The sequence below is a fragment of the Paramesorhizobium salinisoli genome, assembly GCF_003335045.1.
Classification (GTDB): domain Bacteria; phylum Pseudomonadota; class Alphaproteobacteria; order Rhizobiales; family Rhizobiaceae; genus Paramesorhizobium; species Paramesorhizobium salinisoli.
Genome location: NZ_QOZG01000005.1, coordinates 56,712 through 502,790, shown reverse-complemented (window position 1 = coordinate 502,790; position 446,079 = coordinate 56,712). Strand labels below are relative to the sequence as shown.

At 60.5% G+C, this 446,079-nt stretch carries 424 protein-coding genes, 2 tRNA genes, 3 pseudogenes and 1 riboswitch; of the genes and pseudogenes, 249 read left to right on the top strand and 180 right to left on the bottom strand.

The features are described 5' to 3' along the window. Window positions 1-367: 367 nt before the first annotated feature. Together DUT91_RS14695 and DUT91_RS14690 are read right to left on the bottom strand one after the other, a co-directional pair. Window positions 368-1,684, bottom strand: coding sequence for a reverse transcriptase domain-containing protein (locus DUT91_RS14695; protein ID WP_114441153.1), 1,317 nt, complete (start codon window positions 1,682-1,684; stop codon window positions 368-370). Further along, window positions 1,685-2,269, bottom strand: coding sequence for an SLATT domain-containing protein (locus DUT91_RS14690; RefSeq protein ID WP_114441151.1), 585 nt, complete (start codon window positions 2,267-2,269; stop codon window positions 1,685-1,687). It abuts the gene before it with no gap. A 429-nt stretch (window positions 2,270-2,698) separates the two neighbouring features. On the opposite strand from DUT91_RS14690, the gene DUT91_RS14685 reads away from it, so the two are divergent. Then, the gene (locus tag DUT91_RS14685; RefSeq protein WP_114441149.1) at window positions 2,699-3,889 is read left to right on the top strand and encodes an acyl-CoA dehydrogenase; all 1,191 of its coding nucleotides are present in this window, start codon (window positions 2,699-2,701) and stop codon (window positions 3,887-3,889) included. A gap of 267 nt (window positions 3,890-4,156) precedes the next feature. Here the strand turns inward: DUT91_RS14685 and DUT91_RS14680 are convergent, their stop codons facing one another. Beyond that, on the bottom strand, window positions 4,157-4,498 hold the full coding sequence (locus DUT91_RS14680) for a protein tyrosine phosphatase family protein (protein WP_114441148.1): 342 nt from the start codon (window positions 4,496-4,498) through the stop codon (window positions 4,157-4,159). Window positions 4,499-4,653: 155 nt separating this feature from the next. On the opposite strand from DUT91_RS14680, the gene DUT91_RS14675 reads away from it, so the two are divergent. From DUT91_RS14675 to DUT91_RS14640, 7 genes are all read left to right on the top strand, one after another. Further along, window positions 4,654-5,550: a LysR family transcriptional regulator gene (locus DUT91_RS14675; protein ID WP_114441145.1), complete on the top strand. Its 897-nt coding sequence runs from the start codon at window positions 4,654-4,656 to the stop codon at window positions 5,548-5,550. Window positions 5,551-5,643: 93 nt separating this feature from the next. Further along, complete coding sequence (locus tag DUT91_RS14670) at window positions 5,644-6,123, top strand: formate dehydrogenase subunit gamma (RefSeq protein WP_114441144.1); 480 nt, start codon at window positions 5,644-5,646, stop codon at window positions 6,121-6,123. Further along, entirely contained in the window at window positions 6,120-7,676 is a 1,557-nt protein-coding gene (locus DUT91_RS14665; protein ID WP_114441143.1) for a formate dehydrogenase beta subunit, read from the top strand. The genes DUT91_RS14670 and DUT91_RS14665 overlap by 4 nt, the downstream gene beginning before the upstream one ends. Window positions 7,677-7,916: 240 nt before the next feature. Then, on the top strand, window positions 7,917-10,802 hold the full coding sequence (fdhF, locus tag DUT91_RS14655; RefSeq protein ID WP_114441141.1) for a formate dehydrogenase subunit alpha: 2,886 nt from the start codon (window positions 7,917-7,919) through the stop codon (window positions 10,800-10,802). A gap of 10 nt (window positions 10,803-10,812) precedes the next feature. Then, a complete protein-coding gene (gene fdhD, locus DUT91_RS14650) occupies window positions 10,813-11,649 on the top strand; it encodes a formate dehydrogenase accessory sulfurtransferase FdhD (protein ID WP_245419736.1) in 837 nt (278 codons plus the stop codon). Window positions 11,650-11,676: 27 nt separating this feature from the next. After that, entirely contained in the window at window positions 11,677-11,958 is a 282-nt protein-coding gene (locus DUT91_RS14645) for a formate dehydrogenase subunit delta (RefSeq protein ID WP_114441138.1), read from the top strand. Window positions 11,959-12,135: 177 nt separating this feature from the next. Further along, a complete protein-coding gene (locus DUT91_RS14640; RefSeq protein WP_114441135.1) occupies window positions 12,136-13,785 on the top strand; it encodes an OFA family MFS transporter in 1,650 nt (549 codons plus the stop codon). Between the two features lie 71 nt (window positions 13,786-13,856). Here DUT91_RS14640 and DUT91_RS14635 read toward each other — a convergent pair whose 3' ends face one another. Next, the gene (locus DUT91_RS14635; protein ID WP_114441133.1) at window positions 13,857-14,336 is read right to left on the bottom strand and encodes a 6,7-dimethyl-8-ribityllumazine synthase; all 480 of its coding nucleotides are present in this window, start codon (window positions 14,334-14,336) and stop codon (window positions 13,857-13,859) included. Window positions 14,337-14,410: 74 nt separating this feature from the next. Beyond that, a riboswitch (FMN riboswitch) is annotated at window positions 14,411-14,569 on the bottom strand. A gap of 447 nt (window positions 14,570-15,016) precedes the next feature. Here DUT91_RS14635 and DUT91_RS14630 point away from each other — a divergent pair. The 4 genes from DUT91_RS14630 to DUT91_RS14615 all read left to right on the top strand — a co-directional run bounded on the left by DUT91_RS14630 (window position 15,017) and on the right by DUT91_RS14615 (window position 19,275). Further along, window positions 15,017-16,270, top strand: coding sequence for an ABC transporter substrate-binding protein (locus tag DUT91_RS14630; RefSeq protein WP_114441132.1), 1,254 nt, complete (start codon window positions 15,017-15,019; stop codon window positions 16,268-16,270). Between the two features lie 116 nt (window positions 16,271-16,386). Continuing rightward, entirely contained in the window at window positions 16,387-17,274 is an 888-nt protein-coding gene (locus DUT91_RS14625; protein ID WP_114441131.1) for a carbohydrate ABC transporter permease, read from the top strand. After that, window positions 17,274-18,155, top strand: a complete 882-nt coding sequence (locus DUT91_RS14620) for a carbohydrate ABC transporter permease (protein ID WP_114441130.1) — start codon at window positions 17,274-17,276, stop codon at window positions 18,153-18,155. The genes DUT91_RS14625 and DUT91_RS14620 overlap by 1 nt, the downstream gene beginning before the upstream one ends. Before the next feature lie 4 nt (window positions 18,156-18,159). Then, window positions 18,160-19,275, top strand: coding sequence for an ABC transporter ATP-binding protein (locus DUT91_RS14615; RefSeq protein WP_114441129.1), 1,116 nt, complete (start codon window positions 18,160-18,162; stop codon window positions 19,273-19,275). A 454-nt stretch (window positions 19,276-19,729) separates the two neighbouring features. Here the strand turns inward: DUT91_RS14615 and DUT91_RS14610 are convergent, their stop codons facing one another. Next, window positions 19,730-20,470, bottom strand: coding sequence for a DNA helicase (locus DUT91_RS14610; protein WP_114441127.1), 741 nt, complete (start codon window positions 20,468-20,470; stop codon window positions 19,730-19,732). A 281-nt stretch (window positions 20,471-20,751) separates the two neighbouring features. Between DUT91_RS14610 and DUT91_RS14605 the strand changes: the two genes are divergently transcribed. Further along, window positions 20,752-21,261, top strand: a complete 510-nt coding sequence (locus DUT91_RS14605) for a hypothetical protein (RefSeq protein WP_114441125.1) — start codon at window positions 20,752-20,754, stop codon at window positions 21,259-21,261. 489 nt (window positions 21,262-21,750) lie between these two features. Here DUT91_RS14605 and DUT91_RS14600 read toward each other — a convergent pair whose 3' ends face one another. Then, window positions 21,751-23,010: an Hsp70 family protein gene (locus DUT91_RS14600; protein WP_114441122.1), complete on the bottom strand. Its 1,260-nt coding sequence runs from the start codon at window positions 23,008-23,010 to the stop codon at window positions 21,751-21,753. Between the two features lie 275 nt (window positions 23,011-23,285). Here DUT91_RS14600 and DUT91_RS14595 point away from each other — a divergent pair, with 275 nt between their 5' ends. Then, a complete protein-coding gene (locus tag DUT91_RS14595) occupies window positions 23,286-24,371 on the top strand; it encodes a lactonase family protein (protein ID WP_114441121.1) in 1,086 nt (361 codons plus the stop codon). A 9-nt stretch (window positions 24,372-24,380) separates the two neighbouring features. Here DUT91_RS14595 and DUT91_RS14590 read toward each other — a convergent pair whose 3' ends face one another. The 7 genes from DUT91_RS14590 to DUT91_RS14560 form a co-directional block, all read right to left on the bottom strand. Then, a complete protein-coding gene (locus tag DUT91_RS14590) occupies window positions 24,381-24,614 on the bottom strand; it encodes a hypothetical protein (protein WP_114441119.1) in 234 nt (77 codons plus the stop codon). Window positions 24,615-24,744: 130 nt separating this feature from the next. Further along, on the bottom strand, window positions 24,745-25,455 hold the full coding sequence (locus DUT91_RS14585; protein ID WP_114441117.1) for a TfuA-like protein: 711 nt from the start codon (window positions 25,453-25,455) through the stop codon (window positions 24,745-24,747). Then, window positions 25,452-26,672: a YcaO-like family protein gene (locus DUT91_RS14580; protein ID WP_114441115.1), complete on the bottom strand. Its 1,221-nt coding sequence runs from the start codon at window positions 26,670-26,672 to the stop codon at window positions 25,452-25,454. The genes DUT91_RS14585 and DUT91_RS14580 overlap by 4 nt, the downstream gene beginning before the upstream one ends. A 34-nt stretch (window positions 26,673-26,706) precedes the next feature. After that, entirely contained in the window at window positions 26,707-26,901 is a 195-nt protein-coding gene (locus tag DUT91_RS14575; protein WP_114441113.1) for a hypothetical protein, read from the bottom strand. An 89-nt stretch (window positions 26,902-26,990) separates the two neighbouring features. Next, window positions 26,991-27,212: a hypothetical protein gene (locus DUT91_RS14570; RefSeq protein ID WP_114441111.1), complete on the bottom strand. Its 222-nt coding sequence runs from the start codon at window positions 27,210-27,212 to the stop codon at window positions 26,991-26,993. 28 nt (window positions 27,213-27,240) lie between these two features. Further along, window positions 27,241-29,175 carry an SARP family transcriptional regulator gene (locus DUT91_RS14565; RefSeq protein WP_114441110.1) on the bottom strand — a complete coding sequence of 645 codons (1,935 nt, stop codon included), beginning with the start codon at window positions 29,173-29,175 and terminating at the stop codon, window positions 27,241-27,243. A gap of 70 nt (window positions 29,176-29,245) precedes the next feature. Then, window positions 29,246-29,728 carry a helix-turn-helix domain-containing protein gene (locus DUT91_RS14560; protein ID WP_114441108.1) on the bottom strand — a complete coding sequence of 161 codons (483 nt, stop codon included), beginning with the start codon at window positions 29,726-29,728 and terminating at the stop codon, window positions 29,246-29,248. Window positions 29,729-30,212: 484 nt separating this feature from the next. Between DUT91_RS14560 and DUT91_RS14555 the strand changes: the two genes are divergently transcribed. From DUT91_RS14555 to DUT91_RS14540, 4 genes are all read left to right on the top strand, one after another. After that, window positions 30,213-30,884, top strand: a complete 672-nt coding sequence (locus DUT91_RS14555; protein ID WP_114441247.1) for a response regulator transcription factor — start codon at window positions 30,213-30,215, stop codon at window positions 30,882-30,884. Then, window positions 30,881-32,224 carry a sensor histidine kinase gene (locus DUT91_RS14550; RefSeq protein ID WP_425373793.1) on the top strand — a complete coding sequence of 448 codons (1,344 nt, stop codon included), beginning with the start codon at window positions 30,881-30,883 and terminating at the stop codon, window positions 32,222-32,224. The genes DUT91_RS14555 and DUT91_RS14550 overlap by 4 nt, the downstream gene beginning before the upstream one ends. A 79-nt stretch (window positions 32,225-32,303) precedes the next feature. After that, entirely contained in the window at window positions 32,304-33,173 is an 870-nt protein-coding gene (locus DUT91_RS14545) for a DUF3313 domain-containing protein (protein WP_114441105.1), read from the top strand. 136 nt (window positions 33,174-33,309) lie between these two features. Next, entirely contained in the window at window positions 33,310-34,458 is a 1,149-nt protein-coding gene (locus tag DUT91_RS14540) for an alpha-hydroxy acid oxidase (RefSeq protein WP_114441245.1), read from the top strand. A 13-nt stretch (window positions 34,459-34,471) separates the two neighbouring features. Here the strand turns inward: DUT91_RS14540 and DUT91_RS14535 are convergent, their stop codons facing one another. After that, window positions 34,472-36,298 carry an ABC transporter ATP-binding protein gene (locus DUT91_RS14535; RefSeq protein ID WP_114441103.1) on the bottom strand — a complete coding sequence of 609 codons (1,827 nt, stop codon included), beginning with the start codon at window positions 36,296-36,298 and terminating at the stop codon, window positions 34,472-34,474. A gap of 244 nt (window positions 36,299-36,542) precedes the next feature. Continuing rightward, window positions 36,543-37,742 (bottom strand): aminotransferase class V-fold PLP-dependent enzyme, encoded by a 1,200-nt coding sequence (locus tag DUT91_RS14530; RefSeq protein WP_114441101.1) that lies wholly within the window; start codon window positions 37,740-37,742, stop codon window positions 36,543-36,545. A 149-nt stretch (window positions 37,743-37,891) separates the two neighbouring features. Here DUT91_RS14530 and DUT91_RS14525 point away from each other — a divergent pair, with 149 nt between their 5' ends. Continuing rightward, entirely contained in the window at window positions 37,892-38,752 is an 861-nt protein-coding gene (locus tag DUT91_RS14525) for an IclR family transcriptional regulator (RefSeq protein WP_114441099.1), read from the top strand. Between the two features lie 6 nt (window positions 38,753-38,758). Here DUT91_RS14525 and DUT91_RS14520 read toward each other — a convergent pair whose 3' ends face one another. From DUT91_RS14520 to DUT91_RS14495, 6 genes are all read right to left on the bottom strand, one after another. Next, window positions 38,759-39,268, bottom strand: coding sequence for a RidA family protein (locus tag DUT91_RS14520; RefSeq protein WP_114441097.1), 510 nt, complete (start codon window positions 39,266-39,268; stop codon window positions 38,759-38,761). 21 nt (window positions 39,269-39,289) lie between these two features. Continuing rightward, window positions 39,290-40,501, bottom strand: coding sequence for an amidohydrolase/deacetylase family metallohydrolase (locus DUT91_RS14515; RefSeq protein ID WP_114441095.1), 1,212 nt, complete (start codon window positions 40,499-40,501; stop codon window positions 39,290-39,292). A 1-nt stretch (window position 40,502) separates the two neighbouring features. Further along, the gene (locus DUT91_RS14510) at window positions 40,503-41,372 is read right to left on the bottom strand and encodes an ABC transporter permease (protein WP_114441094.1); all 870 of its coding nucleotides are present in this window, start codon (window positions 41,370-41,372) and stop codon (window positions 40,503-40,505) included. Further along, window positions 41,372-42,313 carry an ABC transporter permease gene (locus DUT91_RS14505; RefSeq protein WP_200834967.1) on the bottom strand — a complete coding sequence of 314 codons (942 nt, stop codon included), beginning with the start codon at window positions 42,311-42,313 and terminating at the stop codon, window positions 41,372-41,374. Before DUT91_RS14505 ends, DUT91_RS14510 begins: the two co-directional genes overlap by 1 nt. Before the next feature lie 140 nt (window positions 42,314-42,453). Continuing rightward, entirely contained in the window at window positions 42,454-43,980 is a 1,527-nt protein-coding gene (locus tag DUT91_RS14500) for an ABC transporter substrate-binding protein (protein WP_114441093.1), read from the bottom strand. Between the two features lie 212 nt (window positions 43,981-44,192). After that, a complete protein-coding gene (locus DUT91_RS14495) occupies window positions 44,193-44,393 on the bottom strand; it encodes a CsbD family protein (RefSeq protein ID WP_114441091.1) in 201 nt (66 codons plus the stop codon). A gap of 294 nt (window positions 44,394-44,687) precedes the next feature. On the opposite strand from DUT91_RS14495, the gene DUT91_RS14490 reads away from it, so the two are divergent. The 3 genes from DUT91_RS14490 to DUT91_RS14480 all read left to right on the top strand — a co-directional run bounded on the left by DUT91_RS14490 (window position 44,688) and on the right by DUT91_RS14480 (window position 47,108). Further along, a complete protein-coding gene (locus DUT91_RS14490; RefSeq protein WP_114441089.1) occupies window positions 44,688-45,458 on the top strand; it encodes an amino acid ABC transporter substrate-binding protein in 771 nt (256 codons plus the stop codon). A 202-nt stretch (window positions 45,459-45,660) separates the two neighbouring features. Next, a complete protein-coding gene (locus DUT91_RS14485) occupies window positions 45,661-46,341 on the top strand; it encodes an amino acid ABC transporter permease (RefSeq protein WP_114441242.1) in 681 nt (226 codons plus the stop codon). After that, on the top strand, window positions 46,338-47,108 hold the full coding sequence (locus DUT91_RS14480; protein WP_114441087.1) for an amino acid ABC transporter ATP-binding protein: 771 nt from the start codon (window positions 46,338-46,340) through the stop codon (window positions 47,106-47,108). The genes DUT91_RS14485 and DUT91_RS14480 overlap by 4 nt, the downstream gene beginning before the upstream one ends. A 197-nt stretch (window positions 47,109-47,305) precedes the next feature. Here DUT91_RS14480 and DUT91_RS14475 read toward each other — a convergent pair whose 3' ends face one another. After that, window positions 47,306-48,220 (bottom strand): LysR family transcriptional regulator, encoded by a 915-nt coding sequence (locus tag DUT91_RS14475; protein WP_114441085.1) that lies wholly within the window; start codon window positions 48,218-48,220, stop codon window positions 47,306-47,308. Window positions 48,221-48,314: 94 nt separating this feature from the next. Between DUT91_RS14475 and DUT91_RS14470 the strand changes: the two genes are divergently transcribed. Then, entirely contained in the window at window positions 48,315-49,193 is an 879-nt protein-coding gene (locus tag DUT91_RS14470) for an aldo/keto reductase family oxidoreductase (RefSeq protein WP_114441084.1), read from the top strand. A 5-nt stretch (window positions 49,194-49,198) separates the two neighbouring features. On the opposite strand, the gene DUT91_RS14465 is transcribed toward DUT91_RS14470, so the two are convergent. Beyond that, window positions 49,199-49,540 carry a hypothetical protein gene (locus DUT91_RS14465; protein ID WP_114441083.1) on the bottom strand — a complete coding sequence of 114 codons (342 nt, stop codon included), beginning with the start codon at window positions 49,538-49,540 and terminating at the stop codon, window positions 49,199-49,201. 151 nt (window positions 49,541-49,691) lie between these two features. Between DUT91_RS14465 and DUT91_RS14460 the strand changes: the two genes are divergently transcribed. After that, complete coding sequence (locus tag DUT91_RS14460) at window positions 49,692-50,270, top strand: 2'-5' RNA ligase family protein (RefSeq protein ID WP_160113654.1); 579 nt, start codon at window positions 49,692-49,694, stop codon at window positions 50,268-50,270. Between the two features lie 4 nt (window positions 50,271-50,274). On the opposite strand, the gene DUT91_RS14455 is transcribed toward DUT91_RS14460, so the two are convergent. From DUT91_RS14455 to queC, 3 genes are all read right to left on the bottom strand, one after another. Beyond that, complete coding sequence (locus tag DUT91_RS14455) at window positions 50,275-51,576, bottom strand: PQQ-dependent sugar dehydrogenase (RefSeq protein ID WP_114441241.1); 1,302 nt, start codon at window positions 51,574-51,576, stop codon at window positions 50,275-50,277. 47 nt (window positions 51,577-51,623) lie between these two features. Continuing rightward, a complete protein-coding gene (locus DUT91_RS14450; protein ID WP_114441081.1) occupies window positions 51,624-52,088 on the bottom strand; it encodes a DUF2231 domain-containing protein in 465 nt (154 codons plus the stop codon). 95 nt (window positions 52,089-52,183) lie between these two features. Further along, complete coding sequence (queC, locus tag DUT91_RS14445) at window positions 52,184-52,882, bottom strand: 7-cyano-7-deazaguanine synthase QueC (RefSeq protein ID WP_114441080.1); 699 nt, start codon at window positions 52,880-52,882, stop codon at window positions 52,184-52,186. Window positions 52,883-53,048: 166 nt separating this feature from the next. Here queC and DUT91_RS14440 point away from each other — a divergent pair, with 166 nt between their 5' ends. Continuing rightward, a complete protein-coding gene (locus tag DUT91_RS14440) occupies window positions 53,049-53,807 on the top strand; it encodes a TIGR04290 family methyltransferase (RefSeq protein ID WP_114441239.1) in 759 nt (252 codons plus the stop codon). Window positions 53,808-53,923: 116 nt separating this feature from the next. On the opposite strand, the gene DUT91_RS14435 is transcribed toward DUT91_RS14440, so the two are convergent. The 7 genes from DUT91_RS14435 to DUT91_RS14400 form a co-directional block, all read right to left on the bottom strand. After that, the gene (locus DUT91_RS14435; protein WP_114441079.1) at window positions 53,924-54,841 is read right to left on the bottom strand and encodes a glycoside hydrolase 5 family protein; all 918 of its coding nucleotides are present in this window, start codon (window positions 54,839-54,841) and stop codon (window positions 53,924-53,926) included. A 132-nt stretch (window positions 54,842-54,973) separates the two neighbouring features. Further along, window positions 54,974-55,591, bottom strand: coding sequence for a histidine phosphatase family protein (locus DUT91_RS14430; protein WP_114441078.1), 618 nt, complete (start codon window positions 55,589-55,591; stop codon window positions 54,974-54,976). Window positions 55,592-55,596: 5 nt separating this feature from the next. After that, complete coding sequence (locus DUT91_RS14425; RefSeq protein WP_114441077.1) at window positions 55,597-56,697, bottom strand: inositol-3-phosphate synthase; 1,101 nt, start codon at window positions 56,695-56,697, stop codon at window positions 55,597-55,599. A 143-nt stretch (window positions 56,698-56,840) separates the two neighbouring features. Beyond that, a complete protein-coding gene (locus DUT91_RS14420) occupies window positions 56,841-57,662 on the bottom strand; it encodes a hypothetical protein (RefSeq protein ID WP_114441076.1) in 822 nt (273 codons plus the stop codon). Window positions 57,663-57,964: 302 nt separating this feature from the next. Continuing rightward, entirely contained in the window at window positions 57,965-58,279 is a 315-nt protein-coding gene (locus tag DUT91_RS14410; RefSeq protein ID WP_114441074.1) for a hypothetical protein, read from the bottom strand. Between the two features lie 92 nt (window positions 58,280-58,371). Continuing rightward, window positions 58,372-59,544, bottom strand: coding sequence for an HPP family protein (locus tag DUT91_RS14405; protein ID WP_114441073.1), 1,173 nt, complete (start codon window positions 59,542-59,544; stop codon window positions 58,372-58,374). Window positions 59,545-59,673: 129 nt separating this feature from the next. Continuing rightward, the gene (locus DUT91_RS14400; RefSeq protein WP_114441072.1) at window positions 59,674-60,123 is read right to left on the bottom strand and encodes a baeRF12 domain-containing protein; all 450 of its coding nucleotides are present in this window, start codon (window positions 60,121-60,123) and stop codon (window positions 59,674-59,676) included. A 368-nt stretch (window positions 60,124-60,491) separates the two neighbouring features. Between DUT91_RS14400 and DUT91_RS14395 the strand changes: the two genes are divergently transcribed. The 6 genes from DUT91_RS14395 to mnhG are packed head-to-tail and all read left to right on the top strand — an operon-like array spanning window position 60,492 to window position 66,468. Then, entirely contained in the window at window positions 60,492-63,395 is a 2,904-nt protein-coding gene (locus DUT91_RS14395; protein ID WP_425373802.1) for a monovalent cation/H+ antiporter subunit A, read from the top strand. Then, window positions 63,395-63,736 (top strand): Na+/H+ antiporter subunit C, encoded by a 342-nt coding sequence (locus tag DUT91_RS14390; RefSeq protein WP_114441070.1) that lies wholly within the window; start codon window positions 63,395-63,397, stop codon window positions 63,734-63,736. Before DUT91_RS14395 ends, DUT91_RS14390 begins: the two co-directional genes overlap by 1 nt. Beyond that, the gene (locus DUT91_RS14385) at window positions 63,733-65,361 is read left to right on the top strand and encodes a monovalent cation/H+ antiporter subunit D (protein ID WP_114441069.1); all 1,629 of its coding nucleotides are present in this window, start codon (window positions 63,733-63,735) and stop codon (window positions 65,359-65,361) included. Before DUT91_RS14390 ends, DUT91_RS14385 begins: the two co-directional genes overlap by 4 nt. Next, window positions 65,358-65,840, top strand: a complete 483-nt coding sequence (locus DUT91_RS14380; RefSeq protein ID WP_114441068.1) for a Na+/H+ antiporter subunit E — start codon at window positions 65,358-65,360, stop codon at window positions 65,838-65,840. Before DUT91_RS14385 ends, DUT91_RS14380 begins: the two co-directional genes overlap by 4 nt. Continuing rightward, on the top strand, window positions 65,837-66,118 hold the full coding sequence (locus DUT91_RS14375) for a K+/H+ antiporter subunit F (protein WP_114441067.1): 282 nt from the start codon (window positions 65,837-65,839) through the stop codon (window positions 66,116-66,118). Before DUT91_RS14380 ends, DUT91_RS14375 begins: the two co-directional genes overlap by 4 nt. Continuing rightward, on the top strand, window positions 66,115-66,468 hold the full coding sequence (gene mnhG / locus DUT91_RS14370) for a monovalent cation/H(+) antiporter subunit G (RefSeq protein WP_114441066.1): 354 nt from the start codon (window positions 66,115-66,117) through the stop codon (window positions 66,466-66,468). The genes DUT91_RS14375 and mnhG overlap by 4 nt, the downstream gene beginning before the upstream one ends. Before the next feature lie 263 nt (window positions 66,469-66,731). Here mnhG and DUT91_RS14365 read toward each other — a convergent pair whose 3' ends face one another. Beyond that, on the bottom strand, window positions 66,732-67,319 hold the full coding sequence (locus tag DUT91_RS14365; protein WP_114441065.1) for an invasion associated locus B family protein: 588 nt from the start codon (window positions 67,317-67,319) through the stop codon (window positions 66,732-66,734). 270 nt (window positions 67,320-67,589) lie between these two features. Further along, window positions 67,590-68,918 carry a dicarboxylate/amino acid:cation symporter gene (locus DUT91_RS14360; protein ID WP_114441237.1) on the bottom strand — a complete coding sequence of 443 codons (1,329 nt, stop codon included), beginning with the start codon at window positions 68,916-68,918 and terminating at the stop codon, window positions 67,590-67,592. Between the two features lie 250 nt (window positions 68,919-69,168). On the opposite strand from DUT91_RS14360, the gene DUT91_RS14355 reads away from it, so the two are divergent. The 3 genes from DUT91_RS14355 to DUT91_RS14345 all read left to right on the top strand — a co-directional run bounded on the left by DUT91_RS14355 (window position 69,169) and on the right by DUT91_RS14345 (window position 73,267). After that, complete coding sequence (locus DUT91_RS14355) at window positions 69,169-71,049, top strand: sensor histidine kinase (RefSeq protein ID WP_245419720.1); 1,881 nt, start codon at window positions 69,169-69,171, stop codon at window positions 71,047-71,049. A 5-nt stretch (window positions 71,050-71,054) separates the two neighbouring features. Continuing rightward, window positions 71,055-72,419 carry a sigma-54-dependent transcriptional regulator gene (locus tag DUT91_RS14350; RefSeq protein ID WP_114441235.1) on the top strand — a complete coding sequence of 455 codons (1,365 nt, stop codon included), beginning with the start codon at window positions 71,055-71,057 and terminating at the stop codon, window positions 72,417-72,419. A 167-nt stretch (window positions 72,420-72,586) separates the two neighbouring features. Continuing rightward, complete coding sequence (locus tag DUT91_RS14345; RefSeq protein WP_114441063.1) at window positions 72,587-73,267, top strand: glutathione S-transferase family protein; 681 nt, start codon at window positions 72,587-72,589, stop codon at window positions 73,265-73,267. Window positions 73,268-73,290: 23 nt separating this feature from the next. On the opposite strand, the gene DUT91_RS14340 is transcribed toward DUT91_RS14345, so the two are convergent. The 3 genes from DUT91_RS14340 to DUT91_RS14330 all read right to left on the bottom strand — a co-directional run bounded on the left by DUT91_RS14340 (window position 73,291) and on the right by DUT91_RS14330 (window position 75,285). Next, entirely contained in the window at window positions 73,291-74,316 is a 1,026-nt protein-coding gene (locus DUT91_RS14340) for a fatty acid desaturase (RefSeq protein ID WP_114441062.1), read from the bottom strand. A 6-nt stretch (window positions 74,317-74,322) separates the two neighbouring features. After that, window positions 74,323-74,586 carry a DUF4167 domain-containing protein gene (locus DUT91_RS14335; RefSeq protein WP_114441061.1) on the bottom strand — a complete coding sequence of 88 codons (264 nt, stop codon included), beginning with the start codon at window positions 74,584-74,586 and terminating at the stop codon, window positions 74,323-74,325. Window positions 74,587-75,093: 507 nt separating this feature from the next. Beyond that, complete coding sequence (locus tag DUT91_RS14330) at window positions 75,094-75,285, bottom strand: DUF3008 family protein (protein ID WP_114441060.1); 192 nt, start codon at window positions 75,283-75,285, stop codon at window positions 75,094-75,096. Window positions 75,286-75,421: 136 nt separating this feature from the next. Between DUT91_RS14330 and DUT91_RS14325 the strand changes: the two genes are divergently transcribed. The 3 genes from DUT91_RS14325 (at window position 75,422) to DUT91_RS14320 (ending at window position 76,830) form a co-directional block, all read left to right on the top strand. Next, on the top strand, window positions 75,422-75,652 hold the full coding sequence (locus DUT91_RS14325; protein WP_114441059.1) for a hypothetical protein: 231 nt from the start codon (window positions 75,422-75,424) through the stop codon (window positions 75,650-75,652). A gap of 21 nt (window positions 75,653-75,673) precedes the next feature. Then, window positions 75,674-75,847 carry a hypothetical protein gene (locus DUT91_RS25810; protein WP_160113653.1) on the top strand — a complete coding sequence of 58 codons (174 nt, stop codon included), beginning with the start codon at window positions 75,674-75,676 and terminating at the stop codon, window positions 75,845-75,847. A 107-nt stretch (window positions 75,848-75,954) separates the two neighbouring features. Continuing rightward, window positions 75,955-76,830: an SDR family NAD(P)-dependent oxidoreductase gene (locus tag DUT91_RS14320; RefSeq protein WP_114441058.1), complete on the top strand. Its 876-nt coding sequence runs from the start codon at window positions 75,955-75,957 to the stop codon at window positions 76,828-76,830. A gap of 140 nt (window positions 76,831-76,970) precedes the next feature. Here the strand turns inward: DUT91_RS14320 and DUT91_RS14315 are convergent, their stop codons facing one another. Further along, complete coding sequence (locus tag DUT91_RS14315; RefSeq protein WP_105739938.1) at window positions 76,971-77,117, bottom strand: DUF1127 domain-containing protein; 147 nt, start codon at window positions 77,115-77,117, stop codon at window positions 76,971-76,973. Window positions 77,118-77,122: 5 nt separating this feature from the next. After that, the gene (locus tag DUT91_RS25525; RefSeq protein ID WP_147272188.1) at window positions 77,123-77,680 is read right to left on the bottom strand and encodes a hypothetical protein; all 558 of its coding nucleotides are present in this window, start codon (window positions 77,678-77,680) and stop codon (window positions 77,123-77,125) included. A gap of 383 nt (window positions 77,681-78,063) precedes the next feature. On the opposite strand from DUT91_RS25525, the gene efeU reads away from it, so the two are divergent. From efeU to efeO (DUT91_RS14290), 4 genes are all read left to right on the top strand, one after another. After that, window positions 78,064-78,903, top strand: a complete 840-nt coding sequence (efeU, locus tag DUT91_RS14305) for an iron uptake transporter permease EfeU (RefSeq protein WP_114441233.1) — start codon at window positions 78,064-78,066, stop codon at window positions 78,901-78,903. An 18-nt stretch (window positions 78,904-78,921) separates the two neighbouring features. Next, window positions 78,922-80,124: an iron uptake system protein EfeO gene (gene efeO, locus DUT91_RS14300; protein ID WP_114441056.1), complete on the top strand. Its 1,203-nt coding sequence runs from the start codon at window positions 78,922-78,924 to the stop codon at window positions 80,122-80,124. Then, window positions 80,124-81,443, top strand: a complete 1,320-nt coding sequence (gene efeB, locus DUT91_RS14295; protein ID WP_114441055.1) for an iron uptake transporter deferrochelatase/peroxidase subunit — start codon at window positions 80,124-80,126, stop codon at window positions 81,441-81,443. Before efeO (DUT91_RS14300) ends, efeB begins: the two co-directional genes overlap by 1 nt. 66 nt (window positions 81,444-81,509) lie before the next feature. Then, complete coding sequence (gene efeO, locus DUT91_RS14290; RefSeq protein ID WP_114441054.1) at window positions 81,510-82,331, top strand: iron uptake system protein EfeO; 822 nt, start codon at window positions 81,510-81,512, stop codon at window positions 82,329-82,331. On the opposite strand, the pseudogene DUT91_RS26570 reads toward efeO (DUT91_RS14290), so the two are convergent. Together DUT91_RS26570 and DUT91_RS14280 are read right to left on the bottom strand one after the other, a co-directional pair. Beyond that, window positions 82,328-82,420: pseudogene (locus DUT91_RS26570) on the bottom strand (TA system VapC family ribonuclease toxin); the annotation flags it as partial. The gene efeO (DUT91_RS14290) and the pseudogene DUT91_RS26570 sit on opposite strands and share 4 nt — an antisense overlap. A gap of 17 nt (window positions 82,421-82,437) precedes the next feature. Then, window positions 82,438-82,866, bottom strand: coding sequence for an Lrp/AsnC family transcriptional regulator (locus DUT91_RS14280; protein ID WP_114441053.1), 429 nt, complete (start codon window positions 82,864-82,866; stop codon window positions 82,438-82,440). 123 nt (window positions 82,867-82,989) lie between these two features. Here DUT91_RS14280 and DUT91_RS14275 point away from each other — a divergent pair, with 123 nt between their 5' ends. The 6 genes from DUT91_RS14275 to DUT91_RS25520 all read left to right on the top strand — a co-directional run bounded on the left by DUT91_RS14275 (window position 82,990) and on the right by DUT91_RS25520 (window position 88,353). After that, complete coding sequence (locus DUT91_RS14275) at window positions 82,990-84,093, top strand: saccharopine dehydrogenase family protein (protein WP_114441231.1); 1,104 nt, start codon at window positions 82,990-82,992, stop codon at window positions 84,091-84,093. Between the two features lie 90 nt (window positions 84,094-84,183). Further along, window positions 84,184-85,425 carry an NAD(P)/FAD-dependent oxidoreductase gene (locus DUT91_RS14270; RefSeq protein ID WP_114441052.1) on the top strand — a complete coding sequence of 414 codons (1,242 nt, stop codon included), beginning with the start codon at window positions 84,184-84,186 and terminating at the stop codon, window positions 85,423-85,425. 73 nt (window positions 85,426-85,498) lie between these two features. Next, window positions 85,499-86,110 carry a LysE family translocator gene (locus DUT91_RS14265; RefSeq protein WP_114441051.1) on the top strand — a complete coding sequence of 204 codons (612 nt, stop codon included), beginning with the start codon at window positions 85,499-85,501 and terminating at the stop codon, window positions 86,108-86,110. Between the two features lie 109 nt (window positions 86,111-86,219). Further along, window positions 86,220-87,263 (top strand): aldo/keto reductase, encoded by a 1,044-nt coding sequence (locus tag DUT91_RS14260; protein ID WP_114441050.1) that lies wholly within the window; start codon window positions 86,220-86,222, stop codon window positions 87,261-87,263. A gap of 107 nt (window positions 87,264-87,370) precedes the next feature. Then, window positions 87,371-87,868 (top strand): YciE/YciF ferroxidase family protein, encoded by a 498-nt coding sequence (locus DUT91_RS14255; RefSeq protein WP_114441049.1) that lies wholly within the window; start codon window positions 87,371-87,373, stop codon window positions 87,866-87,868. A gap of 239 nt (window positions 87,869-88,107) precedes the next feature. Beyond that, window positions 88,108-88,353, top strand: coding sequence for a hypothetical protein (locus DUT91_RS25520; RefSeq protein ID WP_147272187.1), 246 nt, complete (start codon window positions 88,108-88,110; stop codon window positions 88,351-88,353). A 266-nt stretch (window positions 88,354-88,619) separates the two neighbouring features. Here DUT91_RS25520 and DUT91_RS14245 read toward each other — a convergent pair whose 3' ends face one another. Then, on the bottom strand, window positions 88,620-88,934 hold the full coding sequence (locus DUT91_RS14245) for an EthD family reductase (protein WP_114441047.1): 315 nt from the start codon (window positions 88,932-88,934) through the stop codon (window positions 88,620-88,622). A 354-nt stretch (window positions 88,935-89,288) separates the two neighbouring features. Between DUT91_RS14245 and DUT91_RS14240 the strand changes: the two genes are divergently transcribed. From DUT91_RS14240 to sbmA, 3 genes are all read left to right on the top strand, one after another. Continuing rightward, entirely contained in the window at window positions 89,289-90,032 is a 744-nt protein-coding gene (locus DUT91_RS14240; RefSeq protein ID WP_114441046.1) for a 2OG-Fe(II) oxygenase, read from the top strand. Then, entirely contained in the window at window positions 90,022-90,582 is a 561-nt protein-coding gene (locus DUT91_RS14235; protein ID WP_114441045.1) for a methylated-DNA--[protein]-cysteine S-methyltransferase, read from the top strand. Before DUT91_RS14240 ends, DUT91_RS14235 begins: the two co-directional genes overlap by 11 nt. A gap of 488 nt (window positions 90,583-91,070) precedes the next feature. Next, window positions 91,071-92,324 carry a peptide antibiotic transporter SbmA gene (gene sbmA / locus DUT91_RS14230; RefSeq protein ID WP_114441044.1) on the top strand — a complete coding sequence of 418 codons (1,254 nt, stop codon included), beginning with the start codon at window positions 91,071-91,073 and terminating at the stop codon, window positions 92,322-92,324. Window positions 92,325-92,347: 23 nt separating this feature from the next. Here the strand turns inward: sbmA and DUT91_RS14225 are convergent, their stop codons facing one another. Next, window positions 92,348-93,340: a polysaccharide deacetylase family protein gene (locus DUT91_RS14225; protein ID WP_114441229.1), complete on the bottom strand. Its 993-nt coding sequence runs from the start codon at window positions 93,338-93,340 to the stop codon at window positions 92,348-92,350. A gap of 198 nt (window positions 93,341-93,538) precedes the next feature. On the opposite strand from DUT91_RS14225, the gene DUT91_RS14220 reads away from it, so the two are divergent. The 3 genes from DUT91_RS14220 (at window position 93,539) to der (ending at window position 96,513) form a co-directional block, all read left to right on the top strand. Beyond that, complete coding sequence (locus DUT91_RS14220; RefSeq protein WP_114441043.1) at window positions 93,539-94,117, top strand: NnrU family protein; 579 nt, start codon at window positions 93,539-93,541, stop codon at window positions 94,115-94,117. Window positions 94,118-94,349: 232 nt separating this feature from the next. Beyond that, window positions 94,350-95,021, top strand: coding sequence for a tetratricopeptide repeat protein (locus DUT91_RS14215; protein WP_114441227.1), 672 nt, complete (start codon window positions 94,350-94,352; stop codon window positions 95,019-95,021). Between the two features lie 34 nt (window positions 95,022-95,055). Beyond that, window positions 95,056-96,513: a ribosome biogenesis GTPase Der gene (gene der / locus DUT91_RS14210; protein WP_114441042.1), complete on the top strand. Its 1,458-nt coding sequence runs from the start codon at window positions 95,056-95,058 to the stop codon at window positions 96,511-96,513. Between the two features lie 271 nt (window positions 96,514-96,784). Here the strand turns inward: der and DUT91_RS14205 are convergent, their stop codons facing one another. Further along, complete coding sequence (locus DUT91_RS14205) at window positions 96,785-97,186, bottom strand: VOC family protein (protein WP_114441041.1); 402 nt, start codon at window positions 97,184-97,186, stop codon at window positions 96,785-96,787. Window positions 97,187-97,386: 200 nt separating this feature from the next. Here DUT91_RS14205 and DUT91_RS14200 point away from each other — a divergent pair, with 200 nt between their 5' ends. Then, window positions 97,387-98,571, top strand: coding sequence for a cell wall hydrolase (locus tag DUT91_RS14200; RefSeq protein ID WP_245419734.1), 1,185 nt, complete (start codon window positions 97,387-97,389; stop codon window positions 98,569-98,571). 30 nt (window positions 98,572-98,601) lie between these two features. Here DUT91_RS14200 and DUT91_RS14195 read toward each other — a convergent pair whose 3' ends face one another. Then, entirely contained in the window at window positions 98,602-99,342 is a 741-nt protein-coding gene (locus tag DUT91_RS14195) for an SDR family NAD(P)-dependent oxidoreductase (RefSeq protein WP_114441039.1), read from the bottom strand. Window positions 99,343-99,440: 98 nt separating this feature from the next. Between DUT91_RS14195 and DUT91_RS14190 the strand changes: the two genes are divergently transcribed. The 6 genes from DUT91_RS14190 (at window position 99,441) to DUT91_RS14165 (ending at window position 103,172) form a co-directional block, all read left to right on the top strand. Then, the gene (locus DUT91_RS14190; protein ID WP_114441038.1) at window positions 99,441-100,064 is read left to right on the top strand and encodes a TetR/AcrR family transcriptional regulator; all 624 of its coding nucleotides are present in this window, start codon (window positions 99,441-99,443) and stop codon (window positions 100,062-100,064) included. Window positions 100,065-100,271: 207 nt separating this feature from the next. Further along, window positions 100,272-100,691 (top strand): AtpZ/AtpI family protein, encoded by a 420-nt coding sequence (locus tag DUT91_RS14185; protein WP_114441037.1) that lies wholly within the window; start codon window positions 100,272-100,274, stop codon window positions 100,689-100,691. A gap of 56 nt (window positions 100,692-100,747) precedes the next feature. Beyond that, window positions 100,748-101,497: a F0F1 ATP synthase subunit A gene (locus tag DUT91_RS14180; RefSeq protein ID WP_114441036.1), complete on the top strand. Its 750-nt coding sequence runs from the start codon at window positions 100,748-100,750 to the stop codon at window positions 101,495-101,497. 66 nt (window positions 101,498-101,563) lie between these two features. Further along, complete coding sequence (locus DUT91_RS14175) at window positions 101,564-101,791, top strand: F0F1 ATP synthase subunit C (protein WP_006466154.1); 228 nt, start codon at window positions 101,564-101,566, stop codon at window positions 101,789-101,791. A 261-nt stretch (window positions 101,792-102,052) separates the two neighbouring features. Further along, window positions 102,053-102,682 carry a F0F1 ATP synthase subunit B gene (locus DUT91_RS14170; RefSeq protein ID WP_114441035.1) on the top strand — a complete coding sequence of 210 codons (630 nt, stop codon included), beginning with the start codon at window positions 102,053-102,055 and terminating at the stop codon, window positions 102,680-102,682. Between the two features lie 10 nt (window positions 102,683-102,692). Then, a complete protein-coding gene (locus tag DUT91_RS14165) occupies window positions 102,693-103,172 on the top strand; it encodes a F0F1 ATP synthase subunit B (RefSeq protein ID WP_114441034.1) in 480 nt (159 codons plus the stop codon). Window positions 103,173-103,324: 152 nt separating this feature from the next. Here DUT91_RS14165 and DUT91_RS14160 read toward each other — a convergent pair whose 3' ends face one another. Both DUT91_RS14160 and DUT91_RS14155 read right to left on the bottom strand, forming a co-directional pair. Continuing rightward, complete coding sequence (locus DUT91_RS14160; RefSeq protein ID WP_114441033.1) at window positions 103,325-103,990, bottom strand: ribonuclease HII; 666 nt, start codon at window positions 103,988-103,990, stop codon at window positions 103,325-103,327. A 187-nt stretch (window positions 103,991-104,177) separates the two neighbouring features. Next, window positions 104,178-105,332 (bottom strand): PA0069 family radical SAM protein, encoded by a 1,155-nt coding sequence (locus DUT91_RS14155; RefSeq protein ID WP_114441032.1) that lies wholly within the window; start codon window positions 105,330-105,332, stop codon window positions 104,178-104,180. Window positions 105,333-105,477: 145 nt separating this feature from the next. Between DUT91_RS14155 and DUT91_RS14150 the strand changes: the two genes are divergently transcribed. Further along, entirely contained in the window at window positions 105,478-105,984 is a 507-nt protein-coding gene (locus DUT91_RS14150; RefSeq protein WP_114441225.1) for a glycosyltransferase, read from the top strand. A 7-nt stretch (window positions 105,985-105,991) separates the two neighbouring features. Here DUT91_RS14150 and moaB read toward each other — a convergent pair whose 3' ends face one another. From moaB to DUT91_RS14115, 7 genes are all read right to left on the bottom strand, one after another. After that, complete coding sequence (gene moaB / locus DUT91_RS14145) at window positions 105,992-106,534, bottom strand: molybdenum cofactor biosynthesis protein B (protein ID WP_114441031.1); 543 nt, start codon at window positions 106,532-106,534, stop codon at window positions 105,992-105,994. Window positions 106,535-106,539: 5 nt separating this feature from the next. Then, window positions 106,540-107,451 (bottom strand): 4-(cytidine 5'-diphospho)-2-C-methyl-D-erythritol kinase, encoded by a 912-nt coding sequence (locus DUT91_RS14140; protein ID WP_114441030.1) that lies wholly within the window; start codon window positions 107,449-107,451, stop codon window positions 106,540-106,542. A gap of 24 nt (window positions 107,452-107,475) precedes the next feature. Further along, entirely contained in the window at window positions 107,476-107,661 is a 186-nt protein-coding gene (locus tag DUT91_RS14135) for a hypothetical protein (protein ID WP_114441029.1), read from the bottom strand. Between the two features lie 84 nt (window positions 107,662-107,745). Further along, window positions 107,746-108,618 carry a S49 family peptidase gene (locus DUT91_RS14130; RefSeq protein ID WP_114441028.1) on the bottom strand — a complete coding sequence of 291 codons (873 nt, stop codon included), beginning with the start codon at window positions 108,616-108,618 and terminating at the stop codon, window positions 107,746-107,748. A 114-nt stretch (window positions 108,619-108,732) separates the two neighbouring features. Then, window positions 108,733-109,935, bottom strand: coding sequence for a Na+/H+ antiporter NhaA (gene nhaA, locus DUT91_RS14125; RefSeq protein ID WP_245419719.1), 1,203 nt, complete (start codon window positions 109,933-109,935; stop codon window positions 108,733-108,735). 72 nt (window positions 109,936-110,007) lie between these two features. Further along, the gene (locus DUT91_RS14120; protein WP_245419718.1) at window positions 110,008-110,808 is read right to left on the bottom strand and encodes a tRNA1(Val) (adenine(37)-N6)-methyltransferase; all 801 of its coding nucleotides are present in this window, start codon (window positions 110,806-110,808) and stop codon (window positions 110,008-110,010) included. A 1-nt stretch (window position 110,809) separates the two neighbouring features. Continuing rightward, on the bottom strand, window positions 110,810-111,037 hold the full coding sequence (locus tag DUT91_RS14115; RefSeq protein ID WP_114441027.1) for a putative signal transducing protein: 228 nt from the start codon (window positions 111,035-111,037) through the stop codon (window positions 110,810-110,812). 253 nt (window positions 111,038-111,290) lie between these two features. On the opposite strand from DUT91_RS14115, the gene DUT91_RS14110 reads away from it, so the two are divergent. From DUT91_RS14110 to glyS, 4 genes and pseudogenes are all read left to right on the top strand, one after another. Beyond that, the gene (locus tag DUT91_RS14110) at window positions 111,291-112,307 is read left to right on the top strand and encodes a polyprenyl synthetase family protein (protein WP_114441026.1); all 1,017 of its coding nucleotides are present in this window, start codon (window positions 111,291-111,293) and stop codon (window positions 112,305-112,307) included. A 146-nt stretch (window positions 112,308-112,453) separates the two neighbouring features. Further along, window positions 112,454-114,238 carry a tetratricopeptide repeat protein gene (locus DUT91_RS14105; protein WP_114441025.1) on the top strand — a complete coding sequence of 595 codons (1,785 nt, stop codon included), beginning with the start codon at window positions 112,454-112,456 and terminating at the stop codon, window positions 114,236-114,238. A gap of 361 nt (window positions 114,239-114,599) precedes the next feature. Next, window positions 114,600-115,526 (top strand): annotated as a pseudogene (locus tag DUT91_RS14100) (glycine--tRNA ligase subunit alpha); the annotation flags it as partial. A gap of 71 nt (window positions 115,527-115,597) precedes the next feature. Then, entirely contained in the window at window positions 115,598-117,805 is a 2,208-nt protein-coding gene (gene glyS / locus DUT91_RS14095; protein ID WP_114441024.1) for a glycine--tRNA ligase subunit beta, read from the top strand. Window positions 117,806-117,988: 183 nt separating this feature from the next. Here the strand turns inward: glyS and DUT91_RS26175 are convergent, their stop codons facing one another. Further along, a complete protein-coding gene (locus tag DUT91_RS26175) occupies window positions 117,989-118,342 on the bottom strand; it encodes a hypothetical protein (RefSeq protein WP_200834966.1) in 354 nt (117 codons plus the stop codon). Between the two features lie 159 nt (window positions 118,343-118,501). Here DUT91_RS26175 and DUT91_RS14085 point away from each other — a divergent pair, with 159 nt between their 5' ends. The 3 genes from DUT91_RS14085 to DUT91_RS14075 all read left to right on the top strand — a co-directional run bounded on the left by DUT91_RS14085 (window position 118,502) and on the right by DUT91_RS14075 (window position 121,763). Next, window positions 118,502-119,464 carry an L-threonylcarbamoyladenylate synthase gene (locus DUT91_RS14085; protein WP_114441023.1) on the top strand — a complete coding sequence of 321 codons (963 nt, stop codon included), beginning with the start codon at window positions 118,502-118,504 and terminating at the stop codon, window positions 119,462-119,464. A gap of 75 nt (window positions 119,465-119,539) precedes the next feature. Next, the gene (locus DUT91_RS14080; RefSeq protein ID WP_114441022.1) at window positions 119,540-120,970 is read left to right on the top strand and encodes an FAD-binding oxidoreductase; all 1,431 of its coding nucleotides are present in this window, start codon (window positions 119,540-119,542) and stop codon (window positions 120,968-120,970) included. 226 nt (window positions 120,971-121,196) lie between these two features. Next, window positions 121,197-121,763 (top strand): DUF6101 family protein, encoded by a 567-nt coding sequence (locus tag DUT91_RS14075; protein WP_114441021.1) that lies wholly within the window; start codon window positions 121,197-121,199, stop codon window positions 121,761-121,763. Between the two features lie 213 nt (window positions 121,764-121,976). Here DUT91_RS14075 and DUT91_RS14070 read toward each other — a convergent pair whose 3' ends face one another. The 3 genes from DUT91_RS14070 to DUT91_RS14060 form a co-directional block, all read right to left on the bottom strand. Next, window positions 121,977-122,726 (bottom strand): crotonase/enoyl-CoA hydratase family protein, encoded by a 750-nt coding sequence (locus DUT91_RS14070; RefSeq protein ID WP_114441020.1) that lies wholly within the window; start codon window positions 122,724-122,726, stop codon window positions 121,977-121,979. A gap of 8 nt (window positions 122,727-122,734) precedes the next feature. Then, the gene (locus DUT91_RS14065; RefSeq protein WP_114441019.1) at window positions 122,735-124,504 is read right to left on the bottom strand and encodes an acyl-CoA dehydrogenase family protein; all 1,770 of its coding nucleotides are present in this window, start codon (window positions 124,502-124,504) and stop codon (window positions 122,735-122,737) included. 121 nt (window positions 124,505-124,625) lie between these two features. Further along, window positions 124,626-124,946 (bottom strand): DUF1330 domain-containing protein, encoded by a 321-nt coding sequence (locus DUT91_RS14060; RefSeq protein WP_114441018.1) that lies wholly within the window; start codon window positions 124,944-124,946, stop codon window positions 124,626-124,628. 114 nt (window positions 124,947-125,060) lie between these two features. Between DUT91_RS14060 and DUT91_RS14055 the strand changes: the two genes are divergently transcribed. Then, window positions 125,061-125,879 (top strand): helix-turn-helix domain-containing protein, encoded by an 819-nt coding sequence (locus DUT91_RS14055; protein ID WP_114441017.1) that lies wholly within the window; start codon window positions 125,061-125,063, stop codon window positions 125,877-125,879. 8 nt (window positions 125,880-125,887) lie between these two features. Here the strand turns inward: DUT91_RS14055 and purD are convergent, their stop codons facing one another. Further along, entirely contained in the window at window positions 125,888-127,171 is a 1,284-nt protein-coding gene (gene purD / locus DUT91_RS14050) for a phosphoribosylamine--glycine ligase (RefSeq protein WP_114441016.1), read from the bottom strand. Between the two features lie 281 nt (window positions 127,172-127,452). On the opposite strand from purD, the gene ubiA reads away from it, so the two are divergent. Further along, a complete protein-coding gene (gene ubiA / locus DUT91_RS14045) occupies window positions 127,453-128,454 on the top strand; it encodes a 4-hydroxybenzoate octaprenyltransferase (protein ID WP_114441015.1) in 1,002 nt (333 codons plus the stop codon). A gap of 5 nt (window positions 128,455-128,459) precedes the next feature. On the opposite strand, the gene DUT91_RS14040 is transcribed toward ubiA, so the two are convergent. After that, window positions 128,460-128,903, bottom strand: a complete 444-nt coding sequence (locus tag DUT91_RS14040; protein ID WP_245419717.1) for an NUDIX hydrolase — start codon at window positions 128,901-128,903, stop codon at window positions 128,460-128,462. Then, window positions 128,900-129,520 carry a pyridoxamine 5'-phosphate oxidase gene (gene pdxH, locus DUT91_RS14035; protein WP_114441013.1) on the bottom strand — a complete coding sequence of 207 codons (621 nt, stop codon included), beginning with the start codon at window positions 129,518-129,520 and terminating at the stop codon, window positions 128,900-128,902. Before pdxH ends, DUT91_RS14040 begins: the two co-directional genes overlap by 4 nt. A gap of 67 nt (window positions 129,521-129,587) precedes the next feature. Between pdxH and DUT91_RS14030 the strand changes: the two genes are divergently transcribed. The 4 genes from DUT91_RS14030 to DUT91_RS14015 all read left to right on the top strand — a co-directional run bounded on the left by DUT91_RS14030 (window position 129,588) and on the right by DUT91_RS14015 (window position 132,734). Then, the gene (locus DUT91_RS14030) at window positions 129,588-130,028 is read left to right on the top strand and encodes an RT0821/Lpp0805 family surface protein (RefSeq protein WP_342634456.1); all 441 of its coding nucleotides are present in this window, start codon (window positions 129,588-129,590) and stop codon (window positions 130,026-130,028) included. A 135-nt stretch (window positions 130,029-130,163) separates the two neighbouring features. Beyond that, window positions 130,164-131,144 (top strand): DnaJ C-terminal domain-containing protein, encoded by a 981-nt coding sequence (locus DUT91_RS14025; protein ID WP_114441220.1) that lies wholly within the window; start codon window positions 130,164-130,166, stop codon window positions 131,142-131,144. A gap of 166 nt (window positions 131,145-131,310) precedes the next feature. Next, a complete protein-coding gene (gene fabI / locus DUT91_RS14020) occupies window positions 131,311-132,129 on the top strand; it encodes an enoyl-ACP reductase FabI (protein WP_114441012.1) in 819 nt (272 codons plus the stop codon). Window positions 132,130-132,143: 14 nt separating this feature from the next. Further along, the gene (locus DUT91_RS14015; protein WP_114441011.1) at window positions 132,144-132,734 is read left to right on the top strand and encodes a histidine phosphatase family protein; all 591 of its coding nucleotides are present in this window, start codon (window positions 132,144-132,146) and stop codon (window positions 132,732-132,734) included. Between the two features lie 44 nt (window positions 132,735-132,778). On the opposite strand, the gene DUT91_RS14010 is transcribed toward DUT91_RS14015, so the two are convergent. Continuing rightward, the gene (locus DUT91_RS14010; protein WP_114441010.1) at window positions 132,779-133,030 is read right to left on the bottom strand and encodes a DUF1344 domain-containing protein; all 252 of its coding nucleotides are present in this window, start codon (window positions 133,028-133,030) and stop codon (window positions 132,779-132,781) included. A gap of 219 nt (window positions 133,031-133,249) precedes the next feature. Between DUT91_RS14010 and aroC the strand changes: the two genes are divergently transcribed. The 4 genes from aroC to DUT91_RS13990 are packed head-to-tail and all read left to right on the top strand — an operon-like array spanning window position 133,250 to window position 136,748. Continuing rightward, on the top strand, window positions 133,250-134,344 hold the full coding sequence (aroC, locus tag DUT91_RS14005; RefSeq protein ID WP_114441218.1) for a chorismate synthase: 1,095 nt from the start codon (window positions 133,250-133,252) through the stop codon (window positions 134,342-134,344). A gap of 9 nt (window positions 134,345-134,353) precedes the next feature. Next, a complete protein-coding gene (gene ribB, locus DUT91_RS14000) occupies window positions 134,354-135,478 on the top strand; it encodes a 3,4-dihydroxy-2-butanone-4-phosphate synthase (RefSeq protein ID WP_114441009.1) in 1,125 nt (374 codons plus the stop codon). 49 nt (window positions 135,479-135,527) lie between these two features. Further along, the gene (locus tag DUT91_RS13995; protein ID WP_114441008.1) at window positions 135,528-136,490 is read left to right on the top strand and encodes a histone deacetylase family protein; all 963 of its coding nucleotides are present in this window, start codon (window positions 135,528-135,530) and stop codon (window positions 136,488-136,490) included. Window positions 136,491-136,493: 3 nt separating this feature from the next. Then, window positions 136,494-136,748, top strand: a complete 255-nt coding sequence (locus tag DUT91_RS13990; protein WP_114441007.1) for an exodeoxyribonuclease VII small subunit — start codon at window positions 136,494-136,496, stop codon at window positions 136,746-136,748. A 44-nt stretch (window positions 136,749-136,792) separates the two neighbouring features. Here the strand turns inward: DUT91_RS13990 and DUT91_RS13985 are convergent, their stop codons facing one another. Beyond that, on the bottom strand, window positions 136,793-137,314 hold the full coding sequence (locus DUT91_RS13985) for a DedA family protein (RefSeq protein ID WP_114441006.1): 522 nt from the start codon (window positions 137,312-137,314) through the stop codon (window positions 136,793-136,795). Between the two features lie 108 nt (window positions 137,315-137,422). Next, entirely contained in the window at window positions 137,423-137,683 is a 261-nt protein-coding gene (locus DUT91_RS13980; RefSeq protein WP_114441005.1) for a GlsB/YeaQ/YmgE family stress response membrane protein, read from the bottom strand. Window positions 137,684-137,832: 149 nt separating this feature from the next. Here DUT91_RS13980 and DUT91_RS13975 point away from each other — a divergent pair, with 149 nt between their 5' ends. The 7 genes from DUT91_RS13975 (at window position 137,833) to DUT91_RS13945 (ending at window position 144,921) form a co-directional block, all read left to right on the top strand. Further along, the gene (locus DUT91_RS13975) at window positions 137,833-138,276 is read left to right on the top strand and encodes a YidB family protein (RefSeq protein WP_114441004.1); all 444 of its coding nucleotides are present in this window, start codon (window positions 137,833-137,835) and stop codon (window positions 138,274-138,276) included. Between the two features lie 148 nt (window positions 138,277-138,424). After that, window positions 138,425-139,267: a CPBP family intramembrane glutamic endopeptidase gene (locus DUT91_RS13970; protein ID WP_160113652.1), complete on the top strand. Its 843-nt coding sequence runs from the start codon at window positions 138,425-138,427 to the stop codon at window positions 139,265-139,267. Between the two features lie 87 nt (window positions 139,268-139,354). Next, a complete protein-coding gene (locus tag DUT91_RS13965) occupies window positions 139,355-140,290 on the top strand; it encodes a pirin family protein (RefSeq protein WP_114441002.1) in 936 nt (311 codons plus the stop codon). 138 nt (window positions 140,291-140,428) lie between these two features. Next, on the top strand, window positions 140,429-142,348 hold the full coding sequence (gene dxs, locus DUT91_RS13960) for a 1-deoxy-D-xylulose-5-phosphate synthase (RefSeq protein WP_114441001.1): 1,920 nt from the start codon (window positions 140,429-140,431) through the stop codon (window positions 142,346-142,348). Window positions 142,349-142,373: 25 nt separating this feature from the next. Further along, window positions 142,374-142,820 (top strand): VOC family protein, encoded by a 447-nt coding sequence (locus DUT91_RS13955; RefSeq protein WP_114441000.1) that lies wholly within the window; start codon window positions 142,374-142,376, stop codon window positions 142,818-142,820. A gap of 98 nt (window positions 142,821-142,918) precedes the next feature. Next, on the top strand, window positions 142,919-143,692 hold the full coding sequence (locus DUT91_RS13950; RefSeq protein ID WP_114440999.1) for a TlyA family RNA methyltransferase: 774 nt from the start codon (window positions 142,919-142,921) through the stop codon (window positions 143,690-143,692). Further along, on the top strand, window positions 143,689-144,921 hold the full coding sequence (locus tag DUT91_RS13945) for a class I SAM-dependent RNA methyltransferase (RefSeq protein ID WP_114440998.1): 1,233 nt from the start codon (window positions 143,689-143,691) through the stop codon (window positions 144,919-144,921). Before DUT91_RS13950 ends, DUT91_RS13945 begins: the two co-directional genes overlap by 4 nt. Before the next feature lie 90 nt (window positions 144,922-145,011). On the opposite strand, the gene tldD is transcribed toward DUT91_RS13945, so the two are convergent. Continuing rightward, the gene (gene tldD, locus DUT91_RS13940) at window positions 145,012-146,424 is read right to left on the bottom strand and encodes a metalloprotease TldD (protein WP_114440997.1); all 1,413 of its coding nucleotides are present in this window, start codon (window positions 146,422-146,424) and stop codon (window positions 145,012-145,014) included. A 76-nt stretch (window positions 146,425-146,500) separates the two neighbouring features. Beyond that, window positions 146,501-146,992 carry an invasion associated locus B family protein gene (locus tag DUT91_RS13935; protein WP_245419733.1) on the bottom strand — a complete coding sequence of 164 codons (492 nt, stop codon included), beginning with the start codon at window positions 146,990-146,992 and terminating at the stop codon, window positions 146,501-146,503. Between the two features lie 548 nt (window positions 146,993-147,540). On the opposite strand from DUT91_RS13935, the gene coxB reads away from it, so the two are divergent. From coxB to rnhA, 11 genes are all read left to right on the top strand, one after another. Further along, entirely contained in the window at window positions 147,541-148,395 is an 855-nt protein-coding gene (gene coxB / locus DUT91_RS13925) for a cytochrome c oxidase subunit II (protein WP_483466843.1), read from the top strand. Between the two features lie 50 nt (window positions 148,396-148,445). Then, on the top strand, window positions 148,446-150,098 hold the full coding sequence (gene ctaD, locus DUT91_RS13920) for a cytochrome c oxidase subunit I (protein ID WP_114440993.1): 1,653 nt from the start codon (window positions 148,446-148,448) through the stop codon (window positions 150,096-150,098). A 97-nt stretch (window positions 150,099-150,195) separates the two neighbouring features. Beyond that, window positions 150,196-151,140, top strand: a complete 945-nt coding sequence (locus tag DUT91_RS13915) for a heme o synthase (RefSeq protein WP_114440992.1) — start codon at window positions 150,196-150,198, stop codon at window positions 151,138-151,140. After that, on the top strand, window positions 151,137-151,313 hold the full coding sequence (locus tag DUT91_RS26170) for a hypothetical protein (protein ID WP_200834975.1): 177 nt from the start codon (window positions 151,137-151,139) through the stop codon (window positions 151,311-151,313). The genes DUT91_RS13915 and DUT91_RS26170 overlap by 4 nt, the downstream gene beginning before the upstream one ends. Window positions 151,314-151,320: 7 nt before the next feature. Further along, window positions 151,321-151,944 (top strand): cytochrome c oxidase assembly protein, encoded by a 624-nt coding sequence (locus tag DUT91_RS13910; RefSeq protein ID WP_114440991.1) that lies wholly within the window; start codon window positions 151,321-151,323, stop codon window positions 151,942-151,944. A 104-nt stretch (window positions 151,945-152,048) separates the two neighbouring features. Next, window positions 152,049-152,927, top strand: coding sequence for a cytochrome c oxidase subunit 3 (locus DUT91_RS13905; RefSeq protein WP_114440990.1), 879 nt, complete (start codon window positions 152,049-152,051; stop codon window positions 152,925-152,927). A gap of 71 nt (window positions 152,928-152,998) precedes the next feature. Then, on the top strand, window positions 152,999-153,385 hold the full coding sequence (locus tag DUT91_RS13900) for a DUF983 domain-containing protein (protein WP_114440989.1): 387 nt from the start codon (window positions 152,999-153,001) through the stop codon (window positions 153,383-153,385). Then, window positions 153,382-154,173, top strand: a complete 792-nt coding sequence (locus DUT91_RS13895; RefSeq protein ID WP_114440988.1) for an SURF1 family protein — start codon at window positions 153,382-153,384, stop codon at window positions 154,171-154,173. The genes DUT91_RS13900 and DUT91_RS13895 overlap by 4 nt, the downstream gene beginning before the upstream one ends. Before the next feature lie 65 nt (window positions 154,174-154,238). Next, entirely contained in the window at window positions 154,239-155,240 is a 1,002-nt protein-coding gene (gene ispH, locus DUT91_RS13890; protein ID WP_114440987.1) for a 4-hydroxy-3-methylbut-2-enyl diphosphate reductase, read from the top strand. A gap of 74 nt (window positions 155,241-155,314) precedes the next feature. After that, on the top strand, window positions 155,315-156,328 hold the full coding sequence (locus DUT91_RS13885; protein WP_114440986.1) for a homoserine kinase: 1,014 nt from the start codon (window positions 155,315-155,317) through the stop codon (window positions 156,326-156,328). 18 nt (window positions 156,329-156,346) lie between these two features. After that, entirely contained in the window at window positions 156,347-156,820 is a 474-nt protein-coding gene (gene rnhA, locus DUT91_RS13880; RefSeq protein WP_114440985.1) for a ribonuclease HI, read from the top strand. A gap of 155 nt (window positions 156,821-156,975) precedes the next feature. On the opposite strand, the gene DUT91_RS13875 is transcribed toward rnhA, so the two are convergent. Next, a complete protein-coding gene (locus DUT91_RS13875; protein WP_114440984.1) occupies window positions 156,976-157,461 on the bottom strand; it encodes a peroxiredoxin in 486 nt (161 codons plus the stop codon). 71 nt (window positions 157,462-157,532) lie between these two features. After that, window positions 157,533-158,333: a protein-disulfide reductase DsbD domain-containing protein gene (locus DUT91_RS13870; RefSeq protein ID WP_114440983.1), complete on the bottom strand. Its 801-nt coding sequence runs from the start codon at window positions 158,331-158,333 to the stop codon at window positions 157,533-157,535. 155 nt (window positions 158,334-158,488) lie between these two features. Between DUT91_RS13870 and DUT91_RS13865 the strand changes: the two genes are divergently transcribed. Then, the gene (locus DUT91_RS13865) at window positions 158,489-159,091 is read left to right on the top strand and encodes a YqgE/AlgH family protein (protein ID WP_114440982.1); all 603 of its coding nucleotides are present in this window, start codon (window positions 158,489-158,491) and stop codon (window positions 159,089-159,091) included. 6 nt (window positions 159,092-159,097) lie between these two features. Here the strand turns inward: DUT91_RS13865 and DUT91_RS13860 are convergent, their stop codons facing one another. The 4 genes from DUT91_RS13860 to thrC form a co-directional block, all read right to left on the bottom strand. Next, on the bottom strand, window positions 159,098-161,962 hold the full coding sequence (locus DUT91_RS13860; protein ID WP_114440981.1) for an EAL domain-containing protein: 2,865 nt from the start codon (window positions 161,960-161,962) through the stop codon (window positions 159,098-159,100). A 29-nt stretch (window positions 161,963-161,991) separates the two neighbouring features. After that, the gene (locus DUT91_RS13855) at window positions 161,992-162,594 is read right to left on the bottom strand and encodes a GNAT family N-acetyltransferase (protein ID WP_114440980.1); all 603 of its coding nucleotides are present in this window, start codon (window positions 162,592-162,594) and stop codon (window positions 161,992-161,994) included. Between the two features lie 15 nt (window positions 162,595-162,609). Next, on the bottom strand, window positions 162,610-163,902 hold the full coding sequence (locus DUT91_RS13850) for a M16 family metallopeptidase (protein WP_114440979.1): 1,293 nt from the start codon (window positions 163,900-163,902) through the stop codon (window positions 162,610-162,612). Window positions 163,903-164,009: 107 nt separating this feature from the next. Next, entirely contained in the window at window positions 164,010-165,425 is a 1,416-nt protein-coding gene (gene thrC / locus DUT91_RS13845; RefSeq protein ID WP_114440978.1) for a threonine synthase, read from the bottom strand. 173 nt (window positions 165,426-165,598) lie between these two features. On the opposite strand from thrC, the gene DUT91_RS13840 reads away from it, so the two are divergent. From DUT91_RS13840 to DUT91_RS13830, 3 genes are all read left to right on the top strand, one after another. Continuing rightward, complete coding sequence (locus DUT91_RS13840; protein ID WP_114440977.1) at window positions 165,599-166,174, top strand: hypothetical protein; 576 nt, start codon at window positions 165,599-165,601, stop codon at window positions 166,172-166,174. Window positions 166,175-166,477: 303 nt separating this feature from the next. Beyond that, entirely contained in the window at window positions 166,478-168,061 is a 1,584-nt protein-coding gene (locus tag DUT91_RS13835; protein ID WP_160113651.1) for an EAL domain-containing protein, read from the top strand. 82 nt (window positions 168,062-168,143) lie between these two features. Next, window positions 168,144-168,326 (top strand): hypothetical protein, encoded by a 183-nt coding sequence (locus tag DUT91_RS13830; protein WP_114440975.1) that lies wholly within the window; start codon window positions 168,144-168,146, stop codon window positions 168,324-168,326. A gap of 192 nt (window positions 168,327-168,518) precedes the next feature. Here DUT91_RS13830 and DUT91_RS13825 read toward each other — a convergent pair whose 3' ends face one another. After that, the gene (locus tag DUT91_RS13825) at window positions 168,519-169,208 is read right to left on the bottom strand and encodes an HAD family hydrolase (protein WP_114441217.1); all 690 of its coding nucleotides are present in this window, start codon (window positions 169,206-169,208) and stop codon (window positions 168,519-168,521) included. 222 nt (window positions 169,209-169,430) lie between these two features. Between DUT91_RS13825 and DUT91_RS13820 the strand changes: the two genes are divergently transcribed. Next, on the top strand, window positions 169,431-170,564 hold the full coding sequence (locus DUT91_RS13820) for a site-specific DNA-methyltransferase (RefSeq protein ID WP_114440974.1): 1,134 nt from the start codon (window positions 169,431-169,433) through the stop codon (window positions 170,562-170,564). 129 nt (window positions 170,565-170,693) lie between these two features. Here DUT91_RS13820 and DUT91_RS13815 read toward each other — a convergent pair whose 3' ends face one another. Both DUT91_RS13815 and mutY read right to left on the bottom strand, forming a co-directional pair. Next, a complete protein-coding gene (locus DUT91_RS13815; protein WP_114440973.1) occupies window positions 170,694-171,323 on the bottom strand; it encodes an HAD family hydrolase in 630 nt (209 codons plus the stop codon). Next, a complete protein-coding gene (mutY, locus tag DUT91_RS13810; RefSeq protein ID WP_114440972.1) occupies window positions 171,320-172,399 on the bottom strand; it encodes an A/G-specific adenine glycosylase in 1,080 nt (359 codons plus the stop codon). Before mutY ends, DUT91_RS13815 begins: the two co-directional genes overlap by 4 nt. 192 nt (window positions 172,400-172,591) lie before the next feature. On the opposite strand from mutY, the gene DUT91_RS13805 reads away from it, so the two are divergent. The 7 genes from DUT91_RS13805 (at window position 172,592) to DUT91_RS13775 (ending at window position 181,158) form a co-directional block, all read left to right on the top strand. Continuing rightward, complete coding sequence (locus tag DUT91_RS13805; RefSeq protein ID WP_245419715.1) at window positions 172,592-173,353, top strand: glycosyltransferase family 25 protein; 762 nt, start codon at window positions 172,592-172,594, stop codon at window positions 173,351-173,353. Beyond that, window positions 173,350-174,600: an O-antigen ligase family protein gene (locus DUT91_RS13800; protein WP_114440970.1), complete on the top strand. Its 1,251-nt coding sequence runs from the start codon at window positions 173,350-173,352 to the stop codon at window positions 174,598-174,600. The genes DUT91_RS13805 and DUT91_RS13800 overlap by 4 nt, the downstream gene beginning before the upstream one ends. After that, the gene (locus DUT91_RS13795) at window positions 174,597-175,574 is read left to right on the top strand and encodes an SDR family NAD(P)-dependent oxidoreductase (RefSeq protein WP_114440969.1); all 978 of its coding nucleotides are present in this window, start codon (window positions 174,597-174,599) and stop codon (window positions 175,572-175,574) included. Before DUT91_RS13800 ends, DUT91_RS13795 begins: the two co-directional genes overlap by 4 nt. Then, complete coding sequence (locus tag DUT91_RS13790) at window positions 175,571-176,083, top strand: DUF721 domain-containing protein (RefSeq protein WP_114440968.1); 513 nt, start codon at window positions 175,571-175,573, stop codon at window positions 176,081-176,083. Before DUT91_RS13795 ends, DUT91_RS13790 begins: the two co-directional genes overlap by 4 nt. A gap of 113 nt (window positions 176,084-176,196) precedes the next feature. Continuing rightward, entirely contained in the window at window positions 176,197-176,901 is a 705-nt protein-coding gene (locus tag DUT91_RS13785) for a DsbA family protein (RefSeq protein ID WP_114441215.1), read from the top strand. Window positions 176,902-176,988: 87 nt separating this feature from the next. Further along, entirely contained in the window at window positions 176,989-180,447 is a 3,459-nt protein-coding gene (smc, locus tag DUT91_RS13780; protein WP_114440967.1) for a chromosome segregation protein SMC, read from the top strand. 42 nt (window positions 180,448-180,489) lie between these two features. Then, window positions 180,490-181,158, top strand: coding sequence for a DUF930 domain-containing protein (locus tag DUT91_RS13775; protein ID WP_245419714.1), 669 nt, complete (start codon window positions 180,490-180,492; stop codon window positions 181,156-181,158). Window positions 181,159-181,188: 30 nt separating this feature from the next. Here the strand turns inward: DUT91_RS13775 and DUT91_RS13770 are convergent, their stop codons facing one another. Then, window positions 181,189-181,533 (bottom strand): VOC family protein, encoded by a 345-nt coding sequence (locus DUT91_RS13770; RefSeq protein ID WP_114440966.1) that lies wholly within the window; start codon window positions 181,531-181,533, stop codon window positions 181,189-181,191. 253 nt (window positions 181,534-181,786) lie between these two features. Here DUT91_RS13770 and ppdK point away from each other — a divergent pair, with 253 nt between their 5' ends. Further along, window positions 181,787-184,492 carry a pyruvate, phosphate dikinase gene (gene ppdK, locus DUT91_RS13765; RefSeq protein ID WP_114440965.1) on the top strand — a complete coding sequence of 902 codons (2,706 nt, stop codon included), beginning with the start codon at window positions 181,787-181,789 and terminating at the stop codon, window positions 184,490-184,492. Window positions 184,493-184,747: 255 nt separating this feature from the next. Next, window positions 184,748-185,494 (top strand): polysaccharide deacetylase family protein, encoded by a 747-nt coding sequence (locus DUT91_RS13760; protein WP_114440964.1) that lies wholly within the window; start codon window positions 184,748-184,750, stop codon window positions 185,492-185,494. Here DUT91_RS13760 and DUT91_RS13755 read toward each other — a convergent pair. After that, window positions 185,491-185,883 carry a hypothetical protein gene (locus DUT91_RS13755; RefSeq protein WP_200834965.1) on the bottom strand — a complete coding sequence of 131 codons (393 nt, stop codon included), beginning with the start codon at window positions 185,881-185,883 and terminating at the stop codon, window positions 185,491-185,493. The genes DUT91_RS13760 and DUT91_RS13755 overlap by 4 nt on opposite strands. Window positions 185,884-186,119: 236 nt before the next feature. Here DUT91_RS13755 and DUT91_RS13750 point away from each other — a divergent pair, with 236 nt between their 5' ends. Next, window positions 186,120-186,899 carry a DUF1499 domain-containing protein gene (locus DUT91_RS13750; protein WP_245419713.1) on the top strand — a complete coding sequence of 260 codons (780 nt, stop codon included), beginning with the start codon at window positions 186,120-186,122 and terminating at the stop codon, window positions 186,897-186,899. A gap of 1 nt (window position 186,900) precedes the next feature. Here DUT91_RS13750 and DUT91_RS13745 read toward each other — a convergent pair whose 3' ends face one another. Then, on the bottom strand, window positions 186,901-187,806 hold the full coding sequence (locus tag DUT91_RS13745) for an MBL fold metallo-hydrolase (protein ID WP_114440962.1): 906 nt from the start codon (window positions 187,804-187,806) through the stop codon (window positions 186,901-186,903). A 153-nt stretch (window positions 187,807-187,959) separates the two neighbouring features. Here DUT91_RS13745 and DUT91_RS13740 point away from each other — a divergent pair, with 153 nt between their 5' ends. From DUT91_RS13740 to DUT91_RS13700, 9 genes are all read left to right on the top strand, one after another. Then, a complete protein-coding gene (locus tag DUT91_RS13740) occupies window positions 187,960-188,559 on the top strand; it encodes a biotin transporter BioY (protein ID WP_425373792.1) in 600 nt (199 codons plus the stop codon). A 109-nt stretch (window positions 188,560-188,668) separates the two neighbouring features. Beyond that, window positions 188,669-189,592: an allantoinase PuuE gene (gene puuE, locus DUT91_RS13735; RefSeq protein ID WP_114440961.1), complete on the top strand. Its 924-nt coding sequence runs from the start codon at window positions 188,669-188,671 to the stop codon at window positions 189,590-189,592. Continuing rightward, window positions 189,589-190,101 (top strand): ureidoglycolate lyase, encoded by a 513-nt coding sequence (locus tag DUT91_RS13730; protein WP_114440960.1) that lies wholly within the window; start codon window positions 189,589-189,591, stop codon window positions 190,099-190,101. Before puuE ends, DUT91_RS13730 begins: the two co-directional genes overlap by 4 nt. Window positions 190,102-190,185: 84 nt before the next feature. Next, window positions 190,186-191,601, top strand: a complete 1,416-nt coding sequence (gene xdhA / locus DUT91_RS13725; RefSeq protein ID WP_114441210.1) for a xanthine dehydrogenase small subunit — start codon at window positions 190,186-190,188, stop codon at window positions 191,599-191,601. Beyond that, a complete protein-coding gene (gene xdhB / locus DUT91_RS13720) occupies window positions 191,598-193,940 on the top strand; it encodes a xanthine dehydrogenase molybdopterin binding subunit (protein ID WP_114440959.1) in 2,343 nt (780 codons plus the stop codon). Before xdhA ends, xdhB begins: the two co-directional genes overlap by 4 nt. Then, window positions 193,937-194,455: a 2-oxo-4-hydroxy-4-carboxy-5-ureidoimidazoline decarboxylase gene (uraD, locus tag DUT91_RS13715; RefSeq protein ID WP_114440958.1), complete on the top strand. Its 519-nt coding sequence runs from the start codon at window positions 193,937-193,939 to the stop codon at window positions 194,453-194,455. Before xdhB ends, uraD begins: the two co-directional genes overlap by 4 nt. Before the next feature lie 17 nt (window positions 194,456-194,472). Next, complete coding sequence (gene uraH, locus DUT91_RS13710; RefSeq protein ID WP_114440957.1) at window positions 194,473-194,829, top strand: hydroxyisourate hydrolase; 357 nt, start codon at window positions 194,473-194,475, stop codon at window positions 194,827-194,829. 86 nt (window positions 194,830-194,915) lie between these two features. Continuing rightward, on the top strand, window positions 194,916-196,019 hold the full coding sequence (locus tag DUT91_RS13705) for a DUF2793 domain-containing protein (RefSeq protein WP_160113650.1): 1,104 nt from the start codon (window positions 194,916-194,918) through the stop codon (window positions 196,017-196,019). 289 nt (window positions 196,020-196,308) lie between these two features. Next, window positions 196,309-198,207 carry a polysaccharide biosynthesis protein gene (locus DUT91_RS13700; protein ID WP_114440955.1) on the top strand — a complete coding sequence of 633 codons (1,899 nt, stop codon included), beginning with the start codon at window positions 196,309-196,311 and terminating at the stop codon, window positions 198,205-198,207. Between the two features lie 8 nt (window positions 198,208-198,215). Here the strand turns inward: DUT91_RS13700 and DUT91_RS13695 are convergent, their stop codons facing one another. Beyond that, window positions 198,216-199,214: an MraY family glycosyltransferase gene (locus DUT91_RS13695; RefSeq protein ID WP_425373801.1), complete on the bottom strand. Its 999-nt coding sequence runs from the start codon at window positions 199,212-199,214 to the stop codon at window positions 198,216-198,218. Window positions 199,215-199,543: 329 nt separating this feature from the next. Here DUT91_RS13695 and DUT91_RS13690 point away from each other — a divergent pair. The 18 genes and pseudogenes from DUT91_RS13690 (at window position 199,544) to DUT91_RS13615 (ending at window position 220,400) form a co-directional block, all read left to right on the top strand. Then, window positions 199,544-199,618, top strand: a tRNA-Gln gene (locus DUT91_RS13690). A gap of 192 nt (window positions 199,619-199,810) precedes the next feature. Next, window positions 199,811-200,040: pseudogene (locus DUT91_RS27425) on the top strand (UDP-glucose 6-dehydrogenase); the annotation flags it as partial. A gap of 42 nt (window positions 200,041-200,082) precedes the next feature. After that, the gene (locus DUT91_RS27420) at window positions 200,083-200,388 is read left to right on the top strand and encodes a hypothetical protein (protein ID WP_425373800.1); all 306 of its coding nucleotides are present in this window, start codon (window positions 200,083-200,085) and stop codon (window positions 200,386-200,388) included. Continuing rightward, a complete protein-coding gene (locus DUT91_RS27415) occupies window positions 200,375-200,719 on the top strand; it encodes a UDP binding domain-containing protein (protein WP_425373791.1) in 345 nt (114 codons plus the stop codon). The genes DUT91_RS27420 and DUT91_RS27415 overlap by 14 nt, the downstream gene beginning before the upstream one ends. A 36-nt stretch (window positions 200,720-200,755) precedes the next feature. Continuing rightward, the gene (locus DUT91_RS13680) at window positions 200,756-201,772 is read left to right on the top strand and encodes a glycosyltransferase family 2 protein (RefSeq protein WP_114440953.1); all 1,017 of its coding nucleotides are present in this window, start codon (window positions 200,756-200,758) and stop codon (window positions 201,770-201,772) included. Between the two features lies 1 nt (window position 201,773). Then, window positions 201,774-202,397: a class I SAM-dependent methyltransferase gene (locus tag DUT91_RS13675; protein WP_114440952.1), complete on the top strand. Its 624-nt coding sequence runs from the start codon at window positions 201,774-201,776 to the stop codon at window positions 202,395-202,397. A 4-nt stretch (window positions 202,398-202,401) separates the two neighbouring features. Then, window positions 202,402-203,334 (top strand): lysylphosphatidylglycerol synthase domain-containing protein, encoded by a 933-nt coding sequence (locus DUT91_RS13670; protein ID WP_160113649.1) that lies wholly within the window; start codon window positions 202,402-202,404, stop codon window positions 203,332-203,334. 14 nt (window positions 203,335-203,348) lie between these two features. Further along, window positions 203,349-206,051, top strand: coding sequence for a hypothetical protein (locus DUT91_RS13665; protein ID WP_114440950.1), 2,703 nt, complete (start codon window positions 203,349-203,351; stop codon window positions 206,049-206,051). A gap of 186 nt (window positions 206,052-206,237) precedes the next feature. Then, window positions 206,238-207,680, top strand: a complete 1,443-nt coding sequence (locus tag DUT91_RS13660) for a phosphomannomutase (protein ID WP_114440949.1) — start codon at window positions 206,238-206,240, stop codon at window positions 207,678-207,680. Next, complete coding sequence (locus tag DUT91_RS13655; RefSeq protein WP_114440948.1) at window positions 207,680-209,095, top strand: mannose-1-phosphate guanylyltransferase/mannose-6-phosphate isomerase; 1,416 nt, start codon at window positions 207,680-207,682, stop codon at window positions 209,093-209,095. The genes DUT91_RS13660 and DUT91_RS13655 overlap by 1 nt, the downstream gene beginning before the upstream one ends. A gap of 86 nt (window positions 209,096-209,181) precedes the next feature. Beyond that, window positions 209,182-210,156: a GDP-mannose 4,6-dehydratase gene (gene gmd / locus DUT91_RS13650; RefSeq protein ID WP_114440947.1), complete on the top strand. Its 975-nt coding sequence runs from the start codon at window positions 209,182-209,184 to the stop codon at window positions 210,154-210,156. 37 nt (window positions 210,157-210,193) lie between these two features. Further along, window positions 210,194-211,192: a GDP-mannose 4,6-dehydratase gene (locus tag DUT91_RS13645; RefSeq protein ID WP_114440946.1), complete on the top strand. Its 999-nt coding sequence runs from the start codon at window positions 210,194-210,196 to the stop codon at window positions 211,190-211,192. A gap of 52 nt (window positions 211,193-211,244) precedes the next feature. After that, window positions 211,245-212,030, top strand: a complete 786-nt coding sequence (locus tag DUT91_RS13640) for an ABC transporter permease (protein ID WP_114440945.1) — start codon at window positions 211,245-211,247, stop codon at window positions 212,028-212,030. Beyond that, on the top strand, window positions 212,030-213,265 hold the full coding sequence (locus DUT91_RS13635; RefSeq protein ID WP_114440944.1) for an ABC transporter ATP-binding protein: 1,236 nt from the start codon (window positions 212,030-212,032) through the stop codon (window positions 213,263-213,265). The genes DUT91_RS13640 and DUT91_RS13635 overlap by 1 nt, the downstream gene beginning before the upstream one ends. Further along, complete coding sequence (locus DUT91_RS13630; RefSeq protein ID WP_210207963.1) at window positions 213,265-214,497, top strand: FkbM family methyltransferase; 1,233 nt, start codon at window positions 213,265-213,267, stop codon at window positions 214,495-214,497. The genes DUT91_RS13635 and DUT91_RS13630 overlap by 1 nt, the downstream gene beginning before the upstream one ends. Next, entirely contained in the window at window positions 214,498-218,127 is a 3,630-nt protein-coding gene (locus tag DUT91_RS13625; protein WP_114440943.1) for a glycosyltransferase, read from the top strand. A gap of 22 nt (window positions 218,128-218,149) precedes the next feature. After that, window positions 218,150-219,265, top strand: coding sequence for a glycosyltransferase family 4 protein (locus tag DUT91_RS13620; RefSeq protein ID WP_114440942.1), 1,116 nt, complete (start codon window positions 218,150-218,152; stop codon window positions 219,263-219,265). 1 nt (window position 219,266) lies between these two features. Then, window positions 219,267-220,400 carry a glycosyltransferase family 4 protein gene (locus tag DUT91_RS13615; RefSeq protein ID WP_114440941.1) on the top strand — a complete coding sequence of 378 codons (1,134 nt, stop codon included), beginning with the start codon at window positions 219,267-219,269 and terminating at the stop codon, window positions 220,398-220,400. Window positions 220,401-220,532: 132 nt separating this feature from the next. On the opposite strand, the gene DUT91_RS13610 is transcribed toward DUT91_RS13615, so the two are convergent. From DUT91_RS13610 to DUT91_RS13595, 4 genes are read right to left on the bottom strand one after another with little or no spacing between them, the layout of a single operon-like run. After that, complete coding sequence (locus tag DUT91_RS13610; RefSeq protein ID WP_114440940.1) at window positions 220,533-222,146, bottom strand: DUF6311 domain-containing protein; 1,614 nt, start codon at window positions 222,144-222,146, stop codon at window positions 220,533-220,535. Between the two features lie 41 nt (window positions 222,147-222,187). After that, window positions 222,188-222,562, bottom strand: a complete 375-nt coding sequence (locus DUT91_RS13605; RefSeq protein ID WP_281032613.1) for a GtrA family protein — start codon at window positions 222,560-222,562, stop codon at window positions 222,188-222,190. Window positions 222,563-222,566: 4 nt separating this feature from the next. After that, window positions 222,567-223,301, bottom strand: a complete 735-nt coding sequence (locus DUT91_RS13600; RefSeq protein WP_114440938.1) for a class I SAM-dependent methyltransferase — start codon at window positions 223,299-223,301, stop codon at window positions 222,567-222,569. Then, the gene (locus DUT91_RS13595; protein WP_114440937.1) at window positions 223,301-224,236 is read right to left on the bottom strand and encodes a glycosyltransferase family 2 protein; all 936 of its coding nucleotides are present in this window, start codon (window positions 224,234-224,236) and stop codon (window positions 223,301-223,303) included. Before DUT91_RS13595 ends, DUT91_RS13600 begins: the two co-directional genes overlap by 1 nt. Before the next feature lie 382 nt (window positions 224,237-224,618). On the opposite strand from DUT91_RS13595, the gene DUT91_RS13590 reads away from it, so the two are divergent. Together DUT91_RS13590 and pbpC are read left to right on the top strand one after the other, a co-directional pair. Next, window positions 224,619-230,186, top strand: a complete 5,568-nt coding sequence (locus DUT91_RS13590) for an alpha-2-macroglobulin family protein (RefSeq protein WP_114440936.1) — start codon at window positions 224,619-224,621, stop codon at window positions 230,184-230,186. Between the two features lie 213 nt (window positions 230,187-230,399). Further along, a complete protein-coding gene (gene pbpC, locus DUT91_RS26565) occupies window positions 230,400-232,670 on the top strand; it encodes a penicillin-binding protein 1C (RefSeq protein ID WP_245419712.1) in 2,271 nt (756 codons plus the stop codon). 1 nt (window position 232,671) lies between these two features. Here pbpC and betB read toward each other — a convergent pair whose 3' ends face one another. From betB to betI, 4 genes are all read right to left on the bottom strand, one after another. After that, window positions 232,672-234,135, bottom strand: coding sequence for a betaine-aldehyde dehydrogenase (gene betB, locus DUT91_RS13575; protein ID WP_114440934.1), 1,464 nt, complete (start codon window positions 234,133-234,135; stop codon window positions 232,672-232,674). 231 nt (window positions 234,136-234,366) lie between these two features. Beyond that, window positions 234,367-236,034, bottom strand: a complete 1,668-nt coding sequence (gene betA / locus DUT91_RS13570) for a choline dehydrogenase (protein WP_200834971.1) — start codon at window positions 236,032-236,034, stop codon at window positions 234,367-234,369. 7 nt (window positions 236,035-236,041) lie between these two features. After that, entirely contained in the window at window positions 236,042-237,571 is a 1,530-nt protein-coding gene (betC, locus tag DUT91_RS13565) for a choline-sulfatase (RefSeq protein ID WP_114440932.1), read from the bottom strand. Further along, window positions 237,568-238,161 (bottom strand): transcriptional regulator BetI, encoded by a 594-nt coding sequence (betI, locus tag DUT91_RS13560; RefSeq protein ID WP_114440931.1) that lies wholly within the window; start codon window positions 238,159-238,161, stop codon window positions 237,568-237,570. Before betI ends, betC begins: the two co-directional genes overlap by 4 nt. A 234-nt stretch (window positions 238,162-238,395) precedes the next feature. On the opposite strand from betI, the gene DUT91_RS13555 reads away from it, so the two are divergent. Both DUT91_RS13555 and greA read left to right on the top strand, forming a co-directional pair. Then, on the top strand, window positions 238,396-239,418 hold the full coding sequence (locus DUT91_RS13555; protein WP_114440930.1) for an asparaginase: 1,023 nt from the start codon (window positions 238,396-238,398) through the stop codon (window positions 239,416-239,418). A gap of 41 nt (window positions 239,419-239,459) precedes the next feature. After that, a complete protein-coding gene (greA, locus tag DUT91_RS13550; protein WP_114440929.1) occupies window positions 239,460-239,936 on the top strand; it encodes a transcription elongation factor GreA in 477 nt (158 codons plus the stop codon). A 69-nt stretch (window positions 239,937-240,005) separates the two neighbouring features. On the opposite strand, the gene DUT91_RS13545 is transcribed toward greA, so the two are convergent. From DUT91_RS13545 to DUT91_RS13515, 7 genes are all read right to left on the bottom strand, one after another. Beyond that, the gene (locus DUT91_RS13545) at window positions 240,006-240,395 is read right to left on the bottom strand and encodes a type II toxin-antitoxin system death-on-curing family toxin (protein WP_114440928.1); all 390 of its coding nucleotides are present in this window, start codon (window positions 240,393-240,395) and stop codon (window positions 240,006-240,008) included. Further along, window positions 240,392-240,613: an AbrB/MazE/SpoVT family DNA-binding domain-containing protein gene (locus tag DUT91_RS13540; RefSeq protein ID WP_114440927.1), complete on the bottom strand. Its 222-nt coding sequence runs from the start codon at window positions 240,611-240,613 to the stop codon at window positions 240,392-240,394. Before DUT91_RS13540 ends, DUT91_RS13545 begins: the two co-directional genes overlap by 4 nt. A 51-nt stretch (window positions 240,614-240,664) precedes the next feature. Then, window positions 240,665-241,657, bottom strand: coding sequence for a magnesium transporter CorA family protein (locus DUT91_RS13535; protein ID WP_114440926.1), 993 nt, complete (start codon window positions 241,655-241,657; stop codon window positions 240,665-240,667). 96 nt (window positions 241,658-241,753) lie between these two features. Next, entirely contained in the window at window positions 241,754-243,883 is a 2,130-nt protein-coding gene (gene scpA, locus DUT91_RS13530; protein WP_114440925.1) for a methylmalonyl-CoA mutase, read from the bottom strand. After that, on the bottom strand, window positions 243,880-245,358 hold the full coding sequence (locus DUT91_RS13525) for a methylmalonyl-CoA mutase family protein (protein ID WP_114440924.1): 1,479 nt from the start codon (window positions 245,356-245,358) through the stop codon (window positions 243,880-243,882). Before DUT91_RS13525 ends, scpA begins: the two co-directional genes overlap by 4 nt. A gap of 170 nt (window positions 245,359-245,528) precedes the next feature. Next, the gene (locus DUT91_RS13520) at window positions 245,529-246,350 is read right to left on the bottom strand and encodes a hypothetical protein (protein ID WP_147272185.1); all 822 of its coding nucleotides are present in this window, start codon (window positions 246,348-246,350) and stop codon (window positions 245,529-245,531) included. Between the two features lie 261 nt (window positions 246,351-246,611). Next, window positions 246,612-246,980 carry a DUF2267 domain-containing protein gene (locus DUT91_RS13515; RefSeq protein ID WP_114440922.1) on the bottom strand — a complete coding sequence of 123 codons (369 nt, stop codon included), beginning with the start codon at window positions 246,978-246,980 and terminating at the stop codon, window positions 246,612-246,614. 239 nt (window positions 246,981-247,219) lie between these two features. Between DUT91_RS13515 and DUT91_RS13510 the strand changes: the two genes are divergently transcribed. Next, window positions 247,220-248,734, top strand: coding sequence for a helicase HerA-like C-terminal domain-containing protein (locus DUT91_RS13510; RefSeq protein WP_114440921.1), 1,515 nt, complete (start codon window positions 247,220-247,222; stop codon window positions 248,732-248,734). A gap of 60 nt (window positions 248,735-248,794) precedes the next feature. Here DUT91_RS13510 and DUT91_RS13505 read toward each other — a convergent pair whose 3' ends face one another. Beyond that, the gene (locus DUT91_RS13505) at window positions 248,795-249,505 is read right to left on the bottom strand and encodes a L,D-transpeptidase (RefSeq protein ID WP_114440920.1); all 711 of its coding nucleotides are present in this window, start codon (window positions 249,503-249,505) and stop codon (window positions 248,795-248,797) included. A 223-nt stretch (window positions 249,506-249,728) separates the two neighbouring features. Continuing rightward, window positions 249,729-250,382 (bottom strand): haloacid dehalogenase type II, encoded by a 654-nt coding sequence (locus DUT91_RS13500; protein WP_114441206.1) that lies wholly within the window; start codon window positions 250,380-250,382, stop codon window positions 249,729-249,731. 210 nt (window positions 250,383-250,592) lie between these two features. Between DUT91_RS13500 and DUT91_RS13495 the strand changes: the two genes are divergently transcribed. The 3 genes from DUT91_RS13495 to DUT91_RS13485 all read left to right on the top strand — a co-directional run bounded on the left by DUT91_RS13495 (window position 250,593) and on the right by DUT91_RS13485 (window position 252,772). Continuing rightward, entirely contained in the window at window positions 250,593-251,192 is a 600-nt protein-coding gene (locus tag DUT91_RS13495) for a superoxide dismutase (RefSeq protein ID WP_114440919.1), read from the top strand. A 177-nt stretch (window positions 251,193-251,369) separates the two neighbouring features. After that, on the top strand, window positions 251,370-251,807 hold the full coding sequence (locus DUT91_RS13490; protein WP_114441204.1) for a c-type cytochrome: 438 nt from the start codon (window positions 251,370-251,372) through the stop codon (window positions 251,805-251,807). Window positions 251,808-251,833: 26 nt separating this feature from the next. Then, window positions 251,834-252,772 carry a cytochrome c gene (locus DUT91_RS13485; RefSeq protein WP_114440918.1) on the top strand — a complete coding sequence of 313 codons (939 nt, stop codon included), beginning with the start codon at window positions 251,834-251,836 and terminating at the stop codon, window positions 252,770-252,772. A 2-nt stretch (window positions 252,773-252,774) separates the two neighbouring features. Here DUT91_RS13485 and DUT91_RS13480 read toward each other — a convergent pair whose 3' ends face one another. The 3 genes from DUT91_RS13480 to msrB all read right to left on the bottom strand — a co-directional run bounded on the left by DUT91_RS13480 (window position 252,775) and on the right by msrB (window position 255,840). Continuing rightward, window positions 252,775-253,104: a metallophosphoesterase gene (locus DUT91_RS13480; RefSeq protein WP_342634454.1), complete on the bottom strand. Its 330-nt coding sequence runs from the start codon at window positions 253,102-253,104 to the stop codon at window positions 252,775-252,777. Window positions 253,105-253,195: 91 nt separating this feature from the next. Next, window positions 253,196-255,325, bottom strand: a complete 2,130-nt coding sequence (locus DUT91_RS13475) for a S9 family peptidase (protein WP_114440917.1) — start codon at window positions 255,323-255,325, stop codon at window positions 253,196-253,198. A gap of 83 nt (window positions 255,326-255,408) precedes the next feature. After that, window positions 255,409-255,840, bottom strand: a complete 432-nt coding sequence (msrB, locus tag DUT91_RS13470) for a peptide-methionine (R)-S-oxide reductase MsrB (RefSeq protein WP_114440916.1) — start codon at window positions 255,838-255,840, stop codon at window positions 255,409-255,411. Window positions 255,841-256,415: 575 nt separating this feature from the next. Here msrB and DUT91_RS13465 point away from each other — a divergent pair. Then, window positions 256,416-256,844 (top strand): Ros/MucR family transcriptional regulator, encoded by a 429-nt coding sequence (locus DUT91_RS13465; protein WP_114440915.1) that lies wholly within the window; start codon window positions 256,416-256,418, stop codon window positions 256,842-256,844. 232 nt (window positions 256,845-257,076) lie between these two features. On the opposite strand, the gene DUT91_RS13460 is transcribed toward DUT91_RS13465, so the two are convergent. Further along, window positions 257,077-257,382, bottom strand: coding sequence for a cytoplasmic protein (locus DUT91_RS13460; RefSeq protein WP_114441203.1), 306 nt, complete (start codon window positions 257,380-257,382; stop codon window positions 257,077-257,079). 217 nt (window positions 257,383-257,599) lie between these two features. Between DUT91_RS13460 and DUT91_RS13455 the strand changes: the two genes are divergently transcribed. Then, window positions 257,600-258,064: a helix-turn-helix domain-containing protein gene (locus DUT91_RS13455; protein ID WP_114440914.1), complete on the top strand. Its 465-nt coding sequence runs from the start codon at window positions 257,600-257,602 to the stop codon at window positions 258,062-258,064. Continuing rightward, window positions 258,061-258,882, top strand: coding sequence for a DUF6456 domain-containing protein (locus tag DUT91_RS13450; RefSeq protein ID WP_245419711.1), 822 nt, complete (start codon window positions 258,061-258,063; stop codon window positions 258,880-258,882). The genes DUT91_RS13455 and DUT91_RS13450 overlap by 4 nt, the downstream gene beginning before the upstream one ends. Before the next feature lie 49 nt (window positions 258,883-258,931). Here DUT91_RS13450 and DUT91_RS13445 read toward each other — a convergent pair whose 3' ends face one another. Beyond that, window positions 258,932-259,375, bottom strand: a complete 444-nt coding sequence (locus DUT91_RS13445) for a SufE family protein (protein ID WP_114440913.1) — start codon at window positions 259,373-259,375, stop codon at window positions 258,932-258,934. A gap of 133 nt (window positions 259,376-259,508) precedes the next feature. After that, window positions 259,509-260,072, bottom strand: coding sequence for a DUF5330 domain-containing protein (locus tag DUT91_RS13440; protein ID WP_114440912.1), 564 nt, complete (start codon window positions 260,070-260,072; stop codon window positions 259,509-259,511). Between the two features lie 426 nt (window positions 260,073-260,498). Here DUT91_RS13440 and DUT91_RS13435 point away from each other — a divergent pair, with 426 nt between their 5' ends. The 3 genes from DUT91_RS13435 to DUT91_RS13425 are packed head-to-tail and all read left to right on the top strand — an operon-like array spanning window position 260,499 to window position 263,653. Then, the gene (locus DUT91_RS13435; protein ID WP_114440911.1) at window positions 260,499-262,388 is read left to right on the top strand and encodes a PAS domain-containing sensor histidine kinase; all 1,890 of its coding nucleotides are present in this window, start codon (window positions 260,499-260,501) and stop codon (window positions 262,386-262,388) included. Next, complete coding sequence (locus DUT91_RS13430) at window positions 262,363-263,298, top strand: peptidoglycan-binding domain-containing protein (protein ID WP_114440910.1); 936 nt, start codon at window positions 262,363-262,365, stop codon at window positions 263,296-263,298. The genes DUT91_RS13435 and DUT91_RS13430 overlap by 26 nt, the downstream gene beginning before the upstream one ends. 13 nt (window positions 263,299-263,311) lie before the next feature. Further along, entirely contained in the window at window positions 263,312-263,653 is a 342-nt protein-coding gene (locus DUT91_RS13425) for a DUF1491 family protein (protein WP_114440909.1), read from the top strand. Window positions 263,654-263,749: 96 nt separating this feature from the next. On the opposite strand, the gene DUT91_RS13420 is transcribed toward DUT91_RS13425, so the two are convergent. The 4 genes from DUT91_RS13420 to DUT91_RS13400 all read right to left on the bottom strand — a co-directional run bounded on the left by DUT91_RS13420 (window position 263,750) and on the right by DUT91_RS13400 (window position 268,545). Beyond that, window positions 263,750-264,820: a DUF2336 domain-containing protein gene (locus DUT91_RS13420; protein ID WP_114440908.1), complete on the bottom strand. Its 1,071-nt coding sequence runs from the start codon at window positions 264,818-264,820 to the stop codon at window positions 263,750-263,752. A gap of 135 nt (window positions 264,821-264,955) precedes the next feature. After that, entirely contained in the window at window positions 264,956-265,498 is a 543-nt protein-coding gene (locus DUT91_RS13415; protein ID WP_114441200.1) for a DUF1254 domain-containing protein, read from the bottom strand. 7 nt (window positions 265,499-265,505) lie between these two features. Beyond that, a complete protein-coding gene (locus DUT91_RS13410) occupies window positions 265,506-266,096 on the bottom strand; it encodes a DUF1214 domain-containing protein (RefSeq protein WP_114440907.1) in 591 nt (196 codons plus the stop codon). A 286-nt stretch (window positions 266,097-266,382) separates the two neighbouring features. After that, a complete protein-coding gene (locus DUT91_RS13400) occupies window positions 266,383-268,545 on the bottom strand; it encodes a transglycosylase domain-containing protein (RefSeq protein WP_114440906.1) in 2,163 nt (720 codons plus the stop codon). 456 nt (window positions 268,546-269,001) lie between these two features. Between DUT91_RS13400 and DUT91_RS13395 the strand changes: the two genes are divergently transcribed. The 31 genes from DUT91_RS13395 (at window position 269,002) to DUT91_RS13245 (ending at window position 298,678) form a co-directional block, all read left to right on the top strand. Further along, window positions 269,002-269,496, top strand: coding sequence for a hypothetical protein (locus DUT91_RS13395; protein ID WP_147272184.1), 495 nt, complete (start codon window positions 269,002-269,004; stop codon window positions 269,494-269,496). Between the two features lie 16 nt (window positions 269,497-269,512). Next, window positions 269,513-270,694 (top strand): DNA-packaging protein, encoded by a 1,182-nt coding sequence (locus DUT91_RS13390; RefSeq protein ID WP_245419730.1) that lies wholly within the window; start codon window positions 269,513-269,515, stop codon window positions 270,692-270,694. Between the two features lie 247 nt (window positions 270,695-270,941). Continuing rightward, entirely contained in the window at window positions 270,942-272,096 is a 1,155-nt protein-coding gene (locus DUT91_RS13380; protein WP_114440904.1) for a phage portal protein, read from the top strand. A 197-nt stretch (window positions 272,097-272,293) separates the two neighbouring features. Then, complete coding sequence (locus tag DUT91_RS13375) at window positions 272,294-272,674, top strand: DUF6107 family protein (RefSeq protein WP_114440903.1); 381 nt, start codon at window positions 272,294-272,296, stop codon at window positions 272,672-272,674. Next, a complete protein-coding gene (locus DUT91_RS13370; RefSeq protein WP_114440902.1) occupies window positions 272,664-273,368 on the top strand; it encodes an HK97 family phage prohead protease in 705 nt (234 codons plus the stop codon). The genes DUT91_RS13375 and DUT91_RS13370 overlap by 11 nt, the downstream gene beginning before the upstream one ends. Further along, window positions 273,365-274,639, top strand: a complete 1,275-nt coding sequence (locus DUT91_RS13365; RefSeq protein WP_114440901.1) for a phage major capsid protein — start codon at window positions 273,365-273,367, stop codon at window positions 274,637-274,639. Before DUT91_RS13370 ends, DUT91_RS13365 begins: the two co-directional genes overlap by 4 nt. A 237-nt stretch (window positions 274,640-274,876) precedes the next feature. Further along, entirely contained in the window at window positions 274,877-275,443 is a 567-nt protein-coding gene (locus tag DUT91_RS13360; protein ID WP_114440900.1) for a head-tail connector protein, read from the top strand. Then, entirely contained in the window at window positions 275,440-275,775 is a 336-nt protein-coding gene (locus tag DUT91_RS13355) for a phage head closure protein (RefSeq protein ID WP_114440899.1), read from the top strand. The genes DUT91_RS13360 and DUT91_RS13355 overlap by 4 nt, the downstream gene beginning before the upstream one ends. Further along, window positions 275,772-275,948 carry a hypothetical protein gene (locus DUT91_RS25805; RefSeq protein WP_160113647.1) on the top strand — a complete coding sequence of 59 codons (177 nt, stop codon included), beginning with the start codon at window positions 275,772-275,774 and terminating at the stop codon, window positions 275,946-275,948. The genes DUT91_RS13355 and DUT91_RS25805 overlap by 4 nt, the downstream gene beginning before the upstream one ends. Beyond that, window positions 275,908-276,300 carry a DUF3168 domain-containing protein gene (locus tag DUT91_RS13350; protein ID WP_245419710.1) on the top strand — a complete coding sequence of 131 codons (393 nt, stop codon included), beginning with the start codon at window positions 275,908-275,910 and terminating at the stop codon, window positions 276,298-276,300. Before DUT91_RS25805 ends, DUT91_RS13350 begins: the two co-directional genes overlap by 41 nt. Before the next feature lie 69 nt (window positions 276,301-276,369). Next, on the top strand, window positions 276,370-276,783 hold the full coding sequence (locus DUT91_RS13345) for a phage major tail protein, TP901-1 family (RefSeq protein ID WP_114440897.1): 414 nt from the start codon (window positions 276,370-276,372) through the stop codon (window positions 276,781-276,783). Beyond that, window positions 276,780-277,154: a gene transfer agent family protein gene (locus DUT91_RS13340; protein ID WP_245419709.1), complete on the top strand. Its 375-nt coding sequence runs from the start codon at window positions 276,780-276,782 to the stop codon at window positions 277,152-277,154. The genes DUT91_RS13345 and DUT91_RS13340 overlap by 4 nt, the downstream gene beginning before the upstream one ends. Then, complete coding sequence (locus tag DUT91_RS13335; RefSeq protein ID WP_114440896.1) at window positions 277,151-277,354, top strand: rcc01693 family protein; 204 nt, start codon at window positions 277,151-277,153, stop codon at window positions 277,352-277,354. Before DUT91_RS13340 ends, DUT91_RS13335 begins: the two co-directional genes overlap by 4 nt. A gap of 3 nt (window positions 277,355-277,357) precedes the next feature. Beyond that, the gene (locus DUT91_RS13330; protein WP_114440895.1) at window positions 277,358-277,903 is read left to right on the top strand and encodes a phage tail tape measure protein; all 546 of its coding nucleotides are present in this window, start codon (window positions 277,358-277,360) and stop codon (window positions 277,901-277,903) included. Between the two features lie 5 nt (window positions 277,904-277,908). Continuing rightward, window positions 277,909-278,550, top strand: a complete 642-nt coding sequence (locus DUT91_RS13325) for a DUF2460 domain-containing protein (RefSeq protein WP_114441192.1) — start codon at window positions 277,909-277,911, stop codon at window positions 278,548-278,550. A 22-nt stretch (window positions 278,551-278,572) separates the two neighbouring features. After that, the gene (locus DUT91_RS13320; RefSeq protein ID WP_342634455.1) at window positions 278,573-279,424 is read left to right on the top strand and encodes a DUF2163 domain-containing protein; all 852 of its coding nucleotides are present in this window, start codon (window positions 278,573-278,575) and stop codon (window positions 279,422-279,424) included. A 5-nt stretch (window positions 279,425-279,429) separates the two neighbouring features. Further along, window positions 279,430-279,876, top strand: a complete 447-nt coding sequence (locus DUT91_RS13315; protein ID WP_425373799.1) for an NlpC/P60 family protein — start codon at window positions 279,430-279,432, stop codon at window positions 279,874-279,876. Window positions 279,877-280,092: 216 nt separating this feature from the next. Further along, on the top strand, window positions 280,093-283,950 hold the full coding sequence (locus DUT91_RS13310) for a baseplate multidomain protein megatron (protein WP_114440893.1): 3,858 nt from the start codon (window positions 280,093-280,095) through the stop codon (window positions 283,948-283,950). Next, window positions 283,947-284,153 carry a hypothetical protein gene (locus DUT91_RS13305; protein WP_114440892.1) on the top strand — a complete coding sequence of 69 codons (207 nt, stop codon included), beginning with the start codon at window positions 283,947-283,949 and terminating at the stop codon, window positions 284,151-284,153. Before DUT91_RS13310 ends, DUT91_RS13305 begins: the two co-directional genes overlap by 4 nt. Before the next feature lie 102 nt (window positions 284,154-284,255). After that, window positions 284,256-284,552, top strand: a complete 297-nt coding sequence (locus tag DUT91_RS13300) for a hypothetical protein (RefSeq protein WP_114441190.1) — start codon at window positions 284,256-284,258, stop codon at window positions 284,550-284,552. Between the two features lie 24 nt (window positions 284,553-284,576). After that, window positions 284,577-285,269 carry a response regulator transcription factor gene (locus DUT91_RS13295; protein WP_114440891.1) on the top strand — a complete coding sequence of 231 codons (693 nt, stop codon included), beginning with the start codon at window positions 284,577-284,579 and terminating at the stop codon, window positions 285,267-285,269. Between the two features lie 74 nt (window positions 285,270-285,343). Further along, on the top strand, window positions 285,344-286,675 hold the full coding sequence (locus DUT91_RS13290) for an ATP-binding protein (RefSeq protein ID WP_114441188.1): 1,332 nt from the start codon (window positions 285,344-285,346) through the stop codon (window positions 286,673-286,675). 110 nt (window positions 286,676-286,785) lie between these two features. Further along, complete coding sequence (locus DUT91_RS13285) at window positions 286,786-287,247, top strand: hypothetical protein (protein ID WP_245419707.1); 462 nt, start codon at window positions 286,786-286,788, stop codon at window positions 287,245-287,247. Between the two features lie 80 nt (window positions 287,248-287,327). Beyond that, window positions 287,328-288,461 (top strand): c-type cytochrome biogenesis protein CcmI, encoded by a 1,134-nt coding sequence (ccmI, locus tag DUT91_RS13280; protein WP_114441185.1) that lies wholly within the window; start codon window positions 287,328-287,330, stop codon window positions 288,459-288,461. Then, the gene (gene ccmE, locus DUT91_RS13275; protein ID WP_114440890.1) at window positions 288,458-288,892 is read left to right on the top strand and encodes a cytochrome c maturation protein CcmE; all 435 of its coding nucleotides are present in this window, start codon (window positions 288,458-288,460) and stop codon (window positions 288,890-288,892) included. The genes ccmI and ccmE overlap by 4 nt, the downstream gene beginning before the upstream one ends. A gap of 31 nt (window positions 288,893-288,923) precedes the next feature. Next, window positions 288,924-290,915 (top strand): heme lyase CcmF/NrfE family subunit, encoded by a 1,992-nt coding sequence (locus DUT91_RS13270; RefSeq protein WP_114440889.1) that lies wholly within the window; start codon window positions 288,924-288,926, stop codon window positions 290,913-290,915. 230 nt (window positions 290,916-291,145) lie between these two features. Further along, window positions 291,146-291,628 carry a cytochrome c-type biogenesis protein gene (locus DUT91_RS13265; RefSeq protein WP_114441183.1) on the top strand — a complete coding sequence of 161 codons (483 nt, stop codon included), beginning with the start codon at window positions 291,146-291,148 and terminating at the stop codon, window positions 291,626-291,628. A gap of 170 nt (window positions 291,629-291,798) precedes the next feature. Beyond that, entirely contained in the window at window positions 291,799-293,346 is a 1,548-nt protein-coding gene (locus tag DUT91_RS13260; protein WP_114440888.1) for a Do family serine endopeptidase, read from the top strand. A 163-nt stretch (window positions 293,347-293,509) separates the two neighbouring features. Beyond that, window positions 293,510-294,223, top strand: a complete 714-nt coding sequence (locus DUT91_RS13255; RefSeq protein WP_114440887.1) for a response regulator transcription factor — start codon at window positions 293,510-293,512, stop codon at window positions 294,221-294,223. Beyond that, on the top strand, window positions 294,220-295,623 hold the full coding sequence (locus DUT91_RS13250) for a sensor histidine kinase (protein WP_200834969.1): 1,404 nt from the start codon (window positions 294,220-294,222) through the stop codon (window positions 295,621-295,623). Before DUT91_RS13255 ends, DUT91_RS13250 begins: the two co-directional genes overlap by 4 nt. 16 nt (window positions 295,624-295,639) lie before the next feature. Continuing rightward, a complete protein-coding gene (locus DUT91_RS13245) occupies window positions 295,640-298,678 on the top strand; it encodes a bifunctional [glutamine synthetase] adenylyltransferase/[glutamine synthetase]-adenylyl-L-tyrosine phosphorylase (RefSeq protein WP_114440885.1) in 3,039 nt (1,012 codons plus the stop codon). A gap of 12 nt (window positions 298,679-298,690) precedes the next feature. Here DUT91_RS13245 and DUT91_RS13240 read toward each other — a convergent pair whose 3' ends face one another. Together DUT91_RS13240 and pepN are read right to left on the bottom strand one after the other, a co-directional pair. Further along, entirely contained in the window at window positions 298,691-301,027 is a 2,337-nt protein-coding gene (locus DUT91_RS13240; RefSeq protein WP_114440884.1) for a PAS domain-containing sensor histidine kinase, read from the bottom strand. Between the two features lie 256 nt (window positions 301,028-301,283). Further along, on the bottom strand, window positions 301,284-303,929 hold the full coding sequence (gene pepN / locus DUT91_RS13235; protein ID WP_114440883.1) for an aminopeptidase N: 2,646 nt from the start codon (window positions 303,927-303,929) through the stop codon (window positions 301,284-301,286). A 233-nt stretch (window positions 303,930-304,162) separates the two neighbouring features. Here pepN and DUT91_RS13230 point away from each other — a divergent pair, with 233 nt between their 5' ends. Next, window positions 304,163-305,125: a DMT family transporter gene (locus tag DUT91_RS13230; protein ID WP_425373790.1), complete on the top strand. Its 963-nt coding sequence runs from the start codon at window positions 304,163-304,165 to the stop codon at window positions 305,123-305,125. A 4-nt stretch (window positions 305,126-305,129) separates the two neighbouring features. Here the strand turns inward: DUT91_RS13230 and DUT91_RS13225 are convergent, their stop codons facing one another. After that, window positions 305,130-306,380, bottom strand: a complete 1,251-nt coding sequence (locus DUT91_RS13225) for an MFS transporter (RefSeq protein ID WP_114440881.1) — start codon at window positions 306,378-306,380, stop codon at window positions 305,130-305,132. 235 nt (window positions 306,381-306,615) lie between these two features. Then, a complete protein-coding gene (locus tag DUT91_RS13220; protein ID WP_114440880.1) occupies window positions 306,616-307,479 on the bottom strand; it encodes a uracil-DNA glycosylase in 864 nt (287 codons plus the stop codon). Window positions 307,480-307,756: 277 nt separating this feature from the next. On the opposite strand from DUT91_RS13220, the gene DUT91_RS13215 reads away from it, so the two are divergent. After that, window positions 307,757-309,424 (top strand): electron transfer flavoprotein-ubiquinone oxidoreductase, encoded by a 1,668-nt coding sequence (locus tag DUT91_RS13215; protein ID WP_114440879.1) that lies wholly within the window; start codon window positions 307,757-307,759, stop codon window positions 309,422-309,424. A 215-nt stretch (window positions 309,425-309,639) separates the two neighbouring features. On the opposite strand, the gene DUT91_RS13210 is transcribed toward DUT91_RS13215, so the two are convergent. From DUT91_RS13210 to DUT91_RS25795, 4 genes are all read right to left on the bottom strand, one after another. Further along, window positions 309,640-310,608, bottom strand: a complete 969-nt coding sequence (locus DUT91_RS13210) for an endonuclease/exonuclease/phosphatase family protein (protein ID WP_245419705.1) — start codon at window positions 310,606-310,608, stop codon at window positions 309,640-309,642. Between the two features lie 163 nt (window positions 310,609-310,771). After that, the gene (locus DUT91_RS13205) at window positions 310,772-312,274 is read right to left on the bottom strand and encodes an AMP nucleosidase (protein WP_114440877.1); all 1,503 of its coding nucleotides are present in this window, start codon (window positions 312,272-312,274) and stop codon (window positions 310,772-310,774) included. 85 nt (window positions 312,275-312,359) lie between these two features. Then, window positions 312,360-312,527, bottom strand: a complete 168-nt coding sequence (locus tag DUT91_RS25800) for a hypothetical protein (RefSeq protein ID WP_160113646.1) — start codon at window positions 312,525-312,527, stop codon at window positions 312,360-312,362. Next, a complete protein-coding gene (locus tag DUT91_RS25795; RefSeq protein ID WP_160113645.1) occupies window positions 312,524-312,673 on the bottom strand; it encodes a hypothetical protein in 150 nt (49 codons plus the stop codon). Before DUT91_RS25795 ends, DUT91_RS25800 begins: the two co-directional genes overlap by 4 nt. A gap of 203 nt (window positions 312,674-312,876) precedes the next feature. Here DUT91_RS25795 and DUT91_RS13200 point away from each other — a divergent pair, with 203 nt between their 5' ends. After that, a complete protein-coding gene (locus DUT91_RS13200; RefSeq protein ID WP_114440876.1) occupies window positions 312,877-313,575 on the top strand; it encodes a glutathione S-transferase family protein in 699 nt (232 codons plus the stop codon). Window positions 313,576-313,784: 209 nt separating this feature from the next. Here DUT91_RS13200 and DUT91_RS13195 read toward each other — a convergent pair whose 3' ends face one another. Further along, window positions 313,785-314,132, bottom strand: coding sequence for a DUF2147 domain-containing protein (locus tag DUT91_RS13195; protein WP_114440875.1), 348 nt, complete (start codon window positions 314,130-314,132; stop codon window positions 313,785-313,787). 434 nt (window positions 314,133-314,566) lie between these two features. Between DUT91_RS13195 and DUT91_RS13190 the strand changes: the two genes are divergently transcribed. Further along, complete coding sequence (locus DUT91_RS13190; protein WP_114440874.1) at window positions 314,567-314,833, top strand: sel1 repeat family protein; 267 nt, start codon at window positions 314,567-314,569, stop codon at window positions 314,831-314,833. A gap of 141 nt (window positions 314,834-314,974) precedes the next feature. On the opposite strand, the gene DUT91_RS13185 is transcribed toward DUT91_RS13190, so the two are convergent. From DUT91_RS13185 to DUT91_RS13175, 3 genes are all read right to left on the bottom strand, one after another. Further along, entirely contained in the window at window positions 314,975-316,972 is a 1,998-nt protein-coding gene (locus DUT91_RS13185; RefSeq protein ID WP_114440873.1) for an acetyl-CoA carboxylase biotin carboxylase subunit, read from the bottom strand. Between the two features lie 9 nt (window positions 316,973-316,981). After that, on the bottom strand, window positions 316,982-317,512 hold the full coding sequence (locus tag DUT91_RS13180; protein ID WP_114440872.1) for a P-loop NTPase family protein: 531 nt from the start codon (window positions 317,510-317,512) through the stop codon (window positions 316,982-316,984). An 80-nt stretch (window positions 317,513-317,592) separates the two neighbouring features. Beyond that, window positions 317,593-318,357, bottom strand: coding sequence for a VOC family protein (locus DUT91_RS13175; RefSeq protein ID WP_114440871.1), 765 nt, complete (start codon window positions 318,355-318,357; stop codon window positions 317,593-317,595). 284 nt (window positions 318,358-318,641) lie between these two features. On the opposite strand from DUT91_RS13175, the gene DUT91_RS13170 reads away from it, so the two are divergent. Next, window positions 318,642-319,214, top strand: coding sequence for a DUF922 domain-containing Zn-dependent protease (locus DUT91_RS13170; protein ID WP_114441181.1), 573 nt, complete (start codon window positions 318,642-318,644; stop codon window positions 319,212-319,214). Between the two features lie 357 nt (window positions 319,215-319,571). Next, entirely contained in the window at window positions 319,572-320,756 is a 1,185-nt protein-coding gene (locus tag DUT91_RS13165) for an HNH endonuclease (RefSeq protein ID WP_114440870.1), read from the top strand. 107 nt (window positions 320,757-320,863) lie between these two features. Here DUT91_RS13165 and DUT91_RS26560 read toward each other — a convergent pair whose 3' ends face one another. The 3 genes from DUT91_RS26560 to DUT91_RS13145 all read right to left on the bottom strand — a co-directional run bounded on the left by DUT91_RS26560 (window position 320,864) and on the right by DUT91_RS13145 (window position 325,160). Beyond that, window positions 320,864-321,562: a hypothetical protein gene (locus DUT91_RS26560; protein WP_245419704.1), complete on the bottom strand. Its 699-nt coding sequence runs from the start codon at window positions 321,560-321,562 to the stop codon at window positions 320,864-320,866. A 721-nt stretch (window positions 321,563-322,283) separates the two neighbouring features. After that, window positions 322,284-323,891, bottom strand: coding sequence for a carboxyl transferase domain-containing protein (locus DUT91_RS13150; RefSeq protein WP_114440868.1), 1,608 nt, complete (start codon window positions 323,889-323,891; stop codon window positions 322,284-322,286). Between the two features lie 105 nt (window positions 323,892-323,996). Beyond that, window positions 323,997-325,160, bottom strand: a complete 1,164-nt coding sequence (locus DUT91_RS13145) for an isovaleryl-CoA dehydrogenase (RefSeq protein WP_114440867.1) — start codon at window positions 325,158-325,160, stop codon at window positions 323,997-323,999. A gap of 345 nt (window positions 325,161-325,505) precedes the next feature. Here DUT91_RS13145 and DUT91_RS13140 point away from each other — a divergent pair, with 345 nt between their 5' ends. Further along, entirely contained in the window at window positions 325,506-326,159 is a 654-nt protein-coding gene (locus DUT91_RS13140; protein WP_114440866.1) for an antifreeze protein, read from the top strand. Window positions 326,160-326,254: 95 nt separating this feature from the next. On the opposite strand, the gene DUT91_RS13135 is transcribed toward DUT91_RS13140, so the two are convergent. The 6 genes from DUT91_RS13135 to DUT91_RS13105 form a co-directional block, all read right to left on the bottom strand. Next, window positions 326,255-326,620, bottom strand: a complete 366-nt coding sequence (locus DUT91_RS13135; RefSeq protein WP_114440865.1) for a DUF423 domain-containing protein — start codon at window positions 326,618-326,620, stop codon at window positions 326,255-326,257. A gap of 36 nt (window positions 326,621-326,656) precedes the next feature. Next, window positions 326,657-327,697, bottom strand: coding sequence for a purine-nucleoside phosphorylase (locus DUT91_RS13130; RefSeq protein WP_245419703.1), 1,041 nt, complete (start codon window positions 327,695-327,697; stop codon window positions 326,657-326,659). A gap of 40 nt (window positions 327,698-327,737) precedes the next feature. Then, window positions 327,738-328,859, bottom strand: a complete 1,122-nt coding sequence (locus tag DUT91_RS13125) for a pyridoxal phosphate-dependent aminotransferase (RefSeq protein WP_114441179.1) — start codon at window positions 328,857-328,859, stop codon at window positions 327,738-327,740. A gap of 354 nt (window positions 328,860-329,213) precedes the next feature. Beyond that, window positions 329,214-330,140: a tyrosine-type recombinase/integrase gene (locus tag DUT91_RS13120; protein WP_425373798.1), complete on the bottom strand. Its 927-nt coding sequence runs from the start codon at window positions 330,138-330,140 to the stop codon at window positions 329,214-329,216. 291 nt (window positions 330,141-330,431) lie between these two features. Beyond that, window positions 330,432-331,490 carry a porin gene (locus DUT91_RS13110; protein ID WP_114440862.1) on the bottom strand — a complete coding sequence of 353 codons (1,059 nt, stop codon included), beginning with the start codon at window positions 331,488-331,490 and terminating at the stop codon, window positions 330,432-330,434. A gap of 242 nt (window positions 331,491-331,732) precedes the next feature. Next, a tRNA-Ser gene (locus DUT91_RS13105) sits at window positions 331,733-331,823 on the bottom strand. A 598-nt stretch (window positions 331,824-332,421) separates the two neighbouring features. On the opposite strand from DUT91_RS13105, the gene DUT91_RS13100 reads away from it, so the two are divergent. The 3 genes from DUT91_RS13100 to DUT91_RS25515 all read left to right on the top strand — a co-directional run bounded on the left by DUT91_RS13100 (window position 332,422) and on the right by DUT91_RS25515 (window position 335,972). Further along, window positions 332,422-333,555, top strand: a complete 1,134-nt coding sequence (locus tag DUT91_RS13100) for a porin (protein WP_114440861.1) — start codon at window positions 332,422-332,424, stop codon at window positions 333,553-333,555. Between the two features lie 297 nt (window positions 333,556-333,852). Next, entirely contained in the window at window positions 333,853-334,611 is a 759-nt protein-coding gene (locus DUT91_RS13095; RefSeq protein ID WP_160113644.1) for a BON domain-containing protein, read from the top strand. A 311-nt stretch (window positions 334,612-334,922) separates the two neighbouring features. After that, complete coding sequence (locus tag DUT91_RS25515; RefSeq protein ID WP_147272182.1) at window positions 334,923-335,972, top strand: hypothetical protein; 1,050 nt, start codon at window positions 334,923-334,925, stop codon at window positions 335,970-335,972. A gap of 154 nt (window positions 335,973-336,126) precedes the next feature. On the opposite strand, the gene DUT91_RS13080 is transcribed toward DUT91_RS25515, so the two are convergent. Next, complete coding sequence (locus DUT91_RS13080) at window positions 336,127-338,175, bottom strand: lytic transglycosylase domain-containing protein (protein WP_114441177.1); 2,049 nt, start codon at window positions 338,173-338,175, stop codon at window positions 336,127-336,129. Window positions 338,176-338,523: 348 nt separating this feature from the next. On the opposite strand from DUT91_RS13080, the gene dapA reads away from it, so the two are divergent. After that, on the top strand, window positions 338,524-339,405 hold the full coding sequence (gene dapA / locus DUT91_RS13075) for a 4-hydroxy-tetrahydrodipicolinate synthase (protein ID WP_114440857.1): 882 nt from the start codon (window positions 338,524-338,526) through the stop codon (window positions 339,403-339,405). Between the two features lie 47 nt (window positions 339,406-339,452). Continuing rightward, window positions 339,453-339,929, top strand: a complete 477-nt coding sequence (gene smpB / locus DUT91_RS13070) for an SsrA-binding protein SmpB (RefSeq protein WP_114440856.1) — start codon at window positions 339,453-339,455, stop codon at window positions 339,927-339,929. A 34-nt stretch (window positions 339,930-339,963) separates the two neighbouring features. Here smpB and DUT91_RS13065 read toward each other — a convergent pair whose 3' ends face one another. Both DUT91_RS13065 and DUT91_RS13060 read right to left on the bottom strand, forming a co-directional pair. Then, window positions 339,964-340,638, bottom strand: coding sequence for a uracil-DNA glycosylase (locus tag DUT91_RS13065; RefSeq protein ID WP_114440855.1), 675 nt, complete (start codon window positions 340,636-340,638; stop codon window positions 339,964-339,966). Window positions 340,639-340,668: 30 nt separating this feature from the next. Then, a complete protein-coding gene (locus DUT91_RS13060; RefSeq protein ID WP_114440854.1) occupies window positions 340,669-341,247 on the bottom strand; it encodes a LabA-like NYN domain-containing protein in 579 nt (192 codons plus the stop codon). Window positions 341,248-341,595: 348 nt separating this feature from the next. Between DUT91_RS13060 and rpoZ the strand changes: the two genes are divergently transcribed. From rpoZ to pyrE, 5 genes are all read left to right on the top strand, one after another. Continuing rightward, on the top strand, window positions 341,596-342,000 hold the full coding sequence (gene rpoZ, locus DUT91_RS13055) for a DNA-directed RNA polymerase subunit omega (RefSeq protein ID WP_114440853.1): 405 nt from the start codon (window positions 341,596-341,598) through the stop codon (window positions 341,998-342,000). 132 nt (window positions 342,001-342,132) lie between these two features. Beyond that, window positions 342,133-344,415, top strand: a complete 2,283-nt coding sequence (locus DUT91_RS13050; protein WP_114440852.1) for a RelA/SpoT family protein — start codon at window positions 342,133-342,135, stop codon at window positions 344,413-344,415. 7 nt (window positions 344,416-344,422) lie between these two features. Further along, a complete protein-coding gene (locus DUT91_RS13045) occupies window positions 344,423-344,641 on the top strand; it encodes an amino acid transporter (protein WP_245419702.1) in 219 nt (72 codons plus the stop codon). Continuing rightward, window positions 344,638-344,778: a hypothetical protein gene (locus DUT91_RS25790; RefSeq protein ID WP_160113643.1), complete on the top strand. Its 141-nt coding sequence runs from the start codon at window positions 344,638-344,640 to the stop codon at window positions 344,776-344,778. The genes DUT91_RS13045 and DUT91_RS25790 overlap by 4 nt, the downstream gene beginning before the upstream one ends. Before the next feature lie 113 nt (window positions 344,779-344,891). Then, the gene (gene pyrE / locus DUT91_RS13040; protein ID WP_114440850.1) at window positions 344,892-345,470 is read left to right on the top strand and encodes an orotate phosphoribosyltransferase; all 579 of its coding nucleotides are present in this window, start codon (window positions 344,892-344,894) and stop codon (window positions 345,468-345,470) included. Window positions 345,471-345,476: 6 nt separating this feature from the next. Here pyrE and DUT91_RS13035 read toward each other — a convergent pair whose 3' ends face one another. Continuing rightward, window positions 345,477-346,700, bottom strand: coding sequence for an MFS transporter (locus DUT91_RS13035; RefSeq protein WP_114440849.1), 1,224 nt, complete (start codon window positions 346,698-346,700; stop codon window positions 345,477-345,479). Window positions 346,701-346,855: 155 nt separating this feature from the next. Here DUT91_RS13035 and DUT91_RS13030 point away from each other — a divergent pair, with 155 nt between their 5' ends. The 7 genes from DUT91_RS13030 (at window position 346,856) to recO (ending at window position 352,480) form a co-directional block, all read left to right on the top strand. After that, the gene (locus DUT91_RS13030) at window positions 346,856-347,716 is read left to right on the top strand and encodes an AraC family transcriptional regulator (RefSeq protein ID WP_114440848.1); all 861 of its coding nucleotides are present in this window, start codon (window positions 346,856-346,858) and stop codon (window positions 347,714-347,716) included. A gap of 72 nt (window positions 347,717-347,788) precedes the next feature. Then, the gene (gene bspA / locus DUT91_RS13025) at window positions 347,789-348,379 is read left to right on the top strand and encodes a type IV secretion system effector BspA (RefSeq protein WP_114440847.1); all 591 of its coding nucleotides are present in this window, start codon (window positions 347,789-347,791) and stop codon (window positions 348,377-348,379) included. After that, the gene (acpS, locus tag DUT91_RS13020) at window positions 348,376-348,780 is read left to right on the top strand and encodes a holo-ACP synthase (RefSeq protein ID WP_114440846.1); all 405 of its coding nucleotides are present in this window, start codon (window positions 348,376-348,378) and stop codon (window positions 348,778-348,780) included. Before bspA ends, acpS begins: the two co-directional genes overlap by 4 nt. Before the next feature lie 114 nt (window positions 348,781-348,894). After that, on the top strand, window positions 348,895-349,674 hold the full coding sequence (gene lepB / locus DUT91_RS13015) for a signal peptidase I (RefSeq protein ID WP_114440845.1): 780 nt from the start codon (window positions 348,895-348,897) through the stop codon (window positions 349,672-349,674). A gap of 46 nt (window positions 349,675-349,720) precedes the next feature. Then, a complete protein-coding gene (gene rnc, locus DUT91_RS13010) occupies window positions 349,721-350,425 on the top strand; it encodes a ribonuclease III (protein WP_114440844.1) in 705 nt (234 codons plus the stop codon). Window positions 350,426-350,536: 111 nt separating this feature from the next. Then, complete coding sequence (era, locus tag DUT91_RS13005; RefSeq protein ID WP_114440843.1) at window positions 350,537-351,472, top strand: GTPase Era; 936 nt, start codon at window positions 350,537-350,539, stop codon at window positions 351,470-351,472. A gap of 270 nt (window positions 351,473-351,742) precedes the next feature. Next, complete coding sequence (gene recO / locus DUT91_RS12995) at window positions 351,743-352,480, top strand: DNA repair protein RecO (protein ID WP_114440841.1); 738 nt, start codon at window positions 351,743-351,745, stop codon at window positions 352,478-352,480. A 4-nt stretch (window positions 352,481-352,484) separates the two neighbouring features. On the opposite strand, the gene DUT91_RS12990 is transcribed toward recO, so the two are convergent. Further along, on the bottom strand, window positions 352,485-353,717 hold the full coding sequence (locus DUT91_RS12990) for an MFS transporter (RefSeq protein WP_114440840.1): 1,233 nt from the start codon (window positions 353,715-353,717) through the stop codon (window positions 352,485-352,487). A gap of 313 nt (window positions 353,718-354,030) precedes the next feature. Here DUT91_RS12990 and nadA point away from each other — a divergent pair, with 313 nt between their 5' ends. The 5 genes from nadA (at window position 354,031) to panB (ending at window position 359,435) form a co-directional block, all read left to right on the top strand. After that, window positions 354,031-355,107, top strand: coding sequence for a quinolinate synthase NadA (nadA, locus tag DUT91_RS12985; RefSeq protein WP_114440839.1), 1,077 nt, complete (start codon window positions 354,031-354,033; stop codon window positions 355,105-355,107). A 215-nt stretch (window positions 355,108-355,322) separates the two neighbouring features. Then, on the top strand, window positions 355,323-356,882 hold the full coding sequence (locus tag DUT91_RS12975; protein ID WP_114440838.1) for an L-aspartate oxidase: 1,560 nt from the start codon (window positions 355,323-355,325) through the stop codon (window positions 356,880-356,882). Beyond that, window positions 356,882-357,754, top strand: a complete 873-nt coding sequence (gene nadC, locus DUT91_RS12970) for a carboxylating nicotinate-nucleotide diphosphorylase (protein ID WP_114440837.1) — start codon at window positions 356,882-356,884, stop codon at window positions 357,752-357,754. The genes DUT91_RS12975 and nadC overlap by 1 nt, the downstream gene beginning before the upstream one ends. After that, window positions 357,751-358,620, top strand: a complete 870-nt coding sequence (panC, locus tag DUT91_RS12965; RefSeq protein WP_114440836.1) for a pantoate--beta-alanine ligase — start codon at window positions 357,751-357,753, stop codon at window positions 358,618-358,620. Before nadC ends, panC begins: the two co-directional genes overlap by 4 nt. Continuing rightward, a complete protein-coding gene (gene panB / locus DUT91_RS12960; protein ID WP_114440835.1) occupies window positions 358,617-359,435 on the top strand; it encodes a 3-methyl-2-oxobutanoate hydroxymethyltransferase in 819 nt (272 codons plus the stop codon). The genes panC and panB overlap by 4 nt, the downstream gene beginning before the upstream one ends. 9 nt (window positions 359,436-359,444) lie before the next feature. On the opposite strand, the gene DUT91_RS12955 is transcribed toward panB, so the two are convergent. The 4 genes from DUT91_RS12955 to DUT91_RS12940 form a co-directional block, all read right to left on the bottom strand. Then, entirely contained in the window at window positions 359,445-359,903 is a 459-nt protein-coding gene (locus DUT91_RS12955) for a GNAT family N-acetyltransferase (RefSeq protein WP_114440834.1), read from the bottom strand. A 120-nt stretch (window positions 359,904-360,023) separates the two neighbouring features. Further along, window positions 360,024-363,236, bottom strand: a complete 3,213-nt coding sequence (locus DUT91_RS12950) for an efflux RND transporter permease subunit (RefSeq protein ID WP_114440833.1) — start codon at window positions 363,234-363,236, stop codon at window positions 360,024-360,026. Between the two features lie 137 nt (window positions 363,237-363,373). Further along, complete coding sequence (locus DUT91_RS12945) at window positions 363,374-364,588, bottom strand: efflux RND transporter periplasmic adaptor subunit (RefSeq protein ID WP_114440832.1); 1,215 nt, start codon at window positions 364,586-364,588, stop codon at window positions 363,374-363,376. A 60-nt stretch (window positions 364,589-364,648) separates the two neighbouring features. Continuing rightward, window positions 364,649-365,452 carry an alpha/beta hydrolase gene (locus tag DUT91_RS12940; protein WP_114440831.1) on the bottom strand — a complete coding sequence of 268 codons (804 nt, stop codon included), beginning with the start codon at window positions 365,450-365,452 and terminating at the stop codon, window positions 364,649-364,651. 265 nt (window positions 365,453-365,717) lie between these two features. On the opposite strand from DUT91_RS12940, the gene DUT91_RS12935 reads away from it, so the two are divergent. From DUT91_RS12935 to DUT91_RS12920, 4 genes are all read left to right on the top strand, one after another. Next, on the top strand, window positions 365,718-366,632 hold the full coding sequence (locus tag DUT91_RS12935; protein ID WP_114440830.1) for a LysR family transcriptional regulator: 915 nt from the start codon (window positions 365,718-365,720) through the stop codon (window positions 366,630-366,632). Between the two features lie 92 nt (window positions 366,633-366,724). Further along, window positions 366,725-367,360, top strand: a complete 636-nt coding sequence (locus DUT91_RS12930; RefSeq protein WP_114440829.1) for a LysE family translocator — start codon at window positions 366,725-366,727, stop codon at window positions 367,358-367,360. Between the two features lie 84 nt (window positions 367,361-367,444). Continuing rightward, window positions 367,445-367,906 (top strand): DUF4126 domain-containing protein, encoded by a 462-nt coding sequence (locus DUT91_RS12925; protein WP_114440828.1) that lies wholly within the window; start codon window positions 367,445-367,447, stop codon window positions 367,904-367,906. Then, entirely contained in the window at window positions 367,903-369,288 is a 1,386-nt protein-coding gene (locus DUT91_RS12920) for an FAD-containing oxidoreductase (RefSeq protein ID WP_245419728.1), read from the top strand. The genes DUT91_RS12925 and DUT91_RS12920 overlap by 4 nt, the downstream gene beginning before the upstream one ends. Window positions 369,289-369,424: 136 nt before the next feature. Here DUT91_RS12920 and DUT91_RS12915 read toward each other — a convergent pair whose 3' ends face one another. The 4 genes from DUT91_RS12915 to ygfZ all read right to left on the bottom strand — a co-directional run bounded on the left by DUT91_RS12915 (window position 369,425) and on the right by ygfZ (window position 372,723). Continuing rightward, window positions 369,425-370,417 carry an NUDIX hydrolase gene (locus DUT91_RS12915; RefSeq protein ID WP_114440826.1) on the bottom strand — a complete coding sequence of 331 codons (993 nt, stop codon included), beginning with the start codon at window positions 370,415-370,417 and terminating at the stop codon, window positions 369,425-369,427. 232 nt (window positions 370,418-370,649) lie between these two features. Continuing rightward, window positions 370,650-371,165: a tyrosine phosphatase family protein gene (locus tag DUT91_RS12905; RefSeq protein WP_114440825.1), complete on the bottom strand. Its 516-nt coding sequence runs from the start codon at window positions 371,163-371,165 to the stop codon at window positions 370,650-370,652. After that, the gene (locus tag DUT91_RS12900) at window positions 371,165-371,797 is read right to left on the bottom strand and encodes an HD domain-containing protein (RefSeq protein ID WP_114440824.1); all 633 of its coding nucleotides are present in this window, start codon (window positions 371,795-371,797) and stop codon (window positions 371,165-371,167) included. The genes DUT91_RS12905 and DUT91_RS12900 overlap by 1 nt, the downstream gene beginning before the upstream one ends. Then, on the bottom strand, window positions 371,797-372,723 hold the full coding sequence (gene ygfZ, locus DUT91_RS12895) for a CAF17-like 4Fe-4S cluster assembly/insertion protein YgfZ (RefSeq protein WP_425373789.1): 927 nt from the start codon (window positions 372,721-372,723) through the stop codon (window positions 371,797-371,799). The genes DUT91_RS12900 and ygfZ overlap by 1 nt, the downstream gene beginning before the upstream one ends. Window positions 372,724-372,825: 102 nt before the next feature. Between ygfZ and DUT91_RS12890 the strand changes: the two genes are divergently transcribed. Genes DUT91_RS12890 through DUT91_RS12880 form a run of 3 tightly spaced genes read left to right on the top strand, consistent with a single transcriptional unit; the run spans window position 372,826 to window position 375,207 of the window. Beyond that, entirely contained in the window at window positions 372,826-374,160 is a 1,335-nt protein-coding gene (locus DUT91_RS12890; protein ID WP_114440822.1) for a dihydroorotase, read from the top strand. A 24-nt stretch (window positions 374,161-374,184) separates the two neighbouring features. Further along, window positions 374,185-374,472: a YciI family protein gene (locus tag DUT91_RS12885; RefSeq protein ID WP_114440821.1), complete on the top strand. Its 288-nt coding sequence runs from the start codon at window positions 374,185-374,187 to the stop codon at window positions 374,470-374,472. Between the two features lie 27 nt (window positions 374,473-374,499). Continuing rightward, window positions 374,500-375,207 carry an HAD family hydrolase gene (locus tag DUT91_RS12880; protein WP_114440820.1) on the top strand — a complete coding sequence of 236 codons (708 nt, stop codon included), beginning with the start codon at window positions 374,500-374,502 and terminating at the stop codon, window positions 375,205-375,207. Between the two features lie 3 nt (window positions 375,208-375,210). Here the strand turns inward: DUT91_RS12880 and DUT91_RS12875 are convergent, their stop codons facing one another. The 4 genes from DUT91_RS12875 to DUT91_RS12860 form a co-directional block, all read right to left on the bottom strand. Continuing rightward, entirely contained in the window at window positions 375,211-375,996 is a 786-nt protein-coding gene (locus DUT91_RS12875; protein ID WP_114440819.1) for a hypothetical protein, read from the bottom strand. Between the two features lie 247 nt (window positions 375,997-376,243). Further along, a complete protein-coding gene (locus DUT91_RS12870) occupies window positions 376,244-376,510 on the bottom strand; it encodes a hypothetical protein (RefSeq protein ID WP_483466842.1) in 267 nt (88 codons plus the stop codon). Window positions 376,511-376,678: 168 nt separating this feature from the next. Beyond that, window positions 376,679-377,032 carry a TIGR02301 family protein gene (locus DUT91_RS12865; RefSeq protein WP_425373796.1) on the bottom strand — a complete coding sequence of 118 codons (354 nt, stop codon included), beginning with the start codon at window positions 377,030-377,032 and terminating at the stop codon, window positions 376,679-376,681. 105 nt (window positions 377,033-377,137) lie between these two features. Next, on the bottom strand, window positions 377,138-377,602 hold the full coding sequence (locus DUT91_RS12860; protein ID WP_114440817.1) for an NUDIX hydrolase: 465 nt from the start codon (window positions 377,600-377,602) through the stop codon (window positions 377,138-377,140). A gap of 116 nt (window positions 377,603-377,718) precedes the next feature. On the opposite strand from DUT91_RS12860, the gene DUT91_RS12855 reads away from it, so the two are divergent. The 7 genes from DUT91_RS12855 (at window position 377,719) to rarD (ending at window position 385,220) form a co-directional block, all read left to right on the top strand. After that, window positions 377,719-378,498 carry an SOS response-associated peptidase gene (locus tag DUT91_RS12855; RefSeq protein ID WP_114440816.1) on the top strand — a complete coding sequence of 260 codons (780 nt, stop codon included), beginning with the start codon at window positions 377,719-377,721 and terminating at the stop codon, window positions 378,496-378,498. A 133-nt stretch (window positions 378,499-378,631) separates the two neighbouring features. Beyond that, window positions 378,632-379,246 (top strand): LysE/ArgO family amino acid transporter, encoded by a 615-nt coding sequence (locus DUT91_RS12850; RefSeq protein WP_114440815.1) that lies wholly within the window; start codon window positions 378,632-378,634, stop codon window positions 379,244-379,246. A gap of 642 nt (window positions 379,247-379,888) precedes the next feature. Then, window positions 379,889-381,421 (top strand): cysteine--tRNA ligase, encoded by a 1,533-nt coding sequence (gene cysS / locus DUT91_RS12840; protein ID WP_114440813.1) that lies wholly within the window; start codon window positions 379,889-379,891, stop codon window positions 381,419-381,421. Between the two features lie 237 nt (window positions 381,422-381,658). Next, window positions 381,659-382,039, top strand: coding sequence for an endonuclease domain-containing protein (locus DUT91_RS12835; protein WP_114440812.1), 381 nt, complete (start codon window positions 381,659-381,661; stop codon window positions 382,037-382,039). Then, window positions 382,036-382,518 (top strand): GFA family protein, encoded by a 483-nt coding sequence (locus DUT91_RS12830; protein ID WP_114440811.1) that lies wholly within the window; start codon window positions 382,036-382,038, stop codon window positions 382,516-382,518. Before DUT91_RS12835 ends, DUT91_RS12830 begins: the two co-directional genes overlap by 4 nt. A gap of 59 nt (window positions 382,519-382,577) precedes the next feature. Further along, entirely contained in the window at window positions 382,578-384,191 is a 1,614-nt protein-coding gene (cimA, locus tag DUT91_RS12825) for a citramalate synthase (protein WP_114440810.1), read from the top strand. Window positions 384,192-384,308: 117 nt separating this feature from the next. Beyond that, window positions 384,309-385,220 (top strand): EamA family transporter RarD, encoded by a 912-nt coding sequence (rarD, locus tag DUT91_RS12820; RefSeq protein WP_114440809.1) that lies wholly within the window; start codon window positions 384,309-384,311, stop codon window positions 385,218-385,220. A 91-nt stretch (window positions 385,221-385,311) separates the two neighbouring features. On the opposite strand, the gene DUT91_RS12815 is transcribed toward rarD, so the two are convergent. Further along, window positions 385,312-385,917 carry an LOG family protein gene (locus DUT91_RS12815; RefSeq protein ID WP_114440808.1) on the bottom strand — a complete coding sequence of 202 codons (606 nt, stop codon included), beginning with the start codon at window positions 385,915-385,917 and terminating at the stop codon, window positions 385,312-385,314. A 215-nt stretch (window positions 385,918-386,132) separates the two neighbouring features. Between DUT91_RS12815 and DUT91_RS12810 the strand changes: the two genes are divergently transcribed. The 5 genes from DUT91_RS12810 (at window position 386,133) to pssA (ending at window position 391,439) form a co-directional block, all read left to right on the top strand. After that, window positions 386,133-387,389, top strand: coding sequence for an Ig-like domain-containing protein (locus DUT91_RS12810; protein WP_114440807.1), 1,257 nt, complete (start codon window positions 386,133-386,135; stop codon window positions 387,387-387,389). A 69-nt stretch (window positions 387,390-387,458) separates the two neighbouring features. Beyond that, entirely contained in the window at window positions 387,459-387,809 is a 351-nt protein-coding gene (locus DUT91_RS12805; protein WP_114440806.1) for an ArsR/SmtB family transcription factor, read from the top strand. A gap of 12 nt (window positions 387,810-387,821) precedes the next feature. After that, window positions 387,822-389,717: an ABCB family ABC transporter ATP-binding protein/permease gene (locus DUT91_RS12800; protein ID WP_114440805.1), complete on the top strand. Its 1,896-nt coding sequence runs from the start codon at window positions 387,822-387,824 to the stop codon at window positions 389,715-389,717. Window positions 389,718-389,881: 164 nt separating this feature from the next. Next, window positions 389,882-390,580, top strand: a complete 699-nt coding sequence (locus DUT91_RS12795; RefSeq protein ID WP_114440804.1) for a phosphatidylserine decarboxylase — start codon at window positions 389,882-389,884, stop codon at window positions 390,578-390,580. Between the two features lie 4 nt (window positions 390,581-390,584). Further along, a complete protein-coding gene (gene pssA / locus DUT91_RS12790; protein ID WP_114440803.1) occupies window positions 390,585-391,439 on the top strand; it encodes a CDP-diacylglycerol--serine O-phosphatidyltransferase in 855 nt (284 codons plus the stop codon). A 227-nt stretch (window positions 391,440-391,666) separates the two neighbouring features. Here the strand turns inward: pssA and DUT91_RS12780 are convergent, their stop codons facing one another. From DUT91_RS12780 to DUT91_RS12725, 12 genes are all read right to left on the bottom strand, one after another. Then, window positions 391,667-392,407, bottom strand: a complete 741-nt coding sequence (locus tag DUT91_RS12780) for an SDR family NAD(P)-dependent oxidoreductase (RefSeq protein ID WP_114440802.1) — start codon at window positions 392,405-392,407, stop codon at window positions 391,667-391,669. A gap of 45 nt (window positions 392,408-392,452) precedes the next feature. Then, entirely contained in the window at window positions 392,453-393,943 is a 1,491-nt protein-coding gene (gene purF, locus DUT91_RS12775; protein WP_114440801.1) for an amidophosphoribosyltransferase, read from the bottom strand. A gap of 256 nt (window positions 393,944-394,199) precedes the next feature. After that, the gene (locus tag DUT91_RS12770) at window positions 394,200-394,790 is read right to left on the bottom strand and encodes a CvpA family protein (protein ID WP_114440800.1); all 591 of its coding nucleotides are present in this window, start codon (window positions 394,788-394,790) and stop codon (window positions 394,200-394,202) included. A gap of 227 nt (window positions 394,791-395,017) precedes the next feature. After that, the gene (gene radA / locus DUT91_RS12765) at window positions 395,018-396,412 is read right to left on the bottom strand and encodes a DNA repair protein RadA (RefSeq protein ID WP_114440799.1); all 1,395 of its coding nucleotides are present in this window, start codon (window positions 396,410-396,412) and stop codon (window positions 395,018-395,020) included. Next, entirely contained in the window at window positions 396,412-397,593 is a 1,182-nt protein-coding gene (alr, locus tag DUT91_RS12760; protein ID WP_114440798.1) for an alanine racemase, read from the bottom strand. The genes radA and alr overlap by 1 nt, the downstream gene beginning before the upstream one ends. Next, entirely contained in the window at window positions 397,590-399,116 is a 1,527-nt protein-coding gene (locus tag DUT91_RS12755; protein WP_114440797.1) for a replicative DNA helicase, read from the bottom strand. The genes alr and DUT91_RS12755 overlap by 4 nt, the downstream gene beginning before the upstream one ends. A 225-nt stretch (window positions 399,117-399,341) precedes the next feature. After that, window positions 399,342-400,625 carry a cyclopropane fatty acid synthase gene (locus DUT91_RS12750; RefSeq protein ID WP_114440796.1) on the bottom strand — a complete coding sequence of 428 codons (1,284 nt, stop codon included), beginning with the start codon at window positions 400,623-400,625 and terminating at the stop codon, window positions 399,342-399,344. Window positions 400,626-400,853: 228 nt separating this feature from the next. Further along, window positions 400,854-401,426 carry a 50S ribosomal protein L9 gene (rplI, locus tag DUT91_RS12745; protein WP_114440795.1) on the bottom strand — a complete coding sequence of 191 codons (573 nt, stop codon included), beginning with the start codon at window positions 401,424-401,426 and terminating at the stop codon, window positions 400,854-400,856. A 25-nt stretch (window positions 401,427-401,451) separates the two neighbouring features. Next, the gene (locus tag DUT91_RS12740; protein ID WP_114440794.1) at window positions 401,452-402,414 is read right to left on the bottom strand and encodes a DUF2232 domain-containing protein; all 963 of its coding nucleotides are present in this window, start codon (window positions 402,412-402,414) and stop codon (window positions 401,452-401,454) included. Window positions 402,415-402,556: 142 nt separating this feature from the next. Continuing rightward, window positions 402,557-402,805 (bottom strand): 30S ribosomal protein S18, encoded by a 249-nt coding sequence (rpsR, locus tag DUT91_RS12735; RefSeq protein ID WP_105740196.1) that lies wholly within the window; start codon window positions 402,803-402,805, stop codon window positions 402,557-402,559. Next, window positions 402,805-403,269: a 30S ribosomal protein S6 gene (rpsF, locus tag DUT91_RS12730; RefSeq protein WP_114440793.1), complete on the bottom strand. Its 465-nt coding sequence runs from the start codon at window positions 403,267-403,269 to the stop codon at window positions 402,805-402,807. The genes rpsR and rpsF overlap by 1 nt, the downstream gene beginning before the upstream one ends. Window positions 403,270-403,629: 360 nt before the next feature. Continuing rightward, window positions 403,630-403,974, bottom strand: a complete 345-nt coding sequence (locus DUT91_RS12725) for a hypothetical protein (protein ID WP_114440792.1) — start codon at window positions 403,972-403,974, stop codon at window positions 403,630-403,632. 341 nt (window positions 403,975-404,315) lie between these two features. Between DUT91_RS12725 and fabD the strand changes: the two genes are divergently transcribed. From fabD to gmk, 7 genes are all read left to right on the top strand, one after another. Further along, the gene (gene fabD, locus DUT91_RS12720) at window positions 404,316-405,254 is read left to right on the top strand and encodes an ACP S-malonyltransferase (protein ID WP_114440791.1); all 939 of its coding nucleotides are present in this window, start codon (window positions 404,316-404,318) and stop codon (window positions 405,252-405,254) included. A gap of 78 nt (window positions 405,255-405,332) precedes the next feature. Beyond that, window positions 405,333-406,070 (top strand): 3-oxoacyl-[acyl-carrier-protein] reductase, encoded by a 738-nt coding sequence (gene fabG, locus DUT91_RS12715; protein WP_114440790.1) that lies wholly within the window; start codon window positions 405,333-405,335, stop codon window positions 406,068-406,070. 289 nt (window positions 406,071-406,359) lie between these two features. Further along, window positions 406,360-406,596, top strand: a complete 237-nt coding sequence (locus DUT91_RS12710; protein WP_068881166.1) for an acyl carrier protein — start codon at window positions 406,360-406,362, stop codon at window positions 406,594-406,596. A gap of 149 nt (window positions 406,597-406,745) precedes the next feature. Then, window positions 406,746-408,008: a beta-ketoacyl-ACP synthase II gene (gene fabF, locus DUT91_RS12705; RefSeq protein WP_114440789.1), complete on the top strand. Its 1,263-nt coding sequence runs from the start codon at window positions 406,746-406,748 to the stop codon at window positions 408,006-408,008. A 94-nt stretch (window positions 408,009-408,102) separates the two neighbouring features. After that, complete coding sequence (gene mltG / locus DUT91_RS12700) at window positions 408,103-409,359, top strand: endolytic transglycosylase MltG (RefSeq protein WP_114440788.1); 1,257 nt, start codon at window positions 408,103-408,105, stop codon at window positions 409,357-409,359. A 32-nt stretch (window positions 409,360-409,391) separates the two neighbouring features. Further along, window positions 409,392-410,303 (top strand): YicC/YloC family endoribonuclease, encoded by a 912-nt coding sequence (locus DUT91_RS12695; protein ID WP_114440787.1) that lies wholly within the window; start codon window positions 409,392-409,394, stop codon window positions 410,301-410,303. Window positions 410,304-410,309: 6 nt separating this feature from the next. Beyond that, window positions 410,310-410,972 carry a guanylate kinase gene (gmk, locus tag DUT91_RS12690; RefSeq protein ID WP_114440786.1) on the top strand — a complete coding sequence of 221 codons (663 nt, stop codon included), beginning with the start codon at window positions 410,310-410,312 and terminating at the stop codon, window positions 410,970-410,972. Between the two features lie 3 nt (window positions 410,973-410,975). Here the strand turns inward: gmk and rsmA are convergent, their stop codons facing one another. The 6 genes from rsmA to lptF form a co-directional block, all read right to left on the bottom strand. Beyond that, window positions 410,976-411,800 (bottom strand): 16S rRNA (adenine(1518)-N(6)/adenine(1519)-N(6))-dimethyltransferase RsmA, encoded by an 825-nt coding sequence (gene rsmA / locus DUT91_RS12685; RefSeq protein WP_114440785.1) that lies wholly within the window; start codon window positions 411,798-411,800, stop codon window positions 410,976-410,978. Then, complete coding sequence (gene pdxA, locus DUT91_RS12680) at window positions 411,797-412,807, bottom strand: 4-hydroxythreonine-4-phosphate dehydrogenase PdxA (protein ID WP_114440784.1); 1,011 nt, start codon at window positions 412,805-412,807, stop codon at window positions 411,797-411,799. Before pdxA ends, rsmA begins: the two co-directional genes overlap by 4 nt. After that, on the bottom strand, window positions 412,808-413,773 hold the full coding sequence (locus DUT91_RS12675) for a SurA N-terminal domain-containing protein (RefSeq protein WP_245419701.1): 966 nt from the start codon (window positions 413,771-413,773) through the stop codon (window positions 412,808-412,810). A gap of 142 nt (window positions 413,774-413,915) precedes the next feature. Beyond that, the gene (locus DUT91_RS12670) at window positions 413,916-416,252 is read right to left on the bottom strand and encodes an LPS-assembly protein LptD (protein ID WP_200834961.1); all 2,337 of its coding nucleotides are present in this window, start codon (window positions 416,250-416,252) and stop codon (window positions 413,916-413,918) included. Further along, window positions 416,252-417,340 carry an LPS export ABC transporter permease LptG gene (gene lptG, locus DUT91_RS12665; protein ID WP_114440782.1) on the bottom strand — a complete coding sequence of 363 codons (1,089 nt, stop codon included), beginning with the start codon at window positions 417,338-417,340 and terminating at the stop codon, window positions 416,252-416,254. Before lptG ends, DUT91_RS12670 begins: the two co-directional genes overlap by 1 nt. Beyond that, the gene (gene lptF / locus DUT91_RS12660) at window positions 417,337-418,527 is read right to left on the bottom strand and encodes an LPS export ABC transporter permease LptF (protein ID WP_114440781.1); all 1,191 of its coding nucleotides are present in this window, start codon (window positions 418,525-418,527) and stop codon (window positions 417,337-417,339) included. The genes lptG and lptF overlap by 4 nt, the downstream gene beginning before the upstream one ends. 345 nt (window positions 418,528-418,872) lie before the next feature. Here lptF and DUT91_RS12655 point away from each other — a divergent pair, with 345 nt between their 5' ends. From DUT91_RS12655 to DUT91_RS12645, 3 genes are read left to right on the top strand one after another with little or no spacing between them, the layout of a single operon-like run. Next, the gene (locus tag DUT91_RS12655) at window positions 418,873-420,366 is read left to right on the top strand and encodes a leucyl aminopeptidase (protein ID WP_114440780.1); all 1,494 of its coding nucleotides are present in this window, start codon (window positions 418,873-418,875) and stop codon (window positions 420,364-420,366) included. Between the two features lie 36 nt (window positions 420,367-420,402). Continuing rightward, on the top strand, window positions 420,403-420,852 hold the full coding sequence (locus DUT91_RS12650) for a DNA polymerase III subunit chi (protein ID WP_114440779.1): 450 nt from the start codon (window positions 420,403-420,405) through the stop codon (window positions 420,850-420,852). Next, complete coding sequence (locus tag DUT91_RS12645; RefSeq protein WP_114440778.1) at window positions 420,834-421,706, top strand: GNAT family N-acetyltransferase; 873 nt, start codon at window positions 420,834-420,836, stop codon at window positions 421,704-421,706. Before DUT91_RS12650 ends, DUT91_RS12645 begins: the two co-directional genes overlap by 19 nt. Before the next feature lie 58 nt (window positions 421,707-421,764). Here the strand turns inward: DUT91_RS12645 and DUT91_RS12640 are convergent, their stop codons facing one another. Further along, window positions 421,765-423,654, bottom strand: a complete 1,890-nt coding sequence (locus DUT91_RS12640) for an ABC-F family ATP-binding cassette domain-containing protein (protein WP_114440777.1) — start codon at window positions 423,652-423,654, stop codon at window positions 421,765-421,767. Window positions 423,655-423,735: 81 nt separating this feature from the next. Continuing rightward, window positions 423,736-424,248 (bottom strand): DinB family protein, encoded by a 513-nt coding sequence (locus tag DUT91_RS12635; protein ID WP_114440776.1) that lies wholly within the window; start codon window positions 424,246-424,248, stop codon window positions 423,736-423,738. A 132-nt stretch (window positions 424,249-424,380) separates the two neighbouring features. Here DUT91_RS12635 and DUT91_RS12630 point away from each other — a divergent pair, with 132 nt between their 5' ends. The 3 genes from DUT91_RS12630 to DUT91_RS12620 all read left to right on the top strand — a co-directional run bounded on the left by DUT91_RS12630 (window position 424,381) and on the right by DUT91_RS12620 (window position 427,692). Beyond that, window positions 424,381-425,070 carry a glutathione S-transferase family protein gene (locus tag DUT91_RS12630; RefSeq protein WP_114440775.1) on the top strand — a complete coding sequence of 230 codons (690 nt, stop codon included), beginning with the start codon at window positions 424,381-424,383 and terminating at the stop codon, window positions 425,068-425,070. Between the two features lie 80 nt (window positions 425,071-425,150). Further along, window positions 425,151-425,573 carry a nucleoside-diphosphate kinase gene (gene ndk / locus DUT91_RS12625; RefSeq protein ID WP_114440774.1) on the top strand — a complete coding sequence of 141 codons (423 nt, stop codon included), beginning with the start codon at window positions 425,151-425,153 and terminating at the stop codon, window positions 425,571-425,573. 274 nt (window positions 425,574-425,847) lie between these two features. Beyond that, window positions 425,848-427,692: a right-handed parallel beta-helix repeat-containing protein gene (locus DUT91_RS12620; protein WP_114440773.1), complete on the top strand. Its 1,845-nt coding sequence runs from the start codon at window positions 425,848-425,850 to the stop codon at window positions 427,690-427,692. A 22-nt stretch (window positions 427,693-427,714) separates the two neighbouring features. On the opposite strand, the gene DUT91_RS12615 is transcribed toward DUT91_RS12620, so the two are convergent. From DUT91_RS12615 to DUT91_RS12590, 6 genes are all read right to left on the bottom strand, one after another. Further along, window positions 427,715-428,521 (bottom strand): META domain-containing protein, encoded by an 807-nt coding sequence (locus DUT91_RS12615; protein ID WP_114440772.1) that lies wholly within the window; start codon window positions 428,519-428,521, stop codon window positions 427,715-427,717. Between the two features lie 185 nt (window positions 428,522-428,706). Continuing rightward, a complete protein-coding gene (locus tag DUT91_RS12610) occupies window positions 428,707-429,177 on the bottom strand; it encodes a molybdenum cofactor biosynthesis protein MoaE (RefSeq protein ID WP_114440771.1) in 471 nt (156 codons plus the stop codon). 1 nt (window position 429,178) lies between these two features. Next, on the bottom strand, window positions 429,179-429,436 hold the full coding sequence (moaD, locus tag DUT91_RS12605) for a molybdopterin converting factor subunit 1 (protein WP_114440770.1): 258 nt from the start codon (window positions 429,434-429,436) through the stop codon (window positions 429,179-429,181). Between the two features lie 5 nt (window positions 429,437-429,441). After that, the gene (gene pgsA / locus DUT91_RS12600) at window positions 429,442-430,023 is read right to left on the bottom strand and encodes a CDP-diacylglycerol--glycerol-3-phosphate 3-phosphatidyltransferase (protein ID WP_114440769.1); all 582 of its coding nucleotides are present in this window, start codon (window positions 430,021-430,023) and stop codon (window positions 429,442-429,444) included. A 268-nt stretch (window positions 430,024-430,291) separates the two neighbouring features. After that, complete coding sequence (gene uvrC / locus DUT91_RS12595; RefSeq protein ID WP_425373795.1) at window positions 430,292-432,139, bottom strand: excinuclease ABC subunit UvrC; 1,848 nt, start codon at window positions 432,137-432,139, stop codon at window positions 430,292-430,294. A 293-nt stretch (window positions 432,140-432,432) separates the two neighbouring features. After that, window positions 432,433-433,206 (bottom strand): SDR family oxidoreductase, encoded by a 774-nt coding sequence (locus tag DUT91_RS12590; RefSeq protein ID WP_114441168.1) that lies wholly within the window; start codon window positions 433,204-433,206, stop codon window positions 432,433-432,435. Window positions 433,207-433,573: 367 nt separating this feature from the next. On the opposite strand from DUT91_RS12590, the gene DUT91_RS12585 reads away from it, so the two are divergent. Continuing rightward, window positions 433,574-434,218 carry an outer membrane protein gene (locus tag DUT91_RS12585; protein ID WP_114440767.1) on the top strand — a complete coding sequence of 215 codons (645 nt, stop codon included), beginning with the start codon at window positions 433,574-433,576 and terminating at the stop codon, window positions 434,216-434,218. Window positions 434,219-434,297: 79 nt separating this feature from the next. Here DUT91_RS12585 and DUT91_RS12580 read toward each other — a convergent pair whose 3' ends face one another. The 4 genes from DUT91_RS12580 to DUT91_RS12565 all read right to left on the bottom strand — a co-directional run bounded on the left by DUT91_RS12580 (window position 434,298) and on the right by DUT91_RS12565 (window position 437,226). Continuing rightward, entirely contained in the window at window positions 434,298-434,894 is a 597-nt protein-coding gene (locus DUT91_RS12580) for a glutathione S-transferase family protein (RefSeq protein WP_114440766.1), read from the bottom strand. Window positions 434,895-434,972: 78 nt separating this feature from the next. Continuing rightward, window positions 434,973-435,764 carry a ribonuclease T2 family protein gene (locus tag DUT91_RS12575; RefSeq protein ID WP_114440765.1) on the bottom strand — a complete coding sequence of 264 codons (792 nt, stop codon included), beginning with the start codon at window positions 435,762-435,764 and terminating at the stop codon, window positions 434,973-434,975. 52 nt (window positions 435,765-435,816) lie between these two features. After that, the gene (locus tag DUT91_RS12570) at window positions 435,817-436,284 is read right to left on the bottom strand and encodes a phage portal protein (RefSeq protein ID WP_114440764.1); all 468 of its coding nucleotides are present in this window, start codon (window positions 436,282-436,284) and stop codon (window positions 435,817-435,819) included. A gap of 69 nt (window positions 436,285-436,353) precedes the next feature. After that, window positions 436,354-437,226, bottom strand: a complete 873-nt coding sequence (locus tag DUT91_RS12565) for a 23S rRNA (adenine(2030)-N(6))-methyltransferase RlmJ (RefSeq protein ID WP_114440763.1) — start codon at window positions 437,224-437,226, stop codon at window positions 436,354-436,356. Window positions 437,227-437,342: 116 nt separating this feature from the next. Here DUT91_RS12565 and DUT91_RS12560 point away from each other — a divergent pair, with 116 nt between their 5' ends. Together DUT91_RS12560 and DUT91_RS12555 are read left to right on the top strand one after the other, a co-directional pair. Further along, a complete protein-coding gene (locus tag DUT91_RS12560) occupies window positions 437,343-438,188 on the top strand; it encodes an EamA family transporter (RefSeq protein WP_114440762.1) in 846 nt (281 codons plus the stop codon). A gap of 12 nt (window positions 438,189-438,200) precedes the next feature. Further along, on the top strand, window positions 438,201-440,312 hold the full coding sequence (locus DUT91_RS12555) for a molybdopterin oxidoreductase family protein (protein ID WP_114440761.1): 2,112 nt from the start codon (window positions 438,201-438,203) through the stop codon (window positions 440,310-440,312). Window positions 440,313-440,364: 52 nt separating this feature from the next. On the opposite strand, the gene purN is transcribed toward DUT91_RS12555, so the two are convergent. Beyond that, window positions 440,365-441,012 (bottom strand): phosphoribosylglycinamide formyltransferase, encoded by a 648-nt coding sequence (gene purN / locus DUT91_RS12550; RefSeq protein ID WP_114440760.1) that lies wholly within the window; start codon window positions 441,010-441,012, stop codon window positions 440,365-440,367. Next, window positions 441,012-442,088 carry a phosphoribosylformylglycinamidine cyclo-ligase gene (purM, locus tag DUT91_RS12545; RefSeq protein WP_114440759.1) on the bottom strand — a complete coding sequence of 359 codons (1,077 nt, stop codon included), beginning with the start codon at window positions 442,086-442,088 and terminating at the stop codon, window positions 441,012-441,014. The genes purN and purM overlap by 1 nt, the downstream gene beginning before the upstream one ends. 295 nt (window positions 442,089-442,383) lie before the next feature. Here purM and DUT91_RS12540 point away from each other — a divergent pair, with 295 nt between their 5' ends. Beyond that, window positions 442,384-443,580, top strand: a complete 1,197-nt coding sequence (locus DUT91_RS12540) for an AI-2E family transporter (RefSeq protein WP_200834960.1) — start codon at window positions 442,384-442,386, stop codon at window positions 443,578-443,580. Between the two features lie 42 nt (window positions 443,581-443,622). Continuing rightward, the gene (hdaA, locus tag DUT91_RS12535) at window positions 443,623-444,321 is read left to right on the top strand and encodes a DnaA regulatory inactivator HdaA (RefSeq protein ID WP_114440758.1); all 699 of its coding nucleotides are present in this window, start codon (window positions 443,623-443,625) and stop codon (window positions 444,319-444,321) included. Window positions 444,322-444,346: 25 nt separating this feature from the next. Here the strand turns inward: hdaA and DUT91_RS12530 are convergent, their stop codons facing one another. Together DUT91_RS12530 and DUT91_RS12525 are read right to left on the bottom strand one after the other, a co-directional pair. Further along, on the bottom strand, window positions 444,347-445,021 hold the full coding sequence (locus DUT91_RS12530) for a hypothetical protein (RefSeq protein WP_114440757.1): 675 nt from the start codon (window positions 445,019-445,021) through the stop codon (window positions 444,347-444,349). Between the two features lie 244 nt (window positions 445,022-445,265). Further along, window positions 445,266-446,048, bottom strand: coding sequence for a hypothetical protein (locus tag DUT91_RS12525; protein ID WP_147272181.1), 783 nt, complete (start codon window positions 446,046-446,048; stop codon window positions 445,266-445,268). Window positions 446,049-446,079: the final 31 nt, after the last annotated feature.

The following is a 446,079-nucleotide window of genomic DNA, read 5'->3' as shown; positions in this document are numbered from 1 at the left end:
TGTCGCTCGGCACCCGTCAGGATCTCAACCTTGGCCATTCATACCCTGTTACGTCACAAATGAATCATCTGTGTCGTAACTTGCGCTAATTCCGCACCTAAACAAAACCGACTCACCGGACGCTCACCTTCGACACCTGTTTCCGGCATCACCGGTCATATTGCCGGCAGGGAGCGCTTGGGTGGAGCCTCCCCAGGCCCGCCGCTACGTCAGCAGCGAGGCGGAGGCGCCGGTCCTTCCCCGCGAGACCCGCCGTCGCGAGCCGCGTTCCCGCGGGAAGAACTGAGGCAAGGATAAAGGCGGTGTGGAGATGGGGGATAAGTTTTTTGGGGCTGCTTATAAGCCGGAACGGGTATAAAGCCGGAATTCAGCTTATAGGTGTAACATCTCGCTCCAGTTCGGCGACTTCTTTTCGCACCAGCCTTAAGAAGGTTCGGTTTATCCTCTCCACAGACCAAGAGCGCACTTCATCGAAGTTTTTCACTTCCATGTCAGCTATCAGTTTTGCTTTCTGATCAGTGCTGTATTCGTCGAATTTCGGAATGTATTTTGTTTCCTTTAGGTTATATCTTATTTCATAGTATGACTTTACAAAACGCTTAGGCTTCCCGAATTTATCTAGCCCTGCTCTTCGCCATGCGCGCGAGACGAAATTATCTAGCCTCCTGAGTTGCTTTATATCGCTGGTCATGGAGAAGAAAAACATCCACCCCATTCTCTTTTCGTTGAAAATGCATCCGGTGATTTTGATATTAAGTCGCATGAGTATTTTCGTATGATTGGCAGTGTGTTTTGCGGCTGTTAGAACAGCAATTATATTGTCCATCATGCGTTTATAAGACGATTTTCTAACAGATATGCTGTTTGGGCTTAAATTATATCCAAGATAATCAATGCCGGATGATATAGAGGAGATTTTTGTTTTTCCATTATTAGAAAGCTCGTGACAGGTGAGGCCAATTTCTTTCAATTTACGCGCGACAGAGGAAAGGGTTTTCTTGGCCTTATCAGAACGGCAGACGATAACGATATCGTCCACGTAGCGAAAGTACGCATACTTTGAATGCATTAATTCATCAAAGCGCGTCATGTATATCGCTGATAATATATTCGATATGCTCAGTCCTTGCGGAACTCCAACGCTGTTGATTGCCTCCTTTGATCCTGTAGGAGTTCGGATAGCACTTTCAATAACATGAAGTATTTCTGCTGATCTAATCTTGGAGCGCAGCCGACACATCAGGTGGGTATGAACAATACTGGGGTAGAAGTCCCGAACGTCAATCTGCACAAATGAATATGTGTCGTCGAGGGGGCGTACTAACTCAGATAATTCTCGCACGAAGTGGTGTGGAGCGGGTAGTCTGCGTTCGGAAAAGCACTCCATAAGAATATTTGTGAGCGCGCGAAGGACAAGCCTGTCGCGGACGGTCGCAATTGATATTTCGCGGGGTGGCTTCCCAGCGCCCTTTAACACCAATCTCTGCTTGTAAGTTGTAAAGCAGTAGGTTTTCGCCCGAACCTTTGAGATCGTTCTTACAATCTCTTGCTCGAGTGAAGCGCCGAATGCAGCTGGCGCAACTCCGTCCTTCCCAGTCGTGGCTGTCTGAGCAATGCGCTCATTGAAAATAACCTTAAGATTATCGACGGAAAATTCTCGTTCAAAAAGTTGGCGCGGTGTCATTTAAAGGCCACCAAACATAGGAGCTGCGATGAATATAATTGGAGCAATTATCGCTATCGCAATGAAAGAAGTACGAAAGAGCCGCCTTTTTAGAAATGATAGCGTCATATACCAAGTACAGCTAATTTTTCCCGATCCATTCCATATATCTTTCCTTTCAAAGCACGTATGATATACGACAAAGTCGTAGTAATCATCGTCTGAGTGATTTGGATATAAGGAAAGTATATCTCCATATTTTTCTGCCTTATCTTTATCTGGCAGATCGCTGCTTTGGAGCTTTTCGAGGGAAAGATAGCATTCACGGAATAGAGCAGCGGTCTTCTCGAAGCGAAAACCTCCTACGACTAAGGATGCGACAAGGACGATGATGGACGCTGCTATCACCATGTCATTGAAATGACTGTAGTAAGATTGGTAAAAATCAGAAAATACAGAAATAACAACTGTTATAAGGGAGTAATATGTAAGAATAACTAAAGACCAGAAGTTATTGTTAAGGGCCTTTCTTTCAGAAATCATTCTCACCCGCGAGGTGATCCAAATCTTATCATTTATGGTCGATTCGACTGAATTGCTATTCATCGACTGGGAATCCAGAAAGGGTACGGACGCAATTTCTCGAAGCAACTAAGCACTCTGATTGTCGAATGCAGCATCTAGCCAAGGTTAAAACCCCACTTAATAACGGTGGCCCTATAATGAGCCAGCGGGATCTCTCCCGCTCCGTCCGTACCCCGAAGCGAATAGAATATGAAACCTATGAAGATGCAAGTTGCATCTTTTTTCTAGGATCCATTATATGTCGAGAACAGTCATTCAGGGCCCCTCGTAGCCCCCCATTCCCCTCCCTCATCCCCCAATCACAAATCATCATACCCACACCCCCAAACCGAATTGCCCCGCCGCAATTCCCGCTTATGATGCGCGGCGTCTATTCGTCTGGATATTTTAGCCGCATTGATGCGACGCCGGGTCTGCCTGGCTGCACAATGCTTGAGGGAGCAAACCGTCATGCCGCATACAAAACCCTCCTTCGTCTGGAGCGATCCGTTCCTCATCGAGGATCAGCTGACCGAGGACGAGCGGATGATCCGCGACAGCGCGCGGGCCTTTGCGGAAAGTGAGCTCGCGCCGCGCATCGAGGAGGCTTATCTGGAGGAGAAGACGGACCCCGCGCTTTTCCGCCTGATGGGCGAGGCGGGGCTTCTGGGCGTGACGTTGCCGGAGGAATACGGCACGGCGGGCGCGTCCTATGTGGCCTATGGGCTTGTCGCGCGGGAGGTCGAGCGGGTCGATTCGGGCTATCGCTCGATGATGAGCGTGCAGTCCTCGCTGGTCATGTATCCCATTTATGCCTATGGCTCCGAGGAGCAGCGCCGGAAATATCTGCCGAAGCTCGCCTCGGGCGAATGGATCGGCTGTTTCGGCCTGACCGAGCCCGATGCCGGCTCCGATCCCGGCGGCATGACGACGCGGGCTGAAAAGGTGGCGGACGGCTATCGCCTCTCGGGCGCGAAGATGTGGATCTCCAATTCGCCCATCGCCGATGTCTTCGTCGTCTGGGCGAAGTCGGCGGCGCATGACGGCGCGATCCGCGGCTTTATCCTCGAAAAGGGCATGAAGGGCCTCTCCGCTCCGAAGATCGGCGGCAAGCTCTCGCTGCGCGCCTCGATCACCGGCGAAGTCGTCATGGACGGCGTCATCGTGCCGGAGGAGAATCTTTTGCCCAATGTTTCCGGGCTGAAAGGTCCGTTCGGCTGTCTCAACCGCGCCCGCTATGGCATTTCATGGGGCGTGCTGGGTGCCGCGGAGGATTGCTGGCAGCGCAGCCTGCAATATGGCCTCGACCGCAAGCAGTTCGGCAGGCCGCTCGCCGCCACGCAGCTTTTCCAGAAGAAGCTCGCCGACATGCAGACGGAAATCGCGCTGGGCCTGCAGGCGTCCTTGCGCGTCGGCCGCCTCATGGACGACGACCGGATGGCGCCCGAGATGATCTCCATCGTCAAGCGCAACAATTGCGGCAAGGCGCTCGATATCGCGCGGGCCGCCCGCGACATGCATGGCGGCAACGGCATCCAGATCGGCTACCACGTCATGCGCCACGCGCAGAATCTGGAGACGGTCAACACCTATGAGGGCACGCACGACGTCCACGCGCTGATCCTCGGCCGCGCGCAGACGGGGATACAGGCGTTTTTTTGATGGGCGGGTGAGGCTGGCGGCTCACTTTGCGGAAGCGTTGGCGTGAGGATACCCCCCTCTGCCCTGCCGGGCATCTCCCCCACAAGGAGGGAGATTAGGCCTTCATTAAAGGTAGATACAATCGCAGACGGCGTAGATCGAGTGCCAACGCTTGTGTCAGCCAATCTCCCCCCTTGTGGGGGAGATGCCCGGCAGGGCAGAGGGGGGTATGACGGAGCCTCCGGACCTATGCGGCTGGCCGGATGAATTCGCTGCGCCGGAAGCCGCCTAACCCCGCTTCTGCTGCTGCACGATGCCATAGATGTTGGTCGAGCGCGCGCCCGAGCGGCAATAGGCCAGCACCGGCCCTTCCGCGTTCTCCAGCGCCGCCGCCATCGCATCGACATCGTCCTGCGTCAGCATTCCCGAGACGACGGGGACATAATGAACCGGAATGCCGGCCTTTTCCGCGACGCTGGCGATTTCTGAAAAATCCGGCTGGTCGGGCGATTCCCCGTCCGGGCGGTTGCAGATCAGCGTCTGATAGCCGGCGGCGGCGATGTCGCGTATATCGTCCGGGGCGATCTGGCCGGTGACCGAAAAATGGTCGTCGATCTGGCGAATGTCCATGGTTGTAATCCCTTGTCAAAGGCAGGCGGTTTGTCCGGCGGCACAATACATCAAACGCTTGAGCGCGCCAGATCAATCCATGTGTTTGGAGGCGATATGGTGATCCGGCTTTGCAGCCGCAACGAATATGCGTACCCTATAGCGGGGGAGACACCATGATCGACAAGCTGGAATTTTTCATCGCCCTTGCCAGGGAGGAGCATTTCGGCCGCGCGGCGGAGGAATGCGGCGTGACGCAGCCGACCCTTTCGGCGGCGATCCGCCAGTTGGAGGATACGCTCGGCGTCATGCTCGTGCAGCGCGGCTCGCGCTACAAGGGACTGACGCCGGAGGGCCAGCGCGTGCTCGAATGGGCACGGCGCATCGTCGGCGATGCCCGCACCATGCGCGAGGAGCTTCGCGCCGCGCGCCTCGGCCTTACGGGCCACATCACCATCGCCGCCATCCCGACCGCGCTCGCCATGGTCTCGCGGCTCACCACGCCTTTCCGCGAGAAGCATCCCGATGTGACCTTCTCGATCCTGTCGCGCAACTCGCTCGAAGTGCTCTCGCTGCTCTCCAATTTCGAGATCGATGCCGGCTTCACCTATATCGACAACGAACCCCTGGGAAAGGTGACCACCGTACCGCTCTATTACGAGCGCTATCACCTGATCACCTCGACCGGCAACATCCTCTCCGACCGCGATACCGTCACCTGGGCGGAGGTCGGCCGCCTGCCGCTCTGCCTGCTCACCCCCGACATGCAGAACCGCCGCATCATCAATCTGCATCTGCGCGAGGCGGGCGTGGAGGCCCAGACGACGCTTGAATCCAACTCGATGATCGTGCTCTTCTCGCATATCCGCACCGGCAAATGGGCCAGCATCATGCCGCTCAACCTGGCCGAGATGCTGGGCTTCACCGAGCCCATCCGCGCCATTCCCATCGTCGAGCCGGATGCAAAGCACCTGGTGGGGCTTGTCGCCGCCGAACGCACCCCATACACGCCGCTCGTCTCAGCGCTTCTGCATGAGGCGAGGACGCTGGCGGTAAGCTTTAGCGCTCAATAGGATTCTTCTATCGTCCAACGGTACAGCCCTATTGATTATATCCCGGCTTTTTGGTCTCATTCTAAAGTAAGGGGAAACAAGGGAGGGCGCTGCATGGAAATGCAGACCGCACGTACCGATATCGCCGCAAGAGCGATAGAGATTATCAATCAACTGAAGAGCGCCGAAGGGCCGCTTCTGCCGATCCTCCATGGTCTGCAGGAGGAGTTCGGCTATGTCCCTCCCGAGACACTTCCGCTTGTCGCCAATGCCCTGAACCTTTCGCGCGCGGAAGTGCACGGTGTTTTCACCTTCTATCATGATTACCGCAGCCATCCCGCGGGCCGCCATGTGCTCAAGATCTGCCGGGCCGAGGCCTGCCAGTCGATGGGCGGCGATGCTCTGGCTGCGCGCGCGGTCGAGCTCCTGGGCGTCAACTGGCATGAAACCAGCGCCGATGGCGCGGTGACGCTGGAGCCGATCTATTGCCTCGGCCTATGCGCCTGCGCCCCCGCCGCCATGCTCGACGGCGAGGTCATCGGCAGGCTCGATGAAGAGCAGTTGCAGGAAATCGCGATGGAGGTCCGGCTATGACGGCGACCATCTATATCCCCCGCGATTCCGGCGCGCTGGCGCTCGGTGCCGAAAAGGTGGCGAAGGCCATCGAAAAGGAGATCGCCGCGCGCGGGCTCGATGTGAAGATCGTGCGCAACGGCTCGCGCGGCCTCTATTGGCTGGAGCCGATGGTCGAGGTGGAAACGCCTCAGGGCCGTGTTGCCTATGGCCCGGTGAAGCCCGCCGATGTCGCTTCGCTCCTCGATGCCGGATTGCCTGAAGGTGGCGAACATCGCTTGTCCCTTGGCCTCGCCGGGGAAATCCCGTTCCTCGCCCGCCAGACGCGGCTGACCTTTGCCCGCTGCGGTATCACCGATCCCGTGTCGCTCGACGATTATCGCGCCCATGGCGGCCTGCAAGGGCTGGAGAATGCGCTGAAGCTCGAGGCTGCCCAGATCGTGGCGCAAGTCACCGAATCCGGCCTGCGCGGCCGTGGCGGCGCGGGTTTCCCGACTGGCATCAAGTGGAAGACCGTGCTCGACACGGAAAATCCGCGCAAATATATCGTCTGCAACGCCGACGAGGGGGATAGCGGCACCTTTGCCGACCGCATGATCATGGAGGGCGATCCCTTCGTGCTGATCGAAGGCATGACGATCGCCGGCATCGCCACCCGCGCCACCAAGGGCTACATCTATATCCGCTCGGAATACCCCCACGCCGTCGCCACGATGAACGAGGCGATTGCGGTCGCGAGGAAGGCTGGCGTGATCGGCGCAAGCGTTCTCGGTTCCGCCCATGCCTTCGATCTGGAGGTGCGCGTCGGCGCGGGCGCTTATGTCTGCGGCGAGGAAACGGCGCTTCTCGAAAGTCTCGAGGGAAAGCGCGGCATCGTGCGCGCCAAGCCGCCGCTTCCCGCCCATAAGGGGCTCTTCGGCAAGCCGACGGTCATCAACAATGTCATCTCGCTCGCCTCTGTGCCCATTATCATGGACCGGGGCGCGACCTTCTACCGCGATTTCGGCATGGGCCGCTCGCGCGGCACCATCCCGATCCAGATCGCGGGGAACGTGAAGCATGGCGGCCTGTTCGAAGCCGCCTTCGGCCTCACGCTGGGCGAACTGGTGGATGGGATCGGCGGCGGCACGGCTACAGGCAGGCCGGTCAAGGCGGTGCAGGTCGGCGGGCCGCTGGGGGCCTATTTCCCGCGCGAACTCTTCGATACGCCGTTCGACTATGAGGCTTTTGCCGCAAAGGACGGGCTTATCGGCCATGCCGGCATCGTCGTCTTCGACGATAGTGTCGACATGCTGAAGCAGGCGCGCTTTGCGATGGAATTTTGCGCCATTGAGAGTTGCGGCAAGTGCACCCCCTGCCGCATCGGCTCGACGCGCGGCGTCGAACTGGCCGACCGCATCGCCGCCGGTGTGGAACCGGAGAAGCAGATCGCGGTCCTGACCGACCTCTGCAACACCATGAAATTCGGCTCGCTTTGCGCACTGGGCGGCTTCACGCCCTATCCGGTGATGAGCGCGCTGACGCATTTCCCCGAGGATTTCCGGCCCGTGCCGGTGAGGGAGGCGGCGGAATGATGCGTATCGCCAGACGATCCACCCCCCTCTGTCCTGCCGGACATCTCCCCCACAAGGGGGGAGATTACACCTTCATGGGTGTTCGGCACCAATCGCGACTGTTGCAGAATAGGCGCCAAGAGTGGCGTCAGCCAATCTCCCTTCTTGTGGGGGAGATTTCCGGCAGGACAGAAGGGGGTGTTGCTACACGCCGCCCTTCCGACACCTCTTGCGCCCACCAAACCCTTCAGGAGGCTTACCATGTCTCTCGTGCATGAAATCGACTACGGCACACCCGCCTCCCGCTCGCAGAAGATGGTGACGCTCACCGTGGACGGTGCGGAGGTCACGGTCCCCGAGGGCACCTCCATCATGCGCGCGGCGATGGAGGCGGGGATCCAGATCCCCAAGCTCTGCGCCACCGACATGGTCGATGCCTTCGGCTCCTGCCGGCTCTGCCTCGTCGAGATCGAAGGCCGCAACGGCACGCCATCCTCGTGCACCACGCCCGCCATGGAAGGCCTCGTCGTCCGCACCCAGACGGGGCGGCTCAAGGATATCCGCCGCGGCGTGATGGAGCTTTATATCTCCGACCATCCGCTGGATTGCCTCACCTGCGCGGCCAATGGCGATTGCGAATTGCAGGACATGGCCGGCGCGGTCGGTCTGCGCGATGTGCGTTATGGCTATGAGGGCGAAAACCACGTTTTCCCCGCTGCCAAAACTGACAGCGCTTTGAATGCGCGTTTCCTGCCCAAGGACGAATCCAACCCCTATTTCACCTACGATCCCGCCAAATGCATTGTCTGTTCGCGTTGCGTGCGCGCTTGCGAGGAAGTGCAGGGCACCTTCGCGCTGACCATCGAGGGTAGGGGCTTCAATTCGCGCGTCTCGCCGGGAATGCATGAATCCTTCCTCGGTTCCGAATGCGTCTCCTGCGGCGCCTGCGTGCAGGCCTGCCCGACGGCGACGCTGACCGAGAAATCGGTGATCGAGATCGGCCAGCCCGAGCATTCCAAAGTGACCACCTGCGCCTATTGCGGCGTCGGCTGCTCGTTCAAGGCGGAAATGCGCGGCGAGGAACTCGTCCGCATGGTGCCCTTCAAGGACGGCAAGGCCAATCGCGGCCATTCCTGCGTCAAGGGCCGCTTCGCCTATGGCTATGCCACCCACAAGGACCGCATCCTCAACCCGATGATCCGCGAGAAGATTACCGATCCCTGGCGCGAGGTGACTTGGGACGAGGCCTACAGCCACGTGGCCAGCGAGTTCCGCCGGCTCCAATATCAATATGGCCGCAATTCCATCGGCGGCATCACCTCGTCGCGCTGCACCAATGAGGAAACCTTCCTGGTGCAGAAGCTGATCCGCGCCGGCTTCGGCAACAACAATGTCGATACCTGCGCCCGCGTCTGCCATTCGCCGACCGGCTACGGTCTCAAGTCCACCTTCGGCACCTCCGCCGGCACGCAGGATTTCGATAGCGTCGAGCAGACCGATGTGGTCGTCGTCATCGGCGCCAATCCGACCGATGGCCACCCGGTATTCGGCTCGCGTCTCAAGAAGCGGCTGCGGCAGGGCGCAAAGCTGATCGTCATCGATCCGCGCCGCATCGATCTGGTGCGCACCCCGCATGTCGAGGCCGCCTATCATTTGCCGCTCAGGCCCGGCACCAATGTCGCCGTCATCACCTCGCTCTCTCATGTCATCGTTACTGAAGGCCTGTTCGACGAGGCCTTCATCCGCGAGCGTTGCGACTGGGCCGAGTTCCAGGATTGGGCGTCCTTCGTCTCACTTCCCGAGCACAGCCCGGAAGCGGTCGAGAAGCTCTCAGGCGTCCCGGCCGAGACGATCCGCAACGCGGCGCGTCTTTTCGCCACCGGCGGCAATGGCGCGATCTATTACGGTCTCGGCGTCACCGAGCACAGCCAGGGCTCGACCACCGTCATCGCCATCGCCAATCTCGCCATGGTGACAGGCAATATCGGCCGTCCCGGCGTCGGCGTGAATCCGCTGCGCGGCCAGAACAATGTGCAGGGCTCCTGCGATATGGGTTCCTTCCCGCACGAGCTGCCGGGTTATCGCCATATCTCGGACGACGCGGCCCGCGACATCTTCGAAAAGCTCTGGGGCGTCCAGCTCCAGAACGAGCCCGGCCTGCGCATCCCCAACATGCTCGACGCCGCCGTCGACGGCACATTCAAGGGCATCTACATCCAGGGCGAGGATATCCTGCAGTCCGACCCGGATACGAAGCATGTGGCGGCGGGGCTGGCGGCGATGGAATGCGTCGTGGTCCACGATTTGTTCTTGAACGAGACGGCCAACTACGCCCATGTCTTCCTGCCGGGCTCTACGTTCCTGGAAAAGGACGGCACCTTCACCAATGCCGAGCGCCGCATCAACCGCGTGCGCAAGGTCATGTCGCCGAAAAACGGCTTTGCCGACTGGGAGGTGACGCAGAACCTGGCAAACGCCATGGGCCTCGGCTGGAATTATACGCATCCCTCCCAGATCATGGACGAGATCGCCATGACGACGCCGAGCTTTGCCGGTGTGTCCTACGATCTTCTGGAACGCGAGGGCTCGGTGCAATGGCCCTGCAACGAAAAGGCGCCGCTCGGCACGCCCGTCATGCATATCGAGGGCTTCGTGCGCGGCAAGGGCAAGTTCATCCGCACCGAATATGTGGCGACGGACGAGCGTACCGGTCCGCGCTTCCCGCTGCTGCTCACCACGGGCCGCATCCTCTCGCAATATAATGTCGGCGCGCAGACGCGGCGCACCGAAAATGTCGTCTGGCACGAGGAGGACCGGCTGGAGATCCATCCGCACGATGCCGAGCAGCGCGGCGTGCGCGAAGGCGACTGGGTGAAGATCGCAAGCCGCTCGGGCGAGACGACGCTGCGCGCCAAGATCACCGACCGCGTTTCTCCCGGTGTGGTCTACACCACCTTCCATCACCCCACGACGCAGGCGAACGTGATCACCACCGACTTCTCGGACTGGGCGACCAACTGTCCAGAATACAAGGTGACAGCCGTGCAGATCGCCCCCTCCAACGGCCCGTCCGAATGGCAGGTCGAATATGAGGAACAGGCGAAGCAGAGCCGGCGGATCGCTGCCGGACTGGAAGCGGCGGAGTAGGGGCGTGTCTGTGCCCACACGTCTCACCCGTCATCCTGTCTCCCGCGTCGCCCGCCGCAAGGGCGGCACGACATCCGCTGTCCGTATCGTGCCGGAGGAGACGCCGGTTGCCTTCAGCTATGGCGGCACGACCCATGCGGTGATGATGGCCACCCCTTCCGACATGGAAGATTTCGCCGTCGGCTTCAGCCTTTCCGAAGGCATCATCGAGAATGCATCCGATATACGCGAAATAGCGGTTGAGGATCATGATCAGGGCATCGATATCCAGATCACGCTCGCCGGCGACAGGCGCGAGGCGCTTAACCGCCGCCGCCGCCATATGGCGGGGCCGGTAGGCTGTGGCCTCTGCGGCATCGAGTCGATCGATGAGGCATTGAAGCCGGTCGCTTTGGTCGGGTCGAACCTGCACCTGACGGCGGGCGATATCGCGCAATCCGTCAAGCTCCTTTCCGCCCGCCAACCGCTCCATACCGAGACGGGCGCAGTCCATGCGGCGGGTTTTTACGTCCCCGGCAAGGGGATCGTCGCCGCCCGCGAGGATGTCGGACGCCACAATGCGCTCGATAAGCTGGCCGGAGCCCTGGCGCGTCAGGGCATCGACGGCGCAAACGGCGCGGTGGTCGTCACCAGCCGCGTTTCGATCGAGATGGTGCAGAAGACGGCCATCACAGGCGCGCCCGTGCTCATCGCCGTCTCCGCGCCGACAGCCCTTGCCATCCGCACGGCGGAAGCAGCGGGCATCACGCTTGTCGCGCTGGTGCGCGGCGACGAGTTCGACATTTATACCCATACAGACCGCATCGAGACTGCATTTTGCAGTCAGGTGGAACCGGACGTCGCTTAAATGCGGCAAACAATGGAGCAACGGCCCATGTCGCATAGTGGACCCTCCCATAGTGGTACCCCCCATAGTGGTACCGCCCATAGCGGTACCCATGACAAGCTGATCTACATGGCCAACCAGATCGCAACCTTCTTCGCATCGCAGCCGCGCGAGGAGCAGGTTTCAGGTGTGGCCAATCATATCAACCAGTTCTGGGAGCCGCGCATGCGCAGCCAGCTTTTCGCCATCCTCGATCAGGAAGACGGCAAGGGGCTGAACGAAATGGTCATCGAGGCGGCCAAGCAGATACGCCGGCCAGCGGCGGTCTGACCTGGGTTGCTACGGATAAGGTGAATGGATTGAACGCGGTAGGGGAGGAGCGATTGATCGATAGTTTGAAACCATATCTTGACGCCTGACCCCCTTCGGGGTGGGCATTTTCTCTTGAAATTTTCGACAATGAGGTAATCCGCCTGGGCACCAGGACGGAAGGAGAGGATTGTTGTCATGTCTTCAGATACCACTGCAGGCACCCTTGAGGGCGCCGGAATTCTCGACCGGGAGCGCATCATCGCCAAACCCGGCTTCAACCGCTGGCTGGTTCCGCCTGCGGCACTCGCCATTCATCTGTGCATCGGCATGGCCTATGGGTTCAGCGTCTTCTGGCTGCCGCTGACGCGCTCGCTTGGCATCACTCAGCCCGTCGCCTGCGCCGATCTCAATCTTTTGACGGCCCTGTTCACGACGACCTGCGACTGGCGTGTCGCGGATCTGGGCTGGATCTACACACTCTTCTTCGTGCTGCTCGGCTGCTCTGCCGCGCTCTGGGGCGGCTGGCTCGAACGGGTGGGGCCGCGCAAGGCGGCCTTCGTCGCAGCGCTCTGCTGGTGCGGCGGTATTCTCGTCGCTGCCTTCGGCGTCATGGTGCACCAGCTCTGGCTGATGTGGCTTGGCGCGGGTGTCATCGGCGGCGTGGGCCTCGGCCTCGGCTATATCTCGCCGGTCTCGACGCTGATCAAATGGTTCCCGGACCGTCGCGGCATGGCGACCGGCATGGCCATCATGGGCTTCGGCGGCGGCGCGATGATTGGCGCTCCGCTCGCCGACATGCTGATGAACCATTTCAAGTCGGCCACCTCGGTCGGTGTTTGGGAGGCGTTCATCGTGCTTGCCGCGATCTATTTCGTCTTCATGATGTGCGGCGCCTTCGGCTACCGCATTCCGCCCGCGGGATGGCGGCCCCAGGGCTGGACGCCTCCGGTGAACAAGAAGGCGATGATCACCACGCGCAACGTCCATCTGCGCGATGCCCACAAGACCACTCAGTTCTGGCTGATATGGGCGGCGCTCTGCCTCAATGTCTCGGCCGGTATCGGCGTCATCGGCATGGCGTCGCCAATGCTGCAGGAAATCTTCGGCGGCAAGCTCATCGGCCTGCCTGACCTAAGCTTCACCCAGCTCGACGCCTCGCAGAAGACGGCCATCGCCGCGATTGCGGCGGGTTTCACCGGGCTGTTGTCGCTGTTCAATATCGGCGGGCGCTTCTTCTGGGCGTCGCTCTCCGACAAGATCGGCCGCAAGAACACCTATTACACGTTCTTCCTGCTTGGCATCGTACTCTATGCGCTGGCCCCGACGCTTGCCGGCATGGGCAACAAGGCCCTGTTCGTCCTCGCCTTCGGCATCATCCTGTCGATGTATGGCGGCGGCTTCGCCACGGTCCCGGCCTATCTCGCCGACATTTTCGGCACGCAGTTCGTCGGCGCGATCCATGGCCGCCTGCTGACGGCCTGGGCGACGGCGGGCATCGTCGGTCCCGTGGTGGTCAATTACATCCGCGAATTCCAGATAAACGCGGGCGTGCCGCGCGATCTGGTCTATAATTTCACGATGTATATTCTGGCCGGAATGCTGGCGCTGGGGTTCCTCGCCAATCTGTTCATCAAACCGCTCGCCGAAAAATGGTTCATGTCGGACGCCGAGGTCGCGGCCCTTCAGGCCAAGACCACGACGACTTCTGGCGGGCCAGGGGGATCCTTCGGCATCGGCACGGGCGGGCTTGACGGCAACGCAGTGCTCGCCTGGGCTGCGGTCGGCATCCCCATTCTCTGGGGCGTCTGGATCACGTTCCAGAAGACGATAGTCCTTTTCCAGTAAAAGCCCATTGCTGGCGAAAACACCAGGCAGGCTCCCGGCATCAGCCGGGAGCCTGTTTTTTTAAGCTTGGATCAGGCCGCAACCGCGATCCGGCTGCGCGCGGCGAGGATGGCGATGGCGGCATTCGCCGCCTCCCGTCCCTTGACCTGGAAATGCGCGTGAAAGAAATCCTGATGCTCGCGGCCTTCGTGGAAGTGATGCGGCGTGAGCACGGCGCTGAGCAGCGGCACATCCGTTTCGAGTTGCACCTGCATCAGCCCCTTGATGACCGCATCGGCAACGAATTCGTGCCGGTAGATGCCGCCATCGACGACGAAAGCCGAGGCGACGACGGCCGAGTAACGGCCGGTACGCGCCAGGGTGCGGGCATGCAGCGGAATCTCGAATGCGCCCGGCACGTCGAAGATTTCGACATCGACATCCGAACCGGCAAGCCTGGCGATTTCCTCGACGAAAGACTTTCTCGCTTCGTCTACGATCTCGGCATGCCAGCGGGCCTGGATGAAGGCGATGGTCATTTTGGAGGGTTTGTTCGGGTAGCTCTGGTTCATCGGTTTCTCCTTCGAAACTAAGAATCAGGGCGTACAAAACAGCGCGATGCCGCCGGTATGGCAGGCATCCACTCTTTCGTTCTCTTCCATCCGGACTATACCGTCGGCTCCGGCATCTCACCGGATCTGCTGACCTTGACGGAAACCCGCCAAGCGCTCGCGGGCTCGAATGTGCGGGCTAACCCACCATCCATACCGCCGGTGGGGAATTGCACCCCGCCCCGAGAACAAGCCTTGCGGGATGCAAGGCCGGATGGAAGATAGGACGCGGCGCAGGAATTGTCGATGCCGCCTTTGCGGTGAGGCGGAACATGGGATCACATTTCCGTTTGGTTCCGCCAATATTTTGGTGCCCACGTTCGATTCCAGCGGAAAAATACCATCGATATTATCAATTCAATCGATTATGGTCTGACGATTGGGGGAGCCGGGGCATGGATCATGTCCGAGGAGCGGTTGGGGATAGGGGCCGGAACTGTCTGGATCAGCATGTCCATGAATGGAGCGTCTGCGCTGCCATTCGGTGAATTGTACAGAAAAGCAAACGGACTGAGCGCAACGCGAACACATGCGAGCGCGGTGCTCCAATGGGAGTTTCCTGCCGACTTCGGAGGCGGGAATGGAGGAAAGGCCGGGTCGAGGTGATCCCGCTTTTCAACGTTGCAACAGGGAGGCAAGTCATGCGTAAGTTTTTGTCGACGGCCGCGGCCGCGGCTTTGGTGGTCGGGGCGGCCACATTCGCTCAGGCCCAGGACAAGCAGAGCGTCGAGGTCCTGCACTGGTGGACATCGGGCGGCGAGGCCGCGGCGCTTGAGGTTCTCAAGAAGGACCTCGAAGGCAAGGGCATTTCGTGGGTTGATATGCCCGTCGCCGGCGGCAGCGGCGTCCAGGCCATGACGGTGCTGCGCGCGCGCGTCACCGCTGGCGATCCGCCCACGGCCGTGCAGATGCTGGGCTTCGACATCGTCGATTGGGCCAAGCAGGGCGCGCTCGGCAATCTCGATTCCGTGGCGGACAAGGAAGAATGGGCCAAGGTCATCCCCGACGCCCTGCAGCAATTCGCCAAATATGACGGCCACTGGATCGCCGCTCCGGTAAACATCCATTCGACGAACTGGATGTGGATCAACAAGGCGGCGCTCGACAAGGCCGGCGGCAAGGTGCCGGAGAACTGGGATGAGTTGATCGCCCTCCTCGACAAGTTCAAGGAACAGGGCATCATTCCGGTCGCCCATGGTGGCCAGCCCTGGCAGGATTCGACGATCTTCGATGCCGTCGTCCTCTCCTTCGGCGATGATTTCTACAAGAAGGCCTTCATCGATCTCGATCCCGCGACGCTCGGCTCCGACACGATGAAGCAGGCTTTCGACCGGATGTCGAAGCTGCGTACCTATCTCGATCCCAACTTCTCCGGTCGCGACTGGAATCTTGCGTCGGCCATGGTCATCGAGGGCAAGGCCGGTCTCCAGTTCATGGGTGACTGGGCCAAGGGCGAGTTCGTCAAGGCTGGCAAAGTGCCGGACACAGACTTCGTCTGCGCACGCTATCCCGGAACGCAAGGGGCCGTAACCTTCAATTCCGACATGTTCGCGATGTTCAAGGTGGCCGAGGACAAGGTGCCGGCGCAGCTTGTGATGGCCTCCGCCATCGAGGACCCGGCCTTCCAGGTAGCCTTCAACGTCGTCAAGGGTTCGGCGCCCGCACGCATGGATGTGTCCGATGCCGAATTCGACGTATGCGGGAAAAAGGCGATCGCCGACATCAAGGAAGCCAACAAGACCGGCCGGATGCTGGGCTCGATGGCGCATGGCTATGCCGACCCCGCCGCTGTCAAGAACGCCATCTACGACGTCGTGACGCGCCAGTTCAACGGCGAGATCACCTCCGAGGAAGCAGTCAACGAACTGGTTTCCGCGGTCGATGCGGCCAAATAAGTGCTTTGGACCGCCGGTGTTTCGGCACCGGCGGTCCGTCTGCCGCGCTACATGAGCCAGCCGATGGCACCGTTGATGAAAAGATAAAGAGGCGCCGCTGCGCCGGGACGAGGTGAATGGACAATCGCAGTCGCCATAATCGCTTGCAGGATTGGCTACCGAAGCTCGTTGTAAGCCCCAGCTTCGCTCTCGTCCTGATCTTCGTCTACGGTTTCATCCTTTATACGGGTTATCTCTCGCTGACGGACAGCAAGATGCTGCCCTCTTACGGGTTCGTCGGACTGGAGAATTACCGCAAGCTCTGGAAACTGCCGCAATGGTGGACCGCGATCGCCAATCTCGGCATTTTCGCGTCGCTCTATATCCTGTTCTCGGTCGTCATCGGCCTCGGTCTCGCCATCCTGCTCGACCAGAAGATTCGCGCCGAGGGTTTTCTGCGCCCGATCTATCTTTATCCGATGGCGCTTTCCTTCATCGTCACCGGAACGGCCTGGAAATGGTTCCTCGACCCGGGCATCGGGCTGGAAAACACCATGCATCAACTGGGCTGGACGAGCTTCAGCTTTACCTGGATCAAGGATCCTCAAATGGCGATCTATACGATCGTCATGGCTGCGGTCTGGCAATCCTCCGGCTTCGTCATGGCAATGTTCCTGGCGGGATTGCGCGGCGTCGACAATGAGATCATCAAGGCGGCGCAGATCGACGGCGCTTCGACCGTGACGATCTATCGCCGCATCATCATCCCGCTGATGCGCCCGGTGTTTCTATCGGCCTTCGTCATCCTCGCCCATCTCGCCATCAAATCCTACGATCTGATCGTCGCCATGACCGGCGGCGGGCCTGGGCAGGCGACCACGCTGCCGGCCAATTTCATGTATTCCTACACCTTCGCCCGCAATTCCATGGGCATCGGCGCCTCGTCCGCCATCATCATGTTGATCATGATCTTCTCGATCATCATCCCCTATCTCTATTCTGAAATCCGCGGGGAGAAACGCTGATGAGCGCCAGGACACCCGACAATGCCATTGATCACGACAGGCTGACCCGCGCGCTGATCTATGCGGCCCTTATCCTCTTCGCCATTTATTACCTGCTGCCGCTCTATGTCATGCTGGCCAATTCCTTCAAGCCGCTCGACGAGATCCGCCAGGGGGGAATGCTGTCGCTTCCGCATCAATGGACCATAGCGCCCTGGCTTTCGGCCTGGTCGACCGCACAGATCGGCGTGCAGCCGACCGGTCTCAAGCCCTATTTCATCAATTCGATCCTGATGGTGGCGCCTGCCGTTGTCATCTCGACCATTCTCGGCGCGCTCAACGGCTATGTGCTGACAAAATGGGCGTTTCGCGGTTCCAACATCGTGTTCGGCATGTTGCTGCTTTCCTGCTTCATCCCGTTCCAGATCGTGCTCATCCCCATGGCGCGCATCCTCGGCATGCTCGGCATATCAGGGACGGTATCGGGCCTGGTCTTCGTCCATGTCATCTACGGCATCGGCTTCACCACGCTCTATTTCCGCAATTATTATGCGGCATTCCCGACAGAGCTCATCCGAGCGGCGCAGATCGACGGCGCGAGCTTCTTCCAGATCTTCCGGCGCATCCTGCTGCCGTCGTCGGGGCCGATCATCGTCGTCTCGGTCATCTGGCAGTTCACCAATATCTGGAACGACTTCCTGTTCGGCGCGTCCTTCTCGAATGCCACCAGCACGCCGATGACGGTGGCGCTCAACAATCTGGTGAATTCCTCGACGGGCGTGCAGGAATATAACGTCCATTTCGCGGGCGCGATCCTCGCCGCCCTTCCCACGCTTCTCGTCTATATCGTCGCGGGCCGCTACTTCGTGCGTGGCCTGATGTCCGGCGCTGTCAAGGGATAAGTCCATGTCGTTTCTGGCCATCGAAAGCCTCTACAAATCCTATGGCACCGTGCCGATCCTCAGGGATATCAACATCGAGATCGAGGAGGGCGGGTTCCTCGTCCTTGTCGGCCCGTCCGGCTGCGGCAAGTCCACATTGTTGAACTGCATCGCCGGGCTCGAGCCAATCACATCGGGCGAAATCCGCATCAATGGCAAATCGGTCGCGGGACTTCATCCCTCCCAGCGCGACATAGCCATGGTGTTCCAGTCCTACGCGCTTTACCCCAACATGACGGTGGCGGGAAATATCGGTTTCGGCATGGAGATCAGGGGCGTACCCAAGGCGGAGCGCGAGAAGGCGATCAAGGCCGTCGCCGAGACGCTGCAGATCGACCATCTGCTCAATCGCAAGCCGAGCCAGCTTTCAGGCGGCCAGCGCCAGCGCGTCGCCATGGGCCGTGCCTTGGTGCGCAATCCGCAGGTCTTCCTGTTCGACGAGCCGCTGTCGAACCTCGACGCCAAATTGCGCGTCGACATGCGCACCGAAATCAAGCGCCTGCATCATCGTTTGAAGACGACCATCGTCTATGTGACGCATGACCAGATCGAGGCGATGACGCTCGCCACCAAAATCGCAGTATTGAAGGATGGCGTGCTGCAGCAGTTCGGCACGCCGGCGGAAATCTACAACAGCCCGGCCAACATGTTCGTCGCTGATTTCATGGGTTCGCCCGCGATGAACCTTCTGACGGCCCGGATCGCGGATGGCCCATCGGGCTTGAGCGTTTTGCTGGATCGCCCGGATGGCGAACCGCTCGCACTGCCGTTCAACGGCGCAAGCAGCAAACTCGCAGCTTATAAGGGCAGGGAGGTCATTTTCGGCATCCGCCCGGAAGCGCTGACCGATCCCGATGGGGCCGACCGCAAGGCGCATTCCAGCGCGGAAGGCGAATGCCTGATCGAAGTGGTCGAGCCGGCGGGCTCCGACACCTTCGCCATCACCAATCTCGGCGGCAAGGAAGTCGTGGCGCGCCTTCGCGCCGATGCCAATATTGCCGTCGGCCAGAAGGCGAAGCTCGCATTCAATCTCGACAAGGCGGTCTTTTTCGATCCGGAGAGCCAGTCACGCATCGGCTGAGATTGCCCGATCGGCAATCTGGAGGGTTGCTCGGTCAGCGATGGGGAGCGTCGATGGCCTGCTGGCGTGGCCCGCGTGAGATAACCTGACCCTGCTCGCTAAAAGCAAAAAAGCGTCCGGATAATCCGGAGCGCTTTTTGGTCGAATGCTTGAACCCCGCGCTGCGGGAGAACGATGATGGAAACTTCGGACTGCCTATCGCAGCATGATGTCATGTCCCATCACGGCAACGGCAAGCGCCATGTTGAGCGTGATGATCATCATCGAATAAAAAATAGCAGTTCTCGTTATATCGCTCATATTAACCTCCATGCGCCGGGCCCCCGCCCAAGTTCGGCACAGATAACTAGCGAACGGTAACGCAATGTAACAAGCTGTTATCCCGTGCGCAACCCCTGATGTGGGCTTTAACACACGGTTGTGAAGAGCAAAAATATTCCGTGAGGTAGCTGGGCTATGGCCAACGCACTTGCTGGCGCAGCTGGCTAGAGGTCTGGAACAGGACTTCGCCACCGTTCAGGAAGCATCGCTTGTTGAACAGCGACAGATCCAGCGGGTTCGGCAGCCGGATATCGCGTTCATCGGGGCATGGCTTCTTCGCCGGGTCGTAGGATCGATCGATCTGGGAGATAAAGACGATGATCAGCCCCCGGTCGCTGGCAAAGGATTTCAATGCGCCGACCTGGGTTGCCAGAGCAGGGTTTTCCCGCTTCTGATCGAGCAGTTGCAGATAATCCACGACGACCAGGGTGCCCTGCGGCGTCGATGCCAGCCTCTCCATGATATAGTCGGCGCTTATGGCATTGGAGCAGTCGAATTCGAACAGATCGCCGAATTGTCCAGCATCTACGCCCAGCGCGCGGAAGCGATCGAAAATGTCCTTTTCCGTATATTCCAGCGTGAAGAATACGCCACGATGGCCTGATTTCATGGCCTCCACGGCAAGTTCGAGGCTCATCAGGGTTTTGCCCTGGCCCGGTCGCGCCCCCACCAGCACAAGGTCGCCGGGCGTCAATCGCGCAAATATCGTGGCGGCGGGGATAGCTGCGGACAGTTTCGCCGCGAGCAGACTCCAGCCGCTATATCCCTCCTGCAGAGCAATGCGGTTGAGCGCTTCGTGCAGCGGAATCTTTTCGTTGCGTGACAGGATCCTGGCTCTGCGCTTCAGATGATAGACGGGCGCGGACAGCTTCATCGATAAACCTCCTGATGCGAGCAATTCTCACAACCCCTCCTTATGCTTGGTGCTCGAACAGTCGGTTCGATGATCGGATGGCCCCACATGACATGTGCTTTCCCGATGGAGGGGGGAGGCGTGGGCTGCGCCAGAATCAAATCATAGCGCAATCCTTGCCGGCCGAAAACGGGCTCGTGCGAAATGGCTGGCACGACGCGGCGTATGAGCATTCCACCCGCGCCGGGAACATTTTCGCCTCAAACGGACTTCTACTTGGAAGAAATGGAGGTTCTGGACCCATGAGCAAGCGCGCAGCTACGATTTTGTCAGGAATTGCGATCATCGGCTCGTGGCAGCCTGCCGTCGCGGCGCCGCTCGATCGGTTTGCCGGCTCGTATCGAGCCTCGGGCACGGTCGTGGAAGGTCCGAAGGCCACAAAGCATCGAGTGGGGTGCAACTTCACCGTCAGGCAACCCAGCAGGAACCGTATCGCCTTGCAGGGAACCTGCAGGGCCTATCTGGTCGTCTCAAGATCGATCAGCGCCGATCTCGCGCTAGGCAATCGCTCCGGCCGCGTCACTGGCACCTATACCGGCTCCCGGGTCGGGCCGGCGCGCCTGGTCGGGCAACTGCGTGGGGGAACGCTGGAAATGACCGTAAACTGGCCGCGGCCGCTCTATGGAGACACCACAGCCAGAATGCGGATCGTCAGCCTCACTCCCGACAGGCTGAAGATCGTCGTGACGGACCGGATCGGCGCCGGCGGGCCCACCCGTGCAACCACGGATCTGACGCTGGTGCGCCGCTGATTGTTTAAACTTTCCGGCAAGGCAAACGCGTGCATGTCAAGCAGCCGATCTCCGGCCCAGCGTCGGCACGGGCTTGCCTTGCGTGCTTTATCTTGCGGGAAGTGCAGTGTTTGTCGAATTTAAAGATGAACAATGCGGGTTCATCTTTTGCCTGTAGGCGAGTGTCTGATAACGGACAGTTTATTCACGTTCACTTCACCGAATATTCTCAATCGAGTGCTTGGCCGGGTATTTGTCGTAGTGTTTTTCAGGAAGTGCGATAGACTAACTGTATTGCAAGAGGAGATTTTAAAAACCAATTTTCAGTGAGCCGATTGAGGAGCAACCCATAATAAAAACGACTTGGCCGGCGCTGGAGCGGGACATCCCATTTCAGCGTCGGTCTTTCCGTGCGCCGGCTGGAGCGCAAAGGGCACGGCGCCGAGTCTTCTATCTGATTTACGGAACATTAAGGGAACGCCATGGTTCCACCATGTCGCCACATCAAGGCTACCCAAAGCGCCGGGCGGCATCGACTGCAAGTCCCAGTCCAACCGATCCGAATTGGTCGGACTGGGCGATGCGGGCATCGGGAAAGCGCGAGGTCACGACCGTGCGCACCAGCGGAACCTGTGCGCCGCCACCCGTCAGGATCACGGTTTCGATAGCGCCCGCGGCCACGCCCGCGCTGAGAAGCGCCTCGTCGATTGCGGTGCCGATCTTTGCCACCAGCTCGGCGCTCGCCGCCTCAAACGCGCCGCGGCTGACCGGCAGCGCCAGCGACAGGCCCGGCTCCACCAGACGGATGACGGTGTCCTGCGCATCGGTCAGGTCGATCTTGGCCTTCTCCACCTGGGCCGCCAGCCGGTGGCCGGAACGGTGGGCCAGCAGATGCTCGAAGCGCTCCAGCCTTTCCGGTTCGGCCGCCTCGCGCGTTAACGACTGGACGTCCCGCAGGGTCTTCGCCGTATAGAGCTGGTTGATCCTGTGCCAAGTGGCCATGTCGTTGAAATACCAGACCGGCAGGTGACGCTTGCCGTCGCGGGTCTTCGTTCCTAGCCCCATATGCGGCATGACTTCCGCAATGTTGAGGCAGCGGTCGAAATCGGTCCCGCCGACATGCACACCCGACGTGCTCAGGATGTCGCCGCGCCGGTCCGTCGCACGCGAGCGCTCCGGCGAGAGCCGAAGGACCGAGAAATCGGACGTGCCGCCGCCGATATCGACCACCAGCGCGAGCGCTTCCTCGTTGAGCGTGCGCTCGAAATGCAGTGCGGCCGCGACCGGTTCGAACTGGAACTCGATGTGGCGAAAGCCCTCCGCGAACGCGGCGGCCTCGAGCTGATCCTGTGCCGCACGGTCGGCGGTCTCGTCGCCATCGACGAAGAAAACGGGGCGGCCAAGTACGACATGATCCGGCTTGCCGTCGGGGTGCTGTTCGAGACGCGCCTTCAGATGCCGGAGGAAACGGCCGATCAGTTCCTGGAAATTGATGCGTTCGCGGCCGACCGCTGTCGTTTCCTTCATCAGGCTGCTTCCGAGGATCGACTTCAACGCCCGCATGAAGCGTCCCTCCGCGCCGTCCATATATTCATGAACGGCCGACCGGCCGAAATGCACGCTGCCATCCTCGAGGCTGAAGAAGAGCGCGGACGGAATGGTGACGTGATCGCCCTCGACGGGGATCAGGAACGGATCGCTGCCTCTGGCGCAAAGACCGACGGTGGAGTTGGTGGTGCCGAAATCGACGCCACAATAAAAACGGCTCATGGGAAACGGCTCGCAAGGGCGATGTCGGGTGCGATTGGCACCGCGAACGAGGGGGGTGATCGGGAGGAGCGTCTGTAGCCCATCGCAGATCGAATGAAAACCCTCGCTCTGGGGGCGTGTCGTCAATATCGCTGGCGGCAGGCTTTATCACAGGCCAGATGTTGAACGTCGAAAGAGGCTCGGTGATGTAATGACGATTCCGCCCTGCATCTCTTCTTGACTATAGGCATCGACGCAAGCACCTCTCATGAGACCGAAGTTTGGGGAGGAATCGCGTGAGCGGGAGTTTGTTTCTGGCCGTTGGGTCGCTGAACCGGGAAGCCCCATATTTTCAAGGCGCGCGTGGCGAGGGCCTGACGATATATTCCCTCGACGAGGACACTTTCGAGGTGAAGCGTCTCGCCTCGACCGGTTCGATCGACAATCCGACTTTCCTCAGCGTCGATCCCGGGACGGCGACCATCTATGCCAATTCCGAAGTGTTCGGCTGGCACGAGGGAACCGTCAGCGCCTATCGTTTCAAGGACGGCGAGATCGTCTATCTCAACAAGCAGCCGACGCTCGGCAGCATTTCCGCCCATAACACGATTTCTAGGGACGGGCATTTTCTGCTGGTAGCGAACTATGCCATGGGATCGGGTGGTCCCGATCAATCCTTGGCGGTGCTGCCGATCCTGGCAGACGGCCGGCTTGGCGCCCCATGCGGGAGCGCCGCGCATCCGGGCGCGGCCGGTCATGTGCCGGACAGGCAGGAACGCAGCCATGCCCATTGCGTCGTCGAAACGCCGCAAGGAGGCGCCTTTCTCGTGGCCGATCTGGGGCTCGACGAGATCATACTTTACAGGCTGACGGCTAAAGGCGTGCCGCAACGCATCTCATGCGTGAAGCTTCCCGCCGGCGCCGGACCGCGCCACATCGCCCAGCATGCCAATGGCCGGTTTGTCTATGTCTCGAACGAGCTGGATTCCACGGTCTCGTTCATCGAACGCAGCGGCGACGCCCTATCGCTCGTTCAGACACTGCCGACGGCCCCGCGCGATATCGAGACTTATGGCGCAGATATCCATCTTTCGCCTGACGGACGTTTTCTCTATTGCTCCAATCGCGGCCATGACAGCATCGCCTGCTTCGCGGTCGATCAGGAAACGGGTCGGCTCAATCCACGCGGCCATATGCCGTCAGGCGGCAGGACGCCGCGCAATTTTGCGGTGACGCCGGATGGACGCTTGATGCTGGTCGCCAACCAGAATGAAGATTGCATCGTCATTTTCACCCGGGATCAGGAGACCGGAACCTTGAGAGACACGGGACGGCGCATCGAAATCAACAATCCCGTCTGCGTGAAAGCGTTCCGGCTGTGACGGATAAACTCAGTTGCGCAGCTTGAACTTGTCGTTGGCCTGCAGCTCTTCGAGAATTCCATTCAGTGCCATGTCGAGGCAATATTCGACGAAATTGGCATTCAGGTTTTTTGCAGTGCCTTGCGCGAAGGTGAGGAGCCGCGCCAGGGCCATCAACTCTTTCAACTCCTCGTCGTCCCGGTTGAGGGTGAATACCTCAGGGACTTCTTTGGTTTCCTCGACACTGGTTTCCTCGATATTCATCTGGCGTCTCTTCCGATAAAGCAGATTGATAATCTCAATTTGCCACAGAACTAGCGCAAAGAGCTTCGATGTGCGCGTGACATGACCGTGACACAGCCTGGAAGATAGGTGACGGGCCCGAATACTACTTTCAATTATGAAAGGCCGTTTTCCACATACTGGTGGAATTGAACGACCAGCTTGCCGTGACGGGAGTGCGGATATTCTGGGCCGATGCCAGCCATCGCAGAAGCTCAAGCGCGTCCAGTCGCTTCTGGTTGACCTCAAAGGCAGGAAGAAACTCAAGGATTTCCGCCTTGCGCCGCATATCGGTCAGGACGGCGCGATCCGTGACAGCCTGGTATGTCCTTTCCTTGAAGAAGATGGCTCGCGCCGCTTCTTCAAGCGCTTCTGCCTCTCCGCGGTCGATCAGTTCCTCCGAATACAGCCTCTTGAGCGTGGCGACGACGTTGACCATCGGCACCGAGATCGAAAAATAACGCAGCTCGCGCGGCGCGTGCAATTGCGCCACGTCGGCATCGTCGAGGATCTCGCCGCGCTCATATTGACGATAGATGCTGCCGACGCCTTCCATGCCGTAGGGCGAACATTCGGCCGCCCGCAATGCGCCCATGCTGGCAGCGCCGCAGATTTTTACGCCCTGCGACAAGGCGTGGAGGATTTCCTTATGCCAGATCGGCGCGACATGTTCGAAATTGCCGTCGACGAGGCCGATGACGTTCGCCCCTTGTCGGACGGCTTCGAGGATATCGCCCTGGCGGGCAGGGGGCCGCACGGCAATGTCGTCGCCCGCCAGATCGGGCGCATCGGGGAGCGTCGGTCCGACGAACACGACTTTCATTTGAAGGCCAGGCTTCTGGAAATGGCCCGCGAGCCCAGCCGCCGCCGCCGCCTGCCATCGGGGTTTTCGAGTTTCGGCACGAAAATCTTGCAGACGGCGAAGGGATATTCGCCGCGCGTGAGCGGCAAGCCGATCGCCGACCTGATCCCCGCGCTTTCCAGCCGTCCGAGCACATGGGACATGAGGGGCGCAAGGCCGCGTGCCGTTGTGCCCCTTTCGGTATCCAGCGGTTTCGGCCGGGCTTCCAGCAACCGCCGCGTATCTTCGGGGAGCGGGTGAAAAAAGGCGGCGGGGGGAATGTCGTCGCGCGCGCCGCTGATGAAGGTCAGCCTCGATTGCGCGGCTTCCGTAATGGCGCGGATGGCGGCGCGAGCGGGATGGGGGTGGGCGCCGTTTCCCTGGGCTACGTCGATGAATCGGCAGGGGGCCGTCGTGCCGGCTGCCCCGGGCGGGCCGATAATGGCGACAAAGCAGGGAATGCCGATATCGCTGGTAATATCGAAGAAACGCAGCAGAAGGCCTGCCTCCTCGATCATCCCGCAGAGATCGTCGACGACCGGATCGTGGAGCGAGCGCGGATCGATGCAGCATGAAAGCCGCCCGGCAAGGGATGTGATCTTCCACAGCGTCTCGGCATCGCGCTCGATCCGTTCCAGAAGGCCGTGGAAAATGGCTTCCTCGAGCGTATTGCCCGATGCAAGCCCGTCCGAAGACTGCCAGTAGCGGCAGTTTTCCACCGTGCGGTCGAGTAATGCGGCCTCAAGGGGAACCCACGCCGCTCCGCCGGAGAAGAGTTCCCTGCCTTGCGCCCAGGAGGTCTCGTCCTCCTCGCCAAGGTCCCGCTGCCCGACGGCGGTCAGGCAGGTGAGCGGTTCGATTTTTGCGCCGGATACAAGGAGTTCCCTGCCTGTCGATTGGATTGCATCGATGTTTGGCGCACCGGCGACTGCCCTTTCCAGCGCCTCCATGGCGGCGGACACCCGGGCGTCGATATCCCTGATGCCCTTGCCCTGGTTAATGACGATCGACCGTGAATTGGGAACGACCGCGTTCCACACCGGAATGCCAATGCGATCAAGTCCGGTGACCCGGGCGAGACGCGTCACGCCCAGGGGTCTGAGATAGGGATCGATGGCTTCGAACGTAGCTTCCGGGCTGCACACCCTATCCGAATACAGCCCTTGGGTTTCGTGGGAAGAGGTGGCTTCAGCCATCATGGAATTGCATCACCGCCGTCTGTGGCCGGATCGTTTACTTGTCCATAAATCCAGATCCGACATCCGGGGCCGAGTTGATGGCAACGGCCAGGTCGATCCCTTTTATCATCGGCTTTCCCGACTTTCGAAAATCGCTGGTGTGTTCGACGGGCGCCACCGTGCCTGCATCGAAATCCACCAGCCACAAATCAGTCTTGCCCTCCAGGCCAAGTACAACAGCATTTGTCATCTCGCATTACCTTTCGTTGAAACTTAGTTCAGGGATTTCGGCTTGAACAAGCCTGCACGATCATGTTTTTGAGAGTTAACAGAACCGGACTATTCCACATCCAAAATGCCGGATGCGACCCCGGAAGCAGAACTCGCCGCTACCGCAACGTCAACGCCTTTGACGATTGTTAGTCCTGCTTGTCGAAGATTTTCAGCCTGCCCGAGTGGCGTGTCGCCCGAGGGCTCGATCGGCGTCACCGTGCCTGCATCGAAATCCACGAGCCAGAGATCAGGAGTTCCCGTTAGCCCCAGTACTACGACGTTCGCCATATCTACTTCCTTTTCTTTGGTGTTGGATTTAGAAACCAGCTTTGAGCAAACCTTCGCGATAATGCTCCCTCTGCCAATCATCTCTAAATGGGACGACGGCAATCCATTTGTCGAGCACGAAATCCGGCTGAACCTCCAAGGTTTTGCGGACGAATTGACGCGCCTTCTTCACATCGCCTGACATGGCCCAGCACGCCGCAGAAAGACGGTCTGCAAGAGAACTGTCTTTCATCTGTTCTATGTAGCGGAGCGCCCGGTCATATTGCTCTGTCGAATAACAAGCGCTGGCTGCGATCCACAGGTAATCATCCGGGCAAAGCGGATTGAGCGCGATGCTTCGCTGTATCTTTTCAAGACCGTCCGCTGGCCGTGAGGCCTGGGCAAGAGCGTCGGCATGGCTGGCTATCACGTCGGCATAGTGCGGGCTGAGGTGTTCCGCCTGATCCAGTGTTTCGATGCTTTCGTCGAATTCATGCTGATAAAGTCGGATAATTCCAAGTTCGCGATAACCGGATGCAAACTGCCCATCGGCGGCGATTGACCGTCTTGCAAACTGCTCCGCCGCTGTCAAAAGCTCCCCATCGCCGCGCGCCGTCAGCAGCCACTCCAGATAATAAGTTCGTGCAATCCCGCTCAATGCGGGCGCGTAATCGGCTTTCACGGCTATCGCCTGCCGAAACAATTTGCGCGCCCGGCGCGCACTGGGGAGCTGTATCTGTTTGAGGTTTCTCTGACCGAGCAGGAACAACTGATACGCTTGTGGATTGCTTACGAAATGTTCGCGCGTCATCCGGTTATGCTCGATCTCCTGGGCGATGGCTCCGGCGATTTGCGTTGCGATTTCCCGGCGTCCGGCAAGCAGGCCGTCCGCGGCGAGGCTGAAACGATCGGCCCAGATAACCTCGTCATTGGAAAAATGGATGAGCTGGGTGTAGAGCGTTCCGCCGGCGTTTTCCGGTGAGACGCGGCAGTCGAGGACATAATCGATCGCGTGGCGCTCGATGATATTGGCCTTGTCCGAGTGAAGACTGATCTGCGCGGCGGTATAAGGCGCCACGACCGAGACCGTCCTGAGCGCGCAAAGCCCGATGGTGATATCCTCTATGAGCGCGTGGGCGGACGCCCTCGGATCAAGATCCCCGCCCGCCAGAACGGGCGGAAGCAATGCCAGCCTTGGCAGGGCCTTGGCGATTTCCACCCCGCCCTTTCCAAACCTGCCGACTGGATGATTTGCATCGGGATATCCTGAAAGTCCGACAGCGCCGGATGTGATGGAAGCCGGTCGTGCCGGGATCAGCCCGTTCGCCGAAGGCAGCGGTGCTCCGGCGGCGCTCGCCCCCCGGCTTTGGCCTGTTTCCCTCTCCGCATTATGGGCCGTGAGCATGGCTTCGCGAACGGGTTCGTCAAAAGGGTCGTCTTCGAGAATACGCAGCGCAATATTCCGGATGAGCGCGAATTCACCTTCTTTTCGGGCGTCGGGCAACGCCTGCAAGAAGGCATGCCGTAATTCGCCGGCCAGCCGCTTCCTCTGTTGCGTGATCCATTTTCCGGCCGCCGCACTTTCCGGCTCCATGTTTTCAAGAAATGCACCGGCCAATAGCCGGGCGATGGATCTGAGGCGGGGAAGGGGAGCAATTTCGTCGACACGCAGCAAGATCTGGAAATCACTTTCCAGCGCGTTCGCGTTCAAAGTGATGGTTTTAGGACCGATCTCGATGAAGCGGGTTTTCAGTTCGTCCTGTCGCCGTTTGATCCGCGAGAGAGTTTTTCTAAGGTTGACATGGGAGACGCTGCTATCATCATCGCCCCAAAGGAACCTGGCCAGCCTGTCTCTTGGCAATTCGAAATCCGGGCTGTCGAACAAACGGCAGATCGCGAGGAGGCCCTTCTGCGGGAAGGCAACGTCCTTGCCCGAGACATCGATGAGACGTAGCCCGCCAAAGGTAACAAGTCGGAAATTCATGAGGCTCCTGCCGGCATTTCCATTATGCCAAAGGGGATCCCGGAGATCACCTGCTCCTCGCAGGGCATGACTAACGCCAGGGGTTGGACGGATCTTTGTGAGTTCCGCTCGGGATTATCGTGTGCTCCTTCACGATCTTCAATCCAACGGCCTTCTCCCGTTCTGCTATCGCCTTCACCAGACCTATGATGTGGCGCCGGACGATGGGCTTCTTTATCTTCAGGAAGGCCTTGTTGAGGAAAATGCCGTCCGCGGTCAGCGCGGATATCGCTATATTCTGTTCAGCGCTCGGCTGGTCGGCATTTACATCGCCAAACGGCTGACCGTCTTCGTTTTGGAAGAAGAAACTCGGCTGCACGCCAAGTGAGCCCGCAATAGCCATGAGCCGGCTTGCACCGACCCGATTGATACCTTTCTCATATTTTTGCACCTGCTGAAAGGTGATCCCCAGCCGAGCTGCAAGCTGCACCTGGCTCATATTGACCATCAGACGGCGTATCCGGATACGCGATCCAACCTTCAGGTCGATCGGTTGAGTCTGCTTGGTTTTCATCGATGGGTACCCCTGCGTTTCCTCACATTCTAAATTGAGATTCTCTAAAATATCCAGTTTTTTCAGCATTCTCCTGAATTTAATGAGGAAAATTACTTCGTTGGGTGGTGGGAAGCGGGGGATAGTGCCAGAAAAAGCACGTTTTGCGATGATGCAAAACCGTCGTTTCAGGTATTTGCGACAGCGTTCGCCAAGGCTTCAGAGAAACAACAGGATAATGAGCGGACCTCCCAAAAGCGCGCCCCATAGGACGGCCGATAGAATATATCTGGCCAACAGGCGGGAAACAGGTCCATTTCGCCTTCTGCGCCGCTCGCTGTTTATCGTCGATTTATAAGCCATCGCGCTATTCCTTGGATGTAGGTTGGGGTCACCAACGCTGGACCGCCAGGATTGCAGCAGCATTACCTCTCCGCCTTTCAAGCTCCGCAATGCTGCTGCAATCTTCGCGGCGGACAAGGACAGGACGAAAGAGCGGATAGCCATGAGACTTCTACTGATCGAAGACGAGAAGGAATTGGCGATTGCGCTGTCGGGGGCGCTCGGCAAGCATGGCATCGTCACCGATCACACGATGCATCTCGCCGATGCAGTCGAACTGACGCGCCAGAACGTTTACGATGCGATCCTCCTGGACCGCCGCTTGCCCGACGGCGAGGGATTGACCTTTATTCCCGAGTTGCGGCGTGCAGGAACGGATACGCCGATCATCGTGCTGACGGCGCGCAATGAGCCGATGGAGCGGGTCGAAGGTCTCAACGTGGGTGCCGACGATTACCTCGGCAAGCCCTTCCTCGTCGAAGAGCTGGTGGCGCGGGTGCGCGCGGTGCTCCGCCGGCCGTCCAGCCTGGCCGAACCGGGCATTGTTGCCGGGCGAATGATGGTCGATCCGCTGAACCTCAATGTAACGATCGATTCGACCCCGATCGATCTTCCCAGGCGCGAGCTCCTGGTTCTGGTGGCGCTCGCCAAGCGGAAGGATAAAACCGTCCTTCGCTCGACGCTGGAGGCGGCGGTCTACAACTATGAAGAAGAGATCCAGTCGAACGCACTCGACGCGCATATTTCCCGGCTGCGCAAGCGACTACTGGATGCTGGCGCCGGTGTGGCGATCCACGCGATCCGGGGCGTCGGATATCTCCTGAGGGAAGAATGATGCGTGGCGCGCGCAGGTCGAACCCATCGCTGTGGTGGGAATTGAGCTGGCAGCTCAGCCTCGTCATCATTGCCGTGGTTGTTTCCGTAATCGTCGGGCTGTCCATTTGGGCGACGACGGTTATGTCGCCGAACATCGCCGTGGAGGACAAGATCACCGAAGTGATAGCGCACGCGGTGCAGCGCGACAGCCAGGGAAAGCTTCAGCTGCGCGATACGCCTGAGCTTGAGTTGCTCAAGAGGAAGAACAGCGGGCTTTGGTATGTTGCCACCACGACAGGCGGAGATTCGGTATCCTACGGAAGCGCCCCCGCTCCCTATGCCGAACTCAAACATCTGGCGTATCTGTTTCAGGACGCGGATATACGCGGATCAACCCGCACCGATGCAATCGCGTCGATTGAAAACGTCGATACTCCAATAGGTGAAGTCCGCGTTCTGTTTGGCGGGGTGACCGACATGGGCTTGTCGCCCGCCCTCGCCATTCTGGCCAAGGCCTATCCCATCTACATCCCGTTGATCGTCATTGCTCTGCCCATGATTTTACTCACCGTTCTTCGCATCGTGAGGCGCGCGTTGGTGAGGGTGAGCGATGTCGCGCAGAAAGCGTCGGAAATTGAACCGCGCCGCCCGGAAGGGCGCCTGCCGGTGGACGGGATTCCCAAGGAAGTCGCACCGCTGGTGCTTGCCTTTAACGGCACGCTTGAACGGCTTGAGCATGAATACAGGAAACGCCAGCGCTTTCTGATCGATGCGTCGCACGAGCTGCGAACGCCGATCGCCATCATGCAGACCCGGATCGACGGGATGCCCGAGGGCAAGGAACGCCAGCGGTTGCTGGCCGACGTCGCGCGTCTGGCCGAGACCGCCGAACAGCTCCTTGACTTCGAGCGCAACGACCAGGCAGCCGATCTCCATGAAACCATCGATATCGTCGAAATTGCCCGAACGGTCGTTGCCGATCTCGCCCCTCTTGCCATCGCGGCCGGCTACCAGATCTCTTTTCAAAGCGAAGTGGAAAGCCTGGAACGCAAAGGCAGCCCTTCCGCTCTGCGGAGAGCGATCAGCAATCTGGTCCGCAATGCCATCGACCATGGCGGCAATGCCGGGATGGTCACGGTCACGGTCTCGGCCCATGGACGGATCGAGGTGGCCGATGAAGGGCCGGGCATCCCGGCCGAACATCAGGAACTGGTCTTCGAGCCATTCTATCGTGTCACGCCAAAGAGCAAGGGCGCGGGCCTTGGCTTGAGCCTGGTGAAGCAGATCGCTGCAAACCATCGCGGTCAGGTCAGCATCAAAAGCAGCACGACCGGCACGCAGGTGGCGATTCAACTCTGACTCCGCAATCTCGCGTAATGTTGCGGCAACCCTGCCTTCGCATGGTCCTTCCAGAACATCCCAACGGAAGGCCAGACACGTGCGCAGCAATCAAACGATCGAAACATCCGTCCGATTCCTATGCCTGGCTTTGCCCGTGGCCCTGGCGGCGACCGGATGCGCCTCGGTACCCCTGAAGGAAGGCGGGACGCTCACCTCTTACAGCAATCTTGGCGCGCCCAAGGGAAAGCTGGGCAAATCGCGTAATTTTGTCGATGGGCAGGGCCTGGCGGTTATGAGGACGGCGAGGATCGTGCCGACGACATTCGTCTATAGCGCCGCATCCCGGGTGAAAACGCAAGCCGACCGCTCGCTTGTCTCCAATGCACTCGACCGGACGCTCTGTGTCGCGCTGAGCGACAGGTATCAAATGGTTCCAGCCGATCAACCGGCGGATCTGACGATCCGGTCCGTCATCACCGATGTGGTTCCGACTAATAAGACGATGGCGGGAATTGCAACCGTCGTAACCGTCGGCGGTGGTTTTGCGATACCGAGCAACGTTCCCTTCGTCAGCGTGCCGCGCCTGCCCTTCGGCCTGGGCGGCCTGGCCGTCGAGGCGGAGGCCATCGACAGAGGCGGTGTCCAGCGCGCGGCAATGGTGTGGGCTCGCGGGGCGAATTCGATCCAGGACAATCCCCGCGTTTCTGAAGTGGGCGACGCATATACCCTCGCTTCGAAATTTAGCGATGACTTTTCCAAGATGCTGGTGAAGGGCAAGGAGCCGAAGGGGCTCGACATCTCTCTTCCCTCGAGGCAGCGGATGAAATCATGGCTCGGTGGAAAGCCGAAATATGCGGCCTGCGATGCCTATGGCCGCGCGCCTGGATTGCTCGGCGCCGTGGCGGCAAATTACGGCGCGCCACCGCAATGGACCGACAAGAAGCGCAAACCGCTCACGACGCCTTGACAAGAGGGGAGGGAGCCGCCGCACTTCGAACGGCGTTCCGAAACCATAGACATCGCGGCGCGCGAGATATTGTCACGATTTCCCTTTCCAGATGAATGGATTATACGGCATATATCCCGCGCAACAGGGTGATGAAATGCGTCTGACGAACTGCCATAACTTCCATGATTTCCGCCGCATGGCCAAGCAGCGCCTCCCGGGGCCTATCTTCAACTACATCGATGGCGCGGCCGACGACGAAGTCACCTATCGGCGCAACACCGAGGCGTTCGACGATTGCGATCTGGTGCCGAATGTCCTGCGCGGCGTGACCGATGTGGATATGTCGGTCACGGTCATGGGGCAGAAGCTGGCGATGCCCGTCTATTGTTCGCCGACGGCGCTGCAGCGCCTGTTCCACCACCAGGGCGAACGTGCGGTCGCGGCCGCGGCGGCAAAATACGGCACGATGTTCGGCGTTTCCTCGCTCGGCACCGTCAGCCTCGAAGAGGCGCGCCGCATCAGCAACGGGCCGCAGGTCTACCAGTTCTACTTCCACAAGGATCGGGGACTGAACCGCGAGATGATGGCCCGCGCCAAGCAGGCTGGCGTCGAGGTGATGATGCTGACCGTGGACAGCATCACCGGCGGCAATCGCGAACGCGACAAGCGGACGGGCTTCGCCATTCCCTTCAAGCTCAATCTTGCCGGCATCACCCAGTTCGCGATCAAACCCTCATGGGCTCTCAACTATTTCACGCATGAGAAGTTCAGGCTGCCGCAACTCGACGGCCATGTCGACATGGGCGGCGGCGCCATGTCGATCAGCCGCTATTTCACGGAAATGCTTGATCCCTCGATGTCGTGGGACGACGTGGCCGAGATGGTGGCGCATTGGGGCGGGCAATTTTGCCTGAAGGGCATCATGTCGGTCGAGGATGCCCGGCGTGCGGTCGATATCGGCTGCACGGGCATCGTCCTCTCCAACCATGGCGGCCGCCAGCTCGACGGCTCGCGCAGCGCATTCGACCAGCTCGCGGAGATCGTCGATGCGGTGGGCGACAGGATCGATGTGATGATGGATGGCGGCGTGCAGCGCGGCACCCATGTGCTCAAGGCGCTTTCGCTCGGTGCAAAGGCGGTCGGCCTCGGCCGCTACTACCTGTTCCCGCTCGCCGCCGCCGGACAGGTCGGCGTCGAGCGTGCGCTGGAAATGATGCATGTCGAGATCGAGCGCGGCATGAGGCTAATGGGGTGCGCCTCGGTCGAAGAGCTCACACGAGGCAATTTGCGCTTCCGCTCATAATCGACGGCAGCCTTCATGTCGCGACCAGATGGCCCGGCGAAACCTCTCTGTATTGGATCGGCACGACCTCGTAATCGGCCGGCCGCATCGGGCTTTTGATCTCGTCATTGCCGCTCCGGCCTTTCTGGCGCCGGCGATCCGGATCTGGGATCGGCACCGCCGAGATCAGCTTTTTCGTATAGGCATGCTGCGGATTGCCGAAGACGTCGGCTCGCGGGCCGATTTCGACGATTTCGCCCAGATACATGACGGCGACCCGGTGGCTGACGCGCTCGACGACCGCCATGTCATGCGAGATGAACAGGAAGGCGAGGTTCAGGCTCTGCTGCAGGTCAAGCAGCAGATTGATGACCTGAGCCTTGATCGACACATCGAGCGCCGAGACGCTTTCATCGGCGACGATCACCTTGGGATCGAGCGCCAGCGCGCGGGCGATGCAGATGCGCTGGCGCTGGCCGCCGGAAAACTCGTGTGGATAGCGCGACGCCATATCAGGCGATAGCCCCACCTTGACCAGGAGATCGGCGACCACACCCTCCGCCTGCCGGGCGTTCCCCATCTTGTGCTCCAGATAGGGCTCGGCAATGGCGGCTCCTACTCGCATGCGCGGATTGAGGCTGGCGAAAGGGTCCTGGAAGATCATCTGAACGGTCTTGCGCATGTCGCGCATGCCGGCCTTGTCGAGCGACAGGATATCCGTTCCGTCGACGAGGACGGAGCCCGCCTGCGGCTCGATCAGGCGCATGATGGCTCGTCCCGTGGTGGATTTGCCGCAGCCGGATTCGCCGACCAGCGCCAGGGTCTCCCCGGCGTGGAGATCGAAGGACACATTCTCGACCGCATGAATGCGCCCGCTCAGGCGGCTGAAGAGACCGGAATGGATATCGAAGCGCTTGGTGAGGTTCCTCACCTGGAGCACCGGCTGTTCGCCGGAGGCAACCGTGTCGGCCGCCTCGATCGGAATATCGGACAGACCGGTCGCCGTGTCGACAACGGGAAAGCGCATCGGCCTGTCATGGCCGGCCATCGAGCCGAGTACGGGCACGGCGGACAGGAGCGCGCGCGTATAGGGATGCTTTGCGCGAAAGAAGATATCGCTGGTCGCGCCCGATTCCACCTGTTCGCCGCGATACATCACCACCGTCCGGTCGGCGATTTCGGCGACGACACCCATATCGTGCGTGATGAACAGGACGGAGGTTCCGTCCTCTTCCTGCAGCGTCTTGATGAGATCGAGAATCTGCCCCTGGATGGTCACGTCGAGGGCAGTCGTCGGCTCGTCGGCAATCAGCAGCTTGGGACGCGAGGCAAGGGCCATGGCGATCATCACCCGCTGGCGCATGCCGCCGGAGAAGCGGTGGGGATATTCGTCGAAACGCGAGGCGCCCGACGGGATGCGTACCTTTTCCAGAAGCCGGATGGTCTCGACGCGTGCGTCCGCCGCCGATATGGGCGAATGGCAGCGCAAGGCTTCCGAAATCTGGTCGCCGATGGTGAAGAGCGGATTGAGGCTCGTCATCGGCTCCTGAAAGATCATCGCGACATCATTGCCCCGCACATGGCGCATCGTGCTTTCCGGCAGTTGCAGGATATCGCGGCCGTCGAGCATGATCCGGCCCTCGATGCGGCTGGTATCGGCCTGCAACAGCCGCATGATAGACAGCGAGGTAACGCTCTTGCCGGAACCGGATTCGCCGACGATCGCCACTGTTTCGCCGGGAGCGACCGTGAACGATACGTCCCGCACGACCGGCCGCCATTCTCCATCGACCATGAACGACGTCGTCAGGTTCTCGACGGAGAGGACGGGATCAGTCTTTGGAGAGGGATGGCTGGCCATGGCGGGCTCCTATTCCGGTTTCGGTTCTTTCTAGATGAAACGCTGGCGGGACAACGCCCCCCTCTGCCCTGCCGGGCATCTCCCCCGCATGGGGGAGATTAGGCCTTCATGAAGGGCGGTACCAATCGCAAAAATTGTGGATGAACGCCGATGGTTGCGTCAGCCAATCTCCCCCCTTGCGGGGGAGATGTCCGGCAGGACAGAGGGGGGCGCCTCGCGATTCCATTAAACAGATATCGCTCTATCAATCCGGCCACCGCAGCGCACTGTCGAAACGATGCCTGCTGCGGTTCTCCAGCGGCGTCGCGATGATCTCGTTCGAGGCCGCGGCCTTGTCGAGTTCGTCAGCCAGCCGGCGTGCAACGATCGCTTCCTGCCCGGGATGCAGGTTGCAGGGATCGAGGTAGAAATGGCGATGCTCGATTTCATGGTCGCGCACGATGATTGGCGGCGTGCCGCGAGCCAGCGCTTCGGCGAGATCCCAGGCGGTGATATGCGCCTGCTGCTCGCAAATGATGACGCGCATGCGGTCCAGCGGATTGTCCGTCGGGTCCGGTTCGATCAGCGCCGTGACGCCCGGCCGTCCCTCAAGCGTCTCGCGCCATAGCTGGAGATAACCGGCTTCACGGGCGCGGATGCCGTCATGATCGCGCTTTTCCCAGGCTTCGAGCGCAGCCATGACGCCGAAGACGCTTTCCTTGCCGGCCTTCATGCCGCGACCTATCCCCATGTTCTGGAGGAAGGCGTTGCGGACCAGGTCCTTCTTGCCCGCGACAATACCCGACGTCGGACCGCCGAGGAACTTGTGTCCGGAGTAAAGGACGATATCCGCGCCCTGTTCCAGGAATATGCGCAGATCATATTCGGAGGCCGCATCGACGATGACGGGAACGCCCTTCGCATGAGCGATTTCGACGAATTCCGTAAGCTTCAGCAATCCGTAATCGACGACATGGTGTGAGACGACATAGACGGCCGCGGCTGTCTTTTCGTTGATCGCATTTTCCATGTGATAGCGGTGGGCCGAGGTCGCCTGTCCGATCAGCACGACCTTGCCGCCCGCCAGCCGGATGGCCTGATCGACTGGTGCGCCATAGCTGACGACATGGCCCATCTGCACCAGCACCTCGTTTCGCTCAGGGGTGACATCGGGCAGTTTTTCGATTGCCAGAAGATCTGCGCCGGTCATCGCTCCTGCGACCGCAAGGCTGATGCCGGCCGAGCACGACGCCGTGACGAAGCCCGCCTCGCCACCGGTCAGTCGCGCGATCACCGCGCTCGCCTTGCGCTGGAGGTCGTTGATCTCCACGAATTGCGGCAGGATGGCTGTCATCGCGGCAATGGCCTCAGGCACCACGATCGATGCCCCGAGGCTCGTCATCGTGCCTGAAACATTGATGACGGGACGCAAGCCGAGGGATGCGCGGATGTCTTCAGTCGGCATTGTCTTCTCCTGGAAATGTGCAGCCGATTTCGGAGGCCAGCGCCTTCCTCTCATCGACAGATATGCCACAATAATGTAATAGTGCGCGAAAACCACTAGAGCGTGCCGCTCTGGATTCATTAGTTTGTCGCATTGTCGCTGCCGTTAAAATGAAGCCATTTAACTGTGCGAAATGCCTTAAGCGAGTTCTTGTCTTGGACGCTAAAACCCAACCCATTCCCGCCACCGGCGAGAACCATGCCACGGCTACGAAACGCTCGCGGGTCAGCGGCATCGACCGCGCCCTGCAGGTGCTCGATTATCTCTACGAGACCGGTTCGCCCAGCGGCGCCTATGCCGTCGCCAAGGCCATCGGCGCGCCTCTTTCCACCGTCTACGTGATCATCGACGATCTGGTCGAAAAGAACCTTCTGACGCGTAGCGCCGACGGCATGATCTGGCTCGGCGCGCGGCTTTACCACTACGGCCTCGCCTATGCCCGCTCGCTCGATTTCATAAGTGTCGCCACCCATGAAATGCACGATCTCTGCCGGCAGGTCGGCGAAACCGTGCAGGTCTGCGGGCGCGACGGCGACCATATGCTGGTGCTCGCCATGGCGGACGGGCCGAGCCATTTTCAGGTCGCGTCGCGTGTCGGAACCCGCGTACCGCTGAACTGGACCGCCTCCGGCCGCCTGCTCGTGGGCCATTTGCCCGATAGCGAGCGGATCGAGCTTTTCAAGCGCTGCGCCCGTTCCTCGCCCACAGGCCGAGCGGACGTCGATCCGGCAACCTTGTCGGCTGCGGCCGCCGACGCCATGGAGGCTCGCCTTTCCATCCAGGCGGGCGAGTCCGATTACGCCGTTGCCTGTATCGCATCGCCGATCTGCAACCGCGAGGGCGAGTGCGTCGCGACCATCTCGATCGTTCTGCCGGAGCAGAAGGTTCTTTCCGACGAGACGCATTACACCTCGCATGTGCGCGCCGCGGCGGAAAGGATCGAAGGGCTGATGGGCTGGCGCAATCATTGACGGGTCCTAGCGAAGCGCGACGATGGCTTCGATCTCCACTGTGATATTGCCGGGGAGGGACCCGAAGCCGACGGCCGAGCGGGCATGTTGTCCAGCCTCTCCGAACACTTCCATGAAGAGGTCCGAGCAGCCATTGATCACATTGGGGTGGTCCTCGAAGTCAGGCGCGGCATTGACCATGCCGAGCAGCTTGACGACGCGCTTCACGCGCCCGAGATCGCCCAGCGCCGCATGCATCACGGCAAGCAGGTTGATGCCCGTCAGCCGGGCGTGTCCGTAAGCCTCCTCGGTGGAGACGTCGATGCCGACCTTGCCGGAATAGAGCAGGCCGTTCTCCTCACGCGGCCCCTGTCCGGAGAGATAGAGAATATTGCCTTCCTGCACATGCGTGACGAAATTGGCGATGGGCGGCGGGGCGGCCGGAAGTGTGATTCCGAGCGAGGAGAGCCGTTCGTAGGGCGAGCTCTGGTTCGCATCGGCAATGATCGAAGATTGGTTCACGCGAACTCCTGTCATGCGATTTTATTATGGTTGGCGTTACCGCCAGGAATAGCCGTGGCTGTGGCGCACCAGCTTGCGCGCCTTGGGCTTGTAGCGGCTGGCGGTGATCGCTTCGCTTCCGATGACCGAATAACGCGGCTCGAACAGCTTGGTGAGAACGGATACGTCACCGTTGGAATCAGTGGCTTCCAGATCGGAATCCACCAGATCAAAAATGGTGAAGTCGGCTCGGCTGCCCACCGAGAGGCGGTCTTCCATCGGCAGCTTGATCACCGATGCCGGCGCGTGCGTGACAGCCTCCACCACCTTGTCGAACGGCATGCCGACGCAAAGTAGCTTCGACATGGTTGTCGCCATGTCCCAGACCGGAAAATTCATGGAATGACCGTGCAGGTCGGTCGAGATCGAGAACGGCAGAAGGCCGCGCTTGATCGCCGCTTCCGCGACCTTGAACGAAAAGGAGGCGCCGCCATGGCCGATATCGAGGCGGACGCCTTCGTCGGCGCAGCGCGCGGCCAGATTGTAGAGGTCTTCGTCCTCCATGATGCTCGAGCCGGCCTTGCCGTTGAAGCAATGGGTGACGACATCGCCGGGTCCGAGAATTTCGAGAACCTCGTCGTAAAGCGCCGGCGGCTCGCCGACATGCACCATCATGGGAACCTTGAGGATCTTGGCGATCTTCTTGCCGAGCTTGACCGGCGTGACGCCCCACGAGCCGGTGATGACATGGCTCGCGCGCACCTTGATGCCGACGATGTGCTCGCTGTTCTCCGCATAGCATTCGAGGATGCGGTCGAGATCGATGTCCCTGATGTCGCGCAGTTCTGGCACGCGGTTGCAGGCGACGAGCCCGATGGAGCCGAGATTGAGGAAGGCCTTGATGCGCTCCTTCGCCGGCTCGATGATATATTCGCGAAAACCGTGGAAATTGGCTTCGCCGGCGGAGCCCGCATCCACCAGCGTCGTCACGCCACGCTCTGCGCCGCATTCGGACGGGCGGATCGAGATATCGGTGCCGCCATGCCAGATATGCACATGCAGATCGATCCAGCCGGGCGATATCCAGGCCCCCATGCCGTCGACGCGGGTCACATCCTCGGTGACGGCGAGAGAGGACCCGATTTGTGCGATCCTGCCGTCCGCACCGACGAGGATATCGACCACACCCCCGGGTGTAGCCGGGCCGAATGCCATCGGCTTCACATGGGTGAGGAGAAGCGGTTTCATCGCGTTTTCCGCGAAAGTCATCTTATAAATCCCTTCGAAGTCTTGGATCGAGCATGTCCCGCAGCCCGTCGCCGACCATCTGCAGCGAGAGCACGGAAAGAATGATGGCGAAGCCGGGGAAGAGCGTCATCCAGTCGGCCTGTCCGATATATTGCCGGCCGGCGGAAATCATCGTCCCCCAGGTTGGAATGTCGGGGCTGACGCCGAGGCCCAGAAACGAAAGCCCGGCTTCGGCAAGCATGGCGCTGGCAAACAGGAAGGTCCCCTGTACGAGGATGGGCGAGATCAGATTGCGCAGCACATGCCGCGTCATGATATGGGGCGTCGATATGCCCAGCGCCTTCGCCGCCTCGATATAAGGCAGTTCCCGGATCACCAGCGTCGAGGCCCGCACGGTGCGGGCAAGACGCGGCGCATAGACGACCGACAGCGCAATGATCACGGTCGTCAGCGAAGGACCGAGCGCCGCGACGAGCGCGATCGCCAGCAGGATCTCCGGAAAGGCCATCATTGCGTCGATCAGCCGGGCAATCGGCGTATCGAGCTGCTTGAAGAAGCCGGCGAGCAGGCCGAGCGTCACGCCGATCACCGCCGACAGCGACATCACCGCCGCGCCGACCAGCAGCGATAGCCGCCCGGCATAGATCGTGCGGGACAGCACGTCGCGGCCGAACTCGTCCGTGCCGAACCAGTGAAGCTCGCTCGGCGGCTTCAGCCGGTTGACGATCGACAGCTTCGACGGGGAATAAGGCGCGATGAGCGGTGCGAAGATCGCCAGCAGGACGAAGAGAACCAGCACGATCATTCCGGCCGCAACCGTCTTGCGCTTCAGGAACCGGCGAATGAACTTGGACCGCTCGCTCGGCTGGGTTTTTATGGTGATATCCGTCATCAGTAGCGCACCCTTGGATCTACAGCCAAATAGAGCATGTCGATGGCGAAATTGATCAGCACATAAAGCGCCGCGATCACCAGCAATGCCCCCTGGATGACCGGATAGTCACGGCGCAGCACCGCCGATACGACGAGATTGCCGACGCCCGGAAGCCCGAATACGGTTTCGGTGACGACCGCGCCGGAAACCAGAACCGCCGCCGTCAGGCCGAGGACCGTCAGGATCGGGATTAGCGCATTCTTGAACGCATGCTTGAGGACGACACGGCGTTCGATCACCCCCTTGGAGCGGGCCGTGCGGATGTAGTCTTCGCCCAGCACATCGAGCATTGACGCGCGGGTGAAGCGCAGGATCAGCGCGGACGAGACCACGCCGAGCGCTACGGCTGGCAAGGTCAGATGATACATCCGGTCGAGGAAGGTCGATCCGGGCCCGCCATAGCCGGAAACAGGGAAGAGGTTCAGCCGCACCGCGAAGAACTGCATCAGGATAAGGCCAAGCCAGAAGCTCGGAATGCTCGCCGCCAACATGGCAAGCGTGGTTGCCGCCTGATCGACGAATGAACCGCGCCGGTAGGCGGCGTAGATGCCGACGGGCAGGGCGATCACGCTGGCAATGACGAGCGAAAACAGCGTCAGGAAGAAGGTCGGTTCGGCGCGGTCGAGCAGCGCCGAGGTCACAGGTATGTTGAGGAAGATCGATTGGCCGAGATCGCCTCGCAGCACCTGGCCGATGTAATAGACATATTGGACTCCAAGCGATTGATCGAGGCCGAGCCGGCTGCGAAGTTCGGCGATGTCCTGTGCCGTGGCATCGGGGCCGAGCATCACGGCAGCCGGGTCGCCCGGCGTGACACGCAGGATGACGAAGACGATCGTGAGGACGAGAAACATCACGACGATCATGCCGAACAGGCGCTGGAGGATGTAACGGATCATGGATGGTGTTCCTATGCCCGTAGCCGGGCATGATCATCTGGAGCGCCGCGCGTCCGATCTTGGACTTGCAAAGGACGCACGCATATTTTTGAAATGCTGCATGCCGACCCCGCAGGCCGGCATGCAGCATGTCCCGATTGTTACTTCGCGATCGATGCATTCCAGAAATAGGGCCACGGCGCCGGATCGACCCCCTGGAGCTTCTTGGACTTCGCGGCGACCGCGTTGAAATCGCCGATCTTGATGAACGCAACATCATCATAGATCGCCTTCTGGACATTGGCCCACAATGCGACGCGCTTTTCCGGATCGACTTCGGCGGTGAAGGCATCGACCGAGGCGTCCCGTTCCGGCGTATCCCACCAGCCGGGCGAACTCGTCGACAGCGTGCCGATCAGCGCCGGCTCCGGCAGGAATGGGCTATGGGTGATATAGATGTCCCAGAGGCCCTTGTCGGCGCGGCGCTGCGTCAGCGTGGCCCAGTCGACGACCTGCAGGTCGACGGTGAAACCGGCGAGCTTCAGATATTCGGCCGCGACCTGCGCCATCTTGTAATGAAACTCGTACTGGCGGCTGGTGAGGATGCGGATCGGCTCGCCCTTGTAGCCGGCAGCCTTGGCGGCGGCGCCTGCAGCTTCCGGATCGGCGACATTGTAATTGCCCGCGACCCCGGCATCGGTGCTCCAGACAAAGCTGGCAGGATAGATGTTGCCGTCCAAAGCATAGAAATCCGTGCTCCCGAAGGCCGCGGCCATCATGTCTTCCATGTTGAGCGCCTGGCGGATAGCCCTGCGGATTTCGACATTCTTTGCAGAGCCTTCGGCCGTGTTGAACACGGAGATCGGGTAGCCGAACGGCTTCAGCATGACGGGCTCGGACGAAGACGAGCCCTGCAGGCGGGCGTAGGATTCCACCGGAATGGAGTCGATGTAATCATACTGCCCCGAAACCGCCGCTTCGACGCGGGTGTTCGGATCGGGTACCGGCACGAAGCGGATCTCGTCGAGATATTGGTGGCGCCCGCCGCCATAACCATCGCCCGCGCCTTCACGCGACTTGTAACCGTCGAAACGGGTCAACTGGATGTACTGGTCTGCCTTGCGCTCCTTCAGCATATAGGGGCCGGTGCCGATGAAATCGGTCATCGGTTCGGCCTGCTTTTCCGCAGGCAGGATGATGGCTGCGGAATTGTTGAAGGCCAGCAACGACGTAAGAGGTGCATAAGGCTGCTTCAGCGTGATCGTCACCGTCGATGGATCCGTCGCCGTAATCGAGTCGATGAAGCCGGCGACCTGCTTGCCGCGCGAGGCAAGCTTCGTCCACCGGTTCAGCGAAGCGACGACATCCTCGGAATTCATGTCCGTATTGTCGTGGAACTTGATGCCGGTGCGCAGCTTGATCGTATAGGTTTTGCCGTCGGCGCTGATTTCAGGCAGCGCTTCGGCCAGAAGCGGTGTGACCTTCCAGCCCTTGTCGAAGGTATAAAGCGTCTCGAAAATATGTTGCGTGACGATGCCGACGAGATCGGCGGTGGATGCCATCGGATCAAGCGTCGGCGGCTCCCCTATCGTCGCGACATTGATGACGCCGCCCTTCTCCTGCGCAAAAAGACTGGAAGGGAGGATGGTGAGTGCGGTTCCCATTAACAGTGCGGTGATCATTCTCATGATGAAGCTCCCATTGTTCCACAATTATGTTATATATGCTTTTATAGAAGAATAATGGGCGTTGGCTTCCTGTCAACAGGAAATCGCGCTGGGGTCCCCAATGGCGACCCCAGCAGCATATGCATCCTCATTCCTAGCCGCATGTTTGGATAAGCTTGCTGCCGGGTGACCGGCAGCAAGCTTCGGCAGCGCGTTCGTTGAATCGTCGAAACCTAAGAGGCGTTCTTCGACCAGTCATCCACCTCACGCTCGGCTGCTTCCTTGGCAATGCCGTATCGCTCCTGAATCCGGCCGACCAGCTGATCGCGGCTGCCCTTGGCCTGCTCGAGGTCGTCGTCGGTCAGTTTGCCCCATTGTTTGCGGACGCTTCCCTGCATCTGTTTCCATTGGCCCTTGATCTGATCCCAGTTCATATGCGTTCTCCTTTTTGAAATATCGCGAGAGGAACGCTTGCAGAACGCAAGGGTTCCGTCGAGGCGCTCACGTGGGGGTTGGTCAGGAGGTTTTTTCGGCTGAACGATAGATATGGGAAAAAATGAAGAAGGTTTTTCCTCGATAGTGGCATATATCAGATCCATATTCCAAAATTATGCGTGATTAGAAAACCATTCGCGTTCCATTTCTGCTATGATTTTGCCATGTTAGGTGTTCCACGCAATCGTTCGGCCCGGCGTTTGGCCTGCCGACAATCTCAGGATCGCACAGTCATGAAATGGTTGAATTTGCTGCTCGTCGCCGGTGCCCTGCAGCTTTCGGCACTCGCCCCCGCTTCTGCCGCCAGTCTTAAGGAGATCGAATCTTCAGGCGTCTTCCGCATCGGCACCGAAGGCACCTATGCGCCCTTCACCTACCATGACGACACGGGCAAGCTTGTCGGCTTCGACGTTGAAATCGGCGAGGCGGTCGCCAGCAAGTTGGGTGTCAAGGCGCAGTTTCTGGAAGGCCGTTGGGATGGGCTGATCGCCGGTCTTGATGCCAACCGCTATGACGCGGTCATCAACCAGGTGGGCATCACCGAGGAGCGCAAGAAGAAATACGATTTCTCCGATCCGTACATTGCCTCCAAGGCGGCGCTGATCGTGCGCGGCGACAATAATGACATCAAGGACTTCGCCGATCTCAAGGGCAAGAAGGCCGCCCAATCGCTGACCAGCAATTTCGGCAAGCTCGCGGCGTCCAACGGCGCCGAACTCGTGGGTACGGACGGTTTCGACCAGTCGATCCAGCTCGTGCTCAATGGCCGCGCCGACGCCACCGTCAACGACAGCCTGTCCTTCCTGGATTTCAAGAAGAAAAAGCCCGACGCCGATGTGAAGATCGTCGCCACCGAGGCCAATGCGGATTATTCCGGCATCATCATCCAGAAGAACGAGCCGGAACTGCTCGCCGCGATCAACGAGGCGCTGAAGGCCATCAAGGCCGACGGCACCTATCAGAAAATTTCCGATAAATATTTCGGGCAGGACGTTTCGAAATAAGCATTAAATCGCGTATGAAAGGCTGGCCAATCCTATGGATCGGCCAGCTTTTTTTTAATGCATAATCCTTAAACCGGAATCGATTTAAGGATTATGCAGCGTTTAAGAGCGTTAAAGCATCCAATTGGGCGCGCAGGCGCTCTCATAAACGCTGATATGATGAAAAAACCGCAAGCGTCGCGGAGCACCGGAGAACATGTCCTTGCCTAACTGGCTTCAGATCATGCTGGAATCGCTCTGGCCGCTCTTGTCGGCGGCCTTTACGTTCACGGCCCCCTTGACCCTCCTTTCCTTCGCCCTCGGGCTGGCGCTCGGCCTCGTCGTCGCGCTCATCCGTCTGTTCGGACCACGCCCGCTGGTGGCGCTGGTGCGCTTCTATGTCTGGATCATCCGTGGCACGCCGCTGCTGGTGCAGCTCTTTCTGATCTTTTACGGTCTGCCCAGCGCCGGCATCGTGCTCGACGCCTTTCCGGCGGCGCTCATCGGCTTTACGCTGAATGTCGGCGCCTATACGTCGGAAATCATCCGCGCCGCGATCGGCTCCGTCCCGAAGGGGCAGTGGGAGGCGGCTTATTCCATCGGCATGACATGGTCGCAGGCCATGCGCCGCACCATTCTGCCGCAGGCGTCGCGTGTCGCCGTGCCGCCTCTGTCAAACACCTTCATCTCGCTGGTCAAGGACACATCGCTGGCCGCCGCCATCACCGTGCCGGAGCTGTTCATGGCCGCACAGCGCATCGTCGCCACCACCTACGAGCCGCTGATCCTTTATATCGAAGCGGCGCTGATCTATCTCGCGATGAGTTCGGTTTTGTCCCATCTCCAGGTCCGGCTCGAAAAGCGGCTGGGGCGTTATGGCGGTTTTATCGAGGCGCGATCATGATTGGCTTGGAGAATATCGTAAAAACCTTCGGCGACCTCACCGTCCTGAAAGGCGTGACCCTTGCCATGAAGGAGGGCAGCGTCACCGCGCTTGTCGGTCCTTCCGGCGGGGGGAAAAGCACGCTCCTGCGCTGCGTCAATCTGCTTGAAATTCCTGCATCCGGCGAATTGCGCATCGGTGACGACCGGATCGAATTCCAGCCGAACAAGCGGGTTCCCGCAGCGGATATTCAGCGTATTCGACGCCAGACCGGCATGGTTTTTCAAAACTTCCAGCTGTTTCCGCATCTGACTGCCGTTGAAAACGTGATGGAAGGCCCCATCACCGTACTGAAATGGCCGGCGGCCCGCGCCCGCGAACACGCGATGGCGCTTCTGGAAAAGGTCGGCATGGCGCACAAGGCCGATGCCTGGCCGGCGACGCTCTCGGGCGGCCAGCAGCAGCGCGTCGCCATCGCCCGCGCACTCGCGATGTCGCCGAAAGTCCTGCTCTGCGACGAGCCGACCTCGGCGCTCGATCCGGAACTGGCGCAGGAGGTGGTGGACGTATTGAGCCAGTTGGCGCGCGAAGGCACCACCATGATCATCGCCACGCACGACCTGCGGCTTGCCTCGACGATCGCCCAGGAGGCGGTGTTCCTCGATGGCGGCGTGGTGGTGGAAAAAGGGCCGGCCCGGCAGCTCTTCACCAACCCCGATCGCGACCGCACCAAGCGCTTCATCGCCACGCTGACGCAGGACATGGTGAACTACGGCGAGGCGATCTAAAGCGCGGTCCCGAGAAGTCGTGGATTCTTCGGATGAGGTCATGCGGCTCAACTGGACGTAGCGCTGCCGTCGGCTCCCGGCGATGTGGGCAGGCTGATGGTTGGCTTCGGCATTGGCATAGTGCCTGACCCCGCCTGGCCGTTAACCTGCTGCTGATCCTGATACCCTATCTCGCCTGGCGGAATTGGATGCTGCCGCTATCTCTCTCCCGAATTGCCCGCTGCCTTGACGAAATCGATGAAGGCCCTGAGCGGCGCGGGCACGAGGCGTCGCCCGGGATAATAAAGAAATGGCCCGGAAAACCGCAGCCACCAGGGCTCAAGGACCGGTTCGAGCGCGCCACTGTCCAGATATGGGCGCAGCCAGTCCTCGAACAGCCCGACGATCCCGAGACCCGCGATTGCTGCATCGACGGCAAGATCGCTCGCCCCGCCCGCCTGCGTGACCAGCGGCCCCGTGGGATCGACCAGGACCACTTCGCCGTCGCGCTCGAATTCCCATGGCGGCATCGCGCCGCTGGGAAAGCGGTGGCGCAGGCAGGAATGGCCGAGCAGGTCGCGCGGGTGCTCCGGCCGGCCCCTGATGTCGAGATAGGCGGGGGAGGCGGCGGTGGCGAATCGCTGGAGACGCGGCCCGATCGGCACCGCGATCATGTCCTGCTCCAACCGTTCCTCATAGCGGATGCCGGCATCGCATCCGGCCGCAAGTACATCGACGAAGCTTTCCTCGGTGATGACCTCCAGCCGGATGTCGGGATAGGCGGCGAGGAATGCCGGCACGATGCGCGGCAGCACCAGCCGCGCCGCGCTGACCGGCACATTGAGGCGCAAGACGCCTGCCGGCCTGTTGCGGAAGCGGTTCACCACGTCGAGCGCCGCCTCCATCTCGCTCAACGCCGGGTCAAGCCGCTCCAGCAGGCCCTTGCCGGCGTCGGTCAGGACGACGCTGCGGGTCGTCCGGTTGAAGAGCCTGACACCGAGCTGCGCCTCCAGCCGGCGTATCGCTTCGCTCAGGCCGGACGCACTGCCGCCGCTGACGCGCGCGCCATCGCGAAAGCCGCCGGCCCGTGCCACCACCACGAAGGCGTTCAGATCGCCCAGATCGACCTTCATTGTTCGTTACTCCGCACAACCTGTGCAGATTGTATCTGATTATCGCGAGACGCCACAACGCCTATCTCTGTGTCATCTGAACAGGAGATAGACCATGTCCATTATCGATCAGTCAGGCACCTCTATTCTCGGCGACCGCACGGTAAAGCGGCTCGGCTACGGCGCCATGCAGCTTGCCGGCCCCGGCGTATTCGGCCCGCCCAGAGACCATGATGCCGCTCTGGCAGTGTTGCGCGAGGCGGTGGCAAGCGGCGTGAACCACATCGACACCAGCGATTTCTATGGCCCTCACGTCACCAATCGTCTCATCCGCGAGGCGCTTCATCCCTATCCCGACGATCTCGTCATCGTCACCAAGATCGGCGCAAGGCGGGGCGAGGATGCGTCCTGGCTTCCCGCCTTCTCGCCAGAGGAACTAACCCGCGCCGTGCACGACAATCTGCGCAATCTCGACCTCGACGTGCTGGATGTGGTCAATCTCCGCATCATGTTCGATACGCATGGCCCTGCCGAAGGCTCGATCGAGGCGCCGCTCGCTGCTCTCGCCGAGCTCCAGCGCCAGGGTCTGGTGCGCCATATCGGACTGAGCAACGTCACGCCCAAGCAGATCGCGGAAGGGCAGGGGATTACGGAGATCGTCTGCGTGCAGAACCACTACAATCTCGCGCATCGCGGCGACGACGCCCTCATCGACAATCTAGCCCGCGACGGTATCGCCTATGTGCCTTTCTTCCCGCTGGGCGGCTTCAGTCCGTTGCAGTCATCGACGCTATCCGACGTCGCGCAGCGCTTGGCCGCCACGCCGATGCAGGTGGCGCTCGCCTGGCTGCTTCGCCGCTCGCCAAACATCCTTTTGATCCCGGGAACCTCATCTGTTGCGCATCTCAGGGAGAATCTGGCCGTGGCCGAGATCGACCTGCCGGAGGATGTGCTTGGTGAATTGGATGGGGTGGCGAAGATCGACATGGCCTGAGGCAGCTACAGGCGCCGACGCGGTTTGTACGGGCTCGATGGATTGACGTCCATATCGACGATTTCCACGCAAGCCTGCGCCTGCCGATGGCTCGAGCCTGCGTGCCACGGGCCATCGCGAAGCTGAGCGTTGCTTGCCTTCGACAGGTGGAAGCATTTCCATTGCCCTCCGCGCGGGAGCCCGCTCTTGCTGCCGCCGGCAAACTGGAAGACGAGCGCGACCTCCTGTCCCTTGCTGTGCCCCAGGATAACGGGGCACAGCGCGCGCTCATATCCGTCATAGACGCAGCGGATCTGCTTGCGCTCGGTCATCGCCTTCGCGAACAGCCTGTAGGTCGAGCTCGCCACAATATCCTCCTCGATTTTGCTCCCACTCTACATATAGCGGCTCCGCATGGCGTCGATAGGGACCGCCGCCCGCTGTCGCCTCTTGCCATTTGTTCCTGATATGTTCTATGCTGTCGTTTTGGAGGAGAGGGGGACATTCGTGAGGTGTCCCATGCAAGAGAGTTTCGAATTCCTGGAAGATTTGCCGCCCCGGCCCAGGCGGCCCGAGCGGCTGTTCTTCTGCCTGTTTCCGCACTTTGAAGCAGCCTTTCTTGCAAGGCACTTCGCAGAACAGTTCGTGTGGAAACATCATCTGGCGGGAAATCTGCTTCAGCAGCAGCGCCTGCATGTCTCGCTGCATCATATTGGCGATTTCCGGCGGCTGCGGGAGAAATTCATCTATGCGGCAGGGCTGGCCGCAAGGGCTGTTTCGATGCGCCCGTTCGAGGTCACCTGCCGGTCAATCATGAGCTTCGAAAGTGCTCCTTCGCGCAAGCGGCCGCTGGTTCTTTTGGGCGAGAGCGATCCGCTGCTGGAACTCCATAAATGTCTCGGTGCGGCCATGAAGAAGAACGGGCTGAGAACTGCCGAGCATTTTGTGCCGCATATGACGTTGTCCTACGGCTCGAAGCCCGTCGCTTTGCAGGCGACCGAGCCGATTCGCTTCGTCGTGGACGAGTTCGCGCTCGTCCACAGCAAGCTATGGCTCACGGAATATGACGTGCTCGGGCGCTGGCCGCTCGGGGGATGAGCGGTCACTGGCCGGCAGACGTGACGCGCCACACCGCGTTGCCGACGTCGTCGGCGACCAGCAAAGCGCCTGTCCTGTCGACCGCCAGCCCCACGGGTCGGCCGCGCGCCTGGTTATCGGCATTAAGGAAACCGGTCACGACATCCTGGGCCGGGCCGTTCGGTCGGCCGTTGGCGAAGGGCACGAAGACCACCTTGTAACCGGTGAATTGCAGGCGGTTCCAGCTGCCGTGCTCGCCGATGAAGGCGCCGCCACGATAGGCTTCGGGCAGATTGGTTCCGGTGTAGAAGGCAAGGCCGAGAGGAGCGACATGGGAACTCAGCGAATAGTCCGGCACGATCGCCTTTGCCACCAGATCCGGACGCTGCGGCTGGACCCGTGGATCGATATGCTGGCCCCAATAGCTGTAAGGCCAGCCATAGAAGCCGCCTTCCTTGACCGAAGTCAGATAATCGGGAACGAGGTCGGGCCCGAGCTCGTCGCGCTCGTTCACGACGGTCCACAGCGCGCCGGTCTGCGGTTCGAAGCTCAGGCCGTTGGGATTGCGCAGACCGTCGGCGAAGACGCGCCAGCGGCCGGAGGCCCTGTCTACTTCCAGTATGGCGGCGCGGTTCTTCTCCGCCTCCATACCGCGTTCCCCGGCATTGCTGTTCGAGCCGATGCCGACATAGAGCAATGATCCGTCGGGACTGGCCACGAGGCTCTTGGTCCAGTGATGGTTGATCGGGCCGCCGGGCAACTGCGTCAGCACCGTGCCGGGCGCGGTAATTTCCGTATCGCCGGTATTATAGGGATAGCGCACGATCGCGTCGGCATTGGCGACGTAGAGATCGCTGCCCACCAGTGCCACGCCGAACGGCGAATGGAGGTTGTCGAGGAATACGCTGCGCACCTCCGGCGTGCCGTCGCCATCGGCATCGCGCAAGAGGGTGATGCGGTTGCTCTCTCCACCGCCGCCGCCTCCCGTGGCGAAGGATTGGACCCAGCCCATGACGAGTTCCTTGGGCCGCATGATCGGCTTGCCCTTCGGGGCGCGGGATTCGACCACGAGAATATCGCCATTGGGCAGCACATAGAGCGACCGTGGGTGTTCCAGCCCCGTGGCGAGCGCCTGAACCTGCATTCCCTGCGGAACTGACGGTTTCTCGCCCTCCGCCCATCCGACGACACGGGCGATTTTCATCGCCGGGAACAGCGCTTGCTGCGGCTCCGGCAGCCCCGGGTTGGGGCCGATCTGGGCGCTGGGATCAGCGGCGTTCTCGCTGCATCCGGCAAGAGCCAGGACCGAGGCGCAGACCAGCGCCATCCCCGCCTTGCGGCGAACGCGGGCCTTTCTGGTGGAAAAAGCGGGCATCAATGGTCTACCCCCACGCGGTGGCGATAGACCAGCGATCCACCCAGCCAGCCGGTGACGAGCAGGATGAGGACGACGACCGCCGACAGGATCAGCCCGGTAGGGACGACCGCTATCCAGCCGTCGCGGCTGTGCACGAGCACGTTGAAGAATGACAGCACCAGCGCCAGCACATTGCCGATCATGTGCGGCCAGGCCGGCGCCTGTGCCCGCACGAGGCGATTGCCCAGAAAATCGATGAAGCCTACTATGCCCGCCAGGGCCCCGGTGATCAGGCCGGCGGTCAGCAGCCAGGCGGAAAAATTCGCCCACATGATATCCGTGGTCCGCCAATAGGCAATGTCGGTCAAAAGCGTGCCGACGAAGCAGGCGATGGGGAAGGGCACGAGCATCGGATGGATGGGATGTCCCGCAATCCGCGCCGTTGAACGAAGCGCGCCCGGCCGGTGAGTGTCATTGTGCATGGAAGGTCCCTCTCACGAACATCGCGACCCAATGGCGATATGCATGCCGAACCGCACGAGCCGGGAATTGTTCCCGCAGGAATGCTCTCCCAATATCAGCGGCCCGCGTTTCGGATGGCCTCGCGCCAGTACTCGCGATCTTCGTAATCGGTCGGATCTTCGATTTCCGCGAGGTGAAAGGCCTCGCGCCGCTCGACACAGGTGCCGCAGCGTCCGCAATGGCGTTCGCCACCCTTGTAGCAGGACCATGTCTCGGCAAAGGGCGTGTGGTGCTTCACTCCGTCGGTGACGATATCGGCCTTGGAGATGTTCACATAAGGCGCGTAGAGCCGGATATCGGCATAGCCTTCCAGCGCATGAAGCTGCATGGTCTGGAAGGCATCGATGAAGCCCGGTCGGCAGTCGGGATAGATGAAATGGTCGCCGCCATGGACGGCGGTCGCAACCGCATCGGCTTTTTGCGACGCCGCGACACCGAACGCGATGGCGAGCATGATGGCGTTGCGGTTCGGCACCACCGTGACGCGCATGGTCTCCTCGGCATAATGCCCATCCGGCACGTCGAGATCGTCCGTCAGGGCCGAGCCAGAGAGGCTGCGGCCGATTGCATTGATATCGATGACCTGGTGCAGGACCTTCAGCCGCGCGGCACAGGCCGCGGCAAAATCAAGCTCCTTCTTGTGCCTCTGTCCGTAGTCGAACGAGAGGAGGCCGCTGAGTTCCTGCTCCGCAGCCACTTTGTGGGCGAGCGAAACGGAATCCAGTCCGCCGGAGCAGATGACGAGTGTCTTCATGGCTTTGTCCTTGTTTTATCCGGGTAGGCTGCGACCGGTCTTCGATGGGGATTCCTATAGCAAAGACGAGGGCTTGTGAACGGGAACACTTGCTGTCGTAAATGGTTCTGGAGGGAAAGGAGCGACATCAATGAAGATGCTGCTGGAATGCTGAGGAGACAAAATGATGACAGTTGCTGCCAGGGTGGAAGAGACGCATGAGATCCGCAGGCGTATCGAGGAACTTGCCCCCTGGTTTCACAATCTGCGCATAGGCGGGATCGAAACCGCGCCCGAACACTTCCTCGGCGATTATCCCGCCTGCAAATGGGAAACCTTCGCCGATGTGCTGCCGAAGGATATGACGGGCAAGACGGTGCTCGATATCGGGTGCAATGCCGGCTTCTACTCGCTGGAAATGAAGCGGCGCAATGCGGCCCATGTCGTGAGCATCGACCATGACCCCCACTATCTCCGCCAGGCGGCATTCGCCGCAGAGCAGGAAGGCGTTGAGCTCGAACTCCACCAGATGTCGGTCTATGACGTCCCGAAGCTGAAGCGCAAATTCGACCTGGTGATCTTCACCGGCGTTCTCTACCACCTCCGTCACCCGCTTCTGGCCCTGGACATGATCTATGAATATGTCGCCGGCGACATGCTCCTGTTTCAAAGCATGCAGCGCGGCAGCGACGATATCGCGGCTATCGAGCCCGACTATTCCTTCGAGAGCGAGGAAGTCTTCGACGAATATGCCTATCCCAAGCTGCATTTCGTCGAGGAACGCTATAGCGGCGATCCCACCAATTGGTTCATCCCGAACCGGGCGGCGGTCGAGGCGATGCTCAGAAGCGCCGGCTTCGCCATAGAAGCGCACCCGGAGCGCGAGGTCTATCTCTGTCGCAGGGCCAAGCGCCCCGAAAGCGTCGAACCGCCGCCTTGCGGGTAGCTGTTTCCCAAAGAGCATTGCGATGGCGAGGCAACCCAGTCTTGACGGCATGCGCGGATGGGCTCCGCGACAGGTTCCAACGGGCAGCATGCGCCGCTACATGAAATCCCGCAAATTCAGGCGATGTCTCGCAGGCGGCGCGTACCGGTGCCGGCATAGCGTTCGATCATCATGGCGCAGAACTCCGCGAATTCCTCTTTCACCAGCGGCGGGCTCGTGTGATGCGGCGCAATTCCGCGATGTTCGGGCGTGAAGCAGAAGGTCAGCGTCACGTCGAAATCCTCGATCGCTTCCATCTGCCGGTCGAACCAGGCAAGCGCATTGGGCCGGAAGCTGTCAGCCCAGGAAAGCCCGGTTCGCAGCGATTTCACCCCGAGCCGCTTGAGCCAGGCGACACCCTCGTCAAGGCGCGGGTCCTCGAAGTGGAACCATTGGCAAATACCGAGATCAGGCGTATGGCGGGCGAACTCGTGAAGCGCCGGCTTCGGCGTGCCGTCCTCACGGATCAGACCCATGTAGAAATGCCGGTAATAGGACGAACCTTCCGCCTCCTTGTGGCGCGTCGTCGCTCCCCATTCCTGCGGCAAGTCGAAGAGGCTGTACCACTGGACGCGGGGCGCACGCCCCTTGAGAAGCTCGGCCGTCCGCTTCAAGCCCCAGAATTGCACCTCTTCCGCCCCGAAGCTTGAGACGCCGACTTCGCTGACCCAGACGGGCAAGTCGGTCACGGCGTGGATTTCGTCGAGCTTCTTCGGCCAGTCATGGATGGGCCAGAGGTTCCAGTCGAGCGGAAAGCCATGCACGGCGATCGCGTCCACATGGTCGAGCACCGACCGCCATTGCATGTTCTGGATGAAGAGAGGATCGATCGGCGAGATCCCGCCAAGGACAGTGGTTATATCGGGGTTGGTATCACGAATGGCATCCGCCGCCCCGATGACCATTTCGGCGAACAGCGACCAGTCCGGATCGATCTCGACATCCCAATGGGATTTGTTGTTGGGCTCGTTCCATATCATCGCAGCTTCGATCATTCTTTCACCTCAGTTGCTTCGTGCGGGTGGGTTGAAGGAGACATCATGCGCTGCGGCCCGAACCAGCCCGCGCCAAAGTTGCATGACCGTTTGCCCAGGGCGTACTGATCGTCAGCCCGAAAACCACGATCTTCAATGGACCGCCTCCTCGTGCGCCCCTGCCGGGTACATCCCGCCCATATCGAGCCCCCGCAAGGGGCGCTGGGAAGCGAACACGAGGGTCGTGGCGGAAGCGGGCGCGATCTCGAAATCATGGACTTCCTGAAAAGACCTGCCCAGATATTGGCAGATACCTGCCTTGATGACATCGGCATGGCTGACGAGACAGACCGATCCGCCCGGAAACGCCTCACTCAGCCGCTCGACAAGCCATGCGAAACGCATGGCTACGCCACTCATTGTCTCTCCGGCGGGGGTGCTTGCGGTTTCGCGATCGGCATTCCAGCGCCTCCAGTCCGGATCCAGCGCCAGCGCGTCGAATGTCTGCCCGGCCCAATATCCGAAATCGATCTCGTCCAGTTCAGGTGCTATCCGGTTGGGCAATCCTGTCGCGGCGGCGATGAATTCTGCAGTCTCCCGGGCGCGCAACTGTGGACTGCTGAACAGCGCATCGATACCCATTCCGGCCATATGGGAGGCCAGCGCCTGCGCCTGCGTCTTTCCGGTTTCCGAGAGATGGATGTCCGGCGTGCGCCCGGTCAGAATCCTGCCGACATGACCGTGGTCGGCATGACGCAACAGATGGAACATCGTACTCACTGGCGCATCCCGGCTGGCTGTCCTTTGCCCGAAACAAAGTCGAGGGTCCGCATCCGTGCTTCGGCATCCGTGAATTGCTGGGGCGGCGACTTCATGAAATAGCTTGATGGCCCGACCAGCGCGCCGCCGATGCCGCGGTCGAGCGCCAGCTTCGCGCAGCGGACCGCATCGATCACCACGCCGGCGGAATTGGGCGAGTCCCAGACCTCCAGCTTGACCTCGGCATTGATGGGAACGCCGCCGAAGGCCGTGCCCTCCATGCGAATATAGGCCCATTTGCGATCCGTCAGCCACGGCACATGGTCGCTTGGGCCGACATGCACATTTTCTGCGGGCATCGGTGTGCCAAGCTGGCTGGTCACGGATTGCGTCTTGGATATCTTTTTTGATTCCAGCCGGTTGCGTTCCAGCATGTTCTGGAAATCGGTGTTGCCGCCGAAATTCAGCTGATAGGTGCGTTCGAGCTTGATGCCCCTTTCCTCGAAAAGGTTGGTGAGCACACGGTGAACGATTGTGGCGCCGACCTGGCTCTTTATGTCGTCGCCGATGAGCGGCAGGCCGCGTTCCTCGAAGCGCCTGCGCCATTCCGGGCGCGATGCGATGAAGACGGGAATGCAGTTGACGAAAGCGCAGCCCGCTTCCAGCGCCCGCTCGGCATACCAGAGCGAGGCGCGCTCCGAACCAACCGGAAGATAGGACACGAGAATATCGGTGCGGCTGCTTTTGAGCACCTCCGTCACATCGGCTTCGGGTTCGCCGGACTCATCGATCATCTCCCGGACATATTCGCCGATCCCATCGAGGGTCCTGCCGCGCTCTACCCGCACGCCCGTCGGAGCGACATCGGCGAAGCGCATGGTATTGTTGGGTGGGGCGAAGATCGCTTCCGAGACGTCGCGGCCGACTTTTGCAGCGCTGACGTCGAAGGCCGAGGAGATCACGATATCATCAACCTTGTATCCGCCGACTTCGGTGCTCATCAGGCCGGCGACCGGATCTGGCGAATTGATCCCGCTATAGTAGCTGAGCCCCTGTACGAACGATGACGCGCAATTACCGACGCCAACAATTCCTACTCTTAAAGCTGTGTCCTGCATGCTTCACCTCAGGTAATGCCGGCAAATAGCGGCGGCTCGCTGCTCGGGGACCTTGGCGCAAAATGGCCGAGGGAGCCTTCAAGCACCTTCCAAACCATTGAGTAGCTTCATTGTTCCTGAGGAGATGCTTTTGCGCTGAGGGTTCATCTCGTCGGCGGTTCCGTAAGGCCGATCCGGCGGCAGATCTCGGGGCGATGCACCAGCCAGTTCTTCACCACGTATTCGCTGGCCGGCCGGTCATAATACGACCAGGGCAGATGCCTCGCATTGAGGCCGACGAAATGCGCTCCGGCACGACCGAGATAAGGTTGGTGCGGCCAGAACGGCGAGCAGATCGTCACTTCCTCGGTCGGTACGATATGGGCGGGCCGCCCGTGATCGAGCGCAATCGCCTGCAGGCCCTGCTCGTCGAGTTCCGACCGCAACTGAACGGGATAATCCTTCAGCACCGCCGTGAGCGCCTGATCCAGATCAAAGCCCGGCGGAAAGCCCCGAATGCCGGTGTTGCGCGGCTCAGGGCGCGTCATTTCGGTGAACACGCCGAAGGCCTTCTTCACGTCGGCGGCGATCAGGCAACGGGGCGGCTTTTCCCGCCGCCATGCATCGATAGTGGCGGGGATGTCCCAGAGGATGCAATCATTGTCGAGCGCCAGTTCGAACCGGTCGGGAAAAACACGCGGCGGTGCGAGTTTCCATGCCACACCGTCGGCCATCGCACCGTCGAGATAGGTATTGAGGGATTCGGGTACTCCGTCGGCCACAAGCCATGCCACGCGGTTCGGAACGGGGCCGGTGCGTCGCCGAGCTTCCTCGACGGGAAGGGAGTTGGCGACAACCGCGAGGGCGGCATCCGAACCGAATGTGCGGACTGCTCCCCATATCGACAGCCGCAGGGCTTCAAAACCGAAATTCGAGACATCACCGACCGTCCAGCGGATACCGAGAGCACCGGCTTCTTGGCTCATGGGCAATCCCTCCATCCGGGCGGAAACAAATGTCGCGCAAGGCTCGGCTCCTCCACAGCGCCCCAGCTATATCTGTAGGGTTCGGGGCCGCGAAGGAAATCGAATGGCCGATGCCGCTCGCGCTGTGGTTCGTCCATCGCGTGGCCGACCTCCGGCAGGATGTCGATTTGTATCGCATGCATATCGGGAAACTCGTGCAACAACATTCCCGCCGAACCTGGAAAAGAGGATATTGTTCTCGCAATCCCGGGGAATTTCCACGCATCAGGGGCAGGCATATTCCCGATTTCCGAAGCCTATGCTCAGTTGCTTGATGGCCGGCTGGCAAAATACAGGGAAAGCGCCACGCTGCACACGATTGCGCCGACCGCAAAAACCATCATGTTCGACAGCGATCCGAACGCCAGCGGCCCGACCTGCACCAGAAGCAGGTAGGCGATAACGAGATTTGCCCAGGCCCAGAGGATATTGGTCAAAGGGGAGCTCAGATTCCTGCCCTGGAAAGGGGCGAACGGTGTCCGGAACGGCTTGCCGCTGATTCCTTGCACAAAATGGGGAACAGCATTAGCCAGAAAGACGGCGCCAAGAAAATGGGCGGCATAGATGTGCCAGGGCATCGCAGTTTCCAGTTCAACGACTGGTTCTGCGTGAAAACAGCCGCTGCCGGAAAATGTTCCAGTAAATGTTCTGGGGAGACCTTGTCTTTCGGTCAAGCCGCGCCGCGGAGCTCCGCGATCTTTCCGTTGAAAAGGGCGGCGATGAGATCGGACTGGGTCACGATGCCGACGACGCGATTGTCGTCGTCCACCACCGGCATGTGATGCAGGCCCATATCCGCCATCGGCGGCACGAGCTTTGCGATCATGGTTTCCGGCAGGGCCGACTGGACGCGCGGCGTCATGATGTCGGAAACCTTTTGCAGTGAGTGCCGCGGCCGCCCGAATGCACCTCGAATACGGTCGCGAAAACTGACATGCAGGCGTCCGTCTTGCGAGAGAACGGAATTGCGCATGAAATCGGTCTGCGTCACGATGCCGACCAGGCCGTCGCTTTCGGTGATCACCGGCAGAGCCTTGATGCGATGGTCGAGCAGCATGCGCCACGCATCGCGAAGCGACGTCTCGGGCGTGACGGTCCGCACATCCCGTGACATCACCTCGCCGCAGGTGATTTCCCCCGAACGCCTGTTATAGGCGCGGATCTGCGCCTGATGCAGGAGCGCGTCGAGTTCGTCGGGGCTGACATTGACGATCTCGCCATACTGGGCGAGCACGGCCTGCAGATCGTCCGGGACGACGCCGATCCGCTGGCTCGCAAGCGGATCCGCAGTGTGATGGATATTTCCTGCGGGCGCCAGATGCGGATACCGGCGCCCGGTCAGATTGTTGAAGGCAAGCGCCACCATCACCAGCAAGGCCGAGTTGATGCCGACCGGGGTCAAGGCGAACCAGTATCCCGCCTCGTGGATCGAGGCCCCGCCCAGGACGGCGGTCAGCGCCACCGCGCCGCTTGGCGGGTGCAGACAGCCAAGCAGCAGCATCGTGCCGATGGAAACCGCAATCGCCACTCCGGCGGCGAGCACGGGGTCCGCTATGAACAGGGCGCAAGTGACGCCGATCAGGGCCGAGATGATATTTCCGCCCAGGATCGACCAGGGCTGGGCAAGCGGGCTGGTCGGCACGGCAAACAGCAGGACTGCCGATGCGCCCATCGGCGCTATGAGGAGGGGAAGGCTGACATCGGAACCCACGGCCAGTTTGCTCACCGATCCCGTCAGCAGGATGCCAACCAGCGCGCCGAGCGAAGACCGCAGGCGCTCGGCATGGCTGACGGGGACAAGTGCCGGGACGAACCGTCGAATGAAGGCAATGGCAGTGGACATGAAACCCGAAGCAAAAGAAAGAAGCTGCGCGTTTCGTTAGCACATTGCCTATGGATTGTGCACGGAATGATGAACCAAAAATCGCGCCGTGCTTGAAATTTTTGCCCTGGGGTCAATCAAGAGGCTCAATCACCCATTCATCAAAACCTGCTCGATATCCGCGACCGAATGATTGGTGAGCGTCTTTGGAATCTCTCCGGCCACCCGCGCGCTCACCTCCTTGTGCAATTCCTTGCGCAAGGTTCCCAGAACCGGTGGCGGGGCGACGAGAACGATCTTCTTGAACCGGTCCCGATGGGCGAGCTTATAGAGCCATTCGGCCAGTTGGTCGGCAAAGCGCTCCTTCTCGATGCGGTGCCAGTCGGTTTCCTCGAAGCTGCTCTTGTGGGGGCCTGTTGAATCCGCATGGCGGCCGGGCGCGTCCGTTCCCTGTTCGCGGGTCGGCGGGTTCTCGTCATGGATTTTCTGCACCACCTCAAGATTCGGGTATTCGGCATCGCCTTCATTGCGCAGGAAAAGCGCCTTTTCTCCGTCCGCCACCAGAAGCCATATGTCGTGTTCAAGCCGGATCTCGGTCATCTCGTCCTCCGTTCGCGATATTCGTGCATGGACACAAAACGTTTCGGGCAGGGCAACGTTCCGCCGACCGGAGAGACCTTCAAAGGGAGCACGAAAAGCCTGAACGTGAACCGGCATATAAGTCCTTGAAAAATTTTGCTGTGTATCGACGCAGGGCAGCCATAAAATCGGCTCACGGTGTTGGCAAAGAGCGGTGATGTTGGTTATTCCATGATCTGACTACGGCATCGCCCGAGAATCGCAATCGATTCTCAAAAAGCCTGCTGCGTAGGTTCAAAGACTTGGATCGTTCTTGTGAGTCCAATGGGACGCACGGCGCTCCAGTTGTGGAAGGGAAGGTGCGACGGCGGATGGAGATGCAGAGCGAAATGCTGATGTTGCTGCTGCTCATTCCCTTTGCCGGCAGTGCAATTGTCGCTCTCTTCCGATCGAACGTCCACAATATCGAAGCCTTGTTTGCCGGTGCGGTCGCGACCGCCGGGCTGGGGCTTGCCATGTTTCTTTATCCATCCGTCATGGATGGCGGCGTGGTGCGCAGCGAAATCCAGTGGTTGCCGGCCTATGGGCTGAATTTTACGCTGCGAATGGATGGCTTCGCCTGGATGTTCGCCATGCTGGTGACCGGCATCGGCCTGCTCGTCGTCGTCTATGCGCGCTATTACATGTCGCCGGAAGATCCGGTGCCGCGCTTCTTCTCCTTCTTCCTGGCCTTCATGGGCGCGATGCTCGGCGTGGTGCTTTCGGGCAATCTGATCCTGCTCGCGATCTTCTGGGAACTGACCAGCATATTCTCGTTCCTGCTGATCGGTTATTGGTATCAGAACGCCAGTGCGCGCGACGGCGCGCGCATGGCGTTGACCATCACCGGTATTGGCGGCCTCGGGCTCATGGTCGGTATGCTGCTCCTCGGTCACATTGTCGGCAGCTATGATCTGGACACGGTGCTGGCCTCCGGCAACATCATTCGCCAGCATCCGCTCTTTCTCCCGACGATGCTGCTGATCCTGCTCGGCGCGCTCACCAAAAGCGCGCAGTTTCCATTCCATTTCTGGCTCCCCAATGCGATGTCCGCGCCGACACCGGTATCGGCCTATCTGCATTCGGCGACCATGGTGAAAGCCGGCGTGTTTCTCATGGCGCGGCTCTGGCCGGTTTTCGCCGGCACGCAGGAATGGTTCTGGATCGTTGGGATAGCCGGCCTCGCATCGCTTGTCCTCGGCGCGTTTTTCGCCCTGTTCCAGCAGGATATGAAAGGCCTGCTCGCCTATTCGACGATCAGCCATCTCGGTCTCATCACCGTTCTGCTCAGCCTTGGCAGCCCGCTTGCCGCTGTCGCGGCTATCTTTCACATGATGAACCATGCCACCTTCAAGGCGTCTTTGTTCATGGCCGCGGGCATCATCGATCATGAGACGGGCACGCGAGACATGCGCCGCCTCAGCGGGCTGTTCCGCTTCATGCCCTTCACGGCGACGCTGGCTATGGTGGCGAGCGCCGCGATGGCCGGCGTGCCGCTGCTCAACGGCTTCATTTCGAAGGAAATGTTCTTCGCCGAAGCCGTCGAGACGCATCAGTTCAATATCCTCGACACGCTCACTCCATATCTGGCCGTCGCCGCCGGCATTCTCAGCGTTGCCTATTCGCTCCGCTTCATCCACAGCGTCTTCTTCGGTCCGCCGCCGCAGGATCTGCCGCGCGTGCCGCATGAGCCGCCGCACTGGATGCGGTTTCCGATCGAATTTCTGGTGCTTGCCTGCCTTGTCGTCGGCATCGTGCCGAGCCTGACGGTCGGCCCCTTTTTGCATGCCGCCGTCGTCGGCGTGCTTGGCCGCGAAACGCCGCATTACAGTCTTGCCGTCTGGCACGGATTCAGCCTGCCGCTGCTGATGAGCGCGATAGCGCTGGTCTGCGGCGTATGGCTCTATTTTCTGCTCAGGAATTATCTTGCGACCAGTGCGGAGGGGCCGCCTTATATCCGGCATATCGGCGGCACCCGCATTTTTGAGCGCATCCTCGTCACGCTGTCCTGGCGCTGGGCGCGTCTTGCCGAAGCCTTCCTTGGAACGCGCCGTCTCCAGCCGCAATTGCGGCTTCTGGTGCTGGTCGCGCTGATCGCCGGAAGCCTGCCGTTTTACCGCATGGGTGCTGACGCCGGCGTTCTGCCGGTGATCCCCGTCGATCCGGTATTCGCGCTTCTCTGGGTTATTGGCGCTGTCTGCGCGGTAGGCGCAGCAGTCAGCGCCAAGTTCCATCGGCTGAAGGCGCTGATCCTGCTTGGCGGCGCCGGCCTCGTCACCTGCATCACCTTTGCCTGGCTCTCCGCGCCCGATCTGGCGGTTACCCAGCTATTGGTCGAGATCGTGACGACGGTGCTCATCCTGCTCGGCTTGCGCTGGTTGCCGAAGCGCTGGAAGGACCCGGATCCGATGCCGGTGGAAATGCGCGCCCGCTTCAGGCGCTACCGCGATTTCGGCATGGCCGTCGCGGGCGGAGCCGGCATGGCATTTCTTTCCTATGTCATCATGACGCGTCCGGCGACGAGCAGGCTTGGCGATTATTTCGTCAAATACGCCTATACGGAGGGCGGCGGCAGGAATGTCGTCAACGTCATTCTGGTCGATTTTCGCGCCTTCGACACATTCGGCGAAATCGCGGTGCTCGGCGTCGTGGCCTTGAGCGTCTTTGCCCTGCTGCGCCGTTTCCGCCCGGCGCCCGACAATGCCGAGCAGCCCGACCAGCAGAAGATCCAGGATGCCTATGACGAGGCCCGGCCGGACCGCCAGACAGGCGATACGCTGAGCGATTATCTGACGGTGCCTGCCGTCATCATGCAATGGCTCTTCCCGGTGATCATCGTCCTTGCCATCCATCTGTTCCTGCGCGGCCATGATCTGCCGGGCGGCGGCTTTGCGGCGGGGCTCGTGCTGGCCATCGCCTTCATCCTGCAATATCTTGCGGCGGGCACGCGCTGGGTCGAGGACAGGCTCCGCATCCTGCCGCTGCGCTGGATCGGCGTCGGCCTTCTCACAGCCGCGCTCACCGGCATGGGCTCCTGGTTCTTCGGCTATCCCTTCCTCACCTCGCATTTCCAATATGCCGACTTATCCCTGATCGGCAAAATTCCCTTGGCCAGCGCGCTTCTGTTCGACCTCGGCGTTTTCCTGCTCGTCGTGGGCGCGACGGTCCTGGTTCTGATCGCGCTCGCCCACCAATCGATACGCAGCCACCGGACGGACCGGTTCGTGGCGACATTGCCGAAGGAGGATGCCTGATGGAACTGGTACTTTCGCTCGCCATCGGGGTCATGACCGCATCCGGCATCTGGCTCCTGCTGCGGCCTCGCACCTTTCAGGTCATCATCGGCCTGTCGCTGATTTCCTACGCGGTCAATCTGTTCATCTTCTCCATGGGGCGGCTCCGGATGAACGCCCCGCCGGTGCTGATCAACGCCGGCGTCGGCGAACCGGCCCTTTATGACGATCCGCTGCCGCAGGCCCTGGTGCTGACGGCGATCGTGATCGGCTTCGCCATGACGGCGCTTTTCCTTGTCGTGCTGCTCGCCGCACGCGGGCTGAGCGGAACTGATCATGTAGACGGCAGGGAGAGGCGATGACAGCAGGCTGGCTCCATCACCTGATCGTCGCGCCGATCGTCCTGCCGCTGGTGGCGGGCGCGTTCATGCTGCTTTTCGACGAGCGCAAGCGTGTTTTGAAGGCGACGATCAGCCTCGCTTCGTCAGTTCTTCTCCTGGTCATGGCCGTTATGCTCATGGGGATGGCGGATGCGTCGGCTCCCGGGGCAAACGTCTATCTCCTCGGCAACTGGCCGGCGCCTTTCGGCATCGTTCTGGTGCTCGACCGCTTGTCCGCGCTGATGCTGGTCCTCACAAGTATCCTGGCCATTGCCGCGGTCGTCTTTTCCATGGCCCGCTGGCAGCGGGCGGGACCGCATTTCCACACGATCTTCCAGATTCTGCTGATGGGGCTCAATGGCGCGTTCCTCACCGGCGATCTCTTCAATCTCTTCGTGTTCTTCGAAGTGATGCTGGCCGCTTCCTATGGTCTCGTCCTGCATGGCTCCGGCCCGCTACGCGTCAAGGCCGGGCTGCACTACATCGCCATCAACCTCGCCGCGTCCTCGCTGTTCCTCATCGGCGTCAGCCTGCTCTACGGCGTCACCGGAACGCTCAACATGGCCGATCTGGCGCAGCGTATTCCACATGTCGCACCTGAGGACCGGATGTTGCTGGAGGCTGGCGCGGCCATTCTCGGACTTGCGTTCCTGGTCAAGGCCGGGATGTGGCCGCTGGGCTTCTGGCTGCCGCCGGCCTATGCGGCAGCCGCCGCGCCCGTGGCGGCTATTTTCGCTCTCATGACCAAAGTCGGCATCTACATTCTGCTAAGGCTTTCGCTCCTGTTTTTCGGCACTGGTGCGGGCGCTTCAGCCGGCTTCGGCAGCGAATGGCTGCTCTTCGGTGGCATGGCGACGATGGTCTTTGGCCTGATCGGCGTGCTGGCATCGCAGGCGATGGGCCGCCTCGCCGGTTACAGTGTGCTCATTTCGTCGGGAACGCTGCTCGCGGTCATCGGGACAGGCAATACGCAGATTATCGGCGGCGCGCTGTTCTACATGGTGTCCTCGACGCTGGCGATCTCGGCCTTCTTCCTGCTGATCGAACTGGTCGAGCGCGGCCAGGATACCGCTGCCAACGTCCTCGCCGTGACGATGGAAGCCTATGGCGACGAGTATGAGGATGCGGTCGATGAGGAAATAGGCCTCGCTATTCCCGGGACACTTGCCATTCTCGGCGCCTGCTTCGCCGTCTCGGCCATTCTGCTGATCGGCCTGCCGCCATTTTCGGGCTTTGTCGCCAAGTTCCTGCTGATCGCCTCGATTTTCAATCCCGCCGGTCTAGGCCATCCCGCGCCGATACCGGCGACGAGCTGGATATTGGTGACGCTGATCGTCCTGTCCGGCCTGTCGGCGATGATCGCTATGACGCGCACCGGCATCCGCACTTTCTGGGCCTCGCTCGAAGGCAAGGTGCCGCGCGTCCTCGTGATCGAACTCGCGCCTGTCGTGGGCCTCCTGTTCCTCTGCCTGGTGTTGACGATCCAGGCGGGGCCGGCCATGCGTTATATGGATGAGACGGCGCAGTCGCTGCAGGTGCCGCAGGCTTATATCCGCAGCGTACTGGCTGCGCCCCGCGCAGGCGGAGCGGAGAGGGAAAGCCAATGACGCGCCTTCTGCCATATCCCCTTCTCACGCTTGCGCTGCTTCTGATGTGGCTTCTGCTCAATGGACTTTCCGTCGGCCAGGTTCTGCTAGGTACTGTCGTCGCGATTTCTGCCACATGGGCCATGCGGACGCTCGATCCCTGGAAGTCGCGCATAAGAAGCTGGCGTGCTGTCGCTATACTCTTTGGCCGCGTCTCCATCGACGTTGTCAGTTCCAATTTCGATGCCGCTCGCTTGATCCTCGTCCGGGGCGGAAGGGCCCGACCGGCCTTCGTGCGCGTGCCGCTCGCTCTGCAGGATCCGACAGGTCTCGCGGTGCTGGCCTGCATTCTCACCGGCATGCCGGGGACGGCCTGGATCGAATATAATGCCGCGAGCGGTGAGTTGCTCATGCATGTGCTCGACATGGACGCGGAGGAGCATTGGCGCGATCTCGTCAAGGACCGCTATGAAACGCCGCTGAGGGAGATATTCGAATGAGCATTGTCATTCTCTTCTGGTCGCTTCTCATCGCTCAGCTGTTGCTCTGCATCGCCATGGGACTGGCCGTCTTCCGCCTGTTCCGTGGCCCGAGCGCGCAGGACCGCATCCTCGCCATCGATGCGATCTATGTGGTGGCCATGCTCCTGCTGGTGACGCTTGGCATCAGGACCGGAAGCACGCTTTATTTCGAGGCAGCACTCATCATCGGCCTTCTCGGCTTCGTCGCCACGCTGGCGCTCGCCAAGTTCCTGATGCGGGGGGAGGTGATCGAATGATGGAAGCTGCGGGACTTCCCCTGTGGGCGGCGCTGCTGACCAGCTTCTTTCTGCTGCTCGGTGCGACCATTACCCTGATCGGCTGCATCGGCCTCGTTCGCTTCAAGACTTTCTACGAACGCATCCACGCCCCGACCATGGGTACGAGCTGGGGAATGGGCGCCATCGTGCTCGCCTCGATCACCTTCTTTACCGTCCTCGGTTCTAGGCCGGCCCTGCACGAAGTGCTGATCGGCATCTTCGTCATCGTGACCACGCCTGTCACGCTGATGCTCCTGTCGCGGGCAGCGCTCTATCGCGACCGGACCAACGACAGCCGCAAGGTGCCGGGAACAGGTGACCAACCTTGATCACTCCCAGCAGGCAAAGCCGCCACTTGCCCGCCACAACCCGATTGCATCGGGTTTTTGCCGCGAGCGTCATCGCCGAGCAGGCGGAGGCAGTGGTCGCTATCTCGTCCGCTTCCAGCCGGTTCGGCTGCGGGTCTCCACCGTACCTCTGGTCATTCCGGTGGTATTTTCCTGGCTTTTCGGGCGCCGCCGGTAGTCGCCTTCGCCAGCTCCCGGGAGATCGACGTCTTCCGGGAGCTGAGGTCGAAGCGAAGTCTCGCTGATCAGGACTTGGTCAGCGCGGTGAGCCGCGCCGCTGCAGCGCCGAAGCCTTTCAGGGAGAGGTTACCGGTCACGTCCTGACCACCGGTGAAGGCGCTCATGCCGATGACGGCCTGCTTGCCTTTTGACAAAGCAGCCAGCGCCTTGCTGTCAAGAGAAAGCGGCGCGATGCAGCCCTGCGGCAGGCACGTACTGATCCTGGCATTCGCCAGATCGACATCGTCCACCTTTATCTGAACGCCTTTCGACAGGTCGAGCCCGAAAGGTAGGACGAGCGTCGAGGAGACGACCCCGGTCTTCGCATCGGGCGCGCCGAGCGCGATCATCAGGACCCGTTGGCCCGACTTGCCGTCCACCTGCTCCTGCGTCATCTGGCAGTTGCGCTTTTGAATGTCGTTTTGGGTTGAGGTCTGGCAGTTGACCAGCCAGTCTCCGAATGTCTCGGAAAGCGCGGTCGGAGCCTCGCTTTGTGCCGGAGCAGGCCTGGTTCCGGTAAGGACCAGTGCGCCGCCGGCGGCAGTGAGCAGCGTGAAAGCGGTGAAGATGGTCGTGCTGCGTTTTTGCTGCCGTGATTTGATAAGTATAGCCATGTGTTTCTCTTCCCGTTCTGATTCTAAAAATTAAATTTAAGGTATCTTTATCTACAAATGAATCACGATCAAGCTGCCGTAAGGGTATATCTGCTTTACCGTCTCTTATAGTCGGAGCACATTGCGACGACGCAGAAGAATAATGCCGCCACCGCTTGAGAAATTCGCGGGCGGCGGCTTTTATTGGCGGGCATTGGATGCAGATGACGAACACAAGAATGCCGGACACTTCTCTCGAAGTGCCCGGCATGGTTGACTGACGGCTGCGGCTTATTCGGCGGGCTGCAGCATCTCCGGAGTTGAAGGGAGCAGATTGCCACTCATGGCGGCGGCGAGCTTCTCCGTGTCGAGCTCTTTTTCCCAGCGTGCCACGACAATGGTGGCGACCGCGTTGCCGACGAGGTTCGTCAGTGCGCGGCACTCGGACATGAAGCGGTCTATGCCGAGGATAAGCGCCATGCCAGCCACCGGAACGGCGGGAACCACAGAAAGCGTGGCGGCAAGCGTGATGAAGCCGGCGCCGGTGATGCCTGCCGCGCCCTTCGATGAGATCATCGCGACGAGCAGCAGCAGGATCTGGTCGCCGATCGAGAGCGGGATATCCATCGCCTGGGCGATAAACAGGGCGGCTAGCGTCATATAGATATTGGTGCCGTCGAGGTTGAAGGAATAGCCGGTCGGCACCACAAGGCCGACGACGGACTTCTTGCAGCCCGCCTTTTCCATCTTTTCCATCAGCGAGGGAAGGGCTGCTTCCGAAGAACTGGTGCCGAGTACGAGCAGCAGCTCCTCCTTGATGTAGCGGATCAGCGCCAGGATCGAGAAGCCGTTATACCGTGCTACTGCACCCAGGATAACGAGCACGAACAGGAGCGAGGTCAGGTAGAATGTGCCGACCAGCATTGCCAGATTGGTGACAGATTCGATGCCGTATTTGCCGATTGTGAAGGCCATCGCGCCGAATGCGCCGATGGGGGCAGCCTTCATCAGGATCGCCACCAGCTTGAAGACCGGGGTCGAAAGCGCCTGCAGGAACGACAGAACCGGTGCGCCCTTTTCACCAACCATTCCGAGTGCAATGCCGAACAGGACGGAGAAGAACAGGACCTGGAGAATGTCTCCCGACGCGAAAGCGCCGACAATGGTCGTGGGGATGATGTTCGTCAGAAAGCCGGTGATGCTCTGCTCATGCGCTTTCTCGGCGTAGTTCGCCACCGCGTTCATGTCGAGCGAGGCGGGATGGATATGCATCCCGCTGCCTGGCTGGACGACATTGGCGACGATCAGGCCGACGATCAGCGCCAGCGTCGAGAAGGTCAGGAAATAGAGCATCGCCTTGCCCGCGACGCGGCCGACCTTCTGCAGGTCCGACATGCCGGCGATGCCGGTCGCGACCGTGAGGAAGATGACGGGGGCGATGATCATCTTGACGAGCTTGATGAAGGCATCGCCAAGCGGCTTCATGCTTTCGCCCAGCTCAGGGTAGAAATGGCCAAGCGCTATACCGGCAGCGATCGCAACCAGTACCTGCACATAGAGATGGCCGTAAATCGGCGTTTTTCCGCGGGGCTGTTCCGCGGCAAGTTGTGTCGGGCTCATGAGTTCCTCCAGTGAATACGCAACCCAGTGCTCGACAGCTCCTCCGCCGATCTCCGGGATCCAGGACATGCGGGCCTTGTCTGCCCGAATGTCTGGTTCGCATTGCAACTGTCGTGCCAAAATCTCAGTATGATTTAACTAATTGATTCTATTGAAAAATGTTCAGAGTGGATCATGCCGATTTTCAAATCAGTGCGGAAATCCGCATGGATTTCCTTGTTTTTTGTCTGGATTTCTGCACATCTCAGTCATGAAGAACATCTCAGTGTCTCCTGCCGGTGTTGTGGATGAAGGGGAGGTAGCGCTTTCCCGGACCGCGATGCCCCATGTTGCAGCCGAATGGGGCGTTTATGGCCTTCTCGCCGCCGCGGTATTGCTCGCTGCCCTGTGGTTTGCGGGCGATTACGGCAGGATGCAGGCCTATCGCGCGCTCGATGCGCGCACGCGCAACGCGGCCTCGCTCAACGCCGTGGTGCTGCGCACGGTTCTCGAAAAGCAGCGTTCGCTGCCCTTCGTTCTTGCTCAGGACAGGGATGTGAGCACCGCATTGGCATCCGGCGATACCAGTCTTTTCCGCGGGCTCGACCGCAAGCTCGAAACGCTTACTGGCGAAACCGGTGCCGCGGTCATCTATATCCTCGACAGGAACGGCGTCGCCATCGCCGCCAGCAACTGGCGAACGCCGACCAGTTTCGTCGGTCATGATTATGCGTTTCGGCCCTATTACAGCGAGGCGGTCAAATCGGGCGCGGCGGAATATTATGCGCTCGGCACCGCCAGCCTACGCCCGGGCCTTTATATTTCGCGTCGTGTCGAAGGTCCGCAGGGGGTGCTTGGCGTCATTGTCGTCAAGCTGGAATTCGACGAGGTCGAGGCGGACTGGCGCAACCGGGCTTCCGTCTCATATGTGACCGATGCGCATGGCGTGGTGCTGGTGACGAGTATCCCTCCGTGGCGCTTCATGACGCTGACCGATATACCGCCGCAAAGCCAGACCGCGTTGCACCGAAGCTTGCAATTTGGCCAGGCGCCGCTCGCAACGCTTCCGATCGTTCCGCATGTCGCGACCGAACGGCCCGATATCGTCAAGGCATCGCTGCCGGATAAACGTCCGGCGGATTTCGTCCGGGTTGATGTGCCGGTGCCGACCACCGCCTGGACATTGCACATGCTGGCGCCGGCGGCCGGGGAGGTTAGCGCCAGCGTTCGCGAGGCCCGCTCGCTCGCCGTATTGGGGCTGGCTCCGATCCTGGCGCTGGCGGCATGGCTGCTTTACCGGCGCCAGCGCATCCTGCGCCGTGTGGCACGCAACCGGGCGGCCCGCGAGGAGCTTGAAAAGCGTGTCGGCGAACGCACGGCGGAATTGAGCGCCACCAATCAGCGCCTGGAATGGGAGGTCGAGGAGCGTCAGAAAACGGTGATGCGCCTGCAGGAGGTGCGCGAGGAACTGGCGCAGGCCAATCGCCTCGCCATTCTTGGGCAGGTGGCGGCCGGCGTCACCCATGAGATCAACCAGCCCGTCGCGGCCATCCGCAGCTATGCCGACAACGCCCAGGCCTTTCTGAAGCTGGGTGAGCCGGCGGCGGTCCGCGAGAACCTGTCCACCATCGCCGCCCTGACGGAGCGTATCGGCACGATCACCGACGGATTGCGGACGTTCTCGCGCAAGGGTACCGGCGGGGTAACGCCGACCCGTGTTGCCGAGGCGATGGACGGCGCCTTCCTGCTTCTCAACAATCGGCTGCGCCAACAGGGCGTGGAACTCGCATGCGTGATTCCGCCGCCGCATATCCGCGTTATGGGCAATCGGGTGCGGTTGGAGCAGGTCCTGGTCAATCTCATCCAGAATGCGATGGAAGCCATGGAGGGCAAGGCGGATGGCCGCGTTGAACTGACCTGGGTCCAGCAGGATGCCGAAACCAGGCTCATTGTCGCCGACTATGGGCCGGGGATTCCGCCCGAAATCATGGAGCGGCTATTCACGCCGTTCACGACCACGAAAAACGGTGGTCTCGGGCTGGGCCTTGTCATCTGCAATGACATCGTGACCGAGTTCGGCGGGCGTCTCGACGTTGAAACAGATCCGGGGCAGGGCACCCGCTTCATCATTCGCTTGAGGAGTGTGCAGTGAACAGTATCGGCAGGGCAGACAGCGAAACCCGCCCGAAAGTCGCTTTTGTCGATGATGACGAGACGCTGCGCCGCGCCAATGCACAGACATTGGAACTGGCCGGCTTCGACGTGCTTGCCTTCGACGGGGCGAGGGCCGCGCTCGACAGGATCGATGCCGATTTCGAGGGCATCGTCGTCACCGATATCCGCATGCCCCGCATCGACGGCTTCCAGCTTTTCCGCAGCCTCAAGGCGATCGATGCGGATCTGCCCGTGATCCTGATCACCGGACACGGCGATATCGCCATGGCGGTCGAGGCGATGCACGAAGGCGCTTATGATTTCATCGCCAAGCCATATCCGGCTGAAAGGCTGGTCCAGAGTGTGAGAAGGGCCGCCGAGAAGCGGAGGCTGGTGCTTGAAAATAGGGATTTGCGCAGCGCCGCCGAGGTCGCGCAGGACGAGCTCCCGCTGATCGGCCAGACGCCTTCGATGGAACGCCTGCGCCGCACGCTACGCCAGATCGCCGATGCCGATGTGGACGTTCTGGTGGCGGGTGAGACAGGAAGCGGCAAGGAAGTGGTCGCCGATCTCCTGCATCGCTGGAGCCGCAGGCGAACGGGCCATTTCGTCGCGCTGAATTGCGGCGCGTTGCCCGAGACGGTCATCGAGAGCGAGCTTTTCGGCCATGAGCCGGGCGCCTTCACCGGCGCGCAGAAGAAACGCATCGGCAGCATCGAGCATTCCAGCGGCGGCACGCTGTTTCTCGACGAGATCGAGAGCATGCCGCCCGCCGCCCAGGTGAAGCTCCTGCGGGTTCTGGAAAAGCGCGAGATCACCCCGCTCGGCAGCAACGAGGTACGCCCGTTGGACTTGCGGGTCATCGCCGCCTCCAAGGTCGACCTGGGCGATCCCGCCGCGCGCGGCGATTTCCGCGAGGATCTGTTCTATCGGCTGAATGTGGTCACGATATCGATCCCGCCCCTGCGCGAGCGCAAGGAGGATATTCCGCTGCTCTTCGCGCATTTTCTCCACCGCGCTGCAAACCGCTTCCATGTCGACCTGCCTGATGTGCCTGATACGGTCAGGCGCCATCTCGTCGCCCATGACTGGCCCGGCAATGTCCGCGAGCTTGCGCATTTCACCGAACGCTTCGCCCTCGGGCTGGTCGAACCGGTCACGGAAGCCAGTCAGCCCGCGGGCCATGGCGAAAGCCTTCCGCTGCCGCAGCGCGTGGAGCTTTACGAGGCGGAACTGATCCGCCAGGCGCTGGCCGCGCATCAGGGCGACGTGAAGGCCACGATCGAGGCGCTGGGCATCCCGCGCAAGACCTTCTACGACAAGCTGCAGCGCCATGGCATAGTCCGGGCGGGCTACGCCAGCGGGTGACCACCCACTTTGCGTTATCTCTCGGTCGTCGCCCGGACGTCTTTGGCATCCCAAACACCTGACCGCGTCTATGTCTCGTAACAAATAGTGTTGCGTGATGTGGATTTTGGCCTTATCATGTAACTTATGAAGTATCGTGAATTTGCTGCCGACGTCAGGAGACGCCAATGAAACTGTATAACTTTCCTTGGGGACCATACCCCCGCCGTCTCTCGCTATACCTGGCGGAGAAGGGCATCGCTGATATCGAACGCATCGAAGTCGAGTTCCCGCATCAGCCGGACCTCTGGCCCAAGGATTTCCTTCGGAAGCTCAATCCTGCGCATTCCTTGCCCGTTCTCGATACCGGTAACGGGATGTTGATCGGCCAGTCGATCGCCATTCTCGAATATCTGGAGGAGCGCTATCCCAATCCGAATATGCTTGGAGAGACATCGGAAGAGCGCGCAAGGACGCGCGAACTTGTGGCCGTCTTTGACGAGGCGACAAGCTTCTTCGGCTTATGGGCGCGGCAGGGAAGCAGCGTGAACGCCGGACGTCACACGCCAAGCGCCGAGGCGGCCCGGGTCGGGGCCGAGCGGTTTGCAAGCAAGCTTCGCGTGGGGGAGGCGAAGTTCGTCGGGCCTTTCATCAACGGCAATAGGTTGACGATTGCGGATTGCGTCGCGATGGCGCTGATCGAGTTCGTCGATCAATTCTATGGAGTGCCGGTGCCGGCTGATTGCCCGAAGCTCTCCGAATGGTATTTGCGGCTCTCCGACAGGGAAACCATGCAATCCCTCCGGTATCCGCAGGAGATGCTGGACCTCGCATACGGACTGCCGGAGCAGACGCAGGTTTTTCTTTAGAGCACGATCCCGAGAAAAGGACTTTAGCCCAGCGCGCGTGCCTCGCGGAACGAGATAAGGCGCTTGTTCTGCTCGTCCCAAAGCACGAGCTTCACACAACGCAGGCTTTCCAGGACGGTGATGCGGCCGATATTGCGCAGTTCAGGGTAGTCCCTGAGCACTTCCGGAAGCCGGTAATAGGGAACCCTGCTCGACAGGTGATGCACATGGTGGATCCCGATATTACCGGTCATCCATTGCAGCGCACCCGGTAGGACGTAATAGGATGAGCCGTGCAGGGCGGATTGTTGGAACTGCCATTCGTCGCCCTCCGACCACTGCGTATCCTCGAACTGATGCTGAACGTAGAACAGCCAGATGCCGGCAGCGCTCGCCAGGAGAACGATCGGCAGATGCACCAGCAGGAACGGACCGATGCCGATCAGCCAGATCAGTCCGGTTGCCAGGACCGCGATGGCCAGATTGGTCGCCATCGTAGAGATCCATGGTTGCACGCCTGAACGCATCATGCCGAACGGCAGCCTCTGCTTGAGCAGGAAAACCCAGACCGGCCCGATGACGAACATGACGATGGGATTGCGGTAGAGCTGGTATTTAAGCCGCCCCCAGCGCGACAAGGCGCGATATTCAGCGACGGTCAGCGTCGTGATGTCGCCGACCCCGCGCTCGTCGAGATTGCCGGCGGAGGCATGGTGAATGGCATGGGCCCGTTTCCAGTAATCATAAGGCGTCAGCGTCAGGACACCCAGCGCGCGACCGATCCAGTCATCCGTGGGACGATGCGCAAAGAAGGAACCGTGACCACAATCATGCTGGATCATGAACAGCCGGAGCAGGAAGCCTGCCGCCGGGATGGTCAACAACAGGCCCCACCAGAAGCCATAATGGACGGCCACTCCCGAAAGCGCCCAGAGGGCGGCGAACGGGATAATCGTCACCGCCAGCTCGAAGGCGCTGCGCCCGCGATGCGGCTGCCGGTAATTGGCAAGGATCTTGAGCCATGACCGGTGGTCGATGGTGGCGGCTGACGCGGGAAAAATGGCGTTCATAGAAGGTTACAGTCCTGTTGGTGACATGTGTTCGGCAGCGCCGCAGCGGTAATAATGTTCGGCATGCTGATAGTAGTTTTCCGCCTCGACACGATTGCCGTTGAGCGCTTCGGCACGTGCCAGTTCGATATAGCGTTCGTACTGATTCTGCGCGCCCTGGGATTTCGCGCCGCCATTGCTGGTCTGGTTGCGGGCTGCACCTGACGGCGAACGCGGCGCGGTTTGCCGGGCGGCGCGCGGTGCCTGTCTCGTTTGGTTGTTGTTCTTCATTGTTGTTTTCAAGCCATCAAGTGCGGCTTGCTCCTGTGATATGGTAAATGGGGGAAATTGCCCGATCCGACGCTTCCATGATGAGGTCAGGACAACGGGCGCGCAGCACCGCGTGGTGGCTTTCATAAGCGGGCGCGATTGTTCATGGGGCCAGCCGGGAACTCTGTTCGGGTTTTGCAAGCCATCCCTGAGCTGCATGAGCTTCTAAAGCCGTCCATGGCGAACCGGTCATGGTGCGCATCGTGTTGGAATGACGGTCAGAGCAGGATAAAAAATTAGAGCGTTTCCGCCCGCATCCTGCTCATGGACTATGTGAGGCCCATAATTAGTATAAAAAATCCGTTTAAGCGCGATCAGCCCCACAGAGATCGAACCGAATATGATCTTCACGAACATTTATATATGCGCACATTCGCGTGATTACAAGCGGACGCATCACATTCCCAGTGAGTCGCCGCAGACCGTGCCGTCTGGCTATAACTGATACCACCGGCCTCGGATGCACTCTTATGAAGATTTGGATGCGTGTTCGGGTTTGCCTTTGCGCTTTGTAGAGGCGAGCTCCTCGAGCTCCTTCTCGCTCATCGATTTGGCCATCGATTTCGATGCACCTTTCAATTCGCTCTTCTTCATTTCACCGCGCTTCGCCGCAAGCGCGGCGCCGGCTGCCATCTGCTGGCTTTTGGATTTGGCTGGCATGTCATGCCTCCTGATCGTTGACGGGTTCTGCGGTTCTAACGCTCCAGGGGCTGAATTGTTCAAGGTGAGACCCCGCCAGGGAACCCATGGCTATCCCCTGGGTTATCCTTTCCGGAAACCCGCCAAGGACACCACTATGCCACCGGAAGAGATGGATATCGTTTTGACCAATCTGCCACTGAGGATCGGCGCCTATGTGCCGGACGACCTTCTGGAAGACTGGTTCGCACCGGGCGCCGGCATGAAACCGCTGAACGAAAAGGCCATCGCTGAAGCCGAAGCATACGGCCTGCGTTTCGAATGTGAATTCAGGCATTACCCCGACCGGATGGAGGGGGTTTTCTGGAAATGGGTTCCGGCAATTTGAGCGGGCAAGGGAGTGAAAGTCATGATGGAAGATCAGGTGCGCGAAGCAATCCTTTCCGAGCTTCAACGTCAGGCCGAGGCCAATCCCTCGAAGCTGCGAATTTCGACCGATGAGGTTCAGGTAACGGCAAACGGCGAAATCGATCTCGATGCACTCGCCACAGCCATCATCGGCGCGGTTGCTGGCGGCCCGTAGAAACAATGCCGAAAAATTGAAGGCTTTTTGGACGCGAGGCTGGCTTTCGCAGGGTTCCTGTTTAAGGAATGATGCAGTTTTAAAGTTCCATCACCGACGAGCGCGCCATGACAACCACCACAGCCGATAGCAGTTCCATTTCTCCAGCCCTGTCACCCGGGAATGTTGCCGTCGTCACGGGCGCAGCCTCCGGCATTGGACTGGCTGCCGCCAGGCGGTTTGCCGGTCTGGGGATGAAGGTGGTGCTCGCCGACCGCAATGTGGAAGCGCTTGCGAAGGCCGCCGATGAAGTGGCCGCACAAGCGTCTGGTGGGGGAGCACAGATCATGACTGTTGCGACCGATGTCGGTGATCGGTCTTCCCTTCATGCGCTTGACGAACAGGTCCGTAAGGCATGGGGCAGGGTGCATCTGTTGATGAACAATGCGGGTATTCAGCCCGGCAGCGCCCTCTTCAGCCCGCAGGAAAACTGGGATGCGGTGCTGCGCGTCAATCTGGGCGGTGTCATCGACGGCACGCGCATCTTCGTACCCCACATGATCGAGCATGGGGAACCCGCGCTCGTCATCAACACCGGCTCCAAGCAGGGCATAACCACGCCGCCGGGCGATCCCGCCTATAATGTTGCCAAATCGGGCGTGAAAACCTTCACCGAAGCCCTGCAGCACGAATTGCGCAACTTGGACAATTGCAGAGTGACCGCGCATCTGCTGATCCCCGGTTTCGTCTTCACGCCGCTCGCCGCCGGTGGCCGCACGGAAAAACCGGACGGCGCCTGGACGCCTGAGCAGACGGTGGATTTCATGCTGCAAAAACTGGGGGAGGGCGATTTTTATATATTGTGCCCCGATAATGACGTTCCGCGGCAGCTCGATGAAAAGCGCATTCGCTGGGCGGCCGACGATATCCTGCTGAACCGTCCGCCTCTGTCGCGCTGGCACAAGGATTATGCGGAAGCTTTCAAGGCATTCGTGGAGGAATGATCCCCCAAAAAACAACACCCGCCGCGGGAGGAGGTGCGGCGGGTGCTATTTGTAAAGACCGGCTGGGAGGAGGAGGGGCCGGTCTTTGATCGTTGGGGTCTGGGAGGAGGAGTGACCCCGACGATATCTGTAAAATTCGATTAGCGCGTAACGGCCTTACGAGCGACGTAAGGGATTTCGGCGGGAAGGATGCCGAGATCGTTCAGTTCGCGGGCCGACAGGCGGCTCAGTTCGTTCACGGTCGCGCGATAACGGCGCCAGTTGCTGTAGGAGCGGATCAGGTTCATTTTTCTCACCTAGACGAATTATTTGTTCTTGTTGCGAGCAGCATATAGTCCCGCACTGCAAAAAGGTGCAGAGACAAATTTGCATGGCTGCATTGCAAGAAATGCTGGGATGCATCTGTTTTCTGGCTTTTTTCTGCCATTATCGGCCAGCCGCATTCCATTTTTGCAGTGCAATAAGGCTGCCAGTGCTCCGATTGCCCCTCATCGTCCGCTGCGTCGGCCATGAATGGCGCGTTTTTCGCACCGGAAGCGGCGGGGATGCGGAAGATTTCAAGGCAAAAAAAGAGCCGGACTTGCAAAAGTCCGGCTTCAAGTTTTGAAGGTGCCCAATGGGCAAAACCTCCAGAGGGGAACACTTGCCGCGCGCAATGGGAGGAGACGCGCCTGCAAGTGACACTGATATGGATGAGCGCTCCGTCATCTTCAAGTCCTGGGGCGAAAAATTTTAGCCGCCCCGAAAACAATCTGCGCCAGTGCAGTCCGCCATGCCGTCGGTCAGTGCAATCATCGCGGGGGGCTCTGCGCGCCAATAATCTTGAGATGAAAAGAAGAAATGTGTTCATGCGCAATGTTTCGGGGCATTTTCAAGCGCCGTCAACAAAGTTGATGCTGTTGCTCATGGCCATTCATCAACGCATATAACAAAGTATAAATAATGAATTCAATATTGTAATCATAATTCCTATGAAATTACGCAAGTAAATACATCGGATGTCTTTATGTAGGCGGAGTATTGCTTCTCTGCAATCGCTATATTTTTCACGCATCGGCACTTTAGATTGATTCTAATATTATTCAATTTAAGCAGCGCTCGCGTAATTTTCTTGCGACGTCCGCAGGCGAGGGATAAAAGGCGACAAAATTAGGAAGGTTTCGCTCGCTCAAGCCCCGACCAACGCCTGGCGGGGTGAACGCTCAGGCCGATGCGGCCGCCGGATGGATCCATATGCTCGTACCTTTTCTAATCATGCTGCGCGAAGGCGTCGAAGCTGCCCTCATCGTCGGCATCATCGCAAGCTATCTCAGACAGACCGGACGGGGCGCTTGGATGCCCGTGGTCTGGATCGGCATTCTGCTTGCGCTTGCCCTCTCGCTTGCAGTGGGCGCGGCGCTGCAGTTCGCCAGCGCCGAATTTCCACAGAAGGCGCAGGAGCTTTTTGAGGCCGTGATCGGGCTGATCGCGGTGTGCGTGCTGACCTCCATGGTTTTCTGGATGCGCAAGGCGGCGCGTTCCATCAAGGCCGAGCTGCATCATTCCATCGACGCCGCATTCGAGACCTCCACCAATAAGGGGCTGGGTCTGATCCTCATGGTATTCTTCGCCGTCGCGCGTGAAGGATTGGAGTCGGTCTTTTTCCTGCTGGCGGCCTTGCAGCAGAGTGATGGCCTGGCCGCGCCGCTCGGCGCGCTTCTCGGCGTCCTCGCCGCCATCGCTATCGGCTACGGCATCTATATCGGCGGCCTGAAGCTCGATCTGCGCCGCTTCTTCCGCTGGACGGGGATTTTCATCCTCTTTGTCGCCGCCGGCATCCTCGCCAATTCGGTTGGGGCGTTGCACGAGGCCGGTCTCTGGAACCATCTGCAGACGGTCGTCTTCGACATGAGCAACATCCTGCCGCTCGACAGTCCGCTCGGCGCGCTTCTTTCCGGCATGTTCGGCTATATCGACACGCCGACGATCAGCGAAATCCTGGCCTATGTGGCGTTCATCGTCCCCGCGCTCTTCCTCTTCCTGTCGCCTCCGGCCGGTGCGCCGTCGGCTGCGCGCGCAAGGCAAGGTTCATAAGAAAGGTTCTGGTCAGGAATGACTTCGGAAACACCTAAGGAAAAGACCGCCGATCCCATGCCGCGCCTTATCATCCGCGTCGGCTTGGCACTGGCGCTGTTGCTGCTCGTCGGCGCGGGCACCGCATTCTACTATGCTTCCCGTGTATCGAGCGAGGCGCGCAAGGCGGCTAGCGGGGGCGCTACCGTCGTCACCATCACTGACAAGACCTGCGATCCGAACGAACTGACCGTGCCCGCCGGCAGAACGTCCTTCCAGATCGTCAACAGATCCGACCGCGCGGTCGAATGGGAAATCCTCGACGGCGTCATGGTGGTCGAGGAGCGCGAGAATATAGCGCCCGGCTTCAGCCAGACGCTGAATGCCCGCCTTGAGCCGGGCGAATATCAGATCACCTGCGGCCTTCTCAGCAACCCGCGTGGTAAGCTCGTCGTTACGCCGTCAGCCACGGCGTCCGCCGATGCGGCCCGCCCGCAACTTACAGCCTTCATCGGGGCGCTCGCCGAATACAAGCTCTTCCTCGCCGCCGGAACCAACGATCTGGTGCAGGCGGCAGGCGATCTTGCCGATGCGGTCAAGTCAGGCAATCTCGATGAGGCGAGGCGTCTTTACGAGCCGGCGCGCGCTGCCTATGCGCGCATCGCGCCGGTATCCGAGATTTTTTCTGATCTCGATACGGCGATCGACGCCCGTGCCGATTATTTCGAAAAGCGCGAGGCCGATCCGGCCTTCGGCGGCCTGCATCGCATCGAATACGGCCTGTTCGCCCAGAATAGCACCGAGGGCCTCGCGCCTGTCGCCGACAAGCTCGTCGCAGACGTAGCGACATTGCAGGGCCGCATCCATGACATGCGCATTCCGCCGGAAAAGATGATTGGCGGCGCGGCCTCGCTGATCAATCGCTTCGCGGTCGCCGGGCCGGACCAGGATGAAGACCGCTATGCCCATACGGATCTCGATTCCTTCTTTGCCGATCTGGTCGGCGTGCGCAAGATCGTCGATCTCATGCGCCCGGTGGCACAGAAGGCCAATGGCGATCTGATGGCCGCGATCGACAAGGATTTCGTGGCGATCGGCGAGACGATGGATGCGCACAGGCAAGGGGATGCGTTCATCGCCTATGACAGGCTGAGTACCAGCGACAAGGCCGTCCTGAAGAAACAGGCGGCCCAGCTCGCAGCCGATCTCAACAAATTGCGTGACAGTCTAGGATTAAGCTGATGCAGGACGACGAGAAATCTCACGACAGGAATGCCCCGGCCTCTCCGGCCCGGCGCAGGCTTCTCCTCGGTGCGGGTGTTGGCGCGATTGCCGCCGCCGGCGCCACCATGATGCCACAGGACGCATCGGCCCTTTCCAACGAAAGCGTCACCAACGCGCCCGAAAGCGATACGACGGCGCAGCGCCATTCTTTTTACGGCCTGCACCAGCCCGGCATCGTCACGCCGCGCCCTGCCGCCGGAATGGTTGCCTCGTTCGATGTCCTGGCGCGAGACCGGGAACAGTTGGAGCAATTGCTGCGCACGCTGACCGAGCGCATCGCCTTCCTGATGCATGGCGGCAAGGCGCCCGAACTCGATCCGAAGTTTCCGCCGCCCGATTCCGGCATTCTCGGGCCTGAGATCGTTCCCGACAATCTGACGGTGACCGCGGCACTGGGAAGCTCGCTGTTCGATGATCGCTTCGGCCTGAAGCCGATGAAGCCGAAGCACCTCACCCGCATGCAGGGCTTCCCCAACGACGCGCTGGAAAAGGATCTCTGCCACGGCGATCTCGTGCTCCAGTTCTGTTCCAATACGCCCGACACCAACATTCATGCGCTGCGCGATATCGTCAAGAACACGCCCGGCCTGATGCTGCTGCGCTGGAAGCAGGAAGGCTCGGTGCCGGTGCAGCCGCCCGACAAGGCCAAGGAAAGCGCCCGCAATTTCCTCGGCTTCCGCGACGGCTCGGCCAATCCGGATCCCGCCGACGAGACCCTGATGAACCGCATCGTCTGGGTCCAGCCGGACAGCGACGAGCCGGCCTGGGCGGCGCAGGGCAGCTATCAGGTGGTGCGCATCATCCGCAATTTCGTCGAGCGCTGGGACCGCACGCCGCTGCAGGAGCAGGAAACGATCTTTGGCCGCAGGAAGGCGAGCGGCGCTCCCTTCGACGGCAGGACGGAAACCGACGTGCCGGATTATGCCGCCGATCCCGAGGGCAAGGTCACGCCGCTCGACGCGCATATCCGTCTCGCCAACCGGCGTGATGCGGAGGCGCAAAAGCATCTGATCCTGCGCCGCCCGTTCAACTATTCCAACGGCATCAGCAAATCCGGCCAGCTCGAGATGGGCCTGCTGTTCATCGCCTTCCAGGCCGACCTGGAAAAGGGCTTCATCACGGTCCAGAACCGGCTCAATGGCGAACCGCTGGAAGAATATATCAAGCCGGTCGGCGGCGGCTTCTTCTTCGCCTTGCCCGGCGTGAAGGACGAACAGGATTTCCTCGGCCGCACGCTTCTAGAAGCAAGCGGTCCGCAGAACGCACGCAAGGCGTGATCCCGGAAAGTTGCAGACTTTTGGATAAGATTACGCGTAAAAACAAACACTTGAGAGGGATATGATATGAAAATTCGCCTGCTAATCTCGGTCAGCGCGGTGGCGCTTGCGACCGCCTTCGGTTCGGCCCGCGCGGAAGTCTCGCCGCTCGATCTCGTCCAGCCGATCGCCGACTACAAGGTCTATGTGCAGGACAATCTCGACCTTTTGGTCAGGGACACCAAGGCCTTCACCGACGCCATCAAGGCGGGGGATCTCGAAAAGGCAAAGGCGCTCTACGCGCCTTCACGCATGCCCTATGAGAAGATCGAGCCGATTGCCGAACTTTTCTCCGATCTCGACGTCTCGATCGACTCGCGTGCCGATGACCACGAGGATGCCGAAAAATCGGAGGATTTCGTCGGCTTCCACCGCCTGGAATACGGCCTCTTCGCTCAAAACACCACCGAAGGCCTGGGCCCGATCGCCGACAAGCTCTACGCTGACGTGCTGGAACTGCAGAAGCGCGTCAAGGACCTGACCGTTCCGCCGGAAAAGGTGGTCGGCGGCGCAGCGGCCCTCATGGAGGAAGTTGCAGCCAGCAAGATTTCCGGCGAGGAAGACCGCTACAGCCACACCGATCTCTGGGATTTCCAGGCCAATGTGGATGGCGCGCAGAAAATCCTCGAGCTGTTCAAGCCGCTTGTCGAGAAGGAGAACCCCGATCTGGTCAAGAAGGTGGAAGCCAATTTCACCACCGTTGACGACATTCTCGCCAAGTACAAGACGGCCGATGGCTTCGAGACCTATGACAAGCTGACGGACGATGACCGCAAGGCGCTCGCCGGGCCTGTGACGACGCTCGCGGAGGATCTGTCGACGCTGCGCGGCACGCTGGGGCTGAATTAACTGCGTCCGCCAATCAGGTGTAATGCCGCTTTGCCGTGTTTAACGGCGGCTGGCGACAGTTTGCGATCGAAGGTCGCAAGCTGTCCGCCATGGGCGGTCGTATCCCCTACCTCTCGATCCGCGTCGACAGGATGATCGACGACATGGTGCGTTCGACGCCTTCGAGCGCGCCGATGGCGTCGAGAACCACGTCCAGCTCGCGGATCGACGGCGCCTCGACGATGACGATCATGTCGAAATTCCCGCTGACGGAGTGCAGCGTCCTGACCGCCACCATGCCGCGCAAGCTGGCCTCGACCTGGGGCGCGAGCTTCGGCAGCGCCGTCACCAGCACATGCGCCTTGACCAGATTGCGCTCATGTTCCGGCGCAAGCCTCACCGTATAGCCCTCAATGACGCCGCGGCGCTCCAGCCTTTCGATGCGGCTTTGCACGGTCGTGCGCGACACCCCGAGCTTGCGGGCAAGCTCGGCCGTAGAGGCGCGCGCGTTCTCGCGCAGGTGGGCTAGAAGCCGGTGATCGGCATCGCTCGTCATAATGTCATATATATACGTCGATTTGCAGGATTGATAGGGTCATATCGTCAGTTCAAAGGCTTCTATCCGACGACCAAACCGGCGAATCTCCTTCTGATCGTTGAATTCGAAGAGGGGCACACCATGAAAGAGATCGTTGTCGTCGGAGCAGGAAAGATCGGAGCCACCATCGCCGATTTGCTCGCGTCCACCGGGGATTATTCCGTCACGGTCATCGACCGCGCGCAGGCGCAGCTCGATGCGCTAGAGGCTAGCAGCGCGGTCAGGACGCAATGCGTCGATATCGAGGATGAGCGCGCGCTGAAGGCGGTTCTGACGGGCAAGTTCGCCGTGCTCAGCGCCGCGCCTTTTCATCTCACCACGCGCATCGCGGAAGCGGCTGCCGCAACCGGCGTGCATTATCTCGATCTGACCGAAGATGTGGCCAGCACCCGCCGTGTCAGGGAATTGGCAGCGACAGCCGGAACCGCCTTCATTCCACAATGTGGCCTTGCTCCAGGCTTCATCTCCATCGTCGCCAATGATCTGGCCTCGCGCTTCGATACGCTCGACAGCGTGCGCATGCGGGTCGGCGCGCTACCGCAATATCCCTCCAATGCGCTGAACTACAATCTGACGTGGAGCACAGACGGCGTCATCAATGAATATTGCGAGCCTTGCGAGGCCATTGTCGAGGGCGAGCTGGTCGAGGTGCCGCCGCTGGAAGAACGCGAGGAGTTCTCGCTCGATGGCGTGACCTATGAGGCGTTCAACACCTCGGGCGGACTCGGCACGCTGTGCGAGACGCTGAAGGGTAAAGTGCGCACGCTCAACTACCGCACCATCCGTTATCCCGGCCATGCCGCTATCATGAAGGCGCTGCTCAACGATCTCGGCCTGCGTCACCGCCGCGAGGTGCTGAAGGACATTCTGGAGAACGCGCTGCCGGCGACGCTGCAGGATGTCGTCGTTATCTTCGTAACCGTCAGCGGCCGCAAAAGTGGCCGCCTCATGCAGGAAACCTATGCCAACAAGGTCTATAGCCGCCATATTGGAACGATGACCCGCAGCGCCATCCAGATCACCACGGCCTCAGCGATATGCGCGGTGCTCGATATGCTGGCAAATGGCGATCTCCCGCAGAAAGGCTTCGTCAGGCAGGAGGAGATCGCGCTCGATGCCTTCCTGGCGAACCGCTTCGGCGCCGCCTACGCGCAGGCCGAAGCCGCCGGCAGGCTGGTCGCATAAGCCCGGTTGGAACCGCGCCGATTCAGGTTATAACAAACGCGCCGCATCCCCCTGCGGCGCGTTTCTTTTTGGGCTTCGGGCACGGTTCTCATGAGTTTCGACATCATCGTTCTGGGAGCCGGCATTATCGGCGTTTCCACCGCCTTGCATCTGCAGGCGCGGGGCCGCTCGGTCTGTCTCGTTGACAAAGCCGAACCCGGCGAGGGCACCAGCTTCGGCAATGCCGGCCTGATAGAGCGCTCGAGTGTCATTCCCTATTCCTTCCCGCGCCAGGTCTCGGCAGTGGCGAAATATGCCCTGAATCGCTCATCGGCCATGCGTTACGACCCGCTTTATCTCCTGAAGATCGCGCCCTGGCTTTTTCGTTACTGGCGCGAATCCTCGCCTGAGCGCCTGGCGATTGCGGCGAAGGCCATGCTGCCGCTGGTCGAGGCAAGCGTCACCGAACACGATGCTCTCGTGCAGCAGGCCGGCTGCGCCGATCTGATCCGGGGGCGCGGCTGGATCGAAGCCTATCGCTCACAACCCGCGCTCGACAAAGCCATCGCTGAATTGGCGGATATCGAGTCCTACGGCCTTCGTTTCGAGGTACTGGACAGGGCGAAACTCCGCGCGCTGGAACCCGGTCTCGGCGACGCCGTGCAGGGCGGCATCCACTGGCTCGACCCGAAAACGGTCACCGACCCGGCCGGACTGGTCAAGGCCTATGCCGGGTTGTTCGAAGCCAGGCAAGGCAAGTTCGCCAAGGGTGATGCAACGTCGCTGAGGCAGGAGGGGGAAGGCTGGACAGTTGAGACGGCGGACGGTCCGGCCACGGCGAAGAATGTCGTGGTGGCGCTCGGGCCGCAATCGTCGCTGATCTTCCGGAAGCTCGGCTATCGCATACCCCTGGGCATCAAGCGCGGCCACCACATGCATTATACAATGGAGGAGGGCGCCGATCTCGGTCATTCGCTGGTCGATGCGGAGGCGGGGTATGTGCTTTCGCCGATGACGCGCGGCATCAGGCTGACGACGGGTATCGAATTCGCTTCGCCGGCAGCACCCGCCAACACCATCCAGCTCGACAAGGCCGAGCGTTTTGCGCGGCAGATCCTGCCGCTCGGCGCGCGGCTCGACAAGAAGCCCTGGCTGGGCCTGCGCCCCTGCCTGCCGGACATGCGCCCGGTCATCGGCGCAGCGCCCCGGCATTCCGGTCTCTGGTTCAATTTCGGCCACGCCCATCATGGGCTTACCCTTGGTCCCGTCTCGGGCCGGCTGCTCGCAGAGCTGATGACCGGCGAAAAGCCTTTCGTCGATCCCGCGCCCTATACGGCGGCGCGCTTTGGCTGAAGCGGGCGCCGCTGACCGCCTTGCGGGTTCAGCCCGGCTTGCATAAGCTCGCTCGCAGTGAAGGGAGAGCCGCATGAGCATCGAGTTTCTGCTGACGTCGTTGATCATTGTCGCGTCGCCCGGTACCGGCGTTCTCTATACGCTCGCCGCCGGTCTATCGCGTGGTGCCCGGGCGAGCGTGATCGCCGCTTTCGGATGCACGCTCGGCATCATCCCCCATATGGTCGCGGCGATCACCGGCCTGGCGGCGCTGCTGCACACAAGCGCGGTGGCGTTCCAGGTGCTGAAATATCTCGGTGTCGCCTATCTCCTCTATATGGCGTGGAAGACGCTCCAGGAGCATGGAACCCTGACGGTCGAGAAGGACATGGCGCCCCGCTCCTCGGCGAAGGTGATCGTCGACGCCATTCTCGTCAATGTGCTCAATCCCAAGCTCTCCATCTTTTTCTTCGCCTTCCTGCCGCAATTCGTTCGGGCCGATGAACTGCATCCGCTGTCACAGATGTTCGAACTCAGCATCGTCTTCATGGCGCTCACATTCGCTGTTTTCGTTGTCTACGGCGTCTTCGCGGCGCTGGTACGCAATCACGTCATTTCGCGTCCGCGCGTGCTCGCCTGGATGCGCCGCACCTTCGCAGCCGCCTTCGTGGCGCTTGGTGCAAAACTGGCGTTTGCGGATCGGTAAGCGGTTCCATCTGATCGCACCTCCCTCTAAAGTGCGCGCCGTCGCATCTCCCTTCATGGAAGCATTCCGCTTCCGATATCCCTTTGAAATACAAGACTGGATCTCATCAGTGAAACTGAAACCTCTTGGCCGCACCGGCATCAATGTCACCGAAATCTGCCTGGGAACCATGACCTGGGGCGTGCAGAACACCGAAGCCGAAGCGCTTGCGCAGCTCGATTACGCCACCGACGCCGGCGTCAATTTCATCGATACGGCAGAAGCCTATGCCGTGCCGATCAGCGCGGAGAGCTACGGCAAGACCGAGACCTATATCGGCAACTGGCTGCAGAAATCAGGCAAGCGCGACAAGCTTGTGCTGGCCACCAAGATTGCCGGCGGCGGCAGGCAGCCATGGATCCGCGACGGCAGCGCGCCGAGCCGAGAAACAGTGCGCGTCGCCGTCGAGGGCAGCCTGAAGCGCCTCCAGACGGACTATATCGATCTCTACCAGATCCACTGGCCCGCCCGCCCGCATTACCATTTCGGCGGCTCATGGACCTATGATCCCACGGCTACCGACAGGACGGAAGTCCTTGCCCATATCGAGGAGGTGCTCGAAAGTCTCGACGTGCTGGTGAAGGAAGGCAAGATCCGTCATATCGGCCTTTCCAACGAGACCGCATGGGGCACGATGCAGTGGCTGCGCCTGGCCGAGGCAAAGGGCCTGCCGCGCGTCGCCTCGATCCAGAATGAATATGGCCTGCTGCAACGCCATTTCGATCACGACATGGCGGAAGTGGGTCATCATGAGCAGGTCGGGCTTCTCGCCTATTCCACATTGGCGGCGGGATTGCTGACCGGCAAATATCTCTCGGGCGAAATCCCGAAGGGCTCGCGCGGCGATGTCATGGGCGAAGGCTTCTGGCGCAGGAATAAGCATTCCGAGCCTGTGGTGAGAGCTTATGTCGATCTCGCCCGCAGGCACGGGATCACGCCGGCCGAACTGGGCATCGCCTTCAGCCTGACGCGGCCGTTCCTGACCTCGGTGATCATCGGCGCAACCTCCATCGAGCAGTTGAAGGCGGATATTGGCGCCGCCGAGATCGCGCTTTCGCCGGAGCTGCTGGCCGATATCGGGGCAATCCACCGGACCCATCCGCGCCCCATCTAGATCGAGCGCATTCCCCCGGCGTTTCTTTCTTTCGTCAAGGAACGCTTTGCCGGGCGAGGCGTTAGATCAGGCGCTTATTCCACGTTCCGGTCCAAGGAGAATGCACAATGGCTGAGAAAACACTCGACAAACTGTTCTATGAAACGTTGAAGGACATCTACTACGCAGAGAAGAAGATCGTGAAGGCGCTGCCGAAGATGGCGCGCGGCGCTTCATCGGAGAAACTAAAGGCGGCGTTCGAAAAGCACCGCGAGGAGTCGGAAGAGCATATCGCGCGTCTCCAGCAGGTGTTTGAAATCCTTGGCAAGCGCGCCAGCGGAAAGACTTGCGAAGCCATTGACGGCATTATTTCCGAGGGCGAAGAGGTCATGGAGGAATTCAAGGGCCAGCCAGCCCTCGATGCCGGCCTGATCGCTTCGGCGCAGGCGGTCGAGCACTATGAGATCGCCCGTTACGGCACATTGAAACGCTGGGCGGAGCTCCTTGGCATGAAGGACGCGGTCAAGATCCTCGATCAGACGCTCAGCGAGGAAATGGCTACGGACGAGAGCCTGACAAAGCTCGCCGACGCGGACGCCAACCAGCACGCCAAACGCGCAGCGTAACGGTTCTTCTGCCGGGTCCGAAAAACCGGACCTGGCAGACACCTTGTCCGGTGACGGGCGTCAGGGAGGTGGAGATGAGAAATTTCGAGACACGCATACTTCCTTCGACGAATGGCCCGGATACTCGCACCGTGGAATTCCATGCCGAGGGGCGAGGGTATGTGACAGTTACGCTGCGAGAGCCATTCGGATCGGATCGACCAGCCGCCGAGAATCCGGCCGAAAGGACTGATATGCTCGTGAACAGGGCGAAAGCGCTGATGCGGGAAATTATTGATGCGACTGGAGAAGCTCAGCCCTGGACCAACGAATTGCGGCCGAATGTACCCGACCCGGGCGATCGCGCTTCAACGCCGGATCAGCCGGCGGAGCAACCGGCCGAGCAACCGGAGGGGCCGCCGATTTCTTCCAGCCAGTCCGAACCTGAACTCGACGATGCTCCAACCGTCAGGGTAAGAGGCGAGGGGTTCATCCGCCCGGATTGACAACAGGACACCATATTCCGCGCTCCCGGCGGAACGGCCCCGCTCGCGAAGTGTCAAAGCAACAACCGCTTTAGGTCCCTACTAATAAAGTGCATTCAAAATTGGCTGAAGCGAATTTGACGAGAGCATGGTAGTTTTTGCTTCGACGTTAACACCTGTTCCCGATCGCCAACCGGTTCGGCACCGCTACGTCATCATGGATCAGGTGAGCCAGCACTACGCCGATCTAAAAAGTTTAGCAGCTACGCCTGACGCGCCGAAGCCTCTTACCCTTCAACGATTTCGCTGATCTGCACGATGGGGGCGATGTCCGTATAGTTGGCGACGTCCGCGGCGATCTCCGCGCGGTGAGGACCCAACGCCTCCTGGAATATCGCCAGGCTCGGCGAGTAGACGTGGCACGCCGCGACGAACTTCGGCGCGGTTCCAGGTTCGCGACCCACAAGGCCCTTATCGATTTCGTAGCGCAGGCAGGCATCGCCGAGCCGTTCCTGGATGAGTGGCATGTGGCGGGTGCGGTAGTAGTCGTGATCGAATTTCGAGCCGCCATCGGCCGGATAATAGACGCTCATCTTGATCATGGTCGGGCTCCTGCCTGAACGCCTCTCCGAGCATTCGAGGGCCTTTCTAGCTCATCGACTGGTAAAGCGCATCCAAATTTTGGCTGAAGCAAGTTTGACGAGAGCAAGGGCTTTGGGCTGAAATATGCCTTGCCAGTGATCGTCCACAGACCTGAACTCGCTTCCGATAGCGGGTTTTGCATGGCATATGGAGCGGTCTCGGGAGGGGTGGATGGTGTGTTTTAGGGTGGCGTTGCACAGCAGCTGATGCAGGCCTATCGTCCAGCGGAAAAGCGGATTTGAAAGCAAGCGCCGGAGTGCCTGCCGCCAGCCGATGCGATAGCAGGGGCGGGAAAGCAACCGAGGACCAGACCCATGAATTCAGCCATTGCCGAATCCCGACCAGCCATCCCTGCCGCGGAAGAACGGGTGGGCAAATATGACTGGACGGCGCTCGCATCAGACCTCGACGATTATGGCTGCGCCGTTCTGGAAAAGCTCCTGACCCAGGAGGAGTGCCGGGATCTCGCAGCGCTCTATCCCCGAGAGGAACACTTCCGCAGCCATATACACATGGCGCGGCATGGTTTCGGCAGGGGCGAATATCGCTACTTCAGATATCCGCTGCCCGACCTGCTCGGTGGCCTTCGCACCGCGCTCTATCCGCGCCTGGCTCCTGTCGCCAATCAATGGAACAAGCGAATGGGCATCGACACCCAATATCCCGACAGCCACGCCGACTTCATCAAGGCCTGTCACGATGCGGGGCAGGTTCGCCCGACGCCGCTGCTGCTGCAATATGTGCCGGGGGATTTCAACTGCCTGCATCAGGACCTCTATGGCGATCTCGCGTTTCCGCTGCAGGTGGCGATCCTGCTTTCTGAGCCGGGCGAGGATTTCACCGGCGGGGAATTCGTGCTGACGGAACAGCGCCCGCGCATGCAGAGCCGCGCCGAGGTGGTGCCGCTGCGCCAGGGCGACGCCGTGGCCTTTGCCGTGCATAACCGGCCGGTTCAGGGCAGCAAGGGCAATTACCGGGTCAATCTGCGCCACGGCGTCAGCCGTGTCCGCTCCGGCAAGCGTCACACAGTCGGCATCATTTTCCACGATGCGAGATAACGCCGTGATCGTCAGCCTCGCCATCAAGACGGTGGAAACGCCGCTCGGTCCTCTCATGCTCGTCGCTGATGACGAAGGATTTCTGCGTGCGGCCGATTTCGCCGACTACGAATCGCGGATGCTGCGTCTGCTTGACCGCCGCATCGGTCAATCGCGCTACACTCTCCTCGGCGGCAATGTCCCTGTCGCGATCACCTCGGCGCTCAATGCCTATTTCGCCGGAGCGCTCGATGCGATCCGGCATATACCCCTGAGAACCAACGGAAGCACCTTTCAGAATCGCATCTGGACGGCTCTGCGTGCAATCGCACCGGGCCATTCGATGAGCTATTCGGCGTTGGCCCGCGAGCTCGGATGTCCGCAATCCGCCCGCGCCGTCGGTCATGCCAATGGCGCAAATCCGTTCAGCATCATCGTGCCCTGCCATCGTCTTGTCGGTGCGAACGGTAGCCTCACCGGCTATGCGGGCGGCATCGAGCGCAAGCGTTGGCTGCTCGATCACGAGGCGCGCAACGCGGCGTTGGGCGCCGGCTTGAAAGCGGGAATCTGAAGCAATTTCATGGATGAAATTCTGAGGGTCGCTGGGTTTTGGATTGTTCTGAACCGTTTATGCAGCGGAAAGGCTGAGGAATGGATTCCTGTGACAAGCACAGGAATGACTGCATTGGAGACGATTTCCCTGCGAAAGCTGTTCTGAGGGGGATGGGTGGTGGGCCAGCCAATCGTCCGCGCGCAGACCGGCTTTTGATGATTAAATCACGCACGTTTCCGTCATCCCTGTGCTTGTCGCAGGAATCTACTCCTCAACGATGCCGCAGCCATTTAAGTGGAATATGGATGCCACCATTGCAAAACCCTGCAAAAACAATTTCTTGCATCGGGCTCACGGTTCCTGTGGAACCTGCGGGGCTCTTGCATGAGATCCGGTAATTTAATTTCATTACGGTAATTTAATTTCCCATTGGCTGTATTTTCCATATTGCTGGCGCGAAGCGGCCCGCAATCAAGTGGGACCAAAGCCATCAGGGATATGCAACCGTGTTCGTTTCCTTCTTTCCCAAACCGAAAATCTTTTTCATTTCGGCTGTCGTCTGGAGTCTTATTGCCGTCTTCGCCTGGTTTTTCGGCGGCGAACATCTGGGCGCATTCTTCAGCCTGCCGCCGGCGGCGCCGGATGCTGCGCCGATTATCGGCGTGTCGATCTTCTGGTCTGCGCCCTTCCTGTGGTTTTACATCTACTTTGCGGTGGTGGTCGGGGCTTTCTACGGGTTCTGGTCCATCTATTCCCCCCACCCATGGCAGCGTTGGTCGATCCTGGGTTCGGCGCTGATCCTGTTCGTCACCTATTTCCAGGTGCAGGTCAGCGTAGCAGTCAATGCATGGTATGGGCCGTTCTACGATCTCATCCAGGCGACGCTGGCAAGAACAGCGCCCGTGACGGCTGCACAACTATATTTGGGATTGCTAGGGTTTGCCGGCATCGCCTTCGTGGGCGTGGCAGTGGGCGTTCTCAGCCTGTTTTTCACCAGCCATTATATCTTCCGCTGGCGCACGGCCATGAACCAATATTACATGACCCATTGGAGCAAGCTGCGGCATATCGAAGGCGCTTCGCAGCGTGTCCAGGAAGATACGATGCGGTTTTCCACGACGGTGGAAGGTCTCGGCGTCAATCTGATCAGCTCCGTCATGACCCTGATTGCCTTCCTGCCCGTCCTGTTCGCATTTTCGGCTCAGGTGACGGATCTTCCCATCATCGGCGCAGTGCCGCATGCGTTGGTCTTCGCCGCGATTTTCTGGGCCGCATTTGGAACGGCTCTATTGGCGTTGGTTGGGATCAAGCTGCCGGGACTCGAATTCAAGAACCAGCGGGTCGAGGCAGCGTACCGCAAGGAATTGGTCTATGGCGAAGACAATCCCGAGCGGGCGGAGCCCATCACGGTCGCGGAATTGTTCCGCAATGTACGGCGCAATTATTTTCGCCTCTATTTCCACTACACCTATTTCAACGTTGCCCGGATATTCTACCTGCAGGCGGACAATATCTTCCCGACATTGATCCTCATACCCTCGCTTGTGGCGGGGAAGCTGACATTGGGGCTGATGAACCAGATTACCAATGTGTTCGGCCAGGTCGGGGGTTCGTTCCAATATCTCGTGAAGTCATGGTCGACGATCGTGGAGCTTCTCTCCATCTACAAGCGCCTGCGCGCGTTCGAGGCCGCGATCCACGACGAGCCGCTGCCGGAAATCGACAAGGAATATCTCGCAACGCAGGGCGCCGAAGCCTGATGGGATCAGGCGCGCCGAGAGCTTCAGTGCTCGGCGTGCCGCTCCGTTGGCGCGGTTTTCTTGAGATAATCGCTATAGGTGATGCACTGGACATCCGGCTTCGTGCAGACATCGCCGGCGAAACGCTCCAGCGCCCGCCAATAGGCGCCGGCATTCATCGGCACGAAATGGAAGCCGAGCTGTAGCGGGATGCGCTCGCCCGCATATTGCTTGTCGAAGGCCGCCTTGAACGCCTTGTAGGTGCGCTCCTCGAACGCCTGTGATTGCGACGGCTTTTCGAAGCCGGCCGAATGGCGGATATAGAGATTGTAGTCCATCGCGATGACGGGGCGTTGCGATGGTCCTTCAGGAATAAGCGGCAGGCCGAAGCTCGCAAGATCGCCCGTGCGCAACGGCAATTCCGGACCGCGCGTGATGCCGCTTGCCTGATAATGGAAACTGTTGGCCTGCAGCGCCTTTTCGACCGGCTTTCCCGTCGCCAGATAAGGCGCGCGGAAGCCTGTGATGCCGTGCTCGGCCAATTCGCGCCAGCCCTGCGGCTCGCCCGGGATGCCATTCGCCGCATAGCCATCGGCGACGATCCGGCGGAATTCCTTCAACTCGTGATCCCAGTCTGCGGTGGTCCAGTCCTTGCCGTCGAAATGGCCGCAGCCATGGCTGGCGATCTCATGGCCTTCGAGGTGAGCGCTCCAGATGTTCCCCAGTCGCTCGGCAATTTCCTCCTTGTTGAAGGCGAAGCCGACATTGGAGCGTCCGGCTGCCATGCGCGGTGGCTTGTAGCCGTCGCGCTCGGAACGCTGGATCAGGAAGACGCATGACAGGAAATAGGTGAAGCGCGCATTGGTCTTTTGCCCGAGCGCGCGGCTGCGCTGCCACAAATCATCGGCGTGGGCGCCATCGAAGGAGATCAGCACATATTGCGGCCGCGCCTTGCCGCCGCTCAATGGCGTGGCGGAAGCTGATTGAAGGGGAAGCAGGAAGAAAACCGCCGAGGCAACAACAGAAATGAAACGCATAATCTCGAAAAACTCGCAAATGAGGGCGTTTTGCAGGCAGAACAACCTGACGTCCGCATGAATGCGGTAAAACAACATGCCTTCACCGGCTAAGGAGCGATTGTGGCGAAGGTCGGACACGCTGCAATCAGCCGCAGGGAGACTGAGTTGGAACTGCGTCCCGCGAAGGATACTGTCGCCTGAAAAAGGGAGGCATCCATGCTTGTAATGATCCTGGGTCTATTGATTTTCCTTGGCATCCATTCGGTCCAGATCGTCGCGCCGCAATGGCGCAAGGCCAAAATCGCCGAATGGGGAGGGGGGAAGTGGAAAGGGTTCTATTCGCTCGTCGCGGCGATTGGCTTCGTCCTGATCGTCTGGGGCTTTTCGCTGGCGCGCCCGACCGCGCCGTTTCTTTACGAGCCCCCGGTCTGGATGAAGCATATCACGCTGTTGCTGATGATGTTTTCCTTCATCTTCCTTGCCATGGCCGAGATGCCGGCGGGTAGGCTGAAGCCGAAAATCCGCCATCCCATGCTGGTTGGCGTCAAGATCTGGGCCCTGGCGCATCTTCTGGCCAATGGCGATCTGGCCTCGCTCATCCTGTTTCTCTCGGTCCTCGCCTGGGCCGTATGGGACCGCATCGCAATCAAACGCCGTGAGCGCGCCGAAGGGGCAGCGGTGATTGCCTCCGGGCCGGTGGTCAACGATGTCTTGGCGGTTATCGTCGGGCTGGCGATTTATATACTGTTCGTCTGGAAGCTGCACGAATGGCTGATCGGCGTCTCGCCGACCTAGAATGTAGCGAGTTTCAGGGGCAGCAGGCGAAAATGGCGTTTCCGAGGACCGAAGTGGAGCGCACTTCATCGGAACCGTCATTTGCAGCCCGCCATCACCTGAATCGCAATACAGCCTAATTTGAAGAACAGGCCTTACATATATATCCAATTCCGACTAAAAGCGCGTAACCCCCGTGTTTTGCGCACAAGGTCGGCGCACACGCGAACAAATCATGATTGACGGCAGGTCCATGACAGACGACAGCTTCATCCGCGAAGTAAACGAGGAAATCCGCTCCGACAGGGCGATGGCCATCTGGCGGCGTTTCGGGCCCCTGATGATCGGCGCGGCAGTCGCCATCGTCGTGGGAACCGCCGCGACAGTTGGCTATCAATATTGGAGCGAATCCCAGGCTTCGCAATCGGGCGACAAGTTTCTTGCAGCTCTCAACCTGGCGAACCAGGGGAAGAATGACGAGGCGCTTGCGGCACTGAACGATCTGGAAAAGACCGGCTATGGCGCCTATCCAGACCTGGCGCGCATGCGTGCGGCATCGTTGATCTTCCAGAAAGGCGACCCTGCAGGGGCTGTGGCCGCCTTCGACGCGGTTGCCGCGGATAAGTCCGTGGATACTGCCATTCGCGACATGGCCCGGCTTCGTGCTGCCTTCATACTGGTCGACACCGGCAGCTATGACGATGTCGCCAAGCGGGTCGAGCCGATTTCGTCGGACGGCAACCCGATGCGCCATTCGGCGCGCGAGGCGCTGGGGCTTGCCGCCTGGAAGGCCGGCCGCACTGATGACGCGATGCGCCTGTATCAGCAGATCGCCGACGACGCGGGCGCGCCGCCGAATATCCGCCAGCGTGCCAACATCATGCTCGATCTGATCCGCAGTTCCGGCGCCGCGGCGCAAGGCTGAGCTTAAAAATAAGAACACAGGAATACAAATACCTATGAGTTTTACCCTTGCCATTATCGGGCGTCCGAATGTCGGCAAGTCCACGCTTTTCAATCGTCTTGCCGGGCAGAAGCTGGCGCTCGTCGACGACACGCCCGGCGTGACGCGCGACCGCCGCGTGCATGACGGCAAGCTTTACGATCTGAGATTCAGCGTCGTCGATACGGCCGGCCTCGAAGAGGTTGGCAGCGAAACGCTGGAAGGCCGCATGAGGGCCCAGACCGAGATCGCGATCGCCGAAGCCGACGTGATTCTCTTCATGATCGACGCCAAGGCAGGCATCACGCCGTCCGACGTCACCTTCGGCGACCTCGTGCGCAAATCCGGCAAACCCGTCGTCCTCGTCGCCAATAAATCCGAGGCGCGTGGCGCGGAAGCTGGCATGTATGATGCCTATCGGCTGGGTCTGGGCGAACCTTGCCCCATTTCGGCGGAGCATGGCCAGGGCATTCCCGATCTGCGCGATGCGATCGTCGCCGTGCTCGGTGAAGAGCGCGCTTTCGGCCCCGATGAGGAAGAAGAAGCGGAAGTCGAGGACGGCCCCGTCCTTTCCGCGTCCGAGACGACGCTGATCGGCGACGACATCGAGGACCCTGATGCCGACGACATTCCGGCCTATGATACGAGCAAGCCGCTCCGGATCGCCATTGTCGGGCGTCCCAATGCCGGCAAATCGACGCTGATCAACACGATGGTCGGCGAGGAGCGCCTGCTGACCGGACCGGAAGCGGGCATCACGCGCGACTCGATTTCCGTCGATTGGGAGTGGAAGGGTCGCCGCATCAAGCTGTTCGATACCGCAGGTCTGCGCCGCAAGTCGCGCATCCAGCAAAAGCTCGAAAAGCTGTCGGTTTCCGATGCGCTGCGCGCCATCCGTTTTGCGGAAGTCGTCATCATCGTCTTCGATGCTACGATTCCGTTCGAGAAGCAGGATCTGCAGATCGTCGATCTGATCATCCGGGAAGGCCGCGCGCCTGTCATCGCCTTCAACAAATGGGATCTGATCGAGAACCGCCAGGAGGTTCTGGCCGAATTGCGTGAGAAAACCGAACGCCTGCTGCCGCAGGTGCGCGGCCTTCGCGCTGTGACGATCTCGGGCGAGATGGGGCAGGGCGTCGACAAGCTTATGGATGCCGTGACGCTCACCCACGAAATCTGGAACTCCCGCGTTTCGACCGGCAGGCTCAATCGCTGGCTGGAAGGCGTCCTCGCTCATCATCCGCCTCCGGCAGTCTCCGGCCGCCGGCTGAAGATCAAATACATGACGCAGGTGAAGACCCGTCCGCCGGGCTTCATCGTCTCCTGCTCCCGACCCGATGCGATGCCGCAATCCTATATACGCTATCTCATCAATGGCCTGCGCGAGACATTCCATATGCCCGGCGTTCCGATCCGCCTGTCGCTGCGGACATCAGACAATCCCTTTGCGGGACGGGCGAAAAAGCGCCGCTAAACGAATCCCCCTCGGCTCTATGGGCGGAAGGGGTTCCTAATGCCGAAAAATGCGAAGCCGTTTTTCATTTTGGCCGTTCCGGGATGGGTCCTCGGGTCAAGCCAGAGGATAACCAACTGGAGAGCTTGCCGCACGTCTTCGATGTTGCCGATTGGCGGAAAACATTCCTGCAATCGTCATCATCGGACTTGATCCGATGATCCATTCCGGAACATTGCCATCCCACCGACGGTCAGACATTTAAGCCCACCTGCATGAGGTCGCCCCGATTTCATGCAGGAACGGCTCTGGCGTGATAGCAGACGAAAGCAAGCTTGTTGCCGTCGGGATCGCGGACATAGGCAGCGTAAAAATCCTCGGCATATTGCGGACGAAAGCCGGGTCTGCCTTCGCCACTGCCGCCATTCTTCATCGCCAGTTCGTAAAGCCGGTCGATGATGGTCGCATTCTCCAGCTGGAAGGCGGTCATGACGCCGTTTCCGACATTCGCGGCTTTTCCGTCAAAGGGATAACCGGTGAAGAAGCGGGGAACGGTTTCGTCGTCCTTCCTGCCCCATGACGCCGACAAATGATCCCGCCAGCACGGATCGAGACCCATCGCTTCCATGATCGGGTCATAGAAGGCGAGCGAGCGCTCCAGATCGTTCGTTCCCACCATCGTATAGCCGATCATAGGGCCTCCTTTCCCAAGTGCGGCAGGCAGTTTTTCCAAGCTTCACAGACAGAATACCCACGGTCGGTTTCCACAGTCCACCCGCCCGTTAACCGTCCATCAAGGTTAATGCTTCATTTTCGTACCCATTCGTCAGCGTGTTTCGAGTGGAGTGTCACGTGCGTCTTGAGTCTTTGCGGGCCTTGCTCGTCCGACCCATCCTGTCGCCCAAGGGGCGCTCCTCCCGCCACCCTCGGGGACATGGTCTGGCAGCGACCGCAATCATCGGCGCCGCGATCTATTTCTTCAATCCGACAATTGTTGCCTATCAGGACATATCAAGCCTCATCTCGGCCGGCGAGGTGGGCGGACATCGCTGGGCAGCGTTCATGTTGCAGACGCCCGCGGGCTCGATCCACAAAGCCGAAACGCCTTTCATAGACACCTCGCTTATGACCAGCAGCATCAAGGCGGCCGGCGTCGACGTGCCCGGCGTCGGGCGGGTCGCCTTCAGCGGTGGCGAACGCGGCAAGAAGCTGGGGATCGCCGATCCGAACCCGGATGAAAACCGCATCAATCGTACCGAAAAGCTCGGCCGCGTCGTTTCCGTATTGCCCAAGGCGCCGCCGAAATCCTTCAACGCCGGAACGCTTCTCGAACGTTCCAGCATGCTGCTGCGCCCGGTCGAGAAACCTGAAGTCCGGATGGCTTTCGCCAAATCGAAGATACGCGGCAAGGAAATCGATATCACGCTTGCCTTCCATAAGGTCGAACCGCCGAAGGCTGCGCCCCCCGTGCCCACCCTTCTGGCCAATCTCGTCACCAACGACAATCCCGATATCCTGGCCACCGGCTATGCGCCGGCTGAGCCGGATTACGCCAGGACGTCGCCATTCGAAAGCATCCTCACCGAAAAGAGCAGCGGCCGCTTCACGCCGCCGCTCGAGCCCGGGGACCATCCATGGGCGGCATCCCCGCTGCCGCCGCTGGTGTTCACCGCCAAGGAGCAGAAATGCCTTGCTGAAGGCGTCTACTTCGAGGCGCGCGGCGAACCGGTCAAGGGACAGGCGGCCGTGGCGCAGGTGATTCTCAACCGTGTCCGCAATCCCGCCTATCCCAAGACCATCTGCGGTGTCGTCTACCAGAACGACGACTGGCGCAATCGTTGCCAGTTCTCGTTTGCCTGCGACGGCATCCGTCATCGCGTGACCGAGCAGGAGCATTGGCGGATTGCGCAGGAGGTGGCGAAAGCCGTCACCGCCGGCCAGATCTGGCTGCCGGAGGTGGGCTCGGCGACGCATTACCACGCCACCTATGTCAAACCGCGCTGGGCGAGCACCATGGAGCGCGTCAAGAAGATCGGATTGCACATCTTCTATCGCACCTATGGCGGCGGATGGAGCTGATAGGCCGAACGCCACCATTCGCCAGACGTCTCAGGCATTCGTGCCGCTGTCCATGGTGACAGTGGAGCCGGTGACGAACCGCGCCTCGTCGGATGCAAGCCACGCAACGAGGCCGGCGATATTCTGCGGTGTGGAAAAGCTCGGAATCGCCATCAGGCTGCGCTGCGCATCCGCGTGATCCGAGTGAGCGGGATTCATGTCCGTATCGGTCGAGCCGGGGTGGACGAGGTTTACCGTAATTCCCTTTGGACCGAGATCGCGCGCGACGCCCTTCGTCAGGCCGATCAGCGCCGCCTTGCTTGCGGCATAGAGGCTGACGCCCGCAAACGGCACCCGCTCGGCAAGATTGCTGCCGATGGTGATGATGCGCCCGCCCTCCGTCAGATGCGGGACTGCGGCTTTTATCGCCACGAAAACAGCACGCGTATTGACCGCCATCATCTCGTCATAAGCCTCCAGGCTGACCTCCTCGATCGGGGCGGCCGAGAAGATGCCGGCATTGTTGACGAGGATGTCGATCCTGCCGAACGCCGCCACAGTGGTGGCGACCGCTGCCTCGATGGCCTGGGAATCCCGGTTGTCTGCCTGGATCGCCCGGCCGCGCCGGCCAGCCTTCTCGATATCCGCCACGACGCTCGTCGCCTTTTCTGGCGAACGCGCATAGGTCAGCGCGACATCAGCCCCGTCCGCTGCAAGCCTTCGGGCGATTGCCGCTCCCATTCCACGGCTTCCGCCTGTCACCAAAGCCACTTTTCCGCGCAGATCAGTCATGTCGATTCCTTTTTGTGTTGATCGATACAGAATTCATTTCAGGCTTGCCCGAAGACGTCAAGCGATTTATGTATTGAATGGTACAGAAAGGATCAGTCATGTCGGAGAGAGGTCGTCCTCGCGGGTTTGACCGGGATGCAGCGCTTGAGCGCGCCATGGAGGTCTTCGAGGAGAAGGGGTATGACGGCGCGTCGATGGCGGATCTGACGAAGGCCATGGGCATCAACTCGCCAAGCCTCTATGCCGCTTTCGGCTGCAAGGAAGCGCTGTTCCGCGAGGCTGTCGATCTCTACGCGTCCAGGGGCGCGGCCATGTGGGCGGGCGTACCGGCATCTCCGACCGCCAAAGCGGGGGTGGCGCATCTGCTGCGGGAAAGCGCCATGTCCTTCACCTCTGGCGAAAAGCCGCGCGGCTGCCTGATCGTCCTGGGTGCTCTGCATGAGGATGATAGCAACAGTCCTGCATGCCGCATGTTGCAGGAACATCGCGCGGGCAATCTGGAAGCCCTGCGCGAAAGGCTGGAGCACGCCGTGGAGGAGGGGGAATTGCCGGCGGGGCTCGATTGCCGGGCCGTCGCCGCTTTCTATATGACCGTGCAGCAAGGCATGTCGTTTCAAGCGCGCGATGGCGCCTCACGGGAAACGCTTCTGGGAATCGCCGAATCCGCAATGGCGGGATGGGAGAGCCTGACCATGTCGAGAGCCCTCCAGCAGGGGGATTAGGCGGTCGTCTGCGCCGGATTAACGCACCATTGGGGGGTATTCGGGAGACTTTCGCCCTAAATTCCCGATAAATTATTGATTTCAAAAAGGAAAAATCCTTTATGAGTGTTGATTGCTTCGCCTTGACTAGCAGGCGGGCTGTCAATATGTTGCGCGCGACTTTGAAGCGGGGCCGAAGCCTTGCACCAACGCGCTCGAGGAGGCGTCATGGCAACCGGGAAGAAGCCCGATCAGCCGGATCGCGCCGCGAAAACGCAAGGTGCGGACGCCGGCCCTTTTTCGGGGGATCTGGATGATCGTCGCCGCCGTCTTGCAGCCGAACTGGCCAGGAAGGACGCGACGAAGAAGCCGGGCTCTTCGGGAGAACGGTCGGAAACGTCTGCCGGTGTCGCGCAGGCCATGAAATTGTCGAGCGAGTTCATCGCCGGCATTTTGGTCGGAGCGGCGCTCGGATGGCTGATCGACCATTTCGCCGGTACGTCGCCGTGGGGGTTGGTAATCTTCCTTCTCCTCGGTTTCGTGGCCGGCGTGCTTAACATTCTGCGTTCGGCAGGCGGTGTCGCGCAAACGGGCGGCATTCAGCCCGGGCGGTCGCTGGATGAAAAGAACGAAAAGAATAAAGACTAGGCCCGAGCGCCGGAAACTGAAACGCCTTCGGGCACGGAACGACAGACGAGGTTAAGGTGGCTAACGATCCGATCCATCAGTTCCAGGTTTCCAGATGGATTCCTATCGACGTCGGCGGCGTCGATCTGTCCTTTACGAACGTGTCTGCCTTCATGGTGATGACGGTCGTGGTGGCCTCGGGCTTCCTCTTCCTGACGTCGTCCAGCCGCGGTCTCGTTCCGACAAGGCTCCAGTCCGTTTCGGAAATGGCCTATGAATTCGTGGCTTCCGCCTTGCGAGACTCGGCCGGATCACAGGGAATGAAATTCTTTCCCTTCGTCTTCTCGCTGTTCATGTTCGTGCTGGTCGCCAATTTCCTCGGCCTCTTCCCGTACTTCTATACGATAACGAGCCAGATCATCGTCACCTTCGCGCTCGCGGTTCTCGTGATCGGCACCGTGATCATCTATGGTTTCTGGAAGCATGGTTTCGGCTTTCTCAAGCTTTTCGTGCCGAGCGGCGTTCCGGCCGTCATCGTGCCGCTGGTCGTGATCATCGAGATCATTTCCTTCCTTTCGCGTCCGATCAGCCTGTCGGTTCGTCTTTTCGCCAACATGCTGGCCGGCCACATCACGCTGAAGGTCTTCGCGGGCTTCATCGTGTCGCTGAGCGCACTTGGCGCAGCCGGTATCGGCGGCGCAATCCTGCCGCTGATCATGACGGTCGCGATCACTGCCCTGGAATTCCTCGTCGCCTTTCTCCAGGCCTATGTCTTCACGGTGCTCACCTGCATGTACATCAATGATGCAGTCCATCCCGGGCACTGAGTTTCGCCGGCGGATTCCGCCAGAACTGAAATCCGCACTTAATTATCAATCCAGAAGGAGCTCAACATGGAAGCGGAAGCAGCAAAGTACATCGGCGCCGGTCTCGCCTGTTTCGGTATGGCCGGTACGGCCCTCGGCCTCGGCAATATCTTCGGTAACTACCTCTCCGGCGCTCTGCGCAACCCGTCCGCCGCTGACAGCCAGTTCGGCCGTCTGGTGTTCGGTTTCGCCGTGACGGAAGCTCTGGGCATCTTCTCGCTGCTCATCGCGCTTCTGCTCCTGTTCGCCGTCTAATACGGCTGACTGAACTGGCCGGCCGCGCCGGAAGTGCCTATGGCACTGTGCCGCGGCCGGTTTTCTACAGCGTCATGCGTCCACATGGACGCCGTGGGAACGGTGCTGTAGCCGCCGAAAATCGATTCCGATTTTTCGATCGATTTTTTCGGGCGATGTTGTAGAGAACTCATGCGAATGTATGATGAAGCTCTAACGTTTGAGCCTGTGCATGGTCCTTGGGATCGTGCGGCAGGTATCTGAGTAACAAGGGGATGATGGATGTTCGTGTCCGCGGCGTTTGCCCAAAGCGAAACCCAATCTCAACCGGCTGAAGCACCGGCGGTTGATCATGGTGCCCCTGCCGGGGGTGCTGAAGCCGTGCACACCGAAACGGGAGTGCCGCACGACGCTGGTCACACCGGCGTGTTTCCTCCGTTCGATTCCACCCATTATGCATCGCAGCTTTTGTGGCTCGCGATCACCTTCGGGCTTTTCTATCTCTTCCTGTCGCGTGTGGTTCTGCCGCGCATCGGCAGCGTGATCGAGACCCGGCGGGATCGCATCGAGCAGGATCTCGAGCAGGCGGCCCGCATGAAGCAGGATGCCGACAATGCCATTGCTGCTTATGAGCAGGAATTGGCGCAGGCCCGCATCAAGGCCGGCGGCATCGCGCAGGACGCCCGTGACGCGGCCAAGACCAAGGCGGATCGCGAGCGCGCGACTGTAGAGGCTTCGCTTGAGGCGAAGCTCTCCGAAGCTGAAACCCGGATCGCGGCCATCAAGTCGAAGGCCATGAACGATGTCGGGACGATAGCCGAGGATACGGCAGCCGAGATCGTCAAGCATCTCATCGGCGGAAGCGTCGACAAAGCTTCCGTATCGGCCGCAATCAAAGCCGCTCGCGGCTAAGGAGGACGACATGGACTCTACATTCTGGGCACTCGTCGCTCTCATCATCTTTATCGGCATCATCGTCTATATGAAGGTGCCGAAGGTAATCGCCCGTTCACTCGACGAGCGTGCCGACCGCATCAGGAACGAGCTCGATGAGGCCCGCCGCCTGCGCGAGGAAGCGCAGCAGCTTCTGGCTGAATATCAGCGCAAGCGCAAGGAAGCCGAAAAGGAAGCGGGCGAGATCCTGACCGCCGCGCAGCGCGAGGCGACAGCGCTTCTCCAGGAAGCCAAGCAGAAGACGGAAGATTACGTTGTCCGCCGCAACAAGCTTGCCGAACAGAAAATCGCCCAGGCCGAATCGGAAGCGATCAACGAGGTCCGTTCTTCAGCCGTCGAAATAGCAGTCGCCGCAGCAGGTAGGCTGATTGCCGACAAGCTCGATCCGAAAACAGCAGGCGAACTGTTCAAGCAGTCCGTGGACCAGGTGAAGACGCGGCTCAACTGAGCCGACGCTGTTCGAACTGAATCAGAACGCCGCCGCAAGGCGGCGTTTTTATTTGCTGGTATGGATACTTTGAAGCGCCATTCAGCGTCAGCCGCGAGCGGTCGAATCCAGAAACGAGGTCGGCGCTTCCGCTAAAAAGCGTACCGCTTCGCTCACTCCGCCGGAAAGCGTCCCTTGATCGGCGAAAACGTGAAACGGTGCAGGCCGCGCAGGGGGCCATGCACCTCGATTGCCGAACGATGCCGCTCCGTGGCGTAACCCGCATGGGCTTCCAGCCCGTAGTCTGGATGATGCGTCCCCGCCCGCTGCATCATGCGGTCGCGGGTGACCTTGGCAACGATGGAAGCGGCGGCGATCGAGATCGAACGCTGGTCGCCCTTGACGAGGGCGCTTCCCTCGCAGCATAGGCGCCAAGGCACATCGCATCCATCGATCAGTGCATGAGAGGGCGCCAGTGTCAGCCCTGCCGCAGCGCGGCGCATGGCTTCCAGCGCGGCCTTGCGTATATCCGAGCGGTCGATACTCGGCGCGCAGAGGCTTGCCACTGAAACCGCCAGAGCCTGCGAAAGAATCATGTCGAAAAGCATTTCGCGCGTAGCAGCACTCAGCCGCTTGGAATCGTCCAGCCCCTCAGGCAACCGCTCCGCGTCAAGGATCACCGCAGCCGCTACCACTGGGCCAGCGAGCGGCCCGCGACCGGCCTCGTCAATGCCTGCTATAGGGCGGACACCTCTCCGCAGCAGCCGCAACTCGCTGGAAAAATCCGGCTTGAGCGGCATGTCGAAAAGGAGCGGAGAATCGGTAAGCGCGCGGTTCATCGTGCGGCGAAGATCGCATTGCTACCGGTTCTCCGCAAGACCTACTGCCGGGGGACACGGCAGTGCGGTCGCCATCAGGCAAGGGGCTCTGGTGCCTGATGGAAGTCTATTGCGTAGATCTCGTCTCATCCCGTGCCGGATCCTGCATTCAACTATGCATATGGCGGCGAAAGGTTCCCTCGGGAGATCAAAAAAGTGAAAGCTGGGTGCCGTGTTTTGCGGGCGACTGGAAAAGATCGGTCCTGAGCCTCCTTCTCTCTACGTTCATCCCGAGCTTCCTGGCGGCGATCTCGAAGCGCCGGCCGATCTGCCAGGCATACGGACCTTCGCCGCGCATGCGCTTGCCCCATTCGGCGTCGTAATCCTTGCCGCCGCGCATGGAACGCACCAGCGACATGACATGGCGATAGCGGTCGGGATAGTGCCGAAGCAGCCAATCCTTGAAGATCGGGGCCACTTCCAGCGGCAGCCGCAGGAGGACATAACCCGCTTCGAGCGCACCCATGGCATGACCTGAATCGAGTATCCGCTCTATCTCGTGATCGTTGATGCCCGGAATGACCGGTCCCATCATCACCGAAGTCGGAATACCCGCATCGGAAAGCGCTCGGATCGCCTGCAGCCGCCGTGTCGGCGTCGATGCGCGGGGTTCCATGGTCCTGGCCAGCCGGGCGTCGAGCGTTGTCACCGAGAGTGCCACCTTGGCCAGCCCCTTCTCCGCCATCCGGGAGAGAATATCCTGGTCGCGCATGACCATCGCGGATTTGGTGACGATGCCGACCGGATGATTGGCCGCTTCAAGCACTTCGAGAATCTCGCGCATGATGCGCCATTTCTTTTCGATAGGCTGGTAAGGGTCGGTATTGGTGCCGATGGCGATCGTCTTCACGATATAGCCGGGCTTCGCCAGTTCCTTCTCCAGCAGGCGCGGCGCATCGGGCTTGGCAAACAGCTTCGCTTCAAAATCGAGCCCGGCCGACAGCCCCATATAGCTGTGCGTCGGGCGGGCGAAGCAATAGATGCAGCCATGCTCGCAGCCACGATAGGGATTGATCGAGCGGTCGAAGCTGATATCGGGTGAATCATTGCGCGTGATGATCGTGCGCGGCTTTTCGATCTGCACGTCGGTCTTGAATGGCGGCAGATCCTCGATCGTGTTCCAGCCATCGTCGAAGACGTGACGGCTCATGGGCTCGAAGCGACCGGATGGATTGATGCCGGCGCCGCGCCCGCGCCGCCGTTCATGATCGATGCGCAGCCCCGCTTCTCCGATCAGCGCATTTGCATGCTCCGCCCGGCCTTCACCGAAAGCAGCCCTGTCGGCATGTTGGATAACATCCATCATTTCCTCCTTCCGGAAGATATTCCGGGGCGATATCTCGCTCTTTGATGAATCTATTCCTATCAAACAATGAGAACAAAGCAAGAACTTTTTGCCGCGTACAAGGAAATATGGCATTTCGTTTTTGGATACGGTAAGCGAAGCCATGGTGTCTGTGATCATCGAAACGAAGAATGTCGAAGAAGCCCTGGCCCGAACGCTTGCCGGTCTGGTCAATGCCGCCGTCGAAGGGCTGGTGCGCGATGTCATCGTCGTTGACCACGGTTCAACCGACCATACGCATGAGGTGGCCGATGCGGCGGGCTGCATTTTTGTGGAAGGCGAGGCGCTGCGCGATGTCGTCAAGCGTGCGCGTGGCGAATGGTTCTTGTTTCTGGAACCTGGCTCCCGCCTGCTGGATGGCTGGTCGGAATCGGCGCGCAACCATATCGAAGCCCTGCCGGGGCCAGCGCGTTTTACCCGTTCCAGTTTCAACAGGCCGCGTTTCCTGGCGCGGGTCTTCGGCGGTAACGATCCGTTGAGCGATGGCCTTCTGATGTCGAGGCGTCAGGCTGTCGCGCTCCTGAAGCCTGGCTATGGGGCGCAAGATCTGGCGCGGGGCATAGCCACGCGGCGCCTGAAGGGTGAGATCGTCCCCGCGAACAGGGCGTGAGGTAGAATCAGGCCTTGCCGCGTTTCAGGTGCTCATCCAGCCGCGGCATGATCTCGATGAAATTGCAGGGCATGTGACGATAATCGAGCTGGAACTGCAGGATGTGGTCCCAGGCATCGCGGCATGCGCCGGGCGAGCCCGGCAGCACGAAGACGAATGTCGCGTTGACGACGCCGCCGGTTGCCCGCGACTGTATGGTGGAGGTGCCGATCTTGTCGTAGGAGATGCGGTGGAAGACCTCGGAAAAGCCGTCCATGCGCTTTTCGAAGATCGGTTCGAGTGCTTCCGGTGTCACGTCGCGTCCAGTAAAGCCGGTGCCCCCCGTGGTGATGATTACATCGATGTCAGGCTCGCGCGACCACACCAGAACCTTGTCGCGGATCGTCTCCCGATCGTCGGGAACGATATCGCGCGCGGCAAGCCTGTGGCCGGCCTTGCCGATCCGGTCGGTAAGCGTATCGCCGGATTTATCGTCGGCCAGAGTGCGCGTGTCGGAAACGGTCAGCACTGCAATGCCGACGGGGACGAAGGGACGCGTTTCGCTTGCCATTTCGCTCACTCCGATGCGGGCTTTGTTTCGGTCGCAACGACGAACCATTGCGGATGGCGCGCCTTGAGGAAGGCCGCTGCATCCGCCGCCGCAGCGCGATCGCTGAAGATCGCAAAGCATGTCGCTCCCGATCCCGACATTTGCGCGTACAGCGCGCCGGATTGCACGAACAAGCCGAGAAGGCCGCCCAGCCCCGGGGCAAGTGTCAGCGACGCGGCATAGAGATCGTTGCGCGTCTCCCGGAGATAGGCGCATACCGTCCCGATATCCGCGAAGTCAGGCGGGGAGGGGAGCGGCGGATTGTCCCGGCGCAAGAGCGCCCGGAACACGAGGGGCGTCGAGAGCCCCGTACCGTCATTGGCCAGCACCATCGGAAGCGACGGGAAGCGCGGCATGGTATGAAGCGTCTCTCCGATGCCGCGTGCAATGAGTGGCCGCCCCGTCTGCTGGCCGTGCAGGCACATGGGCAGGTCCGCGCCGAGTGAGAGCCCGATGTCGCAGAGCGCCGGCATGCCGAGATCGAGCCCCCAAAGCCTGTTAAGCGCGATGAGTGCGGCCGCCGCATCGCTGGATCCGCCGCCGATGCCTGACGCTATAGGCAGCCTTTTCTCCAGCACGATCTCGACAGCGCCTGCCCGCGACGGAAAGCGCGACCGCAACGCATCGCGCGCCCGCAAGACAAGGTTTGACGCATCCGAGGGTATGGCGTGCGCAAACGGCCCCGTTACGACGAAACGGTCCTGCGCCGCCGGCGAAACATCGATCTGGTCGCCGAATTCAGCAAATGCCACCAGGCTTTCGAGCAGATGATAACCATCCTCCCGCCGGCCCGTGACATGCAGGGCCAGATTGATCTTGGCGGGGGCAAGGAGGGAAATCCCTTCGCTCGCCGGCAGCAGGGCAATGTGTGTGTTCATGCGCAGGACTCCGGTGACACGGGGTCAATCCTTGCGCACGTGGTATTCGCCTGTCTTCGGATCCTGCACCAGCGTGCCCTGGGCCCTGGTCTGGGCTTCCTTTTCGGCCTCCCGCACCCGCTGCGACACGCGCGCGGCCTCGCGTTTGAACGAACGGTAGCCATACCAGGCGACCAAGCCGATGAGGATGAAAAAGATGAGCTGCGGCATTGCCTCAAATCCTCGAACCTTGCCCTTCCGATACGCCACAGTCATCTGGCGAACATGACGGGCATGATCAGTATAGCGTTTTTTTCAAAGGCCGTAGCGCGACCACAGAGCTTTTTCTTCCATGGCTGACAACAGGCCTTCCGTCGCCCCTGCCGCAGCTTGCGCCAAAGCATCGCCATTGTGAAGGCCGACGGCGGGCGGCGTGCGCCATCCGAGCAGTCCGCGCTGCGGCTGGACCAGCTTTAACGTGGCCTTCGGCCCGTATTCCCGGCGCAGATGCGAGCGCATGTCGCCCAACCCGTCGATGAGGCCGAGCGATTGCGCCTTCGTTCCGGACCAGAACAGCCCGGTGAAAAGATCCGGATCGTCTGCGAGCTTCGCCCCGCGCCGTGCCTTCACCAGATCGATGAAGGTCTCGTGCACCTCCAGTTGCAATGACTTGAGATGCTCGATGTCGGTCTTCTTTTCCGGCTGGAACGGGTCGAGCGCCACCTTGTTCCTGCCCGCGGTATAAACGCGGCGCTCCACGCCGATCTTCTTGATCAGCTCGGTAAATCCGAAGGAGGCGGAGACGACGCCGATCGAGCCGACGATCGAGGACGGATCCGCGATGATCTCGTCACCGGCGACAGCGATCATATAGCCGCCCGAAGCCGCGACATCCTCGACGAAGACATGGACTTTCTTGTTCTTTTCCTCGGCGAGATCGCGGATACGCCGGAAGATCAGCCGCGACTGCACCGGCGAACCGCCTGGCGAATTGATCGAGATCGCCACCGCCGGGGCTTCCTTGTCGGCGAAAGCCTTGTCGAGAACGGCAGCCACGCTCGCAAGCGACAGCGTCGGACGGAACTGCCCGCCGCCCGACATGATCGCGCCATGCAGCCGCACCACGGGTATCTCGACACGGACAGGTCGGAAACGGCGCGGCAGTAAACGTGAGATAAAACGGGCCACTGGCAACTCCAGGCAGGATTTCTACAGCAGATGTTCTGGTCGGCTTTTCGCATGTAGGTGCGAAACGGAAAAACACAATGTCCAGTAAGCCGGGCCAGATGGCCCTTTCACGCGTTACTTGGCCAAAACCACCTTTTCCTCAAGCTTTGGCTTGCCGCTGAACCGCAGGACCAGCCAGCCGCAGACAGCCGACAGGAACGATCCAAGCAGGACGCCGATCTTGGTCTCGTCATGCAGGTGATCGGAGGTAAACGACAGCAGGCCGATGAACAGGCTCATGGTGAAGCCAATGCCGCAAAGCAGCGACACGCCATAGAGCTGGGTCCAGCTTGCGCCCATCGGCTTGGCGCTCAGGCGCAGCTTGATGGCCAGCCATGCGGTGCCGAAAACGCCGATCTGCTTGCCCAGGAACAGGCCGAGAGCGATGCCGAGTGTCAGCGTATCGGTCAAGACCGAGGCGTCAAGCCCGGAAAACGAGATGCCGGCATTGGCGAACCCGAAGACCGGGACGACGAGAAACGACACCCAGTTGGAGAGCGCATGTTCGAGCTTGTGCAGCGGCGAGGTCATGTCGTCGGGCCGGCCCGGCGCCGGGCGCAACGGGATGGTCATCGCAAGCACGACGCCGGCGACCGTCGCATGAACGCCGGAGCGCAGCACGAGATACCAAAGGACGACGCCGACGACCAGATAGGGCAGGAGCTTCATCACGCCCATGCGGTTGAGCGTGATCAGAACAAGCGTTGCCGCAACTGCGCCGCCGAGATAGGGCAGTGCGAGATCCGATGTATAGAAAACCGCGATGATGGCCACCGCCGCGAGATCGTCCAGAATGGCGAGCGTCGCCAGAAAGACCTTGAGGCTGGTCGGCACGCGCGATCCGAGAAGCGAGATGACGCCGAGTGCGAAGGCGATATCGGTCGCGGACGGGATCGCCCAGCCACGAATGGTCTCGGGATTGGAGGCATTCAGATAAGCGAAGATCAGCGCTGGAACCGCAACGCCGCCCGCTGCGGCGATACCCGGCAGTATCCGGTTGGACCAGCTTGCCAACTGGCCGTCCAGAAACTCGCGCTTGATCTCCAGTCCGACCAGCAGGAAGAAGACGACCATCAGCGCGTCATTGATCCAGTGCAGCACGCTCAAGCCGCCGATCTCCACGTGAAGCGTATGGAAATAGGTTTCGGCGAGCGGCGAGTTGGCCACGATCAGGGCCAGGGCGGCGGCGAACATCAGCACGATGCCGCCGGATGCCTCGCTGTCCAGGAAGCGGCGCATCACTGACTTGGGGCGGAGCAGGCTGGAGACTTGGTTCATAAGCTTGGCGTTCCCATCCGAATAGCAATGGATTTGATTTCATTTAGGCCGCTTCTCGCAAAAATCGACCGGTTATAAAAGCCCTTTTCGGCCATTGTTGATGCCGGTGGCGCGCTCGGTGAACCCGTTTCCGGTCTCGCCATGCAGCACCAGGGCCGGAGCCAGCGTCATTTTGGCGCGGCTGCCGCGCACGCCGCGCACCACGATCCGGATAGCTGCCTCATCAGGTCGTGGCTGGACGGGAACGAGCGTCAGCCCGCCGAAACGTCCGGAGAGGGCAGCCAGCATTTCACTGATCGAGACAGGCCGTGCGATCACGGCGATCCCGCCTCCGGGCTTGACGATGGCCGCAGCCGTCCGCACCCATTTTTCGAACATGCCCTTCGGCATGACATGCGCCTCGGCTTTCAGCGCGTCCGGCGTGCGCCGGTCGCCCTCGGGGTTGAATGGCGGGTTCATGATCGCAAAATCGAAGGAATTGTCGGGGAGCCCTGCCGCCGCGCGCGCCCGCCCGGTGAGCGTCACGTCGGCCTCGATGAGGCTCGCGCGCTGCGAAATATCCGCATTGAGCGGATGGGCAAGCGTCCTGCGGGCAAAATCGGCCATGAAGGCGGAGCGCTCCACAAGCATGATGCGCGCGTCCGGACAGCGCGCCGCCACCGCAAGCCCCGCCGCACCGGCCCCCGCGCCAAGATCGACGAGCGCTCCGGAAAAACCGTCAGGCACGGCGCTCGCCAGGATCATCGCATCGACGCCCGCCCGGTGCCCCTTCAGCGCCGGCTGCACGAGATGGAAGGCGCCCCGGTGAAACGCATCGAGCGTTTCCGGCGTATCGTCAGGTGACGGATCATCGTCTTGGGACAAGGCGCTCATGTCAGATCTGCGGCCGCAGTTCTTTTTCGATTCCGGCATCGATGAGCAATTGGCGCGCGCTCTTTTCCTTCGCCGCATCCACCATCAGCCGGCGCGGCAGGACGCCGAGCGAGCCCTCTATGATGCTCATATTCGAATCGGCAATGAAATAGCCGATACCAGCCTCAGCCAGAAGCGCTTCCGCAAAGGAGATCAGCACGGGGTCGTTGGTTCGCATAAGTTCGATCATGTGCCTAGAATGCAGTTTGCGCGGACATTGACAACAGTGCCATGGCGGGATTGTGAACCAGCGTGTGCGAAGCGGCGACTTATGGACAATTTGCGGCTTGAGCATGAAGCCTCGCTTCAATATTGTGGCAGACATAAAAAGCGCGTGATCGGCGTTCGGAAGGAAAGCCTCCGAACGCCGATCACGCGCGAATTCAAGGGATGGAACGTTATGGGGTGTCCGGGCGGGCGCCGCGTTCCAAGGAGTTACGGCATTGGGTGTAGTTCTCAGCCTAGACGAGAAGAAAAAGCATGAAGGATCGATCCAGCCGCTGATCGATCTGACGAAGGCCGATATGGGTCGCGTCAACGAACTGATCCTGTCCAAGGCCGGATCGGATGTCGAGATGATACCGGAGGTGGCCAACCACCTGATCTCGTCAGGCGGCAAGCGCCTGCGCCCGATGCTGACGCTGGCAAGCGCGCGCATGTGTGGCTATGAGGGTGACGGCCACGTCAAGCTCGCCACATCCGTAGAATTCATGCACACCGCGACCCTGCTTCACGACGACGTGGTCGATGAAAGCGACCTCAGGCGCGGCAAAAGCACCGCGCGCATGATCTGGGGCAACCAGGCAAGCGTGCTGGTCGGCGATTTTCTCCTCGGCCAGGCTTTCAAGATGATGGTCGATGTAGGTTCTCTTGATGCGTTGGATGTTCTGGCGACATCCGCCTCCATCATCGCCGAGGGCGAGGTGATGCAGTTGGCCGCGGCAAAGAACATGGAGACGACGGAAGACGAATATCTGGCCGTCATCAAGGCGAAGACGGCGGCTTTGTTCTCCGCCGCCGCCGAAGTCGGCCCGATCATCGCCGCTGCGCCCCGGGCGGATCGGGTGGCGCTCCGCTCCTACGGCCTCAATCTCGGCCTCGCCTTCCAGCTCGTCGACGATGCGCTCGACTATGGCGGCAGCGCGCAGAATCTCGGCAAGAATGTCGGTGACGATTTCCGCGAAGGCAAGATCACCATGCCGCTGCTGCTGAGCTATCGCAGGGGCACGGCGCAGGAGCGCGCCTTCTGGAAAAAGGCGATCGAAGACGGCGCAAACGATGACGCATCGCTTGAAAAGGCGATTGGCCTGATGACGCGTTATGGCTCCATCGCCGATACCATCCAGCGCGCCCGACATTTCGGCGAAATCGCCAGGGATGCGCTGGCGCCCCTGGCCGCCACGCCGGAAAAGGACGCGCTCGTCGATGTAATAGACTTCTGCATCAGCCGGGTGAACTGATCCGACGCAGGCCATCGCCGGAGCCGCTTTTCTTGCGCCTTGCTCGTAAAAAGGCCATGCTTGCGGTATCTCCTTGCTTTGCTTGCCCGCCGGATGCTGAGAAGATCGGAACCGGGCAAAATCGAACGATGAAAAAGGAATAGGGAATGCGGCGCAGCCCGATCTACGGTTCTATCTACGGTTTGCTTTTTGCCGCAATGGCGGGTGTGGCGCTGCCCGCGCCCGGGGCGTTCGCCAGGACCAATGAAGGGCTGATGCCGATCCGCACGGGATCGTTCGCAGGCGCCTATCTCGCCGGGCGTGTCGCCGAAGGCGATAATGATCTGAACGCGGCCGTCGCCTATTATCGCCAGGCGCTGGCTTTCGATCCGACAAATCAGCCGATGAAGCAGAATTTGCTCATCGCGCTTCTCACGGACGGCAAGTTCAAGGACGCGCTTCCGCTGGCCGAAGAGCTGAAAACCGTGCCGGAGATTGAGCGTTTCTCGCGCGTGGCGCTCGCCATCGACGCCATTTCCAGAAAGCAATACCGCAAGGCCGGGCCGCTTCTGATGCTTTCGTTGCAATCGGACATGGATCGCCTGTCGACCGGGCTGATGTCCGCCTGGGCGATCTTTGGCGAGGGAAAAACCAAGGACGCGATCGCCGCCGTGGAAAAGCTCGACGGTCCGGAATGGTACAATCTCTTCAAGACTTACAATGCCGCGCTCATGGCGGATGCGGCGGGCGACAAGAGCGCCGCGCGTAATTTCTATCAACAGGCGATCGACGACCGCTCCGGCGGCAGCGCCGCGCCGGATACCTATGAGCGAATTGTCGAGGCCTATGCCTCGTTCAAGGCGCGCAACGGCGACAAGAAGGGCGCGATCGATCTGCTCGATCAGGCGACCGAGCTTCTTTCGGGAAGGCTCGCCCTGCGCGAGGTGCGCGCCAAGCTCGACGGTGGCGAAAAGCCGAAGCCGCTTGTCTCCACGCCGCAGCAGGGGGCGGCCGAGGTGCTTTACACGCTGGGCACGGCGATCAATCGCGGTGGTGCGGAAGCATTCGCCAAGCTTTATCTGCAGATGTCGCTGCCGCTGCGTCCGAACGATGACGCAACGCTGTTCCAGCTCGGCGATATCGCCGCCAAGCTGCAGCAGCCCGAAAAGGCCATCGAGTATTACGGCCGCGTACCGAAGAATTCGGTCTACCGGCGCGACGCGGAAATGCAGCTCGGCCTTAACCTGGCGGAAACAGGCAAGACCGATGAGGCGATCAAGCACCTCAAGGTTCTGCTCGACCAGGACAAGACAGATATCCGCTCCTATCTCGCGCTGGGCGGCGTCTATGCCCAGAAGAAGGATTTCCGCAACGCAGCCATTACCTATGACGATGCGGTCAAGACCATCGGCACCCCGACGCGCGACGACTGGGCTGTCTTCTATCAGCGCGGCATCGCCTATGAGCGCCTGAAGGAATGGGACAAGGCGGAACCGAGCTTCCGGGAGGCGCTCAAGCTTTATCCCGACCAGCCGCAGGTTCTGAATTATCTCGGCTATTCCTGGGTGGACATGAACGCCAATCTGGAAGAAGCGCTCGGCATGATCCGCAAGGCGGTGGAGCTGCGCCCGCAGGACGGCTACATCGTCGATTCGCTGGGCTGGGCCTATTATCGCCTCGGCCGCTATGACGAGGCTGTGACCGAACTCGAAAAGGCGGTGAAGCTGCGCCCCGAGGACGCGACGATCAACGACCATCTCGGTGACGCCTACTGGCGCGCCGGGCGCAAGCTCGAAGCCACTTTCCAGTGGAACCACGCGGTTGCCTCCAAGCCCGAGCCGGAAGAACTGGCGAAGATCGAAGCCAAGCAGAAACATGGCTTGCCGGACACGGACGAACCTGCCGAAAAACGCGCAAAGGCTGTTGAGCCCAAGCCGGACAAGGATGGCTGAACGAGGTTTGATTGGAGGGGCAGGTCGCGCTTGCACATACCCCCCCTCTGGCCTGCCGGCCATCTCCCCCACAAGGGGGGAGATCGACTATGATTTCCGCTTTCGCTAAATCGTCAACGTGGCAGGTGATGTGTCGCCATCAATGACCGCCAATCTCCCTCCTTGTGGGGGAGATGGCCGGCAGGCCAGAGGGGGGTGTCGTAGGGCGAAAACGCTTCAATCTGGAATCATACCGCGCCAAAGCTCTGTCCGTCATGGGCGGCATGTCCGCCGAGCTTGACCCTGCGGGGCTGACAAACTAGGACGTGGCCATCCTGATTTTTCACGAGGCCCGCCCGTGTCGCCTGAACCGCTCGACCATATGCATCCGACCCGCTCCTTCCAGGGGCTGATCCTGACGCTCCACAATTATTGGGCCGAGCAGGGCTGCGTCGTCCTGCAGCCCTATGACATGGAAGTCGGCGCCGGCACCTTCCACCCCGCGACGACGCTGCGTTCGCTCGGGCCGAAGCCCTGGAAAGCGGCCTATGTCCAGCCTTCGCGGCGTCCGAAGGATGGCCGCTATGGCGAAAACCCCAACCGGCTGCAGCATTATTACCAATACCAAGTGATCATGAAGCCGTCGCCGCCGAACCTTCAGGAGCTCTATCTGGGCTCGCTCAAGGCCATCGGCCTCGATCCGCTGCTGCACGATATCCGTTTCGTCGAGGACGATTGGGAAAGCCCGACATTGGGCGCCTGGGGCCTTGGCTGGGAATGCTGGTGCGATGGCATGGAAGTCTCGCAGTTCACCTATTTCCAGCAGGTCTGCGGCATCGAATGTTCGCCGGTTTCGGGCGAGCTGACCTATGGCCTGGAGCGCCTCGCCATGTATGTGCAGGGTGTCGACAACGTCTATGACCTGAATTTCAATGGGCTCGAAGGCGACGAAAAGGTCACCTATGGCGATGTCTTCCTGCAGGCCGAGCAGGAATATTCCAGGCACAATTTCGAACATGCCAATACGGAAGTGCTGCTGCGGCATTTCGAGGATGCCGAGCGCGAATGCGAGGCGTTGCTGAAAGCCGGCGCGCCGGTTGCCGGCGCGAATACGGCGCTCCACAAGATGGTGCTTCCCGCCTACGACCAGTGCATCAAGGCCTCCCATGCCTTCAACCTTCTCGATGCGCGCGGCGTCATTTCCGTCACCGAGCGCCAGAGCTATATCCTGCGCGTGCGCAACCTTGCCCGGCAATGCGGCGAGGCTTTCCTGCTCACCGACGCGGGCGGCTTCAACTATAACAACGAGGCTCCCCCGTCCGACCGCAGCGAAGCGAGGACGGACAATGATAAAAATGCGGAAGCCGGAGGCGCAAGCTGATGCCCGATTTGTTGCTTGAACTTCGCTCCGAAGAAATCCCGGCTCGCATGCAGCGCAAAGCCGCTGGCGATCTCAAGAAGCTCGTTACCGACGGCCTTGTCGAGGCGGGGCTGACCTATGAGGCGGCGCGTGAATATTGGACGCCGCGCCGGCTGACGCTGGATATTCGCGGCCTCACCATCCGCTCGAAGGATGCGCATGAGGAGATCAAGGGGCCGTCAACCAAGGCGCCGGAACAGGCGGTGCAGGGCTTCCTGCGCAAGGCAGGCTACACCGATATTTCGCAGGCGCATGTCCATAGCGACCCGAAGAAGGGCGATTTCTACGTCGCCCATATCGTCAAGCCGGGCCGCGCGGCGGAAGAAATCATCGCGGAACTCATTCCGCAGGTGATCCGCGATTTCCCTTGGCCGAAATCCATGCGCTGGGGCAAGGCCTCGGCTAAATCAGGCGCATTGCGCTGGGTCCGTCCGCTGCAATCGATCCTGTGCACCTTCGGCCCTGAAACCGAGGAGCCGGTGGTGGTCGATTTCACGGTCGGCGGCATCCGCTCCGGCAATGTCACCTATGGCCACCGCTTCATGAGCGACGGTGAGCCGATCACCGTGCGCCGCTTCGAGGATTATGTCGCCAAGCTCGAAAAGGCCAAGGTGGTGCTCGATGCCGACCGCCGTAAGGAGATGATCCTTGACGATGCGCGCAATCTCGCCTTCGCCTCCGGCCTTGAGCTGGTCGAGGACGAGGGGCTGCTGGAAGAAGTTTCCGGCCTCGTCGAATGGCCCGTCGTACTCATGGGTACGTTTGAGGAAGAATTCCTTGCCATCCCGCCCGAAGTCATCCGCCTGACCATCCGCGCCAACCAGAAATGCTTCGTCACGCGCAAGCAGGGCGAGAGCGAAAAACTCTCCAACCGCTTCATCCTCATCTCCAATATCGAGGCGAAGGATGGCGGCAAGGAAATCGCCTATGGAAACGGCAAGGTCGTCCGCGCCCGCCTTTCCGACGCGCTCTATTTCTGGAAAACCGACCAGGCCGATCTGCCTGATCTGGAAAAGCTCCAGGCATCGGCGGAGAAATTCGGCCTCGACCTGAAAAAGCCCCTTGACCAGCGCATGGCGCGGCTGAATGCCCTTGGCGTCACCTTCCACGCCAAGCTCGGCACGCAAGGCGCGCGCATCGAACGTATCCGCCGGTTGGCTCAGGAAATCGCCCCGCTCGTCGGTGCCGATCCAGTATTGGCGGCACGCGCGGCGGTTCTCGCCAAGGCGGATTTGACGACTGAGGTGGTCGGCGAATTCCCCGAATTGCAGGGCGGCATGGGCCGCAAATATGCGGTGCTGCAAAATGAGCCTGCTTCAGTCGCCGCCGCAATCGAAGAGCATTACAAGCCACAGGGGCCTTCGGAAGCCGTGCCGCGCGATCCCATTTCTATCACGGTGGCGCTGGCCGACAAGTTCGACACATTGGTCGGCTTCTGGCTGATCGACGAAAAGCCGACCGGTTCCAAAGATCCTTTTGCATTGCGTCGCGCGGCGCTTGGTGACATTCGGCTTACGCTTGAGAATGACCTTCGTCTTGATCTTCTTAAGGTTTTGACATTTGCTAGCGAGCTTTACCCTGCTGAGCGTGTCGCTCCAAAAGACAAAGACTTGCAGGCGTGGGTTCTGTTCACTCGGCCTGAAATAATGAAAGACCTCCTCGCCTTCTTCCACGACCGCCTCAAAGTCTACCTGAAGGACGAAGGCGCGCGCTACGACGCCATCGATGCCGTGCTCACACCCGACGCAGACAACCTGCTCCTCATTGCCCGCCGTGTCGAAGCGTTGATCTATTTCATCAACACCGAAGACGGCCAGAACCTTCTCGCCGGAACAAAACGCGCCGCCAATATCCTCGCGGCCGAGGAAAAGAAGGGCACGCGCGTGGCCGACAGTGTCGATCCCGCGCTGTTCCGTGACGAGGAGGAGAGGGCGCTTTTTGCCGCGATTGTCCAGGCTGAAAAGGATGCGGGCGAGGCGGTTGAGAGCGAGAATTTCTCCGGCGCCATGCTGGCCCTTGCCCAATTGCGCGGGCCGGTCGATGCGTTTTTCGAAAAAGTGCTCGTGAACGATGAGGATGAGAAGATCAGGGCCAACCGCCTTGCGCTTCTGGCTCGCATCCGCGAGGCAACCGGCAAGGTTGCGGATTTCTCGAAGATCGCCGGGTGAGTTGGGGCAAGGGGCGGGAGCTTTTCGATCTCACCCCCCTCTGCCCTGCCGGGCATCTCCCCCACAAGGAGGGAGATTGGCTGACACGACTATCTGCGTTCCATACTTGCAACGTCCGCGTTTAGGGCCGGACGTTCATGAAAGCATAATCTCCCCCCTTGTGGGGGAGATGCCGTCCGCGACCTATTTTATTGAGGGGCGCAGCTTCACATCGCCCAGCGCCTTGTCCGTCAGCGCACCGACCGGCATCGCATCCACACCCTGTTCAGTGGCCGGCTTCTGCCCCTGCATCCGCGCCATATATTCCCGCGCCCGCTTGCGCCGTTCTTCCAGCGCCGCGCGCCTTGCAATGCCCGCCGCCTTGTCCGCTTCGCAAACCCGGCAGATCGGCTTGCCCGTCGCGTCCACGCCGTCATACCCGACATAATCGATGGAGCGGATATGCCGAGGCTCTGCCGGCGTCTCTATGGAGCCTGCAAAAGCTGGCGCAATGAAGCCCGGCGCCAGCATCAGGATCGCAATAAATCGAGATAACATTATTCATCCCCCGCATCATGAAGTGAAAAAACCCTAGCATCCGGACCCTTGCTATCCCGTCTCGGCAATCATTCGAATTTTAACGATCCGGCGATTGGCCCCGGTCGGCTTGCGTCGCTCAAGGCCCTTGTGTAGGCAGTCTGCGACAGGAGAACGGATTTGGCGGATATCACAGGCATTGACGGCGAGGCGATCGTCCGCGCGGCCAGGCTTCTGGGCGAGGGCGGTCTGGTCGCCATCCCGACTGAGACGGTCTATGGGCTCGCCGCCGATGCCACCAATGGCCTGGGCGTGGCGCGGATTTTCGAAGCCAAGGGCCGCCCGCGCTTCAATCCGCTGATCTGCCATGTCTCCAGCATCGCCATGGCCGAGCGCTTCGTCGATATCGATCCCGTTTCACGCCGCCTGATAGACGCCTTCTGGCCGGGACCGCTGACGCTGGTTCTGCCGCTCAAGCAAAATGCGACGGTTCACCCGCTGGTGACAGCGGGGCTGTCGACGCTGGCGCTGCGCATGCCGCGTGGCGTGGCGGCAGAGGTGATCGCCATGCTCGACAGCCCGCTCGCTGCCCCCAGCGCCAACACATCCGGTCGCATCAGCGCCACGACGGCGCAAGCCGTCGCGGACGATCTGGGCGCGAAGGTGGATCTGATCCTCGATGGCGGCCTGTGCCCGGTCGGGTTGGAATCGACCATCATCAAGGTCGAGGGCGATACGATATCCCTGCTGCGCCCCGGCGGGCTGGCGGCGGAAGAGATCGAGGCGCTGATGGGTAAGGCGCTCAAGAGAATGGACCAGCGCGCCGCGATAGAAGCGCCCGGCATGCTCGCCTCGCATTATGCGCCGGGCGCGGCCATGCGCCTCGACGTGCGCGAGATCCACCCCGGCGAAGCGCTGCTCGCTTTCGGCCCGTCGCGCGCGCGAGGCGCGGAAAACGCCGCCCACCATCTCAATTTGAGCGAGACAGGCGATCTTCGCGAGGCCGCCGTGCATCTTTTCGACTATATGAAGAGGCTCGATGCCACGGACGCGGCACTCATTGCGGTCGAGCCCATCCCGCATGAAGGGCTGGGGGAGGCGATCAATGACCGGCTCGCCCGCGCCGCAGCGCCGAGAGGCTAGAATTTTCTAGATGGAGACGTTGGTTCTGGGTGCCTCCTCTGTCCCCACCATGTTTCCAAGACAAGGGTTGAAGCCATGACGATACAGCCGACAAATCCCGATAAGGCCATTCTCGATCGCTTTGCCGCCATTGTCGGCGAAAAAAATGCGTTGCAGGCGCCGGAGGACATCGCGCCCTATCTGATCGAGCAGCGCGATCTCTATCACGGGCGCGCCGCGATGGTGCTGCGGCCCGGCTCGACGCAGGAAGTCTCCGAAATTCTCAGGCTCGCCACCGAAACCGGCACGCCCATCGTGCCGCAGGGCGGCAACACCGGCCTCGTCGGCGCGCAGCAGCCCGATGAAACCGGGCGCGCCATCATCCTGTCGCTTTCGCGCATGAACCGCATCCGCTCCATCGACACAGCGGGCAATCTGGCGACGGTGGAGGCTGGCGTGGTGCTGAAGGTGCTGCAGGATGCGGCGGTGGAGGCGGGCCGGCTCTTTCCGCTGTCGCTCGGCGCGGAGGGCTCCTGCCAGATCGGCGGCAATCTTTCCTCCAATGCCGGCGGCACGGCGGTTCTCGCCTATGGCAATACGCGCGAACTCTGCCTCGGGCTCGAAGTCGTGCTGCCGACGGGTGAAATCCTCGATGATCTGCGCTACGTCAAGAAGGACAATACCGGCTACGATCTGAAGGACCTTTTCATCGGCGCGGAGGGGACGCTCGGCGTCATCACGGCGGCGGTGATGAAGCTCTACCCACAGCCCAAGGGCAAGGGCGTCGCCTATGCGGGCCTCAAAAGCCCCGCCGATGCCCTGAAACTCCTGAGCCTCGCCACCGAGCATGCCGGCCCCTCGCTGACCGGCTTCGAACTGATGCCGCGCATCGGCGTGGAGTTCACGGTGCGCCATGTCGAGGGCGCGCGCGATCCGCTGGAAAGCCCGCATGATTGGTACACGCTGATCGATATCTCATCCTCCCGCTCGTCTGAAGACGCCCGCGCCATCCTGGAAACGATCCTGACAGAGGCCTATGAGGCCGATCTCGTGCAGGACGCCGCGATTGCCGAAAGCGTGGCGCAGGAGCAGATGTTCTGGAAGATGCGCGAGGAGATGTCCTGGGCGCAGAAGCCGGAAGGCGGCTCGATCAAGCACGATATTTCCGTGCCGGTCGCTTCGATCCCCGCTTTCATCGAGGAGGCGGGCAGGGCGGTTCTGGAAATGATCCCCGGCGCGCGCATCGTCTGCTTCGGCCATATGGGCGACGGCAATTTGCATTATAACATTTCGCAGCCCGTGGGCGCCGACAAGGAGGCCTTCCTCGCCCGCTGGGGTGAGGTCAATCATCGGGTCCATACCATTGTTGCGAGTTATGGCGGGTCGATTTCCGCCGAGCACGGCATCGGCCAGCTGAAGCGCGACGAACTGGTTCATTTCAAGAGCCCGGTCGCGCTTGCCCTGATGAAGAAGATCAAGGCCGCCTTCGATCCGGCAGGCATCATGAATCCGGGCAAGACCATCTAAGATCAGCAGCCCCCAGTCGGTCAGTCTTTCTTTACTCCGACTTTCCAGATCCTTACACCCGGTCTCATTCTGATAACCATCTGCCAAATCAGGAAAATTTAACCGAAATAATTAAGCCCGGCGGTAACAAACCACGCCTATTCTCAATCTCAACGAGGCCGGAAAAACGGCCCGAATGACAGGGAGACCGGAACACCGGCTCTCAGGAGAGACAGAGGCGTCAAAAATGATGAACCAAGGGCTTAAGCCAGTATGGGCGGGCCGCGAATTGCGGCTGGATCCATTTCACTTTCCGCAGGTCGTGACCTATGCGACGCGTGATGAGAGAGGTGATATCACCTTTACCATCGATGAACGCGGCGCGGTGATCCGCCGCATCCTGCCATCGAGCGGTCTGCCGATGTCGATCGCTCTACCCGCCCGCGCCTTCCGGGGCGTTACGGCGCGCGCCGTGGAGGACGAATACGGCCAGATCACCGTGACGCTCGAACTGATGCATGCCGATCCGCAGCTTTCCGTGCCGCTTCTGGTCGCCCATGATCTCGATGACGTGGCGGCCGACTGGCGCGCCTGGTCGGCAGCGTTCAATCTGCCGATGATGCTGGTCGAGGAGGACGGCGTCGCCCGTCCGCTGGAAGAAAGCACCGGCCCCGTCGGCGCATCCGCTCCCCAGCCGCGCCGCCAGGGCCAGGAACCCCGCCGCCGCCGCCCCCGCTTCCTCGCCCGCCGCAAGACCGGCAATCTCGGCGTTCGGCTGGTGATTTCCGGCTCGGAGATCATTGCGCGGAAATAGGGTGGGTTCACCTACCGTGCTTTACGGAACACCCCCTCTGCCCTGCCAGCCATCTCCCCCACAAGGGGGGAGATGGCTGGCGCGACTTTCAGTATTTATCCTGCAACATCTGCGATTGGCGGCTAACGCTATGAAAGCGTAATCTCCACCCTTGTGGGGGAGATGCCCGGCAGGGCAGAGGGGGGTGTTGCACCTCGCCTCCAACCCAAAAGCTTACTTCTTCCGTGCCAAAAACGCCGCCACCGCCTCGCGCGCTTCCTGCGAGCCAAGGCGCTCAGCAAAGTGCTTCGCCTCGCGGGCGATCCGCTCGCCGGCTGGTTCATCCGGCGTGCGCAGCAGCGCCTTGGTCAGTTGCATTGCCTGCGGCGGGCGGGCGGCGATCGCCTGTGCCGCTTCCAGCACGGCGGGTTCAAGTCCCGCCGGCTCGACGATGCGGTGGACAAGCCCTGCTTCCTTCGCCGCTTCCGCTGAAAATCCTTCTCCGAGCGCCAGAAGCGCAAAAGCCCTCTGATAACCCATCAGGCGCGGGGCGAGCAGGCTTGAGCCGGCCTCAGGCACCAGCCCGAGATCGACAAAGGGCGTGCGGAACAGGGATTGCGGCGTGGCGAAGGTCAGGTCGCAATGCAGATGGATGGTCGTGCCGATGCCGATGGCCAAACCATCGACGCCGGACACCACGGGCTTTTTCGCCGTAGACAGCGCTTCGAGGAAATCGAGCACTTCATTGCCCATCGTGCCGCCCATCGCGGCGGCCATGAAATCCTGCATGTCATTGCCGGCGGAAAAGGCGCCCGGCTGACCGAAGATGACATGAACCCGGATGACGTCGTCGGCGTCGCCGGTGCGCAACGCCTCTGCCATCGCCGCATACATGGCGCGGGTCAGCGCGTTTTTCTTTTCCGGGCGTGCGATGCGGATGATCTGCACGGCCCCGCTGAGCTCGATTTCGATATGTTGGGACATGATGCCTCTCACGAATCGCGAAGTGCAGCACCGGCGGCGAGGAGGCTGTCTGCCCCGCCGATGACGCGGTGCTTCAGCGCGTTTGTTTCTCTCAGGAGATTTTCCGCATAGAACCGGCACAGCGCGTCGCGCCCGGCATCTTCCTCGGTTAGTGCGCCCTTGGCGAGATATGCGCCACCGGCGGCAAGCCCGAACAGCCTGAGATAAGGCGTCGCGCCGCAAAGCGCCTCCGCCTGTCGGCCATCGGCCAGCGCCTCTTGCAGATAGAGCGTCGCCTCTTCGAGATCGGCGATGGCAAAGGCAAGGCATGTGGCGGTATCGCCCAGTCCTGCACGATTGGAGGCGGCAGTTTCCTCGACGATGGCCCGCAGTTCGGCAATATAGGTCTTCACAGGCTCGCCGTTCCCAAGCGGCAGCTTGCGCTGCACGAGGTCGATGGCCTGGATGCCATTGGTGCCTTCATAGATCGGCGCGATCCGCGCGTCGCGCAGGAGCCGCGCCGCGCCCGTCTCCTCGATGAAGCCCATGCCGCCATGCACCTGGATACCGAGCGAGGCGACATCGACGCCGATATCGGTGGCAAACGCCTTGGCCACCGGCGTCAGAAGGCTGGCACGGTCGGTCCAATGGCGCGCTTCGTCATTTTCGCTGACACGGGCCATGTCGAGCGCATGGGCGCAGGCATAGGCGATTGCGCGGGCGCCTTGCGTCAGCCCCTTCATGGTCAAAAGTGTGCGCTGGATATCGGGATGCTCGATGATCGGGCTCATCGCATCACCCGGCTTCGAGCCAGGTGCGCGGCCTTGGCGCCTCTCGCGGGCGAAGGCCAGCGCCTTCTGGTAGGCGGCTTCCGCCACCGCGACGCCCTGCATGCCTACCAGCAGCCGGGCATTGTTCATCATGGTGAACATGCAGGCGAGGCCGCGATTCTCCTCGCCCACCAGCCAGCCCCTGGCACCTTCACCCGACGTGCCGTCGCCATAGATCATGGTGCAGGTCGGGGAGGCGTGGATGCCGAGCTTGTGCTCTATGCCGGCGCAGAACACGTCGTTGCGCTTGCCCGGCGAGCCATCCGCATTGACCAGAAATTTCGGCACGAGGAAAAGCGATATGCCCTTCGTTCCCGCAGGCGCGTCGGGCAGTCTTGCCAGCACCAGATGGACGATATTGTCCGTCATGTCGTGCTCGCCATAGGTGATGAAGATCTTCTGGCCGAAGAGGCTGTAGGTGCCGTCGCCATTGCGCGTCGCGCGTGCCTTGAGCGCGCCCAGATCGGAACCCGCCTGCGGCTCCGTCAGGTTCATCGTGCCTGTCCACTCGCCGGAAATGAGCTTCGGCAGGTAGAGCTTCTTCAATTCGTCGGATGCATGCTTTTCCAGCGCCTCGACCGCACCCATGGTCAGCATCGGCGCAAGCGCGAAGGCCAGGGAGCCCCCATTCCACATTTCGGACACGGCGACGGAAAGCATCGTCGGCAGCCCCTGGCCGCCATAGGCTTCATCGCCCGTCAGCGCGTTCCAGCCGCCGGCTGCCCAGTCGCGATAGAGTCCCGTCCAGCCCGGCGCGGTGGTGACGTTCCCGTTCTCCAGCGTCGCGCCATGCTTGTCGCCGCTTTCCGCCAGCGGCGCGATTCGCTCGCCGGCAAATTTCGCCGCCTCGTCCAGAATGGCATCGACAAGATCAGCCGAGAGATCGCCGAAGCGCTTTTCCTCAAGCGCTTCGGCGAGTCCCGCGACCTTCAGCGAATGGGCAATGTCCTTGATGGGCGCGCGATACATGAATTCTCCTCCGGGGCGGACCGGGCACCCCTGCTGGGGCGCCGGGTCATTCCTGCCTATGAGGAAATTGCTATCGGCTCATTACGTAAACGTCAATAACGCCGGTGGCCATCCGGGCCGATCAGCCCAGAATATCCGTGGCTTTATGACTTTCATCGACGCCGTTCAGAAGAACGACGCCACCTTCGGAATTGTCGGTGCGCAGATGCAGGATCGCCTGATAGGCGGGGGAGGCATACCAGTTACGGGCGCGCTCCATATCGGGGAAGGCGATAACGACCAGATCGGCGGGCCATACGCCTTCAAGGACGGTCGCTTCGCTGCCGTGAATGATGAAATGTCCGCCAAAAGGCGCCAGTGTGTCATCGATTTTCTGCAGATACGCGACAATTTCGGGGCCCATTTTGACGTTGTGCAGGAGAGCGGCGGCATATGCGGTCATGGTCTTGTTCCTTTGGCTTGGATTGCAACGAGGCCGAATATTCCCGCTGCCGCACGGCAAGTCGATTACATCAGAGGTAATTGGATTTACGCACCGCCATGATAGTTTGGCCCCATGATCCAGACATCGCCCCAAACATCGCCCTCAGTCGGAAATCTCATTCAGTCCTGGCGCAGGATGCGGCGCCAGAGCCAGTTGGACCTCGCATCCGAGGCCGGAATTTCACAGCGGCATCTGAGTTTCGTCGAATCCGGGCGCTCCCAGCCGAGCCGGGAGATGGTGCTGCATCTGGCGGATCATCTTGCCATTCCCATGCGCGAGCGAAACGCGCTGCTGTTTGCCGCCGGCTATGCGCCGGTCTATCGCGAACGCGCTCTGGATGACCGGGAAATGGAAACTGCCATGCAGGCGGTCGATCTGATTCTCCAGGGGCACGAGCCACACCCGGCGCTTGCCGTCGACAGGCATTGGAACCTGATCTCCGCCAACCGAGCCGTGGATTTTCTGCTCCAGGACGTGGATGCGAGATTGCTTTCGCCGCCGGTCAATGTCCTGCGCCTCAGCCTCCATCCGCAAGGGCTGGGCCCCCGGATCGTCAATTATCGCCAATGGCGCGCGCATGTGATCGACCGTCTCATCAGGCAGATGGACCATCTGCCTGATAGCGCCCTGGCGCAGCTTGTCGAGGAAATCAGGTCCTATGCCGTCCCGACGGGCGCGAAGCCCTACAGGGGTGACACGGCGCTTTCCGGCATAGCGGTGCCGTTCATGCTGGCCACGGACAAGGGCACGCTTTCATTTCTCTCCACCACGACCGTCTTCGGCACGGCGGTCGACATCACGCTTTCCGAACTCGTCATCGAATCCTTCTTTCCCGCCGATGGCGAGACAGCGCAAATCATGCGCCAATTCGCAATTCCGCCAGAAGCCTAAGGCAAGCTTCAGTTGCTGGCCTTCTCCCGCGCTACGGCGCGCCAGCCGATATCGGAGCGGCAGAAGCCGCCGGGCCAGTCGATAGCCTTGACCGCCGCATAGGCTTTTGCCTGCGCCTCGGCGACCGTCTTGCCTGTGGCCGTAACGTTGAGTACGCGACCGCCATTGGCGACGAGCGCACCGTCCTTCATCGCCGTGCCCGCGTGGAAGATCTGTACGTCGGGGAGCTTCGCGGTCTCGTCCAGCCCCTTGATCACGCTGCCCTTTTCCGGCGAGGCCGGATAGCCCTTGGCAGCCATCACGACAGTCAGCGCCGGATCGTCGCTCCAGCGGATCGAGACCTGATCGAGCATGCCGTCGGCGGCGGCGTTGAGCAGGAGCAGGAGATCGTCCTTCAGCCGCATCATCAGCACCTGGGTTTCCGGATCCCCGAAGCGGGTGTTGTATTCGATGAGCTTGGGGCCGTCTGAAGTAATCATCAGCCCGGCGAACAGGACGCCGGAGAAGGGAGCGCCGATTTCCGCCATGCCGCGCATGGTCGGCTCGATCAGCTCGCGCATCGTGCGCTCCACCATATCAGGCGTCATGACAGGCGCGGGCGAATAGGCGCCCATGCCGCCGGTGTTGACGCCGGTGTCGCCATCGCCGACCCGCTTGTGGTCCTGCGCGGTGCCGAATGGCAGTGCCGTCCTGCCGTCGCAGATGCAGAAGAAGCTTGCCTCCTCGCCGTCGAGATATTCCTCGACGACGACTTCCGCCCCGGCGGAGCCGAATGCGCCCTCGAAACAGGCATCGACGGCCTCCAGCGCCTCGTCGAGCGTCATGGCGACCACGACGCCCTTGCCGGCTGCAAGCCCGTCAGCCTTGACGACGATGGGCGCGCCTTGCTCGCGGATATAAGCCTTGGCCTTCGGCGCATTGTTGAACCGGCCATAGGCGCCGGTCGGGATATCGAAGCGGGCGCAGAGATCCTTGGTGAAGCCCTTGGAACCTTCAAGCTGCGCCGCCGCCTTTGAGGGGCCGAACACCTTGATACCGGCCGCGCGCAGATCGTCGGCAAGGCCGGCGACAAGCGGCGCTTCGGGGCCAACGACAACGAGATCGATCCCCTTGTCCCGGCAGAATGCAACGACAGCCGCATGATCGGAGACATCGAGCGCGACGCAGGCCGCGACCTCGGCGATTCCCGGATTGCCCGGCGCGCAATAGAGCTGGTCCAGCACCGGCGAGGCGGCGATCTTCCATGCCAGTGCGTGTTCGCGTCCGCCCGAACCGATCAACAGGACTTTCATGGGCTTGCTCCATCTGCGCGAAGAAAGTAAGTGCTTAGAGCCTGTTTGGAAATGGATGATACCGGCCTGCAAATGGCGATTTCCTGTGCTCCGGTGCTCACGTACTTTTTGTACGCTCCGCTCCGGTGCTCGCAAATCACCACTTTCGGCTCGGTCTGATCCGTTTCCAAACAGACTCTTATCACTCAGGTCTCTATGGTCCGCGAGGCGATGGAGCAAGAGCAGCGGCGGTATTTGCCCAGAAAACTAGGCAAAAAGCCGGCCGCAGGAACGGAAACATCATGCCGCAATCCAATCCCAAGTCGGATATCCAATCGCGCGGCGCGCGTGGCCGCGTCATGGACGCGCCCTCCGGCCACTGGGTCTACCGCGCGCTGCCGCAATGGCTGTGGCCCTATGCCCAGCTTGCGCGATGGGACCGGCCGATCGGATGGCAATTGCTGCTCTGGCCATGCTGGTGGTCGGCGGCGCTCGTCGCGGCCGCGGGGGCCAAAACGGGCGGCGATGCATGGTCCGTGCTGCCTTCGCCATGGCATCTCGTCCTGTTTCTCATCGGCGCCATCGCCATGCGCGGCGCCGGCTGCACCTATAATGATCTGGTGGACCAGAATATCGACGACAAGGTGGCCCGAACCCGTTCCAGGCCGCTGCCATCGGGGCAGGTGACGCGCAGGCAGGCGAAGATATTCCTTGTCCTGCAGGCGCTCGTCGGCCTCGCCGTGCTCTTGCAGTTCAATCAGTTTGCGGTCCTGCTCGGCATTGGCTCGCTCGCGATCGTCGCGGCCTATCCTTTCATGAAACGGATTACCAACTGGCCGCAATTCGTTCTGGGACTCGCCTTTTCCTGGGGCGCGCTCATGGGGTGGGCCGCCGACAAGGGCTCCCTGGCTCTTCCGCCGCTCCTGCTCTATGCCGGCTCGATCCTGTGGACCATCGGCTATGACACGATCTATGCCCATCAGGATAAGGAGGACGACGCGCTGGTCGGCGTCCGCTCCACCGCCCGCCTGTTCGGGAGCCGGACCAGGGAAGCCCTGCTCGTGCTCTATGGCGGCGCGCTGGCGCTGTTCGTCGGCGCTTTCGCCACGGCCGAGGTGCCGATGCCGGCCCTAGCCGGTCTGCTCGCCGCTGGCGCGCATATGTATCGCCAGATCACCATGCTCGACATCGACAATCCCGACCAGTGCCTGCGGCTGTTCAAATCGAACAGCACCGTTGGCTGGCTGATCTTCGCGGGGCTGGTGCTTGGCGCGCTCTGGGTGGTGCTGAAGCCGCTGGTGTGATCTGTCTAGACGCCGCGAGGCGTCGCCGTAAAACGGTGCCTGGCAATGGGCAGGAGATGGTCGCGGGTCAGCGGCGCAAGCGGCAAATCGGCTGTGTCAGAAGGATCGACCCAGACGACCTCCTCGATTTCGGCGGAGGGCAAGACGGGCGCTTGTACCCGCATGAAGAACACCTCCGCCTCCACCATGTGCCCCGTTTCATTTGCCGCTTGGGCGATGAACTGTCCGAGATGTTCATGGCCGTCGGGGTCGAGCGTAAGATTGAGCTCCTCCGACAATTCGCGGGCGAGCGCGTCGGTTGCCATCTCGCGCGGCTCGATCTTGCCGCCCGCCTGCATGAATGCTTCCGTTCCCCGCTTTCGCACCAGAAGAACGCGTCCGGCGTCATCGACGATGAGGCCGGCTGCGATCCTGATCACAGGCAAGGCTTCGGCAGGCTGTTCAGTCACGGATAAAGCCTCGCCTTTTCCCATTCGCCCTCCGGCGCGGCGCGGGTGAAGAGCACCCGGTCATGCAGGCGGAAAGGGCGGTCGTGCCAGAACTCGATGGAAACCGGGCGCAGGCGGAAGCCGGACCAGTAGGGTGGACGGGGGATATCGCCTATGGCATGGCGCGCCGAATATTCGGCGACGGCCTTTTCCAGCGCGAAGCGGCTTTCCAGCGGGCGTGATTGTTTCGATGCCCAGGCGCCGATGCGGCTGCCCCGCGGGCGCGACGCGTAATAGATGTCGGCCTCCTCTGCGCTCACTTGCTCCACTGGCCCGCGTATCCGCACCTGTCGCCGCAGCGATTTCCAATGGAAGCACATGGCCGCCTTTTGCGACGCAAGAATCTCGCGACCCTTCTGGCTTTCATAATTTGTGTAAAAGACGAATCCGCTCTCGTCAAAGTCCTTCAAAAGAACCATTCTGACATTCGGCAGGCCATTTTCGTCGACAGTGGCTAGCGCCAGCGCGTTGGGGTCGTTAGGTTCTGATTTCGTTGCGTCCGAAAGCCACTCGGCGAAGAGTTGAAACGGCTGCGAAGCCTGCGTAAAGTCACTGCTTGTTAACTCGGTGTCGCCCATAATCTCGCCTCGTCAGCATCAGAAAAAGGGAAAGGCTTTGGCATTCGAAAATGCGCGCCTCGCCAACATGTCCGCGACCGGCCGTCCTGCCGTTACCCGCTTCGCTCGCCTGGTGGCGGCGGTAGCGTTGTGTGCGCTTGCCGGTTGCGCCATGAAAGGGTTCAGCATCGAGAAGGCCGTTCCCGACTCGACGACCATTACCGGGTCTGTACCAGCCGCGCAACAGGCCGAGACCGACGGCAGCAAGCTCTCCGATCAACTGACGATCCGCAACATCGTATCGGCGCTCGACTTCAGGAAATGGGGAGAGACGCCGATCCCCTGGGCAAATCCCGAAACCGGCAGCCAGGGTACTATCACCACCGTGGCCGAGACCAAATCCGACACCGGGCTTTGCCGCCGTTTCCAGACCTCACGCGAGGCGTTCGACGGCGTATCCATTTATCGCGGCGAGACCTGCCTGGAAAAGGACGGCGCATGGATGCTCAGATCCTTCGCGCCGCTTTGAGCCGCCCCAGCGCCGGCAATCAGATAGCATTCCGGCATAAGCGGCGGATTTTTCGAGGAAAATCTGGAAGTTTAGTCCTGAAATGCGCATATGAATGGCGATTTCAGACAGTTTTCTTCCGCAAAGAGGAACAAGATGCGCGATCCCTATAGCGTGCTGGGCGTCGCCAGGACGGCGAAGCCCGAAGAGATAAAATCGGCATTCCGCAAGCTTGCCAAGAAGTTTCATCCCGATCAGCATCCGGATGATCCGAAGGCGAAGGAGCGTTTTGCCGAGGCAAGCCAAGCCTATGATATTGTCGGCGACAAGGAGCGCCGGGCGCAGTTCGACCGTGGCGAAATCGACGCTGAGGGCAAGCCGGTATTCCAGGGCTTTCCGGGCGGTGGCGGACCCGGTGGGGCCGGCGGCGATCCCTTCGCCGGCTTTGCCCGCGGTGGCCCTGGCGGCCCCGGTGGAATGGGCGGCGGCTTTGAATTTCGTTCAGGCCCCGGAGGACCCAATCAGGGCGGGTTCAGCCAGGGCGGCTTTTCCGGCGCCGAAGATATTTTGAACGAGCTTTTCGGCGGAGGCTTTGGCGCAGCCGGCACCGGCCCGCGCCCGCGGTCCCGCGGAGGACCGGCCAAGGGAGCCGATCTCAACGCCTCCATCGAGATCAATCTCGAACAGGCGGTCGGCGCCGAGAAGGTCGAGGCGATCTTTCCCAATGGCAAGCGGCTGTCGATCAAGCTGCCGAAATATGTCGAGGATGGCCAGACGATCCGGTTGAAGGGGCAGGGCGAGGCGATGCTTGGCGGTGCGCCGGGCGATGCCCTTGTGACGATTCGCTTCAAGCCGCATCAGCGCTTCAAGCTGGAGGGCCGCGACCTGCACCTCGATCTGCCGGTTTCGCTCTCCGACGCCGTTCTGGGCTCACGGATCGAGGTCGAGACGCTTGATGGCCGGATTGCGGTGAAGATACCGCCCTGGTCGAGCTCCGACCGCGTCCTCCGGTTGAAAGGCAAGGGATTGCCTGTGAAGACCGGCGAGCGCGCCGATCTTTTCGTGCATGTGCGGGTGATGCTGCCGGAAGATCACGATCCGGAGCTGGAAGCATTGCTGCAACGGCGCGCGGCCTGATCCGCGCATATTTCATGAACTTTGGCGCGTGTGAAAGATGCGCACGCGCCGGATGTATCAAGTTTTTGATAATTACCGTCTTTTTCAACGCTCTTGCTTGAAGCCCGTGCAACGCTGTGCGATAGGGCACTATGATACCAAAAACAATTTTGACGAGGGTCGGGGTATGACCGCCAAATCTGGTTTGTTGCAGGGAAAACGCGGGCTGATCCTTGGGGTTGCGAACAATCGTTCCATCGCCTGGGGTATCGCCAAGGCCGCGCATGAAGCGGGCGCCGAGCTTGCTTTCACTTATCAGGGCGATGCGCTGAAGAAGCGCGTCGAGCCGCTTGCCGAGGAGCTTGGCGCATTTGTATGCGGCCATTGCGATGTATCCGATGCGGCGACGATCGATGCCGTTTTCGATGCGCTCGAAAAGAAATGGGGCAAGCTCGATTTCGTTGTCCACGCCATCGGCTTTTCCGACAAGGAAGAGTTGACCGGTCGTTATGTCGACACCTCGGAAGCCAATTTCTCCAAGACCATGCTGATCTCGGTCTATTCGCTGACGGCTATCGCCAAGCGCGCCGAAAAGCTGATGACGGATGCCGGTTCGATCCTGACGCTGACCTATTACGGCGCGGAAAAGGTCATGCCGAATTACAATGTCATGGGCGTCGCGAAGGCCGCGCTTGAGGCGAGCGTCAAATATCTTGCCGTCGATCTCGGACCGAAGAATATCCGCGTCAACGCCATCTCCGCCGGGCCGATCAAGACGCTCGCCGCGTCCGGCATCGGCGATTTCCGCTACATCCTGAAGTGGAATGAGTATAACGCGCCGCTGCGCCGCACGGTGACGATCGAGGAAGTGGGCGATGTCGGCCTCTATTTCCTTTCCGACCTCTCGCGGTCGGTGACCGGCGAGGTGCATCATGCCGATTCCGGCTACCATGTGGTCGGAATGAAGGCCGTCGATGCGCCCGATATCTCCGTGGTCAAGGAATAACGGGACAACTCGCAGTGATACGGGAAATCATCTACTTCTCGCGTCACGGCGAGACAGACTGGAACGTGTCGCAGCGCATTCAGGGGCAGGTCGATACGGATATAAACCGGCACGGCCGCATTCAGGCTGATCGCAATGGCGATAAACTGAAAGCCCTGATCGGCAAGGCTCCCGGCTTCGATTTCGTCGCAAGCCCGCTCAAGCGCACATGCGAGACGATGGAGCGCATCCGCACGCGCATGGATCTCGATCCCAAGGCCTACCGCACCGATCCCCAACTGATGGAGGTGAATTTCGGTGATTGGCAGGGCCATATGATCGAGGATATCGCCCGGGAGCGCGACGATCTCGTCCAGGCCCGTGCCCGCGACAAATGGAATTTCGTTCCGCCGGGCGATTCCGCCGAAAGCTATATGATCCTGTCGCGGCGCATAAAGCACTGGTTGGAGCAGGTAAACCAGCCGACTGTCTGCGTCACCCATGGCGGGTGCATACGCACGCTGTTCTATCTCATGGAGCACATGGACGGCCACGAGGCCGCCAATCTGTCTATCCCGCAGGACCGGTTGCTCCGGCTCGAAAACGGCAGGCTGACCTGGATTTAAAGCGCTGTGCGTCCCATTCGACGCGTAAGAGAGCCGGAGAAATCCTACTCGGCTTCCTCGATATTGGTGATGAACCGTTCCTGGCCGACCACATCATATGAGATCGAGATCTTCATGCCCTGGTTGATGGCGCTGTAGTCGAATTCGCCTGGCAATTTGTAGACCTTGCCGTCTTCGAGCACGATCGTATCGTCTTCCTCGTTGATCGAGGTGATCTTGCCTTCGGTGTCGTCGGCCATGGCAACGCTGGAGAAAAGCGACATAAGGACGAAGAGCAGCGTGATGAGAAGGCGCATGTCAGTTGCCTTTCCCTGAAGGAATTGTTGGAGGATAGCTGATCAAGAATAGTCAGCTGATTATGTCAAAACAATTGCCGGAAAAGGCTGAACCCGGGAAATTTTCGAGCCCGCCGCGCCACATATTTGACCGGCGTTCAAAACCTCAATAAAACCCTGACGTCTGCCGTTCGGCCAATGCTGACGCCGGTGGTCGCATTCTCTTTTCCGGATTTTGCCATGTCACACAATACGTTCGGCCATCTGTTCCGCGTCACCACGTGGGGTGAAAGCCATGGGCTGGCGTTGGGCTGCGTCGTCGATGGTTGTCCTCCCGGCATCAGCTTCAGTGAAGCCGAGATCCAGTCCTATCTCGATAAGCGCAAGCCCGGCCAGTCCAAATACACCACCCAGCGCCGCGAGGCTGACCAGGTGCGTGTTCTCTCCGGCGTGCTGCTTCAGGATGACGGCGTGACGATGATATCGACCGGCACGCCGATCTCGATGATGATCGAGAACACCGACCAGCGCTCCAAGGACTATGGCGAGATCGCCCGGCAATATCGCCCCGGCCATGCCGATTACACCTATGACGTCAAATATGGCATTCGCGATTATCGCGGTGGCGGGCGTTCGTCGGCGCGTGAGACGGCGGCGCGGGTCGCGGCAGGCGCTATCGCGCGCAAAATCGTACCCGGCCTCCAGGTGCGTGGCGCGCTCGTCGCGATGGGCATTCACGATATCGACCGTTCGCGCTGGAACTGGAACGAGATCGACAACAACCCGTTCTTCACGCCCGATGCCGGATCCGTCGAGACCTTCGCCACCTATCTCGACGGCTTGCGCAAGGCCGGCTCCTCGGTGGGCGCGATAATCGAGATTGTTGCTGAAGGCGTTCCGGCTGGGTTGGGCGCGCCGATCTATGCCAAGCTCGACCAGGATATCGCCAGCAATCTAATGTCGATCAACGCCGTCAAGGGCGTGGAAATCGGCAATGGTTTCGAAGCGGCGCGCCTGACCGGCGAGGAAAATGCCGACGAAATGCGCATGGGCAATGACGGCAAGCCGCTATTCCTCTCTAATCATGCCGGCGGCATCCTGGGCGGCATCGCCACAGGCGCTCCCGTCGTCGCGCGTTTTGCCGTCAAGCCGACCTCGTCCATCCTGACGCCGCGCCGCTCGGTGGACGCCGACGGCAAGGAGGTCGACGTCACGACCAAAGGCCGCCATGATCCATGCGTCGGCATCCGCGCAGTTCCCATCGGCGAGGCAATGGTCGCCTGCGCCATCGCCGATCATTATCTGAGACATCGCGGCCAGACGGGTCGTACCTGAGGAAAATCCATGAGCTATAACCAGAAACGGGTCGTTGATGCGCTACGCGCGTTCGAGCGTGGCGAGATCGTTGTCGTCATGGATGATGACGGCCGTGAGAACGAAGGCGATCTGATCGTCGCGGCGGTGCATTGCACGCCCGAAAAGATGGCCTTCATCGTTCGCCATACCTCGGGAATCGTTTGCACGCCCATGCCACGCGAGGAGGCGAGGCGCCTCAACCTGACGCCCATGGTGGCCGAAAACGAATCTGCCCACACAACCGCCTTCACCGTCACTGTCGATTACAAGCACGGCACCACGACGGGCATCTCGGCCGACGATCGCACGCTGACCGTGCGAAACCTCGCCAATCCCAATGCCGGCCCGTCCGATTTCGTCCGCCCGGGCCACATCTTCCCGCTGGTTGCGCGGGAAGGCGGCGTGCTGATGCGCTCCGGCCATACCGAGGCGGCAGTCGATCTGTGCAAGCTGGCCGGCCTGCCGCCCATCGGCGTCATTTGCGAGCTGGTCAATGATGACGGTTCCGTCATGCGGGGACCGCAGGTGGATGGCTTTGCCGAAACGCATGGCCTGCATCGGGTGACGGTCGCCGACCTGATCGCCTATCGCCAGCGCAAGGAGACGCTGATCGAAAGGGTGGGCGAGGTCGCCATAGAAACCCCGGCCGGTCCCGCGAAGGCCTATACCTACCAGCTCCCGTGGGAGCCGATGCAGCATGTCGCGTTGGTCTTCGGCGATATACGCGACGGCGAGGACGTGCCTGTCCGTCTCCAGCGCGAGGATGTGCTGGCCGATGTGTTCGGCACGAGCCCCAGTGTGGATACGATCCTCAAGCGCATGGCCGGCGCGAAGCGCGGCATTCTCGTCTATCTGCGCGAGGGCTCGGTCGGCGTCCGCCAGGGGAAAAGCGAAGCTCGCGCCCGCGAAGCCATCACCGGTGACATTGCCGGCGGACGGGAGGACCATGCCGAAGCTCGCGCCCGCGACGATGAATGGCGCCAGATCGGCCTTGGCGCGCAGATCCTCAAGGATCTCGGCATCACCTCGATTCGCCTCCTGTCCTCGCGCGAACGCCACTATGTCGGCCTTGAGGGATTCGGTATTCACATCGTCGAGACCGAAATCCTCTGAGGGGACATATTTCCATGGCCAAACCTCACCGGAGCGCTAATATCCTCTCATGGTGACACGTCTCTACTGGCATCCGATCTACCTTGAGCATCTGACGCCGCCCGGCCATCCCGAGCGGCCGGACCGCCTCCGCGCGCTGCACGGCGCTCTTGAGGGCGATGAATTCTATACGCTGGATCGCGTCGAAGCCCCGATGGGGGGCGAACAGACGATCCACTATGTTCATCCCGAAAGCTTTGCCGAACGAATCAGGGCTGAAATCCCTGAGGAAATCGACGAGGACGACCGCGAAAAGGGGCGACCCCAGCCATTGGCGCGGGTCGACAGCGATACTGTAGTCAGCCCGAAGAGCTGGGAAGCGGCATTGACCGCCATCGGCGCAGCGAATGCCGCCGTCGATGCGGTTTTCACAGGGCAGGCCGACAATGTCTTCGTCGCCTCGCGACCGCCCGGCCACCATGCCGAGCGCGACCGGGCCATGGGCTTCTGCCTCTTCAACAACGCCGCCATCGCCGCCCGCCACGCGCAACGCAAGCATGGCGCGGAACGCGTCGCCATCGTCGATTGGGACGTGCATCACGGCAACGGCACGCAGGATATCTTCCAGGCCGATCCGACCGTCCTCTATTGCTCGACGCACCAGATGCCGCTTTTTCCCGGCACCGGCGCGAAGGATGAGACCGGCGTCGGCAATATCGTCAACGCGCCGCTGTCGGCGAATACCGGCAGCCGCGAGTTCCGCGAGGCTTTCACCAGCCGCGTGTTGCCGGCCCTCGATGAATTCCGGCCCGATTTGATCATTATCTCCGCAGGCTTCGACGCACATCATCGCGATCCCCTGGCCGAGATCAATCTCGACGAAGGCGACTTCGACTGGGCGACGGGCAAGCTGATGGACCGAGCCGAGCGCTTCTCGGGAAACCGTCTCGTCAGCATTCTCGAGGGCGGATATGATCTTCAGGGCTTGTCTGGGTCCGCCGCAGCGCATATTACGCGGCTGATGAAAGGATGAAACATGGTCGACGATAACGTCAATGCCGACATCGCCGCGATGAGTTTCGAACAGGCGCTCGATCAACTCGAACAGATCGTGGAACATCTGGAACGGGGCGACGTGCCGCTCGAACATTCGATCCGCATCTATGAGCGCGGCGAAGCCTTGAAGAAGCACTGCGACACGCTTCTGAAGGCTGCCGAGGACAAGGTCGAGAAGATCAGGCTCGGCCGAGACGGCCAGCCAGTGGGCACCGAGCCGCTCGACCCGGATTGATCCGGGTCCGCACTGCTTCTATCGAGGAAGCCTTTCAGGCTGATCTATCTCCACCGCTCCCTCATCTGCTCATATATCGGATGGAAAAAGTCGGTGAAGAAATAGGGCCCTGCGCCCCATACCAGCGTCCAGGCGGCTGCGCCAACCATATTGGCGGCGAGGAAGTGCAGCCAGGGCATGTGCATCGATCCGGCGATGATTCCGTTCAACTGGCGCAGCACGGCAATGAACCGTGCGCCGGCGACCATGTAGATACCCCTGCGACGAAAAACGCCCTCGAATTTCTTGAGCCTTTCCGGTGTCAGGCGGACCAGATATCCGTAGCGTTCGATCAGTCTGGCCCCGCCGAAATGGCCGATGAGATAGCCGGTACTGTCGCCGAGCACCGCGCCGCAGAAAACAGCGATCAGCATATGATAGAGATTGAGATCGCCGTGAAGAGCCAGAAGCGAGGCGGCGATCAGCCCGCTTTCGCCGGGTACCGGCGCGCCGAGCGATTCAAAATAGATGATGAAGAAAAGCGCGATCGAACCATAGGCCGCAATATACGGCTCTATCATATGCATGCTCTGATCTCCGCCTGAACTTTACTTATGCCTTACTTTAGAAAAACCCTATGCGCTCATGACAAGCGCATAGGGTTATATAAGCACGTCAGAAATCGGGAATGGGGATTATCCGATGCTGCTGCGTCCCGTGACGGTATGGTAGATCCAAAGCACCGCTACGGAGCCGATGACCGCGACGATCAGGCTGTAGATGTTAAAGCCGGTAACGCCGGTAGCACCGAAGAGGCTGAACACCAGTCCTCCTACGATCGCGCCGAAAACACCGAGAGCAATGTCGAGGAACATGCCCTGGCCGCTCTTGTTGACTATTTTGCTTCCGATAAATCCAGCAATCAGACCAAGTAGAATCCAGCTAAAGAAACCCATGGAAATTCTCTCCAATGAACACATTAAATATATTTTCATACTGCAAGATGATTCGCAAGAAGACCTGCTTGCTAAATATAATTTACTGGGGGACTATCGGGGTGTGAATGGATATTTGGTTTAAATAGCCTTTATAAGGAGACGTTCTGATGGGAATATTAGATGATGCATCGGGCCAGGCGGTCCCTGGCGGCAGTATCGCGAAGCCTCTGATGATCGCCCTTGGCGCGCTTCTCGTTGGCAAGATGCTGAGCGGCGGAAGCAGCCCAAGCGCCGCTCCTGCGTCCGCACCGGGTGCTCAGGATGCAAGTCAGGGTGGTTTGGGCGGTCTCTTGGACAAGCTGAGCAGTGCCGGTCACAGCGATAAGGTGAGTTCCTGGGTTGGCCAGGGCCCCAACACGCCTATCCAGCCGTCGCAACTCGGCAGTGCGCTGGGTCCGCAGACCGTCAGCGACCTTGCCCAGAAAACGGGCATGGCAGAACCGGACCTCCTGTCGCAATTGTCCCAGGCGCTTCCGGGTGTCGTCGACAAGCTGACCGCGAACGGTCAGATGCCGAGCGCGCAGGACTTGTCCAAGATGTTCCGGAGCTAACCGGCTCCGCAGAAACCGCGATGCCCCCTCTGTCTTGCCGACAGAGGGGGCATCGCGATTCCATTTGAAATATGAAACGCTCCGGATTTGCTCCGGGGGCGATTGTTCGACGGCAATGCTCAGGCAGCATTTGCTGTGGATTTCACTTATGCGCGATAAAGCAAGGGTTCTCCTCCACGCAGCGCTTTTCTTCCTGATCTACCATCAGGGCTCCCTCTACCTCGCGAAATACCTTCCCCTGCCTGATCCGCAACTCTTCCAGTATCTCGATAGCCTCACCGGCTATCCTCATTTAGCGCATCGTATCGCGTTATGGGTGTTCGCCCTGATGCTCTACGCTCTTTTCACCGTCTTCTGGGACCGCGAGAACTGGAAGCAGGCTTTGTTTGTGCGCGATTCCTGGAAAGGGTTGCTCAAAGGCGCCGCGTTCACCCTGATGATGGTCATGGGCGTTCTGCTTGTCTTTCAATTGACCGGCCTCATGAGGGTTGAAGGATTCATCGCGGACCGGGCGCGCATAGCGGCTCTTCTCTTCGCCTGGGTCGTCGCGCAGATATTCAATGCTTTGCAGGAGGAGCTTGTCTTTCGTGGCTATCTCCTGCGGCGGCTGGCGACTCAGTTCAACCCGCATCTCTGCGCTATCCTGGTTTCGCTCCTGTTCGGATTGGGGCATCTTGCCCAATATCAATTCGCTGGTTTCCTTTTCGCGACGTCATCCGGCCTTTGCTTCGCCTATGTCTATCTGCACTACAGGAACATCTATGTCCCGATTGGCATGCATGGAGTGTGGGATATCTGCTCCCACACGATCCTCAACGGAAAGATATTCATCACTGCAACCGGAGTGCCGACAAACCTCATGGGGATGAGCGATCGAACCTCTTATTACGCGGTCGCCATCGCCGCTCAGCTTCTCTTTCTGGGCGTGTTTTTTGTCTGGGAGCGCCTGTGGCGTCCGCAAGAACTGGAGTTGAAGCAACAATCGCTCTGATCGCGCCTCTGGCGTTTTCCCCCTCGCGCGGTAAGATCGCCGATTATGGGCCGCAATCACGCCCAATCCGGACAAGTGGATAAGTATATGAGCTTTTTCCCCGGCAGGGACCCTGATCCAGGCGATCCTCACGCCGTCGATTCGATCGAAACATTGGTCATCCCGCGGACGAGCGATATCGGCGGGCTCGAAGTTCGCCGCGCCTTGCCGACTGCGAAGCGCCGGCTGGTCGGGCCGTTCATCTTCTTCGATCGTATGGGGCCGGCGCTTCTGCGGGCGGGCGAGGCGATTGACGTGAAGCCGCATCCGCATATCGGCCTTTCGACCGTCACCTACCTCTTTGATGGCAGGATACGTCACCGCGACAGCCTCGGCACAGAAATGGTGATCGAGCCGGGCGACGTCAATCTGATGACCGCAGGGCGCGGCATCGTGCATTCGGAGCGCTCGCCGCAGGAAATGCGCGGCAATCCCCAGTCGATATCGGGCCTGCAGACATGGCTTGCCTTGCCGGACGCGCTCGAGGAGATGGCGCCGGCTTTCGCCAATACGGCTGCGGCGGCGCTTCCGGTCATTCGCGACAGGAATTTCGAGGCGCGGGTCGTTATCGGCTCGCTCCACGGGGCGGGCTCGCCTGTCACGCAATATAGCGAGACCCTTTATGCCGATATCAGGATCAACCCCGGCGGTCATTTCCCGATTCCCGCCACTGCCGAAGAACGCGCCATCTATATTCTCGACGGCGCGGTCGTGATATCGGGCGAGACCTTCCCCGCCGACCGGCTTCTGGCTTTCCGCCAGGGGGACGAGATCGTCGTTTCCGCCGCGCAAAGCGCGTCCGGGCGCGGAGCGCACATCATGCTGTTCGGCGGCGCGGCCCTTTCCTCCAGACGCTATATCTGGTGGAACTTCGTCTCCTCCTCGAAGGAGCGGATCGAGCAGGCGAAGGAGGAGTGGCGCACCGGCCGCTTCGATATCGTGCCGGGCGACGATAAGGAGTTCGTGCCGCTGCCGCAGGGATAAAGCGGTGTCCTTCATCCCGCGCAGCGGGCAAAACGGTTTAACTTGCGCGGAAAATGCTCTACGGCTTTCAACTTGCGGTGCGACAGCGATTGCATTACCCCACGAAGATCATGAACAGGGCATCATGAGGAGACCAGATTGACGACGAGACCCGTGACGCCGCTGCTTGACCGTGCGCCGACTCCGGCCGAATTGCGCAAGCTGCCCGAAGCCGATCTGCCGCAACTGGCCGCCGAACTGCGCGCCGAACTGATCGACGCGGTATCGATCACCGGCGGGCATCTCGGCGCAGGGCTCGGCGTGGTCGAACTCACCGTCGCGCTCCATCATGTCTTCGATACGCCGCATGACCGCATCATCTGGGATGTCGGCCACCAGGCCTATCCGCACAAGATTCTCACCGGACGGCGCGACCGCATCCGCACGCTGAGGCAGGAGGGCGGACTTTCCGGCTTCACCAAGCGCTCGGAAAGCGAATATGACCCCTTCGGCGCGGCGCATTCCTCCACCTCGATTTCCTCCGGCCTCGGCATGGCGGTGGCGAGCGATCTTTCCGGCATAAAGCGCAATGTCGTTTCCGTCATCGGCGATGGTGCGATGTCGGCGGGCATGGCCTATGAAGCCATGAACAATGCCGGCGCGCTCGATGCGCGGCTGATCGTCATCCTCAACGACAACGATATGTCGATCGCGCCGCCGACCGGCGCGATGAGCGCCTATCTCGCGCGCCTCGTTTCCGGCCCGACCTATCGCAGCCTGCGTGAGACGGCAAAGCAGCTCACCCGCCGCCTGCCGAAATTCCTCCAGGAAAAAGCGCGGCTTTCGGAGGAATATGCGCGCGGCTTCTGGACGGGCGGAACGCTTTTTGAGGAACTGGGCTTCTATTATGTCGGTCCGATCGACGGACATAATCTCGAACATTTGCTGCCGGTATTGAAGAATGTCCGCGACACGATCGACGGCCCGGTGCTGATCCATGTCGTGACCCAAAAGGGCAAGGGCTACCCGCCGGCGGAAGCCGCCGCCGACAAATATCACGGCGTCAACAAGTTCGACGTGATCACCGGCGCGCAGGCCAAGGCCCCGGCCAATGCGCCGGCCTATACCAAGGTCTTCGCGACGAGCCTCATCGAGGAGGCCCGCCATGACGACCGCATTGTCGCGGTCACGGCGGCGATGCCCGGCGGCACCGGCCTCGATCTCTTCGGCGAGGTCTTCCCGGAGCGCACCTTCGATGTCGGCATCGCCGAACAGCACGCCGTCACCTTTGCGGCCGGGCTGGCAAGCGAGGGACTGAAGCCCTTTGCCGCGATCTATTCGACCTTCCTTCAGCGCGGTTACGATCAAATCGTCCATGACGTGTCGCTGCAGAACCTGGCGGTTCGTTTCCCTATCGACCGGGCAGGGCTGGTCGGCGCCGATGGCGCGACCCATGCCGGCTCGTTCGATACCGGTTTCCTCGCCGCATTGCCGGGCTTCGTGGTGATGGCCGCCTCGGATGAGGCGGAGCTGCGCCACATGGTGCGCACCGCGGCCGAATATGACGAAGGGCCGATCTCGTTTCGTTATCCGCGCGGCGAGGGCGTCGGCGTCGAGATGCCGGAGCGGGGCGAGGTACTTGCCATCGGCAAGGGCCGCATCGTCAGGGAAGGCAGCAAGATCGCGCTGCTTTCCTTCGGCACGCGCTTGGCCGAATGTCTCGCCGCCGCCGAGGAACTGGACGCCGCGGGCTTATCCACCACGGTCGCGGATGCGCGCTTCGCCAAGCCGCTCGACGAGGACCTGATCCGCCGCCTGGCGCGTGATCATGAAGTGCTGGTGACAGTGGAGGAGGGGGCGATCGGCGGCTTTGCCTCCCATGTCCTGCATTTCTTGGCCCATGACGGCCTGCTTGATGGTGGCCTGCGTGTGCGGCCGCTGACCTTGCCGGATGTCTATATCGACCATGCCAAGCCGGAGGCGATGTATAGGCGCGCCGGGCTGGACAGTGCAGGGATCGTGCATGCGGTCTTCGCAGCGCTCGGTCAGGAGGAGATCGCCTCGCCGTCAAGGGCGTGAAAATTATACGAAGGAGGAGAAGATCATGAAGATCGTGACTAGCTTGAGTTTCCAGGGCCAGTGCCGCGAGGCGTTTGAATTCTATGCCAAGGTCCTGGGCGGAAAGATCACCGCAGCCTTTCCCTATGGCGATGCGCCTCCCGGCATGCCGATCACCGACGAGAAGTACAAGACCTGGCTGATGCATTGCTGGCTCGAGGTTGGCGACCAGGCGCTGATGGGTGCCGACATGGATGCCGGATGGGCTCCCAACATTGACAAGCCCAAGAACGGCTTCGACGTCACCTTGCACACAGAGGACAAGGCCGAGGCCCAGCGCTGGTTCGACCAATTGTCTGAGGGCGGCAAGACGGTCATGCCGTTCGGCGAGACCTTCTGGTCGCCCGGCTTCGGCTCGCTCGTCGACAAATTCGGCGTCCCCTGGATGATCAACGTCATTCCATCGGCTGACTGGAAGCCGTCGCAGGGCTGATCCAGACCTACGACCCTACCCTGAGTCGACGGGCTTATCATCATGGGCGTGACGATCCTCGCTTGCGCTTGGTCTTCTGCTCCGCCATGTAAGGCGTGATGCAGGATGATTTTAAACCAGATGCGGCGGGAAGCCGTCTCCGCCTCGACCAGCTTCTCGTCGATCGCGGGTTTTTCGCCACGCGCTCTCGGGCGCGGGATGCCGTCGCGCGCGGTACCGTTCAGGTCGATGGCAAGCCCGTAGCAAAGCCTGGCATGCCTGTCGCCGCCGATGCGCGCATAATGGTCGATGACCCGGCAAGCGCCTATGTCTCGCGCGCCGCACTCAAGCTGATCGCCGGGCTCGATCATTTCGCAATCGATGCGGCCGGGCGCACGGCGCTCGATATCGGCGCCTCAACCGGCGGCTTCACGCAGGTCCTGCTTGAACGCGGCGCGATGCATGTCATTGCGGTCGATGTCGGGCATGATCAATTGCATGACAGCCTGCGTAACGATCCGCGCGTCACCAATCATGAAGGTCTCAACGCGCGAACGCTCGATGCAAACCATCTCGACGGCCGCAAGGTCGATCTCGTCGTGTCGGATGTGAGCTTCATCTCGCTCAAGCTGGCGCTGCCTCCCGCGCTGGCGTTTGCCGAACCGGGCAGCCAGTGTGTCCTGCTGGTCAAGCCGCAGTTCGAGGCCGGGCGTGAGGCGATAGGCAAGGGCGGCCTGCTGCGCGATCCCTCGAAAGCCGGGCACGTGGTCGACGATCTGGCCGCATGGCTTGCCGGCGAGCCCGGATGGCGGGTGCTTGGCCTATGTCCATCGCCCATCGAAGGCGGCGACGGCAACCGCGAATATCTTCTGGCAGGAATCAAAGACCGATGACGACACGCGTAACAATAGACACGATGGGCGCGGGCGGCGATGGCGTCGCCATGACGTCCGAAGGACAGGTCTTCGTGCCGTTCACCCTGCCGGGCGAAGTGGCCAATATCGCCCGCGAGAAAAGCCGCGGTACGCTGATGGCGCTCATCGAAGCCTCGCCCGAGCGCATCGACCCCGCCTGCCGCCATTTCGAGGCGTGTGGAGGCTGCGCGCTTCAACATTGGCAGGAGAACTCCTATGGCGACTGGAAGCGCGGCCTTGTTGCCGATGCGCTGGCAGGGCGGCGGCTGAACTTCACGCTGGAGCCGCTCGTACCCTGCGCGCCGCATACGCGCCGCCGGGCTGTCTTCGCCGTGCGCCGCACCGAGCAGGGCGTCCTTTTTGGTTTTCACCGTCATCAAAGCCACGAGATCATCGATATTCATGAATGCGTGGTGACGGTGCCGGCCATCGTCGAACGGCTTGCCGACCTGCGCCAACTCGCGGCATTGCTTGCGCAGGGCACAAAACCCTTCAAACTGACGGTCACGGCGACCGCTTCCGGCCTCGATATCGCTGCCGTGGGTTGCGGATTGCCCGAGACGGCCAAGCGCCGCACGCTGACTACGTTCATGCTGGAAAAAAGTTTCGCGCGGCTTACATGCGAAGGTGAAATCATCATCGAGCCGAGAAAGCCGCTCATCCATTTCGGCAAGGTCGCCGTTCAGGCGCCTCCGGGTGGCTTTCTTCAGGCCACCGCCGAGGCGGAGGAAGCGATGTCGGCGTTGGTGATGGGCCATCTCGCCAAGACCAAACGCGCCGCCGATCTCTTTTGTGGAACCGGTACGTTCACGTTCCGCATGGCGGAGAAGATGGCCGTCCATGCGGTCGAAACCGATGCAGCGGCGCTCGCCGCACTCGATCACGCCGCACGCAACACGCAAGGGCTGAAGCCGATCACCACCGAGCGGCGCGACCTCTTCCGCCGTCCGTTGATGATGAAGGAGCTTGCCCGCTTCGACGGCGTCGTTTTCGATCCACCGCGCGCCGGCGCCGAGGCGCAGGCGAAGGAAATCGCCAAATCGAATGTCGCGAAAGTCGCCGCCATTTCCTGCAGCCCGGTAACGCTCGCCCGCGATCTGGCCATTCTCACAGACGGCGGCTACCGCATCGACCGGGTGATCCCGATCGATCAGTTCCTCTGGTCCTCGCATGTCGAGGCCGTGGCGCTGTTGTCCAAGGGACGGTAGGATTACAGACAGAAATTTCTGTCTGTAATCTATGCCGGTCGTCATGGGTTATATGTAAAATCCAATTTCATATATAACCGGATTCTCTCCCTAAACCGCCGTGCCGCCCACAGTTATCTGGTCCATGCGCAGATGCGGCTGGCCGACGCCGACGGGGACCCATTGGCCGCCCTTGCCGCAATTGCCGGTGCCGGTGTCGAGCTTCATGTCGTTGCCGATCATCGAAACGCGGTGCATGGCGTCGGGGCCGTTGCCGATCAGCATCGCGCCTTTCAGCGGCGCGCCAATCTTGCCGTTCTCGATCATGTAGGCCTCGGTGCAGCCGAAGACGAATTTGCCCGAGGTGATATCGACCTGTCCGCCGCCGAAGGAAACGGCGTAGATGCCCTTCTTGACGGAAGCGATAATCTCTTCAGGCGTCTTGTCGCCGCCGAGCATATAGGTGTTGGTCATGCGCGGCATCGGCACATGGGCATAGGATTCGCGCCGTCCGTTGCCGGTGGGCTTCATGCCCATGAGCCGGGCGTTCTGCCGGTCCTGCATATAGCCGACCAGCTTGCCGTCCTCGATCAGCACCGTGTGGTTGGTCGGCGTGCCCTCGTCATCGACCGTCAGCGATCCGCGCCGCTCCGCAAGCGTCCCGTCATCCACCACGGTAACGCCCTTGGCCGCGACCTGTGTTCCCAGAAGCCCGGCGAAGGCGGACGTCTTCTTGCGGTTGAAATCACCCTCCAGCCCATGGCCCACTGCTTCGTGCAGCATGACGCCGGGCCAGCCATTGGAAAGGACGATGTCGAAGGTGCCGGCAGGGGCGGGGATGGCCTCCAGATTGACCAGCGCCTGGCGCAGCGCCTCGTCGGCGGCATGATGCCAGCTGTCGCTGGCGATGAACTCGCCGAAGCCCTTGCGCCCGCCCATGCTGTAGGAGCCGGATTCCTGGCGGTCGCCATCGCCTGCCACTACGGAAACCGCCAGCCGGACCAGCGGACGGATGTCGCGGACGAAGTGGCCGTCGGCGCGCAATATCTCGACATGCTGCCATGACCCGCCGAGCGAGACCGATACCTGCCGGACCTTCGGATCCTTGGCGCGCAGATAGGCGTCGATCTCCTGCAGGAGCTTCACCTTGGCTTCGAAGCCGGGACTGCCGAGCGGGTTCTCATCGCCGTAAAGGCTGCGATTGGTACCGGGAGGAGGGGCGGCATAGACGCCGGAATGCCCTGTCGCGACGGCTGAGGCGGCATCCGCCGCCCGCTTCAGGCTGGCGAGCGAGAGTTCGCCCGCATGCGCATAGCCGACAGCTTCGCCGGCGACCGCGCGCAAGCCAAATCCCTGTTCCTGGTTGAACGAGCCTGTCTTCAGCCGCCCATTGTCAAAAACGAGCGATTCGGCTTCGCGATATTCGACGAAAAGCTCGCCGTCATCACTGCCCCTGAGGCTTGCCGCCACCGTCTTCTGGATATCGTCTTGGCTGACGTCGAAACTGTCGATCAGGCTTTTCATGGGTCATCATCCGGTTATGGCGTTCCCCGGATGTAGGATGCCGGGTGCGTTGCGGCAACCTGTTTGTCGTGCTGCCCTAGGGCAGCTTGTCGAAGCCTTCGCCGAAACCATTCAGCTCGACGGGAATGCCGATGCCTTCCTCCGGCGTCTGGAAGACGATGAAAGTAGCGGATTTGCCGGTGCGCAGCGTCTGGATCAGCTGATCCTCGAGGATCACTTCCGCATAGCAGCCATCTTCGAAGCAGCGCACGAAATAGGCGCGGCCGATATCCTTGCCATCGACATTGAGCCCGAGCCCGTTGGGCAGGAGCACGCCGAGCGGCGCGAGCACGCGCAGGATACGGGCCTTGTTGTCAGCCGTCTTCAGGACGACCACCGACAGCCCAAGCTCCGGACGGTCGGCTGCGACGACATTCTGGATCAGCGCGCATTGCTCGGTCTTCGCGCCGGCAGGCGTGTCGCACAGGATGGACCAGGCGCCGTGCTGCGAGCGCATGGTGCCCTTCTGCTGCGGAGTCGTCGCTTGCTGCTGCTGATTCTGCTGGGCAAAAGCGGGAGCCGGCGCCATCGTTGCGACGAGCGAAGCAGTCGCCAGGACGCCGGAGGCGAGAATTCCGGAAAAACGTGCCGCGAAACGCAGGACAGGGGTGCGAAAGGTCATAAAAGCTCCAGATCGAATCATACGAGACGTTAACGCGCTGTGCGAGGGATGAAAAGGACACAAACTCACCGGTCGGCTCCATTATTCCCGCGCAAACCTGCAGGCAGTCATAGCGACGAACTGTCGGTTCTCGTGCCGGGAAAACATGGCTGGATTATGGGTGTTCCAGGAGCTCTTTGCCGGTTCGCTGCGGCATTCCCGGCGTTTTGACGTATGGAGTTGCAGAATCTGCGAAAAGCACCATGATCGCGCTGTTTCGGTCTTCACTGCCTTGACGCATATCAAACGCGCAAAAATGCCGCACGGGATCATGTTCGCCTTCCTTGCGGTGTAGGATAATGTGTGGTTTGAACACGAACGACGAACCGGGCCGGTTGATGGCGCCCGGCAAAACGACATGGAAGCAAGGCCTGCAATCGGGAGATTTCTAGGTGAATAAGAACATTGTCACGACGATGGGTGCTTTGGGTAGCGCTCTCGCGGTGCTGTTTGCCAGCGCGGCCGCTCATGCGGACCAGCCCAAACCTTGGGAAATGAGATTTCAGGACGCCGCAACCGGCATTGCCCAGCAGATCCACTGGTTCGAGCGCTATACGCTCTGGTTCATCGTCCCGGTCACTGCCCTGGTTCTCTTGCTGTTGCTCTGGATCGTTGCGAGATACCGGGCAAGCGCCAATCCCGAGCCGTCCAAGACCAGCCACAACACCCTGATCGAGGTGATCTGGACGGTCGCTCCGGTCATTGTCCTTCTGTTCCTGGCCATCCCGTCGTTTCAGCTTCTCACGGCCCAGTATTCGCCTGATGAAGCCGGCCTTACCGTGAAGGCGACAGGTTATCAGTGGTATTGGGGCTACGAATATCAGGTCGATAACCCGGTCAGCTTTGATTCGCTCCTGCTGCAGGACGGCGATCGCGCCGCCGCCGGCAAGGAAGATCGCGCCGTCTATCCCCGCCTTCTCGCTGTGGATAACGAAGTCGTCGTTCCCTTGAATACGACTGTCCGGCTTCTGGTGACCGGCGCCGACGTGATCCATTCCTGGGCGATGCCGGCTTTCGGCGTCAAGATGGACGCCGTTCCCGGCCGCATCAACGAGACCTGGTTCAAGGCCGACAAGCCGGGCCTTTACTATGGCCAGTGCTCGGAGCTCTGCGGCAAGGATCATGCCTTCATGCCGATCGCAGTGCGTGTCGTCGCGCAGGACCAGTATGACAGCTGGCTCGCGGCTGCCCGCACCGACCTTCAGGGCGCCAACAAGGCGTTGACGGCCTCCATCGAGGCTACCAAGAACATGGCGGTGGCCGGAAACTGATCCGGCCCCATATTACGCCCATATTACGTTTGAGAAACGGGAGCGATCTCATGGCAGGCACTGCTGCTCACGAAGCCCATGACGACCACAAGCCGCAAGGCTGGGTCCGTTGGGTCTATTCGACCAACCACAAGGATATCGGCACGCTCTACCTGATCTTCGCGATCATCGCGGGTATCATCGGCGGCGCGTTGTCGATTGCGATGCGCGCTGAGCTCCAGGAGCCGGGGATCCAGATCTTCCACGGTCTTGCCTCCATGGTCTATGGCGTCGAGGGCGATTCGGCGCTCGATGCCGGCAAGCACATGTATAATGTGTTCACCACGGCCCATGCTCTGGTCATGATCTTCTTCATGGTCATGCCCGCCATGATCGGCGGCTTCGCCAACTGGATGATCCCGCTGATGATCGGCGCGCCCGACATGGCGTTCCCGCGCATGAACAACGTCTCGTTCTGGCTGCTGCCGCCTGCGCTGATTCTGCTCCTCATCTCGATGTTCGTGCCGGGCCCCGCCGGCGCGTGGGGATCTGGCGGTGGCTGGACGATCTATCCGCCGCTCTCGACCTCGGGCCAGCCCGGTCCGGCGATGGATTTCGTCATCCTGTCGCTGCACATTGCGGGCGCCTCGTCGATCCTGGGTGCGATCAACTTCATCACCACCATCCTGAACATGCGCGCGCCCGGCATGACGCTGCACAAGATGCCGCTCTTTGCGTGGGCTGTGCTGATCACCGCATTCCTGCTGCTGCTCTCGCTGCCGGTCCTGGCTGGCGGTATCACCATGCTTCTGACCGACCGCAATTTCGGCACGAGCTTCTTCGCGCCTGATGGCGGCGGCGATCCGATCCTGTTCCAGCATCTGTTCTGGTTCTTCGGTCACCCCGAAGTGTACATTCTCATCCTGCCCGGCTTCGGCATCGTCAGCCACATCGTGTCGACCTTCTCGCGCAAGCCGATCTTCGGCTATCTCGGCATGGCCTACGCCATGGTCGCGATCGGCGTCGTCGGCTTCATCGTTTGGGCCCACCACATGTACACGGTTGGCCTGTCGCTCGACACGCAGCGCTACTTCGTCTTCGCGACGATGGTCATTGCGGTGCCGACCGGCGTGAAGATCTTCTCCTGGATCGCCACCATGTGGGGCGGCTCGATCTCGTTCCATACCCCGATGTTGTGGGCGATCGGTTTCATCTTCCTGTTCACTGTCGGCGGCGTGACGGGCGTCCAGCTCGCCAATGCCGGTCTCGACCGCGCCTTGCACGACACCTATTATGTCGTCGCGCACTTCCACTACGTGCTGTCGCTCGGCGCCGTCTTCGCGATCTTTGCCGGCTGGTACTACTGGTTCCCGAAGATGACCGGCTACATGTACAACGAGTTCATTGGAAAGCTGCATTTCTGGATCACCTTCATCGGCGTGAATCTGGTTTTCTTCCCGCAGCATTTCCTCGGGCTCTCCGGCATGCCGCGCCGCTACATCGATTATCCCGATGCATTCGCCGGCTGGAACCTGGTATCGTCCTATGGTTCCTATATCTCCGGTTTCGCAGTCCTGATCTTCCTCTACGGCGTGTTCGAAGCTTTCGCCAAGAAGCGTGAAGCGGGTGCCAATCCGTGGGGCGAGGGTGCAACCACTCTGGAATGGCAGCTTTCGTCGCCGCCACCGTTCCACCAGTGGGAACAACTGCCCCGTATCAGGTAAGATCAGGTAATATGAAATGGTCCGGGCTGCCAGGTGCGGCCCGGACCGGTCCATCCCACAACGGGCTGGCAATGGAAAAAGGCAAGATTTAAGTTCGATGTCTCTTGTTGAGCAAAACAGGGTTCCCGACAATGGCGGCCGCCTCTCCGAGGCGGTGGCGTCGGATTATCTCGCGCTTCTCAAGCCGCGGGTCATGTCGCTTGTCGTCTTCACCGGCTTCGTCGGGCTCTTCGTCGCGCCGGGACACATGAACCCGGTCCTGGCCGGTATCGCCATCCTGTGCATCGCCGTCGGCGCCGGTGCGTCGGGCGCGCTCAACATGTGGTACGACGCCGATATCGACGCCATCATGAAGCGGACCCGTAACCGCCCGATACCGGCGGGTATCATCTCGCGCGAGGAGGTCCTGGTTTTCGGCCTCGTCCTCTCCGCCTTTTCGGTGATGACGCTCGGCCTGCTCGTCAACTGGCTTTCCGCCGCACTTCTGGCCTTCACAATCTTCTTCTACGTCGTCATCTATACGATGTGGCTGAAGCGCTCCACGCCGCAGAACATTGTCATCGGCGGCGCAGCAGGCGCATTCCCGCCCATGATCGGCTGGGCCGCAGCGACGGGAATGGTCAGCTGGGAAAGCGTCGTTCTCTTCCTCATCATCTTCCTGTGGACGCCGCCGCATTTCTGGGCGCTCTCGCTCTTCACGACGAACGACTATGCCGCCGCCCGGGTGCCGATGATGCCGAATGTGCGCGGCGAAGCGTCGACCAAGCTGCAGATCCTGATCTATACGCTGATCGTTGCGCCCGTCGGCGTGCTGCCATGGGCGATGGGTTTTGCCGGACCGGTCTATTGCGCTATATCTGCGGTACTGGGCCTGGTTTTCGTCATGCATGCCTGGAAACTGTGGCGCGCGCCGGCAGGCGAAGCGACGCTGAAGCGGGCGCGGGCGATGTTCGGATTTTCCCTTCTTTATCTCTTCAGCCTGTTCGCGGTTCTCCTCCTGGAGACGCTCGCGAACAAGGCAATGCTTTGGATTGGCGCATGAGTATGGCGAACACAGACAAAGAGCTGGAGATGGTCAGCCAGAGCGAAAAACAGAAAAAGGCGCAGCGCAGCCGCTCCGTCGCGCTTGGGATCGCGCTCGCGCTTTTCGTCCTGCTGGTCTATATCGGTACCTGGGCAAAGCTCGGCGCCAATATACTGAGCCGACCGCTGTGAGGACGTCATGACGGAAGAGAATCAGACGGTATCCACGAGTACCCCCGACAAAAAGCAGCGTTCCAACCGCGTTGTCGCCACCGCATGCATCACTTTCTTTGCAGCGATGGTCGGCGCGGCCTATGCCTCCGTACCGCTTTACCGGATGTTTTGTCAGGTGACGGGCTATGGCGGTACGACGCAGCGCGTCGAGCAGATGTCCGATACCATTCTCGACAAGACGATCAATGTCCGTTTCGACGCCAACACCTCGGGCGCGCTGCCATGGGATTTCAAGCCCGTGCAGCGTCAGGTCACGCTTCGCATCGGCGAGACGAGGCAGATCAGCTACGAAGGCCGCAATCTGGCCTCCCAGGCGACCTCGGGCCGGGCCACCTTCAACGTGACGCCGGAACGCGCGGGCGCCTATTTCAACAAGGTGCAGTGTTTCTGCTTCACCGATACGACTTTGAAGCCAGGAGAGGACATGGACATGCCGGTCGTGTTCTTCGTCGATCCTGAAATCGTCAACGATCCCGATCTGAAGGATCTCAAGACGATCACGCTTTCCTATACGTTCTTTCCCATTGACAAGCCGCAGCCTGTCGCGCAAAGCGCCAAGCCGCCAGTTGGGGAAAGCGGAAATTTGTAGAGCAAGTCCAGGAAAACCATCGGTTTTCCATCGGATTCGCGTAGAATTAGAGCCAGCCTCGCCTCCGGGCGAAGCAAGCATGAAGATGAACCTTGGGGATTGAAATGGCTGACGTCCACCAGAAAAATCACGATTACCACATCATCGATCCAAGCCCGTGGCCGGTTTTGAGCTCCCTCGGCGCATTCGTGCTGGCGCTTGGCGGCATTGGCTATATGCGCTGGCTCAACCAGAGCGACCTGCATCTTTTCGGCATCAATTTTGTCGGGCCATGGATATTCTACATCGGTCTGGCCATCGTGCTCTACAGCATGTACGCCTGGTGGGCCGACACGATCAAGGAAGGCCGCGAGGGGCATCATACCCGCGTGGTTTCGCTGCATCTGCGCTACGGCATGATCATGTTCATCGCCTCCGAGGTGATGTTCTTCGCCGCCTGGTTCTGGGCCTATTTCGATGTCAGCCTGTTCCCCAACGAGGTGCATCAGGTGGCTCGCACCGCATTTACCGGTGGACAATGGCCTCCCAAGGGGGTCGAGGTTCTCGATCCGCTGCACCTGCCGCTCTACAACACCGTCATCCTGCTTCTCTCGGGCACGACGGTCACCTGGGCGCACCATGCTCTCCTGCACAATGACCGCAAGGGGCTGATCACCGGGTTGGCCCTCACGGTCGCGCTCGGCCTGCTGTTCTCCTCGGTGCAGGCATACGAATACACGCACGCTCCGTTCGCCTTCAAGGACTCGATCTACGGCGCGACTTTCTTCATGGCGACCGGCTTCCACGGTTTCCACGTCATCGTCGGCACCATCTTCCTTTTCGTCTGCCTGCTGCGCGCGATCAGGGGCGATTTCACCCCGCAGAGGCATTTCGGTTTCGAGGCGGCCGCCTGGTACTGGCATTTCGTCGACGTGGTGTGGCTGTTCCTGTTCTTCGCCGTCTACGTCTGGGGCGGCTGGGGCGCGCCGATGGCCGAGGGATAAGCAGCCGACAATCGGAATATGGGGGCGGCTGTGGAGACACGGCCGCCTTTTTCACTTTCAAGGATGAGTTCATGTCGAATGATGACGCTTCCTATCCGCCGGTCGAGCCTATCCGGGCGGGCATTCTCGGGCGCTGTCCGCGCTGCGGCCAGGGAAAGCTGTTCGATGGTTATCTGGCGATGGCCAGGAGCTGCAGCAAATGCGGGCTGGATTATTCATTCTCCGATTCCGGCGACGGCCCGGCTGCTTTTGTCATCCTGATCGTCGGTTTTCTCGTTGTCGGCCTGGCGCTCTGGATGGAAGTGACGATCAACCCGCCATTATGGCTGCATTTCGTTCTCTGGGTGCCGCTGACGATCGGTCTGAGCCTCGTGCTCCTGCGTTGGATCAAGGGCATTCTGATCACGCTGCAATACCGCAACAAGGCGGCGCAGGGCCGTTTGGACGATAGAAAATGAAGAGGGCTGTTGAAACGGATCAGCGCCACGACAATGCCGCTCCCGCCGGAAGATTTCCTTGGCTGGTCCCCGCGCTGATCATGACGGTCGCGCTTGCTGTCTTCGCCATCCTCATAGCGCTTGGAACCTGGCAGGTGCAGCGGCTGCACTGGAAGGAAGGGCTTGTCGCGACCATTGCCGAGCGCGTCGCGTCCCCGCCGCGTCCGATCGACCAGGTCGAGGCGATCTATGGCAGGAGCGGCGATGTCGAATATTGGCCCGTGGAGGTGACGGGGCGCTTCCTCCATCAGGGCGAGCGGCATTTCTTCGCTACCCACCAGGGCCGGTCCGGCTTCTATGTCTATACGCCATTGCAGATGGCGGACGGCCGCGCGGTATTGGTCAATCGCGGCTTCGTTCCCTATGACAGCAAGGAGGCGGGCACCCGGGCGGAAGGTCAGGTTGCCGGCGACGTGACGGTGAAGGGGCTTGCGCGCGATCCGCTGGCCGAAAAACCGTCCTCCATCGTCCCGGATAACGATCCCACCCGGAACATCTTCTACTGGAAGAATTGGCCGGAAATGGTCAAGACGGCCGGGCTCGACCCGTCGAAGATGGTTCCCTTCTTCATCGATGCCGACACCACGCCCAATCCGGGCGGGCTTCCCCTCGGCGGCGTCACCATCATCGATCTGCCCAACAATCATTTGCAATATGCGGTGACATGGTATGGTTTGGCCCTGGCTTTGGCTGCCGTCGTGGGCGCTTATCTCTGGCGCTGGCGCAGTTCGTCCAGAAAGGCTATTTGACAGTCGGCGATGAACCGCCCACATCCAAGATCAAGTCCTGAAGCAAGGTTGAGCCCAGATTGAACATGATCGACAAGCAGCCCCTGACAATCCGCCTGTGTGGACCACGCGGTTTTTGCGCAGGCGTGGACCGGGCGATCCAGATCGTCATCCTCGCGCTCAAGAAATATGGCGCGCCGATCTATGTCCGCCACGAGATCGTCCATAACCGTTATGTCGTGCAGGGTCTGCAGGCGCGCGGAGCGGTTTTCGTCGAGGAATTGGACGAAATCCCGCACGAACATCGCAATCAACCGGTTGTATTCTCCGCCCATGGCGTGCCGAAATCAGTGCCCGAAGACGCGATGGCAAAGAACCTTTTCTATCTCGATGCCACCTGTCCGCTGGTTTCCAAGGTGCACAAGCAGGCCATGCGCCACCAGCGCCTCGGACGGCATGTGATCCTGATCGGCCATTCCGGCCACCCTGAAGTCATCGGCACGATGGGCCAGCTTCCAGAAGGCTCCGTCACGCTGATCGAGACAGTGAAGGACGCGGAGGCCTACCAGCCGGAGGATCCGACGCGGCTGGGCTTCGTCACCCAGACGACGCTTTCCGTCGATGATACCGCCGGCATCGTCGCGATCCTGCAAAGCCGTTTTCCCGAGTTGACCGCGCCGGCGGCCGAATCAATTTGTTATGCCACGACCAACCGCCAGGATGCCGTGAAGGCGGCGGCGTCGGGCTGCGATCTCTTCCTCGTCGTCGGGGCGCCCAATTCGTCGAATTCCAAGCGGCTGGTCGAGGTGGCCGAACGCGCCGGCGCCCGCCACGCGATGCTGGTGCAGCGCGCGTCCGAGATCGAATGGGAACGGGTAAGCGATATTTCGGTCGTTGGCCTGTCGGCCGGCGCCTCCGCGCCCGAAATCATCGTGGATGAAATCATCCAGGCCTTTTCAGATCGCTATCAAGTCACTATCGAATTGGCGGAAACCACGGTCGAGACCGAAAATTTCCTCGTCAACCGGGAACTGCGCGATATCGAACTGACACCGCGCGACATGGCGTTCGTCAACGGCGAGCGCTGAGTTCCGGTTCGGGCCGTTGCGCTTGATCTTCAAGGCGCGCTTAGCAAGATCGCTCCAGGGAACGAGATCACCGTATGGCTGTCTACACCGATATAAACGAGATCGAACTGGCGGCCTTCCTGGCCGAATATGATATTGGCGGCCTCCTATCCTATAAGGGCATTGCCGAGGGCGTCGAGAATTCCAACTACCTCCTGCGCACCGACAAGGGCACCTTCATCCTGACGCTTTATGAAAAGCGCGTGGACCGCACCGATCTGCCGTTCTTCCTCGGGCTGATGCAGCATCTGGCGCAAAAGGGCCTCGACTGTCCCTTGCCGGTCCATCAGAAGAACGGCGCGATGATCGGCGAACTCGCCGGCCGGCCCGCCGCCATCATCACCTTTCTCGAAGGCATGTGGATGCGCCGCCCGACGGTCGCTCATTGTCATGCGGTGGGCGAGGCGCTGGCGCGCATGCATCTGGCGGGGCTCGATTTCCCGATGCGGCGGGAGAATGCGCTTTCGGTTTCGGGATGGCGTCCCCTGTGGGACCATGCCAAGGCGCGCGCCGACGAGGTGGAGAAGGGGCTCGCCGCCGAGACGGAGGCCGATCTCGCTTTCCTCGAAGCCCGTTGGCCTGCCGATCTTCCCACAGGCGTTATCCATGCGGATCTTTTCCCCGACAATGTTTTCTTTCTGGGATCCCGGCTTTCCGGACTGATCGATTTCTATTTCGCCTGCACCGACCTGCTTGCCTATGATGTGGCGGTCTGCCTCAATGCTTGGTGTTTCGAAAAGGACTTTTCCTTCAACCTGACGAAGGGGACCGCACTCCTGCGCGGTTATACATCGGTCCGCCCGCTCTCGGCGGAGGAAGCTCAGGCGCTGCCCATCCTGGCGCGCGGCGCCGCGCTGCGCTTCATGCTGACCAGGCTTTTTGACTGGCTCACGGTGGCCGACGGCAGTTTCGTCGTCAAGAAGGATCCGATGGAATATGTCCGCCGGATGCGCTTCCATCGCCAGATCCATTCCCCCGCCGAATATGGCCTCGTAGAGCAAGTCCAGGAAAAGTGTGAAGCGGTTTTCCGTCGGGATTTGCGTAGCTAAAAACAAAGGTGCGGACGCATGAAGATCATCGAGGCTTATACCGACGGCGCGTGCTCCGGCAATCCGGGGCCGGGCGGCTGGGGCGTCGTGTTGCGCTGGAACGGCAAGGAGAAGGAGCTGTTCGGCGGCGAGCCCGATACGACCAACAACCGCATGGAACTGATGGCGGCAATCTCCGCGCTCACCGGATTGAAGGAGCCTTGCGAGGTCGCACTTTACACCGACAGCAAATATGTCATGGACGGAATATCAAAATGGATCCATGGCTGGAAAAAGAATGGCTGGAAGACCGCCGACAGGAAACCGGTGAAGAACGGCGAACTCTGGCAGGCGCTTGACGAGGCAACCCGTCGCCACAAGGTCACCTGGCATTGGGTAAAGGGCCATGCCGGCCATCCCGAAAACGAACGCGCCGACGCGCTGGCAAGGGCTGGCATGGCCCCGTTCAAGAAGGGTGGGGCGGGCACGCCGGTCGCGAACTCGGCTTCATGAGAATTTAGAGCGGCTTTGAGGGAATCGAGGGGCTCTCAATGGCAGCGGCCCTAATATTTGACCGCTGTTGGCACCCCACCAACGGTCAGACGCTTCATAAAAGAGAAGCGCCGGCAAAAGAGAAGCGCCGGCGTTTCCGTTTCGAAGTAAACCGCTCAAAGCTGCGTGAGCAATTCCGCCGCGCTCGAGGTTACGGCTTGTCCCGGCGTTTCCTCTATGTTGAGCGCCTTGACCACACCGTCTTCGATGATGGCCGAATAGCGCTTCGAGCGTGTGCCGAGTGCTGCCGCTGAAAGGTCGATATCGAGCCCGGCTGCCTTGGTGAAGGTGCCGTTGCCGTCGGAGAGATAGAGGATCTTGCCTTCGCCGCCCGTGCTCTGGGCCCATGCGCCCATGACATGCGGGTCGTTGACCGCCACGACGGCGATCTGGTCCACACCTCTGGCGAGGATGGCCTCATGATTTTCCAGATAGCCTGGCAGATGATTGAGGCTGCAGGTCGGCGTGAATGCACCGGGAACGCCGAACAAAACGACCTTCTTGCCCGCGAAAAGCGCGTCAGTCGTCATGTCCTTGATCCCGTCAGCGGTCTTGACCTTGAATGTCGCCACGGGAACCTTGTCGCCAACCTTGATCGTCATGGATTTTCTCTCCTTGGATGTGCCGATATTCAGGACATATGGCCTGCCGTGCGCAATGTCGAGGGACAGGTTTAAGGCAACGCCACTGTGCCGGAAACGGCCCGGTCGCCCTGGACAAGTGTGTAGTCGATCGTGGCTGGCGCTTTTCCAGCGCCGCTCAGGATCTTGCTGGAGAAGCCGGGATTGCCTTCGCCAGCTCCATCAAATTTTGGTGTGGTGAAACTCATGGCTCCGCTGGACAGGAAAAGCTCCGCAGGCTGATCCCGCGCAGGAAGCCTGACGTGGAAAATCGCATGGCCGTCCTTCCGCGCCGCTTCATGAATGCCGAATTCAGGCGAGGCGGGCTGCGGCAGCCGGTCGAAGGCGGAACTGACCAGCGTATGCGCGAGAGGGTCCTTTTCTCCCGGTTTTACAGGCAGATCGAATGCAGCCTGAACGGGAATGCAGATCGTCTCGCATACTCCAAGAAAGACGTGGCCTTTGACGCGCGTCGTTGCCTCCATGTTCTCGAGCCGGAATGTGACAGGCAACATCACGGAATGCTTGTACCCGGCCCATTGCGTCTCGCCGTCGTGGAAGCGATGCGGCGCGGGGAAAGCGATCTCGCTCCCCTCTATGTTGCTGCTGGCCGAAAGATCGAGCTGCGGCGGCACGCCGGCATCGCCCGGTTCACGCCAATAGGTCTTCCATCCCTGGGCAAGATCGATCTGGATCGCGCCGCGCAATGTCTTGCCGGGTGCTTCCGGCACGTCGAGAAGCAGCCGGACCTTGCCGCCCGGCGTATCGACCCAGGGCGAGCTTTCGGCAAAGGCAGGGCCAGCCTGGAAAACGACGGCAATAAAGGCCGCCAAAACGGCAATTCGACTATTCATGCGCAAGGAATGCCGTGAAACGATGACGTTATCAAGTCACGACCAGGTGTTAATGCCTGCTTTTGCGGCCAATGCCGGGGCAGTCTGAAGGAGAAAGAACTTCTTTTCGCGCAAACCCCTTTCCGATTTTCTGATCCGTTGCTACCTTTACCGGTATGGATATCTTGAAGTCTGCTCAAAGAGACAAAGGGTTTCTCAACGGTCAGTTCCTGGTCGCCATGCCAGGTATGGGCGACGACCGTTTCGCACGCACCGTCGTCTATATCTGCGCGCATTCCGATGAGGGAGCGATGGGCTTCATCATCAACCAGCTGCAGCCCATGGAATTCCCCGATCTTCTGGTGCAGCTTGGCGTCATCGGCGAGGAGGAGACGATCCGGCTGCCGAAGTCTATGCGCCATTTCATGGTGCGCAATGGCGGTCCGGTCGATCAGACGCGTGGCTTCGTCCTGCATTCCGACGATTACATGGTCGACTCAACCATGCCGGTTTCAGAAGATGTCTGCCTGACCGCGACCATTGACATCCTGCGGGCCATCGCCGGCAATGGCGGACCGTCGCAGGCGCTCATGACGCTGGGCTATTCCGGCTGGGCCGCAGGACAGTTGGAGGCGGAGGTCGCTGGAAACGGCTGGCTGACATGCCCGGCATCGATGGATCTGCTCTTCGATACCGATATCGCCATGAAATACGAACGGTTGCTCGACCACATGGGCATAGACCTGTCCCGCCTCGTCAACGATATCGGTCACGCCTGATTTTTTCTACGCTGCAGCAGGCTCCCGCTGATCCCTCAGAAGCTTGCTGGCCGCGTCCGCGGACATGGGCTGGCCGAACATGAAGCTCTGCACATATTCGCAGCCGAGCTGGCGCAGATGCAGTGCATCGGTTTCGTTCTCCACGCCTTCCGCCACCGCGGCGAGACCCAGATCATGCGCCATGCTGACGATGGACCGCAGCAGCGTTGCCTTCTGCGCCTGATCGCCCCTGACGAAGGAGCGGTCGATCTTGATCATGTCAAAGGGAAAGCGGGTGAGATAGGAGAGTGACGAATAGCCGGTGCCGAAATCATCGAGCGAAAGCCCGACACCCATCGCCTTGAGGCGCGCCAGGACGTGCGCCGACTGTTCCGGGTTCTCCATGATGACGGATTCGGTGAGTTCCAGCTTGAGGCTCCCCGGGGTGATGTGGGTGCGCGAGAGCACCGAGCGCACATCGTTGATGAGATCCTGGCGGATGAGCTGCGTGCTCGACAGATTGACCGAGACGAAGATATCCATGTCGGGAAAATTCTCGCGCCAGGTGAAGACATCCTGGGCCGCGTGCTGCATGGCGAAAAGGCCTAGCTGCACGATGAGGCCCGAGCTTTCCGCGATCGGGATGAACTCGGAGGGCGGAACCGAACCGCGCCGCGGATGCTCCCAGCGCATGAGCGCTTCGAAACCGGCTATGCCGCCATCCTCAAGCCGCACGATGGGCTGATAGACGAGGCCGATCTCCTGGCGCTCGATGGCGCGGCGAAGATCGGATTCCATCTGCAGCTTGTCGCTACCGATGGCGCGGAATGCCGGACGGAAGGGCTCGATGCGGTCGCCGCCGAACCGCTTGGCCTGATACATCGCAAGTTCGGCATCCTTGACCAGATCCTCGGCACTCGCCGCCGCCGCCGTCCACGTGATGAGGCCGATCGATGCGGTCAGCACGATCTCGCGCTTGGCATAGGAGATCGGCGCGTGGACAGCCTGTTTCAGCGCCTCGGCGAATGCCGCGATGCGTGCGGGATCATTTTCGGAGGTGAGGAGCAGGCCGAACTGGTCGGAGGCGAGGCGCGAGAGCGTATCCTGAGGCTTCAGCAGGCGGTGCAGGCGCCTGGAGATGGTCAGCAGGATCGTATCGCCCGCCGACATGCCCAGGCTGTCATTGACCTGCTTGAAGCGGTCTATGTCGATGACGAAGATCGTCGGCCTGAGCTTGCTCTCGTTGCGGGCCATGTGGATGACATTGTTCAGCCGGTCGAGGAACAGCTCCCGATTGGGCAGCCCGGTCAGATTGTCATGCACGGCATCGTGCAGCAGCCGTTCTTCGGCCTTCTTTTGTTCAGTGACGTTGATCAGCGTCCCGACACAGCGCACGATCTCTCCATCGGAGCCGATGACGGGGCGGGCGCGGAGTGCATACCAGTGGTAATGCCCGTCGCTGGCGCGCAAGCGGAAGGTCTGCCCGATGCGTCCGCGCCGGTTTTCCAGAATGGCGTCGAGTGTCGAGCGGAACCGGTCGCGATCGTCGCTGTGCATGGCCGGCAGCCAGTTGCGCACCGGCCCCTGGAGCTGGCTTGCGCTGGAGCCGAGGAAGGTGCCGATATCGGGCGTCGTGACCACGCGGTCGCGCGGCACGTCCCAGTCCCAGACGATGTCGCCGGAGCCGATGACGGCAAGCGCCTGCCGCTCCATGTCGGAGAAAAGCCCGTGCTGCAGGGCGCCGCCGGCAAAGGCGTGCTGCATGACGGTAAAGCCGATGAGAAGCACGATCAGCACGAGGCCGCCGCCCAGCGCCGGCTGCACGATGTCATTGTCGAGATGGCCGGAGACGGTGAGCCAAGCTCCCACCAGCCAGAGCAGGATCAATATCCACGTGGGGATGAGCATGATCGCCCGGTCATACCCTTTGAAGGTGAGGTAGCCGATGATCGCCACGCCTGCGAGCCCGGTCAGCGCGAAGGAAAACCGCGCGATTCCCGAGGCGATCGGCGGATCGATGATGGCGACGCCGGCAAGGGCCAGCAAACCGAGAACCCATGTCAGCGCGCCATAGCTGAAATGATCGTGCCATCGGTTGAGATTGAGATAGGTGAACAGGAAGATCACAAGCGTCGCGGCAAGCGACACTTCGGTTCCCGCCCGCCAGACCTGTTCGTTGCCGGGCGTGATCGCCATCAGCTTGTTCCAGAACCCGAAATCGACGCAGATATAGGCGAGGACGGCCCAGGCGAGCGCAGCGGTGGCGGGAAACAGCGATGTGCCCTTGACGACGAAAAGAATGGTCAGGAACAGCGCCAGCAGGCCGGAAATGCCGAGCAGGATACCGCGATAGAGCGTATAGGCGTTGATCGTGTCTTTGTAGGCTTCCGGCTCCCAGAGATAGACCTGCGGCAAATTGGGGGAGGCGAGTTCGGCGACGAGCGTGACCACCGACCCCGGATTGAGCGTGATGCGGAAGATATCCGCATCGGGGCTCGCCTGCCGGTCGAGCGCGAAGCCCTCGCTGGGCGTGATCGAATTGATGCGGGTCGAGCCGAGGTCCGGCCAAATGAAGCCCGATCCGACGAGGCGAAAATGCGGCGCCACGATCAGGCGGTCGATCTGCTCGTCGGTCGGGTTGGCGATGGCGAAGGCCGCCCAGTCGCCCTTGCTCCGCTTGTCGTTAGCCTGCACCTCGATGCGCCGCACGATGCCGTCGGGACCGGGCGCCGTCGAGACCTGGAAGCTCTCACCCTGGTTGCGGAAAATTTCCACCGCGCGGGAGAGGTCGAGCGCGGTATCGTCCTTCGATATTTTGACCGGTTCGAACGCAAGCGACGAACCGGCGCCGCCGGCGGCAAACAGCACGAGCAGGAAAATGCGGAGAAGCATCTGCAGCGGGCTGTAAAAATATCGTGACACTATCGGGTGACCTTGCTGTTGATCATGCGTTTGTCGTTTTCGAGCAGCGAATACAGGAAATGGTCCTGCCACATGCCATTGATTTTGAGATAGGAGCGTAAAAGTCCTTCTCTCTGGAATCCGGCTTTTTCGAGAAGCCGAATGGATCGTGCATTATTGGGAATACATGCAGCTTCGAGCCTGTGCAACCGCAACTGGTCGAACGCGAAGGGGATAATCAGCCCCATGGCTTCGGTCATGTAGCCATTGCCTGCAAATGGCGCACCGCTCCAGTAGCCGATCTGGCCGCATTGGGCGACGCCGCGGCGGATATTGCCGAGCGTAATGCCGCCGACGAGCCTGTTGTCGGAATTGCGGAAGATGAAGAAGGGATAGCCGGTTCCCGATTGCGACTCTTCCTGATAGCGCCTGATCCTCAGGCGAAAGGAACCGCGCTCCAGATCGCCCTCGTTCCATAGCGGTTCCCACGGCGACAGGAACTCCCGGCTTTCCGCGCGCAGATTTGCCCATGCCTTGTAATCGCTGCTCAAGGGCTCACGCAGATGGGCGCGCGCGCCGCGGAGCAGGAGTTGGTTGTGCCGGATGAAGGGCAGGGCGATCATTGCCGCGCCCGATGGTCAGACGGCGATCTTGCGAGGCTGCGACCTTGTAGAAAGCGCATCCCGCACGCCATCGAAATGCATCAGTTTTCCAATCGGCCCCACCGCTGCGACCGTCGGTTTGGTATCGAGGAAAAGCCTGCCCGCAAGATCGGTAAGCCGCTCAGCCGTGATCAGGGAAAGCCGTTCCAGCAATTCATCGTTGTCCACGGGCTTGCCATAGAGAAGGATTTGCCGGGCCATCTGGCCGGCACGGCTGGCCACGCTCTCCTGCGACATCAAAAGGCTGGCGCGGTATTGTGCCCGGGCGCGGTTCACCTCTTCTTCGCTGATGTTCTGGGTGGCCTGGTGGAGTTCGTTCAGGATGACCGGAATAAGCTCGTTCAGATCGTCGCGTCCCGTTGCCGCGTGGATACCGAAAAGGCCGGTATCGGAAAAACCCCAGTGGAAGGCATAGACCGAATAGCAAAGGCCGCGCTTTTCCCGGACTTCCTGGAAAAGCCGTGACGACATGCCGCCGCCAAGCACCATCGCGAGGATCTGCGAGGCGTAGAAATCGCGCACGTGATAGGCGCGGCCCTCGAAGCCGATCAGCACCTGCGCATCCATCAGGTCACGGTTTTCACGGAAGTCGCCGCCGACATAATGGGCAAGCTCCGGCATCTTGGCGGTCGAGTGGGCCCGAAATCCGCCAAGTCGCTTTTCCACTTCGCGGACGAAAGCATCGTGGTCGATGGCTCCCGCCGCCGTCACCACCATGCGGTCGGCGCTGTATTGCTCGTCCATATAGGTGCGCAAATTGGCGGAGGTGAATGTCTCGACCGTCTCCGGTTCGCCGAGAATGGCCCGGCCGACGGGCTGGTGGCGGAATGCCGCTTCGGTGAAATGATCGAAGACGATGTCGTCGGGCGTGTCATGCGCCGCACCGATCTCCTGCATGATGACATGCTTCTCGCGGGCGAGTTCATCAGGATCGAATTTCGAGCTGGTCAGTATATCCGACAGGATATCGACGGCGAGCGGCACGTCGTCGCGCAGCACGCGCGCATAATAGGATGTCGTTTCGACACTGGTGGCGGCGTTGATCTCGCCGCCGACATTCTCGATATCCGCCGCGATCTGCCAGGCGGAACGCTTTTGCGTGCCTTTGAAGGCCATGTGTTCAAGAAGATGGGCAATGCCGTGCTGGTCGTTCGCTTCGTTGCGCGAGCCGGCCTTGACCCATATTCCGAGGGCGACGCTTTCAACATTCGGCATGGCCTCGGTCGCGATCGTCAGCCCGTTGGAGAGGCGGCTTACTTCAACACCCATTACTGATTAACTCCCTCCCGTTAGAGAGCCGCGCGCCCAATTGGACGCGCAAAGGACGCTCTAACGCTTTGAAATGCTGCATAGTTTATCCTTAAATTGATTCCGATTTAAGGAGTTATGCAGTAGGCTCTTGAATTGCGGCTTATGTGATCTTCCACGATTTTTAGATCGTTGGGAAGCACGGTAAATTTTTCTTTTCTTTCCATAAGATCTCCAAACCGGCCCGGCAGCTCAGGCGCCATGCCGCTGGCCTGAGCGACCGCATCGGGGAATTTAGCCGGATGAGCAGTCGCAAGGATCACCATCGGTACTCCATCTGCCCGTGCTTTGTCGATATCGCGCGCAACCTTGACGCCGATGGCCGAGTGTGGATCGAGGAGATAGCCATCGGTTTCAAGCACCGAGCGGATGGTCTCCGCCGTTTCCGCCATCGTGGAGCGCCCGGCGTCGAACTCGCCGCGAATCCGCTTGAGCGGCGTGTCCGCGATGGCGAAGCCGCCGGACTGCTTGAGCCCGTCCATCAGCCTTCGGACCGCAGCCCCATCGCGGCCATGCGCCTCGAACAGCAGCCGCTCGAAATTCGAGGAAACCTGGATATCCATCGACGGCGAGGTGGTCTGGACCACGCCCCGCGTCTCGTATGCGCCGGACTGCAAAGTGCGGTAGAGAATATCGTTGTCGTTGGTCGCAGCGATCAGCCGGTCGATCGGCAGGCCCATGCGCTTGGCGACGTAACCGGCGAAGATGTCACCGAAATTGCCTGTGGGCACTGTAAAGGAAACCGGGCGATCGGGAGCGCCGAGGGAAAGCGCTGCCGTGAAATAATAGACCACCTGCGGCATGATGCGTGCCCAGTTGATCGAATTGACGCCGGAAAGCGACAGCGCGTCGCGGAAGCGCAGATCGTTGAACATGCCTTTGACGAGCGCCTGACAATCGTCAAAGTTTCCCTCTACCGAGAGGGCGTGGACATTCGGCGCGGTGGAACTTGTCATCTGCCGCTGCTGGACAGGGGAGACGCGCCCATGGGGGAAAAGGATGAAGATGTCTGTCCGGTCGCGGTTGGCGAAAGCCTCGATGGCCGCGCCACCGGTATCGCCGGACGTCGCGCCGACGATGGTGGCCCGCTCACCGCGTTTGGCAAGCGTGTAGTCCATCAGCCGCGCCAGCAACTGCATCGCCACATCCTTGAAGGCGAGCGTCGGTCCGTGGAAGAGCTCCAGGACGAATTCATTCGCACCGGTCTGCACCAGCGGGCAGACGGCCGCGTGGTGGAAGGTGGCATAGGCCTCACGAACCATGCGCTCGAAATCGGCCTGCGGAATTTCGCCGCCGGTAAACGGCGTCAGCACGCGGATGGCGATGTCGGCATAGGATTTTCCACGCATCGCGCGGATCTCGTCAGGCGAAAGCGTCGGAAATTCCTGCGGGAGATAAAGGCCGCCGTCACGGGCCAGTCCGGCCAGGAGCGCATCGCAAAATCCCAGAACCGGCGCTTCGCCGCGGGTACTCACATATTTCATGTCATCCTGGCCTTGTATAGCAGTTCCCGTTGTCGCTTTGTTTTCGGCACAGCTTCAGGGGTGGGGTTGCCCTATCAGCTAAAAAACGGGAAAACGTCATCGCGCGATCCCCGTGGCATTGGTCCACGGACGTTGGTATAGAACAGGTTCATTAGTGCAGGGAAGTCCGGTTCATGGGTAAAACATCATACAATCGTTCCGCATTTCATCAAGTTTTTGCGATGGCGCTGGTTTTGACGGCCGCCGGCTGCACGACGAAGGGTGACGGATCGGGGACCGCCGGGAGTGGTTTGCCTTCCACGTCAGGTGAACAGAAGGTCAAGGAATCCGAACTGACTGCCTACTGCCCCAATATCACGCTGCGCGAGGGAACGGCCTTCTTCAACACCTACGAGAAGGGCGGCGAGAAGGATAATGCGCGCATTATCTACCAGGCAGCCATCACCGATGTGACGCGCGCCTGTCAATATGCGCCGGGCACCACCACGATGGATGTGGCCGCGGCAGGCAAGATCGTTCCGGGGCCGCAGTTCAAGGCAGGTACGATCACCATGCCTATCCGCGTCGTGGTCCAGCAGGGCGATGCCGTGCTCTATTCAAAGCTGCACAAACATCAGGTCAGCGTTTCCAACCCCTCCAGCGCGACGCAGTTCGTCTTCAATGACCGGGCGATCAGCTTCCCGACGCCAGCGCAAAAAGACATTCAAGTCTTCGTCGGTTATGACGAAGGGCCCTATAATACCAAGTAAGATAACTTCAGTGAAAACACCTGGGGCGAATGAAGTAACGCGCCCCTGGTCGAAGCCTTCCCTTGAGATAGTTTGTTTTTCATGGTCGCGCCGCTCATCTAACGTATATAAGTGAGCGGCGCGCTGGATATTCGCACCACCAATACAAAAATTTAACTATAATGCGGTTTTACTCTCTCTCGGGATGGGTAGGGCTGCAGGCTTTATGGGTATGGCTGCGAAGTTTTGACTGCGTGACGCACAGGAATGCCCGTGAACGATCGTTTGCGCCCTATCTTTCGGTCCATCCCCCTTGTTTTGCTGATGGCAATTTTAACATTGGTCGGGGGATGGCTCGGCTACGCGCTGGGAAACCGGATATGGTTAACTGCCGACCGCGAGGCGCTGGCGAGTTATTCAGACCAGTTGCTGGGACATGCCACCGCTGTCATCGAAGAGACGAACAAGGCGCTTGACGACACCAATGCTGCGCCTCCGCCCTATTGCACGCCTGCTGAAATCGAGTTTTTGCGCAACATGCTCTTTGGTTCGCGCAACCTCAAGGACATAGGGCGTGTCAAGGATGGCGCTCTTTTGTGTTCCACCTTGTTGGGCGTTCCCAGCGGTCACGTGCCAATGCCGAGCGTGCCCTATGTCGAACTGCCTGATGGAACGCAGATCTTCCCCGATACGCCGTTGGCGGTCTCCAACTCCACGGCGACCATCATAGGTCGCGGAAATGCCGATGTGGTCATCGATCCCCGGGCGCTCGATACGTGGAAAGACCCGCCCTACCATTTTGCCGTCTATTACGGTGATGTTGAAAAGGGACAAATCGTCAAGATGTTCGGCGACATGGAAACCAGCGCCCCGGCACCGGCCGAAGGGGTGATCTGGAGCCATGGAGCCGGCGTTCTTCGCCGCGATAGCTGTTCCACGGCCTCGGGCATGTGCATATCCGTCTGGGCCAGCCTGAGCGATCTCGACGCGTCGAACCATGGCTTCGTGGATGCGGTCATGCTGCTCGGCGGCGCGCTTGGCGCGCTCGGGGCATTGGGCTGGATAAATTTCAACCGTCGCGATCAATCGCTGATGGCCCGGCTTTCCAGAGCGCTTAACCGGCAGGAAGTGACCTTACTCTATCAGCCGGTGGTCAATGTGCGCGACGGGAAGATTGTCGGCGCGGAAGCGCTGGTCCGCTGGCAAAGCAATGGTGATTTCGTGCCGCCCGACGTCTTCACCGCTATCGCTGAGCAAAAGGGGATGGCCGGCCGGATCAGCCGTTATGTGTTTGATCGAATGATCGACGAAATGGCCGAAACGCTTCGCCTGCATGAAGGCTTCCGCATAACCATCAATATAGTCGCCGCCGATCTGAGCGATCCGAAATTCTTTGCAGCGCTCGAAGACGGCCTGCACCATGCCGGACTGACCCCACACCAGATCGGGATCGAACTGACCGAACGTTCCACAGCCGATTCCACCGCAGCCATCGAAGGCATCGCCCGGCTGCGGGCACGCGGACATGTGGTCTATATCGATGATTTCGGCACCGGCTATTCGAGCCTTGCCTATCTCGGTCAACTGAATGTCAATGTCCTGAAAATGGACCGTGCCTTCACCCGCACGGTGGGAACGGACGCCGTGACGGTGAGCATCGTGCCGCAGATCATCGACGTGGCGATCAAGCACAATCTAGACATCGTCGTGGAAGGCATCGAGACCGAAGCGCAAGCCGAATATTTTCGCAATCTTCCTGTACCCGTCATGGGGCAGGGCTGGTATTATGGAAAACCTGTTCCCGCTGCTAAGCTTATCAAGCTGCTGGAGCAGCAGGACGGGATCGTCAGCAGCAAGAGGGGCCCTAGAAAAGGCCTGCATCACCGGCATAGGTCCAACACGGATTGAAATTTCGATTAGATAAAAGTTGATTCAAAAATAGCTGCTCACCTCAGGAGAATATCAACCGGCTCGCGTTAGTGTCCCTGCCATGAAACCACGATACGAACGCATTTTCGAACCGACCGACACCTGGGCCATCTTTGATTCGGTCACGGGCATCCCGGTTATTATGGGCACCAAGCTGATGATCGGCCTTTCGCTTGAGGAGGCCGAGGAAACACTCTCGATGCTCAACGCCCCGCCGAAAGGCAGGAAAAGGTCTGCCGCTTGACAGGCAGGCCGTATGACAGGGCAGGCCGTTTATTGCCCTGATCTGGTCTCGCCTCGTCCTGCCAGAAGCTTTTCTCAATTCCGCGCGGCACGGGAAGCAACATTCTCGCTTCCCGACGACGGTAGAATTCCCGGGGGATCTCCCCCGAGGGTTCATTCCGTTGCATCAAACGTGCAATAGCGACGTGAGGCGTTAAATCGCTTCGGACCAGACCGACATCGCCTCGATGACGGCGGGCAAATCCTGGTGGCGGCTGATGACCGTTTCCGCGCCCGCATCCATCAGCCGGTCCGCGTGTCCGGGATAGCTATGCGCTCCGCCGGTGAAGCCGATGACGCGCATTCCCGCCGCGCGCGCGCCATGGATGCCATGGACCGAATCTTCGATCACGATGACGTCCCTTGGATCGACACCGAATTTTTCCGCCGCATGGAGGAACACATCGGGCGCGGGCTTGCCCTTCTTGGTCCCGACCTCTCCAGCGGCGAAGATATCGGGCGCGAAGAGATCGTAGAGCCCGGTGCGGGTAAGCATCAGCTTCAGTCTCTTGTTCGATGAATTCGAGCAGATGCACTTGGGATAATGCAGCTTGGCGACTGCCTGCGCGATACCGTCGATGGCGAGGACTTCGTTCGCCAGTCTTTCGTCAAGAATCCGGTCGGATTTCTCGATCAGCGACGCTGAAATCGGAATTCCGGCTTCGCGTTCCACCATCATCAATATATTGGGCCAGGTCAGGCCGGAAAACCGCTCGGCGATTTCATCAGGTTCGATCGGATAGCCGGCGTCGGTCAGGAGTTCAGACTCGACCCGCGCCGCGATGATTTCCGAATCGACCAGAACGCCGTCGCAGTCGAAGATGATGAGCTGGGGTGCCGTCATGGTCTGCAATCCTGTCATTGCAAAAAAGGAGATAGAAACGAGTGCCCCCGGGCTTTCGACCGGGGGACATGGCGCTTGGGCTACACCTTTATAGCCCAAGCGTCAAAGTTTTATGGCTGCGAGCAGCAATCCGCCAACAATCCACTTGTGGCTTAACCCCATATTTACCCTGTCCGGTAACCATAAGGATCAGTAAAGCGTCCTCCAGTAGCCGAGTATCTCATGTCTGTTGTTCGTATTGTGAATGAGTTGCCCCAGGCGGCACCGCAGTCCTCCTGGCTCGACACGATCCTCAAGGGCGATTGCGTCGCAGCTCTCGAGCGGCTTCCCGATCACTCCGTCGATGTGATCTTCGCCGATCCGCCATACAACCTCCAGCTCGAAGGCGACCTGCTTCGCCCCGACCAGTCCAAGGTAGACGCCGTCGATGACCATTGGGATCAGTTCGAAAGCTTCCAGGCCTATGATGCCTTCACCCGCGCCTGGCTTCTCGCCTGCCGCCGGGTCCTCAAGCCCAATGGAACCATTTGGGTCATCGGCTCCTACCACAATATCTTCCGCGTCGGTGCGTCGATGCAGGATCTGGGCTTCTGGATGCTGAACGACATCGTGTGGCGCAAGACCAATCCGATGCCGAATTTCCGCGGCCGCCGTTTCCAGAATGCCCATGAAACCATGATCTGGGCCTCGCGCGACCAGAAGGCCAAGGGCTACACCTTCAATTACGAGGCGATGAAGGCGGCCAATGACGATCTGCAGATGCGTTCGGACTGGCTTTTCCCAATCTGCACCGGCGGTGAACGGCTGAAGGATGAAAACGGCGACAAGGTTCATCCGACCCAGAAGCCGGAAGCGCTGCTTGCACGCGTGCTGATGGCATCATCGAAGCCCGGCGACGTGGTCCTTGATCCGTTCTTCGGAACGGGAACGACGGGCGCAGTCGCCAAGCGTCTTGGCCGTCATTTCGTCGGAGTGGAACGCGAGCAGGCCTATATCGACGCCGCCATGGCCCGCATTGCAGCGGTCGAGCCGCTCGGCAAGGCCGAACTCACCGTCATGACCGGCAAGCGCGCCGAGCCGCGCGTGGCTTTCGTCAGTGTCATCGAATCGGGACTGCTGCGCCCGGGAACCGTGCTGAGCGACGCACGCCGCCGCCATGCAGCGATCGTTCGCGCCGACGGCACGCTCGCCGCCAATGGCGAGGCGGGGTCGATTCATCGCATGGGCGCCAAGGTGCAGGGCCTCGATGCCTGCAACGGCTGGACCTTCTGGCACTATGAGGAGGAAGGTCGCCTCAAGCCAATCGATGATCTGCGCAGCCAGATCCGCGCGCAGATGCTGCCGGCAGGAGCATAATATCAACAAAGTTCAGAGCGATGCTCTGATACCAATCGGACGAGACCTCCAGTTATAGTCTGATCCCGAAGCGCTTGAGGCCCGTCCTCAAGCGCTTCGGTGCTTTTGGGAGAGGCCGTTCGGCGTGAGCTATGATATCTCGATCCCTGCCTGCCGAAGATCGGTTTTCAATTGCTCCGGATCGATGAATTGCACAGCCTGCCAGCCGGCGGCCACGGCACCTTCGACATTGGCGAGCGTATCGTCGATGAACAGGGTTGCCGATGGTTCGAGATCGAACGCCCTGACGTGATATTCGTAGATCGCCTTGTCGGGCTTGAGCAGCCCGATATCGCCCGATACGGTCACGCCGCGGCTGTCCCGGAGGAACGGATAACGCACTTGCGCCTCGCGCAGGGTATCCGAAGCGAAATTGGTCAGCATCGTCACGTCATGACCGTCCCCGATCAGCCGACGCAGGATCTCGACGGTGCCGTCATAAGCATAGGGCACCATCTTGTGCCAGCTTTTGCGGAAGGCGCGGATGTGTTCGGCGCGATCAGGATGGGATTCGATCAGCAGCGCTTCGGCTTCGGGCCAGGTCCGGCCGCGATCCTGCTCGACGTTCCACTCATGCGTGCAGACATTCTCGAAGAACCAGCGCCGCTCGTTTTCATCCGGGATGAGGTCCTGATACCCCAGATGCGGATCATAATGGATCAGCACCTTGCCGATATCGAAGACGATGTGTTTGACGGGATGTTTTGCGGGTTGGCTCATGCGCTGTGCCTCTTCGGTGTAAATGCGTCCGGTATGGCCGCCGCTATCGCCTTTTTCATGACTGTGGGCAAGGCTTCACCGGGCAAATCCCCGGGGGAGGCCCACCAGCCGTCGGCCGCTGCCGCCTCAGCCACATTGTCTGCCCGATAGACCGAAAGCCGCAGTTCGAAATGGGTGAAGACATGGACGATGCTGCCGCAAGCCCTCCACCGCGCGGGGAAGGGGGCGGCATCGGCCGATGTTTCGCCGTCAATGCGTGCCGTCCAGTTCGTGCACGGTACTTCGGCCATGCCGCCGAGCAGCCCCGAAGCGGGGCGCTTGCGCAGGAAAACCGAACCGTTCCGCGATATGGCGATGAAGGCTGCGCCGAACCGCACCGGCCTGTCTTTCTTCGGCGCCTTTACCGGGAAAAGCTCCGGATCGCCTTCCGTGAGAACCCTGCAGTCGTCATTGACCGGGCAAAGCACGCAGGCAGGCCGTCTGGGCGTGCATATCATCGCGCCGAGATCCATCATCGCCTGCGCAAAATCACCGGAACGATCACTGGGGGTGATCGTCTGCACCTTGGCGCGGATCTCGGATTTTGCCGCCGGCAAGGGCGTGGATATGGCGAAAAGCCTTGTAATGACGCGCTCGATATTGCCATCGACAACGGCGGCTGGCTGGTCGAAGGCGATCGCCGCGATTGCCGCTGCCGTATAGTCGCCGATGCCGGGCAGCGCCTTCAGCCCCGCGATTGTCGATGGAAACACGCCGTTCAGTTCGTTCGCGACGATTTCAGCGCATTTCTTCAGATTTCGCGCTCGCGAATAATAGCCGAGGCCAGCCCACGCCCGCATCACATCATCATCCGTTGCCCCAGCCAGCGCGCCGACAGTCGGCCATCGCGTGACGAACGCCTGGAAAAAGGGTTTCACCGCCTCGACCGTGGTTTGCTGCAGCATGATCTCCGAGAGCCATACGCGGTACGGATCCGCGAGAACGCCCTGTGCACGCTCCGATGGCGTTACCCGCCACGGAAAAAGGCGGTGGTGGTCATCATACCATCGGAGTAATTGCTCGGCTCTGCGGTTCATCAATATTCTTTTCGGGAAGCAGCACTGGAAAACAGGCTAAAACTGAGAAATATGAATGTCATAGTCTCACGATAATGCCAACCGGTGCCGGTTTTTGTGCAATCGTCCGAAGCGATTTCGCTCGCCCTGTTGACATTCGAACCTATGCGTTTCACCGGTTGAACGATACTGAACCTGCTAAAGGCGATTCATTTGTCCATACCTGTCTATGTCATCAATCTTGACCGCTCAAAGGAGCGGCTGACGGCAATAAAGGACAGCGCGAAGCAGTTTGGCGTCGTGGTCCGTCGGGTGCCCGCCGTGGATGGTCGGGTTCTGCCGCAATCCGCTCTCGCAGATCTCGACGTTGGGGCATTCAAACGGCTCCACGGCAAGAATGTCATGCCAGCCGAGATCGGCTGTTATTTCAGTCATCTCAAGGCATTGCAGGAGATCGCCCAAGGCGATGAGCCGCATGCGGTCGTCGTCGAGGATGATGTTGAATTCACAGCTGATTTCACCCCCTTTGTCGAGGCCCTGTCGCGGGTGTCCGGCTGGGATGCGGTCAAGCTTGTCAATCACCGCACGCCGCTTTTTCGCCGCTTTCGGCAGGTCAATGCGGGTTATTGGATCGGACGATGCAGTCATGGTCCGCTTGGAAGCTCCGCCGCCTATGCAGTGACCCGCGAAGGCGCGAAAAAGCTTTTGGAGGCATTGAGGCCGATGCGGCTTCCCTATGATGTAGCGCTGGAGCGCGGATGGAGTGGGGACTATGCGATTTTTACGACCGACAAGCCGCTCGTGAGCCTCTCCAGGCAGGCACTCTCCACGATCGCCGACGGTAGGGCGGCCTATGCAAGAGCCAAGCTGCCGGCCTGGAAGCGCATCGGGACATTGATGTTCAGAGCAAGCGATTATCTCCGCCGAATGTGGTTTGCATGCGCAGTTGTTCGCCTGACGGGCAAAGAAAAATGAGTTTCAACAAGAAATCCTTTTTGATGCGGCGGCGTATCGACCCTTGGATCCTCGGCGCAGGCTCGGCAACGATGCCCATTCGGCTTGGCTTCGGTCCGATCTCCCTGTTTTTGTTCTCCTGCATCGGAATATATCTCATCTGCGGGCGCCATCGGGCTGCGCGTCCCTTTGCACGCAATTTCTACATCTGTGCCGTGCTTTACGGCATCTGGTCGCTAGGCCTGATCCTTTATCGCGGCGAACCGATCTGGGATAACCGGCAGATCGGCTATACCCTGCTTTTCTCCGTTCTGTCCTTTGCAGGCCCCGGCATGGTCCTGGTCCGCGATCCCCTGCGCGCTTTCGTCCTGGGCGCGCGCGTCGGGGTTACGCTTGCTTTTCTGACCGCCTTGACCATCGCCCTCATCTATGGCGGGCGCATCGGCGTCGGCGGCAACGCAGCCGTTTTCGCATTCGTCGCCGGCCTGGCGGCTATAGGCGCGGCGATCCCCATACCCAATGCGCCGCGCTATCTGCCGAACGGCCCGTATTATCTCGTTTTGGGAACGGCGGCAGTGCTGACCTCCGAAACGCGCGCCGTGCTGGCCGTCCTTCCGATCTTCGCCCTGATCGAAATTTTTATCTCCGTCAGCAAGTTTGCGCCCAGGATCAGGATGATATCCTATGCCGCCCTGTCGCTGGCGGCGTTGGGTCTGGCTACCGTAGGCCCTGTCGACCAAATCATTTCGAAACGATTTGTCGGGATCGTCGAATATTACGACACGGGTGACAAGTCCAAATGGGAAGACAAGATATCGGCCGATATCCGCTTTGCATTGTGGGACGGCGCAAAACAGGTCATCAGCGAACACCCGATCACCGGTGTCGGATCCTATGTGAAAATGGACATGGTTCGCGCAAAAGCCGGCGAAAACGCGCCGATGCTTGCTGGTTTCCGCCACGTTCACAATACGATCCTCGACGAATTGCTCAACGACGGCCTGATCGGGCTCATCCTTCTCCTTTCCTGTGCCTATTTCGGCCTGTCGCATATCTTCCGTCATTCCAGCAGCCCCGGAATGACGCGTAGCATCATCTATTTCATAGTCGTCTGCGCGACCTATGGCCTGCTGCACAACCCGCTGCTGCACGAGGTGACGATATCAGGCATCTTTTTCTATTTCGGCGCGCTCAACGCCGGCGCATCCCGTTTCATCATGGCGCAGCGCTGCCGCATGGGCAGCGTGCCTGAGAGAGGACAGACATGAAGGCGATCGTTACCGGGGCGGCCGGGTTCATCGGTTTCCACACGGCAAGGGCATTGCTGCGTGATGGCTGGCAGGTGGTGGGCATAGACGACCTCAATGCCTATTATCCCGTGGAACTGAAGGAAACACGCCTGTCCGTCCTGCAGGCGGAGCAAGGCTTTCGCTTTGCCCGCGCCGATATCTCCGACGCGGCGGCCTTGAAGGCGGCAATCGGTCCCGATGAGGATGCCGAAATCATCGTTCACCTCGCCGCGCAGGCGGGGGTGCGTTATTCCATCGAAAACCCGTCCGCCTATGTCTCGGCCAATGTCCAGGGGCAGGTGACTGTGTTCGAGCAGGCCTTGGCCATGCCGAAGCGCCCGCCCGTCGTCTACGCCAGTTCCTCCTCTGTCTATGGCGCGAACGAGAAGATGCCGTTCAGCGAGAGCGATATCGTCGACAGCCCGGTTTCCGTCTACGCCGCCACCAAGAGGGCGGGCGAGTTGCTGGCCCATTCCTACGCGCAGGTGCACGGCATGGCATCCGCCGGCCTGCGTTTTTTCACGGTATACGGTCCCTATGGACGCCCTGATATGGCGCCGTGGCTCTTCACCAGCGCCATCCTCAAGGGCGAGCCGATCCGCGTCTTCAACAATGGCCAGATGGCGCGTGATTTCACCTATATCGATGATATCGTCAGCGGTGTTCTCGGTGCTGTGAAACGCATTTTGCAACAGCCGCAGGCGACGGCACCGGTTTATAATCTCGGCAATAGCAGCCCCGTCGCGCTCAATGATTTCATCGCGGAGATCGAGAAGGCGACGGGCCGTGAGGCGATCAAGCAGCTCGAGCCGATGCCACCGGCCGACGTGCCGCGCACCTACGCAGATATCCAGCTTGCCGCCCGTGATCTCGGTTTCGCGCCGGTCACGCCGCTCGCCAAGGGAATTCCTTTGTTCGTCGAATGGTTTCGTGGCTATAATGGCAAGAGATGAGCGAAAAAAAAGAAGGCTATAGAGGGTTTCGGCCGCTGGCGGATATGGCATCGGGGGTTCTCGATCCTGTGCTGCGCAAGCGTGCGGGCATCAATCTGGCGCTTCTGCAATCCTGGGAAGATATCATCGGCTCCGCGCTCGGCGCGCAGTCGCGTCCGCTGAAGATCCTCTGGCCGCGCCGCGCGCATGAGGACGATCCGTTTCAGCCCGCAACGCTGGTCATCGCCTGCGAAGGCTTCGCCGCCATTCGCATCCAGCACGAAACCGGCGAGATCATCAGCCGCGTCAATGCCTTCCTGGGCTTCGCCGCGATCGGGCGCATCAAGATCGAGCAAAAGCCGGTGCCGAAGCCCGCGCCGCCGCGAAGGATGCAGCAGGCGGTGGTCGACGCCGCCTCGGAAAAGCATATTGAAGCGGTGACGGCTGAGATCGAGGATGACGGCCTGCGCGCCGCTCTGGCCAGGCTTGGCCGCAGCGTGATCGCGGAGAAGGCGAAGCGCGGATCCTGATCTTCACGAAAAAGTCAAAGATTTAAGGCTTTTTCTGCCTTAAAGGATTGCTGTCGCCCGTGTGAAATGATGCGGGTATTGTAATGGAAACAGATAACACGATAGGTGATTCGATGGCTGCACGATTGAGCCGCAGAAATGTTCTTTCCCTCGCAGCCATTTCTGCTGCGGGAATAGCGCTTGCCGCGTGCAGCGATTCCTCAGATCCAGTTGCCGGAATTCCTGATGCCACCACCACCTCCGCGACATCCGATGTGCCCGCCGCCGAAGGCACGGTCGATGTCGCGAAACTCTACGAGCCGGGCAAGCTGAAGGACATGGTTCTGGGCAAGGCCGACGCGCCCGTCACCATCGTCGAATATGCCTCGATGACCTGCCCGCATTGCGCGCATTTCGCCGAAACGACGCTTCCGGCCATTAAGACGAAATATATCGATACCGGCAAGGCGCGGCTCATCTTCCGCGAATTCCCGTTCGATCCGCGTGCCTCGGCGGCCTTCATGCTGGCGCGCTGCGCTCCGGAAGACCGCTACTTCCCGATGGTCGACGTGCTTTTCAAGCAGCAGCAGCAATGGGCGGCGGCGCCGAATGCGGAAGAACCCTTGATGCAAATCTCCAAGCTGGCCGGTTTTACACAGGAGTCGTTCAAGGCTTGCTTGACGAACCAGCAACTTCTCGATGATGTGAACGCATCGCGGGATCGTGGAGAGAAAGAATTCGGTATTACCTCGACACCGACTTTTTTCATAAACGGAAAGAAGTACACTGGAGCACTGTCGGTTGACCAGATGTCGGCAATCATCGACGGCCTTCTCTGACCTGCATTCGTTGCGGACGGGCAGGCCACCGGCCATGCTCGTTCTTTTTTCCTTGAAGCTGTTTGGCGATGAAGAGGGGCATCGCTGATGCGCTTCTCCAAGCTGCGCCTTGTCGGCTTCAAATCCTTCGTCGAACCGATGGAATTCGTCATCGAGAACGGGCTGACCGGCGTCGTCGGCCCGAATGGCTGCGGCAAGTCCAATCTGGTCGAGGCGCTGCGCTGGGTGATGGGCGAAAACTCCTACAAGAACATGCGCGCTTCCGGCATGGACGACGTGATCTTTTCGGGCTCGGGCACCAGACCGGCGCGCAATACCGCCGAAGTGACGCTCTTCCTCGACAACCAGGACCGCGCAGCACCTTCAGCCTATAATGATGCCGATGAGTTGCAGGTATCGCGCCGCATCGAGCGCGAAGCGGGTTCGGTCTATCGCATCAACGGCAAGGAAGCCCGCGCCAAGGACGTGCAACTCCTTTTCGCCGACCAGTCGACCGGCGCGCGCTCGCCTTCCATGGTCGGGCAGGGGCGTATCGGCGAACTCATCCAGGCAAAGCCGCAGGCGCGCCGTGCGCTTCTGGAAGAAGCAGCCGGCATCTCCGGCCTGCACACCCGCCGTCACGAGGCGGAACTCCGTCTGCGTGCCGCCGAAACCAATCTCGAACGGCTCGAGGATGTCGTCGGCGAACTGGGAGCCCAGGTCGAGAGCCTGAAGCGCCAGGCACGCCAGGCCAACCGGTTCAAGGCGCTTTCCGCCGATATCCGCAGCGCCGAAGCCATTCTCCTCCACCTGAAATGGACACTCGCCAAGACGCAGGAGGCGGAAGCGCAAAGCGCGCTTTCGACGGCGACCGTGCTTGTCGCCGAACGGGCGCAGGCGCAGATGGCCGCGGCCCGGGAGCAGGGGATCGCCGCACACCGTCTGCCGGACCTACGTGATGCCGAGGCCAAGGCCGCCGCCGCGCTGCAGCGCCTGACCATCGCGCGCACGCAGCTCGACGAAGAGGCCGAGCGCATCCGCGCCCGCCGTTCGGAACTCCTCAAGCGGCTTGAGCAACTGGCCGCCGATATTGTCCGCGAAGAGCAGATGGTGCGCGAGAACGCTGATATCCTGGCGCGTCTCGACGAGGAGGAGCGCACGCTCAATGCTGATAACGATGCGGCTGGCGACCGTGATATCGAAACGCGCGCCGTCTTTGAAAGCGCCGATGCCAGGCTCCGGGAAAGCGAAGCGGCCCTTGCCCGCGTGACGGCGGAGCGCGCCGAGGCCGCTGCCGAACGCGCGCAGATCGAGCGCTCGCTGCGCGAAGCCGCCGACCGGCGTGACCGGCTGGCCAACCAGATGCAGGACGTCGAGCGCGAGATCGCCGCCATTGCCGCGCAGATCTCCGGGCTTGCCGATCCGGTTGAAAAGCGCCTTGCCGTGGACGCGGCGGAGGAAGCGGTGATCGCCGCCGAAGAGGCTGCCCTTGCCGCCGAGGAACATGTCGAGCAGGCCCGCGCCAGCGAAGCTGCCCTGCGCCAGCCCCTGAACGAGGCCCGCGCCGAGCTGAACCGGATCGAAACCGAGGCCCGGACGCTCGCCAGGATCATCAATGCGGACGCTTCCGACCTGTTTCCGGCGGTGCTGGAGCAGGTAAGGGTCGAAAAGGGATTCGAGACAGCACTCGGCGCCGCGCTTGGTGAAGACCTTGACGCGCCAATAGATGCGGGCGCGCCGGTATTCTGGGCGGGAACCGGAGATCTGGATAAAGATCCCAATCTGCCGGACGGCGTGCAGGCCCTGGCGAATCTGGTGAGCGCGCCGCGCCAGCTAGCCCGTCGGCTTGCCCAGATAGGTGTCGTCGAAGAGGCGGATGGCGCTCGCCTGCAAAAATTGCTGAAGCCCGGTCAGCGTCTGGTCAGCCGGGCAGGCGCGCTCTGGCGCTGGGACGGCTATACCGCGAGCGCCGACGCGCCGACGCCCGCTGCGCAGCGCCTTGCCCAGAAGAACCGCTTGGCGGAACTCGATCTGGAGGCCGTGGAGGCCACGAAGCATTTGCACGCCATTGAAGCGGCGGTCGCAAAAGCCGAAGCCGGCGTGCGCGAAGCGGTGGAGCGCGAGCGCACCGCGCGCGATCATTGGCGCGCAGCGCAGCGTGCTCTTGATGAAGCCCGGGAGGCGCTTGCGGCCGCTGAGCGCGCCGCCGGTCAGCTTTCGAGCCGCCGCGCCGCGCTCGACGAGGCGAAGGCCCGCATCGCGGAAAGCCTTGAAGAAGCGCAAATCCAGCTTGCCGACGCGGACGATCATCTGGCCTCCATGCCGGATATAGAGGAAGTCAACGCCCGTCTTGCCGCGCTGACGGCCGAGGTCACGGCTGACCGTGCCGCGCTCGCCGAGGCGAGGGCAGTCCATGAGGGTTTGCGCCGCGAGGCGGAAGCTCGCGCAAGGCGGCTGGAAGCCATCGGCCATGAGCGCAAGAGCTGGGTTTCCCGCGCGCAGAATGCCGACCGCCAGATTGAGGCGCTCGCCGAGCGCCGCGCCGAGGCAGCGGCGGAGGCCGAAGGGCTGGCCGACGCGCCCGACGAGATCGATCAGCGCCGCCGCACATTGCTGTCACAGCTCTCGCAAGCCGAAGCTCTGCGCCGGGAGGCAGCAGACAAGCTCGCCATCGCGGAAGCCCGGCAGGCCGAACTCGACAAGCTCGCCACCCAGGCCATCCAGGACCTTGCCGCCTCGCGCGAGACGAGGGCGCGCGCCGAGGAGCGCGGCTCCGCAGCGCAGGAGCGGCGCCAGGACGCCGAAAGGCGCATTCTCGAAGCGCTGAACTGTCAGCCGCATGAGGCGATGCGCATGACGGGGCTCGGGCCTGATGATCCGATGCCGGATATCGAGCAGGTCGAACAAAGGCTGGAAAGGCTGAAGATCGAGCGCGAGCGCCTCGGCGCGGTCAATCTGCGCGCCGACGAGGAGCAGAGCGAACTGGCCGAACGTCTGGAGGCGATCATCGGCGAGCGCGAGGATATTATCGAGGCGATCAAGAAGCTGCGCCAGGCGATCCAGAGCCTCAACCGCGAGGGACGCGAGCGCCTGCTCGCCGCTTTTGATGTCGTCAATGCTCAGTTCCAGCGGCTGTTCACCCATCTATTCGGTGGCGGTACCGCCGAATTGCAACTGATCGAATCCGACGATCCGCTGGAGGCGGGACTTGAAATCCTCGCCCGTCCGCCCGGCAAGAAGCCGCAGACGATGACGCTGCTTTCCGGTGGCGAGCAGGCGCTGACCGCGATGGCGCTGATCTTCGCGGTGTTCCTCACCAACCCCGCGCCGATCTGCGTCCTCGATGAAGTCGACGCGCCGCTCGACGATCATAATGTCGAGCGCTTCTGCAATCTAATGGACGAGATGGCGGCCACCACCGAAACCCGCTTTGTCGTCATCACCCACAACCCGATCACCATGGCCCGCATGAGCCGCCTGTTCGGCGTCACCATGGCCGAGCAGGGTGTCTCCCAGCTCGTTTCCGTCGACTTGCAGATGGCCGAACGGCTGCTCGAGGCGAGTTAGTTATTGTTGCGGAGCCCGCTCGGGCGAACAGGTCTCGGCGGCATGAAGATAGACCCAGCCACGCGGGAATCCGGAAATCCGCAAGGCCGCTTGATGATCTGGGCGGTCGCCGCCTCGCTCGCTCTTCACGCGCTTATTGCCGTGGCATTGTCTCTCATCCCGGCGATGCAGCCACCGGAATTGCCGCCTGAAGAAGCCGTTACGGTCGAGATCGTCATGCCTCCGCCATCCCCGCCTGTGCCACCTGCAGTACAGGAATTGGCGGTACCTCGAAAAGCCCCTGAAACATCCGAACCCCGCGCGGAGAAACCCGCTGATCCGCCGGCCATGGTCCACGCCACGAACCTGTTCTCGGCGAAAATGCTCGCCGACCCGCGCAACCGGCAGGCGAGGCAGGCTCTGGCGCAATTGGCCGGCCCTGACCGCATCGAGCAAATATGCGATGCCGAGGCGATGGAGCAGATCCAGCGCTGGCGGCAGAATTTCAAGCCCGACAGGCTTGTCGCCTATGCCATGTCGGGCACGAGGACCGACGGCGCCACGCTCATCGCCGATGGTGCAGCATTCAGGAGCAAAAGCCTGTGGTATAATGTCAAATTCAAATGCGAAATGGCAGCCAACCTCAGGAAAATTGCTTCATTCGAGTTTCAGGTGGGCGCTCCCATTCCGAGGGCGGAGTGGGAGACGCATAATCTGTCGGCTGTTCATTGAGCCGGGTGGCGCAAATGCCGTCGCGCGTCATTACTCGCCCCAGACCGCCAGTTCGTTGCCCGCCGGGTCCGTGAAGTGGAAGCGGCGGCCGCCTGGGAAGGAGAAAATCGGCCTGACGATCTTTCCGCCGGCTTTCTCTACGACATCGAGCGTTTCCTCCAGTTTTTCGGAATAAAGCACCGGCAGCGGTTTTGCCGCCTGTTCTCCCGGAGCGGCGTCGAAGCCGCCCTCCAGCCCCTCGTCGAAAGCCGAATAGGTCGGCCCGTAATCGGTAAAGGACCAGGAAAACGCCTCGCTGTAGAAATTCTTGACCTTGTCCAGCGTTCCGCCGGCGGCCGGCAATTCGAGATAATCGAGTTTACCCGTCATGCGCATGATATTAACTCCAATTTGTTCACTTTATGTTCTATATCCCTATCGAGATGAATGCAAGTGGCGATAAAGCCCGCATTATCACCAACATTGCCAAATACGTGTGAAATTCAAGGCGATAATGGCCGTTTGAATGGCCTGTGCGGAACCTTGGGGCCCTTAATCGATTTGAATTTGCGGCGCAGCATTTTGTGATGGCACGGGCCTCCTCTATCGCTTAAGCATCAAGGCTGACAGGTCTGCTGAGGAGGTCTCGATGGTGAAATGGGTCTATACGTTCGGTGACGGCAAGGCGGAGGGTTCTGCCGGCGACCGCAATCTTTTGGGCGGCAAGGGCGCCAATCTGGCGGAGATGGCAAGCCTCGGCCTGCCGGTTCCTCCCGGCTTCACCATCACCACCGAAGTCTGCAGCTATTATTACGATCATGACCGCAGCTATCCCATCGAACTCGAGGCGGAGGTAAGGAAAGCGCTGGCGCATATCGCGTCGTTGACCGGCCGCGCCTTTGGCGATCCGGCAAAGCCGCTTCTTGTCTCCGTGCGCTCGGGCGCCCGCGCGTCCATGCCGGGCATGATGGATACCGTGCTCAATCTCGGGCTCAACGACGAGACGGTCGAGGCGATCGCGCGGGAATCGGGCGATGAGCGCTTCGCCTATGACAGCTATCGCCGCTTCATCCAGATGTATTCCGATGTCGTGCTCGGCGTCGATCATGCCTTCTTCGAGGAAATTCTCGATGATACCAAGGCCAACTTTGGCCACGATGTCGATACGGACCTGACCGCCGACGACTGGAAGGGGGTCATCGCGCTCTACAAATCCAAGGTCGAGGAGGAATTGGGCGAGCCGTTCCCCCAATCGCCGGAAAAGCAGCTCTGGGGCGCCATCGGCGCCGTCTTCTCAAGCTGGATGAACGCCCGCGCCATCACCTATCGCCGCCTGCACAATATCCCGGCGGCCTGGGGCACGGCGGTCAGCGTCCAGGCGATGGTCTTTGGCAATATGGGCGAGACATCCGCCACCGGCGTCGCCTTCACCCGCAATCCGTCGACGGGCGAAAAGAAGCTCTATGGCGAGTTTCTCGTCAATGCGCAGGGCGAAGATGTAGTCGCGGGCATCCGCACCCCGCAGAACATCACCGAGGAGGCGCGCATCGCCGCCGGCTCCGACAAGCCGTCTCTCGAAAAGGTCATGCCGGATGCGTTCGCGCAGTTCCTGAAGATCGCTGATACGCTCGAAAGGCATTATCGCGATATGCAGGACCTCGAATTCACCATCGAGCGCGGCAAGCTTTGGATGCTGCAGACCCGGTCGGGCAAGCGCACCGCCAAGGCCGCGCTGAAGATCGCGGTCGAAATGGCCGGGGAAGGGTTGATCGGCCCGGAGGAGGCGGTGCTGCGCATCGATCCCGCCTCGCTCGATCAGCTCCTGCATCCGACCATCGATCCGAAGGCGGAGCGCAATATCATCGGCATCGGCCTTCCCGCCTCTCCAGGCGCGGCGACGGGCGAGATCGTGTTCTCATCCGAGGACGCCGAGACGCTGAAGGCAGAGGGCCGCAAGGTCATCCTGGTGCGCGTCGAGACCAGCCCGGAGGATATTCACGGGATGCACGCCGCCGAAGGCATCCTGACCACCCGTGGCGGCATGACCAGCCATGCGGCGGTCGTCGCGCGCGGCATGGGCAAGCCCTGCGTCTCGGGCGCAGGCTCGCTGCGTGTCGATTATCGCAACGAAACCATGACGGCGGCGGGCGTCACGTTGAAGAAGGGCGATATCATCACCGTCGATGGCGGCACCGGGCAGGTGCTCAGGGGCAAGGTGCCGATGCTCCAGCCTGAACTTTCCGGCGATTTCGGCCGCATCATGGAATGGGCCGACAAGACGCGGCGCATGAAGGTGCGCACCAATGCTGAAACGCCGGCGGATGCCCGCATGGCGCATTCCTTCGGCGCCGAGGGCATTGGCCTTTGCCGCACGGAGCACATGTTCTTCGAAGGCGAGCGCATTGTCGCCATGCGTGAAATGATCCTCGCCGATACGGAAGAGGGCAGGCGGACGGCCCTTGCCAAGCTCTTGCCCATGCAGCGCTCGGATTTCATCGAACTCTTCGAGATCATGAAGGGCTTGCCGGTCACAATCCGTCTTCTTGACCCGCCATTGCATGAATTCCTGCCCAAGACGGAAGCAGAGATCGCGGAAGTCGCAAGCGCCATGGGCGTCGATGCCGACAGGCTGCGCGAGCGGACCGAGGCCCTCCACGAGTTCAACCCGATGCTCGGCCATCGCGGTTGCCGGCTGGCGATTTCCTATCCGGAGATCGCGGAGATGCAGGCCCGCGCCATCTTCGAGGCGGCGGTGGAGGCCGGAAAGAATACCGGCGCGCCGGTTGTGCCGGAAGTCATGGTGCCGCTGGTCGGCCTCAAGGAGGAACTCGATTTCGTCAAGGCGCGCATCGATGCGGTCGCCGCCGAAGTCACGGAGGAAGCCGGCATCAAGATAGACTATCTCGTCGGCACGATGATCGAGCTGCCGCGCGCCGCCATCCGCGCACATGAGATAGCGGAAGCGGCGGAGTTCTTCTCCTTCGGCACCAATGATCTGACGCAGACCACCTTCGGCATCTCGCGCGACGACGCCGCGTCGTTCCTCTCGGTCTACCAGCGCAAGGGCATCATCGAGCGCGATCCCTTCGTCTCGCTGGATCTGGACGGTGTCGGCGAACTGGTGAAGCTCGCCGCCGAGCGCGGCCGCAGCACCCGTCCCGCCATCAAGCTCGGCATCTGCGGCGAGCATGGCGGCGACCCCGCATCCATCGCCTTCTGTGAGGAGACGGGCCTCGATTACGTCTCCTGCTCACCCTTCCGCGTGCCGATCGCACGATTGGCAGCGGCACAGGCGGCAATCCTGAACGCGCGGGCCAATTCGGGGAAAGCGGCGGCTGTTGCTCCGGCTGCATAGAGCTGTTGTTTCAGTTGCGCATACTGGAACCCCCCTCTGGCCGGCAGGCCAGGGGGTATTGAAGTGCGAACCCGCAAAACACCCCATAATTCTACAAATTAATCCTACCCGCCAAAACAGGCTGTAGAAACGGCCAATCTACAATCTCCGCCATAATTCGCCCTTGATGCTGGATCTATTTCCCGGCGTCGAAACCATTTCGGATGCCACATCGTGCGTTTTTCCCTTTGTACTTATGCACTTGCACTTGTTTTGATGGGCAGTGCGGCGGCCCATGCGGACGAGATCGTCGAGCCGCGCTTGCGCATCGCGGAGGGTGGCGCAGCGGGATCGCAGGTGGCGCTGACGCTGGACGCCTGTTCCGGCAAGACGGATGCGCGCATTCTCGATGCGCTCGTCCAGAACAGGATTCCCGCGACGATTTTCATCACCGGGCGGTGGACCAGGCACAATGCGGGGGCGCTGGCGGTCATGAAGGCTCACCCCGATCTGTTCGAGTTGGAAAATCATGGGCTGAATCATGTGCCCGCGATCGAAGGCCTCCCCACCATGTACGGTATCAAGACGGCGGGCACGCCTGACGCAATCCGGGCGGAGGTGCAGGGCGGCGTGGACTCCATGTGGTCGGCCGCCGGCGTCAAGCCGCACTGGTATCGCGATGCGACCGCAAGATATTCCCTTGGGGCCGTCGGGCTGATCGAAAAGATGGGGTACAAGGTTGCCGGCTATTCGCTTAATGGCGACGAGGGCGCGTCGCTTCTGGCTGCCTCAGTGGAGAAACGCATCGCCGCGGCCAAGGACGGCGATGTCATTCTCTCCCATATCAACCAGCCAACCCATTCGGCAGGCGCAGGCGTGGTCAAGGGCATTCTGGCGCTGAAGGCGAGGGGTGTGCGTTTTGTGCGACTGGAGGATGTCCAGACCTCACAGACGCTCGATCCGGTCCACATGCCAAAGCCGCTGAAAACCGCCGCCGCTGTTCGGATGTCCTCCGGCAGTTAATCTTCTTTGGCCGGATCGGTGCTGAGTTTGCGCATTACCGCTGCATAATTTCGGCCAAGGCTTTCGAAAAGCGCGTTCGCGCCTTCAAGCGGCGCGAGCGACAGCGTTATGCCGTCGTTGAGCAGCGTCACGAAGATGATCTGATCGTAAGGATTGCCGGGGATGGCGATCGCGCCGATCCTCTGCGCCCGGCTGGTGTCCAGCGCCGGCATATTGAACAGAAGTTCGCCACTGACGAGTTTTGCGGCCTTCGCGAGCGCGCCGTCAAAGCCATCGCTCAAAACATCCTGAGCGCCGAGCGCAAATTCGACTTCAACGGCCTCGAGTGTGGCCGCATTCTCGATCTGCGGCTTGTCCGGCCCTGGGCCGGTTGCAGGGGCTCGAATCATGTCACGCATACTCCACACCGAATCGACGGCGCCCCCATGCAGACAATGCCTGTTATAAATTGTTGTCGCAATGACACTTTTATGTTGAGCCACGACTTTAGTAGCACGTGTTAAACAAACTGTTGTTCCATGAGAGCGCCCTAACCGACCTTGGCCGCTTTGACCGGAAAAGCGCGGGCAGGTAAACCGTGATAACAGGATTGCGAAGACGGTAAGAAAAGGGGCGGACGGAGGTGATGAAACTGCGTTATATCAGGCGCAAATCGCGTTCCGCCGTCTGGTCGTTCCGGCTGGCGGTCTTTTCAGCCGTGCTTTTCCTGTTCTCCGCCCTCGGCCACCGTTTCCAGGCCATAGAGACGCCGGATTTCCTGGTGCTCGCCGTGCTGGCAGGCGCGCTGGCGCTTCTTGCGCTGCTGTTGGCGGCAAAGGGTTTCGCGGATCTCTGGCGCAATGGAGACAAGGGTGGCACGCGCTCCCTGTGGGGAGCCTTGATTGCGTTGGCGATCCTTACGCCTTTTGCCGTAACGGCCTATCTGGCTTTGGTAACGCCGCCACTCTACGACATTTCTACCGATCTCAGTTCGCCTCCGCAGTTTTCCCTCGCCGTCCTGCGCAAATCGGGAATGAACCCGATCGACGACAACACCGCACCGCGCGCCGCCATGCAGACCGCCGCCTATCCCGAAGCGACCGGAAGGCGCTACGAAGGCTCGCCGGACCGGATACTCGAAGCGGTCATGGCCGTTATCGGCGCCGAGGGGTGGACCGTGACCGGACGCTTCGGCATGCCGGGCGAACAGGTCGAAACCATCGTCGAGGCCGTTGCGCGCAGCTCTATCCTCGGCTTCACGAGCGATATCGCCATCCGCCTGACGGATGAGGGGCAGACGACCTATGTCGATATGCGCTCGGTCTCCCGCTACCGAACGCGCGACCTCGGTGCCAACGCCCGCTACATCGCGGATTTCATGATGCGGCTCGATCAGCAGGTCAGCGGCGCAGCGCCCGAGGGATAGCTCACCCCGGAACGAACACGCCGTCGAGCGCTGGATTGCCGTCGGTCGCCACGAGGCCGCGTGCGACCAGATCCTCCAGATGAGCCAGCACGGAGAGGCCGGCCGCGCCATGCAGGCGCGGGTCCGTGTCGCGGTAGATTGCCCTGACCATGTCGGGGATGGTGCGGTCACCCCTGCGGATGCGCTCCAGAACCGCGCGTTCACGCATCCGGCGATGCATGCGCAGTCCGCGCACGAATGTCTTCGGGTTTGTGACCGAACCGCCATGGCCGGGCAGATAGAGCCGGTCGTCCCGCGCGAGAAGCTTGTCCAGCGACGCCATGTAGTCGGCCATCGCGCCATCGGGCGGCGCGACGATCGTCGTCGCCCAGGCCATGACATGATCGGCGGAAAACAGTGCGCCGGTTCCTTCCAGCGCGAATGCCGTGTGGTTGGCGGTATGCCCCGGCGTGTGCACGGCCCGCACCGCCCAGCCGTCTCCTTCGATGATCGCGCCATCGGCAATGGCAATGTCGGGCTTGAAATCCATGTCGGCGCTGGCGTCGAGCGGGTTGATCTCGCCCAGATGCAGCGGGCGCGCCGGGCGGTGCATGCCTTCGGAAATGGTGACGGCGCCCAATGCGTCTTTTAATCTGGCAGCGAGAGGCGAGTGGTCGCGATGCGTGTGGCTGACGAAGATGTGGCTGACCGGGCGTCCGGCGATGGCGCGCATCAGCGCGGCATGATGCGCCTCGTCCTCCGGCCCCGGATCGATGATCGCCAGCGTATCATGTCCGACGAGATAGGAATTGGTGCCGTGAAAGGTGAACGGTCCCGGATTGTTGACCGTGATTCGCTGGATATTGGGCGCGACATCGACCGCATTGCCGTAATCGGGAGCGAAGGAATTGTCGAGAACAAGCGCCATCGGGGGGAGGACTCTTCAATGTGAGCGGGATGAGAAAAGTGTGAAGCGGTTAGCGCTCTTATCTCATAAACATGATCGGGCGTATTGCCGGGTAGCCGTTTCCTTAATATACGGTAACAATCAACGGTAACAGCCGCTCCGGAGGATGAGTTCATGATCCCAGTCCAAACCCGTATCGCAAACGCCTCGCTGGCTGAACGATTCCTGCCCGAGGGACAGCTTGCGCGCGCCTTCTGGCTCGTTTCGCTGGCGCTCGTCGGCACCGCGCTCCTGACGATCTCGGCCAAGATCAAGGTCGATCTGGTCTATGTCAACGTAACGATGCAGACATTCGCCCTCTTCGCCATCGCCGCCGCCTATGGCTCGCGCCTAGCCGTCGCCACCGTGGCGCTCTATCTCCTCGAAGGCGCGCTCGGCCTGCCTGTTTTCACCGGAACACCTGAAAAGGGCATCGGCCTTGCCTATATGGTCGGCCCGACCGGCGGTTATCTGCTTGCCTATCTCGCCGCCGCATGGGTCGTCGGCCGCGCCGCCGATCTCGGGCTTTCGCGCAATCCCTTTGCGCTCGGCGGCTTCATGCTCGCCGGCGAGGCGATCATCCTGGCCCTGGGCGCCCTGTGGATGTCCTATCTCTTCGGTCTCGAAAAGGGCCTGGCCTTCGGCTTCGGCATCTTCATCATCGGCGATCTGATCAAGCTGGCGCTCGCCGCCTGCCTGATCCCGGCCATCGGTGCGCTGTTCAAGCGCCGCTGAGGCCAACCGCCTGTTCAACAAAAAAGCCGGGCTTCATGCCCGGCTTTTTTGTTGACAAGAATCAGCCTGCCTCGCTTATCTCACAGCAGAATATCCAGAGGGCTTTCCCATGCAGGCTTCCTATCCCCGCGATCTCATCGGCTATGGCCGCCACACGCCCGATCCGCGCTGGCCGGGCGGTGCCAATATCGCTGTGCAGTTCGTCGTCAATTACGAGGAAGGCGGCGAGAGCTGCATCCTCGATGGCGATCCGGCGTCGGAATGCCTGCTTTCCGAGATCGTCGGCGCGCAAGCCTGGCCGGGCCAGCGCAATCTCAACATGGAGTCGCTTTATGAATATGGCGCGCGCGCCGGGTTTTGGCGGCTCTGGCGCATCTTCACCCGCCGTAATTTGCCGGTGACGGTCTATGGCGTGACGCTCGCCATGGCGCGCAATCCGGAGGCTGTCGCGGCCATGAGGGAAGCCGATTGGGAGATCGCCAGCCATGGCCTTCGCTGGCTGGAATACAAGGATTTTTCGCAAGAAGAGGAGCGTCGGCATATTCTCGAAGCCGTGCGGCTCCACACCGAGATCACCGGCTCGCGCCCCCTTGGCATCTATCAGGGCAAGCCGTCCGCCAACACGCTGAAACTGGTCATGGAGGAGGGCGGCTTCCTCTATTCCGCAGATTCCTATGCGGACGATCTGCCCTATTGGGTCAGGAGCCCGAAAGGCCCGCATCTGATCGTGCCCTATACGCTCGACGCCAACGACATGCGCTTTGCCACGCCGCAGGGCTTCAATTCCGGCGACCAGTTCTTCACCTATCTCAAGGACAGCTTCGACCTGCTCTACCGCGAGGGAGCGGAGGCCGCGCCGAAAATGATGTCGGTCGGGCTGCATTGCCGTCTGGTCGGGCGGCCGGGCCGCGCGGCCGCACTCGAACGCTTCCTCGATTATGTCATGAGCCACGACAAGGTCTGGGTGACGAAACGCGTCGACATCGCCCGCCATTGGCACGAGCATCATGCCGTTACGGAGCCCGCATCGTGAGGGTGGAAAGCCTCGATGTCCGCACGCTGACCCGGGAGGCCTTCGCCCCCTTCGGCGAGGTGATAGAGACTGAAGGCGCCGAAATGCGCCTCATCAACAATGGCACGACCCAACGCTTCCACGATCTCGCGAAAGTCGAAGCGACAGGCGAGGCGGCGCGGGTGCTGGTCAATATCTTCCGCGGACAGGCCTTCGCGCCGCCCATCGATATCGCCATGCTCGAACGCCACCCGCTCGGCTCGCAAGCCTTCATGCCGCTTGAGCGGCGGCCGTTTCTGGTGGTGGTGGCGGAGGACGAGGGCGGTCGTCCCGGAAGGCCCCAGGCATTTCTCGGACAAGGCAATCAGGGCGTCAACTACCGCCGCAATGTCTGGCATCATCCGCTGTTGGCTCTGGAACACGCTTCCGAGTTCCTGGTGGTCGATCGCGGCGGGGAGGGCAACAATCTCGAGGAGTTCTTCTTCGAGGATACCGTTTACCGGATCGCGAAGCTCCCTTCTGCACTGTAGCGGAATACGGTGACGACACCGAAGAAACAGCCATAGCTGCAATAATCCTTGACGGCCCTCTCTCTCCGTCCGAAGCTGATTTCCATGGCAAATTCGATCCGATTTTTTCTGAATGGTCAAAAACAGGATGTCGCCGTCCGCCCCGATACAACCGTTCTCGAATGGTTGCGCTCAGGCCCGCGGCTGACTGGGACCAAGGAGGGCTGCGCCGAGGGCGATTGCGGCGCTTGCTCGGTGCTGCTGGGTGACGCAGGCGATGGCGAGATCCGCTATCACGCCGCCAATAGCTGCATCATGACCATGGGGCAGATCGACGGGCGGGCGCTGGTCACGGTCGAGGGGCTGAAGGGCGAAACGCTTCATCCGGTCCAGGCGGCGATGGCCGAAAACGGCTCCTCACAATGCGGCTTCTGCACGCCGGGCATCGTCATTTCGCTCGCCGGCCTCGCGGCAAACGATGCTGCCGCCGACGACCACGCCATCCATGACGCGCTTGCCGGCAATCTCTGCCGTTGCACGGGCTACCGGCCCATCGTCGAGGCCGCACGCAAGGTGGTGGGCGAGGGCGGCGCGGCTATCCCGGGACCCGCCGTGGCGGCTCTGGCCGCACTGGAACCGGCGGCGGAAATCGCCACATCCGGCGCGGTCTTCCATCAGCCGCAAATGCTCGATGATCTCCTGAAGCTGCGCCGCGACAGGCCGGGCGCCGTACTGCTTGCCGGGGGCACCGATCTGGGGGTCGCGCTTGCGGATTTCCACGGCGATTGGAATGAAGTCATCTCCACCGCCCATGTGCGCGAACTGCGCAGCATTGAGGAAACGCCGACGCATCTGGGCTTCGGCGCTGCGGTGACATGGGAGGAAGTGCTGGCGCGGGTCGCGCCATTCTATCCTTCGTTTGCCACGCTTATTCGCCGCTTCGGCTCGACGCAGATCCGCTCCATGGGTACGATTGGCGGTAATATCGGCACGGCAAGCCCGATAGGCGACGGCCCGCCGGCGCTGATCGCGCTTGGCGTGGAGATTGAGCTTGCTTCATCCGGCGACAGGCGGACAATGCCGCTTGAGGATTTCTTCCTCGACTACCGCAAGACGGAGATGAAGCCGGATGAGGTTATTGCCTCGATCCGCATCCCCAAACCGGCGGTGGGGCAGGAGTTCCGCGTCTACAAGATTTCCAAGCGCTACGACCAGGACATCTCGACCGTCTGCGGCGCATTTTCCATCGTGCGGGAAGGCGGGATCGTCAGATCCGCCCGCATCGCATTTGGCGGCATGGCAGCCATTCCGAAGCGCGTGCCGGAGGCCGAGACGGCACTTGTGGGAAAGTCACTGGATGAAGACGCGGCGCGCGCCTGCGCCGCAGCCATTCGCAATGCCTTGTCCCCCTTGAGCGATTGGCGTGGCAGCGCGCAATACCGGCTGACGGTCGCCGCCAACCTTGCCGAGCGGTTCCGCCGCGATCTTTCGGGCGAGACGGTGGAGGTGATGGCGCTATGAACATCGAAAATCCGCATCAGGCCAAGACCGTCCAGCGCAGCATCGTCGGGCGCGGCATCGCGCATGATTCCGCCGCGCGCCATGTCGCGGGCGAGGCGACCTATATCGACGACATGCCGGAACTACCGGGTACGCTGCACGCCGCCTTCGTTCTTTCGCCCGTGGCCCATGGCAGGCTCAGAGGCTTCGACGCGAGCGCCGCGCTGGCAGTCACGGGCGTTGCCGGTGTCTGGTCGGCAGCGGACGTGCCGGGGATAAACGATGTTGGTCCCGTCTTTCCGGGCGAACCGCTTTTCGCCGAGGAACTGCTCGATCATGAAGGAAGGGTGATCGCCGTAGTCGCCGCCGACAGTTTCGAGGCCGCCTATCGCGCCGCGCGGCTGGTCAAGCTCGATATCGAGGAATTGCCTGCGGTCGTCGATGTCGAGGCGGCGCATGCCGCGAAGAGCTATGTCCTGCCGCCGCAGACCGTCAGCGAGGGCGATGCGGCGGGCGCAATCGCCGCGGCTCCCCATGTCTTCTCCGGCAAGCTTCGCATGGGCGGCCAGGACCATTTCTATCTGGAAACCCATATCGCCTATGCCATTCCGGGCGAGGGCGGCGACATGCTGGTCCATTCCTCCACCCAGCACCCGACCGAGGTGCAGCATCATGTGGCGCATCTCTTAGGCCTTCACGCCAATGCCGTGGAATGCCAGGTACGGCGCATGGGCGGCGGCTTCGGCGGCAAGGAGAGCCAATCGACGATCATCGCCGGTGCGGCGGCGCTGGTCGCCGCCAAGACGGGCCGCCCCTGCAAGCTGCGGCTGAAGCGTCGCGACGACATGGCGGGCACCGGCAAGCGCCATGATTACGTCGCGATCTGGAAAGCGGGCACGGACAACCGAGGCCGCATTCTGGGGCTCGAGGTGGAATATCTGGCGCGGGCGGGAAATTTGCCGGATCTGACCGGCGCGGTCATCACCCGCACGTTGACCCACACTGACAATTCCTATTTCATCGCCAATGCCCATTTCGTCGGCCATGCCTGCAAGACCAACACGGTTTCCAACACCGCATTCCGGGGCTTCGGCGGGCCGCAGGGGATACTCACCATCGAGGCCATCATCGACACCGTTGCCCGCGAGCTTGGCCACGATCCCAATGACGTGCGCCGCATCAACTATTATGGCGACGAGACGGGCGACATGACGCCCTATGGTCAGAAGGTCGAGGACAACAGGCTCATCGAGGTGACCGATGCCGTGCTCGCCTCCGCCTTCTGGCAGGAGCGCCGCCGGGAGATCGACGAATACAACGCCGCCTCGCCAATCATCCGGCGCGGGCTGGCGATGATGCCGGTGAAGTTCGGCATTTCCTTCAATCTCACCTCGCTCAATCAGGCCGGCGCGCTGGTCCATGTCTATCTCGACGGCTCAATCTTCCTCAACCATGGCGGTACCGAGATGGGGCAGGGCCTGTTCGTCAAGGTGGCGCAGGTGGTGGCCGAGGTTTTCCAGGTCGATCTCGACATGGTCAAGATATCCTCCACCGCGACCGGCAAGGTGCCGAACACCAGCGCCACCGCCGCATCGACCGGATCGGACCTGAACGGCATGGCCGCCTTCAAGGCGGCAACCGCCATCAGGACGCGGATGACGGACGTGGCCGCCGAACATTTCGGCGTCACGCAAGAGGAGATTGTCTTCCGCGAGGGCCGCGTCCATGCCGGAAACGAATCCATTTCCTTCGGTGAGCTCGCGAAGATGGCCTGGGCGAAGCGGGTACAGCTTTCCGAGGCCGCGCACTACGCCACGCCGAAGATCCATTGGGACGGCAAGGCGATGAAGGGCCGGCCCTTCTTCTATTTCACCTACGGGGCGGCGGTGGCCGAGGTCGCGGTCGATACGCTGACCGGCGAGACGCGCTGCCTGCGCGCCGACATCTTGCAGGATGTGGGCTCGCCGCTCAATCCGGCCATCGACCTCGGCCAGATCGAGGGCGCTTTCGTGCAGGGCATGGGCTGGCTTACCTGCGAGGAGCTCTGGTGGGACGGGAAGGGCAGGCTCAGGACGGTCGGCCCTTCGACCTACAAGATACCCGGCTCGCGCGATGTCCCGCCGCAATTCAACGTGCGCATTCTCGACAATGCGCCGAACCGCGAGGAAACCATCTTCCGCTCCAAGGCCATCGGCGAACCGCCGCTGATGCTGGGCATATCGGTGTGGCTTGCGATCCGCGATGCTATCGCATCCATCGCCGGCAAGGGCGTCGCGCCCGAACTCGATGCGCCCGCAACGCCGGAAAACGTGCTGCGCGCCATCACCAGGCTTGAAGCCCCTGCGGAGGCTGCATCGTGACGCTCGACGAACTGAACGAAGCGTCGAGGGAGGTCTTTGTCGCAGCACTGGGCGGCATCTTCGAGCATTCACCCTGGGTGGCAGAGGCGGTCGCGGACGAACGGCCTTTCGAAAGCGTCGGCGCACTGCATGAAGCGATGGCGGAAGCCGTCGCCACGGCAGGGCGCGACCGGCAGCTTGCCCTGATCCGCGCGCATCCCGATCTCGCGGGAAAGGCTGCAAGGGCCGGAACGCTTACCGAGGAATCCACCCGCGAGCAGAAGGGCGCGGGACTGGACCGCCTGTCCGATGCCGAGTTCGAGGAATTCCACCGGCTGAACGACGCCTACAAGGCCCGCTTCGGCTTTCCCTTCGTGCTCGCCGTGCGCGGCTTCGATGGCCGCACCCACGATGCGCATTCCATACTTGCATCCTTTCGCGCCCGGCTCGATAACTCTGTCGAAGCCGAGATCGACGAGGCGGTGCGCCAGATCGCCAGAATAGCGCGCCTGCGCCTTGATGATCTGATCTCGTAGGCACATAGGGGTAAAGGATGGGAAAGCTTTCCACACATGTACTGGACACGGCCCATGGCCGCCCCGCGGCGGCAATGCGTCTGGAGCTTTACCGCGTCCACGACAACGGCAAGACGGAGCTCGTCAAGCGCGCCGTGACCAATCTGGATGGCCGCACGGACGAGCCGCTTTTGGCTGATGGGGAGTTGCAGGCCGGACGATACGAGCTGCAATTCCACTGCGCCGAATATTTCTCCGGCCAGAGCTCCGAACTCTCCGATCCGCCATTCCTCGATCTCATCCCGATCCGCTTCGCCATCGCGAATGCCGACAGCAATTATCATGTGCCGCTGCTGGTAAGCCCGTGGTCGTACTCTACCTACAGGGGGAGCTGAAGCAATATCGCGCAAACAAGGACTTATCCAACAGTTTGCGTGTTCTCATAGAATTTTGGGCGGAAACGAACAAAAGGATTCGCCCCTTGGAAAACACCGCCAACCTGAAACTGCCCTATATCCTGCCGAGCCAGGCGCAGAAGCATGTCACCCATAATGAGGCGCTGCAGATCCTCGATGCGCTCGTGCAGCTCTCCGTCATCGACCGCGATTTGACGGAGCCTCCGGCGGGTCTCGTCGAGGGCGACCGATATATCGTCCCCTCTGGCGCAACCGGCGTCTGGGCTGGCAAGGATGGCGCAGTCGCCAGCCTCGCAGACGGCGCGTGGCTGTTCTTCACGCCTGAAGAAGGCTGGCTTGCCTGGGTGGCCGACGAGGACGTTCTTGTGGCATGGACCGGCTCCGACTGGTCGATTGCCGGCGGAGATGGCGAAGGCGTCACGATAGAGCAACTGGCGGACGGCACGATCCGTAAGATCGGCATCAACACGGCCGCTGACGATACGAACCGTCTTGCGCTCAAATCGGACGCCATCCTTTTGAGCCATGATGACGTGACACCGGGGACCGGCAATATACGCGCGACGCTCAACAAGGCGGCGCCCATCAATGATGCAGGCTTCGTCTTCCAGACGAACTGGTCGACGCGGGCGCTCTTCGGCATCCTCGGGGATAACAATTTCACGGTGAAGGTTTCCCCCAACGGATCGAGCTTCTTCACCGGCCTCACGATCGACAGCGCCAGCGGCCTGGTTTCCCAGAACAATCTGCCCAGGGCGGTGGCCGGCCTCAATTTCAACCAGAACCTTCCGGCAGGGGCCGCTAACGTCATCCAGTTGAACACGGCCATCGCCAATCCGATGAACATGTTCGACGCCGCCACGAACCGGGTGTCGGTGCCGGCTTCGGGCTTGTACCTGATCAGCTATACCGGCGGCATCACTGTCGCGGCCGGCGGCGACACGTCGATGCGTCTTGCGGTAAACGGTATAGCCGCGGCTGCCGGTTCGGCAATAACGGGGGATGTTACACAGATGGCGGGAAACAAGTTCTTCTCCGCAGCGATCTGCCTTCCCCTCAATGCCGGCGACTACGTCCAGCTATGGGGCGGCAACAGCGCCGCTGCATCCACTGCCATGGTTGACCGGTTCGCTCTCACGGTGGTCTATATGGCGCCGCTCACGGCCTGATCCGCGGCATCATTCATCAAACGGACCGATCAAAATCGTCGGGCGCCGCCACGGCCTGGATGAGCGTCCGGCAGCCCCATAATGGATAAACGGATAGCAATTGCTGTTGAGCCACAGGTACACGCAAAAGTGTGATTCGGTTGATGATTGTTACAAATGTCCGTTTTATCCATTATAAAGGCATGCTGATAACAGCGATTTCGGCGAGACATCCGGATTTGTACCGGCCCCTTGATGTCCGCTATGGAAAATATGGTGAAGCGTGCGGAAAACGGAACCTGCGGCGAACATGAAATTTGATCGTATTTGTGGAAAAATCTCGCTTCTTCCGCGGTTTTCCAAGCAGGTGATTCTGGTTTCCGCCGATTTCCTCGTCCTGCTCCTGAGCGTCTACCTGGCTTATGTCTTGCGGCTCGGCTTCCTTTTTACGCCGAATTGGAACCAGTGCCTTTTGATGCTGACGGCGCCTTTCCTTGCAATACCCGTTTTCCTGCGATTCGGGCTCTATAGGGCCATCATCCGCTACCTGCCGGAGCGGGCGATCTGGCCGATCGTCCAGGCGACGGCAATTGGTTCGCTGTTCTGGGTCACGCTTGTCTTTCTGACCGAAATGTCGGGGGGAGAGGGGGTGCCGCGTTCGGTGCCGCTGCTCTATTGGCTGTTGAGCACGATCCTGATTGCATCGAGCAGATTCGGCGCGAAATGGCTGCTGAAGTTCGCTCAAAGCGGCAAGACCTACAGCCATTCCGCCCTCATTGTCGGCGCAGGCGAAGCTGGCCGCCAACTGGCGACGGCCCTGCGCAGCCACAGCGACACATTCGTGCTTGGCTTCATCGACAACGATCCCGCGTTCTACGGCATGGATATCGCCGGCTTGCGCGTATATCCGCCCGAGCAGATCCAGAACCTCATCGAAAACCACGGCGTCACCGAAGTCGTCATCTCCGATCCGACGCTCGACAGCGCACAGCGCCGCACGCTCATCGCACAGCTCAGCAAGCTGCCGGTCAATACGCGCATCCTGCCGGCGATCGCCGATCTGACGCTTGGCAAATATCTGGTCAGCGCGCTGCGCAATATCGAGATTGACGATCTGCTCGGCCGTTCGCCCGTCCCGCCCGATGCTTCGCTTCTGCGCAGCATGGTGGAGGGCAGGGTGATCATGGTGACCGGTGCCGGCGGGTCGATCGGCAGCCAGCTTTGCCGCACGATCGCCCATTGGTCTCCCGCCAGGATCGTCCTGTTCGAGATGAGCGAATTCGCGCTCTATCAGATAGACCGCAAGCTTCGCGAGGAATCGCGTTGCCAAATCGTCCCGGTTCTGGGCTCGGTTCTCGACCAGGAACTTGTCGAGCGCACCATCGCGGAAAATGGCGTCGATACCGTCTATCACTGCGCTGCCTACAAACACGTGCCCCTGGTCGAGGCCAACCCCTTCGAAGGCATTCGCAACAATGTGTTCGGCACTGCGGCCGTTGCTGCAGCCGTCCTGACGACCGGTATCGAACGCATGGTCCTGATCTCGTCGGACAAGGCGGTCCGGCCGACGAATGTCATGGGCGCGACCAAACGTTGGGCCGAGTTCATCCTCCTTCACTATAGCAGGAAGGCGTCGGCGAGCGGCCAAAAGCAGTTCTTCTCCTCGGTGCGGTTCGGCAATGTTCTTGGCTCGAACGGCTCGGTCGTACCGCTGTTTCAGGAGCAGATTGCCCGGGGTGGTCCGATTACGCTGACCCACGAAGACATGACACGCTATTTTATGTCGATCAGGGAGGCATCGGAATTGATCATCCAGTCGGGAGCTGTATCGGAAACCGGCGATACCGTGCTTCTTGAAATGGGCGAGCCGGTGAAAATCCGCGATCTTGCCGAAAACATGATTCTGCTTGCCGGACTGACGGTGCGCAGCGAGGATAATCCTGAGGGTGATATCGCAATCGAAGTCGTGGGCATCCGCGATGGAGAAAAATTGTTCGAGGAACTCTTCTACGATCCATCGAGTGCGGAAGTCACCCGGCACCCGAAGATCATGAGGGCGCGGCACAGCGGTATCATCGTTCCCGATCTGCCGGCGGAGATCGAAAGATTGCGCGCCGCCGTCAAGGCGCGTGATGAGGAGCGCACGCGGCGCATTCTCTTCGGCCTGATCAACGCGGCGGCAAGCGAGCCGCACAGGCTGTCGGCCTGAAGAAAAGCTTAGAGAATTCCGCGAAAGCGCAGCAGAAGCGCGATCGTTACGGCGAATCCTGTGACGGTAAAGATCGCCGCTTCCGCGAAGCTGGCCGTGCCAGCCACGCCGGCCGAGCATATTCCCAGCACAATATTGAGCATCGCGACATGACCGATGACGCGCAGGACAGGCCAGCCGGCGCGCCGGGCAATCTGGTAGGCATGTTTCGAATGGGCGGCGAGAACATTCTCGCCGGAAATGAGCCGCTTCACCAGCGTCGTGCCGGTATCCATGAGATAATAAAGCGGCAAGAGCAGGCCCGCGAGCAGCGCCGTCTCCCGCGCAACCATCAGGAACACGGCGCCTGAGAGAAGACCGAGCGGCAGGCTGCCCGAATCGCCGAGGAATATGCGCGCAGGGGGCCTGTTGAAGAAGGCAAAGCCAAGCAGCGCGCCGCTTGTGACAGCCGCGACCACGCCGCTTTGCAGACCGGCCACCCCGAACACGGCAAGCAGCATTGCCGCCAGAAGCGGAACGCCGATACCGGTCACGGTCATCAGGTCGAGCCCATCCATGAAATTGGTCATGTTGATGAAGGAGAGAAGCACAAACACCATCAGCGCTGCCTCCAGCCATTGCGGCAGAAGGTCCGGAAGCAGGCGGAACTCCGGGCCGAATCCATAGACGCAAAGGCTGGCGGCAAGGATCTGCGCGCAAAGCCTGGCCGCCACCGGAAGCGAGTGCCTGTCGTCGAAGAAGCCCGTCAGCCAGAGAAGCCCTGTTGCAGCCGCCAGGCAGAGGAGAAGGCGCGCATCAAGGCCCGCTGCCGATCCAAGCGCGACGAGCACTGCAATCGCCGCCGGTATGACCGCCAGCCCGCCGATCTGCCGCGCCTGAGCCGTATGGTTGGAGCGCTCATTGAGCGCGGCTGCCAGAAAGCCCGATGGCAGCACTCTCGCCAGAACAGCCAGAAGCAGGGTCGCGGCTGCGGCACTCGCCAGAAATGCGCTGATCAGAAAGGAAATGATGGAAAACGGCATGTTCAGAAAAGATATGTTCATGAAAGACATGGGCCAGGCTCTCCGGGCACGGGATGCATGTCAGTATCACCGGCCGCGCGATCGGAGCAAGTCCGGCAAAAGATTAACCCGCTTTCGCGGAAACCGGATCTCCGAACGTGTCCAAAGCCATGAATTTGCAGCCCCCAGCCGCTCCCGGACCACAACCGCGCCGCCGCCTGTGGAAACACCGGCGTCAGGCTGCAAACTGCCGAAGACCTCCATTGCGCAAGCTCTCGCGAGCGGCTATAACGCCGCCCGATCGCTCCGTCTTTTCAGGCAGTCGATAGGAGCAATGGGGCGTAGCCAAGCGGTAAGGCACCGGTTTTTGGTACCGGCAATCCCTGGTTCGAATCCAGGCGCCCCAGCCATCGGTCCCAATCTATTGAGCTTTTCAGAGTTCCGCCCAAGGTCTGCAAGATCTTTTGCGAAGGAGAACGCACAGCGGAACTGAAATACCTCTCAGGTCGGTGATTTTCTATTGTGAAAAGCCGCTTCGGCTTTGACGTACTGAGAGTTTCTCCGTAAACAGGAATTGCCAGTAAAGCATTGGACTGAATAATATGAACATATCAATGATCGGCACGGGGTATGTTGGGCTGGTCTTCGGCGTTTGCTTTGCGGAGTTCGGCTTCCAGGTGAGGCGCCGATCTTTGAGCCGGGGCTGGACGAGCTGATGGCGCGCAATATCCGCGATGGCCGGCTGTCCTTCACCACTGATCTCGCGACGAGTGTGGCTGGAGCCGATGTGATCTTCATCGCGGTCGGCACGCCGTCACGCCTCGGTGACGGCGGGTCTACCGGCCGCTCAGAAGGCTGGGGCAACGTTCAGGAGGTGGCGCATGCCATCGGGAGGGACAAGCGTATTGGGGCGAAGTTCCTGCATGCGGGGCCAGGCTTCGGGGGCTGGTGCTTTCCCATGGACACACGCGCCTTCGCGGCGACGGGGCGCCGCTTTAACGTGCCGCAGACGCTGATCGAGGAGGTGGTGGCGCAACGAGGCGCGCAAGCAGGCGATGACCGCGCGCATCGCAGTGCTCGGCATCGCCTTCAAGCCCAATGCCGACGATATCCGCGCAGCGCCGGCGCTCGATATCATCCGGGCGATCTAGAAGGTGAGGCTGACCGTGCGCGCGCATGATCCGGAAGCGATGACGGCGGCCACGGCGGTGTTGCCTGGCGTCATCTGGTTCGCTTCGGCCTATGAAGCGGCGGAGGGCGCGGGTGTTACCGCGCTTTTGACCGAATGGAATGCCTATCGGGCGCTCGACTTGAAGAAAATTGTGAGCCTCATGACAGGAAACGTGCTGATAGACCTGCGCAATGTCTATAAGGCTGAGGATATCGAGGGGACCGGTTTCGACTATAGATCGGTGGGCAATCCGACCGCCATTCTAAAGGCGGCGGAATCACCCCACCACCTAAAGGCGGCGGAATCACCCCACCACGCAATCGAGATGGCTTCGCCGTAACTGGCTGGGACGGACACAGCTTATCAAGGGGGATACTTGCACAAGCTCATCATACAGATACCTTGTCTCAACGAGGAGGGAACGCTGGCCATTACCCTGGCCGACCTGCCCCGGCAGGTCGAAGGCTTCGAGACGGTGGAATGGATGGTCATCGACGACGGCTCCACGGACCGCACGGTCGAAGTCGCGCGGGAGAATGGTGTCGATCATATCGTATCGCTTCCGCACAATCAGGGCCTCGCCAAAGCCTTTATGACCGGCATCGAAACGGCGTTGAAGCTCGGCGCTGATGTCATTATCAACACCGATGCCGACAATCAGTATGACGCATCGTGCATTCCCGATCTCGTCCGCCCGATCCTGGAAAAGCGCGCGCTGATCGTCGTCGGCGCGCGACCGATCAGCGATATCGAGCATTTCTCACTGATCAAGAAATTCCTGCAGAAGTTCGGAAGCTGGGTAGTCAAGATAGCCAGCGATACCGAAGTAGCCGACGCACCGAGCGGCTTTCGCGCCATCCACCGCGATGCCGCTATCAGGCTGAATGTCTTCAACCCGTATACCTATACGCTGGAAACGATCATCCAGGCCGGGCGCAAGAACATTCCGATCACGTCGGTGCCGATCCAGGTGAATGGCGATCTGCGCCCATCGAGGCTGGTGAAAAGCATCCCGAGCTATGTGCGCCGCTCGCTGATCACCGTGGTGAGAATCTTCATCGTCTATGCGCCGCTGCGATTCTTCTCGGTCTGCGCGGCCATCGTTGCACTGCCGGGACTGTTGATGATCGCACGGTTTCTCTATCATTACCTGATGGGAGATGGCAGCGGCAATATCCAGTCGCTCATCCTTTCCGGCGCGTTGCTGGCTCTGGCCGGCATCCTCGCAATGAGCGGCATTCTCGCCGAACTGATCGCCGTCAACCGGCAATTGCTCGAGGAGATCAAGGTCAGGCTGTTGCGGCAGGAGCTTGGCGAGCGCACATCTCCACACATCATCCCGGACGTCGACCATATTATGGTAAAGCCGAAGAAGATAAGCGGAAAACGATAAGATGACGCAAACGCACGCAGCCTACGACAACGTCCCGGGCAATTATTACGACAAATACAACACGCGGAACCCGATTGCCCGTTATCTGATGAACGGCTTTCTCGATAGCTTCGATGCCCTAACGGCAAAGACCGGTGTTCGCAGCGCCTATGAAGTCGGTTGCGGGGAGGGCAATCTCTCGATGCGTCTTCACGACCGTGAATGGGATGTCCGTGGAAGCGATCTGGAGGCGGTCAGTGTTGCCGAGGCCAATCAGCAATGCGCCACGCGCGGGATCGCGCCGAAATTCGAAACCCGCTCGCTTTTCGATCTGAAAGCGGAAGAAGCCTCAGCCGAACTGGTGATCTGCTGCGAGGTGCTGGAGCATGTGCCCGATACGGAACAGGCCTTGGCTGTCCTGAGATCTCTGGCAAAGCCCTATCTCCTCGTCAGCGTGCCGCGTGAACCGATCTGGCGGGCTCTCAATCTCGCCCGCGGAAAATACATCACGGATATGGGCAATACGCCGGGACATATCCAGCACTGGTCGTCGGCATCCTTCCTCGACCTGCTGAGCAAATCGGTGAAGATCGTGGATGTGCGCAAGCCGCTTCCCTGGACGATGGTGCTGTGCCGGTGTGACTGAGCCGATGCACTCCGAGGGAATCGAGCGGGAAAGCAAGGTCAGATCTGTTGTTCAGATGATCGGCATTGCTGTAAGTTTAGCAGCACTCGCCTTTGTCGGCATGGCAATCCACCGCTCCTTCGGGGAGCTTCAGCAGCAGCTGATTTCTCCGTTATTTCTAGCCGCAGTCGCCGGTGGCGCCGTCGCCTATGCAGCGGTTTTGCAACTCATTGGGTTGGCGTGGCACCGGCTGCTGGCTGCCGTCGATGATCCGGCACTCCCCCTGAAGGATGCGCTGGCTATTTTCGGGCGGACGCAGATTTACAAATATCTGCCGAGCAACGTCCTTCACATGGTCGGACGCTTTGCGATGGCGAGGAAAGCCGGAGTTTCCAACAGGGCGCTTGCCTTCGCGCAAGTCGGAGAATTATCAATCCTCGTGCTTGCGGCGACGGCGATGGCCACGCTTTTGTCCAAATCAGTCCTTGTCGACGCCCTGGCGCGATATGGCTTGAATGATCCGATGCTGATCACGGCATTGATGGCAACGGGCTTCATCATCCTGGCGGTCGGAATCATTCTCCTGTTTCGTTCCAGGATGGCATCGGTTGGGCGGAAGGCCCTCAGCGCCGCTGCAATGGCATTTTTCCTCTATATCCTGTTCTTCATCGGCAACGGTCTGCTGATCGTAGTGCTCTGCAGAGCGCTGAACTTTGGCGGCACCGGCAGCACGGCTGAACTCATCGGTATCGGAGCGGCTGCCTGGCTCATAGGCTTCGTCGTCCCAGGCGCGCCTGGCGGCCTCGGCGTCCGCGAAGCCGTTCTCATCGCAGGCCTTTCGGCTGCCGGCTTTCCCGCGGGAATTGCGACGGCTGTCGCTCTGGGTAATCGATTGGTCACTATTCTCGGCGATGGGATGGTGGCCCTATGTGAATTTGCAATACGCCGTCTTTGGTGATGGGGGAACTCCACATGTCGACACAACCGCTTGCCGGGCCAAAAAACGGGCAGATCGCGATCGCTGGTTTTGCATACGATCAAATCGTAACCGCTGTTATCTTTCTGGTTGCTCTTTGTTTTGTCCTCTTCGTGCAGGGCGCAATGCCATTTATTGCCGCGCCGACATTGGGACAAGCACTCTGGGTAGCAGGCTTCGGTCATTCCTTCATCAACGATTCGCTTTTCAGCATCCATGCGCACAATTTCGGCTGGCCCGCGCCCGCACCGATCGCGTTTGGATTGACCGGTGCCTATCCCACCGGATTGTTCATCGCAGCAGGGCTTAATCCGCTGGATGCCTATTCGGCCATGGCCGCGTTATGGCTGGCGATAGCTTTCTACGGGGCATGGCGGTTAAGCCAATTGTTAGGGGTTGGACCGCGACTGGCAATACTTACGGCGCTATTCTGGATGACGATGCCCGCCATCTGGGCTCACGCCGGCTATTCGATAGTTTCCATCGGCATGGCATTGATGCCTTTCTATTTTTGGATTGCGCTGCGGATCATAGTCCATCCTCCAACCGGAGCGGTTTCAACTATCCTGTTGGCGTTGGCATATGCAGCCGTTTGCATCATATCGGCGTTCACTGACGGCTATTCGTTCATAATGTTCGCAGTCGGCGCGGGCATTATCTTCCTGACTGCGTTCATTTGTAGTGCCCCGTCACGTAAATATCTGTTCTTGTTTGTTTTCCCGGTCCAGGCGGTGTCATTCGGGTTGGGTTATCTTCTTTACATAGCCTATTTTCCCAACGTCGCTGATAATCTTTCGTCGATGGATTTTTTCCGCGGCTGGGGTGCGGATGTGACATTCTTTACCATTCCAACCCAGGGAATTCTTTGGATATTGGATGCTCTGCACTTGAGCGTCAAAAGATCAAACCATTTATTCTTTGGGGATTCGTCGGTTTGGAAAACAACTTTCGCCCTGCCAATCATGATCGTCGGGCTGATTGGCTGGTGGGTTTCACGGCGTGCGACCTGGGTGGCGACAGCTTTTCTGCTAGCGGGGCTTTTCGGCTTCTACATGGCGCTTGGGCCCTCGCTGAAAATCAATTCGGTGAAACCGATTGAGATGCAGCAAACGAAACCGGGGCAAGCAAGCGTTTTGATGCCCGTAGACGTTGCCGTCGCCCCAACGGGAAGTGAAATCCTTTCCGCCAACCTTCCGGGCTTCAACAGCATGCGGGCCGCCTATCGCTGGAGTGTTCTCGGCTTTGTCTGTTTCTGGGCGCTAGCCGTCCTGCTGATGGTGCATATGAACAAACGCCGGATGAAAATCGCTTTATCCGGTTTGATGGTTCTTTTGCTGCTGTTGAATTTGCCGCATCTTGGCCGAAAATGGGATAATTACCGGGACAACAGGGCAAAGTTTTTCAAACTTGAGAACGGCATCGTCAGTCAGTTGGGCAGAGATCTGCCTCCTGCGGAGGTCGTCGCCTTCCTGCCGCCTCGCAATGATTTCCTGGCCACCTACTTGGCGCCGCGCATAGGTATCCGTACCTTCAATACCGGGGGCGATAAGAATCTGCACGCCGCTCGCCTCAACTGGCCTGCGACGATGCGGAGTGTAAGTCTAGGAGCCATAACTCCGGATTTTGGACTCAACGTCCTTCATCTCTTGGCCCGCAAGGAAGCGGACGCGGTTGTTCTACCCTATTTCGATATGCTCAAGTCAGCTCATGACGGTCATCTCCGCCAGCCATTTGAAGATGATCTGTCGCCTGTGATTAAAGAGTTGAAAGAAACGGGATTGGCCGACGTAACCGAACGGGATTTCTATGCAGTTGTGCGACTGAAGCCGGCCGTTGCCCAAAAAGACCGGGAAGTGAGTGAAAGGGAGGTCGACAGGAAATACTGCAAGGGAATTGTTTGCTTGAAGGCGGAAAGGTTTGATCCTGGGCGAACGTTGACCAAGGTTGGCGTTGTTCAAAACGGAGGTATTCTCTCGTCGGGCAAACAGGGTTATCTCCTATTTGGCCCTTATCTGCCGCTGAAGGCCGGCGATTATGTACTGAGGCTGAAGGGGACGTCCGTATCCGGTGGTTCGACGTGGGTGGACGTCGTGTCCCAGAAGGGCACGAAGAGCCATGGCCGTTTTGCATTGCCGCAGGCGACGGGAGATGGGTCGGCCATTTTGGTGCAAGCACCTATACGCATTGATGATGACGCAAACGACGTCGAGGTTAGGGTCGGAGTGGGGGAGGGGGACAAGGTTCGGCTCGATAGTTATGAACTGGTTCCTGCCCCATATAGAAATTCGTGTAATGGGGCCCCCTGTCTGAAGGCGGGGGAATTCGATCCTGCACAGACGTTGACTCAAGTCGGCCATTTCCAGGACGGCGCTGTGCTCTCGTCGGGCAAGAAGGGGTTCTTGATATTCGGACCTTATTTGCCGATGAAAGCTGGAGATTATATGCTGACATTGAAAGGAACATCGGCATCCGGCGGTTCTGCCTGGGCCGATGTCGTTTCCGGAAAGAGCAACCCTAAGGTTTATGGCCATTTTAGCCTGCCCGAGACGAAGGGGGATGGAGAGGCGGTCCTATTGCACGTCCCTGTTCACATCGATGACAATCCGAGCGATGTCGAGATCAGAGTTTTTGTTGAACCGGACGACAAGGTTCGGCTCGATGGCTATGAACTGGTTCCTGCCAACGAAAAAAATCAATGAACCATGCTTTCAGCTAATCTGCACGCACTTGGTGCCATTCTTGGGATTGGGCATTTCGGAGGAACATGGGTTCGGTTGTCTTTTCCGGGAAAAACGGCTAGACGGCGCTTCCTGATTGAATCCTGAACGAACAGCATCGGCGTAAAGCCGATTGCTTCCGACATTTCTCAAATCAATGATGTGGATATGAGCGATTTGAAATTTGGAACCAGTGGCCTGCGCGGGCTTGTCACCGAGCTTGGCGATGACGTCTGCGCGGCCTACACGCTCGCTTTCCTGACGCATATGCAAGACCGGCATGCCGTGCCGGCCGATGGCCTTCTGCTTGTGGGCTATGACCTGCGTTCGAGCAGTCCGCGCATTGCCGCCGCCTGCATCGCCGCCGCAAAGGCCTTCGGCATGCGCGTTGAAAATTGTGGGCCGCTGCCGACGCCGGCTCTGGCCCTGCGCGCGCTGAGCCTGAAGGCGCCCGCCATCATGGTGACCGGGAGCCATATTCCCGCCGACCGCAACGGTCTGAAATTCTATCGCCCTGACGGCGAAATCGACAAGGCGGACGAGGCAGGAATTCTGGCGGTTCTCGATCGTGAAAAGCCTGCCGCGCCTGAAAGCGACGATGCCGAAATATCGCAAGAGGCTTTGCAGCGTTATGTCGAGCGCTGCGCGTCCCTCTTGGCCCCGGGCGTGCTGTCCGGCAGGAGGATCGGCGTCTATCAGCACAGTTCGGTCGCGCGCGATGTCATGGTCGATATCCTGACAAAGGCCGGCGCGGAAGCTGTCGGCCTTGGGCGTTCCGATGTCTTCGTCCCCGTTGATACGGAGGCGCTTCGCCCCGAGGACGTCGCCTTTGCCGAAAAGGCCTGCCGCGAGTACAAGCTCGACGCGCTCGTTTCGACCGACGGCGATGCCGACAGGCCGCTGATATCGGATGAAAAAGGCAATTTCCTGCGTGGCGACATGGTCGGGCTACTGACGGCCCGCTTCCTCGATGCCGACGCCGTGGTGACGCCGGTGACATCCAACACCTCTATCGAGCATTGCGGTTTTTTCGTTAAGGTCTACCGCACTCGCGTCGGCTCGCCCTATGTCATCGAGGGCATGAACAAGGCAGCAGCCGATGGCTGCCGCTGCATCATCGGCTTCGAAGCCAATGGCGGCGTGCTGCTCGGCACTTCGGTCGGGACTGCAGACCGTTCGCTCGATGCCCTGCCGACGCGCGATGCCATGCTGCCGATCCTCAGCGTCCTCGCGATGGCGGCAAAGGAAGGCGTGCCCTTGTCGCAGCTCGTCAATGGGTTGCCAGCGCGATTTACCGGCAGCGGCCGGATAGAGCATGTGGCGGCGGAGCAAAGTGCCGCCTTTCTGAAAAGCCTCGAAGATGCCGGAACCGTGGAGGTGTTTTTCGCGGATGTCGGTTCCATCGGGGAAAGCGACCGCATCGACGGCACACGCATCGTGCTGTCGAGCGGTGATCTCGTGCATTATCGCGCGTCGGGCAACGCGCCTGAATTGCGCTGCTATACGGAGGCGGCGTCGAAGGAGCGCGCAGCCGAATTGCTGGCCTGGGGACTGGAGCGCGCGAGGCGCGCCCTGAACGATAAGTTGAGCGACAGGGAGTTCTCTCGATAATGAAGATCATACCGGCGATCATGAGTGGGGGAGCGGGCGCTCGCCTGTGGCCCGTTTCGCGGGAAACCCATCCAAAGCCGTTCATCAGGCTGGCGGATGGAAAGAGCCTTTTGCAGCATGCCTTCCTGCGCGCCGCGGCGCTGCCGGATGTCGAGCAGGTCCTGACGATCACCAATCGCGAGCTTTTCTTCAAGACCGAGGATGAATATCGCGAACTGGATATTCCCCGGCTGGAATGCACCTATCTGCTGGAGCCGATGGGCCGCGATACGGCGGCCGCAACCGCCATTGCGGCATTGCATGTGCAGCAGGTCTATGGCGACGATGCGATCATCACGCTTTTCCCGGCCGATCATATGATCCGCGATATCGAGGCCTTTCGCGCGGCGGCGGTAAAGGCGATCACGCTCGCGCAAGCGGGACGGCTGGTGACATTCGGAATCATGCCGGAATATCCCGAAACTGGATATGGCTATATCGAGGCCGCGGGCGAGGATGTCGTCCGCTTCGTCGAAAAGCCCGATCTGGCGCGCGCCAGGGAATATATCGCATCGGGGCGCTTCTACTGGAATTCGGGCATGTTCTGCTTTTCCGCCGGAACCATGACGAAACTGATGGAAGAGCATTGTCCTGATATTCTGGACCAGAGCCGCAAGAGCCTACTTGCCGCCGAACAATCGCCGGTGGCGAGCGGCACCCAGATCGAACTGGATGCGGAAAATTTTGCGCAGGTGCCGAAGAAGTCGATCGATTATGCCGTCCTGGAAAAGGCTGCCAATATCGCCGTCGTCGGCTGCAATATCGGCTGGAGCGATATAGGCTCGTGGAATGCCCTGGCCGATCTGACCAGCCCCGATGCCCACGGCAACAGGATCAATGGCGATACGGTGCTTCACGAGGCGGAAAACTGTTACGTCCAAAGCTCCGACCGTCTCATCGGCGCGGTCGGCGTGAAGGATTTGATCATCGTCGATTCGGCGGACGCGGTTCTGGTCGCGCACAAGGACCAGGCCCAGAACGTCAAGCAGCTCTTCTCGCAGTTGAAGGACAGCGGGCACGAGGCTCACAGCCTGCATAGGACGGTGCACCGGCCCTGGGGCACCTACACGGTCCTCGAGGAAGGCGAGCGCTTCAAGATCAAACGCATCGAGGTGAAGCCGGGAGCAAGCCTCAGTCTGCAGATGCATCATCACAGGTCGGAGCACTGGGTTGTCGTGAGCGGCACGGCAAAAGTTGTGAATGGTGATCGCGAACTGATCCTGACCACCAACGAATCCACATATATTCCCTGTGGAAACAAGCACCGCCTTGAAAATCCCGGAATCATGCGCCTTGTGATGATCGAGGTACAGAGCGGGGATTATCTGGGCGAAGACGATATCGTGCGCTTCGAGGATGTCTACGGACGAAAATGAGCTCTATCATTCAGGTGATGAAGAGCAGGGGTTGAGCAGGCGGCAAATGTCTGTTCGTGCGAGAATAACGGTTGTGGAGACAGGAATTGACAAAAAAAGCGTTGGTGACCGGCATCACGGGGCAGGACGGTGCGTATCTCGCGGAATTGCTCCTCGAAAAGGGTTATGAGGTCTATGGTCTGGCACGCCGTTCCAGTACATCGGATGTCAACCTGACGCGTTTGGAGTGGTTGGGAATCGAACGCGATGTCCGGATCGTCGACGGCGATCTTCTTGATCTCTCCGGACTTATCCGGACGATGCGCGATGTTGCCCCCGACGAGGTCTACAATCTGGCGGCGCAGTCCTTCGTGAAGTCCTCCTGGCAGCAGCCGATCCTGACGGGACAGGTTACCGGTCTCGGCGTCACCAATGTTCTGGAAGCAGTGCGTCTGGAAAAGCCCGATGCTCGCTTTTATCAGGCATCCTCATCGGAGATGTACGGTCTTATCCAGGAAGCGATGCAATCCGAGACGACCGCCTTTTACCCACGCTCGCCCTATGCGGTGGCCAAGCTTTATGGTCATTGGTTGACCATCAACTATCGTGAGAGCTTCGGCCTGCACGCATCCAGCGGTATCCTGTTCAACCATGAATCGCCGCTGCGTGGGATCGAGTTCGTCACGCGCAAGGTGACCGACAGTGTTGCCCGTATCAAGCTCGGCCTGGCGAAGGAACTTCGCCTCGGCAATATCGATGCCAAGCGCGACTGGGGCCATTCGAAAGATTACGTCCGTGCCATGTGGATGATGTTGCAGCAGGATGAGGCGGATGACTATGTGATCGCGACAGGGCGCACCACGACGGTTCGCGAGATGTGCCGTCTCGCTTTTGAGCATGTCGGGCTCAATGTCGATGATCACCTGATCATCGATCCCGAACTTTTCCGGCCAGCCGAGGTGGACGTCCTGCTCGGCAATCCGCAGAAAGCCAAGGAGAAATTCGGCTGGGAGCCGAAGATATCGCTCGAGGAAATGATCGTCGAAATGGTTGAGGCGGACCTGAAACGGCTTGGCAAATGAACCCTCTATGCTGGGATGTCCCGGCAAAGGTGTCTGAATGGTGCTTGAAAACCGCATTCTTATAACCGGTGCGAACGGCTTTGTCGGAACCTGGCTTCAGCGCGAGCTGGCTTCGAGGAAGTCTTTGGGCGGGTTATCTGTTTTTCCTGTCGGGCACGGAAGCGCGGCCGGTCAACGGGTGGACATCACCGATTACCATCAGGTCGCTGAGGCGATCCGGGAGGCGAAGCCGACCGCCATCGTTCATCTGGCGGCGGTCGCGGCACCCAATGACGCCCGCAGAGCCTATCGGCGGGCATGGGATATCAATGTCACGGGCACGATGAACGTCGCCCAGGCTGCAATGGAGATCGCCCCGCATGCCCGCCTCATTTTTGCGGGAAGCGCCGACGCCTATGGAGAATCCTTTATCGAGGCAGACGGCGAACCTGTCACTGAAAAGGCCGCCCTCAAGCCGCTCAGCGTCTATGGTGCGACCAAGGCGGCTGCGGATATCCTCCTTGGGCAGTTGGCGGGTGAGGGGTTGAAATCCATTCGTTTCAGGCCATTCAATCACACGGGGCCGGGCCAATCCGACGCTTATGTTGTGCCGGCCTTTGCCCGGCAGGTTGCGGAAATCTCTGCAGGCTTGAAGCCGCCGCTGATCGAAGTGGGAAATCTCGCTGCGCAGCGAGATTTCATGGATGTTCGCGATGTGGTCCGCGCCTATGCGGATGCAGCCCTCGCCGATATTCCCGATGCTTTTGGTCGCGTATTCAATCTAGCCTCCGGCAAACCTCGCCAGATTCATGCCATTCTTGATGCTCTCGTTGAGAAGTCCGGCCTGAAGATCGAAATCCGCGTTGATCCTGAACGCTTGCGCGGTAGCGAAGTGGCGATCGCGAGCGGAGATGCGGGTGCCGCTTTGGAAGTCTTCAATTGGAAGCCGGAAATCTCGTTCGAGACCACCTTGATCGATGTCCTGGACGATTGGAAGCAACGCGTAGCGGCGGAGCAGGACCCGGGAGCACGACAACGCACTGGGTCAGCATCATAGTAATCCATCAGGCAGGACATCCCCGGCCCGTACTTCGCGGAAGGCACTTGGTATGCTGAAGAGCGTATGGCATTATCGCCACTTTATCTTGGCATCGATCCGCGGCGATCTTCGCGGGCGTTTCGCGCGGTCGCGACTCGGCGCGTTCTGGTTCATCCTGCATCCGCTTGCGCAGGCGCTGATATTTTCGATCGTGCTGGCGGAAGTCATGCATGCCCGCATGCCCAATATCGACAGCCGTGCAGCCTATCCGATCTATCTTCTTTCAGGGATGGCTGCTTGGGGTTTGTTCAGCGAGATCATGAACAGGAGCATCGGGATTTTCATCGAGCAGGGATCTGCTATGAAGAAGATCTCGTTTCCCAAGCTCTGCCTTCCGCTTATCATATGGGGGAGTGCGCTGATCAATCATGTGCTGCTACTTGCCGCCATCGCAGTTATCTTTCTTTTCTTCGGCCATTATCCGGGGCTTGCATGGCTCTATCTCATTCCCGGAATGTTGCTGATTTCGGTCATGGCCTTCGGGATAGGCGTTTTCCTCGGAGTCCTGAACGTCTTCGTCCGGGACGTGGCGCAGTTCATGACGGTCTTCATGCAGCTCTGGTTCTGGTTTACCCCGATCGTCTATGTTAAATCCGTGGTCCCCGAAAAATTCCGCCCACTCATCGAACTCAATCCGATGACCCCGCTGGTCAATCTCTATCAGGACGCGCTCCTTCTGAACCAGGCGCCGTCCTGGCCCAGTCTGTGGCCGGCGGTCGTGATCGGTGGCGTGGCGGTGGTCCTGTCCTTCGTGGTTTTCCGCCGCGCCAGCCCTGAACTTGTGGATGCCCTTTGATGTCCGTCGTTCTTGATATTTCCCATGTAAGCAAATGCTACGCAGCATACCGAAGCAATTTGCAGCGATTTGCCAACTGGTTCGGCGCGTCGATCGCGCCTGAAAGCGAGTTTTGGGCAAACCGTGACATTTCTTTTCAGGTCAAACAGGGCGAGGCGCTGGCGCTGATCGGGCAGAACGGCGCGGGAAAGAGCACGCTTCTCAAGATCATCACTGGCACGGTCCGTCCGACGTCCGGCTCTGTGACAGTGGCTGGACGCATCAGCGCTATTCTCGAACTGGGGCTAGGGTTCAATTCCGAGTTCACCGGCCGCCAGAACATCTATCAGGCTGGCGGCCTGATGGGGTTCTCTCAAGCGGAATTGACTGAACTGATGCCAGCTATCGAGGATTTCGCGGAAATCGGCGAATTTTTTGACCAGCCGACAAGGGTTTATTCGAGCGGCATGCAGGCGCGTCTGGCCTTCGCGCTTGCGACTGCGAAACGTCCGGATGTCCTGATCGTTGACGAAGTCCTGTCGGTAGGCGACAGCTATTTCCAGCATAAGAGCTTCGACCGGATTAGGCAGTTCAAACAGGAGGGAACATCCATCATCCTCGTTACCCACAGCTTGGGCGATGTACGCGCGCTCTGCGATCGCGTGATCCTGCTCGATAAGGGCACCGTGATGAAAGACGGTGCACCCGACGAGGTGGTGGATTATTATAACGCGATGATCGCCGAACGCGAAAACGCCAAGATGACCGTCGAGCAGAAGCGTAATCAGAATGGCTGGCTGAACACGCGTTCCGGGAGTTTTGAGGTTGTCATCGACAGCATAATGCTCCTCGACGCCAAGACGTTAGATCCGGTGAATACAGCGCGGGTTGGGCAGCAGCTTCTATTGAAATTGGTTGCACATTCGAACCAGGACATTCCCCGGCTCGTCCTTGGCTATATGCTCCGGGACCGCGCAGGCCACGTTATGTGGGGTACGAATACCTGGCATACGAAGCAGGTGATCGAAAACGTAACCGCTGGTGAAAAGATAGAATATGATCTGCCGTTCACCTGCACGCTTGGCCCCGGATCCTATGCGTTCTCCCCGACGCTGGTCAGTTCCGATACGCATTTGGAGAACAATTATGAATGGCAGGATAATGCACTCGTTTTTGATGTCGTAAATGTTGATGGAACATTTTTTATTGGGAGTTCCTGGCTTGATGCAAAATTTATGATTAGTCGGCAAGGATGATGATGTTCATTTCATACGCGCAAAATTTTGAGGATGTTATTTTATGGCGTGCGTTGCAGCACGTCGAGAATGGCTTTTATATCGATATTGGCGCTCAGGATCCGGTCGTCGACTCCGTGAGCCGGGGTTTTTATGAAAAAGGCTGGCGCGGTGTTCATGTGGAGCCGACCGCAGCCTATGCCGATAAATTACGTGAAAACCGGCCTGATGAGGATGTTCTTCAGATTGCAATCGGCAAGGGCGGCAACAGTATCCGCTTCTTCGAAATACCGGAAACAGGTTTGAGTACCGGCGATCTGGAGCTCGCCGAGACCCATCGAGAGAAGGGGTTGGAGGTCGTTGAAACGGAGGTTCCTCTGCAACCCTTGGCCACGATTTTTGACCGGATCGGCGACCGGGAAATCCATTGGCTCAAAGTTGACGTTGAAGGGATGGAAAAATCGGTCATTGAGAGTTGGTTACCTTCGAAGGTCCGACCGTGGGTTGTTGTTGTCGAAAGCACGGTCCCAAATACTCAAGTTCCCTCTCATGATACGTGGGAGCGGATTTTGATCAAGCTCGGCTACAAATTCGTTTATTTCGATGGTCTGAGCCGGTTTTACGTGTCAAAAAAACACCCTGAACTGGAAAAAACATTCGGACAAGGCCCAAACTTTTTTGATCGGTTTGTGTTATCTCATACATCACCGTTAGTAGAGACAAGTGAACTAAATGCATATATAGAGAAACAGCGACGGGAATCGGAGAGGTTTACTTTTTATATCAAGCGACTTGAGTTAATGAATGAAGAATTGCATCGCGATTTCAAAATTATTTCTTCTCGGTCTGAAGAAAATGGACGAAAATCGGATGAACTTTTTTATGAGATATCGCGTATCTATTCAAGTAGATCGTGGAGATTAACAAGGCCTCTCCGGGAGGTACATCGTTTTGTTCAAAAATTTAAACGGATTGCTGATAAGACGGTGATACTTGAATATGCACTTCTCAGCGTTAACAGGCGTCCACAACTCAAAAAATATCTACGCAGGTTAGCCAGATTTTTCCCTTCTTTAGAACAACGGCTATTGGCGTTTGTCTCGTCTCGGCAATCTTCAGATTTTTTAGCCTCACAGACACGTGTTAGCCGGTCTGGTTCCGATAGTACTGCAGGCGATAATCTCGGCCCCAAGGCGATGAAAATATATCGCGATATCACTGAAGAGTTAAAGCGAGTCGATAGGGGAAAATAAATGCGAATTGCGTTTGACATGCAGGGGGCTCAAACGGAGAGTCGCTATCGCGGTATTGGAAGATACACAACCTCACTTGTGCGGGCGATATTGGATACGGCAAGTAATAGCGAGATATATTTGATTCTGAATTGCCTATTTCCCGAAACCATTGCTCCTATCAAGGAACTTTTTTCAGGAAAAATCCCACCTGAAAACTTCATTTTATTTAATGCTCCTGGGCCTGTGCGTGCATCCAATCCCGGGAATAATTTGCGTCGCGGAGTTTCAGAGTTAATTTTTGAAAAGCTAGTAGCGGATCTTGATGTTGACGTGTTGCACGTGTGTAGCTTGTTTGAAGGATATGTGGATGATGCAATAACTCCAATAATGCGGCACGATAGAAAGTATATAATATCAACAATTATTTATGATATAATACCATTTCTTAACCCGAAAGAGTATTTGGAGGGAGATAAAATATATAGTGATTTCTATTTGCAGAAGATTAAATTTATAAAAAATGTTGATATTTTATTTTCAATATCTGAAAGTTCAAGAAACGAAGGTATAGAGCATTTAAATATAGATGAAGGGCGTATTGTTAACATAAGAGGGGCCACAAGCGATGTATTCTATCGCGAAGATTTCATCGATGCAAATTTTTTATCAAGCATAGGTGTGGAAGATAAGTATATATTATATACAGGCGGAGCGGATTGGCGGAAGAATATAGAGAGATTAATCGGCGCTTATTCCAAGCTGTCATCCTCGATTCGTGGCCAATATAAAGTTGTCTTGGCAGGGCGTATGCCAGACGGAGATGTTGCTCGATTGCGGCATTTGGCCAAAACCTTGAGAGTGCCTGCCGGTGACGTGATCTTCACCGGATTTATTTCGGACGAAGTATTGCGGCAGTTATATAGCAACTGCTCCTTGTTTGTTTTTCCATCGTGGCATGAGGGGTTGGGTTTGCCCATTTTGGAGGCGATGCGCTGCGGGGCTCCAGTTATCGCGGCCAATACATCTTCCATGCCTGAGATTGTGGGCCTAGATGAGGCATTGTTTGATCCGTTTGATGAGAAAAGTATTGCAGATAAAATACAATCTGCATTACTGGATCCAGTATTTACTCAAAAATTAAAGTACAATGCGGAACGTCAGTCAAAAAAATTCACGTGGGATGAGAGTGCTAATACAGCTATTCAATCTCTTACCTCCATCATCCGCAATGGGAAGTTAGAGGATTGCAGCACATACGAGCAAGTCTCGCAGCAGAGATCCAAGAATTATAGATGTTTTGTTGAGGATGTTGCCAAGCTTTTGCGTGAGGAATCCCAACAGGCCAAAATGATGGCTGCTTCCGTAGCTGATGCTGTTGCAAAGAATGACAATGAGGTTGATCGAATACTGCGACAGCGATTTGGCTTGCCAAAGGCGATCGAATGGAAGATCGAAGGCCCATTTGATAGTTCTTATAGTTTGGCCTTATTGAATCGTGAAACAGCAAGGGCTCTTTCTGCTCTCAGCCATAATGTCAGTCTGTATTCCACAGAGGGGCCAGGAGATTTCCCGCCTGATGAAATATTCTTAAAAAAGAACCCGGATTTGCAAAGCTTTCACGATAAAGGCTTGATGAAGAACAACTTGCAAGTCGACGTGGTAAGTCGCAACCTTTATCCTCCTCGCGTGAGTGACATGCATGCGAAACTGAATCTCCTACATCACTATGCATGGGAAGAATCCGGATTTCCATCTTCATGGGTTGATGATTTCAATGCTTACCTTCAAGGGATTACTTGTCTCTCCAAGCATGTCGAGAAAATTCTTATCGATAATGGTGTCAGTATACCGTTGTCGACTTCCGGCTGTGGCGTAGACCATTGGGATCGAGTGGCCGCGGATAATTCTTACAAGATCCAGGGAAAGAAGTTTCGGTTCTTACACGTTTCCTCATGCTTCCCACGCAAGGGGGCTGATGTTCTGATTAAGGCATTTGGAAAGGCATTTACGGCAAGGGATGATGTATCCCTCATCATTAAGACCTTTCCAAACCCGCATAACAACGTTGAGGGGATTCTGGAGACCGAACGGCGTGGCAACGAAAATTTTCCCGACGTCCAAATCATCATGGAAGATATATCGGAGGGGCAGCTAAAGAGCCTTTATGAACAATGCGATGTCTTGGTGGCGCCCAGCTTTGCTGAGGGGTTTGGCTTACCGCTTGCGGAAGCCATGCTTGCAGGTTTGCCCGTTATCACGACTAACTGGGGCGGGCAGCTGGATTTTTGTAGTGAAGAGACCGCTTGGCTCGTGGATTTTAGTTTCGAACCCGCAGAAACCCATTTTGATGTTTTTAATTCGGTCTGGGCGGTGCCCGATGTTGATGCTCTTGCGTCCGTCATACAGGAGGTTTTTCGGACGCCGGCAGGCGAACGTCGGAGCCGTGCGGCGCGAGGCAGGAAGCTATTGCTTGATGAATTTAAGTGGGAACATGTTGCGGGGAGACTGACCTCGGCGGCGAGGCAATGGTCTAAGGGCTCATTGCAGCCGGAGCCAAAGATTGGTTGGGTTTCCACTTGGGATACGCGGTGTGGAATTGCAGAATATTCAAAGCATCTTATTAATAACATTGACGCTGAAGTAAAGATATTTGCTCGTACAAATTTCCGCGAAAAGGAGAATTACAATAATTCTGTCGATTTTTGCTGGAGCGAGAATAGTTTTGAGAAATTGAGCGCGCTCTATGGGTCTGTTGTGAGATCGGGTATAGATATAGTTATTATCCAGTTTAATTATGGCTTTTTTGATCTCGATAGGCTTAATTGGTTTATAAATAAGAATGTCGAAGATGGTCGGCATGTTGTTATATTTCTACATGCGACCGTAGATCCTGCCCACGCACCGGAGCGGAAGCTTGAAAAACTTGTGACTAGTCTACGACGATGCAAAAGAGTATTGGTTCATACACACAATGACATGAACAGACTTAAGGCGTTGGGTGTTGTAGATAATGTAGCGTTATTCCCGCACGGGGTAATCGACCATGTCAGCACTGCTGCTATTGGAGAGGAATCGGCCTTTAAAATTGCAACATATGGCTTTTTCTTGCCTCATAAAGGGCTTTTGGAAGCTATCGAGGCGGTAGCGATAGTGCGTGATCGTGGCGTAGAAGTCTCGTTAAATATGGTTAATGCTGAGCATCCGGCACCAATTTCAAAGGAGATGATTAATAAGGCAAAAGAAAAAATACAAGATCTCGGTTTGTCTCATGCCGTCCGAATGACGAATGATTTCCTGGACGATATAGATTGTCTGAAAAAGCTTGAAGAAGCCGATCTTATAATTTTCCCGTATCAAAGCACCGGGGAGTCATCTAGCGCTGCCGTGCGCTACGGCTTGGCCGCAGGGCGACCCGTTGCGGCTACTCCGCTACCAATATTCGATGACGTACAGCAGGCCGTTTTCAAGTTTCCGGGCTATACTCCGAGAGATATCGCCGAAGGTATTATGGATATTCGCGCAAAATTGCGTTCAAATGATGCGCAAGCAGAGAACACGCTTTTATATGCTGAGCATTGGAGGCAGGAGCATCGCTATTCCCGAGTAGCGCGGCGCCTACATAATATGCTTATCGCATTATCGCGTTAAAGCACTGAGTACCGTTATTTCCATGAAAATCGGCATTGACGCCCGTAATCTCGTTCCCGAATTGACGGGCATCGGCCGCTATCTCTTCGAGATGTGCCGCCACCTAGCGTCCAAGAACAACGCGCTTTTTCTCTATCTTCCGGAGAAGCCGGCTTCCGCCTTGTCGCCCTGGCCCGGCACGACTGTGCGGATCGGCAGTTATCCGGGCGGTGTCCGACGCATGGTCTGGGGGCAGACGGCTCTGCCGCGCCTGGCTCGACTAGATAAGCTCGATGTCTTCTGGGGGCCGGCGCATCGCCTGCCGCGTTTTCTCGATCGGCATATTCCCCGGGTCGTCACTATCCATGATCTGGTATGGGTCCATGCCGCCGAAACCATGCGGTGGCAGACTTGGGCTGCGGAGCGCTTGCTGATGAAGCCGGCGCTGGGAAGCGCGGATCGCATCGTTGCGGTTTCCACTGCGACGGCCGATGCGTTGAAGGTGCTTTTCCCCGCCTGCGCCGATAAGACGAGGGTCATTCATTCGGGCCTCAGCGCGATCGGGCAGGGCGCTTCGAAAGATGTGCCGGAGAAGCATCATATCGACCGCGCCTATGCGCTCTTTGTCGGTACGCTTGAGCCGCGCAAGAACCTGCCGAACCTACTTGAGGCCTATGCGCGCCTGCCGGAACGGACCAGAAAGGACCTGCTCCTGGTGATCGCCGGCGGCCAGGGCTGGCATCTCGGCGACTTGAGGCAGCATATAGCCCAGCTCGGCATCGAGCCTTTCGTCCGCCTGACCGGATATGTCTCGGATGACGAATTGGCCGGACTTTACGCAAATGCGAGATTTCTCGCCATGCCCTCCTTCTATGAGGGGTTCGGTTTCCCCATCATCGAGGCAAATGCTGCTGGCATTCCCGTTCTCACCTCCAATTCCTCGTCCATGCCCGAAGTGGCAGGCGATGCCGCGCTGCTGATTGATCCAAGCGATGTGCAATCAATGGCCGCCGGCCTTGCACGGCTGGCGGAGGATGATGTTCTCTATAAGGGTCTTGCTGCAAAGGCGCGCGCCAATGCAGCACGCTTCAGCTGGGAAAAAAGCGCCAATGAACTGATGGCCGTCTTTCATGAAGCCATAGAAGACCGGGCGCGCTGAGATGCGGATACTCCATTTCTTCAAGACCTATTGGCCCGACACGTTTGGTGGCATCGAGCGGACGATCCACGCGATAGCGAAGGGCACTGCTGCGCAGGGCGTGGAAACCGAGGTGCTTTCACTGAGCCGCCATCCCGTGGAAAACACGGTGGAATTCGACGGCCATTGGGCCCACAAGGCACGGCTCAACCTTGAGGCAGCATCCACCGGTTTTTCATTTGAGGCTTTTCACCGTTTTGCCGAGCTGGGAAAGCGGGCCGATGTCATCCACTATCATTTCCCCTGGCCTTTCATGGACATCGTCCATTTCGCCACGCGGCTCGGCAAGCCATCGATTGTTACCTATCACTCCGACATCGTGAAACAGCGGCTGCTCATGCGTGGCTATAAGCCGCTCATGAACCGCTTCCTGAACAGTGTCGACAGGATTGTGGTCACGTCGCCCAACTATCTGGAATCCAGCGAGTATCTGAACGATTTCCGGAACAAGACTGTCGTGGTGCCCATCGGCCTTGACCGGGCAGCATATCCATCTGTCCAGGAGGATGTGAAAGCCGGATGGCGCGCCCGGCTGCCGGAGAAATTCTTCCTGTTCGTCGGCGTGCTGCGATACTACAAAGGCATTCATATCCTGTTGGAAGCTGCGAAGATGACCGGCTTTCCCGTAGTCATCGTCGGAGCGGGGCCTACGGAAAAGGATTTGCGGGCCCAGGCCGAGCGCCTGGATTTGCACGACGTCCATTTTCTCGGTGCCGTGCCGGACGAGGATAAGGTTGCTCTGCTCGATCTGTGCTATGCGGCGGTTTTCCCCTCCCACCTGCGTTCGGAGGCTTTCGGGCTCTCGCTTGTCGAGGCGTCGATGTTCGCAAAGCCGATGATCTCCTGCGAGATCGGCACAGGAACGAGCTTCGTCAATCTTGATGGAGAAACCGGGCTGAACGTAAAGCCGAATGATCCGGCCGCCCTCGCAAAGGCGATGCAATCGCTCTGGAATAATCCTTCCGAGGTTCAGCGCATGGGGAGGGCCGCTCGCAGGCGCTATGAGCAAAACTTCACCATGGAAAAAATGTCCGCAGCGTATGCGGAAATCTATGCCGAGCTTGTCGCGGGATCCGCGGGGAAAGGACCATCTTAGAGCAGATCCTGTCTAGTCCGGATCATATCCTGCTGCCCTGAAGTAGGCGCGCATTCGCCCGGCGTGAACCTGGGTAGTAAGACAAGACGGATGATCGACTGGAGCCATGCGTGGTCGCTTAAGATACCTTAGTCATGTTCGGGGTGTCTTGATCGGGGGCGCCTTATCTCTTGCACAGAGGTATACAGTCGGCGCCGCAGAACATTGGATGTCCGCACCGATCAATTTGGCCGACATCTCCTCCCCTGCGGATTTCCGGAAAATGATGAGCAATGGATTTGAAGTCGAGGCCCCTGCGAAGGGATCGGCAAGCACTGCCTTCTGGTGCTCAGCACAGCCCATACCACCTCGATTGACATATGCGCCATTGACGGGAAGGCCATGGAGCGCAGCAACCATCTGAAATGTAAGAATTGCTCTGCGATCCCCACCGTTGGTGCATAGAAAACCTGGGAATATGCGAACTTCAGTGTAGTTCGGAATTATGGGAGCGACAAGATCTTTGTCCTTGGCAGGCTCTTCCAGAGCGGCTCTGGCTCGGACGTGATTGTACAAAGGCGCTATTTCGACAAACTGAATCAGTACGGCGGATGATAACACCGCCAGAAAAACGGCTGGAGACATTTTCCTGGCAATGATTGTGATCGATAAGGCAACAAGCACGTAGCCGAAGGGCCAAAAAAAACGCCCCGGTACGCGGAAAACACCGGTTATCTCCGAGAGAACGGGAAGAGTTTCGTAGTGCAGGCTGACCAGCTTCACTTGCCCGGCGTAAACGACGCTGGATAGCGAATAAATTGCCATCCCTCCAAGAGCAATCGCCAAAGTCGGCCTTCCACGAATCGTACAAGAAAATTGCCGATAACCAGTTGCGAGGGCAATCATCGCCAACGAAAGCACCCCCATGCCCAGATAATTGAAACCTTCATATTGGCCAGGCGTGCCCTTTAGAATTGTTTCATTCGGCAACAATATGCTGAATTGCGGCCAGATAGGAGACAACAGGTTCATGGACCAGTCGGTGAACCCGCCCGCTTTGGGAAGCCCACCACTGCCAAGTCCCGCAGCTCTAACGAAAAAGGCGGCGGTCGCGATAAGAACGACGAAGCCGATGGCTGCTTGGTATAATGTTACGTTGCTTCTTCGATAGCCATCTATAAGAGCTGCAAGGAAAAGTGCTGCGCACATCGCAAAAAGGTAAGGAGTAACGAACACCAGCGTGCCAACTGCAAAGGCCCAAGCATAGATCTCAGAATTGTTCACGCCCTTCGTTATGCGTAGATACGCATATATCGTGGCGACGATCACAAACTGGCCAGCGAGCGTGTGATGGCCGAATCGGTAGATAAACGCCGGAAGCAAAAAGAACAAACAGCTTCCGGCGACGGCTGCAAGAATGCTGACGCCCAGATGCTTTAATATCAGATACCCGAACCCCGCGTTAAGCATGTAGGACGCGAGTATCCATATACCCATATATGGATAGAGAATTCCGGTGGTCTTGAAAAACAACTTACCGACAACGGCCAATATGCCGTTCGGGTCGGTAAAAAATATCGTTGTTCCGGTCGGTGCATCTAGGTTCAGCGTGTAGAGCAAAGGCCAGCGCCATCGGTCCTGCGCGAATTCATAGAATCCAACCAAACCGGTTGCGACGTCGCCATTTACATTATCCCAATGGGAGTGGAACCCCAGCAGCATCGCTGTTGGAAAGAGGAAGAATGCCATGGTGGCGCCTAGTGCCATGGACAGGCAAAACCCCAGGATATTACGGATTACTCCAGAACTCATGTTCGAAAAGTCCACAAATTGTGCACGATGAAGGAAAGCGCAGGCAGGAGCACGACCACCGTGGCGATCGAATAGAAGGCGGGGTATCCCAGCCACTCGACTACCGCCGAAATTGCAAGTGTAGCAAGCAGACCGATCACCGACACAAGAAAGAAGCGCTGGAAGCCGGCAATGGAAATGCCAGCCTCGAAGCTCCATATCGAGTTCATCAAATAGGAAAAGCCGTTTGCGATTATGAATGCTACCCCGTTGCTGGCAGTGCCGCTGAATGCGAATGCATAAGCGCAGAAACTGGCCACCAAAAGGTGGAGCAGAGTTGTCGCCGCGCCCGAGGTCGAGAAGCGGAAAACCTTGGTGCCCAGCGATGGCACCTGGCTAGGTGTTTTCGGCAATGGCAAGGAGCGAAACCCCGAATGGCAAATGACTGTTCTTTACGAGCCTGGCTTCGCACGCGAAAATCTTTTCAAGCCACTCATTCAGCATCGGTGAGGGCAACTGGTTTACAGATTCCACTTTTTTGCTGGTGAGCCGGTCCTTGACCCTGACGAGCGCAGCAAGCGGAAAGAGTAGTGAATTGAAGTAGGTGATTTTCCGGACATGATATCCTGTCTTTCGAAGCTTCCGACTTAACTCGCCGCTGGTGTAGCGCCGCATATGATGAAGGAATTCGTCGTGCCCGCACCACATCCATTGATAAGCGGGGACTGTGATGAGCAGACGTCCCTTAGGGGCAAGCCGTCTTTTCAACGCAGAAAGGGTCTCGACATCTTCAAAGATATGTTCGAGCACATCGAACATGCAGATGAGGTCGAACTTGACGCCCTCGAAGGGAATGATCTCAGGACAACACCCATATTGAACGTCAAATTTCCCACCCGTCTGCTTGATAGCCATTTCTCGGGCATAATCATCCATTTCTGCGGCGCGAACCTTGCCAAATCGCGAAAGCATTTCCAGATTGCCGCCGGTACCAGCGCCCAATTCAAGAATGTTGCTTTCAGGAGGAAGATCGAGCGAACGGATCACACCTTCGATAATCTTCCTGCGCGCGATGAACCACCAATGCTTGTTCTCGACTTCATAGATTTCAGTGTAGGCGCTTGGGTCCATCAGGATTTCCGATACAGGTGGCGGATGAGGTAATTGGGCCGCTGTTTGGTTTCGAGATATATGCGCCCGATATATTCACCGATTATACCGATGCTTATCAACTGGAGGCTACCCAGAAACGTGACCGCGACCAACAACGAGGCGTAGCCGGGGGTGCTAACGCCGAAAAGAATCGTCCTGACGACGATGAAGACGGCAAAGGCAACGGAGATCAGAGCGCCAAAAAGGCCGATATAAGTCCAGATGCGCAACGGAACCGTGCTGAACCCAGTCATTCCCTCAAGTGCGAGATTCCACAGGCGCCAGCCCGAAAATTTTGTCTTACCGGCTGATCTCGGCTGGCGAACATATTCAATGACATCTGTCTTGAACCCGACCCAGGCGAACAGACCCTTCATGAACCGCTGGCGTTCCGGCAATTGCTTCAGCGCATCAACAACACGACGATCCATCAGGCGGAAATCACCGACATTCTCCGGTATTTTGGTGCGCGAAACCTTGTTGTGGAGCTGATAGAACCATTCAGCAGTCTTGCGCTTCACATGCGAATCCGTGGCCCGGTCCGATCTTCTGGCGAGTACCACTTCGGCACCGGCTTCCCAGGCTTTCACCATGTCAGGGATAATCTCGGGCGGATCCTGGAGATCAGCGTCGAAAGGAATGACAGCATCGCCACTGGCGATATCCAGACCTGCCGTAAGCGCCGGTTCCTTGCCAAAATTCCGGGAGAGCTCGACCACGACATAATTGGGGTCGCGGCAAGCGATTGCGATCAATTGCTCTAGCGTGTCGTCCGAACTTCCATCGTCGACGCAAACAATCTCGAAATGATAGTCGTGCATCTGTGCGATGAGCGAAGCAATCGCTCGTTCGTAGTATCCGACAGCAACAGATTCGTTATAAAACGGCGTCACGACGGAAATACGCTTCTGCAAAGTTCCACACTCCCTAGCGAAAGTATACCTAGACGGAGTTCATGATCTGGTCAATTAACTTAAAATCGTACATACTCGCATATTAAGACAGTATTTTTCGGGTAGCTATCAAGGCTCTACCTCCGCCATGATCAGGTCCTCACACGAACCATGAACTGGTGCGGATGGCTGACACCATCGGCTGGCGGTGCTGGAGGCGAGCTTCAGCGAGATCTGTTCGATGACCTGGACATGCCCGCTGTCGACGCGGCAAGAGCGCTCCTACAAGAATAGAGTCAGATACAACTGTAGTAATAGGCTGCCCTCCGGCAACCTGAGATTGACATCGGCCCTGCCCTGGTCTCCAATCCCACGATCCGAGAGGAAATGCAGGAGGGACGCCATGCCGGTTCGCGCAGCTTCAGGGTTCATCGGTTTCCTCGCGGCTTCCATCATGGGCGTCATGCTTGCGGGTTCTCCCGCTTTGGCGGCGGAAGGCGCGCGGCAGGTCGTCACCACCCCCGATTCGGATTATTTCGGGTCCGATCTGCGCACGCAGGAGAATGTCTCACTCCAGCAATGCGAGGCGGCCTGTGTCGGCGACAATGCCTGCCGCGCCTTTACCTATAATGTTGCGGCCAAATGGTGCTTCCTCAAATCCGATTTCAAGACGCTCAATCCGTCGCCGGGCGCCATAGCCGGAAAAGTGGTCGATGTGGCGGCAGGGCCGGACATTGGGGCGCCGCCGGCGCTGGTCTTCCTCCCCGCGTCCGTTATGGACGATGCACGCCAGTACAAGCAAAGGATAGCGGCGCTGGCGCAGTCCGGCGCTTCACTCCCGCAAGCGGCTCCCCAAGGTGGGGAGGCAGGCGGCATGCCCGGCAGCCGCGCTCCAACTCCGGCAAGGCCGGCCATCAGAAACCAGCCTGCCGCCATGCTCCCGCAAGCCTCTTCTTCGGACAATGCCGCGAGCGGCCCACTGGACGGATATGTCACGGCTCTGTCCAAGTCACCCGACGATGGAGCCCTTTGGCTGGAACTTGCGCGCGCGGCCCTTGGCGCCCAGCCGGTCCCCGGGGAAAATCCGGCCGCTTATGCGAAGGCCGCGACATCGGCGGCGTTCAATGCCTACCAGCTTTCGCGGACGGCGGCAGTCCGGGCCGAGACGCTGGCCGCGCTCGCCGCAGGTCTTGAAAAGCGGGCGCTCTACCGTCCGGCGCTCGACGCCTATCGCGCCAGCCTGGCGCTCGCCCCTTCGCCGCCGGTCCAGGCCGCCTATGAGGATCTCAAGACCCGGCAGGGTTTTCGCGTGGTGGACAACACAGTCGATTCCGATAACCAGACGCCGCGCATCTGCGTGCAGCTTTCCGAGCAACTGGTGAAATCGGGCGTCGATTACACCCAATTCGTCACGGTCGACAATGCCCCGCCCAAGGCGATCGACGCCAAGGACCGCCAGATCTGCATCGAGGGGCTGGAGCATGGCAAGCGCTACAATGTCGTCTTGCGCGCCGGTCTCCCCGATGCCATCGGCGACATGCTGGAAAAGCCTGTCGTCCTCAACCTCTATATCCGCGACCGCACCCCGTCCGCCCGCTTCACCGGCGAGAATTTCGTGCTGCCGGCGACCGCGCGGCGGGGCATACCGCTGGTGACGGTCAACACCTCCGTCGCCGCGCTCAAGCTCTACCGCGTCAATGACCGCTCGCTGAGCGAAGTGATGACCGGATCGCAATTCCTGAGGCAGTTGGATGAATACTCTGCCGCCAATATCAACCAGAGTTTCGGCGAGCTGGTGTGGCAGGGAAAGCTCGACATCACGCCGCAGCGCAACAAGGATGTGGTGACGAGCTTCCCCGTCGATGAGGCGCTGCCTGAGCGCAAGCCCGGTGTCTATGTGCTGACGGCCGCCCCCGATGGCGCGCCCGACACCAGCGGCGCGCTCGCCACGCAATGGTTCGTCGTCTCCAATATCGGCCTCGCCACCTATGCCGGCGAGGATGGGCTCAATGTCTTCGTCCGCTCGCTGGCGACTGCCAAGCCTCTCCTGGGCGTCGAACTGCAGCTTCTCGCCCGCAACAACGAAATTCTCGGCACCGCGACGACGGATGCAGATGGCCGCGCCGTTTTCACCGCCGGTCTTACGCGCGGCAGCGCCGGTCTGGCGCCCGCCGTCCTGACCGCGAAGGACGGCGAGAGCGATTATGTCTTCCTCGACATGACGCGCGCCGGGTTCGATCTTTCCGACCGTGGCGTAACGGGAAGGCCGGTCCCGGGACCCATCGATGTGATGAGCTGGACGGAACGCGGCATCTACCGCGCCGGCGAAACCGTGCATGCGGTAGCGCTCGCCCGCGATCATGCGGCTGTCGCCGTGGAAAACCTGCCCCTGACCTTTGTCTTCCTGCGGCCGGACGGTGTCGAGGACCGGCGCATGGTCAGCGATGGCGCGGCGCTCGGCGGCCATGTCGCCGAACTGCCGCTGCCTGACAATGCGATGCGCGGCACATGGCAGATGCGCATCTTCACCGATCCGAAGGCCGCCGCGATCGCCAGCCAGTCCTTTCTGGTGGAGGATTTCGTCCCCGACCGCATCACCTTCGATCTCACGAGCGACAAGCAGGAGATCGCCATCGGCCAGCCGGCGCGGGTCAATGTCGATGGCCGCTATCTCTACGGCGCGCCCGCTGCCGGGCTGACGCTGGAAGGGGAGGTGCAACTGAAGACGGTGCGCGCGCGCGCCGGCTATCCCGACTATCTCTTCGGCCTCGCCGACGAGGAAGCGAGCGACGACAGCCGCATAGATCTGGGCAGCCTCCCGGTGCTCGACGACAAGGGCAAGGCCTCCTTCGACGTGAATATCGATCAGGCGCCATCCACGACGCGCCCGCTCATGGCGGATGTGGTCGTGCGCATGCGCGAGGGCGGCGGCCGCGCCATCGAGCGCTCGCTTTCGCTGCCAATTGCGCCAGATGGTCCGGCGATCGGCATCAGGCCGGTATTTTCGGGCAATCAGGTGGCCGAAAATTCGACGGCGGCTTTCAAGGTGATCGCGGTCGATGCCGCGGGCAAGCGCCAGAACCTCGACGGCGCGAACTGGTCGCTCGTCAAGATCGAGCAGAACTACCAGTGGTATCGCAATGGCGATGCCTGGAACTACGAGCCGGTGACCTATACCAAGAAAGTCGCTGACGGAAAGCTTGTGCTCACAGCCGAGGGCGAAGCCGATATCTCGGTTCCCGTCGCATGGGGACGCTACCGGCTGGAGGTTGAAACCGCCGATACATCGGGCCCGGCGACCAGCGTCGAATTCACCGCGGGATGGTATGTCGAGGCGCGGTCGACCGAAACGCCCGACGGCCTGGAAATCGCGCTCGACAAGGAAAGCTATGCCCCCGGCGACGTGGCGAAACTGCAGATTTCGCCACGTTTCGCCGGCGAGGTGCTGGTGACGGTGGGCGCCGACCGCCTGCAACTGGTCAAGACGCAAAGCGTGCCCGAGGAGGGCGCGACTATCGAGATCCCGGTGAGTGGCGATTGGGGCGCCGGCGCCTATGTGACGGCGGCGCTGTACCGCCCGGGCGACGCACAGCAAAGCCGCATGCCAATGCGCGCCATCGGCATCAAATGGCTGAAGGTCGATCCCGGCAATCGCAAGCTTGCGGTAACGCTCGACCCGCCCGCCAAGACCGAGCCGCGCAAGCCGCTCAATATCCCCGTGCAGGTCGCAGGGCTTGGCGCCGATGACACGGCCTATGTCACCGTCGCCGCCGTCGATGTCGGCATCCTCAACCTGACGAAATACCAGACGCCCGATCCCGATGGCTGGTATTTTGGCCAGCGGCAGCTCGGGCTCGAAATCCGCGATCTCTACGGGCGGCTGATCGATGGCTCGCTGGGCGCGATGGGGCGCATCCGCACCGGCGGCGACGGCGCGCAGATGACGACGGAGGGAAGCGCGCCGACGGAGAAGCTGGTCGCCTTCTTCTCGGGCCCGGTCAAGCTTGACGCTCAAGGGCGGGCCAATGTCAGCTTCGACATTCCGCAGTTCAACGGTACTGCCCGTGTCATGGTCGCCGCCTGGACGAAGACGGGCGTCGGCCATGCCGAGCGTGACGTGATCATTCGCGATCCGGTCGTGGTCACTGCCAGCCTGCCGGAGTTCCTGGCGCCGGGTGACCGTTCCCAGCTGCGCCTCGATATCGCCAATACGGATGGTCCGGCAGGCGACTATATGGTCGGCATCGATACGGAAGGGCCGGTTGTCGTCGAACAGGCGAATACGTCCAAAACCGTACAGCTTGCTGCCGGCGGACGGACGAGCGTGACACTTCCTCTGAGGGCGATCGCGCTTGGCAATGGCAGTCTGTCGGTGCGGCTCACCCATGCCAGTGGCCTCCACCTCGAGCAGGCGCTGAACATTCCGGTTCGGCCCTCCATCCTGCCTGTGACCACGCGGCGCGAGCTTACGCTTGCGGCAAATGGCGGAAGCATCACCGTCGACCGCGAGTTGCTGGCGGCAAGCCTGCTTCAGGGCGCTTCGGTTGGCATCGCCGTTTCGCGCACGCGGGGCTTCGATGTTCAAGGGCTCCTGATGTCCCTTGAGCGCTATCCCTATGGCTGCGCCGAGCAGACGACGAGCCGCGCTCTGCCGCTCCTCTATATGAGCGAATTATCGGCCGGTTCGGGTGTTGCAGCGGCTCCCGATGTGCGCGAGCGCGTGCAGAAGGCCATCTACAGCGTTCTCGCCTATCAGTCGTCTTCCGGCAGCTTCGGCCTGTGGAGCCCCGGTTCCGGCGATCTCTGGCTCGACGCCTATGTCACGGATTTCCTGACGCGGGCTCGCGAGCAGAATTATGCCGTACCGGAAGAGGCGATGGGCCAGGCGCTGGACAATCTGCAGAACGCCCTGTCCTACGATACCGATGTGAAGGGGCAGGGCAGCGATATCGCCTATGCGCTCTATGTGCTGGCGCGCAACCGCCGCGCCAATGTCAGCGACCTGCGCTATTATACGGACACGCAGCTCGATGATTTCCGCTCGCCATTGGCGCGCGCCCAGCTGGCCGCCGGTCTGTCGCTCTATGGCGACGCCCAGCGGGCGCAGAGCACGTTCGCCTCTGCCTATGAGCTGGCGCGCACAGCGCCTGCCAATCCCGCCCGCGACGATTACGGTTCGCAGCTGCGCGACGGCGCGGCGATGCTGACGCTCGCGGCGGAAAGCCGGCCGGTGCCGTCGTTGGTGCCCCAGATGATCGGCCTCGTTTCCTCGTTCCGCAGCCAGACGACCTATCTCAGCACGCAGGACGATGCCTGGATGCTGCTCGCGGCCCGGGCTTTGCAGCAGGACAATGACAAGCTCGCCCTTGAGGTCAACGGAACCGCGCACACCGGAAATTTCGCCGAAATGCTGAGCGGGCAGGAGGTGATCGATGCCCCGCAGACCATTGTCAATCGCGGCGACATTCCGATCGAGGCGACGGTCACGACGATTGCAGCCCCCGTGCAGCCGCTTCCCGCCGGTGGTGACGGTTTCGCCATCGATCGGCGCTATTACACGCTCGACGGCAAGGAAGCCAATGTCATGGACGCCCGGCAGAACCAGCGTTTTGTCGTCGTCCTGAAAGCCACGGAAAACAATGCCTGGCCTTCGCGCGTACTGCTCACCGATCTGCTTCCGGCAGGGTTCCAGATCGACAATCCAAGCCTCGTCAACAGTGCGGATTTGAAGAATTTCGAGTGGCTGGGCCAGACCGAAACCGCGCATAGCGAGTTCCGCTACGACCGCTTCGTCGCGGCCTTCAACCGCGACGCTTCGAGCCCGCGCGAATTCACGGTTGCTTATGTAGTGCGTGCCGTGACACCCGGCGTCTACGCCCATCCGGCAGCAAGCGTGGAGGACATGTACCGCCCGCAGCTTTCAGCCCGCACGGCCACCGGCATGATGGAGGTCAAGGCAGGTGAGCGGTGATTAGTCGGAAGCTCCGGCGGGACAGCGCGCCCCTCTGGCTTGCCAGCCATCTCCCCCGCGAGGGGGGAGATCAGCCTGTCATTACCGCTTCGCCCGATCGCCCATATTTCAAGATAAAGCGCCGTCATCAATTCAGGCCAATCTCCCCCCTTGCGGGGGAGATGTCCGGCAGGACAGAGGGGCGCGCTGTCCCGCCAGCGCTTCTGTCTTAAAATGAAAGGCCCCAAATTTATAATCCTGGCAGCAGTCGCTCTCCTTCTCGTCGGAGCGACAACGGCCATCTTTCTCGCTCTCGACAGGCTCTACCCTCCGCCGCTCGACACGGCGCGCTCCGTTTCGACGGAAGTGGTCGACCGCAATGGCCGGCTCCTCCGGGCTTTTGCCACGGATGAAGGACGCTGGCGGTTGAAGACCGGCGTCGACGACGTGGATCCGCGTTTCGTCAGGATGCTGGTCGCTTATGAAGACAGCCGTTTCTGGTCGCATCATGGCGTCGATCCGCTGGCGCTTCTGCGCTCCGCCGGGCAACTGGTCGCCAATGGTCGCATCGTCTCCGGCGGCTCCACGCTCTCCATGCAGCTAGCACGTCTGATCGAGCCACGGGCTGAGCGCAGCATCGGCGCGAAACTGCTGCAGGCGGCGCGCGCCCTTCAGATCGAGCGGCGCCTGAGCAAGCAGGAGATCCTCGAACTCTACCTGACGCTCGCGCCCTATGGCGGCAATCTGGAAGGCGTGCGTGCGGCGAGCCTCGCATGGTTCGGCAAGGAGCCGCGACGGCTGACGCTGGCTGAGGCGGCGCTTCTTGTTTCCCTGCCGCAATTGCCCGAAAGACGCCGCCCAGATCGCAACCCTGCAGGCAGCCGCGCCGCGCGTGACCGGGTGCTGGAGCGCATGGCCGCAACGGGGACGATCGATGCACGCGAGATCGAGCGCGCGGCGGTGGAGGCGGTGCCTTCTAAGCGCCGGGCCTTGCCTGCATTCGCGGCACATCTGGCAAATGATGCCGTGCGCAAGGACCCGACAGCGCGTCTGCACAAGGTGACGCTCGACCGCAATGTCCAGCAGGGGCTGGAAAACGTGGCAAAGACGGCAGCCGCCGAACTCGGGCCGAAACTCTCCGTCGCCATGATCCTTGCCGATGCGGGAACGGGCGAGATCCTGGGGGAGGTGGGGTCGGCCGATTATTTCGACGACAGCCGGTCCGGCTGGATCGATATGACTGGGATTGCGCGCTCGCCCGGTTCGACGCTGAAGCCGTTCATCTATGGCCTCGCCTTCGAGGACGGCCTGGTCACGCAGGAGACCGTCATAGAAGACCGCCCCGCCAGCTTCTCCGGCTACAGGCCGCGCAATTTCGACATGAGCTACCAGGGCGATGTCAGCATCCGCGAGGCCCTGCAACTGTCGCTCAATGTTCCGGCCGTCCGGCTGCTCGATAGCGTCGGCCCAACGCGGCTGATGGTGCGCTTCAGGCGGGCAGGGGTGGACGCCCAATTGCCGCCTGGCGAAGCGCCCGGCCTCGCCATCGGGCTCGGCGGCGTCGGCATGACATTGCGCGATCTGGTCCAGCTTTATGCCGGATTGGCGAATGGGGGGAGGGCTGTGAGGCTGCGGGAGTATTTTACGAAGGGAAACTGCTGGTTTGAGACACCCCCCTCTGGCCTGCCGGCCATCTCCCCCACAAGGGGGGAGATTAGCCTTCATGGATGTTCTTGCCAGTCGCAGACGCTGGAGAATGGCGGCATGATTGATGCCAGCCAATCTCCCCCCTTGTGGGGGAGATGTCCGGCAGGCCAGAGGGGGGTGTTTGGCGATTCCATCAAAACAGAACCTTCTGTAGAACTCCCAACCCTTCTCTCCCCCGCCGCCACATGGCAGGTCGCCGATATCCTCTCCGGCGTCCTCCCGCCAAAGGGCAGCTTCCAGCGCGGCATCGCCTACAAGACCGGCACGAGCTATGGCTACCGCGACGCATGGTCGGTCGGCTTCGATGGTCGTCATGTGCTGGGTGTCTGGGTCGGGCGGGCCGATAATGCCGCTGTGCCGGGGTTGACCGGCTACGGCTCCGCAGCTCCCATCCTGTTCGAAGGCTTCGCCAAATCGGGCCTGGCAATCACGCCTCTCCCACGCGCGCCTGCGGGAGCCGTCCGTGTGGCGCGCTCCGAATTGCCGCCGAGCCTGCGTCGCTTCTCGCCGGGCAAGCTGGTCACGGCGACCTCAATCGAGCCCGCGCCGCAGATCGTCTATCCGCCGGAGGGCGCGCGGGTCGAATTGATGGCGGGCGGGACAGGCGAAGCATCCCCGCTGGTGCTCAAACTGCAGGGCGGCCGCGCGCCCTTCCGCTGGCTCGCCAACGGCTCCCCCCTGCCGGAAGCCTCCCGCCGCCGCACCACCTCATGGCTCCCCGACGGCGTGGGCTATTCGACACTGACGGTCATCGACGCAGAGGGCAGAGCGGCAAGCGTGCGGGTGTTCGTGAATTAGTCTAGTAAGGGCTCTCCACCCTGCCCATCTCCACATAGACCGTCTTGATCTGGCTGTAGTGCGCCAGCGCCGCGACGCCGTTTTCGCGTCCGATGCCCGATTGCTTGTAGCCGCCGAAAGGCACTTCCACCGGGGTCAGATTATAAGCATTGATCCAACAGGTGCCCGCCTTGATCTGGCCGATGACGCGATGGCCGCGCTGGATGTCGGCGGTGAATACACCGGCCGCGAGGCCGAACTCCGTATCGTTGGCGCGGGCGATCACCTCGTCCTCGTCCGAAAATTCGAGAACGCTCATCACCGGCCCGAAGATTTCCTCGCGCGCAATGGTCATATCGTCGGTCACGCCGGTGAAGACCGTCGGCTCGATGAAGAAGCCTTCCTCGAAACCCTGCAGGCGCGGCATGCCGCCGCCGCAGGCGAGCACCGCGCCTTCCTGTTTGCCTTTTTCGATATAGCCGGAAACCTTGTCGCGCTGGGCGGCGCTGATCAGCGGTCCCATCTGGGTTGCCTCGTCCAGAGGGTCGCCGATGCGGATGGAGCGCGTGCGCTCGACCAGGCGCTCGACAAAACGGTCGCGAATATTCTTCTGCACGAAGACGCGGGTGCCGTTCGAGCATATTTGGCCGGTGGAATAAAAATTGCCCAACATCGCGCCGCCGATGGCGCTTTCCAGATCGGAATCCTCGAAGACGATCAGCGGCGACTTGCCGCCAAGCTCCATCGTGACATGCTTCAGATGCGCGCCCGCCTGCGCCATGATGCGCTTGCCGGTTGGCACGGAGCCGGTGAGCGAAACTTTGGCGACGCGTGGATGGTCGATGAGGGCCGCGCCCACATCGCCGAAACCCTGCACCACGTTGAAAAGCCCGTCCGGCAGGCCCGCCTCCTGGTAGGCTTGCGCCAGCGCCAGCGCCGAAAGCGGCGTGTTCTCGGATGGCTTGAAGATGAAAGCGTTGCCCATGGCGAGCGCCGGAGCGGATTTCCATGCGGCGATCTGGATCGGATAATTCCAGGCGCCGATGCCGACGCAGACACCCAGCGCTTCGCGGCGCGTATAGGCGAAGGACCCGCCGAGTTCGACGAATTCGCCGTTGAAGCCGGAAATGATGCCGCCGAAGAATTCCAGCGCATCCGCCGCAGAGGCCGCATCCGCCACCAGCGTCTCCTGGATCGCCTTGCCGGTATCGAGTGTTTCGAGTTCCGAGATCGCCCGGTTCTTCTCACGCAGGATTTCCGCCGTGCGGCGCAGAATACGCCCGCGCTCGACAGGCTTCAGCGCCGCCCATGCGCCTTGCGCATCCGCCGCAGCCTGTACCGCCTGCTCGACGATATCGGGGGTGGCGGAATGGAGCCGCGCGATGGTTTCTCCGGTCGCGGGGTAGATGACGGGTAGTTCCTTGCCGGATTTGTCCTCTACGAACTGGCCGTTGATGAAGTGCGATGCCTTAGGTTGTGCGCGCATGTTGATCCTTGTTTATTTTTGCCATTGGCACTCTACGTCGCCCCCTCTGTCCTGCCGGACATCTCCCCCGCAAGGAGGGAGATTACGCTGCCATTGCCGCTTTCGCTAATCGCCAACCTCGCAAGGCAAGCGCCGTCGGTCGTGACAGCCAATCTCCCTCCTTGCGGGGGAGATGTCCGGCAGGGCGGAGGGGGGCGACGTAGAGCGCCGACATTTCCATTATCGCCATCTCTACCGATCCGAAACCTGCCAATGCGGGTTGATCCACGGCTCCTGGTTCGATCGTGGCAGGGGATCTACACCCAATATATGGTCCGCCGCCTTTTCGCCGGTCATGATCGATGGGCCGTTGAGATTGCCGTTGGTGATGCGCGGGAAGATCGAGGAATCCGCTACGCGCAGGCCCTCTACGCCGATCACCCGGCATTCGGGATCAACGACGGCGAATGGATCGTCCTTCGACCCCATTTTGGCCGTGCCACAGGGGTGAAAGGCGCTTTCCACATGCGCCCGGATGAAATCGTCGATCTCCTCATCGCTCTGGACATGCGTCCCCGGCTGGATTTCACGCCCGCGATAGGGATCGAAGGCATGTTGCCCGAAGATCTCCCGGGTCAACCGCACGCAATGGCGGAAATCCGCCCAGTCGTCGGGATGCGACATGTAGTTGAAGGCGATCCTGGGCTTGTCCAGCGGGTCGGCCGAGCGCAAGCTCACGGACCCCCGCGATTTCGACCGCATCGGCCCGACATGCGCCTGGAAGCCATGGCTTTCCGCCGCCGCCTTGCCGTCATAGCGGATGGCGACCGGCAGGAAGTGATACTGAATGTCCGGATATTCGACGCCCGGCTTCGACCGCACGAAAGCGGCGGATTCGAAATGGTTGGTCGCCCCGTCGCCGGTCTTGAAGAACAGCCACTGCGCCCCTATCCGCGCCTTGGAAAAGAGGTTGAGCTTGGAATAGAGCGTGATCGGCTGGATGCATTCCTGCTGGATATAGACCTCCAGATGGTCCTGCAGGTTCTGGCCGACGCCCGGCCGGTCGGCAACCACCTCGATGCCATGCTCCTTCAGATGCGCTGCAGGGCCGATGCCTGAAAGCATGAGAAGTTTCGGCGAATTGATCGAGGATGCCGAGATGACGACCTCGCGCCGCGCCTTGATGATCTGGATATTCTTGCCCGTCTGGATCTCGACGCCGGTCGCGCGTTGATTCTCGATGACAATCCTGCGCGCCAAGCCCCTGACAAGACTCATATTCGGGCGCTTCAGCGCCGGCTTCAAATAAGCGTTGGCAGCCGACCAGCGGCGTCCCCGGTAAATCGTCTGCTCCATGGCGCCGAAGCCTTCCTGCTTCGAGCCGTTATAGTCTTCCGTGACCTGGAAACCCGCCTGCTTGCCCGCCTCGACGAAGGCGTGGAACAGGGGATTGCTGCGGCTGCCGCGCTGGACGTGGAGCGGCCCGTCGGTTCCCCGCCAGCCTTCCTCGCCACCCCTCTCATTCACTTGAAAATGCGAGTTCTCCATGCGCTTGAAATAGGGCAGCACATCCGCATAGGCCCAGCCGCGCGCGCCGCTTTCCGCCCAATGGTCGAAGTCGCGGGCATGTCCCCGCACATAGACCATGCCGTTGATGGAGGACGATCCGCCGATCACCTTGCCGCGCGGCGTGACGAGACTGCGGCCCCCCAGATGCGGCTCCGGCTCCGAGGCAAAGCCCCAATCATAGGTGCTCATGTTCATGGGGAAGGAGAGGGCGGCCGGCATCTGGATAAGCGGGCCGATATCCGTGCCGCCATATTCGATGACGATCACGGAATATTTGCCGTTCTCCGAGAGGCGATAGGCGAGCGCCGAGCCTGCCGAGCCCGAGCCGATGATGACGAAATCCGCTTCCATCATTGCCTCATTCGCCGCGCGGAAAGCGAGCGCTTTCTTCCAGTATGTTGAGATCCATGTGGTTGCGCATGTAGCGCTCGGAAGCCTTTTGCAGGGGCTGGTAGTCCCAGGGGTAATAGGCCCCGTTGCGCAGCGCCTCGTAGACCACCCAGCGCCGCGCCTGGCTTTCGCGCACCGCCGCGTCGAATGCGCCCATGTCCCAGCGCGCCCTGATCCTGGCCATGAATTCCGCGACCAGCGCGCCATGCGCCGGATCGGCGGCAAGGTTGGTCAGCTCCTGCGGATCCGATTCAAGATCAAACAGTTGCGGAGGATCGATCTCGCAATGGACGAACTTGTAGCGCTCCGCGCGCAGCGCGACGAGCGGCGCATCCGAGCCCTCGGCCGCATATTCCATCGGCACGGCGTCGGAACGGTCGGCGCCGTCAAAGAGCGGCAGGAGGTTTTCCCCATCCGTCCACGGCGCAACGGCCGACAGGTCGATGCCGGCCAGCGCGGCGAGCGTCGGGGTGATGTCTAGCGTGGAGACAGGCTCGCGGATCAGCTGCGGCGCGATCCCGGGTCCCGCGATCATCAGCGGAACGCGCGCCGAGCCCTCGAAGAAACTCATCTTGAACCACATGCCGCGCTCGCCCAGCATGTCGCCATGATCGGAGGTGAAGACGATAATGGTATCGTCGAGCATCCGCGTGGCGCGCAGCACCTCGAGGATTTCCCCGAGCTTGTCGTCGATATAGCTGATATTGGCGAAATATCCCTGCCGCGCACGGCGGACATGCTCCCGCGTAATATCGAAATTCGTGTAGTCGCAGGCGCGCATCAGCCGTTGGGAATGCGGGTCCTGTTTCTCGAAGGCAATGGCCCCGACGTCGGGATCGAGCGCGGGCGAGCCTTCATAGAGGTCCCAATATTTCCGCCGCGCCACATAGGGGTCGTGCGGATGGGTGAAGGAAACGGTCAGGCACCACGGCCGTCTCGCGGCCTCGTCCGACTGGCGCGAAAGCTGATAGAGCTTCTGCGTGGCGTGGAAGGCGACCTCGTCGTCATATTCCATCTGGTTGGTGATCTCGGCGACGCCGGCGCCGGTGACGGAACCCAGATTGTGATACCACCAGTCGATCCGCTCGCCCGGCTTGCGGTAATCCGGCGTCCAGCCGAAATCGGCGGGATAGATATCGGTCGTCAGCCGCTCCTCGAAGCCGTGAAGCTGGTCCGGCCCGACGAAATGCATCTTGCCGGAAAGCGCGGTGTAATAACCGGCCCGGCGCAGATGATGCGCATAGGTTGGAATGTCAGAGGCGAATTCGGCGGCATTGTCATAGACGCGGGTGCGCGACGGCAACTGCCCGGACATGAAGGAGGCGCGGGCAGGCGCACAGAGCGGCGAGGCCGTATAGGTGTTGGCGAAGCGGGCCGACCGCCCGGCCAGCGCCTTCAGGTGCGGCGCATGCAGGAACAGTGCGGGACCATCCGGCATGAATGTGCCGTTCAACTGGTCGACCATGACGATGAGGATGTTCGGCTGACGGCTGTTCATGCGGAGGCTCCGGAAGCGGCAAGTTTGGTCGCGATGTAGTCTTCGACAAGGGCGGTTGCCGAGGCGGCATTCGGGGCATCCGCGCCCAGCGCATGGCGGATATAGAGCCCGTCGATCAGCGCGCCCGCGCCCTCCGCGATGAACCGCGCCTGGGCCCGGTCGGTAATCCCGGCGAGCGCTTCGGCGAGATTGGAATGAAGCCTGCGGGCATAGACGCGCAGGAGCCGCCGTGTTTCCGCCGATTGCTGCGCATGCACATAGAAGGTGAGCCACGCGGCGACCGTTTCGGCTGCGAATTGCGAGGCGGAAAAATTGACCGCGATGATCGCCGAAATCCTCTCGCGTGGGCTGGAGGCCTGCCGCAGCGCCGTGCGCAAATCCTGTCCCAGCTCGTGCAGGAGATGGCGCATGGTCGCCAGCATGAGCTGTTCCTTGCCGCCGAAATAATGATGCGCCAGCGCCGGCGAGACGCCCGCCTCATGCGCGATCTGCGCTACCGTCACATCGAGCGATCCACGCTGCCCGATCGTGCGGATTGCCGCATCGATCAGCTCGCGCCTGCGCATGGGTTCCATTCCGACTTTCGGCATGCCTGTCGCTCTTCCCGTGGTTTTCCCTCTAATTTAATCTTGATTGACTGGTCAATCAATAAAAATCGCAAGAAGGATTATGCTGGGGAGATGCCCGGCAGGGCAGAGGGGGGTATCATAGGGCAAACGTCTCTGAGCAATTGGCATAGCCAGAGCCGCCAGCTTTTCTCCATTGGAATGCCGCCCGCCACGATTTATAGAGATCAATGAATAAAACGCTGAAAGCGAATTGAGATCATGAGCAATCCGGTTCTCGTTGAGGTTTTTCGGGGCGAAACGGTGGAAAGCCGCCATCGCGGGGCGATCGCGGTGGTCGATGGCGACGGACGGACCGTGTTCTCCATGGGCGATATCGAACGCCCGGTCTTTCCGCGCTCGGCGATCAAGTCCATCCAGGCCCTGCCGCTGGCCGAGAGCGGGGCCGCGGATGCCTTTGGCTTCGGCAATATCGAGCTTGCCATGGCCTGCGCCTCGCATTCCGGCGAGCCGGAACATGTCGCGCGCGCAGCTATGATGCTCGAGCGCGCCGGGCTGGATGTCTCGGCGCTCAAATGCGGGTCGCATTGGCCCTTCGACCAGCCGGTCCTGATCGAACTGGCGAAGAGCGGCAAGGAGCCGACGCCGCTGCACAACAATTGCTCGGGCAAGCATGCCGGCTTCCTGGCCACCTGCGTGCATTGCGGGCTGGAGACGAAGGGCTATGTCGCGCTCGGATCGCAGATACAGGAGATGGTGCGGGACGCGATGGAACAGGTCACCGGCGCACCGCATTCCATCGACCTCTGTGGAACCGACGGCTGCTCGATCCCGACCTACGCGATCCCGCTCAGGAACTTGGCCCACGGCTTCGCACGGATGGCCACCGGCAACGGGCTCGGTCCCGAAAGGGCAAGGGCCGCCCGGCGTCTCATGGATGCCTGCATGGCGGAACCGTTCTATGTTGCCGGTACGAAACGCGCCTGCACGATGCTGATGGGCATGGCGCCGGACCGTGTTTTCGTGAAGACGGGAGCGGAGGGCGTCTTTACCGGCGCCGTGCCGGAACTGGGGCTGGGCTTTGCGATCAAATGCGACGATGGCGCCACGCGGGCCTCGGAGGCCATGGTCGCTGGGCTCTTGTCGCGGCTTTTCGCATTCGAGCCGGACCTATGCGCCAAGTTCGAACGCTACTCGGCCCGCGAGATGAAAAACTGGAACGGCATTCCCTACGGCGTCGTGGCCCCGGTGGAGGAACTGACCTCGGCCGAAATCGGATAATCTCCCTTGTTTGTCGGGGCTCCGCGCCCTAGATTCGATAGATGAGCCGAGCTTTTACGAAGGAGCAGGACGACGCTCCCATTGATCTGGCCGAGCGCCCCGTCAGTCCACATCGCAATCTGGTCACGCCGGAAGGGCTGAGGCAGATTGAAAGCGAGATCGCGGCGCTTCAGGAGCAACTGCGCAAGGCAGGTGACGAGAAGGCCGACGCTGAAGACAACAGGCAAGCCGCCCCCCGCATCAACCGCGACCTGCGCTACTGGACGGCCCGTCGCGAAACGGCGGAAATCTCCGTGCCCGATCCCGGGAGCGATGTCGTGCGTTTCGGCATGACCGTCACCATCGAGAATGACGAAGGCAAGGTCCAGATCTGGAAGATCGTCGGCGAGGACGAGGCGGATGCCGCGCATGGCAAGATTTCCCACGTCTCGCCGGTCGCCGTGGCGCTATTCGGCAAGGGCATCGGCGATGTGATCACTGTCAACGACAAGGAATGGGAAATCACTGCGATAGGGTGATGAGGGAAGAGGGGGGGTACGCCTCGCGATTTCCGTCAAAATTGAAACCGCCCTGATTGCTCCGCTTCGTTAAGGAGCAATCCTGTCGGTATGGTCGCGGAAAAAGGCCGTGGCTCCCGCCTCATCGATCTCACCCGAGGCGACGCCCATGACGAACTCATAGACCATGCCATTGTCCGCGTTAAGCTGGTAGCCGTTGAGGATCAGAAACGTGGCCGTAGCGACAAGGGCGGTGCGCTTGTTGCCGTCAACGAACGGATGGTTGCGGGCAATCCCGAAGAGGTAGGCTGCGGCAATTTCTGCAGCATCCGGCGCCCCATAAAGAGCTTTGTTTTCGGGACGGCTCAGCGCCGATCCAAGGATGTTTCCGTCACGCAACCCGTGAGCGCCGCCATGCCGCCGCAATTGTTCGGCGTGCATGGCTTCCACGACATGAGCAGTCAGAAATTCCCAGCTCATTCCGCGAGCTTCTGGAGCGCTACCTTGTATTTGTCCATGACTTGACGCGCAGTCTTCATCTGCCGCTCGAAGGCATCATCGACAGGCTTCAGCACGATATCGTTGCCGTCTTCTGTCACGGAGAGCACATCGCCAGCCTTCAGATTATGCCGGTCGAGCACTTCCTTCGGGATGATAAAGCCTTCGGAATTTCCGATCTTGCGCAGGGTGACGTTCATAGCTCGACCTCCAATGTTATAACGCATGATATAACAATTGGGGCTACCTGTCTACAACCACCCTTTTGCACGGAAAAAGAACAGCGGCAGGACTGCGGAAACGACCATCACGATGAGCGCCATGGGGTAGCCCCAGGCTTCGTTCAATTCAGGCATGAAGCGGAAGTTCATGCCGTAGATCGATGCGATCAATGTGGGCGGCATGAAGCCGACTGCCGCGACCGAGAATATCTTGATGATGGCGTTCTGTTCGACGGAAATCAGCCCGACGACGGTATCGAGCAGGAAGGTGATCTTGTTCGACAGGAAGTCGACATAGTTTTCAAGCGACTGCGCGTCCCGCTCCAGCGATTTGACCCAGGTGCTTTTCTCCTTGCCCGCGCCGCTTGCCCGCACGTTTGCAGTGACATAGACGAGCAGTCGGCTGATGCCGGCGAGGCTCTCGCGCACCTTGGAGAGAAACGCGCCCTGACGGCCGATCTGGGTCAGAAGAACGCGGAAATCCTTGTTGGTCATGGGGCGTTGATTGCCCCTGAGACGAAATATCGTCTGCGACGCCGTTTCGATTTTTTCCGACACTGCTTCCAATATGTCGGCCAGCCGGTCCGTGGCCGCTTCGATGATGCCGAGCAGGATGGAGAGCCCGCTGCATTTTGCATCGATGAGGCCGTTGCCCGGCTTCATGGCGCGCTCGGCATAAAGATCGATCGACTTCGGCTCGGTATAGCGCACCGTGACCAGCCGCTTGCCGACCAGCACGAACGACACCGGCGCGTTCATCCTGTGATCCTTGTCCACGGTATAGAGAATGGGCGCGGTCAGATATTGCACGCCGTTTTCCATGTAGAAACGGCTCGATTCTTCGATTTCCGCCATATCGGCGTCGGTCGGAATGTCGGCTCCGACCCATTTTTCCACCAGATTGTCTTCTTCCGCCGTCGGCTTGAACAGGTCGATCCACAGCGCATTTTCAGGCAGCGCCGCTCCCGGCAGCACCTCAACCGGTATCAGATGGTCATTCTGGAGGCAGTAGATCCTGATCATGAAATTCTCTGGCAGCTATCGATGGAAATAAAACTCTACCGACGAGGCTTTAAGATAGAATAACCACGCCGCCTGCTGCCTCACCGCCCGCTGATTTCAGTGACGGTTCAGCAAGATCTCGATCAGATTGTCGGCTGCCTCGCCGATCACCGTTCCCGGCGGATAGATCGCCGTCGCCCCCGCCTTGAGCACGGCATCGTGATCCTGCGGCGGGATGACGCCCCCGACCACGATGAGGATATCGTCGCGGCCGCGCCTGGCCAGCGCCTCCTTCAACTCCGGCACCAGCGTCAGATGGCCGGCGGCGAGCGAGGATATGCCGAGAATGTGCGCGCCGCTTGTCACAGCGAGCTCGGCCACTTCCTCCGGCGTCTGGAACATCGCGCCCACAATGACATCGAAGCCAAGATCGCCAAACGCGGTAGCGATAACCTTCTGCCCGCGGTCATGGCCGTCCTGTCCCATCTTGGCGACGAGGACGCGCGGTTTTCCTCCGTCCCGCTGCTCGAAAGCCGCCACTTTCGCCAGGACGCGCTCCACGAGCTCGCTCTTCCCCATCTCCTTGCGGTAGACGCCCGAAATCGTCTTGATGTCGGCGACATGGCGACCGAAAGCCTTTTCCAGTGCCTGGCTGATTTCGCCGACGGTCGCCTTGGCGCGCGCCGCCCTGATGGCAAATTCCAGCAGGTTGCCATTGCCTGACATGGCGGCATCCGTCAGTTGCGAAAGCGCCGTCTCGACATCGGCCACATCGCGCGTGCCCTTCAACTCCTGCAGCTTGGAGAGCTGACGGGCGCGAACCTCCGCATTGTCCACCTTGAGCACATCGACATCGATCGCCTCCGCAGGGCGATAGGCGTTGACGCCGACGACGGGCTGCTGGCCGCTGTCGATGCGCGCCTGGGTTCGGGCGGCCGCCTCTTCGATGCGCATTTTGGGGATGCCCTGCTTGATGGCCTTGGCCATGCCGCCAAGTTTCTCCACCTCCTCGATATGGGCAAGCGCGCGGGCGGCGAGATCGTAAGTGAGCCGTTCCACATAGGCCGAGCCGCCCCACGGATCGATGATACGTGTCGTGCCGGATTCCTTTTGCAGGATCAGTTGCGTGTTGCGGGCGATCCGCGCCGAATGATCGGTCGGCAGCGCCAGGGCTTCGTCGAACGCGTTGGTGTGCAGCGACTGCGTGCCCCCCTGCGTCGCCGCCATCGCCTCGATCATCGTGCGAATGATGTTGTTGTGCGGGTCCTGTGCCGTCAAGGACCAGCCGGAGGTCTGGCAATGGGTGCGCAGCGACAGCGAGCGCTCGTCTTTCGGCTGGAAGTTCTTCTTCATCAGCACCGCCCAGAGAAGGCGCGCCGCCCTGAGCTTGGCGACCTCCATGAAGAAGTTCATGCCGATGCCCCAGAAGAAGGAGAGGCGCGGCGCGAAACGGTCGATGTCGAGCCCGGCGGCGACGCCGGCCCGCGCATATTCGATGCCATCGGCGATGGTATAGGCGAGTTCCAGATCGGCCGTCGCGCCCGCTTCCTGCATGTGATAGCCGGAAATCGAGATGGAGTTGAATTTCGGCATGTGCTTCGCCGTATAGGCGAAGATATCGGAGACAATCCGCATGGAGGGCTGAGGCGGATAGATATAGGTGTTGCGGACCATGAACTCCTTGAGGATATCGTTCTGGATGGTCCCGGCCAACTGCTCCTGGCTGACGCCCTGTTCCTCCGCCGCCACGATATAGAGGGCCAGGACTGGCAGGACGGCGCCGTTCATCGTCATCGAAACGGTTATCTCGCCAAGCGGAATGCCGTCGAAGAGCTGCCGCATGTCGAGGATGGAATCGATCGCCACGCCCGCCATGCCGACATCTCCGGCAACGCGCGGATGATCGCTGTCATAGCCGCGATGGGTGGCGAGATCGAAAGCGACGGATAGGCCCTTCTGCCCGGCTCCCAGATTGCGGCGGTAAAAGGCATTCGATTCCTCGGCCGTGGAAAACCCGGCATATTGCCGAATCGTCCATGGCTGCTGGATATACATCGTAGGGTAGGGGCCCCGGATGAAGGGCGCCGCCCCGGGATAGCTGTCGAGAGTGGGCAGGGAACGCAGGTCGGCTTCGCCATAGGCCCGCTTGACCCTGATGCCTTCCGGCGTCTTCCATTGGCCGGGAACCGGCTTCGGCATTTTGGCTTTCGGCTCTTTCCAGTCGATCTGGGTGAAATCCGGGATCATCGCGCCATCTCCCCAGCCGTCGTTGCGCTTGCCGCATCCATATTTTCGCCAAGCGTCTCGTCGATGCGCTCGAAGACGAGCGGCGGGCAATGCACGGCGCCTTCGCTCGGCAGCGGCTTGCGCTCAGCGTCGAGCACGGTGACGGGACGATCCTGCTTCGGCGGATAGATCGTCGTGCCGACGATCGATTTCTTCCCGTTGCGATAGGCGGCGGCCCGCTTTTCGCGGGCGTCGGCGATTTGCGTCTGGAAGCTGCCGCGCACCAGGCTTTCCAGAACGCCGCCATCGCGCTCCAGCGCCTGGAACGCATTCCATGCCGCCTGGCACAGCGCCTCCGTCAGCGCTTCGATGCCGCCTGCGCCGGCCCCCGGATCGCAAACGAAGTCGAGATGCGATTCGCTTGCCAGGATAAGCTGCGTGTTGCGTGCGAGCCGCCGCGCCTGGGGATCGGGCAGGCCATGCGTGACGGTATGCGGCAGGGCCGATATCGTATCCGCCCCGCCGATCGCCGCCGCGAAGGCGGCAATCGTCGTGCGCAGGACGTTGGTTTCAGGATCGCTGGCCGCCATCATCCGCATCGAGGTCTCGACATGGATTGTCGCGGGCGACGGCGGGATGCCGCAGGCTTCCTGCAATCGCGCCCAGAGCCGGCGCAGCGCGCGCAGCTTGGCGATGGTGACGAACTGGTCCTGATCGGCTGAAACCGAAAAGCCGATATGCGGCGCGGCATAGACAATCGGCTGGCGCGCATCCTCGAACATGCGCAGATGTCCAAGGGCAACGGAGAGCATCGCACCCAGTTCCTGCGCCTCGGTCGCGCCGGCATTGTGGTAGGGCCGCCCGTCCGCTTCGAGCACGATGCCCGGGAGGCCGGAGGCGAAAAATCCCGAAAGCGACTGCGGCAGCGAGGCTTTCAGCGCGGCGATGCTCATGCGCAGACACCCCGCAGAAGCGAGCGTCGCGGTCGGATCGATGCCCAGCGCGAATGTCGTGCGCGCCGGATCGATACGTCGCGAGCGCATATAGTCTACGAACCAGTCGGCGCAGGAGCGGCCGTTGGGATGCGCGTCGATCCGCAGGTGCAGATTGTCGAGCTTGACGCCCTCGAACAGGCGATTGATCGTATCGGAGCGGGCAGGGAGGCCATAGCCGAATGCGTTCTGCGCACCCTCGAAAACCAGCGCCACGCCATCGGCGCCGTTTTCGATATCATCGATCAATTGCCGGTTGGCGCGCGACGGATCGGGGTCGTCCGCCCGCTGGATGATCCGCCAGCGGCGGTCGGACTGCGAGCGCGCCAGGGGCTTGGCGTTCTTGGTGCGGTCATAAAGCGGCTCGACGATGATCCCGTCATCGGTATCCGATACCAGCGCGCCCTCGAAGCTCGCGCCCTTCAGCGCTTTTTCGGCAAGCTGGACCCAGCGATCAAAATCGACCGGAGGAAATCCAGCCTCCCTCAGAATGCTCGCGTCCATGCCTTCTCCCGTTTAGCCCAGCTTGCCTGCGAACCATGCTTCGCCTGAACTTAGGGGTTCGCATTCGGCTTCGCAATAAAACAAAAGCGGATAAGCGTGGCGGAACGAGGGGCGGCGCGGGATCGCAATGTGATTGAGATTTCGGCACGCCGCGCTTAATTCTTCCGCGATCAGAAGCTGGACATCGGTGAATTCCAGGCCGGCCCGCGACGCTCCTCGTCCTTGAGCGTGCCTGAGCCGAAGTGCACCCGAAGTCCGGTCAGAACGCTGTGCCCTTCAAGCGGGCTTTGGCTGTCTACTGTACGCCTGTCATAGCGATAGCCGGCAAATGCAGTGACCGGCGTGTCGGTAATCCGATAGTTGGCAATGGCTGACAGCGAATAGAGATCGGCGCTCGCCCCATAAGCCGTCAACCGGTTGAACGTGCCTTCAAAATCGTAACGGGTGTTGTCGTCCGCATAAACGCGGGCACCGAGCGCGGTGGTGAAATGATCCATATCCAACCCCGAATAGGACGCCCTGCCGTAGCCGATCCGTGAATAGAGGGTCGCATCGCTTGAGTAGACGGCGCCTTCAACGCCGCCGATGAGGTCTGTGGCGTATTTGTCGAGACCGTAATATCTCTCGGCAAAGTTGAACAGGCTGGAGCCCAGTCTGGCCGCTCCGGCGAAGGCGCCCACCGCATAGGCATCCGGCACGCGATAATAGGCATGCAAAGCGCCGTTCAATGTATTGGCTTGAGAGGTATCCTTGACGTCGCCCCTGTGATAGCCGCCGTCGAACTGCGTATTGAACCCGTTGTTGAGGTCGACATTGACCGAGCCGCGAAGCGACCAGTTTCTGATATCCGCATTTTCGTCTCTGAAGCTTTCCCGCCCGTAGGAGAAGCTGCCTTCGGCAAATCCTGAGACATTGGAAATGCCTCCTGCGGCATTGTCAGGCAGATATGCCGCATCGTCCACAATCCGTGGCGCAAAGAGCGGCCTGTCCATATCGGCCGCGCCGGCATTTGCGGAATGGAAATGAAATACAGAAGTCGCTAATAAAAGAAAGAAATGACGGTTGATCATAAAGTCGCTGCCCCCAATTAACCCAGTCCGTTCTGTAAAAATGTTTGGTTAACGGACAGTTTAGAGGAAAATGCATTCCATAAGGCTAATATTCATTCTTGTCACAGGGCTGGGCAGAAGGCATGCCCGCAACAAAAAAGGCAGCCGCGAGGCTGCCTTTCGAGATTTGGAACGTGCCGTGTCTTATACGAACTGGCTGAGGCCGGGAATCGAATCGACCACGGCGTCCACCGGGCCTGCCCCGGCCTTCTCCCGTGCATAGGCGATGGTTTCCTTCGAAACCCCTGAAATCTCGCTCATGCCGAGACCTGCGCCCATCAGCTGGGTACCGAGACCCATGACGCCGCCCATCATGCCGGACAGGAAGCCGCCGCCCTGGCTGCTGGCTTCCGTAATGGCTTCCTGCGCGCCCGGAATGGCGGCGATCAGCGCTGCGACCTTGTCCGCAGGGCCTTCCTTCTGCAGGAATGCCAGGATCAGTCCGACCGCCTTCGTGGCCGTGGCGGGATCGATGCCGACATTGGAAGTGATGCGCGCGACGAGTTCGTCCATGGGTTCTCTCCAAAAAATGTTACGTTTACGTAATATGCATCCGGTGCCGGCGAATGCAAGCGGGCAGCACAGGCGTCGGGGCTTTTTCGGCTCGCCAATTCAGCGGGCCAATCATGTCGACCTGTCATGTCGTCCAATTCATGATTGTCCGCATCCGCAACCCGCACTATACCGAAGAAAAGGGTCCTCTGGACGCTCGCTGCGCTCCGGATGATGACGCAACAAGGAGAGGACGAGACATGCTCGCCGAAGACAGGATTTTTCTTGGCGCAAGCCGGAAGCCCGACGATAGCTATCAGCAGCCGGAATCGCTTCTGCTTCAATATGGCAACCGCCATGGTCTCGTGACCGGTGCGACGGGTACGGGCAAGACCGTCAGTCTCCAGATTCTGGCGCAGGGCTTTTCCGATGCCGGCGTTCCGGTTTTCTGTGCCGACATCAAGGGTGATCTGTCAGGCATCGCGGCCAAGGGCGAACCGAAGGATTTCCTGCTCAAGCGGGCAGAGGAGGTGAAGCTCGATCCCTATGAATTCGAGGCGGCGCCGACAATTTTCTGGGATATTTTCGGCGAACAGGGCCATCCGATCCGGGCCACCATTACCGAAATGGGCCCGCTTCTGCTGTCGCGCCTGATGGACCTGACCGAGGCGCAGGAAGGCGTGCTCAATATCGCTTTCCGCATAGCCGACGAGGAAGGCCTTCTGCTTCTCGACATGAAGGACCTGCAGGCGCTGCTGACGAATGTCGCCGAACGCTCAGCCGAACTTTCCATCAAATACGGCAATGTCAACAAGACGTCGGTCGGCGCCATCCAGCGTTCGCTTCTGGTGTTGGAGCAGCAGGGCGGCACCAAGTTCTTCGGTGAGCCGGCGCTCCGAATCGCCGATATCATGCGCACGACGACCAACGGGCGCGGCGTCGTCAACGTGCTTGCCGCCGACAAGCTGATGATGAACCCGCGCCTCTATTCGACATTCCTCCTCTGGCTCCTCTCGGAGCTGTTCGAGGAACTGCCCGAAGTGGGCGATCCCGACAAGCCGCGGCTGGTGTTCTTCTTCGATGAGGCGCATCTGCTCTTCAACGAGGCGCCCAAGGCGCTGCTCGATCGCGTCGAGCAGGTGGTTCGCCTCATCCGCTCGAAGGGTGTCGGTGTCTATTTCGTTACGCAGAACCCGCTCGACGTGCCGGAAACGGTTCTTGCGCAGTTGGGCAACCGCGTGCAGCACGCTTTGCGCGCCTATACCCCGCGCGAGACCAACGCCGTGAAGACAGCGGCCGACACATTCCGCCCGAACCCGGATTTCGATACCTTCAAGGCGATCACAAATCTGGGCACCGGCGAGGCCCTGATTTCAACGCTTCAGAACAAGGGCGTGCCCTCTATCGTCCAGCGCACCCTGATGCGGCCACCGGCATCGCGCATCGGCCCGCTGGCGCCGGACGAGCGCGCGAAGATCATGGCCGCAAGCCCGGTTGCCGGACTGTACGACCAGGCGGTCGATCCGGAATCCGCTTATGAAATCCTTCAGCGCCGCGCGCAGGAGATCGCCGCCGCGCAGGACAAGATGAAGACCGACAGCGAGAATGCGGGTGGCGGCTGGGGCGGCATGCTGGAAAGCGCACTCGGCGGCGGATCCCGCTCCTCCGGTCGCCAGACAGTGGTGGAAGCGGCGGTGAAATCCGTCGCGCGTTCCGTTGCCTCTTCGCTCGGCAGGGCGCTGGTGCGCGGCGTTCTGGGCAGTTTGAAGCGCTGAAGATTGTAGTTGGAGCTTTGCGTGAAAACTCGCCGGTTTCCCCGGCGAGTTTTTGTATGTTTACATAACCAGAATAGGCGTCTTCGCCGGAACCCGGTCGTAGAGATCGATGATGTCCTGGTTGATCAGGCGCACGCAGCCTGAAGAAACCGCCTTGCCGATGGACCACCATTCCGGCGAGCCGTGCAGGCGGTAGAGCGTGTCCTTGCCGTCCTTGAAGATGTAGAGCGCGCGCGCGCCGAGCGGGTTCTGCAGGCCGGGTTGCATGCCGCCATTGGCGGCGCTGTACTGCGCCAGTTCCGGCTGGCGGCCGATCATCTCTTCCGGCGGGGTCCAGGTCGGCCATTTGCGCTTCCACTGGATGATGGCGCGACCGGACCAGGCGAAACCTTCTTTCCCGATGCCGACGCCGTAGCGGATCGCCTGGCCACCCTCGCGGACGAGATAGAGGAAGCGGTTGGCCGTATCGACCACCACCGTGCCCGGCTGTTCTCCCGTCGGATCGCTGACGATCTGCCGCAGATACTGCTTCTGCATCTTGTCTATGGGGATGGCCGGTAGTTGAAAACCGCCGTCTTCCATCGGGCCGTACATGGCCGCGTATGGCCCCATCGCGGAATCGACGCTTTCCTGGGGCGAAAGCGGTCGGCCGTCAAAGCCGACATTGATAACGGGAACGTCCTGGCGAAGTTGCGCGCAGCCTGAAAGGCCGGCTGCGGCGGTAACGGTCATTGCCGTCAGGAACGAGCGGCGAGAAAGAACATTTTCCATTCTAGAACCAGACTTGTGGAGGGAGGATTTTATAACCTTCTTAGGGTTAACGAATAGCAACCGGGTCGCCAGAAGATGCTTATCGCACGAGGAATATGGCCTCGCGCCGGTAAGAATCAGGCACAAAGATGGCTCCGCCGAAGATGTTGCTTTCCTGCAACAAATAGGTCCGGGATGGCCATCTCCAATGGCTGCCTCCCTGTTCACATCTCGGTGATGAGCATCAGGCCAGTTGTTTCAGATCCGGCAATATCAACGATGGCGCATAGTCGAAATACTCGTCCGGCTGGCTGCTGCGGTTGATCCAGACGGTTCGGAACCCGAACTTGGCCGCCCCTGCGACATCCCAGCGATTGGACGACTGGAAGGAAATCGCGTCAGGATAGAGCCGCCATTCGGTCGTCACCAGATCGTAGACTTCCGGAGCGGTCTTGAAGCGCCGCACGGTTTCGACCGAGAAGACTTCATCCAGCACGATATCCAGCGCGGCCGATTTCACCGCCGCGTCCAGCATGGCCTGCGACCCGTTGGAGAGGATGGCGAGCCGCGCCCCCCTGGCCTTCAGCGCCTTGAGAACGGCGGGTACTTCCGGATAGCAGTCGAGCTGCCAATAGGCGTCGAGCAGCGCGCTGCGCAGCTTGCGATCGGCGCTCGGCACCTTGCTGAAGGCGAAGTCGAGCGCCTGTTCGGTCAATGCCCAGAAATCCGTATAGGCGCCCATCAGCGTTCGCACCCAGGAATATTCCAGCTGTTTGGCGCGCCACAGTTCCGAGAGCAATTGCCCGTCGGGCCCAATCCTGTCGGCATGCCGCCTCACCGCCGCATGCACATCGAACAACGTGCCATAGGCATCGAACACATAGGTGGAATAGTTCATGACCGTCTTTCTCTCGAGCCCCGAATGCGTGGGGTCCATTCCCCTGTCATCTCAAACCGGAATGATCGTCCCCCGAATTCGATAATATTAGGTTCTCATTCCTGCCTTAAGCATTGCCCGGTGGAATGAGGCGGCCTATGTAGCTGTTGCATGATGTTTCAGGCAGGTCATCGCCGCGCCTGTTTGCAGTCAGATTAGAGGAGAGTTCCCATGGCTTTTGAATTGCCCGCACTGCCGTATGATTATGATGCGCTTGCTCCGTTCATGTCGCGCGAGACGCTGGAATATCACCATGACAAGCACCATCAGGCCTATGTGACCAACCTCAACAAGCTTCTGGAAGGCTCGGGTCTCGAAGGCAAGAGCCTCGAAGACGTCGTCAAGGAGAGCTATGGCAAGAACCAGGGCATCTTCAACAACGCCGGCCAGGACTACAACCATATCCATTTCTGGAACTGGATGAAGAAGGGCGGCGGCGGCAAGAAATTGCCGGGCAAGCTGCAGGCGGCCATCGATTCCGATCTCGGCGGCTACGACAAGTTCCGCGAAGACTTCCTCGCCGCTGGCGCCACGCAGTTCGGCTCCGGCTGGGCCTGGCTGTCGGTCAAGAACGGCAAGCTGGAGATTTCCAAGACGCCGAACGGTGAAAACCCGCTCGTCCACGGCGCCACCCCGATTCTCGGCGTCGATGTGTGGGAACATTCCTATTATATCGATTACCGCAACGCCCGCCCGAAATATCTCGAAGCCTTCGTCGACAGCCTCGTCAACTGGGACTACGTCCTCGAGCTCTACGAAAAGGCATCGTAATCGGCCTGTTTGGGTTTCATTGCGAGACCACTCCGAAAAGCCCCGGTTCTGCCGGGGTTTTTCTTTGCAAGATGACTGGAACGGTCAGGTATATCACGGAGGTGTGAGGTCCCTGGTCGCATGAAATGTCACACTATGGCTCCAGAAATACACTGCCTGTCGATTCTGGAGGAATTCATGCGCAAATTGATCTGTGTCGCCGCTCTTCTCATCGCTTCCGCCGGTCTCGCTCATGCGGATGCCGTGGCCGACCGCCAGGCATTGATGAAGGGGATCGGGAAGTCGGTTGGCGTCATCGCTCCGATGATAAAGGGCGAGAAGCCCTTCGACGCCGCCGCTGCTTCGGGTGCATTGACCAAGCTCAATGAATTTGCCCAGAAGATCGATGTCGATGCGTTGTTCCCCGAAGGCTCCGATACCGGGGAAACCACCGCATCGCCGAAGATCTGGGAGGACATGCCGGGTTTCAAGGCCAAGGCCGATAAGTTCGAGGCCGATGCCGCCGCTGCCGCTGCGGCTGACCCCAAGGATCTCGACAGTTTAAGAGCCCAGTTCAAGACAGTGGCGGCCAATTGCAGCGGATGTCATCAGGACTTCCGCGTGAAGAAGAACTAACCCGGCAAGGCCCGGCAAGGAATGTCATGCGGCGAAAACTGATCGCCTCTGTCGCCATCCTCGCTGCCGTCGCGGCAGCCGGTTTCTGGTTCCTGTCTGCGCCGCAGCGCGTCGATGCGCAGGTGCTATCAAGCCTTGCGCCGGGCGATCCCGTGAATGGCGAAAGGATGTTCTGGGCCGGCGGCTGCACCTCCTGCCATGCCGCGCCGGGATCGGAAGGCGACGCAAGGCTGGTGCTGGCCGGAGGACGCGAGATCGTCTCCGCCTTCGGCACCTTCGTCGCCCCCAACATATCGCCGTCGGAAAAGGGGATAGGTGGCTGGACGCTGGAGAACTTTGCCGACGCGATGCTTGAGGGCGTCGCGCCGGACGGTAGCCATCTCTACCCATCCTTCCCCTATACGTCCTATACCCGCATGCGGCCGCAGGACGTTGCCGATCTCTTCGCCTATTTGAAGACCTTGCCGCCGTCCGATCATGTGGCAGGCCCGCACAGGCTCGGCTTTCCCTTTAACATTCGCCGCGGGATAGGCCTGTGGAAGCGGCTCTATCTCTCGCCGGAACCGGTGGTGACATTAGCCAATGCTTCCGACGCGGTGAAGCGCGGGCAATATCTGGTCGAAGGGCCCGGGCACTGCGGTGAATGCCATACGCCGCGCAATGAAATCGGCGGGCTCGACAAATCACGTTGGATGGCTGGATCCGTGTCGCCCGAAATCGGTCCCGGCGGCAAACAGGGCACCATTCCAAACATCACCGGCGGGGAGGGCGGTATCTCGGACTGGAGCGAAAGCGATATCGCTTATGCGCTGGAAAGCGGTTTTACCCCGGATTTCGATTCACTCGGCGGTTCCATGACCGATGTCGTGGCGAATATGAGCAAGCTGCCCGCCAGCGACCGTGAGGCCATCGCCGCCTATCTCAAGGCTATCCCGGGCCATCCGGATGGCTATCCCTCCAACTGAGGTCAACGCCTCCGGCAGGATACCGCGCGCGGGGCGCCGGCGTCGTATTTGCTCTGCATCGTATAGAGCCAGCCCCTGCATTCATCCATCGAGGTGAAGCAGCGGAAGCGGTCGACCGGAACGCGGGCATCGTCGTCGCTGATGAAGGGCGACTCCTTCACGCCGCTGAAGATGCCGACGATCACGCCGCTGCCGCGCGGCGGCGTATTGCAGCGTTGGCCGGCATATTCGCTCACATTCTTGAGAACGGCGGCCTCGGCTGCCGAGAAAGTGCCGAATGATTGCAGGATCGTGGCCGATCCCAGGAGAACAGCGAAAGCGAAATGTTTCATGGCCTCGAAACCTTCAGGTACAGGATGTTGCACATGATAACAGCGATTATGTCCAAATGTTCCTGTACCGCCCGATGTGGCTAATGCTGTCCTAAGCTGCAGCCTTCCCGGCCACGCTTGCCGCCGTTTTCCCCGTGACTTTCAATGCGAAGGCATAATTATGGGCGACCTCCTCAAGCCGTGAGAAACGCCCCGAAGCGCCGGCATGGCCTGCATCCATGTTGATGCGGAACAGGACAGGGTTTTCGTCCGTCTTCAACGCCCTGAGCTTGGCAACCCACTTCGCCGGTTCCCAATAGGTAACGCGCGGGTCGGTCAGGCCGGCTGCGGCCAGGATAGGCGGATAGGCTTTCGCGCTGACATTGGAATAGGGGCAATAGGAGGCGATATAGCGATAGTCCGCTTCCGAAATAATGGGATTTCCCCATTCCGGCCATTCGAGCGGCGTCAGCGGCAGGGTTTCGTCAAGGATAGTGTTGAGCACATCGACAAAAGGCACCTCGGCGATGATTCCGCCGAAAGCCTGCGGCGCCATATTGGCGATCGCGCCCATCAGCAGGCCGCCGGCCGAGCCGCCATGCGCGACGATGCGGTCATGCCCAGTGAATTTCTCGGCGACCAGATGTTCGGCCACAGCGATGAAATCGGTGAACGTGTTGATCTTCTTGTCGCGCTTGCCATTTTCATACCAGGCAAAACCCTTGTCCTTGCCGCCGCGGATATGGGCGATGGCATAGACGAAGCCGCGATCGACGAGGGAAAGGCAACCGGTGTTGAAACTCGCCGGCATGGTCATGCCATAGGAGCCATAGCCATAGAGCAGGCAGGGCGCCGTGCCGTCGAGCGGCGTATCCCTGCGATAGAGGATCGAGACGGGGACGAGCTCGCCATCCCGCGCCGGTGCCAGAAGCCGTCTCGTCACGTAATCCTCGGGATTGTGCCCGGAGGGAACATCCTGCGTCTTGAGGAGCGTGCGCTCGCGGGTACGCATATTGTAATCGTATTCCTGAGCCGGTGTCGTCATCGAGGAATAGGAGAAACGGATGACGTCCGTATCGTATTCGGCACTTCCCATGAGCCCCAGCGAATAGGCCTCTTCGTCGAAATCGATGGCGTGTTCTTCACCCGTCCTGCGATTGCGGATGAGGATGCGCGGCAAACCCTGGTCACGCTCCAGCCAGACGAGAAAATCGCGATAGGCCGAATGGTTGAGGATGATCGTTCCGGGCTTTTCCGGCACCACTTCCGTCCAGTTTTCACGTTCTGGCGCATCGACGGGCGCGCTCATGATCTTGAAATCTTTTGCGCCATCGATGTTGGTCAGGATGAAGAAGACGTCCCCGCCTTCGGTAAGGTTGTATTCCACACCGGTTTCGCGCTTGCTCACCAGCCTCGGCTTGGCCGTGGGATCGTTCGCCGGAATGATCCACTCCTCCGACGTTTCGTGATCGCCGATAGCGATAAAGATGAAATCGTCGAGAATGCTGCCGCCGACGCTCATGAAGAAGCCGGGATCCGTTTCCTCATAGATCAGCCGGTCATCCTGCTGGGCCGCGCCTATTTTGTGATAAAAGAGCTTCGAGGGGCGATGATTGTCGTCGACGCGGGTGTAGAAGAAGCCTTCACCCGCCGCATCCCATATGCCCCCGCCGCTGGTATCGGTAATCTCATCGCCGAGATCCGTCAGCGTGGCGATATCGCGAACTCTGAGCGAATAGAATTCCGAACCCTTGTCGTCAAAACCCCAGATGAGCCGTTTATGATCCGGCGAATGATCGGCGGAGGCGAGGCGGAAATAGGCCTTGCCCTCAGCTTCCAGGTCGCCATCGAGCAGCATGGTTTCCTTGCCACCGTCGCGCGCCGTGCGGAAGAAGCGCGGCTGCTCGCCACCCGTCTTGAACGATGTGCCGTAGGCATAGGGCCCGTCCTTGTAGGGAACGGAGGAATCGTCTTCCTTTATCCGCCCCTTCATTTCCGCAAAAAGCGTCGCCCGCAGCGCCTCCGTATCCTCCATCAGGGCAGACTGATAAGCGTTCTCCGCATCCAGATGCTTGCGGATATCAGGATCGAGAACGGCAGGGTCTTTGAAAACCTCCTGCCAGTTCGCCGCACGCAGCCAGGCGTAATCGTCTGTGCGGGTAACGCCATGGTTGATAAAGGTTTCAGGCTTCTTCGCGGCGACAGGATGAGGCAGATCCGGGAAAACGGAAGATTTTGTCATCATAATTCCATGAGATGAAACAACCGGTCGCCCCATGACGGATGTCCGAGCAGGGCCACGGGCGGAGCCGAATGGCTAGGATATCAATCCTCGTCGAATACCAATGCATGGCCGTTCATGCAATAGCGCAGGCCCGAGGGCGGCGGCCCGTCGGGAAAGACATGGCCGAGATGAGCATCGCAATCGGCACAGCGGATTTCCGTGCGGACCATGCCATAGGCACGGTCTTCGAATGCGTTGACGGCCTCGGGCTCGATAGGCTCGAAGAAACTCGGCCATCCCGTACCCGATTCATATTTGGCTTCGGAACGATACAGCGGCTTTCCGCAGCAGACGCACTTGTAGGTGCCTTTCAACTTGCTGTCGAAATTCGGACTGGAAAACGCGCGCTCGGTGCCGTGCTGGCGGGTGATCTGATACTGCTCCGGTGTCAACTGCTCGCGCCACTCCGCATCGGTCTTGATCACTTTCAACGGCTTTGCAGGTGGCTCGCCCAAAGTCCGGGTTGTACTCATGGGATTTTCCTTTCGTGAAGCAGTTGCCGTCGATATCCCCACTATCTAGGTCCTGACGATAGCTTCGGCAACTGCGGCTTCAATCATCGTTACCAGCCGTTTTTCGAGCGCCTCGTCGTCGAACATTTTGAGGAAAGCCGATTATTTTGATGAAAATGATTCGAATTATTTTAGGCTGCCAGAAATTTGACTTAATGCTCCGCTTTTTTATGAAAGCTACATTGAACGTCTGAGGCTCCGTCCGGCCGCTGGTATGGATTGACTTTAGAATATGTAAAATAGAGACGCGTTCAAATATTGCAGCAACTTGTAGGATGTATTTTACTGCTATGGCGCGTATTGTGATTTAGTTGTACAATCAAAAATGTGTATTTTCGTATATTAAATATTAGAAACAAATGGCAAATTAGAGTATAAAGTAATTGACAGATCGAGTTCCCTTGGCGATATGGTCGCCTCGCGCGGGATGGGCTAGGCACAGCCAAATAAACGATCTGTTGCCAGCATATGAAGAGTGGATGCCCTTGCGGAAATATCTCAGATATTGGCCTAGGGCGTATAAAGAGGGAAGATTGATGGAACATCTTAATGTTAACGATTCTGCCGAGGACGTGCTCCTTGGACTGACGGCGGAGGTTGTCGCTGCCTATGTGAGCAACAACTCCATTCGTGCAGGCGAATTGCCTGCATTGATCTCTGAAGTCCATGCTGCTTTCGGTCGCGTTGGAGTTCGAGAAGAAGCAATACCGGTTGTCGAGAAGCCAAAACCTGCCGTTAATCCTAAGCGGTCCGTTTCAGATGATTACATCATCTGCCTCGAGGATGGTAAGAAGTTCAAATCGCTCAAGCGCCATCTGATGACGCACTACGGTATGACGCCTGAACAGTACCGCGAAAAATGGGATCTCGACCCGAGCTACCCCATGGTTGCGCCGAATTATGCGGCTGCCCGTTCGCAGTTGGCGAAGAAGATGGGTCTCGGCCGTAAGCGCAAGCGCGTCTGATCGCCACTGATCGCGGCCTGATCGCGGCCTGATTGCGATTGACTGTGGTAGGACCGGGCCTCCCGGTCTTCCCCTTGTGTTACTGCTTAGTTTCCTTGGTCGGAATGGGTTCAAGGTTAATTATGCATCTTTTGGTGTAGAGCGTCTTGTTGCGTCCAGCCGGATGCAAGGCGCTTGATGGTGTGGTTGCAAAAAGAAACGGCGTCTCGACGCCGTTTTTTCTTTTTTAAAGCTATGCCTCCACGTGCGCGGCCACCCCTGTAGAGCCCTTCACTTTCTCGAGCGCTTGTTTGAGCGCGATGTGGCGATTGAGGTCATAGCTCCAATGGCCGCGTATTCCTTTTATCCGTTCCCGCTGGATCAGGCGGCCCAGCCGGCGGATCGCTGCGGCCTTCTCCTGTGGCTGGGCGACGAGCAATGCGTCGAAATCAATGCCGCATAAAATCTGTAGCGCCGCCCGTTGCATGGCTTCCCCGCGCCGCTCTTCCTTTGACGCCAGAAAAGCCCGGCTTTCCATTGCGAGATGATCACTGATCATGATGTCCGTCCGTTGTTGAGGGACAATCAGTCTCATTCCGCTGGGGAAGGTGGGGATAAAATTCCTATAACTTTCCACGGCGGCGCGCTGAAAGCGGGAAAACTTCCGTTGCAGCAATGCTTTAGACCGGGATATGCGGAGCCTCCGGAAAACTTATCCACGCAATTGCCAAGTCTACTATAAGAAGATATTCCTAATTTAAGTAAGGGGAAAAAGAATGTCTTCGGTCTTATCAGGTGTGGTCCGCACGCAATCCGAGGCTGTCGACGCGCTGGTCGCCTTGGCCGTGAAGCATGGCCGCTGTGTGGTGATCGACAAGCCTTCATTGGTCGAGAAGAGCAATCGCAGGAAGTTGCCCCGTAGCCGGATGATCGAGGCCTGCGATGCCTTTATCGATATTCTGGCTGCATTTTTTGGTGTTCCCGGCAGTGAATTGCGATCTTGCGACCGGTGCAGGCGCGAGGTCGCAAGGGTACGGCAGATCGGCATGTATGTTGCGCATACGCTGTTCGGCATGACGATGACGGAGGTGGCGCAAGGCTTCGGCCGCGATCGCTCCACGGTGATGCATGCCTGTCATCTGATCGAGGATGCGCGTGAAGACAAGGATTTCGACGCTATCCTCGTCGCCTTCGAACGCCTGTCCGCCGCGACCTTCCTCGGCGAGGGGAGGGCGGGATGATGGAACGCAAAGCTGTCGGCCGTGTTCTCCGCTTCCTGACAAAGACGAATGCAACCTTGAGAATGGCGTCGCTGCCGGACCAGGTGCTGCTGGAAAGCACCGAACACGGCAGCATTTCCACCAGGCAGTCGCTTTTGCGGGTCATGCAGCAGGCGGGATTGATCGCTTTGCAGGGCGAGACAGTGGCGCTGACGAACCATGGTCGCGAACTGGCGCGCAGTGCGGCAGCACCGATGGAAGCCCCGGAGTTAGGCCGGGATATGGAACGGGATCTGGAGAACGCTGTGGTCGAGGCCGATGGCGAACAAAGGCTTGTCCTTGTCAATCATGCCGAGTCGCCGCTCGGCCAGCTTCAGCGGCGCAAGGCGGCGGACGGGAAGCCGTTTCTGACAGCGGATGAGTTTGCCGCAGGCGAGCGCCTCAGATCCGATTTCACCCGTGGGAACCTGATGCCGCGCATGGGCGCCAACTGGGAAACAGGCGTCGCCGGGCGCAACCGGTCATCCGCAAACGGTACGGCGGAACTCACCGACGCGGCCATGGCCTCGCGCTTCCGTGTCGAAAAGGCCCTCGACGCCGTGGGACCCGAACTGTCGGGCGTATTGATCGATATTTGCTGTTTCCTGAAAGGGCTGGAAACCGTTGAGCGGGAACGTCGATGGCCCGCGCGCTCGGCAAAACTGCTGCTCAAGGCGGCGCTGGGTGCGCTCGACCGGCATTATCGCGCGCAAGGCGGACGCTCGAAACCGGGACGCCAGGGCATCGTTCAATGGGGAGCGGCCGATTATCGACCTTCGATAGAGCGATCCTGCGGCTAGAACAGGACTTGGGGCAGGATGCCTCCTGCTCCGGAGGGCTGAGAAAAGCTCAGTGTCTGGCAATAGCCGAGTCGGCGATCAGAACGGCCTGGGCCTCGCTACGGATGCGCCGGATCATCGCGCGCAAGCCATTCGACCGCTGCGGCGTCAAATGTTCGTCGAGGCCGAGCGTCTTCAGGATGTTGTCTGGATCGATGGCGAGGATTTCCGATGCTCTGCGGCCCGAATAGAGCGTCAGCACGATGGCGACGAGGCCGCGCACGATATGCGCATCGGAATCGCCGAGGAAAATCATTTCCGGATCTTCACCTTCGCCGATTTCAGTCTTGAGCCACACCTGGCTGACGCAGCCCTGCACCTTGTGCGCCGCATCGCGGGCATCCTCGGGATAGGGTTTGAGATCACGGCCGAGATCGATCACATAGCGATAGCGGTCTTCCCAATCGTCAAGGACGTCGAAGTCAGTGATGATGTCATCGAAGGTCTGTGTCATGCGCACTTATATAGCGATTGGCAGTGGCCTCGTCACGGGTAGAAGGACAATTTCCCTTGAGGTCTCGCCTGGAAAAAAGAAGCCGCGCACGAGCAGACATGTGTGCGGCTTGCCGGGTTTGGCAGTTGGAGGCTCAGTTCTTCTGCTTCACGGTTCCGGTATGTACGCCATCGGTTTTCCCAATGGCGGTCTGACGCGATACGGGGACTGGAATGGAAATGCTCTCGGCATTTTTCAGCGTTTCCGGGATTTTTGTCTGGATATTTTTGATCGCTGAAGACACCGCCTTGGCGGCCGGTTTACCGCCGGGCATCACATCTTGATATTCCTGAGCCAGATACTCCTGAGCCAGATACTCCTGAGCAAGCCGCGCACCGTCCTTGGCCTGCATGCCGAGGCTGGAGAGCACGGCTTTCCCTGTCTCGCAGATGCTTGCATTGCGCGTGCAGAAGGAGCCGAGCTCATCAACGGTTTTTCCCGCCGCGAAGAAAGCTTCGAGCGGCCCGGTCTTCGTCTCGCCGTCGCCGGACGGGATCTTATGCGCGGCGCTGTCTCCAACCGCGACTGCGGGAGTGACGGCGGCCTGTTCGGCCCGTTCGGCCTTGTCGGTGCCGACTGCCAGTTTGGCAAGCGGCGTATGCGGGAGAACCAGAAAAGCCAGCGTCAGCCAGAAGGCGGTCTTTATAAGAAAGCGCATAACTCCTGCCCTTATTCCCAGTCTGTTTTTGTCTGCAACCGATGTGCAGCAGCGTCATGCTATCACCATGACAGGCAGACAAAAAAATCCGATTGAAGGCACAAGGCAAATTTGATTCGAATTTGAATGAAATTTTCAACGATTTGTCAGCACCTGTGGCAATCGACAGGAAAAATGGCCATCTCGCCGTAAGACGGCCGCATTTGGACAAGCCGTGGACAACGCTCTGTTTACCATACGCTGAAAAGCAGATGCCTGTCCGCCCGAATATGTGTTGTGAATGAGATCGAGGGAGAGCCTTTATCCTTTCCTTAAAGCCTGGGCGGCAATCTGGCGGCTATAAAGCCTGAGGGGCATTCACTGTGACATCAGCAAGATGTGACGGTGGAACCTGAAGCGCGAAACGCATGTAGTGAGTACGGCCCGGTGCACGCCATTCTTCTGAAAACATTCGAATCCGCAGGTGCCCATGCACTGGGCTATGCGCAAGGCTGCGCCAGGATGTTCGACGGTTACTGCCAGCGCTGGGTTCCGGCGGGAAAATTGGCGGATACGGCGGCAAACAAGCGCATGATTGCCGCCTTCTGTGCGATGCCGTTTGCGCTGGTCGCGGCTTTTGTGGCGAGCGGCACGATCTCCGGAGGCCTTGAAGCTGCGCTTGCGACAGCGATCTTCACCGGCGTTGCGATGATCCTGTGCGCGCTGTGCTCGCTGGGCGCCCGTCCCGGGCTCGTCGGCATCGCGGGTATCGCCATCTATGGAGCAGGGCTCGGCCTTGCCGGCTTTGGGGCCTCGCCCGCCAATCCCGTCCTGTGGACGATGGCGGCCGCCATTGGCTTCGAAAGCTGGTTTGTCGGTCGCACCGGCCGCAGCGCTGCAATCGGCGTCGGCACAGGCCTCCTGGTGCTCGCCGTCCTGGCGGCCGATGCGTCGCCCTTTGCACCGCCCGTTTCCCCGGCAATGACGGCTTTGCTGACCATATTCTATATCGGATCGCTGCTGGCGCGGGCGATGCACATTGCACGTTCCACGGTGGGCGGTATCAGCCCGTCGGTTTCCGGCGACGTCGAGAACGCGGTTGACGGCATGGTGATCCGCCTGTCGCCGGACGGCTTCGTCCGTTCGCTTTCGCACAAGGCGCCCGAGCATTTCGGCGTTCCCCGCCAGGTGATGATCGGCACCCAGTTTCTCGACCGGGTGCATATTTCCGACCGCGTGCATTATCTGGGCTTCCTGGCCGACCTCCGCATGCCTGAAGCAAAGCGCTCCACAAGCATGGAAGTGCGCCTGCGCCGTGTCGATAATGAACTTGGCGCCCATTCGATTGTTTTTCGCCCTTTCCGGCTCGATGCGGTCGCCGTCAGGGAAAATGGCGCGCTGCAGGGCTACACGATGATCGCGCGCGACATTTCGGATGAGGTAGCCTCGCGTGAGGAATTGCACCGGGCAAAGGCGGCTGCGGAAGGCGTTCAGATTTCCAAGAACCGCTTTCTGGCTTCCGTCAGCCACGAGCTGCGCACGCCGCTCAACTCGATCATCGGCTTTTCCGATGTGCTGCTGCATGAAATGATGTGCCGTTTCGAAAACGAGAAGCAGCGCGAATATGTCGATCTCATCCACCGTTCAGGGACGCATCTTCTGGATGTGGTGAACGCCATTCTCGAAATGTCCAAGATCGAGTCCGGCACCTATCGCATTTTCCCCGAAGCCTTTGCCTTCAGTGATGCGATCAACATGTGCAACGGCGTGATGGGGCATCAAGCCGCACAAAAGGGGGTGGTCCTGTGCGACCGTCTCAATGCCGGCGTCGCCGAGCTGGTCGCCGACCGGTGCGCGGTCCAGCAGATCCTGATCAATCTCGTCTCCAATGCGGTGAAATTCACCGACAAGGGCGGTTGTGTCACGATCGATGCAGCTGTGGAACAGGTGAAGGATCTGCGCATGCTGGTCTTCTCCGTGGCGGATACCGGCATCGGCATGGCCGCCGACGATCTCACCCGCCTTTGCCAGCCCTTCACCCAGCTCGACAATGCCTATACCCGCGCTCATGAGGGAACCGGCCTCGGTCTCTCCCTGGTCAAGGGACTGGTCGATCTGCATGAAGGCATGATGGAAATCGCCAGCCGGCCGGGCGAGGGGACTGTCGTCACGGTCCGGCTGCCACTGGATGGGCCGAGCGCCTATCGTTTGCAGGAACAGAAGGAAAAAGCAGGAACGGTGGTCGATATCCACCGCATTCAGGCAGAGAGGCGTTATGACAGCCAAGAAAACGAACAGGAAGGAGAGGCCTATGCGCAAACCCGTAAAACGGCGTAGCATGGGCCGCCGCATCGTCGATGCGCTGTTCGCTACCGTATCTGCAATGGCCATCGCGGCAGGCGACGCCATTGCGCGCAACCCGGTTGCAACGGGCGGCGCGACCGCCTTCCTTGTCACGCTCGGTTTCGTCTCCGCCAATGCGCTCTGGTATCAGCCGCAGGCGCATGGCGGCGTGTTCTTCAAGACGCGGCCGGATCTCGTATACAAGGCGGCACCGCATCCCGAAAACGCCATCCAGACGCTGACGCCCCCGACGCCGAAACCTGCGCCGCCCATGCCGGAAAAGCAGGCCTGGTCCGAGCCGTCGCGACCGGCAGATCCGGATATGGAAGAGGCATTGCAACCCGCTGTCGAGACGGGTGAATTGCCTGTGCCCGCAGCGCAGCTTGCCCAGGGCGGCGATCCCGAAATTGCGCAGCTGCAGCAAAAGCTTGCAGCGCTGGGCTTTTATGAAGGTGCGGTCGACGGCCTGCCGGGCCCGCAGACGCGCAAGGCGCTGGACACCTGGCGCGCGGTGCAGGAGAAGGCCGGCATTCGAACCGCTTCTGCATCCGGCAACGCCGACGAAATTGCCCAAGCAATTGCCACCGCCATCCCCGGAACACGGCCGAAGCGGCAGGAAAGCGGCATCGACCGCACGATGACCACAGCTGTCGCCATGCCGCGCGCGCCAGCCCCAGGCAGGCCGCAACCGGAACCCCAGAGCACCGTTTCCTCCCAGGAGATCGTGCGGGTCCAGGCGGGCCTCAAGGCCTTTGGCAATGATCTGATCACCGTCGACGGCGTGCCGGGCAAGACCACTCAGGACGCTATCCGCGAATTCCAGAAGCTTTTCCGGCTCAAGGTAACGGGGCAGGTCGATGCAGAACTCCTCGCCAAGATGCGTGAAATCGGCCTGATAAGCTGATGGGGCGTTCCATTTGCGCCTGACATCGGATTTCTGGATTTCAGCTCTCATACGCCGGGTAAACGGCACAGGCGGCTTCGCCTGTCTCGCGCGGCGCGGTTCCTCCGATGCCGGGGCGATCTTTATCAAGATGCGCAAGGCCGACGGTTCTTACGACCTCTACGGTCCGGCGCCGCAAACCGCCTATGAGTCCGGCAAGCCGGATGAGCGCGTCTTCACCCTCGTCGGGCAGGATTTGCCCGAGGGGGAAGCCGATGAAAAACTACGCAAGGAAGCGCGTTTCGACCCGGATCTATGGCTGGTTGAAATCGAGGGCTATGCCGGCGAAGCGCTGTTTCCGATCTCGGACGATTGATGCCGGCAGGGCAGAGGGGGCGCTGTCCCGCCAGCGTTTCCGCTTCAATCTCGATAACGCCAGCGATTCCATCCGGACAGGAACCGCGCGGAAAATTCAGCGCACGGCCTTCAGTGGCGTACCATGATCGCTGTTGGCGGCGTCCAGTATGGGATCTTCATCGGCAACGGCCATTTCGCGCAATTTCTGCCGCAACAGGGCAGTCATTTCGCCGGCTTTCCAGCGCCGCACGATGGCGAGCGCCGTTTCACGCTCGATGGAGCGGTAGAAATACACGAAATCCCGTAGCGCATCCTTGTCGCCATGGATGGTGCCAAGCACCGCCGTCAGGATCAGATAGCTGTCCTGTGCGGATAGCCCCAATGCCCTGAGCGCGATGGGCAGCTGCGAATCCGGCCATTTGCCGATGATGAGCTGCGCATGCTCGAAGGTCACGCTGAGCGTATCGGCGAGAAGGTTGCGGAAGAATATCGGATCGATGAGAAGCGCCGTATCGATCAGATGATCGGCTGCCGCCGATGGGGCCCGGACCTCTCCGGCCAGTCGGCGTTCCACAGCCGGATTAGGGGCCAAATGATGGGGTGTGGTCTCGCGCATGATTGTGCGCAGAGAATCGTGCGTTTTACGCGCTGCGTCAGAAACAGGGGCCGGGGGTGAGGATTCTACCCTCAGGCTCGAATCCTTATGCGCCTCGGCGCGCGCCAAATGCCGCCTGACCGCCATTGACCGGTCGATGGCGGGGTCGGCGAAGCTTTCCAGGAGGCTCTCCACGATCGGATCGACCTGCTGGCGTCGGGCGATAGCGCGGGCATGTCCCAGCCCTTGCCTGCCGATGATATCGACGAGGTCGGTCGATGTCAGGACGGTCGAGCGCAGAAGCAGCGGCGCTGCGATTTCGACCGCCTCGCTGCAGAGCGCCAGGACGAGCTTGCGCGGCGCATTGTCCAGTTGCGACAGCACGGCGGCGGCATGACGCTTGCCGCGCGGCGTCGCATTTTCGAGAAGCGGCAACGCCAGATCTTCGAGTTGCTGGATTTCATTTTTCGCCGGACGCGTAAGGGCGGTGAAGGCGGTGACGGCCGCGGAAATGAGATCGTCAGCCTTGCCGCCGCTGGCCTTTCCGCTGCCGGACAGGGTTTCCAGGGCGCGGAACTGTTCGTTTGTCACGCGGGGTACTCCGGATAAATCGCAAGCAACACAACAGGTTTGAAGAGCAGGATGACCGGCTCTGTTGCGCAATCTAGCGGAGAAGCCTTAGCAAGCTGTTAACCATGGAGCGGCCCGTGATGTTTAAGCCGATGCTTACATCGGCAGCGAACGGCAATCCGCCTCGCTCAGGAAATTGCGCACCGATGGTTGCCAGCTCTGGTCCGGCGTAAAACCGCGTATCACCACGAAACCCTCGCCGATATCCTTCTCCACCAGAATGGATTGCGCGACAGCTTCCGGCAGGTCTTTCTTGAGATCCACCATCTGCACCGGATTGGCGACGACAAGATCGAGCTTGCCGTCGGTGGAGGTGCGATCGTTGAAGCTGTAGAGGTTTTCTCCCCTGCGATTATAGATCGACACCGACCAGAAGGGCACATTGCCCGCTGCGGTCACATGCACCGGGCCGTCCAGGAGATTGAAACGGCATGCGGCCTCCTGAAAGAGCGGATCATGAGCGCCGCCGCGTCCGTCCTTCTCCGTCTCGAGAACATGAAAGCGATAGGGATTGCCATAGGTCGATATCCGCGACCACGCATTGCGGTCCGAATAGACGGGAACAAGCAACAGCACGGCAATGTGGACGATTCCCGCGCCGATCAGGCCGATCATCAGCGCATAGATCAGCCTGCCGATGATCGGCTTACCCATGGCAGCCGCCCTCCACGAGACTTGCCCCGGGCATCACCAGATCGGAAAGCCCGGAGGAACTGGCGACCGGCGTGTCGTAGAAGGTCATCACCAGGACGAAGGGACCGGACCCCGAAACCGGCAGCCAATTGCCGGGCTGGGCCTGCGGCGAGACCGTGATGACAAAGCTCCCGTCTTCGGCACGCAGGATCTGGCGCGAATGGATGGCCGGCAGCATGTCCGGTTGCGGGGGCAGGGGATGCAGCGACGCATCGGCGCCATAAAGCGTCCAGAAGCGGGCGGGCGGCGTCTTGCCGGTAATGCGATAGGTGCAGTTGCGATCAAGCAGCCGGCCCTGCGTATCGCGGCTGGCATGGAAGATCAGGCCTTCCGCCGCCCCGAGCGCAAGCGTCCCGTCCCTGGCGCCGCGCGCCTTGGCATAAGGGTCGGAATCCGGCGTGCCCGCCGCCGGAAAAGCGCTCCACTGTCCGACATCGAGCGCGCCGAAACCCTCGAAGCGATCGAGCGCATACTGCACGCTGCCCGCACCGCCGCCGATGGCGATGGCGAGAATCAGGCTTGTGAGGAAAATGGTGCGAAGCATGGGGCTAAAGGATTTCAATTTTAACTGGAATCGCTGGCGGAACAGTGCCCCCCTCTGGCCTGCCAGCCATCTCCCCCGCAAGGGGGGAGATTACGCTTTCATGGAGGTTTGGCAAAAATCGCAAATGTTTCGGAACGGACGGGGAGGGTCGTATCGGCCAATCTCCCCCCTCGCGGGGGAGATGTCCGGCAGGACAGAAGGGGGCGCTTAGCGTTTCCATCGAAACAGGAAACATTCTGATTTCACACGTTGCATAAAAATTTTTGCGCTGTGAAAGCATCATCACTCAAAGAGCCGAAAGCCTTGTGCGCTCGGTGGGAGCGGACAGGGGCGGGGCGGTCTTGAAGCGTTCGTTCAGTTCCCGCAGCGCTTTTGTCGTTCCGCTGGAGAGGGCGCGGGGCCGCTCGACCAGGCTTTCGCCTTCCTCCGGCGCAGCCTTGTCCTTCGCCCCCTTGCCGGAGGCAACCTTAGCCGGTGCAGGGAAGGGAGAATCGATCCCGGGAATAGGCTTGAGGTCGATGTTCTGATGGGCGTAGTTCATCATCCGCTGCCAAGTCATCGCCGGCAGAATGCCGCCGGTCAGGTCCTTCGTCGGCGCGAAGCTGTCATTGCCGTACCAGACCGCTGCCGTGTAATTGCCGGTGAAGCCGACGAACCATGCGTCGCGATAGCTCTGCGTCGTGCCGGTCTTGCCGGCCACGCGCGTCATGGGCAATGCCGCGCGCCGCCCGGTGCCCCATTCGGGAACCTGCACCAGCATGGAGTTCATTTCGCTGGCCGCCTTTTCCGAGAGGACACGATGCGGCTTCTCGCCATCCCGGCTCCAGTCCCACAGCACGTCGCCGCGCTGGTTCATGATCTGCGTGAAGGCATGACGTGTTCCGGCGAAGCCGCCGCTGGCGAAGACGTTATAGCCGGTCGCCTGATCCATCACCGTCATCCCCGAAGTGCCGAGCACCATGGTCTTGTGCGAGGATATGGGCGATTCGACACCCATGGCCTTGGTCAGCGCGACGATGGGCGCGGTCGTCAGATAGTCCTTGGCCAGCCGCACCGGAACCGTATTCAGCGATTTGACCAGCGCGGTCGTCAGATCGACCCTGCCGGCGTAGCTGCGCCCGTAATTGCGCGGCGACCAGTTGCCCCAGCTGATCGGCCCGTCCGAGACGACGCTTTTCGGCGTCATGCCCTTTTCCATGGCCGCCGCATAGACATAGGGCTTGAATGATGAACCCGCCTGACGCTGCGCCTTTGTGGCGCGATTGAACTGGCTTTCGCCATAGTCGCGCCCGCCGACGAGACCGCGCACCCCGCCGTCATTCGTCAGGACGACCGCCGCCGCCTGGGAAACCTGATATTCCTTGCCATATTGGCGCAGATGAAACTCGACGGCTTCCTCCGCGGCTTTCTGCAGATTGCGGTCGAGCGTAGTGCGCACGATGAGCGAATGCTGAGGCATGTCGCCGGCGACCTTCTTCACCTCGTCGAACGCCCAATCGAGGAAATAATCCGGGCTTTCGTCCTGGCCGCGATCGACGACATCAGCCGGGTTGCGTCGGGCCGCGACGACCTGTCCCTCGGTCATCAGGCCGCTCTGAACCATGTTGGAGAGGACGACATTGGCGCGGGCGCGGGCAGCGGGCAGGTTGACATGCGGCGCGAATTTGGCCGGCGCCTTGAACAGTCCCGCCAGCATCGCCGCTTCGGCGAGCGAGACGTCCTTGACGCTCTTGCCGAAATAGAATTCCGATGCCGCCGCTATGCCGAACGTGCCGCCGCCCATATAGGCGCGGTCGAGATAGAGCTGCAGGATTTCCTTCTTGCTCATGTTGACTTCCAGCCACAGGGCCAGGAAAGCCTCCTTGACCTTGCGCTCGATGGTGCGCTCGTTGGACAGGAACAGGTTCTTCGCCAATTGCTGCGTGATCGTCGATCCGCCCTGGACGACCGTGTTGGCGCGCACATTCTCCGTCATAGCGCGGGTGAGGCCGAGAAAATCGATGCCGATATGGTCGAAGAAGCGGCGGTCCTCCGTTCCAAGAACCGCCTTGATCACATGGTCCGGCAATTCGTCGATGGGAACCGCATCGCGATGGATGATGCCGCGCTGGCCAATCTCGTTGCCGTAGCGGTCAAGGAAGGTGACGGCGAAATCGTCCTGCGCACGCCAGTCCTTGCGCGTTTCCTGGAAGGCGGGCAACGCCAGCGCCAGAAGAAGCACTGAGCCGCCGACACCGAGGGTAAAGCCTTCGTCGAGCAATTCCACGACAAAACGGCGAAACCCGCGCACCCGGAAACGCCGGAAGAAGATGGTCGTGTTTTCCCAGAATTCGGCAAGCGCGAAACGCAGATTATAGAGCGCGCTGTCGATCCAGGCATCGATGCCGATCAGCCGCGGGCTGCGGAACGGCTTGCGCCGTCCGGGCGATGTTTTTGGCTTTTCGCTCAATGCCGCCTCTTCGCTCTGTTCGTGGACGACACCGTTTCAAACGCGCCGATGAAGTATACCCACCACAAACGAATTCTGTAGCATTTACACCAAAACGGCAAGCACGCAGAGGGGATATGGTAACCATTCCCCCGCGCCTGTCTCTCCGCCGCCACTATCAAGACAATATCCGGAATAGGAAAATAATCCTTGACAGCGTGACGGTGCTTTGCTAGGTTTCAGTTATCGTCACAAAATTGTATCCGGCAGCGGAGAGCGGGGCTTGAATGGCCTTGGCTGTAGAGCTGCGCGGTTTTCACGCTTGAGCGAAACCGCCACGCCCTCCTCTGGCTTGTCAGCCAATCTCCCCCTCGAGGGGGAGATGCCCGACAGGGCAGAGGGGTTGTCCCGCCAAGGCTATAAGGGAAGACCACCATGCCAACCCCTCCCAGCAGTGTAGCAATCGAGCGTACCCGCGTGGGCTATCGGCTCACTTCCAAATACGGCGTCCCTCATGCCAACATCGCCTTTCTCCTGGGTATGAAGGAAAAAAACTATCTGACTCGTCTGCGCCAGTTGGGGATCAACCCCAATGGGGATGCAGCGAGGCTTCCCGGCATGGAAGAGATTCTGGCCAATATCCGCGCCGAGCTGATGCGGCTGACCGAAGGTGGCAAGGTGCCAGATAAGGGTGCGATCGATGCGCTGGTCTCGCTGGCTCGCGCTCTGAAAGCGGTGATCGATCTGGAACGCGAGAGTACTGCGCGGCCGGTCACTGATGCCGATCCCGTGCCGGTCAAGCCGGAAGAACTGCGCGAGGCTCTGGCTCGCATCGACAGGAGGATCAACGAACTTGCAGATCTCCGGGCAGCCGAAATTATCCGACGTTGGCCTGAACGGCAAAACGAGCGGCCATTTGAAGGGCGAACTGGCGATAGCGCTGACCAGGGAGTGGTTTCACCAGGGGCGTGACGCCCAGCAGCCGCCGATGATGCCCTGGCGCACCTGGCTCGTCATGGGCGGGCGCGGTTCGGGCAAGACCCGCGCCGGCGCCGAGTGGACCGCTGGAATGGCGCTAGGGCTCCCGACCATTGCCTCGGAGACATGCGGCCATATCGCGCTGGTCGGCGAAACGCTCGCCGATGTGCGCGAAGTCATGGTGGAAGGGCCGTCGGGCATTCTGTCCGTCTCGCGATGCGGCCGCCCCCGGCTTGAGACGACACGGCGGCGGCTCCTCTGGGAGAGCGGCGCGGTGGCGTCTTTCTTTTCCTCCGAGGATCCAGACAGCCTGCGCGGGCCGCAATTCGATGCGGCGTGGTGCGACGAGCTTGCCAAGTGGAAACATCCGCAGGAGACATGGGACATGCTGCAGTTCGGTCTGAGGCTGGGGCGGTCTCCGCGCCAGATCGTGACGACCACGCCGCGTCCGGTCGCTCTGCTCCGCATGCTGCTCGCCGACAGATCCATCCCCGTGACGCGGATGCGAACGGCGGAGAATGCGGGCCATCTCGCGCCGGGTTTCATGGGCATGATCGAAAGCCGCTATGCCGGCTCGCGGCTTGGCCGGCAGGAACTCGATGGCGAGTTGATCGAGGATCGCGCCGATGCGCTCTGGTCGCGCGCGTCGATCGAAGGGCTCGTCTGTAAGACGGTTCCGCCATTGAGGCGCGTTGTCGTCGCCGTCGATCCGCCGGCAAGTGCGGGGAAGAATTCCGACGCCTGCGGCATCGTCGCGGCGGGCGTCGATCACGACGGTTTCGGCTGGGTGCTGGCCGATGAAACGCTTTCCCAGGCAAAGCCCTATCAATGGGCGCGCCGGGCTATCGCGCTTTATCACCGCCTCGAGGCGGATATGATCATTGCCGAAGTCAACCAGGGCGGCGACATGGTGGCGGCGGTGATATCAGCCGAAGATCATGCGGTTCCCGTTCGCCCTGTCCGCGCGATGCGCGGCAAATGGCTTCGCGCCGAACCGGTGGCAGCGCTCTACGAGCAGGGCCGTATCCGCCACGCCGGGCGTTTTCCGGCGCTCGAAGATGAAATGTGCGATTTCGCACCGGGCGGGCTTTCGTCCGGCCGCTCGCCCGACCGCCTCGACGCGCTGGTCTGGGCGCTCAACGAACTGATGCTCGGCAGGGACAAGGTGCCGAGGATCAGGCGGATGGAATAGTTGGACGCTTCTGTTTTGATGAAGCGTTTGTGTTCTCACCCCCCTCTGCCCTGCCGGGCATCTCCCCCACAAGGGGGGAGATCAGGCCTTCATCGGTGTACGGCACCAATCGCAAACGCCGCAGGATGAGAGCCGAAAATCATGTCAGCTAATCTCCCTCCTTGTGGGGGAGATGCCCGGCAGGGCAGAGGGGGGTATTCCGGCCCCCCAAACTTCGAAATTTCCCTTTAAAAGCAAGGAAAATCCCATGCCTGTATCATGGCCGTGGCGCAGGCGCGCCGTGAGTGCTTCCGCGCGCGAAGCAAAGGCCGCCACAGGCTTCGTGGCATTGCACGTGGAGCGAAGCGCATCGTGGATCGCGCGCGATTATCCCACGCTGGCCCGCGAAGGCTTCATGCGCAATCCGATCGTCCATCGCACGGTCCGCATGATCGCCGAGGCGGCGAGCACGGTGCCGTGGCTGCTTTATGAGGGCTCGACCGAACACGAGGCGCATCCGCTGCTCGATCTGCTGGCCAGGCCCCGGCGAGGATCGAACGGCACCACCTTCTTCGAGATGCTCTACGGCCATCTGCTTCTCTCGGGCAATGCCTATGTCGAGCGTGTCGATACGGGAAGCGGCGCGCGTGAACTGCATCTTCTGCGCCCCGAGCGCGTCACCGTCGAGACGGATGCGGAGGGATGGCCGCAGGCGTTGGCCTATCGTTGCGGAGCGGACAAGCGCATCGTGCCGCTCGACGGTCCGGCGGGCAGTTCGGCGCTGCATCTGAGCCTCTTTCATCCGCTGGACGATCACTATGGTTTCGCCCCGCTCGAAGCGGCGCTGATGGCGCTCGATATTCACAATGCGGCGGGCGCCTGGAACAAGGCGCTGCTCGATAATTCCGCGCGGCCTTCCGGCGCTCTGGTCTACGCGCCGAAGGATGGCGGCAATCTGACGGAGGAGCAGTTCGCAAGGCTGAAAGCCGAGCTCGAGGACGGCTATACCGGTGCGGCGGGGGCAGGGCGTCCGCTGCTTCTCGAAGGTGGGCTCGACTGGAAGGCGATGGGGCTTTCCCCGCGCGACATGGATTTCATCGAGGCGAAGAATGCCGCAAGCCGCGATATCGCGCTTGCTTTCGGCGTGCCGCCCATGCTGCTCGGCATCCCCGGCGACAACACCTATGCCAATTACGCCGAGGCGAACCGCGCCTTCTACCGGCTGACGGTGCTGCCCCTGATCGCCCGCACCGCCAAGGCTTTTGGCAACTGGCTCGGGCCGCTCTATGGCGGCGATCTGCGGCTGGACCATGATTACGACCGCATCGAGGGGCTTTCGGCCGAGCGGGACGCGCTTTGGCAGCGCATTTCCAATGCCTCCTTCCTGACCGACGACGAGAAGCGGCAGGCGGTGGGGTATTAGTGACGAAACGTTGGCGGGACAGCGCCCCCCTCTGGGCTGCCGCCCATCTCCCCCGCAAGGAGGGAGATTAGCTTTCATCAATGACGACGCTCATTCTGCAACGCCGGCGAATGGCTGATCTCCCTCCTTGCGAGGGAGATGTCCGGCAGGACAGAGGGGGGCGCCTCGAACCACCGATAAACCACGGAGGAAAACCCATGAGCACGCTTCACGAACCGGGCTTGATGGGCGAGACGGCATGGATATGGCTGGCGAAGGCCGCAGGCGCAATCGCCGGTTCCGCCGTGTCGCTCGCCTATATGCTGCCCAAGGGCAAGCAGGAGGCGGCGATCCGCTTTGCCGTTGGCATCATCTGCGGACTGGTGTTCGGCGGCGCGGCGGGCGTCAAGATCGCCGAACAACTCGCCATCTACGGAGACCTCGGCAAGGCAGAACTTATGCTGATGGGGTCGGCCGCCGCCAGCCTTGCGGCGTGGTCGGCGCTCGGCATCTTCAACCGTTTCACCGAACGCATGAAGCCGCCGCTTCCCGACTTCATTTCAGAACAGCAGAAAAGGAAACTCCGCGATGAAGGCTGAGCAGGCGAAGCTGCGGCCAAGGCTGCAACTGGAGACGAAACTGGCCGGGCTGGCGCTTGAGCAGGTGGATATCGACGGTAGCTTTTCCGGCTATGCCAGCCTCTTCGGCGAAGTGGATCTCGGCCAGGACATCATCGAGCCGGGAGCCTTTGCCCGCTCTCTCAAGGCCCGCGGCACATCTGGCATTCGCATGCTATGGCAGCATGAAGCCAATGAGCCCATAGGCGTCTGGACCGTGATCAGGGAAGACGCGCGTGGTCTCTATGTCGAGGGCCGCCTGGCCAGGGGCGTCGCCCGGGCGCGGGATGCGCTCGAACTGATGCGCAGCGGCGCGCTCGACGGGCTTTCGATCGGCTTTCGTACGGTTCGCGCCCGCAAGGAGGCGAAAACCGGAATCCGCCGCATCGTCGAGGCTGATCTCTGGGAAATATCGGTGGTCACCTTTCCGATGCTGCCATCCGCGCGCATCAGCAGCGTCAAGGGAAAACCACTGCCGACGATACGCCAATTCGAGCGCTGGCTCACGCGGGACGCGGGGCTGGGCCGCAGCGAAGCGCGCACGGTGATCGCCAAGGGTTACGCGGCGGTCGCGGGCGCGAATGGAAACAGGCGGGATGCCGTTTCTGCCTCACCCGAAACGCTGGCCGGGCGCATCCGCGCCGCCGCCAGACAATTTTATGAAAAGGAACAATGATGCAGGAAGCAATAACGGCATCTGAGACAAAGAGCGTCGAGATCAAGGCGATCGGCAACGGGCAGGAGGTCGCCGAGGCGTTTGACGAGTTCATGTCTGCGTTCGATGCCTTCAAGCAGGCCAATGACGAACGGCTCGAAAAGATCGAAAAGCGGGTCGCTCCCGATGTGCTGACGGTCGAAAAGGTCGACCGCATCAACCGCAGCCTTGAGGAGCAGAAACAGGCGCTCGACCAGATGCTGCTGAAGCAGGCTCGCCCATCGCTTGGAAGCTCCCCGGGACGCGCCGGTTCGGTGGCCTCGCTCGAACACAAGAATGCCTTCGAAACCTATGTGCGCCGGGGCGACGAACAGGCGCTCCGTGGCATCGAGCAGAAGGCGCATTCCTATGGTTCCGGCCCCGATGGCGGCTATCTCGTGCCGGCGGAAATCGAGACGGAAATCGGCAGGCGGCTTGCAGGGCTTTCCCCGATCCGCTCCATGGCGAGCGTCCGGCAGGTCTCCGGCGCGGTGCTGAAGAAGCCGTTTTCGATAAGCGGCCCGGCGGTCGGCTGGGTGGGCGAAACGGATGCACGTCCGCAAACCGCATCCGGCGTGCTCGCCGAGTTGCAGTTCCCGACGATGGAACTCTACGCCATGCCGGCGGCGACCGCTTCGCTTCTCGACGATGCGGCGGTCGATGTCGAGCAGTGGATATCGGCTGAAGTGGAGACGGCGTTCGCCGAGCAGGAAAGTGCTGCTTTCATCTCCGGCGATGGTGTGAACAAGCCGCGCGGCTTTCTCGATTATGCGACGGTCGCGGAGGAAAACTGGCAATGGGGCCGGCTTGGTCATCTCGCAACCGGCGTTGCCGGCGGATTGCCGGCTGAGGATGCTTCCGATGTGCTGATCGAGCTCATCTATTCGCTGAAGGCCGGATACCGCCAGAACGCGAACTGGGTTATGAACCGCAAGAGTCAGGCAGCGCTTCGCAAGCTCAAGGACAGGGATGGCAACTATCTCTGGCAGCCGCCTGCTTCGGTTGGGCAGAAAGCTTCACTGATGGGCTTCGGCCTGGTGGAGGCCGAGGACATGCCGGATATGGCGGCCGATGCGAGCGCCATTGCCTTTGGCGATTTCAGCCGGGGCTATCTCGTCGTCGACCGCACCGGCGTCCGCGTCCTGCGCGATCCCTATTCCGCCAAGCCCTATGTGCTGTTTTATACGACCAAGCGCGTCGGCGGCGGCATCCAGGATTTCGATGCGATCAAGCTTCTGAAGTTCGCGGCGTGAGGAAGACTGAATAGAAAAGTTGGCGGGACAGCGCCCCCCTCTGTCCTGCCGGACATCTCCCCCGCGAGGGGGAGATTGGCCTTCATCAGCGATGGCCCGTAATTCGGCTACGGCCGGCGATTTGGCGAAAACGGAACTGATAGCTGATCTCCCCCCTCGCGGGGGAGATGGGCGGCAGCCCGGAGGGGGCGCTGTCCCGCCGAGGTTTTACCGTTTCAATCCCCACAAGGATTCCCCATGACCATGCTTTTAGTCACGCCCCCGGCGGTCGAGCCGGTGACGCTTGCGCAAACGCGGGCTTTTCTCAAAATCTCGTCCGAAAGCGAAGACGAACTCCTGGAACAGCTCCTGCGCACCGCGCGCGAGGTGGTGGAAAGCCAGACCGGACTGGCGCTGATCAGCCAGACATGGCGGCTCCATCTCGACCGCTGGCCCCGCTCCGGCCGCATCGCGCTCTTCCGCTATCCCGTGCGCGAGATCGTCGAGGTGACGGCCTATGAGCCGGACGGGACGCCGGTGGTGATCGGCGCGAGCGAGCGGCACCTGCACAAGGGTTCGCGCCCGCAACGGCTTTATCTCAGCCCGCGCGCCGGATCGTCCTCGCTCGGCGGGTTGGAAATCGATTTCGTGACAGGCTTCGGCGAAACCGGCGCGGATGTGCCGGATGCGCTGAAACACGCGATCCTGACGCTCGCAGCCCATCTCTATGAGTTTCGCAGCGCGTTCGATGGCGAGATGCAGCCGGTTTCCTTTCCCCCGGCCTTCGACCGCATGGTCGAAATCTGGCGCAGGGTTTCGTTATGAATACTGTCTTCATCGACGCCGGGCGGTTTTCGAGCGAACTGGCGCTCGAACGGAACCGGCCCGTTTCCGATGATATCGGCGGTTACGCGGAAAATTGGGAGGAGGTCGCGACACTTTGGGGCCGCATCGAGCCTGTCTCCGACACGGCGCGATTTTTCGGGGCGCAACCGCTCGAAGAGATCACCCATCGCATCACGCTACGCTTCCGCAGGGATATCGAGAGCGGCATGCGCCTGCGCAAGGCAGAGCGGCGTTTCACGATCCTCACCATTCATGATCCTGATGAAAGCGGACGCTATCTTCTGTGCCGGGTCAGGGAGGAGGGACAATGAAATTGTCGATGGCCCTGACCATGGATGGTCTGATCCGCAGCTTGCGCTGGCGTGGCGTCGAACTGCGGGAAGACGTGCTGGAACCGGTGGCAGAGACGCGGCAGGGAGACAAACACGATGACGAGCGCCAACATGGAATTGCAGAAAGCGGTCTTTCTCGCCCTTTGCCATGATGCGGCATTGGTGGCGAGGCTTGGCGGCCCGAATGTCTATGATCACGTTCCCGCCGCGGCTGCTTTCCCCTATGTCACCTTCGGCCAGACTGCGGTTTATGACTGGAGCACGGACAGCGAAATCGGCGACGAGCATCTCTTCACCATCCATGTCTGGGCGCGTGCGGGCGGCAAGAAGCAGGTCCTGGAAATCATGGACCTGATTGCCTCCCGAATGTCCGTTGCCGCTCTGACGCTCGACCGGCATCGGCTCGTCAATCTCGCGCTTCAATATTCGCAGGCGCGCAATGACGACGAGCGCGACGGCTATCACGGCCTGCTGCGGTACAGGGCGGTGACGGAAGCGGTGTAATTTTCATGTGAATGTCGGCGGGACAGCGCCCCCCTCCCGCGTTTCCATCTAAACGATAGGAGAACTCCCATGGCCGCCCAGAGAGGCAAGGACATATTGCTTAAACTCGCCCGTCCGGACGGGGGATTTGAAACCTGCGCCGGATTGCGGGCCAAGCGTATCGCCTTCAATGCCGAGAGCGTCGATGTGACAGACGCCGATGCCGCCGGCAGATGGCGGCAGCTTCTCGGCGGCAGCGGCGTGCAGCGGGCCTCCATCACCGGATCGGGTATCTTCAAGGACGCCGCCTCCGATGCGCTCGTCCGCGCCGCATTCTTCAACGGCGACATTCTCGCCTGGCAGATCATTCTCCCGGATTTTGGGACACTGAATGGCTCCTTCCAGATCACCGCGCTCGAATATGGCGGCAATCACGATGCGGAAGTGACCTTCGAGATCGCATTGGAATCCGCCGGAATGGTTACCTTCAGAGAACTGGCATGATGGTGAACCGGCATCGCGGCGAAGTGGGCGCGGTTCTCGATGGCCGCGAATGGGTGCTCTGCCTGACACTGGGAGCGCTCGCCGAACTGGAGACAGCCTTTGAGGCGGAGGATTTGACAGCGCTCATCGCACGATTTTCCTCGGGACGACTTTCGGCCAGGGACATGGTGCGCATCATCACGGCCGGTCTGCGCGGCGGCGGACACAGCGTCACCGAAGAAGATGTAACGCAGATGCAGGCCGACGGCGGCGCGGCGGGTTTCGCCCGCATCGTCAGCGAACTGCTGACGGTCACATTCGGCGCGTCTCAGGCGGCTACGCCGAAGCCGGCCGCCTCGAAGCCGGAAAGCGATTCCCTGCCAAACCCTTGAGTGCCGCAGTTGCCCCCCAACCTTTCCCATGGGCAACCATGATGCAGGCGGGGCTGGGGCATCTGCGGCTTTCTCCCAAAGCCTTCTGGTCCATGACGCCGCGTGAACTGGCGGCAGCCATGGGCCTTTCCGCGCGCGATGCGAATGCACCCTCGCGCCAGACATTCAACGCCCTCATGCGGGCATTTCCCGACAGGTGAGATATGGCAGAAGAGAATGTAACCGTCGCGATCGAGGCGGATACCAGCGCCTTCGACAAGGCACTCGACGATCTGCAGAAGAAATCCGGCCAGTTCGGCACCAGCTTGACGGCAGCGCTGAAAGGAGCGGCGGTCAGTGGGCGCGGCCTCGACGATGTGCTCCGAGGGCTTGCCGCCAACCTCGCGGGCCTCGCGCTCGAAACCGGTTTGAAGCCGCTGCAGGGGCTGATGTCGTCGCTGTTCTCGGGCCTTCTCGGCGGCATCGGCGGTGTGACACCCTTCGCCAAGGGAGGCGTCGTATCGAGCCCGACCTATTTCGGCATGGGCAATGGTTCGCTGGGCCTGAGCGGCGAAGCGGGCGCCGAAGCCATTCTGCCGCTCGCCCGCGGCGCGGATGGCCGTCTGGGCGTGGCAACCGGCGGGCAGCCAAAGTCCATGGCTGTCGTCTTCAATGTTTCGACGCCCGATGCCGCGTCCTTCCGCAAGTCGGAGGCGCAACTGTCAGGCATGCTGGCGCGCGCTGCGCGGCGCGGCGCAAGGAGCTTGTGAATATCATGGAAATTTCCTCCTTCCATGATGTGCGCTTTCCCCTCGGCGTCTCCTTTGGCGCAACGGGAGGCCCGGAATGGCGCAACGAGATCGTGGCGCTCACCTCTGGCCACGAGAAGCGCAATGCGCGCTGGGCGCAATCCCGCCGGCACTTTGACGCCGGGACGGGGCTGCGCTCGCTGCACGATCTGAGGGAAGTCCTGGCTTTCTTCGAGGCGCGGCATGGCTCGCTCTATGCCTTCCGCTTCCGCGATCCGTTCGATCACCTCTCCAATGAAAATGGCGGTGAGATACTGCCGGGAGACCAGACGATCGGCATGGGCGACGGCAGCATGGCAAATTTCCAGTTGGCCAAGCGCTATGGCGGGGGAGCTTACATCCGCCCGATCACCAGGCCGGTGGCCGGTTCGGTGAGGATCGCCGTCGGCGGAGTGGAAATGATCGAGGGTGAGGCCTTCACAGTCGACAGCCAGACCGGGACCGTCCAATTCACACCCGACGCCATCCCATTGAATGGCGCTTCCGTCACCGCCGGTTTCGTCTTCGATGTTGCTGTGCGTTTCGATACGGAACGGCTCACTGCCAGCATCGCCTCGTTCAAGGCCGGCGAAATTCCTTCAATTCCCATCATCGAGGTGAAAGCGTGATCCCAGTTCCTCAAGCGCTTGAATCACATTTGCAGGGGGTGGTGACAACCATTGTTTCGTCTGGATCATTCGGCGGGAGGACGGTGTTGCCCTCGGTTTCACCGATCATGACAGGCAACTCTCCGTGTCGGGCGTCGCCTGCCAACCGCAGACGGGAATGACAGGCAGCGAGGCGAGTACTGCCCTTGGCCTTTCCATCGACAGCGCTGAAATCGAGGGGGCACTCTCTTCGCTTGCCATCCATCAGGCCGACATCGAGCGTGGTCTTTATGACGACGCGACGGTCGAGACCTCTCTCGTCAACTGGTCGTCGCCACAGGATCGCGTGATGCTGCGCCGCTCGATCATCGGAAAGATTACCGTGGTCGATGGAAAATTCACCGCCGAGCTGAAGAGCAGCGCCGCCGATCTGGACAAGATCCATGGCCGCCGCGTCATGCGCGATTGCGACGCGGAACTGGGCGACGGGCGCTGTGGCGTGAACGCCGGCGATCCGCGCTATTCTGCGCAAGGCGTCGTGGTCGAAAGTGGTGACGCGGCCTTTCTGGCTTCCGGCCTGGAGAGCTTCCAACCCCATTGGTTCGACAATGGCCGCCTGACTTGGATCGAGGGGGCGAATGCGGGGAAGACGGCAATCGTCGTCAGCCATGGTTCGACGGGCCGCCTCGCATTGCGTCATATTCCGGCCGATCCCGTGACAGTCGGCGACAGGTTCCGTGTCGTTGCCGGATGCGACAAGAGCTTTGCGCAATGCCGGGTGAAATTCGCCAACACCATCAACTATCGCGGCTTCCCGCATCTGCCCGGAAATGACGCCGCATACGCCTATGTCAACAGCGATGCGGAATTCGACGGAGGGCCTCTGGTGCCATGAACGAGATAACGACCGCATCATCCGTCCTGCGCGAGGCGGAGGACTGGATAGGCACGCCCTATCGCCACGGCGGATCATCGAAGGGCATCGGCTGCGACTGCCTGGGCCTCGTCCGCGGCATCTGGCGCGCGCTCTATGGCGAGGAGCCGGAGCAACCCGGAACCTACGCGCCCGATTGGGCGGAGGCCGGCGGCGGCGATCCGCTGATCGACGCGGCGCGACGCCACATGGCTGAGAAACCTTTGGATATGATGCTGCCGGGCGATCTCCTGGTGTTCCGCTGGCGTCCATCCGTCGCCGCCAAGCATCTCGGCATTCTCGCGCCGGAGAACCGCTTCATCCATGCTTATGAGGGGCACCGTGTCATGGCGTCGGCGCTCGTTCCGCAATGGCGCAGAAAGATAGCGCGGGTGTTTGTGTTTCCAGCACAAGACAATTTTTTAGGTGGATAGGTTAGCGGGACAGCGCCCCCTCTGGGCTGCCGCCCATCTCCCCCGCATGGGGGGAGATTACGCTTTCATGAGCGGCGGCACCAATCGCAAATGTTGGAATAAAGATCCGTCATTGGTGGCGGCCAATCTCCCCCCTCGCGGGGGAGATGTCCGGCAGGACAGAGGGGGGCGCTGTCCTGCCAATGTTTCTATTTTAATTAGAAGGCTTTAATCCCCATGGCGACACTCGTTCTGCAAGCTGCCGGCGCTTATCTCGGCGGCTTTCTCGGCACGCTTGGCGGTACGATCGGTGCTGCGGCGGGCGCGCTGGGCGGCTATCTCATCGATACCGCGCTGATCAATTCGACGCGCCGCACGGAAGGGCCGCGACTGGCCGGCGCCAAGCCGACGACGGCGGAGGAGGGCGCCGCCCTGCCTTTTGTCTACGGCACAGCGCGCCTTTCCGGCACGCTGATCTGGGCTACCCGTTTCGAGGAAAAGGCGACCACGACCCGCCAGGGCGGCAAGGGCGGCGCGAAAACCACGAATTACAGCTATTTCGCCAATGCCGCCTATGCCATCGCGGAAGGCGAGATCGCAGGGATCCGCCGCATCTGGGCCAATGGCAGGGAAATCGACCAAACCACGGTCGAGATGCGCATCTATCGCGGCACTGGCGACCAGATGCCCGATCCGCTGATCGAGGCCAAGCAGGGCGAAGGCAATGCTCCCGCCTATCGCGGCACCGCCTATGTCGTCTTCGAGCGCATGCCCATCGACGATTACGGCAACAGGCTTCCGCAGATCCAGTTCGAGGTGATGCGGCCCGTGGGCAATCTGGCGCGGAGCATCACGGCCGTCGCGCTTATTCCCGGCTCGACCGAGTTCGGCCTTTCGCCTGACGTGGTAACGGACCAGCCCAAGCCCGGAGAGACGCGCGCGATCAACCGCAATGCGCTGCGTGGACCAAGCGACTGGACCGCCTCGATGGATGAATTGCAGGCGCTCTGTCCCGATCTTGAACATGTGGCGCTGGTCGTGCCCTGGTTCGGTGACGATCTTCGTGCTGGGGAATGCCGGATCAGGCCGGGCATCGTCGAGCGGAATGCACGACGGCCCAGCAAGGACTGGCGTGTCGATGGGCTGGCGCGCAGCACGGCGCATCTCGTCTCCCGCAATGGTGAGGGTGCAGCCTATGGCGGCACGCCTTCCGACGATAGCGTCACCGCCGCGATCCGCGATGCCAAAGCCCGGGGCCTCAAGGTCACTGTCTATCCCTTCATCATGATGGATATCCCCGGGGATAACCATCTGCCGTCGCCCTATGGCGGGGAAACGCAGCCAGTCTATCCCTGGCGCGGACGCATCACCTGCTTTCCCGGGCCGGGGCAGGAGGGGACGGCTGACCGGACAGCGGCCGCCGCCGTCCAGATCGCCGCCTTTCTCGACGGCGAATGGGGTTACCGGCGGCTGGTGCGGCACTGCGCCGATCTGGCATCGAGTGCCGGCGGCGTCGATGCCTTTATCATCGGCTCGGAATTGCGCGGCCTCACGACGCTCCGCGACGGCGCGAATGGCTTTCCCTTCGTCTCCGGCCTCGGTGAACTCGCAGCCGAAATCCGCTCCCGCCTGGGCAACGCCTGCAAGCTGACCTATGCCGCCGACTGGTCGGAATATTTCGGCCATCACCCGCAGGACGGCAGCGGCGACGTCTTTTTCCATCTCGATCCCCTATGGGCGCATCCGGCCATTGATGCCGTCGGCATCGACAATTACATGCCGCTCTCCGATTGGCGCGACGAGGACGACAGGCGTTTCGGACCGGACAAGATCAGCGGCGCATATGATGGCGACGGACTTATCGGCAGCATTGCGGGCGGGGAAGGATTTGACTGGTACTATGCCAGCGCTGAAGATCGCCAGAACCGCGTTCGCTCGCCCATATCGGATGGCCTGGCCGGCAAGCCCTGGGTCTTCCGCTACAAGGATTTGAAGAGCTGGTGGGAAAACCCGCATTATAACCGGATCGGCGGTGCGGAAAGCGTGGCGCCCACCGCATGGCAGCCGAAATCGAAGCCATTCTGGTTTACCGAGCTCGGCTGCCCCGCCGTGGACAAGGCGGCCAATCAGCCCAATGTCTTTCCCGATCCGAAATCCTCCGAGAATGCCATTCCCTATTTTTCGGACGGCTCGCGCTCCGATCTGGCGCAGAGCCGCTTTCTCGGCGCGCATCTCGACTACTGGAACCGCACGGAAAACGGCGGCAATCCCGTTTCTCCCCTTTACGGCGGAACGATGCTGGACAGCCGGCGCATCTATCTCTGGGCCTGGGATACCCGTCCTTTCCCGGAATTTCCGCTCAATGGCGCTCTCTGGGGAGACGCCGACAACTGGCGGCTCGGTCACTGGCTGAACGGGCGGCTGAGCGGCGTCGCGCTTGATGACCTGATCTCGGCCATCTTCCGGGATTTCGGCCTGGATGCGCCGGATACATCGGCCGCTGACGGCTATCTCTCGGGCTTCGTCATCGGCGAACCATCGACGGCGCGCTCGATTCTGGACCCTTTGCTGGGGCTCTTCGGTATCCATGCCTTCGAGGAGGAAGGCCGGTTCGTTTTTCGCAGCGCCAGCAGGTTGTCCCCGCCATGTCTGCTCGAAGATATCGTCGTGCCGGACGACGCGGTCTCCATCACGTCGGTCATGGAGGATCGCCACGATCTTCCGGGCGCCGTGGAGGTGTTCTTCAGCGATCCCCTGCGCGATTACCAGACCGGCAGCGCAGTGGCGAGCCGCAACGAGGGCAAGGGGCAGGGCATCGAGACGCTGACGCTGGCGGGCTCGATGGAAGCCGGACAGGCGAGGGCGCTGGCGGAGGGCTGGCTGGCGCGTCGCTGGGCGGAGAGGCGAACGAAGAACCTTGTGGTTCCATGGGACCATGTCGGACTGGCGGTGGGCGACAGGATCCGCCTCGCACACGATATCAGCAATACCGAATTTGTGGTGACCTCCTTGGAGGATGGCGTTGCGCGCAATATCCAGGCCGCCGCCATCGCGCCGCATGTGCGCTCTCCCGATGTCGGGACATTGCCCCCGGTGCGGCCAGGCAATCCCTCCACGAATGACGGAAAGCCGCTTTTCCACTTGGTCGACCTGCCCGCTTGGCCGGGTGCCGAGAATGCCGCAGGCCAGTTCCGCCTCGCCTGCTACGCCAGGCCATGGCGCGGCGTCAGCGCCCATGCATCGCCGCAGGCGGATGGATATTCCGCGCGGACGCTTGTCGGCAACAGGGCGATCATCGGCGAACTGACCGCGCCACTGCTGCCCGGTCAAAGCGGCAGGTTCGCAAACGCGCAGCCGGTTGATGTGCTGCTCTATTCGGGCGAGTTGCAGTCCCGGTCGAAGGCGCAGCTCTTCAACGGCGCAAACACGGCGCTGGTGCAGGCACCGAACGGAAGCTGGGAGGTCTTCCAGTTTCTCGATGCGGTGGAAATAGCGCAGAACCAGTGGCGGCTGACATGCCTGTTGCGTGGCCAGCTTGGCACAGAGGAAGAGGCATCGGTCCCGAAAGCCACCGGCACGCCATTCATTCTGCTGGATGAGGCGGTGGTGCCCGCGGGCTTGCAGGCATCGGAGATCGGCCTCGCGCTCAACTGGCGGATCGGCACGGCCGGACGCGATTTTTCGGACATCTACTTCGATACCGTTGAAGCCGTCGGGGGCCTCAGGGCGCTGCAGCCGCTAAGCCCCGTCCACCTTGCCGCCCGGCAATGGGCGAATGGCGACATCACCGCAAGCTGGATCCGGCGCGGCCGCATCGATGCGGATAGCTGGTTTGGCGCCGAAATTCCGCTGGGCGAAGAGCAGGAAATCTATCAGGTCGAAATCCGGCGGGAAGGCTCGCTCCTGCGCCGGGTCGAGGCGAGGGAACCGCGATGGACTTATGCCCTGGTGGATAGAATCGCCGATCTGGGCCAACCTGCCGAACCCTTCGAATTGGCGGTGGCAATGGTCAGCGCCAGAACCGGGGCAGGCAGGTTCGCCCGTCTCTGGGTGAATTCTAACCTCAACCCAACACAGAAAGGTGAAAACGAATGAACGCAGTCAAGCCATGGTATCTTTCCAAGACCATATGGGCCTCCGCAGTGACCTTTGCAGTCTCGATCGTCGGATTGCTCGGCTTTTCCGCCGAAACGATCGACCAGCAGTCGCTCGTCGAAAGCGTCATGCAAATCGTCACCGCGCTCGCGGGCCTGATCGCTATCGTCGGGCGTTTCAACGCGGATTCAAGGATTTCGTAAGCAACTGTTTAATGATATGCGGTAGAAGGCCTCGGCAAGGCTCGTTGGGGCCTTTACCGTTCATTCATTGTTCAGCTAAAAAGCGCTATAGAAGGCGCCATGATGAAACATTTTTCTGCTCCCAGAGTTATCGCCGCCCTGGCCGTGCTTGCCGGTGCAACCACTGCTCATGCAGCCAGCCTGCCGATGACCGCTCCCCTCACGACAACGCTGCTGACGCGTGTCGCAGGTGATTGTGTCGCGATCGGGCAGCGGGTTGCCAGCGAGCAGGGCGGAACCCTCACCAAAGCGACGCCTTCCGTGCAGAACGGAAAGGATATGTGTGTCGTCGTCGTGCTCGTTCCCGGCCGCGATGGCGAACGTCCGCGCCGTGTCGAGGTTGCGGTTCCCGCTAACTGAGCGGCATACAACGGAGCGGGCGATATGCGAATTCTCATCGTTGAGGACGACAAGGATCTCAACAGGCAGATCGCTGAGGCCCTGATTGAATCGGGCTATGTGGTGGATCGCGCCCATGATGGCGTCGAGGGACATTACCTCGGCGACAGCGAGCCCTATGATGCGGTCATCCTCGATATCGGCCTGCCACAGATGGATGGCATCAGCATTCTGGAGCGCTGGCGGCGCGACGGGCGGACCATGCCCGTCCTGATGCTCACCGCGCGCGACCGCTGGAGCGACAAGGTGGCCGGCATTGATGCGGGCGCCGATGATTATGTCGCCAAACCGTTCCATATCGAGGAGATCCTGGCGAGGCTTCGGGCGCTGATCCGCCGCGCGGCCGGGCATGCCTCGTCGGAACTGACCTGTGGTCCGCTGCGTCTCGATACGAAATCTTCCAAGGCGAGCATTGACGGCATCACGCTGAAGCTCACCTCGCATGAATTCCGCCTGCTTTCCTATCTCATGCATCACATGGATCAGGTTGTGTCGCGCAGTGAATTGGTCGAGCATCTCTACGATCAGGATTTCGACCGCGATTCCAACACGATCGAGGTTTTCGTCGGGCGCCTGCGCAAGAAGATGGGCATGGATCTGATCGAAACGGTGCGCGGCATGGGCTATCGTATCAAGCCCGATCAAGGGGCTGATGCAACGAAGGACGCGCCCAACTGACGGTGTTCCGCTTCATCCCGACGCCGCGCTCGCTGGCGCTGCGTGTCGTCACCTTCTCGACGATATGGGTCATCGTGGGACTTGTGGTCGTGGCCACGGTTATCTCGGCGCTATATCGCGAAGCAAGCGAGAGCAGCTTCAAGCGACTTCTTTCCGCCCACCTCTTCAGCCTTGTCGGAGCCGTCAGCGTTTCTCCCGAAGGCGAGTTGCAGGGGCGGCCGGAACTGGGTGAAATCCGCTATTCCAGTCCGCTTTCGGGCTGGTACTGGTCGGTGGAGCCTGTTTCCGGCAATCTGAAGGGCAGGCTTGAATCCCTCTCTCTGGCAGGACATGTCGTACCGCAGGTACCGCTCTCCATAGTCCCGTTCGACCAGTCCTTCACGAGAACCTATACGGAAAAGGGCCTCAAGGGCGAGGAGCTTTCGGTCGTCGAGACGGAAGTGGTCCTGGACGCGGCAAATCGTGTGGCGCGTTTCCGCGTGATGGGAAACCTGAGCGAAGTGAAGAAGGAAATCCGCGATTTCCGCAACACGCTCTACACCTATCTCGGCATCTTCGGACTGGGCAGCATTCTCATCAATGCGGCGATCATCCTGTTCGGATTGCGCCCGCTCGACAAGGTGCGCGGGTCGCTGGCCGATATCCGCGAGGGCCGTTCGAGCCGCGTCGATGGTACCTTGCCGACTGAAATCGCACCCCTTGCACAGGAAATGAATGCGCTGATCGAAAACAATCGCCGCATTGTCGAACGTTCGCGCACACAGGTCGGCAATCTCGCCCATTCCCTGAAAACGCCCCTTTCCGTCCTGGTCAATGAAGGCCGCAGTATTGGTGGCGAACAGGGCCGGGTGGTGGTCGAGCAGAGCCAGGCGATGCAGGTTCAGGTTCAGCATTATCTGCAGCGCGCCCGCATCGCGGCCCAGCGCGACAGCGTCGTTTTCCGCACGCCCGTCGTGCCGGTCCTGGAGCGGATGATCCGCGTGACGGCAAAGCTGAACCCCACCTATACGGTCAGTTTCGACAATAATCTGCCGAATGCCGTCTTTGCTGGCGAGCGCGAGGATTTCGAGGAAATTATTGGAAACCTGATGGAGAATGCCGCGAAATGGGGGCATTCCGTCATAAAAGTGAGCCTTTCATCGAAACGCTTCGAGGCGAAGACCGATATGCTGCCGCATGCCGGTTTTGAGATATCCATTGAGGATAACGGCTCAGGGCTGGCGCCTGAAAGAATTCAGGAAGCGCTCATGCGCGGCCATCGTCTCGACAAAACCAAGCCGGGCACTGGACTTGGTCTTTCCATCGTGCAGGACACGGTGCGCGAATATGGCGGCACGCTGCGGTTGGAAAAATCACCGCTGGGGGGTCTTGCAGCACGAATCGTGCTACCTCTTGTTGAAAATTGATTTCCCCGCGCGAAATTGAACATTGCTTCGGGAACGCATATCATTAGAACCCTTGACATAAGCTCCGGCAAACATTCGATATTCATACCTAAAATGAAATTGAGATCACCATGAAGCCCATTATTGTACCGATCGCGCTCTCCATGGCCCTGTTCAGCCTGTCCGCATGCAACACGATTTCCGGCCCAACGCCCGTCGTGAGCCCGGGTTCCGGCGCTTCGGCGGCAGCACCGGTGAACGCGCCGTCGGGCGCGGGGGTCGGCATGGGCATATTGGGCGCACTGGGTAACGGTCTCATCGGCACGGCCGCCAACCGACTCGATCCGGCTGACCGCAAAAAGGCGCTCGAAGCGGAGTACAAAGCGCTCGAATATGCGCCCGTCGGCCGGGCGACGAGCTGGAAGAGCGCTTCCGGCACCCCGTCGGGAGAGGTGATCGCCGCCCAGCCCTATCAGGTTGGCTCTCAGAATTGCCGGCAATACACGCACATATTCACGATCGATGCTGCTCCGCAAACCGTGCGCGGAACCGCTTGCCGCAACCCCGACGGAAGCTGGACGCCGCTTACCTGATCGCGGCGAATTGCCCTATCTGCCCGCGTTCATGAATGTTCCGGTTGGATTCCCCGCGCGGGCCGATTATGTCTGCGCGCATGGAATTCTGGCTGATCGCTGTTCTTCTGACCTTCGCTGCGACACTTGCGGTTCTTCTTCCGTTGACGCGGCGGAAGACGGCGGATGCCGCGGACGGACAATATGACCTTGAAGTCTATCGCGATCAGATGCGCGAAGTCGATGCCGATGCGGCGCGCGGCCTGATAGATCCGCAAAGCGCGGAGCAGGCGCGTGCCGAGATCGGCCGTCGCATGCTGAAGGCGGAGCATGAGGCGAAGCAGCAGGACAATACGAAAATTCCCGGCATGCAAGGCGCGCGCTGGGTTGTTCTTTCCGCCGTCCTCTCAGTCCCGCTGATCTCATGGAGCCTCTATGCGCTGACCGGTTCTCCCGATGTGCCGGCCCAACCATTGGCCGAGCGCATGGCGAAGAACCCGGCCGACGGATCGGTAAATGAACTCATCGCTAGGGCGGAAGCGCATCTCGCCCAGAATCCTGACGACGGACAGGGCTGGGACGTTCTCGCGCCCGTCTATCTGCGCCTGCAGCGGCCCCAGGACGCAGTCAACGCCTACAGGAATGCGATACGCCTGCAGGGCGAATCGGCGGAACGCACGCTCGGCCTTGGAGAAGCATTGGCGCTCGTCGCCGGCGGAACCATTACCGGAGACGCGCAAGCGATGTTCGAACGCGCCGCGGCCCTGGACCCCAACGATATCCGCCCGCGCTTCATGATCGCGAGGGGGCTGATGCAGGAAGGCCGGAACGGCGACGCGGCCGATCTGCTGCAGAATTTCCTTGACAAGGCTCCCGCCGACGCGCCTTGGCGCGACCAGCTCAAGACCGCGATCGAACGGATCAGGAATCCAGCCGTCGCCGCGGCGAACGGGCCTGATCAGGAAGATGTCGAGGCCGCAGCGAATATGAACCCGGAAGATCGCAATGCGATGATCAACTCGATGGTCGCAACCCTCGATGAGCGGCTGAAGCAGAATCCCGACGATGTCGAGGGCTGGAAGCGGCTCGTCAGGTCCTATCTGATCTTGAACCGGCGCGATGATGCGCTTGCCGCGCTCAAGCGCGGCAACGACGCACTGGCCGGGGAAAAACGCAACGATCTCGTGGCCTTCGCCAAAGGGCTCGGGCTGGAACTTGCGGAGGTGAAACCGTGAGCCGTAAACAGAAAAGACTTGCCGTGATTGGCGGCGCGCTCGGGGTGCTGGCGCTTGCAGTGGCCCTGGTGCTGGTCGCTTTCGGACAGGACATACGCTATTTTCGCACGCCTGCCGACCTCACCACCGAGGACATGGCGTCCGGCGCGCGGTTCCGCCTTGGCGGCCTGGTGGAAAAGGGCACGGTGGTGCGTGGTGCCGGCACTGAGGTTCAATTTGCTGTCACCGATACGCTGAAAAGCGTGAAAGTGATCTATAATGGCATCCTGCCCGATCTTTTCCGCGAGGAGCAGGGCGTCGTCACGGAAGGGCATTTCACCCCTGATGGAACGTTTGTGGCAGACAGTGTCCTTGCCAAGCACGACGAGAAATACATGCCGAAGGATGTGGCCGACAGCCTGAAGGCAAAGGGCGTCTGGCAGGGGAATTGATGGAGCAATTGACGAGGACACGGTATCGCAGATGACGGTAGAGATCGGACAGTTCGCACTGATACTGGCGCTGACGCTTTCCCTGGTGCAGTCGATCCTGCCCGTGTTCGGCGCGTGGCGACATGACGGTCGGATGATGGCCGTCGCGGTGCCCACGGCGTTTGCCGTCTTTGCCCTGATCGTATTGTCCTTCGTGATCCTGACCCACGCTTATGTCGTTTCCGATTTCTCGGTCCTCAACGTGGTCGAGAATTCGCATTCCCAAAAGCCGATGCTCTACAAAATCACCGGTGTCTGGGGCAATCACGAAGGCTCCATGCTGCTGTGGGTGCTGATCCTCACCTTCTTCGGCGCCCTCGTCGCCTTCTTCGGCAACAATCTACCTCCCGCCTTGAAAGCCAATGTCCTCGGCGTACATGGCTGGATCACCACGGCTTTTCTCTTCTTCATCGTCGCCACCTCCAATCCGTTCAGGCGTATTGTTCCCGCGCCGATGGAAGGGCAGGATCTCAACCCGATCCTCCAGGATATCGGCCTCGCCATTCATCCGCCGCTGCTCTATCTCGGCTATGTCGGCTTTTCCGTGTGCTTTTCCTTTGCTGTCGCGGCCCTTATCGAGGGACGGATCGATGCGGCATGGGCCCGCTGGGTGCGGCCCTGGACGCTGACCGCTTGGGTGTTCCTCACCGGCGGCATCGCCATGGGCTCCTACTGGGCCTATTACGAGCTGGGCTGGGGCGGCTGGTGGTTTTGGGATCCGGTCGAAAACGCCTCCTTCATGCCATGGCTGGCCGGGACGGCGCTTCTCCACTCGGCCCTTGTCATGGAAAAACGCTCGGCGCTGAAGATTTGGACGGTGCTGCTGGCCCTGCTCACCTTTTCGCTGTCGCTGCTCGGCACCTTCCTCGTGCGCTCCGGCGTGCTCACATCGGTCCATACCTTCGCCACCGATCCGGGGCGCGGCCTGTTCATCCTGGCGATCCTCACCCTCTTCATCGGCGGTTCCCTCGCGCTCTTCGCCTTCCGTGCGCAAACCCTTTCGAGCGGAGGGCTGTTCCAGCCGATTTCGCGCGAAGGCGCGCTGGTCTTCAACAATCTGTTCCTGACGACGGCGACCGCGACCGTGCTGATCGGCACGCTCTATCCGCTGCTCCTCGAAGCGCTGACCGGCGACAAGATCTCCGTCGGCGCCCCATTCTTCAACATGACGTTCGGCCCGCTGATGATCCCGCTTCTGGCAGCCGTGCCGTTCGGCCCGCTTCTGGCTTGGAAGCGTGGTGATCTCCTCGGCGTCGGACAGCGGCTGATGACCGCCTTTGCCCTGGCGCTGCTCGCCGTCGCGTTCATCCTCTACCGCACATCCGCCCATGAAGTGCTGGCGGCCTTCGGCATCGGCCTTGCGGTATGGGTGATGGCGGGAAGCCTCACCGATCTGGCACTCAAATCGGGGATCGGCAAGGTCTCCGCCGCAACCGCGCTTGCACGCTTCATCGGGCTGCCGCGCTCGGTCTTCGGCACGGCACTCGCCCATTTCGGGCTTGGCATCACACTGCTCGGCGTCGTCAGCGTCACCACATTCGGCACGGAGCAGGTGGTTGCCATGAAGCCGGGCGATACGCTGCCCGTAGCCGGGTACCAGCTGCGCTATGACGGACTCACGCCTGCGACCGGGCCGAACTACACCGAGCAGCAGGGGCGGTTCACGCTTCTCGACAAGGCTGCCCGTCCGGTTGATACGATCATCTCCGCCAAGCGCTTCTATCCGGCGCGGCGTACGCCGACCACCGAGGCCGGCATCGTCACGCATGGCGTCAACCAGTTCTATATTTCACTGGGCGACGATATGGCCGGCGGCGGCATCGTCGTGCGCATCTGGTGGAAACCTTTCGTCACCCTGATCTGGCTGGGAGCGCTGGCGATGATGATGGGCGGGTTCGTTTCGCTGCTCGATCGCCGCTTGCGCGTCGGCGCGCCTGCAAAAGCAAAAGCACCGCGCCCTGTGCGGGCGGAGGCGTCCGCCTGATGCCAAGCGCCGTGTTCTTCAAACATTTTATTTTTAGATGGAAACGCTGGCGGGACAGCGCCCCCCTCTGTCCTGCCGGACATCTCCCCCGCATGGGGGGAGATTTTCTGTCATCGGTGACGTCCCTATTTTCTGAGCCGGTGGCGATTGGCGAAAGCGGAAATCATAGCCAATCTCCCCCCTTGCGGGGGAGATGCCCGGCAGGGCAGAGGGGGGCGCCTCGCGATTCCATTAAATTAGGTACTGTCCTCGCTTTCGCGCTGCTGCTCGCCCCAACACCTGCCCAAGCGGTGACGCCTGACGAAATTCTTCCCGATCCGGCCCTGGAACAGCGCGCGCGCGCGCTTTCAGCGGAACTGCGCTGCATGGTCTGCCAGAACCAGTCCATCGATGATTCCAACGCCGATCTGGCCAAGGATTTGCGGGTTCTCGTCCGCGAGCGGCTGAAAGCGGGCGATAGCAACCAGCAGGTGCTCGATTTCGTGGTGGCCAGATATGGCGAATTCGTCCTGCTCAAACCGCAGTTCGAAACCAAGACCATCCTTCTCTGGGGCTTTCCGGTGTTGATTTTGCTGATCGGCGCCGGCTTTCTCGTTGTCTCGGCGCGCCGCAAACCGGCGGCGCCAATCCTTCCGCTCTCGGACGAAGAGCGCCGGAAACTGGCCGAGATCATGCCTCCGGCCATGGAAGATGAAGACAAGCAGAAAGTTTGAATCTTACCAAACTTTCATGTTGCGGAAATCAACCGGTAAGGTTGTGGGCGTTATCTCTAGGGTTGATGGTCGTTTAGGCTTTGGCTTGCGCCGGAGTGAACCTACATATCACCTTGGTTCTTAACGGTCGTTCGGCCAGCCTGCCCCATAATGCCCTGAAGGAGATTCCGATGCCGAAAGAAAAGTCCCCATCTTTGTACCGCAAAAGCTTGATCGCCGTGGCGATGACCTCCGCTCTCGCCGGTGCGGTCCTGGCGAACGGGCCGCTCAGCGCCGTCGTGTCTGCCTATGCCGATCCGGTCAGCGTCGATGCACCCGCACAGCCGGGCTTTGCCGACGTGGTGGCGAAAGTCAGCCCTGCTGTCGTCAGCGTTCGGGTCAATTCCGATGTGCGGCCTGCCTCAGATCCGTCCGATCAGGGACAGGGCTTCTTTTCGGGTCCGGGTTTCGACCAGCTTCCGGACGATCATCCGCTGAAGCGCTTCTTCCGCGAGTTCGGCGGCGAGGGCGGCCAGTGGGGCCGTCCGGGCAGCAAGCAGAAGCGCGGTGAAAACCGTCCGGGCCGCGAGCGTCCGGTGGCGCAGGGTTCCGGCTTCTTCATCTCCGAAGACGGCTATCTCGTCACCAACAATCATGTGGTGTCCGATGGCGACGCCTATACCGTCGTGCTCGACGACGGAACCGAGCTCGATGCCAAGCTGGTCGGCACCGACCCGCGCACCGATCTCGCCGTCCTCAAGGTCAACGATCCCAAGCGCAAGTTCACCTATGTGGCCTTTGGCGACGACAACAAGATCCGTGTCGGCGACTGGGTGGTTGCGGTGGGCAATCCGTTCGGCCTTGGCGGAACTGTGACGGCGGGCATCGTTTCGGCCCGTGGCCGCGATATCGGCGCCGGTCCCTATGATGATTTCATCCAGATCGACGCGGCGGTCAACCGCGGCAATTCCGGCGGCCCGGCCTTCAATCAGCAAGGTCAGGTGATCGGCATCAACACCGCCATCTTCTCTCCATCCGGCGGTAGTGTCGGCATCGCTTTTGCTATTCCCGCTTCTACGGCGAAACAGGTGGTCGACCAGATCATCAAGACCGGCTCCGTCCAGCGCGGCTGGATCGGCGTGCAGATTCAGCCGGTGACGAAGGAAATCGCTGAATCGCTGGGCCTTTCCGAGGCGAAGGGCGCCATTGTCGCTTCTCCGCAGGATGGTGGACCGGCCGCAAAGGCCGGCATCGAGGCCGGTGACGTCATTACCGCGGTCAATGGCGAGACAGTCGACGACTCCCGTGATCTCGCACGCAAGGTTGCGGCGATCGCACCCGGACAGAAGGCGGAACTGACGGTCTGGCGCAAGAACAAGGCCATGACCATCAATGTCGAGATCACGTCCATGCCCAAGAATGTCGAGCAGGCGAATACCGAGAAGCCTGCGCAGCCAGGCAAGCCGGAGTCGCTCGACTCCTATGGCCTGACCGTCGTTCCCTCGGATGACGGCAAGGGCGTCGTGGTCACGGATGTCGATCCCGACAGCGATGCGGCGGACAAGGGCATTCGCTCCGGCGATACCATTGTCTCCGTCAACAACAAACCGGTGAAGGGCGTTGGCGATATCAACGCCGCGATTGCGGATGCCGCAAAGTCGGGCCGCAGCGCTGTGCTGCTGCAATTGCAGAGCAACGACCAGAGCCGTTTCGTGGCACTTCCGATCGCCAAGGGCTAGTACTGCATAACGAATGCCGGAGACCTTTATCCAGTCTTCCGTTTCCGGCATTCGACCTGTGCGGTTTGGGTGGCATATCGGAAGCGCAGGGCAGCGGATCCCAATCGGTCCGCTGCCCGCTTTACCGCACAATTCCTTAAATCGGATCAATCTATAGTCTGCCATGAAGATTCTTGTCATAGAAGATGATCGCGAGGCCGCCCGGTATCTGGAGAAGGCCTTTGCCGAAGCCGGCCATGCAGCAGATATCGCCGGCGATGGCGAGACCGGTTATGCCCTGGCCGAGAGCGGCAATTACGACGTGCTGATCATCGATCGGATGTTGCCCCGTCGCGATGGCCTCGCCGTCATTGCCGGCCTGCGCGCCAAGGGCATTGAAACCCCGGCGCTGATCCTGTCGGCGTTGGGGCAGGTCGATGACCGCGTCACGGGCCTGCGCGCCGGCGGCGATGATTATCTGACGAAACCCTATGCATTCTCGGAGCTTCTGGCGCGTGTCGAGGTCCTGCGGCGGCGTTCGAGCCCCCGTGAGGCCGATACGATCTATCGCGTCGGCGATCTGGAACTCGATCGCCTGGCGCATACGGCGCGTCGCGGCGGCACCGATATCGTCCTGCAGCCGCGCGAATTCCGTCTGCTCGAATATCTGATGCGGCATGCGGGGCAGGTGGTGACGCGCACCATGCTGCTGGAAAATGTATGGGACTACCATTTCGATCCGCAGACCAACGTGATCGACGTCCACATCTCGCGGCTGCGCGGCAAGATCGAGAAGGGCTTCAAGACACCGCTCCTGCATACCGTGCGCGGCGCCGGCTATGTGTTGAAATCAGCCGCAGCCGGTCCTTCGGAAGGCCCGCCGGCCGGAGTTCGCTGATGAGCCGTTTCGCCGCCTTGATGCGCACGACGGCAGCGCGTCTTTCAGCGCTTTATCTCCTTCTGTTCATGCTCGGCGCCGTTGCGATCGTTTTTTACATGACGAACCTCTCGGTCTCGCTGCTGACCAGCCAGACCCAGCAATCGCTCAACGAGGAAGTCGCCAGCATCGGCGCGAGCTATTCCCGGGGCGGCATTCCGCTGCTGGTGCGCACCATCGACCGGCGCTCCCGCCAGCCGGGAGCCTATCTCTATCTGGTTTCGGACCCCGTCGGACGCATCCTGGCCGGCAATGTCGAAAGCCTGCAGCCCGGGGTTCTCGATACCGACGGTATGGTCGAGCGGGCATTTACCTATCAGCGCTATGGAGATCACAACCCGAACGACGTTCACAAGGCCATCGCCGTCGTCATCGCGCTTCCCAACGGCATGCGGGTCCTCGTCGGCCGCGATCTCGGCGAGCCGGAGCGGCTTCGCGATATCGTCCGCCGCGCGCTCGTGCTGGCCCTTGGCATCATGGGCGTGGGCGCGTTCCTGATCTGGTTCTTCGTCGGCCGCCGCGCTTTGGTTCGCATCGATCAACTCTCCTCCGCTTCCCACCGCATCATGGAGGGCGATCTGGCCGGACGCCTGCCGATCAGCGGGTCGGGCGATGAGTTCGACCGTCTTTCCGGTAGCCTCAACGCCATGCTGGGTCGCATCCAGGAATTGAATGAGGGCCTGAGGCAGGTTTCCGACAATATTGCGCATGACTTGAAGACGCCGCTCACGCGGCTGCGCAACCGGGCCGAAGCCGCGCTGACGGGCGGCAGGCTGACGAAGGATTATCGCAACGCGCTCGAAGACATCATCGCCGAATCCGACCAGCTCATCCGCACCTTCAACGCGATCCTGATGATCTCACGGCTTGAGGCGGGCTATTCCAGCGAAAGCATGCAGATCATGTCCGCCGCGCCTATCTTGCACGATGTCGCCGATCTCTACGAACCGGTTGCCGAGGACGCCGGCGTTTCGCTGTCGCTGGGCGATCTTGACGAGACGCCGCTCCGCATCAATCGCGAACTGGTCGGCCAAACCGTGTCCAACCTCGTCGACAACGCCATCAAATATGCAGGCGGGGAAGGCGGAAATGCAGCGGTCACCCTTTCAATGGAGCGGCAGGACAAAAGCCTCATGATCGTCGTCGCCGACAACGGCCCCGGCATTCCCGAGGAGCAGCACGACCGCGTGACGGAGCGCTTCGTGCGCCTTGAGGAGAGCCGCACCCAGCCCGGCCTGGGCCTGGGTCTCAGCCTTGCCAAAGCGGTAATGAAATTGCACGGTGGCAGTCTCAGGCTCGAGGACAACAAACCCGGCCTTCGTGCGGTCCTGGCTTTCCCGGTGCCGGAGAATAATGGGTAGAACGGTTTAATTTTTGATGGAAACGCTGGCAGGGCAGAGGGGGCGCCTAGAACCAGCGTTTTCATTTAAAGTGAAATGCTCTAAATTAAAGGAGAGGCCGTTGGCCGCACGGGAGGAACTGTTTTTCGCACGGAAACTAAGACCGCTCATTCCCATTGATGCGGATAGAGCCGCCGGGTTCCTGGCCGATCTGCGCGAGAGCGCGGCTGGAGCCGACTGTACGAAACTCCTGAAGCAGATCGATGATCGGCCTTCGGCGGCCTTCCTCTCTGCCGTCCTCGACCTTTCCCCGTTCATCCGCGAGGTGCTGCTGCGCCGCCCGGCGATGCTTGAGGCGTTGTGCGAGGCTTCTCCCGAGGTGCGGCTGGAGAAGGTCATGGCCGATATATCGGCCTCATGGGAGGGGGGCGACGTCACGGAAAGCACCATCATGGCCGCACTTCGCCAGATGAAGCAGGAAGCCCATGTGCTGATCGCGCTGGCTGATCTTGCCGGGCTGTTCTCCACGGCCGAGACGACCGGCTGGCTGACACGTCTTGCCGAAGCCTGCATCAGGGCGGCGGTCTGTTTTCTGCTGCGTGATGCCGATGCCGGCGGCAAGATCAGTCTTCCTGATCCGACGAAACCCGAAACTGGCTGCGGCTGGATCGTGCTGGGCATGGGCAAGCTCGGCGCCTGTGAACTCAACTATTCCTCGGATATCGACCTGATCGTCTTCATTGACGAGAGGAGCAAGGCTATTGGCGACCCGCTCGATTGCGTCGAGATATTCTCGCGGCTGACGCGCCGGCTGGTTCGCATCCTCCAGGACCGCACCGCGGACGGCTATGTCTTCCGCGTCGATCTGAGATTGCGCCCGGATCCCGGATCGACCCCGCTTGCCATTCCGGTCGAGGCGGCGCTGCATTATTACGAAGGTCGCGGCCAGAACTGGGAGCGCGCCGCGATGATCAAGGCTCGTCCGGTGGCGGGCGACATCGAGGCCGGCCGCAAGGTGCTGGCGGAACTTGGCCCCTATGTCTGGCGCAAATATCTCGATTACGCGGCGATCGCCGACGTGCATTCGATCAAGCGCCAGATCCACGCCCATAAGGGGCTCGGCGATATCGCGGTGCGCGGTCACAACGTCAAGCTTGGTCGTGGCGGTATCCGCGAGATCGAGTTTTTCGTCCAGACGCAGCAATTGATCGCCGGCGGCCGCTTCCCCGAACTGCGCGGTTCTCAAACGGTGGCGATGCTGGGCAGGTTGGCGGAACGCGGCTGGATAACCCCGGATGCCCGCGATGCACTTGCCGAAAGATACGCCTTCCTGCGCGACATCGAGCACCGGATCCAGATGATCGCCGACGAGCAGACCCATGTGCTGCCCGAGGACGATGAAGGCTTCCTTCGCGTAGCGCGCATGATGGGATACGCTGGGGGGGATAATTTCTCGAAGGATTTCCTCTCGGCCCTCGCCACCGTCGAGGACCATTACGCCGCGCTGTTCGAGCAGGCGCCGGAGCTCGGTTCGGAGACCGGCAATCTGGTGTTCACGGGCGATGTCGATGATCCCGGCACGCTTGAAACCCTGGCCGCTCTCGGCTTCCAGCGCCCGAGCGATATCTGCCGCGTCATCCGCACCTGGCATTTCGGCCGCTATCGCGCCACGCGTTCGGCGGAAGCCCGCGAGCGCCTGACCGAGCTGACGCCGGCATTGCTCAAGGCCTTCGGCGAAACGCAGCGGGCGGACGAGGCGCTTCTGCGTTTCGACGAGCTGCTGAAGGGCTTGCCGGCGGGCATCCAGCTCTTCAGCCTGCTTCAGTCCAACCGGCCATTGCTGGGCCTTCTGGTGCTCATCATGAGCGCCGCGCCGCGTCTGGCCGATATCATCACCCGCAAGCCGCATGTCTTCGATGGCCTGCTCGATCCGGCCATCTTTGCCGAAATGCCGACCCGGACCTATCTCGAAGAACGGCTGGAGAGCTTCCTTGGCAATGGCGGCCTCTATGAGGAAACGCTTGACCGCCTGCGCATTTTCGCCGCCGAACATCGTTTCCTCATCGGCATCCGCCTGCTGACGGGCGCCATCGACGGGATGCGTGCGGGCAGGGCGTTTTCCGATCTCGCCGATCTGATGATCGGCAAGGCGCTCGCCGCCGTTCTGGAGGAGTTCAGCCGCCGTCACGGCACCGTCGCCGGCGGCAGGGTCGCCATCCTCGGCATGGGCAAGCTCGGCAGCCGGGAACTGACCGCCGGCTCCGATATCGACCTGATCCTTCTTTATGACCATGACGACGACGCGGAAGAGTCGGACGGCGAAAAGCCGCTGCCGTCCTCGCAATATTTTATCCGCATGACGCAGAGGCTGATCGCCGCCCTTTCCGCGCCGACGGCGGAAGGCGTGCTCTACGAGGTCGATTTGCGTCTGCGCCCGTCAGGCAACAAGGGGCCGGTGGCGACCCACATTGCTGCCTTCGGTAAATATCAGCGCACCGAAGCCTGGACCTGGGAGCACATGGCGCTGACGCGCGCGCGCCCAGTCGCAGGCGACGAGACGCTTCTGGCGCATATCGCATCGGAGATAGATGGCATCCTGGCCCTGCCGCGCGATCCGGCAAAGACCGCCGGGGATGTCGTGGAGATGCGCGCCTTGATCGAACAGGAAAAGCCGCCGCGCGACATCTGGGATATCAAGCTGACGCCGGGCGGGATTATCGATCTGGAATTCCTCGCGCAATTCGCCGCGCTGACCGGCAATGTCGAGACCAGGCACCGCTCGACAGCGACCGAGGATATCCTGGCCCGTCTCAAGCCGTCCTTCGCCGAGCCGTCGGTCTGCGACGAACTGGTCGATGCGCACCGGCTTTATACGCGTCTCAGCCAGACGATAAGGCTCTGCCTGATCGGCGAAGTGGAAAGCGACGATCTTCCGCCGGGTCTTTCCGATCTTCTGTGCCGCGCGGCTGAATTGCCTGATCTGAAACGCGTGGAAATCCATCTGGAGCAGGTTGCGAAAACCGTCCGCAAGCATTTCGACACGCTCATGCGCCAGGCGATGCGGAAGGCTCAATAAACGACGCTGAAATCACGCGGCTTTCGCTTCGACCGCATTGACCGGGATTCTGACTGAAACGATCGTGCCAACCCCTTCGGCGGAGCGGATTTTCAACGCGCCGCCGTGCAACGATACCAGGGAGCGCGAAATCGCCAGTCCCAGGCCGGAGCCGGCATGGGATTTGGTGAACTGGTTCTCGACCTGCTCAAAGGGCTGGCCAAGCTTTTTGAGCGCTGCCTTCGGGATGCCGCAGCCGGTGTCCTCGATGGTCAGGATCAGCGCGCCGGATGTCTTGCGTGCCCGCACCGAGATGCGGCCACCTTGGGAGGTGAATTTCACCGCGTTGGAAAGCAGATTGATCACCACCTGCTTGATCGCCCGGCGGTCGGCATTCAGCGTCATCGTCTCGGCGATCTTGGTCTGAACCTCGATCTTCTTCTCCAGCGCCTGCAGCGATATCACCCGCACGGTTTCCCGGATCAGCGGACAGAGGTCGATTTCTTCGCGATCGAGCGAGAAATGTCCCGCCTCGATCTTCGACATGTCGAGAATGTCGTTGATGACGTTGAGGAGATAGGCGCCGCTGGTGTGGATATCGCGCACATATTCGTCATAACGGTCCGAACCGAGCGGCCCGAATGTGGCCTGTTGCATCATCTCGGAAAAACCGATGATGGCGTTGAGCGGCGTGCGCAGCTCATGCGACATGTTGGCGAGGAACTCGGATTTCGCCCGGTTGGCGCCCTCGGCACGTTCCTTCTCCACGGCATATTTGCTGGCGAGCTCGGAGAGCTCGCGCACCCGGTCCTTTTCCGCCTTGCGGGCAAGGCTGAGGTCATGGATGGTCGCCATCAGGCGGCGCTCGCTGTCGACCAGCCGCTCCTGGTGCAGCTTGAGCTGGGTGATGTCGGTGCCGACGGAAACGAGACCGCCATCCTGCGTGCGGCGCTCATTGACCTGCAGCCAGCGCCCGTCCGCAAGCTGGCGCTCGAAGGTCTGCGCGCCGCTGCGATCGTTTTCATTGGCCATCCGCCTTTCGAACGAAACCGGCCGGATCAGCGGCTGGATTTCGTTCCGGGTTACGCCCGGCACAAGCGCGGCGGCGGGGAGCCCGGCATATTCGTTGAACTTGCTGTTGGACATGACGAGCCGATTGTTGGCGTCCCACAGCACGAAGGCTTCCGAGATATTCTCGATGGCTTCGCGGATGCGCATGTCGGCTTCGGCCGTCGCTTGAGCGAACCGGTGCTGCTCGCTGACATCGAAGGCGATGCCCACCAGATGCAGATCGCCCTCTTCGGCTATTTCGGCGCGCACCCGCATCCACACCCAGTAACCCTCGGCGTGGCGCATCCGGAATACCTTGTCGAGTTGCCTTATATCGCCGGCCACCGCCTGCGTGGCGATAGCGTAGAGGTCGCCGTCCTCGGGGTTGATGATCGCTGCTACGTCGCCAAAGGAAAGGATGGCGTCATGCGCCTCATAACCCAGCATCTCGTACATGGAGCGCGACCAGTACATGCGCCCGCGCGCCATGTCCCAGTCCCACAGGCCGCAACGCCCCCTGGCGAGCGCCATGTTGATGCGCCGCTGGATCTGGTCGGAAATCTGGTCGGCGTCCCTGGCCCGCGCCGCCTGACTGAAATAGGCGTAGAGGATAGCCATCATCACGCCTGCCGTGCCGGCAAAAAGCGTAACGTTGAGCGAGAGGATCCGGCGCCATTCCGCGTAAACCGTCGCGACCGGCTCGGCCGCGAAGACGGCGAGATTGCCCTTGGCCGTGCGATTGAGCGAGGCCAGCGCAAGCTCACCGTTGAGCTTGATCTGCATGACGCCCGCCCGCTCGCCGAAAAGGAACAGCGGTTGGCCGTCCCCGATGACGCTTTCGATGTTCTTGCCGCGCAGCGCGTCCATGCCGGATGAGGTGATCACGATGGAATTGCCGTCGGCCACGAGGATCTCGATAGCAGGGGAAATCAGTCCCCTGGACCGAAAATCCATGATGAGGTTCTGTAGTTCCATCGGCGTGAGGCCGCCGGCATTCTCCGCATCGTCGCGCGCATTGGCCATGCGGTCGATCATCGCCGAAATATGGCTGGTGGAAAGCGCCAGCGCCGAACGGGTGTTGCGTTCGATATCGTCCCGCCACGCCATCAGCGACAGCACGCGGGCGACGGCGAGGATGATCAGAAAAAGGATGATGAGTGTCGGGATCGAGCGGCGCAACCACGGCTCGAGCGTCAGGAGCTTTTGATAAGCGGGGCCGGCGAGCAGACCGGCATGACCGGAAACCCCGGCCTTCGACCTCCTCTTCTTGGAGGCGTAATACCTCGCCGTCGGCGCGTCATACGCGTCCGCATTTGCCATCCCGTGGCCCCTCTTGAATGTACTCTTTCCGGTGAAAGCGATTCGGGACGACACACATCCGAACCATGGCCAATGAATCAAAACTGATTCGGCCTGTCCAGTCTTTTCATTAAATTTTAATCAAAATGGAAAGTGATTCGCCGCAATTCGTCTTTTTCAGGGCGCGCCGCGAAAGTTTACGAGAGTTTCAGGTTCAAAGGCTGCGCCGACCTCGCCTTCCGGCTTGATTATACACAGCCCCGGCGTTGCAGAACGTCTACCCCAAAGTCCGCTCCACGATATCTTTCACATCAGTCGAAAGCTTCTCCGTGGCTGCGATCTGGGCAAGAGCCGCACGCGCATGTTCCCGGCGCCCCGCCTCCAGCGAGCGCCACGACCGCAGCGCCGTGAGGAGCCGCGCCGCAAGCTGCGGGTTTTCCCCGTCGATCTTCAGGATCGCATCGGCGAAGAAGCGATAGGCCGCGCCGTCCGCCCGATTGAAGCCGGTCTGGTTGGCGGTGGCGAAAGCGCCGATGAGCGCGCGGGCGCGGTTCGGATTGTCGAGCGAGAACAGCCTGTGCTGCATGAGCGCTTGCACAGTGTCGAGAGACTTAGGCCCCGGGCGCGTTGCCTGCACAATGAACCATTTGTCCATCACCAGCGGATCGCCGCCGAAGCGCTTTTCGAAAGCCGCCAGCGCCTCGGCCGCACTTTCGCTGTCGCCGAAACGGTGGACGAGCACGCCGAGCGCCGCCGCCCGGTCCGTCATGTTGTCCGCGGCGCGATATTGCGCCGCCGCGCGTGAAGGGCTTGCCTCCGCGACACTGAGATAATCGAGAAGGCTGTTACGCAATGCCCGGCGTCCCGCGCTTGCTGCATCCGGAGAAAATTCTCCCGTGTTGACCAGCGTGTCATAAAGCGCGGCGAACAACCCCGCATGGGTCTCGGCGATGGCCTTGATCAGCGCATCGCGGCTCGCCAGAACCGCGTCCGGATCGATATTGTTGCCGATCTCGCGGGCGATATCGCTTTCGCCGGGAAGCGTCAGGCAGAGCGCGCGAAACGCTGCGTCGAGCGTCTCGTCGGCCGTGATCCGGCCTACGAGATCCACTATATCGCTGTCGATAACAGGCATCTTGCCGCCGCGCACCCGTTTGACCCCTGCGATGAGCGTGCCCGTGAGAAGCTTGGTCAACGCCTGCCAGCGCCCGACCGGGTCGCTGTCGTTGAGCGCCAGGAACATCAGATCGTCACGGGGCAGTTCGCTTGCAAGCGTCACCGGCGCGGAGAACCCGCGCAGGAGCGAGGGAACGGGGCGTTCCGTGATGCCGGTGAAGCGCACCGTCTCCTTGCGTTGGCGCAGATGGATGACATCGGCGATCACTTCCGCCCCCGCCGTCGTTTCAGGCGCGATCTCCTTGCCGTCGGAGCCGATGAGGCCGAATTTGACGGGAATATGCATCGGCTTCTTGCGGCTCTGGCCTGGCGTCGCCTTCATCGATTGCTCGAGCTCGATGGTGAACGTCTTTTCCGCCGCGTCGTAATCATAGCTGACCGAGAGGTTCGGCGTGCCGGCCTGCTCGTACCAGAGCGCGAACTGGCTGAGATCGCGTCCTGACGCTTCCTCGAACACCCTGACGAAATCCTCGATGGTCGCCGCGTCCCCGTCATGACGCTCGAAATAGAGATCCATGCCTTTTCGGAAAAGATCAGGCCCGAGAATGGTGCGGATCATCCGAACGACCTCGGAACCCTTCTCATAGACAGTCGCCGTATAGAAATTGTTGATCTCCCGATATTGGCGCGGGCGCACGGGATGGGCAAGCGGCCCCGCATCCTCGGGGAACTGGTGCGCCTTGAGCGTCTTTACCTCGGCGATCCGCTTGACCGCGCGGGAGCGCTGGTCCGCTGAAAATTCATGGTCGCGGAAAACGGTCAGCCCTTCCTTCAGGCAGAGCTGGAACCAGTCGCGGCAGGTGATTCTGTTTCCCGTCCAGTTGTGGAAATATTCATGCGCGATGACCGCCTCGATACCGGCGTAATCCGCGTCCGTCGCCGTCTCGGCATCGGCCAGCACATATTTGTCGTTGAAGACGTTGAGCCCCTTGTTCTCCATCGCGCCCATGTTGAAGTCCGAGACGGCAACGACATTGAACACGTCAAGATCATACTCGCGCCCGAAGACATCCTCGTCCCATTTCATCGAGCGCTTCAGCGCGTCCATGGCATAGAGCGCACGGGGCTCCTTGCCGTGTTCGACATAAATGGCGAGATCGACCTTGCGGCCTGAGCGTGTGGTGAAGCTGTCGGCAATATGCCCGAGCGAGCCGGCAACCAGCGCAAAGAGATAGGACGGCTTGGGATGCGGATCGTCCCAGACGGCGAAATGCCTGCCGCCCGGCAAGTCGCCTGTCTCTACCGGATTGCCGTTGGAAAGCAGAACCGGCGCTTCGGCCTTCGAAGCCTCGATGCGCACCGTATAGACCGAAAGGACATCCGGGCGGTCGAGGAAATAAGTGATGCGGCGAAACCCTTCCGCCTCGCATTGCGTGCAATAGACGCCGCTGGAACGATAAAGCCCCATCAACTGTCGGTTGGTCATCGGATTGATCTCGGTGACGATCTCGACGGTGAAACGCTTCTCCTCGGGCAGTTGAGTGATTTCCAGCCTTTCCGGCGTTGCCTGATAGCCATTGTCGCCAAGGGCAACACCATTGACCGACAATGCGACCAGCTTCAGGTCGTCGCCGTCGAGCACCAGCGGCTGCGAAGCATCAGTGCCTTCGCGACGCTCGATCGACAGGACGGCACGCACGATCGTTTTTTCCGGATGGAGATCGAAGGCCAGCGAGGTCTGCGGGATCAAATAATCCGTCGGACGATAATCTTCGAGGCGGAAAAGCTGGCCGGTATCCGTGCGCATGTGTCGACTGGTTCCTCAATGAGCGGCAGTGCTCCCATTTTCCTATCGTTCTTTACCGGAGGGCACAACACCGGCTACTTTCCTGGCCAGTTTCCGACGCGCAATGCAGGATGAAAATCCCATTTATTGCACTGGCATTCCGGCGGAATGAGGCATATGGAAAGGTGGTCGCACCCGAGGGGAAGACCTGGGGGAGGAGCGGCCGCCGTAATTCATTCCCGAGGACTATCGCCTTGAACGCTCCCTCGCGTCCGGAGCCTGCTGAGATCAGTGCCGAACCCAAGGTCATGACGGGCATCGGTTTCAAGGTCGCATCGGTCTGCGTTTTCGTGGGCATGTCCAGCCTCCTCAAGGCATCGGAGGGCATACCTGTCGGCCAGCTCGTCTTTTTCCGGTCGTTCTTCGCGATTTTCCCCGTTCTGGTCTACCTCGCCTTCACGCATCAGCTCCAGGGCGTGTTCCACACCAAAGAGCGGCTGAGCCATGTCTGGCGCGGGCTGGTCGGCGTTTGCTCCATGGGGTTCACCTTTTACGCGCTGACCAAGCTTCCGCTTCCCGAAGCCATCGCGCTCAACTATGCCTCGCCGCTCTTCGTCGTGGTGTTCAGCGCAATCTTGCTGCACGAGACGGTGCGTGTCTATCGGTGGAGCGCTGTGGTGATCGGCCTCGTCGGCGTCGTGGTGATCCTTTGGCCGCGGCTGAGCATCTTCTCCAGCGGCCAGCTTGGTATCGATGAGGCGCTGGGCGCTGGCGCGGCGCTGGCCGGCGCCGGCATGAGCGCCATCGCCATGCTTCTCGTGCGCCGTCTCGTCCAGACCGAGCGCACGCCCACCATCGTCATCTATTTCTCGCTCACCTCGAGCATCATAGGGCTTTTGACCTTGCCTTTCGGCTGGGTGATGCCGACCCCGATGCAGGCCTTTATGCTAATCGCGGCCGGGTTCGCCGGCGGCATCGCGCAGATCTTCCTGACCCAATGCTACCGCTATGCCGAAATGTCGACCATCGCCCCATTCGAATATACCTCGATGCTGCTCGGCCTCGCCATCGGCTATCTCATCTTCGGCGAAGTTCCGACCTTGCAGATGATCATCGGCAGCACAATCGTCATCGGCGCCGGAATTTTCATCATCTATCGCGAGCATCAGCTTGCCGTCGCCGAACGCAACCGCCGGGCGTTGGCGCTGAGGGATTGACGCTTTAATCCTGAGCGGTCGCATCACTACGCGGGTTGAACTGCAGCGTTTCCGGCGTCTGCTGTTTTTCCGGACTGTGAAACTGGAATTCCGTCTTCTGGTCGGCCGCAATGGAGAGGCTGCGCCGCTGGATGCGCCAGAAGGCGTGCGCGCCATAGGCGGTGAAGCAGATCGCCATGGTGACGAAAAACCCCGATGGCCCGAAGGAATCCATCAGCCGTCCCGCGACCTGTGGCCCTGTCATGCTGCCGATGCCGTAGACGATCAGGAGGCCGCTCGATACCTCCACGAATTCGCTCGGATCGGCGGAATCATTCGCATGGGCGGTATTGAGGCTGTAGATCGGATAGAGCACCGATCCAAACAGGAACATCATGAGATAGACCGGCCATCCCGTTCCAGGATTGATGAAGACCATCGCCGAGGACAGCACGAGGCCGATGACCCCCGCCAGGACCATCACATAGCGCCGGTCGACGAAATCCGAGGCGCGGCCAAGCGGGTACTGGAAGATCGCGCCGCCGATCATGGCGGAGGCGAGCATCGTCGCGATGCCGAGCGTCGAAAGCCCGATCTCCTCGCCATAGACGGCGGCAAGGAAATTCCATGAACCTGCGATGATTCCGGCGATCAGCGAACCGACGACGGCCGCCGGCGAACGGCGGTAAAGCCCCTTGAGATCGAGCGAAACCTGCGTCAGCGGCTTGGGCGACTGGGCGTTGGAAAGAGCGGTCGGGATGAGCGCGCTGGCATAGATGAGCGCGCATATGATGAACAGCGTCTGCGTCGCTGGATTGCCGAAGGGCAGGATATATTGCCCGACAAGCAGCCCGACCATCGAGACAATCATATAGATCGAAAACACCATGCCGCGCGTCTCGTTGGTGACGCGCTCATGCAGCCAGCTCTCGACGATCATGTAGCCGCCGGCGAGCGAAAAGCCGGCGATCGCCCGGAACATCATCCAGGCAACGGGCTGCGTCACCAGCGAATGCAGCAGCAGCGACATGCTGAGCAATGTCAAAAGCACTGAGAACACCCGGACATGGCCAACCCGCAGCACCAGCCGGGGAACGACGAGGCAGCCCGCGGTGAAGGCCAGCGCATAGGTGGTGCCGATCCAGCCGATGGTCGTCGGCGTCCATCCTTCGAGCCCGGCGCGCAACGGCAGGAGAATACCGGCAAGCCCGCCGGCCACCAGCATCAGAAACGTGCTGAACAGCAGCGCGGCGATCGACAGGAGATGGCCAGCCATGGAAGCCCTCGAATATTAAAAATTGAGAATAGAGGAAGAAATCGCCGGCTGCGCGAGAAATTGCGACGCGGGCGGTAGTTCAATTCCGACATGTGGTTAGCCATCGCCTGTGACGAATGAATGTCGGGAACGAGAGATAGCGGCAGTGGCATCGTTGAGGCATGGATCCCAGTGCTTGTCAGCGGGATCCATGCCTCAACCTCTCCATCGCATTAACGGGGCAGAACTGGTCGGCTTACCCGAGTTCCCGCAGCTTCATCTTGACTGCGAGAAAATCGCGCCAGGCGAAGCGCTTTTGCGCCGGGCTCCGAAGCAGATAGGCCGGGTGCAGCGTCGGCATCACCGGGATGACCTTGCCCGACGGCGTCGAGTGCGCTTTCCAATTGCCGCGCAGCCGCAGAATGCCTTCCTGCGCGCCGGTCAGCGCCTTGGCAGCGGGGCCGCCGAGCGCCACCAGCACTTTCGGATCGGCAAGCTCGATCTGGCGCTCGATGAACGGGCGGCAGAGTTCCGTTTCGAGCGGCGTCGGCGTCCGGTTGCCGGGAGGGCGCCAGGGAATGGTATTGGCGATATAGACGTTTTGCCGCTCCAGCCCGATGGCGGCGAGCATCCGGTTCAGAAGCTGGCCCGAACGCCCGACGAAGGGGAGCCCCTCGATGTCCTCGTCCCGCCCCGGCGCTTCCCCGATGAACATGATGTCGGACAAGGGATCGCCATCGGAAAAGCACATATTCTTGGCGGTGAATTTCAGATTGCAGCCGTCGAAGGCGGCCAGCCGCTCGCGCAGTTCATCGAGGGTGGCAGCTGTCCCGGCGGCTTCACGCGCAATCGCCACCTGCGCCTCGTCGGGCACGACGGAGCGTGACGTGGCGGCGACAGGAGTGGGCGGCGCGGGCCGGGACGCTGCAGGCGGGGCAGGGGAGGGTGATGGCGATGCAGGCGGCTGAGCCGTGTCGGCGGATGGCCGCGCCGCCGCCTTCGGTTTCGCCGCTTCGGCAAAGCGATCGACCGGATCGTCGGACAGGGCACTGTCCACGCCCGCCTCCGCATAAAAGCGGAGCAGCCCTTCCACATCCATCGGTTCCTGCTGCTTTCCCATGGCGAATGACATCTCCATGCTGTGAGGTGGCAAATTGCGCCGGCTATTGCAAGGGGCAGGCGCAGGCGAGGCGAGGAGAGGTCAGAATAGAACCGAAAATCGCCTCAATATTGACGTTTACGTCAAGGTAAAATACTGAGGGAGCGGATGTCGTAACAACCCGGACAATTGGCCGCATATGACCCGATGCGCAACTCTGTAACAGGATAGGCTGAGGCTGTCACGAAAGTCGACCGAGGGAACAGGTTGCCCGGGAAGCTATCACGGAGGATATGAAATGAGCGAGGCGAACGAGCTTCCTGAACGCGAATCGATAGAATTCGATGTGGTCATCGTCGGAGCCGGGCCTGCCGGTCTTTCGGCGGCGATCCGTTTGAAGCAGATCAATCCCGATCTTTCGGTCGTGGTCCTGGAGAAGGGCGGCGAGGTTGGCGCGCATATTCTTTCCGGCGCCGTGGTCGATCCGATCGGCATAGACAAGCTCATTCCCGATTGGCGCGAAGACAGCGACCATCCGTTCAAGACGCCGGTCAAGGACGATCATTTCCTGGTGCTCGGCCCTGCCGGATCTGTGCGCCTGCCGAATTTCCTGATGCCGCCGCTGATGAACAATCATGGCAATTACATCGTCTCGCTCGGCAATGTCTGCCGCTGGCTCGGCGCGAAGGCGGAAGCGCTCGGCGTAGAGATCTATCCGGGCTTTGCCGCCACCGAAGTGCTCTATGACGACAATGGCGCGGTGATCGGCGTGGCCACCGGCGACATGGGTATCGAGCGGAACGGCGAGCCGGGCCCCGCCTATACGCGCGGCATGGCGCTGCTCGGCAAGTATGTGCTGATCGGCGAAGGCGTGCGCGGATCGCTTGCCAAGCAGCTGATCGCCAAGTTCAAGCTGGACGAGGGCAAGGAGCCGGCCAAGTTCGGCATCGGGCTGAAGGAACTCTGGCAGGTCGATCCCTCGAAGCACAAAGCGGGGCTGGTGCAGCATTCCTTCGGCTGGCCGCTCGACATGAAGACGGGCGGCGGCTCGTTTCTCTATCATCTCGAGGATAATCTCGTCGCCGTCGGCTTCGTCGTTCACTTGAACTACAAGAACCCCTATCTCTCGCCCTTCGAGGAATTCCAGCGCTTCAAGACGCATCCGGCGATCCGCGATACGTTCGAGGGCGGCAAGCGGCTTTCCTATGGCGCGCGCGCCATCACCGAAGGCGGCTGGCAGTCGGTGCCGAAGCTCACTTTCCCCGGCGGGGCGCTGATGGGCTGCTCGGCCGGCTTCGTCAACGTGCCCCGCATCAAGGGCAGCCACAATGCGGTTCTGTCGGGAATGCAGGCGGCCGAACATGTCGCCGAGGCGATCGCCGCTGGGCGCGCCCATGACGAGATTTCCGCCTATGAGGATGCATGGCGCGGCAGCGACATCGGCAAGGATCTGAAGCGGGTACGCAACGTCAAGCCGCTCTGGTCGAAGCTCGGCACGATCATAGGCGTCTCGCTCGGCGGCCTCGACATGTGGATCAACACGCTGACCGGCGGATGGTCGCCCTTCGGCACGCTGAAGCACGGCAAGCCCGACTACAAGACGCTGGAACCAGCCGCCGAGGCGCGGAAGATAGACTATCCCAAGCCCGACGGTGTTTTGACCTTCGACCGCCTGTCCTCGGTCTTCCTGTCCAACACCAACCATGAGGAGGACCAGCCGGTCCATCTCCAGGTGAAGAACATGGAGCTCCAGAGGACTTCGGAACTCGACGTCTATGCCGGTCCCTCACAGCGTTATTGCCCGGCGGGCGTCTATGAATGGGTGAAGCAGGACGGCAAGGACGTCTTCGTCATCAACGCGCAGAACTGCGTGCACTGCAAGACCTGCGATATCAAGGACCCCAACCAGAATATCAACTGGGTGCCGCCGCAGGGAGGCGAAGGGCCGGTTTATGTGAATATGTAGGTGGAAGCGGTCTAATTTCTGAGCGCTTCACACCCCCCCTCTGGGCTGCCGCCCATCTCCCCCACAAGGGGGAGATTATCCTGTCATAGACGTTCGGCACCCATCACAGACGTTGAAGGAAGAACTCCAAGGGGCAGGGTCAGCCAATCTCCCCCTTGTGGGGGATGCCCGGCGGGGCAGAGGGAGGTGATTGCACGGTCGACCTCAAACAGCCCTCAATTCATCACCGTCCGCGTCCCGTCATCTTTTTCCCTCGCCGGCTGCGGCACGGAAAAATCGAGCCTGACCGGAAGATGGTCGGAGCCGACGGGAGCAAGCGTGGCGATGTTTGCTATATCGATGCCGCTGCTTGCAAGCACCTGGTCGATAGGCAGGCCGATATGGCGGATGAGACCAGCGGGCAGTGCCCAATGAAGCCAGCTTGGCCCGATTTCTGAGATATGGCGTGTTCCGGAGGCCGCCTCGATCTGCCTTACCGCATGGCTCCATGGCGCGGCGTTGAAATCGCCCGCTATCAGCAGGGGATTTTCCAGCCGCGCCAGATGCGGCAGCACAAGACCGATCTGCTTTGGTTGTTTGAACGGCCATGGCCATGACAGGTGCAGTGCGACAATGGAAACCGGCGCGCCGCCGAGATCGAAACGCGCAAAGGCCATGATTCCATCGGCGGCGCATCCCGATTGGCTGCCTTCCGCAAAAGGACGGCGCGAGAAAATGTCCACGCCCCATGCGTAAGGCGACTTCCTGCAGTGCTGGCGGTAGGGATAGCTTGCCTCCAACAGTTTCAACCTGGGTTCCCATTCCGCGGAGACTTCCTGCAAGGTGATGATGTCGGGCTTCTCGCGCGCCACCAGACGCAAGACCTCGGCCGGATCGGGATTGTTGTAACGCAGATTGAGCTGCAGCAGACTGTAGCGCGTCTGCCCGTTTGTGGCCGCCCGGGCGCTCGCAGCGCCCGACAAAAACCCCTGCGTCACGCCGAGCGTCGTCGCAAAGGCGCTCACGGCGAGAAGCAGGATCATCGCCGCCTCGCGCCACATGGCGGTAAAGAAGAGCGGTAGGGCGGCGATGCCCATCAGCACCGCGATATGCGCGCGCAAATGGGCGAAGGAATCGAAGGCCGGATGCAACCCGCCGAGAAAACCCAGCACCAGCGGCACCGAAAGCGCGACCGCTGCCGCCATAAGCAGCCAGGTTAAGGGGGAGGGTTTTTTCCTGTCGGTCATAGAGAGCAATAAGAATGTGATTGCGGCTCGATCATGGCGCTCCAGGGGGCGTTGAGATTGAGGTCACGGCGAGGCGAGAATGTCATTTGCAGCCCACCATCCCCTGAATAATCGATGCCCCCTACTGGAACGCCGTTTCAAAGAAGCTTCTAAGCTTGCGCGAATGCAGCCGCTCCGGCGGCATGGCTCTGAGCTTCTCCAATGCGCGGATGCCGATGCGCAAATGCTGCGCGACCTGGCGCTTGTAGAACTCCGTCGCCATCCCCGGCAGCTTCAATTCTCCATGCAGCGGCTTGTCGGAGACGCAGAGCAGCGTGCCATAGGGCACCCGGAAGCGAAAGCCATTGGCGGCGATGGTGGCCGATTCCATGTCGAGCGCCACGGCGCGCGATTGCGACAGGCGCTGCACCGGGCCGCGCTGGTCGCGCAATTCCCAATTGCGGTTGTCGATGGTCGCGACCGTGCCGGTACGCATGATCCGTTTCAGATCATAGCCTTCGAGGCCGGTGATTTCCTCCACCGCTTCCTCCAGCGCCACCTGCACCTCGGCAAGCGCGGGCACAGGCACCCAGATCGGCAGATCGTCGTCCAGCACATGGTCCTCCCGCACATAGGCATGCGCCAGCACATAGTCGCCCAGCGCCTGGCTGTTGCGCAGCCCGGCGCAATGGCCGAGCATCAGCCAGGCATGCGGCCGCAACACGGCGATATGGTCGGTGATCGTCTTGGCATTGGACGGGCCGACGCCGATATTGACCATGGTGATGCCCGACTGGTCGCTACGCGCCAGATGATAGGCCGGCATCTGCGGCAGGCGCTGCAGCGGCAAGCCGATCGAGGGCGCATCGTCGCCGGCAAGGGTGGTCAGATTGCCGGGCTCAACGAACTTCTCATATCCGCCGCCGCCCTGCGCCATCAATTCGCGCGCATAGGCGCAGAACTCGTCGATGTAGAACTGGTAGTTGGTGAAGAGAACGAAATTCTGGAACTGCGCCGGGCTCGTCGCCGTGTAATGCGAAAGCCGGTGCAGCGAATAATCGACGCGCTGGCCGGTGAAGGGCGAAAGCGGCATGGCCTCGCCGGGGGCCAGTTCATAATCGCCATTGACGATGCGGTCGTCCGTCGCCGCCAGATCGGGCACGTCGAAGATATCGCGCAAGGGCCGGGAAAAAGCATCGGCGACCGATGCCTCGACATGGGTTCCCTCGAGAAAGGCGAAATGGATGGGGATCGGAACGAGCGATTCCTGCACCGTGATCGGGACGCCGTGATTGCGGATCAGGAGCTTGATCTGCTCATGCAAATAATTGTCGAAGAGGTCCGGGCGGGTGATCGTCGTCGAATATCCGCCGGGTGCGGAGACATGGCCGAAGGCCAGGCGGGAATCCACATGGGCGAAGCTCGATGTCGAGAGGCGCAGTTCGGGATAATAGGCGCGGAAGCGCTCCGCGCCGATCTCCTGCCGGGCCACCTTGTCGAATGCATCACGCAGGAAGGCGGTATTGCGCTCATAGAGCGCGCGCAGGGCATCGACCGCCGCGCGGGCATCGGTGAATGGCTTGGGCTCCTGATGAGGCGGTGTATGAATGCCGGAATGATAAGGTTTGTCGATTCGATTTTCCATGGCCTATTATAGGGAAGAGTTCGTGTCAGAAAAGCCAGTGCACGCATCCTAAATCGTCACCGATTTGGGGCAAACCATCCAGGCCCTAACCCACACGCTGCAAGCTGACAAAGAGCACCAGGCCGACGCCGTTGATGCCGGGCGCCTTGACCGCCTGGACGGCGGTAAAAAGGCCGATCGGGCCGATGATGACGGCGGTGAACAGCGCCATGCGCAGTAAGAGCGCCGCTGTGTCGCGGGTTCGGGCGATCATTGGGCCGCCTCCGAAGTCGTCGCCAGAGAAACATTGATGATCGGCTTCTGCGCATTGGCCTTGCGAACTTCATGAATGATGCCGCCCACGAGAAAGGCAAGGCCCATGAGGAAAAGGCTGACAATGGTGGCGCGGCGCAGAAGCATGGATCATTCCCCCGTTGTGGATGATCGAGAGGTACCAGACCCAGGCTGAATGCTTGCTGAGAGCGTCATTCATCCGCCGTTCAAACACATTGACGTGAAGTTAAGCGGGAACGGGGAGCTAATCTGCCCTCTGCACTTGCGATCGGTCGCGTCGCTTATAATTGTTGGAATCAATATATGGCTGCCCATTTCAGGAGATTCGCATGACGAAGCCGATCGAACTCTATTATTGGCCCACGCCCAATGGCTGGAAAATCAGCATCATGCTCGAGGAACTGGGCGTTCCCTACGAGGTCAAGTACATCAATATCGGCAAGGGCGAGCAGTTCGAGCCGTCATTCCTGAAGATCGCCCCGAACAACCGCATGCCCGCCATCATCGATCCGGAAGGACCGGGTGGCGAGCCGATCTCCGTCTTCGAATCCGGCGCCATCCTGCAATATCTCGGGCGCAAGTTCGGCAAGTTCTATCCGGCCGACGAACGCAAGCGTGTTGCCGTCGAGGAATGGCTGATGTGGCAGATGGGTGGACTTGGACCGATGTCAGGTCAGGCGGGGCATTTCCGCATGTATGCGCCGGAAAAGGTGCCCTACGGCATCGAGCGCTACACCAATGAGGTCAATCGCCTCTACGGCGTAATGAATCGCCGCCTGGAGGGCCGTGATTTCCTGGCCGATGAGTATTCTATCGCCGATATCGCCTGCATCGGCTGGGTCAGCGCCTACAAGAACTATGAACAGAAGCTCGAGGATTTTCCGAACCTGAAGCGCTGGTTCGAGACGCTCACCGCGCGCCCCGCCGTCAAGCGCGGCTTGGAACTGGGCAAGGAAGAGCGCGAGAGGTCCAACCTGGCGACCGACAAGGAAGCGCAGAAGGTTCTGTTCGGCCAGAAGGCCCGGTAGCCGAAAAACCGACGGATGGCATCGGAGGGTTATGCCTGCGGCATGGCCCCTCTCTTGCGATCTCCAGACACCCGGCCTCCGCTGTGCTTCAGCCGGAATGTCGAGATCGCTTTCCCTCCTTTGCGGGGAGAAAGCAAACTCCCGGGCTTGGGCTAGCCCGATCTCGGGAATTTACAAGAGAGGGGAAGGACATGGCCCCCGTCATGTCCTTATTGCCGAGCCAAATTCTCGCTCTTGCAGATCAGGCCGCCCATGACGCAGCCGGCGAGCGCCAGTGTGCCGCCCTTGACGCTGGCCTTGCCCGAATAGGTCTTGCCCTCGTCGAGCTTGTTGACCTTGCCCTTGTACGAGCCGCCCTTGCCGGACATCGAGCCGATGGACTTGCCTTTGTACTGGCCCGTCATCACCGTCCCGCAAAAGGTGTCGGTGCCGCAGGACTCATATTTGATGATGGTGCCGTTGGAGCGTTTCCACGAGCCGATGATCGGCTCCTCGGCAAGCGCCGGGCCGGCGGCGAGCGTCAATATGGCGGTGGCAAACAATATTCTGCGGATCATCTGGTTCCTCCCGATCAAGGGTGTTGGCCCGGCAGCTTCTCCATCTGCGCGTCAGCCTCCCTTACGCATACGTAAAGGTAAACGAAACATCGGGCGAACGGAAGCCGTCCGCAGCCTTCAGCGAAGATTTTTCAAAGAACAATAAATCCAGGGCCGCGATGCCAACCGAATCCTTGGTTAGCAGCAGGTTGATTTCGCACGGGCGAATTTTAGACGAATTTTTGTCAAAATCCCGCAAAACGGGGATTCCCATGTTTAACGGAATACGAAGTTTACCTGCCGTTCGGATTTTGTTTGGCCCGCATTAATCATGCAGCTTAACGACCGTTTCAAGCCTGTCTGGCAATCTCGAAAGCATCGGAAGAACACCGGGCGGCAACCAAATAAGCCAATGAAAACCGGATGTTCCTGCAACAGGGTTAGGGACTTGAGCAATGGCACGATTTGAATTGCATAGCGCAGAACTCGGCACCATGGGCGCATCCGCACAGGCCGATATCCTCTTCGAAATGGGCATGATGTACGCCACCGGCCGCGACTGCGATGTCGATGTCGTTGCTGCCCATAAATGGTTCAACATCGCTGCCATCAAGGGCGACGAACGCGCCGCAACACTGCGCGCCGAACTGGCCGCCGGCATGAGCAAGGCGGAACTTGCCCACGCATTGCGCGCCGCTCGCGATTGGATGACGACGCACTAGGATAAAAGGACGAGGTTTTCTGGGAAAACAACCGGAAAACCGCGGGAAAAAGACAGGAACAGCGAAAAATAACAGGGTTTTCGCGAAGCGCCGCGACCGGTAAACATATACCGGCGCGGCCGTTTCTGTTTTATCGATCCGTCACGAATTTCCGTCCTGCGCGAAACGCACCAGCGTCATGCCCTCGCGCACCTGCTCGCCCTCGGCCACGATCTCTTCCACGGTCCCGTCATGCGGCGCGGCAATCGCGTGTTCCATCTTCATGGCTTCCAGAACGAGCAGCGGCTGCCCCTTCTTCACCGCATCCCCGACCGATACGCGCACCTGCTTGACTGAACCGGGCATCGGCGCGGTCAGCCTTTCGCCGGGCAGCGCCTCGGTCTCTGCCCGTTCCAGCGGGTCCGGAACCGCAAAATGAAATGCCGCCCCATCGGCAAAGAGCGTGACGCCTTCAGCCGTCCGCGCCGCCGTGGCGCGCAGGAAGATGCCGGGCCCGGTCAGGAGCAGGCCACGCCCTTCGCGCCGCAGCCGCACCGCGAGGGATTGCTCGTCCGCCGACAATGTAAACCGCTCCGGCCCGTCGATGGCGACCGCAAGGCGCTCCACGGCCTCGTCCCGGCCAAGCCGCACGGGATAGGCCAGCGCCTCGAAATGGCTGTAACCGGCAATCGCGCCCCAGGGATCATCCGACGCCGCGCGATCGAGAAGCCCGCTTGCGACCAGCGCCGCCAGTTCCCTCGTGCCTCGCGGCATTTCCGCAGGCGCGGTGAGCGCGTCGATATCCCTCTCGATCAGGCCCGTATCGACATCGCCGGCCGCGAAGCCCTCATGCTCGCTCAGCTTGGCGAGGAAGGCCGCATTGGTCACCGAGCCCGCGATTTCCGTCTCGCGCAATGCAGCTCCAAGTGCGGCGAGCGCAGTGCTGCGGCTTTTGCCATGGACAATGATCTTGGCGATCATCGGATCGTAGAACGGCGCGATCGCGTCACCCTCGCGCACGCCGGCATCGACGCGCAGCGTCGCATCGCCCGCGGCTTTCTCGGCAAAGCGCAGATGCGACAGCGTGCCGATGGCGGGCAGGAAGCCCCGCGCCGGGTCCTCCGCATAAAGCCGCGCCTCGAAGGCATGGCCGGAAAGCGCGATATCGGCCTGCTTCAACGGCAATGGTTCTCCCGCCGCCACGCGCAACTGCCATTCGACCAGATCGAGCCCCGTGACCATCTCCGTCACGGGATGCTCCACCTGCAGCCGCGTATTCATCTCCATGAACCAGAACGCATCGGGCTTAAGGCCGTCCGACACATCGGCAATGAACTCCACAGTACCCGCGCCGCGATAGGCGATGGCCTTCGCCGCCTTCACCGCCGCTTGCGTCATGGCCGCGCGCATGGCGTCCGTCATCCCGGGGGCAGGGGCCTCCTCGATCACCTTCTGGTGCCGCCGCTGCAGGGAGCAGTCGCGCTCGAAGAGATGCACAGCATTCCCATGCGCATCGCCAAACACCTGCACCTCGATATGCCGGGGGCGGGCGATATATTTCTCCACCAGCACCTTGTCGTCGCCGAAGGCGCTTTTTGCCTCGCGCCGCGCGCTGGCCAGCGCCTCGGCGAAATCGTCGGGGTGATCGACCCGCCGCATGCCCTTGCCGCCGCCGCCGGCCCTGGCCTTGATCAGCACGGGATAGCCGATCTCGCGCGCCTTGGTGGCGAGCACCACCAGATCCTGCGCCTCGCCATGATAGCCGGGGACAACGGGCACTCCCGCCTTCTCCATCAGCCGCTTGGCCGCATCCTTCAGGCCCATGGCGCGGATCGACGCCGCCGACGGGCCGATGAAGACGAGGCCGGCGCGCTCCACCGCCTCGACGAAATCCGGGTTCTCCGAGAGAAAACCGTAGCCGGGGTGGATCGCCTCGGCGCCCGCCGCCTTCGCCGCCTTGATGATGCGCGAGGCCTTGAGATAGCTCTCGGCGGCAGGCGAGGGGCCGATATGCACCGCCTCGTCGGCGAGCTCGACATGCAGCGCGTCCGCATCCGCATCCGAATAGACGGCGACGGTGCCTATCCCCAGCCGCCGCGCCGTGCGGATGATGCGAACTGCGATCTCGCCGCGATTGGCGATGAGGATTCTGGAGAACATGCTGGCTCCTTAAGTCTTCCGGCCGTCGATGCCGGTTGGAATATTGGCGAGGAAAGTCCGCACCTCGGCAGGGCTGCGCAGATGGAACACACTGAGATGCGGCGGCGCCGAGCGGATCAGCTGTAGCGCCTTTATTCTGCCGCCGCGCCTATATCCGGCAACCCATTTGATGAAATCCCAGTCGAAGCGTTCCGGGCAGCCATCGGCCATGTCCGGCCGCGTGCGCCCGTGATGACGCAACACCCTCAAGACCACCCGCCAGAGACGGCGCACAGTGCCGATATCGAGGAAGACAAGCGTATCGGCGCGGGCAAGCCGCTCCGGCATCGTCGCCGTATTGTTGCCTTCGAACACCCATTCCTCGCCCTTGGCGGCCTGAAGCGCGAGTGTCCTCGTTTCGTCGGGCGCGCGCTGCACCCAGCCCGGCTTCCAGAACATCGGATCGATATGGATGACCGGCAGCCCGGTCCTGTCGCCGATCTGCCGCGCGAGCGTCGATTTGCCCGAGCCCGCGCCGCCGATGATCATCACGCGTTTCATTAAGTCTCTTTGGATAGGGGCCGCCTCTTTGGAAAAGGATAAAATCGCTTTCCCTCCCGCGAAGGAGGGAAAGCAACCACTCAACGCTTCGGCGAGACGAGTGAGAACAGCGCGCCCTGCGGGTCCACGCAGCCGGCAACCCAGGAGCCGCCGGGCACTTCCATCGGATCCATGACCACTTTGCCCCTGTTCTCTTTCACCCGGTCGAGCGCCGCATCGAGCCCGTCCACGTTGAAATAGAACTGCCACATCGGCACGGGCACATTCTCCGGCTTGGTCATCACCGCGCCGCGCATCTGTCCGTCAATCGCGAAGAGCTGGTAGACGCCCATCGGACCCATGTCCATGGCTTGGTCCTTGGTCCAGCCGAATTGGCTGGAATAGAAATCGAAGGCGCTTGGCCCGTCTCCGGCATAGAGCTCGTTCCAGCCGACCGTGCCCGGCGTGCTCTCAGGCAGCGGCGGCGGGCCTTCCATGCTGGGCGCCATCAGCATGAACATCGCGCCCTGCGGGTCGGCGACGACGGAAAAGCGGCCGACTTCGGGAATATCGGCCGGCTCGCGGTAAACCTTGCCGCCCGCCTTGCGCAGGCTTTCGGTCGCGGCGTCGACATCTTCCGCATGGATATAGGCAAGCCACATCGGCCGTGCGCCCATGGCCTTCGCCTCTTCGGGGATCGTCATCAGCCCGGCAACGCCGGTTTCCCCGGCCTTGACGATGGTATAGGGCATCTCCCCCGGCCAGTTCTCGGCATTCCAGCCAATCACCTCCTTGTAGAAGGCCTCGGCGCCCGCGAGATCCGACGTCATCAGCTCATACCAGATGAAATTCGATTGCTTGGGCATTTCGCACTCTCCCTTGTCCTTGCTTCGGTTCACGGCTGCACACCGCGCTCGGCCATTATTCACCAGCAATATCACATCAGGAACACACCCACCTCTTCTCTCCTGACAGAAAGGAAGCAAGCGCCCCGGAGAAGCGAAGTCAAGTCTCTGCGATCCCGGGAGAAGCAATTGAACCGCCAGCCCCTTTCCTCTAGCGTCCCGCACGAAGCAGGGCCGCACGAAGCAGGAGAGACGGCGCAATGAAGGCAGGCTTGTATATTCTGGGATTGGCGTTCTGCCTCGGCATGGCATCGGCAGGGGCGGCGGCCAAGGCAGCGGCCAAGGCAGCGGAATGGAAACCGACCGAAAAGATCGAGAATTACAAAATCTCCGGCAGGACCGGCATCGACCTCTATCGCTCGATCGGGGAAAACGGCCCCAAGGTCAGCCTCGGCCGCACCATCGCCTACACCACATTCGACCTCAAATGGTCGCGCAAATATGTCCCCGAAGGCACCACCTGCCGCCTGGCCTCCGCCCGCCCGCACCTCATCATCATCTACAAGCTGCCGAAACCCTCAACCCCGCTGCCGCCCGAGACGCAAAGGCTCTGGAACATTTTCATCGCCGGCATCACCGCCCATGAGCGCGTGCACGGCGAGATGATCCTCGACCTGGTAAAAAAGATCGAAGCCACCTCCATCGGCTTGACAATGGCCGACGACCCCGGCTGCCAGAAAATCCGCCAGGAACTCACCACCCGACTGGCTGCACTGTCAGAGGAACAGCGCAGGAAGAGCCGCGAGTTCGACAAGGTGGAGATGAGCGACGGGGGGAATGTGCATCGGTTGATATTGGGGTTGGTGAATGGGGGGTAGGGGAGGTTGGATGGAATGGGGAGCAAATGATGTTAGTTTGCGCCGAGAGCGGCCATTTGACCGTGTATTGGAACGGGACCAGAATGGGGCCGCAACCGGACTTTCGGCCTTTGGCTTCGAAGATGGCGGAAGCGGTCGTTTATGCCCGTTTACGAGCGACACGACAATTGCCTTGGTAGGCCCGGAGGGAGCGCCCACCATCGCTTAAAAGCCTTAGAAATTGGGCTTTCAGGGGCGGCTAGGGGGCACGATGTCCCCCTCTTGTGTCTCTTCATTGCACAAGCAGCGAAAGCTTGCAACAGTGGCGCGTACCGATATTACGCTTAGTGCTGGTTATCGGTGAAGAAGGGACCATCTATGACACCTGCTGCCCTAACCTGTATACTCTGCAAAGAAGCGATTGGCGCTGAGACAAAGCCAGAGCATATTCTCTTGAACGCTCTAGGCGGGCGGATGACTGTTCGAACAGTTCTGTGCTCCACCTGCAATCACAGAGCAGGCATCGGTCCAGACAACAACCTTGCTGAAAGCGTATCTTTTATCAGGAACGTTTGCGGTTTTGCTGCCGGTGATGGTGACAGTCCTCCAGCGATATTGGGCTTGCAGACCGATGGACAACGCTTCGACATCCTTCCGGGCATGGATGTGCGGATGAGACCTGAGAATCCGCTTCAAATTACCGTCACTGATGATCTCATAGATGTCGAGATCAGCGTATACTCTGACGCACAAGCTGAGAAGATGGCTGAGGGAGCAGCGAAAAGTATTGCGAAAAAGGCTGGGAAGGATACGGCTGAAGTTGTGGCTATCATCAAAGCAGAAATATTGAAAGATCAAAAGTCTAGCATTGTACCAGCGCCGTCTATTTCCCGGCAGTTGGCTTTCGGTACAGGGCGATCTCAGCAGGCGATGGCAAAGGCTTGCCTTGTCCTATTGACAAAACGATTGGGCAACTCTGAGGTGTTGGACCCGCGGTACGATGACGCGCGTGCGTTTGTGTTTACTGACGCTGACGAAAAAATCAAACCAGCTTTAGTAACGTTAGATACGCGCATCCTTCCGAAACTAGAGCAAAAATTCGGATCGAACCCTAACCTGATTTGGGTAGGTAGCGATACTAATGGAGCAGTATTCGGTTACTATCGGCTCTACGGTGCTATAGGCTGGAAGTTTAAACTTTGTGACGCGGGCGCACCCGCTTCCATATTCGCTTGTCTCGTATCAAACCCGTTCCATAATGCAACTTGGGAATACTACGAGGACGGACAGTCTCCTCTTCCTTGTCAGTGGGTGCTGGAAGAGTGGGAGCCGTTCCCTCCGAACCACGAGGCGGTTACATTAGCTTTAGCGCCGCTTATGGAATTCGCCCGCTCACAGTCTCAGCTATCAGCGTCAAAACGATGGGTTGAGGAGGCGTTTATTGCGGCAGGTTTAAGTGAGGGAGACATGATCGCTGAGGAGCACGTGCAGGCTATTACTGCTTATTTGACGCCGAGAATGTTAGCTACTCTGTTACGAAAACCAATTCCTGTCGAAGACTGATTGTTTCTAGTAACGGCGGTAGAAATGAGTATCGCCCATTCCGCGCGCGAGGTAAAGATGCAACGCTCGTGGAGTAAAATCAACGTCAGTAACCGTGATCTACCGTTTCAGGGCGTTGCGGTGATTCCCCATTGGCTCAACTGGCTTAGTGCAATGACGGATGTAACCCCAATCACCATGAAGATAACTCTCTTCGTGAATGCAAGCGGTGGCGCAATGCCTACTACCATCAAACCACAGGCGATGGCGCAGAGGGCTGCAATGACAGTGGACGCGGTTTCGGAAACGTTCGGCGGCGAAATCTCGTGTGCAGAGTAGCCAAAGACGAAGCTAAAGCCAATCATGCTGGCTGCTACTACGATTGAGGTCCAGATTGGCCATCCCCGCAAGCCTATAATTATAGCCCCACAGTACAACACATAGCAGACCGCGATGAACGTGTACGGAAATCGAAGGTATAGGTCTGCTGCGGCAGGCACGAAGGCGGGCAGGGATATTAGCACACCCTGCAAGAGATAGAGCATAGTGCCAAGCAGTACACGGGCATTAAAAATGTTGGTCCAGCGAATCGGCCAAGCCTCTGCTGCTGGTTTCTTGAACTCGTTTTCGATCCTCGATCCTAATGCAATGAAACTTACAAAAAGCGCCATAGCAATCATTGACGTGGCGACGACTGAAACCCTGATACCGAAAAGCTCGATTAAGCCGGATACGATTGGCGTTACTAGCTCACGCCATTTTAGGATAAGCCAATCGGCCCACTTTGCGAGATCAAGAATGTCCTGCAGGTTGGAAAGCAGTGTCAATGCTCCACCCAGAATGCCTAGCCATGTCAGTATTGAATGCTTGAAAGTCTGTACCAATGATAGCGATGCCCCCACTGCATTGGAGCAATTTATCGTTTCTCCGCTCCAGTGGAAGCGAATATGCGTAGCCGAATTTGTAAAATGAGAAATTTTTACGAGGGGGTATTTAAGCCCTCTCGCACAGCCGCTTCCCCCATGGGGCGCTGTCGGTCTGGCTTGTCGGAATTCTCGCCCGCCAATGCCCACGATCTTTCCCTATCGCCTTCCTGTACGACATAGAGGGCATAAGGCCGGGGTATGGGGCTTTGTCCGTATGGGTATATCTTTGCGGACATTGTTTGTTGCGGCAATTTCACGTCCGCAACGCTCGAATTTCGTCACCGGACAGTCAACCCAACGGACAATACCCTCTCGGTCGCCTGTTGTTCATCAAGCCCGCAAATACCTTGCCACTTCTGCAGCATTTAGTTTGTCCGAGGCGTATGGCAGCTTACAATGAATAGTCTAGGAAAACCGAAGGGCCGAAATGCAGGCGCGAAGGCGACGTGACGCCGCTGCCAAGACGATGTCTGCTTTCCAGGCAGGCGTGATGACTGCCTCTATGACCTGCATGGGGTACTCCTCGGCCAGAAACCGGATAGCACGCGCTCCGTCGTCTTCACCCCCCTCTGCCGGCAGGCCAGAGGGGGGTGAAGCTTCATTCCCGAATAACGGACAAGCCTCACATCCTGAACACCCCAAACCGCGTCTCCTCCACCGCCCCATTCAGCGCCGCGCTCAAACTCAGGCCCAGCACATCGCGCGTTTTTGCCGGGTCGATGATGCCGTCGTCCCAGAGGCGGGCGGAGGAATAGAGCGGGTGGCCTTCGCGTTCGTATTTTTCGAGGATGGGGCTGCGGAATTCGGCTTCCTCGGCGGTGGACCATTCGCCGCCGCGCCGCTCTATGCCCTCGCGCTTGACCATGGCGAGCACGGTCGCGGCCTGTTCGCCGCCCATCACCGAGATGCGCGCATTCGGCCACATCCAGAGGAAGCGCGGCGAGAAGGCGCGGCCGCACATGCCGTAATTGCCTGCGCCGAACGAGCCGCCGACGATCATCGTCACCTTCGGCACGGCTGCGGTCGCCACCGCCATCACCAGCTTGGCGCCGTCCTTGGCGATGCCGCCCGCCTCATAGGCGCGGCCGACCATGAAGCCGGTGATGTTCTGCAGGAAGACGAGCGGAATGCCGCGCTGGCAGCACAATTCGATGAAATGCGTGCCCTTCAGCGCGCTTTCGGAGAAAAGCACGCCATTATTGGCGATAATGCCGACGGGCATGCCGTGCAGATGGGCAAAGCCGGTGACCAGCGTCGTGCCGTAATTCTTCTTGAATTCGTCGAACTCGGAACCGTCCACCACGCGCGCCAGAAGCTCGCGCACATCATAGGGCTGGCGCAAATCGGTCGGCACGATGCCGTAAAGCTCCTCCGGCGCATAAAGCGGCGGAATCGGCTTGCGAAGATCGAGCCCTATATGTTTCTTCCGATTCAGGTTTTTCACGATCTGCCGGGCGAGAACAAGCGCGTGTTCGTCGTCCAGCGCATAATGATCCGCCACACCTGAAAGGCGCGTATGCAGTTCCGCGCCGCCGAGATCCTCCGCCGTCACCTCCTCGCCGGTCGCGGCCTTGACCAGCGGCGGGCCGCCGAGAAAGATCGTCGCCTGGCCGCGCACCATGATCGTCTCGTCGGACATGGCGGGCACATAGGCGCCGCCCGCCGTGCACGAGCCCATGACCACCGCGATCTGTGGAATGCCGGCGGCGCTCATATGGGCCTGGTTATAGAAGATGCGGCCGAAATGTTCCCGGTCGGGAAAGACCTCGTCCTGGTTGGGCAGGTTCGCGCCGCCCGAGTCCACCAGATAGATGCAGGGCAGGCGGTTCTGCAGCGCGATCTCCTGCGCGCGCAAGTGCTTCTTCACCGTCAGCGGGTAATAGGTCCCGCCCTTCACCGTCGCATCATTGACGATGATCATCACCTCCAGCCCCTCGACGCGGCCGATCCCGGCTATGAGGCCTGCGGAGGCGATATTGCCGTCATAGAGGCCGAAGGCGGCGAACTGGCCGATTTCAAGAAAGGGCGAGCCGGGATCGAGCAGCCGCGCCAGCCTTTCGCGCGGCAGGAGCTTGCCGCGCGAGACATGCCGCTCGCGCGCTTCCTCCGGGCCGCCAAGCTCCAGCTCCGCCGCCTTGGCGCGTATCTCCGCCACCAGCGCGCGCATGGCCGCCGCATTGCTGCTGAAAATCTCGGAGGAGGGGGATATCTGCGATGTGAGAATGGTCATTCTTTACCTCAGAGCAAGTCCAGGAAAAGTGCGAAGCGGTTTTCCGTCCGGACTTGCATAAAAACAAAAGATTAGCGCGCTTCCTTTGATTCCATCAAACGGGCGCTAATCGCTTTCCGCAAAGATTTCGCGTCCGATCAGCATGCGCCGGATTTCGCTGGTGCCGGCGCCTATCTCATAGAGCTTGGCGTCGCGCAGCAGGCGGCCGGTCGGATAATCATTGATATAGCCATTGCCGCCAAGCGCCTGTATCGCCTCCAGCGCACACCAGGTCGCCTTTTCCGCGGCGTAGAGGATGCAGCCCGCGGCGTCCTTGCGCGTCGTCTCGCCCCGGTCACAGGCCGCCGCCACGGCATAGACATAGGCGCGGCAGGCGTTGAATGTCGTATAGATGTCGGCAAGCTTCGCCTGCATCAGCTGGAATTCGCCGATCGCCTGCCCGAACTGCTTGCGCTCATGGACGTAAGGCACCACAGCGTCGAGACAGGCGGCCATGATCCCCAGCGGCCCGCCCGCCAGCACCACGCGCTCGTAATCCAGCCCCGACATCAATATCTTGACGCCTTCGCCCTCCCGGCCCAGCACATTTTCCACCGGCACCGCGCAGTCCTGGAAAACCAGCTCGCAGGTGTTCGAGCCGCGCATACCGAGCTTGTCGAGCTTCTGTGCGGTGGTAAAGCCCTTCAGACCCTTTTCGATCAGGAAGGCCGTGATACCGCGCGGGCCCGCCGCCGGATCCGTCTTGGCGTAGACGACCAGCGTATCGGCATCCGGCCCGTTGGTGATCCACATCTTGTTGCCGGTGAGCCTGTAGTGGTCGCCGTGCCGCTCGGCGCGCAGCTTCATCGAGACGACGTCCGAGCCGGCGCCCGGTTCCGACATGGCGAGCGCGCCGACATGCGCGCCGGAGCAGAGATCGGGCAGATATTTCGCCTTCTGCGCTTGCGAGCCCCAGCGGTTGATCTGGTTGACGCAAAGATTGGAATGCGCGCCATAGGAAAGGCCGACGGACGCCGAAGCGCGTGAAATCTCTTCCATGGCGATGACATGGGCAAGGTAGGAAAAACCGGAGCCGCCATAATCAGGGTCGGCGGTCATGCCGAGCAGTCCCAGCTCGCCCATTTCCCGCCAAAGCTGCGCCGGAAAATCGTTGCTCCGATCCGTCTCGGCGGCAAGCGGCGCAATCCGTTCCTGGGCGAAGCGCTGCACCTGATCGCGCAGCGCTTCGATCTCTGGGGGCAGACCGAATTTCAGGCCCGACGCATACATGTTTTCCTCCCTGTTTATTATGGGGCGCGGTGAAAGAGTGAATGGTTTGCTCCTTTTGTCGCCTATACCATGGAAATGGCCTGATTCCGATCAGCCCTGAATGTTACCCAATGTTGGTTTTGTGTCCCCGCCTGACGATGAAACGAAGCAGTTCTTCATTAAAGTTCTGCCGAAGTCTCACACGCTCCCCGATTGTCTTTACTTCCTAAGAATACGTTAAAGAAAGTCCATGGTGTAACCAGGATATCGGTTTGTGAAGTGAAATTTTACCTTGTATCAACGCAGTATTTGACAGCAAAAAACCCCCGGTGCACTGTCGCGGCACCTCGAGAAGGAGATACCGAGATGCTTATTCGATCCATCGCAAGTCTAGCCGGTGCAGCCGTCATCATTGGCGCTGCCGCTCTGACCATGTCATCGCCGGCCAATGCGCTGTCGATGAAGGAATGCAGTGTAAAGTATAAAGCCGCCAAGGAGTCCGGTACGCTGGGCAGCATGAAGTGGAATGATTTCCGCAAGACCGAATGCGAGGCGGACGATGCCGCTGCGGCGCCTGCGGCTCCGGCTGTTCAGCCGGCAACCAAATCCGCGGCCCCGGCCGCAGCTGCCGCCGCTGGCGCCGGTGTCGGTTCTGCGCTGGGCATGATCGAATGCGGCGCGAAATATGAGACCGCCAAAGCTGCCGGCGCGCTGAACGGCATGACCTGGAACAGCTTCCGCAAGGCCGAGTGCGGCCCGGGCGCCGATCCGGTCGCCTTGACGACCGATGGCAACAAGGAGCCGCCGGCACCGACGATGACGGCGCCGCAGGGCGTGATCTTCCCGTCGGCTGTTTCCCCGCAATATGCGACCCAGAAGCCGGGCAAGGCGCGTATGCACACCTGCCTCGATCAGTATCATGCCTTGAAGGCCAACAACGCGCTTGGCGGCCTGAAGTGGATCCAGAAGGGCGGCGGCTTCTACAGCCTTTGCAATGCAAAGCTGAAGGGCACCTCCTGATCGGATAGCCTAGTCTGTCGACGTGCCTTGTCAGGGCGTCGACCATAGAGAGAAAACGGGGCGCCGGCGCCCCGTTTTTCTTTTTGGCGAGCCTCTTATGATGAAGGCTTCTGCTTCATGATGCCCATGATTGCGATGACGAGCCATCCCGCGATGAGCAGTGTTCCGCCAAGCGGCGCGGCATAGGGGAAGAGCCTCGTACCGGCGACGTCCCGCGTCAACAGATCGCCCGCAAAAAGGATAAGACCGGCAAGCGTCGTCCATCCGCCGAGGCGCGCCGCACTTCTGCCGGGCGCAAGTACCGCCAGCACCAGCAGCGCCGGCGCATGGGCAAGCAGGATTGGCGCGACCGTGCCGAGATTGGCGCTGCCGCCATGGGCGGAGGCCGCGTAGGCGACGAGCGCCGCAGCACCGCTCAAGCCACCGGCAAAGGCGAAAGGACGGTAGATTTCGACAGCCATATCCTCAGTCTCCATTCCGATGAGCAACACCCGGCGTCAATTGCCCGGTACGCCGTTTGCCCATGTGTTCCAGTCGCCAATGATCGCCTTCGCAACGGTCGATGCCACCCGGTAGGCATTGACGGTCGATGGGCCGAAGCCGCCCGATTTGGCGGTGAGCGATTCGACAGGCGTCTGGTCCCCGCCTTCGCGATCGAAATTCGATGCCGTGCGCAGCAATCCAATACGGTCGAAATCGAGCAGTCCGGCATCGGCCCCGCGCCGCAGCGCGGTCAGTGTGGCATTGTCTTCCATCTGCGTTGTGCAATAGCTGCCTTCGCCCTGCGTCATCAGCGTAGCCCAATTGGCCATGCTTTCGGCGATCATCGAGCCATGCCAATAGCTGTCGGAAGAAAGCGTGTCGCAGATGCTGACGACAGGCTTTGCCTTTGCCGCTTCCTGCGCATAATGGGCGCGGTAGGCATGGGCTTCTTCGCTGTCGGTGAGTTCTGTCTCCCGGCTGAGCGCGAAAGCCTTCTGCAGCAATTTTTCATTCAGGCGGTACACCTCCGTCCCCGAACCCCATTGCGCCTTTTCTCCCGGTGCCTTCGCGCCGAGCGCCAGCACGCCGTCCGTCCAGCCGGCTGGAACCTGCCGGGGATCGATCTCATGGCGCAGCGAGCCGTCAATGGCGAAACGCGCCCAATGTGCCGAGCCGAGCGTTCCCTTGGATGGATCGACGCCGGCAATGCCGGCGATGATGAAATAGGTCTGCTTGAGATCGAACAGGGGGCTATAGATGAGCGCCGACAGCGTGCTGGCGGCATTGGCATAACCCATTGCGGTGGTCAGGACGCAAAGCCCTTCCGCGCTGCAGGCGACGTCAGGATATTCCTTGGGAAATCCCGGAACGGCAATCCGGGTCGCGGTTTTCTCGTTTTCAAGCCAGGGTTTTGTCTCGCTGCCGAACATGGTGATCACCATGACCTTCGGCTTGACCGTTTCCGCAGCCATGGCGCCTGGGGCGCCCGGGGCGCTTGCGGCCAGGAGGGTTGGGACTATGATGGCCGAAAGGCGGAAGCGCGACATCGATTTCATGCTGTATTGTGCTCCTTCGCGGTGGGGCAACCGCTATTGTTCAGGCTGATTTGTCTGCCGCAGCCAGCGCGAGCGGCAGTCTTTCCCCGAAGAGATCGAGTTCGGAGCGAGGTCCAACGCTGACGCGGATGCAGCGGTCGAGAACCGGCGCTGCCGGTTTGCGCACGAAGATGTCGCGCTCGATCAGTTCGGCCAGAACCCGCTGGGCAAAGGCTCCGTCGCGCCTGCAATCGATGGCAACGAAATTGGTGGCGGAAGGAATGGCCCGCAGCCCGTTCGACGCGGCAATTGCTCCGATGCGCTGGCGTGCGGCGGCGATCTCGGCGACGACCTGACGGAGATAGGCCTGATCGGCGAGGGCGGCCAGCGCCGCCGCCTGCGTGATGCGGCTGACGCCGAAATGATCGCGTATCTTGTCGAATGCGGCGATCTGTTCCGGCGCGCCGATGGCATAGCCGCAGCGCATACCGGCAAGGCCGTAAGCCTTTGAAAAGGTGCGCATCCGCAGCACATTAGGACGTATATCGAGCGGCGGAATGGCGGAAGCCGGCGCGGTCTCGCCATAGGCCTCGTCGAGGATGAACAGCGTGGTTTCCGGCAGGGCATCGATGAAGGATTGTATCTCGTCCGCCTCCTGCCACGTCCCCATCGGATTGTCTGGATTGGCGAGATAGACCAGCGGTGCATTCTCGCGCTTCACCGCGTCCAGGAGGGCGTCGAGATCGCTCCGAAAATCGCCCTTGTCGTCGCGGTAGGGGACGGTGACGAGCCGCCCGCCGAAACCCGAGACATGATAGTTGAAGGTCGGGTATCCGCCGAGCGAATTGACCACCGCGTCTCCGGGATTGACATACTGCCGGACAATAAGCCCCAGGAGGCAATCGACGCCGGGGCCGACGCTTACATGATTGGCCGAGATGCCCAGATGGACGGCAAGCGCCTGCTTGAGTTCGTGATTCTCCGGATCGCCATATTTCCAGACATCCCCCGCCGCCGCCTGCATCGCTGCGATGACTGAAGGGGCCGGACCGAACCCACTCTCATTGGCCCCGAGTCGCGCGGCGAACGGGCGCCCGCGTCTGCGTTCCAGCGTTTCCGGACCGACGAAAGGAACAGTGGAGGGGAGGCTGTCGATGAGAGAGGTAAAACGCGGAGCGGTCATGGAGGGGATGTCCGAATTCGGCAAAAGTGATGCGCATTTCGCTATCACAGATCAGGCCGGAATGGCCATAGCGGAGAACCCGGCGACACTCTTCCTTACAGACAGGGCAATTGCATATGGCAGCAAGCCCCCTCATCCGCCTTCGCTTCGTTCAGGCACCTTCTTCCCGCCGGGGAGAAGAGGGCGCTGGCGATGCCGCGCCACCACACTCTCGGGGAGAGGTGGCCGCGAAGCGGCCGGTGAGGTGAGCAACGCCTCATGCGGTTGCTCTGCGGGCCAGGGGGCAACGTCGCCGCAGTTCTGGCTGCATTCCTGGCCGGAAAGTCCCGGGGCAACCCAACCCAGTTCGGACCTTTACCGAATCTCCAGCACCTTCACGCAGGAATCGAGATCATTCGTCGCCAGATGTGCGTAACGCATGGTCATCTGCAGCGTCTGATGGCCGAGCCACATCTGGACACGCCTGATGTCGATCCCGCCGCGCACCAGCCGGGAGGCGCAGGTATGGCGCAGGATATGCGGCACCACCTGATCGTCCGTGCTGAGGCCGACATCGACCTTCGCTTCATTCCAGATCGCGCGATAGCGCACCTGGTTGAGCATGGCGAACGGCCCCTTCAGTCCGTTATGCGGCATATTCACTGCCTTGCGCGCGCGCTTTGTCAGCGGGACGGTCCGGCTGCGGTTGGATTTGGTGAACCAGAAGGTGACGCGGTGGTCCTGGATATCGTTCCAGGTCAGGCCGATCGCCTCGCCGAGCCGGCATCCGGAATCGACGAGAAATACCGAAAGGCGGTAGCTATCCTCGCAACGGGACTTGATGGCTGCGAAAAGGCGCGTTTCCTCGTCATGCTCGAGGAAGCGGATTCGTCCCGCTCGCTCTTTTTGCCGGATGAATTCCGGCAGGTTGAAGATGTCTCCCATCTTATACGCCTTTCGCAGCAGCTTGCTCAGCGCAGCCATCTTTCTATTGATGGTTGCATTGCTGTTGCCGCGTTCGCGAAGCGTGCCGACGATCTGGTCAAGCAATTCCTGGCCGAAGCCGCTGAAACGCTCTCCTTTCAGTATCTCATCGATCTCACCGAGAAACGATCGCACATTATATTTGTGTGAGCCGTCATCCCAGAGGATGTTGATATACCGCCCGGTCAGTTCGGCGAGTGAATGCTGGTTGACAAGTCTGTGGGTAGCGCATTGAGCAGATGTATACTGCAGGTTGTAGCCGATAATCGGCGTGTAAATCTCGCCGCTTTCCGCGACACTTTCGTTCCAGGTACCCATCATGCCCCCACCCATTTAGCTCGGCGGCGAGCATTAGTGAAATAATTGGAGAAATACAAGGTTAGGATACTAATCTTTTGCATCGACACCTCCTGTGTATCTTGTTGCAAGTGAACTTGCCCCTCACAAGCCGACGCTTCCCCCAAGCCCTCGAGTACCGGTCCTTTCCGCTGCTGGTCCCCACCAGTTTCGTCAGACATTCGCTCCGCTAGTCGCGAACGCAGTTCCAAAAACGAAAAACGCCAGCGGGGTTAGCCGCTGGCGTTCTTATGGTCTTAAGCGGTCATCCGATTAGAACGAACGCTGGAAGCGGATCTTGGCGCCCCAGGCGTCGTCGTCCGTGCCGGACAGATCGTCGGATTCCTTGTAGTACACAACTTCCGGCGTGATGGTGAAGCCGGGAACGAGCTGGTAAGCCACGTTGGCCACAACGGCGAGCTGCTCGGCATCGTCGAAGGAAACCTGCGTGTTGAAGGTTGCCTTGTCGGTGAACTTGTAGCTCGCGCCGACCCAGCCGGCCCAGTCACCACCCCACGAAGCGTAGAAGTTGTCCTGGTAGTTTGCGTAATCGCCATCGGACTGCCATGCGCCCATCACGAACACTTCGAAAGCGTCGGTGATGTTGAAGTCAGCGCGAACCTTGGCTGCGTACTCTTCCACGTTGGCGTCATAACCGATAACGGCGCCGATCGAACCCCAACCCTGGGCCCACTTCAGACCGCCGACGACGTGCGGCGTGTAGGAGTCGATCGTGTACTCATTAGAGCCCTGTTCGAACGATGCGATGGCCGAGAAGCCATTGCCGCCGGTGAAGGTGTAGCTGATGAGGTTGGTGTCGTAGCCTTCCGGCTCGATGATGTCGTCGCTGATGACGTTGCCGGCATATCCGAGGAAGGTACGGAACGCGGTTTCGTCCTTACCAACGCGCAGGCCACCCAGTTCGATATAGGCGAAGTTCAGCGAGGTGCCCTTGTTGACAGCAAACTCATCGACATTGCCGAAGTTCCAACGGGTCTCGGTGTAGGTGCGCAGCGTGCCGAGTTCGGTTTCCGAAGCGGTGTGCGTGCGCAGCGTGAAGCGGGCGTTCTTATTCCAGGTGTCGTCTTCGCCGTCACCGTCGACATCCTCGCCAAAGTAATCGCCGCCAGCCGCATCGTAACGGACATAGCCCGAGATACGCAGGCAGGTTTCGGTGCCGGGGATGTAGAAGTATCCAGCGCCGTAAGCATCGCAGACGCGGACATATTCAACGGGTTCCGGCTCGGCAACGACGACAGCGTCGGCAGCGCGAGCGCCGGAAACTGCGACGAGAGCCGCAGCGGAGCCGAGAAGCAGGCTCTTGATGTTCATTTCTGACCTCCAGTCAATAACGACAGGAGGTGCAAAAAGATGTATTGAATCAATGGATTAGAATTTCGCACAAAAACAGAGTGGAAATTTTTCACCAGGGGACCGAGGGCATCTCATGCCCTGAAAGTGCGAAAATCGGCATATTTCCCGGAAAATCATCGTCGAATCGCTGTGTTCCCCAGAGCAGGGAGCCGGGCCAGCAGGCATGCAGATCAGCGGATTGGAAGAAATATGTGAGGGGATGGCGGAGAGGATGGGATTCGAACCCACGAGACCCTTTTGAGGTCTACTCCCTTAGCAGGGGAGCGCCTTCGACCACTCGGCCACCTCTCCGGTAAGGGCGAGATAGCCGTTAAAGCACAGCAGTTCAAGCGATTTGCAGAGAGTATTCCTGATTTTCACCGGATAGGCTTTCTTTAGCCACGGGAAATCGCCCGCTATCGGGCATTCGCCGCACCAATGTGGCCACTCCTGGGCGCAAATCGGGCGCTCATCGTATCACAAAGCCCAATTCGGACGCCGATTCAGGCAGGATGGATAGCGCTGTACACAAGAGGCAACCGCGCCGATGCGACGGACAGGCACGGCATTCAGGGCCGATTCTGCCCTGATTCCCTCCCACAGGCCCCGATTTGGAACAGTTGGAAGGGTTAAGGAGAAGGAAAGCGCACCGCTCCCTGTTAATGAATCATAGAGAAGCTGCCATGTCTGGGGCAATTTCGTGACTTTTCTGCAACAGCGGGTAGGCATAGCGCCAGTTGCCCCCCCAGTCGATGCTATTCGGTGTTGAAACGGAACCCCCGGCGAGTATGGTCACTCCAGAAGAGGGAGCGCTTCGGGGCGACTTTTTCGCGTAGGGGATGGGGACAGGTTGTCCTTCAGCCAAATCAGAATGCCCAGACCCATTTTTAACTTTGACTGGAGGTCAGAAATGAACATCAAGAGCCTGCTTCTCGGCTCCGCTGCGGCTCTCGTCGCAGTTTCCGGCGCTCGCGCTGCCGACGCTGTCGTCGTTGCCGAGCCGGAACCCGTTGAATATGTCCGCGTCTGCGATGCTTACGGCGCTGGATACTTCTACATCCCCGGCACCGAAACCTGCCTGCGCATCTCCGGATATCTGCGTTACGACATGGGCGCCGGCGATGCTCTCGGCGCACAGGGCCTCGACCGCAAGGATTTCCGCGACGACGGTGACGTTAACTACAATGACACCTGGCGCAAGCGCATGCGCTTCACGCTGCGCACGCATACCGCTTCGGAAACCGAACTCGGCACGCTGCGCACCTACACCGAGACCCGCTTCCAGTGGGACACGAACAATGACAACGATAGCTTCGTAGATGCTGACGGAAATGATTTCGGTTACGGCGCATTCGCTTCGAACGACGCCGTTACGCTGAACTTCGCCTACATCGAACTGGGCGGCCTGCGCATCGGTAAGGACGAAACAGCGTTCCGTACGTTCCTCGGATATGCCGGCAACGTCATCAACGATGATGTGATCGAGCCGGAAGGCTACGACACCACGCTCATCAGCTACACCTTCACTGGCGGCAATGGCTTCTCGGCTATCGTGTCGGCTGAACAGGGTGCAGATGAGTACACGATCGACTCTTACACGCCGCACATCGTCGGCGGTCTGAAGTGGGCCCAGGGTTGGGGTTCGATCGGCGCCGTTATCGGTTATGACGCCAACTACGAAGAGTATGCGGTCAAGGGTCGCATCGACGTCAACATCACTGACGCTTTCGAAGTGTTCGTGATGGGCGCATGGCAGTCCGATGGCGATTACGCCAACTTCCGCGACAACTTCTATGCTTCGTGGGGTGGTGACTGGGCTGGCTGGGTCGGCGCAAGCTACAAGTTCACCGACAAGGCGACCTTCAACGCGCAGGTTTCCTTCGACGACTCTGAGCAGCTCGCCGTTGCAGCCAACGTTGCTTACGAGCTCGTTCCCGGCTTCACGATTACTCCGGAAGTTCTGTACGTGAAGGAATCCGAAGATCTGACCGGCTCGGATGACGATGTTTGGGGCGGCATGATCCGCTTCCAGCGCTCGTTCTAATCCGATCCGGATTGGCTAAATGGAACCCGGCAGCTTCGGCTGCCGGGTTTTTTCGTTCTCAAACGCCTTTGTTATAATTGCCGGATTTCCGCATTTCCCGATCGATCTGTTTGCCAGGCGTGATCCTCCAACCTTGATCTCCAGGCATTTTTCAGCAACAGTTCGGCTTTCCTGCTTCGACGCCATCCATTGTTGCATGGGCCTTCGAATGAGCAGGAGGCGTTCTCGTATATGCGTATGATAATGCGTATGCCGCATGCGGATGGCCCATGAGCAGAGTTGAGGCTGTTTATGGGCATGATCTGCCAACAGGAGGGGACGGCTTTGAAGAACTGGCTCTGGAAAAATTGGTTTTGGCCGGGTGCAACGACAACAGCCTTGCTGACGGTTCTTGCCGTGTGGTTCAGCTCGGGAGCGATCGAAAAGGATCTCGCAACCCGGGCGTCCGCCGCGCTCGCCGGCGACCAATCCTGGGCGACGGTCGATCTCGACGGGCGTGACCTGACATTGAAGGGCGTCGCGCCGGATGAGCGGGCGCAGGCTGCCGCGGCTGAGACCGCTGCCGCGGTGTCCGGCGTGCGCAGTGTCGAAAATCTGGCGGTGCTTCCGCCGCTGGCAGAGCCCTTCGTCTTTCACGCCGTCAAAACCGAGGAGGGTGTCGTCCTTTCCGGCAATGTCCCGCCGGGCCCGGCGCGCAAAGACATCCTGACAATTGCCGAACGTGCCATGCCCGGTATCCGGGTCACCGATGAGATGGCGATCGCGCGCGGTGCCGCGCAGGGCTTTCCGGCGCTCGCCGGCTTCGCCGTCTCGCAATTGGCGGACCTGTCTTTGGGAGAGGCCTCGATCAGCGGCCTCGACTATACGATCAGGGGCGACGCCGCCGGTCGCGATGCCTATGAAGTGCTGGTGACTGCCGTCGCGGGCGTGCTGCCTGGCGGAGGGAAGCTGGTTTCCGCGCGCATAGTACCGCCGCTTCAGGCTCCAGATGCTGTCGGCGACAAGCCCGATGGAGCTACGCCGACCAATTCTATCCTTCCGCCTTCGTCAAAGTAAACTGAGCGATTGACTTGGCCGGCAAAAGGCGTTCGAATTCAGTTCTGTATCGTTTTATGGCTGGAGAATCGCGAGGACATCCGATGATGTATCTAATCAGTACATTCTGGTTCGTTTTGCTTATTGCTTTTGGAATTGGACTTTACGTTGGATTGACCACATTCGGAAGAAATAGCGCATGATGCGACTTTCAGATGTAAAGCACTGACGAAAACTTTAGTATCCGTTTTGTAATTTGCCCGAGACCTGGGCCCGAGACTGAACTGTCATTCTGTGCCGGATGAGGCCTTTCGCCTGAAGGAGATGCCCGCATGCTGCTACTCATCATTCAATTGGCCATACTGATTGCTGTTGCGTTCGTTCTGGGTTGCATGATCGGATCCTTGTACAAGCGTTACACGGCAACGACGAACAGCCGTACTGCGGCTGCATCCGCCCTGGCCATACCCTATTCTCCTGACGCGGCTGCCGCCGATGCCAAACCGGCTGCGCCATCAGGCGCCTCGGTCGTGAAGCCCCAGGCGAAGACCGCAACGGCGAAAGCCGGGGCGACGAAAGCCGCGACGACAAAGACCGTCGCCAAGCCGGCGAGCAAAACCGCGGGCAAGGCAGCCAAGCCGTCTGCAGTGAACAAGCCGTCCGCAGTGAAAACGCCGGCCACCGCGGCATCTGCCGCAGCAAGCGCTTCGGTCAGCGCATCGGCAAAACCTGCGGCAAAGCCCGCAGCGAAAGCGAAACCGGCTGCGAAGCCGGCCGCCTCCGTCACCTCGTCTGCCCCAACTGCGACAGCGGCCGAAACGCCGCCGATGGCGCTTAAGGCTGCGCGAGGCGGCAAGCCGGATAATCTGACCCTGATAAGAGGCGTGGGCGACGAGTTGGAAAAGGAATTGAACGCCGTCGGTATCTTCCACTTCGACCAGATCGCCGCGTGGACTCCTGCGCAAATCGCCTGGATCAACAGGAAGATCGGCTTCCCCGGACGTATTCAACGTGAAAATTGGGTGAGCGAGGCCGCAGCGCTCGCGAGTGGCGGCAGTACCGATTTCACCAAGCGCGTGGAAGCCGGAAAAGTCACGACCAGTCATGCGACAACGGGGACGGCGAAAGCCGGAGGGGCAAAAGCCGCCGCCAAACCTACGTCAATGGCCACGTCAACCAAGCCGTCGCCTGCTCGCAAATCCACGGCCGCTGCGGCCAAGCCTGCTATGACAGCGGGCAAGGCTGGCGCAAAAACCGGTGTCGTCGCTGCGGTCAAGGCGGCTGCTGCAAAGGTCGAAACCGCTGCTGAAAGCATTACCAGCGCAAAGCCGCAGGCTCGCAAGCCTGCAGCAAAGAAGACCACGCCGAAGCCCAAGGCCTGATTCTTAGGAGCGTTTCCACTTTATTCTGAAAATACCCGAGGCCAGATCCCAAGGGGGGCAGGGCGTTCCTGCGGGCGCTGTAAATTATCGGATTGATGTATCGGCCCGAAGCCCGAAACGGTTTCGGGCCGATGCTTTAAGCGATAGCGCTTCGTCAGTTCCGCCCCTGAACAAGATCCTTCTCGATATCCATCTTGCCATCAAGCCGGGCCTTGTAGACCTCGTAATTCTCCATCACCCGTTGCACGTAATTACGCGTTTCCGTGTATGGGATGCGTTCGATCCAGTCGACGACCTCATCGATTGGCTTGCCGCGCGGGTCGCCGTATCTGTCCATCCATTGGGCCGCCCGGCGTGGTCCGGCGTTGTAGCCCGCGAAGGTCAGGATATAGGAGCCATCGAAACGGTCGATCTGCTCGCCGAGGAAATGCGAGCCGAGCGTGGCGTTATAGGCAGCGTCGGTGGTCAGGCGCGGCTTGGAATAGCTCATCCCGGCGCGCTGGGCGACTTCCTTGGCGGTTGTCGGAAGAAGCTGCAGCAGGCCGCGCGCACCGGCACTGGAAACGGCCGAGACGTTGAACTCGCTCTCCTGCCGGGCGATGGCATAGGCAAGCGCCTTTCCCGATCCCTTGATGTCGGCACTATCAGGAATGGCGCCGATCGGATGCGAGAGTGCGCCGACGTCCAGGCCGCGCGCCGCTGCCGCCTTGCCGACCCTGAGCGCCACGTAATGCTTGCCGTTGCGCTCCGCCATGACGGCCAGGAGCGCCACTTCGCCTGTACTGTCGAGTTCCTGCGCGAGATCCCGGTACAGCATATCCGCTCGCGTGCCATAGCCGATCGCTTCCAGCCGACGGATCGCCTGCACCGCATGGCGATGCTCGAACCGTGCCCGGTCATCGGTGGTCGGCTTGGGATAGGGCAGTTCCAGCCGCGCCTCGCCGAGCTTCGCCGCGGCGAGTTGGCCGTAAAAGGTCGTGCCGTAATGCGCCGCTCGACGATAATAATTGCGGGAATCGCCACCGGCGCCGGCTTCCGCCGCGCGACCAAGCCAATAATAGGCGCGTGAAGCCGACATCGGCCGGGAGGAAATCTCCGCGATACGCGCGAAATGGCGGTGGGCGGCTTTCGCGTCCTTCAGGCCCCGCAACGCATACCAGCCGGCATGGAACTCTGCTTCCGCCGCCATGGCCGGCGTCTCGGCCGCATGGGCGGAGGCGAGGCGATAGGCGATTTCGGGCTTGTCCAGATCGAGCAGCTCGCGTGAGAGCAAGCGCCGCTCGTTCCACCATGCATCGGGATCGACAAGGGAAGCAGCATCCCGTGGCGCCTTCAGCATCAGTTCGGCGGCGTCGCTATATCGCTCCTTACGGCGCAGATACTGAATTCTCGCGAAAATATAGGCCGGATTCGAGCGCCAGGAACTGTCGACGGCGGCAAGTTTCTTTTCGGCATTGGGTGATTTCTGCGCGACGGCGGCAAAGCCCTCATAGAGCGATTGCGCATTCGCCAGCTTGGCGACACGGCCTGCCGACTGGATACGGTTTGCGTAGAGCATCCGCAACATGCGATGCATATGATCATCGCGCGTCAAAACCTGCCCGAATTCCCGCAGGATGAGCTGCTCGTCACCGGCATCGAGTTTCTCATTGCGCCATGCCGGGGCCAGGACCTGCCGCGCCTTGTCTCTGTTGCCTTCCGCCAGATAGGCGCGGGCAAGGATGATCATGCCTTCGCTCGTCTTCGGCTTCGTATTCCCGAAGGCTGAGATCACCACCCGTGCGGGAGGGTTCTCTTTATAGATGGCGTACTCCGAATTACGGCGTAGTGCTGCCATGCCGGGCCAGCCCTGCAATTCCTCGGCAGCTTCCGCAATATCCGCGCTCGATACGCCGTTGGCGCCGGAAAGCCCGATTGCCCAGGTCAGGATCTGCCGGTCGAGCGATTGACGCGGCATGCCGTTGCGGATCGCCATGGCGCGTCTGGCATCCTTGCCGTAGAGCGCGTCCAGCCCGGTCTTCAACGTCCCATCGATCGCGCCAGGCCGCTCCGGCTGAACGATGCCGGAGGTGATGACAGGATCGGGCTTGACCAGCGCTGCCGGCACTTGCCGCGTCGCGGTTGGGGCAAACGGGCTGGCATAGGGTACCGGCACATGCCCGGGAGGGGCTGGCAGGACTTGCGCCTGCGCAAGTTCCGGCATGCCGACAGCCATAACGCAGCCGGTGAGGAGGGCCTTACGCCAGATGTTTCGTCCTGAAACTGCTGATTGCATGAACAAGACCAGATCAGAATTCGGAGATTTACTCAAGGAAGGTTTCCGCCCTGTGCCATCTGTGTTTGTTTAGAGGCCAGCGATAGTGGCCAATCATAAGAGCCGATCAGTGAAAGCAACGTTAACGAAAGGTTATCGGACCGCCGGTCTTGAACCTGTCAAACTTCTGTCAAATGCCCTTGCTCCAGACCTGTGGCAAGACTATGGTGCAGCGCCTCGCGGCAGGCCAGCCGCATCGTTTTTACACATATCGAGCATATATCTGGGAGTTCACCGATGCTGAAGGGGTCCATTACGGCACTTGTCACGCCATTCGATGCAAATGGTGCGTTTGACGAGAAAGCCTTCCGTGCACTGGTGAACTGGCAGATCGAGGAAGGCTCGCACGGGCTGGTTCCGGTCGGCACGACGGGCGAGTCCCCGACGCTTTCCCATGCTGAGCACAAGCGTGTCGTCGAGGTCTGCATCGAGGAGACGAAGGGCCGGGTCCCTGTTATTGCCGGTGCGGGTTCCAATAATACGCGCGAATCCATCGAGCTTGCCCAGCATGCCGAAAAGGCTGGTGCCGATGCCGTGCTCGTTGTCACCCCTTATTACAACAAGCCGAACCAGCGCGGCCTCTACGCGCATTATTCGCAGGTGGCCAAGGCAGTATCCCTGCCGGTGATCATCTATAATATCCCCGGCCGCTCTATCATCGACATGACGCCCGAGACGATGGGATCGCTTGTCCGCGACCACAAGAACATCGTGGGCGTCAAGGATGCGACGGGCAAGGTCGAGCGCGTTTCCGAACAACGCATCACCTGCGGCAACGATTTCATCCAGCTTTCCGGCGAGGATGCATCCGCTCTCGGTTTCAACGCGCATGGCGGAGCAGGTTGCATTTCCGTGACGGCCAATGTCGCGCCGCGTCTTTGCTCTGAACTCCAGAAGGCCTGCCTTGCGGGCGATTTCGCCACGGCGCTGGGCATCCAGGACCGGTTGATGCCGTTGCACAAGGCGCTCTTTATCGAACCCAATCCGGGTGGCGTGAAATATGCGCTGGCGCATCTGGGGCGCATGGAGAACACGCTGCGCTCGCCGCTGGTGCCGATCGAACCGGAGACGGCCGGACGCATCGACCTTGCTATGAAGCATGCGGGGCTTATCAATTAATATTCGGCGGCGCTGTCCTCTCTGAGCCGCCTTATATATAAAGCATCATGAACAAGCCAAAAAACGCTCCAGCGCGCAAACTCATCGCGGAAAACCGCAAGGCGCGCTACAATTTCGAAATCCTCGATACGCTAGAGGCGGGTCTCGTGCTGCAAGGCACGGAGGTCAAATCGCTGCGTTCCAACCAGGCCAACATCGCCGAAAGCTATGCGAGCTTCGAGAACGGCGAGTTCTGGCTGATCAATTCCTATATTCCGGAATATACGCAGGGAAACCGCTTCAATCACGATCCGCGCCGCCTGCGCAAGCTGCTGGTGAGCCGCCGGGAAATGGCGCGCCTTGCCAATTCGGTCAATCGCGAAGGCATGACGGTCGTGCCGCTGAAGCTCTATTTCAACGATCGCGGCCGGGCCAAGCTGGAACTGGCAGTCGCTCGCGGCAAAAAGCTACACGACAAGCGCGAGACCGAGAAGAAGCGCGATTGGAGCCGCGAAAAATCCCGTCTCCTGCGCGACAAGGGATAGCTATCCCTGTTCCGGCTTTGCCGTCGAGCCCCGTTCAGGCTTTGCCGTCGAGCCCTGTTCCGGCTTTGCCGTCGAGAAAGTCCCGCACCGATCTGAATACGTCACGAAACATCTGCTCCGTCAGCACGCCGGTATTGGTGTTGTACCGCGAGCAATGGTAGCTCGAAAAAATCCGGAGATCGTCGATGATGCCCATCCGGGCGTGGCCGAAAGGGTATTTCGAGACCGGCTTGCCGAGCGCGCGAATGGTCGACTGATGCGCGATGGTGCCGAGCGTCACGATAGCGCGCAGATTGGGAAAGCGCCTGATGACCGGTGTGAGAAACTGCCGGCAATGGTTGATTTCAGCGCCCGTCGGCTTGTTCTCGGGCGGTACGCAGCGCACGGCGTTGACGATGGCTGCGCCGACCAGTTCCAGGCTGTCATCCGGCCGCGCCTCGAATTTTCCGCGTGCGAAACCGAAATCGCCCAACGTGCGATAGAGCAGATCGCCGGCATAGTCGCCGGTGAAGGGACGCCCCGTCCGGTTCGCCCCGCGTAAGCCCGGCGCGAGCCCGACGATCAGGAGCTGGACACTGTCATCGCCTCCGCTGGCAAGAAAAGGCGGGACGGGCGCGTTGTGCCAGTCCGGTTCCTTGTCACGCCACTCGGCTATGAAGGCATGCAGGCGAGGGCAGATGGCGCAGTCGGGCGAGGGTTCTGAAATCATGCTTCCTAATGCCGCGACAGAGCCCGATGATCAATAGTCGCCGTCGTCCTCTTCCGTTTCCTGACGCCGCACCGGACGTTCGGAAGGATCGCGGCCGATCTCGCTCTTGAGCGAAATCAGGTCGATGAAATGATCGGCCTGGCGGCGCAGATCGTCGGAGATCATCGGAGGCTGCGTGGTGAGCGTCGAGACGACACTGACCTTGCGGCCCTTGCGCTGCAGCGCTTCAACCAGCGAGCGGAAGTCGCCATCGCCTGAGAAGATGACGAAATGATCGACCGTATCAGTCAATTGCATGGCATCGACCGTCAGTTCGATATCCATATTGCCCTTGACCTTGCGGCGACCGGCCGAGTCGGTGAATTCCTTGGCTGCCTTGGTAACGACCCTGTAGCCATTATAGTCGAGCCAGTCGATCAGCGGGCGGATCGAGGAGTATTCCTGGTCTTCTACCAGCGCCGTATAGTAATAGGCCCGAAGAAGGTAGCCGCGCTTCTGGAATGCTTTGAGCAGCTTGCGGTAGTCTATATCGAACCCGAGTGTTTTGGATGCGGCGTAGAGATTGGCACCGTCGACGAATAGCGCGATTTTCTCGCGGGAATCGAACATGTTTCAAAAATCCATTCTTACGGTTTCACACGCATTGGGGAAACCGACTGAAATTTAGGTGAGCGTAGGCAAAATGTTAACCATGCCGTTTCGCCCTTGTACACGATTGTTAATAAAATCCAAGCAATCTATGGTTGCAATAAGGTTGCGTTATAGTATTTTTGCGTGCAAATCCTGTATAGTTTCTGTATAGCGGGGGTGCTTCCCTGTGCCTGCAAGTTGCGGAGGCCGTCGTCGAAGATGCGATGTGCAGTCACGCTCATGCCGCTTTTGCTTGTTTTTTATAGGCGCAAGCGCTATGTGCAGGGAAATCCCGTCAATCGACTTGAAATATGAAAGGGGCACCCAATGGCCCGCGTCACCGTTGAGGATTGCGTCGACAAGGTTGAAAACCGGTTCGAGCTGGTATTGCTGGCAAGCCACCGTGCGCGTCAGATTTCGCAGGGCGCTCACATCACGATCGATCGCGACAATGACAAGAACCCGGTCGTGGCTCTCCGCGAGATCGCGGACGAGACGCTCTCGCCGGGTGATCTGAAGGAAGATCTGATCCACTCGCTGCAGAAGCATGTGGAAGTGGATGAGCCCGAGGCGGTGGCCGTGCCGCAGTTGACGGGCAGCGCCGAGGAAGTCGCCGCCGTGGTTGCCGATGCGGACGAAGACGACGTTGTTTCGTTCGACCGCATGTCGGAAGAAGAGCTTCTGGCCGGCATCGAAGGCCTTGTCGCTCCCGAAAAGAGCGACGACTACTGATAGCGGAGAAGTACGCTTTTTTACGCTGCGGCGTAAAAAAATCAGAGCGTATTTACCCTTTCAATGTCTATTTCGACATGCGCCGTGGCCCGAAGCTGCGGCGCATGTTTGTGTGATGAGGAGAGCCGGTCGATGATGCGCCAGTACGAGCTTGTGGAACGCGTCCAGCGTTACAAGCCAGAGGTCAACGAGGCGCTTCTCAACAAGGCCTATGTCTATGCCATGCAAAAGCATGGCACCCAGAAACGGGCATCCGGCGATCCCTATTTCTCCCACCCGCTCGAAGTCGCCGCCATCCTCACCGACATGCATCTCGATGAGGCGACCATCGCCATCGCGCTCCTGCACGACACCATCGAGGACACCACCGCGACGCGACAGGAGATCGACCGGCTGTTCGGCCCCGATATCGGCAAGCTGGTCGAGGGGCTGACCAAGCTGAAGAAGCTCGACCTTGTCTCCAAGAAGGCGGTCCAGGCGGAAAACCTGCGCAAGTTGCTCCTGGCGATCTCCGAGGATGTGCGCGTGCTGTTGGTCAAGCTCGCCGACCGGCTCCACAACATGCGCACGCTCGGCGTCATGCGTGAGGACAAGCGCCTGCGCATCGCCGAGGAGACGATGGATATCTATGCGCCGCTCGCCGGTCGCATGGGCATGCAGGACATGCGTGAGGAACTGGAGGAACTGGCGTTCCGCTATATCAATCCCGAAGCGTGGAAGGCCGTTACCGACCGCCTTGCAGAGCTTCTGGAGAAGAACCGCGGCGTCCTGCAGAAGATCGAGCACGATCTCTCCGATCTTTTCGAGAAGAAGGGCATCAGGGCGAGCGTCAAGAGCCGCCAGAAACAGCCCTGGTCGGTCTTCCGCAAGATGGAGACCAAGGCGCTTTCATTCGAGCAATTGTCGGATATTTTCGGTTTCCGCGTCGTGGTCGATACGATCGAGGAATGCTATCAGGCGCTGGGCATCATCCATACGTCCTGGTCAATGGTGCCGGGGCGTTTCAAGGACTATATCTCGACGCCGAAGCAGAACGACTATCGCTCCATCCACACCACCATCATCGGCCCGTCGCGCCAGCGTGTCGAATTGCAGATACGCACGCGCGAGATGGATGAGATCGCAGAATATGGCGTGGCGGCGCATTCCATCTACAAGGATCGCGGCAGCGCGGAAAATCCGCATGTCATCTCGACCGAGACCAACGCCTACGCCTGGCTGCGCCAGACCATCGAGGCTTTGGCTGAAGGTGACAATCCGGAAGAGTTCCTCGAACATACCAAGCTGGAGCTCTTCCAGGACCAGGTTTTCTGCTTCACGCCGAAAGGCCGTCTGATCGCCCTGCCGCGTGGCGCGACTCCGATCGACTTCGCCTATGCGGTGCACACCGATGTCGGCGACAGTTGCGTCGGCGCCAAGGTCAACGGACGCATCATGCCGCTGATGACGGAATTGCAGAACGGCGACGAGGTGGAGATCATCCGCTCGAAGGCGCAGGTGCCGCCCGCCGCCTGGGAGTCCGTCGTCGTCACCGGCAAGGCCCGCGCCGCCATCCGCCGCGCCACCCGCTCCGCCGTTCGCAAGCAATATTCCGGGCTCGGCATGCGCATCCTCGAGCGCGCTTTCGAGCGCGCGGGCAAGACCTTTTCCAAGGACAGCCTGAAACAGGGTCTGCCACGCCTGGCGCGCAAGGACGTGGAGGACGTGCTGGCCGCCGTCGGGCGCGGCGAACTGCCCTCGACCGACGTGGTCAAGGCCGTCTATCCCGATTATCAGGATACCCGCGTCACGCTGCAAAGCCCGGCCAATCGCGGCGAGAAGGGCTGGTTCAATATCCAGAACGCCGCCGGCATGATCTTCAAGGTGCCCGAAGGTGGTGAGACAGGCGGCGAGGCAGGCAGCGAGGCAGGTGGTGAAGCGGGCGCCAGGCTGGCAGCCGGGGCAAGAACGGAGAGCGGCGGAAAGCGCGCTTTGCCGATCAGGGGAACGAGCGGCGATCTGCCTGTGCGTTTCTCGCCGGAAGGCGCTGTGCCGGGCGACCGTATCGTCGGCATCCTGCAGCCCGGTGCGGGCATCACCATCTACCCGATCCAGTCGCCGGCGCTGACCGCCTATGACGACCAGCCGGAGCGCTGGATCGACGTGCGCTGGGATATCGACGAGCAGATGAAGGAGCGTTTCCCGGCGCGTATCAGCGTCTCGGCGATCAATTCGCCGGGATCCCTGGCCGAGATCGCCCAGGTCGCCGCCGCCAACGACGCCAATATCCAGAATCTGTCGATGGTACGCGCCGCGCCGGATTTCACTGAAATGGTCATGGATCTCGAAGTATGGGATCTGAAGCACCTCAACCGCATCATCTCGCAATTGAAGGAAAGCGCCTGCGTCAGCGACGTGCGGCGGGTGAACGGATAGAGTGGAAATGACCCTGATCCACAATGAGCGCACAAAACTGACGGGCAACTATCTCAACGGCATCGCGATCGCCATATTCGCCGTTGGAACCTTCAACCCGCTGGTTGCCAGCATCGGTGCCGAAGGCCCGGGGATCGCTACAGCGATCACGAGCGTAATTTGCTTTTTGGCCTCCTTGGCCTTACATTTAGCCTCAAGGCGCATCCTGAAAGGATTGATGTCGTGACAATTGCCCAGTTTCTGACATTCATGATCGCCCCTGCTGGTGGCCTGGTAATCGCGGGCATCATGCTTTACGTGACCCGCAAGGATCGCGAGCGTGAGGATCGCAAGGCCCGCCATACCCCCCGTCATTCCCATTGATCATGACATCGCTGGCGGCTATCTGTTTGCTGAGCCCCGCTGATCGTGCGGGGCTTTAATTTGCCCGCTGGCAGCGGGAGAAAATTGAAGCGAATGATGAGAAACGGGTGCTCATGAATACCGACGACGTGCTTGCCGTCTTCCGCGAGGCGGGAGCCATTCTGGAAGGCCATTTCATCCTGACCTCCGGCCTGCGCAGCCCGGTCTTCCTCCAGAAGGCCCGCGTTTTCATGCATGCCGACAAGACCGAGAAGCTCTGCAAGGCGTTGGCTGAAAAGATCAAGGCGGCAGGGCTCGGGCAGATCGATTACATCGTCGGCCCAGCCATTGGCGGGCTCATTCCCGCCTACGAGACCTCACGGCATCTGGGCGCGCCGGCGATCTGGGTCGAGCGGGAAAATGGGGTTTTCAGGTTGAGGCGCTTCGCCATTCCCGAAGGCGCCAGGGTGGTGATCGTGGAAGACATCGTCACGACGGGCCTGTCCATCCGCGAGACCATCGATTGCCTGAAGGAATTGAAGGCCGATGTGCTCGCCGCCGCCTGCATCGTCGACCGTTCCGCGGGAAAGGCCGATGTCGGCACGCGGCTGATCGCGCTCGCCGAATATGAGGTTCCGGCTTACACGCCAGACAATCTGCCTCCCGAACTGGCGGCGATACCTGCCGTCAAACCGGGAAGCAGAAATATCTGAAAGCATTCAAGCGTTCGCTGTACGCATTTTCCGCATATTCGGCAAGAACACCGTCAACAGACCAAGCAGGGGCAGGTACGAGCAGATCGTGTAGACGAACGATATGCCCTTGGCATCGGCGACGATGCCAAGCACCGCCGCTGCGATACCGGCCATGCCAAAGGCGAAGCCGAAGAACAGCCCTGCGATCATCCCGACACGGCCCGGCACCAGCTCCTGCGCGAAGACGACGATAGCCGGAAAAGCCGAGGCGAGGATGAAGCCGATGATCACGGTCAGCACTGCCGTCGTGGGAAGATCGGCGTAGGGCATCGCCAGGGTGAAGGGCAGCACGCCGAGGATCGAGAACCAGATGACAGCGCGTGAGCCTATTTTGTCGCCGATAGGGCCGCCGAGGATCGTGCCGAGCGCAGCGGCGCCCAGAAACAGGAACAGGAGGAGCTGCGAGGTCTGCACCGAAACGCCGAACTTGGCGATGGTGTAGAAGGTGTAATAGCTCGACAGGCTCGCCATATAGATATTCTTGGTGAAGACCAGAAGCGCCAGGACGGCCAGCGAGATCACAATCGTCTTGCGCGGCAGCGGCAGCGTCCGGTCGGGAGCCGGGCGATTGGCATTGGCGGTGCGATAGCGCGTATACCAGTTGCTGACTTTCCACAGGATGAACATGCCGAGAAGCGCGGCGAGCGAGAACCAGGCGACGCTGGACTGGCCCAGCGGTAGCACGATGAAGGCCGCGAGCAGCGGGCCGATGGCTGTGCCGAAATTGCCGCCGACCTGGAAAAGCGACTGCGCTAGGCCATGACGCCCCCCCGAGGCCAGACGCGCCACGCGCGATGATTCCGGATGGAAGATCGAAGAGCCGAGGCCGACACAGGCGGCGCCCGCCAGGAGCAGCGAATAATGGTGCGCCGAGGCAAGCATGATCAACCCGACGAGGGTGCACGTCATGCCGACAGGCAGCGAATACGGCATCGGCCGCTTGTCCGTATACATGCCGACGATCGGCTGGAGGATCGAGGCAGTCACCTGGAAGGTGAAGGTCAGAAGCCCGATCTGCCAGAAATCGAGATTATAATCCGTCTTCAGCATCGGATAGATCGCAGAGAGCAGCGACTGCATCATGTCGTTGAGCAGGTGACAGAAGCTGACCGCGAGGATGATGCTGATGGCCGTCGCCTCAGCGGCAGGGGTAATGGCGGGAGGGGCCGCGGCGGTTGTGTCGGTCACGATATGCTCCAGATACCAAATGCTTCAAGAATTGCGTCGTCATGGCGCAGGCCCATGAGCGTTACGGAACGCGATTGCAGCATCGTTCTTACAGAAGTTGCGAAAAACCCGCTTTCGTGGTTTGGTCCATTTCTTTCGCGAGTGGGCCAACCCTGATGCCATCTTCACCTCTCCCCCCTTTCATCCCGGCATCTGTTGCCGGCGATGAACTGAATCGCCTGCACAACCAGCGCGTCCTCTGGCTGGAGGAAATCGAAAGCGCTGTCGTGGCGTTGCGGACCGAATATCCGGATGGCTATCTCGTTCCGCGCCACCGCCATAACCGTTCGCAGCTTCTCTATGCGCTCACCGGGGTCGTGCTGGTGACGACGGATGCCGGGCGCTGGATGGTGCCCCCCGAACATGCGATCTGGCTACCGGCCCGCGTTCATCACGCGGTCGAGATGCTCGGCACCGTCAGCATGCGCTCCATCTATATTGCGCCGCATGCGAGGGACGCTCTGCCGATGCATCTCCATGTGGTGGCGTTGACGGATCTGATGCGGTGTCTCATCGTCGAGGCGGTGACGTCGGACGACGATCCGCCGCCGGGCAGCCGCGAGGCGCTGGTGATCAGCCTGCTTCTGGACGAATTGCGCAACCTGCCGGAACAGCCGCTGGGCCTGCCTTTCCCGGCTGATCCGCGCCTTTCGGCCCTGTGCCGCCGCTTCGTCGAAAAGCCGTCGCCGCACGCCACCATCGATGAATGGGCGGCAGCGCTTGCCATGAGCCGCCGGTCGTTCACACGCAGCTTTCAGCGCGAAACCGGCCTGAGTTTTTCGCTCTGGCGACAGCAGGCCTGCCTTTTCGCCGCCTTGCCGCGCCTTGCGGATGGTGAGCCGGTGACGAGCGTGGCGCTCGATCTGGGCTATGACAGCGTGCCGGCCTTCACCACCATGTTCAAGCGTATGCTGGGCGTTTCGCCACGATTCTATCGCAGCGGAATGCTTGCGCAGCGCCAGGCGCCTTCTCTGTAAATCGCTGGGATCGATTCCCATATAGGCAACATTCCAATTGTTTCCGGCGCGCCGGACAGGTATGAGACCGGAATGCTTTTCCAACGCCGCAAACCAGCCAGCCTCGGGGAAAGACTGCGCACCTATCTCTGGCCGCGCCGGTCTTTTTCGCGCTCGATGCGTTACATGAGCAAGCGCATCATGCGCATCACGGCCTCGCCGCACGCGATTGCGGCTGGTTTGGCGGTGGGCGTTTTTTCGGCTTTCACGCCGTTTTTCGGGTTTCACATCATCATCGCCATCGTTCTCGCTTATATTTTCGCGGGAAATATTGCCGCAGCCGCCCTTGGGACAACTGTCGCCAACCCGCTGACCATCCCGGTTATCTGGGGCGCAACCTTCGAGTTCGGGCGCTTCATGCTGACCGGCGATTTGTCGGCGGACAGGCCGGCCCATCTCGGGCGCATGCTTTCCCATTTCGATTTCCACGATGTTTGGGGACCGGTGCTGAAGCCGATGCTGTTCGGCTCGACCGTGCTCGGGCTTATCTTCGCGCTGGTCGTCTATGTCGTTACCCGCTGGGCAATCACCGCCTTCCGCCGCAAGCGCCTGGAAAGGCTCACTGGGCGCTCTTCCGGCAAGAGCGATGCAGGCGTTCTGAAATCGGAAGTATCCAGCGCATGATCATTGGCATCGGCAGCGATCTCATCGATATCAGACGGGTCGAAAAGACGCTTGAACGTCACGGCCAGCGCTTCACCGATAGGGTCTTCACACCGGTCGAGCAGGCAAAATCCGATCGGCGTGCGCAGCGCGCCGCCTCTTATGCCAAGCGCTTCGCGGCCAAGGAAGCCTGCGCCAAGGCGCTCGGCACCGGCCTGTCGCGCGGCGTGTTCTGGCGGGACATGGGCGTCGTCAATCTACCTTCCGGCCAGCCGACCATGCAATTGACCAACGGTGCGGCCGCGCAACTCGCACGCATGACGCCTCCCGGGCATATCGCCGCCATACATCTGACAATTACCGATGATTTCCCTCTCGCACAGGCATTTGTCATTATCGAAGCCCTGCCTTCGCAGGTATGACCGGCCCATGAACGGCGTTTTGGGTTTAACTAATCTTCAGGCATCTGCCGATGGCCGGATTGCTTCACGCAATCGTAACGGCTAATAGAACGCGTTATTGCAAGCGGAGATCAAATGAGCGTGTCCGACAAGAGCGAAGTGAAAAAATCCGGCGGTCTGGGTGAAACCCTGAGCGTCGTCGTGCAGGCTCTGGTCCTCGCATTGATCATCCGAACCCTTCTGTTCCAGCCATTCAGCATTCCGTCCGGCTCCATGCGCCCGACGCTGCTCGAAGGCGATTACCTCTTCGTCTCCAAATTTTCCTATGGCTATTCGCATTTCTCGCTGCCCTTCTCGCCGGACCTGTTCTCGGGTCGCATATGGGCGAGCGAGCCGAAGCGCGGTGATATCGTGGTCTTCAAGCTGCCGAGCGATACGTCGGTCGATTACATCAAGCGCGTGGTTGGCCTGCCGGGCGACCGCATCCAGATGCGCCAGGGTGTGCTTTACATCAATGATGTCCCGGTCAAGCGCGAGAAGATTGGCGAGATCGACAACCCTGACATTACCGAGCAGAACCGCCCGGTCGATGTCTATCGCGAGACGCTGCCCAACGGCGTCAGCTATGATACGCTCGAGCTCTCGCCCAATTCCATCGGCGACGACACCCGCGTCTTCGAAGTCCCTGCCGGCCATTATTTCATGATGGGCGACAATCGCGATAATTCGCTCGATAGCCGTTTCACGGTCGGCTACGTGCCGTTTGAGAACCTTGTTGGCCGCGCCAATCTGATCTTCTTCTCCATTGCCGGCGGCGCGAGCCCGCTTGAGTTGTGGCGCTGGCCGGCGGATATCCGCTTGAACCGCCTGTTCACATCCGTCAATGCGGCACCGCATATCGTAGGCGGAAACTGATCTGTGAAGGCCGAATTCTGCGAATATCTGCTTCCTGGAGCTGCGCATGGCTGGTAAAGTCGACATCGCGCAGTTTCTCGAAGAGAAGACCGGGCATAAATTCAGCGATCCTGCACGGCTCGAACGGGCGCTGACCCATTCGAGCGCCAGGCAGAAGGCCGGTACCAATTACGAGCGGCTTGAGTTTCTGGGCGATCGCGTGCTTGGGCTGGTGGTGGCAGAAATGCTGTTCATGGCCTTTCCGAATGCCGATGAAGGCGAGTTGTCGGTGCGCCTCAACGCGCTCGTCAACGCCGAAACCTGCGCGTCGATCGCCGATGAGATCGGCCTTCACGTGCTGATTCGTACCGGCGCCGATATCAAGGCGCTGATGACGGACAAGCGCCTTTTGAACGTGCGGGCCGATGTGGTCGAAGCGCTCATCGCTACCATCTATCTCGAAGGCGGTCTTGAGGCGGTGCGGCCGTTCATCGAGCGTTACTGGGAGCCGCGCTCCCGGGTGACCAGCGCTGGCCGCCGTGACGCAAAGACCGAATTGCAGGAATGGGCGCATCAGCAGGGCGGGGTGCAGCCTGTCTACGGCATCGTCAGCCGCACCGGACCGGACCATGATCCGCAATTCACGGTGGAGGTGAAGGTTCCAGGCTTCGTTCCCGCGGTAGGCATAGGGCGGTCCAAGCGGATTGCCGAGCAGAATGCGGCCATAGAAATATTATACCGTGAAGGCGTATGGACGCGCCCACAAGCATGATCCCGAAAAGTTGCAGACTTTTTGGACGAGATCATGCGGCTGAAAAAAAGCATGATCCCGGAAAGTTGCAGACTTTCTGGATAGGATCATGCGATTGAAAGAAGGAACACTATGACCGACAAGTCCATTCCATCAGGGGAGGGGGAAACCAGCGCGCCGACGCGCTCCGGCTTCGTCGCGCTCATCGGTGCCCCGAACGCAGGCAAGTCCACCCTGGTCAACCATCTCGTCGGTACCAAGGTTTCGATCGTCACGCACAAGGTGCAGACGACGCGCGCGCTGGTGCGCGGCATCCTGATCCATGACCGCACGCAGATCGTCCTGATCGATACGCCCGGCATCTTTCGCCCGAAGCGGCGCCTCGACCGCGCCATGGTGACAAAGGCCTGGGGCGGCGCGCGCGATGCCGATCTGGTGCTGGTCATCATCGATGCGCAGGGCAGGCTGAACGAGGAGGCCGAGGCGATCCTCGAAAGCCTCAAGGAGGTGCGCCAGCCCAAGATCCTCGTTTTGAACAAGGTGGACCGTGTCGATCCGCCGTCGCTTCTCAAGCTGGCGGCGACCGCCAATGAAAAGATCGCCTTCGAGCGTACCTTCATGATCTCGGCGCTCACCGGCTCTGGTTGCAACGATCTGCGCGACTATCTCGCCAAGACGCTGCCGGAAGGCCCGTGGTATTATCCCGAAGACCAGATTTCCGACATGCCGATGCGCCAGCTCGCGGCGGAAGTGACGCGCGAGAAGCTTTATCTGCGCCTGCACGAGGAACTGCCCTACGCCTCGACGGTGGAGACGGAGCGCTGGGAGGAAAAGAAGGACGGTTCGGTGCGCATCGAGCAGGTCATCTATGTCGAGCGCGAGAGCCAGAAGAAGATCGTGCTCGGCCACAAGGGCGAAACGATCAGGTCCATCGGCCAGGCAGCGCGCAAGGACATCGCCGAAATCCTCGAACAGCCGGTGCATCTCTTCCTTTTCGTCAAGGTGCGCGACAATTGGGGCAACGATCCCGAACGCTATCGGGAAATGGGACTTGATTTCCCGCAATAGGGGCCTTTCACGTAGTATTAGAACCGCTGGTTCTAGGCGTCCCCTCTGGCCTATCGGCCATCTCCCCCGCAAGGAGGGAGATTAGCTGGTGTCGATGGGGTGTCTTTCCCTGCAACGTTCGCGGTTGGCGCCAACGCAAATGACAGCGTAATCTCCCCCCATGCGGGGGAGATGTCCGGCAGGACAGAGGGGGGCGCTGTCCCGCCAGCGTTTTTATTCAAAAAAACAAAATGCAGCAGAACCAGCTTTTCACCCTAAATGGGCTCTCTCATGGAATGGCGCGATGAAGGCATAATCCTTGGCACGAGGCGGCATGGCGAGACGAGCGCTATCGTCGAGCTGATGACGCGCGCCCATGGCCGGCATCTGGGTATCGTGCGGGGCGGGCGTTCGCGCAAGATGCAGCCGCTGCTACAGCCGGGAAACCGGGTCGACGCCGTATGGCACGCCCGGCTGGACGAACATCTCGGCGCTTTCCAGGTCGAACCCCTGAGCTTCGCCGCCGCACGGCTGATCGAGATGCCGGTGGCGCTCTACGGCATCCAGCTTGCCGCGGCGCATCTGCGCCTGTTGCCCGAGCGCGATCCTCACCCGGGTCTTTTCGAGACGCTTGCGCTGATCATCGAGCATTTCGACGATCCCCTGGCGGCGGGCGAATTGCTGCTGCGCTTCGAGATCATGATGCTGGAGGAACTGGGCTTCGGCCTCGATCTGCAATCCTGCGCGGCGACGGGAAGCCGCGAGCATCTGGTCTATGTCTCGCCGAAATCAGGCAGGGCGGTGTCGCGCGATGCCGGAAAGCCCTGGGCCGACAAGCTCCTGCCGATGCCCGGCTTTGTTTCAAACAACCGGGTCCGCGCCGTCTCGGTCGCCGAGATCGACGATGCCTTTCGCATGACCGGCTATTTCCTCGCCCGCCACGTCTGGGAGCCGCGCGCCCAGACGGCACCGGAGGCGCGGTCTGGTTTTCTTTCCATGCTGGCGAAAATCGCCGCGCCACACCCCTGACTATTTACTCCGCAGGCTGAAGCGCCGGCCGCTCGACCGCATGTTCGCGGATCGGCCAATGCACGGCCGCGGCGAAGAGGCCGAGCGCGACACCGAACCACCAGACCGGCTCGTAGGAGCCGAAGCGGTCGTAGAGATAGCCGCCGAGCCAGACGCCGAGGAACGAGCCGATCTGGTGCGAGAAGAAGACGATGCCGCCCAGCATGCCAAGATAGCGCGTGCCGAACATGATGGCGACCAGCGCATTCGTCGGCGGCACGGTGGAAAGCCAGAGCAGTCCCATCAGGCCGGAGAAGATCAGCACCGACATGCCCGTTTGCGGCAGCAGCAGGAAGGCTGTGACCAGGACAGAGCGCGCGAGATAGAGCAGCGCGAGGAAGATCGGCTTGGAATAGCGCTGGCTGATCACCCCCGAGGCGAGCGAGCCGATGATGTTGAAGAAGCCGATCAGCGCCAGCCCCCATACGGCATAACGTGGTTCGATGCCGATATCGGCGATATAGGCCGGAAAATGCGCGGTGATGAACGCGACCTGAAAACCGCAGACGAAAAAGCCTGAGATGAGCAGCAGATAGCTCTTGTGCCCGAGCGCTTCGCGCAGCGCCGCGCCGATCGATTGCTTGTAGGTGCTCTGGCTGATGCGGCCGCTGGTCGAATTGCCGCGCAGCGGGATCGCCAGGATCGGGATCACCAGCATCGCGATGCCCATATAGACCAGCGCATCCGACCAGCCGTAGCGTTCGATCAGGCCGAGGCTGATCGGCGCGAAGACGAACATGCCGGCCGACCCGGCCGCCGTGCCGAGGCCGAAGACAAAGGTGCGGTTCTCAGCCGAAACATTGCGCGCGAAAGCCGACAGCACGATGCCGAACGAACCGGCGGCAACGCCGAGCCCGACCAGAATGCCGCCGCCGACATGAAGCATGGTAGGCGAATCCGCATTTGCCATCAGGAGGAGGCCGCTGGCATAGAAGATCGCCGAGAGGAGTAGCACGCGCCATGTGCCGTATTTGTCCGCGATCGCGCCGAAGAAAGGCTGCCCCGCGCCCCAGAACAAATTCTGCAGGGCCATCGCGAGAGCGAATGTGGTGCGATCCCATCCCTTTTCGGTGAGCATCGGCAACTGGAATATGCCCATGGCCGAACGCGGCCCGAAGGTCATGAGCGCTATGAGGCAGCCGGAGATGATGATCAGCCAGGGCAGGGCGTCTTGTTTGGTGGCGGGCGACTGGGCCATGGCGGGAATCCCGGAGCGACAAAAATCAGAGCGGGTTTTCGCTCAGGTGAGAATAAATATTACCCGATCCGACACTTCAGACAAACGAATTGGTTTGAACATCCGTTCACAGATTTTGATGGTTATCGACACCGCCGGCAAGCAAGGTCACGCAAACCTTCACAAATGCGCTACACGAAACTTTTATGACAGGGCGGCTTGCAGCGGGCTTAAAGTCGCCTTATGTGTTTCCAGGACGGCCATGATGACTTTGCCGTTTTTCTTTTGGTCATATATATGCTCAATGTGAGTATAAATGCCGGGAGGGCGTTACATGACGACCAGTGCAGCAGCAATCCGTGCGGGCCTCTCTGCGGGAGCATCCGCCGCCGAGCGGTTCGGCGTCGTGGACATGCCGTCGCTTGAGTTCACGCCCGAGGTGGCGCGCGAGACGGAGCATCTTTACGAGCGCGTGTCGCATCACATTCCGCGCATCGAATGGCCCGTTTATGCGCCCTATGTCGCTGCGATCAACCGGCTGAAAAAGCAGCGCAATGCGGTCATCCTGGCGCATAATTACCAGACGCCGGATATCTTCCATTGCGTCGCCGATATCGTCGGGGATTCACTGCAGCTTGCCCGCGAGGCGACGAGGGTCGATGCCGGGATCATCGTCCAGTGCGGCGTGCATTTCATGGCCGAGACGTCGAAGTTGCTCAATCCTGAGAAGACAGTTCTGATCCCGGACATGAAGGCCGGCTGCTCGCTGGCCGCGTCGATCACCGGCGCCGATGTGCGTCTCTTGCGCGAGACCTATCCCGGCGTGCCGATCGTCACCTATGTCAACACATCGGCCGATGTGAAGGCGGAAAGCGATATCTGCTGCACCTCCGCCAATGCGGTCCAGGTTGTCGAAAGCTTCGGCGTCGATCGCGTGCTGTGCATTCCAGATGAATTCCTGGCGCAGAATGTCGCCGCGCAGACCCATGTGAAAATCCTGACCTGGAAGGGGCACTGCGAAGTGCACGAACGCTTCACGGCGGCGGAACTCGTCGCCTACAGGGAGGCCGATCCCTCGATCCAGATCATCGCCCATCCCGAATGCCCGCCAGAAGTCGTCGCCATCGCCGATTTTGCAGGCTCGACCAGCGGCATGATCGATTACGTCAAGAAGAACCGCCCGCCCAAGGTGCTGCTCGTCACCGAGTGTTCGATGGCGTCGAATATCGAATCCGAAGTGCCCGGCGTCCAGTTCATCAAGCCGTGCAATCTCTGCCCGCACATGAAGCGCATCACCCTGCCGAAGATACTGGAAAGCCTCGTCTTCATGCGCGAGGAGATCCATGTCGACCCGGCCGTCGCCGAGCGTGCGCGCATGGCGGTGGAACGGATGGTCAATTTGAAGAATTGAGGGGATGACGATGAACGTCAGCGTGCGTCTCGCCCCCCTCTGTCCTGCCGGACATCTCCCCCGCAGGGGGGGAGATTGGCTAACATTGCTCTCCCAGCCCATCGTCAAACGTGTGCGACTGGCGCCGCGCGTTTATGAAGGCGTAATCTCCCCCCTTGCGGGGGAGATGGCTGGCAAGCCAGAGGGCGGCGCTGTCCCGCTGAGGGATATCACCCATGCCCCTAACTGACATCATCATCGTAGGCGGCGGCCTCGCCGGCCTGTTCTGCGCGCTGAAGCTCGCCCCCCGACCCGTCACCATCCTTGCCGCGGCACCCATCGGTCGTGGCGCGTCGTCGGCCTGGGCGCAGGCGGGCATCGCTGCTGCGGTCTCCGAGGGCGATACGATCGAGCAGCATCTGGCCGACACGCTCGCCGCAGGCGACGGCATCGTTGACGAGAAGATCGCGCGGCTTATGGTGTCGGAAGCCACCGACCGCGTCCACGATCTTCTGTCCTATGGCGTCCCCTTCGACCGTGATCTCGACGGCAGGCTGCAGGTCTCGCGCGAGGCGGCGCATTCGCAAAGCCGGATCGTGCGGGTGCGCGGCGACATGGCGGGCCGCGCCATCATGCAGGCGCTGGTCGATGCGGTGCGCCGCACGCCGTCGATCCGCGTGCTGGAGGGTTTCGTCGCCGAGGAGATCACTAGGAAAAGCGGTCGTGTCTCGGGCATTTTTGCGCGCGGCGACGCGGGAGCGCGCCCCCAGCGCCTGCATCTGCCGGCCCGTGTCGTGGTGCTTGCCTCCGGCGGCATCGGCCATCTCTACGCGGTGACGACCAACCCCTCGGAAGCGCGCGGCGGTGGTATCGGCATGGCCGCACGGGCTGGGGCGACGCTCGCCGACATGGAGTTCGTACAGTTTCATCCCACTGCACTGAATGTCGGCAAGGACCCCGCGCCGCTGGCGACCGAGGCCTTGCGCGGCCATGGCGCCACGCTGGTCAACGACCGGGGCGAGCGCTTCATGCTCGCCATCGACCCGGCGGGCGAAATGGCCCCGCGCGACGTGGTGGCGCGCGGCATTTTCGCCGAGGTGATGGCGGGCAGGGGCGCATGGCTCGATTGTACGACCGCCGTTGGCGAGAGCTTCCCCGAGGAATTCCCGACCGTCTATGGCTATTGCCGCGAGGCAGGCATTGACCCGGTCACGCAGCCGATCCCGGTTATCCCTGCCGCGCATTATTTCATGGGCGGCGTCCTCACCGATGCCGATGGCCGCACCTCGCTCGAAGGTCTCTGGGCCTGCGGCGAGGCTGCTTCGACGGGCGCGCATGGCGCCAATCGCCTCGCCTCTAATTCGCTTCTCGAAGCGGTGGTCTTTTCCGCCCGCATCGCCGCCGATATCGACGGGCTTCTGCCAAAGGGTGTAACGTCCGACTGGGCCGATGGCTCAATCAGCGACGAGGACGCAGAAATGGCTGCAGACACGAAAGCCATGGCCCTGCTGCGCCAGACCATGAGCGCGCGTTTCGGGGTCATCCGCGACCGCGCCGGCATGCAGGAGGGTCTGCGCATCATCATTGGGCTCGAACAGGCCAACCACAACGCCGCCTTTGCCAACACGCTGACTGCGGCAAAGCTCGTCGCCGTCAGCGCGCTCAAGCGCGAGGAAAGCCGGGGCGGGCATTTCCGTGACGATTTCCCCGAAGCGCGCCTCGAGTGGCAGCGCCGTTCCTACCTGACCCTCGCCGAGGCCGACCAACTCGCCGACCATTATCTGGAATTCGCCTGATGACATCAGCCAAACCCAATCCCCCCGTCCTGCCGCGTCTGATGGTGGAGGAGGCGGTGCGCGCCGCGCTTGCCGAGGATCTGGGCCGCGCCGGCGATATCACCACCTATGCCACCATTGCCGAAGGGGCGCAGGCAAAGGCGGTTCTCGCCAGCCGCGAGGCCGGAATCGTGGCAGGTCTCGCCTTCGCCGAAACCGCTTTCGCATTGCTCGATCCGGCGGTGAAATTCGTGAGCCTCGTCAGGGATGGCGAAAGAGTAAACCCCGGCCAGGTGATCGCCCGAGCCGAGGGTAGCGCCCGCGCCATCCTTTCCGCCGAGCGGGTGGCGCTGAATTTTCTCATGTATCTGAGTGGGATCGCCACCTATACCGCGAAATTCGCCGATCTCATCGCTCATACCGGCGCGAAGGTCTGCGACACGCGCAAGACCGTGCCCGGCATGCGGGCCTTCGCAAAATATGCGGTGCGCTGCGGTGGTGGCGCGAACCACCGTTTCGGGCTCGACGATGCGATCCTGATCAAGGACAACCACATCGTGGTGGCAGGCGGCGTGGCAAAGGCGATAGAGGCCGCGCGCGCCTATGCGGGTCATCTGGTCAAGATCGAGATCGAGGTGGATACGATCGTCCAGATGGAGGAAGCGCTGTCGGTCGGCGCGGATGTGATTCTTCTTGACAATATGCCGCCGGAGGCTCTTGAAAAAGCGGTGAAAATCAATGCAGGACGCGCAAAACTGGAAGCCTCCGGCAATATTTCCTTCGACACGATCAGGGCTGTCGCGGAAACCGGTGTCGATTATATTTCGACCTCTAAGATCACCATGGCCGCGCCGACGCTGGATGTGGGATTGGATATCGGGATAGACCAATGAAAGTCATTTCGACCATCGCGGACCTGCGCGCGGCGCTGAAGGTTGAACGGCGGACGGGCCGCACAATCGGCCTCGTGCCGACGATGGGCTATCTCCATATCGGCCATCTGACGCTGGTGCGCCACTCGCGCAAATCCTGCGACGTGACGGTGGCGTCGATCTTCGTCAACCCGACGCAGTTCGGTGCCAATGAGGACCTGTCCACCTATCCGCGCGATCTCGAACGCGATCTCAAGCTGCTCGAAGCCGAGGGCGTCGATTATGTGTTTACCCCCGATGTGGCGGAGATCTATCGCCCCGGCGCGGAAACCATCGTCGAGACCACGCATCTGTCGCGCATCCTGATCGGCCGCATCCGCCCGGGCCACTTCCGCGGTGTGACCACTGTTGTCGCCAAGCTCTTCAACATCGTCCAGCCAGACCGCGCCTTCTTCGGCGAGAAGGACTATCAGCAACTCGCCATCATTCGCCGCATGGTGGCCGATATGGATTTCCCGGTCGAAATATCCGGCGTGCCGACGGTCCGTGAGGAGGACGGGCTTGCATGTTCCTCGCGCAATGCGCTTTTGACGCCGGAGGACCGCCAGGCCGCCGTGGTCCTGTCGAAGGCGCTTGCTGCCGCCGAAAAACAGGCGGCGGGCGGGGAACGCTCGGTGGCAGCGATCCGCAAGGCGATGCTGAAGGTACTCGAGGCCGAACCGCGCGGCGTGATCGAGGCAGTGGATATCCGCGATGCGGACGATCTGTCGAAGGTTGCGGGAAAGATTGCCAGACCTGTGGTCGTTCTTCTGACCGTTCGCTTCGGTAAGGTCAGATTGATCGATCAGCGGGTAATAAACACGAGCAAGGCTGGAGAAAACGCATGAGCCAGGAAATCGTCACCCGCCGGGTCACCGCGCCGGATATCCGCGCGCGCAAGGGCGGCGAGCCCATCGTTTCGCTCACCGCTTATCATGCCCACACAGCGGCGATAGTCGACCGCTATGCCGATTTCATGCTGGTCGGCGACAGCCTGGGCATGGTCATGCACGGGATGGATTCGACCATCGGCGTCACGCTGGAAATGATGATCGTGCATGGACGCGCCGTCGTCCGTGGATCGAGCCAAGCGCTGATCGTCGTTGACATGCCGTTCGGCACCTATGAGGAGAGCCCGTCGGAAGCCTTTCGCAACGCCGCCCGCATCATGAAGGAAACGGCCTGCGGCGCGGTGAAGCTCGAAGGCGGCGCGCGCATGGCCGAGACGATCCATTTCCTGACCGAGCGCGGCATTCCCGTCATGGCCCATATCGGGCTGACGCCGCAGGCGGTCAACACTATGGGCGGCTTCAAGACGCAAGGCCGCGATCCCGCCCATTGGCCGGTGATCAAGGCGGATGCGCGGGCCGTGGCAGAGGCGGGAGCCTTCGCCGTGGTGCTGGAAGGCATTGTCGAGCCGCTTGCCGCCGAGATCACCCGCGAAATCGACATTCCGACCATCGGCATCGGCGCTTCGAGGGAATGCGACGGCCAGATATTGGTGTTGGAGGACATGCTCGGCCTCAATCCGAAGCCGCCGAAATTCGTCAAGCAATATGGCGCTGTCGCCACCGCGATAGAGGCAGCGGTGAAGGCCTACGCCGACGATGTTCGCACCCGCGCCTTCCCGACCGACGACCAGGTCTACAAGCTCAAGAAATAAAGCTGCCGCTCAGAGCGCCTTGCGATAGACGATGAATGAGGAGCGCGGCGTGATCGTATCGTAGAGCGAGCGGGCAGGGGCGTTATATTCCTGCGTGTGCCAGTAGATGCGGAAGGCGTTCTTGACCCGCGCCGCCGCCTCGACCCCTTCGATGAGCTTCCTGGCTGCCCCGCCGCCGCGCGCCGCCGGATCGACGAACAGATCTTCCAGATAGCAGTTCGGACGGTCGCTCCATGTCGAAGCGTGGAAGAGGTAGTTGGCAAAGCCGATGATTTCGCCACCGCGTTCGGCGATGACAGCCTTCACATCTGATCCGGGATCGAGAATGCGCTTCCACGTGGTGGCGATCACCGCTTCCGGCACGCTGGCCCTGTAGAACGCGTTATAGGCGGCAAACAGCGCGCGCCACTTGTTCTCGTCACCCGCTTCGGCTGGCCTGACGACGGTCTGGATGGTGTCTTCGCTCATGGCTCAACGGCTCCAACTCATGGATGGAGCCGATCTATATCCTGATTTGAAGCCGATAAGAAAGAACCCCGCGGATGTCGCCATCCGCGGGGTTCTGTTGGTGGGTTGCTGCGCTTGCGATCAGTGCGCTTGCGTCGCCGGTTCCTGGGCAGTGCCTTCGGCGTGCGGCACGGGAATAGTCCCTTCGCCGGTATGCTTGAGCGGGCGGTTTCCGGACAATTGGCGCAGGAGCACATAGAACACCGGCGTCAGGAAGATGCCGAATGCCGTCACCCCGATCATGCCGGCAAAGACCGCGATGCCCATGGCCTGGCGCATTTCCGCGCCCGCGCCGGTCGAAAGCACCAGCGGCACCACGCCCATGATGAAGGCGAGGGACGTCATCAGGATCGGGCGAAGGCGTAGCCTGCTCGCCTCGATCGCCGCCTCCCTCGGCGTCATGCCGCCGAATTCGAGCTCTCGGGCGAACTCGACGATCAGGATCGCATTCTTCGCCGACAGGCCGACCAGCACGATCAACCCGATCTGGGTGAAGATGTTGTTGTCGCCATGGCTGAGCCACACGCCGGTCAGCGCCGCCAGAATGCCCATCGGCACGATCATGATGATGGCAAGCGGCAATGCCAGGCTCTCATATTGCGCCGCGAGCACCAGGAACACCAGGAGCAACGCCAGCGGGAAGATGATGATGCCCGAATTGCCGGCGATGATCTGCTGGTAGGTAAGGTCCGTCCACTCATAGCTGATGCCGGCGGGCAGGGTCTCGGCGGCGATCTTTTCAATCACCTCCTGGGCCTGGCCGGAGGAATAGCCGGGCGCAGGACCGCCGTTGATATCGGCAGAGAGGAAGCCGTTGTAGCGAACCGCACGTTCCGGTCCGGCACTTGGCTGGATGTTGAGCAGCACCGACAGCGGGATCATCTCACCCGACTGCGAGCGCACCTTCAGCTTGCCTATATCCTCCGGGCGCGCGCGATAGGGCGCGTCGGCCTGCATCCGAACCGAATAGGTCCGTCCGAACTGGTTGAAGTCGTTGACATAGAGCGAGCCCAGATAGATCTGCAGCGTGTCGAAGATATCCGTGACCGCAACACCCAGCTGATGCGCCTTGGCCCTGTCGATATCGGCATAGAGCTGCGGCACGTTGATCTGGTAGCTCGAGAACAGGCCTGCCAGTTCCGGCGCGGCGTAGGCCTTGCCGAGAAACGCCTTGGTTGCCTGGTCCAGCGCCTCGTAGCCGAGGCCGTTACGGTCCTCGATCTGCAGCTTGAAGCCGCCGATCTGGCCCATGCCCATCACCGGCGGAGGCGGGAACATTGCGATGAACGCATCCTGGATCCCGGCGAATTTCTGGTTCAACGCCATGGCAACGGCGCCACCCGAAAGATCCGGCGTCTTGCGCTCCTCGAACGGCTTCAGCATCACGAACACGATGCCCGCATTCGACGAGTTGGTGAAGCCGTTGATCGACAGGCCCGGGAAGCCGAGGGTAGCCTCCACGCCAGGCTGCTGGCGGGCAATGTCGCTCATTTTCCGGATGACAGCGTCCGTGCGGTCGAGCGTCGCCCCGTCGGGCAATTGCGCGAAGCCGACGAGATATTGCTTGTCCTGTCCTGGCACGAAGCCGCCGGGGACCTTGTTGAACATGACGAAGGTGAGGCCAACAAGCACCAGATAAAGCCCCATGATGATCGTCTTACGCGAAAGAATGCGCCGGACGCCGCCGCCATAGGCGTTGGAGCTGGCGCCGAACGCACGGTTGAAGCCGCGGAAGAACCAGCCGAACAGGCCATCCATGACGCGGGTGAGCCAATCCTTGGGCGCATCGTGGCCACGCAGCAGCATTGCCGCCAGCGCCGGGGACAACGTAAGCGAGTTGAAGGCGGAGATGACCGTGGAGATTGCGATTGTCAGCGCGAACTGGCGATAGAACTGTCCGGTGAGCCCCGAGATGAAGGCGAGCGGCACGAACACCGCGACAAGCACCAGCGCAATTGCGACGATCGGGCCGGAAACCTCCCGCATGGCGCGATAGGTGGCATCGCGTGGGCTCAACCCTTCCTCGATATTGCGTTCCACATTCTCCACCACGACGATGGCGTCATCCACCACGATACCAATGGCGAGCACCAGGCCGAAGAGGCTGAGCGCGTTGATCGAAAAGCCGAAGACATACATCACCGCGAAAGTGCCGATGATGGAGACGGGAACGGCGACGAGCGGGATGATCGAGGCGCGCCATGTCTGCAGGAAGACGATGACGACGAGCACCACCAGCGCGACGGCTTCGAGCAGCGTGTGAACGACAGCGTCGATGGAGGCGCGGACGAACTGCGTCGTGTCATAGGCGATTTCGTACTTCACGCCTTCCGGCATGGTCTTCTGCACTTCGTCCATTACCTCGCGGATATCGTCCGATATCTGGATGGCATTGGAGTTCGGCGCCTGGAAGATACCTATCCCCACCGCCTGCTTGTTGTCGAGCAGCGAGCGCAGCGAATATTCGGAAGAGCCAAGCTCGAGGCGGGCAACATCACGCAGCCGCGTGATCTCGCCATTGGCGCCTGTTTTGATGATGATATTGCCGAAATCCTCGACGGAACTCAGCCGTCCCTGCGCATTGACCGAAAGCTGGAAGTCGAGGTCCGGCACGCTTGGCGAGGCACCGATGATGCCGGCCGCCGCCTGGATGTTCTGCTCACGCACCGCCTGCACCACGTCGCTGGCCGAAAGGCCCCGCTCCGCCACTTTCTGCGGGTCGAGCCATATCCGCATGGAATAGTCGCCGCCGCCAAAAATCTGCACCTGGCCGACGCCGTTGATCCGTGCCAGCCTGTCCTTTACATTCAGCACCGCGTAGTTACGCAGATACGTGATATCATAGCGGTCGTTCGGCGAAAGCAGATGCACCACCATGGTCAGGTTTGGCGAACTCTTCACCGTGGTGACGCCGAGACGCCGGACCTCTTCCGGCAGGCGAGGCTCAGCCTGGCTGACGCGGTTTTGTACGAGCTGCTGCGCCTTATCAGGGTCGGTGCCGAGCTTGAAGGTCACCGTCAGCGTCATCACGCCGTCCGTAGTGCCCTGGCTCGACATGTAGAGCATGTCTTCCACGCCATTGATCGCCTCTTCGATCGGTGTTGCCACCGTTTCGGCGATGACGCGCGGATTGGCGCCGGGATATTGTGCCCGCACCACGATCTGCGGCGGCACGACTTCCGGATATTCCGAAATCGGCAGGGCGCGGAGGCCCAGCAGACCGGACACCAGGATCAGCACAGACAGCACGCCGGCGAAGACGGGACGGTCAACGAAAAATCTCGATATGTTCATGTCACGTCCCTCTGGGAGTGTGATTTTGAGTTAGAGAACGGGCTTGCGACGGAAGGGCTTCTTCCGTCGCGGCAGCGTCATTCGGAATCCAAGTTGCCTTGGACGAAACGGCGGTTGCCGCCGTTTCGTCCGGAGTATCAGCGTTGGGCGGTGGCCAGCGGCTGTTCGTCCGGGACCATCGCAACCGTCTGTGGCTCGACCACCGCACCGGCGCGAACCCGTTGCAATCCATTGACGACGATGCGCTCCCCGGGATTGAGGCCGCTTTCGACGACACGCAGGCCTTCCGACGCCGCACCCAGCGTCACCTGGCGATAGACGAGCTTGTTCTCGGCATCCACGACCAGCACGAATTTCTTGTCCTGGTCGGTCCCGATCGCCCGCTCGCTGATCATCAACTGCCGTTCGGCCTTCGGCTCGCCCATCCGCACGCGGACGAACTGGCCTGGAATCAGCCGGCCATCCGGATTGTCGAAGACGGCCCGCACGCGCACTGTGCCGCTTGCCGTATCGACCTCATTGTTGATGAGCTGCAGATGGCCGCTGATCGGCGCGTCGGCATCGTTTGCCGTGCTGATCTCTACGGGAATCTGCTCGACGGCCGGTGCGCCATTCTTCCCCACGGGAAGCTGCGTCAGGGCACGCGCCACGAGCTGTTCGTCGACATCGAAGCTCGCATAGATCGGATCGACGGAGACGAGCTTCGTCAGGACAGGCGAACCGGACCCAGCCGCCACCAGATTGCCGGCAGTGATCTCGAACCTGCCGGCGCGGCCCGCTATGGGAGCCCGCACCTCGGTATAGCCAAGGTCGAGGCGGGCCGACTGCAGCGCGGCTTCCGCCGAACGCAAGGTCGCCGCCGCCTCATGCGATGCGCTGAGGCGCTGGTCGAGGTCGCTTTGCGAAACGGTGCGGGAGGAAACGAGCCTGCGCCCGCGCTCCAGTTCCAGCTTCGTCAGATCCATCCGCGCCTGGGCTGCCTCGACCTGGGCCTCGGCGCGTGCCACCGCCGCCTCGAACGGGGCGGGGTCGATGGTCACGAGGAGATCGCCCTTCTTGACGAGGGAGCCTTCGCGGAAATGAACCGACTGGATGGCTCCGGCGACGCGCGAGCGGACCTCGACGCGGTCGACCGCTTCGAGACGGCCGGAAAATTCCTGCCAGATGGTGACGTCGCGCGCTTCGACAGTGGCGACCGAAACCGGTATCGCAGGCGCCGCTGCAGGCGCGGCGGCACTTGTCTCCGCCTGGGCGCCGCCCGGCAGGTTGGTATAGAGCGCCGTGCCGGAAACCGACGCAGCAAGGATCAGACCGGCGCTCCAGAGGAGCCGGCGAGGGGCAAACATCTTCATATCTGTCTCCGTGTGGCGTTTAACGCCGATGTAGTGTGAAAATCCTGATGTAAATCTTGCTCAGTGGGCCAGGGCTCCCGTTTCCCGGAAAAATTCGGTGAAAAAGCCGCGAACGGTCTCCCCCCACTCCGGCCGGACGCCTGTGTCATCGCAGTAGGCATTCGGCCAACCGGTCTTCCCGGCCAGTACATGCTCGTGAACGCTGACGCCCGCCTCTCTCAGACGCCGCGCGTAATTCATGCTTTCGTCGCGCATCGGGTCGTCCTCGGCGGTAACCACCAGCGCGGGTGCAACGCCGGCAAGGCGTAGCGAATAGCCGGGCGTGGCATAAGGATGGCAGGCCCCGAAGCCGAGATAATGCTTCCAGCCATCGGCCCACTTGCAGTTCATCTCACCTGCTTGCGTCTTGCGGAACGAACCCGTCGCCACGCTCGGATCGAGCATGGGAGAAAGCAGGATCTGCCCCTGCAAACCGCCCAGGGCCACGTCGCGCGCCTTCAAGGCCAGCCCGGCGGCGAGATTGCCGCCCGCTTCCTCACCGGCGACGAAGAGCGCCGATTTCTTGCTCGCGAGCTGGCCGCGACCCTTGCACATGGTCCCGAGCAGCCCATAGGTGAACTTCAGCGCCGCCGGGAAAGGGTCTTTGACCGCCTTGCAATAATCCGGCGCCACCACCACTGCCCCGGCGTCAGCAAGCAGCGTCGACACCAGATGTCCGCATTTCGCCGAGCCGCCAAGAAAGGCGCCGCCATGAAGATGCAGCACCAGAGGCGGCGCCTTCGCAGCCACCTTCCCGCGATAGACACGCACCCTTATCGGGCCGGCATCGCTCTCCAATATCTCCTCTGCCCAGACCGCACCCATGATTTCCAAACTCCGTCTCTGAATCTTCATCAAAGACTAGTTGTTGAATGTCCTATCGCACAGTCCTCCTGACACCATTTTGTCAGGAGGATTGCTGCAAAGCACAATGAAGCCCTAACATGGTATTGTTTTGCGCTCGAAAAAATCCCAACTACGCCACAACACTGTTTCTGTGCGTGAACAATGAGCGGGATTTCCGAAAGGTGGGGCACCGGTTTTCGGATAAAAATCTTGGCTGGAATCAAGAAGTCATGGGGATTGAGGGATGGACCAATTAGCCGCCATGCGCGCCTTTATCCGGGTGGTGGAAGCAGGCAATTTCTCTCGCGCGTCCGAATCGTTGGGTATGCCCAAGGCGACCGTCACCAAGCTGATCCAGAGCCTGGAGGGGCATCTGCGCACCAAGCTTTTGAACAGGACGACCCGCCGCGTGCTGGTGACCCATGACGGCGCGCTCTATTACGACCGCGCGCTGAGGCTCATCGCTGATCTGGAAGAACTCGATTCCGGCCTGGCCGACGCGCAAGGCTTGCCGCAGGGGCGGGTGCGGGTGGAAATGTCGGGCGCGCTGGCAAATTTGGTTCTTATCCCGAACCTGTGGGATTTCAAGGCCCGGCATCCCGGCATCCGCCTTGACCTGGGGGTCTCCGACCGGCCTGTCGACATCCTGGCGGAAAATGTCGATTGCGCGATCCGCATCGGCGAGATCACCGACCAATCGCTGATTGCGCGGCGCATCGCGCAGCTGCATTTCGTCACTTGCGCAGCGCCCTCCTATCTCAAGAAGTTCGGCGAGCCTCAGCACCCGCGAGAACTGGAGCCGGATCATTACGTGGTCGGCTATTTCCGTGCCCAGACAGGCCAGCAATTGCCGCTCGAATTCCAGCGCGAGGGCGAGGAGCGACTGGAGGTTTTCGGGCGCTACATCGTTGCCGCAAATGAGGCGATCACCTACGTCGCCGCCGCGGAGGCCGGAATGGGGATCATCCAGGCGCCGCAGCTGATGACCCGGAAGCCGTTCGCCGAAGGCACGCTGCAGCCGATCCTCACCGACTGGAAGAGGGAGTCGATGCCGATCTTCGTCGTCTTTCCGCCGAACCGGCATTTGAGCAGCAAGGTCCGGGCATTCGTCGATTGGGCTGCCGATCTCTTCGCGAGGTCCGGGATCGACGGACGGTAGCGACGGACGGTAGCGACGGACTAAACTTTCCTCCATACATGGCGAACGCATCGTCTATAGTCGTTTCCATCCGGAACGCGGGAACGAATTGAATGCCGTCACACGAGTTGTTTATCGCCTTTCTCGCCACCACGGCGCTCTTCGCCTTCATTCCCGGCCCGGCGATGCTCTATGCCGCGGCGCAGGCCATGGCGCGAGGCCGCTGGTCCGGCCTGATGGCGGCGCTGGGCATCCATCTCGGCGGCTATGTCCATGTGATCGCTGCCGCCGCCGGGCTTTCGGTGCTCTTTCACGCCGTTCCCGTGCTCTACCTCGTGGTCAAATTCGCAGGCGCGGCCTATCTGGTCTGGCTGGGGATTTCGCTGTTCCGCGCCAGGGCGCAAGGGGAGGAGGCGGCCGTTCCGGGCATTTTGCCTAAATCCGGTCGCCGGGCTTTTCTGGAGAGCGTCACGGTTGAGGTTCTCAATCCCAAGACGGCGATCTTCTTCATGGCCTTCCTGCCGCAGTTTATCGATCCGTCGGCGACCTTGCCCGTCTGGTTCCAGTTCGTCTTCCTGGGAACCATCGTCAACCTGATGTTCTCCTTCACCGATGTCGTCTCCGTGGTGCTGGCAGGGGCAGTGATCAACCGCTTGCGGCGCTCGAGCGGCGCGCAGCGCCTCATGCAGCGGGCGGGCGGTGCGATGATCGTCGGCCTGGGTGTCCATCTCGCCTTTCACAAAAGCTGATTCCGACCATATTCCATTTGCGTCGTTTTGAGCTAAGGTGGCGCACGCCGAACGTCCGGCTGTACTCATTTTGGGGGACAGGCAATGGCGATTTATCTTCTCGCGCTCTTGATCGGCATCGTCGCAGGCCTGCGGGCCATGACCGCGCCGGCGGCGGTAAGCTGGGCCGCCCATCTCGGCTATCTCAATCTTGAGGGTACATGGCTCGCCTTTCTGGGCTACGCCTGGACGCCCTATATTCTGAGCCTGGCGGCGATCGGCGAGATGATCGCCGATCAGTTGCCCTCCACCCCAAGCCGCAAGATGCCGGGGCCATTCGGCGCCCGCATCGTCAGCGGTGCGTTGTGCGGCGCCGCTCTCGGCATTCCCGCCGGCGTGTGGATCGGCGGCCTCATTGCCGGCGCGGTCGGTGCCGTGCTCGGAACGCTTGGCGGATATCTCTTCCGCATGAGGCTCGCCGCCGCCTTCGGCAAGGATCGGCCGGCGGCGCTGATAGAGGACGCCATCGCCATTATTGCCGCGATCCTGATCGTGAGGGCGGTCTGATGACAAAGCAGTTCGATGCGATCATCATCGGCGCGGGACAGGCCGGTCCGCCGCTGGCCGGCCGCCTCACTGCGGCCGGCATGACAGTCGCGCTGGTTGAACGTAAGCTGATCGGTGGCACCTGCGTCAATACCGGCTGCACGCCCACCAAGACGCTGGTCGCCAGCGCCTATGCCGCGCATCTCGCGCGTCGGGCCGCGAGCTATGGCGTGACGATTGCGGGCGATGTCGCAGTCGACATAAAGGCGGTCAAGGCCCGCAAGGACGCCGTCTCAGGCAAATCGCGCAGCAATCTGGAGTCGTGGCTGGAGGGTATGGAGCGCTGCACGATCTTTCGCGGCCAAGCGCGCTTCGAATCCCCGCATGAGGTCAGAGTCGGCGACGACCTGCTGTCGGCAGACCGAATTTTCATCAATGTGGGCGGCCGGGCGCTGGTGCCCGACATGCCCGGTGTCGGCGAGATCGATTACCTCACCAACACCTCCATTCTCGATCTCGAAACCCTGCCGCGCCATCTCGTCATCGTCGGCGGCAGCTATGTCGCCCTGGAATTCGCGCAGATGTACCGGCGTTTCGGCAGCGACGTAACGGTGCTGGAGAGAAAGCCGCATCTGATCGCCCGCGAGGATGAGGATGTCTCGGCCGCCGTCAGGGACATCCTCGAAGCGGAGGGCATCCATGTCCGCCTCAATGCCGAATGCATCAGCTTTTCCCCGCAGGGGACGGATATCGCTGTCGGCATCGATTGCCGGTCGGGTGACCGGGAGTTATTGGCCTCGCATGTCCTGCTGGCGGTCGGACGGCAGCCGAACACTAACGATCTTGGCCTCGACCAAGCTGGCGTCGAAACGGACAAGCGCGGCTATATCACGGTCGATGACCAGTTGAGGACCAATGTTCCCGGGATATGGGCGCTCGGCGACTGCAACGGCAAGGGCGCCTTCACCCACACATCCTATAATGATTTCGAGATCGTCGCGGCCAATCTGCTCGACGACGATCCCCGCCGCGTCAGCGACCGGTTGCCGGCCTATGCCCTCTATATCGATCCGCCGCTCGGCCGCGTCGGTCTCAGCGAGGCCGAGGCGCGCAAAACTGGAAAGCGGCTGCTGATCGGCACGCGCCCCATGAGCCGCGTGTCCAGGGCGGTCGAACGCGGTGAAACGCAGGGCTTCATGAAGATCATCGTCGATGCCGATACGCGGGAGATTCTCGGCGCATCCATTCTCGGGATCAGCGGCGACGAAGCCATCCACTGCATCCTCGACATCATGTACGCCAGAGCGCCCTATACGACACTGCAACGCGCCGTGCACATTCATCCGACCGTGTCGGAGCTTATTCCGACGGTGTTGGGCGAACTGAAGCCGGTGGATCAGTAGCGAGGCGATTGACCGTCGTTCACCCATCAACGGCGACGATTGATGCCGGACCGTCATGAAGGCGTAATCCCCCTCCTTGTGGGGGAGATGGCCGGCAGGCCAAGGGGGGTGAGAGGAAGCGCGCATCCGGTAAAAACTACCGAACCCCCAGCCGCAGCCCCGGCGCGGGGCGTTCCTCCAGCACTTCGTGCCGAAACCGATAGAGCGCGGCAGGGCGGCCACGGGTTTGCGTCAGGGTCGCGCCGGTCTGCTCCACCAAATCGGCGCTCTCGACCAGGCGGCGGAAATTCTGCTTGTGCAGATGGCGGCCGGAAATCGCCTCGACCGTTTCCTGAAGCGCGGTCAGCGTGAAGCTTGGCGGCATCAGCTCGAAGATCACCGGGCGGTATTTGAGCTTGCCGCGCAGCCGCGCGATCGCCGTCGCCAGAATGCGCCGGTGATCGAAAGCCATCGCCCGCCCGAGCGATGCAGAAAGCGGAGGACAGGGCGCATTGCCGTCATTGGAAGCCTCCTCGACCAGCCCCGCCTCGTACAGAAGCTCATAGCGTTCGAGCACCCGTTCCTCATCCCAGGGAACGCCATCGAGGCCGAATGCCAGCCGCAGCCGCGTCAGGCGCGGGAGAAGGCGCTGCGCCCGCGGCTCGGCCTGTGCCGGTTTTCCTTTTTCTGCCGCCCAGCGCGACAGGGCGGGCAGGATGATCTCGTCGATCAGGGCCGGCTTGCCGCCGCGCCAGTCCTCCCATGGCAGGAAACCGTACCATTCGCGCCAGCGCCCGGATTGTGCTGCGGTGGGGTTCCCGTCCTCAGCCATCGCGGCGCGGGTCAGCGCGAGATAGCCGACCGAGACGACATGCGCGCCATCCTCCGGCGAGGTCTTGTAGCGGCCCCGGTCACCGAAAGTGTAGAGCTGTTCGACATAGCCAAGCTTCAACCGCGCCTGTTCGCTCACCCAGGCGCGCAGGCCGGTTTCGAGCGTACGATGGGTGAGGGGGTCGAATGGCCCGAAGGGCAGTCCGTCGAGGGCTGAGCCGCTCGTCTCGGGCGTGCAGAGAATGAGCGGATCGTTTTCCGCCACTGCGACGATGGCCGCGCTCAACCCGATCTCGACTGCGGTTGCGGTCGGTGGCATCAGAGTTTTTCGTTTTTAGATAGAGACGTTTGCGGGACAGCGCCCCCCTCTGTCCTGCCGGACATCTCCCCCGCATGGGGGGAGATTGCGCCTCCATCGACGTTCGGCACCAACCGCAAACGTCGTAGAGTAAACGGGGAGTACCATGTCAGCCAATCTCCCCCCATGCGGGGGAGATGTCCGGCAGGACAGAGGGGGGCGCTTAGCGATTCCATTAAAACAAGAACCAATCCTAAACCTCCAGCGGCAAGACGAACGGCACGCCTTCGAACGCCTCCGCGCCGCGCCCGATCGCATTCACCGCATCGACCATGCGACCGCCACGTCCCAGGAGATCGTCGGCGAGCCTTATGAGGCGGATGTTCGGCGTGGCCGATGGCGCGCGTTCGCGCAACGAGGCGGCGAGTTTGACGGCGTCCATATCAGGATTGAGCGCGCTCGCCACGATATAGGCGGCGGCCGTCGAGCGGGAAATGCCGGCGAAACAATGGATGAGCAGCGGCGCCTGCCGGTCCCACGCTTTAGCAAAGCTGACCAGCTTTTCCACATGCGCGATCGCCGGCGGCGTCATATCGGGCATCTCCTGCACGATATCGTTGAAGCCGAGAAACAGATGGCGCTCCGCCTCGATGCAATCCGGCCGCTCGATCAGCGTGCCGGTATTGATCAGGGTCACCATATCGCGCGGGCGATGAACCCGCGCTGCTTCGCAAAGGCGCGAGAGCGGTGAAACAACGATATGCGGCATTAAACCCCCTCTTTTCCACCACGCGCCGCGTCCAGCGCGAAGAAACGATCGAGAAAATCCTTCTGCACGTTTTGCGTCGCTCGCGGAAAAAGGTCCAGCCCCAGCGGGTCGATTCCGCGCGGTCGGCCAAAAAACCGCACCGCCTCGCTTTCGGAAAAGCCCGCAAGCCGGGTCGCCTCGAAGAAGGCGGCAATCTGGTCGGCCCGCTTGATCTGCGCCTTCAGCGGGGCGGGCATCGTAGCCGGCAGCGAAAAGCGCAGATGCACCGCCACCTGAAGCCGCGTTTCAATCGCCTTGTAGCCGCCGCCGACCACGGCCTTGAACGGCGAGATCATGTCGCCGATGACATATTCCGGCGCATCGTGAAGCAGCGCCATCATCCGCCGCTGGGGCGAGGCATCCGGCTCGATTCGTGAAAAAATCTGCTCCACGAGAAGCGAATGCTGGGCCACGGAAAAGGCATGGTCCCCCGCGGTCTGGCCGTTCCAGCGCGCCACCCGCGACAGCCCATGGGCGATATCGGATATCTCCACGTCGAGCGGCGAGGGGTCCAGCAGGTCGAGCCTGCGCCCCGACAGCATGCGCTGCCATGCCCGTGTCTTGTCGCGCGAAGCCGTCTTGACCCCGGCCATCAGGCGTTCTCGGACGCCTGTTCGGGAAACCCGAAACGCGCCGCTGGGGGGATGGCGAGCGCCACCGCCACATCGCCGGCCAGGATCGGCGTGCCCGAATCCATCGCGTCCTTCACCCGGTCGATGCGAACGAGCGCCAATCCGTTGTTGCCGGAAACACTGCCGAGCGTGCCGATCTCGCGCCCGCCCGAAGTAAGCGGCGTCCCGGCGGCGGGCAAATCGGCAGCGCCCGTCGCTATCAGAACGCGCCGTCGCGCGGTTCCGCGATGCTGCATCCGCGACACCACTTCCTGTCCTATGAAGCATCCCTTGCGGAACGAGACACCGCCCGTCTGATCGAGATTGGCGTCATGCGGAAAGGCATCCCCAAGGGCAAAATCATGGCCGCTCTCCGCCACGCCATGGGCGATCCTGAGTGCTGTCCATGCGGTTTCGTCGGTGCTGCCGGCACTTTCGCCATAATGGCGCAGAACCTTGGCCTCCGTGGGGAAACGGCAGTCGATCACCGTTGAATCATTATGTGAGAAAGCTGAATCCTCGTCAGAGGAAACGGATTCATTTCCCCAGGAAACGCTGACAAATGATTCATTTGGCAAGGAAATTGACGCTTTCGACCGCAGCCGGTAAAGCGTCAGCCGCTTGGCGAAATCCGCCGCATGGCCGGCGGCAAGGTCGAAGCGCAAGCCGCCTTCCACGCGTGAGACGAGATAATCGAACAGGATCTTGCCCTGTGGCGAAAGCAGCGCGCCGGGTTTCATCTGGCCTTTTCCGAGATCGTCGAGATCGGTGGTGATGACCGCCTGCAGGAATTTTTCGGCCTCCTCGCCGGTGATGAGGACGAGCGCCCGTCCGCTGAGATTGACGGACTGTGTTGTCGATTGGACCGGCGCTACCATGTCTTCACCCTTGTCTTTCCATCTTCCCATGTTAGGTAAGCCGCATCACAGAGCAAGTCCAGGAAAAGTGGGAACCGGTTTTCCATCCGGACTTGCAGCAAAAAAATCGCCCCGCAAGACGGAGAAAATCAGATGCCAGAGACTTTCGACACCATCCTGAAGGGCGGCACGCTGGTCAATCAGGATGGGAGGGGCCTCCGCGACATCGGTATCCGCAATGGACGCATTGCCGCCATCGGCAGTCTCGACGAAAAGTCGGCAGGTGCGACGATCGATTGCACCGGCCTGCATATCCTGCCCGGCGTCGTCGATAGTCAGGTCCATTTCCGCGAGCCGGGCCTCGAGCATAAGGAAGATCTCGAAACCGGGTCTCGCGCCGCCGTGCTGGGCGGGGTCACCACCGTCTTCGAAATGCCGAATACCAAGCCGCTGACGACTTCAGCCGAAACGCTCGCCGACAAGGTGCGGCGCGGTCGCCACCGCATGCATTGCGATTTCGCGTTCTGGGTCGGCGGCACGCGCGACAATGCCCGCGACGTGGCAGAACTGGAACGCCTGCCGGGTGCGGCGGGCATCAAGGTGTTCATGGGCTCGTCCACCGGCGACCTGCTGGTCGAGGATGACGAGGGCGTTCGCTCCATCCTGCGCAACACGCGCCGCCGGGCCGCCTTCCATTCGGAGGATGAATTCCGCCTGCGCGAGCGCGAGAACCTGCGTGTACCCGGCGATCCCTCGAGCCACCCCGTCTGGCGCGACGAGATCGCCGCCCTTTCCTGCACCGAGCGGCTGGTGCGCATCGCGCGTGAAACCGGCGCGCGCATCCACGTGCTGCACATCTCCACCGCCGAGGAAATCGAGTTCCTGAAAGGCCATAAGGATGTGGCGACCTGCGAGGCGACGCCGCATCACCTCACCCTCGATGCCGCGGAATATAAAACGCTCGGCACGCTTATCCAGATGAACCCGCCTGTGCGCGCGGCGCGCCATCGTGACGGCATCTGGCACGGCATAGGGCAGGGCGTGGTTGATGTGCTGGGCTCCGATCACGCGCCGCATACATTGGAAGAAAAGCAGAAGCCCTATCCGGCTTCGCCCTCGGGCATGACCGGTGTCCAGACGCTGGTGCCGATCATGCTCGACCACGTCAATGCGGGACGGCTTTCGATCGAGCGTTTCGTCGATCTGTCCTCGCACGGCCCCAACCGGATTTTCGGCATGGCGCGCAAGGGCCGCGTCGCCGTCGGCTACGATGCCGATCTGACCATTGTCGATCTGAAGCGCCGCGAGACGATCACGAATGCGCAGGCAGGCTCCCGCGCCGGCTGGACGCCCTATGACGGCAGGACCGTTACCGGCTGGCCGGTCGGCACGCTCGTTCGCGGGCTGAAGGTGATGTGGGAAGGCGAGATCGTCACCCCGTCGCAGGGCGAGCCGGTGGAATTCCTGGAAGCGCTGCCGAGGCGCTGATTTCATGAAATCGGGAGAGAACGCATGTATATCGTCAGCCTGACCTATGTGAAGCCTCTGACCGAGATCGAGGAGCACATCCGGCTCCACCGCGAATTTCTCGATGTCTATTACGCCAGGGAGATCTTTCTGGCGTCGGGGCCTAAAAATCCCCGCGACGGCGGTATCATTCTGGCGAGCGGCAAGGTGAGCCGCGCGGAACTGGAGACGCTTTTGGCCGAAGATCCGTTCCACCAGCACGGGCTTGCGCGCTATGATATTACCGAGTTCGAGCCCAGCAAGCATCATGGCGCCCTGAGCGGTATTCTCTAGGGCCGTCGGCAGATGGAGGAAGCGGCTATGCGTGCCAGGAAATCCCTTTCGGCCATCGGCTTCGATGCCGATGACACGCTCTGGCAGAACGAACAGTTCTTCCGGCTGACTGAGGAGCGTTTCGCGTCATTTCTGGCCGATTATGCCGAGAAAGAGCATCTGACCCAGCGGCTTCTGGAGGCCGAAAGCCGCAATCTCCAGATCTACGGCTTCGGCATCAAGGGCTTCACCCTGTCGATGATCGAGACCGCCATCGAGGTAACGGAGGGCAGGGCGCCCGCCCATGTCATTCAAAAGATACTGGATGCGGGGCGCGAAATGCTCAATCATCCGGTCGAGACTTTGCCACATGTGCGCGAGACGCTCGAACGCCTCGCCGGCGCCTATCGTATCATCCTGATTACCAAGGGTGATCTTTTCGATCAGGAGCGCAAGCTGGCGCAATCCGGCCTGGGCGAGTTTTTCGATGCGGTGGAAATCGTCAGCAGCAAGGACGCGGCGACCTATTATCGCGTTTTCACCCGCTACGGCGACGGCGCTGAGCACGCCATGATGGTCGGTAATTCGCTGAAGTCGGATATCGTCCCCGCCATTGCCGCCGGCAGTTGGGGCATCTATATCCCGCACGACCTCACATGGGTGCTGGAACATGCCGAAGAACCGGTTGAAGCCCCGCGCTTCAGGCGTCTCGGGCAGATTTCCGAGTTGGTCGATCTGCTGGAGGAATTGAAGTAGGTTCTAATCCCCAGCGACGAAGAACTGCCACTTTCCGTCGGGGCTGATGCCGATGCGGTAGAAGATATAGGCGCCGAAGGTTTTCATGTCCTCGTAGTCGCCGGCGGTGATGATCTGGTAGAGTTCCACCATCTGCGGCGGCGTCAGCTTGTCGATGGGATAGGCAAAGAAATACGGCCAGACATAAAGCTCGTTCGCCCCACCCGCATCGAGATGGACAAAGCCGGTTTCCAGCAAATCGACGAGAATGGCGAGCACTTCCTGACCGTTGCTGTCGCCGGAAATCCCCTTGAGATAATCTATCGGATCGCCCTCATATCCGCTGAGCGATAGGGCGGTCATGTCCTCGCCTGTGCCGATCAGAGGGCGCAGGGCTTCTATATTGCCTGATTTGGCCGCTTCGAGAATGTGCTGGCGCGTCTGCTTCACCGCCGTAGGCAATTTCTCGATATCGTATTCGACCACGGGCGGTGAACCGTTTTCCCCGACATGCGGACGCGCGGGATCGCTCTGCTCCTCGGGGTTTTCGGTCGGCTTTGAAGGTTCCTGCTTGAGCGGACCCGGCAGTGGGATCTGCGTCGCCGGATTGGTATCGTCGGTAGTGCTTTTCCGCGGCGCTTGCGCCGATTCCTGCATCTCGCTCAACGCCAGTTGCTGCTCATGAGGGCGGGCATCTGCCCGTGCCCCGGCATCCATCAGGAACATGCCGGCAAGGAACACGAAAAGACCGGGCGTCACAAGACGCGATACGGACGGCGAAGCGGAGGAGAGGGGACGGATCATTGTCATATGTTGTCACAGAAAATTAGCGGGCGGAAGATACCGGCGTCGCCCCTAAAAGTTCATTTGCAGCGCAATGGAGTACGCCGGTCAATTTATCCCGGATCGCTTTCGCTTCAAGGATGAATGATGCAGCAAAACCGGCGGCAGATAAGGGGCAAAACAAGGGATCAGCCACTCGACCTGGCCGCAAGGTCTTAGTCGGATCGAATGCGAGGGGCTGTTATGGCACCAAGCTTATCAGCCAAATTCGCCCTTATTGCAGGGTGCGGTCTGTGGAAAACTCGCCTGAAATGATTTGCTCGCGCATCTTTTCGATCAGTTCCAGCGCGCAATCATCACCCGCGTCACGAATCAGTTCAGTCAGCGCCGTCGCAAAGGCCGCTTCGGCCAGAATCTCAGGTTCGATGCCTTCCGAAATGCCATCGGCCCAGACTTCGTTCTGATATTCGATCGCAGCAAGCTTTTTCTCGCGTGCGATAAGTTCGTCGAGATCGGTTGGAGCTTGTGCCATCCATTTCACCTTGGCGTATGCCAGTTTTTCTCAAAGGCCCGAAGCCGGTAGCAGAGCCATCGATCGTTTTTTAAAGTCGCAGAGCCGAAGCCTTGCCTTAACTTAATGTGCCGTTAACAGATTACCATCAATTTTAATCGTTTACGGGCATCAATGATTTCAACGGTTAACGTGATCTTAATTGCCATAGCGCGCGGCGATCTCATTCGACAAGCCCTCACCCTCCTTCATGTAGCGGTCAATCGCCGCAACCGCCGAATCGGTACAGCTCGAATATACCTCGCTGAACGCCCGATACCCACGGTTGAAACTGGCGATGATCAGTATACGCCGTGGTTCTTCAGGCTTTTCCGCAGCAATTATGGCATTCATGCGGTCCCGCCATTCGCTGCCCGGCTCGCCACATAGATTGCGCAGATAATGGAGCGAGCCCAGAATCTCCGCCAGCCGGACCAGCTTCGCCTCATAAGGCGGCTCGTTCGCCGCTGCCGCCCCCGCCGCCATTGCAGGCGAAGCCATCAGGCAGGCCACCACGATCACAATCTGCCACGCGTGCTTCAAAAAACGTCCTCATCCTCTCTGCCGGTTCTTTTGCCGCGAAACCAAAGCCGCTTCAAGCTGTCATTGTGAAGAGGCTTAACGCAAAGCTGGTGTCGCAGGATCAGGTGTGAGCGAATGGCCGTCATCTTCGAGCCTGACGATCTCGCGGGCGGCGGCGAGCGTGCTTTCCGTGATGCGCGCCTTCGCCATTTCCTCCACATCGAGCCACAATATGGCAGCCGCATCGTCGCCGGCCACAGCTTCTCCGGTCAGGCCATGGGCGCGGAAGACGGCGAGATAAAAGCTCGCTTCATAAGAACTGCCGCTGTCCTGGTTGAGATCGACCGTGACAAAATGGCTGAGCTTTTCCGCCATGAGCCCGGTTTCTTCCATGAGTTCGCGTCGGGCTGCTTCTTCAGGCGTTTCACCGGCCTCGATGCGCCCGCCGGGAAAGGCCAGCCAGCCCTTCCACGGTTCGCGCCCGCGCTCCACGAGCAGAAATCGTCCGTCGCTGCGGCAGATCAGCGAAACGCCATGGATAGGAGGCTGTGCAGCGGTCATGGAGATCAGGGGTAGGGCGGGTGTGCGGGATTGGCAAGCGGTTTAAGGTAGGTATTCATGAGGATGATGCGCCGAGCCGCTTGACCCTCGCGGCAAAAAGCTGAACATCGCCCGTCATGTGCGGACGGTTTTCACTCACGGCAAGCAGGCAGGAGGTCGAGACTCTCCTGGCCGCGATCATTGGCGAGGATTTCCCGCCGCGCTACAATATCGCGCCGACGCAGCCGATATTGATGATCCTGGCGGGCGAAACACCGCCGCCGGGATCGAACAGACCGGACCGGGTGGGCCATCTGGTGCGCTGGGGCTTCATCCCGGGATGGGTCAAGGATCCCAATGATTTTCCGCTAATGTTCAATATCCGCAGCGAAACGGCGGCGGAGAAGAATTCCTTTCGTGCGGCCCTGCACCACCGCCGCGCACTGGTTCCGGCCTCCGGTTTCTACGAATGGCGGCGCGAAGGGCGCAACAAGGCGCAGGCCTATTGGGTGCGACCGCGGCATGGCGGGCTGGTCGCCTTCGCCGCGCTCATGGAAACCTGGTCGAGCGCCGATGGCTCGCAGATCGACACCGGCGGCATCCTGACGACGAGCGCCAATGCGGCGCTGCGCCCGATCCATGAGCGTATGCCGGTGGTCATCCAGCCGGAGGATTTCGGCCCCTGGCTCGATTGCAAGCATAATCTGCCGCGCGAGGTGGCCGGGCTGATGCGTCCCGTCGAGCCGGATTTCTTCGAGGCCATCCCCGTATCCGACAAGGTCAACAAGGTGAGCAATGTCTCGCCCGACATTCAGGAGCGGGTGGAAGAGGACTTGGCTGCGATAGCTGAAAAGCCAAAAAACAAGAAGAAGCCGGGGTCGGAAGACGGTTCCGGCGGCCAGCTCTCGATGTTCTAAGGCGTTTCCTGTTTTGCTGGTATCGCAGGGCGTCCCCTCTGGCCTGTCAGCGTTTCCGCTTTCCAGAGTTTCCACTTTAATGTGAAATGCACTAACAAATGCGTTTCCATCCGATTTTCAGGAAATTCCACACATGTTCTCAGCTGCTCTCTCCGGCTTCCTCCTGGGCGCCTCGCTCATCATCGCCATCGGCGCGCAGAATGCCTTTATCCTGCGGCAAGGCCTCTTGCGCCAGCATGTCTTCGTGCTGTGCCTCATCTGCGCTCTGTCCGATGCGCTGCTGATCGCCGCCGGCGTGGCCGGTCTCGGAACCTTGCTCGCGCAATCGCCGGGGCTGATCGCGGCTGTGACGCTCGGTGGCGCTGCCTTCCTGTTCTACTACGCCTCCGCTGCCTTTCGCCGCTCGTTCAAGCCCGAGGCGATGGATGCCAAAGGCAAGGGCGAGACGAGCCTGAAAGCGGCGGTGGCGGCCTGTCTGGCGCTCACCTTCCTCAATCCGCATGTCTATCTCGATACGGTGCTGCTCCTGGGCAGCCTCTCGGCCCGCTTCGAAGGGGTAAACCGCGTCGCCTATGGCGCGGGCGCGGCCGTCTCGTCCTTCGTCTGGTTCTTCGGGCTCGGCTATGGTGCGCGTCTGCTCCAGCCGATATTCGCCAGGCCCGCGGCTTGGCGCATTCTCGATTGCCTGATCGGCTTCGTCATGGCCGCGATCGGCATCGGTCTCTTAAGCCGATTTTTTGCCGGCTAGGATAGAGTTGGGGCGGTTGTCATTGCGCCCATCCGAATGGCTGCGCGGCGCGGCGAGCAGCGCTGCGACAAGTGCCGCCGGGCCGATCTCGCGATATTGTTCCGTCAACCTGTCTCGTCGTGGGGTTAAAGCTTTTTCTGTCATTTCTAGACTCCTTCCTCGCGTTACACCCCCATATTCTTCCGTGGAATCGGACTGAAAAAAGGCTGTTTATCGCCGGTTTTGAGGTATCCGGGTTAATTTGGGTTAACCATGCGACCTGTTGCAGAAATGCAGCATGAAACGCCTTGCACTGTAACAACGGGCGGATTCCCGAAAAGTTCGAAAATGATTCCCGACCCGAAGGGAACCGCATCGCCGGAGCGTCTGCCTCTTTGCAATTGCTCTTGACGGCGGGGGCGGAGCCGGGGATAAGTGCAGCCATGAAAACGCCTTCCGCAACGACGATTTGTATTTGTGCGATCATTATTGGCTAGCCTCCCGCTGGCCCGGCCGTTTTCGTCTCCCTGATCCCTCGAAAAGATGACAACGCCCAGGCCAGTTGGCTAGGACGACGTTTGCTTGATCGAAGGGCTTGGCAAGTCCAGGAAAAATGGAAACCGGGTTTCCGCCCGGACTTGCAAAATGGGGAGTGGATACTGCATGAGCGAGAACGCGCCGCGCCTGCGCCTTTACAACACGCTGACGCACCAGAAAGAAGATTTCGTCCCCATCGATCGGGACAATGTGCGCATGTATGTCTGCGGGCCGACGGTCTATGATTTCGCCCATATCGGCAATGCGCGCCCCGTCATCGTCTTCGACGTGCTGTTCCGCCTGCTGCGCCATATCTATGGCGAGGAGCATGTCACCTATGCCCGCAACATCACCGACGTCGACGACAAGATCAACGCCCGCGCCGCGCGCGATTATCCGGGTCTGCCGCTGAACGAGGCGATCCGTAAGGTCACGGAGGCGACGAACGACCAGTTCCAGGCGGATGTGGCCGCGCTCGGCTGCCTGGAGCCGACCCATCAGCCGCGCGCCACCGAACACCTGGACGGAATGCGCGCCATGATCGACCGGCTGGTCAGGCGCGGCTTTGCCTATGTCGCCGACGATCACGTGCTTTTCTCCGTCGCCTCAATGACCGGCGCCAACGGGTTGCCGCGCTATGGCGCGCTCGCCCGCCGCTCGCTTGATGAAATGATCGCCGGCGCCCGCGTCGATGTCGCATCCTACAAGCGCGACGAGATGGATTTCGTGCTGTGGAAGCCCTCGAAAGACGGCGAGCCCGGCTGGCCTTCGCCTGCGGGAATTACTGTTCCCGGACGTCCCGGTTGGCATATCGAGTGCTCCGCCATGTCAATGGCCAAGCTGCTGGAGCCCTTCGGCGGCGGGTTGGAATGCGACGATCCGGAAAAGAACGTCTTCGACATCCATGCCGGCGGCATCGATCTGGTCTTCCCGCACCATGAAAACGAAATCGCCCAATCCTGCTGCGCCTTCGGTTCGGCGCGCATGGCCAATATCTGGATGCACAACGGCTTTCTTCAGGTCGAGGGCCAGAAGATGTCGAAGAGCCTCGGCAATTTAGTGACCATCAACGAGTTGCTTACCACTGAGAAGTTCGGCGGCCGCAAATGGCCGGGCGAGGTGCTGCGGCTTGCCATGCTGATGACGCATTATCGCCAGCCGATCGATTTCGGCGTGGAGAGGCTCGAGGAGGCCGAGAAAATTCTGCTACGATGGGCTGATCTTCGCAAAATTGCCGAGAATGCAGACTGGAAGGTCGTTGCAAACAGGATGGCTGAGCCATTGCCCACGCAGGCATTCAAAGACGCGCTTTCTGACGATCTCAATACGGCAGCAGCTTTCACCGAATTGCACAGGCTAGCCAAGGAGGCGTCCTCCGGTAACCGGGACGCGCTGTTCGAGCTTGTGAGCGGGTGGAGCATTCTGGGCTTTGATCTGGAAGATTTCGTTGCTCTGGACGATATGGCAGCAGTCTTGTCTGCCGCTGAGGGGGAGAAAATCGAAGCGGCGATCGCCCGCCGTCGCTCGTGCATAGACGAAAAGAATTGGACAGAAGCCGACCGCATCCGTGACGAGCTTGCTGCGCAGGGTATCCAGCTTAAAGACAGCAAGGACCCGGTCACAGGCGAGAGGGTGACGACCTGGGAGGTCAAGCGGTGAGGGGCCTTTCAGCGGTAAGGCTGGCGGGACAGCGCCCCCCTCTGTCCTGCCGGACATCTCCCCCGCGAGGGGGGAGATTGGCTTTTATTGTCGCTGGCAGACAATCGGCAACGTTGCGGATTAAAGCTCCGTCCCCAATGAAGGTCAATCTCCCCCCTTGCGGGGGAGATGTCCGGCAGGACAGAGGGGGGCGACGTAAAGCTCAGCCGCTGAGAACAATGGTCGTGGAGGTATGATATGCCACATGACATCGTTCCGAAGCGTCGGCGTAGCCATGCAAAATCGATGCGCCGGGCAATGACTGAAGCTGAACTTAAGCTCTGGAACGAGATACGCGCCCATCGTCTGATGGGATTGGGCTTTCGCCGACAGGTGCCCATCGGTCCCTATATTGCCGACTTTGTTTGTTCAGCGCACCATTTGATCGTTGAGATCGACGGAAGCCATCATGGTTCACCGGAACAGGCGGCCGATGACGAGAGGCGGACGGTTTATCTCAAGAGCTGCGGCTGGCGCATCCTCCGCTTCTGGAACGATGATATCCTGCGCGAGATCGACGGCGTCTGTCGGCATATCGTGACGGTGGCCGGCTCTAAAACGGAGGAGATAGTGCAATGACCCTCGACAACATCCCCCTTTATACCGGCGGGTGCCAGTGCGGCGCGGTTCGTTTCCGCGTCGAGGGCAGGCTGGGCGAAGGCTCGATCTGCCACTGCCGCATGTGCCAGAAGGCGTTTGGCAGTTTCTATGCCCCGCTCGTCTCTGTCCGCGAAGCAAGCCTGATCTGGACGCGCGGGGAGCCGAAGCGCTTCCAGTCCTCCAATCACGTCAAGCGTGGCTTTTGCGCCGAATGCGGAACGCCGCTCACCTTTGAGGCGCCTGATGGCGTAGCACTCGCCATTGGCGCCTTCGATGCACCCGAGGAGATCGAGCCCATCGTGCAATGGGGCACGGAGGGCAAGCTGCCCTATGTGGACGGCCTCTCGCGGCTTCCCGGGCACGACACCATGGAGGATCCGCAATCCGCCGGTTTTCTGAATTCGCTCGTCTCGTACCAGCACCCCGACCACGACACGGACCATTGGCCGCCATCGTGACAATCTCCCTGAATTGGGCCAAAGCAGATATAGAACTTGCTCTTTGAGGAGCGGAAACAGTGAAAAAAGAACGTATCTACCTCTACGACACGACGCTGCGCGACGGCCAGCAGACGCCCGGCATCGACTTTTCCGTCGAGGACAAGAAGACGATCGCCGCGATGCTCGACGAATTCGGCGTCGATTATGTCGAGGGCGGCTATCCCGGGGCGAACCCGACCGATACGGCTTTTTTCAAGCGCAAGCAGACATCGCGCGCGAAGTTCGCAGCCTTCGGCATGACCAAGCGGGCCGGCGTTTCCGCGTCCAACGATCCGGGCCTGTCTGTCCTGCTGCAGGCTGCCTCCGACGCCGTCTGCTTCGTCGCCAAGAGCTGGGATTATCATGTGAAAGTGGCGCTCGGTTGCACCAATGAGGAAAATCTCGAGGCGATCACCGCGTCCGTCACCGCTGCCCGCATGGCGGGCAAGGAGGCGCTGGTCGATTGCGAGCATTTCTTCGATGGCTACAAGGCCAATCCCGAATACGCCCTTGCCTGCGCCGCGGCCGCTTATGAGGCCGGCGCGCGCTGGGTGGTGCTGTGCGACACCAATGGCGGCACGCAGCCGGGCGAGGTGGCCGAGATCGTCAATGCCGTCAGGAAAACCGTCCCCGGCGACAGGCTCGGCATCCACGCCCATAACGATACCGAGCAGGCTGTGGCCGTCTCGCTCGCCGCCATCGACGCAGGCGTCCGTCACGTGCAGGGCACGCTGAACGGCATTGGCGAGCGTTGCGGCAACGCCAATCTGGTGACGCTCATCCCGACGCTGATGCTGAAGTCATACTGGACCGACCGTTTCGAAACGGGGATCAGCGCCGAGGCGCTTGCCCGGATCACCCGCCTGTCGCGCACCTTCGACGATATTCTCAACCGCGCGCCGCTCGAACAGGCTGCCTATGCCGGCACATCGGCCTTCGCGACCAAGGCAGGCATCCATGCCTCGGCGCTGATCAAGGAACCGGCGACATATGAGCACGTGCCGCCGGAAACGGTCGGCAACCGCCGCCGTGTCATGGTCTCGGACCAGGGCGGAAAATCCAATTTCATCGCCGAGCTCGATCGCCGCGGCATCAAGGTTGCCAAGGACGACCCGCGCCTCGACACGCTCATCGCGCTGGTCAAGGAGCGCGAGGCGGCGGGCTACGCCTATGAAAGTGCGGACGCGAGCTTCGAGCTTCTGGCGCGCGGCGTGCTGGGTACCATTCCGCTGTTCTTCAGGGTCGATTCATTCCGCTGTATGGTCGAGCGGCGCTTCGATGCAACCGGTCAGGTCAAGACCGTCTCCGAGGCGATCGTCAAGATCGAGATAGATGGCGAGTTGCGCATGTCGGTCGCCGAGGGGCACGGCCCTGTCAACGCGCTCGATATCGCGCTGCGCAAGGATCTCGGCCGCTACCAGAGCGAGATAGAGGATCTGCAACTCGTGGATTTCAAGGTGCGTATCCTTAATGGCGGCACCGAGGCCATCACCCGCGTTCTGATCGAATCGCACGATGCGACCGGCGCGCGCTGGCGCACGGTCGGTGTTTCAGACAATATCATCGATGCGTCTTTCCATGCTCTGATGGAATCCGTGGTCTACAAGCTGATGAAGAACCGCGAGATGGCCGGACAGATCGCGGCAGAATAGGCCGATCAACAAAATTGATGCTTTGATCAGCACAATTCAATGGATTTCATAACGACTTGGGCGCAAGAGCGGGTTGCCGTACGCGCAACGCGCGGGAAAACGGGATGAGACATTTCCATGACCGACAATACCCTTGAGCGTCCCCCGATGTCGAATGACGTCCGCGGCTTCGTCTTCGCGCTTTCCGCCTTTTTGATGTGGGGGTTCCTGCCGCTTTACATGAAACTGGTAACGCATATTCCCGCTTCCGAGGTGGTGGCGCACCGCATTATCTGGTCGGTTCCCGTTGCCGCCATTCTGCTTTTCCTGATGGGGCGCACGGCCGACATAACGGCCGCATTGCGTAGCCCGCGTACGCTCATGATGGCCTGCATCACCGCTGGCCTGATCACGTTCAACTGGGGCATCTATGTCTGGGCGATCTCGGTCGACCGGGCGCTCGAGACGGCGCTCGGCTATTATATCAACCCACTGATAAACGTCGTTCTCGGCGCGCTGTTTTTGAAAGAGCGGCTCAATCGGGCGCAGATGGTGGCGGTGGGTCTGGCGCTCGCGGCGGTCGTTCTGCTCACGGTCAAGGCGGGCGGTCTGCCATGGGTTTCGCTGGCGCTGGCGCTGAGCTTCGGTTTCTACGGCTTCCTGCGCAAGACGCTTCCGATCGGCCCGTCGCAGGGCTTCATGCTGGAAGTGCTGATCCTGTCGGTCCCGGCGCTTGGCTATATCATATGGCTGATCGGCAGCGGCCAGGACCATTTCGCCGCCGGCAATGGCTGGAATGTCTTCATCCTGCTGATGGCCGGTCCGGTGACGGCCGTCCCGCTCATCTGCTACGCTTTCGGTGCGAAGCTCCTGCGCTACACCACCATCGGCATCATGCAATATATCGGCCCCACGATCATCTTCCTGATCGCCGTATTCTGGTTCAGAGAGCCGTTCTCTACGGTCCAGTTCATAGCCTTCGGCCTCATCTGGGCAGGTCTTGCGATCTACACCTGGTCGAGCATCAACGAAAGCCGGAAGAAGGCTTGAGACGTTCCCCATACGGCGGGTGTGAAGAAGCGGGCCAAGGCCAAATCCTTCAAAATCGGTAAACCGCAATCCGCCCGAAATGATTTGAGGATTACATCCGTTCGATGACCGCCTCGTCGCCATCGGACGGTTTGGCCGTCGCGACTCGCAGGATAGTCGGAACGATATCCTCGGCGCGATCGACGATCAGCGGCTTTACCAGATGCGACGTATGGATGAAGCCTTCGGCCCCCATGTGATCGAGAAGCGAGATCAGCGGGTCCCAGAACCCGTTGATATTGGCGAAGACCATCGGCTTGCTGTGATGGCCGAGCTGCGCCCAGGTCATCATCTCGACGATTTCCTCCACCGTGCCGATGCCGCCTGGAAGCGTGACGAATGCGTCCGAGCGCTGGAACATCAGATGCTTGCGCTGGTGCATGTCGTCGGTAACGATGAGCTCGTTCAACTGGCCGAGCGCATGTTCGGTGGCTTCCTTGTTCATCAGGAACTTCGGAATGATGCCCGTCACCTTGCCGCCGGCCGACATGACGCCGTCGGCGACTGCGCCCATGATGCCCTTGGTGCCGCCACCATAGACGAGCTGCAATCCATGCTCTGCAATCGAGCGTCCCAGCAAATGACCGGATTGCTTGTAGAGGGGGTCAAGGCCCGGGGACGAGCCGCAATAAACGCAAATGGATCGAATCTTGTTCATGTCAGGGAATAGGGCAGTTCGCCCCGAAACCGTCAAGCGGCCACATGGCCGCAATCGCGTCGGACAACACTTTTGCAACTGCTGCAAGATGGTTCTATAGTGGTAGTGGGTGCGTATTGAGGCGTATACACAATATTAACGAACTGCGAGGCTTCCCACATTCTTGTAGGTCCGATCAAAAAGCTGTAGATCGAAATGAAAAGGGACCCGGGGAAATGCAGAAAAACTATTATGCCTTGTTTGGTTTTGCAGCAGTCGCCGCCGCGGCCGCGATAGCTGCCTATTTCGGCGTGCTTCCGGGCACTGCTCCCAAAACGCCGGCTCAATCGCCTGTGGCAGCGGTTGTCGCTCCATCGGCTCCGCAAATTGCCGCCCCGCAAGGCGATGCGCCCACAGCGCCCGCTGTCGATCAGCAGGCTGGGGTCACGGTTCCGTCCTTTGACATATTGCGGGTCGAGCCTGATGGTTCGGTGGTCATCGCGGGCAGGGCAGAGCCTGCCTCCAATGTCGATGTTATCGCCGGATCGATCGTTCTCGGATCAGCCCGGGCTGCGGAGAATGGCGATTTCGCGGTCGCGCTCGATCAGGCGCTGAAGCCGGGCGATCATCAACTGGTGTTGCGTGCGACCGGGACCAACAGCAAGGCGGCGACCTCGTCCCAGACGGCGATCGTCTCCGTGCCCGATAAGAACGATGGCCAGGTGCTGGCGCTCGTCGAGCAGCCGGGAGAGGCAAGCCGGATGATCACCACGCCGCAGGCAGGAAAGCCCGCCGCCGCCGCGCCTGCCGATATGCCGACCGGGACGGCGCAGCAGCCATCTGGTGAGGCTCACGCCACGCAGGCAATGCCTGCCGAACCGCAGAAACAGACACCCGTCACCGTCGAGGCCGTCGAGATCGAAGGCGATACCATTTTTGTCGCCGGCAAGGCTGTGCCGGGCAAGCGCGTTGCCGTCTACGCCAACGAGGTCATGCTCGGAGCCGCGCCCGCTTCGCCGGACGCTCGTTTCCTGGTGCAGAGCCAGCGCCCGCTCGCCGTGGGCGATTACATCATACGCGCCGATCTGACGGAAAAGGATGGCACCGTGATCGCCTCCGCGCACGTTCCCTTCCATCGCGAGGCAGGTGAGAACATCGCGGCCGTCGCTCCGAATGCCGACAATGCCACTGGCGCGCCTATGGATCGGTCGGCTGCGTCGAATGCCGCTGAGCTTGCCACGGGCGCCGAAAGCGATACGACTGCGAAGCCGCTTCAAAGCGTCGACGGGTCGGTCATCATCCGCAAGGGCGACAATCTCTGGACGATTTCGAAGCGCACCTATGGCAGGGGCACCCGCTATACGACGATCTACCTGGCCAATGCCGACCAGATCAAAAATCCTGATCTGATCCTGCCCGGCCAGGTCTTCTCGATGCCGAAGGAGCCATTGTCGGACGAGGAAGCACAGCGCCGTTTGAAGGTGCAGCAATAAACTTTGCCAATCCCGGCGCGCGGGTAAAAGCTTGCAGTAGCGCTTCATATCGTATATCGCCGATTTACGATGAATGATTGTTCCCGCCCGGATTACGATCCACTTGCCGATAATGGCGAGGATGCCCGCGCCGCCCGTATCTATGCGGCGCTGGCTCATGAGGTGCGTCTCCGCATCCTGCGCCACCTCAGCCTTCAGGATGCCTGTTGCTGCAAAGAGATCGTTTCCACGGTCGATCTTGCGCAGTCCACCGTCTCGCAACACCTGAAGGTTCTGGTGCAGTCAGGGCTGGTCGATTATCGGCCCGAACGCCAGTCATCCCGCTACAGTGTCAATAGCCAGGCGCTGGCCGCGATCCATACTCATTTGAACGGCCTGGTGAACGACCTTGCCGATTTCTGTTCCAAAGAGCGGAAATAAAGCTCCGAGATCATGTCAGACAAAAAAACCTCGAAAACCGTTTCCGCCGAATCCGGCCAGACCCTGCAGACGATCCGCAACCTCTGGCCCTATATGTGGCCGGATGGCAGGCCGGATCTGAAGATGCGCGTCGTCTGGGCGACGTTTTATCTCGTCATTTCCAAGATCGTTCTGATCCTCGTTCCCTATTTCTTCAAATGGGCGACGAATGCGCTGAATGGCCAGTTTCAGGCGCCGGATTATATCCCCGCCCTGTTCCTCGGCGCCGTCATGCTGGTCGTCGCCTATAATTTCGCACGAATCATCCAGGCAGGGCTCAACCAGTTGCGCGACGCGCTTTTTGCCAGCGTCGGCCAATATGCCGTGCGCCAGCTAGCCTTCAGGACCTTCGTGCATATGCATGAGCTGTCGCTGCGCTTTCATCTGGAGCGGCGCACCGGCGGCTTGTCGCGGGTCATCGAGCGCGGCACCAAGGGTATCGAGACCATTGTCCGGTTCACGATCCTCAACACGCTGCCGACCATCCTGGAATTCGCGCTGACGGCGGTCATTTTCGCCTACGCCTACGGATTTTCCTATCTGGTCGTCGTCGCTGTGACGGTCTCGCTCTATACATGGTTCACCATCAAGGCGAGCGACTGGCGCATCAACATCCGCCGCGACATGAACGAATCCGATACTGACGCCAACACAAAGGCGATCGACTCGCTGCTCAATTTCGAAACCGTCAAATATTTCGGCAACGAGGCTATGGAAGCCCGGCGTTTCGACAGCGCCATGGCGCGCTATGAGACGGCGGCGACCAAGACCTGGACCTCGCTCGGCTGGCTGAACTTCGGCCAGGCGGTGATCTTCGGCGCCGGCATGGCGATCCTCATGGTGATGTCGGCGCGTGCGGTGATCGCAGGCACGCAGTCGCTGGGCGATTTCGTTTTCATCAACGCGCTTCTGATGCAATTGTCGGTACCGCTCAACTTCATCGGCTTCATCTACCGCGAGGTGCGCCAGGGGCTCACCGACATCGAGCAGATGTTCGACCTGCTCGACGTTGAGCAGGAGGTCAGGGACAAGCCGAACGCCAAGCCGCTCGTCGTCACCGAAGGCGCGATCCGCTTCGACGACGTGTATTTCTCCTATGACCCGGCACGGCCTATCCTGAAAGGTATCAGCTTCGAGGTTCCCGCCGGAAAGACCGTCGCCATCGTCGGCCCCTCGGGCGCGGGCAAGTCCACGATTTCGCGGCTGCTGTTCCGTTTCTACGATATCCAGGACGGCGCCATCACCATCGATGGCCAGGATGTCCGCGACGTGACGCAGGAATCCTTGCGCAAGGTCATCGGCATGGTGCCGCAGGATACGGTGCTGTTCAACGACACTATCGCCTATAATGTCCGCTATGGCCGCGTGTCGGCGACGGAGGAGGAGGTCGAGCGCGCAGCCGAACTGGCGCAGATCTCGCATTTCATCAAGCTCCTGCCGGACGGCTATCAGTCCATGGTTGGAGAGCGCGGGCTGAAGCTCTCCGGCGGCGAAAAGCAGCGGGTTGCCATCGCCCGCACCATTCTGAAGGCGCCGCCCATCCTCATCCTCGACGAGGCAACCTCGGCGCTAGACACGGCAACCGAGCAGGAAATCCAGTCGGCCCTCGATATCGTCAGCAAAGGCCGCACCACGCTCGTCATCGCGCACCGCCTGTCGACGGTCATCACGGCTGATGAGATCATCGTGCTCAAGGACGGCGTGATCGCCGAGCGCGGCACCCATCGCTCGCTCCTGCATAAAAAGGGGCTCTACGCCTCCATGTGGGATCGCCAGCGCGAGGCGACCGAAGCCGAGGAGCGCCTGCGGCAGGTGCGCGAGAAGGACGAACTGGGCTTGGTGAGCCGTGGGGTTCCGGCTGCGGAGTGAGTGGACGCCGTTCAGTTGATGGCAGGTTGCCGATTCATCCAATTATCCACAGCGCCGACGCTGCAGAACGCTGTAACGCAAGCAACGCCTGTATTTTCCAGGAAGGTCGGGTTTGCCGAACGCCATGTTCTCCACTAAGTAGTGGGAAACACGAGGAATGATTGATGAGCCTATTCGATACCGTCCGCAACACATTCGTGCCCATCCACCGCGAGGGATATCCTTTCATCGCGGCCTTCTTCCTGGCCTCGCTCGTCCTCGGCTGGTTCTGGGATCCACTGTTCTGGATCGGCATGGTCCTCACCATCTGGTGCATCTATTTCTACCGCGATCCCGAGCGGGTGACGCCGACGGACGACCGGCTGGTCATCAGTTCGGCTGACGGCAAGGTCTCTTCCGTCGGTCCGGCAATCCCGCCGCGCGAGCTCGGTCTCGGCGATGAGCCGATGTTGCGCATTTCCGTTTTCATGAACGTCTTTTCCTGCCATGTGAACCGCGCGCCGGTCCGTGGGCAGATCACCCGGATCGCCTATCGCCCGGGCATGTTCCTCAATGCCGATCTGGACAAGGCGAGCGCGGAAAACGAGCGAAACAGTCTTCTGATCGACAGCAACAATGGAACGGTAGCGGTGGTGCAGATCGCCGGCCTCGTCGCGCGGCGCATCGTCTGCTGGGCCAAGGAAGACAATCTGCTGGCGACCGGCGAGCGCTTCGGCCTGATCCGTTTCGGCTCCCGTGTCGATGTTTATCTGCCGAAGGGCGCCGAGGCCCGCGTTGCCGTCGGCCAGACCGCGGTTGCAGGCGAAACCGTCGTGGCTGAGTTCGGCAGCGACAGGCCAGCTCCCACAGTGCGGATAGCCTAAGCCGATGGAAACACCGTTTCCGCCATTCGAGCCGAACGGCCCCACCGAGGGCAGGGGGCCGCGCCTGTCGCAGATACCGATGCGCATGGTCATCCCCAATGTGATCACCGTGCTCGCCATCTGCGCCGGGCTGACCGGCGTGCGGCTCGCCTTCGAAAACCGTTTCGAACTGGCGGTGTCGATGGTGCTCGTCGCCGCCTTCCTCGACGGGATAGACGGGCGCGTCGCGCGGATGATGAAGGGTACGTCCAAATTCGGCGCGCAAATGGATTCGCTCGCCGACATCGTCAATTTCGGCGTGGCGCCGGCGCTGGTGCTTTATTCCTTCATGCTCGACCAGGCGCGCGCCTTCGGCTGGATCGCCGCGCTGCTCTACTGCATCGCCTGCTGCCTGCGGCTGGCCCGCTTCAACGTCATGCTGGAGGACCCCCGCACGCCGTCCTGGCAGAGCAATTATTTCATTGGTGTCCCCGCGCCCGCGGGCGCCATGCTGGTGCTGCTGCCGGTCTATCTTGGCTTTCTTGGCCTGGCCCCGACACGGGTGCTCGCCTTCGCCGCCGCGATCTATACGGTCGCCATCGCCTTCCTGCTAGTCAGCCGCCTGCCGGTCTATAACGGCAAGACGGCGGGAAGCCTGGTCCGCCGCGATGTCGTCATGCCGCTCATCCTGTGCGTGGTCATCTATGTCGCCTTCCTGATGAGCTACACCTGGGAAACGCTGACATTGACCGCGCTCGCCTATCTGGCGTTCCTGCCCTTCAGCGTGGCCGCCTGGCACAAGCGCATGGCAGCTGAGATGCAGGAGACGGCGGAAAACTCGGCGGAAACGGATGACATATCGGACGACAAAGGCGCGTAAAGCCGTGGTGTGAGGTGCGTGTCTTCTCACCCCCCTCTGGCCTGCCGGCCATCTCCCCCACAAGGGGGGAGATTGGCTGACATGTAGATGGCATTTAATCGTCAACGTTTGCGATTGGTGGATAATTTCGATGAAAGCGTAATCTCCCCCCTTGTGGGGGAGATGGCCGGCAGGCCAGAGGGGGGTACTGTCCCGCCAGCGCTTTTCAAATATCGACAGCGAATCCGTCAGTCAGGCAGACGGTAGTTCAGGAACCGGCCTTGCCGCACGTCGAAAAGCTGCCCGGTGACATCGAGCGCGGGATCCGCCAGCGCCACGATCTTCACAGCTACATCCCTTGGGTGGGGCAGGGTCTCCGGGTCTTCGCCGGGCACGGCTTGCGCCCGCATGGCGGTGCGCGTCGCGCCGGGATTGACCGAATTGACGCGCAATTTCATGTTTCGGGTCTCTTCGGCCCAGCTTCGCGCCATCACCTCGATAGCCGCCTTGGAGGCCGCGTATGGAGCCCAGAAGGCGCGCGCGGAATGGGCGACGCCCGATGAGAGCACAATCGCACGGCCAGCATCCGACTGCCGCAGCAGCGGGTCGACGGAGCGGATCAGCCGCCATGTGCCTGTGACGTTGACATTCATGACCTTTTCGAAGGTCTTCGCCTCGACATGGCCGAGAGGCGCTATGGTCCCGAGCACGCCTGCATTGGCGACCAGAATGTCGAGCTTTCCCCAGCGCTCGTGGATCGAGCCGCCGAGCCTGTCGATCCCCGGCATGTCCGTCAGGTCGAGCGGCACGAGCGTTGCGCTGCCGCCGAGCGCCCTGATCTCGTCATCGAGCTCTTCCAGACCGCCGACGGTGCGGGCAACGGCGATCACATGGGCGCCGCGCTTTGCGAGTTCGAGGCTGAGGAAATAGCCGATGCCGCGCGAGGCGCCGGTCACCAGCGCCAGCCGGCCATTCAGATCGATGCTCATGCTTGTCCTGCTACTGAAAGGAAAAACCGTTTGTTCGGAAGTGGATTATCCGTTGCTCGCAATCAGTGAAAGACTGTGCACATTGCTCAGGCTTTCCTGGTCTAGGAGGCGGGTTGGATAGTCGCCCGTGAAATAATGATCGGTGAATTGCGGCGCGCGGGGGTCGCGCGGCTTGCCGCCTACGGCCCGGTAGAGCCCGTCGATCGAAAGGAACGCCAGCGAATCCGCGCCGATATAGCGGCACATGGATTCCAGGTCCGCGTGCTGGTTGGCGAGCAGCTTATCCGCCTCCGGCGTGTCGATGCCGTAGAAATCCGGATGGAAGATCATCGGGCTGGCAACTCGCAAATGGACTTCGCGCGCCCCGGCATCGCGGATCATCTGCACGATCTTCAGCGAAGTGGTGCCGCGCACGATGGAATCATCCACCAGCACCACGCGCTTGTCCTTGATCACGGCGCGATTGGCCGAATGCTTGAGCTTCACGCCAAAGGCCCGGATCGATTGCGTCGGCTCGATGAAGGTGCGCCCGACATAATGATTGCGGATGATGCCGAGTTCGAAGGGAATCCCGCTTTCCTGCCCATAGCCGATCGCCGCCGGCGTGCCGCCATCGGGGACGGGCACTACCACGTCGGCTTCGACGGGAGCCTCCTGGGCGAGATTGATGCCCATGTTCTTGCGCACCGAATAGACGTTGCGGCCGCCCACCACCGAATCTGGCCGGGCGAAATAGACATATTCGAAGAGGCACAGCCGCTCCGGCTTGGGAGCCTGCGGCTTGATCACCTCGGTGGAGATCGAGCCGTCGGGCTGGATCTCGCAGATCACCACTTCGCCGTTTTCGATGTCGCGGATGAACTTCGCGCCAATGATGTCGAGGGCGCAGGTCTCGGAACAGAAGATCGGCTTGCCGTCGAGTTCGCCCATCACCAGCGGCCGAATGCCGATGGGATCGCGGGCCGCGATCAGCTTGGTACGGGTCATGGCGAGCATGGAATAGCCGCCCTCTACCTGCCTGATCGCATCGACGAAGCGGTCGCTCGACGAGGTGGAGCGCGAGCGCGCGATGAGATGGAGCACCACTTCCGTGTCGGATGTGGACTGGCAGATCGCGCCATCGGCGATCAACTGCCGGCGCAGCGTCAGCCCGTTGGTGAAATTGCCATTATGCGCGATGGCGATGCCGCCGACTTCCAGCTCCGCGAAAAGCGGCTGCACATTGCGCAGGATCGTTTCGCCCGTGGTCGAATACCTGACATGGCCGATCGCCATGGCGCCGGGCAATTGCGCCAGCGTGGCGGGATTGGTGTAATGATCGCCGACAAGGCCCATCCGCCGTTCGGAAAAGAAGCTCTTGCCGTCATAGGAGACGATACCGGCCGCTTCCTGCCCGCGATGCTGCAGCGCGTGCAGCCCCAGCGCCGTCAGCGTCGCCGCGTCGGGATGGCCGAGAATACCGAAAATCCCGCATTCTTCATGCAGGCTGTCGTCATCCAGGGAGAAGGGCGTCTCGTTACCAAAGGAATCGATCATTGCCGCAAGACCTTTCGATTGCGGTTAGCGCAGTCCAGGAATATGCGAAGCGGTTCTCCGTCCGGACTTGCGTAGAAACAAATAGTTAGAGCGGCTCTCCGATTCAATCAAAACGGAAACCGCTCTATGGGATAATTTGGGAAATCCCGTTCCTGGCAGGCGTCATCTAGCACGAATGGGGAAGTTTTTGAAAGCGATCCATTGTCGCGCCCAATCAAAAGTCGCGCCCAATCAAAATTCCCGATAAGCGCCAGAACTACTCGGCGGGAGTCCCCTCGGCCGGCGCGTTCTCGCGGGTCTCCGGAACAGGCTCGGTCGTACCGGTCGGCGCGTCGGCCTTCGGCTTCAAACGGTCCAGTATGGACGTTTCCGGATCTGCCGGGAGCAGGCCTACCAATTTCTGACCCAGCGAATCGAGCAGCGGCTTGGACTTCGCATTGGCGATCCATCCCGGTTGGTCCCCGGCGACGAGCCAGTTGAAGAACAGCATGGCTACGACCACCAGAAGAACGCCGCGTGCCGCGCCAAAAACGAAACCGAGCGTACGATCGAGCGCGCCAATCCGGCTGTCGATGATAAAATCGGCAACCTTCATCGTAATGACCGACACGATGATCAGCGTGACGATAAAGACCGCGCCGGCCGCTGCGATCTTGGCGATCGTTTCATTGTTTATATAAGGCTGAACCAGCGGCACGACAGGGGTATAGAACAGATAGGCGGCGATTGCCGCCGCCGCCCATGAGGCGACCGAAAGCACCTCGCGGGAAAATCCGCGCACCATGGCGAGCACGGCGGAAACCAGCGTGATCCCCAGAAGAACTCCGTCAAGCAGCGTAATCGGCATCTTGGCCCACCTCAGTTCTGTCGCCCGGCTCTGCGTTCATGTTCGAACGCGGAACCCCTTCAATTGCCGCGCGTCCGGACGGACACGCAAAAAACGCTCTCTCCGCAAGCCGGATGGAAAGCTGTTTCCGCTTTTTCCGGGGCTTGCGCTAACATCTTGAAACCAGACATGATCTTTTCCGGAAAATCTGTCAACTTTCCCGACCTGATTTTCCAGAAGACCCTATACTAGTCACGCGGTTTCTTTCCGGGGCCGGACGCTGCAATGCGGGCCACGAGGTCCGGCAACGACGCGGTTTCGGTCAAAGGGAAACTACGGTCCTTCAGCAGTTCCCCGCTTCCCCCCGGAAGCACTGCCTGCCGGAAACCGAGTTTTTCCGCTTCCTTGAGCCGCTGCACGGCATGTGCCACCGGGCGGACGGCTCCAGAAAGACTGACTTCGCCGAAATAAACGCAATTGGCGGGAAGGGCAATACCGGCGATCGAGGAAACCAGCGCCGCCGCAACGGCGAGATCGGCTGCCGGTTCGCTGATGCGATAGCCGCCCGCGACGTTGAGGTAGACGTCATGCTGGCCGAAGCGGACGCCGCAATGCGCCTCCAGCACCGCGAGAATCATCGACAGCCGGTTGCCGTCCCAGCCGACGACGGCGCGGCGCGGCGTGCCGAGCGTCGAAGGCGCGACCAGCGCCTGGATTTCCACGAGGATGGGTCGCGTGCCTTCCATCCCGGCGAAAACGGCGGCCCCGGGCGATTTCTCGTTGCGTTCGCCGAGGAAGAGCTCGGACGGATTGGCAACTTCCCTCAGGCCCATATCGGACATTTCGAAGACGCCGATCTCGTCCGTGGGGCCGAAGCGGTTCTTGACCGTTCGCAGGATGCGGTAGTGGTGGCCACCTTCACCCTCGAAATAGAGGACCGCATCGACCATATGTTCGACGACGCGCGGTCCGGCGATCTGCCCGTCCTTGGTGACATGGCCGACGAGCACGATGGCCGCTCCCGTCTGCTTGGCGAAGCGGATCATCGCCTGGGCGCCTGCGCGCACCTGCGTCACCGTGCCGGGCGCCGAATCGGCGCTGTCGGTCCAGAGCGTCTGGATGGAATCGATGATGACCAGATCGGGGCGGCGCGGTTCGGCAATCGTCGCCAGAATGTCCTCCACATTGGTCTCGGCGGCGAGTTCCACCGCCGTATCGGCTGCATGAAGCCGCTGCGCCCGCAGGCGGATCTGCGCCACCGCCTCCTCGCCCGACACATAGACGACGCGATGGCCGCGGCGCGCCAGCGCGGCGGCCGCCTGCGTCAGGAGGGTCGATTTGCCGATCCCGGGATCGCCGCCGACGAGCAGCGCCGAACCACGGACGAAACCGCCGCCGGTGACCCGGTCGAGTTCGGCGATGCCCGACTGGATGCGCGGCGCATCCTCGATATCGCCCGAAAGCGTGGTCAACACCACGGCGCGTCCCTTGCGCGGCGCCTTCCCGGGTCCGCCGCCGATGCCGCCTGACGTTCCCTCCTCGACGAGCGTGTTCCACTCGCCGCAGGCGTCGCATTTGCCGGCCCAGCGCGTGTGCACCGAGCCGCAGTTCTGGCAGATGAATTGAACGCGCGCCTTGGCCATCAGAACACCAGCTCTCCGCCGATATAGCGGCGATGATAGCGCAGTCCGAGGCCAGTCAGGAGTTCGTAACCGATAGTACCGGCGGCGCGCGCCACATCGTCGAGCGCAATATTGGCGCCAAAAAGCTCGATATGATCGCCGATCCCAATCGCGTCTTCCGGCACATCGGTCACATCGAAAGAGGTCAGATCCATGGTGACGCGTCCGAGCACGGGAACGCGCTGCCCGGCGATAAAGCCATGCGCGCCTTCCGCGATCGTCGAGCGCAGCGGTATGCCGGATCCCGAGGCCGCGCGCGGATACCCGTCGGCATAGCCGGTCGAGCAGACGGCGATGCGTGTGTCGCGGGCAAGCGTCGTGGTCGCGCCATAGCCCGCCGTCTCGCCCTTGGCCGCATGGCGGATCTGCACGATTCGCGTCTCCGCGGTGACTACCTGTTTCATCGGGCTGCCCGTCCCGTCGACTGCTTCACCGCCATAAAGCGCAATGCCCGGCCGCGTCAGGTCAAACGCATAATCGCTGCCGAGAAAAATGCCCGCCGAATTCGCGAGACTTGATTCAATGTCGCCAAAAGCTGCTCGAACCTTTTGAAAAGATTCGAGTTGCTGTCGGCTCTTGTCGCTGGAAGGCGTATCGGCGCATGCGAGATGGCTCATCAGCAATACGGGGCGTACCGATTTCGCGCTGCCGGCGAAGGCAATGGCTTCGCCGGGCGAAAGGCCAAGCCGGTTCATGCCGGTATCGACGTGGATGGCGCAGGGCTTGCGCCTGCCGTGCTTGGCCCAGATCGCGATCTCATGGTCGGAGCCGAGCACCGGAATGAGATCGGCATCGGTAAAGGCCGGAGCCGCATCGTCGAACAACCCGTTCAACACGAAAACGCGCGCTCGAGGCGCGGCATGGCGCACGCGCAGGCCTTCCTCGGGAAGCGCCACGAAAAAACTGTCGCAACCGGCAGCGGTCAGGGCAGGGACGACCTGCGCGATGCCGCAGCCATAGGCATCCGCCTTGACCACCGCGGCGGCGCGTCCCGGCCGCGAGCGTGCGTCAAGCGATCGCCAATTATCGGCCAGCGCATCGAGATCGATGGTCAGCCGCCCGCCGGCCAGAAGCCGATCGGCGCCGGTGGGCAGTACCGATTGTTCCAATGATGTCGGGGTCAATCTGGATTTCGCGTTCATTCATACCGTTCGGGCAGATGTGATTCCTCAGCCAGATCGGTAAAGCGTGTGAATTCCGCCTGGAAGGCAAGCTTGACGGTGCCGGTAGGCCCGTGGCGCTGCTTGGCGATGATAACTTCCGCCTTCCCCTTGGCTTCCTCCATGTCCGCCTGCCACTTGAAATATTCTTCCGTGCCGGGCTTCGGCTCGCGGTTCTTGATGTAATATTCCTCGCGGAACACGAACAGCACCACGTCGGCGTCCTGCTCGATCGAACCCGATTCGCGAAGATCCGAAAGCTGCGGACGCTTGTCCTCGCGACTTTCGACCTGACGCGAAAGCTGGGAGAGCGCGATGATGGGAACATTCAGTTCCTTGCCGAGCGCCTTGAGGCCCGTGGTGATCTCGGTGATTTCCTGCACGCGGTTCTGCGCCGAGGCCTTGGACGAGCCGGTCATCAGCTGCACGTAATCGATGACCAGAACGTCGAGGCCGCGCTGCCGCTTCAGGCGGCGGGCGCGGGCGGAAAGCTGCGCAATCGAGATGCCGCCGGTCTGGTCGATATAGAGCGGGATCTTCTGCATCATGTGCGAGCAGGCGACGAGCTTTTCGAAGTCGGTCTCGGTGATCTCGCCGCGCCTGATCTTCGAGGATGAGATTTCCGTCTGCTCGGAGATGATACGTGTCGCAAGCTGCTCGGACGACATTTCGAGCGAGAAGAACCCGACCACGCCGCCATTGACCGCCTTGACCGATCCGTCCGCCTGCTGCTCGCCATGATAGGCGTTGGCGATATTGAAGGCGATGTTGGTGGCGAGCGAGGTCTTGCCCATGCCGGGACGTCCGGCCAGGATGATAAGATCGGAGGGCTGCAAACCGCCCATCCGGGCGTCGAGCGAATGGATACCCGACGATACGCCCGACAGATGGCCGTCGCGCATGAAGGCGGCATTGGCCATGTCGACGGCGATCTTGACCGCGTCGGTGAAGGACTGGAAACCGCCATCGTAGCGGCCCGTCTCGGCCAGTTCGAACAGGCGGCGCTCGGCATCCTCGATCTGGCCCTGCGGCGCCATGTCCACCGGCGCGTCATAGGCGATGTTGACCATGTCCTCGCCGATGGTGATCAGCGCGCGGCGCGTGGCGAGATCGTAGATGGCGCGGCCGTAATCCTCGGCATTGATGACGGTCACGGCCTCGGCAGCGAGGCGTGCCACATATTGGAAGACCGTCATGTCGCCGACCTTCTCCTCCGCCGGGAGAAAGGTCTTGATGGTGACCGGATTGGCCATCTTGCCGATGCGGATGAGATCGGAAGCAACTTCGTAGATCTTGCGGTGCAGCGGTTCGTAGAAATGACCGGGCTTCAGGAAGTCCGACACCCGGTAGAAGGCGTCATTGTTGATCAGGATCGCGCCGAGCAGCGCCTGTTCCGCCTCGATATTGTTCGGCGCCTCGCGATAAAGCGGGCCGCGCCCGTCACGTCCGCCGTCCCGCGTTCCGTCGCGCGCCTGGTCGAGTTTGCGTATTGTCGCTTCAGCCATGATTCTCGTTTCGCCCCTTGTCCGCGTCGAGGTAGCGCCGGAATATTCGAGAATGCAATGCGCAACCCGGTCGATTCGGTGGAGAGCAAAAACCTATACCATGATTCACAGTGATTCACAGTTTCCCGTGTCAGTCGGAATATGGAGGGTTGACACCTGATTTGCCGTTTGTGGAGCGCGTCGGATTGAATCGCAACGCCAACGCTTGCATTTAAAGGAACCGCGCTATTTCCCCGTAGCCCCCCGGGATGGCACCGATATTTCGGTGTTTGCACCGCGTGGCGCGCTGTCGAGGCGTTTCAGGCGCTTCTCCTCCGCCTCGATATAGTTGCGGGTGAGTGGCACGGCGTCCTGCCGGTGGGCGATCTGGATCTGGAACACCATCATGTTCTGCCAGCGGAAGGCGCTTTCCGATGCGGCGAGATAGAACTCCCACATGCGGCAGAAACGCTCGTCATAGATCGATTTGGCGATCTCGCGATTGGCCATGAACGCCTCGCGCCATGCCTTCAGCGTTTCGGCATAGTGCAGCCGCAGGATTTCAATATCGGTGACGATCAGGCCTGCACGCTCGATATGCGGCAGCACCTCCGAAAGCGCCGGTATGTAGCCGCCGGGGAAGATATATTTCCGGATGAATGGATTGGTGGCGCCTGGCCCGTCGCTGCGCCCGATGGCGTGAAGCAGGAATACGCCGTCAGGTTTGAGCAGCCTGGCGGTATGCTCGAAATATTCGGCGAAATGATTGACGCCTACATGCTCGAACATGCCGACCGAAACGATGCGGTCAAAAGGATCCTGCAGAAGGCGGTAATCCTGCAGGTTGAACCGCGCCGTGCCCGAAAGTCCTTCCTCCGCAGCCCGCTTGTTGGCGACGGCATGCTGTTCCTGGCTGAGCGTGACGCCGGTGACGTCGGCATGCAGATATTTTGCCATGTAAAGGCCGAGGCCGCCCCAGCCGCAACCGATGTCGAGCAGGGAATGCCCCTCCTTGATCAGGAGCTTGGCGGCAAGATGCCGTTTCTTGGCGAGTTGCGCTTCCGCGAGGGTGGATTGGGGCGTCTCGAAATAAGCGCAGGAATATTGCATGTCGGGATCGAGGAACAGCCGGTAGAGATCGCCCGAGAGATCGTAATGATGACGTACATGCGATGAGGCAAGCGCGAGCGTGTTGATCTGCTGCAGCCGCCGTCCTGCCCGCCTGGCGCCGTCCAGCGCTCGCATCCATGGTTCCTTGGCGGCGATCGGTCCGGTATTTTCGAAAACGAGTTTCAGAAGCCCGTAAATATCGCCTTCGAGAAAATCGAGATCCCCCGCCATATAGGCTTCGCCGAGCTTCAGCTCGGGATTGATCGCCAGCGCCCGCTCGGCGCGACGTGACTTGATGTTGATGTGCGTGGGATCACCGGTCTTGTCCCCGAACCGATGGCTGACGCCGTCAGCGTCGGTAACGGTCAGGTCCCCCGTCTTGATCAGATGGTTCAATACAGTCCTTAAAAGAGCATACATCTACCAATCTCCAGAAAAGATCGGCCCCAGTTTCGGGTTTTCCGGATGATACGGCAAACCGCGCACCATCCACGTATCCCTTAGCCGGGCCACGAATAATGGTAAGATAAGCGCTTTTTTATGTCTGAAAAGAGAAAATGCCCGGCGTCGCCACCGGGCATCATCATTTATAGTTTACCGATCCGGGGCAATCACCGGAGATAAAGCAAGGAGAACAGCGCCCCTCGATCAGGCGTTGTCTTCGTTCTCCAGGTCTTCATCGTCCAGGATTTCCTCGGCGAGGGGCTCTTCCTCGATACCGTAGATGGCCTCGGCGGAGGTCAGATCCTCGCCCCTGACCTGACGTTCGGCTTCCTCGGCGGAACGCGCGATGTTGATCGTAACCGAGACTTCCACTTCCGGATGCAGCGCGATCGCGATCTTGTGCAGTCCGATCGTCTTGATCGGCACGTTGAGCTCGACCTGGTTGCGTCCGACGGTGAAGCCTTCGCCGGTCAGGATTTCGGCGATGTCGCGGGTCGAGACAGAACCGTAGAGCTGGCCGGTTTCGCCGGCCGAACGCACGACGATGAAGCTCTTGCCGTCGAGCTTCTCGGCAACGCTCTGGGCTTCGGTCTTGCGCTCGAGGTTGCGGGCTTCGAGCTGGGCGCGCTGGCCTTCGAACTTCTTCTTGTTGGCTTCATTGGCGCGCAATGCCTTGCCCTGCGGCAGGAGGAAATTGCGGGCGTAGCCGTCCTTGACCTTTACGGTTTCGCCCATCTGGCCAAGGCGCGAAATGCGTTCAAGCAGAATGACTTCCATTGTTATATCCTTTCAGTGTCGTCTGTTAGTTGATCGGGGTTTTGGATGAGGTTTTCGACACCGGGGCGTTGCGTGACGTGTCGAACAGTCCGGCGATAAGAAAGACAAAAAGCACGAAGGCGAAGAGCACGACGGCGAGATAGGCGATCCACAGGGCGAAAGGCCGCCATGGCGCGCCCCGCGTGCGAAAATGCATCATCGCGAAGCCCGCCAGAAGGAAACCGGCGCTGAGCGCCCCGGCGACGGCCGCCGCCGCATGGCCGATCCCGCCGCCGATGAAGGCGAGGGCGAGGCTGACGGTCAGGACCAGAAGGGCTGCGCGCGGCATGCGAAGCGTTGCCGGCCAGTCGTCGCGAGGGCGGCGAAGCCTGCCGGAAAGCGCGGTAAGGCGTAGCGCCAGGTAAAGATTGGCGATCAGCACGAGAAGGCAGGTCGCCGGCTGGATGGCGGGAAGCGCGGCGACCATGAAATTCGCGAGATTGTCGCGCATCTCGTTGCTCGCGGCGAATTCAGGGTTGGCTTGCGAAACGCTCGCCATGATCGCATTCGCGACCTCGCGCGCCAATGCTTCGCCGAAGCCGATGATGATCCCGATGATGATGAAGCTGGCCGCGATCATCAGGGCCAGGCGGAAGATGATATCGGAGAGCGGATACCAGACGAGCGTATCGGATGGACCACCCATTTCGTCCGCCGGACGGGCGAGGCCGGCGAGGTAGGCCCCTGTCGCGGCCGGAACGATGCTGGTCAGCGCCACGAGAAGCGCAGCCATCGGTGCGGCAACAAGCGCGACGGCGATGGTGGCGACGATTGCCGAAACCAGCCCGGCGGTGGTGCCCCAGCCGAGCGCTGCGATGAAGATCGGCAATGGGGTGAGGAAATAAAGGAACATCGCCACACCCGATTGGGTGATGACGCCAGCCGACATCAGCGCGGCCGCGAGCCCCGCCAATATGCCAATGCCAATCGATGTTCTGTCGAATTTCATGTGCTCGCTGTCCTGCTGGTTCTCATGGCCCGAGCATATCGGGTAATCCACGGACCTTCAAAGCAGTTAGAGGTGGCGGTCTGGCCGCAACACCCCAACTCAAGGGAAGAAACGGGAGGCGGCAGGCGCCTCCCGGAATGTCTTACTTCACGATGTAAGGCAGAAGGCCGAGGAAACGGGCGCGCTTGATCGCCTTGGCGAGTTCGCGCTGCTTCTTCTGGCTGACAGCCGTGATGCGGGACGGAACGATCTTGCCGCGCTCGGAAATATAGCGCTGCAGGAGCTTCACGTCCTTGTAGTCGATCTTCGGTGCGTTGGCGCCGGAGAATGGGCAGGTCTTGCGGCGGCGATGGAACGGACGCCGGGTCGGGATCTGGTTGATGTCGACCATTATACGGCTCCTTCACCGGCTTCATTGTCGCGCGGACGGCGCGGACGGTCGCGATCGCCATCGCGAGGACGATCGCCATCGCGCGGACGGCGCGGACGGTCATCGTCGCGACCGAAACGATCGTCGCGTTCGCGGCGGTCGTCACGGCGGGCGAGCATGGCCGACTGGCCTTCCTCATGTTCCTCGACGCGGACCGTCAGGAAGCGCAGCACATCTTCGTTGATGCGCATCTGGCGTTCCATCTCGCTGACAGCCGCCGCCGGAGCGTCGATGTTCAGGAGCGTGTAATACGCCTTGCGGTTCTTGTTGATACGGTAGGTGAGGGGACGCAGTCCCCAGCTTTCGATACGCCCGACCTTGCCGCCATTGGCCTCAATGACACCCTTGTACTGTTCTACAAGAGCATCGACCTGCTGCTGCGTTATATCCTGTCGGGCAAGGAGCACATGTTCGTAAAGAGCCATTGTCTCTGCCTTTCTTCAATTACCATCACAAGACGTCAGCGACTAAGCCTCTGCGACTTCTCTCATGCCGGAAAACCGGAGAAGAAAGGACGCGGGGTCGAGACGATCGAGAGCGGAGACACGGGAGGCTGAAGCACTTTAGACTTCGACGGATATTAATCCGGCCCTCCGTTCAGCCCCCAGCTGACGCCGAGCAATGAACGGGCGGCTTATATGGGTTTTCCTCCCAACATGCAATCCCGCATATTTTAATGAGGAAATAGCTGGGAAAACGCCCGTTGGAAATGTCAAAACGCCGGTGGGGTTCCGGCGTTTCGATGCTGCACGGGACGTTTATCCCGGATTTGCTCCGCAAAATTGCTATTGCGTTGAAAAACTCTTGCAGAGACTATCCACGTTATCGCTGTAAAGCGTTTTGTCCATAGTCATCGTATCGCAGTTAGCGCGAACTTTTTCCTGCTCCGTGGGGGACATGGTGCGCCAGCGCTCGGCGAAGTCTCCATCATCGCGGATGGAGCCGGTGGTCTGATCATCGACAAGCGGCTCGTTGGCGCCCATGTCCATCGTCTGGACGCCACCAGTCGTTTCCGGTCTTGGGAATGTCCTTCCCGGATCGTCTCCAGTGGCAGCATTCTGTGCCAGTGCAGGGCCCAGGCTTATCGAAAGCGCGAAAACCGCGGCAACGGTCGTTTTCAGGTCGAGCATCGTCTTCTCCTGAAATTATGTTTCGGGTTCAAGGGGTTTATCGAAGCAACCGAAGCATTTGCTCCAGACGTCGCATACGAAGTTCTAACGGTGACGGGAACCAATGGTTCCGAGGTTTTTTGCGTCGGGCACAACGGGTTTTCCGCCCGTTCCTTCGTGGGCGAAAGCCGGTCAGGGTTGTCATTATCCGAGCGGCCATGGCTTGTCGCAATGTGCGATTCCGCTTGTATTCGGCCCGATTTCCCACCGATACAGGGGTTTTGGCCCCGTCACACTTGACTTCTGCGTTGCCGATGGTCACACCGCGCGCCAATATTGATGAAAGAGGCTGGAGACCAACGATGGCCATAGCATTTACATTTCCGGGGCAGGGCAGCCAGGCGGTCGGCATGGGCAAGGCGCTTGCCGAAACCTTTCCCGAGGCGCGCGCCGTGTTCGACGAGGTGGATGATGCGCTGGGGGAGAAGCTTTCCTCCGTCATGTTCGAGGGACCTGAGGAAACGCTGACATTGACGGCCAATGCCCAGCCGGCCCTGATGGCGGTATCGCTCGCCGTCATGCGTGTGCTCGAGGCGAAGGGATTTTCGCTGAAGGACAAGGTGTCCTATGTCGCGGGCCATTCGCTCGGTGAATATTCGGCGCTTTGCGCTGCCGGAACCTTTTCGCTCGCCGATACCGCCCGCCTCCTGCGCATTCGCGGCAATGCCATGCAGCGCGCGGTTCCCGTGGGCGAGGGGGCAATGGCGGCGATCATCGGTCTGGAGCACGTCGATGTGCAGAAGGTCTGTACCGAGGCTTCCGCCGGCGGCGTCTGCCAGATCGCCAATGACAATGGCGGCGGACAGATCGTTATCTCCGGGTTGAAGCCCGCGGTCGAAATGGCGGCGAAGCTTGCGACCGATCTCGGCGCCAAGCGGGCGATCATGTTGCCGGTCTCGGCGCCCTTCCATTCGGCCCTGATGGCGCCGGCCGCAGAGGCGATGCGCGCGGCGCTGGCGGATGTGAAGATGAACGACCCGGTGGTGCCGCTCGTGGCCAATGTGCGCGCCGGTCCGGTGACCGATGCAGGAGAGATCGCCTCACTTCTGGTCGCCCAAGTGACGGGGCAGGTCCGCTGGCGCGAAACCATCGAGTGGTTCGCCGCAAACGGTGTCACTTCGCTTTATGAGATCGGCTCCGGCAAGGTGCTGACCGGTCTCGCGCGCCGCATATCGAAAGACATGACCGGAACCGCTGTCGGAACGGCGGAAGAAATCGAAGCTGCGCTCGCCACACTCTAAAGCATGGTCCCGGAAAGTTGCAGACTTTCAGGTGAGATCATGTCTAGGACACAAGAGAATTGACGGGAAGGAACCGCAATGTTTGATCTTAATGGCCGCAAGGCCCTCGTTACCGGTGCGACCGGCGGTATCGGCGAGGCTATCGCCCGTACGCTTCATGCGCAGGGCGCAATCGTTGGCCTGCACGGCACCCGTGTCGAGAAACTGGAAGCGCTGGCTGCCGAACTCGGCGACCGGGTGAAGCTGTTCCCGGCCGATCTTTCGGACCGCACGGAAGTCAAGGCGCTCGGCGAAAAGGCGGAGAAGGAACTCGAGGGCGTCGAGATCCTCGTCAATAATGCCGGCATCACCAGGGATGGCCTGTTCGTCCGCATGAGCGACGCCGATTGGGACGCCGTGCTGAACGTCAATCTCACATCGGTGTTCAACCTTACCAAGGAACTGACCCACCCGATGATGCGCCGCCGCCATGGCCGCATCATCAACATCACCTCGATCGTCGGCATCACCGGCAATCCCGGCCAAGCCAACTATTGCGCGTCGAAAGCCGGACTGATCGGCTTTTCCAAATCGCTGGCGCAGGAAATCGCCAGCCGTAACGTGACGGTGAATTGCGTTGCGCCGGGCTTCATCGAATCGGCCATGACCGACAAGCTCAATGAAAAGCAGAAGGATACGATCATGGGGGCTATCCCCATGAGGCGCATGGGCACTGGCGCCGAGATCGCCGCCGCCGTCGCCTATCTCGCCAGCGATGAAGCCGCTTACGTCACGGGGCAGACCCTGCACGTAAACGGCGGCATGGCGATGATCTGATCCAAATTAACCGGTTTGCTCGGAAATGGGCCCCAAACCCGGCTATCTCAGGGCAATATGCGCTTTGCCCGGGCCAAAATGCGCTTTGCGCGGGCAAGGAACCGTGTTAAGGCGCGCGCTGAATTGGCATGCCGCATGCTTTGTGGGGGCCAATCTGTTCCGAAAGGAATATCCACAGGGTACCTGTTGCACCGCGAAAGCGTCACGTGGCAGGTATCTTATAGCTTGATTACATCCACCCATGCCGCTAACCAAGGCAGGGAAACAACACACAGGTCGAGGTTCGGACATGAGCGACACCGCAGAACGCGTCAAGAAAATCGTTGTTGAACATCTGGGCGTAGATGCCGACAAGGTCACGGAAGGCGCAAGCTTCATTGATGACCTCGGCGCTGACAGCCTTGATACCGTCGAACTCGTCATGGCTTTCGAGGAAGAATTCGGCGTCGAAATCCCTGATGATGCCGCTGAAACGATCTTGACCGTCGGCGACGCCGTCAAGTTCATCGATAAGGCGAAAGCCTGATTTCAGGCGGATATGCGGGCTGGACGACTTTCGGTCTCCAGCCCGGATTCTCTCTGCTGAATGTGCTTTACGCCTGATACCCTGAACGGGTTTCGGCACACTGCCTGTCAGAAGCACGAAATGGCAATGTCGGCATTGAAGGGTGGAATATGAGGCGTGTCGTAATCACGGGTCTCGGACTGGTGTCGCCGCTGGCAAGCGGCGTGGAAGAAACCTGGTCGAGGCTTCTTGCCGGAAAGAGTGGCGCGCGCCGCGTGACCGAGTTCGAAGTCGACGATCTGCCATGCAAGATCGCCTGCCGCATTCCCATCGGTGACGGCGCCGACGGCACATTCAACGCCGATCTCTTCATGGAGCCGAAGGAACAGCGCAAGGTCGATCCCTTCATCGTCTATGCGATGGGCGCTGCAGATCAGGCGCTTGCCGACGCCAACTGGCATCCCGAGAGCGACGAGGACCAGATCCGCACGGGCGTCCTGATCGGTTCGGGCATCGGCGGCATCGAGGGCATCGTCGAGGCCGGCTATACGCTGCGCGACAAGGGCCCCCGCCGTATCTCTCCCTTCTTCATTCCCGGACGGCTGATCAATCTCGCCTCCGGCCATGTTTCTATCAAGCACAAGCTGCGCGGGCCCAACCACGCGGTCGTCACCGCCTGCTCCACCGGCGCGCACGCCATCGGCGACGCGGCGCGGCTGATTGCCTTCGGCGACGCCGACGTCATGGTGGCCGGCGGCACCGAATCTCCGGTGAGCCGTATCTCGCTCGCGGGCTTTGCCGCCTGCAAGGCGCTTTCGACCGATCGCAACGACGATCCGACCCGCGCGTCGCGTCCCTGGGATGCCGACCGTGACGGTTTTGTCATGGGCGAGGGAGCGGGCGTTGTCGTCCTTGAAGCGCTTGAGCATGCTTTGGAACGCGGCGCGAAGATCTATGCCGAAGTAATCGGCTACGGTCTTTCGGGCGATGCTTTCCACATCACGGCGCCGGTCGAAACCGGCGAGGGCGCGCAGCGCTGCATGGAAGCCGCCCTGAAAAGGGCAGGCATTGCACCGTCCGAAATCGATTACATCAACGCGCACGGCACCTCGACCATGGCCGATACGATCGAGCTCGCAGCCGTGGAGCGTGTTGTTGGTGATGCCGCATCGCGCATCTCGATGTCGTCGACCAAATCGTCGATCGGACATCTCCTGGGTGCCGCCGGTGCAGCCGAAGCCATCTTCTGCACATTGGCCATTCGCGATAATATCGCTCCGGCTACACTCAATCTTGACAATCCCGCGGTTGACACCAAAATCGATCTCGTTCCGCATAAGCCGCGCGAACGCCAGATTGATACCGTATTGTCGAATTCCTTCGGTTTTGGGGGCACAAACGCGTCGCTGGTCCTGCGTCGCTATCAGGCTTAAGCCACGGCCGCTGCGTCCGTGCTTTTGCCGCAATCGCCCCCGACCTTTTAGACAGTGCTGCTGTGCCCAAGAGGATGGGAACTGAGGTGATCGAGTGAATTCAGACGCGAAGCCAGAGAACGGCACTCCGGAAGATCAGGTTTCGGGGCAGGTTGCGGGCGGGACACCGTCCCAACCGACAGAAGCTACGCCGGCACACAAGCCGATCGTGCCCAAATCGGCGAGCGAAGCACTGCGGCCCGAGCCCGGAACGCCGCCACCGCCGCCGCGTCGTTCGCGCCATGCGCGAAGCCAGATTGTCGTTTTCGCCAATTTCATGCTGTCGCTGCTGGTTCTGGCAGTTGTCGGCGCATCGCTGCTCTTCTATTTCGGCAAGCAGCAGTTCAACGCGCCGGGCCCATCTGCCGTTGCGAGCACCTTTCTCGTCAAGCGGGGTAGCGGCATCGTGGAGATCGCCGACGGTCTGGAGCGTCGCGGCCTCATCTCGGACGCGCGCATATTCCGCTACGGTGTCCGCGCCTATGGCCACGAGAAGGATATGAAGGCGGGCGAATACGAGATCGCGCCCCATGCCTCCATGCGTGACATCATGGAAACCTTGCGCAGCGGCAAGTCGATCCTGCTCTCCCTGACGATTCCCGAGGGGCTGACAGTCCAGCAGATATTTGACCGGATCGCGGCGAACGATGCGCTGGTCGGTAATCTTCCCTCTACCTTGCCGCCCGAGGGCAGCATGTTTGCTGATACGCTACGCTTTACCCGCGGCACGACGCGTCAGGAAGTCATCACCAAGCTTGAGGCCGAGCAGAAGAAGCTGATCGATGAGATCTGGGCCAAGCGCAGCCCCGATCTGCCGTTGAAGAACGTCAATGAATTCGTGACGCTCGCTTCTATCGTTGAAAAGGAAACCGGCGTGGCGTCGGAACGCCCCCGTGTGGCTTCCGTTTTCCTAAACCGGCTGCAGAAGGGCATGCGCCTTCAGTCTGATCCGACGATCATCTATGGTCTGTTCGGGGGCAGGGGAAAGCCCGCCGACCGGCCGATCTTCAGGTCGGATATCGACAAGCCAACGCCTTACAACACCTATATTATCAACGGTCTGCCGCCGACGCCCGTCGCCAATCCCGGCCGTGCGGCGCTCGAGGCCGTGGCCAATCCGCTGAAAACCAATGATCTCTATTTCGTCGCCGACGGCACGGGTGGCCATGTCTTTTCAGCGACGCTTAAAGAGCACAATGAGAATGTCCGCCGCTGGAGGCTGGTCGAGCAGCAGAAGAAGGACGAAGCCGCCAAAGCCGCTGTGCCCGGCAGTGCTGATGGCGAGGCCAATCCGGCGCAGCCCGGCCAATAAGGCCTAACCGCGCTCTGGAGGCGGGGAATTAAATGATTCTGCAGAGCATGACCGGTTTCGCTCGCCATGCCGTCGTTTATAGCGGCGGCAAAGAGGGTGCTAAAGGCGATGCGCGTATCGTCTGGGAACTGCGTTCCGTCAACGGCAAGGGGCTTGATGTACGCTTCCGGCTACCCCAGGGGCTGGAGGGTGTCGAACCCCCGGCGCGCACCATGCTTGCACGGCATTTCTCACGCGGCAATTTTCAGGCGGGGCTGACGGTCGAGCGGTCGGCTGCCAAATCCGATGTCGCCATCAATGAAAGCTATCTGGCCAATGTCATGGCCGTCGGCGAGCGCCTGCGTACGCAATACGGGCTGGCGCCGGCGAGCGTCGATGGCATTCTGGCCTTGCGCGGCGTCCTGGACCAGCCGCAGGAAACGGAGAGCCAGGAGACGCAGGCCGATCTTGAGGCAGCGATCCTGGCGGCGCTGGACGGCGCGCTTGCCGCTCTCGGCGATGCGAGGCGTGCGGAAGGCAGCTCCATCGGCGCCATCCTTGCCGGCCAGATCGATATGATCGCCGAACTGGCCGAGCGCGCACGCAATGATGCCTCCCGCAGCGTTGAAGCCGTCAGGGCGCGCCTTGCGGCGCAGATGGCATTGCTTCTCGATGCCGCAAGCGGACTGGACGAAACGCGGCTCTACATGGAAGCGGCTTTCCTCGCCACCAAGGCCGACATTCAGGAAGAGCTCGATCGTCTCGATACTCATGTGGCCTCGGCCCGCCAGTTGATTGGCGCGGGCGGCCCCATTGGGCGCAAGCTCGATTTCCTCAGCCAGGAATTCAATCGCGAAGCCAACACGCTGTGCTCAAAATCGAACGCGGCTTCGATCACCGCCATCGGGCTTGAGCTGAAGGCGGTCGTCGATCAATTTCGCGAACAGGTACAGAATCTGGAGTAGTTCATTATGGCCATTTCCTCGGTCGAAAGTGGCATCAAGCGCCGCGGCCTGATGATGGTGATTTCCTCGCCATCGGGCGCCGGCAAATCGACGATCGCGCGGCTGCTCCTTGAGGACAAGGAGATGGATCTGGCGTTGTCGGTCAGCGTCACGACACGCCCGCGTCGCCCCAGCGAAATACAAGATGTGCACTATCATTTCATCTCTGTGCGTGAGTTTGAGCGCCTGCGCGACAGCGAGGCGCTGATCGAGTGGGCCGAGGTCCACGGCAATTTCTACGGAACCTTGCGTGAGACGGCGGAGAACGCCCTGGCCGAGGGCCGCGACATGCTGTTCGACATCGACTGGCAGGGCGCCGACCAGTTGCAGGAAAAAATGCCAGCCGACGTGGTCTCGATTTTCATCCTGCCGCCGACGATGCGCGAACTTCAGCAGCGTCTTCATCGCCGTGCGGAGGATACGCCTGATGTGATCGAGACCCGACTGCAAAATGCGCGTTTCGAGATCCAGAAATGGAGCAAATACGACTATATCGTCATCAACGAGGACCTGAACCGCTCCTATGCGGCGGTGAAGGCCATCGTCGGCGCCGAACGCCTCCGCCGCGACCGCCGTCCAGGCCTATTCGATTTCGTCAGCACATTGCTCGAGGAAAACCCCGGAATTTGAGGCCTAAATCGCGTTTGCGAGCGCGACGAACTCTTCGATATCAAGCGTCTCCGCCCGGCGCGTCGGGTCGATGCCGACTTTTTCCAGCAGGGCTTCGCCGCCGAGCGATTTGATGCTCTGGCGCAGCATCTTGCGCCGCTGGCCGAAGGCCGCCTGCGTTACCCGGCCGAGGCTCGCGGCATCGCAGGCCAGCGGTTCGGCGCGTGGCACGATATGGACCACTGACGAGGTGATCTTGGGCGGCGGCGTGAAAGCCTGCGGCGGCACGTCGAAGGCGATCTTCGCCTCGCTCCGCCACCCGGCGAGGACACCAAGCCGACCATAGGCCTCGCTGCCGGGACGTGCGACGATGCGCTCAGCCACTTCGCGCTGGAACATCAGCGTCATCGAGGCGTAGAAGGGCGGCCAGGGCTCGCTCAAAAGCCAGTTCACCAGCAATTGCGTTCCGACATTGTAGGGCAGGTTGGCGATGATGCGCGGCTTGCTCCCATTGCCGGCAAGCGCGGAGAAATCCTGCTCCAGCGCGTCGCCGGATATGATCGTCAGCCGTCCCGGATAATGCGAAGCGATCTCGTCCAGCGCCGGCAGGCAGCGCTCGTCGCGCTCTATTGCCGTCACCAACGCTCCTTGCGCCAGCAGCGCACGCGTCAACCCGCCTGGCCCCGGGCCGACCTCGATCACCGGCTGGTCCTTGAGATCGCCTGCCTGTCGCGCGATCTTCGCGGTCAGATTGAGGTCGAACAGAAAATTTTGGCCGAGCGACTTCTTGGCCATCAGCTGATGGCGCTCCATGACGTCGCGAAGCGGAGGCAGGCTATCGATGCTCATGCCTTGTTTCGTGCATTGTCGGCCAGACGACGCGCCAGCAGCAAGGCTGCGACAAGGCTGTCGGGCCGGGCAATGCCCTTGCCGGATATATCGAAGGCCGTGCCATGGTCGGGCGAGGTCCGGATGAAGGGCAGTCCGAGTGTGACGTTGACCGTTTCGTCGAAGGCGAGCGCCTTGGCGGGGATCAGCGCCTGATCGTGATACATGCAGATCCCCGCGTCATAGGTGGCGCGAGCGCGCGCATGGAACATTGTGTCGGCGGGAAGCGGACCGCGCGCGGCGATACCTTCCGCAGCCAGCGCCTCGATGGCGGGACGAATGACGGCATCGTCTTCCCAGCCAAGCGCGCCGCCTTCGCCCGCATGCGGGTTGAGGCCCGATATGGCAAGTCGCGGCTCGGCGATGCCGAAATTTTCCCTCAGCGCGCGGGCAGTAATGCGAGATACCGCGATGATTTCATCGCTCGTGAGCGCGCCCGGCACCTCGGCAAGCGGAATATGGATCGTCACGGGCACAGCGCGCAGTTCCGGCCCGGCCAGCATCATCACAGGCCTGAACGCGGTCTTCATGCGCTCCTCGGCAAGGGCCGCAAGGAATTCCGTATGCCCAGGATGGGAAAACCCCGCCTCGTAAAGCGGCTTCTTGGCAATCGGACACGTGACAACCGCCGCGGCCCGTCCATCGAAAGTGAAGCCAACCGCCCGTTCGATGGCCTCGATCGTACCCACCGCATTTTTCGCAAGCGGTATGCCCGGACTGTCGATCTGGCGGTTTTTCAGCGGCACAATGGGCAGAAAATCAGGAAAAAGCAGTGCGGCTTCGCCGGGTTCGCAGATCTTCAAGGCAATCGTCTCGCCAAGGTTCCTCGCCCGCGCCGAGATCAGATCCGGATCGGCGATGAGGAAGAACGCCGGCACGCCGACCGTCTTGCGCAATTTCCATGCGGCAATGGCTATTTCCGGACCGATGCCTGAGGGATCACCGCCGCTGACGGCCAGCGGCAGCATTTAGCGGTTGACGATGCGGGCTTTCTCCCGCAACTCCTTAAGATATTTCTCGCTGATTTCTTCGGCTTTCTGCTCGCCGCCCTGCTTCTTTTCCGCGTCTTCCATCGAGAAGACCAATTGGGCAACGCGATCGTCCGACACCTGTCGCGTCGAACAGACGGCCAGGAATTCGACGCCCTTCTCGGTGTCGTGGATCGGAGTCGTCTGGCCGACCCCAGTCTTCTTGACATCGTCAGCCCAATCGCCCGGCAGCCGTGGCTCGATGATACGGCCGAGATCGCGGACCGTCACGTCGATCATGCCCTTGGCAAGCTGGCGCGTGGTGTTGCAGTTCTGGAAACGCGAGCGGAAGGCGTTTGCTTCCTGCCGGCGCTTGCCAATGATGGCATTGCGCTTGTCGGCGGGAATGACGAAAATCACCTGCTGCAGGATATATTCCGTAGCGCTAGGCTTGGCGCCGCCCTGCTGACGCATGCGCTGCACGGCATCCTGTTCGCTTATCATGCCGGTCTCGCGCATCCGGGAACTCAGAACCCGGTTCCAGCCCATCTGCACCATGATGAAGGTTTTGAAATGCTCGGGCGTGACGCCCGCCTTGTTGAGGACTTCGGAAAGCTGCGTCGTCGTCAGCTTGTTGCGCGAGGCAAATCCGGCAAATGCCTGGTCGATTTCCTTGTCGGAGATGGTGACATTGCGGCGCTTCATCTCCATGCGCTTCAGCATGTCGTCCGTCAGCTCTTCGCGGGCCATCTGCGTGAGATTGCCCTTCTTGCGCTGCAGCTTGAGAAATGCTGCGCGCCGCTGAATATCGTAGCTGGTGATCGGATTGCTATCGACCAGCACCTTGATTTCGTCCGCTGCGGCAGGATGCAGCATAGCTTCACCGCCGAGGATCGCAAAGCACATGCTGGTTGCCAGCATCGCAGCGAAAAGTCGCTTGCTTGGTTTCCGCCTGCTCAATTCCATTCTGTCTCTTCCCGATTTTTGGAAGCATTATGGCGAAATAGCCAGTAAACTTCAAATCGCTCGCATTTTTCAGGCGAGTTCCTGCATCTATAAGTGGCTTAGTACGGCGAAACGATGACCTCGGCTGGCCTCCAATGGCATCCTAGTTCGCAAATTGCGACGAACTGGTCCCCAAATCGCCCAGCGTACGGAACGAGATGTTGAAGCCGACCCCGTGCGAGGCTTCGGTTTCGCCGGGGTTGCGTGTCTGCACATAGGTCATCGCATAGGTGAAGCATTCATCATCATATGCCAAGCCGGATGATGCGCGCACGAGCGTCTCCGAAACGATGTCATAAGTGCCTGATCCGAAGACGCGCCAATTGTCTGTCACCTTGGTCGAGCCAGAGAGCGAGACTTCCTGGCGATCATAGGCATAACCATATGCGGGCTGGGCGTCGATGAACGCATATCGCATTGAAAGGCTGACGCGCTTCCAGTTCTGCTGCGCCTCCAGTTCGCCCCGGCGTACCTCGAAGCTCTCTTCATCGAAGCGTCCGCGCGCCGCAAGGGAAAGGCCCTTCGAATTCGACAGGCCAATCATCGCGACATAATCCGAGCGCGCCGTCTCCAGGCCGGATTCGGCGCCAACATTGACGAAATCGCTTTCGGCGAAGGAGTTCACGCCGCCCAGCTGAAAGGATTGGCCGGCCAGGCCGTAGACAGCCCAGTCATTGCCGAAATTGCCGGAATAGCGGACGCCGAGATTGGCGCGGTGGCCGCCCTCGACGCGGTCGTAGCCGGAGAATTTGTCGCGCTGGAACAGCGACGTCGCATCGAAGACGAAGCTCTGTGCATCCTCGTTTGGAAGTTGGCCCGCATAGCGCTCATTGTTGCGCAGGAAGACCTGCGCCATGGGCTCGATGATATGGGTCGTGCTCGTTGTCGAGAACAGGATGGGCCAGCGCATTTCAAGCCCGGCCGTCGCCATGGCGCGGAAGGCTTCGGAACGAACGACATCGCCGGTGCCGATCGGATCGAAATCGCTGTTGACCCCGATGCCGTCGCCGCGCAGCGCCAGAAGCGGCGTGATGACCAACCCACCGGGCGAGATGAAGGTGCGCTTCCATTCCGCTTCGCCGGTCAGCCGGCCGCTACTGCCTCCCAGACCCGGAATACGCGGGTATGTGCCTGTCGAATATTGGGTGTTTTCACGGTAGATGCCCTGCACATTCATATCGAAGTTCAGTTCACCGCCATAGACCGGATTGGGCGCCGTGTAGGAGTAATCGATGCTTGGCAGCACCCAGGGCTGTTTCGAATTAACCTCCCATTCGCTGTCGGGCAACACGCTTTCCTGCACGTTGAACTTGTAGAAATGCAGGTCGAAATAGTTCCGGTCGTTCAAGCCGGTCAGATAGATTTCGGACCTCAGCGTCTGCTGGGTATAATTCTGCAGACTATATGTACGGCTGAAATTCTTGTCCGACTGAGCAATGACATCCCAGCCGAAAGTCCAGCGCGGGTTGATCTCGAACTTGCCTTTTGACGCAATCATCCCGCGATCGGTATTCTCCCGATCGACGGTAGCCAGGTCGAATTCACCTGGCTTCATCTGATGGATGCCGGCGGCGCGCAAATTATAGGTGCCGTTCTCCAGCCGGTGGCGCCATTCCACCTCTGTCAGGAAGCCTTGTTGGGTGTAGGCGGTATTGGAAAGGGTCACATCGTAATTGGGGGCAAGATTCCAGAAATAGGAGTTGCGAATGCCGAAGCCCAACTCGTCCTTGTAGGCGAAACCAGGGAACAGAAAGCCGCTCTTGCGCTTGACCGTCGGGTCAGCCATCTCGAAGGCCGGGAGATAGGCGAGCGGCATGCCGAACATCTCGAACCGGCCGCGCTCGAAGCGCACGGTTTTCGTGGTGCCGTTCCAGATGATCTTGCGCGCCTTGATCTGCCACAGCACCGGCTTGTCCGGATTTTTTTTGCAGGGTTCGCAGGCGGTGTAGACGCCGTTGTTGAAAGTCGTGATTTCGCCGTTGCTGCGCTCAGCGCTTTCGGCGGCGAATCGGGTGTTGTCCACCGTTTCGACGCGCAGGCTGTTGACGAAGCCTTCGCGGAAATCGTCGGTGATATCCATCTTGTCGGAGTAGATGCGGTTACCGTCGCGCTCGACGATCTCGACATTGCCCTCGGCGGTCATCCGGTTGGTGCGCTGATTATAGGTCACCTTCCGGGCGACAAGGTGATTCCCGTCATAATCGATCTGTACATTGCCCTGAGCCGTGACCGTTTGCGCATCGTTGTCATAGACGAGTTCATTCGCCTGCAACACCATCTTGGCATTGGGGTCGGTCTTGAACGAGCTCGATAGCTCGCTCTGCGTCTGCGCATGCGAGACGGATAGGGCAGGGGTCATCAGGACGCACGCCAACGCTGTCCCGCGCAAAAACCACGCGAGCCGCGCCGGTAACACCGTGCGGGCTTTACTCAATCCCACTAACCATCCTCCTTGTGCAGTAAAAAGGAGACCCCAAAAAACATTGCAATCACGACGGGGACCCAGGCTGCCACGAAGGGTGGCACGAATCCGGCGGTCCCGAACGCCTTGACCAGAACAGTCACGACATAAAGCACGAACCCGGCGAGGACGCCACCCAGAATCATCGTTCCGGATTGGCCAAACCTCACAAATTTCAACGACACTGTTGCAGCAATGAGCGTCATCGCCATCAACAGGGCCGGCAATGCCAGAAGGGACTGAAACTGCATGTCGAAAGCATTGGCGGAATAGCCGAATGATTTGGCGACTTCGATTTTGCGGCGCAACTCGAAAAACGGGATAGTTTGCGGCGCGGCAAGCTTTTCTTCAACGAATTCAGGGCGCAATTGAGTGGCGATCCGCATGGAGGGAATGTTGATCGGCTCCTGGGCCAATGCGAACCGCCTGACATCGTTGAGCTGCCAATAACCGTTTTCCAGTTGCGCCGTCTTCGCGTCGAATCGCTCCTTGATCGTCTTGTCGCTGCCCAGCACGATGAACGTCGCATCCACCAGCGTTGCGCCACGGTCGAGGATGCTCTTGGCGCCGATGATCGTCTCGCCGTCGTCGGTCTTCTGGCGCAGCCAGGGCACGCGCAATGCAGAAACATCGTTGACCTTGCCGCTGGTCCAGGACGACTGGATTTCCTCGGCCTTGGAGAAGCCGTAGGCCGCAAGCGGGTTGAGCAGGAAAATAGTCGCCAGTCCGAAGAGAAACGCGCCGAAACATGCGGGCAGGAGAAACTGCCAGGCCGATACGCCGACCGAACGCGCCACCACAAGCTCATATTTGCGGTTGAGCGAGATCAGCGTGGACATGGCCGAAAACAATGCCACGAACGGAATCATCTCTTGCATGATGAAGGGTATGCGCATGGCCGAGATGCCGAGCGCCCCCCATACGGTATAATCGGGCAGCGCCGAGAGCTTGCCGGCATTTTCGGTGAAGTCGAGCAGCAGCGCCAACGCGAAAATTCCCAGGAGGAAATACAGCGTGATCTTCACATAGCGCATGAAAAAGTAGCGTCCGAGGGTCCAGCCGATCATGCATCGCCTCCCGTCCGGTTGTGGTGCAGGCCCGGCAGCCGCAAACGGCGCAGCGCGTCGAAGCGGTCCTGCATCATGTCGAACCATCCGGCAGGCAGCGACAATCGCCGGCCCGTCGCGAGCATGTAGATCGCAATCAGGCTGACCACGAGCGGAATCGCATAGAGGAGGTAGACGAAATCGGCACTTTTATCGGCGCGCTCGCCAGCGAAATATCCCGCCCAATAGACGGCGAGCGACAAGGTGATCGCAGTAAAGGACGCGGAGATCCGCGCCTCGCGATACGAACGCGAATCGCCGGCCACCGCAAGGGCTATCAAAGCGAAGACAAGCGGATAGAGCCATTCGGTCAGGCGCTTGTGCAACTCCGCCGTGAAGCGCAGCGGTTTTGACTGGAACTGCGGATCGTTTGGATCGGGATGCAGCAGATAGCTGAGCGGTCTGTCCTTGGCGTAGATGATCTTCTCGTCGGCTGCTGCTGCGAATTCGCTCAAGTCGAACGCGTAGGTGTTGAACTTGATGATCGAGACATTGCCCGTCTTGACGTCGCGCCGCTCGACCTCGCCGTTCTGCATCAGGAGCACGTCCGTCTTGCCGGTATTGGCGACCACGCCGTCCACGGCATAATAGATGAGATCGACATTGGGATCGCGCGAATCGGCGATGAACAGCCCGCCGATCCGCCCGTCATCCTTGCGTTCGGCGATCTGCACATAGAGATTGTCGCCGAGTTGCCGGAACGTGCCCTCCTGGATGACAACGTTGATGAGATCGGCGCTCGCATTGGCGAGCATTTCGCGCATATTCAGCCGGGCATAGGGATCGACGAAGTTTGCGATCACGAACGACGTGACGGAAATGACCAGCGCAAACAGCAGGATCGGCCTGAGCACCGCCGAGCGCGGGCTTCCGGCGGCGTTGATGACGACCAGCTCGGAATCCTGGTTCATCGTCGAAAGCGTCTGGGTGATCGCGATGACCAGCGCAAACGGCATGACCAGCGGTATGACCGACGGGAGCAGCAGCGAACTGAACTGTACGATCGTCTGGAAGGTCTGGCCGCTCGTGGTCAGGAAATTGATGCGCTGCAGGACCTGCACCGTCCATGTAATGCCGACCGCCGCCGAGAGGACGGCAAAGAACATGAGTGCGACGCGGCGCAGGATGTATAACTCGATCAACCGCATTTAGGAGTTACATCCTGATCCTGTTTTACTGGTGGCATATCTCGTCCTTGCGCACGGATATGTCCCATTTTAATAAGCTATGCTACCCGCCCTTGGCTAAAAATGGGCGAAGAAACACGGTAAACAAATTACTAAAACGTGATCGACACGTTCCGGAGCGCTGCGCGTCCCGTTGGATGCGCAAAGGACGCTTTGACATTTTTGACTGCTACACGATTTCTCAAATCAATTCCGATTTAAGGAATTATGCAGTAGGTCTTGCCGTTTCGCCACGTTCGGCTCACATGAAAGAGACAAATTCGCGACTCTCCTTGCATATTACCATGCCTCACTTCCGGAGTTATCATGTCCAAACGTCCTTCCATCGGCTTTTCCGAGTTTTCCACCCCTGAAAAGGGTCTTGCCATCATCCTGGTCACCAAAGATGGCAAATTTGCCCGGGAAGCCGAAGCTGCGGTCAGTGCCTCGCTGATCACCCGGCTGATCGAAGTAACCGATTTCAAGGGAAAACTGGGCGCAACAGCCGAAACAATGACGCCCGAGGACACTGGTGTCGATCGGGTGGTGCTGGTCGGCGTTGGCGACCCGGCAAAGCTCGGCCATGATGACTGGATCAGGATCGGCGGCGCCGCTTATTCCAAGATCGGCCACGCTGGCACGGTTTCCGTGACACTCGCCCTGCCGGAGGTGCCGATTTCAGCGGACAACGCCGCCGACTTTGCCTTGGGGCTGATGCTGCGCGGCTACAGGTTCGACAAGTACAAGACCAAGAAGAACGACGACAACGGAAACGAGCCCAAGAGCGGGGCAAAGATCACTCTGCAGACCGATGACCCCTCTGCCGCCAAAAAGGCCTTTGGCGATGCGGAAGCCGTCGCTGGTGGCGTCAAGCTCGCGCGCGACCTGGTCAACGAGCCGGCGAATGTCATGGGGCCTGTTGAATTCGCTGAAGAGGCGGTCAGGCTCGAGAAGCTCGGCGTCAAGGTCGAGATCCTCACGGAAAAGGAATTGAAGAAGCTCGGCATGGGCGCGCTGCTCGGCGTGGCGCAGGGCTCCGTCCGTCCGCCGCGCGTCGCCATCATGGAATGGAACGGCGGAAAGAATAAGGAAAAGCCCGTCGCCTTCATCGGCAAGGGCGTTGTCTTCGATACCGGCGGCATCTCGATCAAGCCGGCGGCGGGTATGGAGGACATGAAGGGCGACATGGGTGGCGCGGCCGCGGTCACGGGCCTCATCCATGCGCTTGCCGCGCGCAAGGCCAAGGTCAACGCCATCGGCATTATCGGACTTGCCGAGAACATGCCTGACGGCAACGCGCAGCGTCCGGGCGATATCGTCACCTCGATGTCGGGCCAGACGATCGAAGTGCTCAACACCGACGCGGAGGGACGGCTGGTCCTCGCCGATGTGCTCTGGTACGCCAATGACCGTTTCAAGCCGCGTTTCATGGTCGATCTCGCAACCCTGACCGGCGCGGTCATGGTTGCGCTCGGCCAGTATCATGCAGGCCTCTTCTCCAACGACGATGATCTGGCTGGCCAGCTTTATGAGGCAGGCCAGGCGACGGGTGAAAAGCTCTGGCGGCTGCCGCTCGGCTCCGAATATGACAAGCTGATCGATTCCAAGAACGCCGACATGAAGAACATCGGCGGACGCAATGGCGGCGCGATTACCGCTGCGCAATTCCTCAAGCGCTTCGTCGGCGATACGCCATGGGCGCATCTCGACGTGGCGGGAACCGCCATCGGCGCGCCCAACAACGAATACAGCCAGTCCTGGGCCTCGGGCTTCGGCGTGCGGTTGCTGGACAGGTTGGTGCAGGATAATTTTGAGGGGTGAGACGCGAGCGCTTCCATCTGCATAGGAACCGCCCCCATGGCTGAAATCCTGTTCTACCATCTGACCGAGTCGACGCTGGAGGAGGCGTTGCCCGGTCTCGTGGAGCGTTCGCTTTCGCGCGGGTGGCGGGTGGTGATCCAGACCGCTACCGACGAGCGCCGCGATGCGCTGGACAACCATTTGTGGACATGGTCCGACGCGTCGTTCCTGGCGCATGGGACGGACAGGGAACCATACCCGGCCGAGCAACCGGTCATTCTCACCACAACGGACGCCAACCCCAATAACGCGACGGTGCGCTTCATCGTCGAAGGGGCCGAGATCAGCCGGGCAGGGGATTATGAGCGTATCGTCGTCATGTTCGACGGGCACGATCAAGATCAACTTGAGCGGGCGCGAAGCCAGTGGAAAACGCTGAAAGCCGAGCAGCACGATCTGACCTACTGGCAGCAGACGTCTGACAGAAAATGGGAACGCAAGGCGTGACGCCGCCTGACATTCGAAATGACATTCGAAACGCCCGGCGCGACGAGCTCGATACAATCATCGATTGGGCGGCTCGCGAGGGCTGGAACCCCGGTATCGAGGATGCCCCGGCCTTCTGGGCGGCGGACCCTGGCGGTTATCATGTTGCCGAGGTCGGCGGTGCGCTTGCAGCCGCCATTTCGCTGGTGCGCTACGATGAAAATTATGCCTTCCTCGGCTTCTACATGGCGCATCCGGATTTCCGCGGGCAGGGCATCGGCTTTGCCCTGTGGCAAGCGGCGATAAGACAGGGAAAAGGCCGCACGATCGGCCTCGATGGCGTCGTCGCCCAACAGGACAACTATCGCAGATCGGGCTTCGCCTATGCCCATGCCAATTTCCGCTATGGCGGCGATGTCGCATGTGATGAGCCGGCCGGCGACAATCTTGTCCCGGTCAAGCCGGCGCTTCTGCCGATGCTTCTCGATTATGACAGGCAGTTCAATCCGGCCCCCCGCGGAGGCTTCCTCAGCGAATGGCTCAAGCCTGCCGAAACGCGCCTAAGTTTCGCACTGATCGACAATTCGGCTATTGCCGGCTTCGCAACCATCCGCGCCTGCCGCGAGGGCTTCAAAATCGGGCCGCTATTCGCCGATAACGAAGCCGGAGCCGACCTGCTTTTCCGCAAGCTCGTCGCAAGCATCGGCGGCGGACTGATCCTTCTCGACATGCCCGGGCCGAACAAATCAGCCGAAAAACTCTGCGAACGCTACGGGATGAAGCCCGTCTTCGAGACAGCCCGCATGTATCGCGGCGCGACGCCGAACCTGCCGCTGGATCGTCTCTACGGGATCACCACATTCGAGCTTGGGTAAAGCAGTTCATTTCAGGGGCGCTGCACCGGCGTTTCCACAAGGCAGAACCCGCCCCCGATCACTCAGCCATCGCCTCTTCATATTCAGTGGAAAGTGCCATCCAGGCTTCTTCAGCCTTGGCGAGTTCCGCCTTCGCCTTGGCGATATCGCGCGTGATCGTGGTGACTTTGGATGCGTCCTCAGCATAAAGCTCGGGATCGTCGAGTTGCGCCTGCAATTCCCCGATCTTTTTCGTCAGCTTTTGGACCACGGCCTCGGCGTCGTTGATCTTCTTCTTCAGCGGCTTCAGCGTCTCCCGCTTCTGCACGGCAAGGCGGCGTTGGTCGGCCTTGGAAATCTTCGGCCCCTGATTGGCTGATTTCGCACCCCCGCCGCCGGAACGGCTGTCGGCCAGCACCAGCGAGCGGTAATCCTCCAGATCGCCGTCATAGGGCTTTACCTCGCCGCCGCGCACCAGCCAAAGCCGGTCCATGGTCGCTTCGATCAGGTGCCTATCATGCGCGATGAGGATGACCGCGCCGTTGAAGCCGTTGAGCGCGTAGACCAGTTCCTCGCGGCTGTCGATGTCGAGATGGTTGGTCGGCTCGTCGAGAATCAGCAGGTTAGGTCCGTGGAAGGTTGCAAGCCCCATCAGCAGGCGCGCCTTCTCGCCGCCGGAAAGGTCCTTGGCCGGCGTCATCATCTTTTCGGTGGAAAGCCCCATCCGTGCCACGCGCGAACGCACCTTCGCTTCCGGCTGGTCAGGCATCAGCTTGCGCACATGCTCGATGGCGTTGTGCTCCGGCACAAGGTCGTCGAGCTGGTGCTGCGCGAAGAAGGAGACCTTCAGGTTTGGCGAAATCGTCAACTGGCCCGTCTCGGGTTTGAGCCTGCCGCCCAGCAGCTTGGCAAGCGTCGATTTGCCGTTGCCGTTCGAGCCGAGCAGCGCGATGCGGTCGTCATTGTCGATGCGTAGGGACAGATCGCGCAGGACCGGCTTCCCCGGGGTATAGCCGACATCGGCGCTTTCGAGCGCGATGATCGGCGAGGCGGCTTTTTTCTCCGCATCGGGAAACGTGAATGGCTGGACGTGATCGTCGATATGGGCGGCGATAGGCTTCAGCTTCTGCAACGCCTTCAAGCGCGACTGCGCCTGGCGCGCCTTGGAAGCCTTGGCGCGGAAGCGCTCGACAAAGGCCTCCATGTGCTCGCGCTGCTTTTCCTGCTTGACGCGCTGTTTCTGCTGCAGTTCGATCATCTCGGAACGTTGGCGCTCGAACTGATCATAGCCGCCGCGCCAGAAGGTGAGCTTCCTCTGGTCGAGATGCATGATCGAATTGACGGCGGAGTTGAGCAGGTCGCGATCATGGCTGATAAGGATGACGGTGTGCGGATAGCGCCGTACGTAATCCTCAAGCCACAGCGTGCCTTCCAGATCGAGATAATTGGTCGGCTCGTCGAGCAGCAGCAGGTCCGGCTCGGAAAAAAGCACGGCGGCAAGCGCCACGCGCATCCGCCAGCCGCCGGAGAACGACGAGGCCGGGCGCCGCTGCGCCTCGGCGTCGAAACCCAGGCCGGAGAGGATCGCGCCTGCGCGCGCTTCCGCCGAATGCGCATCGATATCGGCAAGGCGCATGTGGATATCGCCGATGCGGTGCGGATCGGTGGCGGTCTCGGCTTCCTCAAGCAGCGCCGTGCGCTCCTTGTCGGCCTTGAGCACGATCTCGATCAGCGGTTCTTCCGTTCCGGGCGCTTCCTGCGCCACCTGGCCGATGCGCGTGTTCTTGGGCAGCGAGAAATCGCCGGTCTCCGGCGCAAGCTCGCCGGTGATGACGCGGAAGAGGGTGGATTTGCCCGTGCCATTGCGGCCGACAAAGCCGGTCTTCGACCCGGAAGGCAGCGTGACGCTGGCGTGGTCGATCAAAAGGCGTCCGGCCATACGCACGGAAATGTCGTTCAATATAAGCATGACCGGGCTTTTGCACGGGAAGCGCCCATTTCGCAAGATGTAGATGGCCCCGCTCGATGGAAAAGCGCGGCTGGGGGCAGGTCAGGCGAACATGCGTCCCGTTTCCGTCCTCTGAAACTGGATGAGATCGAGCGACGGCACGTCCTGCCCCAGGGCGGTCAGCATGGCATGCACCTGTCCGCGGTGATGGGTCTGGTGATTGAAGAAGTGCGAGAGCGCCGGCGCCAGCCTCTGGCTGACGGTACGCACATCGGTGGCGGTGATATAGGTGAAGCGCCCGGTGAACGCCCTGTCGTCCAGACTGCCGACGAAGGCAATGATGCGGCGGTCTTCGGCTTCCCGGGCGGAGCGCAGCGCGGCCAATTGCTGGAAAAGAATGGCGTCGAGGGTTTTCGGATGGTCGCCCTCGGCGGTAAAGCGCTTCATCCAGATGCGGTCTGCGACCATGATATGGTTCAGCGTCCCATGGACGGATTTGAAGAACGCGCCCATGTCGCGCCGGTAATCATCATCGGAAAGTTTCGCCGCGACATCGTAGACGAGACCGTTCGCCCAGCTGTTGTAGGCGGCAAACATCTGGAAGTGGCGACGCATCGATGATTCCTTTAAGGATGTGTAACTCTAAGCGTGAATGCTTGTTGTGTGATGCAATTCATGAAATCTGCTGATGATATTCCAGCTTGCAATCTCTTCGGGACGATATCAGTCAGAATCGGGAGTTTATCAATGACGCGTGTCCTCTATACCCTTTGCGGCAAGGATGAGAACCGGCCGTTTTCTCCGCATTGCTGGAAGGTGGCGCTGGCACTTGCTCACAAGGGGCTGGATTTCGTCGAGCGACCTTATCCCTTCACCTCTATTCCCGGCATCGAGGATGGTTTCTCGAAGACCGTTCCCATTCTCCGGGACGGCGACCGCCTGGTCCGCGACAGCTTCGAAATCGCGCTTTACCTGGAGGAGGCATATCCGGATCGGCCGGCATTGTTCGCAGGCGAGGGGGGCAAGGCGCTCTCGCGCTTCGTCGAGAGCTTTTCGCAGATGATCGTCCACATGCCGGTCACGAAGATGGCGATCATGCACATCCACGACATGCTGGATGAAACAGACCAGGCCTATTTCCGTACGAGCCGGTTTGAGCGTCTCGGCAAGCCGATCGAGGAATTGGCGGCGGAAGGTGAGGCGGAAAGGGCCGCTTTCGCATCAAGGCTTGAGCCCGTGCGCCGCACGCTGCATTTCCAGCCCTTCCTCGGGGGTGACGGTCCGCTGTTCGCCGACTATATCCTGTTCGGCGCGCTGCAGTGGATGCGGGTGACGGCTGGTCCGCCGCCGCTTTCGCAGGACGATTCCGTCCTGCATTGGTTTGAACGCTGCCTCGACCTTTATGATGGCCTCGGACGACGTGTGACGGCAGCGTGAAATTGCCTGAGCCCCCTTGTTTCCTAAGGCCCGGGCGGGTAAACACCGCCCACTTCCCTGGAACATAAGGATTTTGGACGATGGCGATTGAACGCACGTTTTCGATGATCAAGCCCGATGCGACCAAGCGCAACCTGACCGGCGCGATTACCCAGAAGTTTGAAGAGGCCGGCCTGCGCGTCGTTGCTTCCAAGCGCGTCTGGATGAGCCGCCGCGAAGCCGAAGGCTTCTATGCCGTCCACAAGGAACGCCCGTTCTTCGGCGAACTGGTGGAATCCATGACCTCGGGCCCGACGGTCGTACAGGTTCTGGAAGGTGAAAACGCCATTGCCAGGAACCGCGAAATCATGGGCGCCACCAATCCCGAGGCTGCTGCCGAGGGCACCATCCGCAAGACCTTCGCGCTTTCGATCGGCGAGAATTCCGTCCACGGCTCGGACGCTCCTGAAACTGCCGCTCAGGAAATCGCCTATTGGTTCGCCGGCACCGAAATCGTCGGCTGATTTCCCGACATTGACTGAACGCCCAGGCCCGCCACTCAGGCGGGCCTGAAACCCGAAGACGAGATCCAGAATCGCCATTGTCTTCGCCCGCCGATGCGCAGCACGCGTGCGCCATGCCCCTGAAAGCCGCAGACGCCTCGTCCGGCTTGGCCGCAGGCGGGGTGTCGAAGACTTGCGAAACTCCCCCCTTTCTATGGATTATGAACAGAGAAAATAGTGTTCTTGCACGCCGGAAGGAGCCAGAAATCGATTCTGGAGCCGGGGAGGAGGCTTCATGCAGTTCGATAAATCGCTCTCACCAGCATCATTGGGCGCTATCGGCATCGCTTTCGCCATTTTCCTCCCGATCGATGAGGCGAAGGCAGTGGCGGTTGGCTCAGCTCCGGATTGCAGAGTGATGCAGGCCAATCAGACGCAGCAGTTCGAAACAACGGTGACTGAAGCAGCAAATGCTGCTGTCATCTGGGCGGTCGATGGCGTCAGGGGTGGAGCGCCTGAGATTGGCACTATCACGGAGCAGGGACTGTATACCGCACCTGCCAATATGGACGAGGCGGTGAAAGTCACTGTCACCGGGATCTCCGCCGGGGATGAAGCCGAGGCCACGGCCATTCGGATATGTAACGAAAAATATTCGCGTCCCGGCCATACTTATTATGTCGCCACGACAGGCTCGAACGACAATCCGGGCACTGCCCGCTCGCCCTGGCGCAGCATTCAACATGCCGTTGACCATGTACAGGCAGGCGACACGATCCTCGTTCGCGGCGGGATATACAATGAAACGGTGACCGTCACGGCGTCGGGTTCCGCCGCAGATGGCTTCATTACGCTGATGGAGCATCCGGGCGAGAACGCCATCATCGACGGGAGCGGACTGGTGAAGGACCGTCAGGGCATGCGGGGCCTCATCACGCTCAACAATGTCAGCTATATCAGGATAAAAGGTTTCGAAATCCGGAACTACAAATCCGCTTCCGAATTCATTGTCGTCGGGGTGCTGGTGCAGGGAACCGGAGAGCGCATCGAAATCCGAAACAATGACATCCATGCCATCGAGGCGAACAATTTGCCTGCAAATGGCAATGCGAACGCTCTGGGGATAGCCGTCTACGGTACGACGGCTACACCGATCCGCAATGTCATCATTGACGGAAATGAGCTTCATGCGTTGAAGACGGGCTTGAGTGAATCCCTGACGGTCAGCGGCAATGTCGAGGGTTGGCAAATCACGAACAATGCGGTCCATGACAATAATTTCATCGGGATCGATGCTATCGGGTATTTCGAGAACGGCGAGGATTATGACCGGGCCCGCAACGGCTGGATTGCCGGTAATGTCGTGTCCGATCTTTCTGTGGCCGGGAACCAGGCAATAAATTTTCCCGCGGCCGCAATCGGGATCTATGTGGATGGCGGCCAGAACATTACGATCGAGCGCAATCAGGTTGAAGCCGCTGACGGTGGAATCTGGCTGCTAAGCGAGCATCACGGGAAGAATGCCAGCAACGTCACCGTCCGCAACAATCTGATCCGCTTCAATCAGAATGCCGGCATTCTGGTTGGCGGATATAGTGCGACTGAATCCGGAGGTGCGGAAAATATCGCGATCGTCAACAATACCCTCTACGACAACAATGTTCGCAAAACATCGGAAATAAACGCAGGGGAACTGCAGTTCGGGTTCAATACGAGCAATATAAATGTTCAAAACAACATTTTCCATGCGGGCGAGAAGGGCTACGCGATCGTGAAATTTTCACCCGCGGACACCAGCCCGATCTCTCTTGGTTATAACATCTATTATACGACGTCCGGGGGAGCTCATACGCGGTGGTTCTGGATCGATAAGAACTACTACAACGACGGCAGCACGGCCAATGACTTCAGTGCCTTCAAGGCCGCGAGCGGGGACGGCAATACCAGCATTGTGGACGATCCGGACTTTATGGACGCGGCCAAACTGGATTTGCGTCTGGCAGCCGGTTCTCCCGGGATCGACAGCGGCCATTTCGCCGACCCTCTAGGCATCCCTGCCGTCGGCGTCATCGACTACGCAAAAAATCTTCGCGTAATCGGAAGCACTATTGACCGTGGTGCATATGAGCACGCGCAATAAGCCGATAGATCCGGCCTTTATCTCAGCCATTCTGCGTAAATCGCAGGATCTCTTTCCCTTCGCCATCGAGCAGGAGCAGCTTGCCCAGGTCGAGCCGGTATGACTGCGTCTTGCCCAACGCATCGAAGAACTTGCTTTCCTGGTTCATCAGCGCCGGCGGGCATTGCATATAGGTCGAGCCTACCTCGGCGAAGGAAAGCGTGTCGGCCGCCACGGACGCTTTGGTGAAATAGCGGTTGCAGCCGCTCGAGCCGCTTACCTCGCCATCGTCGCCGATCGTCAGGGTCGTCTGGGCGTTATCGACCACGCCGGCGCCGTAGATATCCTCCACGAGCCATGTGGAATTCTCGATTGGGTATTCCTGTGCCGTATCGGCATCCTTGCGCACGACGACGACGTTGATGTTGACCGGCTGTTGCAGCCGCTGGGGATCGACGCTGTATTCCTGATCGTTGACGAACCAGAGCGTATCGCCGGCGGCGATGCGGGCTTGCAGCACATATCGATGGCCAGGGAGGATGTCTTCGCTGGCGAAGTCGAGAGAGAAGGGGATCGACGATTCAGCACCGATCGGCGAAACCCGCGCCTCGGCCAGGATTTTCGCAGCGGCATCGGCAACCGAGACATCGGCCAGTTGCACATGAAGATTGGCTTCAGGCGGCAGCGCGACCTTCGCCTGGTAGACGACATTGCCAAAGATGGTCTTCTCAGCCGCAACGCCCGAAGTCGGAAGCGATGCCGTGACCAGCAAGGCGAAGCCGGCGAGTAAGCCAGTCCCCGCCATTGCCGCCCCCATGATCGAAATCCATCCTGACCGGATGCGCTGCATAAATCTTTTTCCCATTATTATTGTTTGTTTTGGCCGATATTGTTTTGTTCTTCGAATGGCGCAGAACCGACTGCCGCAGGGCGCGATTCTCACCTACATGGAATGGTAAATGTTCATGTGGAAATTGTGACATTGCAAGTTTTAGGTAAAGTTTTAGGTAATTTCTTGCCTGTTATCCGGTGTTTTCATCGGGCCCAGCGGGATTTTGAATCGTCATCGGCCGCCTTGGCCTCGACCCACTCGCCTTCTCTGCCGTCGCGGCGGTGTTCCTTCTTCCAGAATGGGGCGCTGGTCTTCAGGAAATCCATCAGAAAGGATGCGGCATCGAACGCAGCCCGGCGATGCGCCGAGGCGGTCACGACAAGAACGATGTTTTCGCCGGGCAATATCTTTCCGTGGCGATGAATGATCCGCAGCCCGGAAAGCGGCCATCGTTGCATGGCTTCCGCCGCGATCCGTCCGATCTCCGCCTCGGCCATATCAGGGTAGTGCTCAAGCTCCAGCGCGGCGAGGGTAGCACTTTCGTCGCGGCAAAGCCCGCTGAACGTCACCACCGCGCCGATATCGGTTCGCCCTGCGGTCAGCGCGTCGATCTCGCGCGCAATGTTGAAATCCTCGCGCCGGACGCTGATATGCGGAACGACGGGGGCACTCATCTCACCCTCCGGTCATAGGGGGGAAAAGCGCGATCTCGCGTGCGCCGGCGATCGCCTCGCCATGATCGACATGCTCGTGATTGATGGCGACGCGGATGACATCGGGATATTCGAGCGCCGCCTCATATTCCTCGCCACGCGTCTTCAGATGGCGGAGAAGCTCACCCACTGTACGGATATCGGCCGGAAGCTCGATCTCCTCTTCCGGCTTGCCGATGCGCTCGCGCACCCATGCGAAATAAACGAGTTTGGTTGTCATTTGCCTCAATCGATCACATGTTTCAGTCCGGCCCGGAAATAATCCCAGCCAGTATAAAGCGTCACGAGCGCCGATATCCAGAGAAGCGTGATGCCGATTTCGGTCGTGTGGGGAAGAAACTTGTCGCCTGCATGGCCGGCGAGCAGGAAACCCACCGCGACCATCTGCATGGTTGTCTTCCATTTTGAAAGCGTGCTGACCGGTACGCTGACTTTCAGCTCGGCCAGATATTCGCGCAGGCCCGAGACCAGGATCTCGCGGCACAGGATGATGATCGCGGCCCAGAGCGTCCATCCGGCGATCGTGCGATCTGCCGCGAGCAGCAGAAGGCAGGCCGAGACGAGAAGCTTGTCGGCAATCGGATCCAGCATCCGGCCGATGGTGGAGGTCTGCTTCCATATCCGCGCGAGATAGCCGTCGAAGAAATCCGTGATGCTGGCGAAGGCGAATATTGCAAGCGCCGTCCAGCGCGCGCCGTCGCTGGATTTCAGGCTTCCCTCGACAAAAAAGCACAAAACCACCAGTGGAACCGCAAGAATGCGCCCATAGGTGAGCATATTTGGCAAGGATAGGGCATTTTTACGCATTTAGGCTGATCTCCCGCCGCACGATTCCTTATCGCAATCGATTAAGGAGAAATCATGCAGCAATTCAAAAAGATACAGCGTCCTTTGCCTGTTCGGAAGGCGCGCGGCGCTGTAATGTGAACACATCAACAGAGATATGGGCAAAAAATCAACACCTTGCTCCGACGCCTTGGGTCGCAATGCCGTGTGATGTTCATTGCTCGTCATGAATGTGATATTCATTGCTCATCATGAATGTGATATTCATTGCTCATCATGAATGCGATATTCATTGCTCATCATGAAAATGATCGCGTATGGCCCGGGCCATGGCTTCCGAAATGCCGTCCACCTGCATCAGATCCTTGATCGCGGCGCGGGAAATCGCCTTGGCGGTACCGAACTGGTGCAGAAGCGCGCGCTTGCGCGCCGGCCCGATGCCGGCGATCTCGTCGAGCGGGTTTCTGATCATCTCCTTCTTGCGCCGGGCGCGGTGCGTGCCGATGGCGAAACGGTGTGCTTCGTCGCGTAGCCGCTGAATGAAATAGAGCACCGGATCGCGCGGCGGCAGGGTGAAGGCCGGCTTGCCCTCGACGAAGAAGCGTTCGCGCCCCGCATCGCGGTCGACGCCCTTGGCGATGCCGATCGAGGTGACGAGGTGACCGATGCCCAGTTCCGCCAGAATGCCGCGTACCGCGCCGACCTGTCCCTGGCCGCCGTCGATGAAGATGAGATCGGGCCAGGCAGGGAAGCCTTCGCCGGACACATCCATATCCCCAGCTATATCCTCCGCGCCTTCCGCCTCCGCCGTTTGTCGCTCGGCGGGCATGCCGTGTTCCTTCACCAGCCTTGCAAAGCGTCGCCCTATCACCTCGCGCATCATGCCGAAATCGTCTCCGGGCGTGATATCCTCGGAGCGGATGTTGAATTTCCGGTACTGGTTTTTGACGAAACCCTCCGGTCCGGCAACGATCATGCCGCCGACGGCATTGGTGCCCATGATATGCGAATTGTCATAGACCTCGATGCGGCGCGGCACGCGCGAAAGGCCGAATGTTTCGGCAAGCCCCTTGAGCAGCCGCGTCTGTGACGACGTTTCGGCAAGCCGGCGGCCAAGCGATTCCCGCGCGTTGGTCAGCGCATGGTCGACGAGGAACTTTTTCTCGCCGCGCTGCGGCACATTGACCTGAACCCGGTGTCCGGCCCGTGTCGAAAGCGCCTCGGATAGAAGTTCCTGGTCCTCGACTTTTTCCGACAGGAGCACGAGTTTGGGGCAGGGCTTGTCGTCGTAGAACTGCCCCAGAAATGCGCCCAGCACTTCCTCGCCCGACAGCGATGCATCCGCCTTGGGGAAATAGGCGCGATTGCCCCAGTTCTGGCCGGTCCTGAAGAAGAAGACCTGGATGCAGGTCATGCCGCCTTCCTGGTGGATGGCGAAGACGTCGGCCTCTTCAACGGTCTGCGGGTTGATGCCCTGATGGCTCTGCACATGCGAAAGCGCCGCAAGACGGTCGCGATAGACGGCGGCGCGTTCGAAATCGAGTTGTTCGGATGCTTCGCCCATCGCCTGCGAAAGATGCGCCTTCACCGCTTGGCTCTTGCCCGAAAGGAAAGCCTTCGCCTCATCGACCAGCCCCGCATAATCCTCGTCGCTGATTTCGCGTGTGCATGGTCCGGAGCAGCGCTTGATCTGGTAGAGCAGGCAGGGACGCGTGCGGGTTTCGAACACCGAATCGGTGCAGGTGCGCAGCAGGAAGGCGCGCTGAAGCGCATTGATGGTCCGCCCAACCGCACCGGCCGAAGCGAACGGCCCGAAATATTCGCCTTTGCGCGAGCGTGCCCCGCGATGCTTGAAGATCCCAGGCGCGCGGTGATCGCCCGTCATCAGGATATAGGGAAACGACTTGTCGTCTCGCATCAGCACGTTGAAACGCGGACGCAGGCGCTTGATGAGGTTTGCCTCGAGCAGCAGCGCCTCGGTTTCCGTGCGGGTGACGACAAATTCCATCGTCGTCGTTTCGCGAATCATCCGCGCGATGCGGTTGGTATGCCCGCCAAGCCGCGCGTAGTTCGAAACGCGCTTCTTCAGGCTGCGCGCCTTGCCGACATAAAGCACGTCGCCATCACGGTTGAACATGCGATAGACGCCTGGACGGTTGGGCAGGCGCTTGACGAACGCGTTGATGATGTCCGCGCCGCTTAAGTCTGCAATCGCGGCGTCCTGTTCTTCCAGTGCGGAATCCCATTTGATGGCATCGGTAAGGGCGGAGCCGCGCGACGCGACCGCTTCCTCCAGGTCGAGCGCCTCGTCCTCCGCTTCCATCTCGTTTCCGGGTTCGATTTCATCCATGATGAAACCGGCGACATCATCCTGTCCGCCATCCTCGGCAGGCCGGTGATCCCCGGGCGTTCCTTGTTTCTTCGTGCCGTTCATTCGGAAATTCCTGAGATATCCGATGTCTCCCACGCCAGATGTTGCCCGCCATCGAGCGCGAGCATCTGGCCGGTCACTGATTTCATCTCCCAGAGATAACGAATCGTAAGGCCGAATTCGGACAGGGCAGGCCCTTTCCCCAGAAGAAGCGCATCAACCTGCCGCTGGAAGTCGCGGGGATCTTGCCGCTCGCTCGGCAGCGACGGGCCGGGACCGATCGCGTTGACGCGAATGCGTGGGGCCAGCGCCTGCGCCAGCGTACGGGTCGCGCTCCATAGCGCGGATTTCGAAAGCGTATAGGAGAAGAACCGCGGGTTGGTCTTCCAGACGCGCTGGTCGATCATGTTGACGATCAGCCCGTCTTCGCCCTCGGGCAGCGCGTCCGCCATGCTCTGCGCGAGGAACACCGGCGCCTTGAGATGCAGAGCGAAATGCCCTTCCCAGGTCTCGTCGGCAAGGCCGCCGATGTGATCTTCGACGAAGATGGAGGCATTGTTGACCAGAAGCCTGATCGGCCCGAGTTTGGCCTGTGCCATGCCGATCAGATCGCGCAGGGCTTGCGGATCGCGGAGATCGGCCTGAACCGCCACTGCCCGTCCGCCACCCGCCTCAATCTTTTCGGCAAGCGATTCGGCTTCTGTCATGGAGCCGTTGCAGTGGATTGCTACAGCGAAGCCGTGGGCTGCGAGGTCCTCGACGATTGCTTTGCCGATACGTTTGCCGCCACCGGTGACGAGGGCCACAGGTTTTGCAACAGACGCGTCGGGCATTTCGAAATTCACGGTAAACGATTCCTTTCTGGCGTAATTGCCCCATGTGATGCCATCCTATGGCGCAAAATGCAGCCGGGATTTGATTGAAAACCGGCGCCCGGCCCAAGAATGCTGACAAAAGCCGGCCCGGGCTTTTCATCGCCGGCCCAACGGTCCCTATATAGGCCTCCGTTCGGTTTGTTGCCATATTGCAACATCGCAATTCCGCCATCTTCTCGACAGGTTCTTTCCACGGATACGCACATGTCGCGCCGCAATTGGGCACGATGTTCCGCCCTGTAACAACGCGTTCTCAGCGAGGCCACATCCTCTCTCCCAAGTCTGGAAAACGCGTCCGATTGTAAAATAAGTAAGGAGACTGCGCATGCGCACTCTAAAGACACTCATCCTCGCTACGGCTGCGCTGCTGCCGCTTTCCATTTCTGCAATGGCTGCTGACGCGATCGTCGAACAGCCGCCGGAACCAGCTGCTCCGGTTGAAATGGCTCCCCAGTATACCTGGGCTGGCGGTTATACCGGTCTTTACGGTGGCTACGGCTGGGGCAAGTTCGGCACCGACTCCGTTGGCGAGATCAAGGACAATAGCGGCAAGGCAGGTGCCTATGCCGGCTGGAACTTCCAGAACGGCAACATCGTCTATGGTGCTGAAGGCGATGCCGGCTACTCCTGGCTGAAGGAAGAGAAGAACGGTCTCGAAGCCAAGCAGGGCTTCGAAGGTTCACTGCGCGCCCGTCTCGGCTACGCCATGGACCCGGCTCTTCTCTACGTCACGGGTGGTGTCGCCGGTTCGAAGGTCGAGCTGGATGACGGCATCAACAAGGATGACAAGTTCCGCGCTGGTTGGACTGTCGGTGCGGGCGCCGAAGCCTTCATCACGCAGAACATCGTTGGCCGCGTCGAATATCGCTATACCGATTTCGGCAAGAAGGACTACGATCTGGGCGGCACCGCGGTCGAAAACGACCTGAAGACCCACGACATCCGTCTTGGTGTTGGCTACAAGTTCTAATTCTCCCAAGATGGAACACGGAAAAGCCGGGCAATTTGCCCGGCTTTTTTTGTTGTCTGGCGTTGTGTAGGGTCAGTCTCTATTTCGGCAGCAATGCCGCTAGCTCGGGATGCAACTCCCCGAATCGCTTGAGCCAGCGCTTCAGCTTCGGCCGGCCCTTTTCCCACTGTCCTTCGAAACGCAGGTTGAGATAGCCGAGTGTCGCCGCAAGCGCGATATGGCCTGCATGCAGTTTGGCGCTGACGCGCGGCGGCGCCTCGTTGAGGACGTCCAGCGCCCGCTCGGCCTTGCGCCATTGCATGTCGAGCCAGGGCTGGTGGATCTTTTCCGCCGGATGATAGCGGCGCTCATAGACATGCGCCAGCAGCGCATCGCACAGGCCGTCCGCCAGTGATTCCAGCCTTTCCGCGTCGAGCCGCTTCTCGGCATTGCGCGGGAAAAGCTTGTTGCCGGACACGCGGTTCAGATGTTGCGTGATGACGCGGCTGTCGAAGACGGTCTTGCCGTCGTCGGTGATCAAGGTCGGAATCTTCCCCAGTGGGTTGGAGGATATCAGAATTTCCGGTTCGTCATTGGTATTGATGCTCACTGCCTCGACAGGAATGCCGGCATAGTGCGCCGCCATCAGGACCTTGGCGCTGTAGGGGGAGGCGGAGGCATAAAGGATTTTTGTCATGAAACCGGAAGCTCCTGGAATTATTTCAATGGGGAAACGCTATTTTGCGTCGGGAGACGGCGCAAGTGCCAATTGCCTTCAGCGCACCGGCGGCATGTTGACCGAGCGCCTGCGGCAGGCGGCGGCATCGACTTCGCCGCAATTGCGGAACTGCAGGTCCTTGGTCATGCAGATCCGCACGTCCTGCAGATACCCGTCTTCGCAGGTTACCGAGATACCGCCTGCCGGAAGGCCCGGATTGGCCGCAACGAAGGCTTTCTCGACCAGCATGGGATCGACATCGCGGCTGGTCGTCATGTTGCGGAAGCTGGCCGGTATGGTGACGCCTTCATAGGCGCGCCGGAGCGTCGAAAAATAATCCGATTGCGAGAGCCCGGTGCAGCGCCCGTGCTTGCGCCATTCGTGGATGATCAGCCCCTTCGAAGGCATGATGTCGCGAACGCTGGAAATCATCTCCTGCGGCACATAGCGGTCGCCGATCTGGCAATCCTGCGGGTATCCGCTCTCATATTGCGGCCAAAGGCCGTGCGCGACGAAGGAATAGGGCCGGCCAGAGCTGCATTGCTGCCGGTCGGCGCGGGGACCTTCCGAGGCGCAATAGCTGGGCGACCAGGAAAGCGAAAGCACGTAGAAATCAAAGCCCTGTGCCGCCGCTCCGTCATTTCCAGCGGATGAATTCGCGCCATCATCCCGAAGGGGAGAATTCGTGCCTTTGCTTTGGGGAAGCGAATTTTGGTTGCGCTCCTGGCGGGAGGCGTTCCCGCCATTGCCTCGGGGAGGGGAATCCGGCCCATTGCCGCTAAGCAGGGAATAGAGAAACCATGCAATGGCGGCCAGCGCCGCCAGCACCCAAAAGCTTCTTCCCTGCATCCCGCCCCCTGCAATCTGCTTTCGGATGCCGTCCGATCAATGGGATTGTGCTTTAGCGCAGGACGCGGCAGCCGCTATCATAGACATTCCAGCGGTCGAAGCCGGCCACGCAGAACTCGACATTGTCGCCGAACGAAGCGAAGCCCTGGCCTTCCTCGATGAGGTACAGGACCCGCCGATGTTCTCCGTCGGACAGCATGGCCGTCGCGGCGCAATAATGGCGGGTGATTTCGGAGGACCGCTGCGCCGGTTCAAAGCGCTTCTGGTGGACATCGCTGAAGGCGGAAATTTCGACCATCGGAAGGTTCGGAACGTGGGTCACCTGATAGCTGAAGCGCGAGACGATGGTTTTCAGCACCCGCTGATCGCTGCATATACCAGTTTCGCCATAGACGGCTTCGTTCCCGAGGAAATCCGCTGCCTTAACCGCCGTGGAGGAAAGCCCGCCCACGGAAAGAACGGTCGAAAGAGCAAGTGCCGCAGAGGCAAGTATATGGCTGAATTGTCCGAAGCGCTTCATTGTCCAATTCCCGTCCCAGTAAACTGTCCAAATAATATTGGCGCAATGTCTGCTACAGACCGGCTTCGGTCAAGATGCAACCTGCTCGCCGCGTACCCACTCTACCATGAACGATCCAGCTTTCGCTTCGCTGAGCAGGTTGGTGAGGCATGGAAGCAACAGTTTCATCTCGTCTTCCAGCGTATAGGGCGGGTTGACGACGATCATGCCGCAGCCGTCGAGCCGCGGTTCGGCGGAGGGAGGGCGAATCGCCAGCTCCAGCCGGAGTATCTTCGCGATCCCCGTCTCGTGCAGCCTCGAGACAAAGCGCTGGACCTCCTGCCGGTCCTTGATAGGATACCACAAGGCGTAGGTTCCACCGGGAAAACGCTTATGCGCCTTGGCAAGGCCGTCGACCATTCGGTCGAACTCGCCGGCGATCTCGAACGGCGGATCGACGAGCACGAGGCCGCGCTTTTCCTTCGGCGGCAGATGCGCGCCGAGCGTCAGCCAGCCATCGAGATGCGTGACGCGCACCTGATGATCACCGGCAAAGAGGTTGGCGAGCACCCTGGCGTCATCCGGATGCAGTTCGATGGCCGACAGGCGGTCCTGCTTGCGCATCAGGCTCCGGGCCAGAAGCGGCGAGCCGGGATAGGTCGTCAGGCCGCCATCGGCGTTTTCAGCTCGGATAATATCGAGATAGGGGGCGAGAAGCCCGGCCGCGTCTTGTGGTATCGCGCTGGCGGAAGCCTTGTCGAGCAGTCGGGCGATGCCCTGCCGCCATTCGTCGGTCTTGCCCGCCTCGCTTCCCCTGAGGTCGTAGCGGCCGATGCCGGCATGGGTGTCGATCACCCGGAACGCCTGTTCCTTGCGCTTCAGATAGTCGATGATGCGGGTAAGGACGATGTGCTTGACGACATCGGCGAAATTCCCGGCATGATAGGCGTGTCGATAGTTCATGGCCGTGCTTTTTCCATGTTGATCCGGGCACTGCAAGCGCTTCTATCCGCCATCCGCCCGATATGTCATAGATCGCGCTCCGCTCGGCGGTCTTCTTGTGATTCTGGTGATACGGCATGTCCGGCACAATTGTCCTCATCGTCCTTCTGGCCGCATTTCTTCACGCGAGCTGGAACGCCGTCGTCAAGTCGAATGGCGACAAGTTTCTCAATGCGGTCATTGTGACTGGCGCCGCGGGCTTGATCGCCCTGCTGTTTCTGCCCTTCCTGCCCGCGCCGGATCGTTCCAGTTGGCCATTCTTGGCGACATCGATGGTGCTCCAGGTGATCTATATCTGCCTGGTGGCCGCCGCCTATAAGGTCGGTGACATGAGCCAGGCCTATCCCATTATGCGTGGGACGCCGCCGCTTCTGGTGGCGCTCGCCAGCGGTCCGCTGATCGGTGAGGTGCTGTCGCTGCCGCGCTGGATCGGGATCGGCTTCATCTGTTGCGGCGTGCTGGCCCTTGCCCTCGAAGCGCGACGGCGCGCAGTCATGGGCAGCGGAAGAACGACAGCGCTCGCCCTTCTCAACGCCGTCTTCATCGCGTCCTATACGCTCGTGGACGGGGTCGGCGTGCGCAAGTCAGGCGCGGCCGCTGCCTATACGATGTGGGTTTTCGTGCTCAATGCGCTGCCGCTGGTCGTCTGGACGCTGGCCACGCATCGGGAACGGGTATGGCCGCATCTGCAAAGCCGCCTGCATCTGGCTTTCATCGGTGGCGTCGGCACGCTCGGCTCCTACGGCCTCGCGCTCTGGGCGATGACCGTGGCGCCCATTGCCGTGGTTGCCGCGCTGCGCGAAACCTCTATCCTGTTTGCGATCGCTATTTCGGCGATTTTCCTGAAGGAGCGCATCGGCTGGCAGCGCGTCGTTGCGGCGGCGCTGATCGTCATGGGAGTCGTCATCATCCGCTTGAGTTGATATGGATAGGTCATGAACAAGCACATCACGCATATCGGGCACTCCGCCTGCCCGCACGATTGCCCCTCCACCTGTGCGCTAGACGTGGAGGTGCTGGATACCGGCGCCATCGGCCGGGTTCGTGGCGCGAAGGACAACAGCTACACGGATGGCGTGATCTGCGCCAAGGTCGCGCGCTATGCCGAGCGCATCCACCATCCCGACCGTCTTTTAAAGCCGCTCATCCGCGCCGGCGGCAAGGGCGAGGGCGCGTGGAAAGAAGCCTCCTGGGAAGCGGCGCTCGACCTGATCGCCGAACGCTTCCTGAGGGCGGAGGCGGAATTCGGCTCGCAGAGCATATGGCCCAATTATTATGCCGGGACGATGGGGCTGGTGCAGCGCGATTCGATCCATCGGCTGCGCCACGCCAAGAAATATTCCAACCAGTTCGACAGCTTCTGCACCAATCTGGCCTGGACCGGCTTCTTCGCCGGTACGGGCAGCCTCACGGGCGTCGATCCGCGCGAGATGGCCAAGGCCGATTGCGTGGTGATCTGGGGCACCAATGCGGCGGCCACGCAGGTCAACGTCATGACCCATGCCGTGAAGGCCCGCAAGGAGCGCGGCGCGAAGATCGTCGCCATCGATATCTATGAGAACGCCACCATCCGCCAGGCGGATATGGGCATTGTGCTGAAACCCGGCACCGACGGCGCCTTCGCCTGCGCCGTCATGCATGTGCTCTTTCGTGACGGTCTTGCCGATTGGGACTATCTCAACGCCTATACCGACGATCCGAAGGGGCTGGAAAGGCATCTGCAAAGCCGCACGCCGGAATGGGCGTCCGCCATCACCGGGCTGCCTGTTTCGGAGATCGAGGCTTTCGCCCGGCTTGTCGGCACGACCAAGCGGACTTTTTTCCGGCTGGGTTACGGCTTCACCCGCCAGCGCAATGGCGCGGTCAACATGCACGCCGCGTCCTGCATTCCCGCCGTCACCGGTGCCTGGCTGCATGAGGGAGGTGGCGCGTTTCACTCCAATTCCGGCATTTTCCGCATGGATAAGTCGGAAATCGAGGGAAAAGCCTTCAAGGATCCCGATATCCGCTATCTCGACCAGTCGAAGATCGGGCGAATACTGACGGGTGACAAGGAGTCGCTCAACGGCGGGCCGCCTGTCATGGCCATGCTGATCCAGAACACCAACCCGGCGAATGTCGCACCGGAACAGCGCCTGATCCGCAAGGGGTTCATGCGCGAGGATCTGTTCGTTGCCGTCCATGAGCAGTTCATGACCGATACGGCGAAGCTAGCCGACGTGGTGCTGCCGGCGACCATGTTCCTGGAGCATGACGATATCTATCGCGGCGGCGGCCAGCAGCATATCGTGCTAGGGCCGAAGCTGGTTGAAGCGGCGGGCGAGGCGCGGCCAAATCTCTTCGTTCTCAACGAACTGGCGAACCGTCTCGGCGTCGGCCATTACGAGGGCTTCGGCCTCGATGAAAAGACCCTGATCGACAATATGATGCGCGCAAGCGGCTTGCCGGGTTTCGACGAGTTGAAGGAACGCCGCTGGATCGACATGCAGCCGGATTTCGAGCGCGCGCATTATCTCAAGGGGTTCAACTGGCCGGACCGCAAATTCCGTTTCAAGCCGGACTGGACCGGCAGCCTGTCGCCCAACAGGCCGCCGCGCTCGATGGGACCGCAGGGGCCTTACACGGACCTGCCGGAATTCCCGGATCATTGGCAGGCGATCGAGATGGCGGATGCGGAACATCCCTTCCGTCTCGCGACATCGCCCGCGCATAATTTCCTCAATTCGACCTTTTCGGAAACGCCAACCTCTGGAGCCAAGGAGGCCCGCCCGCAATTGCTGATCCATTCGGACGATGCGGCGCGATTGGGTGTCGCCGATGGCGACCGGGTGGAAATCGGCAACCGGCGCGGCGAACTGGTTCTGCACGCCAGGGTGCGGGACAGCCAGCGCCGCGGTGTGGTGATCTCGGAGGGAATATTCCCCAATACCACCTTCGAGCGCGGCGAGGGTATCAACATCCTCACCGGCGCAGACGCCGCCGCCCCTTATGGCGGCGCGGCGTTTCATGACATCAAGGTCTGGGTGAAAAGGGCGGATATCGGTTGAGGAACGGAGTGATATCCCCTCTTTCCTGCAAGAGGGAATGTGGGCTTGACGCTCAAAAAGCCCCGAACGAAGTCCTGTCGTCTTCGGTGAGCCCCGAATAGACGATCCGCCCGTCCGTCATATGCACCTTGCCCTCGGCGACCAGCTTCAGGGCCAGCGGATAGAGCTTGTGCTCTACCGTCAGCACGCGCGCGGTAAGCATTTCTTCGGTATCGCCCGGCATTACCGGCACCACGCCTTGCGCGATGATTGGCCCGCCGTCCATTTCGGCGGTGACGAAATGCACGGTGCAGCCATGAACGCGCATGCCGGATTCCAGCACGCGGGCGTGGCTGTCGAGGCCCTTGAAGAGCGGGAGGAGCGATGGGTGGATATTGATTATCCGGCCGACCCACTTTGCCACGAAATCCGCCGACATCAGCCGCATATAACCGGCAAGGCAGATGACGTCAGGCGCGATGCGGGCGAGTTCGGCGTTGAGCGCCTCCTCATGTGCGGCGCGGGAGGCATAATCCTTCTGAGGCACCGCGATGGCCTCGATGCCATGGCTTCTCGCCACATCGAGCCCGGCCGCATCGGGCTTGTTGGAAAGCACGGCGACGATTTCCGCGGGATAGGCGGGGTCCTTGCAGGCCTCGATCAGCGCGGACATGTTCGACCCGCGCCCGGATATAAGAACGGCGACGCGCTTCCTGGTCATCAGAGGGCCAGGGTACCGCGATAGACGACGCCTGCGCCGTCGCGCGGGATCATTTTGCCGAGCGTGACGATCTTCTCACCCTCTGCTGTGAGGACCGCCGCCACTTCAGCCGCCTGTTGTGGCGAGACAACGGCGATCATGCCGATGCCGCAATTGAAGGTGCGCAGCATCTCGTCCCGTTCAACCCCGCCCGTCTTGGCGAGCCAGGAGAACACGGGCGGCACATTGATAGCGGAGAGATCGATTTCCGCTGCAAGTCCAGCGGGCAGCACGCGCGGAATATTGTCCGGAAAGCCGCCGCCGGTGATATGCGCCAGCGCCTTGATGCCGTCCCCGGCGCGGATGGCCGCAAGCAGCGGCTTCACATAGATGCGGGTCGGCGTCAAAAGGGCTGCGCCCAGCGTCGTGCCCGACGCGAAAGGCGCTTCAGTATCCCAGCCAAGGCCGGAAAGCTCAACGATGCGGCGCACCAGCGAGAACCCGTTGGAATGCACGCCCGAGGACGAAAGCCCGAGAATGACGTCTCCTGCCATGATATCGCCGGCGGGAAGCAGCCGGTTGCGCTCCGCCGCACCCACCGCAAAGCCGGCGAGATCATAGTCGCCATCGCGGTACATGCCGGGCATTTCCGCCGTCTCGCCGCCGATGAGCGCGCAACCCGCCTGCCTGCAGCCATCGGCAATGCCGGCGACGATCGAAGCGCCCTGGTCCGGGTCAAGCTTGCCGGTGGCGAAATAGTCGAGGAAGAAGAGCGGCTCCGCACCCTGCACCACCAGATCATTGACGCACATGGCGACGAGATCGATGCCGACCGTGTCGTGCTTGCCCGCGTCGATAGCGATTTTCAGCTTGGTGCCGACGCCGTCATTGGCGGCCACAAGCACTGGGTCGGTGAAGCCCGCTGCCTTCAGGTCAAAGAGGCCGCCGAAGCCGCCGATCTCTCCATCCGCGCCCGGACGTCGCGTCGAGCGGACGAGCGGCTTGATCTTCTCCACCAGGAGATTTCCGGCGTCGATATCAACGCCTGCCTCTGCATAGGTCAAACCGTTCTTGCCGGTAAGGGGCTTGCCAGTCATCGTTTACTCCCGATGCGCCGTCCCGCGGGGCGGGGCGGGCGGAAACGGATAAAATTCTTTTACGCAAGCGCGCAATGGCACGAGTTTGCCCGTCCCGCAAGGTCGATATGGGCCATGTCTACCGGAAAAGCCCGGGAAAGCCCAATGAAGTAATGACGATCCGGCGATGGTTTTCGGGCGGTATCCCCATATAGAGCAATGCGAGAACCCTTGACCGTTGCTCCGGCAACGGCCTATCTCATTTGCATACCCAAATGGTGCCCATTTGAGGATCGAACGGACGGTAGCTATCACCATGGCGAAGACACCGGTGAAAACCAGGCCTGAACGCGACATCCATGTCGATGTGCAGGTGAATACCCTTACCGCCAATGTGCGCCGCCAGGCTGTGTTCTGGCTGATCGCGATGGTGGTGTTCGTGCTGTTCCTGGTGATCTTCAGCTCGATCCTCCTGCCATTCGTGGCCGGGCTGGCGCTTGCCTATTTCCTGGATCCGGTGGCCGATCGTCTGGAAAAGCTCGGGATGTCGCGGCTCGCCGCAACGGTGGTGATCCTGGTCATCTTCCTGATCACGCTGGTTTTGGCCGTCATGATCATCGTCCCGGTGCTGGCGACGCAGCTGACTGACTTCATCGCGCGGTTGCCGGGTTATATCACCCAGCTCCAGTCGCTCATCGCCGACAGGGATTCGACATGGCTGAAGAATGTCATCGGGGTGGACAGTTCCGTCATCCAGGACAATCTGAGCACGCTGCTCCAGCAGGGCGCGGGCTTCCTCTCGACACTGTTCCAGTCGCTGTGGAATTCCGGCAAGGCGCTGATCGATATCGCAGCGCTTTTCGTCGTCACGCCCGTGGTCGCCTTCTACATGCTGCTCGACTGGGACCGCATGATCGAGCGCATCGATTCATGGATCCCGCGTGACCATCTGCACGACGTGCGCCAGATCGCGCGCGAGATGGACGCCGCTATCGCCGGCTTCATTCGCGGCCAAGGCACCGTCTGCATCATCCTGGGAACGATCTATGCCGTCGGCCTCACCATCGTCGGCCTCAATTTCGGCCTGCTGATTGGGCTCTTCGCCGGGCTCATCAGCTTCATTCCCTATATAGGCTCGCTGCTTGGCCTGGTGCTGGCCATAGGCGTCGCCCTCGTGCAGTTCTGGCCGGACTGGATCATGATCTGCGCCGTCGCGCTCGTCTTCTTCATCGGCCAGTTCATCGAGGGCAATATATTGCAGCCGAAGCTTGTCGGCTCGTCGGTCGGCCTGCATCCCGTCTGGCTGATGTTCGCTCTGTTCGCCTTCGGCTCTCTCCTCGGCTTCACCGGCATGCTGATCGCCGTGCCAGCCGCGGCTGCCGTCGGCGTACTGGTGCGCTTCGCGCTGGGCCGCTATCTGCAATCGCCGATGTACCGCAGCCGCCATAAGGAAATCGAGCATGTGAAGCGGCCGGGAGAGCCTGCCGGAGAAGCGGCCGGAGAAGCGGAATGATGGTGTGCTGCCTGTTCCGGCAGATAATCCGGAATATATGACATGACGACCACCTTGCCCCGCCAACTGCCGCTGGCGCTTGGCCATGAGCCGGGCTACGGGCGCGACGATCTGATCGTCGCGGGATCGAACCACGCCGCCGTTGATATCATCGACCGGTGGCCGAACTGGATTTCACCCGTCGTGGTGCTTGCAGGGCCGGTGGGCTCCGGCAAGACCCATCTGGCGGCGATCTGGAGGGCTGCCTCGAATGCCGCAGTCCTTGATGCGGCCGAGATTGGCCCGGGAGCGCTTGAAAAGGCATCGGAAGGCCCGGTGCTGATCGACGATCTAGGCGCGGCGCCCTTCGACGAAACGGGGCTTTTCCACCTGATCAACACGGTCCGCCAGGCTGGCACGTCGCTCCTGATGACATCGCGCCGCTGGCCGGCCAACTGGCCGACAACGCTGCCGGACCTCGCATCGCGCCTGAAGGCGGCGACGGTGGTGGAGATTTCCGAGCCTGATGACGCGCTTTTATCCGCCGTCATATACAAGCTTTTCGCCGACCGTCAGATTCTTGTCGAACCGCATCTGGTCAGCTATCTCGTCAGCCGCATCGAGCGCTCGCTTTCGACCGCCAACCACATCGTAGACCGCCTCGACCGGGCTGCTCTGGAGCAAAAAGCCCGTATCACCCGCCCGTTCGCTGCCAATGTTCTCGCAACCTTTGAGAAAGGGCAGGGCGAGGGCAGGGATTGAGGCGTCGCCATTTCAGGTCGGCAGCCTACCATTTGTGTGCGTAGTTCGCCCCGATTGTCCGGGTGCTGTTGCCGGAGGCGATATCGTTCATCGACGTTACGAGGTTTACGTCGCCCAAAATCTTCTGCTGCGCGCTGATGCTGGTATACCAGTGCGGATCGGTGTCCGTCCGTCGCGTCTGTGCGATGAAGGCCGTCTTGCTGCCGTCGAACGAAAGCTTCATTGCCTTCGTCATCTCCCAATGGCTCTCTCTTGCAGCCGAACCGCTGTATGACACCGAATATTTGTCATTCACCTGCGCGGTGACCCGGTCGGCGACGGTCCATTTTCGCCGCATCGCCATGGCGACGCTGCCGCTGCCGTCGGCTGTGCCCAGCCGCAGGTTGAGATCTGCACCATCCCAGCCCGCGAGCCTGGAAGGCGGTAGCTTGACCGAACTCCACAAGGCCGATGGCGGTGCTTCCGGCGCGCCGAGCATTTCCGGGCTCTGCGCCTTGCCGTCAAAACCAATCTCCGTGCCAACCGAAGTCTCCCATCCCAGCGGAAGCCGCGCGCCCAGCCGCACCAGATAGCCGCCATCAGCGGTTTTGCCGGGCGTGGCGATCAGGGGCGCAGGCTCCGCCCACACCACTTGCGTCGAGCCAAACGTCAGCACGGCAAGGAAGGCGGCGGCGATAAGAGATTGGTGAAAATTTGTCATGCACATTCCTTTCGTCCGGATCTAACAGAATCGCGCGATTGGAGTGAGTCTGCCGGAACGAATCCTGCCGGTCGGCTCAACGTGGCGTTTTCTGTATCGTCTGTCGGATTTTAACCGCGCAAAAGCACTGCGTTCACCCTGACGGCTTGGCGCAGAGGAAAATCATCTCGACTTTTCAGCACGGAATATTTCCACGCGTTATACGGCGTGATGCGCGATGGCGCAACCGGCTATGGAGAAAATCTTATTGTTTGCTTTTCACCGGCATCGGCGGCGGGTTCGGCGCTGCAATTTCCGGGTTGACCGGAGTTCTGAAAATCGATCCCGTCATGAACAACCCCGGCTGCGACGCCGCCAGCATGTCTTCATGCACCCAACCAATCATGTTGGTCGACGGCACGACGACACGGTGCCATTTGCCCGTTTTGCCGTAGGAGCGCATTTCTCGGCCCTTTTCGACTGTGCCGACCCCCGCCGCCTTGTCCCAGGCTCTCTGGCGGATGATGATCCGTTCTCTGGCATAGATGACCGATGGCGTCGTATGGGGCGCGGCGCGACCGACCGGGATGCCCTTCGGCGCGGCCTTCGTCTCGCCTGACTTGGCCACCGGTGCCTTGGAGAGAGGCGCGGGAGGCTTCACCGCCGCTAGCGCGGCGACGTTGCGGGAGGAAGAGGGGCGCGGCGGAAATGAGTTCGAGCCCACCGGAGCGGAAGGCCGGGGAGAGGGAGAACGAATCTCGGCCGAACGCGAAACATCGTCCTTGCCATCACGCTTGCCGGGCGCTGCTTTCGCCTGCGTCCTGGGCGGCTGCGCCTTATCCGCTATGATGTCTCTCGGCTTGGAAACCTTCGTTTCGGTCTTCTTCCCGGTCGAAAAGCTGCTCAAAAATCGGGAGAAATCCGCTTTCGAATGCTTGCCCTCATAGGTCGCCCACCAGCTCGCCCCGCCCATTCCCAGAATGGCGAGAAGGGCAATGCCCGATCCCGACATGGACGAGCGCTTGGATGAACGTCTTTTCCTGGCCATGAGATATTCCCGCCGGTTGCATGCGACAAGG

What these genes read in the sequence shown, in the direction of transcription:
- DUT91_RS14695 (WP_114441153.1), bottom strand. Translation starts at nt 1,684, where the DNA reads ATGACACCGCGCCAACTTTTTGAACGAGAATTTTCCGTCGATAATCTT.
- DUT91_RS14690 (WP_114441151.1), bottom strand. Translation starts at nt 2,269, where the DNA reads ATGAATAGCAATTCAGTCGAATCGACCATAAATGATAAGATTTGGATC.
- DUT91_RS14685 (WP_114441149.1), top strand. Translation starts at nt 2,699, where the DNA reads ATGCCGCATACAAAACCCTCCTTCGTCTGGAGCGATCCGTTCCTCATC.
- DUT91_RS14680 (WP_114441148.1), bottom strand. Translation starts at nt 4,498, where the DNA reads ATGGACATTCGCCAGATCGACGACCATTTTTCGGTCACCGGCCAGATC.
- DUT91_RS14675 (WP_114441145.1), top strand. Translation starts at nt 4,654, where the DNA reads ATGATCGACAAGCTGGAATTTTTCATCGCCCTTGCCAGGGAGGAGCAT.
- DUT91_RS14670 (WP_114441144.1), top strand. Translation starts at nt 5,644, where the DNA reads ATGGAAATGCAGACCGCACGTACCGATATCGCCGCAAGAGCGATAGAG.
- DUT91_RS14665 (WP_114441143.1), top strand. Translation starts at nt 6,120, where the DNA reads ATGACGGCGACCATCTATATCCCCCGCGATTCCGGCGCGCTGGCGCTC.
- fdhF (WP_114441141.1), top strand. Translation starts at nt 7,917, where the DNA reads ATGTCTCTCGTGCATGAAATCGACTACGGCACACCCGCCTCCCGCTCG.
- DUT91_RS14645 (WP_114441138.1), top strand. Translation starts at nt 11,677, where the DNA reads ATGTCGCATAGTGGACCCTCCCATAGTGGTACCCCCCATAGTGGTACC.
- DUT91_RS14640 (WP_114441135.1), top strand. Translation starts at nt 12,136, where the DNA reads ATGTCTTCAGATACCACTGCAGGCACCCTTGAGGGCGCCGGAATTCTC.
- DUT91_RS14635 (WP_114441133.1), bottom strand. Translation starts at nt 14,336, where the DNA reads ATGAACCAGAGCTACCCGAACAAACCCTCCAAAATGACCATCGCCTTC.
- DUT91_RS14630 (WP_114441132.1), top strand. Translation starts at nt 15,017, where the DNA reads ATGCGTAAGTTTTTGTCGACGGCCGCGGCCGCGGCTTTGGTGGTCGGG.
- DUT91_RS14625 (WP_114441131.1), top strand. Translation starts at nt 16,387, where the DNA reads ATGGACAATCGCAGTCGCCATAATCGCTTGCAGGATTGGCTACCGAAG.
- DUT91_RS14620 (WP_114441130.1), top strand. Translation starts at nt 17,274, where the DNA reads ATGAGCGCCAGGACACCCGACAATGCCATTGATCACGACAGGCTGACC.
- DUT91_RS14615 (WP_114441129.1), top strand. Translation starts at nt 18,160, where the DNA reads ATGTCGTTTCTGGCCATCGAAAGCCTCTACAAATCCTATGGCACCGTG.
- DUT91_RS14610 (WP_114441127.1), bottom strand. Translation starts at nt 20,470, where the DNA reads ATGAAGCTGTCCGCGCCCGTCTATCATCTGAAGCGCAGAGCCAGGATC.
- DUT91_RS14605 (WP_114441125.1), top strand. Translation starts at nt 20,752, where the DNA reads ATGAGCAAGCGCGCAGCTACGATTTTGTCAGGAATTGCGATCATCGGC.
- DUT91_RS14600 (WP_114441122.1), bottom strand. Translation starts at nt 23,010, where the DNA reads ATGAGCCGTTTTTATTGTGGCGTCGATTTCGGCACCACCAACTCCACC.
- DUT91_RS14590 (WP_114441119.1), bottom strand. Translation starts at nt 24,614, where the DNA reads ATGAATATCGAGGAAACCAGTGTCGAGGAAACCAAAGAAGTCCCTGAG.
- DUT91_RS14585 (WP_114441117.1), bottom strand. Translation starts at nt 25,455, where the DNA reads ATGAAAGTCGTGTTCGTCGGACCGACGCTCCCCGATGCGCCCGATCTG.
- DUT91_RS14580 (WP_114441115.1), bottom strand. Translation starts at nt 26,672, where the DNA reads ATGATGGCTGAAGCCACCTCTTCCCACGAAACCCAAGGGCTGTATTCG.
- DUT91_RS14575 (WP_114441113.1), bottom strand. Translation starts at nt 26,901, where the DNA reads ATGACAAATGCTGTTGTACTTGGCCTGGAGGGCAAGACTGATTTGTGG.
- DUT91_RS14570 (WP_114441111.1), bottom strand. Translation starts at nt 27,212, where the DNA reads ATGGCGAACGTCGTAGTACTGGGGCTAACGGGAACTCCTGATCTCTGG.
- DUT91_RS14565 (WP_114441110.1), bottom strand. Translation starts at nt 29,175, where the DNA reads ATGAATTTCCGACTTGTTACCTTTGGCGGGCTACGTCTCATCGATGTC.
- DUT91_RS14560 (WP_114441108.1), bottom strand. Translation starts at nt 29,728, where the DNA reads ATGAAAACCAAGCAGACTCAACCGATCGACCTGAAGGTTGGATCGCGT.
- DUT91_RS14555 (WP_114441247.1), top strand. Translation starts at nt 30,213, where the DNA reads ATGAGACTTCTACTGATCGAAGACGAGAAGGAATTGGCGATTGCGCTG.
- DUT91_RS14550 (WP_425373793.1), top strand. Translation starts at nt 30,881, where the DNA reads ATGATGCGTGGCGCGCGCAGGTCGAACCCATCGCTGTGGTGGGAATTG.
- DUT91_RS14540 (WP_114441245.1), top strand. Translation starts at nt 33,310, where the DNA reads ATGCGTCTGACGAACTGCCATAACTTCCATGATTTCCGCCGCATGGCC.
- DUT91_RS14535 (WP_114441103.1), bottom strand. Translation starts at nt 36,298, where the DNA reads ATGGCCAGCCATCCCTCTCCAAAGACTGATCCCGTCCTCTCCGTCGAG.
- DUT91_RS14530 (WP_114441101.1), bottom strand. Translation starts at nt 37,742, where the DNA reads ATGCCGACTGAAGACATCCGCGCATCCCTCGGCTTGCGTCCCGTCATC.
- DUT91_RS14525 (WP_114441099.1), top strand. Translation starts at nt 37,892, where the DNA reads ATGAAGCCATTTAACTGTGCGAAATGCCTTAAGCGAGTTCTTGTCTTG.
- DUT91_RS14520 (WP_114441097.1), bottom strand. Translation starts at nt 39,268, where the DNA reads ATGACAGGAGTTCGCGTGAACCAATCTTCGATCATTGCCGATGCGAAC.
- DUT91_RS14515 (WP_114441095.1), bottom strand. Translation starts at nt 40,501, where the DNA reads ATGACTTTCGCGGAAAACGCGATGAAACCGCTTCTCCTCACCCATGTG.
- DUT91_RS14510 (WP_114441094.1), bottom strand. Translation starts at nt 41,372, where the DNA reads ATGACGGATATCACCATAAAAACCCAGCCGAGCGAGCGGTCCAAGTTC.
- DUT91_RS14505 (WP_200834967.1), bottom strand. Translation starts at nt 42,313, where the DNA reads ATGATCCGTTACATCCTCCAGCGCCTGTTCGGCATGATCGTCGTGATG.
- DUT91_RS14500 (WP_114441093.1), bottom strand. Translation starts at nt 43,980, where the DNA reads ATGAGAATGATCACCGCACTGTTAATGGGAACCGCACTCACCATCCTC.
- DUT91_RS14495 (WP_114441091.1), bottom strand. Translation starts at nt 44,393, where the DNA reads ATGAACTGGGATCAGATCAAGGGCCAATGGAAACAGATGCAGGGAAGC.
- DUT91_RS14490 (WP_114441089.1), top strand. Translation starts at nt 44,688, where the DNA reads ATGAAATGGTTGAATTTGCTGCTCGTCGCCGGTGCCCTGCAGCTTTCG.
- DUT91_RS14480 (WP_114441087.1), top strand. Translation starts at nt 46,338, where the DNA reads ATGATTGGCTTGGAGAATATCGTAAAAACCTTCGGCGACCTCACCGTC.
- DUT91_RS14475 (WP_114441085.1), bottom strand. Translation starts at nt 48,220, where the DNA reads ATGAAGGTCGATCTGGGCGATCTGAACGCCTTCGTGGTGGTGGCACGG.
- DUT91_RS14470 (WP_114441084.1), top strand. Translation starts at nt 48,315, where the DNA reads ATGTCCATTATCGATCAGTCAGGCACCTCTATTCTCGGCGACCGCACG.
- DUT91_RS14460 (WP_160113654.1), top strand. Translation starts at nt 49,692, where the DNA reads ATGCAAGAGAGTTTCGAATTCCTGGAAGATTTGCCGCCCCGGCCCAGG.
- DUT91_RS14455 (WP_114441241.1), bottom strand. Translation starts at nt 51,576, where the DNA reads ATGGCGCTGGTCTGCGCCTCGGTCCTGGCTCTTGCCGGATGCAGCGAG.
- DUT91_RS14450 (WP_114441081.1), bottom strand. Translation starts at nt 52,088, where the DNA reads ATGCACAATGACACTCACCGGCCGGGCGCGCTTCGTTCAACGGCGCGG.
- queC (WP_114441080.1), bottom strand. Translation starts at nt 52,882, where the DNA reads ATGAAGACACTCGTCATCTGCTCCGGCGGACTGGATTCCGTTTCGCTC.
- DUT91_RS14440 (WP_114441239.1), top strand. Translation starts at nt 53,049, where the DNA reads ATGACAGTTGCTGCCAGGGTGGAAGAGACGCATGAGATCCGCAGGCGT.
- DUT91_RS14435 (WP_114441079.1), bottom strand. Translation starts at nt 54,841, where the DNA reads ATGATCGAAGCTGCGATGATATGGAACGAGCCCAACAACAAATCCCAT.
- DUT91_RS14430 (WP_114441078.1), bottom strand. Translation starts at nt 55,591, where the DNA reads ATGTTCCATCTGTTGCGTCATGCCGACCACGGTCATGTCGGCAGGATT.
- DUT91_RS14425 (WP_114441077.1), bottom strand. Translation starts at nt 56,697, where the DNA reads ATGCAGGACACAGCTTTAAGAGTAGGAATTGTTGGCGTCGGTAATTGC.
- DUT91_RS14420 (WP_114441076.1), bottom strand. Translation starts at nt 57,662, where the DNA reads ATGAGCCAAGAAGCCGGTGCTCTCGGTATCCGCTGGACGGTCGGTGAT.
- DUT91_RS14410 (WP_114441074.1), bottom strand. Translation starts at nt 58,279, where the DNA reads ATGCCCTGGCACATCTATGCCGCCCATTTTCTTGGCGCCGTCTTTCTG.
- DUT91_RS14405 (WP_114441073.1), bottom strand. Translation starts at nt 59,544, where the DNA reads ATGTCCACTGCCATTGCCTTCATTCGACGGTTCGTCCCGGCACTTGTC.
- DUT91_RS14400 (WP_114441072.1), bottom strand. Translation starts at nt 60,123, where the DNA reads ATGACCGAGATCCGGCTTGAACACGACATATGGCTTCTGGTGGCGGAC.
- DUT91_RS14395 (WP_425373802.1), top strand. Translation starts at nt 60,492, where the DNA reads ATGCTGATGTTGCTGCTGCTCATTCCCTTTGCCGGCAGTGCAATTGTC.
- DUT91_RS14390 (WP_114441070.1), top strand. Translation starts at nt 63,395, where the DNA reads ATGGAACTGGTACTTTCGCTCGCCATCGGGGTCATGACCGCATCCGGC.
- DUT91_RS14385 (WP_114441069.1), top strand. Translation starts at nt 63,733, where the DNA reads ATGACAGCAGGCTGGCTCCATCACCTGATCGTCGCGCCGATCGTCCTG.
- DUT91_RS14380 (WP_114441068.1), top strand. Translation starts at nt 65,358, where the DNA reads ATGACGCGCCTTCTGCCATATCCCCTTCTCACGCTTGCGCTGCTTCTG.
- DUT91_RS14375 (WP_114441067.1), top strand. Translation starts at nt 65,837, where the DNA reads ATGAGCATTGTCATTCTCTTCTGGTCGCTTCTCATCGCTCAGCTGTTG.
- mnhG (WP_114441066.1), top strand. Translation starts at nt 66,115, where the DNA reads ATGATGGAAGCTGCGGGACTTCCCCTGTGGGCGGCGCTGCTGACCAGC.
- DUT91_RS14365 (WP_114441065.1), bottom strand. Translation starts at nt 67,319, where the DNA reads ATGGCTATACTTATCAAATCACGGCAGCAAAAACGCAGCACGACCATC.
- DUT91_RS14360 (WP_114441237.1), bottom strand. Translation starts at nt 68,918, where the DNA reads ATGAGCCCGACACAACTTGCCGCGGAACAGCCCCGCGGAAAAACGCCG.
- DUT91_RS14355 (WP_245419720.1), top strand. Translation starts at nt 69,169, where the DNA reads ATGAAGAACATCTCAGTGTCTCCTGCCGGTGTTGTGGATGAAGGGGAG.
- DUT91_RS14345 (WP_114441063.1), top strand. Translation starts at nt 72,587, where the DNA reads ATGAAACTGTATAACTTTCCTTGGGGACCATACCCCCGCCGTCTCTCG.
- DUT91_RS14340 (WP_114441062.1), bottom strand. Translation starts at nt 74,316, where the DNA reads ATGAACGCCATTTTTCCCGCGTCAGCCGCCACCATCGACCACCGGTCA.
- DUT91_RS14335 (WP_114441061.1), bottom strand. Translation starts at nt 74,586, where the DNA reads ATGAAGAACAACAACCAAACGAGACAGGCACCGCGCGCCGCCCGGCAA.
- DUT91_RS14330 (WP_114441060.1), bottom strand. Translation starts at nt 75,285, where the DNA reads ATGCCAGCCAAATCCAAAAGCCAGCAGATGGCAGCCGGCGCCGCGCTT.
- DUT91_RS14325 (WP_114441059.1), top strand. Translation starts at nt 75,422, where the DNA reads ATGCCACCGGAAGAGATGGATATCGTTTTGACCAATCTGCCACTGAGG.
- DUT91_RS25810 (WP_160113653.1), top strand. Translation starts at nt 75,674, where the DNA reads ATGATGGAAGATCAGGTGCGCGAAGCAATCCTTTCCGAGCTTCAACGT.
- DUT91_RS14320 (WP_114441058.1), top strand. Translation starts at nt 75,955, where the DNA reads ATGACAACCACCACAGCCGATAGCAGTTCCATTTCTCCAGCCCTGTCA.
- DUT91_RS14315 (WP_105739938.1), bottom strand. Translation starts at nt 77,117, where the DNA reads ATGAACCTGATCCGCTCCTACAGCAACTGGCGCCGTTATCGCGCGACC.
- DUT91_RS25525 (WP_147272188.1), bottom strand. Translation starts at nt 77,680, where the DNA reads ATGAACACATTTCTTCTTTTCATCTCAAGATTATTGGCGCGCAGAGCC.
- efeU (WP_114441233.1), top strand. Translation starts at nt 78,064, where the DNA reads ATGCTCGTACCTTTTCTAATCATGCTGCGCGAAGGCGTCGAAGCTGCC.
- efeO (WP_114441056.1), top strand. Translation starts at nt 78,922, where the DNA reads ATGACTTCGGAAACACCTAAGGAAAAGACCGCCGATCCCATGCCGCGC.
- efeB (WP_114441055.1), top strand. Translation starts at nt 80,124, where the DNA reads ATGCAGGACGACGAGAAATCTCACGACAGGAATGCCCCGGCCTCTCCG.
- efeO (WP_114441054.1), top strand. Translation starts at nt 81,510, where the DNA reads ATGAAAATTCGCCTGCTAATCTCGGTCAGCGCGGTGGCGCTTGCGACC.
- DUT91_RS14280 (WP_114441053.1), bottom strand. Translation starts at nt 82,866, where the DNA reads ATGACGAGCGATGCCGATCACCGGCTTCTAGCCCACCTGCGCGAGAAC.
- DUT91_RS14275 (WP_114441231.1), top strand. Translation starts at nt 82,990, where the DNA reads ATGAAAGAGATCGTTGTCGTCGGAGCAGGAAAGATCGGAGCCACCATC.
- DUT91_RS14270 (WP_114441052.1), top strand. Translation starts at nt 84,184, where the DNA reads ATGAGTTTCGACATCATCGTTCTGGGAGCCGGCATTATCGGCGTTTCC.
- DUT91_RS14265 (WP_114441051.1), top strand. Translation starts at nt 85,499, where the DNA reads ATGAGCATCGAGTTTCTGCTGACGTCGTTGATCATTGTCGCGTCGCCC.
- DUT91_RS14255 (WP_114441049.1), top strand. Translation starts at nt 87,371, where the DNA reads ATGGCTGAGAAAACACTCGACAAACTGTTCTATGAAACGTTGAAGGAC.
- DUT91_RS14245 (WP_114441047.1), bottom strand. Translation starts at nt 88,934, where the DNA reads ATGATCAAGATGAGCGTCTATTATCCGGCCGATGGCGGCTCGAAATTC.
- DUT91_RS14240 (WP_114441046.1), top strand. Translation starts at nt 89,289, where the DNA reads ATGAATTCAGCCATTGCCGAATCCCGACCAGCCATCCCTGCCGCGGAA.
- DUT91_RS14235 (WP_114441045.1), top strand. Translation starts at nt 90,022, where the DNA reads ATGCGAGATAACGCCGTGATCGTCAGCCTCGCCATCAAGACGGTGGAA.
- DUT91_RS14225 (WP_114441229.1), bottom strand. Translation starts at nt 93,340, where the DNA reads ATGCGTTTCATTTCTGTTGTTGCCTCGGCGGTTTTCTTCCTGCTTCCC.
- DUT91_RS14220 (WP_114441043.1), top strand. Translation starts at nt 93,539, where the DNA reads ATGCTTGTAATGATCCTGGGTCTATTGATTTTCCTTGGCATCCATTCG.
- DUT91_RS14215 (WP_114441227.1), top strand. Translation starts at nt 94,350, where the DNA reads ATGACAGACGACAGCTTCATCCGCGAAGTAAACGAGGAAATCCGCTCC.
- der (WP_114441042.1), top strand. Translation starts at nt 95,056, where the DNA reads ATGAGTTTTACCCTTGCCATTATCGGGCGTCCGAATGTCGGCAAGTCC.
- DUT91_RS14205 (WP_114441041.1), bottom strand. Translation starts at nt 97,186, where the DNA reads ATGATCGGCTATACGATGGTGGGAACGAACGATCTGGAGCGCTCGCTC.
- DUT91_RS14195 (WP_114441039.1), bottom strand. Translation starts at nt 99,342, where the DNA reads ATGACTGATCTGCGCGGAAAAGTGGCTTTGGTGACAGGCGGAAGCCGT.
- DUT91_RS14190 (WP_114441038.1), top strand. Translation starts at nt 99,441, where the DNA reads ATGTCGGAGAGAGGTCGTCCTCGCGGGTTTGACCGGGATGCAGCGCTT.
- DUT91_RS14185 (WP_114441037.1), top strand. Translation starts at nt 100,272, where the DNA reads ATGGCAACCGGGAAGAAGCCCGATCAGCCGGATCGCGCCGCGAAAACG.
- DUT91_RS14175 (WP_006466154.1), top strand. Translation starts at nt 101,564, where the DNA reads ATGGAAGCGGAAGCAGCAAAGTACATCGGCGCCGGTCTCGCCTGTTTC.
- DUT91_RS14170 (WP_114441035.1), top strand. Translation starts at nt 102,053, where the DNA reads ATGTTCGTGTCCGCGGCGTTTGCCCAAAGCGAAACCCAATCTCAACCG.
- DUT91_RS14165 (WP_114441034.1), top strand. Translation starts at nt 102,693, where the DNA reads ATGGACTCTACATTCTGGGCACTCGTCGCTCTCATCATCTTTATCGGC.
- DUT91_RS14160 (WP_114441033.1), bottom strand. Translation starts at nt 103,990, where the DNA reads ATGAACCGCGCGCTTACCGATTCTCCGCTCCTTTTCGACATGCCGCTC.
- DUT91_RS14155 (WP_114441032.1), bottom strand. Translation starts at nt 105,332, where the DNA reads ATGGATGTTATCCAACATGCCGACAGGGCTGCTTTCGGTGAAGGCCGG.
- DUT91_RS14150 (WP_114441225.1), top strand. Translation starts at nt 105,478, where the DNA reads ATGGTGTCTGTGATCATCGAAACGAAGAATGTCGAAGAAGCCCTGGCC.
- moaB (WP_114441031.1), bottom strand. Translation starts at nt 106,534, where the DNA reads ATGGCAAGCGAAACGCGTCCCTTCGTCCCCGTCGGCATTGCAGTGCTG.
- DUT91_RS14140 (WP_114441030.1), bottom strand. Translation starts at nt 107,451, where the DNA reads ATGAACACACACATTGCCCTGCTGCCGGCGAGCGAAGGGATTTCCCTC.
- DUT91_RS14135 (WP_114441029.1), bottom strand. Translation starts at nt 107,661, where the DNA reads ATGCCGCAGCTCATCTTTTTCATCCTCATCGGCTTGGTCGCCTGGTAT.
- nhaA (WP_245419719.1), bottom strand. Translation starts at nt 109,935, where the DNA reads ATGAACCAAGTCTCCAGCCTGCTCCGCCCCAAGTCAGTGATGCGCCGC.
- DUT91_RS14120 (WP_245419718.1), bottom strand. Translation starts at nt 110,808, where the DNA reads ATGAGCGCCTTGTCCCAAGACGATGATCCGTCACCTGACGATACGCCG.
- DUT91_RS14115 (WP_114441027.1), bottom strand. Translation starts at nt 111,037, where the DNA reads ATGATCGAACTTATGCGAACCAACGACCCCGTGCTGATCTCCTTTGCG.
- DUT91_RS14105 (WP_114441025.1), top strand. Translation starts at nt 112,454, where the DNA reads ATGCGGCGCAGCCCGATCTACGGTTCTATCTACGGTTTGCTTTTTGCC.
- glyS (WP_114441024.1), top strand. Translation starts at nt 115,598, where the DNA reads ATGCCCGATTTGTTGCTTGAACTTCGCTCCGAAGAAATCCCGGCTCGC.
- DUT91_RS26175 (WP_200834966.1), bottom strand. Translation starts at nt 118,342, where the DNA reads ATGTTATCTCGATTTATTGCGATCCTGATGCTGGCGCCGGGCTTCATT.
- DUT91_RS14080 (WP_114441022.1), top strand. Translation starts at nt 119,540, where the DNA reads ATGACGATACAGCCGACAAATCCCGATAAGGCCATTCTCGATCGCTTT.
- DUT91_RS14075 (WP_114441021.1), top strand. Translation starts at nt 121,197, where the DNA reads ATGATGAACCAAGGGCTTAAGCCAGTATGGGCGGGCCGCGAATTGCGG.
- DUT91_RS14070 (WP_114441020.1), bottom strand. Translation starts at nt 122,726, where the DNA reads ATGTCCCAACATATCGAAATCGAGCTCAGCGGGGCCGTGCAGATCATC.
- DUT91_RS14065 (WP_114441019.1), bottom strand. Translation starts at nt 124,504, where the DNA reads ATGTATCGCGCGCCCATCAAGGACATTGCCCATTCGCTGAAGGTCGCG.
- DUT91_RS14060 (WP_114441018.1), bottom strand. Translation starts at nt 124,946, where the DNA reads ATGACCGCATATGCCGCCGCTCTCCTGCACAACGTCAAAATGGGCCCC.
- DUT91_RS14055 (WP_114441017.1), top strand. Translation starts at nt 125,061, where the DNA reads ATGATCCAGACATCGCCCCAAACATCGCCCTCAGTCGGAAATCTCATT.
- purD (WP_114441016.1), bottom strand. Translation starts at nt 127,171, where the DNA reads ATGAAAGTCCTGTTGATCGGTTCGGGCGGACGCGAACACGCACTGGCA.
- ubiA (WP_114441015.1), top strand. Translation starts at nt 127,453, where the DNA reads ATGCCGCAATCCAATCCCAAGTCGGATATCCAATCGCGCGGCGCGCGT.
- pdxH (WP_114441013.1), bottom strand. Translation starts at nt 129,520, where the DNA reads ATGGGCGACACCGAGTTAACAAGCAGTGACTTTACGCAGGCTTCGCAG.
- DUT91_RS14030 (WP_342634456.1), top strand. Translation starts at nt 129,588, where the DNA reads ATGTCCGCGACCGGCCGTCCTGCCGTTACCCGCTTCGCTCGCCTGGTG.
- DUT91_RS14025 (WP_114441220.1), top strand. Translation starts at nt 130,164, where the DNA reads ATGCGCGATCCCTATAGCGTGCTGGGCGTCGCCAGGACGGCGAAGCCC.
- fabI (WP_114441012.1), top strand. Translation starts at nt 131,311, where the DNA reads ATGACCGCCAAATCTGGTTTGTTGCAGGGAAAACGCGGGCTGATCCTT.
- DUT91_RS14010 (WP_114441010.1), bottom strand. Translation starts at nt 133,030, where the DNA reads ATGCGCCTTCTCATCACGCTGCTCTTCGTCCTTATGTCGCTTTTCTCC.
- aroC (WP_114441218.1), top strand. Translation starts at nt 133,250, where the DNA reads ATGTCACACAATACGTTCGGCCATCTGTTCCGCGTCACCACGTGGGGT.
- ribB (WP_114441009.1), top strand. Translation starts at nt 134,354, where the DNA reads ATGAGCTATAACCAGAAACGGGTCGTTGATGCGCTACGCGCGTTCGAG.
- DUT91_RS13995 (WP_114441008.1), top strand. Translation starts at nt 135,528, where the DNA reads ATGGTGACACGTCTCTACTGGCATCCGATCTACCTTGAGCATCTGACG.
- DUT91_RS13990 (WP_114441007.1), top strand. Translation starts at nt 136,494, where the DNA reads ATGGTCGACGATAACGTCAATGCCGACATCGCCGCGATGAGTTTCGAA.
- DUT91_RS13985 (WP_114441006.1), bottom strand. Translation starts at nt 137,314, where the DNA reads ATGCATATGATAGAGCCGTATATTGCGGCCTATGGTTCGATCGCGCTT.
- DUT91_RS13980 (WP_114441005.1), bottom strand. Translation starts at nt 137,683, where the DNA reads ATGGGTTTCTTTAGCTGGATTCTACTTGGTCTGATTGCTGGATTTATC.
- DUT91_RS13975 (WP_114441004.1), top strand. Translation starts at nt 137,833, where the DNA reads ATGGGAATATTAGATGATGCATCGGGCCAGGCGGTCCCTGGCGGCAGT.
- DUT91_RS13970 (WP_160113652.1), top strand. Translation starts at nt 138,425, where the DNA reads ATGCGCGATAAAGCAAGGGTTCTCCTCCACGCAGCGCTTTTCTTCCTG.
- DUT91_RS13965 (WP_114441002.1), top strand. Translation starts at nt 139,355, where the DNA reads ATGAGCTTTTTCCCCGGCAGGGACCCTGATCCAGGCGATCCTCACGCC.
- DUT91_RS13955 (WP_114441000.1), top strand. Translation starts at nt 142,374, where the DNA reads ATGAAGATCGTGACTAGCTTGAGTTTCCAGGGCCAGTGCCGCGAGGCG.
- DUT91_RS13950 (WP_114440999.1), top strand. Translation starts at nt 142,919, where the DNA reads ATGCAGGATGATTTTAAACCAGATGCGGCGGGAAGCCGTCTCCGCCTC.
- DUT91_RS13945 (WP_114440998.1), top strand. Translation starts at nt 143,689, where the DNA reads ATGACGACACGCGTAACAATAGACACGATGGGCGCGGGCGGCGATGGC.
- tldD (WP_114440997.1), bottom strand. Translation starts at nt 146,424, where the DNA reads ATGAAAAGCCTGATCGACAGTTTCGACGTCAGCCAAGACGATATCCAG.
- DUT91_RS13935 (WP_245419733.1), bottom strand. Translation starts at nt 146,992, where the DNA reads ATGGCGCCGGCTCCCGCTTTTGCCCAGCAGAATCAGCAGCAGCAAGCG.
- coxB (WP_483466843.1), top strand. Translation starts at nt 147,541, where the DNA reads ATGGGTGCTTTGGGTAGCGCTCTCGCGGTGCTGTTTGCCAGCGCGGCC.
- ctaD (WP_114440993.1), top strand. Translation starts at nt 148,446, where the DNA reads ATGGCAGGCACTGCTGCTCACGAAGCCCATGACGACCACAAGCCGCAA.
- DUT91_RS13915 (WP_114440992.1), top strand. Translation starts at nt 150,196, where the DNA reads ATGTCTCTTGTTGAGCAAAACAGGGTTCCCGACAATGGCGGCCGCCTC.
- DUT91_RS26170 (WP_200834975.1), top strand. Translation starts at nt 151,137, where the DNA reads ATGAGTATGGCGAACACAGACAAAGAGCTGGAGATGGTCAGCCAGAGC.
- DUT91_RS13910 (WP_114440991.1), top strand. Translation starts at nt 151,321, where the DNA reads ATGACGGAAGAGAATCAGACGGTATCCACGAGTACCCCCGACAAAAAG.
- DUT91_RS13905 (WP_114440990.1), top strand. Translation starts at nt 152,049, where the DNA reads ATGGCTGACGTCCACCAGAAAAATCACGATTACCACATCATCGATCCA.
- DUT91_RS13900 (WP_114440989.1), top strand. Translation starts at nt 152,999, where the DNA reads ATGTCGAATGATGACGCTTCCTATCCGCCGGTCGAGCCTATCCGGGCG.
- DUT91_RS13895 (WP_114440988.1), top strand. Translation starts at nt 153,382, where the DNA reads ATGAAGAGGGCTGTTGAAACGGATCAGCGCCACGACAATGCCGCTCCC.
- ispH (WP_114440987.1), top strand. Translation starts at nt 154,239, where the DNA reads ATGATCGACAAGCAGCCCCTGACAATCCGCCTGTGTGGACCACGCGGT.
- DUT91_RS13885 (WP_114440986.1), top strand. Translation starts at nt 155,315, where the DNA reads ATGGCTGTCTACACCGATATAAACGAGATCGAACTGGCGGCCTTCCTG.
- rnhA (WP_114440985.1), top strand. Translation starts at nt 156,347, where the DNA reads ATGAAGATCATCGAGGCTTATACCGACGGCGCGTGCTCCGGCAATCCG.
- DUT91_RS13875 (WP_114440984.1), bottom strand. Translation starts at nt 157,461, where the DNA reads ATGACGATCAAGGTTGGCGACAAGGTTCCCGTGGCGACATTCAAGGTC.
- DUT91_RS13870 (WP_114440983.1), bottom strand. Translation starts at nt 158,333, where the DNA reads ATGAATAGTCGAATTGCCGTTTTGGCGGCCTTTATTGCCGTCGTTTTC.
- DUT91_RS13865 (WP_114440982.1), top strand. Translation starts at nt 158,489, where the DNA reads ATGGATATCTTGAAGTCTGCTCAAAGAGACAAAGGGTTTCTCAACGGT.
- DUT91_RS13860 (WP_114440981.1), bottom strand. Translation starts at nt 161,962, where the DNA reads ATGCTTCTCCGCATTTTCCTGCTCGTGCTGTTTGCCGCCGGCGGCGCC.
- DUT91_RS13855 (WP_114440980.1), bottom strand. Translation starts at nt 162,594, where the DNA reads ATGATCGCCCTGCCCTTCATCCGGCACAACCAACTCCTGCTCCGCGGC.
- DUT91_RS13850 (WP_114440979.1), bottom strand. Translation starts at nt 163,902, where the DNA reads ATGGGTGTTGAAGTAAGCCGCCTCTCCAACGGGCTGACGATCGCGACC.
- thrC (WP_114440978.1), bottom strand. Translation starts at nt 165,425, where the DNA reads ATGAAATATGTGAGTACCCGCGGCGAAGCGCCGGTTCTGGGATTTTGC.
- DUT91_RS13840 (WP_114440977.1), top strand. Translation starts at nt 165,599, where the DNA reads ATGGGTAAAACATCATACAATCGTTCCGCATTTCATCAAGTTTTTGCG.
- DUT91_RS13835 (WP_160113651.1), top strand. Translation starts at nt 166,478, where the DNA reads ATGGCAATTTTAACATTGGTCGGGGGATGGCTCGGCTACGCGCTGGGA.
- DUT91_RS13830 (WP_114440975.1), top strand. Translation starts at nt 168,144, where the DNA reads ATGAAACCACGATACGAACGCATTTTCGAACCGACCGACACCTGGGCC.
- DUT91_RS13825 (WP_114441217.1), bottom strand. Translation starts at nt 169,208, where the DNA reads ATGACGGCACCCCAGCTCATCATCTTCGACTGCGACGGCGTTCTGGTC.
- DUT91_RS13820 (WP_114440974.1), top strand. Translation starts at nt 169,431, where the DNA reads ATGTCTGTTGTTCGTATTGTGAATGAGTTGCCCCAGGCGGCACCGCAG.
- DUT91_RS13815 (WP_114440973.1), bottom strand. Translation starts at nt 171,323, where the DNA reads ATGAGCCAACCCGCAAAACATCCCGTCAAACACATCGTCTTCGATATC.
- mutY (WP_114440972.1), bottom strand. Translation starts at nt 172,399, where the DNA reads ATGAACCGCAGAGCCGAGCAATTACTCCGATGGTATGATGACCACCAC.
- DUT91_RS13800 (WP_114440970.1), top strand. Translation starts at nt 173,350, where the DNA reads ATGAGTTTCAACAAGAAATCCTTTTTGATGCGGCGGCGTATCGACCCT.
- DUT91_RS13795 (WP_114440969.1), top strand. Translation starts at nt 174,597, where the DNA reads ATGAAGGCGATCGTTACCGGGGCGGCCGGGTTCATCGGTTTCCACACG.
- DUT91_RS13790 (WP_114440968.1), top strand. Translation starts at nt 175,571, where the DNA reads ATGAGCGAAAAAAAAGAAGGCTATAGAGGGTTTCGGCCGCTGGCGGAT.
- DUT91_RS13785 (WP_114441215.1), top strand. Translation starts at nt 176,197, where the DNA reads ATGGCTGCACGATTGAGCCGCAGAAATGTTCTTTCCCTCGCAGCCATT.
- smc (WP_114440967.1), top strand. Translation starts at nt 176,989, where the DNA reads ATGCGCTTCTCCAAGCTGCGCCTTGTCGGCTTCAAATCCTTCGTCGAA.
- DUT91_RS13775 (WP_245419714.1), top strand. Translation starts at nt 180,490, where the DNA reads ATGAAGATAGACCCAGCCACGCGGGAATCCGGAAATCCGCAAGGCCGC.
- DUT91_RS13770 (WP_114440966.1), bottom strand. Translation starts at nt 181,533, where the DNA reads ATGCGCATGACGGGTAAACTCGATTATCTCGAATTGCCGGCCGCCGGC.
- ppdK (WP_114440965.1), top strand. Translation starts at nt 181,787, where the DNA reads ATGGTGAAATGGGTCTATACGTTCGGTGACGGCAAGGCGGAGGGTTCT.
- DUT91_RS13760 (WP_114440964.1), top strand. Translation starts at nt 184,748, where the DNA reads ATGGGCAGTGCGGCGGCCCATGCGGACGAGATCGTCGAGCCGCGCTTG.
- DUT91_RS13755 (WP_200834965.1), bottom strand. Translation starts at nt 185,883, where the DNA reads ATGATTCGAGCCCCTGCAACCGGCCCAGGGCCGGACAAGCCGCAGATC.
- DUT91_RS13750 (WP_245419713.1), top strand. Translation starts at nt 186,120, where the DNA reads ATGAAACTGCGTTATATCAGGCGCAAATCGCGTTCCGCCGTCTGGTCG.
- DUT91_RS13745 (WP_114440962.1), bottom strand. Translation starts at nt 187,806, where the DNA reads ATGGCGCTTGTTCTCGACAATTCCTTCGCTCCCGATTACGGCAATGCG.
- DUT91_RS13740 (WP_425373792.1), top strand. Translation starts at nt 187,960, where the DNA reads ATGATCCCAGTCCAAACCCGTATCGCAAACGCCTCGCTGGCTGAACGA.
- puuE (WP_114440961.1), top strand. Translation starts at nt 188,669, where the DNA reads ATGCAGGCTTCCTATCCCCGCGATCTCATCGGCTATGGCCGCCACACG.
- xdhA (WP_114441210.1), top strand. Translation starts at nt 190,186, where the DNA reads ATGGCAAATTCGATCCGATTTTTTCTGAATGGTCAAAAACAGGATGTC.
- xdhB (WP_114440959.1), top strand. Translation starts at nt 191,598, where the DNA reads ATGAACATCGAAAATCCGCATCAGGCCAAGACCGTCCAGCGCAGCATC.
- uraH (WP_114440957.1), top strand. Translation starts at nt 194,473, where the DNA reads ATGGGAAAGCTTTCCACACATGTACTGGACACGGCCCATGGCCGCCCC.
- DUT91_RS13700 (WP_114440955.1), top strand. Translation starts at nt 196,309, where the DNA reads ATGAAATTTGATCGTATTTGTGGAAAAATCTCGCTTCTTCCGCGGTTT.
- DUT91_RS13675 (WP_114440952.1), top strand. Translation starts at nt 201,774, where the DNA reads ATGACGCAAACGCACGCAGCCTACGACAACGTCCCGGGCAATTATTAC.
- DUT91_RS13670 (WP_160113649.1), top strand. Translation starts at nt 202,402, where the DNA reads ATGCACTCCGAGGGAATCGAGCGGGAAAGCAAGGTCAGATCTGTTGTT.
- DUT91_RS13665 (WP_114440950.1), top strand. Translation starts at nt 203,349, where the DNA reads ATGTCGACACAACCGCTTGCCGGGCCAAAAAACGGGCAGATCGCGATC.
- DUT91_RS13660 (WP_114440949.1), top strand. Translation starts at nt 206,238, where the DNA reads ATGAGCGATTTGAAATTTGGAACCAGTGGCCTGCGCGGGCTTGTCACC.
- DUT91_RS13655 (WP_114440948.1), top strand. Translation starts at nt 207,680, where the DNA reads ATGAAGATCATACCGGCGATCATGAGTGGGGGAGCGGGCGCTCGCCTG.
- DUT91_RS13645 (WP_114440946.1), top strand. Translation starts at nt 210,194, where the DNA reads ATGGTGCTTGAAAACCGCATTCTTATAACCGGTGCGAACGGCTTTGTC.
- DUT91_RS13640 (WP_114440945.1), top strand. Translation starts at nt 211,245, where the DNA reads ATGCTGAAGAGCGTATGGCATTATCGCCACTTTATCTTGGCATCGATC.
- DUT91_RS13635 (WP_114440944.1), top strand. Translation starts at nt 212,030, where the DNA reads ATGTCCGTCGTTCTTGATATTTCCCATGTAAGCAAATGCTACGCAGCA.
- DUT91_RS13630 (WP_210207963.1), top strand. Translation starts at nt 213,265, where the DNA reads ATGATGTTCATTTCATACGCGCAAAATTTTGAGGATGTTATTTTATGG.
- DUT91_RS13625 (WP_114440943.1), top strand. Translation starts at nt 214,498, where the DNA reads ATGCGAATTGCGTTTGACATGCAGGGGGCTCAAACGGAGAGTCGCTAT.
- DUT91_RS13620 (WP_114440942.1), top strand. Translation starts at nt 218,150, where the DNA reads ATGAAAATCGGCATTGACGCCCGTAATCTCGTTCCCGAATTGACGGGC.
- DUT91_RS13615 (WP_114440941.1), top strand. Translation starts at nt 219,267, where the DNA reads ATGCGGATACTCCATTTCTTCAAGACCTATTGGCCCGACACGTTTGGT.
- DUT91_RS13610 (WP_114440940.1), bottom strand. Translation starts at nt 222,146, where the DNA reads ATGGCACTAGGCGCCACCATGGCATTCTTCCTCTTTCCAACAGCGATG.
- DUT91_RS13600 (WP_114440938.1), bottom strand. Translation starts at nt 223,301, where the DNA reads ATGGACCCAAGCGCCTACACTGAAATCTATGAAGTCGAGAACAAGCAT.
- DUT91_RS13590 (WP_114440936.1), top strand. Translation starts at nt 224,619, where the DNA reads ATGCCGGTTCGCGCAGCTTCAGGGTTCATCGGTTTCCTCGCGGCTTCC.
- pbpC (WP_245419712.1), top strand. Translation starts at nt 230,400, where the DNA reads ATGAAAGGCCCCAAATTTATAATCCTGGCAGCAGTCGCTCTCCTTCTC.
- betB (WP_114440934.1), bottom strand. Translation starts at nt 234,135, where the DNA reads ATGCGCGCACAACCTAAGGCATCGCACTTCATCAACGGCCAGTTCGTA.
- betA (WP_200834971.1), bottom strand. Translation starts at nt 236,034, where the DNA reads ATGGAAGCGGATTTCGTCATCATCGGCTCGGGCTCGGCAGGCTCGGCG.
- betC (WP_114440932.1), bottom strand. Translation starts at nt 237,571, where the DNA reads ATGAACAGCCGTCAGCCGAACATCCTCATCGTCATGGTCGACCAGTTG.
- betI (WP_114440931.1), bottom strand. Translation starts at nt 238,161, where the DNA reads ATGCCGAAAGTCGGAATGGAACCCATGCGCAGGCGCGAGCTGATCGAT.
- greA (WP_114440929.1), top strand. Translation starts at nt 239,460, where the DNA reads ATGAGCCGAGCTTTTACGAAGGAGCAGGACGACGCTCCCATTGATCTG.
- DUT91_RS13545 (WP_114440928.1), bottom strand. Translation starts at nt 240,395, where the DNA reads ATGAGCTGGGAATTTCTGACTGCTCATGTCGTGGAAGCCATGCACGCC.
- DUT91_RS13540 (WP_114440927.1), bottom strand. Translation starts at nt 240,613, where the DNA reads ATGAACGTCACCCTGCGCAAGATCGGAAATTCCGAAGGCTTTATCATC.
- DUT91_RS13535 (WP_114440926.1), bottom strand. Translation starts at nt 241,657, where the DNA reads ATGATCAGGATCTACTGCCTCCAGAATGACCATCTGATACCGGTTGAG.
- scpA (WP_114440925.1), bottom strand. Translation starts at nt 243,883, where the DNA reads ATGATCCCGGATTTCACCCAGATCGACTGGAAAGAGCCGAAAGCCAAA.
- DUT91_RS13525 (WP_114440924.1), bottom strand. Translation starts at nt 245,358, where the DNA reads ATGGACGCGAGCATTCTGAGGGAGGCTGGATTTCCTCCGGTCGATTTT.
- DUT91_RS13520 (WP_147272185.1), bottom strand. Translation starts at nt 246,350, where the DNA reads ATGGACAGGCCGCTCTTTGCGCCACGGATTGTGGACGATGCGGCATAT.
- DUT91_RS13515 (WP_114440922.1), bottom strand. Translation starts at nt 246,980, where the DNA reads ATGGACGAACTCGTCGCGCGCATCACTTCCAATGTCGGCATCGATCCC.
- DUT91_RS13510 (WP_114440921.1), top strand. Translation starts at nt 247,220, where the DNA reads ATGCTCGCCGAAGACAGGATTTTTCTTGGCGCAAGCCGGAAGCCCGAC.
- DUT91_RS13505 (WP_114440920.1), bottom strand. Translation starts at nt 249,505, where the DNA reads ATGGAAAATGTTCTTTCTCGCCGCTCGTTCCTGACGGCAATGACCGTT.
- DUT91_RS13500 (WP_114441206.1), bottom strand. Translation starts at nt 250,382, where the DNA reads ATGAACTATTCCACCTATGTGTTCGATGCCTATGGCACGTTGTTCGAT.
- DUT91_RS13495 (WP_114440919.1), top strand. Translation starts at nt 250,593, where the DNA reads ATGGCTTTTGAATTGCCCGCACTGCCGTATGATTATGATGCGCTTGCT.
- DUT91_RS13490 (WP_114441204.1), top strand. Translation starts at nt 251,370, where the DNA reads ATGCGCAAATTGATCTGTGTCGCCGCTCTTCTCATCGCTTCCGCCGGT.
- DUT91_RS13485 (WP_114440918.1), top strand. Translation starts at nt 251,834, where the DNA reads ATGCGGCGAAAACTGATCGCCTCTGTCGCCATCCTCGCTGCCGTCGCG.
- DUT91_RS13480 (WP_342634454.1), bottom strand. Translation starts at nt 253,104, where the DNA reads ATGAAACATTTCGCTTTCGCTGTTCTCCTGGGATCGGCCACGATCCTG.
- DUT91_RS13475 (WP_114440917.1), bottom strand. Translation starts at nt 255,325, where the DNA reads ATGACAAAATCTTCCGTTTTCCCGGATCTGCCTCATCCTGTCGCCGCG.
- msrB (WP_114440916.1), bottom strand. Translation starts at nt 255,840, where the DNA reads ATGAGTACAACCCGGACTTTGGGCGAGCCACCTGCAAAGCCGTTGAAA.
- DUT91_RS13465 (WP_114440915.1), top strand. Translation starts at nt 256,416, where the DNA reads ATGGAACATCTTAATGTTAACGATTCTGCCGAGGACGTGCTCCTTGGA.
- DUT91_RS13460 (WP_114441203.1), bottom strand. Translation starts at nt 257,382, where the DNA reads ATGATCAGTGATCATCTCGCAATGGAAAGCCGGGCTTTTCTGGCGTCA.
- DUT91_RS13455 (WP_114440914.1), top strand. Translation starts at nt 257,600, where the DNA reads ATGTCTTCGGTCTTATCAGGTGTGGTCCGCACGCAATCCGAGGCTGTC.
- DUT91_RS13450 (WP_245419711.1), top strand. Translation starts at nt 258,061, where the DNA reads ATGATGGAACGCAAAGCTGTCGGCCGTGTTCTCCGCTTCCTGACAAAG.
- DUT91_RS13445 (WP_114440913.1), bottom strand. Translation starts at nt 259,375, where the DNA reads ATGACACAGACCTTCGATGACATCATCACTGACTTCGACGTCCTTGAC.
- DUT91_RS13440 (WP_114440912.1), bottom strand. Translation starts at nt 260,072, where the DNA reads ATGCGCTTTCTTATAAAGACCGCCTTCTGGCTGACGCTGGCTTTTCTG.
- DUT91_RS13430 (WP_114440910.1), top strand. Translation starts at nt 262,363, where the DNA reads ATGCGCAAACCCGTAAAACGGCGTAGCATGGGCCGCCGCATCGTCGAT.
- DUT91_RS13410 (WP_114440907.1), bottom strand. Translation starts at nt 266,096, where the DNA reads ATGCTTCGCACCATTTTCCTCACAAGCCTGATTCTCGCCATCGCCATC.
- DUT91_RS13390 (WP_245419730.1), top strand. Translation starts at nt 269,513, where the DNA reads ATGATGCCCTGGCGCACCTGGCTCGTCATGGGCGGGCGCGGTTCGGGC.
- DUT91_RS13380 (WP_114440904.1), top strand. Translation starts at nt 270,942, where the DNA reads ATGCCTGTATCATGGCCGTGGCGCAGGCGCGCCGTGAGTGCTTCCGCG.
- DUT91_RS13375 (WP_114440903.1), top strand. Translation starts at nt 272,294, where the DNA reads ATGAGCACGCTTCACGAACCGGGCTTGATGGGCGAGACGGCATGGATA.
- DUT91_RS13370 (WP_114440902.1), top strand. Translation starts at nt 272,664, where the DNA reads ATGAAGGCTGAGCAGGCGAAGCTGCGGCCAAGGCTGCAACTGGAGACG.
- DUT91_RS13365 (WP_114440901.1), top strand. Translation starts at nt 273,365, where the DNA reads ATGATGCAGGAAGCAATAACGGCATCTGAGACAAAGAGCGTCGAGATC.
- DUT91_RS13360 (WP_114440900.1), top strand. Translation starts at nt 274,877, where the DNA reads ATGACCATGCTTTTAGTCACGCCCCCGGCGGTCGAGCCGGTGACGCTT.
- DUT91_RS13355 (WP_114440899.1), top strand. Translation starts at nt 275,440, where the DNA reads ATGAATACTGTCTTCATCGACGCCGGGCGGTTTTCGAGCGAACTGGCG.
- DUT91_RS25805 (WP_160113647.1), top strand. Translation starts at nt 275,772, where the DNA reads ATGAAATTGTCGATGGCCCTGACCATGGATGGTCTGATCCGCAGCTTG.
- DUT91_RS13350 (WP_245419710.1), top strand. Translation starts at nt 275,908, where the DNA reads ATGGAATTGCAGAAAGCGGTCTTTCTCGCCCTTTGCCATGATGCGGCA.
- DUT91_RS13345 (WP_114440897.1), top strand. Translation starts at nt 276,370, where the DNA reads ATGGCCGCCCAGAGAGGCAAGGACATATTGCTTAAACTCGCCCGTCCG.
- DUT91_RS13340 (WP_245419709.1), top strand. Translation starts at nt 276,780, where the DNA reads ATGATGGTGAACCGGCATCGCGGCGAAGTGGGCGCGGTTCTCGATGGC.
- DUT91_RS13330 (WP_114440895.1), top strand. Translation starts at nt 277,358, where the DNA reads ATGGCAGAAGAGAATGTAACCGTCGCGATCGAGGCGGATACCAGCGCC.
- DUT91_RS13325 (WP_114441192.1), top strand. Translation starts at nt 277,909, where the DNA reads ATGGAAATTTCCTCCTTCCATGATGTGCGCTTTCCCCTCGGCGTCTCC.
- DUT91_RS13310 (WP_114440893.1), top strand. Translation starts at nt 280,093, where the DNA reads ATGGCGACACTCGTTCTGCAAGCTGCCGGCGCTTATCTCGGCGGCTTT.
- DUT91_RS13305 (WP_114440892.1), top strand. Translation starts at nt 283,947, where the DNA reads ATGAACGCAGTCAAGCCATGGTATCTTTCCAAGACCATATGGGCCTCC.
- DUT91_RS13300 (WP_114441190.1), top strand. Translation starts at nt 284,256, where the DNA reads ATGAAACATTTTTCTGCTCCCAGAGTTATCGCCGCCCTGGCCGTGCTT.
- DUT91_RS13295 (WP_114440891.1), top strand. Translation starts at nt 284,577, where the DNA reads ATGCGAATTCTCATCGTTGAGGACGACAAGGATCTCAACAGGCAGATC.
- DUT91_RS13285 (WP_245419707.1), top strand. Translation starts at nt 286,786, where the DNA reads ATGAAGCCCATTATTGTACCGATCGCGCTCTCCATGGCCCTGTTCAGC.
- ccmI (WP_114441185.1), top strand. Translation starts at nt 287,328, where the DNA reads ATGGAATTCTGGCTGATCGCTGTTCTTCTGACCTTCGCTGCGACACTT.
- DUT91_RS13270 (WP_114440889.1), top strand. Translation starts at nt 288,924, where the DNA reads ATGACGGTAGAGATCGGACAGTTCGCACTGATACTGGCGCTGACGCTT.
- DUT91_RS13260 (WP_114440888.1), top strand. Translation starts at nt 291,799, where the DNA reads ATGCCGAAAGAAAAGTCCCCATCTTTGTACCGCAAAAGCTTGATCGCC.
- DUT91_RS13255 (WP_114440887.1), top strand. Translation starts at nt 293,510, where the DNA reads ATGAAGATTCTTGTCATAGAAGATGATCGCGAGGCCGCCCGGTATCTG.
- DUT91_RS13245 (WP_114440885.1), top strand. Translation starts at nt 295,640, where the DNA reads ATGGAAACGCTGGCAGGGCAGAGGGGGCGCCTAGAACCAGCGTTTTCA.
- DUT91_RS13240 (WP_114440884.1), bottom strand. Translation starts at nt 301,027, where the DNA reads ATGGCAAATGCGGACGCGTATGACGCGCCGACGGCGAGGTATTACGCC.
- pepN (WP_114440883.1), bottom strand. Translation starts at nt 303,929, where the DNA reads ATGCGCACGGATACCGGCCAGCTTTTCCGCCTCGAAGATTATCGTCCG.
- DUT91_RS13225 (WP_114440881.1), bottom strand. Translation starts at nt 306,380, where the DNA reads ATGGCTGGCCATCTCCTGTCGATCGCCGCGCTGCTGTTCAGCACGTTT.
- DUT91_RS13220 (WP_114440880.1), bottom strand. Translation starts at nt 307,479, where the DNA reads ATGGGAAAGCAGCAGGAACCGATGGATGTGGAAGGGCTGCTCCGCTTT.
- DUT91_RS13215 (WP_114440879.1), top strand. Translation starts at nt 307,757, where the DNA reads ATGAGCGAGGCGAACGAGCTTCCTGAACGCGAATCGATAGAATTCGAT.
- DUT91_RS13210 (WP_245419705.1), bottom strand. Translation starts at nt 310,608, where the DNA reads ATGGCGGCAGCGGTCGCGCTTTCGGTGCCGCTGGTGCTGGGTTTTCTC.
- DUT91_RS13205 (WP_114440877.1), bottom strand. Translation starts at nt 312,274, where the DNA reads ATGGAAAATCGAATCGACAAACCTTATCATTCCGGCATTCATACACCG.
- DUT91_RS25800 (WP_160113646.1), bottom strand. Translation starts at nt 312,527, where the DNA reads ATGATCGCCCGAACCCGCGACACAGCGGCGCTCTTACTGCGCATGGCG.
- DUT91_RS25795 (WP_160113645.1), bottom strand. Translation starts at nt 312,673, where the DNA reads ATGCTTCTGCGCCGCGCCACCATTGTCAGCCTTTTCCTCATGGGCCTT.
- DUT91_RS13200 (WP_114440876.1), top strand. Translation starts at nt 312,877, where the DNA reads ATGACGAAGCCGATCGAACTCTATTATTGGCCCACGCCCAATGGCTGG.
- DUT91_RS13195 (WP_114440875.1), bottom strand. Translation starts at nt 314,132, where the DNA reads ATGATCCGCAGAATATTGTTTGCCACCGCCATATTGACGCTCGCCGCC.
- DUT91_RS13190 (WP_114440874.1), top strand. Translation starts at nt 314,567, where the DNA reads ATGGCACGATTTGAATTGCATAGCGCAGAACTCGGCACCATGGGCGCA.
- DUT91_RS13185 (WP_114440873.1), bottom strand. Translation starts at nt 316,972, where the DNA reads ATGTTCTCCAGAATCCTCATCGCCAATCGCGGCGAGATCGCAGTTCGC.
- DUT91_RS13180 (WP_114440872.1), bottom strand. Translation starts at nt 317,512, where the DNA reads ATGAAACGCGTGATGATCATCGGCGGCGCGGGCTCGGGCAAATCGACG.
- DUT91_RS13175 (WP_114440871.1), bottom strand. Translation starts at nt 318,357, where the DNA reads ATGCCCAAGCAATCGAATTTCATCTGGTATGAGCTGATGACGTCGGAT.
- DUT91_RS13170 (WP_114441181.1), top strand. Translation starts at nt 318,642, where the DNA reads ATGGCATCGGCAGGGGCGGCGGCCAAGGCAGCGGCCAAGGCAGCGGAA.
- DUT91_RS13165 (WP_114440870.1), top strand. Translation starts at nt 319,572, where the DNA reads ATGACACCTGCTGCCCTAACCTGTATACTCTGCAAAGAAGCGATTGGC.
- DUT91_RS13150 (WP_114440868.1), bottom strand. Translation starts at nt 323,891, where the DNA reads ATGACCATTCTCACATCGCAGATATCCCCCTCCTCCGAGATTTTCAGC.
- DUT91_RS13145 (WP_114440867.1), bottom strand. Translation starts at nt 325,160, where the DNA reads ATGTATGCGTCGGGCCTGAAATTCGGTCTGCCCCCAGAGATCGAAGCG.
- DUT91_RS13140 (WP_114440866.1), top strand. Translation starts at nt 325,506, where the DNA reads ATGCTTATTCGATCCATCGCAAGTCTAGCCGGTGCAGCCGTCATCATT.
- DUT91_RS13135 (WP_114440865.1), bottom strand. Translation starts at nt 326,620, where the DNA reads ATGGCTGTCGAAATCTACCGTCCTTTCGCCTTTGCCGGTGGCTTGAGC.
- DUT91_RS13130 (WP_245419703.1), bottom strand. Translation starts at nt 327,697, where the DNA reads ATGAAATCGATGTCGCGCTTCCGCCTTTCGGCCATCATAGTCCCAACC.
- DUT91_RS13125 (WP_114441179.1), bottom strand. Translation starts at nt 328,859, where the DNA reads ATGACCGCTCCGCGTTTTACCTCTCTCATCGACAGCCTCCCCTCCACT.
- DUT91_RS13120 (WP_425373798.1), bottom strand. Translation starts at nt 330,140, where the DNA reads ATGGGTACCTGGAACGAAAGTGTCGCGGAAAGCGGCGAGATTTACACG.
- DUT91_RS13110 (WP_114440862.1), bottom strand. Translation starts at nt 331,490, where the DNA reads ATGAACATCAAGAGCCTGCTTCTCGGCTCCGCTGCGGCTCTCGTCGCA.
- DUT91_RS13100 (WP_114440861.1), top strand. Translation starts at nt 332,422, where the DNA reads ATGAACATCAAGAGCCTGCTTCTCGGCTCCGCTGCGGCTCTCGTCGCA.
- DUT91_RS13095 (WP_160113644.1), top strand. Translation starts at nt 333,853, where the DNA reads ATGATCTGCCAACAGGAGGGGACGGCTTTGAAGAACTGGCTCTGGAAA.
- DUT91_RS25515 (WP_147272182.1), top strand. Translation starts at nt 334,923, where the DNA reads ATGCTGCTACTCATCATTCAATTGGCCATACTGATTGCTGTTGCGTTC.
- DUT91_RS13080 (WP_114441177.1), bottom strand. Translation starts at nt 338,175, where the DNA reads ATGCCGGAACTTGCGCAGGCGCAAGTCCTGCCAGCCCCTCCCGGGCAT.
- dapA (WP_114440857.1), top strand. Translation starts at nt 338,524, where the DNA reads ATGCTGAAGGGGTCCATTACGGCACTTGTCACGCCATTCGATGCAAAT.
- smpB (WP_114440856.1), top strand. Translation starts at nt 339,453, where the DNA reads ATGAACAAGCCAAAAAACGCTCCAGCGCGCAAACTCATCGCGGAAAAC.
- DUT91_RS13065 (WP_114440855.1), bottom strand. Translation starts at nt 340,638, where the DNA reads ATGATTTCAGAACCCTCGCCCGACTGCGCCATCTGCCCTCGCCTGCAT.
- DUT91_RS13060 (WP_114440854.1), bottom strand. Translation starts at nt 341,247, where the DNA reads ATGTTCGATTCCCGCGAGAAAATCGCGCTATTCGTCGACGGTGCCAAT.
- rpoZ (WP_114440853.1), top strand. Translation starts at nt 341,596, where the DNA reads ATGGCCCGCGTCACCGTTGAGGATTGCGTCGACAAGGTTGAAAACCGG.
- DUT91_RS13050 (WP_114440852.1), top strand. Translation starts at nt 342,133, where the DNA reads ATGATGCGCCAGTACGAGCTTGTGGAACGCGTCCAGCGTTACAAGCCA.
- DUT91_RS13045 (WP_245419702.1), top strand. Translation starts at nt 344,423, where the DNA reads ATGACCCTGATCCACAATGAGCGCACAAAACTGACGGGCAACTATCTC.
- pyrE (WP_114440850.1), top strand. Translation starts at nt 344,892, where the DNA reads ATGAATACCGACGACGTGCTTGCCGTCTTCCGCGAGGCGGGAGCCATT.
- DUT91_RS13030 (WP_114440848.1), top strand. Translation starts at nt 346,856, where the DNA reads ATGCCATCTTCACCTCTCCCCCCTTTCATCCCGGCATCTGTTGCCGGC.
- bspA (WP_114440847.1), top strand. Translation starts at nt 347,789, where the DNA reads ATGCTTTTCCAACGCCGCAAACCAGCCAGCCTCGGGGAAAGACTGCGC.
- acpS (WP_114440846.1), top strand. Translation starts at nt 348,376, where the DNA reads ATGATCATTGGCATCGGCAGCGATCTCATCGATATCAGACGGGTCGAA.
- lepB (WP_114440845.1), top strand. Translation starts at nt 348,895, where the DNA reads ATGAGCGTGTCCGACAAGAGCGAAGTGAAAAAATCCGGCGGTCTGGGT.
- rnc (WP_114440844.1), top strand. Translation starts at nt 349,721, where the DNA reads ATGGCTGGTAAAGTCGACATCGCGCAGTTTCTCGAAGAGAAGACCGGG.
- era (WP_114440843.1), top strand. Translation starts at nt 350,537, where the DNA reads ATGACCGACAAGTCCATTCCATCAGGGGAGGGGGAAACCAGCGCGCCG.
- recO (WP_114440841.1), top strand. Translation starts at nt 351,743, where the DNA reads ATGGAATGGCGCGATGAAGGCATAATCCTTGGCACGAGGCGGCATGGC.
- DUT91_RS12990 (WP_114440840.1), bottom strand. Translation starts at nt 353,717, where the DNA reads ATGGCCCAGTCGCCCGCCACCAAACAAGACGCCCTGCCCTGGCTGATC.
- nadA (WP_114440839.1), top strand. Translation starts at nt 354,031, where the DNA reads ATGACGACCAGTGCAGCAGCAATCCGTGCGGGCCTCTCTGCGGGAGCA.
- DUT91_RS12975 (WP_114440838.1), top strand. Translation starts at nt 355,323, where the DNA reads ATGCCCCTAACTGACATCATCATCGTAGGCGGCGGCCTCGCCGGCCTG.
- nadC (WP_114440837.1), top strand. Translation starts at nt 356,882, where the DNA reads ATGACATCAGCCAAACCCAATCCCCCCGTCCTGCCGCGTCTGATGGTG.
- panC (WP_114440836.1), top strand. Translation starts at nt 357,751, where the DNA reads ATGAAAGTCATTTCGACCATCGCGGACCTGCGCGCGGCGCTGAAGGTT.
- panB (WP_114440835.1), top strand. Translation starts at nt 358,617, where the DNA reads ATGAGCCAGGAAATCGTCACCCGCCGGGTCACCGCGCCGGATATCCGC.
- DUT91_RS12955 (WP_114440834.1), bottom strand. Translation starts at nt 359,903, where the DNA reads ATGAGCGAAGACACCATCCAGACCGTCGTCAGGCCAGCCGAAGCGGGT.
- DUT91_RS12950 (WP_114440833.1), bottom strand. Translation starts at nt 363,236, where the DNA reads ATGAACATATCGAGATTTTTCGTTGACCGTCCCGTCTTCGCCGGCGTG.
- DUT91_RS12945 (WP_114440832.1), bottom strand. Translation starts at nt 364,588, where the DNA reads ATGAAGATGTTTGCCCCTCGCCGGCTCCTCTGGAGCGCCGGTCTGATC.
- DUT91_RS12940 (WP_114440831.1), bottom strand. Translation starts at nt 365,452, where the DNA reads ATGGGTGCGGTCTGGGCAGAGGAGATATTGGAGAGCGATGCCGGCCCG.
- DUT91_RS12935 (WP_114440830.1), top strand. Translation starts at nt 365,718, where the DNA reads ATGGACCAATTAGCCGCCATGCGCGCCTTTATCCGGGTGGTGGAAGCA.
- DUT91_RS12930 (WP_114440829.1), top strand. Translation starts at nt 366,725, where the DNA reads ATGCCGTCACACGAGTTGTTTATCGCCTTTCTCGCCACCACGGCGCTC.
- DUT91_RS12925 (WP_114440828.1), top strand. Translation starts at nt 367,445, where the DNA reads ATGGCGATTTATCTTCTCGCGCTCTTGATCGGCATCGTCGCAGGCCTG.
- DUT91_RS12915 (WP_114440826.1), bottom strand. Translation starts at nt 370,417, where the DNA reads ATGCCACCGACCGCAACCGCAGTCGAGATCGGGTTGAGCGCGGCCATC.
- DUT91_RS12905 (WP_114440825.1), bottom strand. Translation starts at nt 371,165, where the DNA reads ATGCCGCATATCGTTGTTTCACCGCTCTCGCGCCTTTGCGAAGCAGCG.
- DUT91_RS12900 (WP_114440824.1), bottom strand. Translation starts at nt 371,797, where the DNA reads ATGGCCGGGGTCAAGACGGCTTCGCGCGACAAGACACGGGCATGGCAG.
- ygfZ (WP_425373789.1), bottom strand. Translation starts at nt 372,723, where the DNA reads ATGGGAAGATGGAAAGACAAGGGTGAAGACATGGTAGCGCCGGTCCAA.
- DUT91_RS12890 (WP_114440822.1), top strand. Translation starts at nt 372,826, where the DNA reads ATGCCAGAGACTTTCGACACCATCCTGAAGGGCGGCACGCTGGTCAAT.
- DUT91_RS12885 (WP_114440821.1), top strand. Translation starts at nt 374,185, where the DNA reads ATGTATATCGTCAGCCTGACCTATGTGAAGCCTCTGACCGAGATCGAG.
- DUT91_RS12880 (WP_114440820.1), top strand. Translation starts at nt 374,500, where the DNA reads ATGCGTGCCAGGAAATCCCTTTCGGCCATCGGCTTCGATGCCGATGAC.
- DUT91_RS12875 (WP_114440819.1), bottom strand. Translation starts at nt 375,996, where the DNA reads ATGACAATGATCCGTCCCCTCTCCTCCGCTTCGCCGTCCGTATCGCGT.
- DUT91_RS12860 (WP_114440817.1), bottom strand. Translation starts at nt 377,602, where the DNA reads ATGACCGCTGCACAGCCTCCTATCCATGGCGTTTCGCTGATCTGCCGC.
- DUT91_RS12855 (WP_114440816.1), top strand. Translation starts at nt 377,719, where the DNA reads ATGTGCGGACGGTTTTCACTCACGGCAAGCAGGCAGGAGGTCGAGACT.
- DUT91_RS12850 (WP_114440815.1), top strand. Translation starts at nt 378,632, where the DNA reads ATGTTCTCAGCTGCTCTCTCCGGCTTCCTCCTGGGCGCCTCGCTCATC.
- cysS (WP_114440813.1), top strand. Translation starts at nt 379,889, where the DNA reads ATGAGCGAGAACGCGCCGCGCCTGCGCCTTTACAACACGCTGACGCAC.
- DUT91_RS12835 (WP_114440812.1), top strand. Translation starts at nt 381,659, where the DNA reads ATGCCACATGACATCGTTCCGAAGCGTCGGCGTAGCCATGCAAAATCG.
- DUT91_RS12830 (WP_114440811.1), top strand. Translation starts at nt 382,036, where the DNA reads ATGACCCTCGACAACATCCCCCTTTATACCGGCGGGTGCCAGTGCGGC.
- rarD (WP_114440809.1), top strand. Translation starts at nt 384,309, where the DNA reads ATGACCGACAATACCCTTGAGCGTCCCCCGATGTCGAATGACGTCCGC.
- DUT91_RS12815 (WP_114440808.1), bottom strand. Translation starts at nt 385,917, where the DNA reads ATGAACAAGATTCGATCCATTTGCGTTTATTGCGGCTCGTCCCCGGGC.
- DUT91_RS12810 (WP_114440807.1), top strand. Translation starts at nt 386,133, where the DNA reads ATGCAGAAAAACTATTATGCCTTGTTTGGTTTTGCAGCAGTCGCCGCC.
- DUT91_RS12805 (WP_114440806.1), top strand. Translation starts at nt 387,459, where the DNA reads ATGAATGATTGTTCCCGCCCGGATTACGATCCACTTGCCGATAATGGC.
- DUT91_RS12800 (WP_114440805.1), top strand. Translation starts at nt 387,822, where the DNA reads ATGTCAGACAAAAAAACCTCGAAAACCGTTTCCGCCGAATCCGGCCAG.
- DUT91_RS12795 (WP_114440804.1), top strand. Translation starts at nt 389,882, where the DNA reads ATGAGCCTATTCGATACCGTCCGCAACACATTCGTGCCCATCCACCGC.
- pssA (WP_114440803.1), top strand. Translation starts at nt 390,585, where the DNA reads ATGGAAACACCGTTTCCGCCATTCGAGCCGAACGGCCCCACCGAGGGC.
- DUT91_RS12780 (WP_114440802.1), bottom strand. Translation starts at nt 392,407, where the DNA reads ATGAGCATCGATCTGAATGGCCGGCTGGCGCTGGTGACCGGCGCCTCG.
- purF (WP_114440801.1), bottom strand. Translation starts at nt 393,943, where the DNA reads ATGATCGATTCCTTTGGTAACGAGACGCCCTTCTCCCTGGATGACGAC.
- DUT91_RS12770 (WP_114440800.1), bottom strand. Translation starts at nt 394,790, where the DNA reads ATGCCGATTACGCTGCTTGACGGAGTTCTTCTGGGGATCACGCTGGTT.
- radA (WP_114440799.1), bottom strand. Translation starts at nt 396,412, where the DNA reads ATGGCCAAGGCGCGCGTTCAATTCATCTGCCAGAACTGCGGCTCGGTG.
- alr (WP_114440798.1), bottom strand. Translation starts at nt 397,593, where the DNA reads ATGAACGCGAAATCCAGATTGACCCCGACATCATTGGAACAATCGGTA.
- DUT91_RS12755 (WP_114440797.1), bottom strand. Translation starts at nt 399,116, where the DNA reads ATGGCTGAAGCGACAATACGCAAACTCGACCAGGCGCGCGACGGAACG.
- DUT91_RS12750 (WP_114440796.1), bottom strand. Translation starts at nt 400,625, where the DNA reads ATGTATGCTCTTTTAAGGACTGTATTGAACCATCTGATCAAGACGGGG.
- rplI (WP_114440795.1), bottom strand. Translation starts at nt 401,426, where the DNA reads ATGGAAGTCATTCTGCTTGAACGCATTTCGCGCCTTGGCCAGATGGGC.
- DUT91_RS12740 (WP_114440794.1), bottom strand. Translation starts at nt 402,414, where the DNA reads ATGAAATTCGACAGAACATCGATTGGCATTGGCATATTGGCGGGGCTC.
- rpsR (WP_105740196.1), bottom strand. Translation starts at nt 402,805, where the DNA reads ATGGTCGACATCAACCAGATCCCGACCCGGCGTCCGTTCCATCGCCGC.
- rpsF (WP_114440793.1), bottom strand. Translation starts at nt 403,269, where the DNA reads ATGGCTCTTTACGAACATGTGCTCCTTGCCCGACAGGATATAACGCAG.
- DUT91_RS12725 (WP_114440792.1), bottom strand. Translation starts at nt 403,974, where the DNA reads ATGCTCGACCTGAAAACGACCGTTGCCGCGGTTTTCGCGCTTTCGATA.
- fabD (WP_114440791.1), top strand. Translation starts at nt 404,316, where the DNA reads ATGGCCATAGCATTTACATTTCCGGGGCAGGGCAGCCAGGCGGTCGGC.
- fabG (WP_114440790.1), top strand. Translation starts at nt 405,333, where the DNA reads ATGTTTGATCTTAATGGCCGCAAGGCCCTCGTTACCGGTGCGACCGGC.
- DUT91_RS12710 (WP_068881166.1), top strand. Translation starts at nt 406,360, where the DNA reads ATGAGCGACACCGCAGAACGCGTCAAGAAAATCGTTGTTGAACATCTG.
- fabF (WP_114440789.1), top strand. Translation starts at nt 406,746, where the DNA reads ATGAGGCGTGTCGTAATCACGGGTCTCGGACTGGTGTCGCCGCTGGCA.
- DUT91_RS12695 (WP_114440787.1), top strand. Translation starts at nt 409,392, where the DNA reads ATGATTCTGCAGAGCATGACCGGTTTCGCTCGCCATGCCGTCGTTTAT.
- gmk (WP_114440786.1), top strand. Translation starts at nt 410,310, where the DNA reads ATGGCCATTTCCTCGGTCGAAAGTGGCATCAAGCGCCGCGGCCTGATG.
- rsmA (WP_114440785.1), bottom strand. Translation starts at nt 411,800, where the DNA reads ATGAGCATCGATAGCCTGCCTCCGCTTCGCGACGTCATGGAGCGCCAT.
- pdxA (WP_114440784.1), bottom strand. Translation starts at nt 412,807, where the DNA reads ATGCTGCCGCTGGCCGTCAGCGGCGGTGATCCCTCAGGCATCGGTCCG.
- DUT91_RS12675 (WP_245419701.1), bottom strand. Translation starts at nt 413,773, where the DNA reads ATGGAATTGAGCAGGCGGAAACCAAGCAAGCGACTTTTCGCTGCGATG.
- lptG (WP_114440782.1), bottom strand. Translation starts at nt 417,340, where the DNA reads ATGATCGGCTGGACCCTCGGACGCTACTTTTTCATGCGCTATGTGAAG.
- lptF (WP_114440781.1), bottom strand. Translation starts at nt 418,527, where the DNA reads ATGCGGTTGATCGAGTTATACATCCTGCGCCGCGTCGCACTCATGTTC.
- DUT91_RS12655 (WP_114440780.1), top strand. Translation starts at nt 418,873, where the DNA reads ATGTCCAAACGTCCTTCCATCGGCTTTTCCGAGTTTTCCACCCCTGAA.
- DUT91_RS12650 (WP_114440779.1), top strand. Translation starts at nt 420,403, where the DNA reads ATGGCTGAAATCCTGTTCTACCATCTGACCGAGTCGACGCTGGAGGAG.
- DUT91_RS12645 (WP_114440778.1), top strand. Translation starts at nt 420,834, where the DNA reads ATGGGAACGCAAGGCGTGACGCCGCCTGACATTCGAAATGACATTCGA.
- DUT91_RS12640 (WP_114440777.1), bottom strand. Translation starts at nt 423,654, where the DNA reads ATGCTTATATTGAACGACATTTCCGTGCGTATGGCCGGACGCCTTTTG.
- DUT91_RS12635 (WP_114440776.1), bottom strand. Translation starts at nt 424,248, where the DNA reads ATGCGTCGCCACTTCCAGATGTTTGCCGCCTACAACAGCTGGGCGAAC.
- DUT91_RS12630 (WP_114440775.1), top strand. Translation starts at nt 424,381, where the DNA reads ATGACGCGTGTCCTCTATACCCTTTGCGGCAAGGATGAGAACCGGCCG.
- ndk (WP_114440774.1), top strand. Translation starts at nt 425,151, where the DNA reads ATGGCGATTGAACGCACGTTTTCGATGATCAAGCCCGATGCGACCAAG.
- DUT91_RS12620 (WP_114440773.1), top strand. Translation starts at nt 425,848, where the DNA reads ATGCAGTTCGATAAATCGCTCTCACCAGCATCATTGGGCGCTATCGGC.
- DUT91_RS12615 (WP_114440772.1), bottom strand. Translation starts at nt 428,521, where the DNA reads ATGCAGCGCATCCGGTCAGGATGGATTTCGATCATGGGGGCGGCAATG.
- DUT91_RS12610 (WP_114440771.1), bottom strand. Translation starts at nt 429,177, where the DNA reads ATGAGTGCCCCCGTCGTTCCGCATATCAGCGTCCGGCGCGAGGATTTC.
- moaD (WP_114440770.1), bottom strand. Translation starts at nt 429,436, where the DNA reads ATGACAACCAAACTCGTTTATTTCGCATGGGTGCGCGAGCGCATCGGC.
- pgsA (WP_114440769.1), bottom strand. Translation starts at nt 430,023, where the DNA reads ATGCGTAAAAATGCCCTATCCTTGCCAAATATGCTCACCTATGGGCGC.
- uvrC (WP_425373795.1), bottom strand. Translation starts at nt 432,139, where the DNA reads ATGTTCAACCGTGATGGCGACGTGCTTTATGTCGGCAAGGCGCGCAGC.
- DUT91_RS12590 (WP_114441168.1), bottom strand. Translation starts at nt 433,206, where the DNA reads ATGCCCGACGCGTCTGTTGCAAAACCTGTGGCCCTCGTCACCGGTGGC.
- DUT91_RS12585 (WP_114440767.1), top strand. Translation starts at nt 433,574, where the DNA reads ATGCGCACTCTAAAGACACTCATCCTCGCTACGGCTGCGCTGCTGCCG.
- DUT91_RS12580 (WP_114440766.1), bottom strand. Translation starts at nt 434,894, where the DNA reads ATGACAAAAATCCTTTATGCCTCCGCCTCCCCCTACAGCGCCAAGGTC.
- DUT91_RS12575 (WP_114440765.1), bottom strand. Translation starts at nt 435,764, where the DNA reads ATGCAGGGAAGAAGCTTTTGGGTGCTGGCGGCGCTGGCCGCCATTGCA.
- DUT91_RS12570 (WP_114440764.1), bottom strand. Translation starts at nt 436,284, where the DNA reads ATGAAGCGCTTCGGACAATTCAGCCATATACTTGCCTCTGCGGCACTT.
- DUT91_RS12565 (WP_114440763.1), bottom strand. Translation starts at nt 437,226, where the DNA reads ATGAACTATCGACACGCCTATCATGCCGGGAATTTCGCCGATGTCGTC.
- DUT91_RS12560 (WP_114440762.1), top strand. Translation starts at nt 437,343, where the DNA reads ATGTCCGGCACAATTGTCCTCATCGTCCTTCTGGCCGCATTTCTTCAC.
- DUT91_RS12555 (WP_114440761.1), top strand. Translation starts at nt 438,201, where the DNA reads ATGAACAAGCACATCACGCATATCGGGCACTCCGCCTGCCCGCACGAT.
- purN (WP_114440760.1), bottom strand. Translation starts at nt 441,012, where the DNA reads ATGACCAGGAAGCGCGTCGCCGTTCTTATATCCGGGCGCGGGTCGAAC.
- purM (WP_114440759.1), bottom strand. Translation starts at nt 442,088, where the DNA reads ATGACTGGCAAGCCCCTTACCGGCAAGAACGGTTTGACCTATGCAGAG.
- DUT91_RS12540 (WP_200834960.1), top strand. Translation starts at nt 442,384, where the DNA reads ATGGCGAAGACACCGGTGAAAACCAGGCCTGAACGCGACATCCATGTC.
- hdaA (WP_114440758.1), top strand. Translation starts at nt 443,623, where the DNA reads ATGACGACCACCTTGCCCCGCCAACTGCCGCTGGCGCTTGGCCATGAG.
- DUT91_RS12530 (WP_114440757.1), bottom strand. Translation starts at nt 445,021, where the DNA reads ATGACAAATTTTCACCAATCTCTTATCGCCGCCGCCTTCCTTGCCGTG.
- DUT91_RS12525 (WP_147272181.1), bottom strand. Translation starts at nt 446,048, where the DNA reads ATGGCCAGGAAAAGACGTTCATCCAAGCGCTCGTCCATGTCGGGATCG.